The sequence below is a fragment of the Bifidobacterium sp. C0047B3 genome (genome assembly GCF_056590535.1).
Genome location: NZ_JBWPWH010000001.1, coordinates 115,343 through 576,715 on the forward strand (window position 1 = coordinate 115,343; position 461,373 = coordinate 576,715).

Consider the following 461,373-nt stretch of genomic DNA (forward strand, 5'->3'; position numbering starts at 1 on the left):
AATATTCTGCACGCACTCGTTCTGAAGCTGAAGAATACAGCAAGCAGACTCATGCTGATGCTGACGATTACTCTACTCGTACTCGCGGCGATGCTGATTCTTATGCTGCTCGTGCTCACAATGAGGCTGACGCTTACTCTGGTAAGGTTCGTCAAGCTGCTGATGATTACTCTAAGCAGACGCACGATCAAGCTGACCAGTATGAAGCTGAAGTACAGCATCGTGCTGCAGACTATGATTCTACAACTCGTACAGCTGCTGATGCATATGCTCGTCAGGTACGTGAGAATCTTGAGAAGCAAACTCAAGTTATTGAAGGAAATATTCAGAGCCTCAAGCAATTTGAGACTGAATATCGTACTCGCTTGACTGATTTCCTTGGTCAGTTGGTTGCTCAAGTTTCTGATGAAAATACCTATGCTGCATTAGGCAACAAGCAGGGTGAAGAATCTGATAAGCAAGAGTAGTTTTTAGCAGTGCGTGACTGATATTTTAAAAATGTTGCGCACCGCACCGATGCTATTTGAATTACTAAAGATCGGATAAATATTGACGCATAGAGATGTGCGTGTGAAACGGCTACGTACTCGCGTAGCCGTTTTTGCACTGATTGTTTTTATTGGTGTTGTGCTAGATCGCATAACAAAACTTTGGGCTTTGGCGACGCTTAGTGACGGGAAAAACATTGAGCTTGTGCCGCACTTGCTTTCTTTAACTCTTGTACGAAATCCTGGAGCATCATTTGGTTTAGGTTCTTCTTTTACATGGGTTATTAGCGTATTAGCTTGTGCTGCTTGTGGTGCAATGATAGCTGCTGTTAAGCACACAAAATCTTTGTATTGGACTATTGCGTTTGCTCTAGCGTTTGCTGGAGCTTTTGGAAATCTCCTTGATAGAGCTCAATATGCTCAAGGTTTTTTGAATGGCAAAGTCGTAGATTTTATAAACTACGGTTGGTCTGTTGGCAACGTTGCAGATATTGAGCTTATGTTTGCAGGAATCGCAGTTGTATGCCTTATTTTGATTGGGATTCCTCTTTTAGAGCATGCCGATGAGTGATATTTGCTTTAAAGTTACAAGCCAATTTTCCGGCTGCAGATTTGACGTTTGCTTATCAAAGCTAATGGGAGTTTCGCGTGCAAATGCGATATCTCTTATTGAGCGTAACCAAGCGAAAATCTTAGGTAGAAAATCGCAAAAATCCTCCATTTTGCAAGATGGAGATACGATTGTTGTCGATCAAAAAGAAAGTGCAGAACGAAAAGAAGAGCAAAATAATAAATCTTCTGTATGTAATATTCCAATTATTTACAACGATGACGATGTTGTTGTAATAGATAAGCCTGTTGGAGTGGCGTCTCACGCAGCAAAAGGATGGACTGGGCCGACAGTTCCAGAATGCTTAGAAGCTGCTGGAATAGATATAAAAACAACGCTGTGCGATGAATCGCGCAAAGGAATCGTAAGCAGATTAGACGTTGGAACAAGCGGATTAATGCTAGTTTGCAAAACAGACTTTGCTTATGAAGCAATGAAAAATCAGTTTGCAAAGCATATCGTTAAAAAAACGTATCATGCGCTTGTTCAAGGAGATTTAGCGCAAGATAAAGCTACTATTGAGGCTCCTATTGGTCGTGCAAAAGTATCTGATTTTCGTTTTACTATTACTTCGGACGGCAAGCCTGCTGTTACGCACTGGGATGTGCTTGAGCGTTTTGGTCAAGCAACGTTAGTAAGCGTTAATTTGGAAACTGGTCGCACTCATCAAATACGCGTTCATTTTACTTCTATTGGTCACCCTTTGGTTGGGGATTCAATGTATGGAGCGAACCCAGTTTTGGCTCAAAAACTTGGGTTGCAACGTCAATGGTTGCATTCTATGGAACTTACTTTTACGCATCCGCGCACTGGTAAATCAGTGACAGTTAAGTCGCATTATCCTCTTGATTTGCAACACGCGTTAGAAGCTATGCGAGCATTATCAAAGTAACGTTTTTGCATTTTTCAGTCAACTTTCGCTTATAGAATATCTTTTATGACTCAGCCGGAAACCAACTTCGTACATTTGCACAATCACACGCACTATTCGCTTCTTGACGGTGCGTCGAAAATCCCTGATTTAGTTAATCGTGCTAAAGAGTTGGGCATGCCGGCTGTAGCTATTACGGATCATGGCAACATGCACGGCGCGTACGAAATGTGGAGTACGGCTGTAAAAGCTGGGATTAAGCCAATTATTGGCATAGAAGCGTATGTTACTCCTGAAACAGCAAGACAAGACAAAAGTCGCGTGCATTGGGGCACGGAAGATCAGCGTGCAGATGACGTTTCTGGTGGCGGTTTAATTACGCATATGACTTTGTGGGCGCAAAACGATACCGGCTTAACAAATCTTCTTAAAGCTTCGTCTGTGGCGAATCTTGAGGGTAGAGTTATGCGCTACCCGCGTATGGATAAAGACGTGCTTTCAACCTACTCAAAAGGTGTAATTGCGTCTTCAGGATGCCCTTCTGGAATTATCCAGACGCGTCTTCGCTTAGGTCAGTTCAAAGAAGCTTTACGAGCAGCTGGTGAGTTTCAAGATATTTTCGGGCGTGACAATTTCTTTATCGAGCTTATGAATCACGGGCTTTCTATTGAAACGCGCGTAACTAAAGACTTGCTTGAAATTGCGAAAAAGCTTAACGCTCCTCTTCTTGCAACGAACGATTTGCATTACGTTCATGAAGAAGATCGCGAAGCGCAAGATGCTATGCTTTGCATTAATTCCGGCTCGCGCTTGGACGATCCTGACCGTTTTAAGTTTGACGGTTCAGGATACTATTTGAAGTCCGCTGAGCAAATGCGTGAGCTTTTTAAAGAGTTTCCAGAAGCTTGCGACAATACGCTTGAGATTGCGCGTCGTTGCAATGTCATGTTCGACGACGGCGAAGATGGCGCTTTTATGCCGCAATTTGACTGCCCGGAAGGTTGGGATGAGACTTCGTTATTCCTTAAAAAAGTTGAGGAAGGTTTGGAGCGTCGTTACAATAACAACATTCCAATGGAAGTTTTAAAGCAGGCTGATTACGAGTGCGGCGTGATTTGCCAAATGCAATTCTGCGGATACTTTTTAGTTGTTGCAGATTATATTAATTGGGCTAAAGCGCATGGTGTAATGGTAGGTCCTGGTCGTGGTTCTGCTGCAGGCGCTATGGTTGCATACGCAATGGGCATTACTGAGCTTGATCCTATGAAACATGGTCTGATTTTTGAACGCTTCTTAAACCCGGAGCGCGTATCCTTGCCTGATATTGATGTTGATTTTGACCCGGATGGTCGAGCTAAAGTTCTTGAATACGTGGGCGAAAAATACGGTAGAGATAAAGTTGCTCAGTGCGTTATTTACGGAACTATTAAAACGAAGCAAGCTCTTAAAGATTCTGCGCGTATTATGGGCTACGAGTTTTCAGTAGGCGAAAAAATTACGAAAGTTCTTCCTCCTGCTAAAAACGGCAAAGATATGAGCTTGCACGACATTTTCGACGAAAAAAACAAGCGTTACGCTGAAGCGCGCGAGTTCCGCGAAATGTACGACACGGATCCAGATACTCATCGCATTACCGAAGAAGCTAAGGGCATTGAAGGTTTGATTCGTCAAACAGGTGTGCACGCTTGTGCAACAATCATGGGCTCGGAGCCAATTACAAACACTTCGCCGCTTTTAGAGCGCACTGATGGAACGATTACAACAACTTTTGAGTATCACACTTGTGAAACGCTCGGTCTTGTAAAAATGGACTTTTTGGGTCTTTCCAACTTGACTGTTATTCGCGATACTTTGCGAAATATCGAAAATAATGGGAAGGATCCGATTGATTATACGAAAATTCCGTTAGACGATAAAGCTACTTATCAACTGCTTTCCAGGGGGGACACTTTAGGCGTTTTCCAGCTTGATTCCGACGGTATGCGTGCGCTTCTACGTACTTTGAAACCGGATAATTTCAACGATATTTCGGCTTTGATTGCACTTTACAGGCCTGGTCCTATGGATATGGATTCGCACACGAATTATGCTAAGCGCAAGAACGGTTTGCAAGATATTATCCCTATTCATCCAGAAGTTGCTGAGCCGTTAAAGGAAGTTTTGGACGAAACTTACGGTTTGATTGTTTACCAGGAGCAGGTGCAGTCTGCAGCGCGTATTTTAGCAGGCTACAGTCTTGGTAAAGCAGACGTTTTGCGTCGAGCAATGGGCAAGAAAAAGCCGGAAGTTCTGGCAAAAGAGCAAGTGCCATTCTTTGAAGGTATGAAAGCTCACGGATATTCTGAAGAAGCTGCACAAGCTGTGTGGGATGTTTTGGTTCCGTTCTCTGGTTACGCGTTTAATAAAGCTCACTCTGCAGCTTACGGCTTGATTTCTTACTGGACGGCATACTTAAAAACGCATTATCCTGTGGAATTTATGGCAGCTTTGCTACAAAACGAGCGCACGAATAAAGACAAAACTGCACTGTACTTGGGCGAGGCAAGGCGCATGGGTATTCAAGTTTTGCAGCCTGATGTAAACGAGTCTGTTCTTGAGTATTCCGCAGTTGGAGATGTTGTGCGCTTTGGTTTGGGCGCTATTCGCAACGTTGGAGACAAAGCAGTAAACGATATTATTGCTGAGCGCGAAGGTGAGCGCGGACGTTTCGTAAACTTTATGGATTTTGTAAAGCGCGTGCCAATTACCGCACTAAACCGCCGACTAGTAGAATCGCTTATTAAAGCTGGAGCTTTTGATTCTATTGATTCAAATCGTCGTGCTCTATTTCAAATTTGTGATCCTGCGATTGATTCTGTGATTGCGCTTAAGCGTAAGCAGGCAGAAGGTCAGTTTGATTTATTTGCTGATTTTGATTCGTCTTCTGACTCGGATGACGACAATGGTATGGGAGATATGCAAATTACTGTACCTGATGTTGAAGAGTGGGATAAAAAGACAAAGCTTAATTTTGAGCGAGAAATGCTTGGATTGTACGTTTCTGACCATCCACTAAGTGGATTGTCTGCGGTTTTGGCAGATTTACGTGAGATGTCAATCGCTCAACTGATCGACAGAGCAAGAACTATGAGTGACGGTCAGCAAGTAACTATTGCAGGCCTAGTTACAAGCGTAGATAGGCGAGTGTCTCGAAAAGGTAACGCTTGGGCGATTGTCACTGTTGAAGACATGGAAAGTTCAATACAATGCATGTTCTTTGGCAAAGTGTACGAAGCTTCAGCGCAAGAACTCGCAATTGACCAGGTTGTGCGCATTCGCGGACAAGTTGAAGTGCGTGATGAAACTGTTTCAATGCGTGCTACAGAGTTTGAAATACCAACTCTCGAATCAGTTGATGAAAGACCTTTAACAGTTGTTATTCCTCGTAAAGTTCTAGATAAAGGTCATGTTGCGCAATTAAGTGACATTTTGAGCCGACACCCAGGCTGCTGTGAAGTGCGCTTGGCTCTTGTCGATGATACTGGCAAGGCGCAAGTTCTTACTTTTGGAGATCGTTTCCGTGTAAAGCGAGATACTTCTTTGTTTGCTGAAATGAAAATTGTTTTTGGATCTAGTTGTTTGCCTAGCGCGTAGAAAATATGCACTACTGATTTGATAAAATATAAAACTAGGTATGCTTTAAGAAATTACATTGAAAGGGGAGGAAACGACGAATATGTTAAACAACGGTGACGAGCACAATAATGACGACAAGCACAATAATGACGATTCTGTGCGCACTTCTTTTACTGATGCGGAATTAGATAATGCGCTCGCAGGATTTGAACGTGAATTTAAAGAAGAATCGCAAGAAAATTTAAATAGCGAAAATTTAGAAAATAACCAAAAAAGCGACGATAATCAAGAAAATGATTTTCTTGATCAAGCTATGCGCAATATTGAAGAAGCTAATTTTGAAGAAGACTTGCAAGGTCTGCTTGGAAATAAAGCAAAAGTTGCGTTAATGGTTACGTATGTGCAGCCTGCGCAGTTGCTGGCTGCTTTTTGCAAAATGGCTAGCGTTTCAGCACAATGCTTCGATGAAGAACAAGGTGCTGTTGCAGTATTAAAAAATTTGGACGGCAATGAGCCGGAAGAAGCTGTGCAAAAATTTGTTGATTTCTTCCGTGGAATGGATGTTATGCTCATTACAAATAGAGCTGATAAATTAAATGCAAAAGTTTACGAATATAATTGCGAACCGCAAGAAATAGTTGCTCCTATGGCGTTAGCTGTGTGGTCGCGTGCAGTAGAAGATTTAGCTATTGGCATGGAAACAGTTGAAACTATTGCGAAACAAAATATAGAAATTTTCAATAGTGACGATTTAAGCGATGCAAACGCGTACGAGTTATTTCAAAAATATGGCAAAAGAAAGTAAAAATAATTAAGTAATTAATTGTCATATTAAATTGAAGAAGTTATGCCGGAAAGTAGAAATTTCATTACAATTACGTAAATTCATTGAATATAAGCTCAACATATGAAGCGTAATGCGAAATAATACACTACAATTGCATGTGAATATGCATATGTTCGTGGCTATGCATGCAACCGGATGATACCCAAGGGGCTTATTATGGATCGACAACAAGAGTTTGCTCTGCGTACTGTTGAAGAGCGAGACGTGCGTTTTATTCGACTCTGGTTTACGGACGTCTTAGGTACACTTAAATCCGTTGCTATTGCCCCTGCTGAATTAGAAGCAGCTTTTGAAGAGGGAATAGGATTCGACGGCTCAGCAATAGAAGGCATGACTCGCGTCTTAGAAGACGATATGATCGTGAAGCCGGATCCGTCGACATTCCAGATTCTTCCATGGCATGGAGGTCCGGAAGGCACAGCGCGCATGTTCTGCGATGTGCTAACTCCAGACGGAGAGCCTTCACTGGGAGACCCTCGTCATGTTTTAAAGACTGCGCTCGCAAAAGCGAAAGAAAAAGGATTTACTTTCTACGTGCATCCGGAAATTGAGTTTTATTTGTTTGAAGCTCAGGATGATTGGTCTAAAACTCCTGTTCCTATTGATGAGGGTGGATATTTTGACCACGTTCCTAGAAGTTCGGCTATGGATTTCCGTCGTAGCGCAGTTAGTATGCTTGAACAAATGGGTATTTCTGTAGAATACTCGCATCATGAGGGCGGTCCTGGTCAAAACGAAATTGACTTGCGTTATGCAGATGCTCTTACTACCGCGGACAATATTATGACTTTCCGCACTGTAGTTAAGGAAATTTCTCTTGAGCGCGGAATGTATGCAAGCTTTATGCCAAAGCCTTTAACTGATCAGCCTGGCTCGGGTATGCATACTCATTTGAGTTTGTTTGAAGGTGATATGAACGCTTTCTATGAAGCTGGTCAAGAATTTAATATGTCGCTTATTGCGCGTCAATTTGCGGCTGGTATTTTGCATCATGCTTCAGAAATTTGCGCTGTAACTGATCAATATGTGAACTCTTATAAGCGTTTGTGGGGTGGTGCGGAAGCTCCTAGCTATGTTTGCTGGGGTCATAGCAACCGTTCTGCACTTCTGCGTGTGCCGCAATACAAGCCTGGTAAAGGTAATTCTTGCCGAATGGAATTCCGCGCGCTAGATCCTGTAGCGAATCCGTATCTTGCTTACTCTGTGCTTCTTGCTGCTGGCTTGGATGGTATTGATAAGCAAATGACTTTGTGCGATCCAACTAGCGACGATGTGTGGGAGCTTACTGATGCTGAGCGTCAAGCAATGGGTATTCAGCCACTTCCTGAATCTTTGGATGAAGCTTTGAAGATTATGGAGCGCTCGGACTTTGTGGCAAGCGTATTAGGCGAGCATGCTTTTGAGTATTTCTTGCGTAATAAGCACCAGGAATGGGAAGAGTACCGCCGACAGGTTACGCCTTTCGAGCTGGAGAAGTATTTGCCGCGTTTGTAGCTATAATCACTTTTGCGCTTTTTGTCGCTTAGAGACCCTCATGCAGTAACTGTAATGCGTGAGGGTCTTTTGTTTGCTGTTTTGGGACACTGCTGCAGATTGCTTACTGCGTTAGTAACGAATATTGACGGTTTATCGTTATTTGCGCAGTACGCTTACTGCGTTAGTAACGAATATTGACGGTTTATCGTTATTTGCGCAGTACGCTTACTGCGTTAGTAACGACCTGCTTGAGCGCTGCGTGCGTGTCTTTCGTTTTTATTGGTGATTTGCTTCAAAAAAATCAAAAATTTTGTAAAAAAGTGGGGATTTTTGGGGAGGAATGGGGTAAAATGGTGAGCAACGTGTAAATGGCATAGTACATGTTGAATTAAGGAGGTGGAGTATGGCACGTCGTGATGCTAATAAGCAACCGCGCAATAGCGCCAATTCTTCCTCTGAGCATTCCATAAATCAGGCTCAACAAGTTGCTGATTCAAATGTTTCTCAGCAATCGCAGATGCCACTGCAAATGCAAGATTCACAAGTGCCTCAGCAACAATACGTTCAGCCTGTTCAACCTGTACAATCTAAGCAGTCGATTCAGGGGTATTATGGTATGCCTTCAACTGTTATGCCAGCAATGCAGCAATATATGCCAGCACCGGTTTTCACCTCCACTCCGTCCGGCGCTGCTGATTCGTCTGCACAAGCTGCAGCTATGCCAGTTGCACCTTTTTATGCTTCTCAATATCAAGAAGCTGTGTCAACTCATCCAGCAACACCTATTTTGTTAGGCACTTATACTCCGAAAATTGACGATAAAGGTCGTGTTGCTCTTCCTGCAAAATTCCGTTCTCAGCTCGGAACTGGTTTTGTTATGGCTCGCGGTCAGGAGCATTGTGTTTACGTGCTGCCTATGGTTGAGTTCCAGCGTATGACAACGCAAATTCAGCGCACATCTATGAGCAATAAATCAGCTCGTGATTATCTTCGCGTATTCCTTTCTGGTGCTGTTGATGAAGAGCCGGATAAGCAAGGACGCATTGTTGTGCCGCCAATGTTAAGGGATTACGCCAATTTGGGCGATCAAATTGTTGTTATTGGTGTTGGTACGCGTGCAGAGATTTGGAATAAGTCTGCTTGGGAAGAGTATCTTGCCGATCGCGAGCAAGGTTATGCGGATATTGCTGACGATGTACTTCCGGCGGTGATGTGATGACTGATGCTATGAAAGACATTACAGCTATTCACGCACCGGTATTGTTGCAAGATTGTGTTGATTTAGTTACTCCTTCTTTGCAACACAAAGGTGCAATAGTAGTAGATTGCACTTTAGGTCTTGCCGGTCATGCGACTGCTTTTCTTAAAGCTGCGCCTTTTGCAACACTTATTGGTATTGATCGTGATGCTGAAGCACTTTCGTTAGCAACGCAAAGAATGCGCGGCGAAGGTCTCGAGAATCGTTTTATTCCTGCGCATGCAGCATTCGATGAGATTGATGAAGTGCTACGGGAAAACGGCATTGATTGTATTGATGCTGCTTTTATGGATTTGGGTCTTTCAAGTTTGCAAATTGACGAAACTGATCGCGGCTTCTCCTACTCTTGCAACACTGCTCTTGATATGCGTATGGATACTACGCAATCTACTACTGCGGCAACGATTTTAGCAACATATGATGCTCGCGAATTAACTAAGATTTTCCGCGAGTATGGCGAAGAGCGTTTTGCGTCTCTTATTGCGCGTCGAATTGTTGAAACTCGCGAAGACCAGCCTCTTTTAACTTCCCTACAGCTTGTTCGTTTAGTTGACGATGTGATTCCTAAGGCTCATCGCGCTACTGGAAATCCAGCTAAGCGCGTTTTCCAGGCTTTGCGTATTGAAGTAAATGGTGAGTTAGATAAGCTTCAGCGCACGCTTCCAAAGATTGCTTTGCATCTTCGTGAACATGGCCGTCTTGTAGTTGAGTCTTACCATTCTTTGGAAGACACAACTGTTAAGCGCTTTATGAATAAGGGCTTAACTGTTGACGTTCCAGCGAATATGCCTGTTATTCCTGAAGATGCTCAGCCTTTCTTTAAGTCTCTTACAAGAGGCGCAATGAAAGCATCTAAAGAGGAGATTGAGCATAATACTCGCTCTTCCTCAGTTCGTTTGCGCGCTGTTGAATTGTGTCGTCCTATTCCTAATCGTTGGCTTAATAGGCTTAAAGATGAAGCTTATGGCTTAGAGCCTCGTAAAGGAGGCCGATAAAAATGGTATTGAATACTAAAAATCGCGTATTGCGTTCGGCTTCTTCTACTTCCGCTCCTGCAGGTCGTGTTAAGGATTCGTCAACTCGTAAAGATTATTCGCGAAATTCCTCCACAGCAGTATTTGGTGCTGCTAAGCGTCAAACTTCCGTTGTTCTTAATCGCTTGCAGAAAGTTATGAACTGGAGTAATACGCGCAAAGTTCCAATCATAAATTTCATGATTATTGTGATTTTCATGGTTGTGACTTTGTCTACTTCGCTTATGCTTCGTACGCAAATGGCTGAGCTTTCTTTTGAGCAGACTGCTACGCAATCTCGTATTTCACGCTTGCGTCAAGATGTTGAGGCTAAGCAAGCAAAGCTCGATACTTTGGATGCTGAGCTTCCTTCGAAAGCGCAACGCATGGGGATGATACCGCAGCAAGGTTCTATTGCGATTGATTTAAGTGATTATGCGGCTAAACGAAAGCATAATCAAAAGAACAAAAAAGAAGTTCCAAAAAATAATAATTCGCAAAATAATACGCAGGATAAAGCTAAAAACAAAACTAAAAATAAACCTAAAAACAAAACTAAAGAACAGCAACAAAAACAACAGTCACAACAAACAAAACAGGAGAAACATTGATGCGCCACATTTTTAAACAACGTTTCGCCAAAGAACAAAACTTTGTTCGTAAATGCGCTGTTATTGCTATAGTTTTCGCTTTCATAGGCATTTGTGCCGTTGTAAAGCTTAGCTATATTCAGCTAATTAACGCACGTTCTACTGCACAGGCAGCTCAAGCAGAACGCAGTAGAGTGCGCCCAATTCTTGCTCGTCGTGGCAAAATTTTGGATTCCAATGGTGCTGTTCTTGCACAAAGCGTTGAGAGATTCAATATTATTGGAGACCCTCTTAACGCTCAGGCTTTTAAGCCTACGCCATGCACTAAGCAGACTGAAAATAATTGCCATATGCTAAATGGTAAACCGGTAGAGGGCACGGGCGCTGTGGCGGTTGCTCGTTTGCTAGCTCCGATTCTTCACATGAGTTCTGTAGAGCTTGGCGGAAAATTAGCTGGCGTTGGTCGTTACGTTTTGTTGAAGCGTAACGTAACTCCTGCAGTTAAGCGCGCTATTGACAATCTTAATCTTTCCGGATGCATTTATGCAGAAAATAGTAGTGAGCGCGTGTATTCTAGCGGTCCAATTCTTGGTTCTGTAATTGGCGCAGTTTCAAATGCAGATGAAGTTAATCGTAAAGACTTAAAGAATCGCAAGGGCGAAGTTGGTGTTTCTGGACTTGAGCTAACTCATGACTCCACCTTAAACGGTGTAGACGGCTACCAGCGTTACCAAGGTAATAATGTTGGAAATGAGAAGATTCCAGGAACTGTAACAGAATCTAAACCTGCTGTAAACGGCAGTGATATTAAGCTTACGATTGATAGCGATGTTGATTGGTATGTTAAGAAGGTTCTTCTTGACGGAAAGAAACAATATCGTGCAGCATGGGGTGTTGCAGTAGTTCAGGATGTTCGAACTGGCGAAATTCTTGCTTTGGAAGATACTGACGATATTAAAGCTGGTAGCACACAATCCAAAGTAAACGTGTCTCGTGCAGTAAGTCAAACCTTTGAACCAGGTTCTATTGGTAAGGCTTTTGCAATGGCTGGTATGTTGCAAACCGGCGCTCACAAGCTTAGCGATCAGTTTGCGGTTCCTAACAGCATTAATAAGAATGGTCAAACATATCATGATGCTGTTGATCATGGTGTTGAACATTGGACTTTGGCTGGTATTCTTGCTGAATCTTCAAACATTGGTATGGTTATGGCTGGCGAAAGGTATCCGTTAGATAAGCGCTACGAATATCTTTATAAGTTTGGTCTTGGTCAGTATACCGGATTGAATTTGCAGGGTGAATCTCGCGGTTTGCTTCCTAGCATGCAATCTTGGGATGGTCGTAAGAAAGATACTGTTCTCTTCGGCCAAGGTTATGCTGTGAACGCTTTGCAGCTTACTAATGCTATGGCAACTATTGCGAATAAAGGCGTGAAACTGCGTCAAACTTTGATTAAGTCTGTTATTGATTCTAATGGTCATGTAACTAAAGCTGGGCGTGCTCAAGGAACGCGAGTTATTGATGAGAATGTTGCAGCTCAAATGATGAACGCTCTTGAAAACTCAGGTGAGCATTATCACAGTTTCGCAGGTGTTGATGGTTACCGTGTTGCTGCAAAGAGTGGTACTGCAGAAGTTGCGGGACCTGATGGCCGTCTTAGCTCCACAATTAGCGACTGGTCTGGTGCTATTCCGGCGGATAATCCTCGATTCATCGTAACCGTTGTGCTAAAAGATCCGCAAGGCGTTTACGGTGGTATGACTTCAGGCCCATTGTTCAAGACAATCGGCGAATTCCTTATGCAAAAGTACGATGTTCCAACTTCTGCTGCACGCACGAACCCTGTTGCGGTAAATTGGTAATGAGCGCATTACAATGTTGTTTAATACTAAGTAGGGTGTGCAATGAATGTGGTTGATGAATATTCAAGAGTAAGAGTTACTTTAGGTTTTGCTGCAAAAAACTATGGTTTTGAAGTTGTTCCAGCGTTTGCATCTGAGGTAACTGTTACTTCTATTGCTCATGATGTGCGTCAAGTGCATCCTGGTTGCCTGTTTGTGCCGCTCGGCCACGTTGATCGTCGTCAACTTGAGGCTGCTAGAGATGCTGGAGCGTATGCTGCTCTAGTTCCACCGGAGTTTCGTAATGAAGCTGTGGATTTAGGAATACCGCTACTTGTATCTTCTGCTAATCCTGTTGCTCTTGGAAAGCTTGCTTGCGATATTAATTTCGATCCTTCTTCTTGCATCGCAACTTTTGCTGTTGCAGGTGACGATGATGATGAAATTCATGCTAATGTTTTGCGATTGGCAGACTTTTTACACATGCTTGGTAATCCTGTTGGCGTGATTAGTGACGCCGGTTCGTCTTCTTTGCAGCGTGAACTTTCGCTGGAATATCCGTTAAATATTGCTGATGTTCAGCATACTCTGTCAGTTTGTGCAGAAGATGGTGCTGCTGCAGTAGTTATTGCACTTAATTCTGCAACTTTAGCTAAGAACGCGTTACAATCCGTTAGTATTGATGTTCTTGGCGTTGAGCAAACTCAGAATGAAAGCAATTCTGGAGCAGAATCTGATTCTAAATCTAATTCTGAATCTGAAGATGAGACTGAATCTAAAGATGCGGTATCAAATGTGAAAGTTAGTGCAAAGACATCTTCTTCACCGCTTTACCCGGCATATGCAACCGGCATGAGTTTTTATGCGCTGCGTCAACGTTATGGTTTTTCTGGAAGAGAGCACGCTTATTGTGTTACTAGATCGGCTGAGTCTGACGAATTAGCTGAATTAGCGGATCAAATTGGTGGCAATGATGTGCAGCGGCATCTTTCATTATCTATTGCAATGGTGTTAGCTGCTGGTGTTCGTCGTGGGACTATTAAAAGTGCGCTTCGAGTTTCGCATGAATTGCACTGAATAGTGATGAAGCGCTGATTTCATTCGAGTTTTCAAATAAATTAATTGCGTGAGTTTTGTTTAAGAGCTTTTAATTATGTTGCTAATTTGGAGGATGTTATGAGTTGTGTTGAAACTTCGTGTGCCAGCAATGCTAAGAGTTTAGATCATGCCGATATGATGCCTATGAGCATAAGCGAAATTGCTAAAGCTGTTCATGGTGAAATACACGAGTTTAATAGTTGTGGCACAGATTTAGTTGCAAATTCCGTTTTTAGTGATTCTCGTCAAATTCGTAAAGGTTCTGTGTTCGTAGCTATAGTTGGTGAACATGTTGACGGTCATGATTATGTAAAGAATGCTGAAAAATCTGGAGCTGTTGTAGCTATTGTTGAACATGTTGTCGAAGGCACTAATCTCAATCAAATAGTTGTTAATAATTCTGTAGAAGCGCTGGGTTTGCTAGCTAAACATAATTTGGAACTTCGCCGCAATCTTAACAAACCTTTCACTATTATTGGTATTACTGGTTCCGTTGGCAAAACAACAACGAAAGATATGTTGAAGGCTTTGTTGAGCACGCTAGGCGAAACAGTTGCTCCTGTTGGATCTTTTAATAATAATATTGGTTTGCCTCTTACTGCTTTGCAAGTTGGCAGTAATACTCGATTTTTAATAGCAGAAATGGGTGCTAACCATGTTGGCGAAATTGCCAATTTAACTCATATTGCTCCTCCGGATCTCGCAATAGTGCTTAAAGTTGGTGTGGCTCATTTAGGTGAATTTGGCTCAGTTGAGCGAATTGCGCAAGCAAAAAGTGAGATTGTGCGTGGGCTTTTGCCACATGGCATAGCAGTATTAAATTCTGACGATAAGCGAGTTTCTGCAATGTCTTGTCTTGTAGAAAATAAGCATGTGCGCTGGTTTGGTAGAAATGCTAAAAATGGATTGCTGGAATCAGCTAGTAAAGATGACTACCAACTTTCAGCTAGCAATATAAAGTTAGATTCTTTTGGTAAAGCAGTTTTTACTATCACTGAACGCATTAATTCTTCTGATTTAGTGAATCATGTTGAGGCGCATCTTGATATACAAGGCGAGCATAATGTTATGAATGCGCTTGCAGCAGCAAATGTTGCAAGATATTTGGGAATGACTTTAGATGATATTGCTTCTGTGCTGTCTAAAGTTTCGCATATTAGCCCGCATCGCATGCAATTGAGTACAGTTTCGAAAAATGACGAGAAATTTACACTTATTGATGATTCCTTTAATGCAAATCCTGATTCTATGAAAGCAGGAATCGATGGTTTGTGCGCTTATGAAAATGATTCTTGTAGTGCATCTTCGAAACCCTTCCGTATAGCGGTTCTTGGTTCTATGTTGGAGCTTGGCAGCAACGAAGATGAATTGCACACAAATATTGGAGAATATGTGGCAAATTCGAGTGTCGATGCGGTTGTTGCTGTTGGTTCAAAAACTGACTCTGACTTAGATGAATTAGCTAACTGTATTGCTCAAGGTGCGCGTTCTTCTTGGAATAATAAACTACTTTCTTCTAATGATGCAGTCTACTTTGTACACAGTGCGGATGAGGCTGATGATATTGTTTGGAAAATTGTGGCCGAGCATCCGAGTAGTGTTGTGTTATTGAAAGGCTCTCATGCTTCAGGCTTGAGTGTGCTTGCTGAACATTGGGCAAATATTTAATTGCTCGATGCTCAATAATAAGTGTGAAATTAATAAATTAAGTATTATAGCAAACGGAACAGTAAACGGAGGTTAAGCGGTGATTGCGCTTATTGTAGGAATTGTGGTGTCGCTCGTAGTTACGATTGTTGGCACGCCTTTGCTTATTCGTTTAGTGCATCGTTTGCACTACGGTCAGTACATTCGCCAAGATGGACCACAATCTCATTTAGTAAAGCGCGGAACGCCAACTATGGGTGGTGTTGTTATTAATTTTGCTGTAGTAGCAGGTTGGGCTGCTTCTGCTCTTTATAGATATGTTTCTGTTGGCCGCTCGCCTTCATGGTCTGCTGTTTTGGTGCTGTTTGCAATGCTTTCAATGGGTTTACTTGGCTTTATTGATGATTTTGCTAAGGTTCATAAAAAGCAGAATCTTGGTCTTTCTGTACATGCGAAGTTTACTGGTCAAATTATTTTTGCAAGTATTTACGCGCTTTTGTCATTGCTATTGCCAACTCAATCTGGTATTGCTAGCGCTCAACCTGGAATGAGTTTTATTGAAAAACCATTTTTTGATTTTTCTATACTCGGTAAAGGTGTAGGAATCGTAGTATTTATTGTTTGGGTTAATTTCCTTATTGCTGCTTGGTCTAATGCTGTAAATTTGACTGACGGACTTGATGGTTTAGCTTCTGGATCTTCTATGATTGCTTTTGCTGGATACGCTTTGATTGCTTTCTGGGAAAGCTACCATGTGCGCGGAGGCGGTCATTTTGGATTCTCTTACGCTGTTTCTGACCCTCTCGATTTAACTATTATTGCTGTTTGCGCTGCTGTTGCTTGCTTTGGATTCTTGTGGTTTAATTCGAATCCTGCTCAAGTATTTATGGGAGATACTGGTTCGTTGGCTTTAGGCGGATTATTTGCAGCTCTTTCTATTGCAACTCACACAGAGTTTTTGGCTGTGATTTTGGGTGGATTATTTGTAATGGAAGCTGCAAGTGACGTTATTCAAGTTGGATTCTTTAAAGCTACGCATAAGCGTGTGTTCAAAATGGCTCCTATTCATCATCATTTTGAATTGCTCGGCTGGACGGAAACCAAGGTTGTTGTGCGATTCTGGATGATTGAGCTTATGTTTGTGCTTTCTGCGCTTATGATGTTCTACGCTGATTGGGCAGGGCGTTCTGGCTTGCTTATTTAATTTCAAAAATTGGAAGGCTTCAATATGAATATTGTCGATGGCAATGACGTATCTGTTTCGTCTGAATCTACTTGTAAGTCGTGCACAAGCGATAAAGCATTTGCTTTTAAGCGTGTATTAGTTGCAGGTCTTGGAGTTTCTGGTCGTGGTGCAGCTGAGGTTTTGCGCTCTGTTGGATCTGAGCCTGTGACTGCAGACGAAAATAAGCCTGATGCCGATATACATGATTTTTCAGCAATAGACTGGTCTAAAATCGATGCTGTTGTTACATCTCCAGTATTTAATCCTCGCACGCAATTTTTGCAAGAAGCTGCATCGCGCAATATCCCAGTAATGAGCGAAGTTGAATTAGCGTGGCGTTTACGCGTACCTTCTAAACGCACGAATAAACCTGCTTATTGGATTGGCATTACTGGCACAAATGGTAAGACTTCTACTACAGAAATGACTTCTGCAATGCTAACCGCTTGCGGATTAAATGCTCCAGCCGTGGGAAATATTGGAAAGTCTGTGTCACATGCTGCTTTGGAATGTGAGCATGATGCTTTATGCGTTGAATTAAGCTCTTTCCAATTGCATTTCACTGATTCTTTAGCTCTTGACTGTGCTGCTATTACTAATATTGCTGCTGATCATTTAGATTGGCATGGTGGCATGGAAGCGTACGCTCGTGACAAGTCAAAAGTATTTAATAATGTGCAAAAAGCTTTGGTTTACAATGCTCAAGATGAGCGTGTAAGCAAATTGGCAGATTGTGCACAAGTTGCTAATGGCTGTAAAAAAATTGGTTTTACGTTAGAAGAGCCTAAAGATGGTGAAATTGGCGTAAAAGATGGTTGGATTGTCGATAACAGCGGTGTTGCTGGAGGAACTAAAGGCACTCTGAAACCTATTGTCGAATTGCGTGAGCTAAAACATCTGTGCGAGCCTGATGGCAGTGTGTATCCGCATTTATTGGCTGATGCTCTTACTGCGTTAGCTTTAGCTTTAGGTTTAACTGGTGACGTAGATTCTTCAGTTCGTGCTTTACGCGAATTTGCTCCTGGAGGTCATCGCATTCAAACAGTTGCGACTTTGATGTCTGAAGATGAAAATCCTTCGAATTGTATTAGATTTGTAGATGATTCTAAAGCAACTAATGCTCATGCTGCTCGTGCATCTTTAGCTAGTTTTGCTAATAATTCGGTTGTTTGGATTGCTGGCGGTTTAGCTAAAGGTGGTCATTTTGAAGATTTAATTGCAAACCAACTTCATGTGATTAAAGCGGTTGTTGTTATTGGAATAGATCAACGTCCAATTGTTGAAGCTCTTCACAGTTCAGCTCCTCATATTCCAGTAACTATTGTTTCGCAGGATGGTTCTTGCGCTAAATCATATGATTGCGTTGATGACTTAGTTTGTGAGAATATTGAGAATACTTCGCTTGTAAATCCTGATTCTTCATTCGGTGAGGCTGTTATGCGTCAAACTGTAGAAGCTGCTGGGCGTTATGCTAAGCCTGGTGATGTTGTTCTGCTTGCTCCTGCTTGTGCCTCTATGGATCAATTTGTTTCGTACGCCGATCGCGGCAATCGTTTTGCTAAAGAATCTCAACGATGGGTGCATAATCATGGTGTTCAACAGTAATAAGCCTAAAAAGTTTTTGCGTTCATTAACGCGCAAAGTCTCAGAAGTTATTATGGAAGATCATATTGAAGCAGATTCAGATTCTTCTCATTCTTCTAAAAAACAAAAATTCGAATCTTTTAAAAAATCTATTAGAACGTCAGCAAGTAAAGTAGGCGAGTCCGTAAGCAAAGTAGGAGCGTATGCAAGCAAAGCTGGTAAGGAATTAGGCAAATCTGTAGGAAAGTCTGTAAGTAAGTCCGTAAGTAATTCTGTTACTAAAGTTAGCAGATCTGTAGGCTCTTCTTTAAATGAATCTGTAAAATTTGTAAAAGATGTAAAGAAGTCGAAAGTTGCTAAACCAGCTAAACTAGCAAAGCCGGTAAAACCAGCGAAGCCAGCTAATCTTGTAAAATCAGCCAAGCTTGTAAAATCAGCCAATTTTGTAGAGCCTGTAAAGCAAGCAAATCTTGTCAATCCTGTGAAGCCTGCAAAACCGGCAAAGTCAATTAACTACGCAAAATTAGCACATACTGTATCTGGAATATTTTCCTCGAAAAAAGACTACTCAAAAAACTCGTTAGAGCGCAAAACTCAAGATTCAGAATTAAAGAAATATGTTGGCTTGCGCAGTTTAACTAACCCACTGTGGTGCTTATACGGCATGCGAGTATCAGTGGTTATACTGTCGATTTTCGGCTTATTCATGGTGTTTTCTAGTTCTTCAGTAACTATGATTACCTACGGAATCGCACCTTGGGGTCAAGGCGTAAACCAAACAATGTATTGCGTTTTGGGCTTAATTGGCTATATTTTCGCTTCTCGACTTCCAGTTACAGTTTATAGACGATACGTTGCTGTTATTTACGTTATTTCTGTTATTGCACAGTTCTTAACATTTGTTCCAGGTTTACGACGTGAAGTTAATGGTAATGCTGGTTGGATTGCTTTTGGACCTATTACTTTGCAGCCTGCAGAAATTACAAAACTTGCATTATGTATTTGGCTTCCAATAGCTTTGATTGCTGCAAAACAAGCGTATGAGCGTGTGCAAATGCGCGCGTATATTCCTGTAGCAGCAGGACTCGGCGTATCGTTGTTGCTTGTTATTGCAGGTAAGGATCTTGGTACTGCTTTAATTATTATTCTTATTGCACTTATAGCTTTTTATCTTGGCGGATTCCCTACGCGCTGGCTAATAGGAAGTATTTTGATTGCTATTGCTATGGTCGCTATGCTTGTTTTGACAAGCCAAAATCGTATGCGACGTATTCTTGCTACTTTGCACGGATGTGACGCAAAAGCAGCTAAAGGCGTTTGCTTCCAAGCAATTCACGCTCAATATGCAATGGCTTCTGGTGGACTATTAGGCGTTGGTATTGGAAACTCTCGCGAAAAATGGAATTATTTGCCTTACGCTCACAATGATTTTATTTTCGCTATTATTGGCGAAGAGATGGGCTTTTTGGTTGCAGCAGCAGTGATTTTGCTATACGTAATTATTGGTTGGTGCATACTATCTTCAGCATTAAAAGCGAAATCGCAATTTATTTCAATCACATCAATGTGTATCGCAACGTGGATTGTAGGCCAAGGATTAGTTAATATTCTTGTTGTTGTGCAAATACTTCCGGTTATGGGAGTGCCTATGCCGTTTGTGTCAGCAGGTGGATCTTCGCTCGTTATGTGTTTGGTTGCAATTGGCGTAGCTGATGGTCTTATGCGTTCCAATCCGCAACTTACTATATCGAAGTAGTAAGTATTTACAACTTTTTTATAATATGAAAGTTATAACAAGGGTAGTGAAATGAAGTTTGATAATGCTATTGAGCATGAAGTGCATATTGTTCTTGCAGGCGGGGGCACTGCAGGTCATGTCAATCCTTTGCTTTCTGTTGCAAACGCTATTAAAAAGCTCAATCCTGAAGCGTTAATTAGTGTAATTGGCACAGAAGTTGGTTTGGAAAAAAGTCTTGTGCCGAATGCAGGATACGAACTTGACACTATAGAAAAAGTGCCGTTCCCACGTAAGCCAAATCTAGATGCAATTAAGTTTCCAATTCGATGGATGCGCGAAAAACGCAAAGTGCGAAATATACTAGCCGCTAGAAAAGCAGATATAGTAGTGGGCTTCGGTGGCTATGCTTCTGCTCCAGTATATTCTCAAGCTCATGCTCAGCATATTCCTATTGTGATTCACGAGCAGAATGCTAAATCTGGAATGGCAAATCGCTTGGGCGCAGGTTGGGCTGATGCTGTTGGAACAGTTTATGGGAATACTGATTTGCGCACGCGAAAAGGTGTCAAAGTTGAAAGAGTTGGTTTACCTCTTAGACCTGCTATTTCTCAATTGTGTGAAAGATTAGAAAAAGATTATGATTACGCTCGCGTTGAAGGTGCGCAAAAACTTGGCGTTGATCCTAAACGTCCGATTATTCTTGTTACAGGCGGATCTTTGGGTGCAAAAAGCATAAATCAAGCTGTTGCTGCAGCAGCAGGAGATATTTTAAAACATGCGCAAGTAATTCACTTAACTGGTCGCGCAAAAGCGGAAGAAGTGCGAAATATAGTTGCAAAGCAAGTAGGTGAATCGCAAATAAACGATATTAAACCAGAGCATGCTGGCTGTGGCGATTATCATATTGCAGAATATTTAGAGCGCATTGATTGGGCTTTTGCTTGTGCAGATTTAGTTATATGTCGTGCAGGAGCTGGAACGGTTGCAGAAATTTCGGCACTTGGCTTACCTGCTGTATACGTGCCATTGCCTATTGGCAACGGCGAGCAGCGTTTCAATGCTGAGCCTGTAGTAAATGCAGGGGGAGCAGTAATGGTAAATGATGCTGATTTCAATGCAAAGTGGTTTATAGATGAAGGATTAGCTTTATTGCAAAACAAAAAGCAATTACAAGCTATGCGCACTAAATCTTGGAATTATGGTATTCGCGATGCTGCAGACGTTATGGCGAAGCGTATTCTTGAAATCGCAAAAGAAGGCAGAAAGTAATGACTAATCTTAATAGCAATACAACTTCATCTCATAACAACATTGATTTAAACCCAGTAAAATCAGCGTTTGATGATTCACAAACAATTTCAAAACTAGGGCGAGTGCATTTTATTGGCATTGGTGGAGCTGGAATGAGTGTTCTGGCAGAAATGTTGCATGAAGAGGGCGTAAGTGTAAGCGGTTGTGATCGCGAAGCAAATGATCACACTCAACGCTTGGAAGAATTAGGTATTGAAGTAGAAATTGGTCAAAGTGCTTCACATGTTGAGCATGCAGATGTACTCGTGTATTCAAGTGCTATTAAACCAAGCAATCCGGAAATTATGGCAGCGCATGAGCGCGGCATAAAACTTGTTCATCGCAGCGATATTCTTGCGTTATTATTATCTGCAAAAACTGGCGTGACTGTTGCTGGAGCGCATGGTAAAACAACTACTAGCTCACTTCTTTCTCATATATTAACTGTGACTGCAGTGGGCGATTTGGCTGATCCAAGCTACGCAATCGGCGGATCTATTCAAGCTGCAGACGGAACAGTTTTAGACGGCGGTCATGCTGGCAATGGAATTGTTATGGTTGCTGAAGCTGACGAATCTGACGGAAGTTTTGAAAAATACAGCCCAAGTATTGCAATCGTAACAAATGCTGAAGCAGATCACTTGGATCATTACGGCTCTAGTGAACGATACAGAGAAGCATTTGTTGAGCACGTAAGTCATGCTGTCAATAACGTAATAATTTGTGCAGAAGACGAAGGTGCTAGAAAAGTACTTGAAGCTATGCCGGATAATATTTTAAACAAAACAATTGCTTACGGTAATTTGGATACTTGGAGACTAAAAGTCAGCTCGCGCGTACAAAAATTAGCTATGTTCGCAAGTATTGAGCATGAAAATGAGCAAGCTGTAAGTGGTCGAGAAATGTTTACGCTTGTATTGCCGGAAAAAATTTTGGATGAACATGCTAAATGTTCGAACAAGGTGCAAGTTAGCTTGTTAATACCAGGTTTGCATAATGCGCTTAATGCTTCTGCAGCTATTGTTGCTGCAGTATTGCTCGGTATGAATCCAGAAGATGCGGCTCGTGGTGCAGAAAGCTTCCGAGGTGCGTCTCGTCGTTTTGATATTCGTGGATGTGTTGATGGTGTGACAGTTGTGGACGATTATGCTCACCATCCAACTGAAATAGCTGCACTATTGCGCGCTGCGCGAAGAAAGTACACTTCTTCTACTCTTCGCGTGCTGTTTCAGCCTCATTTGTTCTCCAGAACGCAGGCTTTTGCTAGTGAGTTTGCAAAATCTTTGGCTCTTGCAGACGACGTAATTGTTACAGGAATTTTCCCAGCTCGCGAAAAGCAGGAAGATTTTCCAGATATTAATGCTGAAACTATTGTTAAAGCTGCAAAATTGCAGAATCTTGATGTAAAAATTGAAGCGGTTGACGATATGCGCGAAGCTGCGTTGAAACTGGCTTCGCGTGCAAAATCTGGTGATGTGCTGCTTACAGTTGGTGCAGGAAGTATTACTGCTATGACGTCTGTTATGCTAGAAGCATTGTAGTGCTTTGAAATTAAGCGATTAAAATATAAATAAATTATTACGAGAGGCAATTATGGGTCGCGTGAGGTCAAGCAAATCGTACGATGCTGATGCAAATAATTCGCATCGTCGTACCGTTTCAAGTCTTAATATTGCGCGTACTGAAGAGTCTCGTAGTAATAAATCAAGCAGCAGTGCGTCTCGTAGTAGTGCTTCGTCGTTGCGCAAAGACCAGCGTTTCCAAAGGCATATAATCAGCCAAAACACATCGCAAATACGAGTAGCTGATGTCAATGAAAAAAATCATCAAGGTAAGTTTGTTGACGCTAGACTTTTGCCGAAGCTTGATTTTGTAAGAAAAACTTTAAGTCAAACTTCTGGTTCTCTTGGAATGATTACTCGTCCTAGAATAATTAATTTTCGAGAGCGTTTGAAAGAACGTAAATCTGCTTATTTGCAATTTACTGTTAAACGAATTCTTGCAATTCTTGCAGTGATTGCTTCTGTTTCAGCGATTGTTTGGTTTTTATTCTTCTCGCCAGTTTTTCTTCTTAAGTCTAGCGATATAAGTATTTCTGGCTCTAACGAGTGGGTGAGTGAGCAAAAAATTGCTTCAATTGCGTCAACTCAGGTTGGTAAATCGCTATTTTTAGTTTCTTCTCAAGAAGTAATTAACCAACTTAACGATATTCCTGGCGTAACTGAAGCAAAAGTTTCTAAGAATTTTCCTAATGGTTTGCATGTTTCTGTACATGCGCAACGTCCTGCAGCAATGCTCAAAACTCGAGATAGCAATAAATTAACTGCTGTTGACGCTAAAGGTCGCGTGTTAAATGCCGTAGCTCAAGTTACAACACAAGGAATACCTGTTATTGAAGTTTCAAATGTGCAAAGAAGTTTGAATAATAGAGCGGTACTTGAAGCTGTAAAAATTGTTAGTTCACTTTCGGAATCTTTGCGAACTAGAGTTACGAAAGTTAGTGCAAAAACTCAAGATTCTGTCGAAACAGAATTAGGTGATGTTAAAAAAACTATCATATGGGGCAATTCGTCTCAGATTGAGTTAAAGAAAGCTATTGTTGCCAAGATTATTGATGATCCTAGTAAAATTGGAAACAAACGCAGCTTAGATGTGTCTGCTCCCGTGCGTCCAATTCTTAAATAGGGTTTTAAAACTTTATTAATTGCATTGTCAAGATTAGGTGTATAATAGTAATTCGTGTGTGCCAACGGCGTGCCTTATGTTATAGGTGTGCGTGTTGGGATATCCCAAGTGCCAAAGATAGCGCGCAGTAATGTGTGGCTGGAGGCGCGAGGGCCATCGGGCCGGTGGACTGTGGCTTTTACTCTTTAACCGATTCTTTGGTTATGGTGTGCTGCAGTGTGGCGGTTTTCACCAAATAGAAGATAACAATGAATCGGAGAACTTAAGTTGCCTACGATTGAACAACTTGTCCGTAAAGGACGTCAGGCCAAGCCGAAAAAGTCAAAGACTTTGGCCTTGAAGGGTAGCCCGCTGCGTCGTGGCGTGTGCACCCGTGTGTACACCACCACTCCTAAGAAGCCAAATTCCGCGCTTCGTAAGGTTGCTCGTGTGCGCCTCAGCTCTGGTATTGAAGTAACCGCCTATATTCCAGGCGAAGGTCACAACTTGCAGGAGCACTCCATCGTGCTCGTGCGTGGTGGCCGTGTGAAGGATCTCCCAGGTGTGCGTTACCACATCGTGCGTGGCGCATTAGATACCCAGGGTGTCAAGGACCGCAAGCAGGGTCGTTCCCTGTATGGAGCAAAGAAGGCGAAGTAAAACATGTCACGTAAAGGACCTGCAAAAAAGCATCAACTGCTTCCTGATCCAATCTACGGCTCGACCGTCGTGGCTCAGTTGATTAACAAAATCCTTCTCGATGGTAAGAAGTCCATCGCAGAAAACATCGTCTACACCGCTCTTGAGCAGGTGAAGGCAAAGACCGAGCAGGAGCCAGTTTCTGTATTGAAGCGCGCTCTTGATAACATTCGTCCAAATCTTGAGGTTCGTTCTCGCCGCGTTGGTGGTGCAACTTACCAGGTTCCAGTCGAAGTTAAGCCTGCTCGTGCAAACACTCTTTCCCTCCGCTGGCTTACTGACTTCTCACGCGCTCGTCGTGAAAAGACTATGGCTGAGCGTTTGGCCAACGAAATTCTCGATGCCTCCAATGGCTTGGGTGCTTCCGTGAAGCGCCGCGAGGATACCCACAAGATGGCAGAAGCAAACAAGGCTTTTGCTCACTATCGCTGGTAATCCACAAGATAATCGGTATCTTAAAGAGCTAAGGATAAGAATATGGCACAAGATGTGCTTAACGACCTGAATATGGTTCGTAATATCGGCATCATGGCGCACATTGATGCTGGTAAGACTACTACCACCGAACGTATTCTTTACTACACTGGTAAGAACTACAAGATCGGTGAAACTCATGATGGTGCTTCTACCATGGACTTCATGGCGCAGGAGCAGGAGCGCGGTATTACTATTCAGTCTGCTGCAACTACCTGCTTCTGGAAGCGTCAGACTCATGACGTTGATGATCGCTATCAGATCAACATCATCGATACCCCAGGCCACGTGGACTTCACCGCTGAGGTGGAACGTTCCCTTCGCGTGCTCGATGGTGCTGTAGCAGTCTTCGATGGTAAGGAAGGCGTGGAGCCTCAGTCTGAAACCGTGTGGCGTCAGGCTGATAAGTATAGCGTCCCACGTATCTGCTTCATCAATAAGATGGATAAGCTTGGCGCTGATTTCTACTATTCCGTCAAGACCATCAAGGAGAAGCTCGGTGCAACTCCACTCGTTATTCAGCTTCCAATCGGTGCTGAAAACGACTTCATCGGCGTTGTTGACTTGATTCGTATGAAGGCTTACGTCTGGAATGACGTTAAGGACGATATGGGTGCTCACTATGACACCGTTGACATTCCTGAAGATTTGCAGGAACGTGCAGAGCAGTATCGTGCTGAACTTATGGATCAGGTTGCTGAAGCTGACGATGAGCTGGTTGAGAAGTATCTCGAAACTGGCGAACTTACTGAAGAGGAAATGCGCGCTGGTATCCGTAAGCTTACCATTGAGCGTAAGGCCTTCCCAGTAACTTGCGGTTCTGCATTCAAGGATAAGGGTGTTCAGCCAATGCTGGATGCTGTTGTCGACTTCCTCCCAAGCCCAGAAGATGTTCCATCTATTAAGGGCTTCAAGCCAGGCGACGAATCTGTTGAAATTGACCGTAAGCCAGTTAATACAGATCCATTCGCAGCATTGGTATTCAAGATTTCAACCCATCCATTCTATGGCAAGCTCGTGTTCGTACGCGTTTACTCTGGCGAAGTAAAGCCAGGCGATTCCGTGTACGATTCCACGAAGTCCAAGAAGGAACGCGTTGGTAAGATCTTCCAGATGCATGCTGATAAGGAAAATCCTGTAGATTCAGCTGAAGCTGGTAACATCTACACCTTCGTTGGTTTGAAGAACGTCAGCACTGGTGATACTTTGTGCGACGAAAAGAACCCAATTTCTTTGGAATCCATGACATTCCCAGATCCTGTTATCGAGGTTGCTGTGGAGCCAAAGACGAAGGCTGATCAGGAAAAGATGAGCTTGGCTTTGGCTAAGCTTTCTGACGAGGATCCTACATTCCAGGTTAAGACCGATGAGGAATCTGGTCAGACTTTGATTTCCGGTATGGGCGAGCTTCAGCTTGACATTATCGTTGATCGTATGCGTCGTGAGTTCAAGGTCGAAGCGAACGTTGGTAAGCCACAGGTTGCTTACCGTGAGACGATTCGTAAGGCTGTTATGAACCAGGAATACACTCACAAGAAGCAGACCGGTGGTTCTGGTCAGTTCGCAAAGGTTTTGATGAACTTCGAGCCTCTCGATACAGAATCTGGCGAAACCTACCAGTTTGTCAACGAAGTTACCGGCGGCCACATCACCAAGGAATTCATTCCTTCAATCGATGCAGGCGTGCAGGAAGCTATGGAATCCGGCGTTTTGGCTGGCTTCCCAGTTGTGGGTGTAAAGGCAACCGTCACCGACGGTCAGACTCACGATGTCGATTCTTCGGAAATGGCCTTCAAGATTGCAGGTTCCATGTGCTTCAAGGAAGCTGCTCCTAAGGCTAATCCGGTAATTCTCGAACCAATTATGGCTGTCGAAGTCCGTACTCCAGAAGAGTACATGGGCGACGTCATGGGCGATTTGAACTCTCGTCGCGGTAACATCCAGTCTATGACTGATGCTACTGGCGTGAAAGTTATCGACGCCAAGGTGCCGCTGAGCGAAATGTTCGGCTACATTGGCGATCTTCGTTCCAAGACTCAGGGCCGCGCAATGTTCACCATGCAGATGGACTCTTACGCGGAGGTCCCGAAGGCCGTTTCGGACGAGATTATTAAGGCTCAGCGCGGCGAATAAAGCGCACGCTACTTCGGTGTTTTCTGTCCCCGGTCAACGCTAGAATTTCCTACGTTGACTGGGTTCTGGCACCGAAGTGGCACCTAACCCAGAAACCCAGTAATATGTAGCGAAAGACCTCTCACAAATGTGTGAGGCAAACTACGAGACGTCCAGGAGGACAAACACATGGCAAAGGAAAAGTACGAGCGTACTAAGCCGCATGTTAACATTGGTACCATTGGTCACGTTGATCACGGTAAGACTACCTTGACCGCGGCTATTTCTAAGGTGCTGCATGGCGAGTATCCAGATCTGAACCCTCAGTATGACTTCGATCAGATTGATGCCGCTCCAGAAGAGAAGGAACGCGGCATTACCATTAACATCGCACACATCGAGTATCAGACCGCTGAGCGTCACTACGCTCACGTGGACGCTCCAGGCCACGCTGATTACGTGAAGAACATGATCACCGGTGCTGCTCAGATGGATGGCGCAATCCTCGTGGTTGCTGCTACCGATGGTCCTATGGCTCAGACCCGTGAGCACGTTTTGCTCGCTAAGCAGGTCGGTGTCCCGAAGATCCTCGTTGCTTTGAACAAGTGCGATATGGTTGATGATCCAGAACTTATCGACCTCGTCGAAGAAGAGGTTCGTGACCTCCTCGAAGAAAACGGCTTCGATCGTGACTGCCCAGTCATCCGCACCTCTGCTTACGGTGCTTTGCACGATGACGCTCCAGATCACGAGAAGTGGGTAGAGACCGTCAAGGAGCTCATGAAGGCTGTTGACGAGTACATCCCAACCCCAACTCACGATCTTGACAAGCCATTCTTGATGCCAATCGAAGATGTGTTCACCATCTCCGGTCGTGGTACCGTTGTCACCGGTCGTGTTGAGCGTGGTAAGCTCCCAATCAACACCCCAGTTGAGATCGTTGGTTTGCGTCCAACTCAGACCACCACCGTTACCTCCATCGAGACCTTCCACAAGCAGATGGATGAGGCCGAGGCTGGCGATAACACTGGTCTTCTTCTCCGTGGTATCAACCGTACCGACGTTGAGCGTGGTCAGGTTGTGGCTGCTCCAGGTTCTGTGACCCCACACACCAAGTTCGAAGGCGAAGTTTACGTCTTGACCAAGGACGAAGGTGGCCGTCACTCGCCGTTCTTCTCCAACTACCGTCCACAGTTCTACTTCCGCACCACCGACGTCACCGGCGTTATCACCTTGCCAGACGGCGTTGAGATGGTTCAGCCAGGCGATCACGCAACCTTCACTGTTGAGTTGATCCAGGCAATCGCAATGGAAGAGGGCTTGACCTTCGCAGTTCGTGAAGGTGGCCGTACCGTTGGTTCCGGTCGTGTGACCAAGATTCTTGCCTAGTATTTTCTAACTGAAAATATTAGCTAAGGCTTAATAAAGACCCCGCGAGGAAACTCGTGGGGTCTTTTTGTTGTATTCGCGTACGCGACGACCTGCTTGAGCGCTGCGTTCCAAGCGTTTTCCACGATTTTTTGCAGCTTACTAAAATGTCGAAAATACCAAATCGTTTGGTGAAATCGACAAAACGCAAGCCAAAACTGTCGAAAATACCAAATCATTTGGTGAAATAAACAAAACGCAAGCCAAAACTGTCGAAAATACATAATCGCAAGATGTTTTCGACATTTTCTATTGACTGCAAAATATTTAACGCGCGCCTCGATTCGCTAGCAGCGCGATTGTACAGTTTCTGCCGTTTTTTCGCGCGTAGCCGACTTTTTCTTTACACCGCTGTAAAGTTTTGGTCGGAATTTGACTGGGAAGCGGCATAAACTGCGCACGGTTGTAAAGTTTTTGCCGTTTTTTCGCGCGTAGGCGGCATAAATTTTACACCGCTGTAAAGTTTTGGTCGTTTTTTGTTACTTGTGCAGATGGTTGACTGCGTTCGTAACGACCTGCTTGAGCGCTGTCATTTAGCGCGAAAGCAACTCGGAGCGCCGAGCTTGCTCAGGGTTGAAAGCACGGTGTGCTTTCAACGCAAGCGAGGTCTGCATGCGTCTTTATTGACGCAGGCGGGGCAGGTTTGCATGACTGTGTTTTAGAAACTAGGTTGTGACTGGTGTGCGCTGACGACCTGCTTGAGCGCCACCGTTTTTGGGACACTGGTGCAGATTGCGTACTGCGCGAGTAACGCTAAATCGCAATTATTCGTTACTAACGCAGAATGCGAACTGCGCGAGTAACGCTAAATCGCTGTTATACGTTACTAACGCAGATTGCGTATTGCGCCAGTGTCTGAAAACAAGCAAAATGAAGACACTCGCGCAGAACTACACTGTGCATAATAAAACCCTGCCAAATACTAATCTGGCAGGGTTAAATAACTAAGCAACTAACACACTTAAGTTAGTTTTAGTATTATTAATCCCTATTATCTCCAAGCAACTCTAGCAAGTAGATGAACATATTAATGAAGTCCAAGAACAGCTGGAATGCGCAGAAAATAGATACTTTCTTAACCATTTCAGGCTGATTTTCATATTGTGCAAGTAATGCGCGAGTTTGCTGAGCATCGTAAGCTGTTAAACCTGCAAAAATAACGATGCCAATTCCAGCCATAAGACGCATTGTTCCAGTATCTTGCCCAATAAACGAAATAATAATTTGCGCAACAACGAACACAAGTAATGCAACCATTAAAATTGGACCAGCTTTAAGCAAATCCTTTTTTGTAGTAAGTGCAAGCATTGTCAAGCACAGGAAGAACCCTGCAGTTAAAGCAAATACTAATGCCACAGATCCAAGACTAAATACTTGAAAAACTGAGCTTAAAGTAAATCCTGTTAAAGCAGCATAAGCATAGAACAAAACTCGTACTGTTGTCTCACTCATCTTCATTAAACGCGTTCCAAGAACAACTGCTATCACAACTTGAGCAATTGCCAACATCATCCAACCCCATCCGCGGGTTGCAAACATAAATCTAAGCCAGAAATTACCGCTCTGAGTGAACAGTGCCACAAGAGTTGTAACAATCAATCCAAGCGTCATTTCGCCATAAGTGCGTCCTACTGAAACTCTTTTTGCTTCTTCAAAAGCATATGTTGCCTGAGTGTCAATAACCTCAGGAGCACCGCTTCTGTAATAATCTTGAGTAAAGTTTGTCATTATTTCTCCTTAACAGCTATGAAATAAAACGCTGTCAAGACAACGTTCTCACATAATTATAATTAAAGCATCTGGGAAAATGCTAAAAAATGTAACGTAATTTAGTACATTTGCACAATAAGCTGATTTTAGTATTGCGTAATCTTGCGCTTAATATTGCGTAAAATTGCGCTTCGTATTTGTACTATGCCTTACTATTAGGTGCTTCTTCAACTTGAGGAGCACCATTAATATCGCGGTGAATACCTTGCATTTGCGTTTCAATATTTTGCAAGCTATGCGCGCAATCGAGCAAAGTTTGAGAGTGTTCAGCCAACTTTGCATCCGGCAAACCGGCTTTGTACCTTAAAGCATGCTCCAAGCTAGCCCAATAATCCATCGCAATAGTTCGGAATTGCACTTCAACTGGCGTGTAGTGTGCTCCAGAAGACAAGAACACAGGGACTGCATAAATTACGTGCAAACTGCGGTATCCATTAGGTTTTGGATTCTTAATATAATCCTTAACTTGCAATACTTGAATGTCTGTTTGTTTAGAAAGATATTGCGCTACAGAATACACATCGTCGCAGTAGTTGCAAATTACGCGAATTCCAGCTACGTCGAAAAGATTATCGCGTATAGAGCGTGTGGAAATATCTAAATGACGCCTTTGCAGCTTCTCAAAAATTGAGTGCACTGATTTAAGACGGCGTTCCATGTGATGAATTGGGTCGTGAGAGAACCGCACTTGAAATTCGCTATCTAGAATCTCGAGCTTTGTACTTATTTCGTACATTGCTCCTTCGTAAATTTGCATCATGTTTACAAATTCGTCGATTTGGTCTTCAGGAAGCATAAGCGAATTAGTTTTGCCGCATTGGGAGCAATTTTGTTGGTTTTTTGTATTGCTAACGTTGCTGCCAACATTGCTGTTTACGTCGCTACTTACGTTGCTGCTTTCATTAGCTGCTTCGTTGCTATGAAGACGCGCATAGAGTTCTGCTGCGTTTACGCAGTTATGACGATCAAGTATCACGTCTTTTAATAATACTATAAAAACTGCTAAACGTCTGGGAGTGCGTATGTAAATGTAATATTCTTTGTAAAGCGTGATATAAATATCTTAGGTAGTTGCGCGCAAGCAGAATCTAGCAAAGTATTTTGACGGGGAGTGTATTTTGTCTGAAAATAAGCAGGATAATATTCCGAAAGTAATTTCAATAGTTGGTCCTACAGCTTCAGGCAAAACTAGTCTTGGTATTGCGCTTGCAAAAAAATTAGCTGAGCGGGGGATTCGTGCGGAAATCATCAACGCAGACGCGTATCAAATGTATCGTTACATGGATATTGGTACGGCGAAGGCGAGCGCGCAGGAGCAAGCGGAAGTACCTCATCACTTGCTTGACATTATTGATCCTGAAGAAACTATGACGGTTGCGCGCTTTCAAACTCTTGCCAGGAAGTGTATTAGTGAGTTGCAATCGCGCGGCGTGAGGCCGATTTTAGTTGGAGGATCGGGATTGTATGCTCGTGCTGCTGTGGATGATATTACATTTCCAGGCACGGATGAGTCTATTCGTGCAGCTTTGGAGGAGCGCGAGCACAAAGAGGGAGCAGGTGCGCTGTTTGATGAGTTGAAGCAGAAGGATCCGGTTGCTGCGGCGAATATGGATGCGCGCAATCCGCGACGTACAATTCGCGCGCTTGAAGTGATTGAGCTTACAGGAAAGCCTTATTCCGCAACGCTTCCGAAGTATAAGTATGTGATTGATTGCGTACAAATTGGCTTAGATTTGCGTCGTGAAGATTTAGATAAGCGCGTGGATTTACGTACGCAAATTATGCGTGAGCAGGGTTTTGTGGATGAGGTGCGCGCGATTCGAGGGCGATTGGGCGTGACTGCAGTTCGTGCTCTCGGCTACCAGCAGATTATGGATTATTTGGATGGCGTGTGGAGTGAGGATGAGGCTTTTGCGGATATTGCGCAAAAAACTCGACGACTTGCGCGCAAGCAAATGGGTTGGTTTGGTAGGGATGCTCGCATCCACTGGTTGGACGCGTTGCGACCGGATCTTGCGGAAGCTGCGCTCGCGATCGTTGATGCTGCGGACGCGGGGGAGTTTGATTGTGATAGTTCTGACGATACTGAGCACGCTACTCAGCATCATCTCGGAGATGCTTTTGACGCTTAATTTAAGCCTTGGAAACATTGGGTTTTGCTACAAAAAACGCCACTGTTTAATGAGTGGCGTTGTTGCGTTTGTGGAGTCGCGGGGAATTAGCATTTAATAGCCGCTAATGCCTTATTTTTCTAAGAGTTTCATAGAATAACGTTTTAGTACCAATGCGCTCAACATCGCCTTATCTTGCGTTTTCATGGTGACATTAATGAGATATTCTGTAAAATATATCTTACTCGTATATGCATAATAAGTTTTTGAAAGGAGATTAAATATGAAAGCTTTAGATATAGCATCAATTTTTATTGATCGATATGGAAAAACGCTAGCATTAACCAATCTCACTTTGAATAAGCTAGTATATTTTGCACAAGTAGAATCGTTGCGCAATAATCCTGAGTGTCCACTGTTTACGGATGAGATTCAAGCTTGGGAATATGGTCCTGTAGAACCTAGTGTTTATAACGAGTTTAAGCAGTTTGGGCGAAATCGTATTTTCAATGCGCCTAATCACGAAACCAGCCAGTATGCTGATTGCATTGTAGATACTGTTATTGAAAAATATGCTTGGATGAATGTGTTTGATTTAGTAAATTATGCTCATCGTACTGGCGGCGCATGGCACAATGTGTATGATGCGTCGCACAATAAGCCGATTCTTGTACAGAATATTCTGCAATCGTCAGATGTTACTTCGTACCCTGCTAAGAAAAATACGTTTATTAGTGCTGTAGATGCTGTAAAAAAACAGTATCCGAATACTTTGCGTATCCTTGGTGACGCATGAGCCAGTATGATGCTCTTGTTTGGAATGAGGAACAGATTATTGCCTTCGCAGGAATAGTTTGTTCTATTCAACGAGAAATTGTTGATACAAGCCAAGGACTTGCTACTGTTAAGCAAGAAGTTCAGGGCAGCGTTGAAAATGTTTTGTATTCTTCATTTGCGATTATTTTTGATAGATCTCCAGCTGATCGAAATAATTATACGGATATTTTTGACCAAATCGCTGACTTTGCTACGCATCTCGCTAAAGACCATATTTTCCCTGATGCCAATAAGCGTACGACAGTATTAACGTGTGTAGCTTTACTTCGCAATAATGGGATTATTCTTGATATCGAAGATAATGTAAATCCTTTTGACAATGATTTATATAAGTGGATTCAGAATATTGTTGAAGGTAAGATTGCGCGTGCGAGTTTAGCTGAACAGTTACGTTCACACGCACATTTATTATCGAATGAAGTTAATTAATTAAATAGAGTCCCGAACAATCCAGGTGTCCGGGACTCACTGTCCATTATACTGCAGGTTCATTATGAAATTAGATGCAATAGTATCAGCTATGTTCTCACTCGTTATTATCGCTGGAGTATGGTGCCATTTTTCGCCTTGGCTCATTACTAGTTGTGCTGTAATCAGTGCCGTATGTGCGTTAGATGCTGGCAGAAAACACAAATAACTGACGTTTGGACTCTATCTGAAGCTCTTGGCGTTACTTGCGACGTTATCCAGGACTATCGCTCTTTTCTTTCCACTCCCGTTCTTGTGTGAATCGTATAGAGACTAGGCACGCGTCAAATAAGCCGAACTACAAATATTTGCTTTACTAATAGTAGAATATATGTCTAATGAAAGGAGTGAGTGATGGATAATAGTGCAACAGTTCTTAATTCTGAAAATAGCGCGAATTTTACTGTTAAGTATGATGGCATTGCGTTGCAGTCTCATGAAATGGACGTTAAGCAGCTTGCTCCTGCACTTTTAGCATTATCTCAAGCGTTTGAAAAGATTCAAGCTCATACCGCTCCTAATTGTGTTATATCGTTGAAAGCAAAGGCTACTCGTGAGGGTTCTTTTAATATTGACCTTATTGCGAGTGTTGCTAATAGCATTGTTGATTTGTTTAATAGCGCTCAAGTAAATGCCGCAATTAACGCGGCTGCTATTGTGGGTGTATTTTTAGGAACAGTTAAAGGTGTTAAACATTTTTTGCATAAGGGTGCTCCAGTAAAGCAAACTCCTGGTAAAACAGATGAGCGTACTGGGTTGGAGTGCGTAAAATTAGAGTTTCCAGATGGCTCTAAACTGACTACTTACAAGGCTTCTGTTGAGCTTTTAACAAATGAAGAATATTTGAAGGCATTGAAGGCAACTGTTGAACCTGCTACATCTGATGGTGTTGATTCTGTAACGTTTAGCGACGATTATTGTGCAGAAACGGTAGATTCTGAAGAAGCATATGGAATATCACAGTATTCTTCTATAAGCACCAAAACTGAGGAGAGTATCGTTGAAACGGTGGTGCAAGCGTTAGATATTTCGTTCCGTGATGGTGGTAAATGGCGTATTACTGATGGTGTGAAAACTCAGTTTGTTCAGGTTGAAGATAGGGATTTTATTAAGCGTTTGAATGATGGTAAAGAGTCTTTTAGAAAGAACGATATTTATAAAGTTGCTATGCTGATTCGTAAAAGTATTGACAATAATGGCATGTTGACGACTCAATATGTTTCTATTAAGCGAGTTTTAGAACATAGGACTGCATCAAGCCAGCCGCCATTGTTCTAGTGTTTTATTTACACAAAAGGCGTTGAAAATTGCGATTTTGCATTTTCAGCGCCTTTTTTGCGTTTGTGGAGTCGCGGGGAATTGAACCCCGGTCCGGTGACCGTACCCTCGGTCTTCTACGTGCGTAGTCTGCTGGCCGTGCGGCAGTTTTTCTGCCCCCATGTTATCGCAGACAATTCATGGCGAGCATATCTACAGTAAAAGTCCCTGAATTGCCCTGCAGCCCGGCAATTCAAGCAAGTCTTCTAATGACGTTCAGCACCACTCCGAAGACGTGAGTGGGTAAACGGAGCAGCTGCTCACTGGTTAATCCTGGCGCGAAGCTCAGGCAGCGAGAGCGAACTCAGTGCGATTAGATTTAGCACTTATTCTTTTGCGAAAGGACGTTTACGAGTGGACTTTCGCGTTCTCGGCACGCTTCCCCGCGGCGAACAGATCGCCGTCGAAACCGATCGACCCCTTTTGAATTTTCAAATATTCACTGCGTTAAAGCACATTTGTTGCGCTAAAACACACGTTTTCACATTATATCATATATTGCGAGCGTTAGTTTCTTTACAACGCTGTAAAGGGAAAATCGTTTTTTTGGAACATTTGCCGGAATTTTCTTCAGCTTTTGTAGCTGATTTTCCGGGGTTTGTTGTTGTTTTGGCTGTTTTTTGGAACATTTTCCGGAAATTTATTGACTTTTGCGTATTTTTTAGGATTGCTGTAAAAATGCGTTATTTTTCACAAAATTTTATGGGGGGGGGGGGTAGGCATTCTGGTGTATTATAAATAAGGTACTTTGAGTATTGCAGTTTCGCATAGTGTGCGTGTGAGCTGTGTGTATTGCGCACATCTCTCGCGCATAGATGTGGTGTTTGTGCATGCTTATGCAATAGGTTGACGGTATTGCGTGAGAGCATGTGACATTTGTTTATTTTACGTATGCATACTGTACTAATGTATGGTACGTATGTGTGGGCTGGTTATAGCATATTGAGGCACAGTATGCGCTGCATTGAGATGGATTGGAATAAGGAGAATTGATGGTAGATCGTAGCGACTTGCATGGTAAATCACCAAAGAGAACACTTCGTAAGGCTCATGCTGTGAAGCGTTCTCGTGCTTTACGCAAGGGAGTTGCTGGAGTTGCTGTTGCTTCAACTTTGGCAATGATGCTGCCGTCTGTTGTGGCTTCTGCGCTTCAGCCTACTCAAAAAGATATTATCAATGCGTCTAATACGACGCAAAAAATGGGCAAAGGTAAGCCTGATCCGGACGAATTGAACATGCAGCGTTGGGGTGCTGGCGTGCTCAAGAAGAGTGCTCAAACTCAAAAGTTTGTAGAGCTTGCGCGCCATGATGCACAAATGCAACAGTTGCGCGAGGCACAACAGCGTGAGATTGAGCAGCGTGAAATAAATAAGAGTGAAGCAAAACAGCACGAATCGCAACAACAAGAAGCACAACAGAGCGAAATTGACTCACAGTTAGGCAGTTCTAATGCCGTTGGACCTGCTGGATCTGCTGAAGTAAGTGCGCCTGCGCCAGTGCAGAATACAAATGCACAACCTGCAAGCACTCACGCAGAAAATACGAATACAGTAAGTGCTGCAAATACGCCGAAAGTGCGTAAGCCTAGGTCTATTGAGAATAACGGTGGTGATAATAGCGGGAGTAGTGTACCTTCTGCGGCAAATGTAACTGCATCTCCTGCTGCATCTTCTGCAAATAATGCGCCTACATCTCCTGCTGCGGCTCCTGCAAATAATGCACCTGTACCTTCTGCAAATAATACAGCTGCAACTCCGACTACTACTCCTGCAAGCAATACAACTGCACCGTCTGCTCCTGTAACTCCTGCAAGTGCAGAAGCTAATGCTGGTGCTGGAACTGCAGCGAGCACAAGTGCAGATACAACTGCACAAGACAATAAGCAAAAGCAAAGTGCAGAAAGCTCTACACAAGGTTCACAAGGCTCTTCTCAAGGTTCGCAAAGCAGTGCAGAAGGTGCAACTACAGGCGACACAGGCGAAGATAAAAGCGCTACGCCTTCAGCTACTGCACAAAACACTGCTTCAGAGCCTGGGTCTGCTTCGAGCAATAATCCAACGTCTTCACCTGCTTCAACGTCTACTCCAAACGCTGGCACACAGAACGCTGGCACTCCAAACGCTGGCGCAACAAACACAGCAACTGATCCAAACAGCCAGGTAATTAAGCCGAATGAGCAGCATCCAACGGCAGGCAGCACCAGTGAAGCCAACGCACAGGTACAAACCGACAAAAAGCCAAGAGCTACGTACAATTTGAAAGTTCGCTACACGATTGGTGGCGCTGCGAACAAGCAGCTTGTGCAGCCTTATGAGCTTACTATTGACAAAGAAGGCTTCGATAATCTCGGCAAAGACGGCAAGTATGAATACATTGAGCTTCCAAAGTCTGCTGGATACCGCCCATCTGTATATCATTCTGGTGATTACCAGTACTACATTAAAAAAGGTGACAAGTTTGTTATTGACGATGGCACGGATGCGGATGCTATTCGCTACTTGCGTTTGGACAAGAAGCTGATTACTGATTACGCTGTAAAGGAAAGGTCGGCTGTTGGAGGCAACAACGTCGCTCAAGCTCCGCAAACCTCATCATCTCAAGCAACTACAAATCCGCAATCTTCGTCCTCTACAGAGCCAAAAGCAGAAGATGGCATTCAGTACTACGGTGAGCTGAACATAAACTACGCTCCTAAAACAGCTAAGTACTATGTGCGTCACTTGGTGCAGGATCTCGATCATAAGGATGAGTTCTACGATGCTCCAAATTTGGGTATAGGCAAAGTAATTACTGTAAAGTATAAGGATGGCAGTACTGAGAGAATACACGTTACGGAGATTACGGGCACAGTCGGCTCTAATGTAAGCGCTATTTCAACGTATATTCCAGGCTACGAACCGGAGCATAATCTTATTAGCTCACCGCTTTCGGATTCGGATAGTGAAAGCGACAAGCTGATTTTGAACCTTCGCTACTACCGTAAGGCTTACGATGTTACTTACGACACTGATGGCGGCACGGATGTTACTGCTCAAAAAGTGTATTACCAGCAACCTGTGCCAAAAGTTGCAACGCCAACTAAGCGCGGTTACAGGTTTAAGGGTTGGTCTGTAGTCGATCCTAGCAAAAAGAGTGATCCGCTTTATGATGGGAATGATATTGTTTCTCTTGATGACTACAAGATGCCGGATCACAATGTGCAATTCCGTGCTAATTGGGAAGCGAACAAGACTACAAGCTACCGCGTGAATGTGTGGGTGCAAAAGGCGGATTTGGTTGACAAAGAGCATCCGGATTCGCTTGCAAACTACGACTTTGTTGGTCTTGTTGAGCGCAAGAATGTGCAAACAGACAGTAAAGTTGCACTTGATAAGATGAATGATGCTGGCGTTGTTGATGATACTAGTAGGCTTAATGGCTCAAGTGAAGATGATTATGTAGCGGACCCAGAGCTTGGCTTAACTAGAAAAGAGCTGCAGGGTACAGAAGCGAATAAATACAAAGACGGCTTAATTGCAAAGTTCAACTGGATGAACGATACGGATACGGCTGTAACAGACTTAGATGGTTATGATACTGAGCATCCTGGTGCTGCTACAAACAAAGGTAAGGACTTATTCACGCGCTACTTCCACGTGAATAAGGATCTCACTAAAAAGCTTAACAGTGAGGAACATGATTTTGTGCCGGGTCGCCCAGATTTAGGCAAACGTATTAAATCGAAGCTTTGCGCGGACGACTTAAACAACACTCTTAACTTAGTTTACGACCGCAATACTTACGAGCTTATTTTTGCTAAGCCTGCTGTACTTAAATCTTCAGAAGATGCTGAGCGTTTAAACAATGCTGCTATAAAAAGACTTGACGAAAACGGCAAAACAACTATTTATTGCTATGCTGGCGGCGGCAATTGCTCAGAGAAGTATGATGAAGTAAACGAAGATGAGGATAACAATACAATTAACCACAAAGGTTACCGCGTAAATGTTCGTTATGGTCAGAGTCTTACTGATATTTGGCCTAATGTAAATGAATTAGATTTTAATGATGATACAGGCTCTCTTGGGTGGCGTATTGGATATGCAGGGGGAATAGAGTTTCGTGATACTCCTCCATTTCGTTTTACTAAAAAAGAATTTGCTGACCCTAAATTCCGTGTAGTGGGTAATAATCACAAGCTTAAAATTAGTGATAATCCTGATAGTGATCCAAATAATACATACGAGTTAAAAGATAATCAGCGTCTGATTACAGCTGATACCAGTAATACTCAGGTTATGCCTATTCAGGTAATCATTGAAAAGCAAAGTATTGCGTCTGCTAAAAAAGGCAATGATATTGCGTCTGCTAAAAAAGGCAATGATTCAGGCAATGATGATTATGTTCCAGGCGATGATGATTATGTGCTTTCAACGGATTCGTATAGCAAAGATGATACTAGTAACAAGGAATACCCTCATAAGTCTTCATCCATAGCTGGTTTTAACTCTGTTGACAAAGAGAAGCGTATAGAGACACATGAAAGTGATGATTTTGATGATACGCTATTATCAGATTTATATTCACATTCTATTGAATATAAAAAAAATGGTGAAAAAGACTGGGATGATCTAGATGACAAAGCAAAAGAAGCTTTTAAGAAAGAGTACAATGTAGGCTTCCGTAATCACTTAGCTGGTGGAGGCGAAGACTCACAAGAATATGAGGAAAACGGCTACCTTGTATTTAAATACAACCGCCAGTCGTACGATGTACAGTTTTATAATGCGGACGGCAATGCTATAAAGGACGACAGTGGCGCTGCTACAGAAAAACTGCCGTTTGAGTATAGCTTGACTAAGCGCGGCAACGATAAATTGACTGATGACGACGACAAAGCCTTGTACTACAACGCAGGCAAGGTTAAGTCTTACGATGCTTCTGTAACTAAGGACGGTGGTAATAACACCGCAACTCAGTTCGATGGCAAGTACACTTTCACGCTTAATGGCAAGACTTACTCCATCGAGCGCCCTGATTACTTGCCAAAAGACTACGTGTTTAAGGGCTGGGCTGTTGATCAAGCCGGTATTCATCTTATAAATGGCAAGATAAATGACAATAGTGAAGGTACTGAAGGCGACGGCAAAGCTAAAGGCGAAACTAAAGATTTTACAATGCCAGTCAACGGCATTAAGCTTTACGCTGCGTGGGGTAAGCCAGAAGGTATTAAGCACACTGTAACGCTTAACTACAATATGCCTGAAACCGACGAAAAAGGCAAAGAGAAATCTGGAACAAACGTAGTTACAAAAAAGCAGTTCGATCACTACTATGTTATTAAGGAAAATAAAGATATAAAGGTTCCAACTCGCAAAGGCTACGACTTCTACGGCTGGGAAATTACTAAGAACGGTACGACTTTGCCGTACGCTTTCGGCAACAAAGTAGTAGAAGATATAACGCTTAAAGCAGTGTGGATTGAAGATACTCGCTACAACGGTACTTTTAAGCACGTGTTCTTAAAGCCAGGCGTAACGTTTAAGCAGTATAACGATGCTAAAACTAATCACAAAGAAGCTGATCTTGTAGATCATGTTTCCGAGCAAACTGTTTCTGGCTTGCGTGAGCATTTGCGCTACAATGCGGAAGCAGTCTACAGTGACGAAACGCACTTCCCAGATAAGCATTTCACAAGCTTTGAAGCCTCGAAGGACGAGAACCAGAATACTGGCGAGTTTGTGTACCAAACGTACAATACGCGCAAGTATAAGGTTCGCTATGTAACTATTGGTGAGGATGGCAAAGAAAAGGATCTTCTTCCAGAAAGTGAAGTCAGCTCTGTAAATCGAAAGTACGACGTAGCATTCTACAAGCCGATTGAAGGCTTTATGCCGGAAACTACGCAGCAGAATATTGAATACGCTACTGACGAAGATGGCAAGCAGATTGGCGAAAAAACATACACCTTCAAATATAAAGACGTTCGCGTGCTTAAGCGCAAGTGTTATCCTCCTCAGGATCCTGAGCATGCTAAGGATACTGAGTATCAGGATCCTAAGCATCCTCAGTATCGCCCGGATCACTACACGCGCTACGTGTTCAAAGTGGATAATAAGCAAAGCTCTATGGGCAGCGTTGTTGACTGGCAAGGAATTAAGGTAGCTGACGGCTCTGCTCTTGTGTACGATGCGATTAAGGGCACGAAGGCATACCAGATGCCGCTTCCAACAGTAAAAGCGAAGCCTGGATTCGAGTTTGCTGGCTGGACTTCGAAAATCGGTTCGTCTGCTCCTGGTTCTACGGAGCTTCAGTATTCTACTGGCGTAAATCGTTTGCCGATTCGCTCCGAAGAGCAGAACAGCCCTGAAGTAATTTACATTGCTAACTTCAAGCTAAAAGCTCCTGTTGCTGCAGCTCCGCAAGTGCTTACGCCAACTGAACAGATTAGTACTACAAGTGGCGAGTCTGCTAAGAAGCTCATAACCAATGCTGGTGATTATCCAGCTGGTGCTACGTTCAGCTTTGCGCCTGGCGAAAAGTTTGACAGCACTCCGGGCTTGCACAAGATTAAAGTGCAAGTGAAGCTTGGCGGCGAAAAGCCAGCTGAAGCTGAAGTGCTGTACCGAGTGCTTCCAGATTTGGTGTACGCAAGCGATTGGGATAAGTTTAAGACTACTGACTACGGCAGCAATAATGCTAAGGACTACGTTCCAATTACCTTTACCGGCAAGAATGATGAAGGCACTATTATTGGTCATGATACGACTGGCACTACTCCTTCTACCGGCGGAACGACTACGCTAACTGCTTACGTTTATAAAGGTAAGGATGTTAGAATCCGCGTGCCGCAAGCCTTCGGCGCGGATCACAGCAGCAATAAGTACCACTACGTGTTTAAGGGTTGGGCAACTAAGGTTGTAGAGCCGACTGTTGAGAATCCGAATCCAGAGCAGAAGTTTGACATAAATTCAAGCGACCGCTACGCGGATGCGAATTTGCAAAACGGTGTAACTTACCACGCTGTTTACAAGAAAATCGACTACTTCTCCAGTTCGTCTGACGGTGGTGAAGTTCCTAAGGATGCTGTAGTTGCAATCTTCAAGCCTGCTCCAGGTAGATTGTGGGATGACAAAACAAGTGGCCCTAAGGTGTTCTACGTAAAGAAGGGCACTGATCTTGAAAAGATTACAAAAGACGGAAGCCCAGCATTAGACTGGCTTAATAATCAGCTAACTGGCGCTAAGGGAACTTGGTCTCGAAGCAGCATGCGTAATGATGGTAAGCCAGTTGATGCTATTCCAAATGTTGCTGAATCTAAAGGCAAGTGGATTGTTAACGAATCATTCCAAGAGTTCGTTGCAGATCAGGAGCCTTTATCTACTCCAGAAGTTGAGAGTAATACTTTGCTTGCAATTCGTGGAGATAAAACGACTCTTCCAGAGCCAAAAGATTACATTGCTAATTATTCTGTTTTTGACGGCGATAATAAGAATCCAAATGTAGAGAGTGTAACAGTTGAGTATGCATCTACTGCTCCGACTGTTGATAAAGCTGGCGTTTACACTGTTCCGTTAATAGTTAGTGTTAAGTATAAAGACGTGGAAAAGCCTGTTCCTTATAAGACTGTTGGCAAGCTTAAAGTAATGCACGACTTGATTTACGGTGAAAATGTAAAGGATCTTGGCGCTAATCCAACTAAAGATGATCAATCTGAGCATGACAAAATAGCTAGTGAGTATAAGAAGGTTAACTTCATTACGAATAATAGTTATGGAACTATGGCTAGTGGTTCTCGAACCTTGTTCTACGCACATACGAACAAGACTTCTGGCGTGCGCGCACCTCAGGCTATTGGCAAGGATTATGATGCTGATGGATACCATTACGAGTTCGTCGGTTGGAAGAAGCTTGATAGCTTTACAAAAGATAACAGTAGTGCTGAGACTCTTACTACGGATAACGTTAAGTCAAACGAAATTTTGCAAAGCTCAAGCATATTTAAAAATGCGTATGAAGCTAACACTACGTATCAAGCGGTTTATAAGCGCGTAGAGAACGTAATTGACGCAAAGAGTAAGGATAAAATCCCAGATAATTACGTGCCGTATGTGTTTACTCCAGGTTTTGGAAGAATATGGGATGATGGTTCGTATAATCCAAAGGTTGTTTATTTCAATCCAAAGACCACTACTTATCGTGCTGATATTAATAAAAAAGCCGATAGTATAAAAGGCAGACTCGTAGGATTTAATGGATGGTCTACTTACGATGCAACTGGCAATATTATTGAAGACATCGATAATGAACTGAAGAATAATGGCGTTAAGAAGACGCTTTTGTTTGTAGCAAAACAAGCTCATATTAAAGATGTTAATGTGTCGGATATTGTTTTAGGCGTCGGAGATACAATTCCTTCTACGGAAAATCTTGTTCACAGTGACGATAGTGCAGATAAGCCAAAACTTGTTGGCATTAGTGGAAACGGCGGGGATTATTACAGCGCTAGCGGCATACTTTATAATCCTGGTATTACTACTGTGACTGTAGAAGTTATGCAGAAAACAGATGAGAAAGATAAAAATGGCAAAATAATAACTAAACCAAAGAATATTCCAATTCATATTAGTGTTTTGCCTAATGTGATTGCGCAGCAGGATTTGCCTGCAAGTGATACTAAAGAATTTAGGTATATTGCGCAAAACTACACGAAGGTAACGTATGTAGTTGGAAATGGTGGAGAAATGAAGTCTCCTGTTTTCACATATTGGGTGCGTAAGGGTGCTAAAAACGTGCATATGCCAGTTCCAGATGTGCTTGCCGATAAAGGCTACGTGTTCAAGGATTGGTCAAGTGTTACTAAGAATTATTCTTTGGATTTCACTAAGTCTAAGTTTGCAACTGATGAGCAAAAAGAGTTCTTGGCCGAACGTGCAGATCTTGCTGGGCTAAGCTTTATTGCAAAGCAGATTAGAGCTTCTAAGCATTCTTCGTTTGCTGCGTTGAAGAATCTTCTTGATCTTGGTGGAAAAGAAAATGGCATAACGTTCAATCTTGACGAGACCATTATTACTGCCAACTTCGAGCAGATGAAGAAAATGAAGTTTAAGTTTAGTGGTTCTGCTCGAGAGGGTATTTTCACGAACTTCAGATTGCAAAACATAACTGAAGGTTCGGGCGACGCGAATAACAAGATTACAGTAGACGGCAATGAAGTAACTATTAACGGGTTAGTTGCTAAAGGCTTGACTTCTGTAAACGGTATTAACGCAACCTGTGCTGGTACTGAATGCAAGATTTCTGGCACTCCTAAGATTGTGAATGGTAAGCCGAAAGTTGAGCTAACGTTTACTACTACAGACGAGTACGGTCGCCAAGCGGAAATTACTGTTGAAATTGATGTGATTTCTGAGAGTAAACCTGCTCCAGCGCCTGTGCCAGATTTTGCGCCTTCTGTGATTCCTGAAGCTCAAATTATAGAGCCTGAGGTTGAGCAGCCTGAGCAGCCTGAACCAGAAGAGCCGCAACAAGAGCCAGAGTCAAAGCCTGTGCTCGCCAAAACTGGTAGCGATACGTCTAGAGTTGCATCCGCTGGTATTTTGTCGTCAGCAATCGCAGCAATTGGTCTCGCGGTTGTAAAGACAGGCAAGCACCATCGCAAGCGTCGCAATAATAAATAATTTATTTTAAATTTGGAGCGTTTGAATTTTTCATGCGCTCCATTTTTATGCGAATTATAAACGCGTTTTATGCGAATTATAAGTGCGTCGAGGGTGGTGACTAAAATAACGAAGGTTCCGGTTCACGCTTAGCTATTGGGGCTTCGCGACCCGGGTCGCCCGAATTCCATAGGAGACATTATGAAGCAGGGTATTCATCCCGACTATCACGCAGTGCAGGTTACCTGCTCTTGCGGAAGCACTTTTGTAACTCGTTCCACCGCTGATGGCGATCACATGACGGTTGACGTGTGCTCAAAGTGCCACCCATTCTATACCGGCAAGCAGAAGATTCTCGACACCGGCGGCCGCGTGGCTCGCTTCGAGAAGCGCTACGGTAAGAAGACTAAGTAGCTTTTATGACGCCAGCCCTGCTTTCGTGTAACTCGCGGAATCGGGGCTGGCGTTTTATGTGCTAAACATGTGTGTTTAATGTTTTACATTTGATATTTAAATTTTTGATTTACAATCCGCGTTAAGCGCGACTACAAAGGAATATGATGGCTGAGTCAGTAGAGGAACAATTCCCGGCAGCAGTTACCGCGTTAGAAGAGTATCGCGATATTGAAAGTCGTATGGGAAGCCCGGAAGTTGCGTCAAACCCGGACGCTATTCGCAAGCTCGGCCGTAGGCACGCAGAACTTGGCTCAATCGTAAACGCTTACCTAAATTACAAGCAGATTTGCGACGACTTTGAAGCCGCAAACGAAATGGCAAGCGACGACCCAGATTTTGCTGAGGAAGCTAAGCGCTTAGAAGAGCAGCTTCCAGCAGCAAAAGAAAAGCTTCGCACGGCGCTAATTCCTAGGGATCCAGATGACGCGCGCGATATGATTATGGAAATTAAAGCTGGCACAGGCGGCGAAGAAGCGGCTTTGTTTGCTGGCGATTTATTGCGTATGTACATGCGTTACGCGGAAAAGCGCGGCTGGACTACCGTAATCCAAAGCGAAAATTCAACGGAACTTGGCGGCGTAAAAGACGTGCAGCTTGCGATTCGCGCAAAAGGTACGCCTGCTCCAGAAGACGGCGTGTGGGCAAGCATGAAGTATGAGGGCGGCGTGCATCGCGTGCAGCGAATCCCAGTTACGGAATCGCAGGGACGCATACAGACTTCCGCAGCCGGCGTAATCGTGTTCCCAGAAGCGGACGAGGATGACGACGAAATTGAAATCGATCCAAAAGATTTGAAGATTGACATTTTCATGAGCTCCGGTCCTGGTGGACAGTCTGTTAACACTACTTATTCCGCGGTCCGCATGACGCATATTCCAACCGGAATTGTTGTTAGCATGCAGGATGAAAAGTCGCAGATTCAAAACCGTGCGGCAGCACTTCGTGTGTTAAAGTCTCGTTTGCTTGCCATGAAGCACGAGCAGGAGGCGGCGGAGGCGGCGGATATGCGCCACTCGCAGGTGCGTTCGCTCGACCGTTCTGAACGAATCCGCACGTACAATTTCCCGGAAAATCGTATTGTAGATCATCGCACGAATTACAAAGCTTACAATCTTGACCAGGTTCTTGACGGCGACTTGCAGCCTGTTATCGACAGTGATATTCAGGCGGATGAAGCTGACCGCTTAGCGCAAGCCAAGTAAGTAGCCGAGTAAGTTAAGTAAAATTACTGAAATAACCATACGGTTCTTAAAATGCGCGAACTTTTGCAAAATGCTATTGCGCGTCTTCGTGAAGCAGGCGTGGAGTCCGCGGAATACGACGCGCGTTTGCTGCTGGCTAAAGCTTGCGGCGTAAGCTTAGCTGAGCTGAACAAGGCGCTAATACTTGGCGATTTAACCGATTTTTCGCCCGATTATGCTAGAAAATATAGCGAGTTTGTAGCTAGGCGTGCTTCTCGCGAGCCGTTGCAGCACATTGTTGGCCGCGCGCCTTTTCGCTACTTAGATTTGCAAGTTGGCAAAGGCGTTTTTGTGCCGCGGCCCGAAACGGAAATTGTTGTTGATGCTGGCTTGGATTGGTTGCGCGAATCTGGTATTAGCAAGCCTACGGTAGTCGATTTATGTGCAGGTTCGGGAGCGATCGGATTGTCGATTGCAACGGAAGTTGCAGACGCGCAAGTGTGGGCTGTAGAAAAATCTCCTGAAGCTTTTCAATATTTGCGAAAAAATTTTGAAGAAACTGCAAAGAATTACGAAAATATGCAGATTTCCAGTCGATACCATGCTGTTCTTGCAGACGCAACAAAAGCGCATATTTCGGATTTAACTCCTGAACTTCACGCAATTTGCGGCAAAGTAGACTTAGTAATTACGAATCCTCCATACGTGCCAGAAAATCAAGTGCCGGAACAGATTGAAGTGCGAGAATATGATCCTCCGCTTGCGTTGTACGGCGGTTCTGCGGACGGCTTGCGTATTCCGGAACAGATTATGCACGTGGCTTTTGAGCTGCTTCGCTGTGGGGGAGCGATGGTGATGGAGCACGATATTTCGCAAGGAGATGCGCTTAAAAAGTATGCGGAAAGCGTAGGTTTTTCGCGTGCTAGAGTTGGAAACGACTTAACTGGCAGACCGCGATACACTTTTGCGCAAAAGTAAGATTTGACTCAAACGAAAGATTTGACTCAAACGAAAGATTTGACTCAAACGAAAGATTTGACTCAAACAGAATAAAATAAGCAAATAAACAAAAGCAACAAGATAAATAAAAGCAACAAAAGAGGCAAAAATGAGCAAAATTTGCAATATCAACGAGGAATCACTGCAAATGGCAGCGCAAATTATTAACGAGGGTGGCGTAATCGTAGTACCAACTGACACCGTGTACGGCGTTGCTTGCGACCCGTTTAACGAAGCTGCAGTTGCAAAAATTTACGAGCTTAAGCGCAGACCGCGCACGAAGGCGCTGCAAATTTTAATGAGCGGAGTGAAAGATTTAGAAAAACTTGGGCTGTATTTGCCGTCTCCGCTGGATATTTTAGGCAAAAAGTTCCTTCCGGGTGGATATTCTCCGATTGCGCGCGCGAAGAAAGGCTCGGTTGCGTCTAAACTTGCAACGCTGTGCAAAACGAATGAGACTGATGAGAAAACTCAAGCAACTCAAGCAACTGAAGCAGCTGAAGCAACTCAAGGCGTGCGCGTGCCGGATTGCCCGGAATTAATGCAAATTCTGCGCGTTACAGGTCCTTTGGCTGCTTCTAGCGCGAATCGCAGCGGTAACGAAAGCGCAGACAGTGTGGAAGAAGCGTTTGCGGCTTTCGGCAACGAAATTCCGCTGTATTTGAACGCAGGCCCGACTCGCTCGCACGTGGCAAGCACGGTAGTTGGCGCGGATTCAAGCGATAAAGACGGCATTGTGATTTTGCGCGAAGGTGTGATTTCGGAGCGTGAAATTCGCAATGCGTTAAGTGAGTAAGTTTATTAACTTATTTCTGGTACTAAATTTCTGGTACCAACAAATCGCTACAATCAAAATAAGCAAGCGAAAAATTTAGCAAACGCTGCTAAAACCAACGAAGTAATCGCATAGCAAAGGACGCATTCATGAGGGTATACCTGTTTATTGCAGCAATTGCAGGCGGTGCTACGTGGCTTATTATGCCTCTTGTTCGTCACCTTGCAATTCGCATGGGTGCTGTTGGCAAAGTTCGCGCTCGCGACGTGCATACTATTCCAACGCCACGTATGGGTGGTGTGGGTATGCTTTTTGGTTTCGCAGTTGCGATGGCTTTCGCAAGCTCCATGCCCTTTATTTCCGGGCTTTTTGCTGGAACTCACCAGCCGTGGGTGGTGCTTGCCGGAGCCGTTATGATATGCCTGCTTGGGGTATGCGACGACATTTGGGATTTAGATTGGATGCTAAAGCTTGCCGGTCAGCTGCTTATAGCCGTGTTCGTTGCGTGGGGAGGATTGCAAATTGTAACTTTGCCGCTCGGCTCGCTCGTAACGGCATCTCCAAGCGTGTCAATCGCAATAACTGCAATACTAATCGTTGCTTCAATTAATGCAGTAAATTTTGTAGACGGGCTGGACGGACTAGCTTCCGGAATTGTTGCAATCGGCGGAATTGCCTTCGCAACATACTCCTACATGCTCGCGCGCACGTCGCCATCCTACGCATCAATGGCAACTCTTATTGACGTTGCAATGGTGGGAATGTGTGTCGGCTTTATTCTTCACAACTGGCATCCTGCGAAACTTTTTATGGGCGATTCCGGTTCAATGCTAATCGGCTACTTAATTACTTGCGCGTCGATTATTATGACCGGACATTTGGATCCGTCAGCTGTACATACCAGTATTTATTTGCCTGTATTTATGCCGATTTTGCTGCCGATTCTTGTGCTGTTCCTGCCTGTTTTAGATATGTGCTTGGCTATTTTTAGGCGCGTTGCTAAGGGTCAGTCGCCAATGCACCCGGATCGAATGCACTTGCATCACCGCATGCTGCGCATTGGGCATTCTGTGCAAGGTGCTGTGCTGATTTTGTGGGGATGGGCGGCGCTGATTGCGTTTGGCTCTATTATGATTCTGTTCTTTAAAGCTGTGTATGTGCTTGTTGGAATGATTCTTGCTGCTGCGTTGCTTACTGTGCTCACAATGATGCCGTACTTGCGTCGCCGTCTGCCTGAACTTCGCAATTCGTAGCAACTGCTTAATTTTGTTCTTATTGCTGTGGCGCGAGTTTTGGGGTGCGTTTCGGCAAACGTCATAGCAAAAACGTATAGTAACCCTATGGCTACAACTGATATTAACACGGAATCCGTGTATGCTCCTGTTCCACCAATTTTCGAGAAGCTCGGTCTCGCTTATGACGACGTGCTGTTGCTTCCAAACGAAACTGATGTTATTCCGTCCGAAGTGGATACTTCCACTCGTCTGACTCGCGAAATTACCATGAAAGTGCCGACTATTTCGGCAGCTATGGATACTGTTACCGAGTCCGATATGGCTATTGCCATGGCGCGTAACGGTGGTATTGGAGTACTTCACCGCAATCTTTCTATTGATGATCAAGCTGCGCAGGTTGATATTGTTAAGCGCAGTGAATCCGGTATGATTACCGACCCGCTTACTGTTCACCCAGATGCTACGCTCGCCGATTTAGATAAATTGTGCGGGCGTTTCCATATTTCGGGCTTGCCGGTAGTAGATAGCGAAAATCGTTTAGTTGGTATTATTACCAACCGCGATATGCGTTTTATTGCTTCCGAAGATTACGATCGCTTGAAAGTTAAGGACGTGATGACGCGCGAAAATCTCGTCACTGGTCCTTCTGATATTTCTAAGGAAGATGCTCACCGCTTGCTTGCGGATAACAAGATTGAAAAGTTGCCTTTGGTTGATGCCGAAGGTAAGCTTACAGGCTTGATTACTGTTAAGGACTTTGTGAAGACTGAGCAGTATCCGGATGCTACTAAGGATGATCAGGGCCGCTTGCGCGTTGCTGCTGGCATTGGTTTCCTTGGTGATGCTTGGCAGCGTGCGTGCGCTCTTATGGAAGCTGGAGTTGACGTGCTTGTGGTCGATACCGCAAACGGCGAAGCTCGCTTGGCTCTCGACATGATTCGTCGTATTAAGGCAGACAAGGCTTTCGACGGCGTGCAAATTATTGGCGGAAATATTGCAACTCGCCAGGGCGCACAGGCTATGATTGATGCCGGCGTTGACGCTGTAAAGGTTGGTGTTGGCCCAGGCTCTATTTGCACTACGCGTGTTGTTGCAGGCGTTGGCGTGCCTCAGCTTACTGCAGTTTACGACGCTGCTCAGGCTTGCAAGGCTGCTGGTATTCCATGCATTGCAGACGGCGGCATTCACTATTCCGGCGATATTGCTAAGGCTTTGGTTGCTGGTGCTGACACCGTTATGCTCGGTGGCACTTTGGCTGGTTGCGAGGAAGCTCCTGGTGAGAAGGTTTTGCTTCACGGCAAGCAGTACAAGCTTTACCGCGGCATGGGCTCGCTTGGCGCAATGGCTCCTCGCGGTAAGAAGTCTTATTCGAAGGATCGTTACTTCCAAGCAGACGTTACCAGCTCCGATAAGGTGGTTCCAGAAGGCGTTGAAGGTGAAGTTCCATACCGCGGTCCACTTAATGCTGTGCTTTACCAATTGCTTGGCGGCTTGCATCAGTCAATGTTCTACGTTGGTGCTCACAATATTAAGGAAATGCAAGAGCGCGGACGCTTTATTCGCATTACTGATGCAGGTCTTCGCGAATCGCATCCTCACGATATCGTGATGACTGCAGAAGCGCCAAACTACAGCGGTTTCCACAACTAAATCGCGTGGTGCGCGTGGTGCGCGTGGTGCGCGATTAAGTCGCGTATAAATCGCGTATAAATCGCAACTATTTTAAACGGCGAAAAGTTACGCAAGTTCCTCACAACTTGCCTGCTTTTCGTCGTTTTTAATACGCGCCTCGTCTCTACGAAGATGTAGGCTGATGGGTTCTAAAAAAATATTAGGAAAGGAACGAAAATGGCTGAAGCTAAGGAAGATCTTACGTTTACGCCGGAAGAATCGCGCTTAATTTGGATTGACTGCGAGATGACAGGTCTTGATATTTTCCACGACGAATTATGCGAAGTATCTGTAGTTCCAACCGACTTTAATTTGAAAGTTTTGGACGACGGAATTGATTTAGTGATTAAGCCAAGCGATGCTGCTGTGGCTCATATGAACGATTTTGTGCGCAATATGCACACTTCTTCCGGACTTGTTGACGAGTGGAATAAGAACGGTTTGCCTTTACAAGAAGCTCAAAAGCAGGTAGTTGAGTACGTAAAGCGCTTCCTGCCGGCTCGCGGAAAAGCGCATCTTGCTGGAAACTCGGTTGGCTCCGACAAAAAGTTCCTCGACCGTTACATGCCAGATTTAATGGCAAATCTGCACTATCGCGTAATCGACGTAAGCACGTTGAAGGAAATTTCGCGTAGGCTTTACCCGGATGTTTACCGCAATAAGCCGGCAAAACATGGCGGTCACCGTGCGCTCGCGGATATTATTGAGTCGATTGATGAGCTTCGTTACTACCGCGATATGATGTTCGTTCCAGCTCCAGGCCCAAGCGAGGCTCAAGCAAAAGCTGGCGCACAGCATATTGAGAGCACGAGCTTGCTTCGCGACTACGAGCGTCGCGGAGAAGCGCTAGAAGACGTAAATTCCGCGGAAAAGCGCGACTATTAAATAAAGCGCGACTACTAAACGCAATAAAAGGTACTGCCAATGAAGCAATCCGAAGCTCTAACCATAATCGACGCTGGTGCAAGCGCATTCATTACCGGTGCTCCGGGTGCAGGTAAAACCTACGTATTAAACGAAGCTATTCGCGAAATGCGAAAAAGCGGTTTAAGCGTTGCCGTAACTGCTTCTACCGGCATTGCGGCAACTCACTTAAACGGTCAAACTATTCACTCGTGGAGTGGAGTGGGAGTTTCAAACGCGCTTACGGATACGCTTCTTAAAACCATTAGAGCTAGGCGAGGAAAGCGCATAAAAGCCACGGACGTGCTCGTGCTGGACGAAGTTTCAATGATTCACGCGTGGCTTTTTGACATGGTTGACGAAGTATGCAGGAAGGTGCGCAAAAATCCCGCTCCTTTCGGCGGGCTTCAAGTAGTTATTTCTGGCGATTTCTTCCAACTGCCGCCTGTTAGCACTTCCATGCGAAATCGCGACGTGTTTGAGCCGAGCCCGGAGTTTATTGAGTCGCGCGAAAAGTATGCTGCAGCTGGAAAAAATCCAGAAGGATATATTACAGAATCTTTCGCATGGGACGCTTTAAAACCTGTTGTGTGCTACTTAACTGAGCAACATCGTCAAGATGACGGCAAGTTGCTTGAAGTTTTGACGGATATTCGTAACGGTCTTGTAAGTGACGACGATAAGCAAGTGTTGGCAAGCCGTCTTGGCGAATATCCTCAAGACGATGAAGTTGCAGTGCATCTTTTCCCAACGAACTCGCAAGCAGATGGCCTAAATAATATGCAGCTTGCGGAAATTGATGCTGAGCCTCACGAATTCGTTGCAACGGAAGCAGGACCTAAAAATCTCGTCGAGCGCTTAAAGAAGAATATGCTTGCTCCGGAGCGTTTAGTTTTAAAGGCTGGGGCTGCTGTGATGGCGTTGCGAAATGACCAAGAAAAGCAGTACGTAAATGGCTCTGTTGGGCGTGTTTTGAGATTCGCGCCTGAATCTAAAGGCGGATGGCCGATTGTTGAGTTTGAAAACGGCAATATTGTGACTCTTAAGCCAGCTGCTTGGGAAATGACGGATGGCGAAACGGTTCTTGCTAGCGTAAATCAAGTGCCGCTTCGTTGCGCGTGGGGAATTACGATTCATAAATCGCAAGGTATGACGCTTGATTCTGCGGTAATGGATTTGCGTAGAACTTTCGCTCCCGGAATGGGATACGTGGCGCTTTCACGCGTGGAAAATCTGGGTGGGCTTTACTTAGAGGGTATTAACGATCGCGCGTTTAGCGTTTCAGCGGATGCTGTACTTCTTGACGGATCTTTGCGCGATGCTTCAAGACGCGCGAGTGAGCTGCTTTCTAGCGACGGTGCTGCTGCGTTTGTTGCTAAAAACGCATATGGCGATTGCGCGGATCAGAAGCAGTTTGATCTTTTTGGTGTTTGCGGCGGAGATGCTGCTGACGAGTTTTCCTTCGACGATGAGTTTTAGTGCAATACGCGTTTTTTACTGGCGTGCGGCTTTTTCTTTACAACGCTGTAAAGTTTTGGTCGGATTTCGCTTCAGAAGCGGCAGAAACTTTACGCGGATGTAAAGTTTTGGTCGGATTTCGCTCTAAAAGCGGCAGAAATTTTACGCGCGTGTACAGAAAAAGTCGGCTACGCGCGAAATAGCGGCTTTTTCTTTACATAGCTGCGTAGTTTATGTCGCTGTGGCAGATTTGCATTCCCCATGGCCTAATCGACATTACTAATCGAGCATCACTTTTGTTGATGCGCGTAAACAAGTGTTTATGTCCTCATGCGCAAATAGATTGGAACGCATGAATTCCAATGTACTTCGTATGTCTCAGCTGTTCCTTCGTACGCTGCGCGAGGATCCTGCAGACGCGGACGTGACTTCCGCAAAACTTATGCAGCGCGCAGGCTATATTCGTAAATCTGCCCCAGGTGTGTGGACTTGGTTGCCGCTCGGACTTAAGGTTTTAAACAAGGTTCAGGCGATTATTCGCGAAGAAATCAACGGCATCGGTGCGCAGGAAGTCCATTTCCCAGCGCTTCTTCCGCGCGAGCCTTACGAGGCTACAAACCGTTGGGAAGAATACGGCGACAACATTTTCCGTCTTAAAGATCGTCATGAGGCTGATTATCTTCTTGCTCCAACGCACGAAGAAGTTTTCACGCTCCTTGTTAAGGATATGTATTCTTCTTACAAGGATTTGCCTGTTACTTTGTATCAGATTCAAACGAAGTATCGCGATGAATTCCGTCCTCGCGCGGGTCTTATTCGCGGCCGCGAGTTTATTATGCAAGATGGCTACTCGTTCTCGATTGACGAAGATGGTTTGAAGTCTGCTTACGTTGAGGAGCGTGCCGCTTACGCTCGAATTTTCGACCGTTTGGGCATTAAATACGTGATTGTTCACGCTGTTTCCGGTCCAATGGGCGGTTCTGATTCCGAGGAGTTTTTGGCTCCAATGCCAATCGGCGAAGATACTTTTGCTCTTGCACCTTCCGGAAAAGCCTGGAATGTTGAGGCTCTTACCACTCCAGAAGTTGCAGATGTTGATTATTCTGCAACTCCTGCAGCCGAAGCTCTCGAAACTCCAGACGCTAAGACGATTGAGGCTTTGGTTAAGGTTTCTAACGATTTGCATCCGCGTAAAGACGGTCGCGAATGGCAAGCAGACGACACTTTGAAGAACCTTATTATTGCTGTTAAGCACCCGGCTGATGCTGAGGGTGGCGAGCACGATGAGCCATGGCGCGAAATTGTGGCAATTGGTATTCCAGGTGATCGCCAGGTAGATATGAAGCGTCTTGAAGCTCAGTTTGCTCCTGCAGAAATCGAAGAAGCGACTGAGGATGATTTGAAGGCTCATCCTGAGTTTGTTAAGGGATACATTGGCTTTAGCGTATTAGGTCCTCAAGCTCGCAAAGAGAGTAGTGGTATTGCAAATCCTGTTCGCTACTTGATGGATGCTCACGTTGCAAAGGGAAGCGCCTGGATTACAGGAGCTGACGAAGAAGGAAAGCACGTTTACAACGCTGTTTATGGTCGCGATTTTGAAGCGGACGGCGTTGTTGAAGCAGCCCAGGTTCGCGACGGCGATATGAGCCCAGATGGTTCCGGTCCTCTTAGCTTTGAACGCGGTGTGGAAATCGGCCAGGTGTTCCAGCTCGGCTTAAAGTATTCTAAGGCTTTGGGCTTAAGCGTTCTTAACGAAAATGGTAAAGCTGTACCAGTGTGGATGGGTTGCTACGGTATCGGCGTTAGCCGCGTGATCGCATGCTTGGCAGAAACGCATCACGACGACGCTGGTCTCGCATGGCCTATGGCAATTGCTCCAGCTCAGGTTCACGTCGTTGCTACTGGCAAGGATCAAGTTGCTTTCGATGCTGCTGAAAAGGTTGTTGAAGAGCTTAGCAAGCAAGGCATCGAAGTAATCTTCGACGATCGTCCAAAGGTTTCTCCAGGTGTGAAGTTTAAGGATGCTGAGCTTGTTGGCGTGCCGCTGATTGCTGTAGCAGGTCGCGATACCGTGAACAACGGTACGATTGAAATCCGCGATCGCAACGGTTCAAACGTTGAAGCAGTTCCAGTTGACGAAGCTGCAAGCCGCATTGCTGCGCGCGTGACGACCTGCTTGAGCGCATAGAGCGTAGCGCGCGAAAGCAATTCGGAGCGCCGAGCTTGCTTAGAGTTGAAAGCACGGTGTGCTTTCAACGCAAGCGAGGTCTGCCTTCGTCAGTAAAGACGAAGGCAGGGCAGGTTCGCTTGGTAGTTCATTGGGAATTCTGCTGTGATTGGCGTGCGTGACGACCTGCTTGAGCGCATAGAGCGTAGCGCGCGAAAGTAATTCGGAGCGCCGAGCTTGCTCAAGTTGAAAGCACGGTGTGCTTTCAACGCAAGCGAGGTCTGCCTTCGTCAATCGAGACGAAGGCAGGGCAGGTTTGTGTGGTGGCGCATTGGGATTTTGGTTGTGTTTCATATGCGTAACGCTTTGCTTGCGTAGCGCTTTGTTTGCATAAGTGCCTATAAATCAATTTGCCGCCAGGAATGTTGATTCTTGGCGGCTATTTTATTTTATTCATATTAAGTTGCTTACCGTTGCGCGAGTTCGTGGGATTTCTTGAGTTGCGATTTTACCTCCCTAAATATCAGTTTCGCCCCCAAATTCGTCATTTGAAATGCTTGCGTTAGAATTGTTTTCTTGTGCCTTATTGTTATGCTGTACTTGATTACTTTCTTTCGTATGATCATTTTTAGAGGAATCAGCGTTTCGCTTTGTAAATTGAGTAGTTCCACGATTTAAATCGTGACCAATAGTAGCCGCTTCTAAAATTATGCGATTATAATCATTCCCGTCTTTTGTCCAACTTTCAGTACTCAAATTTCCAGAAACAACAATTGCATCACCTTTATGTACGCTTTTAAGAACGTTTGAAGCCAAAGTGCGATACGCCTTCACAGTCATCCATGTAGTTGGGCGCTCATGCCATTGCTGCTCATCATTTCGATAGTAAGATTGTGTGCTTGCAATTCGTAGAGAACAAGCAGGAGAATTTTCGTTACGTCCAAAACTTATTGGTTCTGCGCCTACAAATCCGTTAATAGTCACAGTTGACTGTTGTTGTACCATATTCATCATCCTTTCACGATTTGGACTGCAGTCATTTCAGCCCCGAAATCAGAGCTACCATTGCCCTGAGCTTCGCAGCCACAAGGAAATGCCGCAGTAATAACAACTATGAATGTTTTTAGATAGTTGTTCTAGAAAATTCTTTTATTGTGGTTAAAAGATATGTTTTAACCACAATTTATAAAAAATATTGACAATAAAACCACTTGTTAAAACAGCGAGAGTGCAAGCATTTCTCAATAATTCCTCATTAAGCGATATTATTAGCCTATATTTGTTGCATTGAATGGACAGAAGAAGAGTTTTACTATGAAAAATAATAAGCAGGGATTGGTGTGCAATCTAGCTATGCATATAAATTCAAGCTCATCTAACTTATTTAAATCATTTAGTTTTAAATCGAATAATTTAATAAATTCGAAGAATACAATAATTAAAAATACTGTAGTGAAGCGTATTGTATGTTCGCTAATAAGCCTGTTCGCTGTAGTATCCTTTGTGTGCTTGCCTGCGCAAAGCTACATGAAAATGAATTTGATGGGCGTAAATTCCTTAGAATTAAGCAAAGAAGCATCTAATTCAGCTGCGTCAAGCTTGTCTATTAAAAACCCGATTATTAAACAAAAAAACGTTGCACGTAGTGTTGGTTGGGTTCGATCTGTTGATGTGGTGCGTTATGTGTTGGCTTCAATTCGTAATGCGCGTTCGCGTTTATACGACGATCGTAGTATTTACTTTGAAGGAATTCCTTTGCAAGATTATGTGAGTCGTTGCGGTTTAACTAAACAAGCTTATGTGAATAATATTCAATACGATTCCGCAAATGAAGAGGATGCGTATCGTCGCGCGCAAGAGACTGCTCAACATGGTAAATTTGGTCATTTTGCTCCAGATGGTAAAAGTGCACCTAATTTCGATGGTAGAAAAGCTTGGGGTGAAAACTTAAGCTGGGGTACAGATCTTGCTGGTTCTATGCGCTTATGGATTCAAAATGAAGAGGGACCGTTGCGAGCTGCTCGTGGTGCTTTTACTGAGGAAAATGGTCATTTGTATCAAATTTTGAATCCACGAAATATTTCTTTTGGTTATGGTGAAGCTCAAGGCGGTCCATACGGCATTGTTGGCGATTTAACATTGTCAGAATATAACGGTGATATTGACTACCCTGATGGCAAGATTGGTTATGGAAGTCCTCAAGTTTATCGTCGTCCTGCTGCCGTAGCGAATAATACTAATACAGCTAAATCCGATAAGGATAAAAAGGACGATAAAGACAAGAAGGACGATAAGGATAAGAAGGACGAGAAAGATAAGAAAAAACTTAAGGATAATAAATCTAGCAAAAAGAAAGTATTTGAAAAAGATAAGCATTTAGCCAATAAGGTTAATTCTCAGGTTGCAAATAGTAAAGATTCCGCTAAAAATACTGAAAAAACTGGTATTTCTGGAATTGTGGTTGCTGTAATTGCAATTGTAATTATTCTTTGTGCTGTAGCTGTGTGCTCTGTTTTGCTTTATAAGTCGCGCAAAAATGCGCGTGCAAAAGCTGCTTCTGTAGATGCTGCTTCTGCTGATGAGGCTGTTGCTGTTGATAATGCTCCTGCTGTAGCAGAAGAAGCTGTTTCGAATGAGACTGTCTCGCAAGATTTTGCTGCAGAAGCTGCTGGTAATGCTCCTGCTGAAGAAGAAGCTGTTTCTGAAGGTTCTTCCTCTGTAGAAGAATAAAACTTATAAAGCAATATAAATTAAGCCTGCAAACGTTAGTAAAGAACGCTTGCAGGCTTTTCTATTTTCTATTGTCAGTTTTCTATGTTTAATTTTCTATGTTTAGTTTTTTATGCTCAATTTGAGGCATTTTACCAAATGTGCACGCGCTCGCTTGGGTCGAGCCACATCTCGTCGCCTTCTTTAACATCGAAGGCATCGTAGAACAAATCAACGTTTCTAGCAATGCCGTTAGTGCGGCATTCTCGCGATTAAGTTCATTCTACGTTATAGATATTTATTACCTGAAAATTTATAGATAGTTATTTTATTTATATAAATAAGTGCTTATGATTCTGTATATGGAAGGCAATATTTCTTATGCTATAGGCATTGACGTCGGTTTAAATTCAGTAGGTCTTGCTGCAATTCGTTTGGATGATTATGGTGAACCTATAAGAATACTTAAAGCAATGAGTGTTATTCATGATGCTGGTATTGATCCAAATGGGGCAAAAGAATCTGATACGCGTAAAGCAATTTCTGGGGTTGCGCGGCGCGTGCGCAGGTTGTATCGTCAGCGCAGACGTCGTTTGCAGAAACTTGATTTTCTATTGCATTCATTGGGTTTGCCTGTTGTTGAAAACAAGGATTTAGATTTTTCTAATTCGTTTATTCCATGGATTTTTCGTGCAAAACTTGCTGATGAATATATTGCAGATGAAGAACAGCGTAAACAAATGTTAAGTGTTGCAATTCGTCACATTGCTCGACATCGTGGTTGGCGCAATCCTTATCAGTCAATAAAGTCAATGATGCAAGAGACTGAGTATTCTGAATTTTACAATGAGTTGCTAAAAAATATTGAAAAGTTTGCGCCAGGAGTAGGTTGTGAAGGTTCTACGCCTGCGCAATTAGTACGCGATTATCTTTTATCGCAACAAGGTAAAGCCTCGCGTCGTTTACGTATAACTACAGACGATAAAAGGGAAGATCATCCCAACTCATTAGATTCTATTTTACCACGTAAGCTAATGCAAAGTGATAACATGCTTGAGATTCTCAATATTTTCAATGTGCAACATATTGATGACAAGTATGTTAGAGAGCAGATTATTAATGCTGTTTTTTATGCTAAATCTCCGCGTGGCTCTGCAGAAAATCGTGTTGGCAAGGATGCTATAACAGGAAAAGGTAAGCGTGCACTAAAGGCATCGTTAACGTTTCAGAAATATCGAATCATATCTACTATTTCTAATCTTCGCATAAGAGAAAATTCAAAAGAACGTTGTTTAACAATAGAAGAAAAGCAAAGTGTTTATAAATTATTAACAACTTCGATTGATGGGCCATCAAAAGAAGAAAGCGTTGAAGCGCCATTATATACTTGGATTGATGTAGCTGATTGCCTCGGAATTGAACGCTATAAGTTGCGTGGAGTAGGATCACAAATAGGAGATGGAGAATCTGTTGGTAATCGTCCGCCAATGTTGAATAGTGAGTTAGCTATTATTTACGCGAAGGATGAATCTTTAAGGGAATGGTGGTTAGCTGCTAATCGTACGCAAGAAGATAAAGAAGCTCTTATTGAGATATTGAGCAACACGGTAGACATAGGAGCAATTCATGATAATCCTGAATATCAAGATAAGTACGGTTCAGTAATAGCGTTTATTGATTCAATGGATGAAACAGAAATTGCGGCATTAGAAAATATTTCATTACCTGATGGTCGTGCTGCTTATAGTTTGGAAACATTAGATAAACTCAATAAACAAATGCTTGAAACTGATGATGATTTATTTGAAGCGCGTAAGAAGTTATTTAATTTACCAAATAATTGGCGTCCATCTGAAGCTCCTATTGCAGAGCCAACAGGTAATCCTTCAGTTGATCGAGTATTGAAAATTGTGCATCGATTCCTTATAAGTGCTAAAAATCGTTGGGGTAATCCTGAACGTATTAATATTGAACATGTTCGTTCTGGATTCAAATCTAAAAAAATGGCGAATTCATATAAGAAATTATTAGATAAACGAACAGAAGGTAAAGAAAATCTTAAAGCAATGATGCGGAATTCTTTGCATTTAGGCACGAGTGATTCTATTTCAGATGCAGATATACGTCGTTATGAGGCTGTTCAACGTCAGAATGGGCAATGTTTGTATTGTGGCTCTGAGATTACTTATCATACTTGTGAGCTAGATCATATTGTTCCGCGTAAGGGACCAGGTTCTACGAATACTCGTGAGAATTTAGTTGCTACTTGCTCATCGTGTAACGCTCAAAAGTGTAATACTCCTTTTGCAACTTGGTGCGAGGAGTCTACATATTGCAAGAATCATGATATTAGTGTAGATTCCGCTATTAATCGGGTTCGTGCTTTTATTTTCCCTCCTAACTCATACGACAAACGCGGTGCTAGCCAATTCAAAAAAGAAGTTATAGCTCGCCTGAAACAAAAAGTTGGTGATGAAGCGTTCGATAATCGCTCTATTGAATCGGTTGCATGGATGGCAAACGAATTGCATCGTAGAATTGATTGGTATTATAATTCGCAGAATTATCAAACAAACAATGGTATTTCCGATATAACTAATAAAGCTCAAACAAATGTTGGAGTTTATGCTGGATCGCTTACTGCTATAGCAAGAAGAATGTCTGGAATTGACGGAAAACTAGAGTTCTTTGATGGTAGAAGAAAAACTCGTTTCGATAGACGACATCATGCAGTTGATGCATCAGTAATTGCAATGATGACTCCAGGAATAGCTCAAATACTTGCAATTAAATGCAATCTGCGTGAAACACAGTTATTGCAAGGTAATAAAGTGGTTCCCGGTGATATTGATTGGAAAGAATATCCAACGGCTAATGATCAAGGATATCAGCAATATGCTAATTGGTCTGTTCGTATGAATGCGCTATTGAAACTTCTTAATGAAGAAATGAGAGCTGATCGTATTGCTGTGGTTAATTCTATTCGTTTGAGATACAGTAATTCTTCTGTTCACCAATATGAGGTACATGCATTATTGAAGTTGCATGTCGGTGATGAAATCGACAGTGAAACAATCCGACGTTCTTCTACTCCTGCACTTTATTGTGCTTTGACAAGGAATCCTGATTATGATGTAAACAATGGTCTTCCTGAAAATCCAAATAGAACTATCCTGTTGCATAATAAGAAGTTAAATGCTGATGATTCGATTACTTTTTTCGAAGCACAAGCAGCGCAGCTTTTCGTACGAGAAGGTTCTGCAGAGATTGGTAATTCTATCCAGCATCTACGCATTTATGAATGCTTTAAAAAGTTGAAAAGTGGAAAAGTTCAAAAATCTTATGGAATGATTCGTGTATTTCAAAATGATTTGCATAGACATATTCATGAAGATTTATTCTCGTGTGATTTGCCTGAGCAGTCTATCTCAATGAGATATGCTGATACGAAAGTCGCTCATGCTGTGCAAACAGGTAATGCTAATTATCTCGGATATCTTGTTCCTGGCGATGAGATTATCGTTGATTTTAGTCATGTTAAATTATCAGGAAATATAGGTACATTTGTAGAATTCCTAAACAAGATAGGAGCAAATTGTGCAGCATATAACCATTGGGTGGTTGTGGGTACGGACGATAAAACAACTTTGATACTTAAACCATCGATGATTTCTTCTGAAGGAATTGACAAGTTGTATTCGAATTGCAAGCGCAATAACTTCGATTATTCTTCTTATGAAAAATCTATTAATGAGATTCTAGTTGGTAAAGGTTGGCGTGTTTCGGTTAATGTGTTGGCCAAGTATAACACAGCAACTATTCGACGTAATGCGTTAGGTGAAGTGCGTTGGGCATCCCATTCGCATTTACCTATCTCTTGGCGTTGGAATACTGGAGAAAATAGAGAATAGAGGAATTATGCAGAATGCATGGCGTGTGATTGATTGCACTAATTTACAAGGTGAATTACGGTATATTCGCGGTAGGATTTTAGTGTGTGATCATGCATTAGAGCAGAAAGTTGAAATTCCGCTAGCTGAAACGGCAATATTGCTTATTGGTTTGCATTGTAATTGTTCTGCAGGTCTTCTTCATCAGTGTGCTGAATATGGTACTTGCGTAATGACCTGTGATTGGCGATGCGTTCCTGTCAGTGCTATGCATTCGTGGACAAATGTTCCTACGAGAATTACCGTCCGTCAATTGTCGCAGGCAACAATGAGTGTTCCTCGAAGAAAAGCAGCGTGGGCTCAGATTGTTCGCGCGAAAATACGTGGACAAGCGGCTTGCCTTGATTTATTAAATAAAGATGGAGGTGGATTATTACGAGGATTATCTAATACTGTTCGTTCTGGGGATGTAACGAATAGGGAAGGTCAAGCTGCTCGTGAATATTGGAAACGTATTTTTCCCGAGGAAGAAGATTTTCATCGTAAACCCGGGTCTGGTCAAGATAGGAATGCTTTACTTGACTATGCCTACATGGTATTGCGTGGTTTTTCCATTCGTGCAGTTTTATCTGCTGGTCTTAATCCAACAATGGGTATGAATCATCATAATGGTACTAATTATTTCTGCTTAGCAGATGACATAATTGAACCGTTTAGACCAGCTGTTGATTACGCTGTTTCAAAATTATCATTTTTAGATACTCCAAATGATAAAGCAGTTAAGAAGTATTTAATCGACAGCGTTAATCAACAGTTTAATGGTTCTGGACATACTATTCCTAGTGCCTTATCTGATTTAGCTCAATCATATGGCATTTATGTGGAAAAAGACGTGGAAGAATTTCAAGTACCACAATTCGTAAGGAGTGGATTATGAAAGTCGATGAGGACAGTGGTGGCATGTGGTGTTTAGTAATGTTTGATTTACCAGTGAAAACAAAAGTGGAGCGTCATGCTGCAACTGTATTTCGCAATATGCTGCTTGATATGGGATATGCAATGGTGCAATTTTCTGTATATGTTCGTTATAGTCCCACTCAAACAGGAAATAGAACTTCAGTAAAAATAATTAAGGATAATCTTCCGCAGCGTGGATCTATACGCATTTTACATGTCAGTGATCATCAATGGTCATCTGCGCAACGTTATTACAATGCCAGGCAAGAAAAGAAAGAAGAAACCCCAGATATCGCTATGCTTTTTTAATCGTAAAAAGCTTTATAATAGTTGAAATTCTACCATTCTTGACGATATACCAATTATATCAAGAATGGTAGAAGCTAATTTTCAATGTGGGTACACGCAAGAGAGCAAGTCCCCCAATTATATCAAGAATGGTAGAAGCTAATTTTCAATAAATTACTTACGCTATCAACACCCGAGACAATTATATCAAGAATGGTAGAAGCTAATTTTCAATCACCATACGCTTTCACGTCAGCCTCACTCAATTATATCAAGAATGGTAGAAGCTAATTTTCAATTAACGCCAACAGAGCATGACGGCGACATCAATTATATCAAGAATGGTAGAAGCTAATTTTCAATGATATATTTTAAGTGCTCTGTGTCATCTCAATTATATCAAGAATGGTAGAAGCTAATTTTCAATGTCTTGCGTTGATTTAGTGCATGATTTTCAATTATATCAAGAATGGTAGAAGCTAATTTTCAATGGCCGCATTAGCAACCGGCATCAGAATACAATTATATCAAGAATGGTAGAAGCTAATTTTCAATGAAGCTGGTTTGAGTCGCACTCGTCACCCAATTATATCAAGAATGGTAGAAGCTAATTTTCAACATCATGCGTCGATTTAGTGCACGATATGCAATTATATCAAGAATGGTAGAAGCTAATTTTCAACGGTTCTATAATCGTATGCTCCCTAAATACAATTATATCAAGAATGGTAGAAGCTAATTTTCAACGCGCATCATGGAAAGCGTACGCACCACACAATTATATCAAGAATGGTAGAAGCTAATTTTCAACCTTAACGTTGAATATGCGCTCGCAAAAAGCAATTATATCAAGAATGGTAGAAGCTAATTTTCAACAAGCCCTGATGTTTCGAAACCGTCGATGCAATTATATCAAGAATGGTAGAAGCTAATTTTCAACTAGTAAATAAAAACGGGGAAGCTGGAAAGCTTCCCCTGCAGTGATAATCATCAAAACTGCTGAGCAATCAAACTGGATAACAAGTCCAGTCTTATTGAAAATTAGCACTTCTAATATATCATTTTTAAGAAATAGAAAACAAGTGAACTTTTCTAAGTTTTGCTAAAAAATTTAAAAAATAACATATTGATATAATCAATAGATAGTGTAGTTGAAAATATTTTCGCTTTACGCATGTTCGCGTTTTCTAAAAAATGTCTTCTGGAAGTGTATGTAGGACTATAGGCTCAAAAGTGTGTAAATCTAAGCTGTGATGAATATTCTGTGACATAAACTAGCCTCAGCACCGTTACTAACTCAGTTATCTAACTGAAAAAATAACGGTAATCACCCAAACACTGTTAAAAACTCAGTCAGTAGACTGAGAAAACAACGGTCATGCGTTACTAGTGCAGTAAGTAGACTGCGCTAATAACGAATAATTGAGATTTATCGTTACTCACGCAGTACTTAATCTGCGTTAATAACAAATAAGCTGGGTTATATGTTACTGGTGCAGTACATAAACTACACCAGTAACAGCGTTTGATGATTTATTGTTAAATACTCAGCTAATACCTACTTCGAACGCCACTGCGCATAAGGAATAACCCAAATTATTTAAGCGTTATCTGCGCAAGACAAGCAAACGCACTATTGCTTTACCAAATGTGCACGCGCTCGCTTGGGTCGAGCCACATCTCGTCGCCTTCTTTAACATCGAAGGCATCGTAGAACAAATCAACGTTTCTAGCAATGCCGTTAGTGCGGCATTCGGCTGGGGAGTGTGGGTCGATTTGAAGCAGCTGTTCCGCAATCTCATTACGAGCCTTGGAACGCCATACAAGTGCATAGCTTAAGAAGAATCGTTGCAAAGCAGTGAAACCATCTACTTCAGGAGCGTTCAGCAAAGTTTCGCGAATAGCATCGTCACTTCCGTCAATTTCACGTCCTTCACTCTTTTGTAAAGCGAAAGCGTATGCTTTAAGCGCAATAGTTACGCCGCTTAAATCGCCAATATTTTCGCCGATTGTTAAAGCACCGTTTACGTGAGGCATCGCATTGCGCTCAGCTTTGTTCTTTAAGTGAGAGTATTTAACAATCAGCTGCGTTGGTGTAAAAGCGTTGTATTGCTCAATAAGCTTTTTAGTGCGCTCAGCAAAGTTAGCTTTGTCTTCTTCAGTCCACCAATTGTTAAGCACGCCGTCGCCGTCGTATTCGCAACCTTGATCGTCAAAACCGTGACCGATTTCGTGACCGATCACGGCACCAATAGCGCCGTAATTTGCTGCGTCTGGAGCGCTCGGGTTAAAGAATGGAGGTTGCAAAATTGCAGCTGGGAACACGATTACGTTCAGCAGAGGATCGTAGTAAGCGTTCACAGTTTGCGGAGTCATCTGCCATTCTTCGCGATCCACAGGATTTCCAGCTTTTGCAGTATTCCTACCGAAGCCAAATCGATAAACTTCGCGCATATTCTCAACTAAATCAGCATCTTCCTTAATATTTAGCGCAGAATAGTCAACCCAATGATTCGTGTAACCAATATTTGGCTCAAACTTGCTAAGCTTTTCCAAAGCCTTCGCTTTAGTTTCCTCGCCAAGCCAGCTGCTGTGAGAAATCGACTCGCGGTAAGCGTTAATAAGATTGTCAACTAAGCCTTTCATATACTCTTTAGAAGACTCAGGGAAATGCAATCGCACGTATTCGCGTCCAACTTCCTCGCCGCAAGCATTGTCAACAACTCCAATTGCTCGCTTCCAGCGGTCGCGCTGTTTTGTTGCTCCAGAAAGCACTTTGCCGTAGAAATCGAATCTAGCTTCTGCAAAATCTTCGCTCAATAAGCTTGCCCAAGACAAAATCACGTGCACGCGTGCCCAAAGCTTTAAATCTTCTAAGTCGGCTTCCTGCCAAATCTTATTCAATCCTTCTATAAAGCTTGGCTCGTGAACTACTACTTTGCTAAAAGCTTCACGAAGATTGATTGTCTGATGTGCTTCTTCTTCTAAGTTATCGTACGCTTTTTGTGCAGCATCTAAGAAAGCGTCGAGATTAAGCGCTTCAAGATTTTTTGCCAAATCAGCATAATCGCAAGGATTATAAGTTTTTTGAGAATCGCGAGTTGCAACGTTATCCCAATGCTTGCTTGCAATCTGCGTTTCAACATTCAAAAAACGCTCGGCTTGCGTTTGGGTAGTAGTGGTATCTCCGTAACCGGCCAATCTCAACAACGAAGCTACCATTTTTACGTATTCAGTACGAATTGGAGCGTAATTATCTTCGCGATAATATGCTTCGTCTGGCAAGCCCAATCCCGACTGCTCAATATGCATAATATTCGTCTTAGGATCTTTAGGGTCTCCGTAAACGCCAAAAGCAAACATTGCATCTGGGCCGCCGTACGGATTAAGCTCGCCAATAGTGCGAACCAAATCTTCCTTAGTTTCTGCAGAATCCACAGCGTCTAAATCGCCCTTAATTGGCGTAATTCCAGCTTTTTCGATAGCTGCAGTGTCTAAATAGTTACGGTATAAAGTTTGCGACTTTTTAGCTGTGCAATCTTCGCTTTCTAAAATATCTCGAATTTGCGTCTCTGCATCTTCTGCAAGCTTGTGGAAAGCACCATACATTGGTTTGTCTTCTGGAAGAGTGTAAGTGTCAATCCAAGGACCGTTTACGTAACGGAATAAATCGTCTTGTGGTCGAGTGACCGAAGAGAGGGATGCAGGGTCGAAATCTACAGCAGAAATTTCCTTCTGCAATCCCTTATTTTTACTATTATTTTCATTGTTGTTAGACATGAGATTAGCTTACAAGTATTAAGCGACACTATTAATTAATATTTTCCGCCATATTTTCTCATTATTTTCGCCATATTTTGCGCTATTTTCGTGCCTGCGCGTTAGTCTTAAAGCATGATTGAACTTAAAACTCCATCTGAAATTGAAGCGATGAAGCCTGCAGGTCGCTTCGTCGGTAGCATTCTTAAAGACTTGAAAGCAATGACCAAAGTTGGCACGAATCTTCTTGAGATTGATGACTTCGTTCGTCAGCGAATTATGAGCCGCAAAGGTGCCTCTTCTTGCTATGTTGATTACGCTCCTGATTTTGGTACAGGACCTTTTGCGCACTATATTTGCACTTCTGTAAACGATGCTGTTCTTCACGGAGTTCCATACGATTACAACCTTAAAGACGGCGATTTGTTAACTCTTGATTTGGCAATTAACGTCGACGGATGGGTTGGTGATTCTGCTATTAGTTTCGTTGTTGGAAATCATGCTGATCCTGAGGATTTGCGCTTAATTAAGTGCACTGAGGAAGCACTTGAGGCTGGTATCAATATGGCTCAGCCTGGCAACCGTCTTGGCGATATTTCTGCTGCTATTGGATGCGTTGCTCACGAGTATGGTTACAGCGTAAACCTTGAGTTTGGTGGCCACGGAGTCGGTCATATTATGCACGGAGATCCGCACGTTCCTAACGATGGCACTGCTCACCACGGATACAAGCTTCGCCCAGGTCTTGTGATTGCAATTGAGCCATGGTTCTTAAAGACTACTGACGAAATTTACCAGGATCCAAAAGACGGTTGGACTCTTCGCTCTGCTGATGGTTCTCGCGGTGCACACACTGAGCATACGATTGCGATTACAGAAAACGGTCCTGAGATTTTGACCGTGCGCTAAACTTATAAATAGTTGATTTTGTAAGTATTTTGCGAGTAGTAATTGCGTAAAACAGGTATGTAAAGAGGTACTTTAAGTAAATGGCGGAATTTGATTTTTCCCAAGCATTAAATGATGTTGAAGCAAAGTATTCTTCGATTTCTAAAGCACTAGATGTCGATTCGTTGAAGGCTACGATTGCTGATTTAGAAAAGCAGGCTGCAGAGCCCGGACTTTGGGATGATTCTGAGCATGCTCAGCAAGTCACAAGTAAGCTTTCTGCAGCTCAGTCTCAATTGAAGCGTTTGCAAGCTGTTGAGCAACGCATTGAAGATACTAAGACTTTAATTGAGCTTGGTGAAGAAGAAGGCGATGCTGATTCAATGAATGAGGCTCAAGAAGAGCTTGGAAATATTGCTCACGAGTTGGACGATATGGAAGTTCAGACTCTTCTTGACGGCGAGTATGACGCTCGTTCTGCAGTTGTTACGATTCGCTCTGGTGCGGGCGGTGTGGATGCTGCTGATTTTGCTCAAATGTTGCTTCGTATGTACTTGCGTTGGGCTGAGCGAAATGGCTATAAAACTAAGATGATGGATACGTCTTACGCAGAAGAAGCTGGTATTAAATCCGCTACTTTCCAAGTTGATGCCCCTTATGCGTATGGTCGTCTTTCTGTAGAAGGCGGCACTCACAGAATGGTTCGTATTTCGCCATTCGACAATCAAGGCCGTCGCCAAACTGGCTTTAGTGCTGTTGAAGTAATTCCTCTTGTTGAAGCTACGGATCATATTGATATTCCGGATTCTGACATTCGCGTGGATACTTTCCAAGCTTCAGGACCTGGCGGCCAGGGAGTGAACACTACGTATTCTGCTGTTCGCATTACGCATTTGCCAACCGGTTTGGTTGTTTCTATGCAAGATGAACGAAGCCAGATTCAGAACCGCGCTGCTGCAATGGCAGTTTTGCAATCGCGTTTGCTTGTGCTTAAGCATGCTGAGGAAGCTGCAAAAAAGAAGGAACTTGCTGGAGATATTAAGGCAAGTTGGGGAGATCAAATGCGCTCTTACGTGCTTCACCCTTATCAGATGGTGAAGGATTTGCGAACTGGTTACGAGACTTCTCAAACTCAAGCTGTTTTTGACGGCGATATTGACGGTTTTATTGAAGCTGGCATTCGTTGGCGTCACGAGCAGCGAGTTGCAGCTCAAAAAGAAGCTGAAGCAGAATCTTAAATAAAACTAAAGATAAAGCTAAATCTAGAACTAAAAACCAACAATTACACATAATCTTCGGAAGGAATTGAAACAATGTCGCTGATTTCATTAGATCATGTGTCAAAAATATATCCTCGAGGTACACGTCCTGCATTAGACGATGTATCTTTGCATGTAGATCGCGGAGATTTTGTGTTTCTTGTTGGCGCTTCCGGTTCTGGCAAAACTACATTGCTTAGTTTGCTGCTTCGCGAAGAAGAAGCAAATGGTGGGGAAATTCACGTAGCTGGTAACGATTTGCGCAGACTTTCTAACCGACAGGTGCCGCAGTATCGTAGATCTCTTGGTTTTATTTTCCAGGATTATAAGCTGCTTAATAATAAAACAGTTTATCAAAATGTTGCTTTTGCTTTGGAAGTGATTGGCACGAGTCGTTCTACGATTCGCTCGCTTGTGCCTCGTGTTCTTGAAACTGTTGGTTTGACTGGTAAAGAAAATAATTACCCACACGAGCTCTCTGGTGGTGAAGCGCAGCGAGTTGCAATTGCTCGCGCATACGTAAATCACCCTCAAATTATTCTTGCAGATGAGCCTACTGGTAATTTGGATCCGACTACTTCTCTTGGAATTATGGAAGTTTTGGATGCTATTAACCGAACTGGCACAACGATTGTTATGGCTACGCATAATGAGGAAATTGTGAACTCAATGCGTAAGCGAGTTGTGGAGCTTCATGCTGGAAAAATTGTGCGTGATGAGCGTGAAGGATCATATGATTCTGCATTGTATTTCCCAGATAGTGAAGTTGAGCATAATTCTAAAGCACAACAAACTGTTGAAAATTCTCAAGATCAATCAGATCGCGATGCTCAAAAATCAATTGCTCAATCTGAGCATACCGAACGCCATAAGAGGCTTTCTAAAAAAGCTCAACGTGCGGCTCAAGCGCGTGAAGTTGTTGACATGGTAACGCAATCGTTGAAGAGTGACACTTCAGAAAATGAAGGAATTGCGCGCCTTGCTCAGTCTGTTCATTCTGGCAGAACTGGTCGTTACGGCGAAGTGTTCCAGTCTTTGGAAACAACAATGACTTGGGGACGCGGATTGATTTCTTCAAACGATAATGAAGATGTTGAAGAAGATGATTTAGAAGTTGAGATTTCGGAAGATAATAAAGAATCCTCTGAAGCTGCCGGAAATTCAGAAACTGCAGAAACTGCTAATACTACTGAGACTACTGATAATAATGAAACTGCAGAGACTAATGAATCTCACGAAACTGCAGAATCTCACGAAATTCGCGAAACTGCTGAAGACTCTGAAGTGAGCAAAGAATCACAATCTGAAACCAGTGATGAGTCGCAATCCGAAGCAGAAAGTAAGTCACAATCCGATGCTGAATCTGAGCGATTCGAGCGTAAATCTCAGCTTCCTCCTATGCCTCCAGCTCCGCCTAAGCCACCTGTTGCGGCTGCAAATACTAATAATAAGAACATTAGTGTTGACGATAGCAATAATGACACTAATAAAACTGAAGGAGCAGAGTAATGCGTTTAAGATTTATTTTTTCCGAAACATGCATTAGTTTGCGTCGTAATGTTTCGATGATTCTTTCGGTTATGCTTGTAACGTTCATTTCTTTCCTTTTCATTGGTGTTTCAGTGCTTATGCAAGCGCAAATTACCAAGGCAAAAGGTGACTGGTATGACAAAGTAGAGGTGGTTGCTTGGCTGTGCCCGGATGGAACTAGCCAATCTCCTTCTTGTGCTTCTGGAAAAGCGCCTACTAATGCCGAAATTGTAAAATTGGAGCATATTATTCACCAAGAATTAGGTGATGATGTTTCAAATATTACTTATGTTAGCCGCAATGAATTTTATAAGAACACATTCTTAAAGCAATATCCTAACGGAATGTATCAAGGACGTACTTTAACTGCGGCAGATATGCAAGATTCGCTGCGATTGAAGCTTACTAATCCTATGAAATATCAGGTTGTTTCAGAAGTTCTTTCTGGACGCGACGGTGTGGAAGAAGTTGTTGATCAGCGTCAGATTTTTGATCCTGTTTTCAGTGTGCTTAATCGCGCTACTGTTGTGACTATTGTGCTTGCAGCAGTTATGGTTGTTGTAGCTATTATGCTTACTGGCACTACGATTCGAATGTCTGCTGCTAGCCGACGTCAAGAAACTGAAATTATGCGCTTAGTTGGTGCCTCTAACTGGACTATTCGCATGCCGTTTATTCTTGAAGGAGCGTTCGCGTCGTTTGTAGGTTCTTTACTTGCTGGTGCTGCGCTAAGTTTAGTAGTTAAAGTTTTTGTAACTGATTGGCTTGCGCAGAATGTGCGTTGGATGCCATTTGTTACTCAAACAACTGTGTGGCTATGCGTTCCAGTACTTGTAGCTGGTGCAGTAGTGCTATCTATAGTTGCTTCTGCTATTGCTTTGAGGAGATACTTAAAAGCTTAAGATGCAAAATAATAGATGCGTAATTATTTGCGTTATTTTCGTATCAGCATTGTGAAAGTAATATTTTAAAAGATTTTAAGTAGAAACTCGCATGATTCCTTGTATTACGGTATAATTCGCAATAGTGATGTTGAAAGGGAAGTGATATGAGCGAAGATCGACATAGCATGTATGTAATTCGACGCACTAATACTGTAGTGAGTTTAATAGTTGCTATTTCAATGATGTTTGCTGGTGTTGCTGGTACATTATTTAATGCGTCTACTGCAAGTGCTGTCAATATGAAGGAATATAGGCGCAAAATACAACGAAACGAGAACCTGAAGCGCCAACTTGCTGGTGTAAATAAACAACTTGCAAATAAAATCATTGAATTAAATGATTTAAATGAGCATAAAATTCCAAATCAAATACGAGCTGCTCAACAAGCAGAAGAGCAAGCTTCTCAAGCGCGCAGTCTTGTAGAATCAACGCAGCAGCGTCTAGAATCTGCGCAAAAAGATAAGCGTGATTTGGAAGAGAAAATTAAAAAAACTGGTGAAGATTTTGATGATGCTAAGGCTGCTGTAGCGCAGCTTGCTCGTAAGAGTTTCCATGGTTCTCAAGCATCTAATGTTATGAATATTGTGACTAAATCAACTACTACAGAACAGTTTGTTGGGAAGTTGCAATCCGAAGCTGCTGTTGCTAGAAGTGAAGCAAATGCTGCTAATGATGCTGCTATTAAGTTGAATACTTCTATGAATCGTCGTCAGCGTTTGGCTGCTATCGAAGCAGAAATCGCCAAGTTAAAGCAACAGGCGGACGCTCAAGCACAAAGTGCTCAAATTGCTGCGAAAGCTGCTAATGATCGCAAAAAGTCTTTGCAAAGTTTGCGAGATCATGGTGAAGAGATTCGCAAGCAGCTAGAAAGTCAAAAGAGTAGTTTAACTTCTCAGTCTGCTCGTGAAGCTGCAGAAATTATAGCAATGAAATCTGCTATTGATGCTCAAGCTCGTGCTCTTGCTAATAAGTCATTTGCTAAAGCTGATCCGAATGCTGGTAATCGTCAGCAATTAAATGGAAGCTCTGGAAGGAATATTTACCTTCCTCCAATGCAACTTTCTAATGGTGCTGCTAATGGTATGAATTATACTGTTCCTGGAAATTGTGCAGAGGGTTCTAAGTCCTGCTACGGGCATGATACTGGAAACACTGTTGGCGGTTCTGCTTATCCTGCACGTCAATGCACGTTATGGGCTTATTTGCGTCGTTCGCAACTTGGTCTGCCTGTTGGTTCCTACATGGGTAACGGTGCCGAGTGGGCGAATACTGGCCGTAGGCTTGGATATTTAGTTAATAGAACTCCACATGTTGGTGCTGTTATGGTGTTTGCTCGCGGTCAACGCGTTGGCAACTGGAATGCTGATTGGCAATATGGACATGTTGCGGTTGTGGAACGTGTAAATGCTGACGGATCAGTTCTTATTTCTGAAGGTGGAACTGGTTTCTCGACATTCCCTGCTTATGAAACTATTTATAATCCAGGCGATTACGAGTATGTGCATTATTAAATATAAGCACTTCAAGGTTTTCAATTTGTTGAAATTGAATGCGTTGTAAGTTTACGACTTATTGTTCTTGCCATAAGATAGTAGTATCTTATGGCAAGTTTCTTTTGTGCGTGATGTGTACTGGAGGGGAATTATGGCAAATAAGCCTGCGCAAGATGGCACTGTTACTGTGGCACAAAACCGTAAAGCGCATCATGATTATGTGATTGAAGATTGTTATGAAGCAGGTCTTGCTCTTACTGGTACTGAAGTTAAGTCACTTCGCGAAGGGCGTGCTTCTTTAGCTGAATCATTTGTGAATATTGATCGTCGCGGTGAAATGTGGCTTGAGGGAGCAAATATTCCTGAATATTTAAACGGTACGTGGAATAATCATGCTCCTAAGCGCAAGCGTAAGCTTCTGCTTCATGCTGCTGAGATTGCTAAGCTTTCTAGGCAAACCGAAGCGAAAGGCTACACTGTTGTGCCTTTGCGTTTGTATTTTAAGGGAAGTTACGTAAAGGTAGAAATTGCTTTAGCACGCGGTAAAAAGGAATTTGATAAGCGTCAGGCTTTGCGTGAGGAGCAAGATAAGCGAGAAGCTTTGCGTGAAATGCGTTACCGTAATTTGCGTTCTCGTGAGTAGTTTATGTCGCTTTCCAGTTAGATTCCGACCGAAACTGCTCAGCCGTGAGTAGTTTTGGTCGCAAGTAAGTTGCGCGCTCAATAATCATCTCAACGCGACACGCACATATTATACATTATTGCGAATAATATACAGTTTTTGTTTATAAAAAGCATAATTATTGTGCAGATGCACTGTATGAGTATCTTCGTATATTCAATAATCGCATAAAAGGCTGTTGAATTTGTAGTGTTATCGTGTATAGTTATACACATCAATGCAAATTATAAATTCTTAGTAAATAAATGAGGAGAAGAACTATGTTTAAATCTATGAAACCTGTTGCTATTGTTGCATCTTTAGTAATGATTGGCAGTATTGCTGCATGTGGACCTGCTGATTCTAAAAAAGCAGACCCTGATGTTGCTCGTAGCTATGATGTAAGTCATGTGCAAAAAGACGATGCTGTTGCAGCATTAGTTCCAGCAGAAGTTGCGAAAACAGGAGAGCTAACTGTTGGTGTAAACGTAAGTTATGCTCCTGCAGAATTCTTTGCTGCAGACGGTAAAACTCCTGTAGGTTACGAAATTGATTTTTCGAAGGCTCTTGCAAAAGTCATGGGCTTAAAAGCAAAAATTATGCATGCTCAGTTCGACTCAATTATTCCAGCAATAGGAAGCAAATATAATGTCGGTATTTCTGGTTTTACAGTAAATGCTGAACGTATGAAGTCTGTAGACTTTATTACTTACGCAAACGCAGGTTTGTCTTTTGAAGTGCGCAAGGGAAATCCTACTAAAGTAGATCCAAAGAACCTTTGTGGCAAGAAAGTAACTTTGGAAACTGGTACTGTTGGCGAACCTATTATGGAAGAAGCAAAGAAAGAGTGCGCAGCTAAAGGAGATAAGCCTCTTGAAATCATGAGCTTCAAGGAGCAAACTGACGCAACTACCGCACTTATTTCCGGTCGCGCTGACGTTATGTATGCAGATACTCCTGTTGCAGGTTACGCTTCAATTAAGAATCCTGGAAAGCTTGAAATTTTGGAAAACAGCAAGGATTCTGAGCCAATGGGAGCGGCTGTTAAAAAGGGTGATACAGCGATGCTGAAGGCTGTAAAAGCTGGCATTGATAAGCTTATGAAGTCCGGCGTCTACAAGGATATCTTGAAGAAGTGGGGCGTTGAAGATGTTGCTATTGAAAAGTCTGTAGTTAATCCAAAACTATAAAACTTTAGCGATAAAACTTTAGCTATCAAATAATCAAATAATTATTTAAAATGATATCGTTAATCTGAGTCGTGATTTAATTCTCGGCTCAGATTGTTTCGTTACTTTGCTGTTTTGTATAAACGTACTTATTGGAGCATATTTTGAATTCTTTAATTGGTAACTCTTCTAAGAGCAAGTCCGGAGTAGCTAACTCTGAACGTATTTTGCCAGTAAAAAAGCCGGGACCTATTGTTGCTGGAGTAATTGTAGCTGTAATAGCATGTTCGCTTCTTTACAGTATTATTACCAACCCTCGTTTTGAATGGGATGTAGTTGGAATATATCTAATAAGCGATAACGTGCTTTCTGGTATTGGCTGGACGTTGCTTCTTACGCTAATTGCTATGGTAATTTCAATCGTGCTTGCTGTAGGCTTAGCGATGATGCGTAAGTCAATTAATCCTGTGCTTCGTGGCGTAAGTTGGTTCTTTATTTGGTTTTTCCGTGGTACTCCTGTTTATACTCAGCTTGTATTTTGGGGCATGTTTGCAGTTCTTGTGCCGAAAATTAGTATTGGTATTCCTTTTACTTCTGTAGAATTTTGGTCTATCGATTCTAATGTAATTATGACTTCTCTTACTGCTGCTGTAGTTGGTTTGTCTTTGAATGAATCCGCTTATTTGTCGGAAATTGTTCGCGCAGGATTGGAAGCCGTAGATAGCGGACAAGTTGAAGCTGCTAAGGCTCTTGGAATGGGTAGAGCTTTAACTATGAGGCGTATAATTCTTCCTCAAGCAATGCGTATTATTGTTCCTCCACTTGGTAACGAAACAATTGGTATGCTGAAAACGACTTCGTTAGTTCTTGCAGTTCCGTTTACTCTTGAATTGCAATTTGCTACAAACGCTATTGCTAACCGTATCTATAAACCAATTCCGCTTCTTCTTGTTGCAAGTATTTGGTATTTGATTATTACTTCCATTTTGATGGTTTTGCAATACATGCTCGAGAAGCATTTTGCTAAAGGCTTTGAAGCAAGAGATATTGTAAAACATGCTCGACTTAATACTGATTCTGATCAGCGCGGCGATCAATCATTAGATGCTAAACGGAAAAATGTTAAAGGACGAAATGATGCTGCTATGCTCGGATTTAATGCTTAAATAAGCGCATAATAGCTTAAATTTTAAATATTTTTCTTTGTAAACTTTAAATTTTGCATGAAACAAACAAATTGGATGTGAATAAATGGTAGAAGCAAAATCTAATCTTCCTGCGGTTGCTATTAACGACGTGCAAAAATCTTTCGGTCAATTGCATGTACTTAACGGTATTAACATGACAGTGAACCCAGGTAGCGTAACAGTTATTTTGGGTCCGTCCGGTTCTGGAAAATCGACGTTATTGCGTTTAATTAATCAACTAGAAACTTTGACTGCAGGAAGTATAAGTATTTATGGCGAGCGCATCGGCGTAAAGCAAGTAACGCATAAAGGTGAGAAGTGCCTGCAGGCTCTTAACGACAAAGAAATTGCTCAACAACGTGCGAAACTTGGCATGGTATTCCAGCGTTTTAATTTATTCCCTCATATGACGGCTTTAGAAAACGTTATGGAAGCTCCTATTCATGTTATGCATATGAAAGCTCAAGAAGCGCGCGATTTAGCTATTGAAGAGTTAAAGCGAGTCGGCATGGATGATCGTATGAACCATTATCCTGCAGAGCTTTCAGGCGGTCAGCAGCAGCGCGTTGCAATTGCTCGCGCTCTTGCTATGAAACCGGAAATTATGCTATTTGACGAGCCAACATCTGCGCTAGATCCAGAGCTTGTAGGTGAAGTGTTAACCGTTATGCGAAATCTTGCTAAAGATGGCATGACTATGATTGTAGTAACTCACGAAATTGGCTTTGCGCGTGAGGTTGCAGATCAGGTTGTGTTTATGGATGGCGGTGTCATAGTTGAGCAGGGTAGTGCAGATATTATTACTAATCCGCAAACTGATCGTTTTAAAGATTTCCTAAATCACGTATTGTAATTTACGTAAGAAACGTATCTTATTTATGTAGTTTTGCGTAGTTTTTGTGTGCTTCTCTGGCGTGCGCTCGCTCGCATAACGTACAATAGAAGATTATGTGTGGCATTGTAGGATACGCAGGTTTTGGAAAAGTTTGTGCAAAACCTTTAGAAGTTTGTTTAGGTGGGTTAGAGCGTCTAGAATATCGCGGATATGACTCTTCGGGTGTAGCTTTAGTTGCTCCTGGGATGAAATGTGCGACTGTGCGAAAGAAAGCTGGTCGTTTATCTGTTCTTCGCAACGATATTGATGCAAATCCTATGCCTGAAGCGAGTGCAGCTATTGGTCATACTCGTTGGGCTACTAATGGTGCTCCTTGTGACACTAATGCGCATCCTCATACTAGTGCAGATGGCAAAATCGCGCTTATTCATAACGGCATTATTGAAAATGCTGTTGTATTAAAAGAACAGCTTCACGAAGAAGGATACGAATTTTCTTCTCAAACAGATACTGAAGTTGCTGCAAAATTACTTGGCAAAATTGCGAATGATATTGTAGACGAAACTGGTAAGCCGGATTTATTCACAGCTCTTCGTCGTACTGCAAAAATGTTAAAAGGAGCTTTCACATTACTTGCTGTTGACGTTCGTCAGCCAGGTATTGTGGCTGCTGTTCGTCACGATTCGCCTTTGGTTGTAGGTCTTGGAGACGGTGAGTATTTCCTTGGCTCTGACGTTGCAGCTTTTGTTGCTTATACGGATCGAGTCTTGGAAGTTGGTCAAGATCAAGCTGTGTGCATTGGAGATGTAGATGGCAGTGGAAAAGCATCTTTGCTTCTAACTGATTTTGACAATAATATTGTTGAAAATCCTACTTGTTTTACGGTTGATTGGGATGCTTCTGCAGTAGAAAAAGGCGGTTGGGATTCCTTTATGGATAAGGAAATTCATGAGGATCCACATGCTGTTGCTGACACTTTGCGCGGTCGCTTTGACGCGCAAGGAAATATTGTGCTAGATGAGGTGCATATTAGTCAAGATGTTTTGCGTTCAATAGATAAAATTATTGTTGTTGCTTGCGGAACTGCAAGTTATGCCGGATTGGTTGCAAAATATGCTATTGAGCATTGGGTTCGCGTGCCTGTAGAAGTTGAATTAGCTCATGAGTTTAGATATCGCGATCCTATTTTGACTCATCGCACATTAGTTGTTGCTATTTCGCAATCTGGTGAAACAATGGACACGCTTATGGCTTTGCGTCATGCTCGTGAGCAAGGTAGTCGTGTTCTCGCGATTTGCAATACTCAAGGTTCTAGCATTCCGCGCGAATCTGATGCAGTTCTTTACACGCATGCAGGTCCCGAAATAGCAGTTGCGTCTACTAAAGCTTTTGTTGCGCAAATAGTTGCAGCCTATATGCTTGGCCTGTTTTTGGCGCAAGTAAAAGGCACTATGTATCGTGACGAAATTCAGCAAATAGTTGCGCAATTAAAAGAGATGCCGGATAAAATTCAGCACGTACTTGATACGCAATCTGAATCAATTATGAAAGCAGCTGAGCATACTCTAGAAGCTAAATCTTTCCTTTTCTTAGGTCGACATGTTGGCTATCCTGTTGCACTAGAAGGTGCGTTGAAGCTTAAGGAAATTGCGTATACGTTTACTGAAGGTTTTGCTGCAGGTGAGCTTAAGCATGGTCCTATTGCGCTTGTAGATGAAGGTGAGCCGGTAGTTGTGATTGTGCCATCCTCTCGCGGTCGTGATGTGCTTCATGCGAAAGTTATTTCTGGAATTGAAGAAGTTAAAGCGCGCGGAGCTTTCACTATAGCTGTTGCAGAAGAGGGTGATCCAGATGCTTCTCGCTATGCAGATATTGTGTTCTGGCGTCCTAAATGCGCGACTTTGCTAAGTCCTCTTGTAGATGTAGTTGCATTGCAATTATTTGCAATGGATATGGCAAAGTTAAAAGGTTATGATGTTGATAAGCCTCGTAATCTTGCAAAGTCTGTAACTGTTGAGTAAGCGCATAACAACGTTGAGTAACACAAAGTAACGGATGGCAAATCTTATGTCTGCATTTGCAAGAATTTTGCAACAGCGCAATCATTTTTCGCGTTTGCTTCTGTCGCTACTTTGTGTTTTTTCTTTGCTGTTTTCTTGCGGATGTGGAACTAAAGATTCTAGAACTCAAATTAGTGTTTGGTCTTGGGAACCAAGCATGAAGCGACTTGCTGAAGAATTTGAACTACATAATCCGGATGTTCACGTAACTGTAAAAGATACTAGCGGATATAGCAATCTTAATAGCGCTATTCAAGATGGCTACGGTATGCCGGATATTGTTCAATTAGAATATTTTGCTCTTCCGCAATATGCTGTAAGCGGACAGCTTTTAGATATTACTGATCGTGTGAAAAATACTCGCACTTTCTATACTCCTGGAACATGGTCTTCTGTGCAACTTGGTGGACGCATTTACGGTTTGCCAATGGATTCTGGCCCAATGGCTTGGTTTTATAATGATGACGTGTTTAAGCAGGCTGGTGTAGATGCCACAAAAATACATACTTGGGAAGATTACCGTCAGGCTGCTCGTAAGCTTAAAGATATCGGTGTGTATATTGCGTCAGACTCAGGTGACGCGAGTTTTTATAACGCTATGATTTGGCTTGCAGGCGGACACCCGTTTATGACTTCTCATGATGGGAAAACAGTTACTGTTAGATTGAGTAAAGATAAGGGTACTGAAGAGTTCACAAAATTCTGGCAATCAATGATTGATGAAGGCTTGATTGACATTAGAACTACAACTTGGAGTCAACGTTGGAAGAACGGTGTTGGAGCTGGCAAGATTGCTTCTGTCTTTTCAGGAGCTTGGATGCCGTCTTTGCTTTTGGAAAATGTGCCTGGAACTGCAGGATTGTGGAAAGTTACGAATGTGCCAACTATGCACGGCGAAAAGCGTAATGCAGAAATGGGCGGTTCTTCGTTATCTGTGCTTAAATCGAGCCGTAAACCTGAAGCAGCAATGCGATTTGTGAATTTTGTATGCCACGATATGCATGGAATTCGTACTCGTGTCAATGGTGGAGCGTTTCCTGCAGATGTTGTTACGCTTAGAGATAAGTCATTTTTAGATAGAACTACTATTCGTGATTCACGAGGCATTGATATACCTTATTTTGGTGGACAGAAGTTTAATCGTGTATTCGCAGATGCCGCTAATCGCGTGGATACGGGATACAGGTATTTGCCTTTTGAAGTTTATTCGCGAAGTGATTTTAGAGCAACTATGGGTCAAGCATATGACTGGAGTATTAAATCTTTAGCTAGATTAAACGTGCAAGCCATGATTGATGCTGGTGTTACTCGAGATGATGGAAGTAAATTGTGGCTTCCAGATGATCCTGGTAAGCGCATTTCTTTAAAAGATGGTCTTTTATTGTGGGAAAAAGATCTTCAAGAATATGGTTACAATCAAGGATTTGTAGTTAGATAATTTCGTAACTTATTAAACGTAACTTATTAAAATTAAGTGATTTCGTAAAAGCAGCTTAATTTTGCGTAAAAGTAAGATTATTAGCAAAAGTAGTATAAATACAATAGGATAGTATAAATACACATACAATACGTGCGCACGTGATTGCAGATTAACTTAAATCCGCTAAATGCCAATATAGAAAGTAGGCACACATGTTATTAGCAGTAGACATTGGTAATACGAATATTGTGCTGGGTTTTTTGGAAAATAACCGAATTGTTGGCACTTATCGTATGACAACAAAGTCTAATCATACTTCAGACGAGTATGGCATTATGATTGCGCAATTTTTGCATTTAAGCGGATTTAAAATAAGCGATGTTGAAGATGTTATCGTTGCTTCTGTTGTGCCGAAAGTTATGCATTCATTCCGTGCTGGTATTATCAAATTTCTTCATATCGATCCTATGATTGTAGGTCCTGGTGTTAAAACCGGCATGAATATTCGCATTGATGAACCAAGAACTCTTGGAGCGGATTGTTTAGCTGATTGCGTTGGCGCGTTTAGTGAGTATGGAGGATCCGTATTAGTTATTGATTTTGGTACAGCAACAACTTACAACTATGTAGATAAAAGTGGTGCGATTACTTGCGGACTTATTTGCACAGGAATTCGCACTGCAGCTGCTGCACTTTGGGATAACACGGCTCAGCTTCCAGAAGTGGAAATAGCTAGACCGCAGTCTGTTCTTGCAAAATCTACTAAACTCGCAATGCAAGCTGGATTATATTACAGCTTCTTGGGTGGAATTGAGCGCACAATTGCACAGTTTAAAGCTGAAATAGACGAGCCATTTAAGGTAGTTGCTACTGGTGGCTTGGGTAGGCTTTTTGAAAATGACGTGCAATCGATCGACTATTACGATCCGGATCTTATTTTCAAAGGTATGGCTTCGATTTATCAGCGAAACTTGCACTAATAGTAAATATCGTTTATTTGTTGTTTTGTGCTCCAAACGTGGGTAATTTTGCTCGTGTTTGGAGGGGTTTGGGTTGTGTTGTGCTCCAAATGTGAGGGAGGTCTGTCTTCGTCTCGATTGACGAAGGCAGACCTACCTTGCAAGGCTTTTTGTATTTACGAAAGATTGCAAATTCGATTACAAATCCAGGAAAAGCTGGTGGATTCGCGTATCGTCGTCAAGCTCCGGGTGGAAGGATGTGCCGATTTGCTTTCCTTGGCACGCTGCGACAACATGACCGTCTACAGTTGCAAGAGCTTTGGCATTAGAGCCTACTTCTGCAATGTAAGGAGCGCGAATAAACGTCATCGGCACATTGCCTATCTCGCCAAACTCAGCCTCGCAATGGAAGCTTCCGAGCTGACGTCCGTAAGCATTGCGTTTAACTGTTACGTCTAAAGTGCCAAAACCGTTTACTTCGTCACCTTCCACGTTCTTCGCAAGCAAAATCAAACCTGCGCAAGTGCCAAGAACAGGCATTCCGCCTGCTATCCGCTCGCGCAAAGGCTCGAGCATATTTTGCTCACGAAGAAGCTTAGCTTGCACAGTGCTTTCGCCGCCAGGAAGTACTAAGCGGTCAAAAGACTGCTCCAAGTCGCGCGCTTGACGAAGCTCAATAACGCGCGCGCCTAATTTTTCAAGCATTAAGCGATGTTCAAGAAAAGCACCTTGAACAGCTAAAACTGCTACAGTATGAGCGGAGTTATCAGTATTGGTAGGTGAGTTTGACAAAATTACTCGCCTCGCTCAGCCATCAAAAGCTTGATTTCCTGCTCATTAATACCAACCATGGCTTCGCCCAAGTTTTCGGAAAGCTTAGCAATCATCTTGGCATCCTTGTAATTAGTTACAGCTTTAACGATTGCTGCAGCGCGCTTTGCTGGGTCTCCAGACTTAAAGATGCCGGAGCCAACGAACACGCCTTCAGCGCCAAGCTGCATCATTAAAGCAGCGTCAGCTGGGGTAGCAACACCGCCGGCTGCGAAGTTAACAACAGGAAGCTTGCCGTTTTGTGCAACGTACTTTACGAGTTCGAAAGGCACGCGCAAATTCTTAGCTTCTTCAAAAAGCTCATCCTCGCGCATGCTTGTAAGCTTACGAATTGCGGAATTCATCATGCGCATGTGACGCACAGCCTGAATCACGTCACCAGTTCCTGGCTCGCCCTTAGTGCGAATCATGGAAGCACCTTCGTTGATTCTGCGCAAAGCTTCGCCCAAATCCTTAGCGCCGCAAACAAAAGGCACAGCAAAATCGCGCTTATTGATGTGGTACACGTCGTCTGCTGGGGAAAGCACTTCGCTTTCGTCAATGTAGTCGATCTCAATAGCCTCAAGCACCTGAGCTTCAACAAAGTGACCAATACGGCATTTTGCCATAACAGGAATAGACACAGCCTCTTGAATGCCGTGAATCATTGCTGGATCGCTCATACGAGAAACGCCGCCGGCTGCGCGAATATCAGCAGGAATACGTTCCAAAGCCATAACTGCGCACGCGCCAGAATCCTCAGCAATTCGCGCCTGCTCTGGGGTGGTGACATCCATAATCACGCCGCCTTTAAGCATTTGTGCCAGTTGACGGTTCAATGCTGTACGGTCTTCGCCGCTTTTGTTTTGCGGATCCGAGGATTCGTTCACAGTTACCGTAGTATTCAAGTTCTCAGCCATCATTCCTCGCTTTAGCTTTAACATATGAGCTTTTAACATATTAGATACGTGTGTGCATCTTAATATTTCGTGAATTTGCGCGCCTCTACGCTTTAATCTTATGTCGATTATTGCGTACGTTTGCAAGTTTACGTTCTGTTGGAATTTAACCACATTCGTAGGATATATCTCATATGTATTGGTATAAAAATATTACAAAAATATACAAAATATTATTTGATTTTTTGGACGCGCCATAGGTGAGCCTGGCTTGTCAATCGACTACGATTAGTAGTGCCGTCGACTTGTATTTGGGTTTATGTGGTATGCAAATAGTTATGTTTGCAAATGTGCATTTCCAATAAAGCGGCGAGCTATAAGACAAAAATAAATAAAGAATAAATAAAAAAAATAAATAATAACAAATAAATAATGTTTATATGCCATTAAGAAAGGTTTATGGTATGTCTAACAGCAAACCTGAGGAAAGCGTGCACGAAGAAAACGGCGCGACTGAAAAATTCTCCGGTAAAACTAACGATGAAGCTAACAAAAGCACTTCTTTCGCTGCGAGCACTGACTCTTCGCTGAATGAAGCTGAAAAATATGCTTCTTCCGGCTCGAAACGCAAAATGGGCAAGATGTGGCTATTTAGCTTAGCTATTGTTTTTATAGTAGTGTTTAGTGCAATTTTTGCAACTCTTACTACAGCTAATAAACCAAATAAATCAAATTCAGTATCGGAAATTTCGAACAAAACTATATCTATAGGTTTAAAGCTAGCTCCTACGAATCTTGATATTCGTAACCAATCAGGTTCATCGCTTGACCAGTTGCTTATTGGCAATGTGTATGAAGGCTTAGTTGCTCGCAATGCTACTAATCAGGTAGTTCCTTCGTTAGCTCAAAGCTGGGAAGTAAGTAAAGATGGTTTGCGCTACACATTCCACATACGTAAGGGCGCTGTATTTTCTAATGGCGATAAGCTTACTGCGCATGATGCGGAATGGTCGTTTAACGAGCTTATTGCTAAAAAATATCGCGGCTCTAACATGGTTGGAAAAGTTGAGTCTGCTAAAGCAAAAGATGATTACACATTTGAGATTACGCTTAAAGAGCCAAATGCTAAGCTTTTGTGGGCACTTTGCAGTCGTTCAGGTTTAGTTTTTGATAAAAACGCAAAGTATGATGCAAAAACTCAAGCAGTCGGTTCTGGACCGTATTTAATTGACAAATTTGTGCCAAATGATCGCGTTGTTTTAAAAGCAAATCCGCGTTATAAAGGCATTCATCGTGCGCAAACTAATAAGATAGTAGTTCGCTATTTTGTTGACGATAACGCAGCGGTTGACGCACTTTCTTCCGGTTCTGTGCAAGCATTAGCTCCTATTTCTGGTCAACTTGCTAAGCCTTTTAAAGATGATTCCAAGCGTTACGATGTCAGTGCAGGTAATGGCACAGATAAATTTGTTCTAGCTATGAATATGAAAGGCGAACGTACTAAAGATAAGCGCGTGCGCAAGGCTATTCGTTACGCGATTGATCACAAGCAAATTATTGCATCTCGTGGCGGCACGGATTTAGCTCTTGGCGGTCCAATTCCTTCTCTTGACCCTGGTTATGAGGATTTAACTAAGCTGTATCCGCATGATTTGAATCGCGCTAAGGCGTTAATGAAGGAAGTTGGATTTGACGAATCACATCCTATGGATTTGACGCTTACTTATCCGAATATTTACGGCACGCAAATTGGAGATCAGCTGCGCTCGCAATTGAAGCCTATTGGAATCAATTTGAAAGTTAATATTGTTGAGTTTACTACTTGGCTTCAGGATGTTTATAAGAATAAGCAGTATGATTTGTCGATGGTTGATCACAATGAGAGTCATGATTTTGGGCAGTGGGCAGATCCTACGTATTACTACGGATACGACAATAAGCAAGTCCAGGATTTGTATGCTAAAGCTATGCTTTGTGCGGATCCTAAAGAGTCAAATAAATTGCTTGCTAAAGCTGCGCGAATTATTAGCGAGGAGGCTCCTGCTGATTGGCTGTTTAACTATCGCGTTGTAACTGCGAAGGTGAAGAATCTTGAAGGAATGCCTTTTGACATGAATCAAGAGATTTTGCCGCTATACAACCTTCGACTTAGCTAGCGTATAACGAACTCTGCGCTAGTGTTCCAAAATAGACAGAATGAGACACTAGCGCAGCGCGACGACCTGCCTAAGCGCTGCGATTTAGCGCGCGAAGGCAATTCGGAGCGGAAACTCGCTTAAGTTGGAAGTCCAGTGGACTTCCAACGCGAGTTTCGTAAGCGAGCGCGTAATCCGCGCGAGCGTAATCTGCGCGAGTGTCCCAAAACATGCAAAATGAGACACTCGCGCAGCGCGCAAACTGCACTAGTGTCCGAATTTGTGTATTTGTGGTGCGTTTCGACTAGAAGAACGTAGAAAGGAGGCATTTTATGTTTCGTATGATTTGCTACAGAGTATTGCTGTTTATTCTTGCTTTACTTGGCATTTCTGTAGTTATTTTCATATCGTTACGTGTACTTCCGGGCGATGTTGCGCAAGTTATGGCCGGCTTAAACGCTCCTCGCGGAAAAGTAGAGGAGCTTAGAGCAGAACTTGGTATTAATAAACCACTTTTTACGCAGTATGTTGACTGGATTTGTGGTGTTTTCCGCGGTGACTTTGGTGTGTCTATGTTGACTGGTCGTTCTGTAAGTTCAACTATTGCGATGCGTGCTTCTATTACTTTTCCGCTGATTCTTTTGGGTCTGTTTATTGCTTTAGTAGTTGGTATTTCGCTTGGATGTTTGCAAATTACTCATGAAGGCAAACTTTCACAGGCAATTACGCGCTTTTTGGCTATTACGGCAGGCTCTGTTCCAGCATTATGGGGTTGCATGCTACTTATTTTGCTATTAGGACGCGGTATTGGCGTGTTCAGTTTGTTGCCAACTCAAGGTTTCCCTACAGATGGCTGGAGCGAATTTTCTGAAGCTTTTGAGTCTCTTCTTATTCCGGCTCTTACAGTCGGACTTATTGTTGGCTCTAGTTTTATGCGTTACACAGCTGCAACTGTTGAAAATATTGTTAAAAGTGAAGTAGCTTCTCAAGCTATGGCTTGCGGAATGACTCGCAAACAAGTTGTGTGGCGTGTTGGTTTGCGACTTGCTCTTCCTCAACTCGTATCTGTTATTGGTTTAACTTTCGCTCATATGGTTATGGGCGTGATGGTTATTGAAAACCTGTTCTCCTTACCGGGTATTGGTACGGGAATGGTTCGAGATGTTGGTTTGCGCGATCTAATTGCAGTGCAAGGTGAGCTTTTTATGCTTGCTGCGCTGTTCTTACTAATCGGCTTTGTGGTTGACATTACGCACCGACTACTTGACCCTAGGTTATCTAAAGATAGTTTGAATTAATTTCCTATTGTTGAATCTAACATGCGAATAAGGTGAGTTTTTATGTGCAATATGTCTAAAAAAAGTATCAAAGTAAAATCTACTTTATTTAAGCGCGTATGGAATGCTACTTTCGGTAAATTTGTGTGTTTAACGTTTGCAATATGGTTTTTTGTTGCTTTGCTTTCGCTTTTATGGACTCCGTATTCACTTTTAGAAACTAACGGTTTTAAAGTATGGCAGAAGCCGTCTTTTTCGCATTGGCTTGGCACGGACGGCACTGGTTCAGATATGCTTAGTTGGCTTATGGCAGGTTCAAGAATTGAGCTGATTCTCGTTTTTTCTACTGTTCTAGTTGCTGCTTGTGTTGGGTTTATTGTTTTGAGCTTTATGATTTCTAGTTCACAAATTGTTCGCACAATAAGCATTATGTCTGTTGACGCATTGATTTCTATTCCAACTGTTTTAATTGCGCTTATGCTTGCAGTTCCGTTTGGAGCTAGTGTTGTTGTGATTGTTATTGCTTGTGGAACTGGCTATGGCTTGAATTTAGCACGTATTGTACGGCCAAGTGCGCAGCTTGCGTTGCAATCTGATTATGTGACTTCAGCTGTTTTGCAAGGTTCCTCGCGTAAATATGTTCTTATTCATCATGTTTTACCAAATATTATTCCTGTTGCTTTTGTCGAGCTTTCTCTTTCTGCAGGAACTGTTATTTTGGCTGAAAGCGGCTTAACATACTTGGGTATTGGAGTTCCTGCTGGAGTTCCTAGCTGGGGGCGCGTGTTGGCTACTTCTGTTTCGTTAATTCACGTAAATCCTTTATCGGTTGTCTGGCCAGGTTTGATTGTGACTGTGGTTGTTGTTGCTCTTAATCTTTTTGGTGACGTATTGCGCAAAGTTTTAGATCCTTCATCAAAAAGTGCGAATAAAGTAGGGGAAAAATGAGCTTAAATATTCAAAATCTCACGCTAAAACTTGGCGGAAAACTAATTCTTGACAACGTATCAATTGAGATTTCTGACGGTGAGCGTGTTGGCTTAGTTGGTTCTTCTGGCTCTGGCAAATCTATGCTAATTCGAGCTATAACTGGATTATTGCCGTCAAATGCTGAAATTTCAGGCTCTTGTATGCTTGGCAATCTTCAAACAGTTAAAGCAAAAGATGAAAATTTAGCTTCTATTCGCGGAAAATACGTTGGTGTAGTATTTCAGCAAGCTAATAGAGCGCTTAATCCAATGTTAAGCGTTGAAAAACAAATTTCTTTGCCTTTGCGAATACATTACAATCTAGACGATGACGATATTCACAATCGAGTATGCATTATGCTTGAAAAAGTAGGGTTGTCGAAAAATCTCGCATCTAAACGCACATTTGAGCTTTCTGGAGGCCAACAGCAGCGAGTTGGTATTGCTACAGCTTTGATTACCTCTCCGCGTTTAATTTTGGCTGATGAGCCTACTACTGCGCTTGACTCGGTTACGCAAAGTGAAGTTGTGCGAATGCTTGCTTCACTCGTAGATGATATGGGCGCTTCAATGCTTTTTGTAACGCACGATTTTTCTGTGCTTTCGCATGCTGCTAATCGTTGCTATGTGCTCGATTCTGGGCGTGTGGTCGATAGCGAAAATGTTAAGAATTTGCTTGATAATCCGCGTATTTCTTCGACTAAGCAATTAGTGAGCGCTGCTAAAAAGTTGACTTTTAGAGCGCAAAATTTGGGATCTAAAAATTTGGATTCTGCAAATTTGGATTCTGCAAATTTGGATTCTGCAAATACTGATTTTGTAAATACTGGTTCTGTAAATACTGGTTCTGTAAACGTTGATTCTGAAAACGCTGATTTTAAGGAATTTAATTCCCATATTGGCAACAGTGAAGAAAATTCGCTTATAAATGCAAAAAATATTCACGTTACTTTAGGTCGCGCAAAAACTCGTGCTGAAGTGTTAAGCGGTGTAGATTTAAATCTTAATATTGGCGAATCTTTGGCGATTATTGGCGGATCTGGCTCCGGCAAAACAACTCTTATACGCGCTATGCTGGGGCTTGAAACTCTTTGCGAAGGAAACGTTACTTATTGCGGTGAAATCGTAAATAATGCAAATTTATTAGAAGTAAATAAAAATGCTTGTACGCTTATGAGACGCGAATCGTCGCTTGTATTTCAGCATCCGTTTGCTGCATTAGACCCACGCTGGACAGTTCAAAAAAGCGTTGCTGAGCCTCTTAGAATATGGCGAAAATCGCTTAAATTAGACGATGCAACTATTGAACAGCGTGTTTGTGAAATGCTGAAATTAGTAGGCTTAAAACCTGAAGATTTTTTGGAACGTCACCCTCATGAGCTTTCTGGCGGTCAAGCGCAATGTGTTTGTATTGCTCGCGCATTAATCAATAATCCTCGAGTTTTGCTTGCTGATGAGCCTATGAGTGCAATTGACGTTGCTGAAAGAACTCGCATTTTAGACGCTTTTGCGTCCATTCGCTCTGAGCGTAAAAATATGTCATGCATATTTGTAAGTCATGATTTGGGTATGATTCGGCATTTAGCAACGCGAGTTATTGTTCTTAATGAAGGAAAAGTTGTGGAATGTGGCAGTGTAAATGATGTGCTCAATAATCCACAAAATGACTACACTCGTGCTCTTGTAAACGCAGCAATCATGTAAATAAATCTTTCAACTAATAAATCTTTCAACTAATTAGGCAACTACCGTCTACTATAGAAGTAATCAGTACGTTAAAGAGTACGTTGTTTATTGTGTAGTTAAGTGAAGGGAATAATTATGAATAAGCAGGATGCGTCTAGACCTAGACCAGAAAGTTTTGAACTAGATCATACTAAAGTGAAAGCACCTTATGTGCGCTATATCAATACGCAAAAAGGTCCCAATGGGGATGTTATTTCCAACTATGATATTCGTTTAACGCAGCCTAATGAGGAAGCGATTCCTACTGCAGCTTTGCACACAATTGAGCATATGATTGCAGTGTTACTTCGCGAGCGCATTGATGGCTATATTGATTGCTCGCCTTTTGGTTGCAGAACTGGTTTTCATCTGCTAACTTGGGGTGAACACAGCACAGAAGATGTGGCGCGCGCTTTAAAGGAATCTCTTGAGTTTATTGCGTTTAATGCCACCTGGGATGATGTTCCTGCAACAACTATTGAATCTTGCGGCAACTATAGAGACCACAGTTTATTTGGTGCTAGTCAATGGTGTAAAGATATTCTAGCGAAGGGAATTAGCTCGGATCCTTTTGAGCGCAAACTTGTGTAAGTAATAATTAGCTAGTTTTGCGTAATTTTGCGTAGTTTTATTTGGTTTCTTTTAGAGGTTGGCATGGAAGATATAACATTAAGAAAAGCAACTCTTGGTGACTTGCGAAATATTGAGCATATTTATGAAAATGCTCGCAAATTTATGCGTGTTACAGGCAATCCTCATCAGTGGGGGAATAGTTTTCCACTTGTTTCAAGTGTTATTGAGGATATTCGTTTAAAACGTTTCTATTTGATTGTTGACGAGGATCCAGAATCGCATAACGAGCGTATTCTAGCGCAATTCGCATTATGCGAAGGTGTTGATGAAGTGTATGCCAGTATTGACGGTGCGTGGCTTGATGATATTTCTCCTTATGTAACAATTCACCGCTTAGCGTCTTCAGGAATAAAACCAAAAATGGCAACAGCGTGCTTGCATTGGGTGCAAGAAAACTATAATAATGTGCGCATTGACACGCATCCAGATAACGTGATTATGCAAAAAGTAATTACGCGTGCAGGTTTTAGTCGTTGTGGGTTGGTCGTTATTCCAGATCGCGCACACAGTGCAGTACGTATTGCATACCAATGGTTGCAAACGCTTAATCATGTCATATGAAATGCGTATGTGTTCTTAAAAAGCTTATAGAGAGTATGCAAAAGAGCATGTAGCATTAAAAGCATACTAAATCGGTTAGGTGAGTTATGAGTACAGATTTAAGTAATGCGGCAAGTAATAGTGCAAGTAATGTGGCAATGTTAGAAGCAAACTATGCTCGCGCGTTAAGCGTATACCCTGGGCAGGTAATTGTCGATTTGAAGGCGCTTCGAGACAATATGCGCACTTTGGTTGCGCGAGTTAGTAAAGATTTGCAGCCTGGTCAGAATGCTCCGGAAGTTATGGGAGTCGTAAAAGCAGACGGATACGGTCACGGGCTTATTCCTAGTGCGCTCGCGGCTTTAGCTGGAGGCGCTACTTGGCTTGGTACAGCTCAACCGTACGAAGCGTTACGTTTGCGTGCAGCAGGTATTGATTCCAGCCGTTGTCATATCCTCACTTGGCTTACTAGCGCTCCAACTACGAGATTTGCAGATCTAATTACAGAGAATATCGATATTTCAGTAGGCTCTATTGACTCGCTTAATGCTGTAGCTTTTGCTGCACGAAAGTTAGGTAAACATGCGCGCGTGCACGTAAAAGTCGATACTGGTTTTGGACGAAACGGTTTCACTCCAGAAGGTTTTAGTGCCGCTTTAGAAAAATTGCAACAATACTCTAACGAAGGCGTGATTGAGGTTATTGGTCAATGGAGTCACTTGGCAGTGGCAGATTCTCCTGACGTTCCGGAATTTGTAGATGCAACCGACCGTCAAATCCAACAATTCCACGAGTTTACGAAACGCATGAAAGAAGCATCGGTTGCTCCTAAAATCCGCCATTTAGCGAATACTGCTGCAACGCTTAACCGTCCTGAAATTCGTTTTGAACTCGTTCGACCAGGAATTGGTTTGTACGGATACGAGCCGGATCCTGCAATGGGGGATTCGCAAACTTATGGGTTGCAACCAGCTATGACGCTTCAAGCGCAACTTGGCACTGTAAAAGCTGTAGAAGAAGGGCATGGAATTTCCTACGGGCGCACGTATTTAACTCCAAATAATACGAGTACTGCTATTGTTCCGCTTGGTTACGCTGACGGAATTTTGCGTTCTGCTTCCGGATTTGATATGCAAGGTGCTCGTCATGTTGATAAGCAGGGCGGACCAGTTAGAGTAGAAACCAATAAAGGTGCGCGAATTTTGAACGTTTCTGGGCGAGTTTGCATGGATCAGTTCATAGTTGATTTAAAAGGCGATGCTTCAGAGTTAGGCGTTCGAGAAGGCGATAGTGTAACGCTTTTTGGACCTGGAAGAGGCGTGGAATTTGCTGAGCCTACTGCAGACGATTGGGCAGAAGCTGCAGGAACAATCAGCTACGAAATCATGACTGGAATCGGGCCTCGCGTGCCGCGCCTTTACCGCAACGCTTACGAAGTGCTATCTTCTAGCGATATTGCAAAATTGGACGCAAAAAGTCTTATATAGCTTGTTACTGCTTGGTTTTTAGAAGGTTAATAATAGCCTTAATTGCAAATAAAAGAGGTGTTGTATGTGCGACGAAGTAATTGCATCAGATAATGAGGTCGTTGGCGAATACGATTTGCACGACACTGAGCGTTGGGCGAGTGAGCCTCATCACACTCGTGCGAGAACGCCTTTTGAGAGAGATCGCGCGCGAATCATACACTCGTCTGCTCTTCGTCGATTGGGTGCAAAAAGCCAGGTTTTAGTTGCAGGTTCGGATGATTTTGCTCGCACTCGTTTGACACATACTTTGGAAGTTGCGCAAATTGGTAGGCAAATTGCAGCAATGCTTGGATGCGATCCGGATGTTGTTGATTGCGCTTGCTTATCGCATGACTTAGGACACCCACCATTTGGCCATAACGGGGAACGCGCGCTCGCAGAATTAGCGAAAAATATTGGTGGATTTGAAGGAAACGCGCAAACTCTTCGCTTACTTACGCGCTTGGAACCGAAAGTTTTTCGTGAAAACGGCAGTAGTGCAGGAGTAAATCTTACGCGCGCAGCATTAGATGCTGCAGTGAAGTATCCGTGGGGATTAGAAGAAGCAAAAGCGCACGATAAAGGCGAGCGCGATCTTAAATTCTGCGTGTATCCGGATGATCGAGATGTGTTTGAATGGCTGAAAATTGGTGCTCCACGCGAAGCAAAACCAATGGAATGTCAAATAATGGATCTTTCAGACGACATTGCTTACAGTGTGCACGATATTGAGGATGCGATTGTAACCGGCGCTTTTAATCCGGCTTTAGTTGCAGATTCAAAAGTTGTAGATGAAGTTATTGAAGAAACCCATGCATGGTATGGTGAGCGTTGGGATGTAGATAAACTTTTGGATGCTTTGCAACGTTTGCGCTCGCTTCACATGTTTCCTAATTCTTTCGACGGTTCTCGTCGAGCACTAGCGCAGTTGAAAAATATTACTAGTGCTCTTATTGGTCGTTTTGCAAGCTCTGTTGAGCACGCTACGCGTGAGCGTTATGGCAAAGGTCCGCTTGTTCGCTACCGCGCAAACCTTGTGATTCCGGAAAATACTTCCTACGAAATTGTGATGCTGAAAAGCTTAGCTGTGCACTTTATAATCGCTCCTCGCGAGCGTGAGGTTTATAAGCGTGAACAGAAGATTTTGACGGATTTAGTAGAAGTATTTATGAGCAAGTCGCCGCGTTCGCACGATGCAATGGAGGAAGTATTCGTGGGAGATTGGAACGAGTGCACTAACGATGATGAGCGTCTTCGCGTTGCAATCGACCAGGTTGCAAGTCTTACAGACGGTTCTGCTACAACTCTTCACGCGGCTTTGTGCTAGTTGCTTTGTTCTAGTTGCTTTGTTCTAGGTGCTTTGTGTTAGGTGCTTTTGCTAAGTGCTTTGTTTTGGGTGAGCTGTGAGTGTAGATTTGTTGTAAAGACTAAATTGTGCGAAGAAGGTTGAGAATGTTTTGTGCAAATTGCGGGAATAATATTATTCCTGGAGAAAAATTCTGCGGTAACTGTGGGGCTTCTGTTTCATACAGTAATAATGTTGAACAATCGCAGCCTACGGAAGTGATGCATCCTACTGGAGTAGAGCAGCCTACTGAAGTGATGCAGCCTACTGGAGTAGAGCAGCCTACGGAAGTAATGCAGCCCGGAATTCAAATAGCTCAGCCTGAATATGCAACTCCGCTTATAAAAAATCGCAAACTAATTATTATAAGCGCATGCGTTATAGCAGCGGTTGCAATTATTGCTGCAGCAATCTTCTTCTTTGCTTTTCCGCATTTTCATAAAGCATCGCCAACTGATCGCATAGTCGTACCTAAAGCCAAAACTTCACAATCCGCGCAAGATGTTGTGCGTGAATTGCAAGAAAAAGGTATTGAAACTCACGTAATAAAAGATTTCGGAGGAAGCAAGCCAGGTAATTTTGCACGATATCAAAACGTAAAACCTGGGCAAGTTATTCACGGGGATCGCGTTGTAACGGTCGTTGAATCCAAGGGGCCTGGCGTGCCAGCAAAGGGAGTAATCGGAAAAACTGTTGAAGAAGCGGCGCCACTATTAAAATCAATGGGAGTTCCAGTAAAAGTTTACAAAGTAGCCTCACTTCATCCTGGAAAAATCGCCGCAACTAACCCAATGCCAGGAGAGCCTTTAGATGAAAATAAAGAAATTTTCATAGGCGTTGGCGAAGAAGATAAATATCCTGACAGCGGCAAGTCTATTCCTGTTGAATTATTCGACAAAGATAAAGATGAAGCTTACAAAATGATGTCTGATGAAGGATTCAAAGTTAGACTCGTACCAAAGTATTCATCTCGAAAACACTTAGGCAAAATTGTTGGATCTTATCCTGGATTAGGGCAATCATATAGTGGAGATACCGACCTAACGCTTTATTATGGCGCTGATGCTTCTGAAACGAAAAAAATGTTTACTTCAAAAAAGTACTATAGCGAGAATTTCACTACAGTTGAAGTATCAACACTTACACCGTTTGTTGGAAAATGGTGCACTAAATCAGGAGATTGCTTAGAGTTTGAATCTGGAAATGCCATGGACCGCGACGATCCAGAAAAAAACAATTCACTACGTCTTCACGGGCCACATGCTATGGATGATTTAGTTAACGACGATAAGACACAGTATTATCACAGTTTTGGAATGTGGCAGTTTACTCAAAACCTCTCAGGAAGCGCAATCAAAGTTTACGACGATGAAAAACATAATTCACTTCCTATGCAAAATACGTTGCTATTTGGCGACACGGGAATGGTTGATATATTCCGTGATGGCGGTGATCCTTATTGTGGCAATACAATATACGATGTGCATTCAGGATTATGTGTAAACGGAAAATTCCAAGATTACCAAGATTTAGATCGTAATTATCCAGATTATTCTCGCAATAATTTTATTGATGTACCCGGAGCAAATAAGGGAATAACGTATAAGATGCGCGCGTATTTTGTGCTTGTTCCTGTTAACGCAAAGCTCGACGAACTAGAAGCAAGCGGATTCTTTAAAGGCAAAGGCAAGACTAAACCGGATATGGATCGTCCGTTTATTTTGCGCAGAGATCCTAAATATTACAGTAAATCAGAACTAACAGTTGTTTCAAAAGATGGAGATATGAGGCATAATCCATTTGTCCCAACTGAATTTAATAAGCCTGTACCTTTTGCTCCAGCTCCGGATGATTCAAACGTTTACTACCTAGTTGAGAAGCCGTTTGATTGGTGGTTCCTTAAAGATAGGGAATTGTAAAGTAGCAAAAGATTGCGGAAGATGCGGCTTGCGCAACTGTTTGCGCTTTGTGCATCTTCCGCTGATTTCGTAGCGTACTTTGTCGATATTATCGGTTGATTTGGTGTTTTCGACAGTTTTGTCGCGCGTTTCGTTTATTTCACCAAGTGGTTTGGTGTTTTCGACGGTTTTGTTGCGTATTCTGTCGGTTTCACCAAATGGTTTGGTGTTTTCGACGGTTTCGTCGCGTATTCTGTCGGTTTCACCAAATGATTATGTGTTTTCGACGTAATTTGTATAAAAGCGTTCTAATACCAAGTAAAGTAGACACGATAAGTACGTTTTACAACGATTCGCTAGGGTAATCGTCCCAGTCGAAAGGCTCCTCCACAAGATAGTACGCGTTTGAATCGTCCGGTGCTGGTGCGAACGGAACTGCTCGACTACGCTCCGTAGGCACAAAAGGATTAACCCAATCACTTCCTGGTTTCTGGTTCCTGCGAGTTTCTTTGTATAGCTTAGGATCTCTGCGCAAAATAAACGGACGCTTTAAATCCGGCTTGTGTGTAGGCTTTCCAACAAAATATCCACTATTTACAAGCTTGTCGAACTTCGCTCCAACTGGCACGATTACCATAAAATCTCGCATAGTGTAGTAGTAGCCTAGGTCGTAGCCTGGTTCATTATGAATTCTGTCATATTCTTCTGGATTGTTATCTGGAAACTGAACATATTTTCCGTTCACACACGTGAATCCAGCACCCCAAATAAAAGTATCCTCACCGCCGCATTCTATAACTCCTCCACCAGAATACAGTTCAACTGCACCAGTATCGCCAGAAATAAGATGGTTCCTCATAAATTCACTATCTGGAATATTCTTATCGAATATAGCGCGATCAGTTGGATCTTGACCTCCTGAATTTAGTTCAAGAACACCTTTCGTATTTATATAACCTTTGTTGTCTTCGTCAGGTATTCTACCGTTTTTATCTGCAATATCTGCAGGTATAAGTTCTGCAATACTTTTTTCGTCGCTTTCCCACTTTTTCTCATTTTTATAAAGACGAGGAATAAGATTTATACATTTACCGCTCTTCGTGCACCATTTGCCTATAAAAGAACCAGCTCGAGTTACAAGATAAGCCGTTTTGTCTTCGAGATGCATTGGCTCAGTTACAACATCCCTAGTCTTGGATGCGTCGACGCCATAGTAAAGCGTTACGGCTTTAGGCTTGCCTTTAGTTCCCAAAGCTGGGTAAGCGCCAACAATTTTGCCGAAATATTTTGGCGACGAGAACTTCGGGCGAAGGTTAACTACGAAAGGCTTAGAAGATAGCATGTCCTTGGCTTTGTCTTTATCTAATCCAAACAAATCAACTGGCACGCCATCGCGTTTTTCGCCGATAGCAACATGAATCACGCCGTCTTTACCAACAGCGTTTCCAGGCATCGGGTTAGACGCAACGATCTTGCCGGCTGCGGCATCGGTTGAAGGAACGTGATGCAGCCTTACTGGAACACCCATCGACTTCACGATTTTTTTGGCTTCGTCTAAACTTGCGCCAACAACGCCTTTCGCTGGAACGCCAGGACCTTTAGATCTTAAAATCTTCACAACCGTGCTAGTAGACTTGTGTGAACCTGGCTTAATATTCACATATCGAAGGAAACTTCCCTGTTTTTTAGAACTAAACTCGTCTATAACTTTCGTGCGGAAACCGTTATTTTCCAGTGTTTTTGCAATATTATCCGCATTGTCTCCAACTTTTGCTTTGGGAATTACTCCTGGATTTGAATTTAATCCTATAGAAGTTAAAGAAATATTTTTGGCGAAATACCAAACTGTTCCAGCTAACACAAGCACTACTGACAGCACGATGCTAGTGATGATGATTGCAATTTTTTTGCTATGCTTATTTGGTTTATTGTTAGTTTTTTGATTTTCAAAAGTTTTATTTTGTTGGGGTAGAGGTAATTGCGAAGATTGTTGTGATTGTTGTTTAGTTTGGACTGGTTGAGCTGGTTGAATTGGTTGAGTTGGTTGGACTGGCTGAACTGGTATGGTCTGTTGAGCTGGTCGAGTTGGCTGAGTTGGTTGGGTTGGTTGGGTTGGTTGGGTTGGTTGGGTTGGTTGGGCTGGCTGAACTGGTATGGTCTGTTGAGCTGGTTGAGTTGGCTGAGTTGGTTGGGTTGGTTGGGTTGGTTGGGTTGGTTGCGCTTTTTGAGCTGATTGGGCTGGTTGAGTCGACTGCGCTTTCTGAGCTTGTTGAGTATATGTATAACTTTCAACAGTGCTTCCGCACAAATTGCAGAACTTGTCTCCTGCATTAATTTTGCTTCCGCAATTCTCGCAAAACATACTATCCCTCTTACAATCTTTCTAAAATCTCTATTTTTCCGGATAATAAACACCTACTTGTATATTACATCCGTATTAAATAATTTGTAGTCAATATAGAAGTCGATTTCATCAAATGATTTTGTGTTTTCGACGGTTTCGTCGCGCGTTTTGTTTATTTCATCAAATGGTTTGGTGTTTTCGACGGTTTCGTCGTGCGTTTCGTTTATTTCACCAAATGATTTTGTGTTTTCGACGGTTTTGTTGTGCAGAAAACACTAAAGTTATGTGCGCAATACCACTCGCCGCAGATTTGCGATAAGCTAGATAGCATGGTTGGAATGATTGTGAAAGAAGACATTGAGCGCGTGCGCGCTGCGGCAGATTTGTATGACATTGTGTCTGCAACAGTGACGCTTAAGCCTTCCGGAACTGGCACTTTTGTAGGTCTTTGCCCATTCCACGATGAAAAAACACCGAGTTTTAGCGTGCGACCAAGCTTGGGAGTGTGGCACTGTTTTGGTTGCGGCGCTGGCGGCGATGTATTTAAGTACGTTGAGCAAAAAGAGAATATTGATTTTCGTGAAGCGGTCGAGTTTTTAGCAGATCGTTACCACATTGAGATGCATTATAAGCAGGAGCAAAATAGTGATTCTCAAGCGCGCGGTTCTAAGCGAGCCAGGCTTTTAGAAGCAAATGAAGAAGCGCAAAAGTTTTTCGTTTCAAATCTCGGCACTCAAGAGGCAGCTCCTGCGCGCGAATTACTTGCAGGGCGAAACTTTACTCCGCAACAAAGTGCGCGTTTTTCTTGCGGTTACGCGCCTAAAGGCTGGGATAATTTAGTCAGATACTTAGCGAATAAAGGTTTTACTCGTCAAGAGCTTCTCGACGCTGGACTTGCCAGACTCGGTCAGCGCGGAATATATGATTATTTCCGCGGTCGCTTAACTTGGCCTATTCGCGACTCGACTGGTCGAACTCTTGGCTTTGGTGCAAGAAAGCTTTACGACGACGACTCTATTAGCGCGAAATATATTAACACTCCTGACACTGCACTGTATCGAAAAACGCAAGTTTTGTACGGAATTGACTTAGCTAAAGCAAATATTGTAAAAAAACGTCAAGTTGTAATTGTAGAAGGCTACACAGATGTAATGGCATGTCATTTGGCTGGTGTCGATACTGCTGTTGCAACTTGCGGAACTGCGTTTGGTGTTGAGCATGCAAAAATTGTGCGCCGCCTTATTGCAGACGATTCTTTGGGTGCAATTCAGCTTGTTGGCCCACTGAAGGTGGATGGACAGTCTGTAAGCTCGCGCATCGTTTTTACTTTCGACGGTGATGCTGCAGGTCAGAAGGCTGCGCTACACGCTTTTGGTTTGGATTCTGCGTTTTTGACGCAAACTTTTGTTGCTGTAGCAGACAATAATCTTGATCCTTGCGATTTGCGTATTCAGCGCGGTGACGAAGCTGTGCGTTCGCTTGTTGCGCACGCAAGTCCGCTATATGATTTCGTTATTGACACAGTAATTAATCGTTTTGAAACTTCGTACACTACTGGTCAAATGGGCGCTATAAAGGCTGTCGCTCCTCTTATTGCGCAAATTCGAGACCGTTCGCTGCTTGACTTGTATATGCGCAAAGCCGTGCGTTCAATTGGCGTTGATTTAGCTGTTATGCGCAATGAAGTTGAGTCTGCACGTAGACGTTTGAAAGTTTATGACGACGACGCTTATGCGCAAAAGCATAACGTTATTCCGCCTTTTGGTCAGCAAATTAATGACGATCGTAATGCAGGTTTTAAAGCTTCTCGCATGGAAATTATTAAAAGTTCTGCTAAAAATCAGCATTATTATCGTGTGGATGATGCTGTATTTATGTGCGAACAACAATTTATGGCGTTACTTTTGCAAGTTCCACTTGCGTTTAACGAACAGTTATTTGCAAAATTAACGTTAAATAATTTTATTACACCAGTATTTCGTACGCTGTTTCAAGCATTTGTAGCTGCAGGTGGATTGCCGGTTGGCAGTGTTTCGCAAGGATTGTGGCTGCACATGATGACAAAAGCTGCAGGACCTTTGCTTGAGTCCGTTATTACAGAGCTTTCTGTAATGCCGTTGCCGCTTCCTGCAGCTTCAGACTCGTTAGAAGATACCGGCAATCGACAGAATCAGCAAGTTTCAAACGGATCTCCTTCAGATCTTTTGCGGAAAGCTACGAGTGCAGAAAGTAAGTATGCAAACGAGCTGCTTATTCGTCTTCTTGATATCGGCTATATGCGTAGAATCGGTGCTGCTAGAGCGCGTATGGCGAAACTTAAGGATGGTCAGGAAAAGCTTGAGCTTCTGGGGAAAATCACCTCAATGGAAGCGGCTCGCAAAAACTTGCAATCGCAAATCATGTAGTCTTTAATGCAATATTTTGTGCAAAACTGTAGTTAATTTTACGATTTGCTTGCTGTTGCGCGAGTTTTGGGGGATTTCTTTATTTGCGATTTTATTTTACGCAAAGGTGAGTGATAGGAATTACTTGTCTCGCAGCGCTCCGCTCTTATACCTTATTTGGACTTAGCGGTTGCGTAGTTAAGTTTAGTTTTTTACTTACTTTTTCTGCAAAAATAGTATTCGTCAACGAGATTATTACTATCGTTCCGCTTTTATATTGCTCGACCAAGCAATTCCTATCACTCACACGTTAATTCACTCACAATTGTTTTTGGTGTGGTAGGAAGAGTGTCTGGAGTGGCATATGCAGTAGCACTAATACTAGTGGTTGCTAATCAACAGGAATCAGCGTCTGCAGAGCACAACTGCAAAACTTCATGAACGTGCAAGCATCCAATCAGTGCAAAAAATCTCAAATCTCTACCACACGAATATCCACACGACTGAATAGTGTAAAATGAACTGTATTAAAAATACAAACAAAAGACCACGTAATCTAGTGTGATTGCGTGGCCTTTTGCTTGCAAAAATTTATTGAAACTCAGTTACTAAAGTCAATATCGCCGAGCTTTTCAATAAGCTTCATATTCTCGCTGTAATCAACTGGGCAAGAAATCACGTCCACTCCGCTTTCCTGCTCCAAAGCCGAGCGAAGCATGTTGTACAAATCCTCCGGCTTTTTAACAACGTGACCGCGCGCGCCGAAGCTTTCCGCAAGTTTTGGCACATCCGGATTATGGAAATCAACGTACTCGTGCTCGCCTGCGTGAAGTTCCATCTTCCACTTAATTAAGCCGTACGCGTTATCTTCCCAAACAAGAACTACCATTCGGCTTCCAACGCGCACTGCAGTTTCGATTTCCTGCACGTTCATCATAAAGCTTCCGTCGCCCATCACAGCCAAAACCGGTTTCGTGTTAATTTTGCCGGAATTATCGCGAATAAACGAAGCTCCAACAGCGCCAGGAAGCGTCCAAGCCATAGTTGAAAGACTGTTGTCGATTATGCAAGTATTCGGGTGCATAGTTGGGTACAAGCGTGCCATCCACATTTTCAAAGCGCCTGTATCTACAAGTACCTTCGTGCCTTCAGGAACAGCGCGGCGAATATCGTAAACTACGCGCTGTGGTTTCATTGGCATACTTTCGTCGTTTTCGCAAGAATGTAATTCTTCCGTAAGCAGTTGTCGAATACGTGGGTGGCTTACGTCGAAAGTGATGTTGCGTGTCTTTAATACTTCTGTAAGAGTTTTAAGCGTTTGACCAATATTTGCCATAATATTCAGCGCAGTAGGGTAGTGCGCGTCGGTATCTTCCACAAAAGTATTGATGTGAATAATAGTTTTATCAATATTTGGGTTGATTTTCTTCGGGTCGAACTGCTGAATTGAGAAGCCGACAGCAATAATCAAATCAGCAGTGTCAAACGCGAAGTTCTCGTAATCGCGATGCATGAAGCCGACTACGCCAAGTGCATTCGGATGATTATCTGGGAAAACGCCCTTACCTTCGAAAGTAGTTGCAACTGGCACATTAAGCTGCTCAGCAAACGCAAGAAGCTGATCCTCAGCGTGAGAGCGCGCAACGCCGTTTCCAGCCAAAATAATAGGTTGCTTTGCTTGACTAATAATTTTCGCAGCTTCTTCAATAGTGTCTGGCGCTGGCATAATATGCAAAGGATGCGGCAGTGGAAGAGGCTTTGCGTCGTCAGGTGCCGGCATTTCGCTAATATCTTCCGGAATAACAAGGCACGTGGCTCCCGGACGGTTGCGACCGGCAATAGAGAAAGCTTTTCGAACCATTTCCGGCGCAGATTCTGGAGCAAGCATCATAGAAGACCATTGCGTAATCGGTTGGAAGAGCGCAACCAAATCAATAATTTGGTGAGATTCCTTATAAAGCCTAGAAACGTTACCTTGTGCGCAAATTGCTACAAGCGGTGTAGTGCTTGCGTTTGCTTGAGCTACAGGAAGCGTTAAATTCAATGCGCCAGGACCTAGAGTTGCCAAGCATACGCCCGGTTTTCCAGTAATATGAGCGTATGTTGCTGCCATAAAACCGGCGCCCTGCTCGTGGCGAGTAAGCACAAAACGAATTCGTCCATCGCGCTCAATTGCTTCAAGAAGCGGAATATTTTCCTCACCTGGAATACCGAATACTACTTCAACGCCTTCGTTTACCAAGCATTCAACAACTAAATCTGCAGTATTGCGCTTGTGGTTTTCACGAAGATGCATTTGACGAGCAAGTTTTTGTTCAAGCTTTTGATCTTCTGTTTTGTTTATTTCTGCCATAATTCGCTTCTTGTGTAGACAACAAATTCTTTGTTTTAATATGATATACGCAATCTTGTCTTTAAACGCAATTTTTTGCGATGCGCGTGTCATAAAAAAGGGCGGAATTTTGTGTTAGCTACTTTAGGCTAAATCACGCTATTAATACTTGCTAATTTATTGTTATTGCAACGATTTTGTCGGGAATTTAACACGATTGTGGGACTGGGTTTCTAGTACAATAGAATCATTGTGTCTATTGCGTTACGGAGGAATGATGAAGCGCTGGCTGTTGAATCTGGTCAAGTGTGAAACCATTCTTATTGTTGCCGCAATTTTAGCAATTATTTCTTGTTTTTTTGTACCTCCAGATCCGCAATATTTAAGTTATATTCATGTCAACACTATTTCGCAATTAGTGTGTCTTATGATGGTTGTGTGCGGATTCCAGCGCATTGGTGTGTTTCGATCTATTGGTGCGCGTTTGTTAAGGCATGTGCGCACTGAGCGCGGCTTGGTGCTCGTGCTTATGTCGCTAACATTCTTTTCATCAATGTGGATTACGAACGACGTTGCTTTGGTTACTTTTGTGCCTTTTGCATTATCTGTGCTCGTAATGGCGAATGCTGAAAAGCAGTCAATTCTTGTAATTACGCTTATGACCATTGGTGCCAATGTTGGAAGTATGCTTACTCCTATTGGCAATGCTCACAATCTGTATTTAAAGGCGTTGACTCATATGTCTACGCAAGATTTTTTGAAGATTATGGCTCCTTATACGATTACAGCAGCACTGTTGATGATTGTATTTGCATTCGTATTCTTTAAGTCGCGCCCGGTTGACCAGTTTGCAGGTTTGCATGGTGATGATATTGAGCAAAGTGTGTTGGCTCCTTCGCATGGTCATCCGCAGCCTGATGAAATTCGCGTTATGGGCTATGGCATGAGTTTTACTCGCTGGCGTGTTACTGTTTATAGTTTGCTGTTTGTTGTTTGCTTGTGTGGTGTTAGTGGTTGGATTCCTGACTGGATTATGGTGCTTATTATGGTTGCAGCTTTTCTTGTTTGCGACCGTCACGTATTCCGTGTTTTGGATTGGGCTTTGCCGCTCACGTTTATTATGTTCTTTGTTTTTATTGGCAATATGCGTCGAGTTCCTGGATTTAGTGATCTTGCGCAAATGTGGGTTGGCACGCATCCGATGGAAGTTTCTATTGCTTCAAGCCAATTTATTAGCAACGTGCCGACGACGATTCTGCTTTCTGGATTCTGTGACCAGTGGAAGCTTCTTATCATTGGCACGAATCTTGGTGGAATGGGTACTTTGATTGCTTCTATGGCTTCGCTTATTTCTTATAAGGGAATTACGCACCAGTATTCGCATTACCGTGGGCGTTATTTGCTCACGTATACTATTGTCAATGTGTTCTTCCTTGCAGTGTTGATGTCACTTGCGTGGATTATTGAATAATAATTTTTATGTAAACGTTTGATATTTATAATTTTATGGCGCGTTGATAGTAGTTTTTTGGTATAATAACCATTTGTTTGCCTCTGTAGCTCAAAGGATAGAGCAACGGCCTTCTAATCCGTTGGTTGCGCGTTCGAGTCGCGTCGGGGGCACGATGAAATCTTGAAATAGCATAGTGCATTTCAAGATTTTTCAGAGTGCCGAGCTTGCTCGGGGTGCAAAGCACGGTGTGCTTTGCACGCAAGCGAGGTCTGCGCGCGTCTTAAAGACGCGTGCAGGGTGTTCTTGTTGGTTTGTTTTTGGTTTTTGTTTTGTGTTTTACCAAGCCCGAAATTATAAGAATTTCGGGCTTTTTAAAAGTGCCGAGCTTGCTTATGGTTGAAAGCACGGTGTGCTTTCAGCGCAAGCGAGGTCTGCCTTCGTCAGTAGAGACGAAGGCAGGGCAGGTTTGTGTGGTAGTTCATTAGTAATTCTGCTGTGTTTGGTGTGCGCTGACGACCTGCCTGAGCGCTGCGTTCCAAGCGTTTTCTACGATTTTTGCAGCTTACTAAAATGTCGAAAATACCAAATCGTTTGGTGGAATAAACAAAACGCAAGCCAAAACTGTCGAAAATACATAATCGCAAGATGTTTTCGACATTTTCTATTGACTGCAAAAATATTTAACGCGTGTATCGATTCGCTAGCAGCGCGATTGTAAAGTTTCTGCCGTTTTTTCGCGCGTAGCCGACTTTTTCTTTACACCGCTGTAAAGTTTTGGTCGGAATCTGGCTGGGAAGCGGCATAAACTGCGCGCGGTTGTAAAGTTTCTGCCGGATTGAGGTGCGCAAACGGCTTTTTCTTTACACGTGCGTAAAGTTTCTGCCGTTTTTTCGCGCGTAGGCGACCGTTTCTTTACACCGCTGTAAAGTTTTGGTCGTTTTTTGTTACTGGTGCAGATGGTTGACTGCGTGCGCGACGACCTGCTTGAGCGCAGCGATTTAGCGCGCGAAAGCAACTCGGAGTGCCGAGCTTGCTCAGGGTTGAAAGCACTGTGTGCTTTCAACGCAAGCGAGGTCTGCCTTCGTCTCGATTGACGAAGGCAGGGCAGGTTCGTGTGGTAGTTCATTAGTAATTCTGCTGTGATTGGTGTGCGCTGACGACCTGCTTGAGCGCAGCGATTTAGCGCGCGAAAGCAACTCGGAGTGCCGAGCTTGCTTAGGGTTGAAAGCACTGTGTGCTTTCAACGCAAGCTCAGTCGAATGGAGATTAGCCATGAGGACAGCGCCCCGCTCTTGCTTGCCGTGGCGCGAGTTTTGGGGGATTTCTCTCCTCGCAAGTTCCCGTCCTTCGTCGCTTTGGCTGTTAGAGGTTTTGCTGTCTGCTTTGTTCTTAAGGAATGTTGCTTCCTCAGTCCTCTTTTATTGCTCGTAGAGAAATCCCCCAAACTCTGCGTGCTAACCATTAATAACCTCGTTTTATCGCAGAGATTTTTCGATTTTTCTTCTTCGCTTGGCGAATCAGCAGCCTGCGGCTCTGACGTTCGCCGCGCTCAGTGCAAAAAATCTCAAATCTCTACCACACGAATATTTGTGCCACTCAAGCAATTCCTATCTCACACTCGTAAATTCACCCACCGTTGTTTTGTGATGTGGTAGATGCGTCTGGTGTGGCTTGTGCAGCAGTGCTAATGCTAGCGTTCTCTAGGCAATAAGCAATCACCGTTAGAAGAAGCACTATTGCAAAGCTACAGGAATATTTGCAGGAGATTCTCCGGCAAATGTAGCAGATGTTACTTATCTTCTTCGCGGCAGCTTTCGCATAAGCCGAATACTTCTAGCGTATGATCCACAACAGTGTACCCGTGAGATTCAGCTACTTTATGAATCCAGCCCTCATCGTCAGGCGGCTCAATGTCGACTGTTTTCCCGCAACGTTCGCACACTAAATGATGGTGATGAGTATTTTCATCGCAAATACGGAATAATTGCTGTCCCTTAAAACGCACGGTATCTACTTTGCCGCTTTGAGTTAAAGAATTAAGTTGACGATACACTGTTGCTAAGCCAACAATCTCCCCGTCTTTGGCGAGTATTCTGTGCAAATCTTGTGCAGAAACAAAATTACGAGACTCGCGTAAGTAGGAGAGTACTATTTCCTTTTGTTTTGTATGTCTATGCATAGGCTCACTAGACATTTCGCATCCTTTCGTCGTTTTTAGTCTAGTTCGTCATCCCAGCAGCCTGTTGCATCCAATGCAGCTGCTGCTTCAACAGGATTATCGCATAGCACAGTAATATGACCCATTTTGCGATTCTTACGAACTTCAGCTTTTCCATAATCGTGTATATGCCATTCTGGATGTTCCAAAATCAGCGAACGCGTAGGAGCTACATGTTGTCCAAGAACATTTACCATAACAGCAGGAGAAAGTAGCTTAGGCTTCTTTAAAGGCCATCCAACAATACCGCGAATATGCGCTTCGAATTGATCCATATCGCAAGCTTCAATCGTATAATGCCCAGAATTGTGAGGACGAGGAGCAAGCTCGTTTACTACTACGCGATTATCTTTAGTGATGAAAAGCTCAATTCCTAACGTTCCTGCCAGCTCGAATCCTTTAGCTAAGCGCAAAGCTAATTCGTGAGCTGTTTTTTCAACTTCAGGATTAACTACTGCAGGAGCTAAAGTCATGTGCAAAATACTATTGTGATGCACGTTTTTTACTAGAGGATAAGTTACGAAATCCTTGCCATTTCCGGAAACCAGAATCGACGCTTCGAAAGCAAAATCGACGAAACCTTCGAGAATCGAAGGAGGGAATTTTCCGCCGCGATCCGCACGATGGTGAATATTGGCAACGTCTTCTTCTGTGCGCAAAACATCTTGACCGTGACCGTCGTAGCCGCCGCGACGAGTTTTAAGAATTGCCGGCAAGCCTATTTCGTCAATAGCGTCATCTAAATCGTCTAAATTATTTACTTCACGCCATGGAGCTGTTTCGATTTCATGACTATTGATAAACGTTTTTTCGCTTACGCGATCTTGAGTTACGCGTAACAAGTCAGTTCCTTGAGGAATTGCTGTTAAATGACGAACTTTATCAAGTGCATCTGCGTTAACATTTTCAAATTCGTAAGTTAATACATCGCAACGCTCTGCAAGCTCACGCAAGCCTTCAGGATCGTCATAATTAGCTTCAACTTGTAAATCTGCTACTTGGAATACAGGGCAGTCAAGCGTTGGATCGAGAACACCAATACGAAAACCCATATGGCGAGCTGCAATAGCCATCATGCGCCCCAACTGACCGCCGCCAATAATTCCAATAGTGGCTCCTGGCATTAAACGTTCAACAGCGCCATTAGTGACTTCAGATAAGGTTGGCATTTGATTCCTCGACTTTTTCTTTTAGATCATTGCGATATTCTGCTAGTTCTTCAGCAAGACGATTATCAGTTGTGCTTAAAATGCTTACAGCAAGCAATCCAGCATTTGTTGCTCCAGAGTTTCCGACTGCAGTAGTTGCAACAGGAATACCTCCTGGCATTTGTACTATTGAAAGCAATGAATCCCAGCCCGATAGCGCATGCGAGCGCACTGGCACGCCAATAACAGGAAGCGTGGTTTGTGCCGCAATCATGCCAGGCAAGTGGGCAGCTCCGCCGGCTCCAGCAATAATAATTTTGAAACCGTTTGAGCGAGCATTATGCGCAAAATCTGCCATTAATTCTGGTGTGCGATGTGCGGAAATAACTCGTTTCATATACGGAACTTGGAATTTATCTAGAATTTCACAAGCATGACGCATGGTTTCCCAATCACTTGAGGATCCCATTACGACAGCGACGGTTGGCTTTACTTCTGACACGATGAACCTCCCTGACGTGCACTTGTTACTTTACGCAACACTAGGGAGAACTCGCCGAAGTTTATCTAAAACTTAACAAATTATTTGTTCGCTTCGCTACTTTTTGGGCGCAAAGATTTCACCATTTCTAGTATTTGTTTAGGATTAGCTTCCGGCAAATAAGCGTGAGTTACAGCTAGTGAAATCTGAGCTAATTTTGCAGAATCCATATAGCAAACATATACGGAACTTGCGGATGGTTGGAATTTTTTCTTGAAGAAATATAGTGATTTGAATCCATAAGCTGGTTCCAAAATGTCAGACATCATTTCTAGTGCATGATTAATAACATTAGAAGATTTTTGACCATTTTCGTTTAACGTGTCTTCGTTTATGCCAGCTAGAGGTGCGGCAGAAAGGCTCATAAATTCTACAGCGCAATCTGGGTTTTCTAATCCTTCATCTCTTAAACGTTCTGCCATTCTAGCAATTAATAATTCCATAATCCCATTAGGACTATCTGTGCGGTGACGCATAAAATCAAGCGTCCAACCAATAATTCGATTATTCCTATACGTTGGCATCCAGCTAGTTACTCCAAGTACCCTGCCGTCTTCATTAATAGCGTATAAAATTTTGACGCGGCTATCTTGAAGTTCGTCAAGTCCGCCGAGAGTAAATTTCATTTCTGGAAGAGCTTTTAACTCTGCCCATTCTTCTGAAATTTCTACAATTTGTTGCTGTATGTCCCAAGAGGCTTCGTTATATGTTGTAAGTACGTCGGCAATTCCATCTCGTTTTGCTTTGTTTATAGCTGTGCGAATATCTTGCCATTTTTTACCTCGAGTCTGCCAAACATTAGGGTCTACTAGCATGTCTGTTCCGACTTTAATAGAAGTAAATCCAAGTTTTTCTAGTTCTTGACGCGTTTTATCGTGAACAGCATAGAATGCTGGAGACCACGAATTTTGTTCGCATAATTTAATAAATCCTCGAATATCTTGCGAATACTCTTTTTCATCTCCAAAAGGCTCTGTAAGAGTAAGCGCAATGCCGTAACTTAATCTATATGCTATTGCAGATTGTCCGCTTTGAGAGAACCAATAATGGTTATTCGCCCAAGTTGTCATAAAGCTCATTGTGTTTCCGCCAAGTTCTACTAATGAGCTTGCTTTTCTTCTATCGTTTTCGCTTGTAGAGATGCTACTACGGAACCATGTAAAGCATACAATAAACAATATTGCCCAGAATATAACGCCAACGCTTTGCGCTAGTAAAGAAGATAGAGGCGTTTCAGTGCGAAGCATTGCGTTAGATCTGTTTCCAAATCCCATAGGCATCCAGCGCCCTGGTAAATCTCGCAATAAGTGATAAATATCAGCAGATGGAGTAAAGTCTTCAGGTATCGTAAGACCAAAAATAACATACCCGGCGCCAGTTATGTACAATGCCATAAAAATTGCCATTAGTCCCAAACGCGCTTGTAGTTTGCTTGTATGAACAGAAAAATGCTTTAAATTAATTATCAACAAAATAGTAAGCAATAATGGTGGGAGAGCTGTAAGCATAAAAGCAACAGCGACAGCATTGTGTTGATGTTCCAAAATATTTTGTTTTGTTGCAATTAAAGGCAAAACAGTGAAATACATTCCTGCATACAGTACAGTTAGTGCGTTTATAAATATAGAAGTTAATGCAGCTAGTCTACGTCCTCGTAACATTCCCCACGCAACAATCATCAATGTGATGCTTGGTAATAGAATGCGAATCCACAATCCTCCAATAGCAGCGTGATGTAGACCTGAATGAAGGAAACAATTATTTGTGCTGTAATTTGTCATGCATCGCGTAAGCCATGTTTTAGAGCCTAGTTGCGGTGACATAAACAAGCCAAGATTAGTAAGAATTCCTGCGTGAGAGCGCGAAGATAATGCCAACACTGGACCTAATGCAATAATGCTTTGAGCTACTGCAAAAAGTCTACGAATTTCGTAATCTGTACCTTCCCACCAGTTTACATTTCGTTTGACGCCTTTTGTTTTGCTCATAATATTGCCAATAATGTGCCCTGTAAGGGCTGCAATAATAGCGCAATAATCTCCTGGATTTCCACTATAAAGAAGCATTGCTGAAGTAATAGCATATCCAATTACTAAAGTTCTTCTGCGCCACAAAATAGATTCGTAAGATGCAGAAGCCATAAAAGCGCCAATAAACAGTGTGAATGGAGATAGTCGAATAGGAATTTTGGTAATCCAATGCATGTTTCGAATAATGATTGAAAGATTACCTATGATTGTCAGTCCTACAATCATGCCAACTATTGTGCAAAATATTGAAATATAAATAATATTAAGTTTGCTTATACGAGTTTCTGCAACGCCAATAATTACTGCAACAAGTAAGCAATTAACCATAAGAGATGGCATATTATTTACGAAAATAAGCGAATGGCATATTTTTATCAGCAGCTCTGTGACGTTTCCGTGACCGAAGAATAAGCTTGGACCTTTAGAGCGATGATGCCGCATAAATAATTGTGCAAGAGTAGCGCTTGTGCCATAAGTGTAAAAATGCATAAGCGTTAACACAATCCAATATGTGCAATTTATAATAATAAAAATGCACGTAAGAGTTAATGCGAAAACTTTATGTTGCATCCAGATTATGAAGTCGTGCATCAATATTTTTGCATGACGAATTATTGAATGTTTAGAGTTAGAATCATTTTTCTTACAGCGTTTATGAAAGAAAGACAGCATCATATTAGTCTCGATTCACTTGCTGGTTGACAAGAATTTGTACATTTTGGTAGGTATTAAGTTTTGGTGCAGTGCTTGAAATACCTGTCTTTTTGCAGAATTGATCAATTGTTATTTTTAATCCGGCTTTTACTGTGTGCCAATCATGACCAGTTCCTTGAGAAAGCATGGTTATAACGTTCATTCCAGCGCGATGTGCGCTTAGCGCGATAGTTGCTTGATTTGCTTGAGATTTAGTATCCCATGAGCCTGCAATAGCGTAATAATTTTGTTTCAAAGGAGCATTTTTACGCATTATCGTACTAGGCACGTGTCTATTGTATTCTGATGCGTTTCCATTGAAATAACGATTTATTGTTTCTTGGCGATTATTATATGTTGGCGCTAGTTCGCCTCCGGCGGAAAAAATGCTGCCAAATATATCAGGGTGAGATGGAACTAGTTGCGTTGAGCAAGTTCCTCCTTGTGAGAAGCCTCCCATAAGCCACATTTTAGGATCTTTGCTTACTGGTAAATGTTTGTGTATCCATTTAGGAACATCATCAGTTAAATATGTTTCTGCTTTTCCGAACACATGAGTATCTGCGCACAGAGAATTATGTGAAGAGTCGCCATTTTGGTCAGGAGCTACAACAATAGGTGCAAGACCGTAGTGATCTTTTGCGTAATTGTCTAAAGTGTTTGCAATATCGCTTGCTGCAAAAAAGTGATTAGGGCTACCAGGTTGTCCTGCAAACATGACCATAACTGGTAGTTTTGGCGAATCTTTAACAAGTGCAGCAGGTGGCAGGTATACGTTTGCTATTCTGGCATTGAAATGTGAAGCAGTATTAGGGATATAAACTGAACGGACAATACCTTTTTTAGGAAGTTTTGGCAGTTTGTGTTGTGTTGCTAATTCTCGCCACTGCTTAATAGTAAGTGATGCAGATTTTTGCCTATTAGCTTCTAATTTTGGAAAACCGCCCATTCCAAATATTGAACCTATTGTCGTGTATTCTCCATAAATCATGTCTACTTGAAGAGCTGTGCTTAGTAATGTCAAAATAATAGCTATTACTGCAACTAGTTTCCTCCATTTGTGTAAGAAAACGAGTGCTGTTACTGCAAAACCTATAAGTCCAAAGCCGCATGCAATAGAAAAAATAACGAGCCATCCAAGACTTACTCCGAATACAAGAAACACGTCGGAAATAAGCCAAGCAATTATTCCACCGACAAAAAATGTTATTACACCTATTGCAAGCTGTATTAGTAAGTGGAACATTTTCTTGCCGCGTTTTGTTTTCATAAAAAGCAACAAGACTAAAGAAATACCATTTACACTAAAAAGGCTTATTGGTAGCCATCCTTGCAAAAGACTCACTTTTGCCAGTTGCAGCATGTTTGACTCCTATACTTCCTAGTCTAATTGCGTATCAGTTACTAATCTAAGCGACATATACGCACAGTACTTGCCCAACCTAGTAATGTAATGCTAGTATCTGAAATTTTCCTCAATATTTGTTTTATCTTTTATTATTTATTCTATTTAAATAATAAATATCGGAACATATATTGTAATCAGTCCTAAGTATTAGAATCTCTATTTTTTGTTTAAATGCATTGTTAAAAAGTTATGACGATAGCAATAAGTAAACTTGCACAGTATTAGTAACATTTAGTATGCGTGTGATTTATTGAGGATAGTATGAAGTCATTTTTGCGCTTGAAAGTTCCGTATTGGCTGTATGCATTTCTTTTCTTTGTTGTTGATGTCGTGTCGGTAATTATTGTACAAATGGGTGTGCAGCGCGCTGGAAGAGTTGAGATGACTTCTGCAATGTCTGGTGGACGTTGGGGATTAATAACTAAAACTTGGAGAGAACTTAATTTTGTTATTGTTCTTAGCGTGCTAGTTGTTGCAATTATATACGGTTTAATTCTTTTGATTAGTAACCGATTTTGGATATCAAGCGCAATAATTCTAAGTATTTCATTGCTTATTGCTGTTATTGAATATATGAAAGTAAATGTTCGTTATGAAACTATTCTTCCTGCGGACTTAAACTTTTTAAAAAGTAACACTGGTAATATTGCTTCATTTTTGCCAGATAATGCTCCTATGGTAATTGGTGTTGCTTTAGGCGTTTTTATTCTTCTTTTAGTTGCAACTGTTTGCTTGCACATATTTGATACAAATCATGGAAAGATTGTTCGATTTAAAGATTGGCGTTATTCTGTTGGCATTCGTGTTGCGATTGCGTTGATTTTAATAGGGAATTTAAGCTGGTATATTAGCGGCGTTGGCACAGTTGATTCTTCGGCTAATGTTTTTTCTAAAATGCTTGGTGACAATCCTGCTATGTGGGATTCTGTTTATGACGCTCAACGCAACGGTGCTATTGTGGCATTTTTGCGTAATGTAAATCCTAAAATTATGGATAAGCCTGCTGATTACAGTGAAGAAACTATGAAGGCTGTATACAAGCGTTATAACGATGAAGCTAAACGTATAAATCGTTCTCGTACAACAAATATGAACGATAATACTTTTATTCTTATTTTGTCTGAATCCTTCTCTGATCCTACACGTGTTCCTGGTTTGAAGTTGAACAAGAATCCAATGCCATTTATTAGCAATTTGAAGAAGCATACGGATAGTGGTTTGATGCTTTCTTCTGGTTACGGTGGCGGTACTGCAAACCTAGAGTACATGTCTTTAACTGGTTTAAGCATGGCTAATTTTGATCCTTCAATGACTAGCCCGTATCAGCAGTTGGTTCCTAATGCTCAATGGTCTCCAACTATTAATCAATATTGGGATGATTCTAGTAATTCTATTAAGTCTATAGCTTTCCATCCGTATGAGCCGAGCATGTATTTGCGCGCTACTAATTACAAAAAGTTTGGCTTTAGTAAGTTCTACGCATTGCAAGGACCTGATGTTATTGCTCACCGTGATGTGATAGATAAATCACCGTATGTTTCTGACGCATCAGCATATAAGAGTGCGTTAGAAAAGATTAAAGAACATAAGCAACCTAGGTTCGTACAAATTGTTACTATGCAAAACCACATGCCTTATAGGGATTGGTATGCGAATAATGAATTTGAAGCGTCTTCTAAAGATGGTGCTGCTGATCTTGGTGATGATGAAAAAACTTCTATTGAAACGTACGCTAAGGGTGTGCAACACACTGATGAGGCGACACAAGAGTTTTTGAATAGTTTAGATAAGCTAAATAAGCCTATTACTGTTATGTTTTATGGTGACCATTTGCCAGGAATTTACGGCACTGCAAGTTCGGATGAAAAGAATTCATTGTCTTTGCATTTGACTGATTATTTTATTTGGTCAAATAAAGTTGCTTTGGAACGTAAAGAGCGTAGTGAGAAAAAATCTTCAAACAAAAATGTAGAGAATTCTAATACAAATAAAGATGTAGATCGTACTAATAAGTATTCTTCTCCTAACTTCTTTATTTCTCAAGCTGCTCTACATATGAACGCTAAAGTTTCTCCGTATCTTGCTTTCTTAACTCGTTTGCATGAGCATGTGAGTGCCATGGAGCCTCCTGTTGTAAATACTATTCAAGGATGGGATAGAATTCCTGAAGGACAATCAATTTATTTGGATAACGATGGTAATCCTATGATTTTGTCTAAGATGGATAAGAAGTCACGTCAACTTCTTCACGACTATCGCTTAATACAATACGACATTACTGCTGGAAAGCATTATTTGCGTAATACTGATTTTCTGAAATTACCGCGCTAAAAGCTAGTTTGATAATTAAAATGCCCCTCGTTTATATTTGATACATATTATGTTTCAAATAGCGAGGGGCTTATTGATTTGCAATTTGTCAATTAAAACTAATTTTAATTAACAAACTATTTTAAAGCTTTTTCTGCGATATCATGCCTAAAGAACATGTGCGGAAGATTGAGCTTATCTAATATGCTGTAAACGTTGTTTTGAGCGTCTTTTACGTCGTCTCCATGCACTTGCACAAGAGCTACTCTGCCTGAAGAAGTAAGAAGTTTTCCGCTTTCTTCATCGTTTTTTACTCCTGCATAATACACGTGCTGACCTTGATTTTCGTCAACAGGAATTTGAGGAAGTTGAGTTCCAGTAACTAAAGTGCCAGGGTAGCCTTCGCTAGCAATGATTACGCCGAGCGTAACACCGCTATTTTTCCAAGTAAAAGTAGGATTTTTATGCTGCAAAATATTCCATATAGCTGCACCAAAATCTGAAGTAAGGCGAGGAAGTACAACTTCTGTTTCTGGGTCTCCAAAACGAGCATTAAACTCAATAACTTTAGGACCTGTTGCTGTATCAATTAAGCCAGCATAAAGCACACCGGTAAAAGGCGTACCTTCTTTAGCTAGTCCTTCAACAGTCGGTCGCACAATTTCGTCGATAGCGCGCCCAACTGTTTCGTCGCTAATTTGTGGAACAGGGCTATAAGCTCCCATGCCGCCAGTATTTGGCCCTTTATCGCCGTCATAAGCACGCTTGTGATCTTGAGAAATAGGCATAACCCAAAAATCAGTTCCGCTTACGAAACTCATAAGCGAAAACTCTTGACCTTGCAAAAATTCTTCAATAACAACTTTTGCTCCAGCTTGACCAAAACGGTGATCGACAAAAATGTCTTCCAAAGCTTCAACTGCTGTTTGCTCATCCATAGCAACAGTAACGCCTTTTCCAGCAGCCAAACCGTCCGCTTTAATAACAATTGGAGCACCATGCTCAATAACGTATGCGCGTGCCGGTTCCAAAGCGTCAAATGTTTTGTAGGAGGCAGTTGGAACGTTGTGACGAGCCATAAGCTTTTTTGCGAAATCTTTAGAGCCTTCAATTTGAGCTGCGGCTTTGTTTGGACCAAAAGCTGGGATTCCTTGAGATTCAAAATCGTCAACAATGCCATTCATAAGTGGAACTTCAGGACCAATGAACGCAAAATCGTAGTTATTTTCTTTAACGAACTTAATAAGAGCGTCATGATCTGATTGACTTATGTTTACAGTTTGAATTCCATCTGCTGCAATACCAGGATTTCCAGGAGCAACAGTTACTTCTTCAACGCTTTCTCCTTTAAGTAGCGCGTGTGCAATAGCGTGTTCGCGAGCGCCAGAACCAACTACTAAAACTTTCATTTTTAATCCTTTATTGCTTTAAGATTTTGCTATCTACTGTTTTGCAGCTTTATATTTTTCGGTTTTGCGGTTTTGCAGCTTACAACAACTCAACTGCAGCGTTTTCGCGCTTAGCCATTTTGCCAATAATATAAGCTGTTTCGTTATGCTCGTTTAGTATGCGCATTGCCTCGTTTGCTTTGCTTTCATCAACTGCCAAAACCATGCCAATGCCCATATTAAAAACGTTGAACATTTCAGCGTGAGCAACTTTTCCAGCTTTTTCAATAACATCAAAAATAGGTGGAATGCTCCAGCTTGAAGTGTCAATTTTTGCAGATAAATCGTCTGCGTACATGCGCGGAACATTTTCAATAAATCCGCCGCCTGTAATATGAGCAACTCCCTTAATAAGATGCTCAGCAAAAAGTGGCTTCAAAGCTTTTACGTAGATTCGAGTAGGTTCAAGAAGAACTTCTCCAAGTGTTTTGCCATTAAGCTCATCCAAATTCGTATCTACGCTAAAACCTGCTTCTTCAAACAAAGCTTTGCGAACAAGAGAGAATCCGTTTGAATGAACTCCTGAAGAAGGAAGTCCAATAAGCACGTCGCCGGCAGTAATAGTGGATCCGTCAACAATATTCGAACGTTCTGCAACGCCTACTGCAAAACCTGCAAGATCGTACTCGTCTTCGTCATACATTCCAGGCATTTCTGCAGTTTCTCCGCCAATTAAACCTGCTTCTGATTGCACGCAACCATCTGCAACGCCTGAAACTACTTGCTCAAGTATTTCAGGATTGTTTTTTCCGCACGCAATGTAATCGAGGAAGAAAAGCGGCTCGGCACCTTGAGCTGCAATATCGTTTACGCACATTGCAACGCAATCAATGCCAATAGTGTCATGCTTATTCATCATTTTTGCAATCACAAGCTTGGTTCCAACGCCATCCGTGCCAGAAATCAGCACTGGCTCTTTGTAACCAAGAGATGCCAAATCAAATAAGCCGCCAAATCCGCCAATGCCACCTACAACGCCTGGGCGCTTTGTGCGATTTACATGAGATTTAATACGACGTACTACTTCGTATCCTGCTTCTACGCTTACGCCAGCTTCTTCATATGCGTGTGGCATATTTGTTCCTTTCGTAACAATGTTATAAGTATTTTCTTAAGTTTTATTTATAAATTGCAATGAACAATTAAATTATTAAGTTATATAAGATTTTCGTGCGAATATTTACTGTGCTTCCTTACTTCTTGCAAATGTTCGCGTTCTTCAGGAGTAAGTGAAGCCAAGAATTCTTCGCCGTAATCGTCTAGTGCAGTAGGGTAGTCGCCATTAAAGTAAGCAACGCACAAACCGCCATAAGGCGCAGGCTTTTTTAATCCAATCGACTCGACTAATCCATCTAAAGACAAAAATGCTAAGGAATCAGCATCGATATACTCGCGAATTTCTTCGACTGAATGCTTTGCTGCAATAAGTTCCTTCGTGGTTTGAATATCGATACCGTAGAAGCAAGGATATTTAAGCGGAGGAGAAGAAATACGCATATGTACTTCTTTAGCACCAGCTTCTCGAAGCAATTGCACAATGCGCTTAGAAGTAGTTCCGCGAACAATCGAATCGTCAATAACGATAACTCGCTTTCCTGCAACCACTCCGCGAACAGCAGAAAGTTTCATACGAACGCCTTGCTCGCGTAATTCTTGAGTTGGTTGAATAAAAGTGCGTGCAACATACTGGTTTTTAATCAATCCCATTTCGTTTGGAATTCCGCTTGTTTCAGCGTATCCTGCAGCAGCAGAAAGTGAAGAATTAGGCACTCCAATAACCATATCTGCTTCAACAGGAGATTCTTTAGCTAAACGCGCACCCATGCGCTTTCGTACAGAATGAACATTAATACCATAAATATTAGAATCTGGACGAGCGAAATAAATAAATTCCATTGAGCATACTGCATGCTGCACGTGCTTTGTATATTGCTCAATAGTGTAGCCATCGTCATTAATAACAATGATTTCTCCAGGCTCAATATCACGAATGAACTCTGCTCGCACAATATCAAGCGCACAAGTTTCAGAAGCAAGCACGTATGCGCCGTTCTTCATGCGACCAAGCGAAAGAGGGCGGAAACCATTTGGATCAGTTGCTCCAATTAGTGCATCTTGAGTAAGCAATAAGTAAGCAAAACCGCCATGAACAGTTTGTAAAGCTTCTTTTAGGCGATCCATAAAAGAAGCTTTACTGGAGTGGCGAATCAAATGCATCAATATTTCAGTATCAGAATTTGAGTGGAATATTGAGCCTTTATCTTCCAAGGAATTACGTAGGCTAGTGCAATTCGTCAAATTTCCGTTATGTGCAAGAGCTACGTCTCCATCGTGGAAACGGAATAGGAAAGGCTGAATGTTATCAACGCTTCCAGAACCTGCAGTAGCATATCGAACGTGACCGATAGCCCGGTTTCCAGTAAGACGATCCATAACTTGTTCATTGCTAAATACTTGAGTTAGCAATCCCAATCCGCGATACCCATGCAGTTTGCCATTGTCGTTAGATACAATGCCGGCACCTTCTTGTCCTCGATGCTGTAGCGCATGAAGTCCAAAATATGTCAGCCTTGCTGCATCTTGATGACCCCACACACCAAATACGCCGCATTCTTCGTGAATATCTTCAAGTTCTGCAGACATTCATACCCCCTAATAATCGATGATTGTAGTCGTCGAATTTGTAGTTATTTTGATACAAGTTTTGCAACTGTAAACTAAAGCTCATGCAGTGAAATATTCAACGCCAGCTTCAAACAATGGTTGCTCATGGAAATCAGGAATATTGACATACAAGTCACGACCTGCGCGCTCGCAATGTCCCATTTTTCCAAAAACTCTACCGTCTGGGCTTGTAATACCTTCTACTGACATCATTGAGCCATTAGGATTTACGTTTAAGCTCATACTTGGTACGCCATTGCTGTCAACATATTGTGTAGCTATTTGACCGTTGTTAATAAGCTTTTCCATAACTTCTGGCGTTGCAATAAAGCGACCTTCTCCATGAGAAATTGCAACAGTATGCATGTCTCCAACTTGCGTATTTGCTAACCATGGTGAAAGATTTGAAGCAACTCTAGTGCGAACAATCCTACTTTGGTGTCTGCCAATAGTGTTGTAGGTAAGAGTTGGGCAGTTAGAATCCATAGGAACAATATCTCCAAAAGGAACCAAGCCCAGCTTAATAAGCGCTTGGAAGCCATTGCAAATTCCAAGCATTAAACCGTCGCGATTATTAAGCAAATCACGAACTGCGTCTGTTACTGCTGGATTCCTAAAGAATGCTGTAATGAATTTTGCAGAACCGTCCGGCTCATCGCCTCCAGAGAAGCCTCCTGGAATCATTACAATTTGACTCTTTTTAATCTCTTCAACCAATTGTTCAGCTGATTGTGCAATATCTTTTGCGCTTAAATTATTAATAATAAGCGTATGAGCGTCTGCTCCAGCTTTTTCAAAAGCAGCTTGAGTATCGTATTCGCAATTATTTCCAGGGAAAACTGGAATAATAACGCGCGGATGCGAAAGCGGCTTTAGTTTTCCTGCGTGCATGCGGTTTGTAGTAGAAACATTAGTTTTGTTATTAATAGCTTCTACAATCTCGCCAGGCTTTTTATACGGGAAGATTGAAGAAAGTTCGCTTTCCCAAACCTTTTGCAAATCACTTAAATCAATTTCTTCGCCATTTGATGAAGTAATTACGTAATTTTCAGTTGTTTCGCCAACAAGCTCAACGTCAACCAAACTTGTATTAGCTAAAGATGGAACTTCAGTGTCTTCTTTAAGCTCGACGTAGAAGCTTCCATATGCTGGCTTAAATAAATCATCGTTGCTTAAATTATTGAATAATTTAAAACCAATATGATTTCCAAGCGTCATTTTGAATAAGCTTTCTGCGCTAGCACCGTAGCCAGGAGTAGATATAGCAAGAGCCTGCTTGTTTTTCGTAATATTTTCTACAATCTCTAGTGCTTTCAGGAAGCTTTCTTTTTCTGGAGTAATTCCGTCGGATTTATACTTCGGAGCAATACGTATAACTTTATGATTTACACCCTTAAATTCAGGTGAAACAGTTAAACGTGCGTCTCCAGTAGAAACAGCAAACGAAATCAAAGTTGGTGGCACATCCAGATTCTCAAAACTGCCGCTCATAGAATCCTTGCCGCCAATAGCACCAACGCCAAAATCAATCTGTGCACTTAAAGCGCCAAGAACTGCTGCAGCTGGCTTTCCCCAACGCTCTGGAATATCGTGAGGCTTGCCAAAATATTCTTGCAAACTCAAATAAGCGCGTTCGCGCGTGAAACCGCTAGCTGCCAGCTTTGCCAATGATTCAACAACAGCAACATAGGCACCAGTGAATTGGTTTTTCTCCATTAAATACGGATTAAAGCCCCAAGCCATTGCGGAAGCTGTGTTTGTTTCGCCAAATACTGGGAATTTAGCAACCATAGCTTGAGCAGGAGTAAGCTGACGACGACCGCCAAAAGGCATAAGCACAGTAGCAGCACCAATAGTAGAATCAAATCGTTCAGCTAAGCCTTTATTTGAAGCAATATTAATATCCGAAACTAAGTTATGCATGCGCTTTTCTAACGGCAAATCTGACTGATTCTGCCATGGAGTTTCGTAAGATTCTCCACTTTCGATATGCAGTATCTGCTGTTTTGGAGCGCCATTAGAAGCTAAGAATGCGCGGCTTAAGTCAACAATGGTTTTTCCTCGCCAAGTCATTCGCATTCGCGCTTCTTCAGTAACAGTCGCTATTATTTCTGCTTCAAGATTTTCTTCACGAGCATACTTCAAAAATTCTTCAGCATCACTTGACGCAACGTCAACAGCCATGCGCTCTTGAGATTCAGAAATAGCAAGCTCAGTGCCGTCGAGACCTTCGTACTTTTTAGAAACTTTGTCGAGATTAATGGTTAAGCCGTCGGCAATTTCGCCAGTTGCGACAGAAACTCCGCCAGCGCCAAAATCGTTGCAACGCTTAATAAGTTGGCAAGCATCCTTGCGTCGGAAAAGTCGTTGGAGTTTTCGCTCAATAGGAGCATTACCTTTTTGAACTTCAGCTCCGCACTCTTCAATACTTTCAACATCTTGAGCTTTAGAAGCGCCGGTAGCACCGCCAATGCCGTCTCTGCCAGTGCGTCCGCCAAGAAGAATAATCACATCTCCAGGAGCTGGAGTTTCTCTGCGCACATGGTCGGCTGGGGTAGCGGCAACAACCGCACCAACTTCCATACGTTTTGCAACATAGCCCGGGTGGTAAAGTTCGTGCACTTCGCCAGTAGCTAAACCAATTTGATTTCCGTAAGAAGAGTAGCCGGCTGCAGCAGAAGTTACGATTTTTCGCTGTGGCAGCTTACCGTTTAAGGTTTCGCTAATAGGAGTGCGTGGATCTGCAGCACCAGTTACTCGCATTGCTTGATACACGTAAGAGCGTCCAGAAAGAGGATCACGGATGCAGCCACCAATGCAAGTTGCAGCTCCACCGAAAGGCTCAATCTCTGTAGGATGATTATGTGTTTCGTTTTTAAACAGGAACAGCCAATCCTCATCGTGGCCGTTTACATCAACATTAACTTTTACTGTGCAAGCGTTGATTTCTTCTGACTCGTCCAAATTTTTAAGCTCGCCAGTATGCTTTAAGTATTTTGCGCCAATAGTTGCCATATCCATAAGGCAAACAGGCTTATTTTCGCGATTTAGTTCTTTTCTCAAATCAAGATAACGGCTAAATGCTTCTTGAACAGTGCTATCGTCAATAGAAATATCTGTAAGCTCTGTACCAAAAGTCGTGTGACGGCAGTGGTCGGACCAGTACGTATCAATAACGCGAATTTCTGTAATAGTAGGATTTCTATGTTCTTCACGGAAATACTTCTGGCAGAACTTTGCGTCAGCCAAATCCATTGCCAAACCGCGAGTATTAATAAAGTCTTGTAATCCAGCTTCGTCTAAATCGTTAAATGAGCTAATCACTTCTACATCGGATGGCACAACTGTTTCTCGCTGTAAACTTTTTACCTCATCAAGTGAAGCTTCTCTCGCTTCAACAGGATTAATAACGTAATGCTTAATATCGTTTAATGCTTTTTCGTCAAGATCACCTTTTAAAGCTATTACTCTAGCAGTGCGCACAGTTGGGCGCTCGCCTTGACTAATAAGTTGAATGCATTCGCTAGCAGATTGCGCACGCTGATCGAATTGACCAGGCAAAAATTCTACAGCAAACACGTGCTCGTCGGTTTCAATAGGCAAGTAATCGTAAGTATTATCAACTGGAGGTTCGCTCAATACTGTTTGTACAGCATTGTCGAATAAATCTTTGCTGATACCTTCAACATCATAACGGTTAATAATTCTTGCGGAAGTAATCGCGCTTATGCCAAGAATCTCCCTAAGCTCATGTAAAAGCTGTTGCGCTTGAACGTCAAAACCAGTGCGTTTTTCCACATATACGCGAAATACCACGAGAAACCTACCTTGTTGAATGTGCGGTATGAATGCAGTGTTTATTGTTGTATTGGTTTTAAATTATAAATATTAAATTATTCAAAATCACATTAAGAATGCATGTGGCTCGCACCCCTAAAGGTACGAGCCACAACAATCATTATCGTTCTACGCAATCGTCAGGTTTGCGCACAGAAACATCCAAGCCTTCGCTTTGAGCTAAAGATGCAAGCCTATCGTGAATTTCTTCATAAGCAGGAATGATGTCGCCTAAGTCGCGTCTGAACAAGTCCTTGTCCAAATGACTTACCTCATTCGTACCAGCATTGCGCTTATCCCAAAGTCTGCAAGTATCTGGAGTTATTTCGTCAGCGAGAAGAATATTACCTTGCGCGTCCACGCCCTCTTCAATCTTGAAGTCAACAAGCTGAACATCAATCTTGGAGAAAATATCCAACAGAGCATTGTTAACAGCATGAGCTTGACGAGTTACTTCCGCCATTTCTTCATCTGTTGCTAATCCAAGAGCGACAACGCCTTCTGGATTAATAAATGGATCGCCAAGTTCGTCGGACTTTACGCAGAATTCCAACAATGGCTTCTTTAAAGGTGTTCCTTCTTTAACGTTATAACGTTTTGCAAAAGAACCTGCAGCAGTATTTCGCATAATAATTTCCAGTGGGAACATGCGCATACGCTTTACAAGTTGTTCAGTATCGGAAATTCGTCCGAGGAAGTGGCTTTTTACGCCGCGCGCCTCAAGTAAATGGAATAGTAAAGAAGTAATCCGGTTATTTAAACTGCCTTTACCTGCAATCTGAGCTTTCTTCAGACCGTTACCAGCTGTTGCCTGGTTCATGTATTCAACCCATAGCACATTGGTGTCATCGGTAGCATACAGTTTTTTGGCTTTGCCTTCGTACAACTTCTCAAGTTTTTCCATGATATGCCCTCTCTTATGTGCATTCATAGTTGTAGGCGCAAACCAACAATATTTGTAGGTTTACCTGACCTTTGCCAGCACGATTAGCGTAACAATTGTTACCTACAAAATTTCCCTTCGCGCATACTGTAAATTATTATCTTTTTTAACTCTTATGCCTTAATTTTCAATGTATCTAAGCATTGGTTTGTGTAGTTTTTAGCGACATAGCGATGCGTGTCGCATTTTCTCTAGCTTCTTTCTGTGTTAATCCAGTAGCTAAAGAAACTGCCATTCGTCTGTGACCATGTACAGAAGGCTTAGCAAAAATACGCAAGTTGCATCGATGATTTTCGCCAGATTGCAAAGCTTGAGCAATATTCGTAAAACCAACAGATCCTTCCGCTTTAATAACAATGGCGTGACTTGCTGCAACTTCATTATTTTTCAAAGAAAGCTCAGTATAGTTAGCTGTAATTGGGACTCCCAAAATAGCCAATGCGTGTAATGCAAATTCACTGCAGTGCTGCGAAATCATAGTTACCATGCCAGTATCGTGTGGGCGAGGTGAAAGCTCATTAAATAACAGTGAGCCATCTTTTAATACAAATAGTTCGACTCCATAAACGCCCCAACCTGTTTCGCCAGATTCTTGCGCAATATCAGTCAAACCTTCTACAGCACGCTTTGCAATATCTTTCGCATTAGTGCGGATCGATTCAGGAATATTTGCAGGTTGCCAAGATTCTCTATAATCTCCGTCTTGCTGACGCTGAGCAATCGGCTCACAAGTAGTAATTCCTGCGCAAGAGCTTATTGTAAGTACTGTAAGCTCATAATCAAGCGGAGCTAAAGCTTCAACAATAACGCGTGAACACTCGTTTTCATGACCAGCTGCCGCACGCCTTCCATGCTGAGCTTCATTCCAAGCTGCAAGCAAATTTTCAGAACTACGAACTATTGACTGGCCGTGACCAGAAGAACTCATAACAGGCTTAACTACACAAGGATATCCAACTTTTTTAGCTCCATCCTCTAACTCTTCATAAGATGAAGCGAAACAATACGGTGTAGTAGGCAGCCCTAAATCTTCGTGCGCAATCCTACGCAAACGCTCGCGATCCATTGCAATCGCGGCAATATCTGAGCTAGGGACAACCTGGATATTATTATTCGCTGCATCTTTCAAAACTTCAGTAGCAATAGCTTCAACTTCAGGAATGATAATATCAGGATTCACATTTGAAATAAGTTCTTGTAATTCTTGCGGATTCGACATATCTAGCACATGATATTCGTGAGCTATTTGCATTGCAGGAGCGTTTTTGTAGCTATCGGCAGCGCATACTCGCACGCCTAATCGCATAAGCTCAATTGCAATTTCCTTGCCAAGCTCGCCTGAGCCAAGAAGAAGTGCCGTCGTGTTGTTGCTGTTTTCAGTTACGCCAAAAATGCGCTGATTTTGCTCAGAAAAACTCATACACCCATTGTTGCATTTGCCATTGTCGAGTTACGCGAGTTGTGTGTGAGCGTCCGCGCTCAGTGCGAAAAATCGAAAAATCTCCGCAACACGAATATGAGTATGATGAATAGAAATATATATTACGACGCGCCGAGGTGTGTTGTGCTAGCGTAAATCGAGGAAATCGTGTATAGTATCCCTTTGTTGTGTGATTCGATTCGTTTCGCGCACATGGTGGCTATAGCTCAGTCGGTAGAGCATCTGATTGTGGTTCAGAAGGTCGCGCGTTCAAGCCGCGTTAGCCACCCCACTTAAACGGCTGGTAATTGACCAGCCGTTTTTTGTTAGTTTTGTAACCCTTCAAGCCGAACAGTACATAGGGTAAACTGATATGGTTAGGGTGTTTCCCGACTTAAATTGTGCGTGCGCAATGAAGTAATGCACAGAAGGAGTATTTATGGCTGGTAAGGCTTCACCTAGTGAACCATTGTGGGAGACAATTCTCCTGTTTGTGCCTAGAACTTTAGGAAAGTTAGTGCGCTCGCTTTTTGGTGTTGGAGAATACGATGAGGCATATCGCAGGGACGGTTTGTGCTTCGTTATGCTTGTTCTTGCGATTTTGTTCTGCGCATCAGAATGGTTTAGAGTTAGTGGATTTATTGGAGTAGGTCTCCATTTTGTGTCTTCTAGTTTGCTTGGAATTATGAGCGTTGTTCTGCCTGTGTGGTTAAGCGTTGTCGCTTTTAGGTTGATGCGTAACAGTGGAGCTGGCTCTGGTAATCCTCGTGTTATTAGCGGATTTATTATTCTATTGTTATCTGTTTGCTCAATTCTTGATATTTCTTCTGCACCTCGCGGAAAAGCATTTAGTTTAGACACTGTACAGAAGTCAGGTGGGTTATTAGGTTTTGTGCTCGGATCTCCGCTATCGTGGGGTCTTTCTCGTATTTTTGCAATTATTATTTTTGTAGTAGCTGCTATTTTTTCGATATTAATGATTACTCGCCTTCATGTAACTGATATAGCTCAAGCTGTTGCTACTATTCTTGCTAAATGTAACAGTAAAAAATCTTCTGAAGATTTAGGAAACTCTGAAGAAGATAATTCTGACAGCAAAACCAATTCTTTGGAATTTGCAGATGGCGTGCCAACTCACAATGAAGAGTCGCCGAAAAATAATAGCGGATCTTCTCAAATGTCTTCTGTGTTGAAACTGTTTAAATCATTCTTTAAGCGTAAAAACAGTAATAATAATGGGGAATTGCTTGACGAATACGCCGGTGATGATGCATTTTCGCATGCTGCTTCTCACGGTAATAGTGTAGATAATCTTGAAAGAGTTGAACCTCGTAAAGCAAGAACTGTGAGCAGCTCTTCCGATAATAATGCTTCAAATAATTCCCAATTTGAAAATGCTGATAATAATTCGAGTCAACTTACACCTAGAAGTGTTTCATCTTCATCAAAGCCTGTTCCTGAGGAAATATTGCCAAAAGCTCCTATGAGTGATTCCTCTTTATCTGCAAGCGATCCATGGTCAAGTATTCCAGCTGAACGTATGGATCAATATCGCAGGGATCAAGAAGATTCAGATGATGAAAATGATGCCGGAAGCGAAAATGGTGCTGTCAATAATAATGGTCCTTCTTTTGACTCTTCCTCTGAACCTTACAAGCTCCCTGATTTGAATCTTTTAGCTCATGGAAAGCCTCATGTTGCGAGAACTCCAGCAAACGATAACGTTATTCGTGCGCTAACTTCCACTTTCGAGCAGTTTGACGTTGACGCTCACGTTATTGGATTCCTTAGAGGTCCATCTGTTACGCAGTACGAGGTTGAGCTTGGTCCTGGTGTAAAAGTTGAAAAAGTTACGAATTTGCAAAAAAATATCGCATACGCTGTAGCTAGTACGGATGTGCGTATTTTGTCGCCAATTCCAGGAAAGTCTGCTATTGGTATTGAAATTCCAAACGTCGACCGCGAAATTGTGCATTTGGGAGATGTTCTGCGCTCGCAAAAAGCTATGAATGACCCTAATCCTATGCTTACAGGCGTTGGAAAAGATGTTGAAGGTCATTTCGTAACTGCAGCTCTCGATAAAATGCCGCATTTACTTGTTGCTGGTGCTACCGGCTCTGGTAAGTCGAGTTTCATTAACTCAATGCTTACTTCGATTATTATGAGGGCAACTCCTGAGCAAGTTCGCATGATTATGGTCGATCCTAAGCGCGTGGAGCTTTCTGCTTATGCTGGCATTCCGCATTTGCTCACGCCAATTATTACGGATCCTAAGAAGGCTGCGCAGGCTCTTGAGTGGGTTGTTAAAGAGATGGATGCTCGCTACGATGACTTGCAATTCTTTGGTTTCCGTCATGTTAAAGATTTCAACAAGGCTGTCCGTGAAGGAAAGGTTCACGCACCGGCTGGATCTGAGCGAAAAGTTGCTCCATACCCGTATTTGCTTGTGGTTGTGGACGAGATGGCTGATTTGATGATGGTTGCTAAGAACGATGTTGAAAGCTCTATTCAGCGTATTACTCAGCTTGCTCGAGCTGCAGGTGTGCATTTGGTTCTCGCTACTCAGCGTCCGTCTGTTGACGTTGTAACAGGCTTAATTAAGGCGAATATTCCTTCTCGTTTGGCTTTTGCTACTTCATCTGCAACTGATTCAAGGGTTATTCTCGATACTGTTGGTGCGGAAACTTTGATTGGTCAAGGCGATGCTTTGTTCCTTCCAATGGGTGCTGCAAAACCTCAGCGTGTGCAGGGTTCGTGGGTGAGTGAATCTGAAATCCGCAAGGCTGTTGAGTATGTTCGCACGCAGCGCAAGCCAAAGTATCGTGAAGATATTGAACAGATGGCTCAAAAAGCGGATGCTCAAGCTCAAAGCAAGCTTAAAACTAGCGATATCGGCGACGATATGGACGAGTTGCTGCAGGCTGCTGAGCTTGTTGTCAGCTCGCAATTTGGCTCTACTTCAATGCTTCAAAGAAAGTTGCGCGTTGGCTTTGCAAAGGCAGGTCGATTGATGGATTTGCTTGAATCTCGAGGTGTTGTGGGACCTTCTGAAGGTTCTAAAGCTCGCGAAGTTTTGGTTCAGCCGGAAGATTTGCCAAAAGTTTTGGCTTTTATTCGTGGCGAGTCAGATTCGTTATAAGATATTGTATTGTTATGTGCAACACCAAGTTGTGTGATGTGCTAGAAGTTTTTACTTTGCAGTAGAATGAAGGTTATGCGTATGAAGAAAAAAGCTAAGTCATCATTTTTTGCTGGCTGGAATTATGCTCCAAATATTGTGACTTATATCCGTATTGTGCTTTCTATTGTTTTTATTGTTTTATATTTGAAAGCAGGCACATGGGGTTTTGGTTCAGTTTCGTTGCGTTGGGCTGCTTTTGTGCTGTTTGTTGTAGCTGCTTCTACAGATAAGCTCGACGGGTGGATGGCTCGTAAATATCATAAGGTTACAGAATTAGGTAAGTTGCTTGATCCAATTGCGGATAAAATCCTTATTCTAGCTGCACTTATTATTTCTTCTGTTTTTGGCGAAATTTATTGGTGGATAACCATCTTGTTCATGATTCGCGAAATTGCTATTACTCTTGTGCGAATTTATGTTGTTAATGTTCGTGGAAGAGTAATTGCTGCATCTTCTGCAGGAAAATATAAGACTCTTACGCAATCGATTGGTATTGCAATGATTATTGCACCTCTTGTTGCAACTATTCATGCTAATACATTGCCTTCTTGGATAGTTTCCTACTACGCAGTGGCTTTCGGCTTGCTTGGTATTTCTTTGGGCTTTGCCTTCTATTCTGCAGTTTTGTATGTTTATAGCGCTTTCTTTGAAAGTTCTTCAGATAGCGAATCTCAAATTGATGATGAAAAAAATTCAGTGCCTTTGCCTCCTGTGAAGTAAATAAAATCAATAAGTAAACTTCTTGTTTGTAGCTTACGGTTTTTCATAAATTATCCCTAAAGGGTTTATGTTGTGGAAAATCGTAAGCTACAATCATATCGAGCGTATTATGAATAATTCTTCAGATTTTAATACAGTTTCTTTAGCTGCGAATCTATTGGAAAAAAGTTTTATTAAAGGAATGCATATTGCTTCAGCAGAGTCGTTAACTGGCGGGCTTTTGGCTGATGCTTTTGTTTCTGTTCCTGGCGCATCGCGAGTTTTTTGTGGTTCTGCTGTCACTTATGATATTCATGCTAAATCCAAAATTCTTGGCGTAAATTCTAATCTTTTACAATCTGAAGGCGCGGTTTACCAGGATGTTGCTTTTCAAATGGCGATTGGAGCTGCTCAAATATATCGTGGCAGTGGATGGGCGTATGAGGAAGATTGTGAGTGTTGTGCAAATTTTCCTATTATTGGCTTGTCTACAACTGGTGTTGCAGGTCCTGGTCCCGATGGTAATAAACCAGCAGGTTTAGTTTATGTTGGAATATTTTTGCCTAAAGTTAATGATGCTGTGGATTCTGTTAAAGATGCGGCTCGTAAAGAACTTGAATATGGATGCGTTAGTAACGTCTATGATTATGATTTTGCTCAAATTGAAAGTCAAAGCGTAACTAAAATTGAGCAATCAAGTGTTGCTTTTGTTTTTGAATTGAGATTATCTGGCAGTCGTCAAGAAGTTCGCGAATCTACTGTATTTCAGTTGTTGAGAATTGCTAATGATTTGATTGCTTATGTCGAAGATTGTAAGTAGTTGGGTTGTAATCAAGACACGCGCTATCGAACAAATGTTCGCATATGTAGTATACTTGTGTTTGTCGAGATGATTTAAGCTGAGTTAAGCGTTTAAGTGCTTGGATTAAATGTTTTATCCACATTGCATAAAAATGCTTGCACTTGAATCTAGTATGGAACTAAGGTCGTTCGATACATAACGGCATGCGAAAGGAGTAGCATACATGGCGCAAACAAAAAGTAAAGGCAATATTAATCGCCTTATTGATGCGGATAAAACAGATCCGCGTCGCCAAGCAGCGTTGGAAACTGCTTTAGCCAATGTTGAACGACAATATGGAAAAGGTTCTGCAATGCGCTTAGGTGATAGACCTATGCAAGATGTAGAAGTTATTCCTACTGGTTCATTAGCGTTGGACACCGCTTTGGGGATTGGCGGTGTTCCTAGAGGGCGAATAGTTGAAGTCTACGGTCCTGAGTCTTCTGGTAAAACAACTCTTGCTTTGCATATTGTTGCAAATGCTCAAAAAAATGGTGGGGTAGCGGCATTTATTGATGCTGAGCATGCGTTGGATCCTGTCTATGCGAGAAAGCTTGGAGTAGACACGGATGCTCTTATTGTTTCTCAGCCAGATAATGGTGAGCAGGCATTGGAAATTGCTGATATGCTTATTCGTTCTGGGGCATTAGATGTTATTGTTGTTGATTCTGTAGCGGCATTAGTTCCTAAAGCTGAAATCGATGGCGATATGGGAGATAGTCATGTGGGCTTACAAGCTCGCTTAATGAGTCAGGCGTTGCGTAAGATGACTGGTGCTCTTTCACAAGCTGGCACTACTGCTATTTTTATTAATCAGCTTCGTGAAAAAATTGGTGTATTCTTTGGTAACCCTGAAACTACTACTGGTGGTAAAGCTTTGAAGTTCTATGCGTCTGTGCGCATGGATATTCGCAGAGTTTCTACTATTAAAGAGGGCGAAGAAGCTGTTGGCAACCGAACTAAAGTTAAGATTGTCAAGAATAAAATGGCTCCGCCTTTCAAAACTGCTGAGTTTGATGTTCTTTATGGAGAAGGTATCTCGACTGAAGGTTCTGTTATCGATATGGGACTGCAAGCTGAAGTTATTAAGAAATCTGGTTCTTGGTTTACTTATGACGGTGAGCAGCTTGGACAAGGTCGTGAAAACGTCCGTAAGTTCTTGAAAGATAATCCAGCTATTACTGAAGAAATTAGCGAAAAAGTCAAAGCTTCGTTAGGTTTAATGCATCCTGAAGATCAATTCGCTGAAGATTCTGAACTAGATCAATTCGATGATGATTCTGTAGCTAAAAATTCTGCACAAAAGTCATCCGAATCGAAGTAATAATAAGATTACAGTGTAAAGCGAATGCAATATGCCTATTAGTGTAGAGAGTTTTCTTCGCGATCATCCAGTAGAGCGTGCTGAAGAAGATGTCGAAAGTAATAGCGTAAAGCCACATACTCGCAAAAAAATATCGCATAAATCAGTACTTTTAAGCGCAAAAAATAATACAAAAAACATGCCGTATGTAAAAAACGCTAAAGTAAGTGATTTAAGCGACGAACTTTGCAATAGTAGTGAAGATGATTGCAGGGAAGCTGCTTTAAAGCTTTTAGATTATGCTCCTCGCTCTGTGATGGACATGCGCAAAAGGCTTAAAGAAAAAGGCTACACGGAAGTTGCTATTGACGCGGTTATTCGTCGTTTGCTTGAATTACATCTTCTCGATGACAATCAATATGCTCAAATGGTGATTCGCTCTTGCTCAGTGAGGCTTCTTGGTGCTAGAGCTACTCGAATGGAATTGCAGCGTAAAAATGTTGATCCTGCTGCTATTTCACAAAACGTAGCTTCTGCTCAAAACTCTGGAGTATTTACTGAAGCAGCGTGGGAACTCGGTCGCAAAACGGCTTCGCGCACGAGAAATCTTGAGCCTTTAGTCAGAAGGCGCAGATTTTTCGCAGCAGCTGCAAGAAAAGGTCATGATTTAAACGTTATTAACGAAGTGTATGCAGCTTTATTCGAAAGTAATAACGAATGAATAGTAAAAGAGGCTGGCTTATACAAGTAAACCAGCCTCTTTCGCTTAAAACTTTATGATTATTTTGCGAAATTATGCGCTTGAGCTAAAACATACTCAGGCATATCTTCAACATTAATAACATCATTAAAGCGTGGAGATTTTTGCTCAAGATTTCTAAGCATGCTTGGAGCTTTAGTTCCTGTAGCTTCACTAAGCGCATCCATGCATTTGAAGTCATCCATATCTTGCACATGCTCAATATTCAAAGATTCAGCAACAACACGAGGGAATTTATACGGGCTTGCAGTACTTAGCAATACTCTAGGTGTGCTTTCGTCATGTGGAATATTTTGCATAACAAAGAATCCGCAAGCAGTATGTGGATCGATTACATACTTGTACTTGTTCCAGCAGTCATAAATAGCTTCGCGAATTTGATCCTCATTCGCCCAACCGCAACCAAACAGTGAGCGAATCTTTGCAAGCACATTTTCTGGAATTTCAAAAGCACCCCACTGAGTCAAGTCGTTCATAAGCATTTGTATTAAACGCGTGTCTTTATCGCACATGTAATAAAGCATTCGTTCCAAATTAGAAGAAACCAAAATATCCATAGAAGGAGCAACAGTGTGATGGAATGTGCGCTGACGGTTGTAAGTGCCGCTTACCAAAAAATCAAAAAGCACATTGTTACTATTGCTAGCAACAATGAGATGCTTCACTGGAAGACCAAGCATTTTTGCATAATATCCTGCTAGAATATCGCCAAAATTGCCTGTAGGAACACAAAATTCTACTTCGTCTCCAAGTTTTATAACTTCGCGTTCAATAAGCTGCTTGTATGCTGCAAAATAGTAAACAACTTGTGGCACAAGACGACCAACGTTAATCGAGTTAGCTGAAGACAATACTGTATTCGCATCTTCTTCAATGTTTTTGTTGAGCTCATTATTTGTGAAAATCTGTTTAACACCTGTTTGAGCATCGTCAAAATTACCGCGAACTGCGCAAACTTTCACATTTTCGCCCACCTGCGTAGTCATTTGCAATTCTTGAACGCGGCTAACTTTTCCTTCTGGATAAAAAGTAACCATAGAAGTGCCTGGAACATCAGCAAAACCAGCCAAAGCAGCTTTACCGGTATCTCCAGAAGTTGCAGTTAGAATCATAACGTTTTTTTCAATGTCAGATTCGTTCTCGTGTTGAGTTTTAGTGCGAGACATTAATTGTGGCAACATTTGCAAAGCAACGTCTTTAAACGCGCAAGTAGGACCATGGAAAAGTTCCATCACAAAATCGCTAGTGTTTCCAAGCTGCTGGAGTGGAGTAATAGCGTTATTAGACCATTGATTGCCGTATGCCAGTTTAATGCAAGAAGAAAGCTCTTCTGAAGTATAATCAGGCAGCAACAGCTGCAAAATATCTTGCGCAATTTCTTGATACGATTTGCCTTGCAATTTAGAAATATCGTAACGCTCGCTACCAAGGCTATCAGCTACAAATAATCCGCCATCTTCAGCAATTCCTTTACGTATTGCCTCTTTTGATGTGCATGTTGGATTAAGCGAACGAGTGCTATGGAAAATAGCTGCATCTGATGCCATAATGACTCCGTAACCGTCTGTTTATAAAAAATATTTTTACTTACATAGATTATTTATGTAAATTATTTACACAACTTATATCAAATTATGGTACCTGAAGCGCTGGGCGAATGGGCGTGTGCTAATCTCATATGTATAAATACTTTTGTTTTACTATTAATTAGTTGATGATTAGACAAGTAATCTACAGGGGGGAAACGTTGTCTGTTGATGATTTAGTGAATGCTCGTGCGGATTGTGCACGAAAAGCGTGGCGTAATTTTGCTCATGCAGATACTCGCGCAAAAAATGCGCTTCTTGAAAAAATGGCAGATGCTTTAGAGTTTGCAGCTTCAAATATTGCTGAGGCTAACAAAAAAGATCTTAAAGAAGCTGAAGCTAAGGGAATGGATGCTGGAAAGCTTGATCGACTTAAATTTGATGAAGAGCGAATCCAAGCTTCTGCAAAAAGCGTGCGAAAAATCGCGCAATTGCAAGATCCTGTAGGTCAAGTAGTTCGCGGATACACTCTTCCTAATGGAATTAAACTTTCGCAAATTAGAGTTCCAATGGGTGTTATGGGAATGATTTACGAAGCTCGTCCAAACGTAACTATTGACGTAGCTGCTTTGTGCATTAAATCTGGAAATGCTGCGATTTTGCGTGGTGGAAGCGCGGCTCTTCATACGAATCAGGCGAGTATTGAAGTTATACAATCAGTTCTTAAAAATTCTAACTTTAGTGCTGATTTGATTCAGTCTGTTGATGATTTAGGAAGAGACGGAGCTACGTCAATGATGCATGCTCACGGTCATATTGATGTGCTTGTGCCTAGAGGTAGTGCAAATCTTATTGCAGCAGTTGTTCAAGAATCTACGGTTCCTGTTATTGAAACTGGAGCTGGAAACGTACATATTTATGTAGATAAAAGCGCTGATATTAAAAAAGCTATACCGATTATTATTAATGCAAAAACGCAACGAGTGGGCGTGTGCAATGCTGCTGAAAAATTATTGGTACATAGCGATGTTGCGCAAGAATTTTTGCCAAAAATCGCTGCTGCTTTAGCTGAACATAATGTAATTTTGCATGCAGACGATAAATCTTACGATATTTTGCAATCCGCTAATATTCAAGGATTGCAGCTTGAGCATGCCACTGAGGAAGATTGGAAGCGAGAATATTTGTCGCTGAATATGGGTGTGAAAGTTGTAGATGATTATGCTGACGCAGCTTCTCATATTGCGAAATATTCTACTGGTCATACTGAGACCATTATTGCTGAAGATTACTCAACTATTCAAAGTTTTATTGCAAGTGTTGATTCCGCTGTAGTTATGGTAAATGCTTCAACGCGCTTTACGGATGGCGGCGAGTTCGGTTTTGGTGCAGAACTTGGTATTTCTACGCAAAAATTGCATGCAAGAGGCCCTATGGGTTTGCTTGAAATGACAACAACCAAATGGATCGGCTACGGAGATGGGCAAATACGTTTATAGTTTTTGCATCTCAATGTGCGCCGTCATTCAGTCACATGGATATTAGTGTGGTAGAGATTTGAGATTTTTCGCACTGATTGGATGCTTGCACGTTCATGAAGTTTTGCAGTTGTGCTCTGCAGACGTTGAGTATTTATTGCTTAAAGAACACTAGCACTCATGCTGCTGCACACATCATGCCAGGCACTCTTCCTACCACAGCAAAAACGATTGTGATTGGAATTAACGAGTGAGTGATAGGAATTGCTTGGTCGAGCAATATAAAAGCGGAACGATAGTAATAATCTTGTTGACGAATACTATTTTTGAAAGAAAGTAAGTAAAAAAATTAAACTTAACTACGCAACCGCTAAGTCCAAATAAGGTATAAGAGCGGAGCGCTGCGAGACAAGTAATTCCTATCACTCACTTTTGCGTAAAATAAAATCGCAAATAAAGAAATCCCCTAAAACTCGCGCCACATTAAGCAAATTAAAAAGTAGATTTACTGGTTTTAATAGTTACGTGGCGGTAAGGTAAGAGTATGCCTAATAATGACGTGAATTTGAGTACCGCTGAAGCGCTTGATATTGCTGCTGAACGTTTGTCCATTGTGCGATATGTTTTTTTGGTGCAAATTGAAGATGGTATTGCTTCTGCATCGCAACGTTCATCGCTTGAGTATGCTGACGCAGTGTTAATGGGCTGGCCAGATTCTGATTCGAATGATGTGACTATTCCTGATGAAGCTTCGTTTAATAATGTTCTTAAAAATGTTCGCAATATGGAAAAGAATATTATTAAGTTTAGTGAATTAGAACGTGATCATGATATTGATGGCATGACATCCATGCTTGCTAAAATTTCGGAATCTGTAGCGAAAATTCGTGGTGCGTATCAACCAGATTTCCTTCTTCCAACTTTTGCCGAAATCCAGCGTGTTGTAAAAGATGAGTGGGATGAAGAAATGGGCAATATTAATCCGGATAGCGCAAATGTTGCATCTGGAGTAGTGAATGAAACTCAAGTGGAAGACAAGGAATCTGAAGCGAATGAGTCCTGAAATTCACGAAGATGCAGAACGTCGCATGTCTGACCTATTTCATGGCGCGTTTACTGGTAAAGAAGCGGCTCCTCCTGCGGTTGTGAATTCAGTTCATAAACGTACTTCTGCTCGTGGCAATGTGCACGAACGTCAGCGCATTGGAATTATGGGCGGCACATTCGATCCAATACACAATGGCCACTTGGTTGCGGCTTCGGAAGTTGCTTGGGTTTATGATCTTGACGAAGTTATTTTCGTTCCTACCGGTAGACCTGTTTTTAAGCTTGATAAAAAAGTTACGAATGCAGAAGATCGTTATTTAATGACTGTTATTGCAACAGCCTCAAATCCAAAGTTCACTGTTTCTAGGGTTGATATTGATCGCCCTGGAGTTACTTATACTATCGATACTTTGCGAGATATACGCGCTCAACATCCTGATGCGGAACTTTTCTTTATTACTGGAGCTGACGCTATTGCTGAAATAATGCAATGGAAAAATGCGCGCGAAATGTGGAATTTGGCTCGATTCGTGGCTGTTACTCGTCCTGGGTATTCGAGGCCAGAAAAGTTAGCAGATTCTAATTCTCTGTTAATGCCTCGCCAAATGCATACGAATGATACTGGTCTTGCAGCGAATCGTGACGATATGGTTCATTGTGATTCTACGCATTTGCCGGTTGATATTTTAGAGATTCCAGCGTTGTCTATTTCTTCTACTGATGTTCGTCGTCGAGCTGAGCATGGTGAGCCTGTGTGGTATTTAGTTCCAGATGGAGTAGTTCAATACATAGTTAAGCATGGTTTGTATCGTGCGTAATTATTGATTTTGTAGGCTTGTCGTTTATCGTCTGTGCAAAAAGTTAGTATTGATTATGTTCATTTCGCGAATTAAAGCGAACTAATGTTTGGAGATATGGTGAGCATCGTCCTTGAAGGAAAGCCAGATAAAAACCTTGTTCTCGTTACCGGTCGCACGCATCCGAAGCTTGCTCGTGATGTAGCTGATCAGCTTGGAATTGATGTACTTGAAACTACGGCATACGATTTTGCTAACGGCGAAATGTATGTTCGCTATACGCAATCTGTGCGTGGTACAGATGTATTCGTTCTTCAAAGCCACAGCGATCCTGTTAACAAGTCCATTATGGAACAGTTAATTATGATTGACGCTTTGAAGAGGGCTTCTGCTCGTTCAATTACTGCAGTATGCCCGTTGCTTGGTTATTCTCGACAAGATAAAAAGCATCGCGGTCGCGAGCCTATTTCTTGCCGCTTGATGTTTGACTTGCTAAAGACTGCTGGTGCTGATCGCATTATGAGCGTCGATTTGCATGCAGCTCAGTCTCAAGGATTCTTCGACGGTCCTGTTGATCACTTGATTGCTATGCCAGTTTTGGTTGATTACGTACGTGATCGTTTCCGCGATGATCTTGCTAATGTGACTGTTGTGTCTCCTGATGCTGGTCGTATTCGCGTAGCAGAACAGTGGGCTCAACGCTTAGGCGGCGGTCCTTTGGCTTTTGTGCACAAAACTCGCGATATCACTTGCCCTAATAAGACGGTTGCAAATCGCGTTGTTGGTGACGTTGCTGGACGCGATTGCGTTATGGTTGACGACTTGATCGATACTGCAGGAACTATTGCAGGAGCTTGCAAAGTGTTGAAGGAAGCTGGAGCTAAGTCTGTTACAGTTGTTGCAACTCACGGCGTGCTTTCTGGTCCTGCAGTCGAGCGTTTGAAGTCTTGTGGTGCTAGGGAAGTTGTTTTGACTGATACTGTGCCTATTCCAGAAGAGAAGCGTTGGGATGGTTTGACTGTTCTTTCAATTGCTCCGCTTCTTGCAAGCGCTATTAAAGCAGTATTTGAGGATGGTTCGGTTGCTAAGCTTTTCGACACTTATCCTGAGCATCACGGACAAGGATTCTTATTTGCTTAAGTATTGATTTCGTGCGGTTTGCTTTTCGGCACGCCAATTTGACGTTTTTCGATATTATGGCATAATAGTGACTTGGCGGTTTTTCCGCCGTTCCCTCATGGTGTAATGGCAGCACACGGGTCTTTGGAACCCTTTGTCTTGGTTCGAATCCAGGTGAGGGAGCTTGCTTAAAGCGCTACTCGTTAAATCGGGTGGCGTTTTTTGTTTTGAACGCTGCTAATAAGTAATAGAATTGAATACAGCGGAATTTATTGAAATAGTATAAGGAGCGTATGCGTGGAAAAGCATGATGTAACTGCGGCAATAATTTTGGCAGCAGGCGATGGGACGCGTATGCGTTCAGAAACTCCAAAAGTACTACATCCATTTGCTGGTAAAACATTTCTCAATCGTGTTATGGATGCCATGAATGGCGTAAATCCTAAAAAGCTAGCTGTAGTTGTGCATGCTCAAGCCGAACGCGTAGCTGCTGCTGCTGTTAGCTATAACGAAAATGTGCATATTGTAAACCAGGACGAAACTCCTGGAACCGGCAGAGCAGTGCAATGTGCTATTAAAGATCTTAACGAAATTGCTAAAAACGAAACTGGTGAAGCATTAAAAGGAGCTGTGCTGATTGCAGCAAGCGATATGCCGCTACTTGATACGCAAACTTTGCAATCTTTAGTTGATTTTCACAATAATAACAACAATGTAGCAACAGTTCTTACAGCAGTTTTAAGCGATGCGACTGGCTACGGTCGTATTGTGCGCGAAGCAAACGGTGACGTTTTGCGTATTGTTGAGCATAAGGATGCAAATGCTGGAGAGCTTGCTATTCATGAAGTGAACACTTCTGTATATGTATTCGATGCGACTGTATTATGTGACGCAATTGCAGGTCTTAACTCTCAAAATGCTCAAGGTGAGTTCTATTTGACTGATGCTTTGGAACATGCTCGAAAGTTTGGTCATGTTGGCGCAATGTCTGCTCCAGATCCGCTTACTGTAGAAGGCGTAAATAACCGTGTGCAATTAGCTGCGCTCGCAAAAGCACATAATAAGCGCGTGTGCGAAAAATGGATGCTTGAAGGCGTAACTATTCTTGACCCTGATACTACTTGGATTGAAGATAGTGTTACGCTCGCACAAGATGTTACCGTGCTTCCTGGATGCTTCCTTCAAGGTCGTACTACTGTTGCAAGTGGTGCTGTAGTTGGCCCTTACACGACTCTTATTGATGCGCAAATTGATGAGGATGCGGTGGTTGAGCGTTCGCGCGTACAGGAATCGCATATTTGTAGAGCTGCAAACATTGGTCCTTGGACGTATTTGCGTGCAGGAAACGTACTTGGTGAGGAAAGTAAGGCAGGAGCTTTCGTAGAAATGAAGAAAGCTCATATTGGAAACGGCACTAAAGTACCTCATTTAAGCTATATTGGCGATGCTGATTTGGGTGAGCATACGAATATTGGTGGCGGTACGATTACTGCAAATTATGACGGAGTGCATAAGAATCATACTACGATTGGTTCTGGTGCTCACGTTGGTGCAGGAAACCTGTTTGTAGCACCGGTTACTGTGGGAGATGGTGTTACTACCGGCGCTGGATCGGTGGTACGTCACGATGTTCCGGCTGATTCTATGGTGTATTCGGAAAATACTCAGCATGTAGTCGAAAATTGGAAGCCAGCTTGGGAACGCTAAAAAGCGTTTGTCGGAGAATTAAGGAGTAGTAACGTTATGACAGCTTTAGAAAGCTCAATTAGTGCAATTCGTATTGCTGCCGCTGCTGCAGACCGTTTGAAAGCAACGAACGAGCAGGCTTTTGATGTAAGCGATTTGCTTGGTATTACGGATGCTATGTTAGTTGTTTCTGCTTCAAATGAGCGTCAAGTATTGGCTGTTGCAGAAGAAATCGAAAAAGACTTGTACTTGAAAGACAACAAGCGCAAGGCATTATCTCGTGAAGGCTTGGAATTAGCACAGTGGATTTTGCTTGATTTTGGCGATTTTGTGGTTCATGTAATGCATGAGGAAGCGCGAGCATTCTACCGCTTGGAACGCTTGTGGAATGATTGCCCGGCAATCGATTTGCAACTGCCAGAACATGCTAGCGAAACTGAAGATGCTAGCGAAACTGAATAATAAGAAGAAAGTACGGTACAAACCATGGTTGATTTCGTAGAAAATGTTGCGAGTAACGTAAATAATTCCATTAATAGTGCGCACGAAGGAATTGCTCGCTCTGTTATGCTTATTCGCCACGGTCAAACTCCGTATAATGCACAGTTCCGTTTGCAAGGCATGATTGATATTGCTTTGGATGAGTCTGGAATGGATCAGGTAACTCGTTCTGGAAAAGCTTTGCGTGTGCTTTTTGGCGCTTCTGACTTAGAAGATCCAAAGGATCCGAACAGCGCTGAACATGTGCGTATTACACCGGAAGAAGCGGACGCTAGTTTTGTGGCGATTGTTTCTCCGCTTATTCGCGCGCAGCAAACAGCTCACGCTTTTGCGGATAAGCTTGGGCTTCAGGTGCATGTTGAAAATGGTGTGCGCGAGCGTTTCTTTGGCGAGTGGGAAGGTTTGAATCGCCAGCAGATTAGCGAACAGTGGCCGGAAGATTTCAAAGCTTGGGTTGAAGGTAAAGGCGGAGAGCTTCGTCATGGTGCTGAAGCTAAGCAGGAAGTAGGAGAGCGCGCTGCTGCTGCAGTAGAAGATTGGACTCGCAAAACCGGTTCAGACCGTGATTTGCTAGTGTTTTCGCATGGCTCTTGCCTTTCGCAAACTGTTCATAAACTGCTTGGATTAGATAAAGTAGATCCTTCTTACAAGACGATTGGCGGCATGGGAAACGGCCGTTGGGCGCGCTTAATTCCAAGTCTTAACGAGGATGGTTCGATTCATTGGCGTTTGGATGCCTATGATCAAGGTCCTGCAGCTGACCCTACAAGCCAGCGTCTTATTCGCATTTGGGGTGCTGCGTAATCTCTCCTTTACCGCTTAATTACCGAAAGCTACCGTTTAGCGATTTTGTAAAGACAGACTATTTACAGTGCCGTATAGTCAAAATTACAAAACAAAAAGATAACAAACGCTAACAGTAGCGCACGGAAAGGAGGCTTGATGAAAGTATCTATTGCTATTGTTCCGTCTGAGGAAGAGCAGTCAGTTCAGTTGTCAATTCACAATATTGACGATGAGCTTAAGCGCATTATCGCTCAGTTACAAAGCATTGACTCAAATGATGCAAATGTAAGAAGTGCTGAAAATAATACTGAAATTAATACTTCAGATAAGTTGGGCAACAATAATCCATTTATATACGGTTATATTAACGATTCGATTATTGTTATGCACGAGCCAGATGTGATTATGATTTGCGTTGAAAATTCGCGCGTAATCATTCACAGTGATAAAGGCGAGTGCGTTTCTTACAAGCGTCTAATGGATTTCGACAATCCGCAATTCGCGTCGTTTGTGCGCATATCTAAATCCGCAATCGTGAACTTGAATCGCATTGTTCGAGTCGATCCAGGATTCGGCGGAAGTATGAGCGTAAAAATGGACGACGGAAGCGTTGAGTGGATTAGTCGCAGATGCTTAGCAGGGTTCAAAAAGCGCTTAGGAATGTAGTTTTAAGCGTAGTCAAATATAAAACTATCAAAATTTTAATACTAATTTTTTAATACAAGATTTTAATACTTAAAAAGGAAACGATTATTATGGAAAAGCAAGTTACAACTTTTGGTAAAACAATGGTAAAAAACATTGTTAATGGCATTGGTATAGGGTGCACTATTTTTACTGCAATCAGTTTTGTGTCAAGCTTGTTAGCAAATACTGCGGTTGGAAACAGAATTGCAGCTTATGCTGTAGCAACGTTTGTTATAGGCATAAGCTATGGAGTGTTCGCTATTTTTTGGTCGAATGAGCGTATGTCAAATCTTGCAAAGTTCGTTTTTGCACTAGTTCCGCCAATTGCTATTCAATTTATTGTATCTGTGATTGTTGGGTGGATTTCGTTCAAAGATGAGCCAGCTGTGATTTGCGGATGGATTGCGTTCACTGTTATTTTCCCGATTGCGATTGCTGCAATAATTTATTACTTCGAGAAGAAGAAAGCGGAAGAAATGAACGCTAGACTGCAAGCATTGCGTAAAGAAAGCAAGTAAAATAGTTACAACTAAATAATCAAGTAAAGAATTGAGTGGTGTTCATCTTCGCCGTTGAGGACGAACGCCACTCGATATTGTATGACGCCTACTCTAAACGTACTAATTCGGCGTTTTGCGCGACGACCTGCTTTCGCGCTCATTCCTCACGGCATAGCCGTTCGGCTGATTTGGCATGTGAAGCACACCGTGCTTCACAATTGAGCCAAATCACGCTTTGAAGGAGCTTGAAATCCCATTGATTTCAAGCTCGGTCAAAGCGCGCGCGAAAGCAACTCGGAGCGGAAACTCGCTAAAGTTGGAAGTCCAGTGGACTTCCAACGCGAGTTTCGTAGCGAGCGCGTTAACCGCGCGAGCGTCCGCGCTCAGTGCGAAAAATCTCAAATCTCTACCGCACTAATATCCACGCGACTGAATTACGACGCATTAATCTTTTGCAATAGTTTTGCCGGCAGTAGCTCCAGAAGTCAAGTCCTGAATCTCAGTGATTTCCATAACTGGAACCGCAGCTGGCTTCTTTGTGCCTTTTTCTTCTGCCACGCGTACCTGCTCTTCGTAAATCGCGTCGTCGGTGTGAAGGGTGACGGTTCCGCGGAAGCGATAGCCCTTCTTTTCTGCCAAATTAGCAACTGCTACAACCAGCTGGCTGCCGTCTTGCAAGTTCTTAAAATGCTGGCCGGCAGTGCGCTCGTGGTAGGCAAGGTGGTTGTCGTCGAGTACGAACATAGACATTTTTGGTCCCAAATCAAGCTCGCCATCTTTGCTCACTGTTGCAATCCAAGCCAAATTATTCGCAATAAATTCTTTCATATCTGCGCTAAGAGTTGCCATAATATTCCTTTCCTAACAAGATTGCGCACTTTCTTCGTGCGCAATTTATAAGCCTACATTGCTACATTACGCTGATTTAGAAGCGTATACGAGTGCATAGCATAAAAAAGTTGTAAGTTGTGATATAAATCACCCAATTTTTCAATGCTTGAGTGGGTGAAATTTATACAGCTAAATGCTTGATTGCTACTGTTTTCTGAAGCGTATATCGGAAATTTTACGGAGGAACGCCAGAAAGTTGTACTTTTCACGATTTTATGGCTATTCTGTCTATTTTATAAGCTAAAACGCTTTATAAAAGAAAAATTTTAAAGAATTAACTTTTGTAGTTGAAGGGGAAACATTATGAAGGTGAAATATGAAACAGCTAAATCTATAGCTGAACCGCTTTCGGATAAATCGGGCATGCCTCAAGGCAAAAGTGTTCATATTGCTCAGATTATGCTGTTGATTTGTGCTGCTATTTGGGGTGGCAGCTATGTTTCTTCAAAATATGCTCTTGAAGTGTTTCCTGTGCAATGGCTTATGGGCGTTCGCATGGTTGGTGCTTGCGCAATTATGGCTGTTATTTTTTTCGGTACGCTTCGTAAAACTTTTACAAAAAAGCTTATTGTTCCTTCTTTGCTAACTGGAATTACGTATTATGCTACTTTAGTTTTGCAAACTGAAGGATTACGTTCAATTGATCCAGGTCGTAGCGCGTTTTTGACAGCAGCATATTGCGTAATTACGCCATTTTCTGCTTGGTTAATCGTCAAGAAAAAGCCAACTCTTTTAGGATTAGTAGCTGCAGTTATGTGCGTTGCTGGAGTGGGCTTTGTGGCATTAAAGCCTGGAATGCTTGTGCTCACATTGTCTTATGGAGATTTCCTTACTTTATTATGTGCTGTAGTTTTTGCTTTTAATCTTACGTTCCTTGCTTATTATTCTCGTAAATATAATCCTGTTACGTTAACTTTTGGACAATTTGTTGTTTCAGGCGTACTTTTTGTAGCTGGCGCGCTTATTTATGAGCCTTTGCCAAACTTTGACGCTGCTGATCATTTCTCTATTTTTGCTAACATGTTCTACCTTACAGTGGTAGTAACAGTAGTTGCGCAAATTATGCAAAACTATAGTTTGGTGAATCTTTCTACTGCCAATGCTTCAGTGATTATGTGCACTGAAAGTTTGTTCACACTTTTATTCTCTACTGTTCTTTTTCATGAGCATGTTTCTAGCATGGCTTTTGTGGGATTTGCTTTAATATTTGCTGCAATTATTACTGCAAGCTTAGGAGAGCATTATTGTGATAAAAAAGCCAATTGTGAGCTTTCTTATAAAGATAGAGATTTTGAGGTTGCTAAGTCTTAGGTATCTAAGTTTGTGTAGCTAAGTTTTATGTATATAAGACTTGTGATTTTGTTGTAAGAATGCTCTGGCAATACTGTGCAATTTTTGCGTAGAGTGATACCATCATTGTTGTAATGATGTTGGTATTTGAGTTTGCATATTTGCCACGCGTTTTGGCATTATATTCGCATAAATAGTTAAGGTGCATAAGTGAAGAATTTCTTCAAAGGCATATCGTTTACGCAAGTATTAGCTGGATCGCTCGCTGCAGTGACTTCGTTTTTACTTGCTTCTAAAATTGGTATTGCTGGTTCAGTTATTGGCGTAGCTATTGGTTCTATTGTTTCTGCAGTAGCCTCGCAGTTGTATCAGAATGTCATTCACGCTTCATCGCGTAAACTTTCGGAAACGAATCAGAATACTTCTACAGAACAGCCTAATTTTAGTAATGCGTCATATTCTAGCGTGCGTTCAAATGATTTAGAGAATGTTGATTCTAAAAGAATTGGAGATGATGTTCATATGCAATATTCATCAAATCCGTTGCAATTTAATACTGATCCTGCAGATGACAGAAATATGACTGTTCAAAACGCAAGATCTGGACGCACTGTTAGCTCGCAAGTTAGTAATCCAGAATTAGAAAATACGCGTATTTTGGAATTGTCGAGATTACGTGAACAGCATGAAGAAGACATGGAGCTGTCGGAAGGCACAATTCCAGAGCCAGTGCCGTTATCTAAGGTTGTTAGTGAAAACTACGGTTACTCTTCTGTGCCTTACAAAAACAGAAACGATCATAGTACAACAATTGTTGTTGCTGTTATAAGTGCTCTTATAGCTGTTATTGTTACTGCAGGTGCTGTTCTTTTGTTTACACAAGGAAAAGGCACAGACAATATTAATAAGCCTGAAGAAATTAGCCATGAGCAGCAGCAAAATCAGCCGCAACCTAAGCAACGTCTTAACACGAATACTAATCAAGACCATAAGAAATCTCATGATGATTCTGATAGTAAAAATGCTAATGAAGACGAAAATGATGAGCATAGCAATGAAAATGCAGATGGGTCAACAAGTGGTCATTCTGATAATGATTTAGGTAGTGACACTAACAATGATTCAGGAACGAATTCAGGTGATGCTGCTAGCGGTAATAGCGGATCGGGCACTGATAGCTCTGATGCAGGTGCTGGATCTGCTGGTTCTGCTGGTTCTTCGGGATCTTTGGGATCTGCTGGCTCTTCAAACAATGTAACTTCTCCTGGTAATGGTGATCAATCTGGAAGTGCCAATGGTAACTAGTTTTCGAATTGGTTTTCGAATTGGTTCTTGAATTGGTTCTTGAATTGGCTACTAAATTGTTGGTAGAATTTGCATAATTTTTGGAATTTGTAAGTTGAATTCGACACGCCGCATTTGGATAGAGCGGCTATTTGTTGTATTCTATCAAAGGTTCGTTTGAACAGCATAAATAAAAACGGGGCTATGGCGCAGCTGGTAGCGCATCTCCATGGCATGGAGGGGGTCGGGGGTTCGAATCCCCCTAGCTCCACAAATTTTAAACGTCACTTCTCATGAAGTGGCGTTTTTTGTTATTATTTTTCGATTTTTATGCGCCACGCCGTATTTTTTACAGTTTGTCTGCAAGTCGTACTAATAATGAACAACATCGACCAGAGGTCGCGCTCGACAAGAGTAGTAAGCATGAGCTGGGAAAGCGTTGATTGTTTACAAAAGGGGAGAGCGCCGAAGTTTACTGCTTAATCCCAAAAGTAGTGAGCTGGGACTTGGCTTAATATACCAAGGACTGTCGCAGTGATTTGGCATCCGCTGCGGAGAGCTATCGACACGCTTGCTTTTGCTTGCTTGTTTTGCCTCTGATTGTCATGAAAGGAGGAAAAATGAGTAGTTCATTATCATCTACTGCTGCACAGAATACTCAGCAGAATACTCATCAAAATAACGATGTCCATAGAGGATTAAAAACTCGCCATATTTCCATGATTGCTTTAGGTGGCAGCATTGGTACCGGCTTATTCGTTGCTAGTGGTGCAACAATCCATATGGCTGGTCCTGGCGGCGCTTTGCTTGCTTATGGTGCAATTGGCATTATGGTTTACTTCCTTATGACTTCCCTTGGCGAAATGGCAACATTTATGCCTATTAGCGGTTCATTTGCATCATATTCTGGACGTTTTATTGATCCTGCACTAGGTTTTGCAATGGGCTGGAACTATTGGTTTAACTGGGCTATTACGGTTGCAGTGGACGTTAGTACTGCAGCAATAGTTTTGCAATATTGGTTCCCAACAGTGCCAATATGGATTTTCTCACTGTCGGTTCTTATGCTTATTTTGCTTATCAATGTGCTTACAGTTAAGTGCTTTGGAGAAACCGAGTACTGGCTTTCGATTATTAAAGTGTTGGCAGTAATCGTATTCCTTGTTATCGGTTCGCTTACGATTGTTGGCGTTGTTGGCGGCAAAGCGCCATTCTTGCAAAACTTCACTCATAAGGACGCTCCATTTGCAGGCGGTGTTCCTGCAGTGTTGTGTGCTTTTGCTATTGCAGGCTTCTCTTTCCAGGGAACTGAGCTTATTGGTATTACTGCAGGCGAGTCTGCAACTCCAGAAAAGAGTATTCCAAAGGCTGTAAAGCAAGTGTTCTGGCGTATTCTTCTCTTCTACATTCTTGCTATTTTCGTTATTGCTTGCATTATTCCTTATACTGACAAGAACTTACTTGGTTCTGACGTAACTGATATTGCTATTAGCCCATTCACTCTTGTGTTCCAGCGTGCGGGTCTTGCTGCTGCAGCAGCAGTTATGAATGCAGTGATTTTGACTTCTGTTATTTCTGCAGCAAATTCCGGCATGTATGCATCAACGAGAATGCTTTATTCGCTCGCAAAAGAAGATAATGCTCCAAAAGTATTTAGCAAAGTAAGTCTTCGTGGTATTCCTGTTCCTGCGTTGATTGCTACGTTTGTAGTCGCGCTATTTACTTTCTTTATGAGTATTTTTGGCGATCAAATATACATGTTCCTGGTTGCTGCAAGTGGTTTGACTGGTTTTATTGCTTGGGCTGGTATTGCTGCAGCTCATTATCGCTTCCGTAAAGCGTACTTGGCTCAAGGTCATTCCTTAGATGAATTAGTCTACAGAGCAAAGTGGTATCCGTTTGGTCCTATTGTTGCGTTCTTCCTATGCGTTCTTGTTATTGTTGGTCAGGATTTGCACTCATTTGCAACGCTTAACTGGCAGGCTATTGGAATCACGTACATGTCTGTGCCGCTATTTATCGTTCTATACATTGGTTACAAGGTTAAGAATCATACTCGAGTAATTCCTCTTGAAGAAGTCGATTTAACTCATGTTCGAGTAAACAAAGTGAACGAATAATTTATAAAGTTCAACATCGTTTACGATGTAGATTTAGATAATATAAAAGCTCCCAGCGTATTGCTGGGAGCTTTTATTATTGAGTTAGATAACAGAGCAATATGTTTTATGGCTGTGTAATGTTGTTATTATCTGTGATGTCTACACGTGTTTTTTTATTGGAATCGTTGTTGCTCTTTTTCTCCTCACTCTTCTTAGGGTCCGTCTGACCATTATTTACTTTATGGCTTTCGTCGCCTTCTCCGTTGGTTTTTTCTTCGTGTTGTGGATTTTCTGTATTACCATTTGTTTCAGACTTTGTTTCGGGGTTTGTTTTAGGCTTTGTTTCAGTATTCTGTTTCTTAGTGTTTTGATTATTCTTCGTCGGCGTTGGCGTTGGCTTTGGCTTTGGTGGGATAACATTTGAACGCTGAATTACAATTCCAGTCGATTCATTTATCTCTTGCTTCTTTGTTTCTTCGTTTTGCTTGTCTTTGTCTTTATCTTTTTTGCTATTTTCATCTAGTAGCGTAACAGCTAATTCGCGCACTCTTTTTGCTTTAACTGCATACCACTCAGAAGCAGCTAAAGCTTCTGCACTTTTGGAACCAAGTTCTTCAGGGGAGTCTGCTGTGCAAGATACTTTATCAGGAACCTTTTCGCTCATGATTTTAGCAAGTTCTTTTGCGTTATCAGAGTCACCTTTTGTGAGATCCGTTATTACTTTGTCATGCATTAAACTTTTCCACACAGTGTTTGCTTTAGAAACTTGTGCAACTTTTATTTCGCACTGTCTGCGAGCTGCCTTAGTGCGTTCAGTTTGTTTCATGTACCAAAGTGTGCCAACTATGCCAAGAGCTAAAGCTAGCACAACAATTCCCGCTATGAGAATAATGAGCTTTTTCTTTTGGTTCGTTTCAACATTATCGGAGCTATGTTGATTCATGTTTATCCTCTGTTATCTATTGCTACTCAACATTAGCGTATTTGAATACGCAACTTGTTTATATAATACGCCAAAGTGTTTATGTTAGCCACGCTAATTAGTGCTAAACAATTAAGATTTTTCTTGTGAATGCAAGTCGTGATATTTAACGCAAAAAGCCACTGGATAACCAGTGGCTTTATGGCTCCTGCGGCTGGGCTTGAACCAGCGACCATTCGATTAACAGTCGAACGCTCTGCCAACTGAGCTACGCAGGAATATCTTGTGCTCAACTAAGCGCTGTGCACAAGACATTTATATTACACGTAATTTTCAAAGATGCAAATATGGCGTGTTTTGGCGTGTCGAAATAGTGATTATAAGCGTATGTTTTATCCACAATGCTTAAAAAGCTTATGATTTTCGCAAATTAGCTGCAAAACTTTTATAAAAGTCATTTTATAAAAATATGGATGGGGAATATATGTGTATTCGCAAAAATTATGAATTATATTACAAAATAGCTGCCTGTTTGGGGATTTTTATAATCTCAGTTATTTTATTAGATGCACTGTTTTTACAATCCGAAATTTCGCAAAATAATCATCGTCTTAAATATTATGTTGCAAAATCTGCTGTGTCATGTTGCCACAAGTGTGCTCTTTCTAAAGGTGATTATAGCGAAAAAACATGCAAGTCAGCTATGCAATGGCCTGTAAAACCTGCGAGAATTGTAAAAGCTTTTAATCCTCCGCCTAAACCCTGGATGGCTGGGCATCGCGGCGTAGATTTAGCTGCAAGCACAGGAACTCCTTTATTTGCGCCTGCAGATGGCGTTATTAGTTTTGCTGGTAAGGTCGCTGGTAAATCAGTTGTGACTATTAGGCATGGTGAACTAACTTCTACTTTTGAGCCTGCTGTAACAAAGTTTAGCGTTGGTGTTTTTGTGAAAAGAGGCCAGAATTTTGCACATGTCGAAGGAGGTTCGGACCATTGCGGCACAACTTGTGTGCAGTGGGGTTTAAAGCGCAAAAATCGCACATATGCTAATCCTGAAGGAATGACTGTTAAGCGCCGCATTGTGCTTAAGCCTGTGGAATAAGAAAAATAATATATTTGTATCGTAGATATTTGTAGATAAATGAACAAAATTTATTACAATCTTGTAGATATTCGCATATGCGAAGGCTTGCAAATCGCGTATAGTAAAGATATACGTCAATTCAGCAGATAGAGGAGCTAATATGCAAGAATATTCTCGTCCACTTGATGAGTCTATTGATATAGATGTTAATGTTTTCTCACTGCTAGAAGAGCGAGCAGAGCGCAATCCTAATGGCTCTTTGGTTGAATATGTTGGAGCTGACGGCGTTTGGAAGTCATATACTGCTGAAGAATTTAGAGATAAGGTAATAGCTGTTGCTAAAGGCTTTATTGCTAGAGGAGTAATGCCTGGTGACGCTGTGTCAATTATTGCTCACACTTCATGGCAGTGGACAGTTCTGGATATGGCTATTATGTCTATAGGCGCATTGACAGTGCCGATTTACGAAACAAGCTCTTCGTTGCAAATACAACATATTGTTCAAGATTCTCAAGTATGTTCAATATTTGTGGAGTCTCCTGAAATGTTGCCAAAAGTAGAAGCTGTTCAGGAAGAATGTCCTACTCTTCACGACGTATATGTAATGAATCGTGGTGCTATCGACGCGTGCATTGAATACGGTAAAGCAGTAACTGATGCTGAATTTTATGAACGCGTGCATGCTGTTAATGGAAGTGACATAGCAACAATTGTGTACACTTCAGGATCAACTGGCGAGCCAAAAGGAATTGAGCTTACTCATAGCAATTTTGTTTTTATTGCTAAATCAGGTGTTATTTCTATGCCAGACATTGCGTTAAAAGGCAGCCCGCGTCTTTTGCTGTTCTTGCCTCTTGCGCACGTTTTTGCTAGGTTTATGCAATTGTTCTGCTTTGCTGGAAATATAACTCTTGGTTTGACTAGTAATTTGAAAACTGTATTGTCTGATTTTCAAACTTTTAAACCAACATTTATTCTTGGTGTTCCACGCATTTTTGAGAAGATTTACAATGCTGCTTCTCAAAAAGCAGGCAGGGGAGTAAAAGGTTTTATTTTTGCTTATGCATCTAAGGTTGCTCGCGAATGGTCTCGCGCTCAGCAATCTAGTTCAATGGTTCCTCCAATGCTTGCTCTTAGCCATTCAATATGTAAAAAATTAGTGTATGCTCCACTGTTGCACGTATTTGGAGGCTCTGTTTCATACGCTATTTCGGGTGGTGCTCCTTTAGATTTGTCGATTGCGCATTTCTTCAATGGAATCGGCTTGCCTTTGCTCGAAGGCTATGGAATGACAGAAACTTGTGCTCCTTCTATGGTGAATCCTACAACAGGTTATCGCATTGGTACCGTTGGTTTGCCTGTAAAGGGTGTATCTGTTGCTATTGCTGACGATGGCGAATTGTGTATTAAGAGTCCTGCAGTGTGCAAAGGCTACCATAATAATCCTGAGCTTACAAAACAGCAGATTGTAAACGGCTGGTTGCATACTGGCGACTTTGGATCTTTAGACGATGACGGTTTTGTGCGTATTACAGGCCGAAAGAAAGATCTTATTATTACTGCTGGCGGTAAGAACTTATCTCCAAATGCGTTAGAAGCTTCATTAATGTCTTCGCCTATTATTTCTCAAGCTGTTGTTATTGGAGACAGAAAGCCGTTTGTTTCAGCAATTATTGCGCTCGATTTATCAGAAGTAAATACTTGGCTTTCTTCGCGTGGCGCATGTCCTGTGCGATCTTTAAAAGAGGCTTCACGTAACGGTATTGTGCGAGCAGAAGTTGAGCGTGCTGTTAGCAAAGCAAATGAGCTAGTTTCTAGAGCTGAATCTATTCGCAAGTTCGAAATAGTTCCAGATGAGTTTACTCAAGCAAACGGTTTGATTACGCCAAGTTTAAAGGCGCGTCGTCAAGTTGTTGTAGAGCGTTATAACGACCTTATTGAACACGTTATCTACGCTCCGCGCAAACGTTAGCTGCGTGTAAAGTCTTGGAATATAGTTTGCGTTACATAGTTTGCGTAACGCAACTCGCGTAACGCAACTTGTATTACGCAACTTGCGTAACGTAACTCGTATTCAAAAATTGTATTTACAAGCCTGCGTCTGCTAATGATATGTAGCCTGGGTCAATTAAAAGCGACTTTAGATTTGTTGCGCTTACTGCCACTAGTTGCTCGTTAACAGTAGGGACAGTTTCACCATGCTCAATTTTTGTTTGCACTGTAGCGATTTTTTTGTCAAGCTTACCGTTTTTGTTCAAAGAATAACAAGTAGCAGTAAGATCTTGAACAATCTTCTTATGATTTTCTATAGATGTCATCCACTGCTTTCCGTTCACAATGTTTGGCATAATATTTTTGTACGCGCCATAACCAGTTATTACTGGCCATTTCTTTGCTTCTGATTCTTCTTCCTCATCTTTTTTCTGCTTTTGTTTTAATTCTTTTTCGGATTTCTTTGCAGAATCTTTTGGAGCAGGAACTGGTCTTTTATTAAGATCTCGTTTTCCTATAAAGTTTCCGATAACGTCCGGCAAATTGAAAGATGGGTTTATGTCTGCTGCGCTTCCTTCATAACCAAGATCGTTTAGTGCTTGTACAGCTTGTAAAGCAATTTGATCATCGAGCGCAATAATTCCATCAACGCGATGCCTTGAATGTGTAAAAAGACTCGTGCTTCTCGTAATTCGTTTTGTTAACTCATTTTTCACAGAGTCAGCTGCATCTGCGTCGAAAGCAACATTTGTCCAGTCTTTTTCGCTACTATTCACATTCAATCTTCCAGAAGTACTTATTAATGTTCCAGAAGCAAAATATGGTCTCAAAACTTTCCAAATTCCATCGAATGCTTCTTCAGCAAAATCATCATTGAATTCTGTTTCGCCATTTGCATGTGTATTGTTTTTAGAGTCATCATCCTCGCTTGTTTCGTCGCTGCCATTTTGTTGGTTGTGATTGTTTGCATTAATATTTTTTTGATTGTGGCATGGCAAAAGAACTTCAATATAGCGTGGATTTTCTTTAGTTGCACGATCTAGAGCTATTTTTTGTACCAGAGTCGTTGCTTGAATTTCGCCAATGGTTCTTGCGTCAGATAAATGGAACATCACATCAGGTTTGAAACCGCTAACACTCCGTGAGAGCATAACAACGTGGATTCCTGCCTTTTTTGCTAGGCTAAGTGATGATGCCAATCGTTTTTCTGCATTAAGCTCATCTTTGGATGATTGAGAATTGTCGTTATTTTGTAAATTTAAGCCTTGAGTATCTGATTTTTGCGTATTTTCAGAATTAGATGCAGGTAATGTTGCATAATCTCCATAGTTATTATTGCCGTTTTTGCTAGTCCATGGAGCTATAACAATTGTCGTTTTGCTTAATTGTTTTTTGATTTTTGAATTTTCAGAAACAGAATTGTGCTTTCCTGAATTATTCTGTTTTGCATTGTTCAATGAGCTTAGCAAATTTACTACATAATCTTGAACATCGCGGCTTTGTTCTGAAAGGCTAGAAGAAGTTTTAGTAGTAATAGAATTATCGTCAAATCCCTTATCTTTTAACGATTTTATTAATTCTGGAACCAATATGTCCCACGTGCTTAAAGGTTTATTGCGTGTTATTGATAATCCATCTGCTGGAGTAAAAACAATAACGTTACCGTGACTCGCTTGTTCTTTATTTTCAGATTTTAAAGAAGTTTTTGTTGAACTTGCGCACGAGCTAACAACAAAAAGCATCGTAACTAATGCTGCAAGCATAACTAAAGAACGATGCATAGTTCTGTTGCACAAACGAATCATAGTAGTGACCTCTCGTTTCGTGGTCTATCTGTTGCTGTCTATATGTGTTCTACTTGTAACTATCTTCTAACATTGTATATAGCTGTGTGCTAAATACTTTACGTTGCTGTTTTAGTGAGCAAAATTATCTTATAGAACTTTTTATAAGACTTTTGCACATATTACGGTATTCGCTCACGTAACCTCCACCAAAGAACACGCAATGTCCTGCAATAGGGTAGAGCTGCCAGATAATCATGCGCTGCTCAAAACCTGCTTTAAGTGGGTGAACAGACTGATAGCCGTCTAAAATCTGCTTAAAATAGCTGATTCCAAATAGATGAAGCATTGCTAAGTCTTCTTCGCGGTGCCCACCATGTGCTGCAGGGTCTATTAGAACAGCTTCAGTGTGTTCGCCGTCTGAGCTTTTAGTCCATAACACGTTTCCACTCCACAAGTCTCCGTGAACTCGAGCAGGCTTATCTTCTGCAGCTTTTCCTAATAAATCAGGCAGCGCATCAATAACTTCGTTTGTAAGATCTAAATCGCTTTTAGTAAGCTCTCCGCGAGCAATCCCAAGATCAACCATAGGGCGCAATCGTCCGTCCGCAAGGTAGTCAATAACATTACTCCAAGTGCCAGTTGGCATTTCAACTGGATCGCTTAAAGGTCCAAAATAGCATGTGCCATCGTAATCTGCTGGTGCTTCACCAAAATATTTTGCACCGTAATCGTGCATATGAGCAAGCGCTGCACCAAACTCAAATGCAGCAAGTGGTGTTGCTGAGTGAGTTTCAATGCGCTCAATATTAAGGTAACCGTTTCCCCAATCAAATACTTCAGCCACTCTAGGGCCGCCGTATTTGTGAGCTTCAGAAAGCCATTTTAAGCCTTTACCTTCGCATTCAAAGAAACGCTCAGGCGCGTATAATCTACTTTTCTTATATACAGCGTTGTTCATAGAAGCCTTCTTAACGTAGTAGCGCATACGAAACATGCGCTACATACTTAATAAAATATTTATTAATAAATTAAATTATTCCCAAACCCACTATTTTACTGAAGTATTAGCACAATCAGATGCTTTGTGTTTAAGTGCAGGGCAGAGTGTTTTTGCAAATTGATAACCAAAAAGTAATCCTGCTAAAAATAGTGCAGTTCCTAAGCCTGTGTAGAACACTGCAATAAACTGTTCTGGAGCTGCGTTAGTTGCGCGCAAAGTAATTCCGCCTGTCATCATAAAAGCCATAATTATGAAGGATTTTATGTCAAAGAATTTTAGGAAAAATTGCTTTTCTTCCGCATAGCCGTTAATTCTTTGAGTATGCTTTTTTACGAGCTTGCCAAAAATTAGGAATTGGAATATGACAAAAACTAATAACGATAAAGCGTAATTTAGTGGTTGCAAATAATTTTGGTATGCTAACAGCCCAATATTCAGAATATTAAAGCCTGCTGCTGCCCAAACTAAACAAGCAATAAGTAGTAGTGTATTCTTCGGTACTTTCAATTCTTAACCTCTTGTATTAAAAAGTTATTTAATAATAATTTGTTTACTATTGTTTTGTTTACTATTGTAATAACGGATTTTATGAAAAAGCTTGTTTGCATAAATTTATTGCATTAAACAGTAAAACTTTCGTAAAAAGCATATTTTTCTTAACAAAACTTGTAAAAAGTGTTGCGTAATGACGATATTAGACGCTATAGTCCTAGGGTATGAACGACAACGATCAACAGTATGCAACAGCTGACAACAAAGCTACTATTGCTGAGCCAGCTTTTCGTTACAACGCGCAGCTCGCACAAGATATTGAGCAGCGCTGGCAAAAAACCTGGGACGAGCAGGGCACATTCTGGGCTGCTAATGTTAAGGGCAATTTGAAGGATGGCGAAGGCAGGAATGCTGACGGTCGTCCTTCTTTCTTTGCAATGGACATGTTCCCGTATCCTTCTGGCAAGGGCTTGCACGTTGGACATCCTCTTGGATACTTGGCAACGGATGTTGTAAGCCGCTACCATCGCATGAAGGGCGAAAACGTGCTTCACGCAATGGGTTACGACGCTTTTGGTTTGCCAGCAGAACAGTATGCTGTTCAAACTGGTCAGCATCCACGCATCACCACTGAGGCGAACATTGCTAATATGCGCAGGCAGTTGCACCGCATGGGCTTGAGCTTTGACGATCGTAGGTCTTTTGCAACTATTGACACGAATTATGTGCGTTGGACGCAATGGATTTTCTCGAAGCTTTATGACGCTTGGTATGACACTGATTTTGTGCGCAAAGACGGCGGAAAGGGTTCTGCTCGTCCGATTGCTGAACTTGTTGATGAGTTTAAGAGTGGCAAGCGCGAAATTCCTGGTTTTGCAGGCAAAAAGTGGGAAGAGCTTAATAAAGTAGAGCAAGCAGATGTGTTGAATGATTTCCGCATTGCTTATATTTCTAAATCTCCTGTAAATTGGTGCCCAGGCTTGGGAACCGTACTCGCAAACGAGGAAGTTACTGCAGAAGGTAAGTCTGAGCGCGGAAACTTCCCAGTATTCCAGCGTAACCTTCGCCAGTGGTCCATGCGAATTACCGCTTACGGACACCGCTTGGTAGAAGATTTGAATACTATTGATTGGCCGGAAAAAGTTAAGCTTATGCAGCGCAACTGGATTGGCGAATCTCACGGTGCATCTGTGCACTTTGAAGTGCCATGTGCTGACGGCGAAACTCGTGATTTGGAAGTGTACACTACTCGTCCAGACACGCTTTTTGGCACAACTTTTGCGGTTGTTTCTGTTGATCACCCAATTCTTGAGCATGTTCCAGAAGCTTGGGGTGCGGACGTTCCAGAAAGCTGGAAGGGCGGTTATGCAAGTCTTAAAGAAGGCTTGGCAGAGTATCAAGCTCAAGCTCGCGCGAAGACTGCTAAAGATCGCACGGAAGATGCGGGCGCTAAAACAGGCTTGTTCACGGGTCTTTATGCAATTAATCCTGTAACTGGAGCAAAACTTCCACTGTTTGCTGCTGACTACGTGCTTATGGGCTACGGCACAGGCGCAATTATGGCAGTTCCTGGCGGCGACCAGCGCGATTACGATTTCGCAAAAGCATTCGGTTTGCCAGTAATTTACACTGTTGAGCCTTTGCCTGATTCCGAAGAAAAGTTGGCGGATTACGAAGGTAAAGCTCCATTTGTTTCTCACGACGGAATTGCTATTAATTCAGCAGTAGAGCATACGCATAAGCTTGGCGATGCTTTGTCTATTAACGGTTTGCGCGTGGATGAAGCTATTAAAAAGGTGACGACTTGGCTTGAAGCTGCAGGCGTAGGAAAAGGTAGGGTTTCTTACCGACTTCGCGACTGGCTGTTCTCTCGCCAGCGCTACTGGGGTGAGCCATTCCCAATCGTTTACGATGAGGACGGTGTTGCTCACTTAGTTCCAGATAGCGAGCTTCCAATTGCTTTGCCGGATGTTCCAGACTATCAGCCGAAAACTTACGCTCCAGACGACGCAAATTCGGAGCCTGAAGCACCTTTGAGCCGAAACGATGATTGGGTAAAAGTTCAGCTCGACCTTGGCGACGGCGTAAAAACCTACTATCGCGACACCAACACTATGCCAAACTGGGCTGGTTCTTGCTGGTATTACATGCGCTACTTGGATCCAAACGATGCTGAGCATATGGTTGACAGCGACGAATACGACTACTGGATGGGCACAAACCGTCCAGGCAAAGAGCATGTTTCAGGTGGTGTTGACCTTTATGTTGGTGGTGTAGAGCACGCAGTTTTGCATTTGCTTTACTCGCGCTTCTGGCATAAGGCGCTTTACGACTTGGGTTACGTGGATTCTGCTGAACCATTCCACCGCTTGTTTAACCAGGGCATGATTCAGGCTTACGCTTATACGGATGAGCGCGGACAGTACGTTCCTGCTGATGAGGTTGAAGAAGGTGCTTCAAACGGTGCTGGTGAGCCAACCTTTACGTGGCATGGCGAGAGCGTGAACCGCGAGTTCGGCAAAATGGGCAAGAGCTTAAAGAATATTGTGACACCAGACTACATGTATGAAAACTACGGTGCAGATACGTTCCGCTTGTATGAAATGAGCATGGGTCCGCTTTCTGAATCTCGTCCGTGGAATACGCGTAACGTTGTTGGTGGCATGCGATTCTTGCAGCGCTTGTGGCGTAACGTTGTTAACGAAGAAACCGGAGCTTGCGTAGTAACCGACGACGCTTTGGATGAGAAGACGTTGAAGATTCTTAACAACACAATTGCAGAAGTGACTGTGGAAATGGAAGCAATGCGTCCAAATACTGCAATTGCTAAGCTGATTGTGTTGAACAACCACTTGACTTCGCTTCCTCACGTGCCTCGCGCAGCTGTTGAGCCGCTGGTTCTTATGTTGGCTCCAATTGCGCCGCATATTTGCGAAGAAATGTGGAGCAAGCTTGGGCATGATAAGTCTATTGCTCACGCAGATTGGCCTGTTGCAGATGCTCGTTACGTTGGTGAGGATACTGTTACTGCCGTTGTGCAAATAAAAGGCAAGGTTCGCGCAAAGCTTGAAGTTGATCCAAATATTGACGCTTCTGAGCTTGAAAAGCTTGCGCTAGAAGCTGTAGCTGATCGCTTGGGCGGTAAGGCTCCGCGCAAGGTGATTGTGAAGGCTCCGAAGATTGTGTCTATTGTGCCAGATGAAAGCTGAGTCAAGGCTAAAATCTGCTTAATTAAAATGCTGTGAGCGACGATCTGCTTTCGCGCTTCACAGCATTTTTTGCTTTTAACCACAGGCGCGGATTTTTGTTGCGAAGTGCTATAAGTTGCCCAATAGTTAAGTTAAGAACTTTAAGAGTTGGGGGATTTATGGAAGACTTTGAGCAGAATTTTGGTCAGAATTATGCGCATAATTTTAGGTTTAATAAGCCTGCGTCTGATTTGCCTAGGAGGCGAATTGCAACGTCTTTAGGAGAATTTTCTAACAGCAATTTTGATAAAAATTTTAGTGACGACTATTGCGAAAAAGCTTGTAATTCTTTTGATGAAGAAATTATAAGTAGCAAAACTTCTCCTAGATTTCACATGAAGCCTGTACATACGCTTGCTTTAATGCTGATACTAGTTGCGGCTCTTTGTGCAAGCTTGACAATGCTTATTTCTCAATCCTTAACATATCAACGAGTTCAGAACGAAAAAGCGGACGCGTTTGCAATAGAAAACGACGATACTAGCCGCGAAAAGCCTTCTTTTAGCGATTTAAAAGGTAACAATAAAAATGATGATGAAGAAAAAAGTGTAAGTAATGAAAGCGACGAAAACAGCGGAGGTGACGGAAACAGCGGAAGCGACGGAGGTGACGGAAGTAAAGGCAACAGAGGAAATAAAGGTGACAGTGACGACAAAAGCGACGTGAGCAACAAAAGCGACAGAAGCAATAAAAGCGACGTGAGTAACAAAAGAGACAAAAGCAACGAAAATACTGCTTCTAATCAAAGTAACACTGGCAGAATCAATATAAACACGGCAACGCTTGATCAACTAGAAACCTTAAAAGGAATCGGCCCCAAAACTGCTGCGCGCATTATTGCTCAGCGTAAAAGAGTTGGTTATTTTCGCAGTTTAGAAGATTTGATGCAAATTAAAGGAATCGGGCCTAAAACCTTGAATAAATTCCGTGGGAATGTTGACGTCAAATAGGTGAATTATGCGAGAAAACGTAGAAAAAGTAGAAAACGTTTCTGGAAGTCGTGACTTTCGTATGATTCCTGTCGCTGCAGCGTGCTGGGCTGGGTGCTTAATTGGAAAATTCTTATATGATTTTACTATAATTTATTGCATTTCAATAGTTTTATTCAATGCAACTATAGTTTCGATTTTTATATTTTGCAAAAAATTTAAGTTTTTTATATGGCGCAGAACAGTTTTAGTAATAATAAATGTTTTTGTAGCGGCGTGCATGCTCTCGTACATAACTCAATATGTGATATCTGGTGACGTTATTATGCGAGAAATACGCGGCAATAATCCTACTAAAGCACTGTATTCTCAAGGAAATAATGCCGAACGCGCGCATTTTGCAGAATTTACAGTAGTTACTCCTGTGCGCTCGTCTAGAAGTTTTAAAGGAGATTGCCAAGCAAATGTTCAAGTGCATAAGTTTGATGCGCAAAAAAGTTACGTTCAAGCGCGACTGTATGCGTATTTGCCAATATGCAAGCAACTTAGTTATGGTTCGAGCCTAAGCGTTCCGGTTAGCGTAAAAGCTTCGAGATTTGATAGTAGTAAGCCTGAATTGCACGTAGAAAAAACTCAACGAAACTTGCATGTTTTACAAGACTCAGACTTTTGGCATAAAGCTGTTAGTAATTTGTGGAAATCGTTTTATGACGTAACAAATAAGCTCGATATGCAAGGCAGAATGTTGGTCCCTGGAGTAACTGTTGGCATGCTTGGGCAAGAATATGTGCCAGTAGAGGATGTAAGTTCGTTTGAGCCGGTCGACGAAACTTATGCGAATATGACGCGTCAACATTTTCAACATGCTGGAATCATGCATGTTATGGCAGTTTCAGGTGGACACTTTTTGCTACTTAGTATGATTATTCGCAAGTTTTGCGCACGATTACTGTTGCCTCGTTGGTCTACATCTTTAATACAAATGATGTTTCAAATTGCTTTGGCTGCAATAGTTTACCCTTCTGCGTCTGTGCTTAGAGCGTTAATTATGGGAATAATATCCGCAGTTGCATGGTGTTGCAAACGCCCATACCAGTCAGCTAGTGCTTTAAGTTGGACTGTTATAGGCGTGCTACTAGTAAATCCTTCATACGCTTGGGATTATGCTTTTGCTCTTTCTTCAGCGGCAACTTTGGGAATTGTTGTTATGGGAGTGCCGATTTCTAAAACGTTTGCAAAATATATGCCATCTTGTGTTGCTTCTGCGCTAGCTATAACGCTTTCTGCACAATTTTGGACTATGCCAGTGCAAATTCTTATGCAACCGGAAGTGTCTTTTATGTCTGTGCCAGCTAACTTAATAGTTGCGCCTCTTATGGATTGGGCAACAGTGTTTGGATTAATTTCGCTAGTTTGTGCGAGCTTTAACGATGGATTATCGCTTATTTTCGCGAGAGCTTCATCAATTGGAACAAGCTTTATGCAAAAGTGCGCGTGTTGGTGCGATGAAGTATCTTTTGGCGTGTTTCCATGGATAAAAGGTGTTGCAGGAGCGTGGGCAATGTTGTGCGCAGAATTTGTGATATTGGCTTTGTTTATGCTAACTTTGCGAGCTTTTCGCAATAAGTATTATGTTCAAAGAGCTAGCATAATTGGTCAATTGTGGTCTGCTTCTGCAAAGCGAACGTTACGAGAAGCAGAGAAAATTTTCGAAGAGTAGCAAACACGCACGCATATTCGAATGCAATATTATGATGGTTAAGAGTTGGTTGGTTTAAGGAGCATTATGGCAGCAAATAATAAGCGCGCGCAACGCGTTATGCCAGTTACGCTGGTAGTTGGAGGTGACGCTTACTTAAACGAGCTTAATGCTCGAAATGTGCGTGAAAAAGTTCAAAAAAGTGCTCCGGATGCTGAAATTATTGAACTCGATGCATCAACTGCGGATCAGTACGCATTTGACGAAGCTGTAGGTCCTTCGCTTTTCGGCGACGGAACGATTGTAATAATAAATAATTTGCAACAAGCAGACGAGTCTTTAGTAGACGCAATCGAAAATTTCTGCAAACAAGCGCAAAATAGTGAAAATAATGCGCAAAATAGTGAAAATAACGAAAATAATTTTGTAGACTCTTCTGCAACTTGGGTTATTGCACGTCACGAAGGTGGGCTTAAAGGAAAGTCTATTATTACGCGCCTTACAAAAGCTGGTGCAAACACAATCACAGTGCCGGATCTTAAAAAAGACGATGCAAAACTCAACTTCGTTATGAGCATATTTGAGCGTCACAATCGAAGCGTTGAGCCTCAAGCAGCACAACGTCTTGTGTCAGTTTTGGGAAGTAAAACAGGGGAGCTTGCAGCATTATGCTCGCAATTATGCTTCGACTATGACGATAATCCAATAACGCTTGATATTGTCGACCGATACTTGATTGCAGATCCGCAAGTTACCGGCTTTTTTGTTGCAGATAAAGCTGTTGCAGGTCATGCAGGTTCTGCTGTGCTTGCAGCAAGAACTGCAATTGCTCAAGGAGTTGACGCCATAGCATTAATAGGTGCTTTGGCTGCAAAAGTACGCGTAATTGCGCTCGCAATGGCGGTTCGTAACGGCACGATTTCTAGTGCTGAAGCGAAAGTAAACCCGTGGGCGCTGAAAATGGCAATGCGTCAGCTTGCTGGATGGAATAGTGCAGGTGTTTCTAAATGTTTGCAATCTTTAGCTTGGGCGGATGAGCAATGCAAAGGCGGATCTAGTGACGCGAATTATGCGCTTGAAAAATGTATTATGCTCATTGCGTCTCGAGGAAATTAGAAAGCGTAAATTAAGAATCGTAAATAGGAAACGCAAATAGGAAACGTAAATAGGAAACGCAAATAGGAAACGTAAATTAAAAATCGTAAATTAATAACTGCAAATTAGAAAGATTGTGTTAAGTATGAAAGAAGAAACGGTGTCAGAACAGCAAAAAGTGCGTACTGTGCCTACGGATACTGATATGCGTGAGCTTGGCAAAGCTGTGGCAAAACTAGTTAAAGAAGGCGACGTTTTGCTGCTTTCTGGCCCTCTTGGAGCTGGTAAAACAACGTTTGCGCAAGGTTTTGGCGCAGGGCTTTCAATTAGTGAGCCGATTGTGTCTCCAACTTTTACGATTGCGCGAGAATTGCATGGCACTTTTGCGGATGGCAAGCCTGCGACTTTAATTCACGTTGACGCTTACCGTTTGGGTGGCGAAGATTTTGCTCCGGGTCAAGATACTGTTTCGCGTTTGCTTGACGAGCTTGAATCTTTGGGGCTTGACGAAGCTTTGGAAGAGCCGGGAGATGGCACTGTTGTGCTTATGGAGTGGGGTGAGCAAATGGCTGGAGTGCTTGCGTCTGAGCGCTTAGAGGTTCATATTGCAAGACCTATTGACTCTTCGCAAGTAGACGATTTTACTAGCGACGGTGAGCGAATCGTAACTTTGAAAGCTGTTGGCAAGGATTGGCTTAATCGACTTGCAAAATTGTAACTAGAAATACGCGAGTAAATATTGCGAGTAATGCGCAAGTAAATATCGCAATAAATAACGCAACAAATAACGCAACAAATAACGCAAGTTGTGCTAAGCGAGTAAGCTAGTCTGGTACGTGATTTCGAGGAATAAACATGAGTAATACGCTGATTATTGACACATCATTTGGCTCTACTGTTGGAATTGTGGGCCATGAGCCGATTGTTGAAACCGACTCTCGCACTCACGTGGAGCGTTTGCAAGTAAATATTGCAAAAGTCGTGGAAAATGCGGGGCTTAAGCCTTCGGATATTGATCGCGTGGTTGTGGGAGTAGGTCCTGCTCCTTTTACTGGTCTTCGCGCAGGATTAGTTGCAGCAAAAGCGATTGCGTTTGCAAATAATGCTGAAATTTTGGGTTGTGATAGTCTTCTTCCTCAAAGCCTTATGATGCGTTCCGGCGCGTTTGAAGAAGCGCTCAAAAATGGCGTTATTTGCAAGGATTTGCTACTAAATATTCCGGATTCTGTGGAGTCTGTGGATTCTTGCGACTCTACTATTCGCCACTACGTGCTTTCGCTAAACGATGCGCGCCGTCGCCAAGTGTACATGTCTTTGTACGATAACGAAGGCAATGCGCTGATAAATATGGATATTGACTATCCGCAAAACGTTGTGACTCGTGTAAACGAGTATTTAGCGAGCGAAAATGGCGAAAATTATTGCGTGGATGTGCTCGGTCACGGTGCTAAAAAGTACGTTGAGGATTGGCGAAATATCGCGCATGTTGGCGTTATTGCAGAAGTTTCTGCGCTTGACTTGGACTCAAGCGGTTTGAAAATTTTCGAGCAGTGCTCTTTGGAATGTGCCAATAAAAATGAGCACGTAAAAGCTGTTGAACCGCTTTATTTGCGCCGTCCGGACGTGTCTGTGCCAAATCCGCTTAAGCATGTGCTTGGATCTGGCGAAGCGAATAAAGCAAAAGAAAAATAGAAGCGTTTTAACGATTTGAGTAATTATGATTGTTGATATAACGCATTCTAAATTTCCAGCAGTAGCCGAGAATTGCAATATAGTGCCGAAATGCGATTTTACTTGCGATGAGTTAGCGCAAAAAATAGCTCCTATCGAAGCCGATTTGTTTGGCAAAGGCTCATGGAATGAGAGTATGATTTCGCAAGAATTACAAGCTCCTATGCGCGCGTATTACGCTCAAATCGACGGAAATACGCATACGTTATGCGGGTATGCAGGCTACTGGTTTGACGGCGACGATGCGCAAATAATGACAATCGGCGTTGTGAAAAAATATCAAAGAAAAGGCTTAGCGTCGGAACTTTTATCAACTATGATCAAAACCGCAGAAAAAATTGGTGCCAAACGTATGCTGCTAGAAGTTCGAGTTGACAATGTTCCTGCGCTCGCGTTGTATGAACGCTTTGGTTTTAAGAAAATGGGTTTGCGAAAACGTTACTATCAGCCGGAAGGCGTGGATGCGTACACAATGTGCGCTGATCTAACCGCAAAAAAATAACGGAACTGAGGAATAACGAGGAATAACGAGGAATAAAATGAGCGAAGCAATCGTATTGGGAATTGAATCAACTTGTGACGAAACTGCCGCAGCTATTGTGCGCGGACGCACGTTGGTATCAAATGTGGTGGCATCTTCAATGCAAGAGCACGCGCGCTACGGTGGCGTGATTCCAGAAATTGCTTCTCGCGCTCACGCCGAAGCTTTCGTGCCGGTTGTTTCTAAAGCTTTAGCAGACGCAAACATGGATTTAAGCGATGTTGACGCGATTGCAGTAAGCGCAGGTCCTGGTTTAGCTGGCTGCTTAGCTGTGGGTGTTTCGGGAGCTAAAGCGCTAGCTTGGGCTGCAAATAAGCCGATTTATGGCATTAATCACGTAATCGGGCATATTGCAGTAACGCAATTGCAATTCGGTGACGTGCCGGAAGATGTGCTTGCTTTAATTGTTTCCGGCGGCCACACTTCGCTTCTTCACGTGAACGATATTGCTAGAAGTATTGACGTTGTTGGCACAACTTTGGACGATGCTGCCGGCGAGTGCTTCGATAAAGTTGCGCGCTTGCTTGGATTCCCATACCCGGGTGGCCCTCATATTGACAGGCATGGAAGGCTTGGAAATCCGGATACTTTGAAAGTTCCGCAAGGTTTGACGCAAGGTCGTTCCGGCAAAGAGCATCCTTACGATTTCAGCTTCTCGGGCGTAAAAACTGCTGTTGCTCGCTGGGTTGAAGCGCGCGAGGCTCAGGGGCTTGAAATTCCAGTTGACGACGTGTGTGCTTCTTTGGCTAATTCTGTGGCGGAAGTGCTTTCCAGAAAAGCTATGATGGGCTGCGAGCAGTACGGCTCTAAAACGTTGATGATTGGCGGCGGCTTCTCCGCTAATTCGCAGCTTCGTGAGCATTTGTTGGCTTGTGGCAAAGAGCATGGAATTGAAGTGCGTTTGCCGGAGCTTAAGCTTTGCACGGATAACGGTGCGATGGTTGCAATGCTCGGCGTGAATTTGGTGGAAGCAGGTGTTCGTCCTTCTGCTCCTGATTTTGCAATCGATTCTGCTATGCCGCTTACAACGGTGAGCTTATAATAGTAGAAATAATAAAAATCGCGCTAAAAAGTCGCTAAAAATTAGTAATAAAAGTCGTACTAAAAAGTCGCTCTAAAATAAGTGAGGTGTTTTGTGCAGTCAGTTAATTCGCGTAGTGGAGTGTTGCGAGTAGGTGAGAAGATTCAATTCACCGATCGTAAAGGTAAGCGAATTACTGCACAACTTGTTGCAGGCGGTGTTACGCAAACTGAGCACGGTCTTATTTGTCACGACGACGTGATTGGTCAAAGCGAAGGCGTTGTAATTACTACTGTTAGCGCAAAGCGCGAAGCTCAGCAAACTATTGTTGATCCTTCTAAATCGTCCAACAAGCCTTGGAAAGCAGCACGCGCTATTGGTGGCTGGGATTACGTAGTTATGCGACCGCGCATGGTTGACTACGTGCTTTCTATGCCTAGAGGCGCGCAAATTATGTATCCGAAAGATATTGCTCAAGTAATCGCTTTAGGAGATATTCGCTCCGGCATGCGCGTTTTGGAGTCGGGTGCAGGCTCTGGAGCTATGAGCTTAAGTCTTTTGGACGCAGTTGGGGAGTGCGGAAAGCTTACGACGATTGAGCTTCGCCCGGATTTTGCGCGAATTGCTGAATCTAACGCAACTTTGTACTACGGAAAGCGTCCAGAATGGTGGAATTTGCTTACTGGCGATTTTGATTCTGTTGCAAAAACTTTAGACGCGCACAGCGTGGATCGCATTATGCTCGACATGCTTGACCCTTGGAATCGCCTCGAACAAGCGCATCGCGTTATTGTGCCGGGAGGCGTGCTTATTGCGTACGTGACGACTACTACGCAAATGTCTCGAATGGCTGAAGCTTTGCGAGAAAGCGGCGTGTGGACCGAGTCGGAAATTCAGGAAACATTGGAGCGCACGTGGAAAGCGCAAGGTTTGGCTGTGCGCCCGGATCACGCGATGATTGGTCACACGGGATTTTTGATTGTTTCGCGCGCAATGGCAGAAGGTTTTAGCGCTTTGAAGAAGCGCGAGCACGGTACTAAAGATACTGTGAGCGATATTGACGATATGACAGCAGAAGAGCGCGCTGAGCAGTTGGAAGACTTGTCTTTGCGCGATATTTCGGATCGTAAATTGCGTAAAGTTTTGCGCGATTTAGACGTGCAACTTGCGCAATTGCCGCAAGATTCGCAGTCGCAAGATTTGCAAAATCCGCAGTCTGCACAACAATCAGCGCATACTCAAGCTAAGTAGGAGAGCATTATGGCATCACCAATGAAAAAGCTTATGAAGAAAGCACACCATAGTAAGTATGTTTTGTTGCTGATGCGTCATGCGAAGGCGGAAGCTCCTCAAATGGGCGACGACTGGGGTCGTGGCCTTACAGATAAGGGCTTAAAGCAGGCGAAAATTATGGCAAAAGGCTTGGAATCTTTGAAGCTTGTGCCGGATTATATTGTGTGTTCTAGCGCGAATCGCACTGAGCAAACTTTGAAGCGAATGTTGAAGCGGTTTGGCGATGCGCCTGTGGTTGAGTCACGCAAAAGTCTTTACGATGGCGGTATGCAGTCGGTTATGACCGAGTTGCAAGCGGTTCGAAGCGATGTTCATACGACGATGATTGTGGGTCATGAGCCAACGATGTCGATGGCTGCGCAGTGGCTTTCTTCGCCGGATTCGGATCCCGATGTGCTTGGGGCGATGCGTTTGGGGCTTGCTAATGCGTCGATTGTGGTGCTTGTGTCTGATCGCCCATTCGCAACTTGCGGCTTGCGCGGCGCAACAGCCCTCGCAATCCTCACCCCCAAATCCTTTGCATAACCACACGAAATTAAGCATATAAATTAAGCTTATAACGACACCCCAAGTTCTTGAATGACCGCATTCAAGCATTTCTTTGCTAGGCTAAAGCGAGTCAAAGAAATTTTTTGGAGGATGTATGTCTGCGGTTTTTACTTCGGTTTCCGGTTTTCCACGTATTGGTGCTAATCGTGAGTTGAAAAAGATTATTGAACGTTACTGGAAGCAGGATGCTTCTTTGGATGAAGTGCGTGAAGTTGCTCAATCTTTGCGTGCTAAGCATTGGCGTTTGCAAGCTGAAGCTGGGATTGATTTAATTCCAAGTAACGATTTTAGCTACTATGATCAAATGCTCGATACGGCTATTTTGCTTGGTGCTGTGCCTGAGCGTTATAATGCTTTGAATTTTGAGCATGCTGAGGATACGCTTTTTGCTATTGCGCGCGGCTATCAGGGTGAGCGCGGAGATGTGACGGCTTTGCCGATGAAGAAGTGGTTTACTACGAACTACCACTATATTGTTCCGGAAGTTGAGAATCCGGAAGACTTGCGTTTGGCTGGAACTAAGCCTTTTGACGAGTTTTTGGAGGCTCGCGCGCAGGGTTTGGAAACGAAGCCTGTGCTGATTGGCCCGTACACATTCTTGAAGTTGGCTCGTACTCCTGAAGCGCAGGAGTTGAAAGTAACTGAGTCTGTGATTTCAGCTCTGGCTTTTGCTTATGCGAGTATTGTTAAGCGTTTTGGCGAGCTTCACGCAACTTGGTTGCAATTTGATGAGCCTTATTTGGCTTTGGATAAAGAAGAAGGCGATTTGGAGCTTTTTGAAGCTTTGTATAAGCCTTTGCTTGATGCTAGGAGCGCGGAAGTTAAGCTTCTTCTTAACACTTATTTTGGCAATATTGCTGACGCTTACGAAACTGTGAATAATCTTGGTTTTGACGGCGTTGGCGTTGATTTGGTGGAAGGCAAGGAAGAAAATCTTGCAGCCATTGAGCGTTATGGTGTGAACGAAAAAACTACGCTTTTTGCAGGCGTTGTGAACGGCCGTAATATTTGGCGCAACGATTATGCTGTGAGCCTTGGTTTGGTTGACGCTTTGCGCGAGAATATTACGGATCGCGTGGCTGTTTCTACTGCTTGCTCGCTTCTTCACGTGCCTTTTAGCACTGTTGGTGAGGATGCTTTGGGTGCGGATGTTTTGCAACATTTTGCTTTTGCTGTTGAAAAGTTGCAAGAGATTCGCGATATTGCCAATCTTGCTGTAGAAAGTGACGAAAGCCGCAAATCTAGTAACGTTTTGGCTAAAAATCAGGCTTTATTTGACGGTTCGCGCGTGAAAGCGGATGCTGCTGTTGCCAATCGTCTTGCGAATCTTAAGGATTCTGATTTTGTGCGACTTCCGGAAAGGGCGGAACGTCAGCGTTTGCAAAAGGAAGCTCTTGGCTTGCCGGATTTGCCAACAACAACTATTGGATCCTTCCCACAAACTAAGGATATTCGTAACGCTCGTGCTGATCTTCGCAAGGGCGAAATTACTCGCGAAGCTTACGACGAGTTTATGCGCGATCGCATTGCTAAGTGCATTGAGCATCAGGAGCAAATTGGCTTGGATGTGCTTGTTCACGGCGAGTTTGAGCGCAACGACATGGTTGAATATTTCGGTCAGCATTTGCGCGGCTTTAAGTTTACGAAGAATGCTTGGGTGCAGTCTTATGGCACTCGCTGCGTGAAGCCTCCAATCGTGTGGTCGGATGTTTCTCGCGAGTCTGCAATTACTGTGGAGTGGAGCGCTTATGCTCAAAGCTGCACGAAGCATATTGTTAAGGGCATGCTTACAGGTCCTGTGACGATTCTTAACTGGTCTTGGCCTCGCGAGGATATTACGCACGAAGAGCAGACTCAGCAGTTGGCTCTTGCTATTCGCGATGAAGTGTTGGATTTGGAGCGTGCGGGTATTCGTGTGATTCAGATTGATGAGGCTGCTTTGCGCGAAAAGTTGCCGCTTCGCCGCTCTGATTGGCATAAGAAGTATTTGGATTGGGCGATTTCTGCTTTCCGACTGGTTCATTCTGCTGTTGCTGCGACTACGCAAATTCACACGCATATGTGCTATTCGGAGTTTAATGACATTATTCGCGATATTGACGCTATGGATGCGGATGTGATTTCTTTCGAGGCTTCTCGCGGCGACTTGGTTGTTCTTGATGCTATTCACGACGCGCATTTTGAGACTGAGGCTGGCCCTGGAGTTTATGACATTCATTCTCCGCGCGTACCTGGTAAGGCGGAGCTTGTGGAGCGTATTCACGAGATTTTGCGCAAGATGCCTGCTCAGAAGCTTTGGATTAACCCGGATTGCGGTCTTAAAACTCGCGGCGACGCTGAAACTTGGCCAAGCTTGGAAAATCTTGTTGCTGCTGCTCGCGAGGTTAGGGAAGAATTGCAAGATAACAAGCTAATCGATCAGCAGAGCAGGGGGTGAGCTATGCCGTATAAACCAAAGTTTTCGCTGGAAGTTTTTCCGCCTAAGCGCACATCTCCTATTGGTACGATTTACGATACTTTGGATGGCTTGAAGGGTCTTGACCCGGATTTTATTTCGGTTACTTACGGCACTGGAAAGCTGCAGGATCGTACTGCTACTGCGCGTATTGCTCATACGATTCGCTCCGAATACGGTATTGACGCAGTTGCTCATTTAACAGCTCGCTACCTTGATTATGATGCTGTTGATGAAGCTTTGGAAATGTTTGATAATGCTGGCGTTTCCGGCATTTTGGCTTTGCGCGGCGACGTGATTGCGGGTCAGGAAGCGGCAGGCGTTTTTGAGCACGCTAGTGACTTGGTTTCATACATTCGTTCCAAGCGCCCGGATTTGCCGATTTTGGGCGCTTGCTACCCGGAGAAGCATCCTGAAGCAGAAAGTTTGCAAGCGGATATTGAGAATCTTAAGCGCAAAGTTGATGCTGGCGTTACGCATTTAATTTCGCAACTTTTTTACGATAACGAGGATTTTTTGCGCTTCCGTGATTTAGCTCGTGCGGCCGGCATTAACGTGCCGATTGAAGCTGGCGTGATGCCTGTTGCGAATGCTTCGCAAGTTAAGCGCATGACAAGCTTGTGTGCGTCTCGCATTACTTCGCAAGTTTCCGCAATGATGGATCGCTGGGGGAGTAACGCTGATTGCTTGCGCGATGCCGGTAGTATTTTTGCTTCACAGCAGATTAACGATTTAATTGCCGAAGGTGTGGATGGTATTCACTTGTATACCATGAATCACCCTGGCATTGCGCGCAGGATTTGGTCGAATGTGAAGCCGCTTTTTACGAAGATTGGGTAGGCGCGACGACCTGCCTGAGCGCTTAAAGCGTAGCGCGCGAAGGCAACTCGGAGCGTGAGCTTGCTCAGACGGAAAGTCCAGTGGACTTTCCGTGCAAGCTCAGCAGCGAGCGTTTATTCCTCACGGCTATTGGTAGCCGTTCGGCTGATTTGGCATGTGAAGCACACCGTGCTTCACAATTGAGCCAAATCATGCTTTGAAGGAGCTTGAAATCCTGTTGATTTCAAGCTCGGTCAAAGCGCTGCGCGAGCGTCCTTCGCTCAGTGCAAAAAATCTCAAATCTCTACCACACTAATATCCACACGACTGAAGGGCAGTGAGTATTGAAATTTAACATAGAGTGTGTGAATGTATATAAATGCGCAAAAATGTATATATGCATAAAATAGTTGCGTTTTATTCTAAACATGTGTTTGGAATCGCCATTAAAACTGTAATCTAGCTTACATTTGTTATGAGAGTTTCCGCCCCAAAAATATGCCAAAAACGTTGAAATAAAGTCTCGCGGGGGGGGGGGTTAGTAGGCTATACATCATAACAAATACGTTGCAAAATATTCGTATATTCGGTATTATTGAGTACAAATCTCAACAAAAGAGATTGCGCTTTTGAGAGCTGAGCAGAAATCTCATATGTATTTGACCGTAGTTCAATCAGCGTTTGATTACTGCATTAAGCTTTTCGCTAATAAATTCATAAAGACTTATTCAGAGAGAATCGATATTAAGGAGATAAACAATGGCTAATTCAAATTCCGGAAAGCACGCACGTAAGGTAACCCTTGATGCTGCAGTAAGCAACGCGATTGCAAAGGCTGTGGATGCTCGCAAGGTGGCGGCGTTTACGGTTGGTGCAGCAGGCGTGCTGGCTGGTGCTGCGTTCGCTTTTGGAGCAACTCCTGCAATGGCGGCGGAGACTGGTGCGGCTCCTGATACTAAGCCGACTGCTGTGACTGCTGATGAGAATGCTGGTGCTGATAAGAAGGCTGAAGCTGGTAACTCTGATGATAAAGCTGATGCCAAGCCTGAAGATAAGAAGCCTGAAGCTAAGGAAGCTGATAATAAGGGTCAGACTGAAGATAATGCTCAGACTGATCAGAAGGATGAACATAAGAATCAGGTTAAAGATAATACTGTAGAGAATAAGAATCCTGAGCAGTCTGTAGCAAAGGCTGAAGATAATAAGTCTGATAAAGAAAATCAGAAGCAGGAAAATACTACTGCTGGTCAAGATCGCGATTCTGATGGTGCAGAAAGTCAAGATCCTAATAGAATTAAGCCAGATACAACGGATAAAGCTAATACCAAGATTGAAATTAACGAGAATAACGCTGACACTGTGCCGAACGTGTATGGCTGGGGAAGCTCAGACAATACATACAGCGTAGATGGTGAAAATCATACTGTTACCTTCCATTTTGCAGTGCCAAAAGATGGCAAGATTACCAGTATCGCTATTTTCCCTGCTAAGACGAATGGTTTCAATAATGCGAAAAGTGAGAAAGGTATTGATTTTTACTCGAAAGATTCAGGCAAACACCAAGATTATTCTGGCGAATATAAGTTTACTGCGAATGATGATGGTTCTGCTGACCTTAAGATGACAACTCTTTTTAGGGATGGTAACCTTAATGGAGGCGCTGAGAAGTATACAGCCAGTCGATCTATTTTTGTGTATGTAACTAATAAAGATAATAAAGAAACTATTGCTTATAAAACAAATGTATTCCGCGCTGTAACGCTTGTTCCGCCAAAGACTTCCGGCTCTGTGGTTCTTAAGTATAACCAAGAGCTTACTCCTGAAAAGGTTCAAGCAGCAATTACTGAAGCTGGCAATGTTGAAACCGCGCGTAGTGATAAAAAGTCGGTAAATGATCAGCTTTCTGGTAAATTTACAGAAAATATTAAGGTAAGTTCTGCGGATGCTTACGACAAGACTACGTTTGATGCTATTAATGCTAAAAAAGCTGGCGATACAAACTCTTATGTAGCTGGTGCGAAGACTCTTAACACCTATATGGTTACGGATTTGGGCTTTAAGTCCGGGGCTATTCCGCTTACAGTTGCGCGCTACGATACGCGTATCGATAAGCCGATTGTTGAGGACCCGACTAAGGTTTCGGCTGAAGTTAAGGAAGATATTAAGAAGAAGCTTGCACGCCTTAATAACGTAAGCCTAGATCAGGTGACCATTAACGACCAGGGTGAATTCACTATCAACTTTGCTGGCGTGGATCCAAAGGACGCTCCTAAGATTCCTTTGCGCGATCTCGTGTTGAAGAAGATTGAAGAAAAGGATATTTCTGTTCCTGCAGCCGATAAAGCAACCATTGTTTACAATCCACTCGCTTACAACGATGCCGAGATTGCGCGCATTAAGAAGGCTATTTACGAAGCTAATAAAGAAAATAAAGATCTTGGATTAAGCGCTACTGACTACGAGAACCAGATTTCGCTTGAATATCTTAAGGGCAATCTTACTGCAACTGGTGACTCTAATAAGGGCATCTCGAATGGTCAAGCAGAAAATATAATTACCGTTAAGATTAAGACCGATAAGGCAGTTGCCGAGTTTAAGTCTGATGTAAAGGCGCACAAGCTCACGCGTTTGGCAGATATTCGCAAGGATTACAACGTTTCGTGGAAGCAAAATAAGATTGACGGTCGTGACAGTGATGAAGGTCTCTCATGGAGCGAAGATCGGAAGACAATCATTTACCGTTACGATCCAACGGCCGCAAAAGAGTTTGATACAAATAAGATTCTTAATTTGCTGAAAGCTACACCAAAGGATCCAAACTCTGGTTTGCGTGACCTCACGGGCAACGAGAAGCTTGATCACGAGGGCGTGGATGGAAAAGGCAAGAAGTCGCATGTAGGCTACGTGATCAAAGATGATCAACCTACCACTGAGTTGTCGCTTGGCAACATGAGCGGTGCTTATTGGCAATATAGTCAGAAGGTTGATAATTCTGGTGTGGACCTCGGCGATAATTTATCGGAAGCTGGTTCGTATTCCTGGGATAATGAAGCTAAACCGGTATTTGTTGCTGCTAAAAAAGACAAGGTATATAAGGCGCGCCTGTTTGTTTTGCCGTATGGATTGACGATGTATAGAAATGTTTACATGGAAAACGGCAATCAACCTTGGAATACGCCTAAGGCAATTAACGTTATCTTTGTGCCGCAGACAAATCATAAAACAAGTGATTTGAAGACATCTGTTGAGGAGCACAAGACTGTTGCTGTTGATGGCAATGAAGTTCCAACGCAGTCAGCCTATTACAACGCGTCTGATAAGAAGAAAGAGGCGTATGACAAGGCATTAAAGACTGCAAAAGACTTGCTTGACACGGTAAAAGACAAGCAAGAAAAAGACCTTACCGAAGAGCAGAAGGCGCAAATCGATAACGCGACGATTAACCTTAATAAGGCACGCGCCGAGCTTGATGGTGCTGACACCAACAAGGATAAGCTGAACGCCTCGATTGAAGCCAATGGTAAGGCTGCAGAAGGCGCTAACCCTGCGTCTGGTACGGTATCAACGAACCAGTTCAAGAACGTAAGCGATCCTGACTTCAAGACACCTGATGGCAAGCCTGATACCACTAAGAACGAGAAAGCTAAGGCTGCTAAAAAAGCTTACGATGAAGCGCTCGAGAAAGCCAAGACTGTAACAGCTGATGATAACGCCACGCAAAAGGCTGTTGACGAAGCCAAGGCCAAGCTTGATGCTGCGCGCGAAAAGCTTAACGAATTTACCACCAACAAGGATGAGTTGAATAATGCTATCGCTCAGCACGGCAAGGTGTACACGGGCGATGCTGATAAGCAAGATGAAGCGAAGCTTAAGACTGCCGACCCAACCTACCAAAACTCTACTCCTGAACAGCGCAAGGCTTACGACGACGCTGTTAAGAAGGCTGGTGAGGTAGTCGCCGATCCAAACGCTTCTCAGAAGGAAGTGAACGAGGCTATCAAGAAGCTTAAGGAAGCTAAGGATGCGCTCGACAAGAACGCAACCAACAAGGCTCCTCTTGACGCTGCCGTTCAAAAGACTTTAGATAACCCTGATCCAAAAGATCCTAACAAGCATAGCGTGTTCTACACGAACGCCGCCGCGAAGAAAGACACTGACGCGGCTGCTAAAAAGGCTGTTGAGGATTACGATAAGGCGCTTGCAGAAGCTAAGAGAGTGCTTGGTGACAAGAACGCTACAAAGGCCGATGTAGATAAGGCTAAGAAAGATCTTGAAGATGCTGAAAAGGTACTTTATGCTGAAACTTATCAAACAAAAGCAACTGATCTTGCGCAGGCACTTGTGGACAACTTCAGCGGTTATTTGATGCCAGCGTACTTCAATGCCTTTGATGAAGCGCAAGCTAAGGGCAAAGATTCTCAAGCCGCAAAAGACTTCAAAGACTATAACGACGCTTATCATGCTGCAAAAGACTTGATGGATGAATTAAAGAAGCCAGGGAGCACCGTAGATCAGAAAAAGGTTGACGCGGCTAAGGATAAGCTTGTTGAAGCCCGTAAGGCAATCGATAAGTACGCCACCGACACCAGCAAGATTTCTGCGGCGCTGCTTCACAGCTTGGCTATAACTAAAAGCCCAGCGTATCTAAACGCGTCCGCTGGTGCTGCAGGTTCTGAGGAAGCTAAGGCAAAGCAAGCCTACGATGATGCTCTTAAGGCTTTGCAAGATGCATTTAATGATAAGATGCCTCAAGATACGGTAGATGGCAAGCCTGGTAGTGCTGCAATCTCAACAAATAATATTCCTGCAAAGGATGGAGACACTAGTAGCCCTGACTATCTTAAGAACATCCAGTCCCACGCTAAGGGTCAGCCTTTGAATAGGGATGTGACAAAGCTCCTTGCAAAGCTTAAAGAGGCTGTTGCAGGCTTGGATAAGTTTGCGACTAAGACCGATGATTTGCTTAAGTCTGTTAACGAGGACGCGGCCACGCATCAAAACCCTGCGTTTAAGAATGCTTCGCAGCCTGATTTCAAGCAAGCTGACGGTACGACTGCTGATGATACTAAGAATAATGCTGCTAAGGCTGCTGTAGATGCTTATGGTGACGCTCTTAACGCAGCTAAAGACTTGCTCAAGAATCCTGACGCAACGCAGAAGCAAGTCAATGATGCACTTAATACCTTGAACGAGAAGCGTAAAGCTCTTGATGCCTACAAGACTGACGTTAAAGCGCTCAAGGATAGTGTTGGCAAGCACGGTAACACGCAAGATCCAGAGTCTACAGCTGCAAAGGAAGGCACTGTTACTTCTGATGCGTATCGCAATGCGTCTGACCCTCACTTCATGAAGGAAGAGGGTGGCAAGCTTGTTCCTGATACGAATAAGAATGATCAGGCAGCCGCAGCCAAGAAGGCGTATGATGAAGCTTTGACAAAAGCTCAGGAGCTTTTGAAGAAGCATGCTGATGAAGCTACGCCGCAAGACGCAAAGCCAACTCAAAAAGACATCAACAAGGCGCTTAAGGATCTTGATGAAGCACGTACCAAGCTTGACGCGTACAAGACTGACACAACAGCCTTGAACGGTGAAGCTGAGAAGTCTCAGTCTGATGCTGAAGGCTCAGTTGCAACTGGCAAGTTCGAGGACACTCCAGAGTTCAAAAATGCTAAAGCTAAGACAAGCGATGGTAATGAAAATGCAGACATTACTGCTTACAAGACAGCCCTTGCAAATGCTCGCAAGTTAGTAAGTGATGCAAAGGATACAAGCAAGAAGAACAGCGAACGTCCAACGCAAAAGCAGATTAACGATGCGCTCGATGCTCTTAAAGCAGCTAAGAAGCAGATTACTGATAACTACAAGACGAATCTTGAGCCGTTGACTTCTGCTAAAGACTTTGCAGGTGGCGACTTTAAGAAGACTCCTGAGTATCTAAATGCTGTTGCTAAGAAGACTGCTGGTGATCAAGGTGCTACAGCTGCCTTGGGTACAGATGGTGGCGACACGGGCTTCGATAATGTTTTGAAGAAAGTTACCGACAAGCTTAATGACAAAGCTTGGAAGCAAAAGGCAACGCAAAAAGATGTAAACGCTCTGCTTAAACAGCTGAAAGACGCTCAAGATAAGATTGCAAAGGAATATAAGACTGATGCAATTAAGCTTGAACGCGAAGTTGGCGATAAGGATCAAGACGGCAAGCCAGTTGTTCCTCCGTTTGAGGCGTCGGTGACATACAAGAATGCACTCGAAAAGGCGAAGACAGAAGAAAATACAACGGACCCTAACTCCGCAACTGCAAAGCTCAAGACCTATGCTGACAAGCTCAAGACTGCACAGGAACTCGTCAACAAGGTCAAGAATCCTGATCCAAACGCGAAGCCAGAAGATCGTCCAACCCAAGCTCAGATAGACAAGGCTTTGTATGAACTTAAGGCTGCGAAGGCTGCAATCACCAATGGTTTCAAGACCGACGTCACTGACTTGCAAAAGGAAGTTGACGATAAGGATAATACTGGCACAACTAAGGTTCCTGACATTGAGAACACAACAGAGTTCAAGAACCTCAAAGCAAAGGTTGATGGAGATAAGAAGCCTGATGACCTTGTAGCGTATGAGCAAGCTTTGGCTAAGGCTAAGGAACTCATCGATAAGAACGATGGTAAGGTCACGAAGGATGGTCAAGAAGTTGACGTTCCAAAGGATCAGCTCCCAACTCAGCAAGAAGTTGACGAGGCTAAGAAGGCTCTTAAGAAAATCAAGGACAAGATTATTGCCAACTACAAGACCAATTCGACCGTGTTGCAAATGGAAGTCGACAAGTCTAAGGACGGCGACGACGACCCGCGTGATGACGTGTTCGAGAACACTCCTGCGTTCAAGAACGCTGATGCTGTGAAGGGCGAAGACGGCAAGGATAACACCGACATGGCAGCCTACAAGGCAGCTCTTGACGCTGCTAAGAAGCTCCTTGCCAAGTTTGACCCTGCTACAGGTTTACCAAAGACTGATCTTCCAGCAGGTGAAAAGGCTCCAACCCAAAAAGACCTTGACGATGCTCTGGATGCCTTGCAAAAAGCTAAGTCGAAGATAGAAAAAGACTATGTAACTAAGAAAGACAATCTGAAGTCCGAAGCGGATGCTAATGGCGACTTCACCAAGACTCCTGAGTATCAGAATGCTCAAGCTAATGGTGATGACGAGTCTAAGAAGGCTCTTGAGGATTACAAGAAGGCTCTCGAAGACGCTAACAAGGTTCTTGGCGACAAGGATGCAACCCAGGCTCAGGTTGATGAGGCTTTGAAGAAGCTTCAGGCTGCTAAGAAGAAGCTTACTGATTCTAATAAGACGGATAAGTCTAAGCTTCAGGATGAGGCTGATGGTGATGCTAAGTTCCGTAAGTCTTTGTACTTCATTATTGGCAAACGCGACGATATTGAGGCTTATAAGAAGGCTTTGGCTGAGGCTGACAGCGTGCTTAACGATCCTAATGCAACTCAGGCTCAGGTTGATGAGGCTTTGAGGAAGCTTCAGGCTGCTAAGTATAAGCTTAATCACCCGTTTGGCGCTGGCAGTGGTGTTGGTAGCGGTAGCGGCTATGATACCGATGCTGATGCTGGGGATGGTTTTGATACTAGTGATTCTCAGAGTGCTTTGGTTGATAAGTCTGCTTTGCAAGTCGAAGTTAATAATTCTGAAGCGGATTCTTCTGCTGCGTCTAAGTCGAACACTGCTGCTGCTAAAGCTTACGTGAGTGCTTTGGCTGAAGCTAAGCGTGTGCTTGCTGATAAGAATGCTACTCAGGCTCAGGTTGATGAGGCTTTGAGGAAGCTTCAGGCTGCTAAGGCTGCATGGCGTAATGCTTCTGGCGCTTCCGGTAATGCTAGCGCTCTTGCTAAGACGGGTGCTGCAACTGGCTTGTTTGCAAGTCTTGCCGCAGTATTCTCTGGTCTTGGTGCTGCAGGCGTAGCTTCTCGCCGCCGCAAGCACTCCAACGAGTAGTCTCGTGCGCGCTTTGACTGAGTCTGAAATTATTGGAATTTCAGGCTCCTTCAAAGCGGAAACTCGCTTGGATTGGAAGTCCAGTGGACTTCCAACGCGAGTTTCGTAAACAAAATCCCTCGCAGGTTATCTTCCGATAATCCGCGAGGGATTTTTGTACACCACCACAATGTAAAGTTGCGGTATGGAAAGTGCGAACATAACAGATAGTGCAACTACTGAAACCAACTGCAACGAAAGCAGCACAAACTCTTCCGCACTCACCTCAAGAAGCCTTATTAAAGCCGGCTTTTCTCGCCCGGATGCCGCACGTTGCGCAATGATGGCAATACGCAAAAACTGCAATAAAATATCGTTTGAAACATTATTAAGAAGCGCGCTTACAGTTGAAGATCCAGATTCCGCATTGCTTTCATTGCAAGATTTAAGTGAAGCATACCCCGAAATAATAAATAATATTTCAACTTCAAATTCGCAAATATCTGACTCATTAACAAGCCTGATGCAAGTATTAGGTGCGTCTAACGCGTTGGCAATGCTTATGCGCACAAGACCTAATCTTATAAAAGCCGCGGCAAACGACCCGAATCATCTTTTTGCAATGACTAGGGAAGAGCGCGTAAAAGACCTACTCGAAGCAATACAAGCGTATACTGCAACAGTTGTTGCTTCTGAAAGCAGCGATTCCAACACAATTTACTTAACATCCCTCGGCTTTGCGCAAGCGGTTTCTGCGCTTCGTGCGCGCTACCGTGAGCATGTTGCTGCAATTATGGCGGCTGATTTAGCTAGCGCTGACCCTGTTGAAGTGCAGCCAGATATTAGTCGCAAACTTTCCGACGCGGCGGATGCTGTTCTAGAGGCAGCGTTGTCTATTTCGCGCGGTCAGGTTACTGGTTCTTCCGCATGCAGATTTGCGATTATTGCTATGGGTAAGCTTGGCGCACAAGAAATTAACTATGTTTCCGACATCGATTTGATTTACGTTGTGGAGCCTGCGGACTCCGGCAACAAGCAGAATCAGGACGCTGCCTTGCGTGTTGGTGCTTCTATGGCGATGGTTTTGCAAAAAGTATGCCAGTCAGTGGTTATGGGCTCTGTGGAGCCTCCGCTTTGGCAGATTGATACTGCGCTTCGCCCGGAAGGTAAGGATGGTCCTCTTGTTCGTAGGCTTGATTCTCATAGGGAATATTACGAAAAGTGGGCTAGTAGCTGGGAGTTTCAGGCGCTTTTGAAGTCGCGCCCTGCAGCAGGGGATGCGGATCTTGGAAAAGCTTATCGCGATATGGTCGAGCCGTTTATTTGGAAGGCTTCTGGTCGTGAGCATTTTGTAGCTGACTGCCAGCATATGCGTCAGCGTGTGGAGTCGCTTATTCCGGCTTCTCAACGCGATTTAGACATGAAGCTTGGCCGCGGCGGCTTGCGTGATGTTGAGTTTACTGTGCAAATGCTGCAGCTTGTGCACGGAAGTGAGGATGAGTCGCTTCGAGTAAGGGATACTATTTCTGCTTTGCAAGCGTTGGCTCAAGGTGGCTACGTCTCTAGGTCTCAGGCTGCGCTTTTGGCAGAACACTACCGTTTTGAGCGTGTTCTTGAGCATCGTCAGCAAATGTGGAGTATGCATCGCACGCATTTGTTCCCAGATTTGGGTGCGCAAGGAAACGGCGGTTTGGATCGTGCGCGCACAATTTCTACAGAGCAGCTTAATAATAATGAGCAGATTTGTCGTCTTGCTCGTGCTGTGCGGCTTCGTCCGGAAGAGTTGGTTGCGCGTTTTGATAAAGCTCGTCGTGAAATTCGGCACTTGCATAAGGATATTTACTACCGTCCGATGCTTCCTATTAACGCTCAAACGGATGCGGATCCTATTGTGCTTTCGCCGGAGGCTGCTCGCGCTCGCTTTGCTTCTATTGGTTTTGCGGATGCTCGTGCAGCACAGTTGCATGTTGAAGCGCTTACGGAGGGGCTTTCTAGGGCTGCTAAAATTCATAGAATTTTGCTTCCGGCAGTGTTGAAGTGGCTTGGCGACGGGCAGAATCCAGATATGGGTTTGCTTGCGTGGAGGCGTCTTGCGGAGCGTTTTGGCGGAAAGAACACGTATCTTGGTTTTTTGCGTGATTCTCCTTCCGCAGCTCAGCGTCTTTGCCACGTTTTGGCGGATTCTCGATATCTTGGCGACGCTATGATGCAGTCGATGCAGTCTATTACTTGGCTTGGTGACGACGAAGCGTTATCTGCGCGCGATAGGGCAAGTCTCGACATGCAAACTAGTGCAATGGTTGCGCGTTATGCAAGTAATATTGCGGATTTTGCGCAGTCTTTGCGTGCTCTTCGCCGGCAGGAAATTGAGCGAGTTGCTTTAGCTTGGATGTGTGGTCTTATTGACGACGATACTTCTATGCTTGCAATGAGTGACGTGTTTGATGCTATTTTAGATGCGACTTTGCAATGGTCTATGCGTGAAGCTGTGTCAGCAATGAATTTGAATGCTCCTCAAGCTGAAATTGCTATTATTGCTTTAGGTCGTTACGGTGGTAGAGAAGTAAACTTCTGTTCTGACGCAGATATTATGGTAATTTACAAGCCGGTTGGTGAAGATTGCGATTTAAACGCAGCTCACCGCTTTGCGCAAAAAACTGTAGATATTTTGCGCAATATTTTGCAAGGTCCTCTTACGCTTGAACCAAAAATCATGGTCGATTTGGATTTGCGTCCGGAAGGAAAAGACGGTCCGCTCGTTCGTTCGCTAGAATCTTGCGAAAATTATTATCGTCAGTGGGCTAGCACTTGGGAGCATCAAGCGTTGTTGCGAGCGCGTTTTGCTGCAGGTTCTAAAAAGTTGGCGGATGCTTTGCTTGATGGCGTTGTGAACGAATTGCGTTACGCTGCAAATCCTCTTAGTGAATCTCAGCTTGCTGAAATTCGTAAGCTTAAAGCGCGCATGGAAGCGGAGCGTTTGCCTCGAGGTGTGAGTAGGGATAGGCATTTGAAGCTTGGTCGTGGCGGTTTAAGCGATGTTGAGTGGACCGTGCAATTGATGCAATTGCAATATGCTTCAAAGCATAAGTCTTTACGAGTAGTTGGAACTATGCAAGCGTTGAAAGCATTGCAATCTGAGCATTTTATAAGCGACGAGGATGCTGAAGTTTTAAGCCGCTGCTGGCATATGTGTTCTGCAGTGCGCAACGCAAACTTCTTGTGGTCTGGCTCAATGGCTCGCGCAGATATTATTCCAACTGACTCGTATTCTTTGGGCGGAATCGCAACTTACCTTGGTTACGAGCCTAACCAGGGCCGCGTTTTTGAAAACGATCTTCTAGCAACCATGCGTCAGTGCCGCGAAATCATGTCTCGTCTTTTCTACGCTCGCTAATTTCTCAATCTTTAGTCGCTTCACATTTATTGTTGCATTCTCTTCTTTAGGATATAATTACAGGACGGGAGGTGATTTTAATGAAAAATGCAGTAATGAGTAATGATGTAAAAGAAAGAGCTAACTCTTCAGTTTTTTATGCTGATGTTTCTGCACCTATAAAACAAGCAGTCAGTGGTGAAAATTTAGAAGAAAATGACGAATTATTATCTACTGATTTTTCTGCAAAACTTATGCATAGTTATAAGCAGTCAGTTTCTGGTTTAGCACGCCCGTATGCGGATGTTTTTGCTGAGTTAGAAAAGGGCTTGTAATGAGTTCTTTTAATATTCTTGTTACTCAAGATGCAGAAAATGATTTAAAAAATATAAGAGACTATATTGCATCTAATATCTCTAAGAAAACTTCCGTAAGAATTATTAATTTTATTAAATCTAGTATTGAAAGACTGTCTCTTTTTCCTCAGTTTGCACCTGCAGTTAAGTATGAGCCTTGGAATTCACTTGGTGTGCGTCGTATTATTGTAAAGAATTTTCTTGTTTATTACAGAGTTGTTTTAGAAGAAAATACAGTTTATATTTTGAAGGTTACTTATGGTAAACGTAATCAAAAAGCTGTATTGGAACAAATAGATTTATTGGATTAAGTACTTATTAAATGTTGCATAATAAGTTATAGTTCTCCGCCACTCCGGGTGGGGGATTCGTCAACGCTAATCAGTAAAATTACGTAGGTCGCGTGTGGTTGCGACCGTCTTGCCAATTGACGGAAGGTGAGCGGTACTTATTATGACGAACGCAATTTCTAGTTCTTTACATCAAACTTTTTCTCTAAGCTCAATTGCAAATTCTCTAGCGGGCAAAAGTGTTGTTACATTAGACGATATTTCAACTGCGCAAATACGAATGCTTTTAGACAAAGCGCGATACATTGATTCGCACCGTAAAGAAGTGGCTCACACTTGCGATGGCAGAGTGTTGGCCACTCTTTTTTATGAGCCGAGCACGCGCACTCGCTTAAGCTTCGAAACAGCAATGCTGCGTTTAGGCGGAAAAGTAATCGGTTTTGCAGGTGCGCAACTTTCTAGCGCAAGCAAAGGTGAGACTGTAAACGATACTTTGAAAGTCGTGTCTAATTATGTTGATGTTGTTGCAATGCGTCACCCAAAGGAGGGTGCTGCTTTTGTTGCAACGCAAGCTGTGAGCACGCCTATTATTAACGCGGGCGACGGCGGTCACATGCATCCAACTCAAACTCTTGCAGACTTGGCAACTATTCTTGCGCGTTTCGGTCGCCTTAATAATCTCACTGTCGGCTTGTGCGGCGACTTAACTTACGGACGCACAGTTCACTCGCTTATTGAAACTTTGTGCCGCTTTGGAAACGTTCATTTTGTGCTGATTAGCCCAGATGAGCTTAAAACTCCTCAGTACGTAATCGACCGCATTGATGATACGCCTTCGTGTACTTACGAGGAAACTCGCGACTTGATGGAAGTTATTGGCAAGCTTGACGTGCTTTACATGACTCGCGTGCAAGAAGAGCGTTTTACGGATCGCGAGCAATACTTGCGACTTCGTGACACGTATATTTTGACGGAAGAAAAGTTGCAAAAAGCAAAGTCGCATATGCCTGTGCTGCATCCGCTTCCTCGAATTAACGAGATTGCTGTTGATGTTGACGACGATCCGCGCGCAGCATACTTTGAGCAGGTTAAAAACGGTATGCTTATGCGCATGGCTTTGGAAAGTTCCGTTCTTGGCGACGAGCTTTGCGGCTACGAGCCAACCGATTTTGTGAACGTTCCAGAAGACGAATTGCAAGCGGTTGACGCGCACGGAATTTCTTTGGCGGATCCTCGCGTGCATGTAACGGACGTGAATGCGCCTGAAAATCTTACTTGCCCGAATCCTCGTTGCATAACAAACAGCGAACTAACTCTTAAACGCAAGTTCTACAAAGCTGATTCCGTAAGGCACGAGTATCGCTGCATGTATTGCGACGAAGAAGCAGAAACTAAGTAAAAAATTTAATAATATTATTATATAACTGTAAAAATTACGCAAAACCAGGAGTGAAATGAACGAATCAGGCACCTTAACTTTGCGCAATATCTCTGTGTGGGATACTGGCGAACGTATTGATCTTATTGTTGATGGCGTTCGTCAGGATGCCCTTATAGAGCAGAATGCGCGCGTTACTGGCGACATTGACGCAAGCGATTGGGTTGTTGCTCCTGGTTTTGCAGATCCGCATGTGCATTTTAGAGATCCAGGGCAAACAGCAAAAGAAACAATGATGACCGGCAGTGAGGCTGCGGCGGCTGGCGGTTATACGCAAGTTTTGATTATGCCAAATACTGTTCCAGCTCTTGACGGCGAGCCCTGGGAAGATGCTCCATTTGATGTAGAAAATGTAGTTGACTATTTGCAGCGTTATGGTTGCATTTACGGCGTAAAATTGCCAGTTCGCTACGATTTGAGCGTGTGTGCATCATTGGGACGTAAAGGTTTAAAGCCAAGCAATATTGAGCTTTGGAAAAAGTATGTTGCTGGAATCGACGACGACGAAAAAACTTCTCCTATGAAAAAGCACCCGATTACTGCTATAAGCGACGACGGTGCTGCAGTGCCCGAACCGATTTTGCGAGATGTATTAGCGATGGCAAAACAAACTGGTTTGCCTTTCGTTGAGCATTGTGAGCATCATGATACGGGAGCTGTAAACGAGGGCCCGATTGCAAAAATGCTTGGTGTTGGTGGAATTCCAGCTTCTACTGAGCTTGCAATTGTGCAAAGAGATATTGATGCAGCCAAAGAAACTGGCGTACACGTGCATTTCCAGCATGTGAGCACTGCTGCTGCTTTTGAGGAGATTCGTAAAGCAAAAAAAGAGGGATTGCCAATTACGTGCGAAACTGCGCCTCACTATTTAGCTTTATGTGATGAGGATGTTTTGCGATATGGCGCGATGGCTAAAATGAATCCTCCTCTTCGTTCAAAAGCGGATCGTCAAGCAACGCTCGCTGCTATTGCGGATGGCACAATTGACATGATTGCAACAGATCACGCGCCTCACACTGCGGAAGAAAAGTCGGGAGATTTTGCAAGCACTCCTAACGGAATTATTGGGCTTGAGTGCGCGTATGGCGTTTGCAGAAAAGTGCTTGTAGAAGCCGGGTATACGGATGACAAGCATTTAATCGAATTGATGGCAGTAAATCCAATGCAATTGATGAGCAGAAGACCTACTGATATTGCGGCTTTGCTTAATGTTTCTTCGCGATGCGCAAACAAGCGAACGCTGCGTTTAAATATTACTGAGCACCCTGAAAACGTTGATTTAGTGCTGATTAATATGCGCGAAAATTGGGCGGTTGACGCAAATTTGTTCCACTCAAAAGCTCGAAATACTCCTTTTGATGGATGGCAACTTACAGGCAGGCCTGTTGCGACGATTATTGGTTCAGAAATTGCTTTCTCGAGAATGTGATTGATTAAATATAAATTTGGAATGGTAGTAAATTATGGACGAACTTATTGAAGCGATTGCAGTCAAGCAAAATCCTAGTGTTGTGGGCTTGGACCCTAAGCCTGGAATTGTGCCTGTGGAAATTATTAGCTCTCTTGCGGACGAAGTTTTGCAAGAAGTAGAAGGCGAGGATGCGCTGCCAACGCTTTTAGCTACAGCTTATTTTGAGTTTAATCGCGCTATTATCGACGCGGTTGCAGATTTTGTGCCGGCTGTAAAGCCGCAAATTGCAATGTACGAAGCTCTCGGTTCCGCTGGAATGGACACGTACGCAATGACTTGCGAGTACGCAAAATCGCAAGGATTAGTTGTAATAGGTGACGCAAAGCGCGGAGATATTGGCTCTACAGCTGGTCAATATGCTGCTCATTTAAGCGGTTTCGCTAATCTTTCTTCATATTTTGAAGACGACGCCACTAATAGCAGCGCGGTGCCACAATCTCTTAAAAATCTTCTAAAAAGCTCTAAAAATCTTGACGTTTGGCATGAAGATTCGCTTACAGTAAACCCTTATATGGGTTCGGATGGTGTGAAGCCTTTTATTGATGAAGCAGTAGCGCACGATAAAAGCATTTTTGTACTGCTTCGCACCTCGAATCCTTCTAGCAAAGAGCTGCAGGAGCTTATTTTGCAAGATGGCAAGCCAGTGTATGAGCATATGGCTGATTTGATTGAGAACTGGGGTGCTTCAAGCATTGGCAAGCATGGCTATTCTAAGGTTGGTGCAGTTGTAGGTGCCACGCATCCGGAGGAGGGCAAGCATTTGCGCGAGATTATGCCGCACACTTTCTTCCTTGTTCCAGGCTATGGCGCTCAAGGCGGTACGGCTCAAGATGTTGCTGGAATGTTTGATGCAAACTCTGAAGGTGCTATTGTAAACTCTTCGCGCGGTATTATTGCTGCTTGGAAAAAGTCTGAAGATTACGCTAAAAATCAAGGGCATATGTCTCTTGATGACGTTCTTGATATTGTGCGTGATTCTGCAGCTGTTGCCGCGAGAAACATGCGAGATGACTTGCGTAATGCAGTGTATCGCTAGAATGTATAACAAAATGTATAACAAAAAATAAAACTTAAAAATAAAATTAAAAAATAAATTAAAATCAAAACTAAAAAAGTAACCAAAACGCAACGGTACAAAACACATACAAGGGTAGGGGAAACCACATGAGTGATGGCATGTTTATTCCAACGCGAAAAGCCTCTGGAAACGCCATAATTACGTTACGTGAAGACGCTTTTGATTCTTCCGGCTCAAGTTCTGCAGACGAAAGCAATAATGCAAAATATTCGCGCCTTTGGGGGCGCAGAGCTGTAGAAGTGCTCAATAATGAGAAGCTAGACGAAGGCGTGTACCGTTTGACTTTGCGAGATTTAGAGATTGCTAAAAAAGCTGCTCCTGCGCAATTTGTGAACTTGTATTCCCCTGATCCAACTGCTATGCTTCCGCGTCCTTTTGGAGTTGCAAGCGTAGAAGGTGATTCTTTTACTTTGATTTTTGCTGTGATTGGCAAAGGTACTGCTAAGTTTGCTGAGCTTAAACCAGGAGATAGCGTTGACGCTCTTGGACCTTTGGGACTTGGCTTTAATATTTCCAAACCTGCACATTATGTGTTGGTTAGTGGCGGCTTGGGTGTGCCACCTATTTTGTGTGCTGCTCAAGCGCTTTCAAAGCGTGAAGATTCTAACGTAACTGCAGTGCTTGGCTACCGTAACAAGCGTTTTGCAGATGATTTAACGAAAGAATATATTTCAGACGTACACAGTATTACAAATGCTGAAGGAACTGTTATTACACTTCTTGACGAACTTGAAAAAGTTAAGCATTTTAATTTCGAAGACGATTTGCCAACGGTTATTTTGTCTTGCGGACCTTTGCCTATGATGAAAGCCGTAGCTCACTGGGCGCATGAAAGAAATATTGAGTGCCAGCTCAGTTTAGAAGCGCGTATGGGATGCGGATACGGAACTTGCGTTGCTTGCGTTGTTGACACTTTGGAAGGCAGGCTGAAAGTTTGCAACGACGGTCCTGTTTTTGATGCGAATCGTTTGGGTTGGGAGTAAAAAATATGAGTGCTGTAAATAATGCCGAAAATAATTCTGTAAATAACGCAAATTCCGCAACAAATTCCGCTGAAACTTTTGGCTTTGACACTAGCCACGTTTGGAAGCATCCAACTCAAGTCGCAGGCGTTAAGTGGAAAAACATGGTTGGAACTGCTTCTGGAACTTTCCAGCTTGCAGCTTGCCGACGCTTTTACGACGTAAGCCAACTCGGCGCAATTTGTACAAAAGGTGTTTCTCCTGTTCCGTGGGAAGGAAATCCTTCTCCGCGCACTGCAGAATCTCCTTCTGGAATGGTAAACGCAGTTGGCTTGCAAAATCCTGGTGTCGACCATTATTTAGTAGACGAGTTGCCAAAACTAAAATCCATGGGAGCGCTTGTTATTACTAATGTTGCAGGGCACAGTGACGACGATTATGCGCAAGTTGTTGAAAAGCTTGCAGATTCTGCTGCAGACATGCTCGAAATTAACGTAAGCTGCCCAAACGTGACTCACGGCGGAATGAGCGTTGGCACTGATCCGGTGGCACTTCACCGCTTAATTAAGCGTCTTCGTGCAATGACCGATAAGCCAATGATTGTAAAAATGACGCCAAATGTGACTGATATTGTTTCGATTTGCAAAGCTGCAGTTGATGCAGGAGCGGATGCTTTAAGCATGATTAATACGCTTGTTGGTTTGCGAATTGATATTCGAACAGGCGAGCCGATTATTGCAAACCGCACGGGCGGCGTTTCCGGTCCTGCTATTTTCCCAATTGGACTTGGATTCGTGTGGCGAGTTCGCCAGGCTATGCCAGATATTCCAATTATTGGCATTGGTGGCATTGATTCTGGCGAAAAAGCTTTGGAATACTTGTATGCTGGTGCGAATGCTGTAGAAGTTGGTGCTGCCGCTTTGGTGGATCCTACTGCTCCTATTCGCATTGCTCGCGAGCTTGACGATTTGCTTGATTCTCGTCCAAAGCTTGCGTCTTTGCTCGCTGAAGGAAAGACTTGGCGCTGAAATTAAGAAAGTAAGCGTATTTAGAAAGTATTTAAAATTATTTTAAGAAAGAGAGTTAATTATGGCAGAATTAGACGAACGTTTTACAAAGTTTTTGCTTGATTCAGGTGCGCTTAAATTTGGTGACTTTACGCTGAAATCTGGTCGTCAATCACCTTATTTTATTAACGCTGGCGCTTTTGACGACGGCATGAAAATCGCAAATCTAGGCGCATACTACGCTGAGCGCGTTGTTGCAGCAATCGAAGATGGCAAACTTCCGCAAGATATCGATACTGTTTTCGGTCCTGCTTATAAGGGCATTCCGCTGGCAGTTTCTACGGCAATGGCTTTGACGAATAATCACAATATGCCTGTCGGCTTTACTTTCGATCGCAAAGAGCGAAAGGATCATGGCGACGGCGGAATTATGGTTGGAAAACCGTTAAAAGACGGCATGAAAGTTCTGTTAGTTGACGACGTGATGACAGCTGGAACCGCAGTTCGCGAAACTTTGCCAAAGCTTAAAGCGGAAGCAAATGTGCAAGTTGTTGGCTTGATTTTGGCAGTAGACAGAATGGAACGCACGAAAGACAGTGAGCTTTCTGCAGTAAAAGCAGTAGAGCAGGAGTTTGGATTCCCAGTTTTGCCAATTGCAAACGTGCGCGAAATTTTCGCTGCAGCTGAGCGTATTAAAGGCGACGACGGAAATCCTGTAATGAGTGAGGAATTAGCTTCGCGCGCTGCAGATTACTTGCGTACGTATGGTGCGTAATTATCCTCTACAATTTCGGAACCAAACGGCCACAACGCAAGTTTTGCCATTTTGAAAGATTGTATGCCAAATGGAATGCCAACAATTGTGCAGCAGCAAATGAATCCTGAAACGATATAGCCTAATGCAAGCATTGGCCCAATGAAAAATACAATCCATAGTATGTTCCAAATTGTGCTAGTGCCGCCTTGGTAAATAACGTGTTTTCCAAATGGCGTGAGCGTGAGCTTTGCCATTTTGAATGCTTGAATACCGAATGGTATGCCAATAATGGTTATGCAAAGAAGGAAACTTATAATTAACCAGCTTGCAGCAATGAAAAGACCGCCGAATATCAGCCACACAATATTGCCAAGAAGTTTCATAAAAGTAGTATATAAGTTTTTTAAGTTTTAATGAAGTATGATTTTTGATAAGTAATCTATTGTAAGCGGGTGTAAAATAATGCGTTGCAATAGATGTATTTATTTAAAGGAAGAATATGTTCTGCACGCAATGTGGTAATAAAAATGCTGATAATAGCAAGTTTTGCAATACTTGCGGAGCGCTTTTAGAAGTTACGCCAGCAGCCGAGTCAGCAATCCAAAATCAACAATACGAATTGCCTACTAACGAAGCTCCTACTACTGTATTTCATGCGCAGGAAGCTTTACCGGATAATCTAAGCGTTTCAGGTTCTCCTATTATGGGTTCTTCGAGCGAACAGTCTTCTATGAATAATTCATCTTACGCACAAGGCGAAGCTCCGGCTAATTATTCTCATTCAGATGAGGATAAGCGCAAGAAGAAAGTAATTATTACTTTAATAGCAGCTATTATTGCCTGTGTTTTGGTTATAGGTGCTGGTGCATGGTGGTATGTAAATAATGCGCGAACAGCTAAATCAAATAATAAAACTGAATTAAAATCATCAAAATCAAAGAATAATAAATCTAAGCAGCATGTTCTAACCAATGATGATTTAGATTCAGACGATGAAGATAGCGATGCTAGCAGCGATAAGGATAACGCTATTGGCGCGAGTGAAAAGCTCAATACTAAAAAAATCAATAAATTAGTAAACAATTTTGCTTCAAATAATAGCGTGTCTGTAGCAATTTCTGGCAAGAAGGGCATATTGTATGAGTCTTCTAATTCTCGTAAAACATTCCCTGCTGTAGGTTTTTATTTCCCTGTTGTTCTTTATACTAAGGACAATCAACAGCATGATTATGAAGATAAGTGTGAAGATGTTATTAAGACAATGAGTAATGACTCCGCTAATGAGCTTTTAGATGATCAAGGTGGCATAGACGGATTAGATCAATGGCTGTCAGATAATGGCTATTCAAATACATCTTTTACTCGCAAATATGGTGATGTTGATGCATCGAACGATGGTCACGAAAATCTTACTTCTTCTCATGATGCTGCGATGATGCTTTCAAAAGCTATGCAAAATTCGACTATTGCCAATGCAACGGGTTACGATATTTCTGCTGATGGCGTGAATGTTCCAGACGGCATAGAGGTTATGGCTCATCGTGGTCAAGGAATTAAGAATGTTTATAACTATTTCTTGATTCTTAAGAAGGGCAAGAATAGGATCGGAGTGTCTGTTCTAACAAAAGGTGCAGATAAAGATGACGTTGCTGAATTTGTTTCAAAACTGTTGAATTTGTTGAAAAATAATCTCTAAATCCATAATCTAAGTAGTAGGGCTGAAAATTATTTGCGAGAATATGGTGCGTAAATAGTTTAAATGATAGAATTTATAAGATTCGTATTTTATAAGTAGATTTTAAACTAGCGTCTAATTCTGTCTGCTAATTAAAGTCTATTTTAGTTACTTTTTAGATGGTGGAGTGACTGATTATGAGAGAGCAAAATAGTTCTGTTTCTAAAAATAGTAAAGTCGTTATTGCTGTAGTTGCTGTTTCGATTATAGTAGTTGCAATCGTAGTCGCAGCAGTATTCTTCTTAACTACCAATAAAAACAAGCCGAAAAATAGTGTTTCTGCTCCTTCTAAAACTTGTATTCAAATGCGAGAAAAAGCAGTTAATGCTCAAAAAAATCTTATAAAATCTCTTTCAGATGATGACGTTATTCGCGCTATTAATATTAAAAAAGTTGAATTCAATTCGTATTCAGATGAAGCTAAAAGTGCGTTTGAAGATTTTGAATCATCATTAAATTACGCGAAATCTGATTCTAAAGAGAAAATACCTAACTGTCCTGCTGGAACTGATTCTGATAATTCTTCATCTGTTGAAAATAAGCTTTCAGATAAAGTCGACTCTTTTAATAAAGACGGAGACGCTCTTGTAAAATCTGCTAAAACAGCTTTGGAAACAGGTAGAAAAGAAATTTCTAATAAGCTATTAGAATTAGTTAAGCAAGGTCAAGAGCTTATAGATAAAACTAAGAATGTTCCTATTTTTGGTGCAGCTAAAGCCGATTTAGAAAAAGTTGTTGATACTGCAGGAAAAGCTCTTGCTAAAAGCAGTAACAACAGCGATGAATTAAACCAGTGTATTACAGATTTGCAAAATGCTATTAAAGATTATTTGGCGAAAATTAAGAAGATAAGCGCAGATTTTACAAATCTTGATGGCAATGGGTATCCGTTAAATGCTCCACATCCTAAGGATGATCAAGGCGGTTATATTCCAATGGGTCGCAGCAATAATCCGGAATCTTCAAATCAAAATGATAAACAATAATCAACTAATTGCGCTAGGAAAGTGTTGTTATTTTAATTAGTTGAGGCATTGTGGCATAATTAGCAAGGTTTATTACATGGCCGCGTTAAACGGCCTACGTCGAAAGAAACGGGTAACTCGTGGCACAGACTACCAATGATATTAAGAATGGATCGGTTTTGAACCTTGACGGTCAGCTTTGGACCGTCGTTAAGTTCCAGCACGTGAAGCCGGGCAAGGGTCCTGCTTTTGTGCGTACCACCATTAAGAACGTGCTCTCGGGCAAGATTGTCGACAAGACTTTTAATGCCGGCATGAAGATGGAGTTCGAGACCGTTGATAACCGCACGTTGCAATATTCATACGAAGATGGCGACAACTTCGTCTTTATGGATATGACCACTTACGACCAGGTTTATATTCCTAAGGTTTTGGTTGGCGAGCAGAGCAAGTATTTGCTTGAAGGCACCGACTGCATCGTAAGCTTCCATGACGGCACTCCTTTGAGTGTTGAGCTTCCAGCTTCCGTTATTTTGACTATTACTCACACTGAGCCAGGCTTGCAAGGCAATCGTTCTAACGCTGGTACTAAGCCTGCAACCGTGGAAACCGGTGCTGAAATCCAGGTTCCACTCTTCGTGGGTGAAGGCGAAAAGGTGAAGGTCGACACTCGTGACGGCTCTTACCTTGGTCGTGAAAACTAAAGAATTAATTATCTAATTAAAATAATTAGTTATCTAATTAAATTAGCTATTTATTTCTAAATAATTTTTATAGAGTGACCCGGTGGCGATTATTCGTTGCTGGGTCGCGTAATTTTTGATACAACTTTATTAAGTAATTTTTATACGTTACACAGAAGGGCGTTACGATGGCACGTTCTACCGCTCGTAAAAGGGCTTTGAATACGCTGTATGAGGCGGATGAGAAGAATCAGCATATTCTTTCTTTGCTTGAGGAGCGAGTTAAGGAGCCTGGCGCTCAAACTCCGCTCCCAGAGTACGCGATTGAGATTGTTCGAGGCGTAGGAGAGCGACGTAACAGAATTGACAAGACGCTAAACCGCTATTCGACTGGCTGGAAAGTTGGCAGAATGGCTGTTATCGATCGCAATATTTTGCGCATTGCGGTGTGGGAAATGCTTCTTAATGATGAGATTCCAGATAAAGTTGCTATTGACGAGGCTATTGCGCTCGCAAAAATGTATAGCGACGACGAAGCTATTGCGTTTATTCACGGCTTACTAAGCGCGATTATGGCAGATAAAGACGCTTGCTTGGCAAAGTTTAATGGCGAATCTTCTCCTGAAGACGCTGCTGCGGAAGAGTCTACGGAAGAAGATGCTGCTGCCGAGTAAGAAGCAATAACCACCGCCGGCGCGTCGCCCGTCCGCCAACCTGAGTAAACTTACCACGAATATCCTAAAGCCATAAGGGGGTTAAGGTGGATTACAACGACACCTTTGCCGGATTCGGCAGTGATGATGCAGTATTGGTGTTGGAGGATGGTCAGGTTTACGTTGGTAAGCCTTTTGGTGCGCAAGGTTCTACGCGCGCTGAGATTGTGTTCTCCACGGGCATGACTGGTTATCAAGAAACATTAACTGATCCAAGTTATGATCAACAAATCGTAGTTCAAACATTCCCACATATAGGTAATACGGGAATGAATCACGAAGATCCAGAATCTTCCCACATTTGGGTTGCGGGTTACGTGGTTAAGGAGCCAAGCCCAGTAGTTAGCAATTGGCGAGCTGAAGGTTCCTTGGAAGACGATTTACAAAAGCAAGGTATCGTTGGCATTAGTGGTATTGATACTCGAAAGCTGGTACGTCATTTACGCTCGGTAGGCGTTATGCGTGCCGGCATTTTTTCTAATGAGGCCCTGGTTGATCCGTCAACCGGGGCTTTTCGTACCGTCGCTTCTTTCGTTGACGAAATTAAGCAAACTCCTCAAATGCAGGGCTTGCGTTTAACGGATGAAGTCAGTACTAAAGAAACGTACACGATTGAGCCTTGCGGTGATTTTGAAGGAAAAGATCCGCTTTACACGGTTGTAGCAGTCGACTTTGGTATTAAATCTATGACTCCTCACCGTTTGGCTGAGCGCGGCTGCCGCGTGCACGTTGTAAGCTCCTCAATAAGCTTCGAATCGCTGCAAGCTCTTAATGCAGACGGCGTATTCTTCTCGAATGGTCCTGGAGACCCTGGCCAAGCAAATCGCGAAGTTGAGCTTTTGCGCAAAGTTTTGGATGCAGGTTACCCGTTCTTTGGTATCTGCTTTGGAAACCAGTTACTTGGTCGCGCGCTCGGCTTTGGAACTTACAAGTTGAAGTTTGGTCACCGCGGTATTAATCAGCCTGTAAAAGACGTTACAACCGGAAAAGTGGAAGTTACGGCTCACAATCACGGCTTTGCTGTGGACGCACCTCTTGACGGTCCTGTTCAGTCTCCTTACGAAAACGGCCACTTTGGTCGCGTGCTAGTTTCGCATATTGACTTGAACGACAACGTTGTAGAAGGCTTGCAATGCCTTGATATTCCAGCGTTCTCAGTGCAATATCATCCGGAAGCTGCAGCAGGCCCGCACGACGCTTCCTATCTATTTGACCGTTTTGTGCAATTGATGCGCGAAAACGCTCGAAAAAGCAAGTAATACTCGAAAAAGCAAGTAAGATTTTAAGATTTACGGAAAGAGAAGTTTACTATGCCAAAACGTACTGATATTAAGTCGGTTATGGTAATTGGTTCCGGTCCGATTGTTATTGGTCAGGCTGCAGAGTTTGATTATTCCGGAACGCAGGCTTGCCGAGTTCTTCGCGAAGAAGGCATTCGCGTTATCTTAGTCAACTCTAATCCGGCTACGATTATGACAGACCCGGAACTTGCAGACGCAACATATATTGAGCCAATTGACACTTCGATTTTGGAGCGAATTATTGCGAAGGAGCGTCCGGATGCGCTTCTTCCAACGCTTGGTGGTCAAACTGCGCTTAATGCTGCAATGGATTTGGGTCGTGAAGGAATCCTAGAAAAATATAACGTTGAGCTTATTGGTGCTTCTTTGGAAGCAATCGACCGCGGAGAAGACCGAGAGCTTTTCAAAAAAGTTGTTGAAAAAGCTGGAGCTGAGTCAGCAAAATCCTTTATTGCTCACTCAATCGAAGAAGTAGACAAAATTGTTGAAACTTTAGGATACCCGGTAGTAGTACGTCCAAGCTTCACAATGGGCGGCTTGGGCTCTGGTATTGCTCATAACGAAGAAGAGCTTCACCGCATTGCAGGAGCCGGCATTCACTATTCTCCAACCAACGAAGTGCTTATTGAAGAAGGCATTGAAGGTTGGAAGGAGTTTGAGCTTGAGCTTATGCGCGACGCAAAAGATAACGTCGTAGTTGTTTGCCCAATCGAAAACGTCGATCCTGTAGGCGTGCACACTGGCGACTCGATTACAGTAGCTCCTTGCTTTACGCTTACCGACCGCGAGTATCAAAAGATGCGCGATATCGGTATTGCTATTATTCGAGGCGTTGGCGTCGATACCGGCGGTTGCAATATTCAGTTTGCAATCAACCCTCAAACTGGTCGCATTATCGTAATCGAAATGAACCCGCGCGTGTCCCGTTCTTCCGCGCTCGCATCTAAAGCAACCGGCTTCCCAATCGCAAAAATCGCAACGAAACTTGCGCTCGGCTACACTTTGGACGAAATTCAAAACGATATTACGCGTTCAACTCCTGCAAGCTTCGAGCCAACAATCGACTACGTTGTAACGAAGATTCCACGCTTTGCTTTCGAAAAGTTCCCAGGAGCAGACACCACGCTTACAACTTCTATGAAGTCTGTTGGCGAAGCAATGGCTTTGGCTGGAAACTTCCAGGAATCCCTTGGAAAAGCAATGCGCTCAATCGACAAGCGTCACGCGTGCTTTAGCTGGGACGGAGAGCGCCCAAGCAAGGAAGAAGTAGTCAAGCTTCTTGAAGAAATGCACACTCCAACAGAGCATCGCTACTTGCAAATTCAGCGCGCGCTTTGGGGAGGAGCTACGCCGGAGCAGATTTTTGCAGCAACAAAAATCGATCCTTGGTTTGTAGAGCAGCTGGCTCAAATTAACGAAACTGCGCTCGCAGTTCGCGAAGCTGAAACATTAACTCCTAAGGTTTTGAAGCGTGCTAAGCTTGCTGGTCTTTCGGACGTTCAAATTGCGCATTTGCGTAATCTTGGCGACGAAGGCGAAAACATGGTTCGTGAGCTTCGCTGGGCTTACGGTTTGCGCCCTGTTTACAAGACGGTTGATACTTGTGCAGCTGAGTTCGACGCAGCAACTCCGTACTACTATTCTTGCTACGCTGACGAAAGCGAGTTGAAGAAGCGCGATCGCGAAGCTGTTATTATCCTTGGCTCTGGTCCAAACAGAATCGGCCAGGGTATTGAGTTTGATTACACTTGCGTTCACGCTGTTCAGGAATTGGGCAAGGATTACGACACCATTATGGTTAATTGCAATCCTGAAACAGTTTCTACAGATTACGATATGTCTGATCGCCTTTACTTTGAGCCGCTTACTTTCGAAGATGTGCTTGAAATTTACGAAGCAGAAAAGAAGCTTGGTCCTGTTAAGGGTGTGATTGTGCAGCTTGGTGGTCAAACTCCACTTTCGCTTGCTGCTCGTCTTAAAGCTGCAGGAGTTCCAATTTTGGGAACGACTCCTGAGGCTATTGATTTGGCTGAAAACCGTGAGCTTTTCGGCGAGGTTCTTCGTCAAGAAGGCATGAATGCTCCTCGATATGGCACAGCTTTGAGCCTTGAGGAAGCAAAAGATGCAGCTCACGCAATTGGCTACCCGGTTCTTGTGCGTCCAAGCTACGTGCTCGGCGGTCGTGGCATGGAAATTGTATACGACGACGCTCAGCTTGCAAAGTATGTTGATCGCGCATTGGATGAGGCTCGAGCAGACACGGTTGTTTCTGGCCGCTTGCCTTCGCCGCTTTTGATTGATAAGTTCCTTCAGGACGCTATTGAAATCGACGTTGACGCGCTTTACGACGGCAACGAGCTTTATATTGGCGGCATTATGGAGCATGTTGAGGAAGCTGGCGTGCACTCTGGTGACGCTGCTTGTACTCTTCCTCCAAGCACGCTTTCGGACGATCAAATTCGCCGCCTTCGCGAGGGTACGCTTTCGATTGCTCGCGGCTGCTCGGTTCGTGGTCTTATTAACGTTCAGTACGCTTTTATGGCAAACACTTTGTACGTAATCGAAGCAAATCCTCGCGCTTCTCGTACTGTTCCGTTTGCTTCTAAAGCTACTGGCGTTGCTCTTGCTAAAGCGGCTGCTCGAATTATGGCTGGCGAAACAATCGCCCAGCAGCGTAAGCGCGGTCTTCTTCTTCCAAAGGGCGACGGTGGTGACATTCATCCAGGTCAGCAGGTTGCTATTAAAGCTTCTGTGCTGCCTTTCAAGCGTTTCCGCACTCCTGTTGGTCGCACGGTTGATATTTTGCTCGGACCTGAGATGCGTTCTACTGGCGAAGTTATGGGCTTCGATCGCGACTTCCCACACGCTTTTGCTAAGAGCCAGCTTGCAGCATATAAGGGTGGTTTGCCTACCAGCGGCAACGTGTTTGTGTCTGTAAGTGATGCAGATAAGCGTCAACTTCCGCTTCTTGCAGTGCGATTAGTGGAGCTTGGTTTTACTATTTGGGCTACTGAAGGTACAGCTTCTGTGCTTCGTCGTTACGGCATTGATTCTGTGATTGTCGATAAGCTTTCTAGTCAAGGCGACACGGCGAAGGATATGTCAAATAGTGAGAAAGCGCATGAAAGAATCGGTAAGAATGTTGTAGAGCTTATCGAAAATGGTAAGATTGATATGGTATTGAATACGCCGAATTCAAGGGGATCGCGCACTGATGGTTATGCCATTCGTGCGGCAGCTGTAGCAGCAGATCTTCCGCAATTCACTACTATTACCGAATTCGCACCAGTATTAATGGCTATTGAAGCTGTTAAGAACAACGATTATCAGGTGATGAGCATACAAGAACATGCTCAGCAACTGTTTGCAATTGAACAGGCAGAAAGTCAAGAAAGTCGGGCTTAATACATGACCGAGAGCATTCGTGATCAAGAAGTGCAGGCGCAACGATCCGATTTTGGTTTGCGTTTGAAGAACGCTATGGCAAAATATGGGCCATTGTGCGTTGGAATCGATCCTCATCGCAAAATGCTGCTTAATTGGGGATACAACATGGATGCTCTTGGAGCTGAGCTTTTTTCTATGCGAATGCTGCAAGCTATGAATGGTAGGGCAGCGGCAGTTAAATTCCAATCCAGCATGTTTGAGCGCTACGGTTCTAAGGGTTTCGCAGCGCTTGAGCGTGTGCTGTATGCTGCACGTCAAATGGATATTATTACTATCGTTGACTGCGGTCATGGAGGGTTGTCTACTACTATTTCTGCGCTTGCAGACGCATATTTTAAGCCTGGAGCTCCGCTTCTTGCTGATGCTATTACTTTGCTTCCTTATTATGGCGCACGCTCTATGGGTGGCTTAATTAACGAAGCTCTTAATAACGGTCGCGGTGTTTTTATTGCGTCTCTAACTTCTAATCGCGAAGGCGCAAGTTTGCAAACTGCTATTAGGCAAAGCGGAACTTACCGCGGAACTACTGTAGCTCACGGAATTGCTCAAACAGCTCAAAGTTTTAACAATAAAACTAAAGGAATGGGTTCTGTTGGTTTAATTGTTGGAGCTACTATTGGCGACTGGATGAACGGTGGAGGAATTGACGTAACCAGTTTTACTGGTCCAATTCTTTCTCCTGGTTACGGGTGGCAAGGTGCAGAAGCTGACGATTTAAAGCGTGTTTTTGCTGGTACACATGGTAATGTATTGGTAACTGTTTCGCGTTCGATTGCGTCGCATGGTCCAAATATTGGTGAACTTTCGGCTGCAACTGAACGCATAGCATTGGATATTCGTCAGGCTCTTGTTGATTCAGGCGAATGTGCGTAAACGAGAGGTAAGCAAATGGGTGCCACAGATGATGCTGCAGTTTCGCAGTCTAGACGTCGATTAATCGTATTAACGGGTCCTACTGCGGCTGGTAAAGGCACAGTAGAAGGCATACTTCGCGAGAAGCATCCGCATATTTGGCTATCTGTTTCTGCTACCACTCGTGCTCCTAGACCTGGTGAATTTAATGGTATTCACTATTGGTTCTTAGATGAAGAAGAATTTGAGCGTCGTAAGCGTAATGGCGAATTCTTGGAAACTGCTCTGGTTCATGGCATGGCTCATTATGGCACCCTTCTTCAGCCTGTTTTGGATCATCTTACGCAAGATATTCCTACTTTGCTGGAAATAGATTTGCAAGGAGCTAGGCGCGTAAAACAAGAGGCTGCTCGTCTTGGATTAGAAGTTGTGTACGTGTTCATTGCGCCTCCGAGCTTTGAAGAGCTTAAGCGTCGTCTTATTGGTCGTGGTACTGAAACTCCTGAGCAGCAAGCAAAACGTTTGGAAACTGCTAAAGTTGAGATTGCTGCAGCTAAAGAGTTCGATGTTGTTATTGTGAACGATAATGCTGAGCGTGCCGCAGATGAACTGTGGAATGTTATTGCAAGCGAATACGACTTATAGTTAAAACTTACGCAATATCCAATCGATAGCATATAATAAGCCTTTTGGAACTATTGTGGCACCATAGAATTTGGAGAATATTATGGCATTAGGCACTCAGCCAACACCTACTGGTCTTGCGAATCCACCGATTGATGATTTAATGCAACATGCGGATTCCAAGTATGCGCTTGCCTTATTTGCTGCAAAACGAGCACGTCAAATTAATGCTTATTTTACTCAGCTTAATGAAGGTTTGCTTCAAAATGTTGGCCCACTAGTTGAGTATCAAAATCAAGAAAAGCCTTTAGCTATTGCTTTCCGCGAAATTAATGCTGGATTGCTTGAAGAGACTCTTGGTGAGGACGATTTAAGCGAAGGTAATTAATAAGCCTTGCTAATAAACGTCTTTATGGGTATTCGCAGTCGCGTATCATCCGTGCTCAATAAAGCGGATGCACGGCTGCGTTTTCGCTTTATTTAGCCTGTATTTAGCCTTTATCGACTATAAACCTAAGGGGGAAATGTGGAAGAACGTAAATTAATTTCTGCAGAATCTGTAACTGAAGGTCATCCTGACAAGTTATGCGATCAAATTGCTGACGCTATATTGGACGATATGCTTCGTCAGGATCCTCATGCGCATGTTGCTGTAGAGGTTTGTGCTTCCGTCGGTCAGTTCGTGGTTTTTGGCGAAGTGCGTGGTGAAGTTTATAGCGATATTCCGGGAATTGTGCGTCAAGTTGTTCGTAATGTTGGCTACACGAGCTCCACAATTGGTCTTGATGCTGATTCTTGTGGTGTTATGGTTTCTTTAACTGAGCAAAGTGCGGAAATCAATCAAGGTGTTGCTAGGTTGGATGCTTCTTGCGAGAGTGCATCTTCTCGTGAGGAGCGCTACGCTGCTCAAGGTGCAGGCGATCAAGGTGTTATGTTTGGTTACGCTAGCGACGAAACAGATACTTTGATGCCTTTGCCGATTTATCTTGCTCATCGTTTAGCTCAAAAGCTTGCTAAAGTTCGTAAAGATGGCACTGTTGCGCATTTGCGTCCGGATGGGAAAACTCAGGTTACTATTGAGTACGATTCCAAAGGCATGCCTAAGCGTTTGGATACTGTGCTTATTTCTACTCAGCATGATCCAGAAGTTTCTAGAGACTGGTTACAAAATCAGCTTGTTGAGCATGTTGTTAATCCTGTGTTGGACGAAGTTCTTGCTCAAAAAGTTGCGCACGATTCGTACCGTATGCTTGTAAACCCTACTGGCTCCTTCGTTTTGGGAGGTCCTGCAGCTGATTCGGGCTTAACTGGTCGAAAAATTATTGTTGACACTTATGGTGGTGCTGCTCATCATGGTGGTGGAGCTTTTTCCGGTAAGGATCCTAGCAAAGTTGACCGTTCTGCAGCTTATGCAGCTCGCTGGGTTGCAAAAAATATTGTGGCAGCTGGTTTAGCTCATAAGGCAGAAGTTCAAGTTGCTTATGCTATTGGTATTGCTGATCCTGTAAGCGTAAACGTAGAAACTTTCGGAACTGAAGCTGACGGTATTACGCGCGCAGATATTGCGCGTGCTGTGCGTGAAGTATTTGATTTGCGTCCAGCTGCGATTATTGACGAGCTTAACTTGCTTCAACCAATTTATGCTCCAACTGCAGCTTATGGTCATTTTGGTCGTACGGATGTCAAATTCCCTTGGGAAGAAACGAATCGTATCGAGCAATTGAAAGATGCGCTAAAAAAGTAGTTTTATTGATAAATTTTGTGCTGTAAAATAACAGTAATTATGTGATGTAATTCAAGTAAAACTAAGGGTTATTTATGGCAGAGCAACCTTCGCTAGACGGCTTAGCGCGTAAAACAAGACGTAAGCGCAATGCTGTTTCTCTAGTGCCTGCTAATGAATGCCCTATTGCGCATGTGATGCTTGATGTTCAAGCTTCACATTTAGGTCGTACTTTTGATTACTTGATATCGCAAGATCAAGATGAATCTGCTCAGCCTGGGGCGTTTGTACGCGTTCGTTTTGGAGCACAAAAGCTCACTGGAGTTATTTGGTCTCGTTCTTCGCATACTGACACCCCTCATGCTGCTTTAAGATTTTTAGAGCGCGTGTTTCCTTCAGATGTTTTGCTTTCTAAATCTTTGCGAGACGATATTGACGCCATAGCTAAAGCTTATGGTGGAACTAGCTCAAATATTTTGCGTCTTGCTGTGCCTCAACGTGTGGCTCGTGTTGAGCATGAGGAAGTTTTTGACAACATACGCTTGCAACGCAGAAAACAGTGGCGTGAAAATCTTAAGAAGCGTTTGCAAAACGATAACAATACAAACACAGGATACGATACAAACCTAGGTTACGCTACAACTTCTCGCATGATTTATGATTACGAAAATGCAAATATTTTATACAATGCATTAATCAAAAAATCTATTGACGCAAGTTTTAGTGAAAATAAAGCAGAAAATCAATTAGTCAAGCAAGCAGAAAATAATTCTTCTCAATCTTTTATTGTAGACGCTTTACCAGGTTCTTGCCGACTTGCACAAGATTTAGCATGGATGATTGTCACTGCTTTAAGCGCGTGTAAGCAAGCTGTTGTAGTTTTGCCGACGCTAAGAGAAGTAAATGATGTAATGCGCGCGCTAATGGTTTACGGTTTAAAGCCATATAAGCGCGTCAGTGAGAATCATCGTGGTTTTTCTGCTGGAAGTTTTGATGGAGATGTCGCTCGACTTTGTGCGGCTGATCCTCCAGCTGATAGATATAGAGCTTGGCGTGCAATCGCGTCCGGAATAGTTCCTTGCGTTCTTGGCACTAGAGCTGCAATGTATGCTCCAGTTGAGGGAGATGCTTTATTTGCGATTGTTGAAGATTGCGCGTACCAATATGCTGATGGCATGATGCCGTATGCTCAAGCGCGTGGAGTTATGCGGCTTCGTGCGAAAAGGCATGGCGGCGTATTTGTGTCAATGTCGTATTCCAGAAGCGCGCTTAGTCAAAGTGAAGTAGACTGCTATATGTCGAATGCACAAGATGTGCAAGATGCGCAAAGTGTGCAAGGTGAGCAAGTTGTTCAAACTACTAAAGTTATTCAAACTACTCAATCTGCTAAAACTGCTGAAACAATAAGCGGATCTAGCATCCCTGTAAGCGCGAGTAAACTTGCTCGCGAAAAGTTAGTTCCGTGGGTTCGTTGGCTTAATCGTGAAGCTTTACTAAAATTAGCTGACCCAAGTATTGGCGCTCGCATACCGCATAGCGCAGTAAGAGCTATTAACGATACTCTTTCGGATGGTAAGCCTGTGCTGCTTTCTATTGCGCAAGATGGCGTGACGCAATCTGCTATATGCTCTTCTTGCAAACGTCAAGCGCGCTGTAGACGATGCACCGGGCCTCTCGATGTTGCAAACAGTCAGCAAACAGCACGTTGCTCATGGTGTGGTGCTAGTGCAATAAATTGGTCTTGTTCTAATTGTGGCAGTAGCAATATGCGAGTTATACGAGTTGGTGCTGCTGGCGTTGCAGAAGAATTATCTAAACTATTTCGCAACGTGCCTATTATTATTTCGTCACAACACCAACCGAACGGAATTATCCAGTGCATTGATGAAAAACCTGTAATTGTTGTTGCAACTCCTGGATGTGAGCCTCGCGTACAAACGCAAGACGCAAATTGTAATGGAGAATATGGTGTTGTAGCAATACTCGATACGTGGGTAAGTTTGTACGCTTCGGGGCTTGATGCGCGAATAGATACGCTTAATTCGTGGATGAAAGCTTCTGCTTTATGTGCTCCTAGAGAGCGCGGAGGAAGTGTGCTTCTTATTGGTGAAACGTATCCTGTTCTTGCGCGTGCGCTTACATTGTGGGATACGACTCAACTTTCTTGCAATGAGCTTTCAGAAAGAGCTCAAGCAATATTGCCGCCTTGGGTAACTGCAGCATGCGTATGGGGTGCTCGTGATGCGGTTATGCGTGCGCTTGAAAATATTGGTGCAATGCAAGAAAATCTTGGGTGCGAAAGTAGTCAAGATGCTGATTCTTCAGCAATTTCTCCATTATTAGGAATTGTTCCAATGCATCCGCCTGTTACAGACAGATACCAGCATTTTGACGATATTTACGACCGTGTAAAAGCAGTAGTAAGAGTTCCGCTTTATTTAAGACAAGAATTAGTGAACCGATTGCACAAGGAAGTAGCTCGTCACGTAGCAACACGTGCTGCAGGAGAGTTGCGTTTTTGTGTTGATCCAAAAGATTTATTAGCGTACTAACTTACTAAGGGGGAGAGAAAAATGTTAAAAACATATCATTGCGCAGTTTTGGGAGATCCTATTTCGCATTCGCTGTCGCCTGTGCTTCACAACACGGCTTATAAGGCTTTAGGTCTTACAAATTGGCAATATAGTAAGGAAAAAGTAAGCGAAACAGAGCTTCGCGATTTTATTGCGCATCTTGACGATTCTTGGAAAGGCTTAAGCCTTACTATGCCGCTTAAAAAAACTGTAATGAAACTCGGCACACCTTGCGACTACTGGTCGCGCGCGCTTAACGTGGCAAATACTGCAGTTTTTACTAGCAATCCGGCAACCGCTTCGCAATCGCAAATAAAGCTATACAACACTGACGTAAGTGGCATATTAATAACATTTATGCAAGCATTACATGAGCGCATATGCGAAGTAAAAAAGGCTGTTATTATTGGCAGCGGCAACACTGCGTCCTCTGCACTGGCAGCTTTAATTGAGATTGCGCAAGTAGCAAAGCTTGAGCAGGTGCAAGTTGTTGCTAGAACTGAAGATGACGGTAGTGTAAAAGGCGTTGAACGTTTTAATAATCTTATACAAAAGTATTGCGCTGATTTTCCAAATAAAATAAGCATAGGTCAAAATAATAAAAGCGAAGAAAATGACGCTATGTATGAGCCTGTGCAAGGTATTGAGTTCCCAACAATAAGCGAAGAAGTATTTTCAAAATTTGCAGACTATAGCGCAGAAAAATTGAGCGCAGAAGAATTGTCAGAATGTGATAAATCTCTCATTTTGAAATCTTTAAATTCACTCGAAGCAGTTCGTGCAATCGCAGAGGCAGACATAGTCATAAGCACAGTTCCAGCGCACGTAGCAGATCCAATTGCGCTTGCGTTGAAAGCGTACTGTCAAGATGGTGCGAATAATCAAACGAAATTAGGAACATTGCTTGACGTAGTTTACGATCCTCGCCCAAGCATGCTACTTAACGTATGGCAACAATACGGTTGCGCTATTGGCGGAGAAGAAATGCTTTTGCAACAAGCTTTAGCGCAAGTAAGTCTTATGACGATTGACTACAGGAAATCTAAAGAAAATTTTGAGAATTGTGCTGAGGATTGTGCTGAGACTGGCTCTGGGAATTGTGCTGAGACTGGTTCTGGGCTTGGTTATAAACCTAGTGCTGACAAGGCTAGATATTACGATGACTTAAGTAGTCTCATGCGAAAAGCCTTACAGGAGGCATTATGAGCGATAATACGCAACATACTACGCAACGTTCCGCGTCGACTAGTGTGCAACTAGCTGACGGATTTGAAGTTATGCTAATTACTGGCATGAGCGGAGCTGGGCGCTCGCACGCTGCTAACGCGTTGGAAGATATGGGATGGTATGTTATCGATAATCTTCCGCCAAAACTGCTCATACCGCTAGTAGATATGATGACTTCATCCGGTTCTAAAGTGCATAAGCTTGCTGCTGTTATTGACGTGCGTTCTAGAGGATATTTCGACGACCTGTTTGCAGTTCTTGCGCATATTGACGAACTTGGCGTAAAAACGCGAATTCTGTTTTTAGATGCTTCGGATGCTGTTCTTATTAAGCGTTACGAGTCTGTGCGCAGACCTCATCCTTTGCAGCGTGGCGGCAGACTTATTGACGGTATTTTAGAAGAGCGAGAGTTGCTCAGTCATTTGAAAGATTGCGCGGATATTATTATCGATACTTCTGCGCTTAGTATTCACCAACTTTCTACAAAGCTTTACGAGGGATTGCTTGGAAAAGGCTCTTCTACGGTTTCTGTGCATATTTTCAGTTTTGGATTTAAATATGGCATGCCAATGGATGCTGATTTTGTTGCCGATATGCGATTTTTGCCGAATCCTTTCTGGGTCCCTGAATTAAGGGAGCTTACAGGTAAGGATCAAGCTGTGCAAGATTACGTTTTATCTAATCCTGCGGCAATTGCATTCTTAGATTCTTACGAAAATGCGCTTCTTACAGCTATCGACGGATTTGCTAAAGAAGACAAGCATTACGTGACTATTGCTGTAGGATGTACTGGCGGTCAGCATCGTTCTGTTGCCGTAAGTATTGAGCTTGCTAGACGTTTGAGATTGCACGGTTTGCAAGTTACAGTATCTGCAAGAGAGCTGCAGAGAAGATCGTAGTAAGTGAAAAAGTAAAGTAGTGAAAAGTAAAGTAGCGAAAAGTAAAGTAGCGAAATGCGATTATGAAACTAATCAATTAAAATTAATTAAAAAATTAAATAAAATTGTGTAAATTATATAAAATATAAAAATCTTGTACTAAAAGCATGTAAAGCATGTGCAAAAACCGGTAAAATGTCCAACGTATTCTGTATCACAGAAAGCCGGGCATGTCGTGTGCCACAGCATCATGCAAGTACCCAACAGCACTCATATTTTAAGAAGAACAAAAGTAGGAGGTTGTCCCTTGGCTCTTCTTGACGACGTCAAAAATGAACTCGTTTCAAACAACAATGAGCTCCCGACTGTCATTATGGCTCAAGCTGCAGCAATGATGCGCTTTGCTGGCGGCTTAAGGCCAGTAAATAATCAAGCTGTTATTCGCGCTCAGTTGGATTCTCAGCGCGCAGCTCAGTGGCTTGTTGAGGTATTGAAAACTCATTTCCAGAGGGAAGCAACAATTGCTCAAGTTTCTCGTCAAACTCCTACGGGCACTGTAGTTCGCTATGACGTGGTAGTTGAGCGTGGTGCTGCAGCATTGGCTTTGCAATCTGGTCTTCTCGATCGACGTATGAGAATTGTTGCTGGTCTTGCGCCTGAGATTGTTGGTGGAAGTATCGCCCAAATCAAAGCAGCTTGGCGTGGTGCTTTCTTGGCTCACGGTGCTATTTCAGATCCTGGCAAAGCTAGCTATTTGGAAGTTGTTTGCCCAACTCATGAGGCTGCGAATGCTTTACAAACTATGGCAGCGCGACTTGGCATTAGCGCCAAGGCTCGTCAGGTTCGTAGCTCTGAGCGAGTGACGTTGCGCGATTCTGACGCAATTGAGCGAATGTTGATTTTGATTGGCGCTCCTCGTTCTGCTCGCGAATGGACCGGTAAGCGTTCGGACGGTGAAGCTCGCGGAAAAGCAAACCGTTTGGCTAATTTCGACGATGCGAATATGCGTCGTAGTGCTAAGGCTGCTGCTGAGGCATGCGAAAAGGTTCGTCACGCATTCGATATTTTGGGCGACGATATTCCAGATAATTTGTTGATGGCTGGAAAGCTTCGTCTTGAGCATAGCGACGCAAGTTTGGAAGAGCTTGGTCACTTGGCTGATCCTCCTATTACAAAGGATGCGATTGCCGGGCGAATTCGTAGACTTTTGCAGCTTTCGGCGAAGGTTGAGAAGTCGCGTATGCAGCAGCTTTAATGCTGATTTTGCGTGATTATTGCAGAGTTAATTTTTTAATTGCGTGAGTTGTTTTTTCTTCTCGCGCTTTTTTGGTTGCGATATTCTTGAGTTTCGTCTATGAGTTTTGTAACTGATTTAGTTTTTTGGTTTTGACGAGGCTAGAAAATTTGTGTTTGCGTGCGTCCCGTCCTTCGGGCGCTCTGGCTGCTAAAAGTGTTTAGTGTGTTCGCCTATCTTTGAAGAATGTAGCTTCTCAGTCCTCTTTTAGCACTGAACACAATTTTTCCAGCCTCTCAACACATTAATCAACAACACAAAACTCATAGACTCGTGCAGAAAGTTACGCAAAATGCGTTGCCTACTAAGTGCAACTAGAGTAGCGAAATTAAGCTGCGGATGGTTTGGTGGTTGGGAGATTATTCTTGGCGTGGAGTGTGCAGCAGCATGAATGCTGGTGTTCTTTAAGCAATAAATACTCAACGTCTGCAGAGCATTAATGTTAAAGTTCACTAAGCAACATATAGTCGACGTTTGCAAAGCATTACTGCAAAGCTTCAGACGCAACGTTCGCAAAGCATTACTGCAAAGCTACCGAAGGTTTGAGGGGATACCGACTTTTTCTTTACATGCGCGTAAAGTTTCTGCCGTTTTTTGGCGCGTAGGCGACTTTTTCTTTACGCGTGCGTAAAGTTTCTGCCGTTTTTTGGCGCGTAGGCGGCATAAACTGCGCGCGGCTGTAAAGGAAATGTCACTTTATGGAACAGTTGCTGGAATTTTACCCGGCTTTTTGTTGCTGCGGGTGGTTTGGTGGTTAGGATGGATTGTTGAAGATGTGCGGTATAATTGCACCCGGCAATGTGTCGATGTTTGAGGCTGATTTTGCGTTTTGTTGAACGAAGTAAGCCGGCACGGTAAGCCAGTATATAAGTCAAATATGGTAAGCCAATATGGTTTGGAAAGGATACCAATGAAGACACTGAAAGATTTGGGAGATTTGAGTGGTAAGCGCGTATTGGTTCGCGCTGATTTTAACGTTCCTCTCAAGGGTACGACGATTACTGATGATGGTCGTATTCGTGCTGCTTTACCAACCATTAAGGCTTTGCGTGAGCAGGGTGCTAAGGTGATTTTGATGGCTCACCTTGGTCGTCCAAAGGGTCAGGTTGTTCCAGAGCTTTCCTTGGCTCCAGTTGCGCAGCGTTTAGGTGAATTGCTCGGCACAAATGTTGTTTTGGCTGCAGATACTTACGGCGAAGATGCTCAAGCTAAGGTAGCTGCCATGAATAATGGCGACGTTGTTTTGCTTGAAAACGTGCGTTTCAACGCCGAAGAAACCAGCAAGGATGCTTCCGAGCGCGCAGCTTACGCTAAGAAGGTTGCTTCTCTTGGCGAAGTATTTGTTTCCGACGGCTTTGGTGTTGTTCACCGCGCTCAGGGCTCTAACTACGATGTTGCTGCCGATCTTCCAGCAGCTGCAGGCCTGCTTGTTGAGAAGGAAGTTAAGGCACTTTCTCGCGCAACTGAAAACCCAGAGCGTCCTTTGACTGTTGTTCTCGGTGGCTCTAAGGTTTCCGACAAGCTCGGCGTTATTGAGAACTTGCTTTCTAAGGCTGATCGTCTTGTTATTGGCGGCGGTATGGTGTTCACATTCCTCAAGGCTTTGGGTCACGAAGTTGGTACTTCTTTGCTTGAAGAGGATCAGCTCGAAAAGGTTAAGGGCTACATTGAGACCGCTAAGAAGAATGGCGTTGAGCTTGTGCTTCCAACTGATATTGTTGTGAATGCTGGCTTCCCAGCAGGGGATACTCCAGTTGCTCCAGAAGTAGTTCCAGCAGACGCTATTCCTGCAGACAAGATGGGCTTGGATATTGGTCCTGACTCTCAGAAGCTTTTCCACGACAAGATTGTTGACTCCAAGACTGTTGTTTGGAACGGTCCTATGGGCGTGTTCGAGGTTCCAGAGTTTGCAGCCGGTACTCGCGCTGTAGCTCAGGGCTTGGTTGACGCAACTAAGAACGGCACTTTCACTATCGTCGGCGGTGGCGATTCTGCTTCTGCAGTGCGCAACCTTGGATTTGCGGAAGATGGCTTCTCGCACATCTCTACTGGCGGCGGCGCTTCCCTCGAGTTCTTGGAAGGCAAGACTCTTCCAGGTTTGAGCGTGCTTGAGTAAGTAATATTGCTTGAGTAAGTAATATTACTTGAGCATGTAGTATTGCTTGAGTAAGTAATATTTACGCGAGCAAGTATAAACTAAATATTTCCGCTTATGCCGACTTTCGATTTTATGAATCCGCTTTGTAAATCGAGGTCGGCATAACACTAATTTGCGCAATACTATTAATCTCAATCGTAAACTTTTAAGGGTGATTATGGTTTCCAAAAGAAAGCCGTTAGTCGCTGGTAATTGGAAAATGAATTTCAATCACCGCGAAGCTACGCATTTTATACAAAAATTTGCGTGGCTACTGCGTGACGCGCATTACGACTATCACGATTGTGAAATTGCACTTATGCCTTCTTTTACTTCAATAAGAAGCGTGCAAGTTCTTGTTGAGTCTGACCATTTGCCAATATTGTACGGAGCTCAAGCTGTTTCTGTTACTGCTCAAGGTGCTTTTACTGGTGATGTTTCTGCAGATATGCTTGCAAGTCTTGGATGCTCAATGGTTATTGTTGGTCATTCTGAGCGACGCAAGTATCATCCTGAAGATGATGCAAATATAGTTGATCAAGTTCGAGCTGTGCTTGCCGCAGGAATGCAGCCAATTCTTTGCGTTGGTGAAAGTCTTAAAGAACGTCAACAGGGTGTTGCGCTCGATTTTGCTGTGGGGCAAGTGCATGATGTAACGCGCGATTTGGATGCGAAGCAAGCTAAGCGTTTAATTATTGCGTACGAGCCAGTTTGGGCAATTGGTACTGGTATGGTTGCCACTGCTAAATCCGCTCAGGAAGCTGCATTGGCTATTCGTGAAGACTTGCGCGTTACGTTTGGTGACGATGTTGCAGATACTGTCCGCATTCTTTACGGCGGATCCGTAACGTCTTCTAATGCTTCAAGTCTTATTGCAGAGCCAGATGTCGATGGATTCTTAATTGGTGGCGCTTCTCTTGATGCGCAAGAACTTGCTAATATTGTGCGACTAACGTCTGCGCAAACGCGTTTAGAAACTAAATAAGCTTAAGCGGTCAAAGGTTATTATTAAACTTAACCGAGTACTGTAAAACAGGAGGTTGGTTGTGTCCACTGTGAAGATTATTTTGCAGGTGTTGCTTGTGCTCACTAGCATTTTGCTCACATTGTTAATTTTGATGCACAAGGGCAAGGGCGGCGGCCTTTCCGATATGTTCGGCGGCGGTTTAACGAAGAACGCTGGTAGCTCTGGTGTTGCAGAAAAGAACTTAAATCGTTGGACGGTTATTATTGCATTAATTTGGGTTGCTGTGATTGTGGCTTTAAACTTAATGACTAAGTTCTCGCTCATCTGAGTATTTTTTTGAAAAGCGCATGGTCTTCAGATTGTGCGCTTTTTATTTATATAAGTGTTTAATATTATGCGTTTTTCTCCTTCTTTACTAATTGCGGATCTTGATGGCACCATGCTTCACGATGCCGATACTTTTGAAGGTCGCTTTTTAAGCAACGAAACTGTGAAAGCAGCTAAGCGTTTGCGCGAATCTGGCATACCTCTTGCGATTATTACGGCTCGTCCTGTCGGAAGTGCTTTTGATTTTATTCACGATTTAAATGCTCAAGTTTGTGCGTATCTCAATGGTGCGCTAATCGATTTTGATTGCGTTAATAGCACGATTTCGGAGCTTACTTCTCAGCGTGAAATAAGCACGTTATTACGTTTTGGTTTTGATTCTAAGCATGCTTGCGATGTGTGTTTGCGTTTGCTGAGTGAGATTCCTACGCTGCGTCTTGGTATTGTTATGAACGACGTTCGTTACACGAATTTTGACGTGCGTATGCTTTGGAGTAAGCAGGATTTTGTTATTACCGACTTTTCGAATGTGCCGCGCGGCACGGCAGACAAAATAATTATTGTTCCGCGAGATAGCGAGAAGGAGCAGCTTCAGCGTATTCTTCCGGACGATTTTTCGCTGCATATTAGTGAAGACGTTTTGTGGATGCTCACGAATCCTCTTGCAAACAAGGGGCATGCGCTGAACGTTATTTGCAATCGTTTGGGCGTGAAGCCTAGCCGTACTGTTGTTTTTGGTGACGATGTTATTGACATCGACATGTTCCGTGCCGGCGGTTACGGGGTAGCGGTGGCGAATAGCAACTCGCGTTTGCTTGCGATTGCGGACGAAGTTTGCGCTTCCAACAATGACGACGGCGTTGCTCAATGGCTTAATTCGAACCTTTTTACAAGATTGTGAGTAAAAATGAGTAAGCAGATAATCGAAACGGAAAGATTAATTTTGCGCTCTTGGACTCAAGATGACGCTGAAGATTTGTTTAAGTATGCCACGGATCCAGATGTGGGTCCTATTGCAGGATGGCCTGTTCACAAAAGTATTGAGGATAGCAAATCTATTATTAAGAATGTTTTTCTTAATGCAAAAGAATGTTATGCTGTGTGCTTAAAGTCGAGTAACAAGGCGATTGGATGTATTGAGCTAAAGCTTAACGGTCATACGGATATGACTACTAGAGATGATGAGTGTGAGCTTGGATATTGGGTTGGTAAGCCTTTTTGGGGTAACGGTTATATTCCGGAGGCGGCGAAAGCTTTGATTCAGTACGGTTTTGACGGGCTTAACATGACGACTATTTGGTGCGGATATTACGATGGCAACAATAAGTCGAAACGAGTTCAGGAAAAGTGTGGTTTTGAAGCATATTGCGTGGATTCTTCCGTTGACGTGCCTCTTATGCACGAAACTCGCGTGCGCCATCGTAACGTTTTAACCAAATCTCGCTGGCGAACTCTTTCTGGCAAGTAATCACCGTTACTTTCTCAGTTTGTTAGCTGAGTTTTTAACAGTGTTGTGCTTATTACTGTTATTTTCTCAGTTGGTTGACTGAGTTAGTAACGGTGTTTTGCTTATTACCGTTATTTTCTCAGATACTTGACTGAGTTTTTAACGGTGTTGTGCTTATTACCGTTATTTTCTCAGTTGGTTGACTGAGTTTTTAACGGTGTTGTGCTTATTACTGTTATTTTCTCAGTTGGTTGACTGAGTTTTTAACGGTGTTGTGCCTATTACTGTTATTTTCTCAGTTGGTTGACTGAGTTAGTAACGCTCACTATCTTCCTGTAATACCTTTTATTCACAATGCTCAAAATTTATTGCGCAAATATTGTATCTTTGAATAATAAATTGTATGAGCAATACCAGTAACGAAATAATACGCATGATTGAAAATGCAGAAAGTAATCATCGCTGCATACGACCAATTACTAGTGCGCAAAAGCAGTATGCGTATAGGTGCGTGAAAAAAGGCACTTTTGTGCGCACTTTTCGCAATCTTTACGCGCGAACTGAGTACTGGAAGAAGCTATATCCGTATGAAAAAATGCGTCACATAGCTATTTCTTTAATGGAGATTTATCCAGAATGGAAGTTCACTGGTCCTACTGCTGCTGCGCTACTTGGCTATGATATTGTGGAAAATTATGATTATGTAGAAGATGGCAGTGATAATATTCAGCGCAACTTCAGTTCTTCTGTAAGTTCAACGAAGATTTATATTCGTAGTTCTGTGCACAAGTCTGCTAACGATAATCCGTATTTGCATAGGATTATGCGAACATGCAGAGAGCAGGATGGTACAAGTGATGACGTGCGCATTGTGCAGCCGAGTCGAAATCATGGTAGACGTCTCGTTACGCTTCCGCATTCAAGTGACAGGGTAAGTTATGAGATTAGAAGTCATATTGTTGACAAGAGCACGATGCTTTTTGATGTTGCGAATACCGTGAATTTTAGGACAGCGCTGCCGATTTTTGATTCTGCTGCGCGTGATAACGTGAACTTTAACAAGGTTCTTGAGATTTGCGGTAGAAGATACGGGACTTTTGATGGTGGACGTAGAAATGGTTGCGCTAATGAGTTGCAATACGTGGACGACGTTTATGATGAGTACGATTCATTCAATGAAGAGTATGAAGATTTGCGTACTCGTGAGAAGAGTGTAGTTACTGCTAATTCTGCGGAGTCGTTTGCGAATGCATTCGTGGGCGGCGGGTTCGGAAAATCTGGGAGTGAGGAATATTCGCTTCTTAGGCTGCGTCGCCTTTGCTTTTTTAAGAATGGTTTAAGCGAGAATGGCGGCGAGTCTTTTGCGCGCGGCACGATGATTGATCTTGGGTTTATGGTGCCTGAGTTGCAGCATGAGTTTGTTGCGCCAAATTCTAGGGTTAAGTATAGGTGTGATTTTTTGTGGCGGGTTTCGGGCGGTGGCCTGATTGTTGGTGAGCTTGATGGGTATGACAAGTATTTTGTTGATTCGACTAATTCTACGCATGCGAATATCAACTTTAATTCTTCGTCTGATACTCAAATGTTGCGTAATTCCTACAATCAGGCCGCTATTAATCGCAATATTGATAGGCAGGCGGAGCGTGAGTCGGTGCTTTTTAGGGAGTGCGGCGTGAGTAAGATTGTGCGCTTTAATTTTGCGGATGTTGTTGGCGTTAAGAATCTTGAGCGGAAGCTTGTTGAGGCTGGTGTGCCGCGGATTATGCGCGTTGGATAATATCGAGCGCTTTTAGAACGCGCACGCTTTACCGTTTTTTCGTTACTGGCGCAGTTTGTTTTCTGCGTGCGTGTCTCATTTTGCCTACTTTCGGACACTGGCGCAGTACTGTTTCTGCGTTAGTGTCTCATTTTGCTTGTTTTGGGACACTGGCGCAGATAGCGTTCTGCGTGCGTAACGGTGTTGCGTGGCTAGCAGCGTTTTTTGGTGGTTGGAGTATATTTGTAAGTGTTGAGAGAAAATTTTGCTTTTGCTATGTTTTTAAATATTGCGAAATGCTGAGAAATATTGCGAAATATGGCGAATATAGCTAAGTGATGCAAGGTAGCGTTAAGTAGTGCGAAGTTGCGCAAACTAACGTGAAGTAGTGATAAGGAGTGTGAAGGTGAAGCGTAAGTATAGGCTTGTCTCGGGTTGTTTAGTTGTGGCTCTTGGTTGCGCGTGTGGTTTAAGCGCGTGTGGTGAGCCTTCTGCTAGCGATATGCCTGCTAATGGTGGTTTTGAATCTACTAATGCTTCGGATTCTGCAAGCAGTTTTTCCGTTTCCGATGACTCCAGTAGTAAGAATTTGTCAAAAAATGTATCTCTTAAAGAAGTAGCTAAAAAATGCAACTTCGAGCCATTGAAATCTGATGAAAATGATTATCTCTTTGATGCAGTGCTTATAAGTGGAGACCAAGATGCTTCTGGAGAAAAATTTAAGAAAGATTATGCTTGTGCTATAAAAAATGTTAATCCTGGAGACCCAGTTGCAGAAAAATTTAGCGATAAGTTAGAATCTTCAGATATCAATTCTATTTCTGTTAATCTTGAAAACTATGACAAATATATGCCACCATATTTGGGTAACACTTATTACATATACCCTACTTACGAGGGTATAAAAATAGTAAAACTTAAATAAGCATTTTTATTAGCAAATCATCCGTTTGATGTCAAAAATATTATTGAGTTAGTTTCGTATTTCATAATATCGGCATCAGCCATTGACTATTAGATTTTTATATGTATCAATAATGGAGTTATTAGTAGTTATGAGTAGAGCAAAAAAATTTATATATTTTGTAGCATCTTTATCAATAGCATTAACGGGTTTATCTGGTTGCGGTGAGAATAATGATAAAATAAATTCTTCGAGTCCGTCGGGAGATCCCATTAAGTCGTTGGCTGCAGAGTGTGGATTAAAAGTCATGAAGGATCCTGTATATTCTAAATATAATATGGCAATTATTAATGGTTTTAAAACGATTAATGATTTTAATAAAACTAAGTTGTGCTTGCTAAAATCTAATATTTCTACTGCAAATAAAGATAATATGTACATGACAGGTACAACTGACGGGGAAACTTCTTTTAGATATTTAAATTCGGATGTTGTTGCAATTGCGCAATACAATGCTGAGCCTGAAGATCCAAATGTGTACTACTGGGCATCTCCTTTAGTAAAGTTCAGTGGCAATTCCGATGAGGCACATCGTTATAATTATATTTTTATTATGACGAAAGAAGATTTTAACAAGTTCAATCTTGATCAATTAGGTCGAAAGAAATAAATATTGCGAAATTTTTTAAATATTGCAAGGTAGTGCGAAGTAGCGCGAAGTGGCGCCAACTAGCGCGAAGTAGTGATAAGGAGTGTGAAGGTGAAACGTAAGTATAGGCTTGTTTCGGGTTGTTTAGTTGTGGCTCTTGGTTGCATGTGCGGTTTGAGCGCGTGTGGTGAGCCTGCTCAAAATAGTGGCACTGCTGTGGGTCCTGTTAAAAATGGCACTAACTCTTCTAGAACTGTAACTATTAGAGAGGCAGCTATTGCATGCAATATCCCTGAATGGCAAGTCTCATCTGGATATTTGGAACATACTGCACTTTCTTACCAAGAATACGTAGAAGATCCTGGTTACGTTGATGATAGCAAAATACCTGAGTATTCTAGAGAAAATAGTAGTCGTCTTTTGCATTCTTTGACTAAAGTTGTTCCGTGCGTTATCAAAGAATTAAATCCTGATGATCCTAAAGCTTTAGAATTAGCTTCTAAAGTTGAGAGAACATTCAGCAAGTACAATCCTGATAATCTTAATGACTACTTTAAAGAAAATGACCTCTCGTTTATTAATTATGTTGGACGTTCGTATGTAATAACGTCACGCCCTTATAGAGGTATTGAGTTTCATGCTTTCAGTGTTGACGATTTTAATAAGTTAAATTCTAAGATGAATCATCGAACACGATAGTAGTAGTTTTTATTTGTTGCGAAGGAGTTGTTTTAGCATGTTTAAGAGAATAGTTGCGTCTGTTGCAATGGCTGCTGCTGTAATGTGTTTGTGCAGTTGTGGTGTTAACAGTAATAATGGCAGTGCTATAAGTAAAAACAATGGCGCTGTTGGTTTAGTTGCTAATAATTGTGGCATAACAGAGTCTGCTAAGGAGCCTTTATATAATAAGGAAGATGTTTATATAAATAACATTTTCTCGTCTTTTGATGATTTTTCTAACAAAGCGAACTGTTTAGCTAATTCTATTGCTCCGAATGATTCTTTTTTGAAGGATGAAGTAAAAAAATTGAGAAAGGATTATGAGGATAACAAGGAAGGGGTAAGTGTTTATTTCCATGGCGACTATGGAGTATTAATGAGATATACCCCTTCCGATAAGTGCGGTGAAATATATAATCCAGGTATGTTTACAAACATTAATTCCCACATCGACTCATCTAAATATTGTCGCGTTATACTCTTGATTAGTAGAGATAGTGTTAACGATATGATTCAATATGGTAACTCTCGAAAGAATTAATTAAGCATTGCTAAGTTGTAGTGCGTTTTAATTTTGCGTATGTTGTTGGCGTTAAGAATCTTGAGCGGAAGCTTGTTGAGGCTGGTGTGCCGAGGATTATGCGCGTTGGTTGATATCGAGTGCTTTTAGAACGCGCGGTGTTGTCGTTTTTCGACATTGGCGCAGATGGCGTTCTGCGTTAGGGTCTCTGGTTGCTTGTTTTGGGACACTGGTGCAGTACTGTTTCTGCGTTAGCGCGACGACCTGCTTGAGCGCAGCATAGCGCGCGCGAAAACAATTCGGATCGCTGAGCTTGCTTAGGGTTGAAAGCACGGTGTGCTTTCAACGCAATAGATGTTCATATTCGCTTATTGCTGTTATTTTCTCAGTTGGTTGACTGAGTTAGTAACGGTGTTGTGCTTATTATCGTTATTAGTGCAGCATGTTTTCTGCGTTAGTAACTTTTGAATGTACAGAGTATATGTACATGCGCTTATTCACATTAGAGTAGTAAAATGCTGATTTTGGGGTAAATTTGCGAAATAAAATTGTCGATTTTGGGGTAATCTGCTAAAATAAAATTGTCGATTTTGGGAAGAAAGGCGGAATTACAATGGTTTACGAAGGTGATAAATCAACCCTAAAATTCCCACGCAAAATCTACTCCGAAATGCTCGCCTGGAAGCGCGAGTCCAACGGTAAAACAGCGCTGCTTATCGAAGGTCCGCGTCGCGTGGGCAAATCGACAATCGTAAAAGAATTCGTCCAAAATGAATACGAAAGCTACATTATTGTTGACTTTTACACCGCATCGAAAGAAGTAAAGGAACTCTTCGACGATCTTTCGGACGTAAACTATATTTTCTTGCAGCTGCAACTAGCGTACAAAACAAGCTTAAAAGAGCGAAAATCTTGCATTGTTTTCGACGAAGTACAGCTTTGCCCCAAAGCACGTCAAGCCATAAAAGCTTTAGTAAGCGACGGCAAATACGACTATATAGAAACCGGTTCGCTAATTTCTATTCATAAAAATGTTAAGGATATTCTTATTCCGAGCGAAGAACACAAGCTGAAAATGTATCCGATGGATTATGAGGAGTTCACTCGAGCGCTTGGTGATGAAGTTACGATTCCGCTTCTGCGTAAACTATATGATTCTAAAAAGCCAATCGGTCAGGCTGCATACAGGAAGATTCTGAGAGATTTTCGTCTTTATATGCTGGTTGGAGGGATGCCGCAAGCTGTAGAAAGTTATATTGAGACTAACGATTTTAGTGCTGTGGATCAAGTGAAACGCAACATTCTTTCACTGTATGAGGATGATTTTAGGAAGATTGACGCAACTGGTAAAATTTCCGCGATTTTCGACGCTATTCCGGCACAACTCATGTCTAATACGTCGCGATACCACGTTTCTAGTGTTCTTGCTGGGAAAGGTGCGGATGATATTCTTGAGCAACTCGCACAGTTAAAGGATTCCGGAACCGTTCTCATTGCGAATCATACTTCTGACCCTTCTGCAGGAATGGCTCAATATAAGGATTTGACTAAATTTAAGCTTTTTCTTGCGGATACTGGATTGTTTGTTACGCTGGCTTTTAAGGATAAGTCGTTTACGAGCAATGATATTTACGCGCGATTGTTGAGCGGTAAGTTGCAAGCGAATCTTGGGTACGTTTATGAGAATATGGTTGCACAAATCTTGAGTGCGAATGGGCACGAGTTGTATTATCACACTTTTGCGGAGGATCTGATTGACGAAGGCGATTTCGCAAGTGGTGATGGCACAAGTGTTGGTGCTGCGATTAGTACGGAAAAGCGTGGCAGGAGCAATTACGAAATTGATTTTTTGATTGCGGAAAATAATAAAATTGTGCCGATTGAAGTGAAAAGTTCTGGCTATAAAACTCATGCTTCGCTTGATGTTTTCTCGAACAAGTTTTCTTCGCGTATTGCGCGCGAGCTGCTGATTTACACTAAAGACTATCAGCGCGTTGGTGCGATTGAATGTTTGCCGATTGTTATGGCTGAGTTTCTGTGAGCGCGACGACCTGCTTGAGCGCAGCACAGCGCGCGCGAAAGCAATTCGGAGCGCCGAGCTTGCTTAGGGTTGAAAGCGCGGTGTGCTTTCAACGCAAGCGAGGTCTGCCTTCGTCGGTAAAGACGAAGGCAGGGCAGGTTAGTGTGGTAATTTATTGGGAATTTAGTTGTGTTTTGTGTGCGCTGACGACCTGACTGAGAGCTGCTGTTGAACATTTGCAGTAAGTTTCCTTGGCATTTGTTTTCTAGCGTTACTGTTAGTTTTTATTAATAATTTATTATGTTTTTGCTAATTTATTGGTTTAAAATAATAAGTATAAGTGCATATATATAACTTACTCATTTGCAAATTTTTAATTGCAAATGGGTAAGAGAGTAGAGGAATAGCTTATGAAATATTGCAACCTATGTGGAGCAGGTAACAAAGATGATTCTATCTTTTGTGACTCTTGCGGTGGTTTAATTGATGGCAATAATCGACAATATGACAACACGCAAACGCAATATACGCAAGCTGTTCCAACGCAGGCTGTTCCAACGCAGGCTGTTCCAACGCAGGCTGTTCCAACGCAAGCTGTTCCAACGCAGACTGTTCCAACGCAGACTATTACTACACAGTATTCTCCAACTCAGGTGTATCAAAATACTCCGCAATATGAATATGGTTATGAAAATCAGCAATATGGTTCTGATTATGCGTATCAAGCAGACGCTATGCCTCAGCAGAATTATACTCAAGCTTTTGAAGTTCAAGACTATGATGCGATGCTTAAAAAGTCGAGAATAAAAAAAATAAAAATAGCATCTTGCATCTTTGCTGCTCTTGTTGTTTTGCTTGGCGGTGCGTATATCCTTATTGATAATTTAGTTTATTCTCCTACAGCTGTTGCTAAAAAGTATATGGATATGATTTCTGCGGGTCACTATACTAATGCCACTTCTGAATATGAGAAATCTCTGGGATTAAGTGGCTTCCAAACTAACGGTAGTTATGGTTTATTATATGATAATTACGCTAATGAATCTAAGCCTTCAGGATTTGTAATTAACTATACGTCCCAATATAAATGTATTGCAGGATTGTCCAAAAGTGTTGATGAAACCCGAAATTTTGCGTCAAGAGGATTAAATGTAAATACGGATACTTGTTACAAAGTTAACGTAACGTATGAAGTTAATGGCAAAAAAGTAAATAAGAATTTATTGCTTAGACCTAGTGGAACGGACTTTTTAGTTTTTAAAAAGTATGTTATTGATATTGGATCTTTAGCAGATGAGATTAAGGTTGACAATGTTTCTAGTATTGGAAATATAAAAGTTAACGGTGAAAACTTTGCTATTACAAATTGTTCATTATATGATGATTCGTGCACTTTGCTTGTTTATCCTGGCGTTTATCATTTCACGATATCCGATAAAGATGGAAATGATCATACTTATAATGTTGATACTTCTGAGCAAAGTCAAAGTGAAATAGGTTCAGATTTGCCGAATCCTTATGATGATTATTCGTCTGACGACGATTCCTCTTCTGACGATTATGACTCTTCATCGGACGATGATTCTTCGTCAGACGACGATTCCTCGTCAGACGATAGTTCTTCATCGGACGATAGTGGCACCAATAGCAGCGATTCGTCGTATGGCGATGACGACAATGATTAAGCTGTATTAAGCTGTATTAAGTTGTAATCTATTAAGTGATTAAGCTGTATTAATTAAGTGAGTATTAATTAATTGATTAGCTGCTTGAACACTTTGTAAGTTAAACAAAACCGCATCCTACTTAGGAATTCTCCAAAAGTGGGATGCGGTTTTATTTATGTTTTAAGCGAAAAGTAAGACGCTATATAAGCATCAGGCGTTTACGCGATCGATGCCGGACTGCACGTCAGCAATCACGGAATCCCAAGACTTGATGAAGGCGGCAACACCGTCAGCCTCAAGCTTGTCGGTAACGTCCTTGATGTTGATGCCAAGCTCAGCGAGCTTGTTCATAACAGCGTGGCTCTCTTCGTAAGTACCCTTGACGGAAGGAGCGCCGTTGCCGTGATCAGCAAGAGCGTTCAAAGTCTTCTCTGGCATGGTGTTAACAACATGCTCAGCAACCAACTCGTCAACATACTTGCAATCGGAGTAAGCTGCGTTCTTGGTACCGGTAGAAGCCCAAAGTGGACGTTGCTTCTTAGCACCCTTGGCCTCAAGCTCAGCCCAACGTGGGTCAGCTGCGAACTTCTTCTCGAAGAGTTCGTAAGCCAAGCGAGCGTTAGCAACAGCAGCCTTGCCTTCAAGAGCCTTAGCTTCAGCAGAACCGTTAGCTTCGAGGAGCTTGTCAACAGCGGTATCAACGCGGGAGACGAAGAAGGAAGCTACGGAACCAATGTGCTTCAAGTCGTGGCCGTTAGCGGCAGCCTGAGCGATACCTTCGATGAAGGCGTCGATAACCTGCTCGTAGCGCTCGAGGGAGAAGATCAAGGTTACGTTCACAGAAATACCCTTAGCAAGGGTAGCGGTGATAGCTGGAAGACCTTCCAAAGTTGCAGGAATCTTGATCATAACGTTTGGACGATCAACCTTTGCCCAAAGCTCTTCAGCCTGCTTCTCAGTGTTAGCAGTATCGTGAGCCAAGCGTGGGTCAACTTCGATGGAAACGCGGCCGTCAACGAAGTCGGTCTTTTCAGCGATCTCGCGGAAGATATCGGTTGCGTTACGAACATCGGTGGTGGTCAACTCGCGAATAGCGGTTTCAACGTCGACCTTGCCGAGTTCCTTAAGCTGTGCGTCGTATGGGCCAACCTGGCTCAAAGCCTTCTGGAAGATGGATGGGTTGGTGGTAACGCCAACAACATTCTTATTAGCAATCAAATCCTGCAAAGAGCCGGACTCAATGCGGGTACGGGACAAATCGTCCAACCAAATAGAAACGCCGGAATCGCTGGTGCGCTGCGTTGCTTCAGTCATGTTATCTCCTTAACACTGTGCTCCACCAATTGGGGCACGTCGGTAGTTTGGCGTTTTTACAAGAAACAGCGGTTGATGTCGAACCAACGGTAGCTCGGCATCAACACGCCGTCGCTGTTTCTTGCGAAGTGTTTCGTTAGCACTTCTAGTTTTGTGACATATCAATTTTATTTTGATACATCAAGCTTTATTTCGCTTATTTACTTAAGCGCGAGCTTCTTCGATAGAAGCCTTAGCAGCTTCTACTACGTGCTCAGCAGTAATACCCAAGTCGATCATGTTCTGACCGCCGTCACCCTGCAAGCCGTACTGTTCGATAGAAACAGCCTTGCCGCAATCGCCAAGATACTTGTACCAAGGCAATGCCAAGCCAGCTTCGATGGAAACGCGAGCCTTGACGGACTTTGGCAAGATTTCTTCCTTGTACTCTTCGTCCTGCTCTTCGAACCATTCGAGAGATGGCATGGAAAGAACGCGAGCCTTAATGCCTTCAGCTGCCAAAGTCTTGGCACCAGCAACAGCCCACTGAACTTCGGAACCAGTTGCCATGATGATTACGTCTGGAGTGCCTTCGCAATCAACCAAAACGTAAGCACCGTGCTTTACGCCTTCGCGAGCCTTTTCAGCGGTCTCAGCGAGTGTTGGAACGCCCTGGCGGGTCAAAATCATAGCGGTTGGGTAGCTGTTCTTCTTCTCGAAGAAGTAACGGTAAGCTTCAGCAGTTTCGTATTCGTCTGCTGGGCGCACAACCTCAAGCTGAGGAATAGCGCGGAAAGCAGCCAAGTGTTCGATTGGCTGGTGAGTTGGACCATCTTCGCCCAAAGCTACGGAATCGTGGGTCCAAACGTAGAGGTTTGGAATCTCCATCAAAGCAGCCAAGCGAACTGCTGGGCGCTCGTAGTCAGAGAACTGGAAGAAGGTGCCGTTGAATGGGCGAGTGTCAGAACCAAGCAAAATACCGTTGGTAATAGCACCCATTGCGAACTCACGCACGCCGAAGTGGAGCTGACGACCGTACTCGGAAACGTTTGGCCAAGTGCGAGTTGCATCCTCGGATGGACCGAAGGAGTCAGCACCCTTAATGTTGGTGTTGTTGGAGCCGCCCAAATCAGCGGAACCGCCCCAAAGTTCTGGCATAACGGCAGCAATTGCGTTAAGAACTGCGCCGGAAGCCTTACGGGTAGCAACCTTAGAGCCAACTTCGAAGCCAGCAACCAAGTCGTCAATAGCCTTGTCGAAACCTTCAGGAAGCTTGCCAGCCTTAAGACGCTCGTAAAGAGCAGCCTTGTCTGGATTGGCAGCAGCCCACTTTGCAAGAGCTTCATCCCAAGCCTTGTGCGCAGCCAAACCGCGCTCAGCAACCTTACGAGCATGAGCCAAAGCTTCTTCGTCGATTGGGAATGCAACTTCTGGGTCGAAACCGCAAAGTTCCTTCAAGCCCTTAACAGCTTCTTCGCCAAGCTTGGAGCCGTGGGAAGCTTCGTTGTTGGTCTTGCCTGGGGTTGGCCAAGCAATCAAAGTATTAACCTTAATGAAGTGAGGCTTATCGGTAACTTCCTGAGCCTTTTCAATAGCTGCAGCCAAAGCCTGAACGTCTTCCTTGTAGGAGCCGTCTGGCTGGATGAAACTAACTTCATCGGTGTACCAACCGTATGCACGGTAACGAGCAAGAATATCCTCAGAGAAGGTGAGCTTAGTGTCGCCTTCAATCTGAATGTGGTTTGCATCGAAGATTACAGTCAAATTGCCAAGCTTCTGGTTTCCAGCCAAGGAAGCAGCTTCAGAAGAAACGCCTTCCTCAACGTCGCCTTCGCCGCAGATAACCCAAACCTTGTGATCGAATGGGGAAGTGCCAGCTGGAGCTTCTGGATCAAGAAGACCGCGCTCAAAGCGCTGGCCGTAAGCGAAACCAACAGCAGAAGCAAGACCCTGACCGAGTGGGCCAGTAGTAATTTCGATGCCTGGAGTCAAGCCATATTCTGGGTGACCTGGAGTACGCGTGTCTGCACCGCCACGGAAATACTTGAGATCGTCAAGAGTCAAGCCGTATCCAGAGAAGAACAACTGCACGTATTGCGTAAGCGAAGCGTGACCGCCAGAAAGAATAAAACGATCGCGGCCGGCCCACTTTGGGTCAGCTGGATCGTGCTTAATGAAATGCTGGTACAATGTGTACGCAATCGGTGCTAATGAAACAGGGGAGCCAGGATGTCCGTGTCCTGCTCGCTCAACAGCATCAGCCGAGAGAACCTTCGCCATCTTTACGGCGCGCTCGTCTAATGCAGACCAGTTGAAATCGGTCATGTGATCTACTTTCCTTCCAATAATCCGGGTTTTTAAGCACAGCTTACGCTGGCTTTTTACCCTCTCATTGCCCTTCAATCCTATCTTTCGCGCGCGACGAATATGTTACAAAGTGTGTCAAAAGTTTGCTTTTATGTTCTGTTGCGTGCTAAGAAATAGACTACTATAGGAATATAGTATTTAGAGTGTTTGTAAGGAGTGGTAATGCAGTCACGACGCATGATGATTTTGCGCGCAGTTGTTGAGGATTATATTCGTTCTCAAGAGCCTGTTGGTTCTGCGGCTCTTGCAAAGCATCATCAGCTTGGTGTGAGTTCAGCTACTATTCGTAATGATATGTCGGCTTTGGAAGAAGAGGGATACCTTGTTCAACCGCACACTTCTGCAGGTCGTATTCCTACTGAAAAAGGCTATCGCTACTTTGTTGACGGTTTGGCTTCTGTTATTCCGCTTTCTGAACCGCAGCGTCGCGCTATACGTAACTTTTTAAGCGGATCTGTCAGTTTGCAAGATACTTTGCAACGTTCCGCACGTCTTCTCGCAAGTATTACAGGTCAAGTCGCGCTCGTAGCATCTCCAGCATTGTCTAAATCAAAAGTAAAAAGAATTGAGATTGTTCAAGTATCGTCTTCTACGCTTTTGGTTGTTGTGATTACAGATGCTGGAGGCGTAGCTCAGCACATGATTCAAGCAACTAATATAAATTCAGATGACTTATTGCATCTAACTAATATGGTTAATGAGTGCTGCATTGGCCTATCCCTTTCATCTGCTTCACAACGCGTTTATGCGCTCGCAAATCGCAAGGAATTAGCGTCAGCTTTGCAAATTATTAGTCAACTTGCTAACGCTTTAGAAGATATGCATGACGGTGAGCATACTCACGACTTATATATGGCTGGAGCTTCTCAACTTGCGCATAGACAAAGTATTGTTGATTTTGCTTCACTTTTTGACGCACTCGAAGAGCAGGCTGTTATTATGCGACTGATGACTTCTTTAAGTGAGGAAGCAAGCGATTGTGCAAGCGGTGTTAGTGTTGCAATCGGATCGGAAACGCATACTCCTGGTTTGCTTAACGCTTCTGTTGTAACAAGCGCTTACGGCTACAATGCTGATTCTGACTCTGCGTTTATTGGATCAATTGGTCCTACGCATATGGATTATGCTGCAACTATGACTGCTGTTAAGGCTGTTGCGCGCTACCTTAATTCGTTTATATCCGAAAATTCATAAAAACGTGGCTGGTTTATAGCTGGTTATTCGGCTTATGTCTGGCTGTGCCTTATGCAAAAATGATTTTAGAAAAAGGTAAAAGGGGAATTAATTGACTGATTACTACAAAGTTCTAGGCGTTGATCACAATGCTAGCGACGACGAAATTCGCAAAGCCTATCGCAAAATGAGCCGCAAATATCATCCTGATATTGCAGGCGCTGAGTTTGAAGAAAAGTTTAAGGAAGTAAATGCTGCCTACGACGTGCTTTCTAATCCTGAAAAGCGTCGAATGGTAGACATGGGTGTTGATCCTAACGATCCTTCTGCAGGAAGTGCCGGAGCTTCAGGCGCTGGTTTTGCAGATATGGGCATGGGCGACATTTTCAGCCAATTCTTTGGTGGTTCTTTCGGCAATTCGCAAGGACCAATTTCGCGTGTGCAGCCTGGCGACGATGCATTAGCTGAGGCTCGTATTGATTTGAAAACCGCTATTTTTGGCGGAAATGTTAGCGTACGTTTAACTACTTTTGGCGTTTGCAAGGATTGCTCTGGTTCCGGTTCTGCCGACAATTCCGCTCCAGAACAGTGCTCTGTGTGTCACGGCTCTGGCTTCTGCCAAAAAGTTGTGCGCACTATGCTCGGTCAAATGATGTCTTCGATGCCTTGTGAACATTGCGAAGGTCATGGCACGATTATTAAGAATATTTGCCAAAATTGCCACGGTCATGGTCGCGTGCGTTCAATTCGTGAAGTTGGTGTGAACGTGCCGGCTGGAATTCGTGACGGTAGTCGTTTGCGCTTAGCTTCTCAAGGAAGCGTTGGTGAGTGCGGCGGTCCTGCAGGCGATTTGTACGTTGATATTCATATTCGTGCGGATAAGCAATTTACTCGCAACGAGGATGATTTGCATTGTTGGATTACAGTTCCTATGAGCTGGGCTGTTCTTGGTCGCAGTCTTGAAATCGACACTTTTGATGGTGCTCAGAAAATAACGATTCCTGCAGGATGCCAAAATGAAGACACTATTACTTTGCCAAATCTTGGTGTAACGAAGCTTCGTTCTAAAGATCGCGGAAATATCGTGGTTCACGTGCTAGTGCAAACGCCTTCTAAGTTGAATGATGAAGAGCGTTCTTTGATTGAAAAATTTGCTAAATTGCATGATAGTTCTGTGAAGCAAGTGCAGCAGCATTCATTAAGTGATCAGTCGAGTGAGCGTAAAGGTTTCTTTAGTAAATTAAAGGAAGCTTTTGCCGGCTGATTTTACGGATTTAATTTACTGCTTTAAATGGATTCAATACGTCTTTAATTTACGGCTTTAATTTACGGCTTTAATTTAAAATAGTGGGGAAATATGGCATTACCAATATTGTTTGCTGGAACTCCGGAAGTTGCGGTTCCATCTCTTCGCGAGTTAGCTAAAGATAGTGAGCATTTTGATGTTCGCGCTGTTCTTACGCGGCCGGACGCTCCGACTGGTCGAGGCAGAAAGCTTGTGCCAAGCCCTGTGAAACAAGCTGCGCTTGAGCTCGGTTTGCCAGTGCTTGAGTCGGATCCTAAAGATGAAGATGTGTTTCTTGGACAGCTTGCGGCAACCGGTGCAAAAGCTGCAGCAGTTGTGGCATACGGAAAGATTTTGCGCCAGAACGTTTTAGATGCGTTGCCACTCGGCTGGTACAATCTTCATTTTTCGCTTCTTCCGCAATGGCGAGGTGCAGCTCCTGTGCAGCGTGCCATTTGGGCTGGGGATGACATTACAGGTGCTACGGTTTTTCGCATTACGCGCGGCATGGATTGCGGGCCTATTTTGGCGCAGTTTACTACAAAAATTGAGCCTCACGAAAATTCTGGCGATCTTCTTGCTAGGCTTGCAAACGACGGCGCGCCGCTTCTTGCAGCATCTCTTCGTGGCATGGAAACTGGTGAAATTGTGCCGGTTGAGCAAGATCAAACTCTTCAAGAAGTTGCGCAAAAAATCACTGTTGAAGATGCTCATATTGATTTTCACGCGCCAGCTTTTGCGGTTGACCGTCAAATTCGCGCTTGCACGCCAAATCCGGGAGCGTGGTGCGAGCTTCATGCGGATGATGAACATAATGCGGATCCGATTACTTTGCATGTTTTACGCGCAGTTCCGGCAGATACTAACGATTCGCATGGTGATGAATTGATGAAGCTTGATCCTGGAAAATTGCTCGCCGGCAAAAAGCAAGTTTGGGTCGGTACTTTAAGCGGCGCACTTGAGCTTTTGGAAGTAAAAGCGCAAGGTAAGAAAGCTATGAAGGCGGCAGACTGGGCGCGCGGAGCTAGGCTTTCGGCAGCAGCTTACTGCGCATAAAATTATGAGTATGAACTTTTCTTCGATGTTGCCAACTTTGTCTAAACCAGGGCTTTTGGTTATGGATGTTGATGCAACGCTTATTGAGGAAGAAGTTATCGATTTGCTCGGTGCAGAAGCTGGATGCGGCGATGAGCTCTCTAAGATTACAGCGCGAGCAATGCGTGGCGAAATTACCTTCGATACTTCCTTGCGTTCGCGAGTGAGTATGCTTCGCGATTTGAATATTGACGAGTGCAAAAAGCGTATTATTTCCAAAATTCACGTAACTAAAGGCGCGAATGTTTTAATTGACGCGCTTCACGCGCACGGATGGAAAGTTGGAGCAGTTTCTGGCGGTTTTCACGAGATTTTGGACGAATTTTTGCCGAGTTTGAATATTGATTTTTGTGTGGCTCACCATTTAGAGTCGGCTGGCGGCAAGCTTACCGGCAACGTGATAGGAAATATTGTTAATGCTAATGCAAAAGTTGAAGCGCTTCAAAATTGGGCAAGTGATCTTGGAGTTGAGCGCGAGCAAACTGTTGCAGTGGGGGATGGAGCGAACGATATTTCAATGATTAAATTCGCTGGATTAGGCGTAGCTTTTTGCGCAAAACCAGCAGTTCAAGCGGCTACTCCTTACAGCATTCTTACTCGCGATTTAAGCGCTGTCTTGCGGTTTTTGAATGCGAATTAATACGTTGCTTTAATGTGGCGCGAGTTTTAGGGGATTTCTTTATTTGCGATTTTCTTTTACGCAAAGGTGAGTGATAGGAATTACTTGTCTCGCAGCGCTCCGCTCTTGCTTAACGTGTCGCGAGTTTTGGGGGATTTCTCTCCTCGCAAGTTCCCGTCCTTCGTCGCTTTGGCTGTTAGAGGTTTTGTTGTCTGCTTTGTTCTTAAAAGAATGTTGCTTCCTCAGTCCTCTTTTATTGCTCGTAGAGAAATCCCCCAAACTCTGCGTGCTTAATCGTTAATAACCGTGCAAATCGCAGAGATTTTTCGATTTTTCTTCTTCGCTTGGCGAATCAGCAGCCTGCGGCTCTGACGTTCGCCGCGCTCAGTGCGAAAAATCTCAAATCTCTACCACACTAATATTCGTACCTCTCAAGCAACACCCACCACTCACTAGTAAATTCACCCACCGTTGTTTTTGGTGTGGTAGGTGCGTCTGGTGTGATGTGTGCAGCAGCATGAGTGCTAGCGTTCTCTATGCAATAGAGAATCAGCGTCTGCAGAGCACGACTGCAAAGCTTCATGAACGTGCAATATTCAATCAGTGCGAAAAATCTCAAATCTCACCTTGCTAATATCCACACGAATGAACGAAACATATTGAGATATAAAATAAATTTTGCATTTATAGAACGAAAAGTTGAGTAATGTACGTAGACATTGTAAAATTGCGAATGATGATTAAAGATTAATGATTAAATTTTTTTGTGAAAGTTCTGTATCTTTTAACCACAGAGCTTAAATGTGTTGGTGAATCTTTCTATTGTTGAGTAAAATAAAGTTAATTTATAGGAGAGAGAGTGTGCATAAATACGGGAATTTATGCATTTAGGGTAGGGAGTGTAAGTTGAATTTACGAGAAGTTGCGCTTGAAGTTGCGCGTATTTTGGAAGATGTCGGTAAACATGCGTATCAGGATCAATTAAGCCCGCAAGATATGACGTCGATTGCGTTGGGCGATCCTAATAAATCTGAATCTGGTTTTGGCGATAAGCTCGTGCGTTTTATTCAAAATCGTTTGACTTATGTGAATCCTTTCCAAGGTTTTTGGCAAACTAGGCCGGAGCAGTGCAATCCGGGAGACCGTTTTTGGTGCGTTGGAAACGTTGACGGTGCGATTAATTTTAATCGCGATATGGCTGAGTGGACTCTTACGGTTTCGCTTTTTGAGTTTAACGATGAAGGCTCCGCTCGTCCGGTTCTTGGCGTTGTGCACGCTCCTGCGTTGGGATTGACTTATTTGGCTGCAAAGGGTCAGGGTGCTATTCGCATTCGTAGGACTCCGCAAGGAGAGAAGCGCGAGAAGATTACGCCTTCCACAACTTCTACTTTGCAAGGATCTGTGGTTTGCTATGGAATGTCTTATATACCTGGTGAATCTAAGCGTGCGCTTGACGTAGTTGCTTCTGTTGAAGAGTGTTGCCCTGCGGATATTAAGCGTATTGGGCCTGTGTCGCTCGACTTGTGCAAGGTGGCAGATGGCACTTATGACGCTTATTTCGAGCCTCACTTGCATCATTGGGATATTCCAGCTGTTTCTGCTGGTGCCGCGGTTGTGGAAGAGGCACAGTGCCAGGTGTGCCAGTGGGATGGAAGTCCTATTCATTGGCGCAAGGAAAATGATGTGGTTGCCTCTAATGGCTTGCTTATTAAAGAGTTAAAGCCGTATCTTAAGTAACTAAATCTTAAGTAACTAAATCTTTAATCCATCCCCTCGTCTTCTAATTCACTACAGTAGGCGAGGGAATTTTATATCTAAAACCAATCAAGTGTTTCGACTCAAGCGTTTAAAGTAGTCGCGAATATATGGAAAGATTACAAATATGACTACAGTTATTATGCATACTTCTGAAGGCGATATAAAAATCAATTTGTTTGATAGCAAAGCGCCTGAAACCGTCAAAAATTTCGTTGGCTTAGCTACCGGTGAGCGCGAGTGGCTTGACCCATTCAGTGGAAAACCTTCGAATGAGCCATTCTACGATGGTTTAACTTTCCACCGTATTATTAAGGACTTCATGATTCAGGGTGGTTGCCCACTCGGCAATGGAACTGGCGGTCCTGGATACGAGTTTGACGATGAAATTGACGCATCCTTGAAGTTCGATAAGCCTTATTTGCTCGCTATGGCAAATGCTGGAAAGCGTCGCGGTCGTGACGGTCGTTTGCATGGCACTAACGGTTCGCAGTTCTTCATTACAACTGTGCCAACTCCATGGCTTGACGGTCACCATACAATTTTCGGCGAAGTTGCTGACGATGAATCGAAGGCTGTTGTCGATAAGCTCGAGGCTGTCGCAACGGATCGATCTGATGCTCCTCTTGAGCCTGTAGGTATTATTTCTATTGAAGTTTTGTGATTAAACGTTATTTGATTTAATACTCTTTAATATTCTTTAATACTACAGTTCTTAATTACTAATCCGACATTTTCTATACGCTTATGTACAGAAAAGGTCGGATTTTTGCTGTAAAGCGGCAGAAACTTTACGCTCGTGTAAAATAAAGGTCGGTTACGCGCGAAAATGCGGCAGAAACTTTACAAGCACGCAACGAAAAGGTCGGATTAATAGAATTTAAATTCGAATATAAAGAAAGCGAGTCTTATAGCAAGCACAATTGCTCACTATAAAACTCGCTTTGGTTTATATCAACCTTCTTCTATTATTATCCGTTGTAAGTATTGCTATTGAAGCACTTGCAATTCAGTTTTTGCTTCCGCACTTCGTACTTCCGTACTTCCGTACTTCCGTACTTCCGTACTTTATGCTTTCACGCTTTGATACAGCGATGAGCCGGATTCTTGGAACTTTTTGCTCATCTCTTTCATACCGTCGGCAATTGCCTGACTGCGTGCTTCTTCAACGAGCTGCTCCTGCTGAGCTGCTCCGCCAAAACGCTTACGAATATTTTGCGAAATAGCCATCGAGCAGAACTTTGGTCCGCACATCGAGCAGAAGTGCGCCATTTTTGCCGGTTCTGCAGGAAGCGTTTCGTCGTGGAAGGCGATTGCGGTATCCGGATCGTAGCTTAAGTTGAACTGATCCAACCAGCGGAACTCAAAGCGAGCCTTACTGATTGCGTTGTCGCGATCCATAGCATGTGGATGGTGCTTAGCAAGATCAGCTGCGTGGCAAGCGATCTTATACGCAATCACGCCTTGCTTCACGTCGTCCTTGTTAGGCAATCCCAAATGTTCCTTAGGAGTCACATAGCAAAGCATTGCAGTGCCGTATCGTGCAATCTCCACGCCACCAATTGCGGAAGTAATGTGGTCGTAGCCAGGTGCGGTATCCGTAGTCAAAGGACCAAGCGTATAGAATGGAGCATTCTGGCAAATTGCCTTCTCCATCTCAATATTCATACGCACAGTGTCGAATGGCACGTGACCAGGACCTTCAATCATAACTTGCACGTCATGCTTCCAAGCGATCTTCGTAAGCTCGCCAAGCGTCATAAGCTCGGAAAGTTGAGCCGCATCGTTAGCATCAGCCAAGCTACCTGGACGCAAACCATCGCCCAAAGAGAATGCAACATCGTACTTTGCGAAAATCTCGCATAATTCTTCAAAGTGCGTATATAAGAAGCTCTCTTGATGATGCTGCAAGCACCATTCAGCCATAATTGAGCCACCACGAGAAACAATACCGGTTACGCGGTTTGCAGTAAGCGGCACGTAGCGAAGAAGCACGCCAGCGTGAATAGTCATGTAGTCAACGCCCTGCTCGCACTGCTCAATAACAGTATCGCGGAAAAGCTCCCAGCTGAGCTTAGAAGCATCATCCTCAACCTTTTCCAAAGCCTGATACATTGGCACTGTTCCAATTGGCACAGGGGAGTTGCGCAAAATCCATTCGCGCGTCGTGTGAATATCGTTACCGGTGGAAAGATCCATAACGGTATCCGCACCCCACTTCGTGGCCCACGTAAGCTTTTCCACTTCTTCGTCGATAGATGACGTAACAGCAGAATTACCCATGTTTGCGTTGAGCTTAGTCAAGAAGCGCGAACCAATAATCATAGGCTCAGCTTCAGGATGGTTAATATTGCAAGGAATTACAGCACGTCCTGCTGCAACTTCTTCACGAACCAGCTCCACATCGCAATTTTCGCGTGTTGCAACATATTGCATTTCCGGAGTAGTGATTCCGTGGCGAGCGTACCACATTTGCGTAATTGGATGGTCCGCGCCCTTCATTGGCTTATGCGTGCGACCACGCCATTCTTTAGAAGCTTTGCCTCGCTTAATTGCGCGCTTGCCGTCATCTTGAAGATTGCGCCTGCGACCCTCATATTCCACAACGTCACCGCGGTCACGAATCCAGTCAAGGCGAAGCGGAGCCAAGCCTTCCTTCGGGTCGCACTTTGGGCCTTCCGTATTGTAATCCTTAAAAGGCGGGTTAGGGCCTACGCCAGGAGTATCCGAAAGCTTAATTTCCGTATAAGGAACTTCCAAATCGTAAGAACCATATTCATACTCAAAATGAACTGGAGTTGTTTTGCGAATATGAGCTTTATCGCGCTGAGTGCAACCGCGAGCTGCAATGTCAACGCGCTGTTGCTTAGCTAATTTTGCAGCATCCTTTGCTTCTTTAGCGTTAATAAAAGTTGGTTTCTTTTCTTGAGTTTCTGAAGATTTTGATTCAGAATTTTCTGCAACTATTACTCGCTTAGCGTAGCCGTGCTTTTCTTCGCCTCGCACAGCTTTCCAATGTTCAACAAACTCATGCATAGTTGATTCTGGTGTTTCTGAAGAATACAGTGCTTCAGAAACGAACCATCCTGCAGCCTTAGTGTGAGCGATTGTATCGATATCGTCGAGAGCAGTTCTTCCGCCAACTAGAACTGGGAAATCACTTGCGGAACAAATCGTATTAATTTTCGCTTCGTCCAGCGTTGTGTGGTTTGCTTCCAATTCGTAAGCGGCAGTAGTGCTTTCGCATCCTTCTTCAGGATTGTGCATTGCTGTTACGCAAATGTAATCGATGCATCCATCTGGAAGTTCGTTTATTACTTTAACTAAGCTCTCGGTTTCAACAGATAAGCCGATTACAGCATCTTCGCCAAGAAGTGCGCGAGCCTCTCTAGGCTCCATGTCACTTTGTGCTAAGTGCACTCCGTCAACTTTGATGCTTTGATTGCGAGCTTGCCAAACGACATCAACGCGCTCGTCGATAACAAAAGTTACAGAATCGCATTTGTTATTGTCTTCGATGATTTGTGCAATATCGCGTGCAATAGTGGTGATTTCTTTAGCGTTTTCATTGTTGCAATGAAGACGAATAAAAGTCGCTCCAGCGCGCAAAGCATCATCGACAATATCTGTAAGTGGACGATTATTACAAGCTTGTGGGTCTGCAATAAAGCAGGCGCTTAGATTAAATTGATTACGCATTGATGCGTACGGATAATTCGATGTCATACTAAAATCGTTGCTCCCTACGTTGTATTAACTAACAGGTTCGAAGGGTTAGATAAATTAATACCATCTCAGCCTTCTTTCGAAAGCACCCCTGCAAAATGTCGAATTACCAGCAAGTTTACACGATTATGTGCATTTAATTGGTGGTGGGTATGTTGCGAATTTCTTTAGCGTTCGTGATGATTGATTGCGCGTGAAATAAAATCTCCCAAGCTTTGCACAATCTGTACGAGGATAATGCAAAGAATAACAGCCACTGTCATCACATCGTATTGATAACGCTGGTATCCGTATCGTATTGCAATATCTCCGAGTCCGCCTGCTCCAACTGTTCCAGCCATTGCTGAGAATCCAAAAAGCGTAATAAACGTAAGTGCAGCTCCGCGAATTAGTGAAGGTAAAGCTTCCCACAGCAATACTTTGCAAACAATTTGCAATTTGCTTGCTCCAAAGCTTTGTGCTGCTTCGATTAAGCTTCCGTCAACTTCGGCTAAAGATTGTTCAACTACTCTAGCAACGAATGGTGCAGCAGTAATTACCAGAGGCACAATAGCTCCAGGAACTCCCAAAGAAGTGCCAACTATGAGACGAGTAAAAGGAATTATTGCAACTAATAAAATAATAAACGGCACAGAACGCACGATGTTAACAATCCATCCTAGAACTGCGTTAATTGGCGCGTTAGGGCAAATGCCTTTTTTGTTTGATGTAATGAGAAGTACGCCAACTGGAAGTCCAATAAGGTATGCAAAAAGTGTTGCAACTGACGTCATTACGAGTGTGTCTTGCACGCCTTCAATAAGTAAGTCGCCGTATTCGTTAAAAAATTGTGTAGCAGCTTCTAACATTGTTATTTCACCTCATTGGTAAGCGCGTTTGTTTGTTCGTCTGTTTGTGCGTTTGTTGGCTTATTGTTAAGCTCGCTTGCAATCGTGCTTGCAATTTTAGCTCGATGATTTTCCTGTTTTTCATCTGCAATAAGAGTTCGCAAAATATCGCTTTGTGGATTTGCAAAAAGCGTATCAGTGTCACCTAATTCCACAATGCGTCCGCCATCAATCATTGCAACTCGGTCGCAAATATTTCGTGCTACAGCCAGCGAATGCGTAATAATAACAAGCGTTACGTTGAGTTCGCGGTTAATTCGGCTCAATAAATCAAGGATTTGCGCAGTAGTTGTGGAGTCAAGTGCGCTTGTTGCTTCGTCGCAAAGCATAATCGACGGATTATTCGCCAATGCTCGCGCAATTGCTACGCGCTGCTGTTGTCCGCCTGAAAGCTGGCTAGGGTAGCGGTTTGCAAAATCTTTTAAACCAACTAAGTCAAGCAAGTAGTTTGCGCGTTCTTCTCGTTCCTTTTTTGCAGTGTGATTTAGCTCTAATGGGAAAGTTACGTTTCGCAATACTGTACGCTGCTGGAAAAGGCTAAAATTCTGGAAAATCATGCCAATATTAGTGCGTACTTTTGCAAGTTCTTTATCTTTTACTTCGCTAATATCATTTCCGTCAATAATAATTTTGCCAGAAGTTGGTCGCTCAAGCAGATTCATGCAACGAACTAGCGAAGACTTTCCTGCACCAGAAGAACCAAGAATTCCGAATACTTCTCCCGATTCAATAGTCAGATTAATGTCGTGTAATGCTTCGTTCGCTTTGCTACCTTTGCCGTAGCTTTTGTGAAGATGTTCGATCTGAATCATGCTTTTCCTTAACAGATTATTGCTTTCTGTGTGAAATATACTTCGTTACTAACTAGAGTTACTAACTAGCGTTATTAACTAGATTATTAACTAGCACGCACATTACGTATATTACACGCTTATAAAATAATGCCGCAAAGCATACACGAAGCATACACATGCGGCATTAGGTGGCTACATTGTGAGTATTATTTAGAAAACAGGGAGCACAGCGCCTTTGTAAGTTTTAGTAATATAGTCGCGCACTTCGCTTGTTTTCAAAGCTTTGAGTAAGGCTTTGATTTTTGCAAACTTTTCAGAGCCTTTCTTTACTACAATAATATTTTCATAAGTTTTAGCCGCAATGCCTCCAACTTTTTCTGAAGTAAGTGGGTCTTTAGTTGGGTTAAAACCAGCTTGAATAGCGTAATTGCCGTTCATGGCAGCAAGATCCACGTCCTTGATGGCAGTAGGAACTGTTGCTGCTTCAAGCTCTTTAAACTTCAAATTCTTAGGATTCTCAGTAATATCTTTTGTAGTAGCGTTAATATCTTTTGGATTCTTCAACTTAATCAATCCGGCATCTTGCAAAAGAAGCAATGCGCGAGCCTCATTAGTAGGATCATTTGGAACTGCAACAGTTGCTCCATTTGCTAATGCTTTAATCGTCTTAGTTTTTCCTGGATACAATCCAAATGGTTCAAAATGAATTCCACCTACTGAAACAAGGTGAGTTCCCTTTTCCTTATTAAAGTTGTCAAGATAAGGCAAATGCTGATAGTAGTTTGCGTCAACTTCGCCTTCTTCAGTAGCTGTATTTGGCTGCACGTAGTCAGTAAATTCCTTTACTACTAGCTTGTAGCCTTCTTTTTGCAAGATTGGCTTTACAACCTTATTTAAGATTTCAGAATGCGGAGTAGGCGAAGCAGCAACAGTAATGGTCTTGTCATCCTTTGCGCCTGCTTTTGAGCTACTGCAGCCACTTAAAGTGAAAGTCGCTAATGCTGCCAGTGCTGTAATTGATGCAATAACTTTAATTTTTCGCATATTTCCTGCTCCTTGTTCGGTGAAATTCGTTTAAAGTTAAATCCCCTTCGCGAGTAACGAATTATCAATATAGGCGAGAAAAATCAATAATTCTACACTTTGCTTATTAGTATTATTTATGACGTGTTAATAATTCGCATACTTGCAGTGTGAGAAGAGAAAAAATAAGTTTTTCAACACGTCACTTACTTGCAATGAAGCTATCTACTAGACTGTAATGTATGAGTTTTTTGCGATTGGCGTTAGCGCAGATAGATACCTGCGTTGGGAATATTGATAGCAACGTTGAAAAAGTTTTGAAGTATGCTGCGCGCGCAAAGCAGTCGTGTGCTCGCATGGTTGTATTTCCTGAGATGACTTTGACTGGGTATCCTATTGAAGACCTCGCCTTGCGTGCAACTTTCCGCACAGCTGCACAAAAAGCTGCAGACTTGCTTGCATCAAAACTTGCGGAAGAAGGCTTGGGGGAGCTTTACGTAGTAGTTGGAACTGTTGGCTTTGACGAGTCTGCTGGAAAGCCTCGAAACAGGCTTCTCGTTTTGCATGAAGGTAAATCTGTGTTGCAATACGACAAGCATTTCTTGCCAAACTATGGTGTTTTTGACGAGTTTCGTATTTTCTCTTCTGGCAATAAGTGTGAGCTGCTGGAAGTAGATGGGATGCGTCTAGGTTTTGCTATTTGCGAAGATATTTGGCAAGACGGCGGTCCTGTTGCGCGTTTGGCAAAACTTGGTATCGATGCGCTAATAACTATGAATGGTTCTCCATATGAGGAAGGTAAAACTCATGTGCGCTTGAGTTTGGCTCAAAAGCGCGCTGTTGAAGTAAATGCGCCAGTCGTATATGTGAACCAGGTTGGCGGTCAAGATGATTTGGTTTTTGACGGTGGAAGTTTTGTTGTTGATTCTGACGGAACTTTGCTTGAACGCTCGGCAATGTTTGACGAAGATTTGTCGTTTGTTGATTTTGATAACTCGCTTAAAAAGCAGAAAGTTTCAAGCATTGCTCCAAAACTTGACGCAGACGAAGAAGTGTATTGTGCGTGTGTTGTAGGTCTTAGAGATTACATGCGTAAGAATGGTTTTAAGGGTGTGTGCTTAGGACTTTCGGGAGGAATTGATTCTGCTTTAGTAGCTACTATGGCTGCCGATGCTTGCGGTGGAGAAAATGTGTATGGCATTTCTATGCCAAGCATGTACTCTTCGGACGGATCTAAAGACGATGCGCGCGATTTAGCAGAGCGAATTGGTGCTCATTATGATGTGCAACCAATTGAACCGCTTTTTAAAGCTTTCCAATCGCAACTTTCATTAGAAGGTGTTGCTGCAGAAAACTTGCAAGCTCGCGTTCGTGGCGTAATCGTAATGGCTTACTCGAATTCGCGCGGTGTTTTGGCGCTCGCAACTGGTAATAAATCAGAACTTGCTTGCGGATATTCTACTATCTATGGCGATGCGGTAGGAGGGTATGCTCCTATTAAGGATTTGTTTAAGACGCGCGTTTGGGCACTTTCTCGTTGGAGGAATAGCGCTGCAAATGCTGGAGTAGGCATTGGTATGCTGCCAATTGTTGGCGCTGAAGATTTAGAAATTTCGAAAGCTCCGCAAGATGGCGTGCTTATTCCTGTTAATTCTATTATTAAGCCTCCGAGTGCAGAGTTGCGTCCAGGGCAAAAGGATTCTGATTCTTTGCCTGAGTACGATTTGCTTGATCGTGTTTTAGAGGCTCATATTGAGCTTGCGCATGGTAGAGCGGATTTGCTTAAAGATGGTTTTGACGAGCATACTGTTGACACGGTTATGCGTTTAGTTGATCGCGCAGAATGGAAGCGCAGGCAGTATCCGCTTGGGCCAAAAGTAAGCGCTATTGCTTTTGGCAGGGATCGCAGAATGCCTGTTACCACAGCTTTTCGTGAATAAATGTGATGTATTTCACTAGATTTTTTGCAAAACTACTCGTGTATGCGTTTACCTATGCTTTAACATTGTTATTAAGGCAGCGTGAAGATGCGTTGCGGGTACAAAAGGAGTCTAAACATGACATCAGTTGATGCACCAGTTCTCAGTGATGAGGATCTTCGTACCGAAGCGTGGAATGGTTTTACTGACGGAAATTGGAAAAAAGACATTGACGTACGCGACTTTATAATAAAGAACTATACGCCATATGAAGGTGACGAAAGCTTCTTGGCAAATGCCACTGAAAAAACGAAGCACATGTGGAAGTATCTCGACGACAACTACTTGGCTGTTGAACGTGAACGTCGTGTTTATGATGTTGAAACTCATATCCCAGCAGGCATTGATGCAATGCCAGCAGGCTACATTGAAAGCCCAGAAGTAGATAACGTAATCGTCGGTTTGCAAACTGATGAGCCTTGCAAGCGCGCTATGATGCCAAATGGCGGTTGGCGCATGGTTGAGCAAGCTATTAAAGAAGCTGGCAAGGAAGTAGATCCTCAAATCAAGAAGATCTTCACCGTTTACCGCAAGACTCATAACGATGGCGTGTTTGGCGTTTACACCAAGAATATTAAGATTGCTCGCCACAACAAGATTTTGACCGGTTTGCCAGATGCTTACGGTCGCGGTCGTATTATTGGCGATTATCGTCGTGTGGCTCTTTACGGCGTGAACATGCTTATTGAGTTCAAGAAGCGCGATAAGGATTCGATTCCATACCGTAACGATTTTACCGAGACCGAAATTGAGCATTGGATTCGCTTCCGCGAAGAGCATGACGAGCAGATTAAGGCTTTGAAGCAGCTTATTAACTTGGGTAACGAGTACGGTTTGGATTTGACTCGTCCAGCTAAGACCGCTAAGGAAGCTGTTCAGTGGACTTACATGGGCTATCTTGCTTCTGTTAAGAGCCAGGATGGCGCTGCAATGAGCTTCGGTCGCGTTTCCGCATTCTTCGATTGCTACTTTGAGCGCGATTTGAAGGCCGGTTTAATTAACGAAACCGACGCTCAGGAAATTATTGACGCTCTTGTTATGAAGCTTCGTATTGTGCGCTTCTTGCGTACTAAGGATTACGATGCAATCTTCTCTGGTGATCCTTACTGGGCAACTTGGTCCGATGCAGGCTTCAGCGAGGATGGCCGCACTTTCGTAACCAAGACTTCGTTCCGTTTGCTCAACACTTTAACTCTTGAGCATTTGGGGCCTGGTCCTGAGCCAAACATCACTATTTTCTGGGATCCAAAGCTTCCAGAAGCTTATAAGCGTTTCTGCGCACGAATTTCTATCGACACTTCTGCAATCCAGTACGAGTCCGATAAAGACATTCGTGAGCACTGGGGTGACGATGCTGCTATTGCTTGCTGCGTTTCTCCAATGCGCGTCGGTAAGCAAATGCAGTTCTTTGCTGCTCGCGTGAACTCTGCAAAGGCTTTGCTTTACGCTATTAACGGCGGTCGCGACGAGATGACCGGCATGCAGGTTATCGATAAGGGTGTTATTGACCCAATCAAGCCAGAAGCTGACGGCACTCTCGACTACGAGAAGGTTAAGGCTAACTACGAGAAGGCTTTGGAATGGCTTTCCGAGACCTATATTGAGGCTTTGAATATCATCCACTACATGCACGATAAGTACGCTTACGAGTCCATTGAAATGGCTTTGCATGATAGGGAAGTCTACCGTACGCTTGGTTGCGGCATGTCCGGCTTGTCTATTGCTGCAGATTCCTTGGCTGCTTTGAAGTATGCAAAGGTTTACCCAATCTACAACAAGGATGCTAAGACCACTGAAGGTCACGAGTACGAGTACATTGAGGGCGGCGACGACGACTTAATCGTTGGCTACAAGACTGTTGGCGAATTCCCAGTTTACGGTAACGACGACGATCGTGCAGACGACTTAGCAAAGTGGGTTGTAAGCACTGTTATGGGTCAAGTAAAGCGTTTGCCTGTGTACCGTAATGCTGTTCCAACTCAGTCCATCTTGACTATTACTTCTAACGTTGAGTACGGCAAGAATACTGGTTCCTTCCCATCCGGTCACAAGAAGGGCACTCCGTACGCTCCAGGCGCAAACCCAGAAAACGGCATGGATTCGCACGGCATGCTTCCTTCGATGTTCTCCGTTGGAAAGATTGATTACGACGATGCTCTCGACGGCATTTCGCTTACGAACACTATTACTCCTGACGGTTTAGGTCGTGACGAAGACGAGCGCATCAGCAACTTGGTCGGTATCTTGGATGCTGGCAACGGCCACGGCTTGTACCACGCAAACATCAACGTGTTGCGTAAGGAACAGCTTGAGGACGCTGTTGAGCACCCAGAAAAGTATCCGCATTTGACGGTTCGAGTTTCCGGCTACGCAGTGAACTTTGTAAAGCTCACTAGGGAGCAGCAGCTCGACGTTATTTCTCGTACATTCCACCAGGGTTCAGTTACTGACTGATTTGGTAGATTGCTAAACACCGCCGGGAGCGAGGCTAGTTTCGCTCCCGGCTTTTGTTAATTGCGTATATTATTTATTATTTATTTATAAATAGTTTGGAGGGCAGTTAGATGGCTGAAAACACAGCGTTTCGTACCACAACTCAGCATATGCTGAAGGAGTCAAAAGAGTATGCTCGCCAAACTTTAATGGGTGGACTTTCTGGATTTGAGTCGCCAATTGGGCTGGACAGAAAAGATCGCTTGGTAGCTCTTAAAACTGGCGATATTGGGTTCGTGCATTCGTGGGATATTAACACTTCTGTTGACGGTCCTGGAACTCGTATGACGGTGTTTATGAGCGGTTGCCCGCTTCGCTGCCAATATTGCCAAAATCCTGATACTTGGAAAATGCGCGACGGCAAGCCAGTCTACTTAGATGCGATGATTAAAAAAGTTGACCGTTATCAAAGTCTTTTTAAAGCAACAGGCGGTGGGATTACTTTTTCTGGCGGCGAATCCATGATGCAACCAGCTTTTGTATCTAGAGTCTTTCGTGCTGCAAAAGAGATGGGCGTGCATACTTGCTTAGATACTTCCGGATTTTTGAATCGCAATTACACGGACGAAATGATTGAAGACATTGATCTTTGCTTGCTAGACGTTAAATCCGGCACTGAAGAAACGTATAAAAAAGTTACCGGCGGCTTGCTTCAGCCAACTATTGATTTTGGTCAGCGATTGGCGAAGGCTGGTAAGAAGATTTGGGTGCGTTTTGTGCTTGTTCCAGATTTGACTTCCAGCGAAGAAAACGTTGAAAAAGTTGCAGAGATTTGCGATTCGTTTGGGGATGCTGTTGAGCATATTGACGTGCTTGGATTCCATCAACTAGGCCGCCCAAAGTGGCATGAGCTTAGGATTCCGTACCCTCTTGAGAATCAAAAAGGGCCTTCTAGAGCACTTAAAGAGCGCGTTGTAAACCAGTTTAAAGACCACGGTTTTGTTGTGTACTAGACTGCATTTAGACTGCGTCAAAATGTAACTGTAATTTAGGCAATTTTTGCGTATTGTATTGTTTTTTTTTTTAAAGGATTTTGTATAATTATGCAAATACTCTTTTTTAGAGAAAGGATACGCAATGAAGCGCAGAATAGGTTGTTGGATTGCATTAGCTTTTGCATTAGCGTTAGCTATTTTTGCACGGTGTAACGATCAGTTTGGCTTTGGCACAGCGCTTATTATTTTAATTGTTTTGCCGATAATTTTGTTGCCAATAAATATCGTTGCGGCTTTCGATGAGAAACTTCTTATTGAAGTGCCAATAATATCTATTGCTATAACTATTGCTACAGAACTTGCCACTTTCCCAATAAGGGATTTAGGTTTACATGCTATCTACGTTATTCCAACAGTTTTAGTTTCGGCAGTAGCATTTACTCTTACTAGATTCCTTAAAACTAGGCTTGTTAAGCGCATAAATGACGAAATAGCAAACAATAAAACAGATTGATTATTTATTTGATTATTTAATTGATTACTTATTTTTTGAATAGTCGTAGTTGTGTGCGAAAGTTGAAGCCGTGTTAAAGATGCATAATCTATAACACGGCTTAAATATTTTTTTACGGATATTTTGCAAAAAGTACAGAATATTTTGCAAAAAGCGTAAGAATTTGGCTAAAGCGTGCAGTTGGGAGGCGTACTTGAACGAGGAACCAAAGCTTTTAAAAGAGCCTAGAGAAGGAGTTCCAGAAGTCATTGATACGCTTGAAGCATATAAAGATTATTGCAGCTTGTTGTCAGCAGGTTCCGGTCCTTTGGCTGCGGACGCTGAGCGAGCTTCCGGTTTTCGTTACAGTCATGAAGATTGGCTGATTCAGTTTAAACGCAAAGGTGCAGGAATAGGGTTACTGGATCCAATAGAACTTACAAAACTTGGAGCTGATTGGAACGAATTTAACAAGGCAGTAGGAGATGCGCCTTGGATTATCCACGATTCGATGCAAGATTTGCCAGGATTTTTCGATATTGGTTTGCGCCCGCGTGCTTTATTTGATACCGAGATAGCGGCTAAATTACTTGGTAGAAAGCGCTTTGGTTTAAGCTCTGTAACTGAATATTATTTGGGTCTTACTCTTGCAAAAGAACATTCTGCAGCGGACTGGTCTTACCGCCCACTTCCTAGAGATTGGCGAAATTACGCAGCTTTAGATGTTGAATTACTTATTGAGCTAGAAGAAGTAATGCGTAGCGAGCTAAAAAAGCAAGGTAAGCTTTCCTGGGCGGAAGAAGAATTTAAACACTTACTTAATAAAGGTGCACAAAAGAAAGCTCCGCATCCACGTCCATGGCTTAAAATATCGCATATAAGTGTGCTTATGCACGATCGTGTTGGTTTAGTTATTGCAAAAGCATTGTGGCAAAAGCGAGATGCTTTAGCGCGTGAATACGATATTGCGCCAACTCTGCTACTTTCTGACGCTGCAATTATTGAAGCTGGTAAGCGTAAACCTAGTAATGCGCGTGCGTTTCGTGCTATTCGTTCCTTGAATGAACGAGTGCGAATTCACACTGGCAGTGAGCAAGACAAAATGTTCGAGCGTTACGCTCCAATTCAGCGCAAAATTAGACCATCTATTTGGAAAAACGTTATAGAGAATGCTATTTTGCGCGCTAAATCTGGTGAAACAGCTATGGATGATGTGCACCCAGTACTGCCGAATGGAGCTATTCAACTTAATTCGCGCGAATCTCGTAAAACTAGCGTACTTAAGTCAACAGATACTGACGAGTCGCAAGGTTCTAACGATTGTCAAGATTGCCATGATTCATCAGATTCGCAGTATTTACAGGATATGCAAGATTCCCAAAGCGCTCCTAGATCTATGAAATATTGGCGAGAACATCATCCTAAGCGTTACGAGCGTTTACAAAGAGTAAAAGCTGAGTTAAATCAAATTTCTGAATACACTCATACTCCTGCAGAAATTATTATCAAACCACAGATTATTCGTAATCTTTGCTGGCATGATGATGCGCAAGATATTGATGTTAAAACATTCCTAAGTGAGCATGGTGCTCGCGAATGGCAAACCCGATTGGTAGCTGAGTCCGTAACTCGCGCTATCATGTAACGGTTGTGCCATACGGCAGAAGCTAGAAAAAACGTAATTTCAGGAGCGCAAGCGTGAAAATCAGCGTCAGGAATCTTGAGCCAACTAAAGTTAAGCTCACCATTACCGCAGATCTCGAAGACTTCAAACCATTCTTGGAAGAAGCTCGTAAGGAGATTGCTAAGCAAATTAACGTGCCAGGTTTCCGTAAGGGACATGTGCCAGGCAAGATTGTAGATCAGCGCGTCGGTTTCGCAGCTGTTGCCGGCGAAGCCGTAAATTCCGCTGTACCAGAGCTTTATTCCAAGGCTTTGGAAGAAAAGAAGATTCGCCCAATGGATCAGCCAGAATTTGACGTTCAGGAAGTTCCAACGTCGACTGATGCAGATGCAAGTCTTAAGTTTGTAGCAACAGTTGAGCGTCGTCCAGATTTCAAGTTGAACAAGTTCAAGGGCGTTGAGATTGAAGTTGAGAAGCCAAAGGTTTCCGACAAGGATGTTAAGGAGCGCTTGGAAAGCCTCCGTCAGCGTTTTGCTACTTTGGTTGGTGTTGACCGTCCTGCAGCTAAGGGTGATTACACTAACATTGATTTGGAAGCTCGTATCGATGACGAAGTAGTTGATGCACAAGAGGGCGTAAGCTACGAAATCGGTTCCGGTGTGTTACTTGACGGTTTGGATGAGGCTTTGGATAGCCTTTCTGCCGGTGAAGAAACCACCTTTGAAGGTACTCTCGAGTCCGGCAAGCACAAGGGCGAGAAGGCTCAGATCAAGGTTAAGGTTAATTCCGTAAAGACTCAGGAATTGCCAGAGCTTGATGATGATTTTGCTCAGGAAGCTTCCGAGTTTGATACTTTGAAGGATTTGAAGGCAGATATTCGCAAGGCTTGCGAGCAGGCTGCTGAAGGTCGTCAGGCAACTAATGCTCGTGACGCATTCCTTGTTAAGCTTCAAGAAGAAGTTGAAATTCCTGTACCAAAGGGCGTTTTGGATAAGGCTGTTTCAGAGCATTTGAAGGGCATGACCCCTGATCCTGAAAAAGCTACCAAGAAGCAGAAGGACGAAGCTCAGCAGGCTGCTGAGAAGGAACTTCGCGACCAGATGGTTCTTGATGCTTTGGCTGAACAGATGGACGTGACTGTTTCCCAGGCTGACGTCACCAACTTCTTGGTTTCTGTTGCTCAGCAGTACGGCATGGATCCAAACCAGTTCATTAACGCAATCGTTAACAACGGTCAGCTTGGTTCTGCTGTACAGGAAGTTGCTCGCTCTAAGGGCTTGCTTGCTGGTATGCGTGCTGTAAAGTTCGTTTCCGGTGGAGAAGCTCTTGACTTGAGTGCATTCTTGTCTGAGGATGATGACGAAGACGAAAGCGTGAAGGCTGCTTCTGCTGCTGCAGAAGTTGCTGACGAACTTTCTAAGTAGTATTTTTCAAACAAGAAAAAGTTTATACTTTCTCATGTTTGCTAAAAACCCAGGGCTTTTGCTCTGGGTTTTTGTGTTGTTGTTATACTTTAAAGAAAGTGAAAAACAAATAAAATTAAAAACAAATAACATAAGGAAGGCTGCTGCTAATGGAAAAACGCAATTTGCAAATAGTAGGCAGTAAAAAACCTAGTAAGTGTTTGAGCTACGTTTTTACATGTTTACGATTAAGCCTTATTGCTTTTTTTGTTGCAGTTATGGCTGGGTTTGGTGCAATATTATTAACTCTGTTACTACATGCTGTGCAAAACGTAATGTTCGGATTTTCAGAATCTGCTCTTAAACCTTCGCCAGTTGGATTGCCAATATTGCACTACGTTGCTGTTGTATTAATTGTGATGTCTGTTGCTGCAATTATTTGGATGTGGTTATGGACAAAATCTTCTAATCGTATTGTCGATATAGCTCATGCTGTTCGTGGTCAATCGATGCCATGGCATACGACGATTATACATGTATGTTTACAAATTTTTATAGTTGCTTCTGGCGCAAGTTTAGGTAGGGAAGTTGCGCCTCGAGAATTGGCTGCAATGCTTACTCAGAAGTTACTCCGCTTTATTCGAGTCAGTGAATTTCAAGCTCGCGTTTTGGTTGCAAGTGCTGCTGGTGCTGGTTTAGCTGGAGTTTATCGCGCTCCAATAGCGGGTGCGATTATGGCGCTAGGTTTGGTTGCAATTCCATGTTTTTCTCATGACTCGAAATCTTCTTTAAAGCGTTTGAAATGGTATTGGCTTATACAAAAATTTGGTATTTTTACTATTGCGTTATTTATAAGTGAAATTGCATCATTAACTACTATTTTTGTGCTTGGAGATGAACCTTACTATTGTTTGCCAAGTCTTGATGACATCCATATTGTCAACACGAGTGTGTTGATGCTTGCAATTATAGTTGGCATTGCTTGCGGTATTGTTGGCACTCTTTTCCATAAGATGATTCATTGGGCTCGCTCTAAGTGTGCTCACAATTATCAAATCTTATATTTTTTGCCGCTAATGGGCTTAGTAACAGGATTAGTTGCATCGTGGAATCCAGCCATTATGGGCAATGGTAGAGCTTTAGCACAATACGCATATAATATTGCAAAAACAAGTATTGCAATTGACAAAAACTCTTTGATAACTTTGCTTCTACTATTTGTTGCAAAAATAATTTTAACAAGTTGCACTCTTCGAGCTGGCGCAAGTGGCGGTGTGCTTCAACCGAGTATGTCGTCTGGAGCTTGCGTAGGAATGATTATAGGTTTTATAAGTATGAACATTCCGTTTGTTGGTAGCATGTTATCAAGTCAGCCAAAATTATTGATAATAGCTGCTATTTTTGGCGCTGCAAGTCTATTAACTGCAAGCCGAAAGTCATTGTGGTTTGCGCTTTTTTTGGTAGCGCAATTAGTGAATGTGCCTATGATTATGATTATTCCGATGGCTGTTTCTTGTGCTGTATCTAGAAGCATAGCGATAATACCAAAAATTTTTAGCCGCAAATAATGTTTGAATTTTTAGTATGGGAAATACAATATGTGCAAAATAAATGCGCCTATGCTAGTTCAGTATTAGCAAAGACGCATTTGTTATTAGTAAATATTTTTTAGTTATGTTGGTTATTTTAGTTACTTTTTAATTAATTATTATAACTAAATTCTTTATCTGTTATAAAAGTTCCATCATCGTTTGAGAAGATTAAATGCACTCGTACTGGTGCAATAACTTTTTCTTTCACATCATCCTTTGCTGATTGTGACATCATGCTCGATAAGCTATCGCCGTACGATTGTATTCCATTCCTTAATGTTGAAATTTCCCAATCAGATAGGTGTCTTTTTGACTTTGCGTTTATATTGAGCTGATCGCCTTTAGCGTCAAACGTTACGTTGAATGGTGAGCCGTTATTGGCTAATGCACTAGTTACTTTTTCAATTTCCGCTGGATGGCAGTGTACATATTCTTCGATATTTGCGCTTCTTGGTGCAGAGCAATTGTAATTCGGTTTAAGATTAGTCAAAATTACGTATCCGCCTACTGCAACTACTGCTACAACTATGACAGTAATAAGCCAAATGTATTTTGACTTATGAGCACTTGTATTTGTTGCATTTGGATAAGCGTTTGCAGGATAGTTGTTAACTGGTTGTTGATTATTTTGATATACGTTTGGTTGATAACCATTGTTTGGATTTACATTATTAGGGTAATTATTGTTTTGGTACCCGTTGTTTTGGTATCCATTGTTTTCATAACCATTGTTTTGGTACCCATTGTTTTGATATCCATTATTTTGATATCCATTATTTTGGTATCCGTTGTTTTCATAACCGTTGTTTTGGTACCCATTGTTTGGATTTACATTATTTGGGTATGTATTATTTTGGTAACCATTATTTGGATACTCGTTATTTGGCATCGGAGCAGGAGGGTAGTTGTTGTCTGACAATTGGTTAGGATCCATAATTACTCCTTATAATGAATTGATGATCCAATAAAAATATACTAAATAATGCATACTAACGTGAGATAATAAGTAAAAATTACATGTGTCGATGTGGATAAAATTTAGAAATTTGGTGAAAATATTCAATTCAAATAATATTCGCAATATTTTCTATGCGGTCATGCGCACAATGTAGTGTAGAAATAATTACGTGATAACAAGGAGATATAGTGACTGAACTTTTTACAGCTTCTCCTGTGATGGAACAGGCTGAAGCGCCTACATTAACCGATCCTATTTTTAATCGGTTGCTAAAAGATCGCATTATTTGGTTGGGATCTGAAGTAAAAGACGAGAATGCTAATGTTATTTGCGCACAAATGTTAATGCTTGCTGCGGAAGATCCTAAGAAGGATATTTGGCTGTATATTAATTCGCCTGGAGGTTCAATTACTGCTGGTATGGCAATTTACGATACTATGCAATTAATTGAGCCGGATGTTGCGACTATTGCTGTCGGCATGGCTGCATCTATGGGTCAGTTCTTGCTTAGTTCTGGCACTCCTGGCAAGCGTTATATTACCTCGCATGCTCGTGTGCTTATGCATCAACCTTCTGGCGGTATCGGTGGTACTGCTACGGATGTGCGAATTAACGCAGAGCTTATTATGGATATGAAAAAAACGCTTTCTGAATTGACTGCAAAGCAGACTGGTCATACGGTAGAGGAAATTTACCGAGATAACGAATACGATCACTGGTTTACAGCTCAGCAAGCTTTGGAGTATGGTTTCGTAGATAAAATTGTGACCACTCCTGCTTCTATGCGCGGTGAGGAGTAATTATGGCAAGTGAAGAAGCAAAGTTTGTTGCGCGTGCCGAGCGTTTAGCTGGTTTTGGCGGTGTTACTTCTGCTCAGCGCATTGCTAATCGTTACGTGTTGCCTCAATTTGGCGAGCAAACTCCATACGGCATGAAAACGCAAGATCCTTACACTAAGCTGTTTGAAGATCGCATTATTTTCATGGGTGTGCAAGTAGATGACACTTCTGCTGACGACATTATGGCTCAGTTGCTTGTTTTAGAAAGCATGGATTCTGATCGCGATGTGATGATGTACATTAATTCACCTGGTGGTTCGATGACTGCTATGACTGCGATTTATGACACAATGCAATACATTAATCCAGATGTTCAAACTGTTTGCTTAGGTCAAGCTGCTTCTGCTGCTGCTATTATTCTTGCTGCTGGAGCTGCTGGTAAGCGCATGATTTTGCCAAATGCGCGTGTGCTTATTCATCAGCCTGCAATGGGTCAAGATTTTGGTAAAGCTACTGAAATTGAGCTTCAAGCTAAGGAAATGTTGCGTTTGCGTTCTTGGTTAGAATCAACTCTTGCAAAGCATACTGGTCAAGATATTGAGCGCATCCGTAAAGATATTGAAGTGGATACTATTTTGACTGCTCCAGAAGCTAAAGCTTATGGAATGGTTGACGAAGTGCTTGAGCGCAGATCATAATTCAATCTTTACAAAGTAGTGAGAATTTATCGATTCTTGCATTTCTTAACAACAAACCCCGGTCGACACGCCGGGGTTTGTGTTTTAGTGCGGATGGTTGTATATTAGTCAAGTTGCCGGAAACAAGGACATGGTTCTTGAGGCTGGAAACATGCGCCAGTAGCCCAACGGATTAGAGCATCTGACTACGGATCAGAAGGTTGCAGGTTCGAATCCTGTCTGGCGCACAAACAAAACGCGAAGCTTTTGCTCCGCGTTTTTTTTTATTCGTATGCAACTCGCTCGGTTTATGCCTCTCAGTTATACTTGAAAGTGCGAATCACATATTTTGCACTATAAAACGTTATAAACGTTATATAAACGTATAAACGCTATAAATGCATTTAGTGGAGGAAATATTTACAATATGATACGACGCAGTTGGAGAATAGCTTGCAATATTGCAAATAATGAGAGAATTTCTGGTTTAATTATGCTTGGTTTCGCTCTTAGCGGCTTATTGCTTGCAAACATTCCTTTAACAGCGCCAATATTTGAAGCTGTCTCGCATACTCATGTAGGAATTCCGTGGACGAATATACATATGTCAATTGGTCACTGGGTGCAAGACGGCGTGCTAACTATTTTCTTCCTGTCAGTTGGCTTAGATTTAAAACACGAACTTATTGCTGGCTCGCTTTCTGACCCTCGAGCAGCTGCAATGCCAATGATTTGCGCTGTTGGTGGAATGGTTGTGCCTCCTTTGCTGTTTGTTGCTACAGTAACTGTATTTTCTGAATTGCATGCTGGACAGGAGATTATGCGTCTTACTTCTGGCGCTTTACCTTCACTTGATATGGTTCGTGACGGGTGGGCAATACCTACGGCAACAGATATAGCTTTCTCTCTTGCTGTTCTTGCTTTATTTGCAAAAACTTTGCCACACGCTTTGCGCGCATTTCTTATGACTCTTGCTACAGTAGACGATTTGCTTGGAATAGCACTTATTGCTGTGTTCTTCTCTTCTCTTAACGCATGGTATTGGTTTGCTGGAGTAATTGCTTGCGGTTTAGTTTGGACTACTTTAGTGCGTTTGAAGCGCGTTCCATGGCCGTTGGTTGCAATAGTAGGAATTATGGCTTGGGTTATGATGTATGAAGCTGGCGTGCATCCAACTTTAGCTGGAGTAATGGTTGGTTTGCTAACTCCAGCGCATTTAGTTCATGGCGAAAAAACGCTTCGTGCTGAACGCTATCGCGAAAAAATTCAGCCTGTTTCTGCACTATTGGCTCTTCCAATTTTCGCTCTTTTCGCTACAGGAGTGCATTTTGAAACATTGACTTGGGAGCTGTTCTTCTCGCCAATTTTGATCGCTATCACTATTGCTCTTGTTATTGGTAAACCTGTTGGAATTATGGTAACTGCTTGGATATCAAAGCGTGTTCTAGGTTTGAAAGTTCCTGATGGTCTTCGCGTAGCAGATTTAATACCAACAGCATGTGCGTGTGGAATTGGTTTCACTGTTTCCCTTCTTATTGCTTCGCTTGCGTATTCTGATGCAGATTTGTCTGCTGAAGCACGTTTTGGTGTTCTTGTTGCTTCTATTGTTGCTGCAGGAGTTTCTGGCTTCTTACTTTCTATGCAAGCAAAGCATATGGAAGAAGAATTAGATGAAGTTGAAGACTAGTTTTTAATTATTATTTTCAAAATATTTGAAAGTAAATTTCTAGGAGAAGTCATGTCTGATAGTAAAGAAGATTTTTCAGTAGATGTTCCACCTTGGAATAACACGTATCATCGTGGTTCTGTTGTAATGCGCGGTTCTATGATTCCTAAGGAGAGCACTACAGAAACGCTTCTTCGTAACGATAACAATCAGCAGCTTGTTTCTGGAGTTGGTGTAGAAGTAGATAAGAGATGGGATTGGCGTAGCGCGGATCCGTGGCGCGCGCTACGTATTCAAGCTGAGTTTGTTGATGGTTTTGACGCGCTCGCATCGTTAGGTAAAGCTGTTAGTATTTTTGGCTCTGCTCGAATAAAAGAAAACGATCCCGAGTATTCTTTAGCTCGCACTATGGGTTCAGAGCTCGCAAAACGCGGTTTTGCTGTTATTACAGGTGGCGGTCCTGGAATTATGGAAGCTGCAAACCGTGGAGCTACAGAAGCTGGTGGTACGTCTGTAGGATTGGGGATTGAGCTTCCTCATGAGCAGGGTTTGAATAAGTGGATTAATCTTGGCATGCAATTTAGGTATTTTTTTGTGCGTAAAACAATGTTTATGAAGTATTCTTCTGGAATTATTGTGTGCCCTGGCGGTTTTGGCACGATGGATGAAATGTTTGAAGCTTTGACTTTAGTGCAAACTCATAAGGTTGCGCGCGTGCCTGTTGTTCTTTTCGGTACTTCGTATTGGAATGGTTTGATTGACTGGCTGAAGTCTACAGTAACTCAACGAGGTTTTATTTCTTCATTAGACCCGCACTTGTTTGCTGTCACGGACGACCCAATAGAGGCGGTGCGCATAGCATCTGGAATTGAATAATCTAAGAGTTTTTGCGCTCGTTTACAAGCGTTGTAAGCTGCCAAATTTCTTCGCCAATATCAATTCCGCGAGGGCATTGTCTTGAACATGCTCTAACTGACTGGCATGCGCTAATACCGTCACTGCTGTCTATTAGATCAAGACGATGCTCTGTTGCGTTGTCTCTGGAATCGTAAATAAAACGAGCCGCATTAACCAATGCTGCAGGCCCAATAAAGGCTTCTCCGCCTGCATAAATTGGGCAAATTCCTTCGCAAGCACCGCACATAATGCAATTGCTCAAAAGCTCAAATTTTTTAAGTTCCTCAGGATGTTGCAAAAACTCAATAAGCTGGAGTTTCCCTTCAGTATTTCTCGTAGAAACGTTAGATGCTTGCAAATAAGGTTCTAAGCGTTTTATTTGTGAAATCATAGGCGAAATATCGCAAATAAGATCTCGCTGAACTGCAAATCCTGAAAGTGGAGCAAGCTCAATAATACCAAAAGTGCCATTTTGCAAAGTGGTAGTTTCTTTAGATTTTTGCTGTAAAGTTGGCGATTTTTCCGACTGTGAGGAGCTGCTAGCAGTGCCAGTTTTTCTAAAGCCTCGAGATTGCACGCTATTTGTGCTTTCAGGACGTGCGTTTGCGCCAATAGTTGCACTGCATAGTAAGGTTGGCATGCCATTTACGTTTGCAGCGTCAGAACCGCAAACGCCGTGACCGCATGAGTATCGGAAAGCTAAAGTTGGGTCGATTGTGCGTTTAATAGCTAGTAAACAGTCAAGAATAGTGTCAGTAGAATGAACGCGTAAACTGTAATCTTGAACCCAATGCTTACCTTGAATTCGTTTTGGAGAAGATTCGTAAGATTCGGAAGATTCACTGGATTCACTAGATATTCTGGATTCACTAGATTTTGAAGAATTATTTATGTTATTTTCTGAAGAATCTAGTTTTGCGAAAGGATTACTGCGCTTTCTGCGCGCAAAAGGACTTTCTCTGCGCTTGTGCTCTGTCTGTTTACTGTTTGAATCATCTTCAGATTTATTAAATGGAGTAAAGCGTGAAATACGCAAAGTAACAAGCGCAGTGTTATCACCAAGCTCATTACTCATTGCAAACCTCCAATACGTACTGTTCTAGTTTGCCACAATACTTGCACAGAACTAGAACTGATTGCGTCGTTATTTAGTCGCGTGGATATTCGTGTGGTAGAGATTTGAGATTTTTCGCACTGAGCGCGGCGAACGTCAGAGCCGCAGGCTGCTGATTCGCCAAGCGAAGAAGAAAAATCGAAAAATCTCTGCGATTGAATGAGGTTATTAACGATTAAACACGCAGAGTTTGGGGGATTTCTCTACGAGCACTAAAAGAGGACTGAGGAAGCAACATTCCTTAAAGAACAAAGCAGACAGTAAAACCTTTAACAGCCAAAGCGACTGAAGGACGGGACGTGCGAGGAGAGAAATCCCACGAAACTCGCGCCACATTAAACGAATTGTAATATAAACTTGTAGCTTGATTACTGTTTTTGAAGTTTGTCTTGCTCCTCACGTTAGGCTTGAACTATGACTGACGCTTTATTTTTGCTTGATACTGATCACGATAATGCTCCTGTGCTTGCAGAAGGAATCGAAGAAGGGTGGACGATTGCGCTTCCATCTCAAGTAAAACGTCACGCTATATCCGCAATGCGGTTATCAGAAGGCGATGCTTTGCAACTTTCTGACGGCAAAGGCTTGCGCATTCACGCAAAAGTTACGGATGTCGAAAACGGCTTGGTTCGTGTAGAAGCATTTACTAGGGAAGCTCCTCGCATGACTAGACTTGCGCTTGTTCAAGCTTTGGCAAAAACAGGTCACGATGAGCAAGCAATTGATATGGCTACGCAAATTGGCGTGGATGAAGTAATCCCTTGGTGTGCGGATCGTTCAATTGCAAAGTGGAAACCTGGTCGCACAGATAAGCGTTGGAGTCAGGTTTTACAGTCTGCTACAGAGCAATCTCGCCGAGCATGGATGCCTGAACTTCAAGAATGTGTTTCAAGCAAGCAAATAGTGGCAATATGTAGACGTGCGTGCGTTTACGGAAATCTCGTAGTTGTATTGCATCAAGACGCAACTGATTGCTGGAATCAAATAGAACAAGCAGTAAATACTCTTAGCGAGCGCTGTTTGGAGGATGGTAAAGAGCGTACTGTTTACGTTTTGGTTGGGCCAGAAGGCGGTATTAGTGACGATGAAGTGTCAATGTTTATTGATGCTGGTGCTAAAAGCTGCGTTTTAGGCAGTAATATTCTTCGCGCATCTACTGCAGGTCCTGTAGCTCTTTCTCTTCTTTCGCGCGCTTTAGGACGTTACGAATAATCGCATAAATCGTATCTAAAAGTGCTCATAATTGTGTAAAATAATAAGAAGAGCGTCGATTGCTTTTTGGCTTTTGGCGTTGATTTCATTTAGTAACAAATAGGGGAGAAACAATGAGTGATATCACTTACAATACTGATGCTGATTGCATTTTTTGTAAAATTGTTGCTGGGGAAATACCGAGCAGCAGAGTTTATGAAGACGATTCGGTAGTTGCTTTTAAAGATATTAATCCGCAAGCAAAAGTGCATGTGCTGATTGTGCCACGCAATCACTATAAGAATGTTGCTGAGCTTGCTAGTAAAGCTCCTGAAACTTTGGCTCATATTGCTGGTGTCGCACAAAAAATTGCTGATGATGAATTCAACGGTGATTATCGACTCGTATTTAATACTGGTATTGATGCTGGTCAAACAGTGTTTCATGTTCATGCTCATGTATTGACTGGCGAAAAACTTGTAGAAGGTAGCTTGTAAACCGTGACGAAAAGTACTACGCGTTTTGTGCAAATTCCTAGCGAATTAAGCTCGGTTGCAGTTTTAGGTGCTGCAGATGCTGGTTTGCGTGAAGTAGAACATGCTTTTCCAGAAGCAGATATTACTGTGCGAGGCAAAGATGTTCAAATTGTTGCTCGTTCAGCTAGAGCAGATGAAGATGCAGCTAAAGCTGAGTATGCGTTTAGGCGCATGATTGATGCAGCTTACGAACAACCTATGGATGCGTACGAAGTAAGACGCATGCTTGAGCGTGATATTTTGCATAACGATGAACACAATGTGCGTATAAACCGTATCGGTCATGATGGTGGAGTGCTTGGAAATAGTATTATTTCTTCGTCGTATGCAATTAATAATTCTGTTTCGCGTGCTGAAAATGAGTTTTCAAGAGATTCAAGTGAGCTGTTGCCTTCTAACGAAGAAGCGCATCGCCGTGCTATGAGCAGAAGAGCTCGAATGAGTAAAGGCGTGATTACGTTTGCTGGAGGAAATCCTGTTCGCGCAAAAACTGCTGGTCAAACAGCGTACGTGCAAGCAATGGATTGCAATATTGTAACGTTTGGAATTGGTCCTGCAGGTACCGGAAAAACGTATTTAGCAGTTGCTAAAGCTGTTCGTGCATTGGAAGATGGAAGAGTTCGCAGAATTGTTCTTACTCGTCCTGCTGTTGAAGCTGGCGAAAACTTAGGATTCTTGCCTGGTACTTTAAACGATAAAGTTGATCCATATTTGCGCCCACTCTATGATGCACTTTCTGACATGCTTGGATCTGCACAATTAAAACGCTATCTTGACGAGAATGTTGTTGAAGTTGCTCCTCTTGCTTATATGCGAGGTCGCACATTAAACGATGCTTTTGTTATCCTTGATGAAGCACAAAATGCGACTGTTCAGCAATTAAAAATGTTCCTAACTCGACTCGGTTTTAATACAACCATGGTGATTACAGGAGATAGTACGCAAGTTGATTTAGCAGTTGTGCGTTCTGGTCTTGTTTCTATTGAGAAGATTTTGGGCGAAGTTAAAGATATTGCTTTTGTGCATTTGCAAGCAGAAGACGTTGTGCGTCATGCTTTGGTTGGTCGTATTGTGGAAGCATACGAAAATTACGATGCAATGCTTGAGCGTAAAAAACGTGAACGTACTAAAGAATCTACTGAGAGGAATAACGAATAAATCATGAGCATTGAAGTCATGAATGAAACAGTGTGGAATATTGACGCTAAAATCTTCTCGGATCTTGGAATGTGGGTTCTTCAACAAATGAAAGTAAGTACGCATTCGGATTTATCGATTACTTTTGTTGATCCAGAGCCAATTGCTTGTTTGCATGAACGTTGGATGAACCTAGAAGGCCCAACGGATGTTATGAGTTTCCCAATGGACGAGCTTACTCCTGGAAGCGATGAAAAAGTTTCTGAAGGAATGCTTGGAGACTTGGTGATTTGCCCGTGGGTTGCTCAACAGCAGGCGCTCGCAGCTGGGCACAGTACTATGGAAGAAATGTTGTTGCTAACTATTCATGGTATTTTGCATTTGCTTGGCTACGATCACACTACTCCGGAAGAAGAAAAGCAAATGTTTGGTTTGCAACGTCAACTAATGCTTACTTTTTTCGCTGCTAGATCTGGAGAATTGTATGATGCAACTTTGCCAGAAGGTGCAGTAAACGAGCTTGAGCGTTACGATGCTGAGCATGAAGCGAGTAGCGTCAAAAATAAAAATAAAAAACAGCATTAAAGCGCATTAAGAGCATAATTATGGAATATATTAAGCAAATATTTTCTAGCATATCAGTTCCGCAATTGCCGTTGCATATCTGGATTGGTTTAGCTGCATTGCTTATGCTGGCAATGCTGCTTGTATGGCTTTCGCTTGCAATGGCTGCTGCAGAAGGTGCAGTGCCTAGAGTTACTCGTGCAAGCTTAAATAATCTTATGATTGAAGCGCAAACGCATGATGATGAAACTAGTGCCATAGTGCGTATGCGTCGAATTGCTAGAATCCACCGCGTAAAAAAACTGATTGCTGACCGTTATACAACTTCTGGAGCATGTGCTTTTGTGCGTGTTCTATGCAACGTTTTAGATGGAGTTTTGTTTGCTTCTTTAGCTGCATTTTTCGGCTCGCCTTTATGGGTAACTCTTATTATTGGTGTTGTTGTTTCAGTAGTTGTAGCTGTGATTTCTATTCTTGTTCGTCCACGTTCAGTTGGTGCGGCTCAACCTGTAGCAAAGTTGATGCGACTTTCTCGCATTGTGTCTATTGCTATTGCGATTAATCCTTTAGTGCATATTGCTAGCGATGTTGACGTCACTTCTAGGAAAAAGCATGTTGATCTTTCAGATGATGAAGCTTTGGAAGATATTCAGCTGGATCAAGCAAAGGCTAGTATTGACCGACTTGTTGAAGCGAATGATTTCGATCCGGAAGTTTCGGAAATGATGCGCAATGTGCTCACGCTTTCAGATACTTTGACTCGCGAAATAATGGTGCCTAGAACCGATATGATTTGCGTAAAAAGTGACGAAACGCTGGAAAATTTCCTTAAATTATGCTCTCGCTCAGGATTTTCTCGAGTTCCCGTTATTGGAGATTCTGTAGATGATTTAGTAGGCGTTGCTTATTTAAAGGATGCTGTACGCGCTACTGTGTTTAATCCTGCAGCATCTTCTAGAGCAGTTGAAACAATTAGCCGAGACCCCATGCTTGTTCCGGAGTCGAAGCCTGTTGACGATTTATTCCATGAAATGCAACGAATTCGCCAGCATGTGGCAGTAGTAGTTGACGAATACGGCGGTATTGCTGGCTTGGTTACTATTGAAGATGCTATTGAGCAAATTGTTGGCGAGTTAGAAGATGAGCACGATCGCACTCAGCATGCAGATCCAGAAGAAATACGTGACGGTGTGTGGAAAATGCCTGCTCGAACGTCAATTGCAGATTTGGAAGATATTTTTGAAGTTCATATTGACGAAGACGATGTGGATACTGTGTTTGGTTTGCTTACGAAGTTGATTGGTAATGTGCCGATTGTTGGTTCTAGCGCTGTTACGAGAGGACTAAAATTAACTGCTGTAGATTCAGCTGGTAGGCGAAAGAAAGTATCTACTATTTTAGTAGAGCGAGATGCGCAAGTTTTGGAAGAGTCTAAGGATAATCAAAACGATATTAGCTCTTCCGAAAAATCTGCTGAAAGCAAACAAACTAACGCTTTGAAGCAAGCTAGTACTATGAAACAAACGAATATGATGAAATAAAGAACTGGACGGTAAGAATAACGTGAATAATATTAACAACTTTGACGACGCTGATGACTTCGACGATACTGATGACTTCGATGGCACTGATGATTTCGACGACGAGATGTTTGCAAATCTTGACTCATCAACTCGCGCCACGATTCCGACTCCTGATTTTCACGGTTATCGTTCCGGTTTCGTAGCTGTAGTTGGTAGGCCAAACGTTGGTAAGTCAACGCTTATGAACGCTCTTATTGGAACGCAAATTGCTATTGCGTCTTCTCGTCCGGAAACTACGCGTAAGGCTATTCGCGGAATTGTTACAACCGACAATGCGCAAATGGTGTTGGTTGATACTCCTGGTATTCACCGTCCGCGTACGCTTCTTGGTCAGCGTTTGAACGATATTGTTGACGAGTCGCTTGCGGATGTTGACGCGATTGCATTCTTGCTTCCAGCAGACCAGGAGATAGGGCCAGGAGACAGGCGAATTTTAAGCCGTCTTCGCTCTGATTTTGCTAAAAAAGATGAGAAGGGCAATTGGACTTGGAAGGTTCCGCTTATCGGTATTGTTACGAAAATCGATACGCTTAGCCGCAGCGAGTTAGTTGCGCATTTGCTTCAAATTCAGCAGTTTGCCGATTTTACGGATATTGTGCCAGTTAGTGCGCTGGAACGCGACAATGTTGACGAAGTTAAGAATGTTTTGATTCAAAACTTGCCGGAAGGTCCGCAAATGTATCCTGCGGATCAGCTTAGCGAGGAAAGCCCAGAAAGTATGATTTCGGAGCTTATTCGCGGCGCATTTTTGGAAGAATTGGACGACGAGTTGCCTCACTCTTTAGCTGTTGTAGTTGACGATATTGTGTATCCGGGTGGTGGTGATGATACTCAATACGACGACAATAAAGCGCATGTGCTTGTGTCTGTTTATGTTGAGCGCGATTCGCAAAAGCCGATTATTATTGGCCATCGTGCGGAGCATTTAGTGCGCGTAAAGAAGCGTTTGCGCACGGCAGTAAATCGCATTACTGGCACAAAAGCTGTGCTTGAATTGCATGTGAAGGTTGCAAAAGGATGGCAGAGCGACCCTAAGAAGCTTGAGCGTTTGGGATTCTAGGCTATTTTTGGGTTAATTTCGTTATATATGTCTCACTCATGATACATTTGTAACGTTTTTTGGGTCAAATCCGTTACATATGTCTCGGCGATGAGACATTTGTAACGTTTTTTGGCTGATTTTCGTTAGATTTGTCTCGGAGGTGAGACAAACATAACGCTCGTCGTAAGTCAGCTCAGTCTAGTCTCATTCTGTCTCAAATAGCCTTTATCCACATTGATCGAAATCTATTGTGCATTCATTGCTTATCTCATAATCTCAGGCTTATGAAAAAGTCTAATGTTAAAAGCATGCTCAAAAAAGCTGAGTTTGAGCATCGTTGTTTTCATCCAATCAGCAATTCGCAAAGGCAGTGTGCTTATAGGTACACTAGGTCAGGATTGCTTGTGAGAGTATTTTCAGGTCTTTATGCAAGAACAGAGTATTGGCAAAATTTGTATACAGCTGAGCAAATTCGCCATATAGCGTTTTCTTTGATGGATATTCATCCAGACTGGAAATTTACAGGTGTTACTGCTGCTGCGCTAATCGGCTACGATGTTGTGAATGATTATGATCACATAGCATATGATTATAAAACTGATTATAAAACTGGTAAAAATCGTGATTGCTCCAAAATGTTGCAGTCTCAATCAACTCCAATTTACGTTCGCACTATGACCAGAAAGTCTGTAAATGATAATCCGTTGCTACGTAGAATTAATGCAACAGGCAGAGAGATGGATGGCACTAGTGATGATGTTCGAATTGTGCGGGGAAGAGAGGGAAGTGGCGGTCGCTTAGTTGCCCTTCCGCATTTAAGTGACAATATAAATTACGAAGTTCGAAGTCATATTGTAGATAAGAGCACAATGCTTTTCGATGTTGCAAATAGCGTTAATTTTAGATTAGCATTGTCGATTTTTGATTCTGCGGCTCGCGATAATGTTGATTTTGCTAAAGTCATTTCTATTTGTGAAAGTCGATATTCGACTTTGGATGTTAATAATTATAAAAGTGTTGCTGCAACAACAACCTCTGATTTATTTGAAAGCACATTTTTTGGAAGATGCTGTGAAACTAGAGTAGATAAGTTTCTTTCACTTAGACGTCTCTGCTATTTTGCAAGTGGATTAAGCGAAAATGGCGGGGAATCGTTCGCGCGAGGAACGATGATTTCGCTCGGATTTATGGTGCCAGAATTGCAACGCGAGTTTATATTACCGCACTCAGGTGGCAAGTATAGGTGTGATTTTTTGTGGCGGCTTCCCAATTCTGAGTTGATTGTTGGCGAGCTTGATGGGCATTCAAAGTATTACGTTGATTCGGATAATTTTATGCATACTAACGTCGATTTTAATTCGTCTTTCGATAATCGAATGTTGCGTAAATCGTACAATCCTAGTGTTATTAATCGCAATATTGACAGGCAGGCTGAGCGTGAAGCGTTGCTTATGAAGGAGTGTGGAGTAAGCAGGATTGTGCGTTTTACCATCCCGGATATTGTTAATCCTAAAAGGATTGAGAGTAAGTTGATTGATGCAGGAATTCCTAGGATTATTAAGATGCTGTGATTTATGCGAGTGATAGTGGCTGTGCGCTGACTTTGTGTCGTTGGATTTGTATCGCGCGTTGTAACGTGTTAACTACATTTTCTGTTTTGCATCAGATTTGTTATATATGTCTTGGAGGTGAGGCGTTTGTAACGTTTTTTGACCTAATTTCGTTAGATTTGCATCATTGATGAGACATTTGTAACGTTTTTTGGCTGATTTTCGTTAGATTTGTCTCGGAGGTGAGACAAACATAACGCATAAGCATGTGGTCGAGGCAAAACGCGGGAGTGTGGGAGGATAGATATGAAACGCGGGAGTATGGGGTAGATACGAAAAACCGCGGTAGACTAGTTAATTACAAGTCAAGCCGCGGCTTTGCGATATGCACTTAGTTAAGTTAAGTTCAGCTAACTTAACTTAAACAAACTACTTTTTGCGCGTCGTATACATTTGCGTATTAAGTAAAGTAGTGTAACGCTTAATAACTCGTGGACGAATAATCTTCATAGACGCAGTCATTAAGCCGTTTTCTTGCGTAAACTCTTCTGGCAAAATAATGAACTTTCGCACAGATTCTGCGCGTGACACGCCTTCGTTGGCAAGATCTATAAACTTTTGCACTTCAGCACGAACAACAGCATTATTAGCAGCCTCTTCCATGCTCATAGTGGCGTCAAGACCTTTGAGTTTAAGCCAATTTCGCAAAGTTTCTTCGTCTAAAGTAACAAGTGCAGAAATAAATGGACGCTTATCTCCAAGAACGAGAGCTTGAGACACAAGTTCGCATCTCTTAATCATCTCTTCAATAGGTCCAGGAGCAACGTTCTTACCGCCAGCAGTAATAATCAAATCCTTCTTACGGCCGGTAATATAAAGCATGCCATCGTCGTCAATTCGTCCCAAATCGCCTGTCGCATACCATCCGTCTTTAGTAAATGAAGTTTCTGTTGCTTCATCGTTTTTGTGATACTTGTGGAATACGCAAGTGCCTTTAATTTGCACTTCGCCGTCGGATGCGATTCGCAAAGTAAAAGCTGGGAATGCAATGCCAACAGAACCTTCTCGGAATGGAACTCCAATAGGAGTAAACGCACATGGTGCAGTAGTTTCTGTAAGACCATAACCTTCGTACACAGGAACTCCTGCGCCGCGGAAGAATGAAAGCAATTCAGGATCTAGAGGAGCACCACCTGCAACAATCCAGCGTGCGCGACCGCCAAGAGCTTGACGAAGTGGACGATAAACAAGTGGATCGTAAGCAGTGCGGCGAGCCTTAGTAAGAGCCTTAGCGTCACCAAATTCCTGAACTTCCTTCATATACTGCTGAGCCGTCACAACAGCACCCTGGAAGGCCAAGCCTTTAGCACCGTGACCAGCCTTCTGCGAAGCTGCGTTATAAACCTTCTCAAGAACTCGAGGGACAACAATCATAACTGTAGGTTTTGCAACTTGCAAATCGGAAATCAAAGTAGGAATACCTTGAGCAATATAAATGCGTAACGTACTTGCAACGACAATATAGTTAATTGCTCTTGCAAAAGAGTGCGCTTGAGGAAGGAACAGAAGCACAGATCCGTCTTTTTCGCTAAGCAAATTTGGCAAGTAAACAGGCAAATTCAACGCTGTAGTGCAATAGTGTTCGTGAGTCATTTCCACACCTTTAGGTGCAGCTGTGGAACCAGAAGTATAAACAATAGAGCACAAGTCTGTTTTCTTTACAGAATCAATGCGAGCGTCTAGTTCCTCATCGCTAACAGCGTATCCGAAAGCTTGAAGTTCTGCCAAGCCGCCTGTTTCAATGCAAATAATGCGTTCCAAGCTTGGGCATTCTTCAATAGCTCCATCAGCTTTATCTCGCATGTCAGTTGTTTCAACAATAAGGAAACGCGAGTCGGAATTATTCACAATATTGCGAATTTGCTCAGCTGAATCCGTGTCATAAATAGTTGCAAGAACACCGCCGCAAGCCATAACTGCTGCGTCTGTTACATCCCACTCGTATGATGTTTTGCACATAAAAGCAACAGCATCGCCTTTGCGCAATCCGTAGTGCATCAAACCTTTTGCAGCATCGCGTACTTCTTGAAGGAACTGATTAGCTGTTTTTGTGACCCACTTATCGTTTTCTTTATAAGTGTAAAGAGGATCGTCGCCCATACGTGCTGCGCGATCTGCGTATAAGTCATAAATGCTTGTGCCTTCGTCAAGAGGTGCTGCGCTTTCGGTTTTTGTGGTCAGCAAGCCTGTTTCCGGATCGATAAACGTCGTTGTTGGCATTTGCGCGCCCCACTCTTCTACGTGTGGAAGGCGTTGCTTTTGTGAAAGTAAAGTATTTGTGTTTTCTTGATCCGTATTAAGGTAGTCTGGTTCGCCTGCACGGTCATCGCTGACTGGGTGCGCGAAGTTACTGCCAATACGCAATGCTTTACGGGCAAGATTAAACGCTTGCTGTTGGAGTGCATTAAAAACGGACACATTTGCTCCTTCATTATGCCAAACGGCTTGCGGATTAAGCGCACATCATAGTATCATGCTATGCGCTTGCATACTATTAACTATAATAATCGTTCGTATGCTCAAGTAGCAGTTATATTCGATTTGATTAGTAATAATTTTGTATTTGCCATAAGTCGTAGCCTGTCGTTAGAATAGCAAAGTTGCTTTGGCGAGGGAATATGCCACTAGCTTGCGATTAGCTTGTTGGCAGAGTTCCGTTATCGACTGGGCTGATAGCCTCTTATGGTTTTCGGCGCGTCGGTGCGCCTGAAGCTGGATTAACAAACTAAACTATCCAGACCATAAGGAGACCGATATGGCTACAAAAATTGCTCTTGAAGGTGAATTGCGCACTGAGTTTGGTAAGGGTGTTGCTCGTCGTTTGCGCGTAGCTAAGCTGATTCCAGCAAGCCTTTATGCTGGCGGTGCTGAACCAGTGCATGTTACTCTTCCAATGCGCGAAACCACTTTGGCTTTGCGTCACGCTAATGCTTTGTTCACTATTAAGTTTGGCGAGGAATCTCGCATTGCAGTTGTTAAGGATGTTCAGCGTAACCCTGTTAAGCGCATTGTAGAGCACATTGACTTCTACGAAGTTAAGGCTGGCGAAAAGATTGACGTTGAAGTTCCAGTCTTCGTTGAAGGTACTCCAAAGGGTGCTGCTGTTGCATTCGTTGACGTTCAGGAGCTCAAGGTTCGTGCAGACGTTGCTAACTTGCCAGAGCGTTTGGTTGTTAACGTTGATGGTTTGACCGACGGCACCAAGGTGTTTGCTAAGGATGTCAAGCTTCCTGAGGGTGTTGAGCTCGATATGGATGGCGAAGAATCCGTTGTGAGCGTCACTGTTCCTGAAGATGCTGCTACAGCCGAAGCTGCTGCTCCTGCTGCAGATGCCGCCGCTCCAGCTGCTGCTCCTGCTGCAGAAGAAAAGTAAGTTTAAAATAAGTTAACGTATTTAATTACTAATTAACTTATAATTTATAACTTATAAAATAGTTTAAAATTTTAAGCCGCATAAGTCAGTTCTTATGCGGCTTTTTCGTATAAAATCATTGAATTTTCTAAATAAATTTTAGTTTAAAGCGTATTTTTTGAAATATTTTTTGAAAAATTTTGGCGTGTAAGTTTTGCGAAAAACAAGAATCGTATTATTCTATACGTTAATTGCGGTAAAAGGCAAGTAGAAATAATCCACATAGAAAAGAGACATAATGGCTGATTTAGAAGTAGCTCCAGAGTTTTCTGACGCTTATGAGTCTTATGATCATAGCGATACAGCTCTGTTGAACAAATTGGCTGGCAACTTTGAAGTTCTGCCGAATGATAATCCAGTTTCGGACGCAAAGCGCAACGAACTTATTGATAAGCCTGCTTTCGGTCAGATTTTCTCCGACAATATGGTTCATATGTCTTGGACTAAAGGCGAAGGATGGTCTGATCGTCGTGTAGAGCCTTACGGTCCATTGAAAATGGATCCAGGTGCATCTGTGTTGCACTATGCTCAGGAATGCTTTGAAGGTTTGAAGGCTTACAAGCGCGCTGATGGCTCTATTTGGCTTTTCCGCCCAGATATTAATGCTGCTCGTTTCCAAAATTCTGCTAAGCGTTTGTATTTGCCAGAACTTTCTATTGACGACTTTATTGGATCGGTTGCAGCTTTGGTAAAGCGAGATAAGCAATGGGTTCCAAGCCGTCGAGAGTATACGCTTTACATGCGTCCATTCATGTTTGCTTCTGAGCCATTCCTTGGTGTGCGTGAAGCTCATGAAGTTGAATACTGTGTTATTGCTTCTCCATCTGGTCCATACTTCAAGGGTGGTTTGAAGCCTGTTAGCATTTGGGTTGAAGATCAGTGGTTCCGCACTGGTCCTGGCGGTACTGGTTTTGCTAAGTGCGGCGGAAATTATGCTGCTTCCTTGCTTGGTGAATACAAGGGCATTGAGCACGGTTGTGAGCAGGTGTGCTTCGTTGATGCTGCAACCAAGACATATTTGGAAGAGCTTGGCGGCATGAACATGTTCGCACTCCACAAGGATGGTCATTTGGAAACTCCATCTCTCACCGGCAGCATTCTTCCTGGCGTTACACGTCGTTCTTTGATTCAGCTTGCTGAGGAAGCAGGTCATAAGGTTGTTGAAACCATGATTCCTCTTCAAGGATTGCTTGACGACATTCGTTCTGGCGAGGTTACTGAAGTCTTTGCTTGCGGTACTGCTGCAATCATTACACCAATTGGTCGCTTTAAGTCCGATGAATTCGACCTTAAAGTTGCCGATGGTGGCGTCGGTGAGTTGACTCAAGCTTTGCGCGACGAGTTACTCGGCATTCAGCTCGGTGATGTCGAAGACAAGCATAACTGGATGTGGAAAGTTTGCGACTAATTTATATAAGTTAGTTAATATTATCTAATCTAATATTGCTTATGGCGCGTCGTACTCTATATTTAGATATCGTATAGAGTGCGGCGCGTCTGCTTGTTGCGCGCAATGTTTCGGTGAATTTGTTTGAAGGGAAATGCTTTGGAAGGCGCGTTAGGGGACAACATCTTCTTTCTTATAGTTGAGTATGTTGCTATGGGATGTTGTGGAATGGTTGGTGGCATGTGGGCTATTCGTAAAAAGTACGATGTTTTTGCCATTATTGCCACTTCTTGGATCACTGCGTTGGGCGGCGGAATTGTGCGCGATGTTTTACTTGGAGCATTGCCGCCTGTTGGTATTGCTGATCATGGTTTTGTGATTACTGGATTGCTTTCCGGTGTAATTGTTGCAGTTGCGCACCCGGAGATTGATAAGTGGCGTTGGTTTATGCTTACGATTGATGCGCTAGCTTTGGGATTATTCGCTGTGAACGGCACGGCAAAAGGCTTAGATTTTCATATGTCGGGCACGACTTCAGTATTTTTAGGAATGGCAACTGCTTTGGGAGGCGGTTTGATTCGCGACATGATTTTGAACCAAGTGCCTGTTATTGTGCGAGATAAGCATTGGTATGCTTTACCTGCTGCTTTTGGATGCGTATTAACTGTTTTTGTTGTAAAAGCAAAGCATGCAGGTTACTTTGGTTTAACTGTTGAAATATTGCTTGATATTCTTATTGTTGCTCTTGTTGTTGCAATGCGCTTGTTGTCTGTGAAACTAGATTTAACTTTATTTGGAGCAATGAATCGCACAGAACCTATTAAGGTTAGACGTCCTCGTATTCGTCGTATTAATAATCGTCGTCGTTAATATTGCATGCGATGATAAAAATAATCCCCAGCACCGATTGGCACTGGGGATTTTTCCTTACATGCTGTGTTATGCAGTTACCTGCACAAACTTCACAGAGCGTTAATCGCTACAGCAAGACCAGACTTGCGGTTTGCAGCCTGATTCTTATGAATCACGCCACGACCTGCAGCCTTGTCAAGCTTCTTAGCGGCTACTGCGAAAGCGGCCTGCGCTGCAGCCTTATCACCAGCGGTGATGGCTTCACGAGTAGCACGAATAGCGGTCTTCAAAGCAGACTTTACTGCTACGTTACGCTTGTGTGCTTTCTCGTTGGTGAGAACACGCTTTTTCTGCGACTTAATGTTTGCCACTGTTACTCCAAACGACGTTTGCTATATAAGGACATACAAAGAGTAAGCATAGCATGCTTCTTGGATAACGTTATTACTTACTGTGGTGCGAGTTTTTCTGATGTTTCTTTTCGTAAACTAGGGTAGTAGAGTTGGTAAGATTAATTACTTGCGTAGCTTACGCAATTTAATATTATCCGCGTATTTAATAAGGAGATGCTTGCTTTGATTACACCGCATAACCAGCCAGGATTTACGGATCAATCGTTGATACGCAATTTCTGCATTATTGCGCATATAGATCATGGCAAGTCCACTGTAGCAGATCGTATTTTGCAACTTTCAGGAATTGTGCCAGAGCGTGAAATGCGAGACCGTTTCTTGGATCGCATGGATATTGAGCAAGAGCGCGGTATTACTATTAAATCGCAGGCTGTTCGCGTTCCTTGGACTTTTGAAGGCAAAGAGTATTCGCTTGGAATGATCGATACTCCTGGTCACGTCGATTTTACTTACGAAGTTTCGCGCGCGCTGGCAGCATGCGAAGGTGCAGTGTTGCTTGTTGACGCAACTCAAGGCATTGAAGCGCAAACTCTTTCTAATCTTTATATGGCAATCGACCACGATTTAACAATTATTCCTGTTCTTAACAAAATCGATTTGCCAAGTGCTGAACCAGATAAGCATGCTGAAGAAATAGCTGGATTAATTGGCTGCAAGCCGGAGGACGTATTGCGTGTTTCTGGTAAAACCGGCGAAGGTGTTAAAGACTTACTTGATCAAATTGTGCTGGAAGTTCCAGCCCCAAGCGGAAATCCTGATGCCCCTGCTCGCGCTCTTATTTTTGACTCAGTCTACGATTCGTATCGCGGAATTGTCACCTATATTCGTATGGTTGATGGCGAGCTTAAGTCGCGCGAAAAATTGCATATGATGGGCATTGGCATGACGCACGATCCTATTGAAATCGGCGTTATTAGCCCAGATATGACTCCAACAAAGGCGCTTGGAGCAGGCGAAGTTGGCTACGTAATTACAGGCGCAAAAGACGTGAGTCAATCTAAAGTTGGCGACACCATTACTAGCGCCGTAAATCCTGCATCTGAGCCTTTGGATGGCTACCGTGACCCTAAACCTATGGTTTACGCAGGTCTTTTCCCAATTGACAACGCGCAATTTCCAGATCTTCGAGATGCTCTCGACAAGCTAAAACTTAACGACGCGGCTCTTATTTACGAGCCAGAAACTTCGGTTGCGTTGGGCTTTGGTTTCCGTTGCGGATTCTTAGGTCTTTTGCACATGGAGATTGTTTCCGAGCGTTTAAGCCGCGAGTTTGGCTTGGATCTTATTTCCACTGCTCCTAACGTAACTTACGATGTAACTAGTGAAGACGGCAGTGAGCATCATGTAACGAATCCTAGCGAGTTTCCAGAAGGCAAGATTAAGCGCATTATTGAGCCAATGGTTGCTGCAGATATTATTACGCCGAAAGAATTTATTGGTGCTGTAATGGATTTGTGCCAGGAACATCGCGGAGAAATGGGCACAATGGAATACATTAGTGCAGACCGCGTGGAAATGCATTACAGGATTCCTCTTGCAGAAATCGTTTTTGACTTCTTTGATCAGCTTAAAAGCCGCACAAAAGGCTATGCTTCTCTTGACTACCACGAAGATGGCGAGCAGTCTGCGGATCTTGTGAAAGTTGATATTCTTATTCAGGGAGATAAGGTTGACGCTTTTAGCGCAATCGTGCACCGAGATAAGGCTTATTCTTACGGCGTTATGATGACTAAGAAGCTTCGTGGACTTATTCCTCGTCAGCAGTTTGAGATTCCAATTCAGGCGGCAATCGGCTCTAGAATTATTGCTCGCGAAACTATTAGCGCTCTTCGAAAAGACGTGCTCGCTAAATGCTACGGCGGCGATATTACGCGTAAACGCAAGCTTCTCGAAAAGCAGAAGGCTGGTAAGAAGCGCATGAAGATGCTCGGACACGTTGAAGTTCCGCAGGAAGCATTCGTTGCGGCTTTGGCTACAGACGAGAGCGCAAACGACAGAGACACTAAAGATAAGATTCGCGCAGCGCAAAAGTCTGAAGGATGAGTTTAGAGTTGGATGCTGAATTAAATAAATCAGCTATGCAAACTAAAAGTATGCCTTTTGAAGTGTACGTGCACGTGCCGTTTTGTTTGCGTCGCTGCGGTTATTGCGATTTTAACACGTATACAGCTCGCGATTTGGGTGAAGGTGCTAGCCGCGAAGGTTATGCGGATGTTGCGATTCAAGAGATGCGTCTTGTAAAAAAATGGCAGGAATATCACGGAATTTTCGAGCCTAAAGCGCAATCTGTTTTCTTCGGTGGAGGCACTCCAACAGTTCTTAAAGCGCAAGATTTAGTGCGAATTTTGCAAGAAATACGTAACTTGTGGGGGTTTAATAAAGACGCGGAAATAACTACTGAAGCAAATCCGGATACTGCAGACGAAAAGTATATTGAAACGCTTGCAGAAGGCGGATTTACGAGAATATCTTTCGGAATGCAATCAGCAGTGCCGCACGTTCTTAAAACTCTTGACCGCACGCATACTCCAGAAAACGTAACTCGCGGTGTAAAAGCAGCAAACGCATATGGTTTGCGTTCAAGTGTTGACTTGATTTATGGAGCTCCGGGAGAGAGTCTAGACGATTGGCGAAAGTCACTAGAAATGGCTTTAAGCCTAGGTGTTAACCATATTTCTGCATATGCGCTGACGGTAGAGCCGCGCACAAAAATGGGCCGTCAAATCGCTGCTGGCACTATTCAAGCGCCAAACGACGATGATGAAGCTGCAAAATACGAGTTGGCAGACGAGCTTTTTAGTTCTGCTGGATTAGAGTGGTATGAGATTTCTAATTGGGCGCGTCCGGGTTTTGAGTCTCGTCATAATCTTGGATACTGGCGAAACATTGATTGGGCTGGAATCGGTCCTGGAGCGCACTCGCACTACAATGCTGCAAATCACATTAGTAAACAAAGCATGGATGATAACGCTTCTTTAGCTAATCCAAACGAGTTTTATAATCTTCGATCATGGGATATTTTGCATCCAAAACATTGGGCTCATGCTATCAACGCAGGAAACGTGCCGTGGCAAAACTACGAATGTATCAATGCAGAAGATGCGCTTATTGAAGAAGTAATGCTTGGGCTTCGCATTAAAGAAGGGCTTGATATTTCACAATTGTGCGAAAAAATGCGCGAAACTAATAAGGTGTTCGATGATTCGCATTTGCAAAAAGTGTTACGCGAAGTGTGTAAGGAAGATTTGGCAGTGTTGCACGAAAATCGCATTATCGCAACGCGCAAAGGTAGGTTGCTCAACGATTTATTAATAGAAAGAATTGTTGACGCGTGTGAAGAAGGTCTTACCGTGCTAAAATAGTGCGTATTGTGTCATAAATGCTTGATATACGAAAATTCAATGTAGAAAGGAACAATCATGGCAAACCGCAAAGAGCGTCGTGCGAAGGAAAGGCAGAGTCGCAAGGGGATTCCTTCTCAATATGACGAAACAAAAGGTCGCGCTCGCGGAGGCATGATTGACGAATACAATTTACAAGAACGTTCTAGAAGACTTCAAGAGAAGGGAACTGGTCCTTGGAAGCCAACTTCTAACGTTACAGCTGAAGAAGAAAGAATTGCTCGAAATATTCGCCGAACTGAATCAGTAGACGACACTTGGAACGCAGTTCGTAAGGTTATTGGCGTTTGCTCGTGGGCTGTGATTTTGGTTTCCGCATTTGCTTTCTTGGTAATAATGTGGCTTCCTAATCAGCCTATTGTGCTTGTTGTAACTGTTGCAGTTCTGTTTGCGCTGGGCGTATTTGGCTTGTTCTTTAGCTTTAGTAATTCTAAACAGAATCCGCGCCTTGACGAGCACGGCACCGCGATTTAGGTTGATTTAGGTGTGTTTATAAATAAATAAATAAAACTGTTTTTAATGAATTAAGGTGGGCACTTGTAACACAATGTGCTCGCCTTTATTTCTTAGAATCTACTCGTTGAATACGTCGGAGTGTGTCCCCGTGCGAGAAGCAGTTAAAACAAGCTCGTTTTCCTTAATTATGTAAATAAGCAGCCAGTCTGGTCTTACATGGCATTCGCGGAATCCTCTGTATTTGCCTTTAAGTGGATGATCTTGGTACGATTCGTCAAGAATCTCTTCGTTGCGTAACTTTTCAAGTAATATATCAACAAGATGTGTATCGTATCCGCGCTTTCTGATTCGCTTCATGTCTCTTTTAAACTGTGAAGTGTACGTTAAAGTAAGCATAATTAATCTTCCTTAAAAACGTCGTCCATCATCTCGGATACTGAGTTATAGCGTTTTGCTGGAATTTTTCCAGATAGAATATCTTCGGCTTCCTTAAACGCGGCGATTGTTTCTTTATTGTATTTTGGCTGCTTTAAGTCGAATGGGAGTCCTTCTACCATAAGCGACTTGTGCAAGAACATGTTGATTGCATCGCTAAGAGTTATGCCGAAGCTGGCGAATAATTCCTCTGCTTGTGCTTTAACATCCTTGGTGACGCGCACGTTGATGCTTGCGGTTTTCGCTGTATTGTTTGATTTCGTTGCTGTTGCGCTGATTGCCATAATATGCTCCTTGATTTTATGTTTATAGTGCTTTGCTTCTATAAGTCGTTAGTTTTTGACGTGTTAATTTTGTCTGTTTTTCTAGTTTTTGATATTCATCTATCAACTTTTATTACATTCTACAATGTATTATTTTGTTTTACAATGCACTATAAACGTTTTACAAAGTATCACGATTGTATTACGTTTGCTGCCTGCTGTTTTTGCTACAAGCTACGCTTCCCGCCTATGTGCGCGCTTACACAATAGGATGATTTACATAGTAGTCGTGAATTGACTGCTTCGAAATAATCTCTTCGCTGCCCTTATCTTCTGGCACACCTATTCTCGCGCGAATCCACGGATCTTCTTTATGCGTTCTTTCGCTGAGCTGATTTCCTGTAAGATTTCCCAGTTTCGCGCACACTTCCTCTATGATTTTCACCTGCTTATAGTCTAAAGTTGCGCATCTTTCTGGAAGAGAAATCAGTAGTTCTTCTTTGCGAATTGTGAATCTTCCTCGATGTCTGTTAAATAATTCCAATGAAACTGGACCGTTCGTCCAAGCTTCAAAATCTTCCGGGAATAGCGACAATCCAGTTGTAGCTAAGCTGTGCGCTTGAGAATAATACACAAGCTTTTGCAGCTTCATAGTTGTCATTGGCCCCATAATTTCCAATATTTTTGCCGCTACGTTAATAATGCCCATCGCGCACCTCCTTTTTCTTCGCAACAAATTAATAGCGATTTTATGAATGGAAAAAGTGAGCGTCAATTCGATTAAAGAAATGTGGACAACTTTTATTATGCGTCGTTTTTTAGCTTGTGTAGTTTTAGCTTGTGTAGTTTTTGGCTTGCGTTAATTTTGTGAATCTATAAGCGCGTAGCCATGTCTTACAAGCACAGATTTAAGTTGCGCAAGATAAGCGAGTGAAGCTTTTGAAAGCTTCGTGCGTTCGTTTGTAATCCAGCCAACAAGCATAGTGTCATCACACTCAAGCGGAATAGTGACGATTTTTTCATTGTTTAAATCGCCGTTATCTATTCCAGTGCAAACGGTGTAACCATTCAATCCAATAATAAAGTTTAAAATGGTAGCGCGGTCAGAAACGTTGATTTTTTTCGGTGGGCGAGTAGGCCAAACAGCCTCTTCTGCGAAGAAGAAACTTCCTTCTTCTCCCTGTTCGTATTGAATAAACGGATACGGTTTCAAATCTTCCAAGCTCAAGCTTTTTCGCACTGCAAGCGGATTATTTCTAGAAAGAAAAACATGCAATCTTGCACGGAAAAGCGGGTGGAACTCCAAATGTTTTTCACGAAGCAGCTTGCCGATTACATCCCTGTTGTAGTCAGAAAGATAAAGAATTCCAAGGTCTGCGCGCATATCGCTTACTTGCTTAATAATATTTTTTGTGCGCGTCTCGCGAATTGAAAACTCGTATTCGTCAGAATGAATACTGCGAATCATATCGACGAATGCTTCAACAGCAAACATATAGTGCTGTGTTGCAACGCTGCATAATTGTGGGCGAGGCTTAGTACTTTTGTAGCGTTCTTCAAGAAGATCCGCCTGCTCAATTACTTGTCGAGCGTACGTCAAAAACTCCGCTCCATCAGCTGTTAATGCAATTCCTTGAGTGGATCTAGTGAAAATCTCAATATTAAGTTCTCTTTCAAGCTCTTTTACAGAAGAACTCAATGCTGGTTGTGAAATATATAATGCTCGTGCTGCTTCGTTCATTGAACCGCAGTCAACGATTTTTACAATATATTTCAGTTGTAGCAAAGTCATATGAGCTTCTTTCGTGAGCTAAAAGTTAAAATAATTATCAAAAATCACATAAATGAGCCGCTAACGAATCTAGCAAAAGGTATAGGCATAACCTAATTCTTAGTTGCTATAACTATAGTTGCTATAACCTTAGTTTCGCATGACCTTAGTAATATAACCTAAATATTTAAGCAAGTATTAAAGATTTACTCCCACTGAAGCTAAATCCTTGCGCGCTTGCTCTGCGGTTGTAAAAACAAATCCATGCATGCCAACTCTATGAGCTCCATCAATATTTGCTGGCTTATCGTCGAAGAAAACAGTTGTTTGCGGATTCAATCCAAATCTACTTATAGCAAGTTCAAAAATTTCCGGTTCTGGCTTATGCAAATGCTCAACACCGGAAATAATAGTTCCTTGCAAAAGAGTAGAAAGTTCTGGGAATTTTTTAAGCGCCAACGGGAAAGTTTCTTTAGACCAATTCGTTAAGCCCCACACTCCGTATCCAGCTTTACGTAAATCATGCAATAAATCAACCATTCCAGGCATCATGCGCGTCAAAACTTGGTCATAATGAGCGCAATACCAACGGAAAGCGCAGGCAAGTTCGCTTCCAAAGCGACGCTCGTATTCAGGCATAAGATCTTTCAAAAGCTCGCCGCCATCCATGCGGTCCTCAAATTCATAGAAGCCGGCTAAATCGTTCTTTCCAAAGCTTCCATTAGGGCAAATAGTATCAACTAAATTCGGGAATTGCTTTTGCAAACAGTTTCGGCAATTCCATTCGAGTAGAACTTTGCAATAGTCAAACATGACGTCATGAATCTCAATATTTTGTGCGTTAGTCATTTGTTTCTACTGCTCCTATTTGTTTCATACGTTATTTTATATTCGCGTATTTTGTTTTGTGCGTTAATCTTGCTTGTTAATTTTGCTTGTTAATCTTGCCCGTTAATTTCGTGCGTTTAATTTTGCGCATTGCTGATATTATTTTGCGCGCTACTTTATATTAATAAGAATCCCAAGAACATGCGGTAATGCATTTATAATGTCGCTTGCAACAATTGGGTGTTCCAAAGTTAAAGCACGCTTTGATTTCACTATGTCTTGCACTAGTTGAGTGTAATTGTTTCCACCGCTACTGCGTGATGCAAACACTGCGCAAACTCCGTGAATCACAGCTGCGCTCGCTGCAATAAGTGCGTAATTTTTGTTATTCGCGTTGTCGTTATTATTGTCGTTTTCGTTATCTTTTTCGTGCTGAGCCAGCAATGCTCCTAAAATTCCTGCTAGCACATCTCCTGATCCTGCAGTTGCTAGCCAAAATGGAGCGTATTGTGCAATATAAATAGGAGAGTGCATCGATGATGGTGATGCAACTGCTGTTGTTGCGCCTTTAACTAACACAGTTGCTCCAGTAAGATTTGCTGCTTTTTGAGCGTAGTGAGTTGGGTTAGCGGATATTTGTTGTGCGCTTACTTCTAAATCGTATCTAGTAAAAAGCGAGCTTAATTCTCCTGCATGAGGTGTGAGAACTACTTTTTCGCAAACTTGTTTTGGTAGTAAGTCTAATGCTCCAGCATCTACGCATATTGGCGGAAGATTGTTATTTAATTGCGTTTCAGCGTTGTCGTTTTCGTTTTTGTTTTTGTTGTCGTTTTCGTTGGAGTATTTTGCAAGTATGCTAGCAATGTATTTTCTTTGAGATAAAGCCGTTTCGTCGTTACAATGACTTTCGTCTGGTATGCCGCATCCAACTGTTATTGCGTCGATTTTTCCGTTTAATTGTTCGTATGCTACTACCTCAGGTGATGCTTGCAATACTAAGTTTTGTGCGCGAAGAGGACCGGCATAACGAACCATTCCAATATTTGCATGTATTGCAGCACTTGTGCTTAATACTGCTGCTCCTGGATAGTCGTTTGATCCGGTAATTATGCCTAGAACGCCTCTTGAATATTTATTATCGCTTGCATGAGGCGTGCGCAATGCTATGGAAGCAAGATGAATATCTACTGATATTTCATTATTTGCAGAGTTTTTATCGTCAGTGTGCGAACTGTCGGGTTTTGCAACGTAATTCATGCCATCTGTATTGCCAAACATATTATTAAGTGTAATTGCTGTTAAGCACATGCAGAGTTAGCTAAACAAGTGTATTGCTGCCTAAACTTATGTATTGTTTCAATTTGTAAACGTTTTGAAAATATTTGTAATTTTTTTGTTATTCTGCGTGTCGCAAGTGCTATGGCGTGTCGCTGCCAGTTTTGCGTAAAAAATAAACAAAAATGCCTGCTAGATAAATTTGTTCAAACGTTATAATCACATTTATTTTTTCGTTGGCATATTAACGTTTTTTATTGCAAGATAAAGCAGAAAGTAGCACTGTCTTTTTTGAAATTTTGCATTATAACAGATGGAAAATTCGCGAAACGCATTTTTGCAAAAATAATTATATTTTTTCACATTTTTTATTGACCGGCATACATATTTTTCTTATGCTATAAGCGTTATTGCGAATGATTATTTTTTTCATGAATAGCTTTCATGAGTACCTCTCACAATCAACCCATGCAATAACAGTTAAAGATTCCCGAAAGGAACGAGTGTGAAAACTTCACGAATTTTCGCAACTGCAGCTGCGGTTGCATTATTAGCAACTTCTATGGGTGCTTGCGGCTCTGCAAAAAATGCCGAAAATAAAGCGAATGGCAATCAAGTAAATGTAGTGGCAACTACAACTCAAATTTGCGATTACGTAACTCAAATCGCTTCAACTGCTGACGCAAAATCTGGATTGAGCCTCAATAAGACGGATTCTCAGGGCAAGAAGTCTGTAATCGGAGCTCCTCAAGACAAAGCAAAGTCAACAATTAATTTGACCTGCTTGCTTGCGCCAAACGCTTCTGCTCATGAGCATGAAATGACTCCAGCTCAATCTAAAGCTCTTTCTAAGGCTGATTTGATGCTCGTTTCTGGTGTAGATCTCGAGCACTTCTTGGATCAAGCTGTGAAAGCTACCGGTTTTAAGGGCACTATGGGTGTAACTTCCGGTATTCTCACTGCTGACGAAATCAAGGATCCAAAGGCTGAGACTTCTAAGGAAAAGGATCTTCCATACAAGGTTGATCGTGGTATCGCTAAGGTGCATGCTGAAAAGTGGCCATTCCCTCCAGAAGAAGGCGAGAAGGAGCCTGAATTCCAGTACGATCCACATATTTGGACCAGTACGAAGAACACGATGATTCAGGTTAAGAATATCGGTTATTTCCTCGGAAAAGCTCTTCCTAAGAGCAAGTCTATTTTCGATGAGCATGTTGAGAAGTTCGTTCAGTCTTTGACTGATTTGGATGCTTGGGCAACTAAAGCTTTGAATAGTGTGCCACAAAAGCATCGTGTTCTCTTCACTTCTCACGATGCATTCGGTTACTTCTCTCGTGACTACAATGTGAAGTTCATTGGTGCAGCACTTTCTGATTTCAACAGCCAGCAGGATGCTACTGCAGATCATATTCAGAAAGCTGCAGAAGATGTCAAGAAGTCCGGAGCTGTTGCGATTTTCGCTGAGAATTCTAACAATTCCAAGTCTATTAAAGCTGTTGCTTCTGCAGCAGGAGTGAAGGCTGTTATTGGCGACGATGCGCTTTATGGAGATTCGCTTGGACCAGTCGGATCTGCCGGCGAAACTTACATCGGTTCCATCGTTCACAATGTTGAAACATTGGTGAAAGCTTGGAATGGTAATGTTCCTGAACTTCCAGATTCAGTTAAGACTGCATTGAAGAAGTAACATATAAATAACAGTAAAAAATAACAGTATCGTAACAGTAACTTTAATAGCGAAACTTTAATAGCGAAGTAAAGAAGTTACTGTTACGAATACTTATTAATAAACTGAAAAGACTGGAAATATAGTGAATAAGAGCGTCCTTGCAATGAAAAATTGCGACCTGGCATACGGTTATAAAACTGTAGTGACTGGTATTAATGGCAGTGTACAAGCCGGGGAAGCTTTGGCTTTAATAGGTCCAAATGGTTCTGGAAAAACAACGTTTTTGCAGGCTATTATTGGTATCGTGCGCGTAAGTCGCGGTGAACTGAAAATGCCTAAGGCTTTGTCTATTGGATATGTGCCACAGCAGGTTGATTTGGATTTAACGTTCCCGATTACTGCGCGTCAAGTTGTTGCAATGGGCTTAAGTAGGCAGACAGGTTTTCTTGGATTGCTTAAAAAAGATCAGAAAAAATCTGTTGAGGATGCTCTTAATCATGTTGGTTTATTAAATCGCGCAGATGTGCGATTTGGTGACCTTTCTGGTGGTCAGCGACAGCGCATTCTTCTTGCGCGCGCTATTGTTGCAAAACCAACGCTTATTTTGCTCGACGAACCTTTTAATGGTCTTGATGAACCGAATCGCCGAGAACTTCTTAATATTATGAAATCAGCAAAGCAAGAAGGTATTGCTTTTGTTGTATCTACGCACGATTTAGTTATTGCAGATGCTATTTGTGAAAAAGCGCTACTTTTAGCTGGTAAGCAGATTGCTTTTGGTGCGCTTAAAGAAGTAATGACTAAAGAAAATATTACTCGCGCATATGGTGGAAGCATGCCAACAGATTCTGTAGGTCTTACGCTTTCGCAAATGTCTGAAGATGATTCTAAAGGAAGCTCTTCAGAAGGCTCGAAAGAAGTTTTCAGCGATGGCTTAAAAATTAGCGAAAGGCAAGATTAATGCTTGCCCAATTAGTTGAATCATTAAGAGAAGTTCTGGAACCAATTCCTGGTTTTGATTTTATTGCTTCTGCTCCTTATATTTTTCGCCCGTTCTGCTTACTTATAGTTCTATCTATAGCTAGCGGAATCGTTGGCGTATTTGTGAACTTGAGATGTGCTGAATTTAATGCGGAAGCTATTGTGCATGGCATATTTCCTGGAATTGTTGTAGGTGCTTTATACGGTGGCATAGATCAAATTATTCCTGGTGCTGCAATTTGTTCAGTATTTTTAGTTGCTGCATTAGTGTGGGCTTCTCGTTCAGCTCGCATAAATGAATCGATTATCGCAACTGTTTTAACTACTTTCTTTGCTCTTGGTGTAGTAATTTCACTAAAAAAAGGTGATATGTCAGGTCAGCTTGAGGCATTGATGTTTGGTAGGCTGCTTGATGTCACTGATGAGCGAATGACTCAAGCAATGTGGATTTGTTTGTTTGCAATTATTGTGCTTTTGACAACTTGGAAACAGCAGATTATTGTTGCTTTCGATCGAGCAAGTGCTCCATTAATGGGAGTTCATACTCTTTTTGTAGATATTGTTCTTAACGTTGGTATTGCTGCGGTTGTTGTTTCTGCATCTTCAGCTGTTGGTGTTCTTCTTGTGATTGGATACCTTATTATTCCAGGAGCTAGTGCTCGTTTAGTATCTAGAACAGTTGGGCGCATGGTTACAGTTGGTATTTTTGTTGGTATTGCTGGAGTTGTTCTTGGTATGTACGTTATGAATTTGGAGCTTGATCATCCTATTTCTCCTCAAGCTGCAATTGCATTAAGCATGTGTGCAATGTTCGTAGTTGTGCTTATTGTGCGCTGGCTGTTCCAAGTTATTTCATCTATAGTTTTTGCGCATAAAACTCATACAAGCGGTAGCGATATGAAAGTTTTAGCAAAATCTTATAAAGGTAGGGAATAGATGGTAAGTATTTGGCAAATTATCGCTCTACCTATAGTTGAAGCAATTGTTGTAGGTGCTCTATGCGGTTTCGTTGGCTCTCTTGCGCTTCTTAACCAGCGAATATTCTTTACTGAATCTATTACTCATGCTGCTTTTCCTGGAGCAGTATTAGGTGTAGTTGTAACTTCTGCTTATACAATAGATCAAAATATTTTGTCTCTTGGGCTTTTTGTCGGTGCTGCTGTTGCGTGCGTTGTACTTTCCTTAGTAATGTATGCACTTTCGCATCTTAAGGGCATTTCTTCGCAAGCTGCAGCTGGTATTACTTTAACTGTCGGCTTTGCTAGTGGATACTTTTTAAATAAGTGGTTTGCTCCATTGCCATTGCGTATTGAGGGATTTTTAACTGGATCATTGCTTAATTGCACTCCTGCAGACGTGATTTCAGCCTCTGTTGCTTTCTTGCTTGTTTTGGGATTATGGATTTTTAATTCTGCTAATCTTGTGCATTGCTCGTTTGATCCGATTAATTACCGTGCTGCAGGTGGAAGATCAGGTTTTATACAAGGCATGGTTCTTGCTTTGATTATTATTACTGTTTCCGTCATTATTCCAGCAGTTGGTACAGTTGTTTCAGTATCTCTTATTGCTGCTCCTGCTGCAGCATTAAAGGGAAGAATTGCTTCTATAAATAAATTTGTGCTTGCATGTGTAATTACTGCTGTTTCGATTGCTTTAATTGGACTAGCTTTAGCTGTAATACTGAAGCTTTCTGCCGGCGGTACTATTGCTATTTGCGCTGGAGCTTTCTTCTTAATAGTCAAGATTGGTGAAAGTATTTTTATAAAAATTAATGATTTTTCATCGAGATTGCATGCAAGGCGAGAAAAAGTAGCCGAAAACGCTATCTAGCAAAAGAGTTTTAAAAGTCGCTCTGTTGTCCTAAAATGTCAACGAATTGCGCGTGAAAAATGCGCGCGATTGACGTCGTTTTTGCGCGTTTTGTTGATTGTTTAATCGCGTAAGTTTATCGACGCCACACAAGTCCAGGTCTGCACATTAGTAACGCAAGACCCCGATAGAAAAGGACAATTATGGCTGAAAATACCATCTCCATCACCGTAAACGAGGAACGCAAGGAGGTGGATGCAAGCTTCACTGGCGTTGAACTTTTCGCGGAAGATAAGAATATTATTGCCGTGCGTTTAAATGGCGAGTTGCGTGATTTGTACACGCCTCTTCATGATGGCGATACCGTGGAATCAGTAGCACTTGATAGTGAAGATGGCATCGCAATCATGCGTCATTCCGCTACTCACGTGATGGCTCAAGCTGTTCAAGAAATTCGACCAGACGCAAAGTTGGGCGTAGGTCCTGTAATTAAAGACGGCTTCTACTACGATTTCGATGTTGATACTCCATTTACGCCAGACGATTTGAAGCAAATCGAAAAGCATATGCAGCGCATTATTAAAGAGTCTCAAAGCTTCCGTCGTCGCGTTGTAACTGAAGATGAAGCGCGCGCTGAAGAAGCAAATCAACCTTATAAGTTGGAGTTGATTGGGGATAAGGAAGCTGCTCTTGATCCGGCTGCTGCTGGCGAAATTAGCAAGCATGAGCTTAGCATGTACGACAATTTGGATCGCGAAGGCAATAAAGTTTGGAGCGATTTGTGCCGTGGACCTCATTTGCCAAACACTCGCTATATTAAGGCTTTTAAGCTTGAGCGTGTAGCTGCAGCTTACTGGCGTGGTTCGGAGCATAATCCTATGCTTCAGCGCATTTACGGCACTGCTTGGCCTAGCAAGGAAGAGCTTAAAGCTTACACAACTCGCATGGAAGAGGCCGCTAAGCGCGATCACCGCAAGCTCGGTCAAGAGATGGATTTGTTCTCATTCCCAGATGAGATTGGTCCAGGCTTAGCAGTGTTCCATCCAAAGGGTGCTGCGATTATTAACGCAATGGAAGATTATTCCCGCGAACAGCATCGCAAGCATCACTACAGCTTCGTACAAACTCCGCACATTACTAAGGGCGGCTTGTATGAGACTTCCGGTCACTTGCAGTGGTACAAGGATGGCATGTATCCTCCAATGAAGCTTGACGAAGAGCGCGACGAAAACGGTAACGTAACTCGCCAAGGTGCTGACTACTACTTGAAGCCAATGAATTGCCCAATGCATAACTTGATCTTCAAGTCTCGCCAGCGTTCTTATCGCGAACTTCCTTTGCGCTTGTTTGAGTTTGGTACTGTGTATCGCTACGAAAAGTCTGGTGTTGTGCATGGTTTAACTCGTGTTCGTGGATTGACTCAGGATGATTCGCACATTTATTGCACTCGCGAGCAAATGCGCGATGAGTTGAAGAGCTTGCTTAACTTTGTGCTTGGTCTTCTTAAAGACTTCGGTTTGAACGACTTCTACTTGGAGCTTTCCACTAAGGATGAGCATAAGTTCGTCGGTTCCGACGAGATTTGGGAAGAAGCAACTAATACTTTGGCAGAGGTTGCTAAAGATTCTGGTTTGGAACTCGTGGACGATCCAGGTGGAGCTGCATTCTACGGCCCGAAGATTTCCGTGCAAGCTCGCGATGCAATCGGCCGCACTTGGCAGGTTTCTACTATTCAGCTCGACTTCAACTTGCCTGAGCGCTTTAAGCTGGAGTATATTGCGGCTGACGGTAGCCACCAGCGTCCTGTGATGATTCACCGCGCACTCTTCGGCTCTATTGAGCGTTTCTTCGCTATTTTGCTTGAGCATTATGCAGGCGCATTCCCAGCATGGTTGGCTCCAGTTCAAGTAACTGGCGTTCCTGTTGCAGACGAGTTCGCTCCACACTTGCAAAAGTTCATTAGCGATTTGGAAGAGAACATGGTTCGTTGCGAAATGGACAGCTCTGACGATCGCTTCGGCAAGAAGATTCGTAACGCTTCTAAGTCTAAGGTGCCTTTCACTTTGATTGCTGGCGAAGAGGATGTGAACAACAATGCTGTGAGCTTCCGCTTCCGCGATGGTAGCCAATTGAATGGTGTTCCAGCCCAGCAAGCTAAAGAGTGGATTTTGTCCATTATCAAGCAGCGCGTTCAGGTCAATACTGCCGAAGATTTCGAGCGCTACACTAAGTGATTTAGGTTAGCTAACTTAAACGTTAACGTAAGTTTTTGTGTAAGCTGAATCTTAACTAGCAAAAGCCCGCACTTCTTAACGTTGTGTGGGCTTTTTTATATCTAAATCGCTACACCGTTATTTTTTCAGTTTGCCAGCTGAGTTTTTAACGGTGTTTTGCTTATTATCGTTATTTTTTCAGTTTGTCAGCTGAGTTTTTAACGGTGTTTTGCTGATTACCGTTATTTTTTCAGTTTGCCAGCTGAGTTTTTAACGGTGCTTGTATCTTCTTACAGTCGCGCGGTTACTATAAGAATGTTGATTGAGCACAAGTTTTACTTGCGATTACGCTAGGAAGGTTGCATTCAATGTTGGAATCATTACGCATTGGGTTTAAGCGCATTATTTCTCCAATTGCAAAATTGCTAGTCCGATTAGGCGTAAGTGCTAATTGTGTAACAATTGTTGGCACAATAGCTGTAGTTATTATTGCTTTTGTTACTGCTTTTACTAAACAGTTTGTTGTTGGCACTATATTTTTAACTATTTTTGTGCTTGCAGACAGTTTAGATGGTTCTGTTGCTGCAATAACTACAGGCGGCACAAAATTTGGTGCATTTCTTGACTCAACTCTCGATCGCATTGCAGACTGGTCATTGTTTTCCTCGGTATGCATTTGTTTGTATAACTCTCACGAAAAAGATATGTGCACTTGGATTTCAACTTTGAATGGCAGTGCAATAAAGTATGTAGGATTATTAAGCTGTTTAGTTGCTCTTATGGCAGCTTTCGTAACTTCATACACTCGCGCTCGCGGTCAGTCAATAAATGTAGATCCTAAAAAAGGTTTAATAACTCGTGCAGATAGAGTTGCTGTGATTCTTGTTGCTATGGGGCTTGTTGGTCTTACAAATCAACTTTTTTGGTTGAGTTTTGCTATGATTTTGCTTGCTATTGGCGGTATTATTACAGTTTTCCAGCGTATTTTTGAAGTAAAGCATGGGCTTGATATAAAAGATAAATAAAATTTGTCGCGAAAGCGCAATAAAATCGTTTCGTTTGATTAACTGTACGTTTTAGGAGTATCATGTCAGGTCATTCCAAGTGGGCGACTACAAAGCACAAGAAGGCCGCTATCGACGCAAAGCGTGGCAAGCTTTTTGCCAAGCTTATTAAGAACATTGAAATTGCTGCACGTTTGGGTGGTGGCGATCCTGATGGTAATCCAACGTTGTACGATGCCATCGTTAAAGCTAAGAAGGCTTCCATGCCTGCTGACAACATCAAGCGCGCTGTAAAGCGTGGTTCTGGTGAAGAAGCTGGCGGCGCAAACTACGAAGAGATTGTTTACGAAGGTTACGCTCCTGCAGGTGTTGGATTGATTATTGAATGCCTTACTGATAACCGCAATCGTGCTGCTGCTGATGTGCGTTCAACTCTTACTAAGGGCAACGGTTCTTTGGCAACAAGCGGTTCTGTGAGCTTTAACTTCGAGCGTAAAGGTTTGATTGAAGTTCCATCCGAAGGTGTTGACTACGATAAGCTTTTCGAAGTTGCAGCTGAAGCTGGAGCTGAAGATGTTGCTGATGATGGTGATGTTTATTCTGTTTACACCAATTCCAGTGATTTGGTAACTGTGCGTAAGGCTTTGCAGGAAGCTGGTTTCGACTATGATTCTGCAGATATCATTATGCATCCAAATAATGAGGTTGAATTAAGCTTAGAAGATGCTCAAAAGGTCTCTCGCTTAATCGATAATCTCGATGACTTGGATGATGTTCAGAATATCTACAGCAACTGGACCGCTTCAGATGAAGTTATGGCTCAGCTTGAGGAAGATGAATAATCTCCTATGATGATTTTGGGCGTTGACCCCGGGCTTACTCGCTGCGGGGTCGGCGTGATTGAAGCCGGCGTATCTCGTCGGCTTTCTTTTATTCACGTCGATGTGTTGAGGTCTGAGCCTGATCTTTCGCAAGATTTGCGACTTTTAAAGATTTATAACGGATTAGTTGAAAAAATTGAGCGTTTTTCGCCTGATACTGTGTCTATCGAACGTGTTTTTGCGCAAGAAAATCGAAATACTGTTCTTGGCACTGCACAGGTTGCTGGTATCGCAATGCTTGCTGCAGCTCAGCGCAATATTCCTGTTGCTTTACACACTCCTACTGAAGTTAAACTTGCTGTAGCTGGAAACGGAAAAGCTCAAAAACCTCAAGTAGAGCGCATGGTAGCGCGACTACTTGGTCTTAATGTTTTGCCTACTCCTGCTGATGCTGCCGACGCTTTAGCTCAAGCTATTTGTCATGCTCTTCGTCCTTCTGGTGCTTTACAAGGTGGCGAGCGCGAGCAACATCTAACTGCTGCGCAGAAACAGTGGGCATTAGCTCAAGCTCAGGCGCGTAAATCTTCTTCTGTCGTTCGAGACATGTAGGATATCAATAGAACAGATGTTCTATTATAATTGTATTTGACTTTATGTGCTTTAAGCTATGAGTTTTTGTTAAGTGGGAGTGAGCTTATGATTGGAATGCTTGTTGGGCAAGTTGCGTCAATTGATGCTCGTTCTGCTCTTATTGTTGTTTCTGGAGTTGGCTACGAAACTTATATGCCTTCTCAAGATTTGTCTTCTTTGCATGAAGGGCAGGAAGTTTGCGTTTATACGTCGCTTCAAGTTTCGCAAGATGCTTTAACTCTTTATGGTTTTACAACTCAAGCTGCTAAACGAATGTTTTTGCAAGTGCAAAAAGTTAGTGGAATCGGTCCTAAAGTTGCTCTTTCTATGCTTTCAACTTTGAATGTTGATCGTCTTTTACAAGCTATTTCTGAGGGAGATGTAACTTCTCTTTCTTCTGCGCCTGGTTTAGGGAAAAAGGGTGCGCAGAAGATTATTTTGGAATTGAAGGGTTCTCTTGATCCTTCAATACTGGCAGATAGTTCTAATGATTCGGCTCAATCTAATAAGCAGATTGTTGATTCTAGCGTGCAATGCGTAATAGAGGGTCTTGTTTCATTGGGTTGGAGACAAGTTGACGCTCAAAGAGCAGTTGAGCAAGTTTGTGCAGAGAATAATATTTCAACTCCTATATCTGATGCAGATTTGCCTAATGTTTTACGAATGGCATTAGCTTCACTTGATAGGGGTAGATAATCATGTTTGTAAAGAATCTAGTATTGGGGGAGTTGAAGTGAGTGAAGAGTATACTTCTGCGCTAAATACTGGTGTTGCTGAAGAATCCTTACGCATGGTTTCTTCAACGCCTTTAGGAAATGAGCAACTCAGTGATGAGGAGCTTCGTCCTCACGCATTAGAAGGTTTTATCGGTCAACCAGTTTTAAAAGCGCAATTGCAACTGTTTTTAGATGCTGCTAAAAAGCGTGATGTTGCGCCTGACCATATGTTATTGGCTGGCCCTCCTGGATTAGGAAAAACTACATTAGCAATGATTGTTGCTAATGAATTGCAAGTTCCTATTCGAATTACTTCAGGTCCTGCTATCCAGCATGCTGGAGATTTAGCTTCTATACTAAGCGCACTTGACGCAGGTGAAGTGTTGTTTATTGACGAAATTCATCGTTTGCCTCGTGCTGCAGAAGAGTTGCTTTATATTGCTATGGAAGATTTTCGCGTTGACGTCATGGTTGGTAAAGGTCCTGGTGCCTCATCAATACCGCTAACTCTTCCTCGTTTTACTGTAGTTGGAGCTACCACTAGGGAAGGAATGTTGCCTTCTCCATTGCGCGCTCGTTTTGGTTTTACTGCTCATCTTGATTTTTATCCTCACGAAGAGCTTGAAAAACTTATTGAGCGATCTGCTAAAGTCTTAGGGATTTGTCTTGTCGATCAAGCTGCTAAAGAACTATCATTGCGCTCTCGTGGCACTCCTCGTATAGCGAATCGTTTGTTAAGACGTGTCAGAGATTGGGCTATTGTGCATGATTTGTCAGAAGTAAATCAAGATGCTGTTGTTGAAGCTTTAGCATTGTATCAAATTGATACGCAAGGTCTTGATCGACTTGATATTGCAGTTTTGAAGGCTATGGTTTGTCAGTTTAACGGTGGACCGGTTGGTCTTAATAATCTAGCTGCAATGGTTGGTGAAGAATCTGAAACTGTTGAAACAGTGTGTGAACCATATTTAGTGCGTGAAGGATTCTTAATTCGCACTCCTAAAGGTCGTGTTGCAACTAGTAAAGCTTGGAAACATTTGGGCTTTAAAGAGCCTAGTAATGTCAGTGAGCTAGCTTAAAATAATTAACTTGGACGGCATTTCGACCGTCTTAGGGTTGGATACTTAAGGAGTTTACTTTGCCTCAATTTTTCCAGCAGTATGGCATGCTTATTATTCTCGTTGTAGCAATGGTTTGCATGATGATGTTCCAAACTCGCAATGCTAAGAAGCGTCAAGCTGAAATGCGTTCATTCCATGAATCTTTGGAACCAGGCACTGAAATTATTACAATCGGCGGTATTATCGGAAAGATTGTAAGCGTAGATACTCAATATGAAGAGATTGTTATCGATTCAGAAGGTAGCTTGATGCGAGTATCTTTCCGCGCTGTAAACAGATTGTATGTGCGTCCAGCATTTATTAGCGATGAAGAAGCAGAAGCTGCACAAGCTGAAGAAGCTAAGCAAGATGATGCAAATAAATCTGTAAACGAAAATAACGAGCCAGTATCAGAATCTGCAGAATCTGAAAAGTAATAACTTTTATCTCATAAATTTATAATTTAATACTTAAGTCGTGATGTGTGAGTCAGCACATGTCTCACGCATCACGCGAATATGTGACATTCTTTCCATATTCCAATAACAAGTCTTGTGAAGAAAAGAACGTTAGGATTATGACAGCAACGGATATTACAGTGAAAACGTTGAAAACAGTAAGCAACGATGATGCCGCTTATCTTGCTTCTTTGATTCGTACCGTTCCAGGATTCCCAAATCCTAGTATTATATTCCGTGATTTTCTTCCTATATTTTCAAATGAGCGCTCTTCGCGAATTCTTATTGATTCTTTGATTGAGGCATTGCCTGTGCCGGCTGATTCAATTGATTTGATTGCTGGGCTTGAAGCTCGAGGTTTTCTTTTTGGACCATTATTGGCATCTAGGTTAGGCAAAGGTTTTCTTGCTATTCGTAAAGCTGGTAAGCTACCTCCTCCAGTTATTACTGAGTCATACATGCTTGAGTATGGTCAGGCAAGTATTGAAATTGAAAGCGATGCTATTAAGCCAGGTCAACGTGTGCTTATTGTTGACGATCTTATTGCAACTGGAGGCACTGCAAAAGCTGCCGCAAATATTGTCAAGCGCGCTCAGGGAATAGTTGCAGGTTTTAGTTTTGTTATTGAACTTACTGGTATTAGTGGAATGAGTGAATTATGCGATTATCCTTGCAGCAGTTTAATTACTATGCCAGCTTAAAAGTTTATTATTATCGCTTATTATTAAAGTAATATCCTATTTAAAGCAATATATTGGTTTTGCACCTAAAAGATTGAAAGGAAAAGGCATGGTTGAAAAGCTTAAGTCATCCTTAATAAACATGTCTAAAGGTGTAATAACTCCTGTTATTGTTATTTTTATTTTTTCTCTTACAATAGGTCTTTTCTTATCTCTCACACTTCTTGTGGTTTCTATCGAAGAAGGAACAGGTAATCTTTCTGAATCTGCAATGTCTATGACTTGGGCTGTGTTTATGTTTGCTCAAGGCGTGGGTCTTACCTTTGGAAATTGCATTCTTACGATTATTCCTTTAGGTCTTACTTTTCTGCTTATTTCAACGCTTGTATGCTTAATTCGTCGTATTAAAGGTGGGAATATAGCGTATTTTACTGGGCTTGTAGTCTGGGCTGCTATTAATGCTATACTTTCTCAAAATACGCATGTTACTTTACTTGATTCTACTTTTATTGTTGCTTGTAAATCTTCTTGTGTTTATTTAATTTCTCTACTTATAGCGGTTTTCCCAAGCAGCTCACTGTTTGTATCTGCTAAGCAGCGTTATAAGCAAATCTGTCCTGAGTATATTCAAAAAAATATTCGTATTACTAAGCGAACTGCGGTAATTTTGTTCGGTTTATATGCTTTTGTTGCGTTAATAACTGTTGTGGTTTGGGCTTGCACAAATTTTGGTTATGTTAATTCATATTTCAATAAACTAGGCATGCAAAATGGTTCGCGTATTCTTACAACTATTGCTTGCTTAGTTTGGCTGCCGAATGTTGCTATTTGGGCATTATCTTGGATTTGTGGATCTGGATTTAATATTGGATCTGTTGCACAATTTACTTTAACAGTTTCTCAGCGTAAATCTTTGCCGCCTATTCCGGTTTTTGGAATATTTCCTGATGCTGTTATTGACGTTGTGCATCGCACTGTTTTTTACTATATAGTTCCAACTTTATGCTTTATTGTAATGCTTGTAACTTTATTGCATAAAAGCGGCTGTGGCTTGCGTTTAAAAAATATTATTGACAAAACCGAGCGTGAGTCTTTTATGTTGAACGTTATAGAAGCTGCAACTGATAGTGTTGGCGTATCCGCTTTAATTACAATTATGTGGACTGTTGTTTTCTCAATAGCAAATGGTTCATTAGGTGAATGTCGACTTTCTTATATTGGAGTTGACATTATTGAAAGTACTAGAGCTGTTGGCCATCTTACACTATATGCTTCTGCTGTAGCATTAGTTATTTCAATTTTTAGTATTCTACTTATTTGTGGTGCGAGATATTGCTTAAATCTTATTGCTGCTACTAAGTCGAATAAGCCTGTAAAATCTGCAAAATTAATCGAAAATAAGACTAGTAATAAAAATAATCAACCTTTGCCTTTGAAAAAAGCCGCTCCTAGGACGGTTTCATCGAAGGCTAAAAGAAAATAATTCCTCACTACTATTTTGGGAAGGAAGGCCGCCGTGCAACAGACACAGAGCAAAGAATCAAACGCAAATGTGCTGATAACCACAGGTGAAAGGCAAATTCGTAGAGTTCTTGTTTCAGTTTTTCATAAAGAAGGACTTGAAATATTAGCTGAAGCTTTTAGAAAGGCTGATACTGAAGTAGTTTCAACCGGCTCTACTGCTGCTAAATTGGCGGAACTTGGCGTTCATGTTACTGAAGTTTCTGACGTTACTGGTTTCCCAGAAAGTCTTGATGGAAGGGTGAAGACTTTAGATCCGCATATTCACGCTGGAATTCTTGCAGATATGAGTAATGCTGATCATGTGACGCAACTTGAAAAGTTAAACATAAAGCCGTTTGATGCTGTAGTAGTTAATTTGTATCCGTTCGTAGACACTGTAATGAGCGGTGCTGATAGTGACGCAATTATTGAAAAAATTGATATTGGTGGACCTTCTATGATTCGTGCTGCAGCAAAGAATCATAAGTCTGTTGCCGTTATTACAGATCCTGCAGATTACCAGCTTTTAGCTAATAGAATCGTTTCAGGTGAAGGCTTTAATTTGCAAGAGCGCGAATATTTGGCTGGTAAAGCATTTGCTCATACTGCAGCTTACGATGCTTCTATATCTGAGTGGACAAGTAAAGCATGGCAGAAGCCTGAAAGTTTGAACACAAATGATGAAGAGGATAGTCAAAATGCTGTAGTTGTGGAGCTTCCTGCAAACTACACGCGCACTTGGAGTTTAGAGCATACGCTTCGATATGGTGAGAATCCTCATCAGCAAGCAGGATTGTATTTAGATCCTTTGCATAAGGGTGGTTTGGCTCAGGCTGAGCTTCTTGGCGGAAAACCTATGAGCTACAACAATTACGTAGATGCGGACGCTGCTTGGCGTGCGGTTTGGGATTTTGCTCCACAAATTGCAGTTGCTGTTTGCAAGCATAATAATCCTTGCGGATTGGCAATAGGCGCAACTGCAGCAGAAGCGCACAAAAAAGCTCACGCTTGCGATCCTGTAAGTGCTTACGGCGGTGTGATTGCTGCAAACACTACAGTCACTTTGGAAATGGCAGAAAGCGTGCGCCCAATTTTCACGGAAGTTATTGTGGCTCCAGACTATGAGCCTGAAGCTTTGGAATTGCTTCGCACTAAGAAAAAGAATCTTCGTATTTTAAAGGTTGCAACTCCGCCAGTTTTGGATTTGCAAGTTCATCCTATTGACGGTGGTGCTTTAGTTCAATCTGCAGATAAGATTGATGCTTTTGGCGATAATCCTGAAAACTGGACGCTTGTTTCTGGAGAAGCTGCTGATGCTGACACTTTGCGCGACTTGCAATTCGCGTGGCGTTCGCTTCGTTGCGTAAAGTCTAACGCAATTCTACTTGCGCACGACAATGCTACTGTTGGCATTGGAATGGGTCAGGTTAATCGCGTGGATTCATGCCATTTAGCTGTTGAACGTGCGAATACTTTGGCTGATGGCGTTGAGCGTGCTCGCAGATCTGTTGCAGCTTCGGATGCTTTCTTCCCATTTGCTGACGGTCCGCAGATTCTTATTGAAGCTGGTGTTCGTGCAATCGTGCAACCTGGTGGCTCTATTCGCGATGAGGAAGTGTTCGAAGCGGCTCGTAAAGCTGGCGTAACTATGTACACTACCGGAACTCGTCACTTCTTCCACTAAAATCGCTTTATCTAAAATTCATAAATTCATAAATTCATAAATGAATCAATGAATCAATGAATCAATAAATACTATGAATGCAGCGTTTGAGTATTTCAAGCGCTGCATTTTTGCTTTAATAAATAAATCAGCTTATGTTTTCTTATCGCTAAGCAGGTATGATACAAGTATGACAGATAATGAGCATCAGACTAAAAGCGCTAAATCGGAACATCCGTATGTGTCGGAAAAACGTGAGGGTAAGCCTTATGCTGAGTGGATTGTAGCAGTTATTGTTGCATTTTGCGCATTATTGGCATTCGTAGGATATGTAAAAGCCGCCACAATTATTATTTCTGTGGCGGCTGTACTTCTAGGCGTTATGCGCTTAATTATGCGTCAGAGTAGTCCTTGGAAAGTTCGCTCTGTTGGCTTTGATTCTTTCATAAGTATTACGCTTGGCATAGGTTTGCTCATAACATATGCTTCAATTATATTTTTGCTATAACTTTATTTTTGAAGATTGTTTGCAACATTATCGTCAGATGCGTCTTGAACATACTCATAGCTCATATCTGACACTGCAGGAGTGTCTGTTTTTGCATCTGCTTTTGTCTCTGCTTTTGCATCTGCAGATTTTTGTGCTGGTTCGGAATTTGTTTCATTCGATACAGCAAGTTTTTGTGCAGAGTTTGAAAGGAATTTTGTCAATAGCGAAACTAAGCTAACAATCGCTGCAGCAAAAATTGGAGCAACCCAGAATACCCACAATTGACTTAATGGCTTAACATCCAAATCATAAGAGTTTGCGAATATTGCAATACCTGTAGAACGAGCAGGATTCAAGCCAGCTCCTGTGATCATGTATGTAATTAAAGTGCCAACTGCGTATGCAATACCGATGTGTGTTGCATAACCGCATTTAGTATTACCTTTATTGTCTGTGCTACGCAATGCAGCGGCAACAATCAAAATAACAGCAATAACTTCAACTAATAATGCAGATACTATTCCGAAAGATAAATTCATTCCTTTTAATTTAGATGCGGAAATAGATCCTTTTCCAAACCCGTTTACTAATGGCATAAACCAATATTTTTTGTCAAAACCTGACATTTGATCAAATTGCGACGGATCGACGCCTGAATCCTGCTGAGGAATAGTAAGAAGAAATAGTTTTGCAGCTGCAATAGCACCAAAAACTTGTGCAACAATGTAGCATAATCCTGAAACATATGAAGTGCGTCCAGTAAGCATTGAAGCAATTGTTATAGCAGGATTAAGATGACCTCCAGAAACTTTAGACGCAATATGTGTTGCTGCAGCATAAGCGAGACCAGTGCCGACAGCAATCATGAAAACGTTGATTCCGGACATAAATATATTGAGAGGATAAAAAGTGTAAATAACGAACATTACTAAAGCTGTAGCAATAAATTCGGTACCAATACGAACAATAAGTGGTGCAGCAGTTTTAGTTGTGTCGCACGTTGTATCTGTTGTTTTAATCATAACTTTCCTTAATTTTAGTTGTGCTGCTTCGTTAATGATTGCAACACAATGAAACCTAGGCTATACTATCACGGCTATGCCATACGGTAACATAGAAAAACGTGGTGTTTTTTGATTTATTACAAATTTAATAAATTGCCACATAAATTAGTAAGTTAATTAGTAATGAATTGCTTATATTGCGCATTCTTAAGTAAATTTTGGCGCAAGTATGTATGTAATTCTTTAGGTCACGTTGGGAGAACGATGCCAAACGCATATTCCCGCGCCAATCAGGCGCATTCAGATGACAACAACGCCATTCGACTGCAGAAGCTGCTTGCTGAAGCGGGATTTGGTTCAAGACGCAAGTGTGAAGAGATTATTCTTGACGGGCGTGTTGAAGTAGACGACGAATTGGTTACAACACTTGGTACTCGAGTAGATCCAAAACGTCAAAAAGTGCGCGTTGATGGATCTCGCGTAAAGTTCAACACAAAGCTCGTAACGCTCGCATTGCATAAGCCTAAGCGAGTTCTTAGCGCAATGGACGATCCAAAAGGTCGCTTTACTTTAAGAGATATTGTTGGAGACAAGTACGAGCGAATTTTCCACATGGGACGCTTGGATTACGATTCTGAAGGTCTTATTTTAATGACCAACGATGGCGAGCTAAGCCAACATGTTATGCACCCAAAGTATGAGGTTGAGAAAACTTATATTGCAACTGTTGAAGGCAAAATAAACGGTATGGTTTGCCGCCGCTTGGTTTCGCAAGGCGTAAATCTTGAAGATGGTTGGATTAAGCTCGACCGTTGCGCAATAATCGACCAGAATCACGACACGACTATTGTAAAAGTCGTTTTGCACTCTGGCAAAAATCGTATTGTGCGCAGGATTTTTGAAGCCGTAGGATACCCTGTAAAGCGCCTTGTTCGTACGCAAATTGGTCCTATTAAATTGGGGGACTTAAAAGCTGGATCGTATCGCGTGCTTTCTCAAACAGAAGTGCGCTCGCTTTCTAAGGAGGTTGGCCTGTGATTTGTGTAGCAATTGATGGACCAGCAGGAGTAGGTAAATCTTCCACTTCTCGTGCTTTAGCGCAATACTATGGTTTTGCGTATTTGGATACGGGTGCAATGTATCGAGCTGCTGCTTGGTGGTGCTTGAAAAAAGGTATTGATTTAAGCACGCAGCTTGAATTGGATGAAGAAGGAAATCCTGTAAATCCAGCAGATATTGAACGCTTTAATCAAATTGTTGAAGCTGTTGGAGCCTTATTTACTGAAAGTGACGCTGACTTTAGCGTTGACCCTAAGAATCCTATAGTGACTGTCGAAGGTGAGGATATTAGCGAAGAATTGCGTTCCAGTGAAGTTTCTTCGCATGTGTCTACTGTATCTTCAATTCCTGCAGTTCGCCGTATGCTTATTGCTGCTCAGCGCGCGTATATTGCTTCAGAGTCAGCTGAAGATTCTTTCTCTAAAGGTGAGGGCATAGTTGCAGAAGGTCGCGATATTACTACTGTTGTAGCTCCTAACGCGCAAGTTCGAGTGCTTCTTACTGCACGCGAAGAAGTGCGTCAAGCTCGCAGAAACAAGCAGAATATTGCGCAAGAAAATTTGCAAAATAATGAATCTAAAAATAATGAATCTGAAGAAGACGATATTCGCGCTCGTGACGCTAAAGATTCTAAAGTTACGCATTTTCTTCAAGCAGCAGATGGCGTTACAACTCTCGATAATTCTGATTTAACTTTTGAGCAGACTCTCGACGCTCTTGTTGAAATGGTTGATGCTGCTATCGAGCAGGACGAGTACGACCGCTATGCAGCTAATCTTGAAGGTTACGATCTTGACGATGAAGACCGTGCGCTTCTTCGAGGCGACGAAGTAAATCAAGACGATGCAAAAGACTCTAAAGCTGTTGGAGTAATCGCCATTATAGGCCGACCAAACGTTGGAAAATCAACGCTTGTAAATCGTATTTTGGGTCATCGTGTAGCTGTTGTAGAAGATACTCCAGGCGTTACGAGAGATCGCGTAAGCTACGACGCTGAGTGGGCTGGAACCAACTTTAAGCTTGTTGACACTGGCGGCTGGGAAGCAGATGTTGAAGGAATAGATTCTTCTATTGCTCAGCAAGCGCAAGTAGCAGTGCGTTTAAGCGATGCTGTGATTTTCCTAGTAGATGGTCAAGTTGGTTTAACAGCTACAGACGAGCGTATTGTTTCAATGCTTCGCGCTGCAGGTAAGCCTATTACTTTGGCAGTTAACAAGGTTGACGACGCTAGAAGCGAGTATTTGACTGCAGAGTTTTGGAAGCTCGGAATGGGTGAGCCTTACGGAATTTCTGCAATGCACGGCAGAGGCGTTGGAGATTTGCTTGACGCGGCTCTTAACTCTTTAAAGAAAGCGAATAAAACTTCAGGATTCTTAACTCCGCAAGGACTTCGCAGAATTGCTTTAGTAGGTCGTCCAAACGTTGGTAAGTCTTCGCTTTTGAATCATTTAGCTCACGAAGAACGTTCTGTTGTAAACGATTTGGCTGGAACTACTCGCGATCCTGTTGATGAGGTTGTGCGAGTTGACGGAGAAGACTGGCTGTTTATTGACACTGCTGGTATTAAGCGCAGACAGCATAAACTTACGGGCGCTGAATACTATTCTTCACTTCGTACGCAAGCTGCGATTGAGCGTTCTGAACTTGCTTTGATTCTTTTCGATTCTTCCGAACCGATTGCAGAGCAGGATTTGAAAGTTATGAGCCAAGCGGTAGACGCAGGTCGCGCAATCGTACTTGTGTTTAACAAGTGGGATTTGATGGACGAATTTTCCAGACAGCGCATGGAACGCTTGTGGAAAACTGAGTTTGAGCGCGTAACTTGGGCTGAGCGCGTAAATCTTTCCGCAAAAACAGGATGGCATACGAATCGTCTTGCGCGCGCTATGCGAACAGCTTTAGACAGCTGGGATAAGCGCATTCCTACAGGCAAGCTCAATGCTTTCTTAGGTCGTATTCAGTCTGCTCATCCGCATCCTTTGCGAGGCGGAAAGCAAGCGCGAATCTTATTTGCCACGCAAGCTTCTACGCGCCCTCCGCGTTTCGTAATATTCACAACTGGCTTCTTAGAGCACGGATACCGTCGCTTTATTGAGCGATCGCTTCGAGAAGAATTTGGATTCGAGGGAACTCCTATTCAAATCTCCGTAAAAGTACGAGATAAGAAGAAGCGCAAATAAAACGCGAGTAAATAAATTTGCGATTAAAATCACGAGTAAAGCTTAAGTAAAGTAGGAGCGTATATGGCTGGTTTGGGCGAGTTAGCTTTCGATTTGCATCATGCTAGCGAAGATGAGATTTTTCAAGCATTTGTTGATTGGGTTAAAGATAACAAACATGTAGATTTGTGGCCGCATCAAGAAGAATCCGTTATGGATTTGCTTGCAGGAGACCACGTCATTTTAAACACTCCAACAGGTTCTGGAAAGTCGCTTGTCGCGCTCGGTATGCATTTCGCGGCGCTCGCCACCGGCAGACGCTCCTACTATACTGCGCCAATTAAAGCTCTTGTATCCGAAAAATTCTTCGATTTAGTAGCTATTTTTGGGCGTGACAACGTTGGTATGATTACAGGCGACTCGCATATTAATGCGGATGCTCCAATAATCTGCTGCACGGCGGAAATCTTAGCAAATCAAGCTCTGCGTGAAGGCGCAAACGCTGAAGTCGATTGCGTCGCAATGGACGAATTCCACTACTATGGTGATCCAGAGCGCGGATGGGCTTGGCAAGTTCCGCTGCTTACACTTCCAAATACGCAATTCTTACTTATGAGCGCAACTCTTGGAGATGTAACGGATATTGCGGAACGCTTAGAAAAATCAACAAAAAGAACTGTTGATATTATTGCAGACGCTCCAAGACCAATCCCACTCGAATACGAGTACACAGATAAGCCGCTTGCAACAACTGTAGAACTCTTATTTAACAAGGGTTTAACGCCAATCTACGTAGTTCATTTTTCGCAAGACGCAGCTCTCGAAACAGCGCAAGCGCTCGCTAGTACTGGAGTTTCAAGCAAAGAGCAGCGAGACAAAATAGCTCAAGCGATTAAAGGCACTAAATTTACTACAGGCTTCGGCAAAATTTTGCAAAGGCTACTGCGCACTGGTGTCGGCGTACATCATGCTGGCATGCTTCCGCGCTACCGTAGGCTCGTCGAACAGCTCGCACAGCAAGGACTGCTACCAGTTATTTGTGGCACAGACACTCTTGGTGTTGGTATTAATGTGCCAATTCATTCTGTTGTGCTTACAGCTCTTACAAAATTTGATGGGAATCGTAGCCGCAAGCTTCGCGCTCGTGAGTTTCATCAAATTGCAGGGCGTGCAGGCAGAATGGGATTTGATACTGAAGGCTTAGTAGTTGCAGAGGCTCCAGAGTTCGAGATTGAGAATGCGCGCGCTGTTGCAAAAGCCGGAAACGATCCTAAGAAGCTTAAAAAAGTTAAGCGTAAGAAGGCTCCAGAAGGCTTTGTAGTTTGGGGTGAGCCAACGTTTACTAAGCTTATTGAAAGCGCTCCAGAAACTTTGAATCCTCACATGGTTGTAACTCACTCAATGATTTTGAACGAAGTTACGCAAGGTGGAGATGCTAGAGCGCGCGTTGAAAAACTTATTGAAGATAGCGCACAAAAGCCGCAAGATAAAGAAAAATTACTTGAGCGTTGCGACGATATTTTCCAAACTTTGCTCGATACTCAAGTTATTGAATGCAGAGAGCGCGCTGACGGTTCTTGTGACTATGATCTTGATGTTGCTATGCCAGAGGGTTTTGCTCTAGATCAGCCGCTTTCGCCATTCTTGCTTGCCGCTTTGGAACTTCTAGACCCAGAATCTCCAAGCTATGCACTTGACGTAATTTCTATGGTTGAAGCAACTTTGGATGACCCTAAGCCTGTGCTTCGTGCGCAAGAGCGTAAGGCTCGTGATGCTGCAATGGCTGGTATGAAGGATGATGGCATTGATTACGAGGAGCGCATGGAACGCTTAGCTGAAGTTAGCTATCCTAAGCCTCTTGAAGATTTGCTAGCTCCTGCTTTTGCGCAATATCGCAAGGACGTGCCGTGGGCAAACGACTACTGGCTAAAGCCTAAATCTGTGCTTCGAGACATGGTTGAAACCGCCTCTGATTTTACTGGATACATTTCTCGTTATGGCATTGCTAGAAGTGAGGGAACGCTTCTTCGTTACCTTTCGGACGCTTATCGTTCGCTTGCTCGCACTGTGCCAGAAGACATGCTTAACGAAGAATTGCGTGATATTATTTCGTGGCTTCGTCTTGTTGTGCGCTCTATTGATTCAAGTCTTGTTGACGAGTGGGAGAGTGCAGGAGGATCGGATGCTGAAGCTAGCGCTGTAACTATGGCTGCGCCTTCAACTTCTGAGTCTGTAGTTGAGGATCGTCGTGGACTTATTGTGTTGATTCGAAACGCAATGTTCCGTCGCGTGCAGCTTATGGATTTGGAAGATGCGGATACTTTAGGAGAGCTTGACAAGGCTTGGGGTTACGGCGTTCACGAGTGGAATGATGTGCTTGACGACTATTACGACGAGCACGAGTATGTTGGTATCGATGCCAAGGCTCGAAGCGGCGACTTGTTTATTTTGGATGATTCTCTTGAGAAGAGTGAACATTCGTGGAAAGTTCGGCAGATTATTGACGATTCAGACGGAGATCATAATTGGGCTATTACTGGCGTTGTTGATTTAGATACAACTCAAGACGAAGGCGAAGTTGTGTTCTTCGATTACCAAGTTTCGCATGTGTGATTTTTAAAAATGTGATAACAGAATGCGAAATGCAGAATGAAAATGCAGAATGCAATCGAACGTTTGTTCTATATGTAGTGTAAGCTGGTATTTATGGAGCAGGATTTATTTGCAGCAAGTAGCGCGCCGAGTGATGTAACTCGTCCGTTGGCAGTGCGTATGCGCCCGAGCAGTATTGAAGACGTGCTAGGGCAGTCGCATGCTCTAAAAGAAGGTTCGCCTTTGCGCAGGCTTGCAAATCCGCAATCTAAAGGTTCTCTTACTGCTCCAAGTTCTGTTGTGTTGTTTGGTCCTCCGGGAGTTGGTAAAACTACGCTCGCTTATATTGTTGCTCGTCAGTCTGGTCGCGTGTTTGAAGAGCTTTCTGCTGTAACTTCTGGAGTTAAAGACGTTCGTGCGGTACTTGATCGCGCGCATGAGCGTTTGGTTAGTCAAGGTAAAGAAACAGTTCTGTTTATTGACGAAGTTCACCGTTTTTCTAAATCTCAACAAGATGCTTTGCTTCCAAGCGTTGAAAATCGCGACGTAACTTTTATTGGAGCTACTACCGAAAACCCAAGCTTTTCAATCATTAAACCGCTACTTAGCAGATCGGTAGTTGTTAAACTTGAGTCACTTAGCGTTGAAGATTTGCATACGCTTATAGAACGTGCGCTAACTAGCGAAAACGGTCTTAATAATCAGCTTAAAATCGACGATGACGCAATAGATTCTATTATTCGCTTAAGCGGGGGAGACGCTCGCAAAACTCTCACCATTTTAGAGGCTGCTGCAGGAGCAGTAACAGGAGATGTTGCGTTACAGCATGGCAAAAAGAAGCCTGTAATTACTGCTGATATTGTTTCTAACGTAATGGATACTACTACAGTTCGTTACGACAAAGACGGCGACGATCATTACGATGTGATTTCTGCTTTTATTAAGTCGATGCGCGGAAGTGATGTTGACGCTTCTTTGCATTATTTAGCGCGAATGCTTAGAGCTGGGGAAGACCCGCGTTTTATTGCAAGGCGAATTATGATTGCTGCTGCAGAAGAAGTTGGTATGGCAGCTCCGCAAATTTTGCAAGTAACTGTTGCTGCGGCTCAAGCAGTTGCTCTAATTGGCATGCCGGAAGCGCGCATTATTCTTTCTGAAGCTGTGATTGCTGTAGCAACTGCTCCTAAATCAAACGCAAGCTATAACGCTATTAATAAGGCTTTGCAAGACGTTGATGCTGGAAATATTGGTCAAGTGCCTCTTCATTTGCGCAACGCTCCGACTGCTTTGATGAAAAGTTGGGGAAACCATGACGGGTACAAGTATGCTCACGATTATCCGGGTGCTGTTGCATCGCAACAGTATATGCCAGATGAACTAGTTGGTCGCGAATACTATCAGCCGTCGAATCGCGGCTACGAGCATGAGATTTCGCAACGTTTAACTCAAATTCGTGCCATTCTTCACGAATCTAATGAAAGTAGAGATGCTGGGTATGAAAAAGAATAGCGATTTTCTGTATTATTTCGTATCAACCGTTGTGCTTATATGCTGGCTTACTGCTTGCGTTGTGTATACTCTTTTTGCTGCAGATACCTTACAAAGCAACGGATTTTCGTTGAAAAGTATTACCAGCAATAGCATAATAAGCACAATCGCAAAACCAGATACTCGTAATGCAGATGACATTCTTTCTCAAGCTGGCAAAGAGTACAAGAATGTGCTTAAAACTTCTTCGTATGTTTCAAATAAATTCCCACAGGATTTCGAATATTATTATGATCTGTGGGATATTGACAACGATAATATTCCAGAAATGATTGTTATTGCGACAAATGAATATAATACTAACTCTAACAAGTATATTCATGTATTCTCATTTAAGAATGGCAAGTTGGTTAAATATCCAGAAATTATAGATAAGAATCTTGATAAAAATGAGTATACAGGGACAATATATTTTGATCCTCATCATAAAGGAATTGTAATTTTGCGTGCTATTGAAAAAAATGCGCCTGATGTTTTCCCGTGGAGTAAAACAATTTATAAGCTGAATGAAGGCAACTTTACTCATACTCGGTCAATTGTTCAACATCCATTAGATAAAACTGATACATACGATTCAGTTCCTGGTACTGGTGAGATAAGTAAATTATTACATCCAACTTTTGTGCCGGTTGATGATTTTACTGATATTAATATGATGATTAATGCCAAAAACTTGACTCAAGCTCAGCATAAGCATAATGAGCTTGTTCAACTTTGGCGTGAAAAAGGTTATCAAGTATTTACTGGAACTGTAAAAATATTAAATGCTGATGAAGCATATGAGTTTCCTGGAACTACACCAAGTGATACTGGCAGTAAATATAGTGTTCGAGAGGAAAACAAAGATAATATTTATACAGTATTAGCATTCGATAGAAAGATGTCTGTTGGAGGATACTGTAATGGTATGGATTGTGGAGTAAGACAAACGCGCAACTCCATTAATAATATTTTAGTTACTATGAAGGTTTCTAAATCAAACGAAAGCAATATGTTTGAAAAATATAATAACAAAAAAATTACTATTGCTGTTAAAGCTGGAGATGATGGAACAAATTGGCTGGAACTGCCGGCAGGGCAGTCAACAGTTAGTAACGTACATATCATTGACGAATAGCACATTATTATAAAATTAACCTCCATGATTGAAAGACTGTACATTAAGTTTTACGCGTTATCACATCATGCAACTAGAATCATACGTAAGAATTTCACTTAAGAGAGATTGATTGATTCGAAAACTGAGTCAGCGATGCTTATTTTGTATCACTGCTTAAGCTGGAGGTTTATTATGAGCAAAGCTAAAAGTTACTTTTGGGTGCTTGTTATTATCGTTATAATATTTAGCATTTTTTGTTTCTCCAAAAATAATAATTCTTCATCGTCGTCAAATACTATTAGTCAAAACGCTAATACAGAACCAAATCTTATTGCAATTAGTAAAAAATGTAATTTACCAATAAAACGTAGCCATGCTCTTAGAAACACTGACGCAATAATCAAAGTTGGATTTGGCAAAGATTTTCAAAAAGCTGCATCTTGCGTTATCAATCAATTTCCTTCTGCTGAAGAAAACCAGAAAAAATTAGAAAATATTCTTTATAAAAATGGCGATCCGTCAGATTCTAGCGAAGATAATAATATCGTTATTTATGGAGATTCATGTTCATTAAGCATTACACCAACCTTTGCAGGATGTTTAATGCTGGTTGGAGATATTAAAAGTGCAATTAATATAGATAAGAATGCCCTTGCTGCAGAACTAACTAAAGATATCACAGAAAATTATGATTATGATTCTGCTAATTAATATGAAACTTCAGTTTGCATTTATTCTGTAATGATTTTTAACTCGTTGTAATTATAGTCATTGTAACTTGGTTCTTGCACAGGACATATTGTCACAGAGTGTTTAACAGCTATGGTTATTTTCTTGCCGACATAATCTTTGACTTCCTTAATCTTATTGCTAATAAAGAAGCGATTATAAACAAATGTGTCAGGAACTTTTGATCCATTACCATCGGCTACAACGGTTATTATTGTTTTGTAAGGCATATTTATTGTATAAATCAAATGTGCCATATCAAAATAGTAAGTATAATCATCTAAAATCGCGTTAGGCTGTGCAGTCCGTTTTACTTCGTCAATATTCATTTCTTGAACATTGCCGGTAAGAATGGTGTACCCATCATTTCGTAAATCTTGAATATACTGATTGTGCTTCTTCTCTTTTTCACTAAGAGTCATATTATTAATGAGATCATCTACAGGCTTAAGATTTTTAACGTCAACAAACGTTGCATCAATGTCGCCGAACTTACTGTAATCTTCCTCATTGTCATTGGCACTTTTTACTAATTTGAATTTATGATCTTTTGCAAGTTTGTAAGTATTCCTATGAGCTTCAGGTCCTTCCATTGAGTGATATACAATTATGCCGTTGTGATTATGGTCGTATGTTAATGTTTGTCCAAATTCATTAGCGGTAGGCGGTTCTAAATCTTCTATTAACTGCGACTCAACAACTTTCTTACCATCAAAAGAAAATACTTTTGTAAAGCGCGGTTTACGCATATCGAAACCCACTTTTTTTCTTGCAGTCACAATAAGTTCTGGAATCTTATCATTATCAAAATCCCATAAATCGTAGTAATACCCGAAAGAATCTGGAACATTTTTGAACTTGTATTTTCCGTGAAGATTTTCAAGCACGTCTTTATAGGCACGACCTACCATAGCAAGAGCGTTATCTGGCTTATTTGGTTTTGTCTCAACTAGAGTGGTTGCAACATTGTTGTTCGCAAAATTTTTTAGCGAAAATCCGTTGTTTTGTAATGTATCTGCAGCAAAAAGAGTATACACAACGCAAGCAGTAAGCCAGCATATAAGCACAACGGTTGATACGCAATAATACAGAAAATCGCTATTCTTTTTCATACCCAACATCTCTACTTTCGCAAAGTCGCAACTGTTTAATCATATTTTGGCAAAACCTACGTTTTATGCGTAAATCATTCACCGTAATTGGAAGAAACGTCTTTCATTAAGCCTGCCATGAGTGAGCCGTTGTCTATCTTGGAAAGATTATTAGCATTTCCAACAATCATAACGTCACCAGCAGTAGTTGGGAAAATCATTACAGAACATGGGTCACTAACGATAAAAATATGATTGTCGTCATTCATGTCGAATGGGTTGCCGTTTTTGTAAAGAATATTTTCTAATTTTTTGTGATTTGCGTCAGCAGAAGGAAACTCATCAAGTACGCATGATGCGGCTTGTTGAAAATTGTCACCAGTTCCAACTTTTATAATCGCATTATCTCCTCCGAGAGCGTAGCTGCGTTTTATTGGTAAATGGCATTTTTCACTAATAGCGTTAAGATCTGGTTTTATATTAAGTAAGTGACGCACGCCACTAAAAGAAGGATTGTGCTGAACGCAATAGAACAAACCAGCTAATATGGCGACAACAACGAATCCCCAAAAATAGCTTTTCGCCTTACTCATAATAAACCTCCATCTCAAGCATGATACAAACCAAGCATCGCTGACTCAGTTTTCGAATAAATCAATCTCTCTTAAGCGAAATTCTTACACTCGATTCTAATTGCATGTAGTGATAAACATGCATACGAAAATTATGCTGCATATTTGGCTTGATTGCGTAATTTATATAGCTTCTCATAAGCAAAATGGACCTCTCAAATTAGAGAAGCCCATTTGTGTACAGTTTTAACGGCGTGTGAATATAAATCGCTATTCGCGCACAAGCATAATGTGTTCAACGCTGTCTAATGGGGATACGCGGAACAAAACAAAACGATTGCCGATTACTTGCACGACTTCGGCGCCGAGCTTTTGAGCAAGTGCATCAGCAGCTTCTTTAGCACTTAATCCGGAACCATCTTGCACAGCACACTTCATTAGCTCGTGGTACTGCATGGTTTCGTCTGCTTGTTTCACAGCTGCATCAGTAATATCGTTCTTGCCAACGTATAAAAGTGGGCTAAGCGTATTAGCGAGCGCGCGAAGCTGCTTAATCTGCTTTTTTGTCAATGCCATAAGGCGTCCTTTCAAATGCAAGTTTTATAACGCAAATATTACCTAAATTACATAGTGCTTAACGGATTATACAGTATATTGCGAATTGTTGCATGTGATAATACAAATTTATTTATTGTGTATTTATTCCGTATTTATTCCGTATTTATTCCGTATTTATTGTGTATCTATTGCTCATTTATTCCGTATTTATTGCGCGTGATACAAAAGTGTGAAATATTTCAAAATTTTTATTACAAAGGTAGCATTTTGCACACAATAATCGCACTTACAACACAAAGAGTAACTAGTAATAGCAGCACATCTTTTATACTCATTTTCCATGAGTGTAAGTGAGTTCTTTCAGCTCCAGGCGTATAGCAGCGTGCATCTAATGCGAGCGCAAGAGTGTCAGCATGGCGAATTACTCCTGCAAAACCTGGCACTATTAAAGCTGTTATAGCGTGTACTCGTTGTTTAAAAGAACCATCTCGAATGCTACTTCCTCGAGCGATTTGCGCTAGTGCCACAGAGTGCGCTTCTGCACTAAGTGTTGGCAAGAACCGTAGTGCTAGGCTCATAATAAGTGCTATTTCTTGCGTTGGTATTCCAATATGTCGAAGTGGTGATAGTAATCGTGTGCAAGATTCGCTAAGCGTTGTTTGACTCATTGTTAGTACTAGAACTGCTCCAATGATAATAACAAGCGAGAATCGTGTTGCAAAAAGTATTGCGTAATTAATTCCGTCAGTTGTAATAGGAATAGTTGCAATATTTGCTAACACTGTGCCGGTTCGCACTGCCAGAATGTTAAGTAATCCGGAGAAAACAAATACTGCAATAATCATGTGCAGTGAAGAAATAAGCTTAACGAATGGTATTTTTGCAGCAACAGTTAGAGTAAATGTTACAAAAGCAAGAATAGCTAACTGTATGTAGTTAGTAATACTAAAAGCACTTAGCATAAGAATAAAGCATGATAGAAGCGTTGCGCGTGGGTCAAAAGATTTAAGTAGCGAAGTTGTTTTTGCTTTTGTGGAACTTTCTTTGTTTTTGTTGTTTTCAGTATTGTTTTCAGTATTTTTTGCTGTGTTGCTTTCTGTGTCGCATTCTTTATTATTTGCTTTATTGCTTGCTTTTAATGTTACTAATCTTGCGTCTAAATCTTCTGCTTCTTGAAGATTGTGCGTAATAAGTATTATGGTTACGCCTTGATTGTGTAGCATTCCAAGAATTTCTCGAATACGCAGCGCAGCTTCAAAATCTAATCCTGCTGTTGGCTCATCCAGTACTAGCACGCGTGGCTTGCAAGCTAAAACGCCAGCTATTGCAACAAGACGCTGCTGACCTCCAGAAAGTGCAAAAGGTGATTTTTCAGCCAAATTCTCAAGGTTCAGTAAGCGTAGGGTTTCATCCACACGTTCTTTAAGAGCATTGCCTTTCAGCCCAAAATTTTTTGGCCCATAAGCAACGTCATTTCGTACTGTATCAGCAAAAAGCTGTTGTTCTGGCAGTTGCATAACGTAGCCAATTGTTTGATGTAGTTTTTGTCGTATTATTTTAGATGTTTTACCTCTAACAGATATGCCATGTACTGTTATATTTCCTGAATTGGCTTTTAACAATCCACACATTGTTTTAGCAAGAGTTGATTTACCGCAGCCGTTTTCGCCCATTATTGCAACTGTTTCGCCGCTTTTAACAGTTAGTGAATAATCGTCAATAACAGCTGGTGAAGTTTTATCATATTTAACAGTTAGTCCGGAAATTTCTACAGCGATATCTGACTCATTTTCTTTGCGTCTACTATCTGTTAAGTTTTTGCTTTCGCTAATTTTAGTTAAATGATTATTCGTCAACTCAATATTAGAAAAGTAAGTTTTTAAACCATTAAAGCTTACTTCTTTCAGGATGCCATTTTCTAGTAAAAGTATGCGATTTGCGCGTTTGCATTCCTCAAAATTGTGTGTAATTTGAACGATAGTAGTGCCATTTTTGTGCAAATTATCAAATAAAGTATCAACGTCTTTGCGTGCGAACGAGTCGAGCATAGAAGTAGGTTCGTCAAGAACAAGCAGTTTAGAATTCATAGCAATAGCACTTGCTAAAGCTACTCGTTGCTGCTGTCCGCCGCTCATAGTGCTAGGGTCAGCGTAACGTTTATCTTCCATATGAACAGTTTTTAAAGCTTCACTGATACGCTTATACATTGCTTTTTGAGGGAATTGCAAATTTTCTAGTCCGAAAGCAACATCTTCTTCAGTAATTGTTGTAATAATCTGATCTTCAGGACTTTGGAAAAGTGCGCCAATATATTTTCGCGCATTTTTATATGATTCAGCACAAGCAGTAGTATTTTCAAAAACTTTTTCGCCACACAATGTAACGTAACCGCTATCTGGTGCTGTTAAACCTGCAATAATTTTTGCCAAGGTTGACTTACCAGAACCGTTTTTGCCCACAATCGCTACGCGCTCGCCGGAGCGAATTGTAAGACTTAGATTATTAAGTGTCCAAGTTTTTCCATCATCGTAGCTAAAGCAAATATTTCGCAACACTACTTGCGCATTGTTTTCAATCATGTGCTTTTTAGCTTCGTTCATGCTACTACTTGTGCTGATATTATGCATAACTATGCCGCTTAGAATTATTATTTATTTTCGTGTAGCAGATTGGAAATTGGTTTGTAAATAAGCATAGTTACTACAACGTGAAGCACAAGTTTAATAATATTAAACGGCAGTAATGCTGGAATAATAAGAGATGCGACTTGTGCAATAGATATGTGCGCATAAAGTGGTGTAATAACAAGATTTCCAACTATTGCAAGAGCGATAGCAATAATTGATCCTGCCAAAAGTCCGATTATTGCGCCTTTTCTGGTATGCATTTTTTTGTAAATTAATGCCGCTGTGACGCTAGCTCCTAAAGATACTAGCACTGCCATAACTGTGCCTAGTGGATTGGTAAATAAGTGCGGTGCGAAACCTAGTATGCTTACTATTGCTGCAGCTGCAGGACCATATGCGAATCCTGCAACTAGGCATACTATTCCTGAAGGATCATATTTTAAATACGACAAGTCTGGAATAAGTGGAAATTCTATGAAACTTACGGCCATTGAAAGTGCCACGAATAGAGCGTATTTTGCGATTTTTTCGCTAGACCAGTTAGAGTTCTTTGCATAAGTTTGATGATTATTTGTATTAGAAATGCCCATGATGGGTCTCCGTTTCTTTCATCCGGACTGTAACCGTTGGCTTCGGAATTTAACCGAATCAGCAGCTTGTAAACCGCTCGCGGGCTTCAAAAACGCATGAAACACGTATTTTGTTACCGCCAGTAAGGATTTGCACCTTCCCTGAAACTAACTATTCCTTTGTATCTCATGCTAAGAACATTGTTGTAATAATTGTGTGGCGAGGGTAGGTGCGAGAATACAAGTATGAGCAATACGAGTGCATCAAAAAAAATTAGTACTAATAACGCAACTAGCATTGATAAATTAGCTATTGTTGTTGTCACTTATAAGCGTCAAGAGCTTTTGGAGAATTTATTCCATTCGTTTGAATGTTTAAAAGAATGCCCTTGGCGTATTGTCGTTGTTGACAATGAGTGCAGTGACAAAACTGGCGAAATGGTTGCTCGTCTTGAAGCTTCTTTAACTAATCGTTGGGGTAAAGCTCAAAAAGATTGTGAAGGCAATGAACTTCATGTTGTGTATGCTCCGCAAAATGAAAATCTTGGTGGTGCTGGCGGCTTTAGTGCTGGTGTTAAAAAAGCTTACGAACTTGGAGCTAAGTGGTTCTGGGTTATGGATGACGATGTTGAAACAGTGCCTGAATCTATTGAGCGTCTTGCTCCTTGGACTAAGCGTCACGCTGTTGTTCAAGGAAGTCGTTTAGATTATGACGGTGGTAAATTCTACTGGCAGTACGATTTTTTGGTTCCTCTTGGTATTCCAAATCCTATTGCTCCTGCTGCTTTCGGCGCAGCTGGATACAAAGTTATGAATACGATGTGTTTTGAGGGTGGCTTGATTCGTCGAGATATAGTTGAAAAAATCGGCTTCCCGGATTCGCGCTACTTTATTTACTGGGATGATACTACTTACGGGTATCTTGCGAGTAAAGTTACGAACCCTATTGTTGTTCCGGATATTATTCTTCGTCGCACTCGTGATATTCCTAATTGGGATATTGCAGGAGTGCGTCAGCTAAATTCAACATCGGACATGAATCGTTATCATATTATGCGAAATAGAGGCTTTATGGCTCGCTACTTTATGGTTCATGGCGATTTTCGTCCGTTTATGTTTGCGCTTGGAACTGCTTTAACAGCTGCTAAAGAGATTATTCGCTTGATTGCTGTCGATCGTGAGCATATTATTTCGGGCATTGGTAAATTGTTTACCGGCTGGATTGATTCTCGAAAAATTTTGCACGATCAAGACTGGAAACCTATGCCTTCGTTGAAGTAGAAGTTAGTAAACAGTAAGCGTGTCGTATCAGATATACGATAGAATACTGGTAATTGTCCATACAGCACACATTCAGAGGGGAGTGTTAGTGAAATGATTGACACTGCACAAGCATTTGGCGTCGATATTGGTGGCTCCGGTATTAAGGCTGCTCCAGTAAATTTGGAAAAGGGAGAGTTCGCAGAACCTCGATACAAAATTCTCACTCCTGCGGTTTCTACGCCTCAAGCAGTTGCAGATATTGTTCGTCAGCAGCTTGAACATTTTGAAGTGCCTGCAGATGTTCCTGTTGGAATTGCGTTCCCTGCTCCAATTAAGCCTGGTAAGAAGCTCGATTTTATGGCAAATCTTGATCAGTCTTGGATTGGTGTTGATGTTACTGAAGTCTTTAGCGAGGCTTGTGGTCGTCCTGTAACTGTAGTTAACGATGCTGATGCTGCTGGTTTAGCTGAGCAGCGTTTTGGTGCAGCAAAAGACAAGGATGGCTTGGTTATTGCTACTACTCTTGGCACTGGTATTGGCACGGCTTTGATTTACAACGGTGTGCTTATTCCAAACACTGAGCTTGGTCATATTCAGCTTGAAAAAGGTAAGGGCGATGCTGAGAAGTACGCTGCTTCTTCTGTTCGTGAAAAGTTGGATATGGGCTATAAGAAGTGGGCCAAGCGTTTGACTAAGTACTACGGCTTGATGGAAAAGTATTTCAACCCAGATTTGTTTGTTGTCGGTGGTGGCGTTAGCCGCGTAAGCGAAAAGTTCTTGCCGCATATCGATATTAAAACTCCTATTGTTGTTGCAACATTGCATAATGAGGCTGGAATTATTGGTGCAGCTTACTATGCAATGCAAAAAATGCAGCAAAACTAAAAAATAACTAAATATTATTTGTTTCTATTGAGCTGGGTGAGCAGTTTATGCTGCAGCCCAGCTTTTGTTATGCCAAGTGTTAGGGTAGTTTCGTGCGATTTTCTTCTAGAGTAGATGTGAGTGAGCCAAATCCTATTATTTTAGCTCAGCGAAAAGCTATTTTTAATGGCGTAAAGCTTACTAAATTAAACGATTCCAATCCAACGTCTCACGGCTTAGCTCCTAAATGTTTAAGCGGACGTTACACAGCAGACCCTAGAGGTCCTAAGGAAATTCGCGATATTCTTTCAAACTTCATCAATAAGCGAGATAACCGCACAGAAAAGTCTGTTCCATCAAAGCTTAATCCAGATCAGCTTTATGTGCTTTCTTCAACTTCTCAAGCTTACGCATGGCTTATGATGCTTTTATGCGATGCAGGGGATGCCGTTATTGGACCAACTCCTGGATATCCTCTTATAGAGTCTATTGCGCGCTTGCAATGCGTGAATGCAATACCATATCCTTTGCATTATGATGGTTCTTGGACTATTGATATTGCGCGTGTTAGAGAACTTTTAGAAGATGCGTCTTTGCGTATTAAAGCTCTTGTGCTTATTAATCCCAATAATCCTACAGGCTCATATGTTAAGCCTGAAGAACGTGAAATACTATTGCAATTATGCCGTGATAATGGTGTTGCGATTATTGCAGACGAAGTATTTTATGAATATTCGCTTGAACCTTTTGCTGGCAATGCTCGTCTTGCTGGAGAATCTTCTACTTTAGTTTTTGCGCTTGATGGATTCTCCAAAATGCTTGCTGCTCCTCACGCAAAAGTTGGTTGGATTGAAGTTTCAGGTCCTAAAGATGATGTTTATGAAGCACAAAAAAGGCTTGACGTTATAGCGGATGATTTTTTGCCTATTGGTAATACTGTTTCTGAGCGAATACCAGAATTATTGCAATATACATCTTCTCAAAGCGCTATTGTGCGAAATCGTGTTATTAATAATCTGCATACGCTTAGAGAAACGTTGGCATCCACGCCTAAATGCTGTGTTAGCGCGTTGCGTGCAGAAGGCGGATGGAATATTTTATTGCGTGTACCATCTTGCATTGACGATGATGTATTAGCTTTGAGATTGATGAAAGATTATAATCTAGTTTCTCAGCCTGGATATTATTTCGATATGCCAGTTAATGGGTATTTAGCATTGTCATTATTGCCAGAGCCGCAGCAGTTTATTAGCGGATTACATGCGCTTCTTCGAACTGTAGATGCATTGTTAGAAGAATAGTAATTATATAAATAATTATTTAAAACAGTGTCATCCAACTTCTAAACGCAAACCATAAGTTTGGATTAAAACGAAGCGTGCTGTCTTCACGTCCTGTAACAAACCAACTGAGTACAGCAATAGCAATAGAAGCAAATAGCAATATTGCTACAAGTAAGCGTATTGTGTAAGCAATAGTTTTTTTATGTAAAGAATTTTCTGATTGCAAAGTGGATGCATATTCTAAAAGCAAGCTAATGCCAATTGCGGCAGCTATAGCAAAAGACCACGCAAAATCAGCAATATATCTCCATCCGATACCAGCTTTTAAGCTGTCAAAAACAATAAGAACAAGCCCAACTATTATAGCTGTTACGCTTGTGCACCAAGCAATATGCGTGCGGCAGCGTTTTCTCATAATAAATACGCATATTATGCCAACTAATGCTAATGGTGAAAGTGTAAACATTCCGCCAATCATAGGCTCTGCGTATTGCCAACGGTCAAATGCAATAGGCTGAATACCAATCCAAGGAAAAGTTGGAATAAAACGTAAAGGTAGCGCAATATAGCTAAAAATAGACGGCAAAATATTTTGTGCTGGCAAGCGCATAGTCGTCATGTCAGTAATAGTTATTTGATACTCATTGCCAAAATTTAACGGTGAGCCAAAGCGCAAAAGATTATAAATGCCAAATGGAATTGCAGTAATTACGCATGGCAGTATCCAAGCTGCAAAATATTTAAAAGGCTTAAGCCATGAAGAAACTTGTTTCCAGTTGCGCAAAATATTTGGTAAATCTTTTTCTATGTGTGAATAAATTGCAGGAAGTGCAAAAAGAACAGCTATGGAAAAAGTAGGTCTGCATCCTAAATTTAATGCAATAAAGAAAGAACCTAAAACAATATTTAGCAAAGAGTGTGTTTTATTAAAACCTAGGTAGCACCACAATCCAAGAGATGTGAAGAAAAGTGAGGCTGCCATAGGTACGGAATAAAATGACGTTCTAAACCACAAATACACTGTATTTGAAGTAATGAAGAATAAAGCAAGAACAATAGATGTCGTTCCTAAAGATACTTTTTTTGAAGTCTGCTCAATAATTCGAATAACCAATAGTGAGCCTGCGATAAGAAAACCAATTAAGAATATTATCGTAGCTACTGTTGTTGGAAGCATAGAGCCTTCAGGAGTCCATAGTCTTGAAATAATGCGATAAGGCAAAAATAGCAATACTGCAGGAAGCACTCCGAAGTAGGAATACCAGTGACCTTTGTAGTATGCGTAATCCCAATACATATGCTGTACTGAGTGGTTTAACAAATTATTTCTCGCTGTAGGATCGTAAGGATTTTGCAAGTGTTCTAATTCATTAGGAACAGGAAGATTTAAATGCACTTGACCTTTTAACAATGCGTCTGCAGTGTGAGCATATTGATCAAAATCGTATGCATAGTTACCGTTTGTGTAAAAATGCATAGGAGTTGCGTTTCGTAAATTCCAAAAAATAGTTATTAAACCAACAGCAATAAATGGAAGAAGAGAAGCAGCAAAGCAGCAACGTTGAATAAGACTATGAGTGTTAAGTTTAATTTTCCAAAGCTTGGACCAAGGATTCCAAAGCGTAACAAGAAATGCAAAAACAGCAAGTATTAATACGCGACCCCATGACCATCTAAAAGGCACTCGAACGTTTGCTCTTGAGTCTTCAATATTTAATATTGATCCTATTGGATGTTGCAGCCACACTCTAACAATGCAAGATTTTCCTACTGCTTGTTTTGGAAGTTTAAGCAAAGATGGGTTTAAAGAAGCAGTGTTTGTGCTTTGAGGTTTGCTTAAGTATTTGTTTGCTTCAACTAAAACATTGATGTTTGAAATAAGATTATTATTTTTGCTTTTCTTTTTAATAATCGCAGGCTCTAAGCGAATATAAGGCGAACTTCCGTCGGATGTTACTTCTAAATATGCTTCTGAAGGATCCGTTATAAGAATGCCGCCGGAATTTAAGCGTCTAATTCCAGAACCTATATCGTTGTGCGCAGAAATACTATCTGTGCTTCCTGTAACACTGCTCCAAAATGGCAGATTTCCAATAGAACATTCAAATAAGGTTATAAGAATTATTACGATGAATGGTATTCGCAAAAAATGTAGCGCACGTTTTATGCAATGATTGTCAATTTGATTGCTTATACGGCTGCTGCTACTATTCGCCGTATTTGGCAAAGTTTTAGACGCGTACGTTGAAATCACTGCTTAACCATTCTATTGCACAATTCAAGTAATTCAGTTCAATATTTTACTCTTCGGCAACTAAATCGAGATATTCGTCATTCCACAAATCTTCGTCGCCATCAGGCATGAGTAGAACTCGCTCAGGTTGTAATGCTTGAACTGCACCCTCATCGTGTGTAACAAGAACAATTGCTCCCTCATACTTTGCAATAGCTTTAAGTATTTCATCTCTAGATGCTGGGTCCAAGTTGTTAGTAGGTTCGTCCAGCAGTAGCACATTGGCTTTGGAAGTTACTAGTGTTGCAAGTGCTAGACGTGTTTTTTCGCCACCTGAAAGCACTCTGGCAGGCTTCATTGCGTCGTCGCCGGAAAACAGGAAGCTGCCAAGCATAGAACGTGCTTGCGTGTCATCCAGGTTTGGTGCAACGTGCTGAAGGTTTTCCAAAACTGTAGAATCCAAGTCTAATGTATCGTGTTCCTGTGCAAAATAACCGATTTTGCATCCGTGTCCGTATTGAACTTCACCAGTATCTGCTGTTTCTTCTCCTGCCAAAATTCGTAATGTTGTTGTTTTTCCAGCACCGTTATAGCCTAGAATGACAACGCGTGAACCTTTGTCTATAGCAAGATTAATTCCAGCGAAAACAATATTAGAGCCATACGCTTTGGAAATATCTTTTGCCATAATTGGAGTTTTTCCGCATGCAGCTGGTTCTGGAAAACGAATATCTGCAACTTTTTCTTGTTTTTGAGCTTCACTTGTTTCGCTTAATAAGCGTTCAGCTCTTCGCATCATGTTTTGAGCAGCAACTGCTTTTGTAGCTTTTGCGTGCAGGCGAATGCCTTGTTTCATAAGGCGTTCAGCTTTCTTTTCTGCAACTTCTCGTTCGCGACGACGTCTTTCTTCGTCTACTACGCGCTGATGCAAGTATGCTTTCCAACCCATTGAGTACATGTCTATTTTTGCAAGTTGCGCGTCTAAATGCCATACTTTGTTTACTACTTCGTCTAGTAATTCTGTGGAGTGAGAAATTACTAGGAATCCGCCTTCAAATCGTTTAAGATAATTGCGAAGCCATATTATTGAGTCTGCGTCTAAGTGGTTTGTAGGCTCATCGAGAATTAATGTGTCTGCGTCAGAAAACAGAATTCTAGCAAGTTCTATGCGACGACGTTGACCACCTGAAAGTGTGCCTAAAGCTTGTTGCATAACTTCTTGTGGAAGTCCCAAGCTTGTTGCCATCGATATTGCTTCAGATTGCACTGAATAACCGCCTGCTTTTTCAAAATCTTGCATTGCTTTGTCGTAGCGGTTCATAGCTTTAGTCATTATGTCTGGATCTGGATCTGTCATTTCTTTTTCCGCTTTGCGAATACGCGAAACGATAGAAGCAATATCTCGAGCGCTCATAATGCGATCTATAACGCTTTGTTCTGGGTCTGCTGCGTGCGTGTCTTGAGGTAAGTAGCCTAAACCTCCACTAACTCTAACCGAGCCTCCTGCTGGCAGCATGTCTCCTGTAATAACGCGAGTAAGTGTAGTTTTGCCTGCGCCGTTTCTGCCGACTAAACCGATTTTATCTCCCTTTGTGACGTGAAAATCGGTAGGATTTAACAGCGTTCGCGCACCAATCTGAATGGTTAAAGCTTGTGCGTCAATAGGCATAATGTCTGTTCCGTTCCCCAAAATTTAGGCTGCTATTATTTATTACTTATAAAAGTCATAACCAAACTCACTATTATACTGCTTACTGGTAACGAATACAGCATGTGGTTGATATTCAAATACTTTACTTTTTCGAACACTTGTTCTATAATTTTCTTGTTAGTAATAAAATTGGGTATTGGTTGGGAATATTCAAGTGATTATGGGGAAGTGTGGAGGTAATTGTGTCAGAACGTGCGAATGAACAAAACGACTCGTTGCAAGAATTGCTTGATAATGCTCCTATGTGCGCTAACAACGGTACTTTTATAGCTGATTTATCTAGTATTCCTTCTGAATGGAAAATAACTATCCAGGGTGCTAGAGAGCACAATCTAAAAAATGTAAGTTTGTCGATTCCTAGGAATCGTATGGTTGTTTTTACTGGTCTTTCTGGATCTGGCAAGTCCTCGCTTGCGTTTGATACGCTTTTTGCAGAAGGTCAGCGACGCTATGTTGAGTCGCTTAGTGCTTATGCTCGCCAATTTTTAGGACGTATGGATAAGCCTGATGTTGATTTTATTGAGGGCTTAAGTCCTGCTGTTTCTATTGATCAAAAAACTACGAATCGCAATCCTCGTTCTACTGTTGGAACTATTACAGAAATATATGATTATTTGCGATTATTGTTTGCTAGGATTGGTGTTCCTCATTGTCCTGAATGCGGTCAAATAGTAAGTTCTCAAACTCCTCAGCAAATGACAGATTCATTGCTTGCTATGCCAGAACGTACAAGATTGCAAATTCTTGCTCCAGTAGTTCGTGGGCGTAAAGGAGAATTTAAAGATACGCTTGAGCTTTTACGCTCAGATGGCTATGCTCGTGCGATTATTGACGGGCAAATGCATGAGCTTTCTGAAGATATTACTCTTACTAAACAGAAGAAACATACAATTGAAGTAGTAGTAGACCGTTTAGTTATTAAAGATGGCATTCGTGTTCGATTAACTGATTCGATTGAAACAGCATTAAAACTATCTAAAGGAGTAGTAATTGCTGATTTTGTTGACGAACCAGAAGACTCAAAAACGCGTCGTAAATCATTTTCTGAACATCGTGCATGTCCAAACAATCATCAATTAGAGCTTGATGAGATCGAGCCTAGAACATTTTCATTCAATGCTCCTTATGGTGCTTGCTCGGAATGTTCTGGCATTGGATACAATCTCGAAATTGATCCTGAACTTGTTATCCCAGATCCAGACAAATCTCTTGCGCAGGGAGCGATTGAGCCGTGGGCAATGAATAAGTCAGCTGGAATGTATTATCAGCACATACTTTCAGGACTTGCTAAAGATTTGCATTTTGATATGAATACTCCGTGGAAGGATCTAGCGGAAGACGTTAAACATGACATCATGTATGGTCATGATTTCACGGTTCAAGTTTCCTACACAAATAGGTGGGGGCGTCAACGTGAATATTCTACTGGATTTGAAGGTGTAGTTCGTACGCTTATGCGCAAACATGACGAAACTGATTCTGATCAAATGCGTCAATATTATGAGTCGTATATGCGTGAAGTTCCATGCCAAAAATGCAATGGAAAGCGTTTACGTCCAGAAGTTCTTGCTGTTACAGTATCTAATACTTCCATAGCTGAAGTTTGCGATATGCCAGTAGAGCGAAGTCTAGCATGGGTAAATGCTTTGCATTTGGATGGTTCTCAAGCAGTAATTGCAACAGAAATATTAAAAGAGATTCGTGCTCGACTTGGTTTTTTGAACGATGTAGGTTTAAGCTATCTTACTCTTTCCAGGGCTGCAAAAACTTTGTCTGGTGGAGAGGCTCAACGTATTCGTTTAGCTACTCAAATTGGATCAGGTTTAGTTGGTGTTATGTACGTGCTTGATGAGCCGTCTATTGGATTGCATCAAAGAGATAATGAGCGTTTGATTGCAACATTGCATCATCTTCGAAATCTCGGTAATACGCTTATTGTTGTCGAGCATGATGAAGATACTGTTCGCCAGTCTGATTGGCTTGTTGATATTGGTCCAGAAGCTGGAGAGCATGGAGGAGAAGTAGTATATTCAGGTCCGTCTGATGGAATTATTAAAGCTCAGCGTTCAATTACTGGAGATTATATTGCTCACAGACGCTCAATAGATGTGCCAAAACAACGTCGTAGTGTAGATGAAAATCGTATGCTTCATATAATTAATGCCCATGAGCATAATTTAAAAAATATTGATGTAAGCATACCTTTGGGAGTATTTACATGCATAACTGGTGTATCTGGATCTGGTAAATCAACACTTATAAACTCAATTTTGTATCCAGTTCTTGCAGACAAACTAAATGGTGCTCGAATTGTGCCAGGAAAACACAAACGTATTGATGGTATTGAGCTTTGTGACAAAGTAGTGCATGTTGACCAAAATCCTATAGGAAGAACTCCTCGTTCTAATCCAGCAACTTACACTGGTGTTTGGGATAAAATACGTTCATTGTTTGCTCAGACTCCAGAAGCAAAAGTTCGTGGCTATGGTCCTGGTCGCTTCTCGTTTAATGTTAAAGGAGGCAGATGTGAAGCATGCCATGGTGACGGTACTTTAAAAATAGAAATGAACTTTTTGCCTGACGTATACGTAGAATGTGAAGTTTGTCATGGTAAACGTTATAACCGTGAAACTTTGGAAGTTACATATAACGGAAAGTCTGTTGCAGATGTTCTTAATATGCCTATTTGTGAAGCTGCAATATTTTTCAAAGCATATCCTTCTATTTCTCGATATTTAGATACTTTAGTAAAAGTTGGCTTGGGCTATATTCGTCTTGGTCAAAGCGCAACAACACTTTCTGGCGGTGAGTCTCAACGAGTAAAGCTTGCTACAGAGCTACAGAGAAGATCTACTGGTAAAACAGTTTATATTCTCGATGAACCTACTACTGGACTACATTTTGAAGATGTTAGGAAACTTCTAGCAGTTTTACAATCTCTTGTAGATAAAGGCAACAGTGTTATTGTAATTGAACATAATCTTGATGTTGTCAAATCTGCAGATTGGATTATTGATTTAGGTCCAGAAGGAGGAGATAAAGGCGGAACATTAGTTGCGGAAGGTAGTCCTGAAAGCGTAGCGCGTAATGACGAGAGTTGGACAGGTAAGTTCCTTAAGCAAATGTTACATTGAGTGTCCAAAAAGTTACCGATTTGTAATTTGCGAACTTAGAAATTTACTCGACAAATCTTATGAATAGTTGCATAAATTTTGTTTAGGAAAGGAGGTGAAAATGAAAGATAATGATCTTAATAAAAATTCTTATAAAGCATATGATTTGCAAGAAGAAAATAAGATGAGAGATAGTGAAAAATGGCGTAAAACGCAAGAAATGATAGATGAACAGTTTTCGAAAGATTCATCATTTGACAATGAAAAAGTAAATGCATTAGGAGCGCCATTGCTTGGTGATACACGTGATTTATTCCGTCCAGCTTCTCGTGATATTCCAGCGCAACCTGGAGTATACAAGTGGCGTGATGGCGAGGGGCGAGTTATTTACGTTGGAAAAGCAAAAAATTTACGCAATCGTTTAGCGAATTATTTTCAACCTCTTTACCAACTTCATCCTAGAACTCAATCTATGGTTCTTACAGCTCGCAGTTTGGAATGGACTGTTGTAAGCACTGAATTTGAGGCTCTTACACTTGAATATACTTGGATTAAAGCTTTTAATCCAAGGTTTAATGTAGTTTTTCGTGACGATAAAACATATCCTTATGTTGCAGTTTCGCTAGAAGAAACTTTTCCAAGAGTATGGATTACTAGAAATCGTAGTGCGAGGCATGCTAGATATTTTGGTCCGTATGCAAAAGTGTGGCCTCTTCGTCATAGTTTAGATTCTTTACTTAAAACTTTTCCTATTCGCACATGCTCATCCTCTGTTTTTAACAAAGCTCATAGGACTGGTAGGCCTTGCCTATTTGCTTCTATTGGTAAATGTTCAGCTCCTTGTATAGGAAACATAGATCCTATCGAACATCGCAAGATGGTAGAGCATGTAGTTGGCATACTTACAGGCAGTATTGGAGAGTCTTATATTTCACAAATTAAGAACGAGATGAAAGAAGCAAGTGAAGAGCTAGAATTTGAGCGTGCAGCTAAATTGCGTGACGAAATTGCTGTTTTGAACACTATTTTGCAACAAAATGCAGTTGTGTTTGACAATGATGTAGAAGCAGATGTTTTTGGATTCTGCGGAGATGAGCTTGAAGCGTCAATTCATGTATTTTTTGTCAGAGCTGGAATGATTCGTGGAGAGAAAAATTGGTCAGTAGAACGAAATGAGCATATTAGTGACAGTGATCTTATAGCTGATTTATTAACTCGCGTATACGCAGAATATGAGCAAAATTACACACAAAACCATGAAGATACTATTAGCATTAAGAAAGTTCGCGACGCTGTTAGCTCTACGCAACAAGCTACTGCAACTGATGTAATATTGCGAGCGCAAGCTACTAAAACTCGTCGTGAACGTCAAGAGAGAACAGGTCGTGAAGATTTACTTGCTCCTATTTCGCCTGTTCCTCGTGAGATTATAGTTCCAATTAAAATTTCTGAAGAACGTAAGCAAGAGCTTGAATTGTGGCTTAGCAATATTCGTGGTTCTCAAGTAAGTATTAGAGTTGCAGAGCGCGGAGAAAAACGTGCTCTTATGGATCGTGCAAACGATAATGCTAGTCAGGAATTGAAACGCATAAAATCTAGCCGTATTAACAGTATAGATATGAGAACAGAAGCTATGAATGAAATAGCAAAAGCGCTTGGAATGAGTAAATCTCCTTTGCGAATTGAATGTTATGATATCTCAAATACAGTTGATGGCAGTTATCAAGTTGCTTCTATGGTTGTTTTTGAAGATGGTGTTGCTCGTCCTAGTGAGTACCGTCATTTTGCGGTTCGAGGTGAACACGGTGATGGTAAAACAGATGATTTAAGTGCTGTTTATGAAACATTATTGCGAAGGTTTAAGCATAAAGATGTTTATGAAGAAGATAAGCTTGATACATCGGATTCATCAGATACATCTGGCTCATCTGACTTATCTGACATTAATATTTGTGATTCCAACAGTGTTTCTAATAAGCATTTTTCAGGTAATTCGTTGACTAATGCGCGGCATTTTGCTTATAAGCCTCAATTAATTATTGTCGATGGAGGAAAAGAACAAGCAAAAGCTGCTAAAAGAGCTATGAAAGATGCTGGCGTAAGTGATATTACTGTTTGTGGTTTAGCTAAGAAACTTGAAGAAGTGTGGCTTCCTGACGAAGATTATCCAATCATTTTTAAGAGAAGCTCAGAAGGATTGTATTTATTGCAGCGCGCTAGAGATGAGTCTCATCGTTTTGCTATTTCGTATCATCGTAAATTGCGAAGAAAAGGTTCATTGCATTCTACTTTTGATGCTATTCCTGGAATTGGAGCAGTGTATCGCAAGCGTTTGCTTACATCTTTTGGTTCAATAAAATCTTTGAAAAATGCTTCATTAGAAGATTTGCAAAGAGTACCTGGAATTGGCGAGAATAAAGCAAAAGCTATATACAATGCTTTGCGTAAAAATAATGATAAGTAGCTTTTGAATTACTATGAGTCTTACTATGAGTCGCAACTCGTCAGCATAAGGCACTAGCCTAAGAAGTATGTCTCAGGAAATTGAAATTGGTTTGGGCAAAAAAGCCCGAGTTGCATATTCGCTTGACGATATTGCTATTGTTCCTTCGCGCCGTTCGCGTGATCCTCAAGCTGTATCTACTTCATGGCAAGTAGATGCTTACACGTTTGATATCCCAATTATTGCTGCTCCAATGGATTCGGTTACTAGCCCGGATACTGCGATTGCAATTGGTCAAATGGGCGGTCTTGGAGTTCTTGATCTAGAAGGTTTATGGACTCGATATGAGAATCCAGAACCTTTGTTAAAAGAAATAGCTGAGTTGCCGTCAAATATTGCAACCCGCCGCATTCAGGAGATTTATACTGAGCCAATCAAACCAGAATTGATTGCAAAACGTTTGCATACAATCAGAGATGCTGGAGTGACAGTAGCAGGAGCTCTTTCTCCACAACGCACGCAAGAATTGTATAACACTGTGCTAGAAGCTGGTGTTGATTTATTTGTGATTCGCGGAACAGCAGTATCTGCTGAACATGTTTCTAAGGATCATGAGCCTCTTGATTTAAAGAAGTTTATTTACGATCTCGATGTTCCTGTTATTGTTGGAGGCTGCGCGGATTATACTTCTGCTCTTCATTTGATGAGAACTGGAGCTGCAGGTATTTTAGTCGGATTTGGTGGCGGAGCAGTATCTGCAACCATGAATACTTTAGGTGTGCAAGCACCTATGGCTACTGCGATTGCGGATGTTGCTGAAGCTCGTAGGGATTATATGGATGAATCTGGCGGTCGTTACGTGCAAATTATTGCTGATGGCGGAATGGGTAATTCCGGCAGCTTTATTAAGGCTCTTGCAGTTGGAGCTGACGCAGTTATGCTTGGTACTCCATTAGCTCGCGCAACTGAGGCTCCTGGTCATGGCACTCATTGGGGTGCTGAGGCTCGTCATTCGTCACTTCCTCGTGGCATGCGCTCAAATGTTGGCACTGTGGCTCCGCTAGAGAATATTCTTTTCGGCCCAAGTCATGAAGCAGATGGTACTACAAACTTTGTTGGTGCATTGCGCAGAACAATGGCTTCTACAGGTTATGTTGATGTTAAGAGCTTCCAGCGTTGCAGCGTAGTATTTAATCCATTCCATCAGGATATTCGTTAGTGTTATAAGTATGATGCTTATTGCATAAAATATGGCGGTTCAGTAATTTGCTCTGAACCGCCATTTTTGTTTTCAAAATTGTTATATCTATATGAATATTCTATTGATTTATGCATAAATATGATTTTTAGCTATATTTGTTATTCTTTTAAACCGTAATGTGTATAATTCAACACGCATAAAATCGTTTATTTTCAATAAAAACGACGAATATTTTGTAATTTATCCACATTTTTATTAATTACGCAGTTAGAGAAAAATTACGTTGTAAGCTTTTATCTAAACTCGTTTAGTTTGTAGGAATATAAGCTTAACAAGTTTTAAATAACAACAGTTTTAAATAATTGTTAAAGCGGGAGAGAAATATGAAGATAGATTTTGCTGATGCCTATGGCATGGATGATAACGACTACAGTGATGATGAGCTGAAAGATAAGTCTTCAAAGGCAAAGAAAAACAATGACGAGGATCCTCCAAATGTTTTCTGTAGATCTCGTATTGGATTGCCTGTATATGAGGGTGAAGTTAGTGTTGGCTTTTCTCGTGAATGCTTGAAATACCATGTTGGAATGTGCTATTTCGACAGTAGAGATGAGCAGGCTTTTGTTAATTTAGCTTTAAAAACTTGTCAAATTGCTTGCATAGCTGCAGATATTTCTAGAGGTAGGCCTATTTCCCCAGCAATGTCGCAGCTTTTAACAAAAAGTTGTATTACTAAATTAACTAACATGTGGAAACTGATGGATGAGTATTTCACTGATAATAACGATTCGGAAACTCGCTCTGCTGTGCGTAGTTTTCCTGCAGTTCCTAGTTTGTTTAATGGAATGTTAGTCAGCCCGAATCATTTTGAAGGTGTTGTGCGCATTTGTGCAGGACCTGTGAAATACTGGGCGTCGCTATCTTTGCAATTGAAAAATAATCGTTGGATTTGCACATATGCGGATCTAGGATAAAATCGTCGCTTATAATAGGTAGCTGAAATAAGACATCTATGATAATGCGTTTGAAGACTTATATATATATTCAAAAAATATGAACCCCTTATTGCTTGATTTGTTGATTTTCTAACAATTTCAGCAATAAGGGGATTTGTTTTTAAAGATTAAATATTCTAACTTGTACGACTTGTAGAATCTAAGTTTTATCAGTGTTTGTTTATAAATGACAATATTAAGTATTATTTTTTGTACTTCGTGCAGTCGTGTCGATTCTGTTATCAAGTACAATAAATAATATGCTCCGAGAATTTGCTGTAGAAGCCATTCACCCAACTCAAGACGGTGATACCATTTATTCCTTACTCGCCAATCGTGCTATGCGTAACCCACAAGACGTGGTTGCTCAATGGCAAGACGATGAAACTCGTCGTTGGCATGATGTTACTTCATCTGAAATGCTCGCGAAAGTTCGTGCAGTAGCTCGAGGCTTAATAGCACTCGGAGTTCAGCATGGCTCCAAAGTTGTTATTTACTCTGCTACATGCTATGAGTGGGGTATTACCGATTTTGCTTGTGCATGCATTGGTGCTGTAAGCGTTCCTATTTATGAAACAGATTCAGCATTACAGGCAGCTGACATTATCGATGAAGTTAAGCCAGTTATTGCTTTTGCTGGAGACGATGCACATGCTCAATGCTTAGAGCGTGTTCGCCAGGATCATAAACGCATAACTTTGAAAACTGTATTTAATTTCAAAGCTGGCGGCTTGGAAGCAGTTGTTGATTTTGGTAAATCTATTACTGATGATGAGCTTAATAAAGCTGTTGATGCTGTTAAGGCAGATGATTTAGCTACTATTGTTTACACTTCTGGCTCAACTGGTAGACCTAAAGGCGCAATGCTTTCAAATCGTAATTTTACGCATATTGTTTTTGCTGGTTACGATGTTCTTAGCGATATGTTATGCAAGCCAAATCGTTTGCTTTTATTCCTTCCATTAGCGCATTGTTTTGCTCGCTACATTCAATATGTTGCAATCGGCGCTCATGGCGTTATTGGATATGTGCCTAATGCTAAGCATCTTTTGGCTGATTTGCGTAGTTTTAAGCCTACGTATTTACTTGGCGTTCCTAGGGTTTTTGAAAAAGTTTATAACGCTGCGTCACAAAAAGCTGGTGCTGGCATAAAGGGTCGTATCTTTGCTAAAGCTGTAAAGCATTTCATTCAATGGTCTCGCGACAATGTTGAAGGTAAAACCCATTCTCTTGCTGCGCGCATGAATCATGCAATGTACATGAAAACAGTTGGTTCTTCTATTCGTTCAGCTTTAGGCCCTAATCTTTCATGGTTAGCTTGCGGTGGAGCCCCAATGGATGCTGATTTGGCTCATTTCTTTAATGGTCTTGACGGTATTACTTTTATTCAAGGCTATGGAATGACTGAAACTGCTGCTCCTTGCGTAGTTAATTTTGAGCATGCAAATCAAGTTGGATCTGTAGGTCGACCTGGTCCTGGTATAACTATTCGTCTTGCTGACGATGATGAAGTGCTTATTAAAGGTCCTAACGTATTTATGGGATATTTCAATAAGCCCGAGCTTACTGCAGAAGTTATTGACGAAGATGGATGGTTGCATTCAGGAGATCTTGGTTCAATAGATGATGAAGGATTCTTGTCTATTACTGGTCGCAAAAAAGATATTATTATTACTGCTGGTGGCAAGAATATAAGTCCTGCTCCTATGGAAGGTATTATTGCTCAATGCCCATTAGTTTCTCATGCTGTAGTAGTGGGCGATGGTAAGCCATTTGTTTCTGCTTTAATTGAGCTTGATCCAGATATGGTTCGTTCTTGGCTAAAGAATAAAGGAATGGATGTTAACCTTACTATGAGTGAGATTGCTGCTAACGATGCTGTGCGTTCAGTAATTCAGCAATTTATTGACCAAGCTAATAGTACTGTTTCTCGCGCTGAGTCTGTTCGTAAGTTTGTTATTTTGCAAGATGAATTTACTCAAGATGCTGGAACCTTGACTCCAAGTATGAAGATTGTTCGTCCGAAGATTCTTGCTCGCTATGCTGATATTATCGAAACGCAATTGTATGCTCCAAAGCCTAATACTCGTCCTTTGCCAGCAACTGTAAAGATTCTCGATAAAACTACTGAGACTGTTAAGCAAGCACAAGAGACTGTTAAGCAAGCTCAGGAAGCTGTAACTCCTCGAGTTCGTCAAGCTATCGATCAAGCTGCGAATCATTTGAAGCATTTTGGTGAAGAATCTTCATCAGATTCCTCTTCGACATCGCATAGTGATAATAATGAACATGTCGAGTAAAGAGCTTGCATATTTGTAGTTGTTTTTCGTTATTCCTACTTAAATAAAAGAAAGAGTAATCGAGTGTCTATTAGAAAAATTCGTATTGTTCCGGATCCTGTATTGCGAACTCCTTGTGATGAGATTCGTGAAATTACTCCAGCTGTGAAACATTTAGTTGATGATTTATTGGAAACGGTAAATGACCCAGGTAGAGCTGGATTGTCTGCTAATCAGATTGGTGTAAGTTTTAGAGCTTTTTCTTACAATATAAATGGTCGAATCGGCTATATTCTAAATCCAGTAATTGAAGAGCTAAAAGGTGAGCAGTACGACGACGAGGGTTGCCTTTCTGTTCCGGGATTATGGTACAAAACTAGGCGCGCAAATTATGCTAGAGCTCGTGGAATTGATTTAGATGGTAAGACTGTAGTGCTTGAAGGTGAAGGTCTTATGGCTAGAATGATTCAGCATGAGTGTGATCATTTAGATGGTCATATTTATTTAGATAGGCTTGAAAAGGACGTGCGCCGTCAAGCGTTGCGTGAGTTGCGCAATAATATGCGTAACTAAGTTTTAGTTTTTATGCTTTATGCGTAAATAATTTTTTAAAAATTATCGGCGTTTTTGTTGCTTTTATTGCTACAAGAATGCCGATTTTTAGTATTGAGTATCTGATATAATCGCTCTTTGCGTGTCCATTTTGAGCATGAGTATTGCCGCGTTGTATGATTGCTCGCTTTTTATTGTCTACACGGATTCGCAAATACGCGCCATGTACGCGTCCGTTCGTGTCGGTCGGCTTGGATTTAGACATGTGTTAACCAAGTTGCATGCGAACAGACATGGCCAGGAAATAACCGACAAGAAAGGTATATAGATATGGCACAGATTACCATGAGTGAAATGCTGAAGGCTGGTTTGCACTTCGGACATCAGACTCGTCGCTGGAACCCAAAGATGAAGCAGTTCATTCTTACCCAGCGCAATGGTATTCATATCATCAATTTGTTCAAGTCTCTCGACATGATCGACAAGGCTTATGACTTCATCAAGCAGACTGTTGCTCACAACGGCACTGTTCTCTTCGTGGGCACTAAGAAGCAGGCTCAAGAAGCTGTACAGAATCAGGCAACTCGCGTAAACATGCCTTATGTTTGCGAGCGTTGGCTTGGCGGTATGTTGACCAATTTCCAGACTGTTTCTACTCGCGTAAAGCGCTTGAAGGAACTTGAGGAAATGGACTTCAGCGATGTTCGTGGATCCGGCTTGACTAAGAAGGAACTTTTGCTTCTCGAGCGCGAGAAGGACAAGCTTTCCAAGCAGCTCGGTGGTATTCGCAACATGAACCGCACTCCATCCGCCATGTTCGTTGTTGATATTAACAAGGAAGCTTTGGCTGTTGAAGAAGCTCACAAGCTTGGTATCCCAGTTGTAGCAATTGTTGATACCAACACTGATCCTGAGGCTGTTGAGTATCCAATTCCTGCAAACGACGATGCTATTCGTGGCATTGAGTTATTGACTAGCTTGATGGCTGATGCTGTAGCTGAAGGTTTGCTTGAGCATGCCGGTAAGGGCGCTAAGTCTGAAGGTAATGATGCTCAGCCAATGGCAGCTTGGGAGAAGGAATTGCTCACCAAGGAAGGCGAAGCTGAAGCTGAGCCTGCCAAGGAAGAAAATACTGAGGCAAACGCCTGATAAGCTAATTTGCAACCAGATTCTTATTTAGAAGCTGCAAAATCCAATTGATTTTGCTTTTTGCAGCTTTTAAGAATCATATTGATACGAGGAGAACAAAATGGCAGCAATTACTGCAGCGTTGATTAAGCAGGTGCGCGAAGAAACTGGCGCCGGCATGATGGACGTTAAAAAGGCTCTTACTGAAGCTGAAGGCGACGTTGCCCGCGCTAAGGAAATCATCCGCGCTAAGGGTATTCAAGCAGCTGGTAAGCGTGAAGGTCGCAAGGCTCAGGAAGGTACCATCGCTTCTAAGGTTGTTAAGTCTGCTGAAGGCGAAACTGGTTACGCAGTTGAGTTGAATTCTGAAACCGACTTTGTTGCAAAGACACCAAAGTTTGTGGAATTCTCAAATACTGTTCTTGACCATGCTGTTGAAGCTAATGCTTCTACTGCTGAAGAAGTACTTGCAGCTCCAGCTGATGGTGCAACTGTTAAGGAATCTGTTGAAGAAGCAGCAGCTTTGTTCGGCGAACACGTCAAGGTTGGTCAGGTTGCTAAGGTAAGCGGTCCACACGTTGAGATTTATGCTCACAAGAAGTCTGTGGAATTGCCTCCAAGCATCGTTTCCATGATTGCTACTGACGAAGCTGGCGCAAAGGTTGCTCACGAAGCTGCTTTGCAGATTTCCGCTATGGGTGCACAGTGGCTTCGCCGCGAAGATGTTCCAGAAGAAGTTTTGGAATCTGAGCGTCGCGTTGCAACCGAGAAGTCCTTGGCTGAAGGCAAGCCAGAGAAGATTGTTCCAAAGATTGTTGAAGGACGTATGAACGCCTTCTTCAAGGAAACTGTACTTCTCGAGCAGGCATACGTTAAGGATCCATCCAAGAGCGTTGGTGACTTGTTCAAGGAAGTTGGCGGCACCGCTTTTGCCTTTGCTCGCGTTGAGGTTGGCAAGGGTGCTGCTGAATAAGCACTAATTATATAAGAATTTATTTTTGTTCTTGTATATAGGGTTGCGTGCACAAGTTGTGCGCAACCCATTTTTTATATTCATTTTCCAGCTTAACGTGCGTTTTGAGTGTCGTTATTGATAGATAAACTGACAAAGATATACCTCATTCGCCGTTATGACTGGAGGAATCTGTATGGCTATTGCACAAACGGATGAAAGAAAGTCCCGTAGGGTTTTATTAAAGCTTTCTGGAGAAGCATTCGGTGGTGGCGCTGTTGGTATTGATACTAATGTTATTCGTAGGATTGCCGGCGAAATAGTAGCTGCAGTCAATCAAGGCGTTCAGGTTGCTATTGTTGTCGGCGGCGGTAACTTCTTTAGGGGAGCAGAACTGCAGCAAGCAGGTATTGATCGTAGCCGTGGCGATTACATGGGTATGTTGGGCACTGTAATGAACTGTTTGGCTCTTCAGGATTTTCTTGAGCAAGCAGGGCAAGCAACTCGCGTACAAACTGCTATTACAATGGGTCAGGTTGCAGAACCTTATATTCCGTTGAAAGCAATTCGTCACCTTGAAAAGGGTCGTGTGGTTATTTTTGGTGCTGGTGCCGGAATGCCATACTTCTCAACAGATACTGTTTCTATTCAACGTTCATTGGAAATTCATTGCGATGAAGTTCTTATGGGCAAGAATGGTGTGGATGGCGTATATAGTGCTGATCCTCGTAAAGATTCTACTGCTCGTAAGTTCCTAACATTAAACTATAAGCGTGCTATCGTCGATGGTTTAGCTGTTATGGATGCGTCTGCGCTTTCTATGGCTCGCGATAATAATCAAAAAATTCGTGTTTTTGGTCTCGAAGGCGAAGGTAACGTAACTAGTGCTCTTGTTGGAGAATCTATTGGCACTTTAGTGTCTAATGCAGAGCCAACATTTGCTTAAATATTATAAAGGAGAACACATGTCAGCAATAATTGATCAAGCCCGTGAACAGATGAATAAGTCTGTTGAAGCTACTAAAGAGAATTTTATGGGTATTCGCACCGGTCGTGCTAATCCTGCTTTGCTAAACGGAATTATGGTTGATTATTATGGTGCTCCAACTCCAATTAAAGCTGTTGCATCTATTGGTGTTCCAGAGCCTAGAACCCTTTCAGTTACGCCTTTTGATGCTTCTCAAGCGAATGCTGTTGAAAAAGCCATTCGCGATTCTGATTTAGGCGTAAGCCCTAATCGTGATGGCAATGTTATTCGTGTTACTATGCCAGAGCTTACGGAAGAGCGTCGCAAGGAATACGTCAAGCTTGCTAAGAATAAAGCAGAAGAAGGCAAAGTTGCAGTTCGCAATATTCGTCGCAAAGCTAAGGAATCTATTGACAAGTCTGTTAAAGACGGTGAACTTGGCGAAGATGAAGGCGATCGTTTACAAAAAGAGCTTGATAAAGTAACTAAGCAAGTTACTGATTCTTTAGACGTTTTGCTTGAAGGTAAGCAAAAAGAAATTATGGAAGTCTGAGATTTTTGTAGTTTCAAACTGAATGGGTGCCGTATGAGTCAACTAAAACAGCATAATTTTGCCAATGGAGTCAATAAAGCAGACGCTGAAAAAACTGCATCAGAAGTAAGATTATCTTCTGACAAAGCAGCTACTGCTACACATGGCACCCATGAAACTTTAAGTGATATTAATCGTCGCACAGGCAGGAATATGCCTCAAGCAATTGCTACTGCCGCAATACTAGTTGTAGCAATTGTTTCTTGCTTAATTATTAGCATTGATGTCTTTATAGTGCTTATGGCCATTTTTATGGTTCTGGCATTGTGGGAATTACATGTTGATTTTGCAACTCTTGGTTTGCGTATTCCTTTCGTGACGTTATCAATATGTTCGCTTGTAACTATTTTTGCAACCTACTATGCAAAATGGCATGCTGTTGCTATGGCTAGTGGAATTACTGCATCTTTGCTTCTTACAGTAATTTGTGCGACTCTTAGCAGCACTATTTCAAATAGAACGATGCAAGCTGTAGAAAAAAAGCTCGATGGTTCTAACCGCTCATCATACGAGCATACTTTATTTACGAATATGTCTGTTTCGCTATTCGTAGTGTTGTACATTCCACTTTTAGCTTCTTGCATTGTGTTAGCTCTTACAAATACAAAATACGCAGTTGCTCACGCTATGCTTTTGGTATTTTTACCTGCATTAAGTGACACTGGCGGATTATTTGCTGGTGCGTGGTTGGGTAAACATAAGCTTTCTCCGCGAATCTCTCCTAAGAAGTCTGTAGAGGGCTTAATAGGCTCAATGCTTTTTGCGATTATAGGAGCATACGCAATTATTGCAGGTTTTTATGGTTCCTCTTGGTTCAATTTCTGGTGGATGCCATTAGTTATGGGTATTTCTTCTGGAATTGTTGGCACATTTGGTGACTTGTGTGCTTCTATGCTTAAAAGAGATATTGGTATTAAAGACATGGGACATTTGCTAAAAGGTCATGGTGGTGTTCTTGACCGAGTAGATTCTATTTTGCTGTGCGGTCCTGTGCTGCTTGTGCTTTTGCAACTTGCTCATTTCTAAATTTATCTGTCACAATCGTGGGCTTAGGCTAATATCGACGCCATGACAGTCAGTTTTATTCCGTCGCCAAGTATTTCGCAATTTTCTCTTGGCTTTGTAAACATAAAGTTTTACGCTCTTAGTATTCTTGCTGGTATTTTGATTGCAATGTGGATTACTACGCGTCGATGGAAACGTCTTGGAGGAGATTTTAACCAGATACTTGATCTTGTTTTAGTCAGTCTTCCTGCTGGAATAATTGGTGCGCGTTTGTACCACGTAATTACAACTCCAGAAAGATTCTTTGGATCTCATGGTGATTTCTTAGAAATTTTTAGAATTTGGAACGGTGGTCTAGGAATTTGGGGTGGCATATTCTTAGGCGCATTAGCTGCTTGCGCTTTATGCAAGTATCGTAAATATCCTGCCGGGTTGCTTGCGGATGCTGCCGCTCCTGCAATACTTATTGCACAAGGCATAGGTAGACTTGGAAATTGGTTTAATCAGGAACTTTATGGAGCTCCAACAACATTGCCTTGGGGTTTGAAATTAAACTATAATGCCACTCAAGCTATTGGTCATGCTGAGCGCTGCTACGATGGTTTAACCTGCCCGGCTGGAACATTATTCCATCCAACATTTTTGTACGAGATGATTTGGAATTTCATCGGTGCTGCATTGCTTATTTATTTTGGCAAAGTTATAGCTAAGAAGTTAAAAGCCGGTTCTGTATTCGCACTTTATGTTATGTGGTACACAATTGGACGCGTGTGGATTGAGGCATTGCGAATTGATTTTTCACATGTTTTCTTAGGTGTGCGCATTAATGTTTGGGTTTCTATTATCGTATTCATTTGTGCAACTGTTGCTTTTGCTTTGCTGCAAAATAGTACTAGTACTCGTGAGTCTCTTGTTGAACGACTTATAGATATAACTTCAGACGAAAGAGAACGTGAGTCTCAGAACACTTCTAGTAAGTAAGATTCAAGTATTTGAAAAAGCAATTTTAAAAATCTTGTTTTATAAAACTAGTCGCTTGCATTTTCTAGAATAGTACACATGAATATACAAATAGCACCTAGCATTCTTTCCGCAGATTTTTGCAATCTTGAGCGTGACCTCGATGCAATATCTAATGCGGATCTTGTTCATGTCGATGTAATGGATCATCACTTTGTACCTAACTTGACTTTGGGTGAACCAATTGTTAAGCGAATTTGTGAGGTTACTAAACTTCCAGTTGACGTACATTTGATGATTGAGGATCCAGATCGTTGGGCTCCAGAATACGCTAAGCTTGGAGCTGCTTCTGTGAGTTTCCATATGGGTGCTACTCATGCTCCAGTGAGATTAGCTCGTCAGCTTCGCGATATGGGTTGTAAAGCTTGCTTTGCTGTGCGCCCTGCGGAACCAGTTGAACCTATTTTCGATATTCTTGATGAATTCGATATGGTTCTTATTATGACTGTTGAGCCTGGTTTCGGTGGACAGAAGTTCTTAGCTAATCAAATGAATAAGGTTCGCCGTTTACGTGACGAAATTACTCGTCGCGGATTGCAGACTCATATTCAGGTTGATGGAGGAGTTAGCCCTTCGACTGCAGCAATAGTTGCTGAAGCTGGTGCTGATGTGCTTGTTGCAGGTTCTGCAGTTTATGGAGCAGAAAGCCCTAAAGAAGCGATTGAAGCTATTCGTAATACTGCAAAAGCTGCTTGGCGCGAATAAATATTAGATGTATGTTGGGGACATGAGATATGTCCCCAACATGTTAAGTATTGCACAACAAGCGAGTTTTTTTGATGCGAATATATGCTGATTAATTGAGTGATTTCGTATGAGGAAGATATTATGACTAAGTTCGTTATTAATCAGGAATATAGTCCTGAAGCAATGAATCGAGTTTTGACAATACCTAATCTAATCAGTTTTTTGCGCATATGTTCAATTCCGTATATTGCTTGGCTTATTACACAGCATCAAATGACTTTTGCTCTTATTGTTTTAGCAATATCTGCGTTTTCTGATTGTCTTGATGGTTATATTGCCCGTACTTTGAATCAAGTTAGTAAGTTGGGGCAAATTCTTGATCCTATAGCTGATCGTCTATTGATTTTTTGCAGTACATTAGCTTTAGCTATTGCAATGATTATCCCTTGGTGGGCACTTTTATTAGTAGTATTGCGTGATGCTATTATGGCTGTACTTGTAATAGTACTTGCGCAAAGAGATTATGGTCCTTTGCCTGTTAACTTCGTAGGTAAAGCTGGCACAGCGCTTCTTATGCTTTCAATCGTTTCTTTAATGATTGTTTATGCTGTAGCTACTGAGTCTATGTTCCTGCTTTATGCTGCTGCACTTGCATGTGGAGTGTGGGGTATTGCTCTATATTGGTATGCTGGCTTGCTTTACTATATGCAAGCTTATTTACTACTTGCTAAGTCAAGAAAAAACTAAATAAGGCGTGTACGCACATATGACTAAGCAAGATGAATTTGTTAGTTTAAAAGATAGTATTAAAGATTTAGATGTAAAGCATACGTCTCACAAAAGCACTATGCCAATATCTTTTGATGCTCCTGATGGAATGTCGTTAACTAGGCGTAGGGCATTATTCTCGCACTCATTTACTGGTATTTCAACGCATCACGTTGTAATGTCTCCCAGTGGTTTTGCTCACAATCATGATCGTAGCCGTTATATTGATGACTATGCTTTGCGTCTTATTGATGATTTAACTAATCGTCCAGTTGATCCAATGTTTATGGATGCAAGGTTAAGTAAACAGCCTGTTAAACTATTTAATCTGTGGTTCACTAGAGCTATAGTATTTTTATTGTGTGTTTCTATTGGTACTGTTGGTAGCCAGTTTGTTCGCAAATTGCACACTGATCCTAGAAAAGCAATACGTTCTTCATTAGCTAATGAGTTGTCTGGTTATACGTCTCGTTTCGATAAGCTTGTAGAAGAAGTAACGTCATTGAGAAATAACGTAGATCATGAGTCGCAAAAAATTACTACGCCTGAAGAGGATGAAGTTAGTAAATCAGATGATATGGTTAATGGCACTCATGCTGTAGAAGGTTCTGGGATTACTTTAACTATTGCTAATCCTATTTCTGCTTCGAGCGATGTGAATAGCGGTTCTTTACCTCGCGAAAGTAACGGCGCAAGAATGCGATTAGTTACAGATCGTGATATTCAACAATTTGTGTCATTATTGTGGAAAGCAGGCGCTGAAGCTATTTCCGTTAACGGGCATAGACTCGGAGCACAAACTTCTATTCGTGTTGCTGGTCAAACTATTCTTATTGGAGTTAATCAAACTCAAAGCCCATATGTTATTGAAGTTATTGGCGATTCTGATGATTTGATTAAACAATGCAATGATATGAAGCGCATGAAATGGTACGCATCTTTAGTTAATGCAGGCATTAATCCACAGGTTTCACCTTCGAGAGTTATACGACTAAGTGCAGCAAGCACAGGCGATATTAGTTTTGCCAACGAGAGAATTAGGAGATAAGCATGGCAGCGATTTTCGGATTAATTTTGGGAGTATTAATTGGAGTTGTTGTTCATCCAGATATTCCTATTGTCATTCAGCCTTACTTACCTATTATGGTCGTTGCAGCACTAGATGCGTTGCTCGGTGCTGCACGTGCATATTTTGAAAGAAACTTTTCGGATAAAGTTTTTGTTATTTCATTCTTCTCAAACGTTATAGCAGCTACGTTGCTTGTTTTGCTTGGAAATCAGCTTGGCGTAGGTGCACAATTGCAAACTGCAGTTATCGTTGTTTTAGGAATTCGTATTTTCTCTAACGTTTCTGCAATTCGTCGTTTCATCTTCAGGAGTTAGCATATGGTTTCAATGTTTTCTCATTCTCCACAAGATGATGATATTCTTCATAAAATGCGTCGTCAAAAAGCGCATGATCGTGAAAGTGATGAAACTCAAACTGGATCTTTCCCAGCAGTTCATCGTAAAGTAAAATCTTCGCTGAGTGGTCACGTGACTCGAGCGCGTATATTTACAGGCTTTTTAATGATGTTGCTCTGCGCTTTATTAGGTTTTGCGTACATGATTCAAGTTAATCGTAGTAACTCACTTTTGTATGAAACAATGAGCGAAGAGGAGTTGACGCGTCTTATTACAGAAACTCATTCTCAAATTCAAAGTTTGGAAAGCCGAAAAAGTGAATTAACAGGTCAGCTCAATTCGTTGCGTGAAGCAGTAGATAAACAAGATGAAGCTCGTCGTATTGCTCAGCAGAATGCTCAAGCAAATGGTCTTATTTCTGGACGTCTGCCGGCAGTAGGTAAAGGTATTGTAGTTCACATTACTGCAGGCGAAAAAGAGAATATTGATGCCGCTACGATGTTTCAGCTAATAGAGGAATTGCGAAATGCTGGCGTAGAAGTTATGTCTATTAACGGTGTGAGAATAGTTACTTCAAGCTATATTTCGCAAACTAAGCATGGTCTTATATGCGACAATATTATGATTGATCCTCCTTATATTGTGAAAGCAATTGGTGACCCTCAGAATTTGCAAAATGCTGTTAATATTGCAGGCGGTGTTGGGTCGCGTTTAAAAATTAAATTTGGTTCTTCTGTAATGGTTTCAGTGCCTGATGAAGTAGAAATTACTTCGACACGCGAACCAAAACAGTACGAATATGCAAAACCAGTCGAGTAACAAGGTAGAATAGCAAGTATGACTGAACCGATTCCTACAGCTGGCGAAACCACTATTATTGGTATGCCAGCTATTCATATTCCAATGAATACAACTTCAGATCGTCCTATGCAGCAGGATGATTTTGATACTATAGCGAAATTACGTCCTGGTACTGCGTTGTTGATTTCAACTAGGGGAGCAGTGTCTGGTTCTCGCTATCTTCTCGATGAAGATTTAGTAACAGTTGGGCGCGATTCGCATGCTGATATTTTGTTAGACGATTCTACTGTTTCGCGTGCGCATGCAGTGTTTAAGCGCCATAATGGCGTGTTTAGCATTTCAGATTCTGGAAGTCTAAATGGTACGTATGTAAATCGTGAACGTGTTGATGAATCAGTGCTGCATAATGGCGATGAAATTATGATTGGCAAATTCAGACTGGTATTTTTCGCACATGACGCAGTCACAGTCCGATAATGTGATTAACGCGGTACAGGGGGAGCTTTTTAACTTTTCCTTGTCTGCTGATCACGCTTCAGGATACCGTGGTAGTGTCGCTATGAAGGTTGCCGGTATTACTTACCGGCAACTCGATTATTGGGCTCGTAAAAGCATTATAGAGCCTTCAATTCATGCATCTAGCGGTTCTGGTTCTCGTCGTTTGTATTCTTTTAAGGATATTGCGATTATGGCTGTAGCTAAAAGGTTGCTCGATGCTGGCGTTAATTTAGTTAATGTTACTACGGCTATTATTTTTCTTAATCGATACTCAGAAGAGCGTTTGAGAAATATGACTATTATTTGTGATGGTCAGTCTGTTCAAGAGTGCGATGAGAATCAAGATAATATGCGTCGTATGCTTGCTTCTGGTTTAGCAGTATTTGCTATTGCTGTTGGCCGCATTGTTTCTAGAGTTGAAGAGGACTTATCTTCTGAAAATTCTGTTGATGCTACGCAAGTTGAAGAAAAAAGCAGTAAGTCTACTCGCAAATCTTATTCAAAACCTACTTCTCATATATCTTCAAACTCATGGAGTCTTGTTCAGGAAACGTGGGGATAATGGCATGTTTGTAGTTGTTATTATCGCTGTTATTTGCTGGTTTGCTTCAGTATCATTGTTTTTATATAGTTTATTTGCTTGCGTGCGTTTTTTAGTAAAATTTCGAAAAAATGCTTATTTGAAATCAAATAATATTAGCAATAGTAATAAGCGAAATTCTATTGGTTTAATGCCTTGGAGTATTGTTATTACACATTGTTGTGGGCTTCCTTGCGCAATGCTTGCGTACATGCTTTTGCATATTGTTCGCGATTTTGGATTTGTTTGTGACGATTATTGGTTATTAATGAGATCGACGTTAATTGCGTCATATGCGATTATTATCGTGCTTATTTTTGCTAATATTTTTGCAATGCTATTTTGTGCGTACCGAAGCTGCAAGTCTTAGATTATTTAGCAAGAAGTATCGTAGGTATATTATTTGATAGTAGTGTGAGATTTTGCTGGTTGCGTTTGATTATTATCTCTAATTTGACATAACGTACATTATCGGATAAATATCAAGCAGATTTAGTTAAATAATAAGCTCAACCGGCAGAAACTGTGCAGCATTGTAAAGTAAATGTCGGAATACAGCCAAAAAACGACAGAAACTGTGCACGCATGTAAAGAAACTGTCGTTTTCTCACTAAAATCCGACCGAAACTTTACGCACGTGTAAAGAAAAAGCCGTTACGACAAAATTCTGATTAGATTAAGCGAAATATTCGCAAATTGCAGTGCTTAATTCGCTTACGCTATCAATAATTCTGTAAGATCCGTGTGCTTCAAGCTCTCCAGGCTCAGCATAACCCCATGCGCATCCCAAGCAATCCAAGCCGCAATCTTTTGCTCCGTCAGCATCAGTCCAGCGGTCTCCAACCATCAAAGCTCTGTCGCCTTTTTCTGGATTGTAATCAATCTCATCAAAAACATAACGAATAACTTGAGTTTTGCTAATACGCGACATATCTTTGCTGGCGCCATAAATTCCGTCAAGATACTTCGTCAAACCAAAATAATCGCAAATAGGCTTTACTTGATATTCTGGCTTGCAAGATGCGGTTGCTAAATAATATCCAGCTTCACGAAGTTTTGTGAGTTGCTCAAGTATTCCATCGTATACTTTGTTAAGTAGGCATCCTGGAATTTTTTTACCAGGATTATTAGGATCGTCAAAAGTTGCTACTTCAGAATAATACTTGCGATACGTAGCAAGTCCCTTTGCTAGCAGCGATTCAGGAACATTATTGCGTTGAAGAGATTCTAAAATTGAAGGACCTATAAAACGGTGCATTTCAGCATCGTCCGGTATAGGCTGTTTCAATTCTTTCAATGCAAGCTTTGCGCAAGTAATAATACCAGCATCTGACTTTGTTAATGTGCCATCAAGATCAAGCAGAATAATGCGACGACTAGTGCATCCTGAAGGCACTGAGAATTCACTCATAGTCAGGAATCCAGCCCTCATGATGCATTTTTAGACGCTTGTCTAGCAAAGTTTTTAATTCTTCTTCACTACGACGTTCAAGCAGCATATCCCAATGCGTCCTAGACGGCTTGTTGAAATCATCATCTGGGCGATCATCTTCGCCTTCGCGATGTGCAATCGTGCCGCAGCGGCATTCCCACTCTTCAGGAATTTCTGCGCCTTGAGCAAAAGGAAGAATCGTGCGATGTCCCTTTGGGCACACATACACAACATCATTTCGTGCAGCGAAATCTACATTATCGTCAGATTCTAATGATTTCGCACCAATGCTCATACCGCGTAAACTGCGTTCTGCCATAGTATCTCCTTGTGTAGTACTTTATAAAATTACCGAATTGCACGGACTATATATATAAAAAAACGATTTATATATACAAAATACATGCGTTTTATTTGTATATGCTCATACTTATACATCTGAGTATGCTACAACTCCACGGTTTAATAGTTTTGCAGCTTCATAAGCGCACGAAGCAAGATTTTTATCTACGCCATCTATAGATTGTAAATATTCTCCTGCTGCGAAAAGTTGAGTAAGTAAATCAATAAGACGTTTAGCTTGACGCACGAAATCTCCTCCAGTGCTGTCAGTATTGCGCAAAATTTCAGCTAAATCAGCACCATTAGCCCAATCATACATAATATCTACAGCACCAAATTCAAGCGGTCTTAACGATGGCAAATGAGCGTCTGCGCATAATGCGCTAGTACGCATAAACAATTCTTTCATTCGCAATACTGTATTAAATATTGCCCCATCCTTGCCGCCTGGATATCGTCTAGGCTCTCCCCCTGCAGGTCCTCTAGATTCATAAACTAATGCAGACAAGCATGATAATAATTCAAGCGGCGAAAGATCATTAAAAATTCCTTCGCAAATAGCTTCAGCAAATACAATGTCTAGTTCGTTATACAACCTTCTTAACAATTGACCGCGCTCAGTAAGGTGCAGAATTTGGTTTTGTGAAGAATCTTCAGATTGTAAATAATCCAAACTGTACAATACGTCACAAATATGGTCAAAAGTTCTAGCAACAGAACCAGTACGAGATTCGTAGCGTCCACGTACTTGATCAAGTTCCTTATGTTCTCTAATCCAATGGTAGCCCCAACGCAAATGTTGTTGAATATCGGCACAACCTGCACACGGATGCGTTCGTTCAGCTTCTCTAAGATTTGCAATAACATCATCCAATGCTTTAAACGCTGCTGTGCGTTCTGCATCTGTGCGGAATAAAGTATGTTTAAGTTTACGGCGTTGATCGTGTTGAGCTTCTTTAAGCTTCATGCGTAATTGTAAGAACTCAGCAAAATCCCCATGTTCGCAGTGAAATGCTTCTTCATAGCCTTTAAGAGCTGTTTCAAGTTCGTTCATGCGATTATGTAAACGTTCAGCAGAAGCATTAGCTTCCCATTGAGCAAAAGAACGATCTAGTGTTGTTCTAGCAGTATCTGCATCGCTTGAGTTCAGCAAATTAACCGCCATATTAAACGTAGGAACGAAGCTGGAATGTAGTGGGTATACGCGTTTACTAGAAAGTGCTGCAGCTTGTTGAGGAACGAAATCAGCATGATCTACAAGAATTGCGTAACCAATATCGTCAATTCCACGTCTTCCAGCACGACCTGTAAGTTGCGTAAATTCTCCAGGCGTAAGAGGTACATGCCCAGTGCCGTCAAATTTTACTAGCTTTTCTACAACAACGCTTCGAGCTGGCATATTTAATCCTAAAGCAAGTGTTTCTGTTGCAAAAACAACTTTAATAAGCCCGCGTTCAAATAGCGTTTCAACAATGTGACGGAATAACGCAATCATACCTGCATGATGTGCTGCAAATCCTTGTTCGAGAGCAAAACGAAAACGTTCGAAGCTTAAAGCGTGTAAATCTTCTTTAGAAAGTTGATTTGCAACCATGCTGTCGACAATTTTGCGGATTTCGTACATTTCTTCATCAGATGTAAGTATTAATCCTGCGTTTAAACATTGTTGAACAGCTTGATCGCATCCGGAACGAGAGAATATGAAATAAATTCCTGGCAGCATTCCCAAGTAATCTAATTCGTCAATAACAGCCCATCGACGAGGAGTATGTCGTTTTGCACATTTATCTAATTGCGCAACTCCCCCGTTAGCACTGTGCTTCTTACCTTTTCTGTAACGGTATTTGCTATCGCTGTAAGATTCTTTACGGCGACGAGCACGGTACTCAAATTCATTAAGTTTCCTAGTCAATGCAGGGTTAACGCGCTTAGTTACGTTTCCATTATTGTCATGGTCGTATAAATCGAGTAGCTCAGGCTCAGTTGCAGAATCCTCTTGAATAACAACATGTCTTTCTAAAGGCACAGGTCTGTGTTCGTCAACAACCAAATGAGTTTCTCCACGCACTGATTCTAGCCATGCAGAAAAATCTTCAACATTTGAAACAGTTGCAGACAACCCAATAATTTTCACCGATTTTGGAAGGTGAATAATAACTTCTTCCCACACGGCTCCGCGGAATTTATCTGCAAGATAATGAATTTCGTCAAGAATGACAAAACCTAAAGATTGTAACGTAATCGAATGCTCGTAAAGCATATTTCTTAAAACTTCAGTAGTCATTACAACAATGTCTGCTTCAGGATTTACAGAAGTATCGCCAGTTAATAACCCTACTCTGTCTGAGCCGTACAGTTCGCAGAAATCGTGATATTTTTGATTGCTTAAAGCTTTAATAGGTGTTGTGTAAAAAGCTTTTACATTACGATTTTGCGCAAGAAATACAGCAAAATCCGCAACAACAGTTTTACCAGCTCCAGTAGGAGCAGCAACTAAAACATTATTGCCATTTTCTAGTGCATCAATAGCTTCAAGTTGAAAATCATCAAGTTCAAAAGACAAAGAACGCTCAAATTTAGATGCCATCGAGCGCTCGTGCTTCATTGTATTTTTAAAAGCTGCGAAACGTTGTGAAGGAGATAATACTACATCATTCTCATTGCAGTCAGTTGGATTGCTTGTTTTATTTTTGCAGTCTTTTTTATGTGATAAATGAGACATAAAAAGTATTAGTCGCTTTCTTATATGTTATAGCTGAATGTCTTCTTCGCGAAGAGATTTTTTATCCCAATGCTGCCATATGCTACGGTGATTCTCGCGAATTTTTTGATGACGCTCAATAACTTTTGTGTGCGTTCGCTCATATCGATTCGTTGCATCTTTAATAGGAAGTGTAAATAATGGATCTCGAGGATTCTCATTATCTTCTTTATTTGGTTCATGCAAACGTTCGAATCTAGAAGAAACATCTTCGGAAATGCCAAAGCAGACTCTAGCTATTTTTATTGCGCTTAAAACGACAATAACAACTCCGAGCGCTACCATGATCAGCATAAAAACCGTTATGAGTAGCCAAATCCACCAAGGCATTGTTATTCCTCTGTATTCGCATTATCAGCGTGATTAACGCTTAATTCACGTTGAGCGCGAGCAATAATCATACTACGCAATGTTTCAGGAGCAACAGCTGTAATATGACGTGCGTGAGCAATGCAAAATGCAACGAACCATGAATCAGAAGAAACAGTAAGATGTACTTTTACTCCGCTGCCACAAGTTTCCATAGTGGCTCCAGAAAGATTCTTCAAAAAGTTCAATTCTGTTTCATCGGTAATAAAGCAAGTTTCAGTGCCGTTATCAAAGCTCCACTTGCGAAGTTCACTAACTGGAACATCTGGAATTTCAACTTGAGATACAGGTTCTACAACTTCTGCACGTTCAATACGTGCTACGCGAAGAACTTGCCAAATGCGAGGCAAGCCATTTGCTTTATTAATTGTTGTATCTTTAGCAACAAATTCACGTTTATCTTCTGGTGTTTGCTGCTCTACATCAGTCCATACTGCAACATAGTAAACGCCTTCATCAACGTAAATCTTCGACGGCGCAACAATCTTGCGACGAATACGCCCTGCCCCGTCAGTGTATTCCATATCTAGCAAAGATCCAGAGTTAATAGCACTGCGAACAATAGAGCAATTTCGAGGCTCAATTTCGTAACCTGTTAAACTCAGCCATGGAGTTTGACCAGGAAGAACATGACGGCGAAGACGCTTATACAAGGATTCAGCTTGAGTGCGCTGCTCAATAGGCAAAAGCAAAGAATGTGCCAAATAATTAGCAGACGCAGTAAGCATGCTCAAATATTGCTGTGAAATTCCAGCAAGTCTTTCCAAGCCTAAAGAGTTAGTAGCAGAAACAATTCCCTCGTTCTCAAGAAGAGTCCAATCTATATCAAAGAATTGGCTTCCTGCCATTTCCCCATCGTCAGAAACAGTAGTAAGAGTATTTATATCTTTGTGAAGAATTGTAACAAATCGACGAAGTTCATCATCGCTTTTTGGTCTACCAATAAAACGCTCAGCAAGCTCGTCTAATGGGAATTCCTCTCCAAGATGAGCAGACAAGAAAAGCATTAATCGAAGCCTACGATCTACTTCACTTCCAGTTTGGAATGAGGAACCTTTTTTTGTATGCGATTTATCAGTGTCGCTATTTTGTTCTTCAATATTTTGCGCTTCTTGTACAGCATCTTCTTCATCTTTTTGCTCATTTTCGTCACATTGAGCAAAATTAACTGCTGCGTGCAAACGGCGATGGAAAGCATCAACTGCTTCTTGAGGACTTACCACGCTAGAGCCAGGATGTTCTAGCACAAACATCGCTAAGTCGTCAGCATCAGTATAAGCAACGTTTAAATGTTCGCCGTCAACATCCACAGTTGCGGCAAACCTTCGAGAATCAATAACTTTTACCAAAGAATCAGGTAGCATTTGCGTTCCAAGACCAGGTGCGATTGAATCTAAGCCTAAGCCAGGAATAGGAGTTTGTGGAACTCTAGGAGCAGTGCGAGAAGTGCGCTGTTGCTCGTGTTGACCTGAATCAAGAGAAGAAATAGACATTGAACGAGCAAGATAATTTGCTGCAGCTAAAACTGGTAATTCAGATTGGTCGAAACGTAAACGTACGCGAGGTTCATCGCCTAATTGCAAACGATAAGACGCAAAATCTTGACCTTCGGACTTTGAAGAATATTCTGGCTGCCTAGATTCGATTGCAATACCCATAGCAGCAAGCTTTGCGCGATCTCGCTGGAATTGTTTTGCGAATGCTGCTTTAGCTGCTTGATCTGCAAGCTCACCGTATGAATCTGCATATGCCTTTACGCGCTGTGCAATTTGACGCGAAGTCAGCCATTGCGGGAATGCGGAAGACAATACAGCGAGTACATCTAACTCGTGTTTGCCCCATTTGTCGGAAAAACGTCGCCTTCCGTTGCTTCCTTCTACCATTAGTCCTCACGTATCATGTTTGTATCAATTTACTTATGCGCTTTGCGTACAAGCGACTACGAAATGCAGCAGAACTTGTGTTGCAATATTGCGCACACCTTTTCTATTTTAATGGTGTTTTGCGGTACGTGTGGACATTTTTTAAAAAACTTCTAATAATTATATATTTTTTATTCACACGAACATCAACAACGTTGAAAATACGCCATTTTTTCGCGACACGCCATATAACTTTTTTATAGATAATTTTATTTACTATCAATAAAAATCGCATATTTGCAAGAAATTTGCTTTAAACCCAAGAGTCTGGTTCAATTCCTTGCGGTCCAACGAATTCTCCGTTTGGCACATAACTCGGTTCTCCTGTATCTTCTAAAACAGCGTCAGCAAACATTGAAACTTGATTTCCAAATGTCCAATCTCCCCTAATAGTTACTGATTTTGCAGCAGCTAAAGCTGGAACAGAATATGGGAATCTTTCGTTGAAATCATTGATGTTTTTGTAATAACGTGGATCCAAATCAATATCAGGAAATATATAGTTACCATCTTCCATTTCATATGAATCAGTAAGATGGAATCTATCTGATCGCATAATAAATAAGTCGTTGGTTGTTTTAACAGGCAAGAAACGCATGCGATCAACTTCTACGCAAATTGCGTCATCGAAAAGTGAAGCTATTGCGCCCATTGCTGTTTCTAATTGCACTACTGGTGTGCTGCTTTCATCAGTTGGGTCAACAGTTTTGTGATTAAAAATAACAGGCAAAGGCAAAATTCCTTTGTGCTCTTTTAGTTTTTCTTCTAGAGCATCTACACGAACCCAAATATTATTTGTGTTGAAGTATGGATGTTTTTTAATGCTTTGTGCGCTTCTACGATCCTCAGGATGAACCTGTGTCATTTCTCGTAGCATTAGTCTTCCTGTTTGCGCGTCCCTAACAATGTGACCGCCCTTACGATCTGCTTGCGTTCGCTTTGCAACCTCAATCATGATAGGTGCGCCAGTATTTTCAAAATGCTGAGCAAGAGTTCGCGACGGTCTAGCACCTAAATTGTCAGAATTTGAAATAAACAAATACTCAATTCCATTTTCTTTAAGAGTATGCAATAAATCAGATTCCCACAGAGTTGAAAAAATATCGCCGTGACCTGGAGGGCACCATTCAAGAGATCGATCTTCTTCGTGAGAAACAGGTTCTCCAGTTTCTTCTACTAATTTTGGTTCTTGATGTTGAATAATTTCTACAGGAATATTGTCTTGAGCAAACTTGCGATTGCGCTTTAGTACTTGCAAAGTATCGTGAGATGTGCGGAAAGAGTTCATGAAAATAAGCGGAAGATTAACTCCTAATCGCTGACGAGCTGTAAGAACTTGTCCAATAATAATATCAATAAAGCGCATTTGGCGAGCTTTATGCCTACGAACTGGTAGTAAAGATTTTGCGCAAGACAAGCCCATAGATGTTCCCAAACCGCCATTTAATTTGATAAAAGCGGTTTTTGCGAATGCGTTAACAGCTTTGTCGTGATCAATAGTTTCGTAAATTTCGTGGAAAGTTGGAACGCTTTTAATAGGCTCAACTGTGCTCTCGCGAATAAACTCAGCAGGCTTATCCCCTGATTTATCTAAATTCCAAGCATTATATAAGTGTTTAAATTGTTCAATAGCAATTTCGCTCATGCCTTGTTCGCGCATCTTTGCAGCGGACAACTCAAACGCGTCATCCATGTAAAAGCCTCCTCGTATGCATGTGACCTTAATAGTTTAGCGATTTGTGCGTCGCTGCGCAAATATTGCTTTTAACGGTTATTTTTAAATACTATTATGATTCTACCAAAGTTAGAAAGTGCAAGTTAGAAAGTGCAAGTTAGAAAGTGCAAGTTAGAAAGTGCAAGTTAGAAAGTGCAAGTTAGAAAGTAATAAGCGCAGCCAATAATAAATACTGACTGCGCTTATGAGAAATTTGCTACTAAATACTACTAAATATGAAATTTAGTTATTTTCTGCATTGTTGTCATCATTTTCTTCCGGTTCATCGCCAGTTTTTAGATGATGCTCGTCATAGCCTTGCAAGTAACGAGTGTGACGCCAATGGTGAATAGAAGCGTTCGTACCGCGATGATGTACGTGATACTTACGTGGAGTACCGCCATAAGGAAGCTCTTTAACTTCGCTAGCAACTGCCATTTGGTTCACATTAGAAGGATCCATAATAGCAATTGGAGCAACAGGCTCTGGCTCTGTTGGAGCGGCAGTTCGATTCTTCAAGTGCGATGGCAACCATTGTGCAAACCAAGACAATGCCAAGCAAATAAGGAAATATATTACTCCTGCAACGCTTAATGTTTGCAAAATATTAAAGTACATTGATCCGAGTCGGCGCGATTCCTGAAGCAAATCAGTGTACATAATAATTGAACCAAGTGCAGTATCCTTCAAAACAACTACAAGCTGAGTTACTGCTGCAGGCATCATAGCAATAATTGCTTGAGGCATTTCAATTTGTGTCAATGATTGGTATTCGCTCAATCCTAATGCAAGTGAAGCTTCTCTTTGACCGTTTGGCAAGTTGCCAACACCTGATCTAACAAGTTCTGCAACAACAGAACCGTTATACATAATCAGTGCCAGAACAACAGCCCAGTAAGATGATTCTTTCATACCAGAAAGTGCGAATGCTCTCCACAAGAAAATCATAAGCATCAATACTGGTACTGCGCGGCAAAACTCTACTACTATTGCGGAAATACTACGAATAATAAAATTAGGTAGTAAACGGCAAAGTCCGAAGAATAAGCCAAATACAATAGAACCAACTACTGCAAGTAACGATGCCTTTAGTGTCATCCATAATCCAGGAAGATAAAAATCAATCCAGGCTTCAGATTCGAGAGCAGGATTCCAAAGTATCCAAGAAAGTTGGTTTTCTCCCTCTGGAGGATTGCTCAAACGAGCGAGAATAGCAATAATGCAAATAACAAAAATGCAACCGGCAATAATATTAGCTATGCGAATTTTCTTAAGAGCTTTTGGACCTGGAGCATCGAATAATAATGATTGTTCACGTTGTTTAGCCATTGTTATCACCTTCTCACAGCAAGCTTATTTGACAAATAAGTAGTCAAAATGCCGATAGGAATGATGAGCATAATGTATCCGCAAGCGAAAATTAAGAAGATTGGCACAATCAAATCTGCATGTTTCTCAATCATTTCGCTCATCATTGTTGAAGTCTCTGTGGCAACTGATGCTGCAGCAGCAACTGTAGAATTCTTAAGCAAAGCAATAAATGTATTACCTAATGGTGCTACTGAACCGCAGAAAGTTTGTGGAAGAATTACTTGTGTTGCAGATTGGAAGAAATTTAATCCAAGAGCGCGGCAAGCTTCTGCTTGACCAACAGGCACTGTATTAAGACCAGATCTCAAAGATTCGCAAACAAATGCTGCAGTATAAAGCGACAATCCAGCAATTGCCAGCCAGAAGAAATTCACTTCAAAAATTGAGGAGAATCCTATCTTAAGCTGAGCGTAAACGCCTAAAACCATGAAAACCATAATGATGGTAAGTGGCATGTTTTTAAACAATTCAACATAAACTGTAGCAATCATGCGTAATGATGAAACAGGGCAAATGCGCATAGTAACAAGAATTACGCCAATAATTGATGAAAAAAGTACACTCCATAAAGTTATTTCAATATTAACCAAGAATGCTCCTGGAATATTGTAGGAGGTAAATAGCTGCACAAAATCTTGCATATTACTTCTCTCCTTCTTGAGGAATTGGCGGATTATACTTTGCGTTCGGCTTAAAGCCAGTGCCTCGCAAATTGTCGTCTAGAGCTCGTTTCCATGAGCCGTTTTTAATCATTTCTTTTAAGGCTGCATTAATTTTCTTAGCTAAGGCTGTATTTCCTTTTTTAATGCCAATTCCGTAATATTCTTCGGTAAATGGCTTGCCTACAAGCTTTAAACGACCTCGAGAAGCGGTTGCTAAACCAGCAAGAATAATATCGTCTGTAGTTACAGCATCCACAATTCCTGAGAATAGTGCAGTTGCACATTCTGCATAACCAGGCTGTTGCATAAGCTGTACTTTTGAAGAGTAGCGCTCTTTAATAGAAATTGCAGATGTTGAGCCTGAAACTGAGCATAAACGCTTTCCATCCAAATCATTTGGGCCGCTTACTTTATGCTCGTCTTTTCGAATTAACAAATCTTGGCCGGCAATAAAGTAAGGTCCTGCAAACGAAACCATTTTCTTGCGGGCGTCAGTAATGGAATATGTTGCAACAATAATATCGACATCACCGTTTTGAAGCATTGTTTCACGCTGTTTAGATGGTGATTCTTTCCATACGATTTGATCTTCTGAATAGCCGAGCTTTTTAGCAACATATTTTGCAACATCAACGTCGAAGCCAACGTAAGTTCCTGCTTTTTTGAAACCCATACCAGGCTGATCGAATTTAATACCAATGCGTATTACTTTTTTACCATCGCTACGATCGCAAGCTGTAAGCGGCATAACGCAGCATACGGTACAAAGCATCGCTAGTATCGCACGAAAAATGCGATTATGTAATATTTTCATATCTTTTCCCTTCATAAGAAATGTTTTAAAGTTTCAGGATTTTTACTGAAAGATAAAACAAAAAGCAGATTAATGCGTAAGAATCTTGGAAAGGAAATCTTTTGCTCGATCAGTTTTTGGATGCTCGAAGAATTCTTCTGGAGTACCCTGTTCGAGGATTTGACCATCGGCCATAAACACAATTCTGTCAGCAGCTTTACGAGCAAAGCCCATTTCGTGCGTAACACAAATCATTGTCATGCCTTCTTTTGCAAGCTCAACCATGACATCCAGTACTTCGTTAACCATTTCTGGATCGAGTGCGGAAGTTGGTTCGTCAAAAAGCATAACTTTTGGCTGCATAGCAAGAGCTCGAGCGATTGCTACGCGCTGCTGCTGGCCGCCGGAAAGTTGTGAAGGCATTTTGTTAGCCTGATTATCTACGCCTACTCTAGTAAGTAATTCCATGGCAAGAGTTTCAGCGCTTTGCTGATCCATGTGACGAACTTTCATTGGTGCAAGAGTGACGTTTTCAAGAATCGTTTTGTTTGCAAAAAGATTAAAGGACTGGAATACCATTCCAACTTCTGCTCGCAAAGCTGCAAGTTCTTTTCCTTCTTGAGGAAGTGGCTCACCATCAATACGTATGTCACCTGAATCGATAGTTTCGAGACGGTTAATTGTGCGACACATTGTTGATTTACCAGAACCAGATGGACCGATAATAACTAGTACTTCGCCTTTGTTAACAGTAAGATTGATATCTTTAAGCACATGAAGTTTTCCATAATGCTTTTCGACATGGCTTAGTTCTACGAGGGGATTTGCCGCTTTTCGCACTGAAATAGTGCTATTAGTCATATCCTCGGCGTTTGGATTTGACTTTGATATTTGCTTATCCATAACAAGAAGTTTAGCCAATCTGTGTTACGGTTATTTATCACTATCGTTACGTTTTGTAACTCTTACGTTACAAAAAGCCGTTGATTGTAATCATAAAATAACAATCAACGGCTTATAAATAATATTTTTTACAAGTATTTTTATTTACTCGTCTTCTTCTGGATCGTAATCGACGCCAGTTTCAGCACGCTGCTCGTCAGAAATTGGAGCAGGAGCGCCGGTTAGAGGATCCCTACCGCCGCCAGCCTTAGGGAATGCGATTACGTCGCGGATTGAGCTTGCGCCTGCCAAAATTGCAGCAGTACGATCCCAACCCAAAGCAATACCAGCGTGAGGTGGAGCACCATACTTGAAAGCTTCAAGCAAGAAGCCGAACTTTTCGTCAGCTTCAGCTTTATCGATTCCAAGAACGTTAAGCACACGATCTTGAATATCGTCGCGGTGAATACGAACGGATCCGCCGCCCATTTCGTTACCGTTGCACACGATATCGTAAGAATCGCTCATAGCGTGCTCTGGATCTTTATCAAACTTATCGATCCAATCAGCAGATGGCATTGTGAATGGATGGTGCATAGAAGTCCACTTTGAGTGGCCAACAGCAACGTCGTCATCATCTGGATCATCAGTGCGCTTGAACAGTGGGAAGTCAACAACCCAAGTGAAAGCAAACTCATCTGGGTGAAGCAATCCTGCGCGGCTAGCAAGCTCTACACGAACAGCGCCGAGCAAAAGCTGCGAAGACTCGCGGGAACCTGCTGCGAAGAATACTGCATCTCCATCTTCTGCTCCAACAGCTTCCTTAAGACCTGCGCGCTCTTCTTCGCTAAGATTCTTAGCAACAGGACCCTTTAACTCGCCATCTTCACCAAATACAACGTAAGCCAATCCCTTAGCTCCACGCTGCTTAGCCCAATCCTGCCAAGCGTCAAATTGACGACGAGGAGTTTGCGCGCCGCCCTTAAAGAGCACAGCGCCAACGTATGAAGCCTGGAACACGCGGAATGGAGTGTTCTTAAAGAAGTCAGTTAATTCAACAAGTGGGTTTCCAAAACGCAAATCTGGCTTATCGGAACCATACTTATCCATTGCTTCCTGCCAAGTAATACGAGGCAAAGGAAGAGTAATTTCGTGACCGGCTTCCTTCCAAATAGCAGCAATAACGCGCTCTGCCATAGCCATAACATCTTCCTGGCTTGCAAAGCTCATTTCCATATCAAGCTGAGTGAACTCAGGCTGACGATCTGCACGGAAGTCTTCGTCGCGATAGCAGCGAGCAAGCTGATAGTAACGCTCGACGCCAGAAACCATGAGCAACTGCTTTAGAAGCTGAGGAGACTGTGGAAGTGCGTACCAAGAGCCTGGAACCAAGCGTGCTGGAACAACGAAGTCGCGAGCGCCTTCAGGAGTTGACTTAATGAAAGTTGGTGTTTCAACTTCAGTAAAGTTCATATCTTCCAAAGCGTGACGAGCAGCCTTAGCCATATCAGAGCGAAGCTTCAAATTGCGTTGCATAGATGGGCGACGCAAATCAAGATAGCGATACTTCAAACGAACATCTTCGCTTGGGAGCTTGTTTTCGGACTCGTTTTCCAAAGCTGTTGAAACCTGGAATGGCAAAGCATCTGACTTTGCGAGAATAGTAACAGTTTGAGCAACAATCTCAATTTTACCGGTTGCTAAATGGTCGTTTTCGTTGCCATCTGGACGCAAGCGAACTTCGCCGGTAACTTGTACAACGAATTCACTACGCAATGGTCGTGCAGTTTCTTCATCGTAAATAACAACTTGCACTAAGCCTGTGTTATCACGGACATCGACAAAGGCAACTCCACCATGATCACGGCGACGATCAACCCAACCAGCGATGGTTACTTTTTGCCCGACTAATTCTTCAGTCACTTCAACGGCATGATGTGTGCGATACGCCGTCTGGCTCATAAGTCCACTTCCTCTACAATCTAATTGATATATTCATTTGTTTCTATTGACATGATTTTGCGCACAATATTCAAGCAAATTTGCAAGAACATTATTTAGCGCAAGAAACTGTCTGCCGGGCATAAACAGTATCCGGTTGCCAAGACGTGGCATCCGCGGTTTCCTGTTCGCCAGTAATAATATTTTTTACTTCATCGTGAGATGACTCTGATTCAGTGCTATCAGCAGGGAACCACACATAAGGAATGCCGAGCTTGTCAGCATATTTTATCTGCTTACCAAGCTTTGCTGCGCTAGGAGAAACATCTGCTGCAATGCCTCGATCTCGTAAAGTTTTAGCAATAGCATTGCATGCAGGACGATCCTCCTCATTCCAAACTGCAACAAGTACTGCAGCAGGAGAAACTCGAGAAACAGTAGCACCTGCAGTGTGAAGCATATAAGAAAGCAGTCGAGACATGCCGATTGAAAGTCCTACGCCTGGATACTTCTTCTTGCCTTGTGAAACTAAATTATCGTAACGACCGCCAGAGCAAATTGAACCAAGAGATTCTGCGTTGTCAAGGAAAGTTTCGTAAACAGAACCAGTATAGTAGTCGAGTCCACGAGCAATCTTCAAATCAGCAACAACAGCGCCTGGGCGGATACGTGCTGCTTCGTCTACAATCATCGCAAGAGTTTCAACACCTTGAGAAGCTAAAACGTAAGATTCGTTATCATCGCTTCGAGAAATACTATGCTTATCGCATAATTCGTTGAAACGAGACTTTAACTCATCTCCTGTTTCGGCAGTAAGTTCAGCTAATTCTAAGCATGCATCAGCTTGAGAAGCTGTAGCGCCGCATTCTTTTACTAAAAGCTTAGATACTTCTTCAGCGCCAATTTTGTCTAGCTTATCGATTTCTCGAAGAACTCCCTCGATATCGCTTAATCCAATACCGCGATAAAAACCTTCCGAAAGCTTTCGATTGTTAGCATGAACAGTTGCCTTAGGAAGACCGAACTTACGTAAACGCTCAAGAGCTTCAACCATAACAAGTGGAAGTTCAACTTCGTAGTGTGAAGGTAATTCGCCATTTCCTACGACATCGATATCAGCTTGTACAAACTCACGGAAACGACCTTCTTGTGGACGCTCCCCTCGCCAAACTTTTTGCATTTGCCAGCGTTTAAATGGGAACGTCAAATCACCAGTATGCTCAACTACGTAACGGCTGAGTGGAACTGTTAAATCGAAATGTAAACCAATGCGTTCTTCTACAGGAGTGTCGGATTCGTGACCGACTTCTTGTAAACGCGATAATAAATAAATTTCTTTACTGGTTTCGCCTTTTTTTAATAAGCTTGAACCCTGTTCTACTGCACGCGTTTCAATTCCAATAAAACCGTTGAGTTCAAACACTTCTCTTAGTGTATCAATTACTTGCTGTTCAACAGCGCGTTCACTAGGAAGCCATTCAGGGAAACCCGATATTGATGAGCCTTGTACCATGTCCACTATAATAGGTGGTGTTGCGGAAAAATCATGGCTTACCGTCATACTTATTCGTAACAATGTTACCGTGCATCTGCTGTAAGGAGTCGTCCCGTGACCGAACAGACTAAACCTGAAGAAACTACTAAAACTACTACCGCGCCAAAGCCAGTTGCTCCATCTCCAGCAAGCTTCGCGCATAAGACTCGTGTTGTTGCTCAAGCACCAACCATTTCTTATAGTGAAGAGGATATTAAAGCCGCAAAAACCTTTGGCCGAGTTGATGAAAATGGCACTGTTTACGTTACTGAAAACGGTGCTGAGCGTGAGGTTGGTCAATACTCCACTGGTACTCCTGAAGAAGCGTTGACTTTCTATATTCATCGTTATCTTGATTTGAAGATTAAGCTTGATCTTTTTGCTAAGCGCTTAGAAGCTTCCAATGTAAAAGCAAAAGAAATTGACGAAACGCTTAATACTTTGAAAGCTGAATTGGAAAATCCTGCTGCCGTAGGCGATATTGCTGCTTTACGTGCGCGACACGCCGAATTAGCTGCAAAAGGTAATGAAAAGAAGGAAGCAATCTCTAAAGCTCGAAAAGAAGCTCTAGAAAAAGCTTTGAAAGAACGTACAAATATTGTAGAACGTGCAGAATCGTTAGTAGCGCAAATGAATGAATCTACTAACTGGCGTGAATTAAACGATAAGCTACGTGCTTTATTTGACGAATGGCAGGAGCACCAGCGTACTACTATTCACTTGAATAAGTCTGATGCCGATGCTTTGTGGCAGCGTTTTTCAAAGGCTCGTTCTGCGTTCTCTCAGGCTCGCAATTCTTGGGTTAAAGAACGTGAGCATGTGCGTAATACTGCTAAGCAGCTTAAGGAAGCTATTATTGCAGAAGCTGAAAGCTTAAAAGATTCAAAAGATTGGCGTGAAACTTCTATGAAGTTCAATGCTTTAATGGATCGTTGGAAGAAAGCTGGCAATGCTGGTCGCCAGCACGATGATGCTTTGTGGGCTAAGTTCCGCGAAGCTGCTGATGCTTTCTATCATGCTCGTCAAAATGACCGTGAAAAGGTTAATGCTGGAGAACACGAAAATCTTGCTAAGAAGGAAGCTTTGCTTGTAAAAGCAGAGGCTTTGTTGCCAGTAGAAAATGAAGAGGCTGCTAAGAAGGCTCGTAAGGCTTTGTCTCAGATTCAGGAAGAATGGGATGCTATTGGTTTCGTTCCTCGTGAAGATATGCGTCGTATTGAGTCTCGCTTGAACGACGTTGATAAAAAGATTAAGGCTGTTGAAGACGCTGCTTGGCGTGAAGCTGATCCTGAAGCTAACGCTCGTAAGTCCAGTTTTGCTTTACAGTTGGAAGCACAACTCGAAGAGCTTAACGCTGCTATTGCTAAGGAAACCGATAATAAGCGTAAAGCTAAGTTGGAAGCTGAAAAGGCTACTAAAGAGCAGTGGCTTAACGCTGTTAAGTAAATTAGTTTTATAACTAATTAAAAGTATGGGGTTGCTTAAAAATCAAGCGGCCCCATACTTATTTTTCGGCTGTATTTTAAGATTTATTTGCTTTTAAGAGTTTTTTATTAAAGATTTAGCTAAATGAATAAAAGTATTAGCTAAATTAGAATCTGCCAATTTTCCATCTTCGGTCAGAACAGCAGGTCGCCCTGCTTCACCAGTTTCTCTAAGCGCAGGATCTAAAGGAAGCTGAGCTAAAAGAGGCACATTAGTGTCAAGAGCGTTACAAAGTTGTTCGCTTACTCTCTTTCCTCCTCCTGAACCAAACAATTCTAAGCGATCGCCGTTATTTTCAAACCAGCTCATGTTCTCAACAACTCCGCGAACTTTTACAGGAATTTGCAAAGCCATAAGACCCGACCTAACTGCTACGTCTGATGCGCTAGGCTGTGGAGTTGTTACTACAACAAGCTCTACGTTTGGTAAGGATTGCGCTACAGCTAATGCCATATCTCCTGTGCCTGGAGCTAAATCAAGAAGTAAAACATCGGGGTTGCCCCACCAAACATCGGAAAGAAACTGTTCTAAAGAACGTTGTAATCGTGGTCCTCTCCACAAAATAGCACGATCAGTTCCAGCAAACATTCCAATAGAAATAAGCTTTACTCCCCAAGCAACTACAGGCATAAGCATTCCGTTTAAATTTGTTGGTTGAGAATTAACTCCAAACATTCGCGGTAAAGAAAAGCCGTAAATATCGGCGTCGATAGCTGCAGTATCGTAACCTAATGCTGCAAAAGTTGCAGCTAAATTAGCAGTTATAGAAGATTTTCCAACTCCGCCTTTTCCAGAAGCTATAGCAAAAATTCTCGTGCGAGTGCCAGCTTTATTAAATGGATTTTCTTTGCGTTCAGCTTTTAAATCTGCAACTAACTTTTCTAATTTAGTTTTACTCATTGCAGTGGCGTTAACGTGCGGTATGAGTATTGCTTGAGGATATTTAGATATAGCTTCTTGAACTCGTCCTGTAATCACTTCTGCAAGAGGGCAATTTGGCACAGTAAGTTCAAGATTTATCTCTACATCATAAGCAAACTTTGTTGCATCAATAGTTTCAGCTTTTTTTATCACATGCACTCCGGTTACCATGTTTAATTCGGTAACAGAGCGACCTAATTCTGGATCAATAACGCTACCCAGCAAATCGTAAACTTGTTTTTCGAGTTCACTTGTATTCATGCGTTATGATTCCTCAGCAATGAGATTTGGCACAGTATTATTTGCAATTTGTAGTATTTCTTCTAAGTCCCCAGTTTTTAAAAGAGTATTAAACTGTTGTTCGTTAAGCATAGGAATGCCAAGTTCTTGCGCTTTAGTTGCCTTGGATCCTGCATTTTCGCCTAGAATAACGCAATATGTGTTCTTGCTTACTGATCCTGATGCTTTGCCGCCTCTTGAGACTATAGCTTCTTTTGCGCTGTCACGTGTAAATCCTTGCAAAGACCCTGTAACAACTATTGTTTTACCTACTAATGTTTGAGCGAAAGATGATGTTTCAACTTTCCCTACTACACCTGCTTCTTGCCACGATTTTAATACTTCAAATTGCCAATTAGCAGGGTCTTTAGCTTGTTGGAACCAGTTGTATACTGCTTGCGCAATTTCAGGACCAACTCCATCAATTTGTGTAAGTTCTTCAATAGATGCTTTGGAAATATTATCTAAAGATCCAAAATTTGCCGCTATAAGACGTGCAGTTGGTGGACCTAGTCTACGAATAGATAAAGCAACCAAAACTCGCCACAGCGCTGCATTTTTGCCTTTTTGAGCTATTTCTTCAAGCATACTACGAGTAGTTTCAGAAGGTCTTGTATACCATGGCACATTTATTGTTTCTTTAGCGTTGTCGCTAGTTTTAGCATTTCTAGTAATGCGCTTATTTTTCCAAAGTACTACTTTAGCGTCAATTGGAACCTGGAATTTAGGATATTGAGGATCCCATTGTTCGTTTGATGAAGTAGTTTTTTCGGAAGTTTCTGCTGCTTCGTAATTTGTAGATAACTTTGCTTCGATTGTGCGAGTCCAAAATGCTCTAACTTGATGCCAAAGACCAGATCCACCTATTTTGCGTGTACGCTTTTTAAAGCTACCGTCTTTACTAACTTCTTTCCACTCTTCAACAAGAGGGATTTCTTTCCAAACCATTACATTTTGTAAATCGTTGGCAGTAATACTAAATAATCCAGCTTCATTTCTAAGTACTGGAGTTTGTGGTTCAGGTAGCGTTAAATCTGGTGACGGTATATATGGTTGTTGAGTTGCGCCTCGCTGAATTATAATTTTATCCATATCTGGGCAGTAAACTTCTGCAGTTGTAGGCCTGCAATCCTCAGGATTTGTGAGAGCTAGCGCAGCGTTATCGCCCAAATTTTCAATATCAAAAGCTTGTCTGGAAGCCAAGTGAATTATTCGTTCTGTAAGTTGAGCTGGGCAGTTTTCTACATTTGGGCAACGAATGTCTTTATCTCCCTCTTTTGCAGGAGCTAGCTTAGTTCCACAAGATGGGCAGTATTCTGGCATAACAAACTTTCTAAGTTCATTTTCTCGCCCTTCCCTAGCTTTAAGTACCGGACCGACTAATTCCGGAATAACATCCCCAGCTTTACGAACTACGACAGTATCGCCAATTAGCACACCTTTATGTTCAACTTCGTAAGCGTTATGAAGAGTTGTGCGAGAAATTGTCGATCCTGCTACAGTAACAGGTTCAAGAACAGCTACAGGAGTTACTCTTCCGGTCCTTCCAACCTGGACAATAATATCCTTCAAATAAGTATTAACTTCTTCAGGAGGATACTTGTATGCAATAGCCCATCGTGGAGCTCTAGAAGTAGCTCCTAGTTGATGCTGTAATGCTCTGTCATCAACTTTTACAACTATGCCGTCTAAAGCGTGCAAAATATTTGCTCTATGCTCTCCGTAATAGTCAATCATTTCTTCTATTTCAGAAAAATTTGTGACTTTTCTCGTGTACGGAGAAACAGGTATTCCCCACTGTTGATAGAACTTATATGCGTCAGACTGATTAAATTTTGTTTCACTATTGTTATGGATTGTATTTTCTTTCCAACGAAGCTCACCTAGTCCGTGTGCAAAAAAGCTTAATCGACGCGTGGCTGTAATTCGTGGATCTTTTTGGCGCAAAGAGCCAGCTGCAGCGTTACGAGGGTTTGCAAAAGCAACTCGTCCAGCATTTTCTTGTTCATCATTTAATTTCCTAAAGTCTTCCCATTTCATAAAAACTTCGCCACGAATTTCCACGAACTCAGGAATATCGTCAGGATTATCAGAATGAAGCTGTGTTGGTATTGCTTCAATCGTTCTTACGTTTAATGTAATATCCTCGCCAGTTACGCCATCGCCTCTAGTAAGACCTTGTTCAAGAGTACCGTTGCGATAAATAAGATTTAAAGCAAGACCATCAATTTTTACTTCGCAAGTCATAGGAAGAGGTTTGGACTCATCCCATTGTAAATCGCGAATTACGCTGTTATACCAATCATGTAATTCTTCAATTGAAAATACGTCATCCAAACTCATCATTCGAGACGGATGCTTTACAGAAGTAAAATCGTTAGAAAAAGTTCCACCTACGCGATGTGTTGGAGATTGAGGAGTATCTAAAGTTGGGAAAGCAGCTTCTAAAGCGCTTAGCGCTCGCATTCTTGCATCGTATGCTGCGTCTGAACTAGTCGGAGAATCTTCTACATAATAAGCAATTTGATCAGATTGTGCCCAAGCTGCCAATTTCGCCCAAAGTTTCGCAGCTTGCTCTATAGTAAGCGTCGCTGGTTGCAAATTTCCAAGAGCCAACGCATCAGTGTCTGTTGGCTGAAGTTGAGCAATCCATGTATCTGTTTTTTGCGTATTTTCATGAGTCTCATTTTGCTCGTCAAAATCGTCAAAAAGAGTCCATTGCGCATTTTTTGACTCGATATCATCGTGAGTCATACTCATGAAACCCCCTTCAAATCAGCTGTTGCTTTATATAGATTATGTCACTTACCATTTACGCATTTAATGAACGTAAGAACTGTGTTTGTACTGTGCTACTTAGATCTTCGTTAGAAGTCATTCGAATATTTGCAACACATAAAGTTCTTGCAATTACAAACATTCCATCGTTCACAGTTAATTTTGCTGCTTTATCAATAATCTCTTCTGCTTCAATATCAGGCCAAGCTGGTATGTCTTCAGAAAGAAGAGCCATCTGTGCTTCATGTATATTGCTCGGTATTAGCTTGCACTGCGATCTCATTCTAGAAAGAAGCTCATCAAGTTCCATTTCTAGCGGCTCAATCTTTCCTGGAGCTAAGTATTGTGCCATTCTATACGAAGATGCAGCAATGAGGAAATTATTCTGCATCCATTCTGCATAAGCGAGCTTATAGTAAGCAAAAGCAGCGTCATCCCTATCGAGAGACACATTCAAAGCGTTAATGCAAGCTGCAATAACAGATGGCCAATCCTCTTTTTGCGCAAGTATATCAGCTAATCTTAAATGAGAAAGAGCGTAAGTAGGAGCGTACGAAACCATAATATTTAAATGGCGTAAAGCTTCGTCATGTTGGTTTAATTGCGAAAGTAAATCAGCAAGTTCCATATGCGCGTAGAAAAGACCGTCAGGAATAAGTCTTGTTCGTTCTTCTTTAGTTGCAAATAGATGATTATAAATTACTCTCTCAGCGTAGGAATTAAAGTATCTTGGTACAGCTTCGCTGCTAGTAAACATAGTATCGAATTGTGCTACAGAATTTTCGTACTCTTTTAAAGCTTCGCTAAGGTCCCCATTCATAAACTGTTCGTGAGCTTTTGTACGAATATCTCTTATACGTTTTGCTGCAGTAAATGAAAGATTAGGTAAATCTGTTTCGTCAATTAGCGCTCGCGTTATTGAATCTGCTTGAGCGTTAAGTTCAGGATCGTCAATGCTTTCAATAATACTCATAGCTTCGTGAGCTTTTTGTGCAGTTGTTGGCATAAGTTCTGAAGCAATATGATGGAAGTCGGCAACAGCTTGTTGCAGAAGATCTTCGCGTTGTATAGAAAGCCCTTGTGCGTATTGTGTTCCCAGTATGCTTTCCTGATCTGCTGTAAAAATTTTGTCAGAAAATTCAGGTTCTTCTTGTGATCCATGAGGAGAAAAGCGGCTACTGTGAACATCAAAATCTGGTTCGATGGTATTTAATTTTCCATGAGAATCAATGTTTAATTTGGCATTAAATTTTTCGTATGTTTTTATAGGATTATTTAATCCGTTTTGGTGAATAAGTTTTATAAATCTGTCTCTGCTAAACGTAACTGTAGTTAGAGCTCGTATGGATGGTGCTGTAGTAAAAGCTGCAAATGAATTTTCTTCTTTAGACTTATCCATGCTGTTTTCGGACAGTTGATTTTCGTTAGAATCTGCGTTTGTGCCTGTTTCTGAGTTTAATTCTTGGCTGCTTGCGCTCGCATGTATTGATATGACATTATTGTTTGTCTTGTTTGCGTTACTAATATTAGTCTGCTGCATTTCTTGCAATTTAGACGGGTCTCCATGAACGTCACCGTCTTTTGGATCTCCTTTTGACTTGGATGAATCATTATTTGCAGCGTCACTATTCATAACGTTAAGCGCATTAAGAGTACGATTTACAAGATTGTTCATAGCATTGTTTTGTGCTGTAACCATCTCTTCTAAGCCTATTGAATCTAAGCGTATAGAAACATTTTTTACTTTACCGCTTGCTCCAAAAGCTAGAGTAGACATTATCATTCCAACTTGAAGATTGTAGTTTGTAGCTAGTTTTTCTTTATCGTCGTCGTTCAGATTTTTCCAAGATTTATCCTCATTAACGTAAGCTACAGATGGCATAAGTGCAGCTCCAGCTGTAGTAAGGTTTATTGCCACGTTACCATCTTCTAAATTAGATCTAAATTCCGCGTCAAAACGGAACGGCAAGTATACGCTTCTAATAAGATTAGAAAGACGCTGCCTATAGGACCATTCACTGTCGTTATCTATCTTATTGAAATACTTATCGTTATTTTTTACCTGCTTTGCTCTTCTCCACATGTGCAAAATAGGTCTTATTTTGTCGTCCATCAAAGGATTGCCAAAAAATTGCATACCTATTGAACCGCTTGCTGCAAAAGCAACATCTTTAATCATTGCCATGTCGATTTGTGATGCCTGCTCTTCTTTTATAGTATTTTCGCAAGTTTTTCCTCCAATAATGGAGTTAATTTGCAGACAATCATAAATTGAATATAAACGGTTAATAGCGCCTTCTATTTTAAGTACTTTGAGTGCAGCATTTGGTTCCAAAGCATCATCCCAAAGTAAGTAGTTTGCTTCTGTTTGCTGAGATTTTTGCATGTGTAGGCGTTCCGCACCATGCACTGCTTCCAGGCTGCGCTCTGTTTCTAAAGCTCCAGTTGAGCGCATTAATTTTTCGAAATATTCTTCTAAACCTGAAACTCTTAAATTCTCTTTTTTCGCTATTTTTATGTCTTCTACACTTCTTCGTATTGCTCCTAAAGGTGCTTCGTGTTCTAGTCTGCGAAGTACATTGCTGTAGCCAAATCCAGTTAAAGACTTGTGCATGTCTGGAATGAATAATGCTGCAAAGAATGCTATTGCTATTGCATTTGTGTACGTAAGATTGCATCGTAAGTTTTCTGGAAGTTTAGTTCGTAACTCTTCGAGAGTATAAGTTTTTTTAGTTCCGAACCCGTGTGACATCCATGATCCGATTTTAATTAAACCGTCATCTTCTGAAAGTTGTAAAACTAAGTCTCCGTTTGATACGCAAAATACGTTTTCTTTTCTAATTTTTGAAAAAGTTTTAGAAAAGTAGTTTATTTTCCCGGCAAAAGTTTTAGAGCGTTGTTCTGATTTTAACGCGCTTTTAGACTTACTGCTTTCTAAAGAAGCGAGAAAATCTTTTACGGTTGCGTCGCCATTTAAATAGGATTCTACGATATTATCCATCTCATAGTCTGTATGCTTGGTGTATGTTTCGTCAAACGCTTCCGAAAATGCACATTTTAGAGTAATTTTTGTTTTTTTATATTGTTTTCCATAAAAACGGTGTAAATCTTTCAGTGAAGAATTATTTTTTTCTACAAATGAAAGTTGCGGCCTCATGTCTTGAATATCTTCGTAGCTAAGGTTGCTGCCGAGAAATATTCGCCCTTCTGAATCTGCTACTGCTAGTTGAAGGAATTTTCTTCCGTCTTCTTTAAATAATCCAATTGACGTGTATTCTTTTTTCTTGTTAAGTTGAACCCAGCCTAATTGATTGTTGATATTTGTTTGTGGAAAATCTTTAATAACGCACTTTTTAGCGCGCGACGAAATATCTATTGGATTGCCTTCTGACCACAACGAGTTAAGAGATTCTTGTAGTTGCAACATACTATCTTCCTGAGATTCTGAATTTTCAGTAGTTTGCATGTTGTTAGTCATAATCCCCATTCTTTCACTTTGCTTTGTGGCATGTGAGTTTTTGTTTTATATTTTTAGCGCACATAATGTGGCGTTTAATCACATTATTTTAGTATATAAGAAATTATGCATGTTATAAAATGCGCGACATTATTTATCGAAATTATTTCATCAATAGATTGCTAATAAGAGAATAGGACGATTTCGAATATTGAGAAAAAATGGAGCGGACAACGGGACTCGAACCCGCGGTCTCAACCTTGGCAAGGTTGCGCTTTACCAACTAAGCTATGTCCGCAAACAAGTGAATACCTTATATCATTTTCATAAAAAGTGCAAATTAGGTATGTCGCAAGCCTTACAAGTACTGGATGCACTTGTAAGGCTTACTTGTTTCAGATTTTTAGTGTTTTAAGTTGAAAACTTATTTTATTTGTTTGCTTACTTGTTTTCGTCATCGCGCTTTGGAGAAGATGGTGTTGCACCCTTTTCAAGCACTCGACCAGGGCCAGCAAGATAAGCTGCGCGGCCTGCCTCAATACCAAGCTTGAAAGCTTTAGCCATAAGTACGATATCGTTTGCAGTAGCAACGCCAGTATTTGCCATTACAGCTGCAGCACCCATTTCCATTGCTTCAGCAGCCTGGCTTGGAACGCCAATGCCGGCATCGACAATAACAGGAAGATCGATTTCGTCGATAATAAGTTGAATGAACTTCTTAGTTTCAAGACCCTTGTTAGAGCCAATCAAAGAGCCGAGAGGCATAATTGCTGCAGCACCAGCGTCGCGCATTGCCTTAGCAAAATAAAGGTCAGGATACATGTAAGGAAGAACAGTAAAACCTTCGTCAGCCAAAATCTTTGTTGCTTGCAAAGTAGCTTCATTGTTTGGCAACAAATACTTGCGATCAGGAATAATCTCAAGCTTGATGAAGTTTCCGCAACCCATTTCGCGAGCAATATGAGCAGTGTTAACTGCTTCCTCTACAGTTACGCATCCGCTAGTATTAGGCAAAATGGTAACGCCTTCTGGAATATGCTTTAAAATTCCTGCAGCTTTCTCGCTATAGCGAATTGCTACAGTAATCATTTCAGCTTTAGCACTGTTTACTGCGGCATCAATAAGTTCCTCAGAATACTTTCCAGAACCCAAAATGTATCGAGAAGTAAACTTCTTACCGCCCAATTCTAAATAATCTTCATTCTCCATAATTTCCTCCATTTTTTATCCATTTCAACGCTTCTAACGCTTCTAAACTCGCGATAATCGAAACATAAGGCAAATACAAGCCTTCTTCAGGAGAAGACTTAAAATCACCTACTAAGCACACGTTTGAAAGATGCTTAATTTTTACGTTCCTAATATCTCCTAGTCCAGATAAGCCAGAAGCAGTAATAACATATTTGTTAGGATGATTCATGAAATAGTCAAGAACCATTGCTTTCGATTCGCGATTGTCGAATGCTTCAATAAATAAGTCGGAGCGATCAGCAATCTCATCTAACGATTCCGGCGTAACTTTTTGCACAAAAGCTTCTACTTCAACGTACGGCAAAGTTTCATTAAGTCGCGCTTTAGTAGCATGTACTTTGTGTTGTCCAATTTCGTTAATCGTATAATTTTGACGGTTTAAATTCGAATACTCGATACTGTCAAAATCGTAAATGTACAACTTTTTTACGCCGGCTCGCGCAAGCATCAACGCAATATTTGATCCTAAACCGCCGCAGCCAAGTATTGAAACTGATTGTTGAGCAAACAAATCATTATCTTCCTTTAGCTGACGCTTAAGAACTTTTGCGCGAATATCTTCACTTTCCATTCATCCTCCTCCCATAATGCTAAATACTTCAATTTTTGCGTTATCTTTAACTATGAAAGTTTCAAAATCTTTGCGTTTTACTAATTCACCATCAACTTCTATTGCAACAAAAGTACTGTCGTAGCCTTCGCGCTTAAGTAGTTCAAGTAAATTCTCGTTCTCAACATAATCCACAGTATCGTGATTAAGTTTCAGCACACTTACCTCCTTTCTGTAGAATATGCTTTAAGTTTTTGAATATTACGTTTAATATTCTACCTAAGCCTTAGCTGGATGAAGAATAAACTTGCCCTTAAAGTCTTCGCAAACGCCGTTTTCTTTGCTGTAAATTTCTTCGCCGCGAAGCAAAGTTCTTACCACCTGGCAGCCAATAGTGCGACCAACGTACGGGCTGAACTTGTTGCGATACTCAAGATCCTCAGCTTTAAGAACATAAGGAGCATTTGGTTTAATGAATGCAAGATCTGCGTCATAACCCAAACGTATGCTGCCTTTTCCTTTCAAATCGAAGCGTTTTGCAGAATTGCTAGAATTCAATGCCACAAATTGAGTTAATGACATTCCGCGCTTTTGCACAGCTTCATCAAAGAACACATCAACATCGTTTTGAACGCTACCAATACCACCCCAAGCTGTGAAAGCATCATCAGTTTGCTTCAAACTCAAAGGAGCTGGCGAATGGTCGGAAACAATGAAGTTAATAGAACCGTCAAAAACCTTTTCCCACAAGCCATTCTGGTTTTCCTTGTCACGAATTGGCGGAGTGCACTTAGCGATATTTCCAATCTCGTCAAGCTCAGAAGTGTCGAAATACAGGTAATGGTTGCAAGTTTCGCAGCTTACGTCTACGCCATTTTTACGAGCGTCAGCAACAGCTTGAGCACCTTCTGGTGAAGAAACATGAACAATATGAATTCTGCATCCAGTTTCTTTAGCAAAAAGGCAAGCGCGCTCAATAGCTTCAACTTCAGTGAAAACAGGTCTGGTTGCTACGAACTCAGAAAGTTTTCTAGCTCCCATTTGATGAGCTTTCTTTCCAAGCTGATCTGTAATAGGAGCGTTTTCGCAATGCATAATCAAAATTTTGCCTGTTTTAGCAATCTGCTGCATACCTGTGTACAAGGAGTAATCGTCGCAATTGTATAAATCAACCTGCAAATCCTTGTCGCCTGTAGTTCCAAGGAATGCCTTGTAATTAACAACACCTTGCTTATCTTGCTCGCATATTCCACCGTTTAGATTTTGTGGCTCCAAACCACCAGTTTGACCAACGTCAACTTTTAGTTTTCCTTCAGCCTCTTTTAAAACTGCTTCAAATGATTTTCCATCAGTAGTAGCAGGAATTTGATTGCAAGGCATCTGCAGCATTGTAGTAATACCGCCTTTTGCGCCGGCAGAAGTTGCGGTTACAAAACCTTCCCAATCGTCGCGAACGCCGCCGCCTGGAGCGTTAATATGAACATGAGAATCAACTTTTCCAGGAACAACTATTAAATCAGTTGCGTCAATAGTTTTTTCTGCTGCAAAGTTGCTTCCAAAAGCGGCAAACTTGCCGTCTTTAATTGCTATATCGGCTTTAGTTGCTTCATTATCGAATACAACCAAACCATTTGTGATTACTACATCGTAGTTCATATTATTTCCTTTCTTTAGCCATTGTTGGCTGAAAAACTTTTGATAGTAATATTTGACACACGAAACCTACAGCGCATCCCACAATCCATGAGATTTGAGTAAGCGGTGAAAGTAGAGGAATTATCTGCCCGGAAAGAGCAAATAAAAGCCCAAGTATCGTAGAAGTATAAGATATCCAGTTAGTTCCAGAATAAGCAGATTTTGACGAGCTATTTGTATCGTAATAAATTTGATCAAGATCAATATGCGTGCGCTTTACTACGTAATAGTCAGCAAGTAGAACACCTGCAATAGGGCCTAAAAGCATACCAATAAGATTCAAAAAGCCTGTAATATTAGCCATAAACTTCCACGGCATTAACACAGTGCTTACAAGAGCTGCAATAACTACGCCACGCTTATAATTTACAAATCGCGGAGCTAAAGCAGTTAGCTGGTATGCTGCAGGAACAATATTGCCAGTGGCATTTGTACAAACTGTAGTAAGTAGAAGCAACCCAGTAGCTATTGCAATTGCAGGAATACTATCCCACTTGTTTATGATAACAAGAACATCTGTAATGGTTTCATGGTAAAAAAGCGATCCGCCTACTAAAATAACTACGCTTGTAAAAGCAAAAAGCGCGTAGCTTAGCAAGAAGCTAGCAATTTGACCTTTTAGTTGAGCCATAGTTGACTTTGCGTTTTGTGTAAAGTCAGCAATAGAAACTGCAGGAGCAGCCCAAACGCCCAGCACAGAATTTACAACCATCATCATGAAAAGCCCAAGACCGTAATTAGTTGGAGCTTGAACAGTAGCATGATATTGCATGATTGCAGATAAACCACCAGCACAGCTAATAGCCCATACGCTCATGCAGCCAAAAACAACGTAAATAAGCGGGCTTAATACCACAGTTAGCTTATTAAGAGTCTTTCCTCCACCTAAGCCAATTGCCAAATTAAGCAACCAAAATATTGCGAAGGAGATAATAATAGGTATGTGCGAGCCTACAAATGGTATTTTGCTTCCAAACGTAAGAAACTCAGGGCAAATTTTGCCAACTAGAATCTCTAAAGCTTTCGCACCTATATATGTTTGAATGCCATACCAGCATATTGCAGCAACTACTCCCCTAAGGAATCCTGGTAGTTGAGCGCCTGCTTTTCCGTATGTTGCGCGCAAATGCATAGAAAACGGTATGCCGTATTTGGATCCTACAACACCGTTAGCAACCATGACAATTGCTGTAAGAATTGCGCCAAGCATGATACCAATCATTACGTAAATTGGAGAGTATCCCATCAAAAGGAACGCGCCAACTGCAGCATAATTAGGAATATTGTGTACAGACTGCATCCACAAAGTGCAAAAATTAAGAGCGCTCATTGTGCGTTTTTCTTGCGGCTTTGGCAGTAAATCTTCGTTAGTGTAGCCGCGCTCGCGGTAACATTCCAAGTTTTTACTATCTACTGGCTCATCTTTTAGCAGTTTACTAATTTGCATGCGCACCTCCTTACTTTTCTTGTTTGTAAATTTGATTCTTTTTTGTGTTTTGAGTTTTGTGTTTTGAGTTTTGTGTTTTTTGAAAGTAATAATCGCAACTTTGCTCAAAAATAAAAAAAGATACGAAAGGATATCGTACCCGTGGTGGTGCGCCCCTTCGTATCAGCCTCTTATTCGTGAATAAGCGTTGTACTCTCATTCGATATTCACTTTTCTTCGCTGCGATTAATTAAGCAGTGAAGTTGGCATCGTATATGCCTTTTGTGTCCTTCCTAAATTTCTATTTCTTTTTGGTTTTCGTTTGGTTTTCGTTATTTTTTAGTTGATTTTAGTTAGTCCTCATAAGCCAAACTATGCAGAGCATCTCGTAAAAGCTTTACTCCGTGAACAGCGTCTTGTGGATCTGTGTACTCTTCTGGAGCGTGACTAATACCATCTTTTGAAGGAACGAAAATCATTCCGGATTTTACAAACGGAGCAAAAATTTGCGTATCTTGACCAGCGCCTGAATGCATGACTCTGTACGCATAACCTTGCTTATTAGCTTGATCTTTCAAAAGATTAATAATATCGTCGCTAAGTGGTGTAGGATCATCAGACATCCACTTATCAATCTGCGCTGTAATGCCATAAGACTTGGCAGTTTCGTGAATATCTTCGTCGAGTTCCTGCAAGAATTTATCAAGAAAAGCTTTATCTGTATGACGGCAGTTCATTGAAAAAGTAACTTCTCCAGGAACAATATTTACTTGATTTGGAACTACGCTGATTCTACCGAAAGTAAGTACCAGTGGGTCGCCTGCTTGCTTAGCTTTGTCAAGATTCTTGGCGATTATATGAGACATGCAATCTACTGCATCGTGCCTGTAGGACATCATTGTTGTGCCAGCGTGATTTTGTACGCCTTTAAGATGAATATCCCAACGATGCTGGCCAGCAATGCTAGTGATAATACCTAAATCTTCGTGATTGCTGTAAAGCGTTGGTCCCTGCTCAATGTGTAGCTCAATCCAGGCTTCAAGATTTGCGAACTTAGGTTGAGTTGTTTGATAATTGAACCCAGCTTCACGCATTGCTGTTTCGAAAGGAACACCTTCACTGTCGCAAATATTTTCTACGTCCTCTTTTTTGGCTAGTCCAAAGAAATTCTTTGAACCCCAGAATACGTATGGGAAACGTGAGCCTTCCTCTTCTGCTAAGCAGATAATGCGAAGACTTTTCTTTGGCTTTCCATATCTAGTAAGTAAATTCTTAATTGCTAAATAGGCTGCAACTATTCCAAGTTGACCGTCGAAACGACCTCCTCTTGAAACTGTGTCAATATGCGATCCACAAGCTATTATGCTTTCTGGCTTTTCACATCCTTCAACAGTTGCAATTAGGTTTCCAACTTGGTCGAATTCCACAGTCATACCGAGTTTTTCAAATCGTTGACGAAGAGCAAAAAGAGCCTGTTTCCAAGATTTTGTGTAAAGAGGTCGAGTAACTCCTTGTTCTCCTGGTTTTTCTGTGAATCCTGCAAGCCAGCTTATGGCTGATTCTATAGTTTCAGCACTTATGCTGCTATTAATCATGTGCAGTATTCCTCCTCACTTGTGCAAGTTTTCCCAAAAGTGACATTCAGGCGGATATTTTTTTTGGTTTTTGTTTTTGTTTTGGTTTTTGTTGTTTAGTTTTTTTTTAATTGTTTAGTTGATACTCGTGTAATTGCTACTACTTTGTGGCAACGCAAGATATCACGAAAATCGTGATAGAAAGAAATCACTTACTGTAATTGCTCCCTACGTATGTCTTAACAAAACAGGTTCAAAGGGTGTTTCTCAACTGTTTCCAGTACCCCTGCAATTTTCACTTGTACTCGGATGAGTATAGCACGATATTAAATGAACTCAAAATGAACATTCGCATGTGTGTTTCTGTGAAGAAATGATTGGTTGCTTGCTTTGCTGGTTGATTGGTTGCTATGAGATATTGCTTCCATTTGTGGTTGCATGTATGTTCGGCTGCAAAAAATTTTCATATGAAAGTTAGGAAATAAAAAATAGCCAAATAACAAAAAACGCAGTGCTTCTACACTGCGAACATATTGTGGGTGATATAGGAATCGAACCTATGACCCCTTCCGTGTGAAGGAAGTGCGCTAGCCGCTGCGCCAATCACCCAAAATTTTTTAATTATGCGTGAAAGGCAATCCTTTCGAGTGGGCGATACAAGGTTCGAACTTGTGACCCCTTCCGTGTCAGGGAAGTGCGCTACCACTGCGCCAACCGCCCAGGTTGTTAATTAAGCTTGAAGCTTAATCGAGGTGGGTACGAGAGTCGAACTCATCTATACGGCTTTGCAGGCCGCTGCCTAACCGCTTGGCTAACCCACCGTAAGGTCGAATAACTCATCGGACCTAGAGCGGACAACGGGACTCGAACCCGCGGTCTCAACCTTGGCAAGGTTGCGCTTTACCAACTAAGCTATGTCCGCAATGCAACTTTACTGAACAACGTCAGCGCCGAAGCACGAGTAACTACTATACCCGAAATATTTACAAATGCAAGCCCTCGCCTATTTTGGCGTGTCGTTTGGTGTTTCTGTTGGTGTGTTTTTTGGTGTGTTTGTAGGTGTGTCTTTCGGTGTGTTCGTTTGTGAGTGTTGGTTGGAGGTTTGTTATGCGTATGGTATTGGAGCATTTGCGAGCGCAAGTGTTACTTTCTCAGTTGGCTAGCTGAGTTTTTAACGATGTTTGGGCTGTGAGTGTTACTTTCTCAGTTTGTTGACTGAGTTTTTAACAGTTTTTTGCTGATTACCGTTACTTTTTCAGTTCGTTGACTGAGTTTTTAACGGTGTTTAGAACTTGGCTTAATATTCCCAGCTTCGCAATCTTCATTTTAAGTATATTTTCTAGGGTTATAGGTTCTAGGGTTATAGACCAAAATTTATTTATTCATCTGGGGAATGGACTTTACGTGGGACTCCTAAATCGTCTGCTATATCGTCATAATCATCACCACATTCATAAGGATCTAGCAGGTTATAGGCTTCTATTAGCAGCTCTTTAGGTGCGCTCTTGTGTAGCCATGCTTCTACTAAATAATAATCAATTGCAATCGATGGTTCGCCTGCTCGAATAGCACTATTGGCTGCTTCTTTAAAACGTTCGTCCATAGTAGGTTCTGCATAGGGACGGAGCTTCTCAGCCATATCATAACAAAGTTTCATCATGTCCATTAGCTTTTCACACCTCTCTTATCTTCCACATCATTATATGCAGTAACAACACGCTAAGATTTTTTCTTTTTGATAAACGCACTTCCAGGATAGCATCAGCTTATGCGGTAAAGACCGTGAGCCAAGGCGAAAAATGACACCACACTCCAGCGATAATAACGAGTGAGAACATAGCAGATACTATTGCGTCTAATTTCATAATGAGCCTGCAGTATAGTGGATAGTGAGTCCCGGACACTTGGTCTGTTCGGGACTCTTTATTTACTTATTGCGCTTCAAGGATTACCACTGCGTAGTATCACCCCCGCGTATGCGGGAAAGACATGGAGATTAAGCCCCTTCTGCATTGCGTTGCGGGATCACCCCCGCGTATACGGGAAAGACTGCGTTTGGTGTTGCTGACTTCGTTAAAGCGCGAAGTCAGTCCTCGCTTGCGTTGAGAGCACGCTGTGCTTTCAACTTTGAGCAAGCTCGGCGCTTCAAGGTGCTTTCGTGCGTTTTGTGTTGCACTCAAGCAGGTTGAAGTGCTCACGCATACGCGGGAAAGACTTTTTAACTTGTTCGGGAATTCCGAACAACTCAGGATCACCCCCGCGTATGCGGGAAAGACTAGGTAAGTTTTGCCACAAGCTGAACGCGTACAGGATCGCCCCCGCGTATGCGGGAAAGACTTAATATTAGTCGCCTTGAAAATAGAATGTTGAGGATCACCCCCGCGTATGCGGGAAAGACCACAGACAACAAGCGGCTACTTTGCTTCGTTTGGGATCACCCCCGCGTATGCGGGAAAGACTCATCGGGTGTGGCGTCTTTAGGCTTTTGTCTAGGATCACCCCCGCGTATGCGGGAAAGACTTAGCATTATTAACACTTGTATTATATGTACGGGGATCACCCCCGCGTATGCGGGAAAGACGCGTCTTGCGCCGTTGGTTCTTCGTGGGTTTGGGGATCACCCCCGCGTATGCGGGAAAGACAGTGATACATTGCGCTTATTTGCTTCCAGCTGAGGATCACCCCCGCGTATGCGGGAAAGACGATGAATCCTGAAGTGGATCGTACTATTGCGAAGGATCACCCCCGCGTATGCGGGAAAGACGCATCTCACGCCTCCTAGCACACCACAGGGCAGGGATCACCCCCGCGTATGCGGGAAAGACGCTTCTAGCATGGCAACAAGCGTATACAGATTGGGATCACCCCCGCGTATGCGGGAAAGACCTTCTGGCGTGTATCCGAGTACTCGCATTATCGGGATCACCCCCGCGTATGCGGGAAAGACACTTAAAAATCCCAATAAAATAGCTATTTCTCCAAGACTAAATACTAAAAACTATTTACTTTTCAAAACTAACCCATCGTTGCGCACAATCCTTTAAAATTATAGCCTTATGCAAGAAATTTTAACAATTCTTTCAAATTTAAAACAAGCTGCGTTGTTAGCCTAGCATCCATAAGAGCTCTATGTGGAATGGATTCAGCGATGTTGTATTCGTGCAATACTGTTTTTAATTGGTAGTTTTTTAAAAATTTCTTTTCTTTCTTTACAAAACGGGAAATATTAAAAATTTTATTAATTGAAAGAGAATCATCAAATCTTTCATCTAATGAAGATAAAGCAGAATTCAAAAATGACATATCAAATTGTACGTTGTATCCAAGTACAGGTAATTTTCCGACAAAATCAATAAATTCTTTTAATGCTAAATCTAATCTTACACCATAAGATTCAAGCATGTTGGATGTAATACCAGTTAGCTCAATAATTTCATTAGGAATAAAATTATTTTTGTTAAAATTACTAACGCTATAGCAATTAATATTTATTAATTTCTGGAATTCTTCAATTTTCCCATCAATGAACTTAACGGCTCCAATTTCAATAATTTTATCAACTTTGCTATTTAAACCTGTAGTTTCGCAATCTATTACAACAAAATTTTTATCTATTTTATCTATAAAATCCTTCCAGTAATCGGTACAAGTTATCTCTTCATTATCCGTAGTAAATTTTGCAGTTTGAGAAGCATTATTATAACTTAGATAACTAATATTTTCATTAGCAAGATTATTTTTAATTGTGCTAGAAGGAGTATTAATATTTTTACGCCTTATGTTTGAAAATTTCTTTGCGTTATGAAAATGTGCTGCATTACTAAATCCATGTTTAATATCGTTTTCCAATGTATCAACTGGTGGAATACGCACCAGAGGTAATCCATCTGAATAAATCACTTCACGATGTGAATGAATAGTTTTAAAATCGTATCCAATTTCATTTCTGGAAGAAAAACTCATTGTTGCAGTACCATTACCAGCACTGTTTTCTATACGCTCCCATAATTCCTCTCGGATTCTACTATTGAAATTGCCGACGTAAACGCCTGTAGCGATTTCTTGCATCCACTTGGTTAAATCACCTCTTAAAGATAATGGGCAATTAGTCATCGTAATCACAGTTAACGGCATATCAATTCACCTCACTGTAATTTACGCCAGAAGCTACTAGAAGTTCCTTATCGTCCCAAAGATGTATTACATCAACAGTAATTTGGTTGTCAATCGGGATTTCAAGAAGATTTTGTATATCATTAACGATACGAGACATTATGTTGCAATTTGTGAAACAATCGCGCATCTTCAAACGCATTAACCGTTCAATATCATCCTCGGATTCACACTGAGAAGCAATTTCAAAAGATGCAGGAATAGTTAATTCAGCTTTATATAAGTCTGAAATATCGTATACCAGAGAAAGATCATGTCCAGTATGCACAAAACCTAATCCAGGTGCCAAACCTAAGGCAGATATTACGCTATGAACTAAACCGTAAAGACATACGTTGCCTACAGACAATGCTTGATTAACGACAGTGCCACTTTCAAAATCATCGACTTTATAATCGCGACCATTCCATTGGATATTGTATTTATTAGACATCTCCCTATATATGCTTCTTACACGAGCTCCTTCTCGACCTCTTAATTGTTGCATAGTATATGAGGATACATCTTCATTAGGGAAACGCATTTGATACATTTTTCTTGCAACGCTCAATCTTGACCTACTATTAGTAACAAGTTTTGCTTGTTTTTCCAACAATCTTGAGCTTCTTGACAATGCTCTACCATGAGCGTAATTGCGAACACCATGCTCGCCAACCCAAACTATGCTTGCGCCAACATCTCCAAGTAATTCCATAGCTCTATGAGTAATCTCAGTGCCAGGACCTAAAAGTAAAACGCCAATCATTGCAGCAGGAACTCTTATAGTTCCATTTGCATCAAAGACTGTAACAGCACTATCAAGACGATTAATTTTCGCATGCTCTACGTATATAAAACTCACTCTGTCGCTTATACGTGGAAGCTCTTGTATTTCAGCTTTTTTGGCACCGAATTTCTTTTTCATACTGTTACAGCCTTTAATAATAAAATAGCGCATTTATTTAATTGCCTAAAGGAATTACTGTCATCATTCCAAAGCCATATGCTTTCTTTTTACCAATTCCTTCTAGCAGTGTTTTACGCATGATGTCTGCATCGGTAATTGTTAAAATACCTTGATAAACAGCTTTACTTAATCGAATAGGTTTTTCTGACTTTGTAAATAAGCTATATCCGCGTTCAACAATAGCGAATTCATTTTCGTTCAACGAAAACCCTAATTTTTGTGCGCGATTAAGCAAAAAATTCATCTGCTGATCATAAGTAACATGTGGCACTACCCTACCTCTAGTAGTGCGAGTTTCATCAGTATCAGAAATAGAAACAACAGGGTTAATCGTCACACGAAATTGCATTCTCATGCCATTCATTAGTGAGTCTAAAAACTTATCATAAGTTTTACTTGACGCTGTTCCTGAGACACCATACATTTCTAAACGTTGCAAATCTGGTTCAGAATCGCTCACTATAAGCAAGTAATGCTTTCCATGCAGAACATCAACTCTCCATAGTTTTCGGCTTCTTTCATGTTTTTCCCATTCGTCAGGAAAACTTTGCTCAACCCAATTATGGAAAGCTCCTACAGATTTAAGATCTCTCAATGATGAGGGCTTTTTATAATCAATTTCAACTCTGCTTAAATAAGACATTTAAGACTCCAATCCAGAAAAAGCATCATGCTCAGCAATAAAATCTCCAATAGATTTCACATGCTTACTATCTGATGAAATACCTTCCGAATCCGAATTATTGTGTAGAATTCTCTTAATTGGTATTTCCATTTTTGACTCGTAACGGAATCCGAATTTTCTTTCCTTGTTAGAGAAAGAATTAACGAAATCCTTGCGCAATCTGCGAACTGATCCATGAATTTTATAAGTACTAGTATCGTCTTTAACTAATTCTGCTGCAGCTTTATCTACTAAATCAGAATCAGCGTATAAGGATATAAATACTTCATCGCATGATTCATTAGAAGACTCTGGTGCTTCAGATTGTCTAGAAGTATTAAATCTTTTTTTAGACCACTTGTTTGCAAGCCACTCATGTGTTAATAAAGCATGAATTACTCCACAATCTTCTACTCCTAGAATAAAGTCAGCAGTAGGAGGCAATGATCTTCTGCCTAAACTAGATTGAAAATATGGCGAGCGCAACGCATTGTTAATACTGTAAATAAGTTGCTCATTATCGGATCCTATTGCAACTAGGAATATGGCATCTTCTAAATAGTAACGATTCGTAACGTAATTCTTTTCAAAATCACCGTTAGGCTTATATTTTGCAGCAATATGATAGTCTCTAAGCAAATTTCCTTGCTGATCTATTCGTACTGCAAAATCTAAATCATTAAGCTTTGCAATCTCTTCATCACAATCTGCGCTTCTTTCATATCCAAAAGCTGCAGCAATCATGCCTACTACTGCACTTTTAGATGGATAGTAGTCTGTGTGACGAGTCTCAAAATGCGAATCTGTACCCCATGATTGCAACGGTCCAGAAAACTTCAGTAATAAACTTTTCATAAGCTTCCTAACTGTTAAACACGAAATATCAACTAATAAGTGTTATTTATTAAGGAATTTACTGAAGGAATTCGGAGACTTTAGAAGAAAAGTCATCCAATAATTGCTGCATATTTTGCTCTTCCACTCCTAATTTAATTTCCTCATTTGAAGAATCCATTGTTACATAGAATGATGCAAGTGGCTTATGGACGAATTTTTGAACTTTTTCGTATTCTTGAGATAGCTTTTCTATAGATTTTGAAACATATCCGTCCTTAGATTTTACTGGATCTTCAAATGCACTAACTAAGTTCACTGGCCTATCATCTCTTAAAGTTACTACCAGCATTTGTGGCAAAGTTTGATTAGCAAAAGTATTTACTTTGCCAGTAGGCATTGCATTAGCAAAAGCTTCAATAAAAAGTCTAAGAGCATTAATTGTAGATTCTTTGTTATCGCTCAACTGATGGCTAAACTCATGTACTGCCACATTTGCATAACGATACAGCGTTGAAGAATTATATTCTATTGTTCCAAGCATTCCAGCTCCAGCATTATCCTCAGTAGACAAGTCATCAACAGCAGTATAGTAATCAAATTCAGCACGAACAGCGTGAGTGGAAATTGCGTGAGCAACTTGCGAAGAAGCGTCCTCATTAAGCGATGGATCATCTGCAAGCATGCGACCGAATAACGCAATATCAATAGGTGGATTATCTTTCAAGATTTCTTGCAGTTGCTTCTTGTCAGTAACATTGTTGATTGCTGCTTGCGCTAGAGAATTTGCTTGAGTCTCTCCTAAGAAGAATAAAGCTTTTGCTGTAGGAACTGTTTCTCCCTTATCTGTTTTAGTTTTAACGCCAGCAGTATTTAACGTTTTATCTGCTAAATCTAATGCTTCTTGTTCAGATAATTCTGGTTTTAACGCAATGATTTTATCTGCAACGTATTTAACAATGTTTTTGCTTCGTATTCCAACATTAGATTCTCCGCTGTGTTCTTTGAAGTATTCACGCATTGAGTGCTTCCAGCATTGAGAACTTACTCTGGTTCTAGTTACACCGCCATATTGAGCAGTCTTTGGACTGCCCGCATCATCGCGATTAATATTGCATGGTGGAACGGTTTGGATTGCTTGAATATCTAAGAATAAGTGAGCGTTCATGATTTTACCTTTCTAAGTTTTAGTTAATTTTTTGATAACGCTGTTTTTGAAATATGTAATTTTTAAAATATATGATGTTGCTAAAAGTTATTGCTACTAGCTGAAGCGATAGTATTCTTGTGCCCAAGAAAGTCTTACTTTTTCTGAATCTTCAAACTGAAGCAAATATAAATCGCACGCAAGTTTAGAATAATCAATCGCTTGTTGATTTTCTTTTGTTCTGCTTTTTAGCAATCGGACTAATTGACGAAGATAGTAGTAAAAACTCTCATAATCGCTTGCAGTAATCATAACACTAAAGCGCCTATCCATAGCTCCACGTACGCCTTCATCACTTCTTAGTGCTCTTAAAGCTGTTCCCATATTGTTATAAGATTTTTCATTTTCTAAATCTTCAGATTTGTTCAAACCTTTATAACTTGATTTTTCTACACCACCTTGTTCATACAACGCGTATATTTGCAAAGTGTTTATAACAGCTCGCAATTGGTAGCTAACTTCACCATATTTATTGATGAAGCTTTCCGGAACATTGCTTAATATCCATGGCCATATTCCTACTGACTGACTTAATGGCTTACCAATTGTGTGGCGTAGTTGAGCAAGCATAGCTCGTCTCGATGCAATATCTGAGCTGTTCAAAAATTGATTTATGATTTTGCTAACAGCGCTTGATACTTCAACAGATTTGCTTTTATTTTCAGCCATAATAGCCTCCTTTCTATGTCTTTTATTTTCCTGATAATTTTTTTAATCGACTAGTAAAAATGTTGTAAGCTGTAACTATATTTTTTGTAGATTCTTTCTCGCTTTGATCAGATGGTCTACCTGTAAAATCGCGCAATGTCGCATTTTCTAGCATTCCTTTTGCTTCATTTATGAGTATGCTATGCAAAGTATTTCTCCATTGAGTACAACGTTCATTCATTGAATCTTTTGGTTTAATATTTGCTAACCATTCTCTAAACGGTTTGTCAACTAAGAAATAAACCTGACTAATATGCTTAGCGGAATATTTAGTTGCATCATCTTTATTTCTATTGCGTATTTCACATATGTCTAGAAGAAATTGCTTGTAAATAAATCCTATTGCAGATCTTGTATACTCAACTTCATTGTTAATTCTGTATACCCATCCATCGTCAGCATTATCAGTTACTACGACTTCATCAATATACAGAGTATCGCATATTTCATCTGTAGGAACCCAAGATGTAGCATTACCATCATCTTTCATACTTACAGCTTGCAGTGAAATAGAAGAACCAGCAATATCATGTTTAATTTCGTTCAGCCATTCCATAATTCCTGGTTTATGATTTTTTACACTACCATCGTATAATTCTTGCGATGTAAGTAGTCCAAATGATCTCCACATAGCTTCTTCTGTTCTATGCTTCCTTGGAGTGTATTTATCCTTGTTTTCACCTTCCTTGTTATACTGCCATACTGTCATTGGTTCAATAAAAGCATTTTTATGATTAATATCAGGAAGTTTCACTATAGAAACCGATATTGGATTGTCAACACTAATATCAGGATTTATATATATTGCCCTGCTCCAGCGAGTGTAAAGCTGGGAAATATTGTCAATAAATGTATCGTAAAACGAATTTTCAATATTTTCTGTTCCTGAATATTCCCAACATGGCTTTTGTTTTTTCTCAGGAGATTGCACTTCACCAACAAGTACACAATTAAGCATAAGAGTTTCAAATAAATTTGCTCCTATTATCTCAATGCCACCGAGGTCAAAAAGCCAACCTTTAGAAGCTTTATATTTTTCCGTACCAAACATGGTTTTATCTGCTAATCCAGCGTATGACTGTAAGGTAATAATCCATCTTGCTAATTGTGATTCAGTAAGCGACGATTTGTTATTATCAACATTATCTTTTGGAGAAAATACAGCTATTTTATTGTTACTTTCAGAAATCAATCGATTTATATTTTTACCTGATATCTCGCTAGGAGATTTACCGCCAAGCTTTTTACTATCGATATCCTGTTTAAGTACTTGGAAAAATGGATATTTGTCATCAAAAAGGTAGAAATGATCATGCCATTGTTCTAAATATTTGAAAACTGCATTTGGAAACTTTTTTGAATTCCAAACTTCGCGCCAAATATCCATTGTTTCTTCATTGAAATCATCTTCACTATCTTCACCTGAATCAAATTCACGAGAATTTCCCTGAATATCGTACCTAGAAAAAACAGTATGAAGCGCAGCAAGCAAAACACGAAGCAATGCAAAGTCCTGAGTTTTCATATCGCCAGCAAGAGCTTTATATTCTGATGCATGCTTAAACGCATCTGTAATTGATACGAGTTTATTGTGACCTTTTTCGTCTACAATGACGGAAATCCAAGGCTCATCTAGTAGATTAAACCTGCTCACCTTTTTATTCCTTTCTGTCTTCTTCCGAACTCTTAATACATACAATACCACTTTTTTCAGAATACACAACTCTATATTTCGAAAATTCGCAAATGTTATTTTCATCGAATAGAAGTACCAAAGAACCTCGCAACCAAGGCTGATTATCCCAGTTTTGGAACTGTTTTTGATTGCGTATTTTTTCTAACTCTTTAATTGTTTCATCAACACGATTGCTGTTTAATGTAAACATCCACGGCAATCCTACTGTTTCTTGAGCAAGTTTCATTGCAACTTCTGAATTATCAATATTTTGCGAAATATCTTCACAATCATGGAAAGTTCCATAGCCAGATCCAACTTTTTTCACAGCAATAACTTCTATAGATTCACCGCTATTACGAACTTGAGCACATGCAAATTCATCAGATTCATTTGTAATTGGATTCTTCAACAAACCGACGATAGATTTTTTGCCGATTTCTGATTTTGGATTTTCAATTCTATATGTTTTTGCTGAACTTTCATTACTATTTCTGATTGAATCATGTTCTCTTTTTGCAGAAACATACGCATATCTCAAATCTTCCTGTAACTCTAAAGGATTATCTCCATAAACTATTTGCACTAATCGAGAAATATCTTGAGGCATGTTTATAACATCTGGCAAATAATATTGAGTTCTCATAAGTAAATATTTGCTGTAAATAGACTCTGAAGCTTTCTCAAATTCATAACAATCACTGGTTCCCAACACATATAAAATTGGTTTTTTAAGAAAATCCGGGCGTTCTATCGTATGCCTGTGTAATCTACCAGCACGCTGAAGTAATAAATCTATAGGAGCAAGATCAGTAAACAAAACATCAAAATCAATATCAAGCGACTGCTCTAATACCTGCGTACCGATAATTATTGCACGAGCAGGTCTATGAGCATTCTTTCCAATCATATTGCAAATTTGTTGTTCTTTTCTAACTCTATCTGTAGCAATAAATTGCGAATGAATAACTATAACTTCTTCGTCAGTAAACTCACCAACGCATGCATTATAAATTTCCTGAGATCTTTTAACGGTGTTTACTATAATCCCAGCAATACCGCCATTATTTAGCAAGGATTTAAGCTCATTAACAAGTGATTCGTGTAAGTTATCATCTGTTATTTTTCTTACAGAAACAGATTTATTCTCACTAGTATCATTTTCAATAAATTTTTGTTTTACACAGTTTTTATCACTGTACGTAATTAAAGGATAATTATTTGTTTCAAAATCAACATTAGATTTATCGCATTCTCTCCAATTAAATCCAAACAATCCACACATATAGGCTTTTATAAGTTCTTTTCTACGCTTAGCAGGTAAAGTGGCGGAAAGTAACACTACAGGAACACCGTATGCTGCCATCCAAGTAAGAGATTCTTCAAGATACTTATTCATATAAGCGTCATAAGCGTGCACTTCGTCAATAATTACAACTTTTTTACTTAATCCCAAATGACGAAGCATAAGATGTTTTTGCTTTAACGAAGCTAACAAAAATTGATCTACTGTACCAACAACAAAGTCATCCAACATTGCGGTTTTTCGTCCAGTAAACCAATCATTAAGTATTACTCCATTATTATTTACATCATTACTACTAGAAGTACTTTCACAACCATCATTCATATTTTGCATTCCATGCGGCAAATGTGCATAATCTGCATTCAGTTCAGCTTTACCATGAACTAAACGTAAACCAATTTCACCCTGAAAATCACGATTCACGCTTTTAAGCCAATCCTCAACTCGCTTAAACATTCCGTTAGAAGTTGCTTGAGTAGGAAGACCGAAGAATACTCCGCTTCTTCCGGTTAGATTTGCTAATTGTTCAGCAGCAATTAAAGAAGCTTCTGTTTTCCCAGATCCCATTGCAGATTCAAGAATAAAAATTCCAGGCTCTTTAGACTGAGAAATAGCATCGCACAACGCTATCTGAATATTATTTGGCAAGAAACCAAAACGATGTTTGTATACTTGCGAAACATTACTACAACAATTTAATGATTCCCATACGTCTTTAGAACCATGTTGCAACCACTTTTCCCAACCTTTTCTATATCTTTCTTTCTGATTTTCAATCAAATCTTTTTCTATTGAAATAAGTGGAAAATAGTGTTCATTACTAGCAATCCAATCAGCCATAATTACTAATCCACACAACAAAACTTGTGCTGGCTCACTTATTTCAGGAAGATCATCTACATTAGAAAAATCATTTCTTTCTAAAGCCCAAACCAAAATATCATTCTGCAATTTTTTCCATAATTTACTATTCTCACTTTCAGTTTCACTTTGATAGTAATGGTCAGAATACGCAGATTCGTTATTTTTATAAACAAAATCATTATCTAAAGGCTTACCGTGATGAGCACCAACGATTGCACAAATTCCTTCAGGAACTCCAGCATTAGAAAGAATAGTTTGACCAGTTATAGTGTGATGGCTACTCGAACAATCTTCTGCCTTAATAATAAAATCATCGATATTTGTAAAACCAACAGTAGCTAACTTATTCTTTAACGCAATATCTAAATCTTCTGATTTTGAATACGATTTTCGAAACTGAAAAACGGGAGTAGCTTTACCAATATCATGTATGCATCCTAAAAATTGAGATAACTTTTTTGCATCAACATGTTTGCTCAATGAGGCTTCAATCAATCTTCGCTGACCATCGCTAAGCCAATGATCCCATAATTGACCAATAACATTTCCAGTATCTTCAAGGTGTTGAGCAAGAGGAAGCCATTGCATTACTCCATTAACTTCTCTCTTTTTACCCCATAATTCAGGATTAACAACATGATTACAACTCATGGTTACTGTCTTTCTATTTTTCCTAATCCACAATGATTATTAAATAATGGCAAATATACTCTCAATAAGAGCATTAAGAAAGATTGTGTTGCATATTTATTACTAAACTAGTTGAGCTTCAAACGTATTGCATGCATTTGAAGCTCAAATAATTGCCTCGCCAATGCGAGAAAGACGATAGAACACGAAACATAGAAGGATCACACCCGCGTATGCGGGAAACTCTATCAAAAGCGATTATACATCAACAACATTGTTATTGTGATTCATTGTTATTTTGATTCTTTAATCTAGATCTTCTGCGTATAAAGTTAGGCCAGTTTGTAGTGCAAATCCTAGATTTTTTAGAGCGTTATAAACTTTACGAACACTATCCTTATTAGAAATTATATCAATCAATAAATCAGCATCAGAAGTAGGACGTGCTGTAATTTCATTCATTATTGCGTGTAACTGAACCATAAGTCCGCCAGTTAAAAACCATAGTGAACTATCGCACGATTTAGATAGTGTATATATTGTGCTCCACGGATGCGTGCTACTAGAAATTTCAACTGTATGTGTAGGTACACTCATGCCAATCATTAAATTCCCCCAAAAAACTCCCCCAATATTGTTTTTAAATTTTAGCAAAAGGTATGATTCTTTTTTATTCATTTATTGCGTGATTAAATTTTATTTTGCGAGATTGTATTCAGTAAGCAGTTCTGAGAGCTTGTTTAATCCTGCTTGGCGCTCGCGAACGTCAAGAGATTCTGCCAAATCTGCAGCGCACACTGCGATCGGCATAAGGGATTTTGTCGATGATTCTTGTGTGCCTTCAGTAATGTGTGAAGACACATTTTGGCAAATAAAATCGAAAACATTAGAATCTTCGATAGCGCGGAATCTAACATTAATTATTGAACTATCCGCGCCGTCTTCTTTATTTTTAAGATGAAATTTATTTACCAAATCTTCTAAATTATTACTGCTTATATATCCTTCTATTTTGTCACTTTGCGTAAGTTGGAATTGTGAGCGCATATTTCCGGTTGCTGCAGAAAGTATTAAGTGCTTTGAAAGTTCTACCAAACGCGATTTTCTGCACCAATATTCCATTGTTTTCGCGCGATTTTTAGATCGATTAACTAGCTCTTGTGGGGTAATCGATTGCAAATATTCTTCTATGCGATATTTCTGTTGCCTATTAATCCATGAAACTTCACAACCGCTAAGCATAAACAATGTTGCAAAAGCTAATGATGGAGCATATGCCCTACCGCTTTTAGAGTTTTGTTGTTTATAACGATTTACGGAATCAAGTGAAATTAAGATCTTCCTACTTCCAAATGCGTATGTTGTTAGTAAATGATTAGAGCATAATGCGCTAACTCTTTGAGTGCTAACTGCTAACTTGGCTGCAGCTTCCTCACGCGTAAGAAGAGTATCGTTCACAAAAATAGACATAACGCAAGTGTATCAAAATTGTTGCGATAAGGAAATAGTTTTGATACGCGGGTGCGAGTGGTTATTAAAGGCTAGTCTGTCTAGTTCTATTTCAAAAAAATATCTATCATATTTGCTTACACACTTTTGGCTTATAATCCTATGATTCTGGTTTTAAGAAAAAGTTTATCATTTTATGCTTCATAATTTTATCTATAAATCTTTTCTTGTTCTTTCGTTTATCACATTATTTAATGATTCATTATCAAAATGGATTATACGATTTAGAGTCAGCATAATATTTTCCAATGGTTTAATTGATTCTGGAAAATTTTTTACAATTGTTTCACGCAATGATTTTGAAATTTCACTCAAAGCGGGCGAAACAGCTTTGATAAAATGCTCATTGATTCTATTCGTTTGAATGATTCTAGTAAACGAAGATAAAACATTTTCTAAATCTGTAACGCTCAAATGCTTTCTGTTCTCAAAATCAGCAACGGCAATATCTAACTTCTTTATATATTGCTTAAGTATATTTCTATATTTGCAAAATTCAGTATCAGAAATTTCTTTGTTGTGCACTACTTTGTTTCTTATTTTTCTAATTTCATCAAGACTATTTCTAGTTAAATCTATATTTCTTTTACTAAAAAGTCTTTCCCATAATGATATCTTTTCACCCTTATTTAATATATTAATAATATTATTTGAAGATTCCCGTTTTTTCAAAGCTAATTTTGCATCTTCAATTACCTCATTTGCATCTTCAATAGATTGTTCCTTAAATAAATAATCAATATAATTTTGAAAAGTAAAACAATCTAAAGCAATCTCAATATAACGATTTTTATTCCTTATATTCTCTGCAACATCATTCTTAATTTCTTCGTCGACTAAAGTTTTTTTAGTCCATTCTGTACCATATGCGCTTAACACAGTAAGGTATACAAATTGTCTTAATTTCCTTTCAAATGTGAATATATACTTAGACAGGTTATTGCAGTAATAATCTGAAGCTCCATCAAAAATGACAACAACGTTATATTTGCATCTTAGATTATTTTTTATAAAAGCGAACTTCAAAGACTCGATTGAAATTGCTTCTTTTCTTGTAGTTTTCTTATTAATAGTTAAAATTTTTAGCCTAATTTCTTCGCCTATTTTCTGAATATTATAATTAAATTCTTGATCATCGTTGTGTAAGCATAATGTTTTTTCTTTAAAAGAAATCAGGTCTGCGAAATTTTCCTTAAATGAATCAATATCATTTTCGCTATCCTTATTTTTTAGCATAAATACAAGGTCAATAAACATAAGTCACTTCGATTCAGATTTTACTTTTCCATTTGTTATACAATCTACTTCTAACAACACGTATATTGGGATTAATGCCTTTTGCAAAATACACTAATTCTTGATAATCAAATTCTTCCATCATTGGGCCGCATATCAATTCCATGTCGTCAAAATATTTACCATCAATGTTAAAGTCTACATAATGAACGATGGGTTGATTATTTGATAATAAATCATTAACAATTTCTTGACCAACATTAGCACTATATTTCTTATCCCTAAGAAATTTTATTTGATCAAATGGAATATACATTACTGAATATCTCCATTCTTTTTGGAACTCCCACTCAGTACTTTTATATTTCCCTAACACATTCGCGTCAAAACAAAAAAATTCACCATCCTGTCTCAAACATCTAGGATAGATAAGTGATTCATCGTCTGTATATGTTACTTTTGCATTTAAGCGCTGGGTAAGAATATCTCTATCTTTGTCACTTATAATAAATTGCGGCATTAGCTTAAATCTACATCCAAAACAATATTGCGCAGGTACTATAAAAGTTTCATCCGTTGACTTTTCCGATGGTTGATCTTCTTTATTAATGCAATGCTCAACGTAATCATCATAATTATTTTTAAAAGGAAAACTTCTTAATTTTATGCAAACGTCTCTGCTAGAATCTCCATACATAGACCATTGTGGTATGCTGTCTCTATTCTCACTCCAGCAGCTTGAAAAAATAAATTTCCCCAAATTGCGACCTTCACCGGTAATTGCTTCAGTTTTATCATCCATACATTCAAGTGAAGTTAGTCTCAAAGTTTTATTCATTAAAATTAGCTTTGCCGATTTCAAACTAGTGTAATGATATAAATATTCTGGTATTCCTTCAACTATTTGCATAATAAACTTCCTTATCCTCCCCTATATTTCTTTTAGCACAGCAAAATCTCTTTTTTATCATTTAATTTATTATCAAGTAGAGCCCATTTTAGATATATTTCACCATTTTCAATCACTTCAATTCTAGCAGGACATGCAGTATTTGACTGTCAAGTTAAACAATAAGCACATAATCCCTAGCAGGTTGGATAATAGACGCATGAATATTGCGGATCAACACAAGAAGGCAGCCGAGTTTATTGAGCGCTGGCAAGGTCGCGGCGACGAAAAGCAGGAAACACAGAAGTTTTGGCTTGACCTTATGCAAAATGTTTTAGATGTTCCAGATGCAATAAACAACACTGAGTTTGAGTATCGTACTGCTAATCGCGGGTACATTGATATGTTGTGCCCTGATTCTAGTTTTCTAGTTGAGCAAAAAAGTAAGAACGTTGATCTTGATAAGCCTGAAGAACGTCAAGGTGATTCTGTTACTCCAGCTGAGCAAGCTGTGAGATATTCCGACAATCTTCCGCCTAGTAAAAAACCTACTTTTATTTGTACCTGTAATTTCAACACTTTTCGTTTCTATGATCTTGAGAAAGATCCTAGAGCACAAAAGTCACCAGTTGAAGAGTTTACGTTAGATAAGCTTGCTGAACATTTAACAGTATTTCGTAATATTTTTAGCGAGAATCGTTCGCGCAATTATATTGAAAAACAGCTTTCTGAAAAAGCCGGATTGTTAGTAGCTAATTTGCACAATGAGCTAGCGAAACAGTATGAAGATCCGGATAGCGAAGAAGAACATCATTCTTTAGCTTTACTAACTGTTCGCATAGTGTTTTGCTTATATGCTGAAGATGCAAACTTGTTCACGAATCATATTTTCAGTAATTATATTCATAATGCTCAAGCTAGTGACCTACGTAGAAAACTTATTGACTTATTTGATACTCTTGATACTAAAGAAAAAGATCGAGATAAGTATCTTGAAGATGAGTTACAACAGTTCCCATACGTAAATGGTGGATTGTTCCGTGAAAATATTGAAATTCCGCAACTTACTGAGCCAATTAAAGACGCTATTCTTCATGCAGGAGATGATTTTGATTGGCATACAATTAGCCCTGTTATTTTTGGTTCTTTGATGGAAGAAACGCTAAGTCACGATCAGCGTAGAAAAGGCGGAATGCATTACACTACTGTGAAGAATATTCACAGACTTATTGATCCACTATTTTTAGACGACTTAACAAATGAGCTTACAAAAATTGAAAATGATCATGCAATTTCTGAAAAAATTTGTAAAAATAAACTTGAGAAGTATCAAGATAAGCTTGCAAGCCTTCAATTTTTAGACCCCGCATGCGGTTCAGGTAATTTTTTGACTGAGACATTTCTTTGCTTAAGGAAGCTTGAAAATAGAGCTATTGAGCTTATGCTTGGTGGTCAAGGCTACGTTGATTTAGGAGATAAAAATAGCCTTATAAAAGTAAGTATTGATCAGTTCCATGGCATTGAGATTAACGATTTTGCTGTGTGTGTTGCTAAAACAGCATTGTGGATTGCTGAGCAGCAAGCTTTAGATGATACTGAAAGTATTGCAGGATGCGCTTTACCTCATCTTCCTTTGCGTGATTCAGGAAATATTGTGAGAGCAAATGCTTTGCAATATGACTGGAATGATTTGCTTTCTGCAGATAAGTGTTCGTATGTTATTGGAAATCCGCCGTTTGTTGGGCAATATTTGAAATCTGTGAATCAGACTGAAGATATGAAATCAGTGTGGGGTAAAAACTACAACGGTTATCTTGATTACGCTACTGGTTGGTATAGGAAAGCAAGCCTATATCTTGCTCATAATCGTTATGCTGCTTTTGCTTTTGTGTCGACTAATAGTATCACTCAAGGTCAGCCTGTGCCAGCATTATTCAAACCGCTGTTTTCTGAAGGTTGGCGCATTCGTTTTGCGCATAAGACGTTTGCTTGGAATGCTCAATCTACTGATAATGCGAATGTGCATGTTGTAATTGTTGGCATGGATAAGAAAAGCGATAAAATTTTGCAACCAGTTTTGTACAGTTACGAAAAAATTAATGGTGAACCTACCAAAACTATAGTTTCTCACATTAATCCATATCTCGTGGGGGGGGGGGTATGACATTTTCGTTGAAAAACGCAGTAAGAATGCAGGCCCTATTTCCTCTATGCTTAAAAAAGTAGATAGAGGCTCTGAGCCAACAGATGGCGGTAATCTTATTCTTAATACTCGTGAAGAATATGATGAAGCAATGAAAGATCCTATTGCTGCTAAATATGTGCGACCTTTCCGTATGGGTAAAGAACTTATTAATAATATTGAACGTTGGTGTTTATGGCTAGTGGATGCTGAGCCTTCTGAAATGCGTGAATCAAAATTTATTTCTCAACGCGTTGAGAAAGTTCGTAGAATGCGAGAAAAAAGCACTGCTGAAGGAACGCGAGATAAAGCTGAAACTGCGTGGATATTTGGAAAAAATAATCAACCAGATAAAATTTATTTAGCTATTCCACGTGTATGTACTAATCGTCGTGAATACACTACTTGTGATATATATGAACCAAATATTATTGCAGGGGACAAAGTTTATACATGCATAGACCCAGATGGATTTAATTTTGCAATTATAGAATCTTCTATGTTTATGGCTTGGCAAAAGGCTGTTGGTGGAAGATTAAAAAGTGACCCTAGCTTCTCCAACACAGTCGTTTGGAATAATCTTCCACTTCCAAAACTTACAAGTGATATGCGAGCAAAAGTTATTGAAGCAGGTAAAGCCGTACTTCAAGTGCGCGCAAATCACCCAGGCCAATCCCTAGCAGACTTGTATGACCCAACATACATGCCTCAAGATTTGCGTAAAGCTCACGATGAGCTAGATAAAATAGTAGATGTTGCTTTTGGTTCTACAAAGCCTTGCTCTAATAACGACGAGCGCCTAGAAATTCTCTTCAAATCTTATATTCGCATGACTAAGGAATGAATTTAATATAAACAAACCCATAAAACGAAAAACCAATCTGGTGAATATTATTGGGGGCATAATCCAAGATCTAAACACCGTTACTAACTCAGTCAACGGACTGAGAAAGTAACGCTAATAAGCAGAACACTGTTAAAAACTCAGTCAACGAACTGAGAAAGTAACGGTAAAACGCAAACCGCCTAATCCTAATATCCAATCACATCTTTCTCAACTTCGCGTATAACATCCTCGGATATGTTTTCAACAGCAATACGATAGACCTTATTCATGCGAGGATTATAAATACCCATGTACTGAATATTCTGAAACTCTGGATGAATAGAATGCAAACCCATACGACAATACATAAGCAGTTGAAGAGTCTGATCCTTATCCAACTTTTCTTTAGAAACTTTGAAATCCCACAAAGTATCAGCTGTTATAAAATCACCATCGCCAGCACTTACCGTATCAGTGTAACCACCCTCTAGCGTAAAACCGTCAAGCACCTTCGGACCGTAACACTCAAGAAAATGAAGAGAGCGATGAACCATAACTCTGATGTTCTGGATTGTGTGCTCATCGGGATTGATTTCGTCAAAAGGCCTGTAGGCAATAGGACTGTATCTATAACATACGTCGAATCCAACAAGTTTGACGGCGTTAACTATGTCTTCATCTCCAAGTCCTTTAATACCGGACATAAGTTTCGATGCGTTATCGCGTTCGTTTATAATCATTGCGCCCAGTAAGGAAATTTTAAACGCGTCTATTACACTCGATCCAGACATTAAACGAGTCATGTAGTCAACTACTGTACCAACTCGACTTGGCTCGACTGCTTCATCTCCAAATTCACGTTCGTTCGCGGGAATTGGTCAAAGCGCATTTTTTGAGGAAAACACACCGATTTTGCCCTTGTCCGTTCTCGGAAACAGGTCAAAGACCATGTTCCTGCCCAATAATATGCAAACGCACAGATTTACCAACCGCCTCAAGGCTTCGCTCTGAGGGAATATGTCTGAAATCCCATCGTCTCGACATACCTATTTGTGAAACCAAAACTGTACATTGAATGTCTGTTTTCCTCTATTCGATATATGGTTTCTGTCTCCAATGGTGCTTTTTAATCTTCAATGTTCACTTTTTTATATTTCTAGTTCCTGCTGTTTGGCTTATCTGGTATCGTCATTTCTATTTTTCCTGCACTAAGCAAAGGCTTGATATATTTTTCAGAAAAGTTTCCTCTACTGGTCAGCCCCATAAATTTCTGCATTTCTTTCCGACTGCGAGGAACGATACAAAATTGAAGGAGAGCTTGTTCCCTATCTTGTTCCCTATCTTGTTCCCCTGGATCAAGTTCTTCGGTCGGTCCGACTGTAGCCGTCGCCGCCTCAGAAAGATGAATCACTGTCGTAAAAACATCTGCCTCTGTAAAGACAGGCTCTCCACCAGAATACATCTTCGTGTATTTATAGCTGTTGCGCATACCGCTTCCAAGCTCATCAGCAAGTCCGATTTCTCGGAACACTTTTGCTATCGGCGGATTCTTTGCAAATGGCTTGAATGTTTTCAGATTCAGGTTGCCGTGTCCATGCGCAAGGTTCGCATTCTCTGTTGTAATCTTATCCCGTTCAATGACAAGCTTCGATACATATCCACTGGAAAAATCACGGTGCATCAACAAATTGGAGATAATCTCACGCAGGATTTTATCTCTGGCGCTTATCCGCTGGACGCCATCCAATGTAAAAACATCATTCAGATGCTTCTTTCCAAATTCCATCAGACGATCATAACTTTCAATCAGGTTTGTGATTGCCACGTCCCTGTCATCATAACGATCAACATTGAACACTCTGAAAATCATGAGTGTTAAAGAGTTTTATACATATGATGTTAACGATGGAAATACAGTACGTCTAAAACGGTTGTATACGCCTGAATACGCGAGTACATGTTTATAAAAATGTCAAGTAATACTAAATGTTAAGCTTTTTTAGCATAACAACAGAGAGTTTTCCTTGGTATTTCAACGAAAACTCGGTTTTTTAGCACACTTTTTGCCGCTTATCCTCAAAAATAGTTCCTTCATTAGGCAACGACATCGTTGTCATCAAAGCAAGCACGAACGTAAACGGACCGAGCGCATCCCCATACGTTTTGAACATCACACCAAAATCATGGCCGAATACCACCATCGACAAGTAAAGGACCATAAAATTCACAGCTGTAAACATAACCAACTTCAGCACGAACATAAGAACCTTGTACATGAGAATATCCTCCTCACTCACTCCACGGAGTCGAACACCAAATAGCAGAAGCTGCTAAACTTGTAGCTAGGACCACAGCTCCACCTCTAAATGCGGATGAACCAACTGCCTTTAAATATACTGCTTCCAAAGCTGCTTTTCAAGTAACTTTTTGAAAGTAGCAGTAAATACTCCAGTAAGGATATGCAATAAAACCAACGAATAACATTATGACAATAGCTGGAAGTATACGAGATACTACACTTTTCATAACTCAGTACTCCTTTTTCATAAATTGTAATAACGACAATAGGAAAAACACAACAATATACATTAGAGCAATAATACAAGTTGCAGACGTAAGAGCGGTGAACGAGTCTGGTGATAAATAATAAAATATCTGAAAAGAATACACGGATGTTTGAGACAATATTATGTTTATTAAATTCGGCAATATCCATAATAATATAAAAGAAAGAATCATTGTAACACCAACTTTTTCAAAATATATCAACAGATTCATATTTATAGCAATATACAAAAGGAAAATTATCGGATATACGAGCAGTTGATGCATAACTATCCCTAGAGACGAGTAATTTAGTGACAAAAATACCAAATTTACGACTAGATAAATGCTTACGTATTCACCATATATAAAACACAATAATTTAATCCTATTAGGAATATACTCTAGATAATGATGAATAATTTTCTTCTCTTGCCATTCGCCAATTGATAATATCTGATATAGGCTTAAAAATAGTATAGTTATCGTTGAAAAGAATTTATATTGTGATAAAAATGCACCTCTTTTAGCTTGAAATACTATAAACACGCAACATGCCAAATACAAAACAAAAGACAATAAGAAAAGCTTCTGATGACTAAACTTAATAATTTCTGATTTTATATAGTACTTCATTATCATCTTCCTCCAGCATAAAAGCTTTAATATCATGCGTAATATCACTGTATTCCACGATTTGTACCCCATGCTCAATCAGCAATTTAAGAACCTTGGCAATATCCTCTCTAGGCAATTTAATTCTAAAAGTTGATTCTTTGTTATCTTTGCTACGACAAAAAACCTCATATCTGTTAGAAAGCAATTCACTAATATCCACATCATTTACAACAATCACATTATAAATTCTCAGATTATCATTAAAATTAACAATTTTTTGAATTTTCCCTTTTTTTAAATACCATACAATATCAGCAATTTCACCTAACTCATCTAATATATGACTTGAAATTACAAGGCTTTTACCTTGTGAGCGCAATGACAAGATAGTGTCTTTTAACTGCTTTATAGTAAGAACATCTAATCCATTGAAAGGTTCATCAAGAAGAATAATTTCACTATTTGAGAGCAATATTCTAGCAATATTTAATTTTTGCTTCATACCTAGCGACAATTGTTTAAACTTTTTATTTTTTGCTTCGTCGAGACTCACCTGATGCAATAATTTATCACAATTAAAGTCTTTTCTCCCCATCAAAGCAGCAAACACTCTAAGATTATCCTGTACAGAAAATTCGTCATAAAAAGATGGATTCTCAATAGCAAATGAAAGTGAACCGTCCAATTCAATATTGCCTTGATAATCAACTATCAAATTTGCAATGCACTTCATTAACGTGGTTTTTCCTGAACCATTATTGCCTACTAACGCAATAATTTGCCCAGCACTGCTTTCCAAAGAAATGTCATCTAAAACGACTTTTCCCCCATATGATTTTTTCAAATGAGATATCTTCATAAGATTACCTCTTAACAAATGAAACTAAAAATTTCCGATCTCCTTTTACAGAAATCTTACTATCTTCACCAATAAAAATTTTAGGACTCTCTTCGTAGATAACAGCATTTTTAACATTTCCTGGCTGTTTCTGAGCACGCACAAAAAGAGCATCATCAAGCTTGTACAGCTTTCCAGCAAAGCGTATCTCTCCTTTGCCTCTCTTTGCATAAATAGCATACACTCCTGGCTTTAACGATAAGTTATCGTTATTTTTATAATCTCCTGAAACTAGTGTTGGCAAATCATCACGAACCATACCAAAACGAACATTATTTGTCTTATACCCTACATACAGTAGACTGATAAGTCCTAGGATTACTATGGTAGCTGCAAATATCCATTTTTTGCTTTTCATTTCTTAATCACATCCAAATCTATTATTTCATCAGCAATTTTATCGAACATTGCATCATGAGTAACAATAAAAATCATCGCAGTCTTTTTTAACTCCAAGACTTTGTCTTGTCTATAAAAATCTTCATTGTTTCAAAACCTCTTCAATATTAAACAAAGATAAACCTTGCTCAATATCTAAACTAGAAACAACCGATTTAAAACTTCTTTCATTAAATCTATGATAATTTTCTAGCAATGATTTGATAACTGCAATACCGCAATCTGAAGTCAAATTTTGCATATTGTAAGGATAAGCCACCATCTATTGAGCTCCTCAAAGTTTCAAGGCGTGGAGGCTATCATAGCCTCCACGCTACAGTTTTAATCACAAATGTTAAAAAGCATCATACAATCAAATCAATTTTCTCAAATACTAAATTACGCAAATAGATTACAATTAGAACACTATAATGAGACTAACCTAATCTACTGTTGTAATGAAATCTGGTAATATAATCATATGCAGAACTAGAGAATCATCCCCAGCAGATGGAACCCCAGACAACGCACATCCATCCAGCTCTAATCGAACGAGATTCTTCTAGCGTTAGCTCCTTCATAATAATCATCTCTTCTCTTTCAGGTAAAAACCTCTTATAGAGCTAAATCCGCAACATCATAGACGAATGTTGCATTCTCAACTCTCACCATAATTGTAAAGCATTTATGATGTCTTGTTAATACACTGTAACGAAAATGTTATAACACATATATACCAGATATTTCCACCAACTTTCATCCTGGCATTCATGTAATTATCGCGAATTATGTATGATTTTGAAGATAAAATTCACATGAAAATATGCAGACTATCCTCTATTACGATTGCTCATTTTTCTCAATTATCGGGTTATAGACCAAAAAATAAGGTACGACCACACCTTATGTGTGAAATCTTACCTTATTTTTGTTTTATGACTTCAATTTCCCGCTCCACAAGGTGGGTGCAGGGTGGGCGCAAAGTGGCGAATCGACTTGCATGAGCGATTAAATATAATTCGCGAATGCACTTCGATTCGCTGAGCTTGCTCAAAGTTGAAAGCACAGCGTGCTTTCAACGCAAGCGAAGTACGTTAACATCCTGTGCACTCGACCCTAGAGCGTTGACATGTTTCCTCATACAGCCAAAACACGTTGAAAAACCGCGAGAACCCGGCTTGAAGCCACCGCACGCTAAACCTTTTAACATTTAGTCTTTACAACCACATTTCTAAACAAAGCCAATTGTCGTACTAATATCTCGCCAAACGTAGGAATAAAAACTCGCCAATTCGCAAGGAAAACGATGAAATACCACGCTTACACTTGCAGATTAAAGCTTTCGATTATAGTCGATAAATTTATAGTTTCTTACATTTGTTTCTATTATAAACGAAACAAACTAAAAAATTCACCTTTGTGGGTGCTACTTGATAACGAGAACAATATCGGTAAGCACAATACCGAAAACTACGCTTACCCATGCCAAGCTCGGTGTAAGAAGCCAAGCGAGAACACCAAAGATCAGTAGTCTAAGCAGTACAACAATAACCAAGAAAGGCAAACTTTTTGTTAGGCATTTCTGTTGATCAGCCTTCAATGCGCCCATCAGAACCATAACCGCAGCCGCCACGCAAGAAAATAGCATATTGCCCAAGAATATGACGAGCAGCGTTCGCCAGCCGAAGATAGTACCAAGCATCCACCATTGCAGCATCAATGCAAGCAAAAATGTGACAACATCGCATACTGCTTCCATCAGCATATTCGCAACAATTAACGAGGAGAACGTTAAAGACACACCTCTAGAAGTGTCTGTTTTACCTGCGCTCGCATGCTGTAATGCAATCGTGTTTCTCACCTCGGCGCGCTTTACGCGCTCTTCTTCAAGCATTTGAACGCCAAGCTCAACCGATTTCTTTGAAGCTTCCTGTAATTGCGCATCCGTCATCCCTGGCTGCCAAGGCTTTTCAAAAACAAACATCAACACACTAGTAACCGCTGCGCCAATAATAATGCTTAGCAGTGTAGTATTTGAAACAAGCAATAAAGCAATACCAGAAGTCACCAGCAGTCTGAGCACAAAATCGATGATTCCAATAAGCAAATACCCGTCATCCGGCCTACGATGCCTATACCACTGCAGATACGCTGCACTTAGCAGCGAAAACACCACAACACTCAACGCGAGTATGACCACCGTTTCCCAACCTAGTACGCGGTGCCCTACTAACTGCTGTACAAGAAGCGAAATAATAAGAGTGCAAATGCCAGCAACAGTTTCTATAATCACATTATCCCAAAAAGCATGCTTGAAAAGCACAGGTCTTACATTCGTCTCACTCATCATCTCTCCACGGAAAATGCAATTACGGAATATCGTGCTTTGATTATACAAAATATCTAAAAATTGTCCTAAGTCCAAACAGAGAGTTGCTAATTCTTTTGTTCAATAATTTTATCGGTAAATGCCTTTAAAAATTCTCTAGAATTACTCCAGCCTGCGCCATTGTTTAATCCCGAGAAATCAAAACCAGATATTTCATCTAACGCTTTACTACAAACCCATTCATACATTCCAGCCTCTTTGCTTTTATATATTATTAGGAACAATGGTTTCATTGCTTTTTTACCCAACGACACAACACTCTTGTATTGCTTAGAATATACTACATCGTTATACCATCCTGTCAGCCGATAGTATTTATCTTTGATTCCCTTTTCACCAATCTCGTCGCATAGATTTTGTAATTGTTTAGCCACATATGTGAGAACCTTTTCATCTATGTTTTTTATGAGCAGAGTTTCATCAACACCTTTTTTACTTACCTCTTTCCAGTCAACATCTTCATTATTTTCTGAGTGCTTTTCATTCCTTGCAGACTTTTGATTTTCTGTCTTTACTTCTCTATTATTATCGCTAAAATTACTCTGATTCTTACAACCTGAAATAAGTGACATAAGGCAAACTACCACAGTCAAAAAAGCATAATGCTTAATATGCTTCATTTACGCCTCCTCTACAACTTAATCTTTACCTAATTGCGGCTACGATTCTCATGTTCAATCTTCACTCTGCTCTTCACTATCATGCTTCACTATCATCCGCCAAATATTTATTCATCTCGGAGTACAAATCATCTTTGAGTTTAATAAAACTGACGGGATGTAAATTATGGACAAGAATGCAGATATGCAGACTATAAAGTGATTGTAACTCAAAATCATACGATAATCCACAAGATTTTATTTCCATACATAAACAGATATGTGGGCAAAGTGGGTGCACCTTTTAACGATAGAAAAAGCTATCGTTAAAAAGTTTAAGATTGGCTTAATAGCGCGTTACATTACAATTGTTCCAGTTGCTTAGCCTGATCTTTTCTCACGTAGATAACCGCGAGTATTTGAACTTCTTTTCTACTATCATCAACACAAAAATAAACGTAATAATTTTTTACGCGTATTCTTCTAAAACCAAGCTCACACCACGGCTGCTAATCAACGTTCAAGCTCTTCAAAAACATCATCTATCGGATAACTATCACTTTAAGCCGCCTGATCATAACCTTTAGCCATCAACGCGTTAAACGTTTTCTCATCCATATCATCTTGTGCCGGAAGCGACTTCGGAATAGTAAGCGAAAACGGAATACCCTTATTAAGAATGATTTGACGATAAAACATGTCAATAGCAGTAGCCCTAGGAATTCCAATAGTTTCCAAAATCTGCTCCGCCTGCTGCTTAATATTTTCTTGTATTCTCACATTCACATTCGCTGTTTTAGTAACTGCCATATCAATCAACCTCCATACACACATCATAAAATACTGTGTCGCATATTGCAACACAATTTACATGAATAGGATTCCTCGACTGATATATACACTTTCAACATTCACACTAAGCATTTAGCGCAAAATACTACTATTTCTTCTTATAACCTATAGCAACATTACCTGCTTTATCAATACCTGGTACTTTAAGAACATTAGAGCTTGGCTTGTCTTTTAAATCAAATTTACCAACTAAAAATAAAGCTTTATACCCTGAACTAGGCAAATTAAACTGTGAGTCAACTAATTTGATGGGCTTATCTCCAATAGTGACTTTAGACAAATCATAATGAGAATCAAGAATGTCTCGTGATACAAAGAGATACAGTTCACCTTTATTCATGTAATCGTCTGGTAGGCGATATTCTTTCTGAGATACCTCTACTGTTTCCCAATGATACGACGCAAGTTCTGCCTTCTCCTCATCATCAGCACATGCAGAAAGAGAAAAGAGAGAACCTAGCAGCAGAAGCATAACAAGACAACTTTGAAAAATGTTTTTACAAAAAATAGTTTTACTCCTCATAACACCACTAGCCTCCTTCTCGTTAACACCACTTTGTATCAAATGATTATAAAACAGACTATTAAGTAAACAAGATCTAACATTCAATCTGATTACTGTAATAATCTTAGTAAATATCCTATTTTTTTTTATTAATTTGTCTAGACTATCGACACTAATTTCTTCGTTTACTAGCAAACTATGCCCTTTCATAAACAGCAAGGTTTGAAGAAACAGAAGAACCAATATCATCGCACGCGTTTAACGCCTCCAACAATATCCCTCATAAACGAAGCAATCACATGCAAATCTTCACCCTCATAATACTCAACAAGCAACTTCTTAAACTCAGGAACCTTATTTTCTGGAATAACCAACAAGCCTTTACCGTGAGAAATCAAATAATGTAGGGAACTTTTTTATGATTATTCCACCATTTTGTTCCCAAAAACATAAACAACTAGAGCACACAACTAGTCGGCTGAAAGGTAACAAAAATCACGCTCAAAAATCACGAGAACCCAGTTTAAAGCCCCCGCGCAAGAAAATAGCATATTGACCAATAATATGATGAGCAGCGCAACAATAAGCGTGCAAATACCAGCAGCGGTTTCTATAATCACATTATCCCAAAAAGCATGCTTGAAAAGGAGTGTTCAGTAAGGGATTAAAAGAAAACCAACTGAAAGCCTTTAAGCGGGAACATAAGAAATAAAACGACCATACAAGAGTAGAGATACTCTGTGTGGCCGTTTTCTTATACTCAGATACCGAAATAGTATTTGAGATTTTTAGAACAAACCTTGTATTTGAGCTTGTATTAACACTGCAGTAACGCTGGCACCTGTATTAATTAAAAAGTCTTTTAGTCCAACCAATGCTGATTTTAAAATATGCGGTTTCTTCTCTTCTTCAATTTTTAATTTGATGTCAGCTAATAATTCTGTTGCGGTTTCTATATCCTCTTTTGATAAATCAGATTCACTAATACTTTTTTCAACGGCATCAACTACATCCTTAACTTTATCATAGGAAAATGTAACTGTATTCTCACTTCCAGACACTATCTGTACATTATCGGATGGCGAATTGATCACACTTGTATTCCCGTAATAATTATTCACGGTTTGCGGCATGTTCACTGCGGATTCTTTTTCAGTCTCAGAGAAAACCATATTTTCCCCTACAATACCTTCCGATTCTAATTTCAATGTCCATTCTAAAATAGTATTTTTGACTTTTTCTTCAATGTCTTTAACTGCAGTTGTAGGTACATGTAATGCATAATCCATTGGAAGTAGCGAATCAGCCATTTTATCAAACAATGCAAGTTGTTCGCCTGAAAAATCTAAAGTTAATACATTTCCTGAGGACTGACATAAAGAAATGATTTCAGAAATTGAATTTACTAACTTTCTTTCACAAATCTTTTTTTCGTATTCATTATCCTGTATTGAGGTTGGAATCCAACCGCGATAAGGATTGAAAGTTTTTAAACTTCCACGAACCTTTCTATACTCAGGGCAAGATTCTGGGTCAGGATAACCATTTAATTCGTGTTGAATCCATTGATCAAAATCAGCAAGCTTTAATTTTGATGCAATCAAATGTGCTTTGCGTAATATATTAACAACATCGCAATTTGATGACACAATTTCATTCTGTAATTCTAAAACAATACTTCCCATGTTATTCACCATCCTTCTTTCTACCATATAGGGCACTATTCTCAGCAAACATCATAGTTCTTCACATAGAAGCAATAAGGAAAAGGAATAATCTAACTTTCTGAAGTTGTTTCAGAATGCTCCTCAAAATTTTCTACCTGCTCCATCACCTTTGTGAACACTTCAGGACTATACTGTGGCGGATAGCCGTTCTTAACCAAACAAATCTTTATCTTCAATTTTAACTGATTACGCACATTCTGATTGTTGAGCCAGTCCACAAATGAAGACTCGGTATCTATTATTTCCTTAACTTTTTTAGCAAGTGTCTTGCATTTATCGTTTATCACAACACCGTTAACTTCTTTGTCAATGCCATATTCAAACTTATACTGGTCACGAAGAGCAATCAAAATATCATAGAATGCCTTTTCTTCAAAGGTTAATCCTATTTTACGGAAACTCTCACGATTTTCGTTCATCTGACGAAGTATCACTAAAGCTTGTTCAGTTGCAGCCTTAATAATATCTTCTGAGGCAGCTTCCTGTGTTGCCCCGGCTTCTTCAGCAGTAAGGTGCTTACGTCTTTCATGGTACTCATCAATAGTCTTTTCAATCATTTCTTGGAAAGATTTCGCTGCTAATTGGTTAACCCTGCCATATTCCTTTATTTGCTTACGGAGCATTTTGATAAGTAATTCTAACTTTGTAGCAGGCATTTCTACATCTGATAATTTTTCAAAGTATTCAGGAGAGAAGATATCTTCTTCCTCGCCACTTTCAAGAACACTTTCTACCTTATTGTATTTTAATGCCTCTTCAACCATCTTTGATACCACAAGATTCATAGTTTCAGCATCAACATCGCTGGTTCCACTCATTTTACGAACGAAGCCTGCTATAGCCATAAAGCACTGTGCAAGCGCAGATTCTTCTTCGCCCAGATTTCCAGAAGGTTGGCAAATATCAAAAGCACTTCTCATTCTCTTAACAGACTTTAAGAAATATGTCTTAAATGAGACCTGATTAGTTTTTCCGTTTCCTTCTGTCTGCAAGACCTGTGCTGATGTAAAGACATACTCAGCCGCTTTGGAAAGTAATTTATATCTTTCAACAGGGTCACATTTCGTATTAAGGAATGGAGCTAAGTCATAATCTGTAAACAGTGCTTTAAGTATTTCAATCTCCTCCCTGAATGCAGAGGTAGCCTGCTCAACGTCATCCGATGTGGGAGCAACTGATGTATCACCACCGTAAACCTTCATGGCCTCACGCATATTATCGCGAATGCCAATATAGTCGATAACCATACCATATTCTTTGCCGGGATATTTTCTGTTTACACGACTGATAGTTTGAATCAGCAAGTGCTTCTTCAAAGGCTTATCGTTATATAAATATGTAAGTGACGGAACATCAAATCCCGTAATCCACATATCAACTACGATAACAATATGGAAATTAGACTTTTCCTGTTTAAAGGCTGCATCCAGTTCTTCGCAACGTTTATCATTTTTAACTCCACCAAGATAGTTATACATCTCAGCTTCATCATTACTTCCAACACTCGATACCATAGCCATAAATGGCATAGGCTTTAATTCTTTAAGTTCTTCATCTGTTGCAGTAACTCCGTCAGGAGTTTTCTTTTCTTCAAACCATTCCGGATATTTATCCTTGAATTTCAAAAGAAGTGAATATGCAATTTTTCTGCTAGAGCAGACAATCATTGCTTTCTGAATTCTATCTGGGTCACTATCACAAGATGAAATATAATGGTCATGAATATCTATAGCAAGCCTCTCCAAGCGAGAAGGCTCGCCAAGGATAACTTCCATAGAACTCATTGCACGTTTACTGGCTTCAATATCATCATACGTTGCACCATCATCGGCACACTTTTTATAGTAATTTTCAATTTCTTTAGCTTTGGTCTTATCAAGTAACACCTTGGCAATACGAGGATGATACTTAATAGAAACAGTTAGTCCATCTGCGACCGCCTGATCCATAGTGTATCTATCAATTTCCTGACCAAAGGTCTGATATGTTTCGGCAATAGGAGTTCCTGTGAAACCTACAAACGTAGCATGTTGAGGCGGTAAGTTTGCTAGTCAAGGAGTAAAACGACGAAGATTAGCATTTACTTCCGCCCATGCGATAGCTGTCCGTGATTGACAAGTGCTAGCACGCAGACAGAACGGAGATAGCGAACCGCTGAGTGTGTCGCTCTGCTCGTAAAAGCTTAGAAACCTTTGAACGAAAGGGATAATGAAAGCCTTGATTGCAAGGCTTTTTGCTTTATGGTGGGTAAGTATCAGAGTGAGAAAATTTTTGGAATGAGTAGAAGTGATAGCTAGAAATTATCAGTTTCTATTTCCATTTACCCTGTGGGTACGTGTTTGTTTCCATTGACAAGGAGTTTGTGGGAATAGAAATGTACCCACCTTGTTTGAATCAAGTGAAGTGTAGTTGAAGGAAATCTGTTGAAAGCAATACTTCATTTTACCGAATAAGTAATAATTTAGGCAACTTCAAATCGATTAAAAAAAAAACTATTTTAAAGGTTAAGAGTAGACAAAAATTGTCCACTCTTTTTTGCAAACTCAATTTATCAATAAATGAAATGAGGGAATGTAAAATGAAATATTTTGAGGTTGAGTTAGAAAATCCTGATGAATTTTTAAAACTACAAACAGAAGATTTTGTGAAAGCTAATCGCTTGCTACTAAGGAAGATAATCCAGAGCGTTACAGTCTATGAAGAAAACTTCGTCATATCCTTTAAATCTGGCATCGAATTGGAAGTATGAGTCTCATTCCATAACTTTTATATTGAACATATCATCTTGTTGTGTTATACTATAAATTGATATAAACAAAGATGTAGGAGGAACCGAAACTATGACAGCCTCAATGCGTTTAAGATAAGCTGGCAATAAAAAAAGCAGAATCTATACCCGATGATAGGCTTTTTTGTTGTGCTTATTTATACGATATTGAGCATTCATTAGTTACGGTGAGGATATTGGTTATTTAACTATACCTTTATTTAACTATGTCTTTAATATGAATGTTTCCAAATTGTATGTATGCAGACCAAAAGCCACATTGTGGGGTTTGGCCTGCATTTTTTATTGCCTAGAATGCTATTCAAAATAGAAATTCAAGCAAAATAATATGCAGGAGATAATATAAATGGAAAAATACAACAATTGGAAACGAAAATTTTATGCAATATGGGCAGGGCAAGCAGTATCATTAATCACTAGTGCCATCCTGCAAATGGCGATTATTTTTTACCTTACAGAAAAAACAGGATCTGCGATGGTCTTGTCTATGGCTTCATTAGTAGGTTTTTTACCCTATGCGATTTTGGGACCTGCCATTGGTGTGCTAGTGGATCGTCATGATAGGAAGAAGATAATGATTGGTGCCGATTTAATTATCGCAGCAGCTGGTGCAGTGCTTGCTATTGTTGCATTCTGTATGGAGCTACCTGTCTGGATGATTATGATAGTATTGTTTATCCGTAGCATTGGAACAGCTTTTCATACCCCAGCACTCAATGCGGTTACACCACTTTTAGTACCAGAAGAACAGCTAACGAAATGCGCAGGCTATAGTCAGTCTTTGCAGTCTATAAGCTATATTGTTAGTCCGGCAGTTGCAGCACTCTTATACTCCGTTTGGGATTTAAATGCTATTATTGCCATCGACGTATTGGGTGCTGTGATTGCATCTATTACGGTAGCAATTGTACGTATACCTAAGCTGGGTAATCAAGTGCAAAGTTTAGAACCAAATTTCATAAGGGAGATGAAAGAAGGAGTTGTGGTTCTGAGACAAAACAAAGGATTGTTTGCCTTATTACTCTTAGGAACACTATATACTTTTGTTTATATGCCAATCAATGCACTATTTCCTTTAATAAGCATGGAACACTTTAATGGAACGCCTGTGCATATTTCTATTACGGAAATTTCCTTTGCATTTGGGATGCTAGCAGGAGGCTTATTATTAGGAAGATTAGGGGGCTTCGAAAAGCATGTATTACTAATAACAAGTTCATTTTTTATAATGGGGACCAGTTTAGCCGTTTCGGGAATACTTCCTCCAAATGGATTTGTAATATTCGTAGTTTGCTGTGCAATAATGGGGCTTTCGGTGCCATTTTATAGCGGTGTGCAAACAGCTCTTTTTCAGGAGAAAATTAAGCCTGAATATTTAGGACGTGTATTTTCTTTGATCGGAAGTATCATGTCACTTGCTATGCCAATTGGGTTAATTCTTTCTGGATTCTTTGCTGATAAAATCGGTGTAAATCATTGGTTTTTACTATCAGGTATTTTAATTATTGGCATTGCTATAGTTTGCCAAATGATAACTGAGGTTAGAAAATTAGATTTAAAATAAACAATATTGGAGGAATATTTATGTATCTTATTTTCATGTAACTCTTCCTGCTAAAATCGCAGGGTTTTCCCTGCATACAAGCAAATGAAAGCATGCGATTATAGACAGGAGGAAATGTTATGGAATTAATATTAAAAGCAAAAGACATTCGTGTGGAATTCAAAGGACGCGATGTTTTAGATATAAATGAATTAGAAGTATATGATTATGACCGTATTGGTTTAGTAGGAGCAAATGGTGCTGGAAAAAGCACTTTACTCAGGGTACTTTTAGGAGAATTAACTCCCCCAGGATGTAAAATGAATCGTCTGGGTGAACTTGCCTATATTCCCCAGTTGGACGAAGTAACTCTGCAGGAGGAAAAAGATTTTGCACTTGTAGGCAAGCTAGGTGTTGAGCAATTAAATATACAGACTATGAGCGGTGGTGAAGAAACAAGGCTTAAAATAGCACAGGCCTTATCGGCACAGGTTCATGGTATTTTAGCGGATGAACCTACGAGCCATTTAGACCGTGAAGGAATTGATTTTCTAATAGGACAGCTAAAATATTTTACAGGTGCACTGTTAGTTATTAGCCATGACCGCTATTTTCTTGATGAAATAGTAGATAAAATATGGGAACTGAAAGATGGCAAAATCACTGAGTATTGGGGAAACTATTCTGATTATCTTCGTCAGAAAGAGGAAGAACGTAAGAGCCAAGCTGCAGAATACGAACAATTTATTGCGGAACGTGCCCGATTGGAAAGGGCTGCGGAGGAAAAGCGAAAACAGGCTCGTAAAATAGAACAGAAGGCAAAAGGTTCTTCAAAGAAAAAAAGTACTGAAGACGGAGGGCGTTTAGCTCATCAAAAATCAATAGGAAGTAAGGAAAAAAAGATGTATAATGCTGCTAAAACCCTAGAGCACAGGATTGCGGCCTTAGGAAAAGTAGAAGCTCCGGAAGGCATTCGCAGAATTCGTTTCAGGCAAAGTAAAGCATTGGAGCTCCATAATCCATACCCTATAGTCGGTGCAGAAATTAATAAAGTATTTGGGGATAAGGCTCTGTTTGAAAATGCATCTTTTCAAATTCCGTTAGGAGCAAAAGTGGCGTTAACTGGTGGTAATGGAATCGGAAAAACAACTTTAATCCAAATGATCTTAAACCATGAAGAAGGAATTTCTATTTCGCCTAAGGCAAAAATAGGTTACTTTGCACAGAATGGTTACAAGTACAACAGTAATCAGAATGTTATGGAGTTTATGCAGAAGGATTGTGACTACAATATATCAGAAATTCGTTCAGTGCTAGCATCTATGGGGTTCAAACAGAACGATATTGGAAAAAGTTTATCTGTTTTAAGCGGTGGAGAAATTATAAAATTGTTGCTTGCTAAAATGCTCATGGGTAGATATAACATCCTAATAATGGATGAACCCAGTAACTTCCTTGACATACCAAGTTTAGAGGCTTTGGAAATACTAATGAAGGAGTACACCGGAACTATCGTGTTTATCACCCACGATAAACGATTACTCGAAAATGTAGCAGATGTAGTTTATGAAATTAGAGATAAGAAAATAAATCTGAAACATTAAATTTAAGGTAGTCGCTGGTCAGTATAGTCTGTTCTGGTTGGCGACTCCATTGTTAAAGAGTATAAAGACTTTAGATTTTATGAATATTAAAAATAGGAACAGTCAATTGAACTGCTCCTATTTTTCTGCTAAATATATTGTAGTTTTCTTATATGTATAATGATAGATTAGCGGATTCTCATCTACGGTACTTACTTCAAATATGAAGAAGTGATCGCGGTTACCTGCATATTTGTTTTCTAACGCTTTTAGTGCGAGTAGGTTATCTCCATGTATGAGCATGTTTTCTGTATTAGGATCATTTTTGCAGTTTGATTTTTCTTTATCCTCAACTAGAATCCTAGGCTCTATTTTGATTTCTTTATCCTTACCAAGCCACGTAAGTTCCAGTTTTTGATTATTAGCCATTACTTTTCATCCTCCGCTATAAATTCCAAAATATCGTTGGGCGTGCAGTGTAAAGCTGTGCAGATACCTTCCACTTTTTCCAGTGATATATATTGCCCAGTGCGTAGTTTCGTAATAATGTTGGCGGAAATATTGCTCATTCTCATTAAGTCCTGATTGGAAATATCTTCTTCAATCATGCGATGTAATAGTTTTTTATAACTAACAGCCATAATTCCCTCCTTATTTTAATAGTTAAATATTATCACGATTCTGTGAGTATATCAACGATATAAAGAGCTAGCCACTCCGGAATATAGCAGATTAAAAAAGTCTCCTTTGCTATTCATTCAAGGCAAATGCCTAATGAATGCTTAGGAGATTTTTATTGTCAAAAATTTTTTCTAAAACCGTCAGATTACACCCTCTTTCATGGCTACCAAGTAGAAGACCAAAAAAACTTTTTAAGACAGGTTAAAAAGTCGGCTTTTTCTTTTGCCTGTGATGTAGAAGGGATAAGCCTTCTAGAAAAGGAGGATCAAATATGGATCTAGAGAAACTGCCAAAAGCACTAAAGAACAAGAATATCTTTTGTTCATGGAAGTACGAGCAGCAAGAAAACGGTAGGCTCACTAAGCCGCCTTATAACCCCATAACGGGAAAGAAAGCAGCTACAGACAACTTAAGCGATTTCACCTCGCTTGATGATGCCATGAAAGTAAAAGACCAATACGACGGAATTGGTATAAAGCTTGTTGATAACCTCTTAGGCATCGATTTAGACCACTGCATCGATAATGGCATCATTAAAGACTGGGCAAAAGAGATTATTGCCCATTTCAAGCACGCTTATATCGAATACAGCCCAAGTAAGCATGGCTTTCATATCCTGCTTCTGTTTAACGGCGCATACGATAAAAAGTCTTATTACATCAAGCATGGGGATATTGAGGTTTACAGCGCTCTAGCTACGAATCGCTATCTAACGGTTACGGGCAATGCGTATCAGGAAGGCGAGCTTTTAGAAGACGACGAAGCCATCATGTGGCTTTTAGACACGTACATGAAGCGAAACATAAACACTCATGAAAAAGAAAATAACGTGTGTGCAAGGTCATATTTAAGCGATACATCTGTTATTGAAAAAGCTGGTAACGCCGTAAATGGATCTAAATTTATAGCACTTTGGCATGGTGACATTTCGGCTTACCCTTCTCATAGCGAAGCGGATGCAGCGCTTGTGTCTATTCTTGCCTTTTACTGTGGTGGCAACAAGGAGCAAATAGACCGACTTTTTCGTAAGTCTGCTTTATTTCGTCCTAAGTGGGATGAACACCGTGGCACGGATACTTATGGCAATACAACCATTCAGAAAGCTGTTTCTAAATGTCATACCTTCTATGAGCCTTTCCATAATGCAAGCGCTGAGGAAGACTTTGATGATCTCTTATCTAAATTACAGGAACTAAAGCCTGATGAAAATATCCGATATCGCAACGGTGATTTAGGTAATGGCAGATTGTTTGCTGATATTTTCCAAAACATTCTGCACTATGTACCGGAGCGCAAGATGTGGTTCATCTTCGATGGTGTACGTTGGACTTGCGATATTGGAACGCTTAAAACGATGGAACTATGCAAGGATTTAGCTCTTTCTCTTATACGTTATGCTAGTGCCATTAAAGACGAGAGAACCCGTTCCATGCTTGTTGAGTATTGGAACAAATGGAGCAGCCGTCGTAACCGTGAGATTTATATCAAGGAAGCTCAAAGCGTTTACCCCATTTCGATGGAAGCGTTCGATAAGAACATTTATCTATTTAACTGCCAAAACGGAACTTTAGACCTTCAGCACGGTGTATTTCGCAAGCACTTAGCAACAGATCTTATTACCAAAGTATCACCTGTGTTTTATGACCCGAAGGCAAGAAGTGAACGTTTTCGCCAGTTTGTCGATGAAATTATGAGCGGAGATCGTGAAAAAGCCTTGTATCTTCAAAAGTCATTAGGCTATGCGTTAAGCGGTGATACGCGCTATGAGTGCATGTTCTTTCTTTTTGGAGAAAGCACAAGAAACGGTAAAGGCACACTCATGGAAAGCGTTCTGTCTGTGATGGGCGATTACGGAAAAGCGGTACGCGCGGAAACCATTGCTCTAAAGAAGAACCCTAATAGCTCACAGCCGACAGAGGATGTAGCACGCCTTGCCGGTGTTCGCTTTGCCAATATATCTGAGCCGAGCCGAGGACTATTCCTTAATTCAGCCCAAGTTAAATACATGACGGGAAGTGATACCTTAAACGCTCGATTCCTGCATGAGAACAGCTTTGACTTTAAACCACAGTTCAAACTGTACGTGAACACCAATTATCTGCCCGTCATCAGCGATATGACAGTGTTTAGTAGCGACCGCATGCAGATTATTCCCTTTAACAGGCATTTTGAAGCGTGGGAACAGGATAAAACCTTAAAGGCGGAGTTTTCTAAAAAAGAGGTGCAAAGTGCCATTTTAAACTGGCTTCTTGAAGGCTTTACCCACCTCCGAGATGAAGGCTTTAAGCCGCCTAATAGCGTTCTTGATGCCATTTTTAGTTATGCCCACGACAGTGACAAAATGGCACAGTTTGCTGAAGATGTACTCGTTAAAGACCAAAGCTCTGAGATTCGAACGGCAGTTGTATACGACCACTACAAGAAGTGGTGCATTGATAACGGCTGTTTTTCTGAGAACAGCAGAAACTTCAATCAGGAATTAAGAAAATTTGCCGAGGTTGTAAGAAAGCGTCCCAATACAGGCGGAGAAAAAACCACGCTTCTTAAAGGCTACAGGCTTAAAAGTGAGTTTAGCGATTTTTTAAGTGGCAACTAGTGGCAGTTAATAACCTATATCCCCATATAACCCTATAAGGCAATAACGAAATTTAACTGCCACATCATGCCACGTTTAAGGAGGTGGTGCCTATGATTGCGTAATTCGTATCGCAAACCTGTGTTGAACATGAAGAAGAAATACTATCATGCACAAATCAAAATACTGAAATGATTTCAGCTTTTTGACAACATTGAAGAAAGAAAACCTGCCTAGATACTGTGCTGTTGGAAATTTATTCGCATACTACTTTCTGAACCTAACCCCCTAGGGGGGGTCAAATCTCTAAAGAGTACCCCTTCGGGAACGGGCGCAGGGTCTTGCGTGCAAAAACAGCGAATTCAAAAGGGTAAATGGGCAAAATCAAGCAAATTACTGCAGCAATTGCAGAAAACAGTAATGAAAGGAACTAACAATTATGATTAACAGAGATATTGAAAAAGAAATGAAACTAGCAAGTCAGGACTACCACAACACGTTTTGGAACGTACTGCGCGACGCAAATGGTAATGCGAACAATATTGCAGGAAAACTGCGCCACATTCATACAGGTGCCTATGATTTGCCGACTTCTTCTCTAGCAAAACTCGAAGCAAAACTTGCAAACAAAAGTAATCTTAGAAAACTGTGTACAGTGGTAAAAGCACACTCGCAATCAAGCAAATTGTTCATCTATGAAGGTACACCGTTCACTAAATGGATGAAAGATTATGATGCGAATATCATTACGCATATGCCTATTAAAGATGGCTTTAAGCGTATTGATGTAACGGATTATACCCTAGTTAACCTTATTCGTTTGGGTACGGATTTTACAGCTGATCTTGACTTTGATATCGAAGAGTTCATCACAAGCGAACTGACAAAGCAATTTACATTGAGTGAGTCGGAAGCTTTTATAAATGGCGATGGGATAACTAAGCCGACAGGAATTTTATCAGATACATCAGGTGCTGAGGTTGCTGTGCAAGCAAAAGAGATTTCCGCAGATACCATCAAACATTTATTCTTCTCGCTAGATAGTAAGTATCGAGAAAATGCCACGTGGCTTATGAATGATGAAACTGCTCTTTATCTTCAAACCTTAAAGGACACTACCGGAGCATACATCCTACCTGATTTTGATGGCAACTTAATGGGCAGACCTGTGGTCATTGACAATGCCATGCCTTCTTCGCAAAAGGGAGCAAAAGTTATCGCCTTTGGTGATTTTTCCAACTATTGGATTATCGAACGCCATAACCCAACCATCAAGGTTCTAAACGAAATATTTTCTCTTATAGACCAGATAGGTTACCTCTCTTTTGAGTATTTGGATGGGAAACTGGTACATCCTGAAGCAATTAAAGTATTGCAACTTTCTTAAACAAGGAGGTCAAAATGCATGGATGAACAAATTAAGGATACACCGGTAAAAACCGAAGTGTTAAGAATCGGAAATACTGAATTTACGGTTAACTCTCTTGAAAGCAAGAGTGCTCAGAAAGGTGTCAAAGACCTAATCAAACACCTTATTTTAAGCAATTTAAACCATGTAATAGAAGCTAAATAACTTGATAAATTCTGAGTTATACGGGAATATATACTGACCGCTTGAAGGCTGTCGGAAAGGAGGAAAAACAGATGAATAAACTAAATAGACAGCCTTCTTATACTCTAGATAATGTAGGCAAGATAACGGCACTTTACTGCCGTTTATCCAAAGACGATGAATTACAAGGTGACAGCAATTCCATTATCAATCAAAAGAGCATGCTGAAAAAGTATGCCGAGGATAATCATTTCAACAATCTTATGTTCTTTGTAGACGATGGCTACTCGGGTACTAATTTCCAGCGACCTGATTGGCTTAAATTAACTGCTCTCATTGACGAAGGAAAGATTGGAACCATTATCGTCAAGGACATGTCACGCTTGGGTAGAGATTATCTGCAAGTTGGTATGTATACAGAGATGGTATTCCCTAACGCTGATATTCGCTTTATTGCAATAAATAACGGCGTAGATAGCAATAATCAGTCAGACAACGACATGACACCTTTCATCAACATCTTCAATGAGTTTTATGCTAAAGACACAAGCAGAAAAATAAAAGCTGTGTTTAAAGCAAAAGGACAAAGTGGGAAGCCGCTCTGCATCAATCCTCCTTACGGATATCTTAAGGATCCTGAAGATAAAAATCATTGGATTGTAGATGAAGAAGCTGCCAGTGTAGTGCGTGAAATCTTTAGACTCTGCGTTAATGGGTATGGGCCTAGCCAGATTGCCAATGAGCTAATCAAAAGGAATATTCCAACACCTTCTGAGCATTTTTTCTCTCTTGGTATTAAAATTCCTTCCGCGAAATCGGAGATTAAGGGAGTCTGGAATCAAAAAACTATCTCTAATATGCTTGAAAAGCAAGAATATCTTGGGCATACGGTCAATTTCAAAACAAGAAAGAAATCGTACAAGTGCAAGAAAACATTATTGAATCCCAAAGAAGACTGGCTAATTTTCAAAAACACACACGAAGCAATTATTGACCAGGAAACTTTTGATATTGTTCAACGTATAAGAGATGGTAGACGAGTGCGTACCAATCTTGGAGAGATGCCGGTGTTATCGGGAATGCTATTTTGTGCGGATTGTGGTAACAAGCTTTATCAGGTTCGAGGAAAAGGTTGGAGCCATGATAAAGAATACTTTGTCTGTGCTACATATCGTAAGCAAAAAGGCAAATGCTCATCACATCAAATTAGAAATATTCAGATCGAAGCAATACTGCTTCACGAGCTACGAATGATTACTTCATTTGCCAAACAGCACGAAGAAGAGTTCGTGGGACTTGTGATGAAGAAAAGCGAGAAAGAACTAACCCAAAAGTTAAAGTCCTCTAATAGGGAACTCGAGCAAGCAAAAGCAAGAATTAGCAAACTTGACACAATTGTTCAGCATCTCTATGAAGACAACTTAGACGGTAAAATTTCTGATGAACGATTTAAGAGCATGTCTGAGTCCTACGACAAGGAACAAGCTGAACTGAAAAGCAAGATTGAATCCCTTGAAGCCTTTATTTCTAAAGCGCAAGAGGAATGTCTCAACGTGGATTCTTTCTTGAAATTAGTACGACAATACACAGATATACAAGAACTTAATGCAGAGATCATTCGAACCTTTGTAGATAAGATTTATGTTGAAAAATCTGAAAAGGTAGCAGGTACAAGAACCAAGAAACAAACCATATGGATACAGTGGAATTACATAGGTGCAGTTGATATTCCACTCCATAAGTAAAATCGGCGTAGCCGGTAGTAATACCGATTACGCCGATAATTTTTTAGGAATTAAATCCCTAAGTGAATGCCCCTAAAGCACTGGCCTTACATTCGTCTCACTCATCATCTCTCCCCAAAAAATGCAATTACAGAATATCGTGCTTTGATTGCGTAGAATTTCTAAAAAATTGCCCTAAGCCCCTTTTGACCTATAACCCTTAGTCTGCGAGTTTATTTCGCAAGTTACAGATTGTCAAAATACACTACAAATGTAACTTGTTGTTACCGTTTCAATGTTTTCAAATACTCTTTTTGATCTTTTGTAACACGATTACTTTCGCGTGCTTTTTGTATCGCCTTATTATGAGTTTGTGCATCTAATCGATGATTTTCAATGTATTTTATAGTCACATCCCATTGCTTTGTCAAAGCAGTTGCAAAAAACCATGCAATCATCATCTGAACGTAATACTCGTCACTATTAACAGAAACGGGTATTTCCAAATACTCAGGCTTAAAATCATCATCAAGAAAGTAAGACATTAACAACTCAATTCCAAAGCGACAAGTATATGCCTTTCCAGATGCTGACCATTCTTTTATTTTTTCCAAAAGCGCTGTTTTATTCTTTTTGAAAATCTTTGGAGACATGATATCGCAAACAGCCCAATTATCTACATAAGGCAGAAATTCATCGACTGCCACGATACAATCATTATAGTCTTTCATTTCAGACACAATAAGTCCGTGAAGTATATTTTCATCATAATATTTATGCGGTAAATCTTTCAGAAAGTTAGATACTTCTGGCTCCTTTGCAATTCTTTTGGCAAGATTTCTAGCCTCCGGAACTCGGACACCTATAAACAGATCCCTCGCAATATTTGGTGTCAATTTCGCTTGAAAATCAGCATATGAAATATCCTGCAATGCAAATAGTTCTTCTTTGATATTCACTTCTCGCATTCTCCAAACTATTCTAATTAACCACCCAGCCCTCGTATTTTATAAATTCTACAATCTCTATACACATAAGGCAAAGTTTTAAAATACAAAAAGGGAAAGTTTCATTGCAAAAGACATAACATTCTATGCTACTTATAATGAGTGTTCTAGTGATCTACACTCTTTTAACATTCGCGCTAATCTCGTATTTAAAAAAATGGTGATGCTCTCAATTCTGTTTGCAATGACTTCACTTCATTCATCCTAATTTAAATAGTAGTTAAACTTTTGCTTTCATATGCTTGCGTATGCTTGCAACTATTTTGTAAAATAAGCACAGAGAGGACGCGAACGCAATGACAAACACGAACGCTGTATATGCAAGAATCGATACAAATCTTAAAGAAAACGCTGAAAGCATATTAAACCAGCTTGGAATAACACCATCTTCAGCAATCCAAATGCTTTACAGCCAGATTGTTTTACAAAAAGGCATGCCATTTGAACTCCGCTTGCCAACTAATAAGCAAGAAAAGCCTACTGCTTTAGGCAGCTTAACAAGAGATGAGTTGGATAAAGAATTACAAAAAGGCATCGACTCTATTCCGACTGGCAAACAATACAGTGCAGACGAAGTAGACAAATTCTTCGCTAAGGAATACGGCGTATGAGCACAACCTATAGCGTCATTTATTCTCCGCAAGCGTTCCTTGATCTCACTGAGCTATACGGAATATATTCGCTTTACATTACAAGTTCCTAAAACGGCAGAAAACCACATTCTTCTGACCAATTCCCAACCAACTACCAGTTCTTACTTATCACGCAACTTACCAACTTGCGTAAATTCCTTATCCCCAACACACATCTTCTTATCAGTGAACTTTACTCGCATCATTCTGCTAATAATATACTCATCCGTTATCAGCACAAAAAATTGCTTTTCTTTTTTATTCACCAAGTAATACTGTTCACTGCCAATACTCTCTACCGCTTTACCGAATGCAAACGTATCAAACAAAGGAATACCATCGAACAAAGTAGTAATACACCCGATAAAATTATCCATAAACTTTTCAGACGAATTTGGAATAAACTTCGTCACAGTGAGCATAATAATTTCAGCGTCTGCATATTCATCGCGAATAATTTGTTCCTTCATCTTGATTTTCTTACGAACACCCAATTTTGCATTAAGACCATACTTCGCTAAATCAATAGGCTTCTTAATGATTGACAAATCAATAGCATTGTCTTTATCCAACAAATAGTCGACAGTAACACCCAGCGCATCCGCAATCACCTTCAAATTTGCAACATCCGGCAGACCGCGACCACCTTCCCACTTCGCTACCGCAGCACGCGAAACCATAATCATTTCAGCAAGTTCTTCCTGAGTTAAACCCGCTTCCACGCGCGCATTTCTGATTTTTTCTCCTAACAACATCGTATAACTCCTTTCATTGGCTATGAGTTTTCGTTCTTAACGATTATTTGTTTTGCTCGTAATGCAATTAATAATCGCACTGCGTAATTACATGCTAACGAGCAACATATGAATAGAAAAGGAACGAACGAGAACACAAGCGTTACGAATCGTAACATGGCATTTTCTTGGCAAGCGCGCACATAATTATGTGAAAATACCTGTTTCAAAAGAAATTTATACAAAACTAACATAGAACGTACAAAATCCAAGGTGCACGAGCCATACAACACAACGCGCCGAAGACCGATATCCGCCTCATTGCTCTGATCTCATTCATGCCAATCCCCAACAACGAACGTACGGAATAAGGCAACGGAAACATATGTTTGTTGTCAGGTATATTTTGCGTTATCTTTTATCATATATCACATTATTATATATGTTTTGGTGCATTTAATCACATTATTATACTTATTTTAGTGTTTTTTATCACATTATTATGCATTGCGTAACTATCAGCATAAAAACAACACTCTCGACGCGCGCAGAGCCTTTTGCTCAAAGAAGAAAAACAGTCTCACAAAATCTTATGCAGCTACTGCGGTTCTTTTCCGTGGGTGCTACTTGATAACGAGAACAATATCTGTAAGAACAATACCAACGACTACGCTTACCCATGCCAAACTCGGTGTAAGCGGCCAAAGTGCGTAAAGCTAAGCTGGTGAACATAGCGTACTAACGTAGTGCACTACTTCTGAGCAGACATATAGTCGCACCCACCATGGAAACAGTCTTATAAAATCTGCAAATTGCTCAATATTTGTAAGAATTATATATTCTATAGGAGAATAAAAATACGAATGATAAAATCATTGTCGTTCAAAAACGTATTCGCCGACAGTATCCCCTTTACCTGGAATTATGCATACTGTTATGAAGTTCCCTCTTTTGTTTTCGTGTGTATTTGAGAAAACACCAGAAGAAGTAAATTTAGAAGAATCCTCAGTAAATGTAATTACAGAATCATTGAGCTTCCAAGTTCCAGAAAATGTGCCATCATTGTTCGTATATATGTATGTACCGTCATCTTTTATTTTTAAAATACGCTCAGGATGTGCATAGTCGTGATCTGGATTATATTCATACCAAGTTCCTGCAACTTTAGATGAACTACCACAACCTGCTAATGAAACGCAAAAACTCAGCAATAGCATCATAATTAAAGCAGAGGATGAGAATTTACAAATTACTTTTTTCATATTCATGCCCTCCTAAGTGTTATTTATATAATATGTATTTTACTAGTCGTCAATAATTACACTCAAGTACTATAGGAACCCAGCTTAAAGTCGCAGCGCGCTAAAACTTTTAACGATAACCTTCGTTGAACAACGCTAAATTAAGGGCAAAAGCGAGAATCACCTAGGACAATCCTTAGCAGACTTGTATGATCCAACATACATGCCTCAAGATTTGCGCAAAGCTCACGACGAGCTCGCGACGAGTTAGATATGACTAAAATTGAGATATAAAAACACAGTAGAAAAACACAGTAGAAAAGCCCGACGAGATTTACTCGCCGGGCTTTTAATGTATTCAGTTAGTTATTGCGTAGCTTTACTTACTTTTTGTTGCTATCTTCTTTAGCTGCGCTACTTTCTTTTTCGCTATCTTCAGACTTGCTATCTTCAGTAGCAACAACAGCAGTTGTGTCTATTGTCTCAAACTTTTCGCCTTTAATTGTGAACTCACCAAGCAATCCTTCGCCTTCAGCATCCACCTTAATGTGTTCGCCGTCAGAAAGTTCACCAAGCAAAATCTTTTCAGAAATAGTATCCTCAATATCTCGCTGGATTACGCGACGCAACGGGCGCGCACCAAGCAAAGGATCGAAGCCTTTCTGTGCAAGCAAATTCTTAGCGGCATCCGTAATTTCTAGAGACATGTGACGGTCAAACAGCCTGTCGTTCAGCAACTTCACGTCCATATCAACAATTTGACGAACTTCTGGCTCCGTAAGCTGACGGAATACAATAGTGTCGTCCAAACGGTTTAAGAACTCTGGACGGAAATGACGCTTAAGCTCAGAATTAACCTGATCTTTCATGCGCTGATACGTGGAATCAGCGTTATTTCCAAGCGTAAAGCCAGTGTTTGCAGCCTTCGCAATATCGCGAGTACCAAGATTGGTGGTAAGAATAATAATCGTATTCTTAAAGTCCACTTTTCTACCCTGACCGTCTGTTAAGTGACCGTCATCAAGCACTTGCAAAAGCGTGTTGAAAATATCTGGGTGAGCTTTTTCAATCTCGTCGAAAAGCACAACGGAGAATGGCTTCCTGCGAACTTTTTCAGTAAGCTCGCCACCTTCTTCATATCCAACATATCCAGGAGGAGCACCGAAAAGCCTAGATGCAGCATACTTTTCTGCAAACTCTGACATGTCAACTCTAATTAAGGCATTATCGTCATCAAACAAGAAGTTTGCGAGTGCCTTGGCAAGCTCAGTTTTACCAACTCCAGTAGGACCAGCAAAAATAAACGAGCCAGAAGGACGTTTAGGATCCTTCAAACCAACTCGAGCACGACGAATCGAGCGAGCTAAAGCAGACACAGCTTCATCTTGACCAACAATACGCTTGTGAAGTTCAGATTCCATTTGAAGAAGCTTCTGCGATTCCGCTTGAGTAAGCTTTACTACAGGAATGCCTGTAGTGCTTGAAACAACGGAAGCGATCATGTCTTCGTCAACAACCATCTTGACGTTGGACTCGCCTTCACGCCAAGCCTTTTCCTTCTCTGCAGCTTCATTCTCAAGCTTTTCTTGATCGTCGCGAAGATTGGCAGCTTCTTCAAAATCTTGCTGCTTGATTGCTTCATCTTTCTTTTCAGAAATCTTAGCAATCTTATGGTTTAATTCTTTGAGCTCAGGTGGCTGAGTCAAACGCTTAATACGCAAGCGCGCACCAGCTTCATCAATAAGATCAATAGCCTTATCTGGAAGGTGACGATCTTGAATGTAACGATCAGAAAGCTCAGCAGAAGACTGTAAAGCCCCATCGGTAATAGTTACATGATGGTGATTTTCGTAGCGAGAACGCAATCCTTTAAGAATCTCGATAGTTTCAGCAATTGTAGGTTCTGGAACCTGAATCGGCTGGAAACGACGCTCCAAAGCAGCATCTTTTTCAATATACTTGCGATACTCGTCAGTAGTAGTAGCACCAATTGTTTGTAGCTCTCCACGCGCAAGCATTGGCTTAAGCATATCGGATGCGCCAAGAGCTCCATCAGCAGAACCTGCTCCAACAATAGTGTGAATTTCATCAATAAAAAGCACAATATCGCCGCGTGTTTTAATTTCTTTAAGCACTTTCTTCAAGCGCTCTTCGAAATCGCCACGATAGCGAGATCCTGCAATCATTGAACCTAAGTCTAGAGAATAAACTTGCTTATTTTTCAACGTTTCAGGCACATCGCCTTCAACGATTTTCTGTGCGAGACCTTCTACAACTGCAGTCTTACCAACTCCAGGCTCTCCAATAAGCACAGGATTATTCTTCGTGCGTCGGCTAAGGACAACCATAACGCGTTCAATTTCTTCAGAACGACCTATAACAGGATCGAGCTTTCCTTCTTGAGCTTCAAATGTTAAATTGCGTCCAAATTGATCAAGAAGAGCAGAGCCGGATTGATTTCGCTTATCTTGCACACTTCCAGCATTAGCTAACTCGCCCTTCTCGCTACCATTAGGAGCATTATCTCCACGAATTAAATCAACAGTAGTGCTTCGCAAGTCTCCAAGATCAACTTCCATCTTTATAAGTACTTGCGTGCCCACTCCTTCGCCTTCGCGAATAAGCCCGAGCAAAATATGCTCAGTACCAATATAACTGTGGCCAAGCTGAAGAGCTTCGCGCAAACTCAGTTCGAGCACTTGCTTAGCGTGAGGCGTAAAAGGAATATGACCAGCAGGCGAAACAGTGCCTTTGCCGATCATTTCTTCAACCTGTTTGCGAGTGCCTTCTAGGTCTACGCCTTTTGAGCTTAACGCTTTCGCGGCAATACCCTCACCTTCGCGAATAAGCCCGAGCAAAATATGCTCAGTACCAATATAATTGTGCTGAAGTGAGCGAGCCTCTTCCTGAGCTAGCACAATCACGCGTCGTGCGCGATCAGTGAACCGTTCAAACATAACTGCCTTCCGTTCTTTTCTTTCATTCCATGGTAACGAGTCGCCATGACGCGAAGCGTCGTATATATTTACTCATTCGTACAGCATTCCATAGCATCACAATAGTCATGCATGATGAACCTAAATATTCATGTTTTCGTTTCTGCATAATTACTTATGCTGTCTGCGAGATTTTCTTTTATATAATCGCATTGATGCGGATGCTGTAGTTTTTGAAGTGTCTTCAGATTCTTGTGGCTCTTCAACTTTTTCTGTTAATGGTATTTCTTCTGTAACAGAATTTTCGTTTAGTAAGTTTACTTCTGAAGAATCAGGATAATCTGTATCGTTTTGGGATTTTTCAGATTTTTCAGATTCATTAGCTACAGTCTCTTCAATTTTTTCAGTTTGATTTTCAACTTCAATTTCACGATTTTTGTCATCATTATTTTCATATGATTTTTCGTCAATAGTTAAATTGTCAATTAAATCAGGTTCAGATAAATTATTTTGTTCATCTTTATCTGTTGAGGCTTCTTTTTTGTTGCGCAATTTTGAATCTAGTTTTCTGCGCTTACGACGATGCATCTTACTGTCTTCAATTGCTTCCTCAATAAGCTCAACGTCTGCTCGCTCATCTCGCGGAGCTTGTTGCAAAATGTCAATATGATAATCGTCGTATGCAGGCTCAGATTGAATCCAAAGCTGCGATGGCTCAGGTGGTTCAATGTCAGAATGCTCACCACAAGCATGATCAAGCGAGACAACTCGCCCATCGTCTGGGCTCCACATGTTTGCGCACACGCCAAACATAGAGCCTAAACTTCCAGCTAGAGGAATGAGGAATCCGCATGATGAACATGCTTTGCCATCGGCAATTTTTGTAGACAACGACTTTGGACCATGTTGACCTGCGTACCAGCGTTTAGCTGTTTGCGAAATTGCTTCCGCAGTCATTACTCGTCTGCGAGACAGTCTTAGCGTTGAAACAGCTTCTTCAAGATCTTCGTCAAAATCATTATTTGCATCGCAAGATTCTTGATTTTGATTAATATCTTTTTCTGCGTTTGCGTTTGCGTTTGTGTCTGCATCTTCTTCGCTAGTATTAGCTTCAGTATTATCTTCAGCTTCAGTATTAGCTTTAGCGTCATCCTCAGTTTTAGACTCAGAATTATCATCTGAATTTGCTGATTCTATATTCTTTTCAGAATTATTATCATCAATATTATTTACTTGACGGAAGCCATCTTCTAGTCGAGAATCGTCTTCAGATGTGCCAATAGAATCCATTACAGAAAGATCACTTGGTTTCAAGCGGTCTTTCCATGGAATCCATGGTGGTGGAAGCAAAGAATCTTCAGTAGGAACAAGCGTTGATTCATTCACAGTCCAACGTTGCGTTTCCTCATCATGATACAACGTAACTGACCACTGCCAGCCTTCATACCCAACTAAATTGCTTACGAAACGAAAGTCTGTAACTCCGTCACCAAGCTCTGTAGAAGATACAAAATCACCTACTGCATCAGTACGTTCTGAAGTTTCCACAGCTATACTTCTAGCTAGTTCTTGTGGATCCATCACTTCATCAGTCATAAATAATATTCCAGACACTATTCCTGAACGTCAAAATTATCTGCCACTGCACGCAACAATGTAGCAAGTTTTTTGCTTTCGGCAGTTGATGGATAATGACGTCGACGCAAACCATTACCAGCAGAATCAAGAAGCTTAATAAGATCTTCTACAATAGCTGCCATATCTTCGGCTTTAGGACGAGTAGCCTTGACAAGCGACGGCGCTGTTGCAATAACATTCAAACCCATCGCCTGTGGTCCTTTGCGACCTTCAATTACAGAAAACTCAACTCTCGTACCCTTATGCAAAGTCTTTACAGTAACTGGCAATGCTGCTGCTGGCAAGAAAACATCCTTACCATCGTCTCCAACAATAAAGCCGTACCCCTTCTGCGTATCGTACCAACGCACGCGCCCATTGGGCATAACACACCTCACTCCAAATAATTCTCATTTCGCATGCTGAAGTGCACAAGGCATAAAGCATCAGCATATGCGATAGGTCTATAGATAGTGTACCAAATATTATTATTACTTGTTTCCTTATTACATTGTAGCGCATACACGCGGGCAATAAAATTTTTTTAACCTACGCAAGTGTTACTAATGCCAATATTTTAATCGCTAACAAGTTTAGAAGGATCTTCAATCTCATTAACTGGCAGCACTACAGTAAGAGTTAAGCCATGAGGTTTAACATCTATCGGCTCAGACCCGTCCATAGTGTCATCAAGGTTAGTTTTAGAATTGGTCGATGCTTCTGATGGAGAAGATATAGTTGCGCAAATAAAACCATGATGTGCTTTTACTACAGATTGCGCAATTGCCATACCTAAGCCAGTTCCACCTTTTTCTCTAGCTCTTGATGGGTCAGCAATATAGAAACGCTCGAAAATTCTAGACAAAGATTCTTCTGGAACTCCAGGACCATGGTCAACAACTCGAATTACGGCATACTTATGACCCGTATCAGTAGATTGGCTGACTTCCGCTGCTTCCAAAAACTCCTTCAATGATTCTCTTACGGAAGGTAATTTAGATAATTCGTCTGGAGTTATAGATGCTTTCATAACTCCTACAGCAATTTCTACAGGAGAATCAACGGGAGTGTATCTATGGATATTTCCTACAATATTTGTCATTACTTGTCGTAATCTAGCACCATCGCCAAGTAACATAACACTTGGAAGTTTTCCAGCATGGAATTGGAGCTTACGCTCAAAATTGCAATTTGTGCAATTCATAAGCTTCCACTCATCCGAAATAGTCAAATAGCCTTGCTGAACGGATCTAGCAGGATCAAGAGCATGTAAATCATTAGCTGCGTCAGAAAGTATTGGAGACAAGCTGACTTGCTGCGAAATATTAATTCCACGGCCTTCATCAAAACGCGCCAAAGAAAGCAAATCTTCTACTAGCTCAGTCATTCTTTCGCTAGAAGCTTTAATGTGAGCAATAGAGTCATCTGCTCTCTCCTGCTCCCCTGGCATTTTGCGCCACATTGTGTACAATTCAGCATATCCATGAATTGCAGCCAATGGAGTACGTAATTCATGACTTGCATCCGAGACGAATCGCTTCATTTTTTCTGTCATATCTTCTTGCTCATTAAATCCTCTTTCAATACGAGCAAGCATAGAGTTAAGAGAAGCTGCTAAAGATCCAACCTCAGTATTTTCAGGAGCAGATGGAACTCGTTTGCTTAAATCTCCAGAAGCAATTTTTGAAGCTGTTTTTTCAATTCTTTTTAACGGTCTTAAAGCTGATTGAATAATAATTGCTGCAAATACTGCTCCAAACAAAATAACTGCAATACTCACCATTATGCAGTAACGAGTAAGTGTGCTAACTGTGTCAATTTGATCGCTAAGAGATAAAGCAATATAGACATAACCGCTAAATTTTAACTCTGAGTTATAGTCGTTGCCTCTACCCCACGTTAATACTAAAACTCTCCACGGCGATTTTGCAGCTTTTTTAGTGATTGCATCTACTTTATTTGCGTTTCCTTTAACGATTGCAGGTGCTGTATAAGGTTTGCGTGTAACAATTTTTTTACTATCAAAACCGTCTGGTGGAAGTTTAGGAACCGAAACAAGCGATCCTTTAATTTTTGGTATTAATGGAGTGGAAATAACTTTATTATGCGTATCCCTAACTTGCAAAAAGTAATTATTTGGACCTATTGAAGATTGATTTGAGTTCTTCATGCGCAATGAATCAACATTGTCATAAACAAATTGCGCTTGACCAGCTAATTGCGCATCAGTTTTTTCTAGCAAATAATTTCCTACGAGCTGCTGAATTGAAAGCGATATGCAAAAAGCGGCTACAGTTAAAATAGCAAGAGTGCATGCGACTAAACGCGTACTCAGTGGTATTGCATTTATGCGACGACGCAACCAGCAGGTTTTACGAGGCTTTTTGTCTTTTTTGTCTTTTTTGTCGCTTTTGCTTTGTGTTATCGCAACACTTTTTTCAGCAGTGCTAACATCTGAATCATCTCTAGAGCTATTAATAGAGCTATTATTCGTACCGCTACTAATAGTTGATTCAGTATTATCGTTGTTATTATTACTAGATTGCATGATTAGGCTTGACCTGCCTTAGGTTCTCGAATCATATAACCGATTCCACGCTTAGTTTCAATAAGAGGAACTACTTTTTGCGGCTTTCCTGAATCGTCAGTAATTTCAATGCCATCAATCTTCTTTCTTAAATAAGAAATATAAGATTCAACGATTGCTGCGTCTCCGCCCCAGTCGTACTGCCATACGTGATTCAAAATCTGGCTCTTTGACAGAACTCGACCTTCATTGTCCATAAGATAATGAAGTAGCTTGTATTCAGTTGGGCTAAGTTCGATTGGCACACCGCATCGAGTTACGTCATGAGAATCTTCGTTAATCTCAAGATCAGCAACTTTTATAATATGAGTTTCTTCATCAGGTTCTTGTGTTCTGCGAAGAATTGCTCGTATTCTTGCCACTACTTCTTCCAAGCTGAATGGCTTTGTAACGTAGTCATCTCCACCAACGGTTAGACCCATAATTTTATCTTGCGTATCGTCTCTTGCAGTTAGGAACAATACAGGAACTTTAATTCCATTTTGACGAATACGTCTCGTAACAGTAAAACCATCAATATCTGGGAGCATAACATCCATAACGATAAGATTTGGATTTACTCGCTCAATTACTTCAACAGCTTCTGAGCCGGATGCAGCAGTTTCTACTTCAAACCCAGCAAAATGCAAAGACGCTACCAAAAGTTCACGGATTGATGGCTCGTCATCGACCACAACAATAGATGCTTCAACGTTCTTACTCATATTGATTAGCATCACTTATCAAGCTGAATGTTTCCTGAATAATTGCTGAAAATAAAACAAGTTATAGAATATTTTTTACCTGTGACGAGCGTGCCTTTTACGAGCTTTTCTAACACCAGCAAGTATTTGACGTTGTATACGATTCTTTCTAAACAGAACAATTGCAACTATCGAGAATAATGCCAACAAGATTACTAGCATAATAATTGTAGAAATGAGACTTGCAGAAGAAGTTGTTGAAGTACGTTTTGCGCGCATTATTTGTTTCATCATCATTAATGCAGATTGATCCCAATGCGTTCCAGTTGTGCTCACTAAAGGCTTATAAGCTGCATCGGATAACGAGTCTACAGTATTTTTATTTTTGAGCCATTCATCGGAATTAGGCGAAACAGCTACAACTAATCTTCCATCATGAGTTGCTACTGCAAGAAGCACAGTATTTTTAGCTGGAAGCGTACTAATTAACAAATCACTAGCCCATTTTGATGGATCTTTTGTATTTCCAAAAGTAGACAAATATAAGAGCCTAACATTTACTCCTGTACGCTTTTTTGTTGTATCAATCATGTCAGCAACTTTGCTGACAGAATCTCCAAGCAAATTTTCTGTGTCTGTTATTGAGTCTGTTGCAACTATTCCAGAATTTTTCTCATTACTTTCAGCATATGCATTAATTGTATTTGCTTTATTTAAAGGTGAAAATATGAGCGAATCTATTGGAAGAGTTGGAAGAATAAAAGAAAAATTAAATAAAAATGCCATTAATAAAAGCAATACGCGTTTAGCTAAAAATAGTTTTGAGTGAGAATGCTGGTAATTAAAATTTGCAACGCGCGTGCAAGCTAAGCTTTTAACCACATTGGTGCATAAATCTTTTTCGTACTTTTTTGATGGCATATATTCATAATAGCGTGACATCACACAAGTAAAAGTAGCATTATAAAAATCTTTGCTTAATTTATTTGAAATGTTTCGCAAAAATAATTTATAAAAAGCGTTTATTTAGACGCAAAACAAATGGAGGGGAAATATGGCACAATTTCGAGTTGATTCAGAGCAAATTCAGCAGGCTGCGGCAGCCGTTGGAACCTCGGTTAGTGCAATTAGAGATGCAGTCAACGGGATGTATGCCAATTTACAGCAATTGCAGAGCGTGTGGACTGGATCTGCGGCTACACAATTTGCGTCGACCGCTCAGCAATGGCGAGCGGCGCAACAACAAATGGAACAATCACTAGAAGCAATTCAGCAAGCTATGCAACATGCATCAGGAGTGTATCTTGATGCTGAAACACAAGCTGCTTCGCTATTTGGAATGGGCTGATTAATATGAGAAAAAGTAAATGGCGACACGCTTTATTTGAGCATGTCGCCATTTACTTAAACTATTTAGTTTTAGATTTTTAAGCTACTTTTATTTTTTATTTAGTAGCCCATTTCTGCACCAGCTTGTGGTGCAGCAGCTGCCTTTTCAGGCTTGTTGGCAACAACAGCTTCAGTAGTTAAGAACAAGCCAGCAATAGAAGCTGCATTCTGTAGAGCAGAACGAGTTACCTTAACTGGGTCAGTAACGCCTGCAGCCATCAAATCTTCATAAGTGTTGGTTGCAGCATTGAAGCCTTCGCCTTCTGGAAGTTCGCGTACCTTGTTGAGAACAACGTCTCCAGAAACACCAGAGTTTTGAGCAATCTGCTTGATTGGAGCTTCTACAGCGCGGAACACAATTGCAGCACCTGTAGCTTCTTCACCCTTAAGCTCTGTGATAGCTGGTGTCTTTTCAATCTTCGCAGCAGCTTGAACCAAAGCTACGCCACCGCCTGGAAGCAAACCTTCTTCGATAGCAGCCTTAGCGTTACGAACTGCATCTTCAATGCGATGCTTGCGTTCCTTAGCTTCAACTTCAGTAGCAGCGCCAACCTTAATAACAGCAACGCCACCAGCGAGCTTAGCAAGACGCTCTTGCAACTTTTCGCGATCGTAATCAGAATCAGTGTTCTCAATTTCGGCGCGAATCTGAGCTACGCGAGCATCAACATCTTCCTTTGAGCCAGCACCGGAAACGATAGTTGTTTCATCCTTAGAAACAATCACCTTAGCTGCATGACCGAAAACAGAAGCATCGATTGAATCAAGCTTCAAACCAAGATCGTCAGAAACAACCTGTGCGCCGGTCAAAATAGCCATATCCTGAAGCATAGCCTTACGACGATCGCCGAATCCTGGAGCCTTAACAGCAACAGTGTTGAAAGTGCCACGAATCTTGTTCAAAACAAGTGTTGGCAATGCTTCACCATCAACATCTTCAGCAATAATAAGCAATGGCTTGCCAGACTTCATAACAAGCTCAGCGATGTGGACGATATCCTGCTGGCTTGAAACCTTGCCAGAAGTGAGCAAAATGTATGGATCTTCAAGAACAGCAGTTTGATCGTCAGCGTTAGTGACGAAGTAAGGGGAAATATATCCCTTATCAAAGCGCATACCTTCAGTGAAGTCCAAATCAAGACCAAACTTGTTGTTGTCTTCAACTGTGACAACACCATCCTGACCGACCTTATCCAAAGCTTCAGCAATCTTTTCGCCAACTTCAGGATCAGCTGCAGAAATCGTAGCAGTAGCAGCAATTTGTTCCTTGGTCTCAACATCCTTTGCAGAAGCAAGCAATTCCTTGACAATTGCTTCAGCAGCCTTTTCAATGCCGCGACGAAGAGCGATTGGGTTGCTTCCTGCAACAACGTTCTTCAAACCTTCATGCACCAAAGACTGTGCCAAAACAGTAGCGGTTGTAGTGCCGTCGCCTGCAACGTCATCAGTCTTCTTAGCTACTTCTTTGACAAGTTCGGCGCCAATACGCTCGTATGGATCTTCAAGATCAATTTCCTTAGCAATAGAAACACCATCGTTAGTAATGGTTGGAGCGCCGTAGGCTTTGTCAAGCACAACGTTTCGACCCTTTGGACCAAGTGTAACCTTAACAGTGTCTGCAAGCTTATCAAGACCTGCGAGCATACCCTGACGGGCGTCCTCTTCATAGGCAATAATCTTTGCCATTATTCCTCCACATACGTTATTTATGGACTTTTCACTGCAATCTTGAGTAATAAGCCGTCAGCTGCTTATTATCACTCTCAAGGCTTGAGTGCTAATTTGAAGATTAGCACTCTATGTACCCGAGTGCCAACTTTTTTGGCGTTTATACACAAAAACCGGTTAGAAATAATTCTAACCGGTTATTTTTATGCGAAAAATATCACTTGCAAAGCACAACTACAATCGGAGAAACGATTTCTTTTTCGTTTTCGACAGCGCTAATACCTAATGTCTTTGCAATATCTTCAGCTGCAGCCTTTTGGGAATCGTCTTTATACCAAACAACAGATTCGCTTGGGACGTTACCAGTTGGATTTCCAGCTGTAACATTTGCGTACCCTGCTTGCTTCAACTTATCTGCGCCAGCAGCAGCATGACCGCTTATCTTGGTTGCGTTAATAACTTTCACTGCAACTGATTTGTCTAGTGAAGTTTGTGCTTTAGAATCATTTGCTGAATTATCTTTAGAGTCATCAGCATCTTTCTTATCTGATTTATTTTCTTCAGACTTATTGTCGTTGTCATCATCATCTTCGTCTTCAGAAGATTTATCTTCGTCGCTTTTAGCAGATTTTTTGTTTTCAGAAGTCTTAGTAGAAGATGCTGATTGAGATGATTGCTGCTGATGGTTCCAAGGCAACGGAAGATGCGAGATTTCTCCAGAAGCAATAGCCCAAACTAAAATGCCAACTACCGCTGCAACAATTAATGTAACAAAATAAGGAAGTATTACGGCATACCACGCAGGATTTCCACGATGAACTCCAACTGGTCCCTCTGGTGGCTCATCAAAAGCATCAGGCGTATACGACACGTTCTGATTATCTCGCGCCATAATTGCACTCCTTATAAAAAATCATTTAAACAATAATGAATCTATACTATCTAATGCTTGGCACAAAGCACAAATTTAGAAAATTTGATTAATTCACTTTTATACTATGCCTTGACATACAGTAGCAATATGAATCCTCAAAATATTAAACCTTTAGATGAGCTAATGGATCCTGATTGGGCTGAAGCATTAAAGCCAGTTGAGCCGCAAATACGCGCAATGGGAGTGTTTTTGAGAGAGCAAATAGAAAGCGGACACCATATTCTTCCTGCTAGTCACAACATTTTGCGTGCTTTTTCTATTCCACTAAAAAGCATTAAAGTTTTAATTGTTGGACAGGATCCATATCCAACGCCTGGTCATCCAGTGGGCTTAAGTTTTTGCACAGCTGCAAAAGTGCGCCCACTGCCAAAAAGTCTCATAAATATTTATAAAGAATTAGTAAACGATTTAGGCGTAGAAACTCCAAAGAGTGGAGATCTGACGCCCTGGACCAAGCAAGGTGTAATGCTTCTTAACAGATGTTTAACTGTTGAGGCTGGCAAAGCAAATAGTCATCAAGGAAAAGGTTGGGAGCCTGTAACCGATGCAGCTATTCGAGCATTAAACAATAGAACTGATTGCAATGGTAATCCGTTGCCGCTTGTAGCTATTTTATGGGGACGTAATGCGCAAAGTTTGGCTCCTTTGCTAACGAATGCAACTCTTATTACTTCAGCGCACCCAAGCCCTCTTTCTGCAATGCGAGGATTCTTTGGATCACATCCATTTTCAAGAGCTAACCAAGCCTTAGTTAATATGGGAGTTTCTCCAATTAATTGGTCTCTAGATTCTCAAGAAATTTAACTGTCCAAATATTGCAAATTATCTTATAAAGATAATAAAAATGCCATTTTTGAACGTGTCAGTACTGCATATCAGCTAAAATAGCACTTATGGCATTATTTCCACCGCAACCACAGAAGAAACCGTTAACCGATAAAACTTCAATTGCTTCTAAGCTTGGCATTGGATCAGCTGTACCTCAACCGTCTGCTGTTTCTAATGCAAGTGCGCAAGTTAATGCAGTTATTTCGAGTGATGACATACGTCGTTGTCAGCAAATTGCAAATATTTTGCGCGCACGTTTTGCACAAACTTTAGTCGGACAAGACGCTTTACGAGAATCTCTTATTCTTACTCTTATTGCAGGCGGACACATTCTTATTGAATCAGTACCAGGTCTCGCAAAAACTACTGCTGCTCAAACTCTTGCAACAGCTATGTCAGGTAGTTTCCGTCGTGTGCAATGTACTCCTGATTTAATGCCAGCAGATTTAGTTGGTACTCAAGTTTTTGATTTTGCTTCCCAACGTTTTACTACGCAAATTGGTCCTATTCATGCAAATGTTATTTTGTTGGATGAGATTAATCGCTCAAATGCAAAAACTCAATCTGCAATGCTTGAAGCTATGGCAGAAGGAGCAACAACTATTGGAGGCGAAAGAATTCCTCTGCCTCAACCATTTATGGTTATTGCTACGCAAAATCCAATTGAAGAAGAAGGAACATTTAATCTTCCAGAAGCACAAATGGATCGTTTTATGGTAAAAGCAGTTATGACTTACCCTAATCCTGAAGAGGAAGTTCGTATGCTGCAATTACTTACTCAACGCGGATCGGATGTCGTTGATCCTTCAAAGCTAACTACTCAACGCATAAGTTTGCAAGATGTTGTTTTTATGCGTACTGCAGCGCGTCGCATACACGTTTCTGAAGCAGTTATGAAATATGTAGTTGATCTTGTTGCAACTTCTCGCGGTGAAGGTACGCATCCACTTCCTACAATTAATTCATTGGTTCGTATGGGAGCTAGCCCGCGTGCATCAATTGCACTTATCCGTATTGCTCAAGCTCACGCTTTACTTTCTGGACGTGATTATGTGATACCAGAAGATATTAAATTGTTTGCGCATGAAGTGTTAAGGCATCGTATACTTTTAACTTTTGAAGCTTTAGCTGATTCTATTACTACAGATCAAGTAATTGACGCATTAGTTAAGACGGTTCCTGTGCCATGATTCGTACGAAGCGGTTAGTATTATCTGAACCTGCTAAAGCCGTACGTCGCAAAATTGAGCTTTTGGATCAGCGAATTGATTTGCCTATTGCGCGTAAAGCTTTAGGCTTATTAGAGGGTGATCATCCTTCGCACAGGCGTTTTGGCACAGGTGATGTTATTGACATACACGCATGGCAGCCAGGAGATGAAGCTCGCATGATGAACTGGTCTGCGAGCGCTCGAACTGGACAGCCTATGGTGTCTTCTAGAGAGCGTACTTCGTCTTCTCATACTTGGATTGCTTTAGATACAAGCATAAATATGAATGGAGCTTGTGTTTCTGGAGAATCACTGTATGAAGTTGCGTCTAATTCTGCATGCTTTTTTGCGTCTTTGAGTTTAAAACGTCATGATGCTGTTTCTTTGTTGTGTGCAGATGGAAAAAATGTTATCAATGTTCATGCTGCTAGCAACTTTTCTGATTTTGAGCGAAATCTAGATTATACGTTGCTTAATACTCGTAAAAATACTAGAGATATTGATGCGTTGCTTACTTCGCTACTAAAAAATATTGACAATAATGGTCTGGTAGTTTTAATAACTGACGAGTATGCATTACAAGCTCATAACGCTGAATCTTTGCGCAAAATTACGCAAAACCATAAGCTTGTTGTTATTGTTATTTCTCCTATTAATCCTTTTGATTCTGCAATTGATTTGCAAATATTTGATGGAATTACTTTACGTAAAGTACCAGCGTTTTTGAAAAAAGAATCAAATAAAAATGAAGTCGAAGCTCGTAGAAATATTAGAATAAACGCTTTATACGATATGCTGCTTGGTGTTCAATCTTCAATAATTCATGGTTCTTCAAGTGAAGAAGTTTTCCATATTTCTGCGCAAAAAGTGAGCCGTACAAATTATCTTGCTGACTCATTTAGCAAGGAGGTTGAATAGAATGAGCCTGGAAGATATTCAAAAGCCTTTACATGATGAAACGCTTTTTTTAATACTACTTTCTGCATCGATTGTTGTTATCTTTATTGCTTGTGCAGTTTTATATTTTTCTTTTAAAAAGCCAAAGAAATTATCTGAAAGTAGCAATTCTACAGAAGCAGTTCATGTTCATAATGTAAACAAACAAGCTTGGCGTAAAGATATTGATGAGATTGTTGAGAAGTATCATAACAATGAACTTACTAAAGATCAGGCTTGTGCAAAATTGGCGTCTATTGCTAGATCTTATGTTTCGAAGATTAGCGGTGAAGATATTCAAACTCACACTTTGGGAGAATTGACTTCTTTGCGTTTGAAATGGCGCAATAAAAAAGGTGCTGATATGTTACGCCAAACAATATCTGCTTTGTATCCTCCAGAATTTGCTGATCGCAAAGCAAACGAGCAAGCGCGAAATACTACTGTTGAGCAGGCTGCTGAATGGGTTTTAGTATTGCTTGAAGGCTGGCAAACGAAGGACAAACGTTGATGAGTAATAATGTTTGGGAATACATATGGCCATGGAGATGGCAATGGCCTCTGATTTTTGTTGCAGGCGTTGTTATTTCTGTAGCAATTTTTGCTATCTTACTAATTTTAGATTCCATTCGTAGCAATATTTTAAAAAAGAAGTATAAGAGTCAAGCTAGTAATATTACTCGAAAATTCTATACTTTTACTTTTGACAATGATTTACAAGGAACTACTACTAGTCATTCATGGTATATGTGGCGAATGTTTAGAAGGTTTGCCACGGCTGCATTGGTACTATCTTTGTGCAGTGCTCTTGCTGTTGCTTCTAGGCCAGCCCGAGTGTTTAATGCGAACGAGCAAGTCAGTTCTAGAGACATTGTTTTATGCTTAGACGTTTCAGGTTCTGCTTTACCATATGATCGCGAAGTAATTCAAGCGTATCTTAATTTTATTGAGCATTTTCAGGGTGAACGCATTGGATTGAGCATTTTTAACTCCACATCTAGAACAGTTTTTCCACTTACTGACGATTATCGACTAGCTAAAAAACAATTGCAATATGCTGCAAATTTACTTGGCGGAGTTCAATCGCAAAGTCGTATTAATCGTTTACAACAACGCCAATATCAGGAAATTTCTGACTGGCTTGAAGGAACTCAAAATCGCAAAAACGCAACATCTCTTATTGGAGACGGTTTAGTTAGTTGCGCAGCAATGCTTCCAGGTTTTATTTATGGTTCTGCTCATAATAACCATAAAATACAAAGCCGTTTTAATAGAAGTTCTTCCATTGTTCTTGCTACAGATAATGTTGTCTCTGGAAAACAAACTTACTCATTAAAGCAAGCTTTAGATTTAACAAAACAAGCTAAAATTACTGTCGATGGGTTATATTCTGGCGCAAAACAGAATGAGAATGATGACACTACGTTAGAAATGAAACAGCTTATTGAATTTCATGGCGGAATTTTCCTTTCTCAACGCAATTCTGATTCTGTTATTAATTTAGTAAAAGAAATTGAAAAAAGGCATACTGCAATTCCTCAAGGCGCTGCTCAGTCTGCATTTAGCGACGATCCTGGTCTTTGGGTTTTGCTTACTGTGTTTAGCGTTGTGATTTGGCTAGCTATTGCAAAGAGGATGAAGCGATGACAACAACACTATTTTCTGCTACTACCCTACTGTTTGCACACGCTAAAACTGAAGCTTCTGACACTTCTCAAGCAGGTCAGTTGGTTTTTTCTCCATCATATGGCTGGATTATTGCGATTATTGCAATATTGGTTTTGTTGGCAACAATGTTTTTTGAAATTGTGCCTATACGTAGGAAACCTGGATCAAGTGATGAAACTTTTTGCATGAGATTAAGACGTATTGGCATATGCATAATGCTAATAATTTGCGTGCTATCTCCAAGTATTATGCGTTCAACTTTACAAAGGGCAGTAAATGCAACAAATGTGATTATTGCTCTAGATATAACAGGTTCAATGAGAGCAAAAGACGCTGATTATGCAAAAAATAGTAAGATTGAGCGTATTGATGCAGCAAGGAATATTATTCGTCAAATAACAAAATCCTATGCTAACTCAAGTTTTGCTGCTATTTCTTTTGGTGCTTCTACGTCTGTCGATGTTCCATTAACGCCTGATGCTAGAGCAGTTGACAATTGGATAAATACTCTACGAACTGAGCCAACTAGCGTAGCTACTGGAACTAGTCTTGACGCTCCTATAGATCAAACTTTGCTTACTGCAAAAGCTATACATGATGCTCATCCAGATGATACAACAGTTTTGTATGTTTTAAGCGATGGTGAGGAAACAACTCAACGAAAGCGCCGCACATTTTCATCGCTCAGAGCTTATATTACTAACGCATTTGTTATTGGAATAGGCTCATCTAAAGGAGCAAAAATACCTTTGGAAAAAACACAGCTGCAACTTGACGACTACAGCGAAGACAATACCTCTAATCAATGGGTTATTGATCCTGCTACAGGAAATCCTGGAATTTCAAAGCTTGATGAAAAGAATTTGCGAAATATTGCCGATGAGCTTAGCGGCAAGTATATGCACTCATCTTTAAACGTAACATTTGGTGACGAAGCAAAACCAATTCTTTCACACCAATGGAGAATGAACGAGACAGCAAAACCTCGTTTGAGACCTGAACCAATTATTTGGCCGTTTGCAATATTTGCGTCGATACTTTTAATTTGGGAATTAATGTCGTGGTTTATAACTTCAAGGAAATTAGTATGAAGCACATGTCTAGTCGCACAATTATTCGCATTGTTACATTCTTGTTCTTGATTATTGCGATATTCGTAACGTATTTTGCTATCGTAAATTGGAGAGCACAATACGCATATAATGCTGCTACTGATAGCCTTATTTCCAACATAAAATCTTCCAAGAGTATAGATAGCGACAAGAATGTGCTTTTAACTCAGCAACAGCAAACTGATGCGCAATTTGATGATGCTAAATCTCAAGAAATGATACTGCTTCCTCAACTTCGAAATAGTATTGACAAAAATGCTGAATTATCACGAAAGTTAACAGAAAAATTAAAGCAGAATCAAAACAATACTAATAAGCAGCAGAAACCGAAAAAGCATAACAATCATTTTAAAAACGATAATTCTAACAATTCTTCTAAAGATAAAAAGCAGTCAGATTCGTCTAAGCCTCAGTTGGACAATACTCAGCGCAATAAAGTTGAAAACTTGCTAAAACAGAACGATCATGTGGATTCTAAATATTCACAGGACCAAGAAGACCAGCAAGGTTCAGAAAAGACAGAAAAACGTACTAAAACTGATGAAAGCAGCAATAAGCCTTGGTAATTAAATCTTCAACGATTATCTATAAGCGAAGCAATAAGCATTAAATAACCTTTTAACCACATTGAATATTTTTTAGTGACTTTTCATTAATAAACGTGTGTAATAACGATTATGCACACATATTACGAATGGCAATGGCTTATACAGCGCACTCAAGAGTGCGCTCGCTGCGTTATGGCCGAATCTGCAGCGACTGAATTAGAAGATTGGCAAGGGCTTGCAGCCGAACATTTTCGTCATAGTATGAAAGATATTTCCGCACAAGCGTATGCGTTATATAACATTCGCGGAGGAATATAATATGTCTTGGAAAGTTAAGTCCTCTGTTGTAGGCGGAATGAAGCTCAGCGTTTCTGATAGAGAAGCGTATATTAGTTTTTCCAGAAAACTAAACGATACTGCTAAAGAATTGCTTACGCTAAAAAATTTATGGCTTAATGCAGCGATGGTTATTGCCAGTCAAAATTATAGTTTGCAAAAAGAATCAGAAACATATATTAATGATTCTTCGCAATCATTTTTAACTGAAAGCATGTGCAATGAATATGCTAATAAGTGTTATTTAATGTCTCAAAATTTAGAAAATCTTGCTTTTCTTATTGCAAGAGCAAATAATTTGTATGAAGATGCAGAATTTAGTGCAAAAAACGATTTAGACAACAAAATTTCTTTATCAGTTCTTGCATGCCCTATTCTTGCTTTACCTGTTTTATTGTCTGCAGGTCTCGCCGTTAATCAAGATAATAAAAATCATTCAGGTTTCCAAAATCTTGCTAGATGGTCCTATGCAACTAATAGTTTGCAACAAGGAATTATTCGTGGCTTGTCGCAGTACTTTATTTTAAATCCTATTACAGGATCGCAAATATTTATTGCTGGAAATGCTAAAGACCGTATAAGTAAGGGAGAGCGTGAAACCTCATTAAACTTTTTATATAATGCTAAAAAATATTTATTAGAAGCTGTCCCATTTATCTCTAGTGCTATTAGCTATCTAAGCGCGCCTATTAATAACATAAAGCAAGGTAATAATTTACTTCTCACTAAAGTAAATGAGACGTGGAGAAAACCTGGATCTGTTCTTGCTAGACCTGGACGCAATTTGCTTGAAACTTTAGAAAATTTAACAGAACTCGGAAGCGGAAATTTGGGTGTTAGGCCCCCACTTGTTAATCCAGATGCTGCTACTATTGCAATTCAACAGTTTAAGCGTAACGATGGCAGTTCGTCATGGTTAGTGATAATTCCAGGAACTGACGGTAAAGCACACTCTCCTTTTGGTTGGGAACAAAACGCAGAAGTAATGAGTCATAGTTCTTTAGTTAGAAAAGAAGCTGATAGCACTCGAATGGTCGTAGAAGCTATGAAACGTTCTGGCATTAAACCTAACGAACCTGTTGCTTTAGTAGGTCATTCTCAAGGAGGTATTGTTGCTGCAAGCATTGCAAGCGATTACGCTAAGCAATACAACATACAGCATGTTGTTACTGCTGGATCTCCTATTGCAAATCATCCAATTCCTAAGAAAACTTGGGTTACTAGTATTGAGATGGACGATGAGATTGTGCCTTCTTTAGACGGCAAAGAGAATCCTCGCGGAAAAAATTGGGTGACTATTCATGGTCATGCAATTCATGTTAAAGAATCTAAGCGTTCTTTACCTCCTGGAGTCACGCGTTTTTCTGGCAAACAATATTCGACTAAAAAATTCGAAAATGACGGAATATTTGTTAATGACGTTCCAGAAGAAGGAACTTTAACTCATGATTTGCATTACCATACTGCAGCTTATGAAGATGCTCTTCAACTCGGATCTAAAAGTGTGCGCGAGCAAGATCAGCATTTTAACAATATTATTAATGGCAAATTGCAAAGTACTACATTGTGGCAAGGAGTAATGAAAAAATAAAATAATTAATTCTTATTGAGTAAAATTAAGCTAATTCGCAGCATGATGTAACCTTAAAACTATGAAGCTTACCGATATTTCTCCTGCAATAGCTCTGACTCCTCTCGATGGGCGTTATCATAATCAAACATCCGCACTCGTTGAATATTTAAGCGAACCTGCGTTAAATCGCGAGCGCATGCGTGTAGAAGTTGAGTGGATGATTCTTCTCGCAAATGGTTATGAAGCTAATCAATTCCAGCCAATTGTTAAGGGTGTTAATCCTTTAACTGATGAAGAATGCTCATATTTGCGTTCTATTCCTGAAAATTTTGATGCTGAAGGAATCGCTCGTCATGCTGCGCATGAGGCTATTACTCATCACGATGTTAAAGCTGTTGAATACTACATTGACGATGCGTTAGACGAAGCAGAGAATAAGCTTGGTCATGCTACTGAACTTTCAAATTTAAAAACTCTAGTACATTTTTCATGCACGAGTGAAGATATTAATAATCTTTCTATTGCTCGTTGCGTAAAACAAGCTGTTTTAAACGTTTATCGTCCGAATTTAGAAGCGATAGTTGATTATTTAGTTAAGAATGCTAACGAATATAGAGATTTATCTATGCTTTCGTTAACTCATGGCCAGCCTGCTACTCCAACTACTTTGGGTAAGGAATTGGCAGTGTTTGCTTATCGTTTACGTCGTCAACTTCGTCATCTTGATAATCAAGAGTATCTAGGAAAGTTGAATGGCGCTACAGGAACTTTTGGAGCTCATTTAGCTGCTTTCCCAGAAGTTGATTGGATTAGCGTATCTCAAGAGTTTGTTGAAAATAGAATGGGTCTTCAATGGAATCCATTAACAACTCAAATTGAAAGCCATGATTGGCAGGCTGAACTTTATAGCACTGTAAGTCACATAAACCATATTTTGCATAATCTTGCAGTTGACGTGTGGATGTATATTTCTAGGGGCATTTTTGTGCAAGTTCCTGTAAAGGGAGCTACAGGATCTTCTACTATGCCTCATAAGGTTAATCCTATTCGTTTTGAGAACGCTGAAGCTAATCTTGAGATTTCTTGCTCACTGTTTGACACATTGTGTGCAACTCTTACTGAAAGCCGTTGGCAGCGTGATCTTACAGACTCCACTACTCAAAGGAATGTTGGCTCAGCTTTCGGTTATGCTCTTCTTGCTTTGAATAATCTTTTAGGTGGTTTGAATTCTATTCATCCTAATAAAGAATTTATGGCAAAAGAATTAGACGAAAATTGGGAAGTTCTTGGTGAGCCAATTCAAACAGCAATGCGCGCTGAAGAAATTGCTGGTGTGCCTGGTATGGAACGACCATATGAACAAGTAAAAGAATTAATGCGCGGTCACCATATTTCACAAAGTGACGTAGAAGAATTCATTAAATCTCGTAGCTTTGATGCCAATACTGCAGCTCGTTTGCAAGCAATGACACCAGAATCTTACACTGGATTTGCTTCACGATTGGTGGACTTTATTGATTAAGTAGACGGTAAAGCGATGCAATCTAGCATAAATCCAAATCTTGTTATTGAAGATACTCAGCCTAGCTTAGTACGTAGTTGGGCTGATTTGTTGTATGCAATATCATCAGTTGTAATTGGCGTTTTTACTTTGCTGTCGTCAATGTGTTTATCAGCAACAGCTGACGCTATGAAGATTGATGCACGAAATGCTACTCAAATTATAGGATTATCTTTTAATAATCTTTCATTTGTTCTGATACAGCAAGGTCTTACTCTTATTGTTGTTGCAGAAGTTATTGCACACATGGTTTCTGACAGGCGTTGGATTGATACCGCTATTTCTGTTATTACGCTGTTTATAAGTTATGGTTCAGTATGGCTGTTATCTATTGCGATATTTTCTACACACAATATAGCTTTGATTGAATCTTTACAAATGCGGTCTAATAACACTTGGGCTGATTTGCTTCCAGACATGTATGCTGTTCTGGTTGCTTTTCTTACAGTTAGTGGTCCTAGACGCGAATATAAGCATGTAATGTGGGGCTGGAATGCTTTATTCATTGTTACAGCAATACTTCTATTTTCATCTTGGGACTCATACTCTGCTGTTCTTGTATCATACTGCTTAGGAAGAGCAATCGGTACGCTTATTCGCTTCGCAAAAGGCACGCGCAGTAAGGGTGCTTGGGGTGACGATATTGTTCTTGCTTTAAAAAATATTGGCATAGATAATCTTACTCAATTAACTCGCAGAACTCAGCAAGCTGATCATACTGGAGTACTTCGTTCGAGTCTTGATGATGATTTAATTGAAAATTCAAGATTGTATGATGCAACAGATATTCACGGCATACGTTACGTAATTTCAGTATTAGATAATCAAGTTCATCTACCAGGTTATTTAAATCAGTTATGGCAGTGGGTGCGTTTAGTAGATATACCGACTCGTAGAGATCGTTCTGCTAGGCATTCTGTTCATCACCATCTTTCTATGCTTCTTGTTTTGCGAAATATGCATTTGCCAACAGCGAATGTTTATGGAGTAAGCGACAGCGATAAATCTTCAATAATGGTTTTTCATGCTTCTAACGCTCTACTGCCTTGCAATTTGAATACTTTAACTATTGATGATGCAGCAAAATTAATGCGTTATGTAGATGCTGCTAATACTCGCGGTATTACGCATAGACGCATCACTCCTGAAACTATTGCTAGGCTTGAAGACGGAACCCCAGTTATTGCAGGTTGGCAAAATGGCGATGTTGCCAGTGATGATACAAATATTGCACTTGATAAAGTTCAGCTTTTAACGCTTATTGCATCTTGCACAGATATTGACACTGCTCTTAAAGCTGCTATTAACACATGGGGTGCAGAAAAGTTATCTGCACTATTGCCTTTTATGCAGAAAGCAGCTATTCCTGCTTCTACGAGATCTTTGCCATCGTGGAATAAAAAAGTTTTCCAAAATCTTTGCAATAAGCTAACTCAAACAGTTGCTTTACACACAGATGAAGAAGATTATGATACTGTGCGTTTAGCGCGCTTCAATATACGTTTCTTTGTTAGCTTGGTTCTTTCGATTGTTGCTGTTGCTGTTATTGCTACACAGTGGCATCCTCAGGAAGTATTTGCTGCCTTACGTCACGCAGATAATGTAATGGTATTTATGTGCTTTGCTTGCAGCATGTTTGCTTGGGTTGGATCTGCAATTACGCTCGGCTCATTCATGGATGATCAAAAACCTTCTGCACATGTTTTGTTTGCATCTCAAGCAGCTTCTGGTTTCACAGCAGTTTCTATGCCTGCTGGAGTTGGTCCTGCATTTGTAAATATGCAATTATTAAAGAAAAACGGGTACACTTCAGCTCAAGCTACAGCAATTACTAGTGCAGTATGGCTTATTCAAGCATTAATGACCACTTTAGTATTACTTTCTATAGGCGTTTTCACTGGTAAAAATGTGCTTTCTGGAATGATTCCTACTCACATGCTCATTACTTTCATTGGAATAATCACACTTATAGTTTGTGTTTTAATGGTTATTCCGTCCGCTCGTAAAGTAATTCGTAAACATTATTTGCCAATATTATCTGATTACGGCCATCAAATTAAGGAACTTATTTCACATCCTATGCAACTTATTGCAGGCTCTTTTGGTGCTATTGTGCTTGTTTCATGCATTGGATTGGGTTATTGGATTTCTTTGCTTGCATTTGGATATTACGCAAATCCTTGGGAAACAATCTTACTGTTCTTACTTGCTAATGCTGCTGGATCTGCAATACCTACACCAGGCGGCTTGGGTGCTGTTGAAGCTTCTCTTACTTTCGCATTTACATCTGTAGGTGTTCCTCCAACAGTTGCTTTGTCTGCCACTCTTCTGTATAGGCTTATGTTCTACTGGTTGAGAATTCCGTTAGGCGCGTTTGCAATGAAGTGGCTCAGCAATAATGAGCTTATATAAGTGAGATTTACAAACATTTGTGTATTTTTATTAGCAAATATTGTATCTGTTTCAATGCAAGTGCGTTTTAAATAAAAAATAGCAAAAAATAATGAAAAATATTAAGAAAAAAATGCAAAAATGGCTACATTTGTAGGGAAAATGTACTAATATCTAGTATGAACGTGACCTTTGAAGAGAAGGTCCCCTGACACAAAGGATGCTGCATGGCATACAACAAGTCTGATCTCGTTTCTAAGATCGCACAGAAGTCCAACCTGACCAAGGCACAGGCCGAAGCCGCCGTCAACGCATTCCAGGATGTGTTCGTTGAGGCTTTACAGTCCGGTGAAGGTTTGAAGCTTACTGGTCTGTTCTCCGCAGAACGCGTAAAGCGTGCTGAGCGCACTGGCCGCAACCCGCGTACCGGTGAAACCATCAAGATTCCAGCTTCTTACGGTGTACGTATTTCTGCTGGCTCCTTGTTGAAGAAGGCTGTTACCGCCTGAAATTAAGCGTTTTTCGTATTTATTAAATTAAACAAATACTATTTGCGCAAAAACAAAGATGGGCACTCCAAAGCTGGAGTGCCCATCTTTTATAAATCTCCTCGTTCCATTTTTCTCAAACGCGGCTCTGCGCTATCTTTTGCTCCCGTAATGCGGTAAACGTCAAAAACGCCTTCAATCTTACGGATAGCAGCAAGTAGAGTTGCTAAGTGCTGAGGATCTGCCATTTCAAAGGTAAATTGACTTGTTGCAACACGGTCATCGCCTGTAGCAATAGTTCCGGAAAGAATATTTACTCCATGATCTGAAAGAACGCGAGTAACATCCGAAAGAAGATGCTGTCGATCCAATGCTTCAACTTGAACTTTAACCAAGAACAAGCCTTTATCACTAGTCCATTGAACAGGAATAACGCGCTCTGATTGAGTTTTTTGCAAATCGAGCATGTTCTGGCAGTCAGTCCTATGCACAGATACACCTTGGTTTCGTGTTATAAAACCAATAATCGTATCTCCTGGAACTGGCATGCAACATTTTGCAAGCTTTACCCAAACGTCTCCAACGCCCTTAACTGATACTCCCAAAGCGCCGTTAGATTTATGGCTGCGCTCAACATGGCGTAAAGGCAATGCTTCTTGTTCTACTTCTTCTGCAACTTCATCAGCACCAGCATCTTTTACTAAGCGCGAAATAACATTCTGTGTAGAAACTTGACCTTCGCCAATAGCTGCATACAAAGACTCAACGTTAGTAGGCAAATTCAATTCATCGGCAACGCCAATTAATGCCTGCTGAGTCATCAAAGTAGTTAAAGGCAAGTTACGTTTACGCATAGCGCGAGTTAGCTCGTCCTTGCCCTCTTCAATCGCCTCAGAGCGGCGTTCCTTGCTAAACCATTGGCGTATTTTATTTCTAGCACGAGGAGATTTTACAAAACTCAGCCAATCGCGAGATGGTCCAGCTGTATCCGACTTTGAAGTAAGCACCTCTACAGTGTCACCGTTTGAAAGCTTCGTATCAAGAGGAACTAAACGTCCATTTACACGAGCGCCCATCATGCGATGACCAACTTCAGTATGCACAGAATATGCGAAATCAACAGGAGTTGCATCTTGCGGAAGCGCAACAATACTCCCCTTTGGAGTAAAAACATAAACTTCAGAAGCACCAAGATCTTGCTTTAATGAACCTAAGAATTCATCTGAATCTGGGGTCTCACTAGTCCAATCAGCAAGCTGTTGAATCCACTTAAGATTATCTGCTTCGCTAAGCTCTTTTTTGTCATCAATGCTATTTTCGCGTTTTAAATCATCATTATCAGGCTTACTTAAAGCACGACCAGCTTGACCATTAGCTTTGTACTTCCAATGAGCTGCGATACCGAATTCAGCACGCCTATGCATATCCCATGTACGTATTTGAATTTCTACTGGCTTTCCACCAGGACCTACAACTGTAGTGTGTAAGCTTTGGTACATATTCAACTTTGGAGTTGCAATGTAATCCTTAAAACGTCCTGGAACAGGGCTCCATCGAGCATGCACTGCACCTAATGCTGCGTAACAGTCACGAATAGAATCGACTATTATTCTCACGCCAACTAAATCGTAAATATTAGCAAAATCATGACCTCGAACGATCATCTTTTGGTAAATAGAGAAATAATCTTTTGGTCGACCTTTTACTGATGCTTTAACGTGTTGTTCTGCAAGATCTGCATTAATTTCTTCAAGAATTTGTCGTAAATAAACTTCGCGCTGACCTGCTCTACGAGCAACTAAAACAACAATTTCATTATAAATTTTTGGATACAGTACTTTAAAACTCAGCTCTTCAAGTTCAGTTTTAATTGCATTCATGCCTAAACGGTTAGCAAGAGGCGCATATACGTCAAGAGTTTCTCTTGCTTTTTTATGTGAACTTGATGGCTTAACATACCTCCAAGTGCGAGCATTATGCAAACGATCCGCAAGCTTTACTACAAGCACTCGCACATCGCGGCTCATTGCAACAACCATTTTACGAATAGTTTCTGCTTGAGCGCTTTCGCCATATTCCATGTTGGATATTTTTGTAACACCATCTACAAGACCTGCTACAGTATCGCCAAATTCAGCTCGACATTCTTCTAGCGTGTAATCAGTATCTTCTACAGTGTCGTGTAATAATCCTGAAGCAACAACAATTGGTCCCATTCCAAGATCTGCAAGAATTTGAGCTACAGCAAGAGGATGAATAATGTATGGCTCACCAGATTTGCGTCTTTGACCTGTATGCTGCTTTACAGCACGATCATAAGCTCTATGAAGAATGCTCATATCCTCATTAGGATGATGCCATTGGCACATGCTCAATATTGGCAATAATGGATTTCGAGAATCTTCGCTGATTTCACATCCGAGCCTATTGGATCCTTTTACATCCTCTTGAAGTTCACCCATTTGGCACCTCCTGGTACTTTTACTATCCTACCTGCAATTCGCTCAATACACTACAAAAACAAAAAATACATACAATAAATCCGACTCAGTTTTAAAAACCGGTCGGATATTTATAAAAAGATTATTGTACGCCAGTGGAGCCAAAACCTTTATCAGAGCGATCAGATTCAGGTAATTTAGATGCGGGAATAAATTGTGCTTCTACATAACGTTGTATAACCATTTGAGCGATACGATCACCTTTATGGAATTGCACTGTGTTCTCAGGATCTAAATTAATAAGAGGAACCTTAATTTCACCACGATACCCGGCATCAACTGTTCCAGGTGCATTTAGCACAGTCACACCCTGCTTTGCTGCTAAACCAGAACGAGGATGCACTAAAGCAACATAACCTGCAGGTAAAGCTATAGCAACTCCAGTAGGAACAAGCGCTCTCTGGAAAGGACGCAAAGTAAAATCTTGGGTAGTTCTTAAATCGGCACCTGCATCACCTGCATGCGCGTAGCAAAGCGGCTGTAATGTAGATGTTTCATCATCGAGATACTTAATTAATACCTCAACCTGTTCGGGGCCAGTATAGGTCTCGTCGTATGCCATTTAAGCTGCGCACTCCTTGCAAACAGGCTGACCATCAGCATTAGTTTCAGCTAACTGGCTGCGATGCTTAACTAAGAAGCATTCAGAACAAATAAATTCATCGCCTTGCATAGGGATAACAGTTACAGATGCATCTTCGTTACTTAAATCAGCACCTGGTAACTCGTAGTCTTCAGCAATAGCATTTTCATCATCGTCAATGTCGCTGCTTGAATTTTGAGAACCTTTACTCAAAGCTTCCAACGACTCTTCGTCCTCATCTTTGCTACGAGGAGAATCATAATCCTGTGCCATTATGGTCCTTTCGTCTTTAAAGCTACTTACGCGCATAGCATACACGAATGCTACCCCGTATATTACACATTTTTTATTCTAAATAAAATGGTAAAGAATGCAGTGTATGGACTAAAGTATATAAATAGTATTGTTAAAAGCGAAGAAAGTGGTGCATAATGCTTGAAAATCCGCCAAAAGAGGCGAGTTTCGACCATGTTGACGCAGACGGCAATTTGATTTTCATTTGTGAAAACACGCCGTTACGTATTCAAGTGGACGACACGCTGGAACGCGCCATCGCTGATTCACACAAAATTACGAGTAAAAACAGCGATGAACATAACTCAGCAGATGCTGGCACAAATTCTATGCAATCTAATGCAACATTGCCTATTTCGCAAATTCAGGCATTGATTCGCGCAGGAGTTACACCTTCACACGTAGCGCAAAGATACAACGTCAGCGAAACACAAGTTAGGCGTTTTTCTGCAGGCGTTGAAACAGAAAAGCAGTATGCAATTGAGCAGTTCCTTCTAGTACCTGCTCCTAAACAAAGCAATATGCGCACTATTGCAGATTTAATTGAGAGAACGTTAGCTAAAGCACATATTGGCATGGAAACAGTGCAATGGAAAGCAACACGCCGAGGATTAGAGCCATGGCGAATTAGTGCTACTTTCAAAACTGCTACTCGCACTATTAAAGCTGAGTGGACATGGAACATGCATGACAACTCTGTTACGTGCGCGAACCCTTCGTCTAGATTGTTGCTTGGTGAAGATGTCAATGCAGCTGATACTTCTAAGCAGTCTCCATATGGTGGAGCTTATAGAGATACTGTGAGCATTAATTTCCCGTTCAACACTGAAGAGCTTCCTGGAAATTCTATTCGTTCTGCCAGAATTGAACGAGCTGTTTCTCAATGGGAACTTAGAAACAGTGACAAACTTGCAGATGCGCAAGTCCAATCTTCGCTCGAAATTCAGGACAATAGTTCTGACATACAGCAAGTATTAGAAAAAGGCTATTCTGAGCGTTCTACTAAAACAAATACGCAATTTAAAGAAGATAACCCTCAACAGCCATCGTTAATACAACCGGATGTTGAATCTAATAATAGAAACGAAACGAATAGCAAAATCGCCAATGAGTCTAAAAAAGCACAAAAATCATTGGCTGCTAAAGTTCAAAATGCTGAAAAAGCAGATATTGCTAGCAAAACTTTGCAAGAAAATACTTCTGAAAGTAATCAAAATTCTGCTAAAAATAATCAAGAAATTAATACTAATAGTCAAGAAAAATCATCTTCTGAGCACAATAAACGTAAAGCTGGAAGAGCAGCGGTACCAAGCTGGGATGAAATATTATTTGGCGAAAGCTAAATAAGAAGTTTAAAAAATAAATTTTTCGCTTATTGACAATACGTGTGGCACTTTTATTAAAATTTTAAGTGCCACACATTTTTATTTGCTAAGTTGCGATTTATAAAAATATTTTTCAATATTAGAAGCAAAAACTCGCTTACACTAAATCTATGAGGCACGGAATATCCATTTCCATGTGAGTCATCGATCCATGCACGCTAGGTAAACTCATAGCTTTATCGGATTGAATGCGAGAATCAACAATTGTGTAAGCTCCACAAGCTTGCACAATAACATCACCAATAACAGCCTCTGCCCTGTTGTTTACTAAACCAAAAATACCATCGTCAATAGCTTGTTTTTTACTGCGTACAATTGCATTAGTTCCAAAATATTCGCGCCAACGGTAAATAATATCTTCAGGATTTGCGTCACTGTTAGCATACAACATTACAGAACGAGGTTCACCGCCAACCATCGATACGCCTTTCATCAGCTCATCATGCTTAGCAATATCAACTCGCTTACTTGGATCAGATTTAATCATCCCATGATCTGCAGTAATAACGATTAATGTTCCAGGAGCACAATTTGCTCGCAAAAGACGCAACTGTTCGTCAATTTGCTCAAAAACAGAAACCCACTGCTGAGAATCCCAACCATAATTATGACCGGTTTTATCAGCGTCACGTAAATACATATAAGTTAAACCTGGAGTTTTACTGCTATTAGCAGCCTTAAGAATGCGAGCTCTAGGAGTTCCAGCAGTAATATAATTTGCTCCACGAAAAGCAGCTTTTGTAAGAGGTGTATTTTCAAACTTTGCTAATCCCACGCTATCTGCACGGACTCCATTAGAAACTAAACTTTCAAATATAGTTGGCTCTTGCTGCAAAACTAGCGGATCAGGTGCATCATTAAATTGGATAAGCTGCGCAAGTTTACCATTTTGAGAATTTTTTTGCGTGTAACCAGTCATGCAAGTAAGACCAGGACATGTGCCTGTTCCAAAAGTAGCCATTGCAGCAACAGTTGTGCTTGGAACGCACGTGCTAATTGGTCGTTGATTTATTGATTCGTTAAGCAAGGATCGTAAATAAGGAGCGTGACCTTTGCGCATAAGAATATTCCAGTATCCTAAACCATCTATTAGCACTACAATTGCAGAATTAGATTTAGGGAAACCAAGACTTTCTCGCAAAGCGTGTGGATCGTTATGAATAGCTGTTTTAACAGGAGCATCTATTGCATCACTTAAAGCTGGAAGAACCGAAGATATATGTAACGCTCCCCCAAGATTTTTTTCATTAAAATCGTAAGAAAAATCTTCATTAACTGCGAAATTAGAAAAATCACCGTACTTAACATTTCCAACGAATTGTAAAAGATCATTTTCAGACGGTATTTCAGCACTCATACTTACTATTGAACCACTTATATTGCATTGAACAAAACGCGAATAACAAATATTTATATAAATAACTAGTCAAATTGCTGAAAAATTCAGCAAAAACATGCTGTTTGTGCATATAAATTGCTAAGATTGATAGCCGTAATGTCATTCAAGGAGTTCTAAATATGCCCTCACGCCATCACTCAACACAGCAAGCTTTCGACCCAAGAAAAGTTAAAGAGCATATTGTTGAAACACCATTGAATGAAGAAATGAGCAAATCCTTCTTGGAATATGCTTATTCAGTTATTTATGCTCGAGCTTTACCGGACGCACGAGACGGAATGAAACCAGTGCAGCGACGCATTGTGTATCAAATGGGCAATATGAATTTGAGTCCTGATCATGCTTATATGAAATCAGCGCGCGTTGTTGGTGAAGTAATGGGTAAACTTCATCCTCACGGTGATTCTGCAATCTATGAGGCAATGGTTCGCCTAGCTCAACCATTTTCACTACGCTTGCCACTTGTTGACGGACACGGTAATTTTGGCTCTCTTGACGACGGTCCAGCAGCTTCTCGATACACCGAAGCGCGTTTAGCTCCTGCATCACTAGGTATGAACGCGGATATCAACGAAGACACAGTTGATTTCGTGCCAAATTACGACAATAAACTAAAAGAACCTACTGTGCTTCCTGCAGCTATTCCAAATCTTTTAGTAAATGGCGCTTCTGGAATTGCTGTAGGCATGGCAACAAATATGGCGACGCATAATCTAGGCGAAGTAGTTGCTGCAGCAAAATATGTTATGAAACATCCTGACGCAACCCTAGATGATCTTATGAAACTAGTTCCAGGACCTGACTGGCCTAGCGGAGGAATTATCATTGGTCGAAGTGGCATTCGCGAAGCTTACGCAACAGGTCGCGGAGCATTCACTACAAGATCTACAACACATATAGAAAATATTACTGCTCGCAAAAAAGCTATTATTGTTACAGAACTTCCGTTTATGGTTGGCCCAGAGCGCGTTTTGGAAAGAATTTCTCAAGGAGTTAAATCAAGAAAATTAGACGGTATTTCAGGTGCTATTGATTTAACAGATCGACATAACGGAACTCGCATTGTTATTGAGATTAAGACAGGCTTTGATCCTAACGCTGTGCTTGCTCAACTTTTTAAGCACACTCCTTTGCAAGAGAGCTTTACTATTAACAATGTTGCACTTGTTGACGGCAGACCTCACACAATGGGCTTGAGAGAGCTATTAGACGTTTGGATTTCTCACCGCAGAACAGTAGTACGCAGACGCAGTGAATTTAGGCGCAAAAAAGCTCAAGAACGCTTACATTTGGTTGACGGCTTGCTTCTTGCACTTCTTGATATTGATGAAGTAATTCAGGTTATTCGTTCATCTGAGGATGCAGATAGTGCAAAAACTAAGTTAATTAAAGTATTTGATCTTGACGAAATTCAAGCACAGTACATTCTTGACTTGCGTCTTCGCAGACTTACTAAAATGAGCCGAATAGAGCTCGAAGCTGAACGCGACGATTTGCTCAAAAAAATTGAAGAACTGAATCAAATATTAAGTTCTGAAGCGAAGCTTGACCACGTAGTAATAGCAGATATGGATTCTGCAGTTAAACAATGGGATACTCCGCGCAGAACAATTTTGCTTGACGAAAATGAAGATGGTAGTTTTACTCCAGTAGCCTCCAGCATAAATAAAAACAGTGAGGATATTGCGATTAAAGCCGTTCAATCAGCAAATAAAATTACTTCAACTCAAGCAGATTTGGCTGCAGCAGCTAATGCAGCTCGTAAAACCGGAGAAGCTGACGCATCTTCTGTTGCAATGCAATTAAGTGACGAACCTTGCGCAGTAGCATTAAGCACGTCCGGGTTAATTGCCAGAACAAGCACTGAAGTGTTAGAACATTGGAATTCGCACAATAACAACGTATTTAACACTCCTTGTAAAACAATGTTTGAAACAACAACGCGTTCAACTTATGCTCTTGTTACTTCATCTGGTCGACTAGTTCTAGCTCATGTTGCAGATTTGCCACAACTTAACTACGAAGAAGGAAAACCTGCACTACTGAGCCACGGAGTAAAAGCACAAGAACTGCTAACTTCCACACAAAGCACTGATCCAGTAAGAGGAGAACATGTAGTTTCAGCAATAGCATTTAATGCCTCACAAGACGCTACTCCACTTGCAATCGGAACACGAAACGGTGTAGTTAAAAGATGGAATTTTGAAGCTCCAACTACCATGGATTCATGGAGCATAATTGATTTGAAAGATGACGACACCGTTATTGCTGCAGCTCCAGCAAAAGACAATGACAGACTTGTGTTCATTAGTAATGATTCATCATTACTTACTTTTGACGCTAAACAAGTTAGACCTCAAGGGCGCACAGCAGGCGGAATGGCAGGCATTCGTTTATCAGAAGGCGCTAAAGTTGCAACCTTCGCAGTAGTGCCAGAAAAATCAATAGAGTGGCATTATGAAGAAGGTGAAAATGGATTATTCTCCGCTTCTGGAACAGTAGTATTCACCGTTGCTGGAGACAGTGAAGCTCTTCCTGGAACAGAAAATGGTTCTGCAAAGATTACTCCATTTGATATGTACCCAACAAAAGGTCGCGCAACTGGCGGCGTGCGCTCGCAAAGATTCCTTAAAGGTCAAGATACGTTAATACACGCATATGTTGGATACTATCCATTGCAAGCAGTTACGGAAGGCGGAAGCAATGTTGAGTTACCTAAGCCAGATATGCGTAGGGACGCTTCTGGAACTGAACTCGTTTCACCAATTGCACATATTGGATAGGATTACAAACAATTTCTAGAAAATTACTAACAATTAGTAATTGATAAGAAAATAGATAATATAAAACTAAAGCTATTAAAAACTAGATAAGTTTTTAAAGAGAAAGGGAAAATATGTTATTTTGCACTAATTGCGGCAGTAGCATGTTAGACGACGCAAAGTTTTGCGAACAATGCGGTACTCCTAACGAAAATTACACAAAGCAATCTGAGGAGCAAGCTAAAGAACAAGTCAATGAGCAAACTAACGAACAAGAAATAAATCAAGTAGAGCAACAAACATATGCGCAAGAGTTGCAAGAAGAAACTAATGAAAGTAATAAAAATCATAAGAAAAAAGGTGCATTCATATCAATTATTTGCGCAATAATCGTTCTAGCTATAGTTGCGACCGCTGGAACAATTTATTACATAACGCAAGTACAGCCAAATTCAGGTATGGTTACAGTTCCAGCAATTAAAGATACAAATGCTCAAGCTGCTGCAACGAATTTACGCTCAAAAGGTTTTAAAGTACAAATTGTTAGGGAACTTAATAAACGCAAAAAAGGTTCCTTTGTTTCATTAAAGGGCATTAAGCCAGGTAGTAAGGTTAAAAATTCCACAAAAATAACAGTTGTGGAATCTCTTGGTCCAGGTATGCCAAAAAACGTTATGGGAAAGACTGTAAACGAAATTACTGACGAAGTAAAAGAAATGGGCTTAAAAGTAGAGGTTCATAAAGTTCCTGCAACTTCAAAGCCTGGTACTGTTGTAGCAACTTACCCAACTCCTGGACATGCTTTTGTTCCTGCTTACGAAGGTGACAATATGCATATTGCTGTTGCTACCCCTATTGCTAGTGAAGACTATGGGAAAGTTGTGCCTGCAGACATATTAGGAAAAGATACGAATACTGCAAAGAATATGCTTAAGAAAGCTGGCATAACTAACTATAAATTAGAACCAAGATTCTCTTCGAAAGATTTCGTTGGCAAGATTACAGGCTCCTACCCTAATTTAGGCGACTTGTATGCCATGAACACTGGCGACATTACAGTGTATTACGGTGTTGATGCAAGTAAAACAAAAGAAGTATTAACTAAAAAAGAGCATTTGGGCGGAATGGAAAATGCTGATGTTCGCGTAACAAAAGGCCTTTCACCAATTGCAGGAGTTTGGTGCAAGAAAGGCGGCGATTGTCTGTACTTCAATGAAGCACCATCGTTTGTTGAAGGTGAATCTACAGTTGTATTAGGAACACGCATTGGCGATTTAATGCATGATGGAACGTCACCTATGATGATAAGTGATGAAAATTATCTTAGTATGAATAATTATTCGCAAGATACATCGGGACTTATTCTGTACGATAAAAAATTACCTGCGTATGACATGATGAAAAATCATTTGCTTTCCGGCGATACTGGCGCAGTAGAATTCTACAAAGGGTTAGATTTGCCATCTTGCGGAAACAATATATTCCCACCATCGACAGGTTCGCGAGTTTGTGTGCATGGTAAAGATATAAACGCAGAAGACAACCCTGAAGAATTTGATGATCAAGGAATGTACACTGGTTCTTCCAAAGATGCTAATACAGGATTAACTTACAAAATGCATGATTTCTTTGTGCTTGTTCCTGTAAATACAAAATTTGATGAACTTGAAAAAAGCGGATACTTTAAAGGCAAAGGCAAAAATAAGCCTGATTTTAGCCGACCATTCATTATGCGAAGGGATTCAAAGCTGTACGATAAAACACAAGTAGCTATTCCTGATGAAATTAGTGGACCTGACAATTATCCGACAAGCCCGTTTGTGCCGACAAAAAAGAGCAAGACAGTGCCTTTCGCGCCAGCTCCGGATGACAGCAACGTTTACTACAAGCTTGAAGAACCTATTAACTGGTCATTGTTTGATATTATAAAAACCTTTAATTAGTGCTTTTAGCTGCAGTATTTGGCAATTTAGTCGGCTTGCTGCAAAATCGTGCTAAATAATTGTGCTACTGGTTCTCGTGGTTCTCGTGGTTTTCACGAGAACCACGTTTTTTTATGCGAATCATGATTCTTTATGTCATGTTCGTTTGATTTTCACAAGACGCATTAGACAATAACAAAGTTAAATGCAAAACTTAACTAATCTACTTGTTATTCCTACGTTTTGTTAATTTGATAATTATGATGGAGCATATAATTTCTTTAGGATTTTTGGTTTTCAGAATGAAGATAAAGACGCTACGACTAAATTCATGGAAAAAGAAAAAGACTATGAAGCGTCTGTATATAAACGTACGGGAGCACGCCTTAAGAAATTACCTGTTAGCCAATTAACTGGTCAAATTAAATGCCAGTATAGCATTCAAAACACTGATGATGACTGGATTGCTTGCGAAGCTCCATTTAGAATGGCCGGTGCCTCAGATAAAGGAACGTTTACATATGATGCTATTTTAAGGCTTAACTACCAGGTAAACCATGACCAATCAGTAAGCAATCGTCGTATTCTAATTGTTGGTTATGCCACAACAAATTAAATAAAAAAAATATTCAAAAAATAGCGTTTTTTGAGCCAGCCCTCGATAGATATTAGTTGAGAATACTATTCGTATCTATCAAAAGGCTGGCTTTTTTATGAAAAAACGAAAAATAATACCCCATGCTTTTCCTAAGGCTTTAGCAAAAAGCGGTATTGTAAGGGTGCAAAATTATAACAAAATCAGGTATCGATTTTGGAACAATCGAAGTCGTCAGCGTTATCAACAATTATTGAACGCTTTTCAAGCTCGCATCCGAAATTACTTCAGGACATGAATTATCATAATCTTTAGATTCATGTATCTCATCAAGCAAATCTTGCACCAAATATCCGTCACTCATGCAATGCATATCCGAAATACCGTTGCGCATTAAATCGTAAGTAACTGAATGATAAAACACGTCAAGCGCCTGCTCATAACTCAACCCAGCACGCTCAGCTAAAAGACTTACAACCCTCGCATACTTCTTTTGCAACAAAACAGGATTCGCCTTCAAAATCCATCACTCCCCTAAAAACTTGCCACTTACACACTCGCTTTTTACGTATGTAAGACACAAATCAATAGCTTTTTGACTTCTAAAACAAATTTGGTTATTAGGCTTTTCATACTTTAGCCTACCCAAAGCTTCAGCTTTAGTAATAAGATTATCAAAAAACAATTCAAGAGTGTTATAAACTTTATCGTTCGCAACACCGCCAATTACCACGTCAAAACTACTTGAGTCATTCCCGGAACGAGCATTAAGTATGAAATTAAGCCATTCTTCAGAATATGAATCAAACTTAAGCACAGATAATTTATTAAGCGCATCCTCATAAAAATCATAAGAAGAAACAAAAGCATCTTTGCCCTTGCGAATAAATTTCTTCGCCCAATTATCAGCCTGACTGCGTATTGAAGTAGTGTAAAAACCTGCACCGAAATCAACATCTTTACGCGAATGCAATATGTCCGGAAATTCAACAGGCATAAAAGAACCATGATAAACAATCATACTTCCACACCTTTTTCTCGCATGAAAGAAATAATATCGTTTGTAATATACTCTTTTCCTTGAGTATGCAAAACATCATATGACGGAACAATATAAGACATAAGAATATTACTTTTCTTAGTCAAAGCATCATACGTATCACGAGGGTTTTGATTAAGCTTCTTAGCAACATTTTCAATACAAAATATTGCAAAATCAAGCTTATCTTTGTCAAAGCTCGCTTGTTTATTATCAATCACAACCCCTCCTTTTGTAAAAACATTATTAGAAATACATCTACTAGATAATGCGTATACAACAAGTCCTAACACACCTAACACAAGTCTACATCAAAAAATATAAGTAAGGCTTCTGCTTAGTGTATTAAACATAAAGTTTCAACAAACTCAGCAAAACTTAAATTATTCGACAATTACTTATTTTCTTAGTAGAATGAGCGCACCTGAGAAGATAAGTAAGGATTTTGTTGAACAGTATGATAGCATTGTATTTGAATTGCGGTGGACGTCTTCGGACTAAACCTAGAAGAATCTGATGCGTCGGATTCTTCTTTTTCTTTTATGGGGTTATGAGTTATAAGACTTATAACCCCAAATATTTTTTCATCTTATGGTTCTTACCGATTGTTTCCAACCATTTATAACTAGTTTCTGCGCTTGCGCGTTGCAGCAAATGATTCAGCAAGTCCGGCGAGACCTGTGAAAAGCGAGGCAATTGCGGAAGCGAAAATTGAGGTTGTGGTTGAGCCAGTTTGTGGAAGACGTTTAACAACTCGCTCAGCTTCTGGTTGTTCCGGTTGTTCCGGTTGCGAAGGAGCTGGAGCAAACTCAGGTTCTGGCTCTGCTTCTGGTTCAGGCTCAGTCTCAGGCATTGGAGTTGGCATTGGTTCAGGTTCAGGCTTAGGAGTTGGCGGCGTTGGTTTCTTTTTCAACACAAAAGTAACAGATTCTTGAACCGCAACATCACCAGTTTGAAGTCCAATATTAATATCTGCACTGCTCTTAGAAGACTGATCTGTTGATTCAACAACCCACTCATACCCATCTGGCGCTTTAACATTTGGTTTTACAGTATAATGTCCTGGCAGCAAATACACGACACCCTTAGATAAATAACCAGTAGGCAAAGAACCAGTAGAGCTCTGTATGAAATGAGTATCTTGAGACTTCATCATTGCAACTAAATCATCTTTACTACTTGCAACAATATCACCACTTGCAGCAGCAAATTGATCACCAATTTGAGCATTCTTAGAATTTAAAAGCCCATACGTTGCACCTGACTCAAACGTTCCATCAATTTTCTTATATTTCACGACCAGCTGCGTAGGAATTGCCCTAAAAGTCACATAATAATGCTTTGTTGTTACTTGATTATCATCCGTATCTCGAACAATACCATAGTCGTAGTTGCCAAAATCACCTGTATTATCCGCAGTAAATTCTCCCCCTTTAGGAGTATCAATATCATTACTGTAATAAATATAACCAGGGATATTAGTATTTTTAAGCTCTTCCATAGTTGGGCGCTTAATAGAATCTTTCTTGGGATCTCCTTCGTAGCTTAGGAGAGGCGTATACATATTTCTGACAACCTGATTATTACCAAACCTCACGCCGGCAATATTTTTAATCTCAGACAAGTCAGATAAATCCAACTTGGTAAACGGTTTAGTAGAGAACCTATCAGTTTCACCAGAACTGCGTTGAGAAAGTTCACCATTCCCTTCAATGTTTGCTACTTTGCGATATTGCAAATCATCAACAAAATGGAATTGCGCGCCACATTCTGGTATAAAAGCAATATATCCGAAAGCTCCAGATGAGTCTTCATGATTAAATCCTTCATAACCCAAAATAGCTTCATTAGCGTTGTTGCCCTCCATAACAACATGGATAAACGTTTGGTTTTTTCTCATATAAACTTTAATATTCGTCTTATCAGCCAAATTGGATCCAACAAGCTTCCCATTTACCTCAAGCTTGTATGGAATCTTACCGTCAGGAGCTTTATTAAGGTCAAGATTTACTGATCCATCTGGATTTTTTAGCTCACGGGATGATCTATATGAATAAAATTGACCATCACCGGTATATACACTTTCTTTATCAACACGCGGTAAAAATATGAAAATATCAATTCTTCCAAGCCTGCCACTATACGTATTAATAAATCCATCAATACTTTTAGTATCACCAGATGCTTGACCATTCTCTACAGAAAACTTCTTTCCATAAGCCGTATAAAAAATCTTTTGAATAAAAGACAGAGGTCTAACAGATTTCGTTTTATCCTGCAGCTCTTTTACTTCAGCCGGTGTAATTACATTAGGGAACGGATTTGTTACATCCTTATCATTACTAAAATCGTATATGCCTTCTTTATTAGGCTTAACTTCGCTTTTCTTATCGTCATTATTTGTAGAGTCTGCTGCCGCTTTATCATCTTTTGCTGCAGGATTTTCGTTTACAGAACCAGTTGCACCTTTGACATCTTTGTCTTCTTCATCGCCGTTTGCTTTTTTATCTTCTGATACTTCTTTTGTAGATTTAGCTGACTTGTATACAGCTACTTTGCTTTTCTTTACATCAGCCGAATCGTTTGCAGAACTATTATCTTTGACATTATTATTTACAGCATCATTCTTATGAATATTAGCATTATTAGAATTTATATTATTTTTCGAAGTATCAACATTCTGAAAGTTAGCATCATCCTTTGCTTTATCAGGATTTTTAGCGAAAGGATACCCCCCCCCCCGTCAGAAAATCCCGGATTCACAACTTTAGAATTAGCATTCACAACAGCATCAGCCGCAGTTGTAACACTCTCAGCAGCATTCGCACTCTGTGTAACACAAAAAGCGCAAGCAGCTGTAGCAATACTCATCATCGTCGTCGACAATACAAGCACAGTTCTCTTATTCATTTTTCCCTCGTAAAATAAACAAATTTAAAAAAAACTTACAAAATAAAAACCACACAGCTGCAATCTCATCCTAAGAATGCAACCACACAAACTAATATACCATAATTCAATATAATGTATATACAAAATTATGAAAACTTACACTTAATCGCGCACGCAAATACTTTCACGCTCAACTTTCGCAAGTTTGAAGCAAACGCACATGCATAAAAGTAATCAAAACACATAGTAAGAAATCTGCTTACAAAACGACCAACCGTAATACCAGTCTCTTGATGTATGATTTCTAGTAGTGTTAGAAGGAGGGGATTTATGCTAACAATTTATGAGTTGATGGAATACTTAAAGAATACGCATCACATTGATATTGATCCAAAATCACAATTGCAATCTTTGCGCAATATTGGTTATTATCATGGCTTCAAGGGGTATAGGTTTGTGCGCGAAGATGCTAATCGTATCAGGTTCTCTTCTTTCGATGAGGTCGTTGCATTAAATGATTTTGACATGAGATTAAAAACGATTTTATATCCTGCTGTTATGTTCATTGAAAATGCGTTGAAAAGCTACGTGATAGAAGCGTTATTAAATGATTGTAAGTCTGAAAATTTCGATGATATTTACAATAAGTCGTTAACGGCTTACAAATCGCATAAATCAGGTTCTAGCGCATATAAAAATGCTTATATTAGAAGAATGAATCTTAAGGGCAGAATAAATTCAGCACTAATAAGAGATTACAGTAAAAGAAGCGTTGTTGCACATTTTTTTGATAATGATAAATCTATACCGGTGTGGGCAATATTTGAGACTTTAACTTTAGGCGAATTTGGAATGTTGTATGAGTGTGCGAACATTAAGGTTAAAAAATGTGTTTCAACTATTATGAGTTTGCCGACTAATTTAGATTCAGATGGCATGATTACGAGATTTCTTATTTATGCTATTAAGGATTTGAGGAATGCTATAGCTCATAATAATGTTATTTTTGATACTCGATTTAAAACTGGAAAAGTAGATAATAGGTTATCAATACTTCTTAAAACTGAAATGAAAATTGATAATATTGATTTTAAATACATGGATGCTTATGTTACTATTATTACTTATTTTCTTAGTAAAATGGGCGCACCTGAGAAAATGCGTAAGGATTTTGTTGAACAGTATGATAGCGAAACAGAACGTTTGAGAAAAAAGCTGCCTGTGAACATATGTAGTAAGATACTTGGAACTCAGCATAAGTCTAATATGAAATTACTTAAGTGTTTTATGAAAAAATAGTAAAATTCGTTGCACAATTTTACTTGTATGATAGCATTGTAATTGAATTGCGGTGGACGTCTTCGGACTAAACCTGGAAGAATCTGATGCGTCGGGTTCTTCTTTTTTCTTTTATGGGGTTATAAGTTGTAAGACTTATAACCCCAAATATTTCATCTTATGATTCTTACTAATCACTGCCAACCATTTATAGGGTAAGCGGCTACAAAAAGCGCATTTACAAATACCAGATGATAAAAGCGCTCAAATAATACCCCCCCCCCAATATTATTGAATCGTTTATATGCGAGAGACAATACACGTGACATATAACTAGAACATCGCGTTAATTTGAGCAGAAGGACACAAACATGGAAAATAACAACCTACCTAACAATAAGCAGGCAGAAGATTTGGATAAAATGCTTGCTGGCACTACTGAAGAAAGTGCAGACTATGATACTACGCAAATCGTAGAAGGCGCGGATAAATCCACTAAAACACGCAATACTCGCATTATTGCAGGCTGCATTATTGGCGTGATTCTACTAGCCTTGCTGGGCGGTCTTATTTGGTGGTATCAAGCCTCTAATAAGCCACAATTTAGCAATGCTCAGCGCAACGTGTCTGCTCAAAATTTGTCAAAAAAGAAAGTTGACGAGAAAAGCAATAAAGCTCGCGAATTGGCTGATTTTTACCGAACTAACGGCAAAATCGACATTCAACCATATTATTTTAAGCCACGTAGCGAAATGACCGCCGATAATAAGGCTGATGCTCTAAAACGAGCAAAATTAGCATTCGACGAAAGCTTAAAAGCTGCATTCCCTAGTAAAAACGCGTATTTGACTCAAGATTACGTGGCTGGCACGGTTTATGACGATTATCAGCGTCTTTTGAACCCTGTTTACGGCGGCTGGAACGATTTTTATACCAAAGGCGACACGTTCAACGACAGTGCAAAATATGATATTCTCTTTAACAGTGGCATGTATGAAATGTTTGCGCCTGAATATCACACTGAACGCAAAGCAAATGTTATTTTTAGGATTTTCGGTTTTCGCAATGTAGACAAAGAAGCAACAAATAAGTTAATGGAAAAGACAAAAGATTATACGGTGAATGTATATATGCACGAGTTGCCACATACTAAGGGGTTACCTGTTAGCTCATTAACCGGCCCAATTAAATGCGAGTATAGAATTCAAAACACTGATAACGACTGGATTGAATGTAAAGCACCATTTAGAATGGCCGTCGTTAGAGCTGACCGCACAGCTACAAATGATGGTGTTGTTAGGCTTCATTACACAGTAAATCACGACCAATCAATAAGCAAGCGTCGTATTCTTATTGATGGAATTGGGCGATATATAAATTAAATAAAAAAATATTCAAAAAATAGCGTTTTTTGAGCCAGCCCTCGATAGATATTAGTTGAGAATACTATTCGTATCTATCAAAAGGCTGGCTTTTTTATGAAAAAACGAAAAATAATACCAAAAACAAGCCAAGAACATTTATATGGCTAATAAATTTTATTCTAAAATGCATGTGCAATTATTTATGCATCAATAGATGCGTTTTTCTTGATAAAAATGCTTATTTTTTTGTATCATAAATTAAGTTCATGTAAATGTTAATTAGTCCTAAAAAATGAGTATAAATGCGTGCAAATAAAACATTTTGCGAAGAGTGCAGGGATGAAGTTGAGTACTCAACAAAATCCGTTCCAATGACTGCATCTATTAAAGGAAAACAATATTCCTACACTGGCACAGAAGCACACTGCAAAGATTGCGGTTCTGCTGTATATGTACCCGAAATTATTGACGCGAATCTTCGAGCATTGTATGACGTGTATCGTAAAGAAAACAATATTATTCCACTTGACGAAATCAAGAAAATCCCTGCTAAATACTCAATAGGTAAACGTCCACTTTCGCTGCTACTTGGCTGGGGCGAGCAAACATTTTCTAGGTTTGCAGACGGAGATATCCCCTCAAAACAATATTCTGACATTTTGCAACACATTTATAATGATCCGGAATATTACTTGCACTTGTTAATCAGCAATAAGAACAATCTGAAATCCTCACTTAGCTACGAAAAAAGCTACAAGGCAACTCAAAAACTATTGCTTAAGTCCAACAATTCTTCAAGCAATAACGACTCTATTAACACAGATTCAAGCAACAAAATAAACGATGTAATACAATACTTGCTCGTAAAATGCGAGGACATTACTCCCCTTGCTTTGCAAAAATCATTGTACTACATACAAGGTTTTTACTTTGCATTCTATAAATCGTTCTTATTTACCGATGATTGTCAAGCATGGGTTCATGGACCCGTGTATAAAGACGTCTATTTGCGCTATAAAGACTACACTTTTACACCAATCGATTCGCCAACAACAGAAATATCAGGAATTAAATCATCAGGAAAATTAGCTGATTACAAATACGCTCAAAAAAGCGACATCACGAGACTTACAGCAGAACTAACAACTACACTATCTGCTACTGAAAAAGCAGTATGCGATAGTGTGATTGAAAATCTTTGCTGCTACAGCGGTAAAGAACTTGAACGATTCACACACACTGAAAAACCATGGGTGCTAACACGAGGAAATCTTAACGAAAACGAATCATCAAATAAAATAATCAGCAAAAACATTATTGGTGATTATTTTAGCGAAATAAAAACAAAATTTAACATGATAAATCCCAACGACATTAGCCAGTACGCACAATACATGTTTTCAAGCAAGTAACACTATAAATAAGAATTTTCCCCTGCTGATATGAACACAACAGGGGAAAATTACTAACAATTGTGCAAAACATTCACAGCACAAAGTCTAGTTTCTGCGCTTGCGCGTTGCAGCAAATGATTTAGCAAAGCCAGCGAGCCCAGCGAAAAGCGAGGCAATTGCGGAAGCGAGAACTGGTGTTGTGGTTGAGCCAGTTTGTGGAAGACGCTCAACAACGCGCTTAGCTTCTGGTTGCTCCGGTTGTTCCAATTGCTCTGGTTGCGAAGGAGCTGGAGCAAACTCAGGTTCTGGCTCTGCTTCTAGTTCAGGCTCAGTCTCAGGAATTGGAGTTGGCGTTGGCGTTGGTTTCGGCTTAGGAGTTGGCGTCTTAGATGTATACGAGCTATACACCGAAATACTTCCACTCACAGGAGTATCACCAGTAAACTGAGTACCTTGACCATCTTTCTCAGTAAACCAACCGTTAAAAGTAAACCCAGGCTTTGAAGGATCAGCTGGCATTGACTCAGTAGTCCACTCATCTCCATTAATAGACTTGTTTTCCTCCACTTGCACAGTTGCATACGTTTTATCTTCGTCAATAAAAGTTACTTTATAACCAGCAGCTTCCCACTTCGGGAACACAACGAAAGTGCGGCTTGTTAAACCATATTGAGATCCACATTTATCACTATAAACGTTAACACCCTTATTATCTCTAATAATCGCAAACAAATAAGGATAGTCAATAAACGGCTTAATACCAAAATCAGAATACGCATCAGTTGTACTATTAATGACCTTTTTTTGTCATCAAACATACGGTCAAATGACGTATAAGGTTTTCCATTTTTCTTTTTAGCAACATAGAATTGCCAGCCAGCAAACTTGTAACCCACTTTTGTAGGATTAGTTGTCGGGAATTGAATAGCGTTGTCTTTCACACGTAAACGCGCAAAAATATTGTCATTATTGTACTTGAAACTCCAGTTTCCCTTGGATATAAACTCACCATTAGCATCTTTAGGCTGAGTATATGAGAAGCACTTGCTTGCCACAGACTCATCCTTCGCATACACAATCTCAAGAACATCTAAACGAATACACTTTTCTTGCAAATCCTTATTTTTCCCTTTACTTGGCTCCCAAGTAAAGCTATAAATGTCAGGCGTAAACTCTTTACCATCATTAGTACCAGCATTATAAGTTACAAAATAAGGACTTGGAATAGTAGTGTTTACAACAGAAACTGTGTAAGTGTGACTAGAATCAAAATTACCTAAACTAACAGATGTTGTAATAGAATCTTTAGGAATGCTACTTTTCTTTGTTACAACTGTACCATCATTATTATCAGTGATTTTATACTCTATACCTTCAAACTCAGTTTCAACATCTTTTCCATCACTTTTACGGCTAGTCCCCCAGTCCCAGTTTGTTGAAACTTCTCCAAAGTCAGAATTAGCTTTAACGAGTCTGCTATTATTTTTATTAGCATACTCATCATTCATTTCTCCCCACTGGAACATAATTTTAAGCTCAGTTGTTTGTGTTTGAGGTTTAGGAGTTGGATTAACAACTGGCTTACCGCTAGCAAAAAGCGCTTGATTAAAAATCGTTGGAGAAACTGAGTTTTCACTAACTTTAGACTTTGAATTAATATTTGATTCAACTTTTGTATCAGTATTTGCAACAGAATCTACATTAGATTTAGCAGTAGTCTTAACGAAAGTGTTTACATTAGTATTTGTATCAAGCTTTGAATCAGACTTTACATCGCTCTTATCTTCAAGCTTGGATTCAGTTTTTGCATTAGAATTTGGTTTCGAATTCGTTTCAAGTTTTATATTATCTTTATCAGAAGAATCAGAAGACTTTATGCCATTTGTCTCAGAAGAATTGGTTTCTTGAGAAGAAATATTTTCAATTGGGGGGGGGGGTAGTGACTTTTGCAGTAGAAACACCCGAAATAGTAGAAGTGGAAACCTCAGCAGCACTCGCACTCTGCGCAACGCAAAAAGCGCAAGCAGCTGTAGCAATACTCATCATCGTCGTCGACAATACAAGCACAGTTCTCTTATTCATTTTTCCCTCTTATAAAATAAACAAATTTAAAAAACTTATAAAAATAACACAGCTGCAATCTCATCCTAAGAATGCAACCTCACTAACCAGTATACCATAATTCAATATAATGTATATACAAAATTATGAAAGCTTACACTTAATCGCGCACGCAAATGCTTTCACACACGAGTTGCGCAAGTTCGAAGCAAACGCACATGCATAAAAGTCATTACAGCGAGAAGAATAAGCAAATAAGCTGGAAGCAGGATCATGGAAACATTCTGCGCAATTATTCCAAAAATAGCAGGCATTACCATAGATCCAATATATGCGCTTGCCATTTGCATTCCAACAATCGCTTGAGACTTATCAGCACCAAAATAATGCGGAGTTGAATGAATAATACATGGGTAAACTGGAGCGCATCCTAGTCCAATAATTACAAATCCTGCAATAAGCTCAATATGATTCGGCAAAGGCAGCAACAATACTAAAATGCCAACAAGCATCACGCACTGACCAATACGAATCATTGTTGCATCGTTAAAACACATAGTAAGAAATCCGCTTACAAAACGGCCAACCGTAATGCCAACATAAAACAAGCTTGCCCAACCGGCTGCAACAACGCTACTAACTCCCCCATGCAAAACCATGTAACTACTAGCCCATAATCCTGCAGTTTGTTCTAAAGCACAATAGCAAAAGAACATAATAAGAATATTTTTCGCTCCTGGAATGCGCAAAACTTCCTTATAAGATAGCATCCCAGAAGATTGTTTCTTTACCTCAGTAAGATTATGCGGCTCTGCCTTTTTATTATTATTTTTCCACAGCGGCAAACTTATGAATAACACAAGAGTGAGAGCAATTTGTATAACAGCAATATACTGGTAGCCTGCAGGCCAACGCTGACCGTGAGAAAGTGCGAAACCCATAACGTAGGGGCCTGCTGAAGCTCCAATTCCCCACATGCAGTGAAGCCAGCTCATGTGCCAGCTTTCATAATGCACTGCAACGTAATTATTAAGAGCTGCGTCCACTCCTCCAGCACCCAAACCGTATGGTATCGCTAGAAAAATAAGCACAAGATAATTCGGAGCAAAAGAAAAACCTAGTAACGCTAAAGCTGTTAAAGCAACTGAAATAAGCGTAACTTTCCCAGGACCAAACTTATGCGTAAGCCTATTAGATAGCAGCGCAGAAACAATTGTTCCTGCAGAAATAACCATTGATATTCCACCAGCCCAAGAAATTTGCGCACCAACATCGTGACTCATAGTAGGCCACGCAGCTCCAAGAAGAGCATCCGGCAAACCCAAGCTTATAAAAGCAAGATAAATAACAGCAAGAAGAAGGTTAATCATAAAAATTCCCTAACCTCAGTACTTCATATTTCTAACGCAAACACGCCATCATAAAGCAATGCAAACAACATGCCGATATCAGGTATCGATTTTGGAACGATCGAAGTCGTCTGCGTTATCAACAATGAACTGCTTGCGCGGAGGAACATCATCGCCCATCAGCAAATCGAATACTTCACTCGCTTGCTGAGCATCTTCCATACGAATCCTTCGAAGCATACGGGTTCTAGGATCCATGGTTGTGTCTGCAAGCTGATCCGCATCCATCTCACCCAAGCCCTTGTAGCGCTGAATATCGCTGTTAAAATCAATGCCCTTAGCTTGCAAATCGTTGAGCTTTCCAGCCAATTCGTCGTCTGAGTAAGTATAAATATACTCGCCCTTGTGCTTTCCAGCGAGCGCAATCCTGTGAAGAGGTGGCACTGCAGCATAAACATGACCGTGCTCAATAAGCGGACGCATATAACGATAGAACAGCGTTAGAAGCAAAATACGAATATGCGCGCCGTCAACATCAGCATCTGTCATCATAACAATCTTGTTATAACGTGCTTGTGAAATATCAAAACTTGCGCCCGATCCTGCTCCAACAACTTGAATAATTGCAGCGCACTCTTTGTTGGAAAGCATTTGTGCAAGACTTGCTTTTTGCACGTTCAAAATCTTACCGCGAATTGGAAGAAGCGCTTGGAAAGCAGAATTTCGAGCAGCTTTTGCAGTACCAAGTGCAGAATCACCCTCGACGATGAAAAGTTCTGCAACATCGTCGTTTCCAGGCTGGCAGTCAGAAAGTTTCGGCGGCATTGAAGCAGACTCAAGAGCATTCTTTCTGCGCGTAACTTCCTTAGTTTTACGCGCCTGAATACGCGCATGCATTTCGGAAACGATTTTTTCCAAAACCCTAGCAGACTGCTCTTTGAATCCTCTCTTAGAACCGGTAATCATCTCACCGAATTGAGCATCAGTCATTTTAGTAACGATTGGCTTAACTTGAGCGGTTCCAAGAACATCCTTAGTTTGACCTTGGAATTGAGGCTCAGCAATGCGAACAGTTACGACTGCTACCAATCCTGCTGTAATATCATCGCGCTCAATTTTCGTATTCGAATCTTTAAGATTTACTTTTAGTTTGCGCGCGTTGTCTTCAACAGCTTTACGAATTTGCTTAGTCAATCCTTGCAAGAATCCGTCAACGTGCATACCTCCGCCAGGAGTTTCAACAACGTTTACGAAACTAATAATCGTTGAATCGTAGCCGTTTACCCAACGCATTGCAATGTCAACGCCGCATTTTCGAGTTACTTGTTGAGCGTGTAAATCTCCAGCAGAATCAACAGCTTGTGTTTCTTCTACATACGTATCTTCGCCAGAAATGCGCCAAATATCCGATACTGCTTCACCTTTTGAAAGAAAATCAACGAAATCTTTAACGCCACCATTATGCAAAAATTCAACTACTCGAGGATGATGCTTATTTTGCATTGAGTTAGCAGACTGAGCATTTGCAACAGATTGTGCAAATGATTCTTCAGATTCAGCATCTTCAGTCTCATCTTCAGTCTCATCTTCATTCGCGATATTTTCAGTCTTATCTTCAGAATCATCTTCATCTTCTAATGTTGTTTCAGATTCTAATTCTTCAAATTCAGACACAGAGTTATCGCTATTATCAGACTGGTTTTCAAGAAGATTATCTTCTGCAACATTATCTTCTATAGCATTGTCTTCTGGAGAATCAATTTCTTCAATATTTGCAGATTCACCTTCAGGAACATGCTCGTCAATAACAGTAATTTTTAAACCTGGAACCAGGAAACTTGTTTGACGCACGCGAGCAATAAGCTGCTCATAGCTGAAATGTGCAGTTGAGTTAAAAATTTCTGGATCCGCCCAGTAGCGTACACGAGTTCCGGTAGTTTTTGGCGAAACAGTGCCAATAATTTCAAGCTCAGTAGGCTTATTTTTGCGCGTGCGCTTAAACGGAGAAGCAGGAGATGGATGCTCTGGATCTGCATCAGAATAAACACCAGGATGTCCCTGATGGAACGCCATATGATGCGTTTTGCCATCTCTGTCAACTTCAACATCTAAACGCAAACTTAAAGCGTTTACAACAGAAGAGCCAACGCCATGTAAACCGCCTGCAGCATTATAAGAAGCGTTACCAAACTTTGCTCCAGCATGAAGCTTAGTTAAAACAACTTCAACACCAGTGAGCTTTGTTTTTGGCTCAACATCTACTGGAATACCACGACCGTTATCTGCAACTTCAATAGATCCATCGTCGTGAAGAGTAACAACAATATGGTCGCAAGCTCCAGCTAAAGCTTCGTCAACCGCGTTGTCAATAATCTCCCAAAGGCAATGCATTAAACCTTGACTATCAGTAGTGCCAATATACATGCCTGGACGCTTACGAACTGCGTCTAAGCCTTCAAGCACAGTCAAGCTATCAGCATCATACTGCTCTTTATGAGAGACCACTTCTACCCCTTGCACTTATTAAACGTACAACCGATTATTTTAAGCAATAAGTGTCGTATTATCGCAAAAGCAACAATACGACACTTTAGAATATAACTTCACACAATCACTGATCTAAGAAGTCACGCAAAGTTTGCGATCTAGAAGGATGACGCAGCTTAGACATTGTTTTAGACTCAATTTGACGAATACGTTCACGAGTAACACCGTAAACGCGACCAATATCGTCTAAAGTCTTTGGCTGACCATCTTCCAAGCCATAGCGCATCTTAATAACTCCAGCCTCTCTAGGAGCCAAAGTTTCCAAAACTT

At 41.3% G+C, this 461,373-nt stretch carries 359 protein-coding genes, 11 tRNA genes, 1 other RNA gene, 6 pseudogenes, 2 CRISPR repeat arrays and 4 riboswitches (2 of these 383 only partly in view); of the genes and pseudogenes, 243 read left to right on the forward strand and 134 right to left on the reverse strand.

The features are described 5' to 3' along the window. The 22 genes from AC1EKT_RS00335 to tuf form a co-directional block, all read left to right on the forward strand. Window positions 1-467 carry the 3' end of a DivIVA domain-containing protein gene (locus AC1EKT_RS00335; RefSeq protein ID WP_415689545.1) on the forward strand. Its footprint begins 862 nt before the window's first position, so only the last 467 of its 1,329 coding nucleotides appear in the window; its start codon lies beyond the left edge, outside the window; it ends in the stop codon at window positions 465-467. Window positions 468-564: 97 nt separating this feature from the next. Further along, window positions 565-1,059: a signal peptidase II gene (locus AC1EKT_RS00340; protein ID WP_415689547.1), complete on the forward strand. Its 495-nt coding sequence runs from the start codon at window positions 565-567 to the stop codon at window positions 1,057-1,059. Next, entirely contained in the window at window positions 1,052-1,990 is a 939-nt protein-coding gene (locus tag AC1EKT_RS00345; protein WP_415683751.1) for an RluA family pseudouridine synthase, read from the forward strand. Before AC1EKT_RS00340 ends, AC1EKT_RS00345 begins: the two co-directional genes overlap by 8 nt. Window positions 1,991-2,035: 45 nt before the next feature. After that, a complete protein-coding gene (gene dnaE, locus AC1EKT_RS00350) occupies window positions 2,036-5,602 on the forward strand; it encodes a DNA polymerase III subunit alpha (protein ID WP_481615847.1) in 3,567 nt (1,188 codons plus the stop codon). A gap of 82 nt (window positions 5,603-5,684) precedes the next feature. Beyond that, entirely contained in the window at window positions 5,685-6,389 is a 705-nt protein-coding gene (locus AC1EKT_RS00355) for a hypothetical protein (RefSeq protein WP_481615848.1), read from the forward strand. Window positions 6,390-6,587: 198 nt separating this feature from the next. After that, complete coding sequence (gene glnA / locus AC1EKT_RS00360) at window positions 6,588-7,925, forward strand: type I glutamate--ammonia ligase (protein WP_481615849.1); 1,338 nt, start codon at window positions 6,588-6,590, stop codon at window positions 7,923-7,925. A gap of 385 nt (window positions 7,926-8,310) precedes the next feature. Beyond that, window positions 8,311-9,123, forward strand: a complete 813-nt coding sequence (gene mraZ, locus AC1EKT_RS00365; protein WP_481615850.1) for a division/cell wall cluster transcriptional repressor MraZ — start codon at window positions 8,311-8,313, stop codon at window positions 9,121-9,123. A gap of 11 nt (window positions 9,124-9,134) precedes the next feature. Next, window positions 9,135-10,160, forward strand: a complete 1,026-nt coding sequence (gene rsmH / locus AC1EKT_RS00370) for a 16S rRNA (cytosine(1402)-N(4))-methyltransferase RsmH (protein ID WP_481615998.1) — start codon at window positions 9,135-9,137, stop codon at window positions 10,158-10,160. 2 nt (window positions 10,161-10,162) lie between these two features. After that, a complete protein-coding gene (locus AC1EKT_RS00375; RefSeq protein ID WP_004136828.1) occupies window positions 10,163-10,789 on the forward strand; it encodes a hypothetical protein in 627 nt (208 codons plus the stop codon). Continuing rightward, window positions 10,789-12,630, forward strand: coding sequence for a peptidoglycan D,D-transpeptidase FtsI family protein (locus tag AC1EKT_RS00380; RefSeq protein WP_415687438.1), 1,842 nt, complete (start codon window positions 10,789-10,791; stop codon window positions 12,628-12,630). Before AC1EKT_RS00375 ends, AC1EKT_RS00380 begins: the two co-directional genes overlap by 1 nt. Before the next feature lie 42 nt (window positions 12,631-12,672). Beyond that, entirely contained in the window at window positions 12,673-13,686 is a 1,014-nt protein-coding gene (locus AC1EKT_RS00385; protein ID WP_419399175.1) for a UDP-N-acetylmuramyl peptide synthase, read from the forward strand. 99 nt (window positions 13,687-13,785) lie between these two features. Continuing rightward, a complete protein-coding gene (locus tag AC1EKT_RS00390) occupies window positions 13,786-15,375 on the forward strand; it encodes a UDP-N-acetylmuramoyl-tripeptide--D-alanyl-D-alanine ligase (RefSeq protein ID WP_481615851.1) in 1,590 nt (529 codons plus the stop codon). A gap of 79 nt (window positions 15,376-15,454) precedes the next feature. Next, window positions 15,455-16,558 (forward strand): phospho-N-acetylmuramoyl-pentapeptide-transferase, encoded by a 1,104-nt coding sequence (gene mraY, locus AC1EKT_RS00395; protein ID WP_481615852.1) that lies wholly within the window; start codon window positions 15,455-15,457, stop codon window positions 16,556-16,558. Between the two features lie 24 nt (window positions 16,559-16,582). Then, window positions 16,583-18,184, forward strand: a complete 1,602-nt coding sequence (gene murD, locus AC1EKT_RS00400; RefSeq protein ID WP_481615853.1) for a UDP-N-acetylmuramoyl-L-alanine--D-glutamate ligase — start codon at window positions 16,583-16,585, stop codon at window positions 18,182-18,184. Between the two features lie 523 nt (window positions 18,185-18,707). Continuing rightward, window positions 18,708-19,919: a peptidoglycan glycosyltransferase FtsW gene (locus tag AC1EKT_RS00405; RefSeq protein ID WP_481615999.1), complete on the forward strand. Its 1,212-nt coding sequence runs from the start codon at window positions 18,708-18,710 to the stop codon at window positions 19,917-19,919. A gap of 51 nt (window positions 19,920-19,970) precedes the next feature. Further along, a complete protein-coding gene (locus AC1EKT_RS00410) occupies window positions 19,971-21,170 on the forward strand; it encodes a UDP-N-acetylglucosamine--N-acetylmuramyl-(pentapeptide) pyrophosphoryl-undecaprenol N-acetylglucosamine transferase (protein WP_415689563.1) in 1,200 nt (399 codons plus the stop codon). Continuing rightward, the gene (murC, locus tag AC1EKT_RS00415) at window positions 21,170-22,732 is read left to right on the forward strand and encodes a UDP-N-acetylmuramate--L-alanine ligase (protein ID WP_481615854.1); all 1,563 of its coding nucleotides are present in this window, start codon (window positions 21,170-21,172) and stop codon (window positions 22,730-22,732) included. The genes AC1EKT_RS00410 and murC overlap by 1 nt, the downstream gene beginning before the upstream one ends. Window positions 22,733-22,784: 52 nt before the next feature. Continuing rightward, a complete protein-coding gene (locus AC1EKT_RS00420) occupies window positions 22,785-23,876 on the forward strand; it encodes a cell division protein FtsQ/DivIB (RefSeq protein ID WP_481615855.1) in 1,092 nt (363 codons plus the stop codon). A gap of 267 nt (window positions 23,877-24,143) precedes the next feature. Continuing rightward, entirely contained in the window at window positions 24,144-24,515 is a 372-nt protein-coding gene (rpsL, locus tag AC1EKT_RS00425) for a 30S ribosomal protein S12 (RefSeq protein ID WP_003813881.1), read from the forward strand. A gap of 3 nt (window positions 24,516-24,518) precedes the next feature. After that, window positions 24,519-24,989: a 30S ribosomal protein S7 gene (gene rpsG / locus AC1EKT_RS00430; protein ID WP_012914396.1), complete on the forward strand. Its 471-nt coding sequence runs from the start codon at window positions 24,519-24,521 to the stop codon at window positions 24,987-24,989. A 42-nt stretch (window positions 24,990-25,031) separates the two neighbouring features. Beyond that, window positions 25,032-27,161, forward strand: coding sequence for an elongation factor G (gene fusA / locus AC1EKT_RS00435; protein ID WP_119526223.1), 2,130 nt, complete (start codon window positions 25,032-25,034; stop codon window positions 27,159-27,161). 168 nt (window positions 27,162-27,329) lie between these two features. Continuing rightward, on the forward strand, window positions 27,330-28,529 hold the full coding sequence (gene tuf / locus AC1EKT_RS00440; protein ID WP_004118785.1) for an elongation factor Tu: 1,200 nt from the start codon (window positions 27,330-27,332) through the stop codon (window positions 28,527-28,529). A 1,020-nt stretch (window positions 28,530-29,549) separates the two neighbouring features. Here the strand turns inward: tuf and AC1EKT_RS00445 are convergent. Both AC1EKT_RS00445 and AC1EKT_RS00450 read right to left on the reverse strand, forming a co-directional pair. Then, entirely contained in the window at window positions 29,550-30,296 is a 747-nt protein-coding gene (locus AC1EKT_RS00445; RefSeq protein ID WP_422118382.1) for a Bax inhibitor-1/YccA family protein, read from the reverse strand. A 184-nt stretch (window positions 30,297-30,480) separates the two neighbouring features. Beyond that, entirely contained in the window at window positions 30,481-31,314 is an 834-nt protein-coding gene (locus AC1EKT_RS00450; RefSeq protein WP_481615856.1) for a GTP pyrophosphokinase, read from the reverse strand. Window positions 31,315-31,456: 142 nt separating this feature from the next. On the opposite strand from AC1EKT_RS00450, the gene miaA reads away from it, so the two are divergent. The 4 genes from miaA to AC1EKT_RS00470 all read left to right on the forward strand — a co-directional run bounded on the left by miaA (window position 31,457) and on the right by AC1EKT_RS00470 (window position 35,032). Then, entirely contained in the window at window positions 31,457-32,470 is a 1,014-nt protein-coding gene (gene miaA / locus AC1EKT_RS00455; RefSeq protein ID WP_481615857.1) for a tRNA (adenosine(37)-N6)-dimethylallyltransferase MiaA, read from the forward strand. 262 nt (window positions 32,471-32,732) lie between these two features. Continuing rightward, window positions 32,733-33,245 carry a Panacea domain-containing protein gene (locus tag AC1EKT_RS00460; RefSeq protein ID WP_415687895.1) on the forward strand — a complete coding sequence of 171 codons (513 nt, stop codon included), beginning with the start codon at window positions 32,733-32,735 and terminating at the stop codon, window positions 33,243-33,245. Further along, window positions 33,242-33,715: a Fic family protein gene (locus AC1EKT_RS00465; protein ID WP_481615858.1), complete on the forward strand. Its 474-nt coding sequence runs from the start codon at window positions 33,242-33,244 to the stop codon at window positions 33,713-33,715. The genes AC1EKT_RS00460 and AC1EKT_RS00465 overlap by 4 nt, the downstream gene beginning before the upstream one ends. 393 nt (window positions 33,716-34,108) lie before the next feature. Beyond that, window positions 34,109-35,032 (forward strand): LAPAL motif-containing putative phage structural protein, encoded by a 924-nt coding sequence (locus AC1EKT_RS00470; protein WP_415687893.1) that lies wholly within the window; start codon window positions 34,109-34,111, stop codon window positions 35,030-35,032. A gap of 63 nt (window positions 35,033-35,095) precedes the next feature. Here AC1EKT_RS00470 and ssrA read toward each other — a convergent pair. Beyond that, window positions 35,096-35,492: a transfer-messenger RNA gene (ssrA, locus tag AC1EKT_RS00475) on the reverse strand. Between the two features lie 571 nt (window positions 35,493-36,063). Between ssrA and AC1EKT_RS00480 the strand changes: the two genes are divergently transcribed. From AC1EKT_RS00480 to AC1EKT_RS00525, 10 genes are all read left to right on the forward strand, one after another. Further along, a complete protein-coding gene (locus AC1EKT_RS00480; protein WP_481615860.1) occupies window positions 36,064-44,730 on the forward strand; it encodes an InlB B-repeat-containing protein in 8,667 nt (2,888 codons plus the stop codon). A gap of 180 nt (window positions 44,731-44,910) precedes the next feature. Next, complete coding sequence (gene rpmE, locus AC1EKT_RS00485) at window positions 44,911-45,123, forward strand: 50S ribosomal protein L31 (protein ID WP_004118797.1); 213 nt, start codon at window positions 44,911-44,913, stop codon at window positions 45,121-45,123. Between the two features lie 146 nt (window positions 45,124-45,269). Further along, the gene (gene prfA, locus AC1EKT_RS00490) at window positions 45,270-46,367 is read left to right on the forward strand and encodes a peptide chain release factor 1 (protein ID WP_415687647.1); all 1,098 of its coding nucleotides are present in this window, start codon (window positions 45,270-45,272) and stop codon (window positions 46,365-46,367) included. 51 nt (window positions 46,368-46,418) lie between these two features. Continuing rightward, window positions 46,419-47,324: a peptide chain release factor N(5)-glutamine methyltransferase gene (prmC, locus tag AC1EKT_RS00495; protein WP_481615861.1), complete on the forward strand. Its 906-nt coding sequence runs from the start codon at window positions 46,419-46,421 to the stop codon at window positions 47,322-47,324. A 130-nt stretch (window positions 47,325-47,454) separates the two neighbouring features. Then, window positions 47,455-48,141: an L-threonylcarbamoyladenylate synthase gene (locus AC1EKT_RS00500; RefSeq protein WP_415683768.1), complete on the forward strand. Its 687-nt coding sequence runs from the start codon at window positions 47,455-47,457 to the stop codon at window positions 48,139-48,141. A 128-nt stretch (window positions 48,142-48,269) separates the two neighbouring features. Beyond that, on the forward strand, window positions 48,270-49,373 hold the full coding sequence (locus tag AC1EKT_RS00505) for an MraY family glycosyltransferase (protein WP_415687643.1): 1,104 nt from the start codon (window positions 48,270-48,272) through the stop codon (window positions 49,371-49,373). A gap of 87 nt (window positions 49,374-49,460) precedes the next feature. Then, on the forward strand, window positions 49,461-51,005 hold the full coding sequence (gene guaB / locus AC1EKT_RS00510; protein WP_391495926.1) for an IMP dehydrogenase: 1,545 nt from the start codon (window positions 49,461-49,463) through the stop codon (window positions 51,003-51,005). Window positions 51,006-51,203: 198 nt separating this feature from the next. After that, window positions 51,204-51,911: an oligoribonuclease gene (gene orn / locus AC1EKT_RS00515; RefSeq protein ID WP_415683770.1), complete on the forward strand. Its 708-nt coding sequence runs from the start codon at window positions 51,204-51,206 to the stop codon at window positions 51,909-51,911. A 39-nt stretch (window positions 51,912-51,950) separates the two neighbouring features. After that, the gene (locus AC1EKT_RS00520; protein WP_481615862.1) at window positions 51,951-53,408 is read left to right on the forward strand and encodes a PIF1 family DEAD/DEAH box helicase; all 1,458 of its coding nucleotides are present in this window, start codon (window positions 51,951-51,953) and stop codon (window positions 53,406-53,408) included. Between the two features lie 331 nt (window positions 53,409-53,739). Continuing rightward, the gene (locus tag AC1EKT_RS00525; RefSeq protein ID WP_421785137.1) at window positions 53,740-55,575 is read left to right on the forward strand and encodes a proline--tRNA ligase; all 1,836 of its coding nucleotides are present in this window, start codon (window positions 53,740-53,742) and stop codon (window positions 55,573-55,575) included. Between the two features lie 495 nt (window positions 55,576-56,070). Here AC1EKT_RS00525 and AC1EKT_RS00530 read toward each other — a convergent pair whose 3' ends face one another. Further along, a complete protein-coding gene (locus tag AC1EKT_RS00530; RefSeq protein WP_415683774.1) occupies window positions 56,071-56,559 on the reverse strand; it encodes a single-stranded DNA-binding protein in 489 nt (162 codons plus the stop codon). Between the two features lie 522 nt (window positions 56,560-57,081). Between AC1EKT_RS00530 and AC1EKT_RS00535 the strand changes: the two genes are divergently transcribed. After that, window positions 57,082-58,284, forward strand: coding sequence for a CAP domain-containing protein (locus tag AC1EKT_RS00535; protein WP_481615863.1), 1,203 nt, complete (start codon window positions 57,082-57,084; stop codon window positions 58,282-58,284). Between the two features lie 131 nt (window positions 58,285-58,415). Here the strand turns inward: AC1EKT_RS00535 and AC1EKT_RS00540 are convergent. Further along, a pseudogene (locus AC1EKT_RS00540) lies at window positions 58,416-58,529 on the reverse strand (M13-type metalloendopeptidase); the annotation flags it as partial. An 84-nt stretch (window positions 58,530-58,613) separates the two neighbouring features. Between AC1EKT_RS00540 and cas9 the strand changes: the two are divergent. The 3 genes from cas9 to cas2 are packed head-to-tail and all read left to right on the forward strand — an operon-like array spanning window position 58,614 to window position 63,419. Then, window positions 58,614-62,174 (forward strand): type II CRISPR RNA-guided endonuclease Cas9, encoded by a 3,561-nt coding sequence (gene cas9, locus AC1EKT_RS00545; RefSeq protein ID WP_481616215.1) that lies wholly within the window; start codon window positions 58,614-58,616, stop codon window positions 62,172-62,174. 7 nt (window positions 62,175-62,181) lie between these two features. Beyond that, entirely contained in the window at window positions 62,182-63,090 is a 909-nt protein-coding gene (cas1, locus tag AC1EKT_RS00550) for a type II CRISPR-associated endonuclease Cas1 (RefSeq protein ID WP_481615865.1), read from the forward strand. Then, entirely contained in the window at window positions 63,087-63,419 is a 333-nt protein-coding gene (gene cas2, locus AC1EKT_RS00555) for a CRISPR-associated endonuclease Cas2 (RefSeq protein ID WP_481615866.1), read from the forward strand. Before cas1 ends, cas2 begins: the two co-directional genes overlap by 4 nt. Before the next feature lie 50 nt (window positions 63,420-63,469). Continuing rightward, a CRISPR array of direct repeats spans window positions 63,470-64,338; the repeat unit is 36 nt; unit sequence CAATTATATCAAGAATGGTAGAAGCTAATTTTCAAT. A 701-nt stretch (window positions 64,339-65,039) separates the two neighbouring features. On the opposite strand, the gene AC1EKT_RS00560 is transcribed toward cas2, so the two are convergent. Continuing rightward, a complete protein-coding gene (locus tag AC1EKT_RS00560) occupies window positions 65,040-67,178 on the reverse strand; it encodes a M13 family metallopeptidase (RefSeq protein WP_481615867.1) in 2,139 nt (712 codons plus the stop codon). Window positions 67,179-67,292: 114 nt separating this feature from the next. On the opposite strand from AC1EKT_RS00560, the gene map reads away from it, so the two are divergent. From map to AC1EKT_RS00620, 12 genes are all read left to right on the forward strand, one after another. Continuing rightward, window positions 67,293-68,066 (forward strand): type I methionyl aminopeptidase, encoded by a 774-nt coding sequence (gene map, locus AC1EKT_RS00565; protein WP_119526255.1) that lies wholly within the window; start codon window positions 67,293-67,295, stop codon window positions 68,064-68,066. An 80-nt stretch (window positions 68,067-68,146) separates the two neighbouring features. Beyond that, window positions 68,147-69,283: a peptide chain release factor 2 gene (gene prfB, locus AC1EKT_RS00570; RefSeq protein WP_375169357.1), complete on the forward strand. Its 1,137-nt coding sequence runs from the start codon at window positions 68,147-68,149 to the stop codon at window positions 69,281-69,283. A 75-nt stretch (window positions 69,284-69,358) separates the two neighbouring features. After that, the gene (gene ftsE, locus AC1EKT_RS00575) at window positions 69,359-70,813 is read left to right on the forward strand and encodes a cell division ATP-binding protein FtsE (protein WP_481615868.1); all 1,455 of its coding nucleotides are present in this window, start codon (window positions 69,359-69,361) and stop codon (window positions 70,811-70,813) included. Further along, the gene (gene ftsX, locus AC1EKT_RS00580; RefSeq protein WP_391495919.1) at window positions 70,813-71,736 is read left to right on the forward strand and encodes a permease-like cell division protein FtsX; all 924 of its coding nucleotides are present in this window, start codon (window positions 70,813-70,815) and stop codon (window positions 71,734-71,736) included. Before ftsE ends, ftsX begins: the two co-directional genes overlap by 1 nt. 146 nt (window positions 71,737-71,882) lie before the next feature. After that, window positions 71,883-73,289 (forward strand): CHAP domain-containing protein, encoded by a 1,407-nt coding sequence (locus AC1EKT_RS00585; RefSeq protein WP_481615869.1) that lies wholly within the window; start codon window positions 71,883-71,885, stop codon window positions 73,287-73,289. A 133-nt stretch (window positions 73,290-73,422) separates the two neighbouring features. Continuing rightward, window positions 73,423-73,914, forward strand: a complete 492-nt coding sequence (gene smpB, locus AC1EKT_RS00590) for an SsrA-binding protein SmpB (protein ID WP_415687629.1) — start codon at window positions 73,423-73,425, stop codon at window positions 73,912-73,914. Window positions 73,915-74,213: 299 nt separating this feature from the next. Next, window positions 74,214-75,122: an ABC transporter substrate-binding protein gene (locus AC1EKT_RS00595; RefSeq protein ID WP_415683780.1), complete on the forward strand. Its 909-nt coding sequence runs from the start codon at window positions 74,214-74,216 to the stop codon at window positions 75,120-75,122. Window positions 75,123-75,265: 143 nt separating this feature from the next. Continuing rightward, the gene (locus AC1EKT_RS00600) at window positions 75,266-76,267 is read left to right on the forward strand and encodes an amino acid ABC transporter permease (protein ID WP_415687627.1); all 1,002 of its coding nucleotides are present in this window, start codon (window positions 75,266-75,268) and stop codon (window positions 76,265-76,267) included. An 85-nt stretch (window positions 76,268-76,352) separates the two neighbouring features. Continuing rightward, entirely contained in the window at window positions 76,353-77,141 is a 789-nt protein-coding gene (locus tag AC1EKT_RS00605) for an amino acid ABC transporter ATP-binding protein (protein ID WP_481615870.1), read from the forward strand. A 95-nt stretch (window positions 77,142-77,236) separates the two neighbouring features. Continuing rightward, window positions 77,237-79,144, forward strand: coding sequence for a glutamine--fructose-6-phosphate transaminase (isomerizing) (gene glmS / locus AC1EKT_RS00610; protein WP_421789708.1), 1,908 nt, complete (start codon window positions 77,237-77,239; stop codon window positions 79,142-79,144). Between the two features lie 46 nt (window positions 79,145-79,190). Next, on the forward strand, window positions 79,191-80,621 hold the full coding sequence (locus AC1EKT_RS00615) for an ABC transporter substrate-binding protein (protein ID WP_481616000.1): 1,431 nt from the start codon (window positions 79,191-79,193) through the stop codon (window positions 80,619-80,621). A gap of 194 nt (window positions 80,622-80,815) precedes the next feature. Then, complete coding sequence (locus tag AC1EKT_RS00620) at window positions 80,816-81,583, forward strand: type III pantothenate kinase (protein ID WP_421785149.1); 768 nt, start codon at window positions 80,816-80,818, stop codon at window positions 81,581-81,583. 177 nt (window positions 81,584-81,760) lie between these two features. Here AC1EKT_RS00620 and pdxT read toward each other — a convergent pair whose 3' ends face one another. Together pdxT and pdxS are read right to left on the reverse strand one after the other, a co-directional pair. Continuing rightward, window positions 81,761-82,354 carry a pyridoxal 5'-phosphate synthase glutaminase subunit PdxT gene (pdxT, locus tag AC1EKT_RS00625; RefSeq protein WP_481615871.1) on the reverse strand — a complete coding sequence of 198 codons (594 nt, stop codon included), beginning with the start codon at window positions 82,352-82,354 and terminating at the stop codon, window positions 81,761-81,763. A gap of 2 nt (window positions 82,355-82,356) precedes the next feature. Then, on the reverse strand, window positions 82,357-83,292 hold the full coding sequence (gene pdxS, locus AC1EKT_RS00630; RefSeq protein WP_076002965.1) for a pyridoxal 5'-phosphate synthase lyase subunit PdxS: 936 nt from the start codon (window positions 83,290-83,292) through the stop codon (window positions 82,357-82,359). A gap of 443 nt (window positions 83,293-83,735) precedes the next feature. Here pdxS and AC1EKT_RS00635 point away from each other — a divergent pair, with 443 nt between their 5' ends. The 9 genes from AC1EKT_RS00635 to AC1EKT_RS00675 all read left to right on the forward strand — a co-directional run bounded on the left by AC1EKT_RS00635 (window position 83,736) and on the right by AC1EKT_RS00675 (window position 95,321). Then, entirely contained in the window at window positions 83,736-85,427 is a 1,692-nt protein-coding gene (locus AC1EKT_RS00635; RefSeq protein WP_481615872.1) for an ABC transporter substrate-binding protein, read from the forward strand. A gap of 311 nt (window positions 85,428-85,738) precedes the next feature. After that, the gene (locus AC1EKT_RS00640) at window positions 85,739-86,704 is read left to right on the forward strand and encodes an ABC transporter permease (protein WP_391495911.1); all 966 of its coding nucleotides are present in this window, start codon (window positions 85,739-85,741) and stop codon (window positions 86,702-86,704) included. Window positions 86,705-86,746: 42 nt separating this feature from the next. Further along, the gene (locus tag AC1EKT_RS00645; protein ID WP_415683784.1) at window positions 86,747-87,631 is read left to right on the forward strand and encodes an ABC transporter permease; all 885 of its coding nucleotides are present in this window, start codon (window positions 86,747-86,749) and stop codon (window positions 87,629-87,631) included. Then, a complete protein-coding gene (gene nikE, locus AC1EKT_RS00650; protein WP_481615873.1) occupies window positions 87,628-89,355 on the forward strand; it encodes a nickel ABC transporter ATP-binding protein NikE in 1,728 nt (575 codons plus the stop codon). The genes AC1EKT_RS00645 and nikE overlap by 4 nt, the downstream gene beginning before the upstream one ends. Window positions 89,356-89,472: 117 nt before the next feature. Continuing rightward, window positions 89,473-89,967: an S-ribosylhomocysteine lyase gene (locus AC1EKT_RS00655; protein ID WP_004118906.1), complete on the forward strand. Its 495-nt coding sequence runs from the start codon at window positions 89,473-89,475 to the stop codon at window positions 89,965-89,967. A gap of 63 nt (window positions 89,968-90,030) precedes the next feature. After that, window positions 90,031-90,570 carry a GNAT family N-acetyltransferase gene (locus AC1EKT_RS00660; protein ID WP_415687873.1) on the forward strand — a complete coding sequence of 180 codons (540 nt, stop codon included), beginning with the start codon at window positions 90,031-90,033 and terminating at the stop codon, window positions 90,568-90,570. A gap of 86 nt (window positions 90,571-90,656) precedes the next feature. Next, window positions 90,657-92,036 (forward strand): alanine racemase, encoded by a 1,380-nt coding sequence (gene alr / locus AC1EKT_RS00665; protein ID WP_481615874.1) that lies wholly within the window; start codon window positions 90,657-90,659, stop codon window positions 92,034-92,036. 64 nt (window positions 92,037-92,100) lie between these two features. Next, entirely contained in the window at window positions 92,101-93,384 is a 1,284-nt protein-coding gene (locus tag AC1EKT_RS00670) for a deoxyguanosinetriphosphate triphosphohydrolase (RefSeq protein WP_481615875.1), read from the forward strand. Between the two features lie 125 nt (window positions 93,385-93,509). Then, on the forward strand, window positions 93,510-95,321 hold the full coding sequence (locus tag AC1EKT_RS00675; protein WP_481615876.1) for a PASTA domain-containing protein: 1,812 nt from the start codon (window positions 93,510-93,512) through the stop codon (window positions 95,319-95,321). Window positions 95,322-95,643: 322 nt separating this feature from the next. Here AC1EKT_RS00675 and AC1EKT_RS00680 read toward each other — a convergent pair whose 3' ends face one another. After that, window positions 95,644-97,662 carry a PASTA domain-containing protein gene (locus AC1EKT_RS00680; RefSeq protein WP_481615877.1) on the reverse strand — a complete coding sequence of 673 codons (2,019 nt, stop codon included), beginning with the start codon at window positions 97,660-97,662 and terminating at the stop codon, window positions 95,644-95,646. Between the two features lie 245 nt (window positions 97,663-97,907). On the opposite strand from AC1EKT_RS00680, the gene dnaG reads away from it, so the two are divergent. Next, window positions 97,908-100,049, forward strand: a complete 2,142-nt coding sequence (gene dnaG / locus AC1EKT_RS00685; RefSeq protein WP_481615878.1) for a DNA primase — start codon at window positions 97,908-97,910, stop codon at window positions 100,047-100,049. A gap of 580 nt (window positions 100,050-100,629) precedes the next feature. On the opposite strand, the gene AC1EKT_RS00690 is transcribed toward dnaG, so the two are convergent. Continuing rightward, a complete protein-coding gene (locus AC1EKT_RS00690) occupies window positions 100,630-102,324 on the reverse strand; it encodes an acetolactate synthase large subunit (protein WP_415687651.1) in 1,695 nt (564 codons plus the stop codon). Window positions 102,325-102,637: 313 nt separating this feature from the next. On the opposite strand from AC1EKT_RS00690, the gene AC1EKT_RS00695 reads away from it, so the two are divergent. After that, complete coding sequence (locus AC1EKT_RS00695; RefSeq protein WP_415683794.1) at window positions 102,638-103,831, forward strand: SLC13 family permease; 1,194 nt, start codon at window positions 102,638-102,640, stop codon at window positions 103,829-103,831. Between the two features lie 79 nt (window positions 103,832-103,910). Further along, window positions 103,911-103,983: transfer RNA gene (locus AC1EKT_RS00700), tRNA-Arg, on the forward strand. A 1,619-nt stretch (window positions 103,984-105,602) separates the two neighbouring features. On the opposite strand, the gene AC1EKT_RS00705 is transcribed toward AC1EKT_RS00700, so the two are convergent. The 5 genes from AC1EKT_RS00705 to AC1EKT_RS00725 form a co-directional block, all read right to left on the reverse strand. Beyond that, entirely contained in the window at window positions 105,603-106,007 is a 405-nt protein-coding gene (locus AC1EKT_RS00705) for a Fur family transcriptional regulator (RefSeq protein ID WP_415683795.1), read from the reverse strand. Window positions 106,008-106,027: 20 nt separating this feature from the next. Then, window positions 106,028-107,200 (reverse strand): 5-(carboxyamino)imidazole ribonucleotide synthase, encoded by a 1,173-nt coding sequence (gene purK / locus AC1EKT_RS00710; RefSeq protein ID WP_415683796.1) that lies wholly within the window; start codon window positions 107,198-107,200, stop codon window positions 106,028-106,030. After that, the gene (gene purE, locus AC1EKT_RS00715) at window positions 107,184-107,648 is read right to left on the reverse strand and encodes a 5-(carboxyamino)imidazole ribonucleotide mutase (protein WP_391496477.1); all 465 of its coding nucleotides are present in this window, start codon (window positions 107,646-107,648) and stop codon (window positions 107,184-107,186) included. The genes purK and purE overlap by 17 nt, the downstream gene beginning before the upstream one ends. A 113-nt stretch (window positions 107,649-107,761) precedes the next feature. Beyond that, on the reverse strand, window positions 107,762-110,425 hold the full coding sequence (locus tag AC1EKT_RS00720) for a bifunctional lysylphosphatidylglycerol flippase/synthetase MprF (RefSeq protein ID WP_481615880.1): 2,664 nt from the start codon (window positions 110,423-110,425) through the stop codon (window positions 107,762-107,764). Between the two features lies 1 nt (window position 110,426). Then, entirely contained in the window at window positions 110,427-111,806 is a 1,380-nt protein-coding gene (locus tag AC1EKT_RS00725) for an alpha/beta hydrolase (RefSeq protein WP_415687973.1), read from the reverse strand. Window positions 111,807-112,112: 306 nt separating this feature from the next. Here AC1EKT_RS00725 and AC1EKT_RS00730 point away from each other — a divergent pair, with 306 nt between their 5' ends. Further along, window positions 112,113-114,182, forward strand: coding sequence for an LTA synthase family protein (locus AC1EKT_RS00730; RefSeq protein WP_421789731.1), 2,070 nt, complete (start codon window positions 112,113-112,115; stop codon window positions 114,180-114,182). Window positions 114,183-114,298: 116 nt separating this feature from the next. On the opposite strand, the gene purD is transcribed toward AC1EKT_RS00730, so the two are convergent. The 6 genes from purD to purT form a co-directional block, all read right to left on the reverse strand. Further along, entirely contained in the window at window positions 114,299-115,570 is a 1,272-nt protein-coding gene (gene purD, locus AC1EKT_RS00735) for a phosphoribosylamine--glycine ligase (protein WP_421785172.1), read from the reverse strand. 79 nt (window positions 115,571-115,649) lie between these two features. Next, entirely contained in the window at window positions 115,650-116,684 is a 1,035-nt protein-coding gene (gene purM, locus AC1EKT_RS00740; protein WP_415683801.1) for a phosphoribosylformylglycinamidine cyclo-ligase, read from the reverse strand. 80 nt (window positions 116,685-116,764) lie between these two features. Next, window positions 116,765-118,252 carry an amidophosphoribosyltransferase gene (gene purF, locus AC1EKT_RS00745; protein ID WP_415687976.1) on the reverse strand — a complete coding sequence of 496 codons (1,488 nt, stop codon included), beginning with the start codon at window positions 118,250-118,252 and terminating at the stop codon, window positions 116,765-116,767. An 81-nt stretch (window positions 118,253-118,333) separates the two neighbouring features. Beyond that, window positions 118,334-122,089 (reverse strand): phosphoribosylformylglycinamidine synthase, encoded by a 3,756-nt coding sequence (locus AC1EKT_RS00750; protein WP_481615881.1) that lies wholly within the window; start codon window positions 122,087-122,089, stop codon window positions 118,334-118,336. A gap of 142 nt (window positions 122,090-122,231) precedes the next feature. Then, window positions 122,232-123,014: a phosphoribosylaminoimidazolesuccinocarboxamide synthase gene (purC, locus tag AC1EKT_RS00755; protein WP_415687978.1), complete on the reverse strand. Its 783-nt coding sequence runs from the start codon at window positions 123,012-123,014 to the stop codon at window positions 122,232-122,234. 175 nt (window positions 123,015-123,189) lie between these two features. Next, window positions 123,190-124,473 (reverse strand): formate-dependent phosphoribosylglycinamide formyltransferase, encoded by a 1,284-nt coding sequence (gene purT / locus AC1EKT_RS00760; protein WP_481615882.1) that lies wholly within the window; start codon window positions 124,471-124,473, stop codon window positions 123,190-123,192. Window positions 124,474-124,689: 216 nt separating this feature from the next. Between purT and AC1EKT_RS00765 the strand changes: the two genes are divergently transcribed. The 6 genes from AC1EKT_RS00765 to AC1EKT_RS00790 all read left to right on the forward strand — a co-directional run bounded on the left by AC1EKT_RS00765 (window position 124,690) and on the right by AC1EKT_RS00790 (window position 131,218). After that, window positions 124,690-124,765 (forward strand) — tRNA-His (locus tag AC1EKT_RS00765). Window positions 124,766-124,912: 147 nt separating this feature from the next. After that, entirely contained in the window at window positions 124,913-127,612 is a 2,700-nt protein-coding gene (locus AC1EKT_RS00770) for an FtsK/SpoIIIE family DNA translocase (protein ID WP_481615883.1), read from the forward strand. Window positions 127,613-127,693: 81 nt separating this feature from the next. Beyond that, entirely contained in the window at window positions 127,694-128,374 is a 681-nt protein-coding gene (gene pgsA / locus AC1EKT_RS00775) for a CDP-diacylglycerol--glycerol-3-phosphate 3-phosphatidyltransferase (protein WP_415689694.1), read from the forward strand. 109 nt (window positions 128,375-128,483) lie between these two features. After that, complete coding sequence (locus tag AC1EKT_RS00780) at window positions 128,484-129,173, forward strand: CinA family protein (protein WP_481615884.1); 690 nt, start codon at window positions 128,484-128,486, stop codon at window positions 129,171-129,173. A gap of 205 nt (window positions 129,174-129,378) precedes the next feature. After that, the gene (gene recA, locus AC1EKT_RS00785) at window positions 129,379-130,518 is read left to right on the forward strand and encodes a recombinase RecA (RefSeq protein WP_119526350.1); all 1,140 of its coding nucleotides are present in this window, start codon (window positions 129,379-129,381) and stop codon (window positions 130,516-130,518) included. A 31-nt stretch (window positions 130,519-130,549) separates the two neighbouring features. Then, window positions 130,550-131,218, forward strand: a complete 669-nt coding sequence (locus AC1EKT_RS00790) for a regulatory protein RecX (protein WP_481615885.1) — start codon at window positions 130,550-130,552, stop codon at window positions 131,216-131,218. A gap of 59 nt (window positions 131,219-131,277) precedes the next feature. Here AC1EKT_RS00790 and thrC read toward each other — a convergent pair whose 3' ends face one another. Then, entirely contained in the window at window positions 131,278-132,804 is a 1,527-nt protein-coding gene (thrC, locus tag AC1EKT_RS00795) for a threonine synthase (RefSeq protein WP_481615886.1), read from the reverse strand. Between the two features lie 167 nt (window positions 132,805-132,971). Here thrC and AC1EKT_RS00800 point away from each other — a divergent pair, with 167 nt between their 5' ends. From AC1EKT_RS00800 to AC1EKT_RS00845, 10 genes are all read left to right on the forward strand, one after another. Then, a complete protein-coding gene (locus AC1EKT_RS00800; protein WP_481615887.1) occupies window positions 132,972-134,282 on the forward strand; it encodes a glutamate-5-semialdehyde dehydrogenase in 1,311 nt (436 codons plus the stop codon). A 523-nt stretch (window positions 134,283-134,805) separates the two neighbouring features. Beyond that, window positions 134,806-135,324, forward strand: coding sequence for a phosphoribosylglycinamide synthetase (locus AC1EKT_RS00805; RefSeq protein WP_415689641.1), 519 nt, complete (start codon window positions 134,806-134,808; stop codon window positions 135,322-135,324). After that, window positions 135,314-136,126 carry a nicotinate-nucleotide adenylyltransferase gene (gene nadD / locus AC1EKT_RS00810; protein WP_421785187.1) on the forward strand — a complete coding sequence of 271 codons (813 nt, stop codon included), beginning with the start codon at window positions 135,314-135,316 and terminating at the stop codon, window positions 136,124-136,126. The genes AC1EKT_RS00805 and nadD overlap by 11 nt, the downstream gene beginning before the upstream one ends. Window positions 136,127-136,222: 96 nt before the next feature. Continuing rightward, window positions 136,223-137,245, forward strand: a complete 1,023-nt coding sequence (locus tag AC1EKT_RS00815) for a ribose-phosphate diphosphokinase (RefSeq protein ID WP_481615888.1) — start codon at window positions 136,223-136,225, stop codon at window positions 137,243-137,245. Window positions 137,246-137,336: 91 nt separating this feature from the next. Next, window positions 137,337-137,407 (forward strand) — tRNA-Gln (locus AC1EKT_RS00820). A gap of 114 nt (window positions 137,408-137,521) precedes the next feature. Continuing rightward, window positions 137,522-138,931, forward strand: a complete 1,410-nt coding sequence (gene glmU / locus AC1EKT_RS00825; RefSeq protein ID WP_481615889.1) for a bifunctional UDP-N-acetylglucosamine diphosphorylase/glucosamine-1-phosphate N-acetyltransferase GlmU — start codon at window positions 137,522-137,524, stop codon at window positions 138,929-138,931. Between the two features lie 36 nt (window positions 138,932-138,967). Then, window positions 138,968-139,372 (forward strand): ribosome silencing factor, encoded by a 405-nt coding sequence (gene rsfS, locus AC1EKT_RS00830; RefSeq protein ID WP_415687986.1) that lies wholly within the window; start codon window positions 138,968-138,970, stop codon window positions 139,370-139,372. Between the two features lie 24 nt (window positions 139,373-139,396). Continuing rightward, on the forward strand, window positions 139,397-140,215 hold the full coding sequence (locus AC1EKT_RS00835) for a histidine phosphatase family protein (RefSeq protein WP_415687987.1): 819 nt from the start codon (window positions 139,397-139,399) through the stop codon (window positions 140,213-140,215). Window positions 140,216-140,353: 138 nt separating this feature from the next. After that, the gene (locus AC1EKT_RS00840; RefSeq protein WP_481615890.1) at window positions 140,354-140,863 is read left to right on the forward strand and encodes a LytTR family DNA-binding domain-containing protein; all 510 of its coding nucleotides are present in this window, start codon (window positions 140,354-140,356) and stop codon (window positions 140,861-140,863) included. Between the two features lie 89 nt (window positions 140,864-140,952). After that, on the forward strand, window positions 140,953-141,402 hold the full coding sequence (locus tag AC1EKT_RS00845) for a DUF3021 family protein (RefSeq protein WP_421789751.1): 450 nt from the start codon (window positions 140,953-140,955) through the stop codon (window positions 141,400-141,402). A 426-nt stretch (window positions 141,403-141,828) separates the two neighbouring features. Here the strand turns inward: AC1EKT_RS00845 and AC1EKT_RS00850 are convergent, their stop codons facing one another. Next, complete coding sequence (locus AC1EKT_RS00850; protein WP_415689652.1) at window positions 141,829-142,233, reverse strand: pyridoxamine 5'-phosphate oxidase family protein; 405 nt, start codon at window positions 142,231-142,233, stop codon at window positions 141,829-141,831. Window positions 142,234-142,638: 405 nt separating this feature from the next. On the opposite strand from AC1EKT_RS00850, the gene AC1EKT_RS00855 reads away from it, so the two are divergent. The 4 genes from AC1EKT_RS00855 to AC1EKT_RS00870 all read left to right on the forward strand — a co-directional run bounded on the left by AC1EKT_RS00855 (window position 142,639) and on the right by AC1EKT_RS00870 (window position 146,969). Then, a complete protein-coding gene (locus AC1EKT_RS00855) occupies window positions 142,639-143,586 on the forward strand; it encodes a DMT family transporter (protein ID WP_481616001.1) in 948 nt (315 codons plus the stop codon). A gap of 189 nt (window positions 143,587-143,775) precedes the next feature. Then, a complete protein-coding gene (locus AC1EKT_RS00860; protein ID WP_481615891.1) occupies window positions 143,776-144,870 on the forward strand; it encodes an ATPase in 1,095 nt (364 codons plus the stop codon). A gap of 177 nt (window positions 144,871-145,047) precedes the next feature. Then, window positions 145,048-145,120, forward strand: a tRNA-Ala gene (locus AC1EKT_RS00865). 113 nt (window positions 145,121-145,233) lie between these two features. Continuing rightward, a riboswitch (Lysine riboswitch) is annotated at window positions 145,234-145,419 on the forward strand. Between the two features lie 149 nt (window positions 145,420-145,568). Next, window positions 145,569-146,969 carry an amino acid permease gene (locus tag AC1EKT_RS00870; RefSeq protein WP_481616002.1) on the forward strand — a complete coding sequence of 467 codons (1,401 nt, stop codon included), beginning with the start codon at window positions 145,569-145,571 and terminating at the stop codon, window positions 146,967-146,969. A 106-nt stretch (window positions 146,970-147,075) separates the two neighbouring features. Here the strand turns inward: AC1EKT_RS00870 and AC1EKT_RS00875 are convergent, their stop codons facing one another. Next, window positions 147,076-147,894 carry an ATPase gene (locus tag AC1EKT_RS00875; RefSeq protein ID WP_481615892.1) on the reverse strand — a complete coding sequence of 273 codons (819 nt, stop codon included), beginning with the start codon at window positions 147,892-147,894 and terminating at the stop codon, window positions 147,076-147,078. A 181-nt stretch (window positions 147,895-148,075) separates the two neighbouring features. Next, window positions 148,076-148,151 (reverse strand) — tRNA-Asn (locus tag AC1EKT_RS00880). 206 nt (window positions 148,152-148,357) lie between these two features. Between AC1EKT_RS00880 and AC1EKT_RS00885 the strand changes: the two genes are divergently transcribed. Together AC1EKT_RS00885 and AC1EKT_RS00890 are read left to right on the forward strand one after the other, a co-directional pair. Further along, window positions 148,358-148,975 (forward strand): M23 family metallopeptidase, encoded by a 618-nt coding sequence (locus AC1EKT_RS00885; RefSeq protein WP_415683818.1) that lies wholly within the window; start codon window positions 148,358-148,360, stop codon window positions 148,973-148,975. A gap of 142 nt (window positions 148,976-149,117) precedes the next feature. Further along, entirely contained in the window at window positions 149,118-150,929 is a 1,812-nt protein-coding gene (locus AC1EKT_RS00890) for an AMP-dependent synthetase/ligase (protein WP_415689658.1), read from the forward strand. A 115-nt stretch (window positions 150,930-151,044) separates the two neighbouring features. On the opposite strand, the gene AC1EKT_RS00895 is transcribed toward AC1EKT_RS00890, so the two are convergent. The 3 genes from AC1EKT_RS00895 to AC1EKT_RS00905 all read right to left on the reverse strand — a co-directional run bounded on the left by AC1EKT_RS00895 (window position 151,045) and on the right by AC1EKT_RS00905 (window position 154,243). Beyond that, on the reverse strand, window positions 151,045-152,754 hold the full coding sequence (locus AC1EKT_RS00895; RefSeq protein ID WP_415689660.1) for a substrate-binding domain-containing protein: 1,710 nt from the start codon (window positions 152,752-152,754) through the stop codon (window positions 151,045-151,047). A 124-nt stretch (window positions 152,755-152,878) separates the two neighbouring features. Then, window positions 152,879-153,730, reverse strand: a complete 852-nt coding sequence (locus AC1EKT_RS00900) for a fructosamine kinase family protein (protein WP_481615893.1) — start codon at window positions 153,728-153,730, stop codon at window positions 152,879-152,881. A gap of 54 nt (window positions 153,731-153,784) precedes the next feature. Continuing rightward, window positions 153,785-154,243 carry a hypothetical protein gene (locus tag AC1EKT_RS00905; RefSeq protein ID WP_481615894.1) on the reverse strand — a complete coding sequence of 153 codons (459 nt, stop codon included), beginning with the start codon at window positions 154,241-154,243 and terminating at the stop codon, window positions 153,785-153,787. A gap of 209 nt (window positions 154,244-154,452) precedes the next feature. Here AC1EKT_RS00905 and leuS point away from each other — a divergent pair, with 209 nt between their 5' ends. The 22 genes from leuS (at window position 154,453) to pyrE (ending at window position 188,338) form a co-directional block, all read left to right on the forward strand. Then, entirely contained in the window at window positions 154,453-157,437 is a 2,985-nt protein-coding gene (gene leuS, locus AC1EKT_RS00910) for a leucine--tRNA ligase (RefSeq protein ID WP_481615895.1), read from the forward strand. Between the two features lie 158 nt (window positions 157,438-157,595). Then, window positions 157,596-158,426 carry a ComEA family DNA-binding protein gene (locus AC1EKT_RS00915; protein ID WP_481615896.1) on the forward strand — a complete coding sequence of 277 codons (831 nt, stop codon included), beginning with the start codon at window positions 157,596-157,598 and terminating at the stop codon, window positions 158,424-158,426. 7 nt (window positions 158,427-158,433) lie between these two features. Then, window positions 158,434-160,125, forward strand: coding sequence for a ComEC/Rec2 family competence protein (locus AC1EKT_RS00920; protein ID WP_481615897.1), 1,692 nt, complete (start codon window positions 158,434-158,436; stop codon window positions 160,123-160,125). Window positions 160,126-160,191: 66 nt separating this feature from the next. Continuing rightward, a complete protein-coding gene (gene holA, locus AC1EKT_RS00925) occupies window positions 160,192-161,220 on the forward strand; it encodes a DNA polymerase III subunit delta (protein ID WP_481615898.1) in 1,029 nt (342 codons plus the stop codon). Window positions 161,221-161,344: 124 nt separating this feature from the next. Beyond that, on the forward strand, window positions 161,345-161,917 hold the full coding sequence (gene tsaE, locus AC1EKT_RS00930) for a tRNA (adenosine(37)-N6)-threonylcarbamoyltransferase complex ATPase subunit type 1 TsaE (protein WP_481615899.1): 573 nt from the start codon (window positions 161,345-161,347) through the stop codon (window positions 161,915-161,917). Between the two features lie 137 nt (window positions 161,918-162,054). Beyond that, a complete protein-coding gene (gene tsaB / locus AC1EKT_RS00935; protein WP_481615900.1) occupies window positions 162,055-162,891 on the forward strand; it encodes a tRNA (adenosine(37)-N6)-threonylcarbamoyltransferase complex dimerization subunit type 1 TsaB in 837 nt (278 codons plus the stop codon). A 25-nt stretch (window positions 162,892-162,916) separates the two neighbouring features. Next, window positions 162,917-163,432, forward strand: a complete 516-nt coding sequence (gene rimI / locus AC1EKT_RS00940) for a ribosomal protein S18-alanine N-acetyltransferase (RefSeq protein ID WP_481615901.1) — start codon at window positions 162,917-162,919, stop codon at window positions 163,430-163,432. A 37-nt stretch (window positions 163,433-163,469) separates the two neighbouring features. After that, entirely contained in the window at window positions 163,470-164,513 is a 1,044-nt protein-coding gene (gene tsaD, locus AC1EKT_RS00945) for a tRNA (adenosine(37)-N6)-threonylcarbamoyltransferase complex transferase subunit TsaD (RefSeq protein WP_004106430.1), read from the forward strand. 93 nt (window positions 164,514-164,606) lie between these two features. Beyond that, entirely contained in the window at window positions 164,607-165,743 is a 1,137-nt protein-coding gene (locus tag AC1EKT_RS00950) for a tRNA (adenine-N1)-methyltransferase (protein WP_415688054.1), read from the forward strand. A gap of 9 nt (window positions 165,744-165,752) precedes the next feature. Beyond that, window positions 165,753-166,310, forward strand: a complete 558-nt coding sequence (locus AC1EKT_RS00955; RefSeq protein WP_415688055.1) for a SixA phosphatase family protein — start codon at window positions 165,753-165,755, stop codon at window positions 166,308-166,310. A 118-nt stretch (window positions 166,311-166,428) separates the two neighbouring features. After that, window positions 166,429-168,771, forward strand: a complete 2,343-nt coding sequence (metE, locus tag AC1EKT_RS00960) for a 5-methyltetrahydropteroyltriglutamate--homocysteine S-methyltransferase (RefSeq protein ID WP_481615902.1) — start codon at window positions 166,429-166,431, stop codon at window positions 168,769-168,771. Between the two features lie 3 nt (window positions 168,772-168,774). After that, window positions 168,775-169,629, forward strand: coding sequence for a methylenetetrahydrofolate reductase [NAD(P)H] (gene metF / locus AC1EKT_RS00965; RefSeq protein ID WP_481615903.1), 855 nt, complete (start codon window positions 168,775-168,777; stop codon window positions 169,627-169,629). A 738-nt stretch (window positions 169,630-170,367) separates the two neighbouring features. Further along, complete coding sequence (locus tag AC1EKT_RS00970; protein ID WP_421785236.1) at window positions 170,368-177,609, forward strand: peptidase; 7,242 nt, start codon at window positions 170,368-170,370, stop codon at window positions 177,607-177,609. A 184-nt stretch (window positions 177,610-177,793) separates the two neighbouring features. Next, a complete protein-coding gene (locus AC1EKT_RS00975; RefSeq protein ID WP_419399110.1) occupies window positions 177,794-180,982 on the forward strand; it encodes a bifunctional [glutamine synthetase] adenylyltransferase/[glutamine synthetase]-adenylyl-L-tyrosine phosphorylase in 3,189 nt (1,062 codons plus the stop codon). A gap of 80 nt (window positions 180,983-181,062) precedes the next feature. Next, on the forward strand, window positions 181,063-181,296 hold the full coding sequence (locus AC1EKT_RS00980) for a hypothetical protein (protein WP_415682881.1): 234 nt from the start codon (window positions 181,063-181,065) through the stop codon (window positions 181,294-181,296). Next, window positions 181,296-181,628: a type II toxin-antitoxin system RelE/ParE family toxin gene (locus AC1EKT_RS00985; RefSeq protein ID WP_415682882.1), complete on the forward strand. Its 333-nt coding sequence runs from the start codon at window positions 181,296-181,298 to the stop codon at window positions 181,626-181,628. The genes AC1EKT_RS00980 and AC1EKT_RS00985 overlap by 1 nt, the downstream gene beginning before the upstream one ends. 142 nt (window positions 181,629-181,770) lie before the next feature. Beyond that, window positions 181,771-183,006 carry an aspartate carbamoyltransferase gene (gene pyrB, locus AC1EKT_RS00990; protein WP_415682883.1) on the forward strand — a complete coding sequence of 412 codons (1,236 nt, stop codon included), beginning with the start codon at window positions 181,771-181,773 and terminating at the stop codon, window positions 183,004-183,006. A 55-nt stretch (window positions 183,007-183,061) separates the two neighbouring features. Then, complete coding sequence (locus tag AC1EKT_RS00995) at window positions 183,062-184,474, forward strand: dihydroorotase (RefSeq protein ID WP_415682884.1); 1,413 nt, start codon at window positions 183,062-183,064, stop codon at window positions 184,472-184,474. A 34-nt stretch (window positions 184,475-184,508) separates the two neighbouring features. Beyond that, window positions 184,509-185,552 carry an orotidine-5'-phosphate decarboxylase gene (gene pyrF, locus AC1EKT_RS01000; protein WP_481615904.1) on the forward strand — a complete coding sequence of 348 codons (1,044 nt, stop codon included), beginning with the start codon at window positions 184,509-184,511 and terminating at the stop codon, window positions 185,550-185,552. Between the two features lie 128 nt (window positions 185,553-185,680). Continuing rightward, window positions 185,681-186,577 carry a dihydroorotate dehydrogenase electron transfer subunit gene (locus AC1EKT_RS01005; protein WP_421785243.1) on the forward strand — a complete coding sequence of 299 codons (897 nt, stop codon included), beginning with the start codon at window positions 185,681-185,683 and terminating at the stop codon, window positions 186,575-186,577. 5 nt (window positions 186,578-186,582) lie between these two features. Beyond that, window positions 186,583-187,584, forward strand: coding sequence for a dihydroorotate dehydrogenase (locus AC1EKT_RS01010; RefSeq protein WP_033888448.1), 1,002 nt, complete (start codon window positions 186,583-186,585; stop codon window positions 187,582-187,584). 61 nt (window positions 187,585-187,645) lie between these two features. After that, window positions 187,646-188,338, forward strand: coding sequence for an orotate phosphoribosyltransferase (gene pyrE, locus AC1EKT_RS01015; RefSeq protein WP_481615905.1), 693 nt, complete (start codon window positions 187,646-187,648; stop codon window positions 188,336-188,338). On the opposite strand, the gene AC1EKT_RS01020 is transcribed toward pyrE, so the two are convergent. Next, window positions 188,314-188,703: a YccF domain-containing protein gene (locus AC1EKT_RS01020; RefSeq protein WP_421785248.1), complete on the reverse strand. Its 390-nt coding sequence runs from the start codon at window positions 188,701-188,703 to the stop codon at window positions 188,314-188,316. The two genes, pyrE and AC1EKT_RS01020, sit on opposite strands and share 25 nt — an antisense overlap. A gap of 116 nt (window positions 188,704-188,819) precedes the next feature. Here AC1EKT_RS01020 and AC1EKT_RS01025 point away from each other — a divergent pair, with 116 nt between their 5' ends. The 21 genes from AC1EKT_RS01025 to AC1EKT_RS01125 all read left to right on the forward strand — a co-directional run bounded on the left by AC1EKT_RS01025 (window position 188,820) and on the right by AC1EKT_RS01125 (window position 213,894). After that, window positions 188,820-190,016, forward strand: a complete 1,197-nt coding sequence (locus AC1EKT_RS01025; protein WP_481615906.1) for a zinc-ribbon domain-containing protein — start codon at window positions 188,820-188,822, stop codon at window positions 190,014-190,016. 176 nt (window positions 190,017-190,192) lie between these two features. Continuing rightward, the gene (locus AC1EKT_RS01030) at window positions 190,193-191,041 is read left to right on the forward strand and encodes a hypothetical protein (protein WP_391495856.1); all 849 of its coding nucleotides are present in this window, start codon (window positions 190,193-190,195) and stop codon (window positions 191,039-191,041) included. Window positions 191,042-191,160: 119 nt separating this feature from the next. After that, the gene (gene efp / locus AC1EKT_RS01035; RefSeq protein ID WP_004111770.1) at window positions 191,161-191,724 is read left to right on the forward strand and encodes an elongation factor P; all 564 of its coding nucleotides are present in this window, start codon (window positions 191,161-191,163) and stop codon (window positions 191,722-191,724) included. Window positions 191,725-191,891: 167 nt separating this feature from the next. Next, window positions 191,892-192,377 (forward strand): transcription antitermination factor NusB, encoded by a 486-nt coding sequence (nusB, locus tag AC1EKT_RS01040; RefSeq protein WP_481615907.1) that lies wholly within the window; start codon window positions 191,892-191,894, stop codon window positions 192,375-192,377. A gap of 86 nt (window positions 192,378-192,463) precedes the next feature. Next, window positions 192,464-193,675, forward strand: a complete 1,212-nt coding sequence (gene carA / locus AC1EKT_RS01045) for a glutamine-hydrolyzing carbamoyl-phosphate synthase small subunit (RefSeq protein WP_415687119.1) — start codon at window positions 192,464-192,466, stop codon at window positions 193,673-193,675. 51 nt (window positions 193,676-193,726) lie between these two features. After that, complete coding sequence (carB, locus tag AC1EKT_RS01050; protein ID WP_481615908.1) at window positions 193,727-197,122, forward strand: carbamoyl-phosphate synthase large subunit; 3,396 nt, start codon at window positions 193,727-193,729, stop codon at window positions 197,120-197,122. A 3-nt stretch (window positions 197,123-197,125) separates the two neighbouring features. Further along, window positions 197,126-198,037 carry an orotidine-5'-phosphate decarboxylase gene (gene pyrF, locus AC1EKT_RS01055; RefSeq protein ID WP_119526452.1) on the forward strand — a complete coding sequence of 304 codons (912 nt, stop codon included), beginning with the start codon at window positions 197,126-197,128 and terminating at the stop codon, window positions 198,035-198,037. A 15-nt stretch (window positions 198,038-198,052) separates the two neighbouring features. After that, entirely contained in the window at window positions 198,053-198,661 is a 609-nt protein-coding gene (gene gmk, locus AC1EKT_RS01060) for a guanylate kinase (protein ID WP_421789799.1), read from the forward strand. Window positions 198,662-198,743: 82 nt separating this feature from the next. Next, window positions 198,744-199,028: a DNA-directed RNA polymerase subunit omega gene (rpoZ, locus tag AC1EKT_RS01065; RefSeq protein WP_004108619.1), complete on the forward strand. Its 285-nt coding sequence runs from the start codon at window positions 198,744-198,746 to the stop codon at window positions 199,026-199,028. A 138-nt stretch (window positions 199,029-199,166) separates the two neighbouring features. Further along, window positions 199,167-200,384 carry a methionine adenosyltransferase gene (gene metK / locus AC1EKT_RS01070; RefSeq protein ID WP_415687123.1) on the forward strand — a complete coding sequence of 406 codons (1,218 nt, stop codon included), beginning with the start codon at window positions 199,167-199,169 and terminating at the stop codon, window positions 200,382-200,384. 74 nt (window positions 200,385-200,458) lie between these two features. Then, a complete protein-coding gene (locus AC1EKT_RS01075; RefSeq protein WP_481615909.1) occupies window positions 200,459-202,915 on the forward strand; it encodes a primosomal protein N' in 2,457 nt (818 codons plus the stop codon). Window positions 202,916-202,936: 21 nt separating this feature from the next. Beyond that, entirely contained in the window at window positions 202,937-204,142 is a 1,206-nt protein-coding gene (locus tag AC1EKT_RS01080) for a shikimate dehydrogenase family protein (protein WP_481615910.1), read from the forward strand. After that, window positions 204,139-205,062 (forward strand): RNase adapter RapZ, encoded by a 924-nt coding sequence (gene rapZ, locus AC1EKT_RS01085; protein ID WP_481615911.1) that lies wholly within the window; start codon window positions 204,139-204,141, stop codon window positions 205,060-205,062. The genes AC1EKT_RS01080 and rapZ overlap by 4 nt, the downstream gene beginning before the upstream one ends. Window positions 205,063-205,348: 286 nt before the next feature. After that, the gene (gene whiA / locus AC1EKT_RS01090; protein WP_004119060.1) at window positions 205,349-206,296 is read left to right on the forward strand and encodes a DNA-binding protein WhiA; all 948 of its coding nucleotides are present in this window, start codon (window positions 205,349-205,351) and stop codon (window positions 206,294-206,296) included. Between the two features lie 949 nt (window positions 206,297-207,245). Next, a complete protein-coding gene (locus AC1EKT_RS01095; RefSeq protein ID WP_481615912.1) occupies window positions 207,246-208,451 on the forward strand; it encodes a phosphoglycerate kinase in 1,206 nt (401 codons plus the stop codon). 199 nt (window positions 208,452-208,650) lie between these two features. After that, the gene (gene tpiA, locus AC1EKT_RS01100) at window positions 208,651-209,457 is read left to right on the forward strand and encodes a triose-phosphate isomerase (protein WP_415686724.1); all 807 of its coding nucleotides are present in this window, start codon (window positions 208,651-208,653) and stop codon (window positions 209,455-209,457) included. Between the two features lie 61 nt (window positions 209,458-209,518). Continuing rightward, entirely contained in the window at window positions 209,519-209,767 is a 249-nt protein-coding gene (gene secG / locus AC1EKT_RS01105; RefSeq protein WP_004119067.1) for a preprotein translocase subunit SecG, read from the forward strand. Between the two features lie 63 nt (window positions 209,768-209,830). Next, window positions 209,831-210,667, forward strand: coding sequence for an HAD family hydrolase (locus AC1EKT_RS01110; protein ID WP_415687013.1), 837 nt, complete (start codon window positions 209,831-209,833; stop codon window positions 210,665-210,667). Between the two features lie 6 nt (window positions 210,668-210,673). Continuing rightward, entirely contained in the window at window positions 210,674-211,234 is a 561-nt protein-coding gene (locus AC1EKT_RS01115; protein ID WP_415687130.1) for a GNAT family N-acetyltransferase, read from the forward strand. Between the two features lie 382 nt (window positions 211,235-211,616). Continuing rightward, window positions 211,617-212,990 carry an AMP-dependent synthetase gene (locus AC1EKT_RS01120; protein ID WP_415689844.1) on the forward strand — a complete coding sequence of 458 codons (1,374 nt, stop codon included), beginning with the start codon at window positions 211,617-211,619 and terminating at the stop codon, window positions 212,988-212,990. Between the two features lie 379 nt (window positions 212,991-213,369). Beyond that, window positions 213,370-213,894, forward strand: coding sequence for a hypothetical protein (locus AC1EKT_RS01125; protein WP_481615913.1), 525 nt, complete (start codon window positions 213,370-213,372; stop codon window positions 213,892-213,894). A gap of 75 nt (window positions 213,895-213,969) precedes the next feature. Here the strand turns inward: AC1EKT_RS01125 and AC1EKT_RS01130 are convergent, their stop codons facing one another. Beyond that, complete coding sequence (locus AC1EKT_RS01130; protein ID WP_481615914.1) at window positions 213,970-214,182, reverse strand: hypothetical protein; 213 nt, start codon at window positions 214,180-214,182, stop codon at window positions 213,970-213,972. Between AC1EKT_RS01130 and AC1EKT_RS01135 the strand changes: the two genes are divergently transcribed. From AC1EKT_RS01135 to AC1EKT_RS01155, 5 genes are all read left to right on the forward strand, one after another. Next, window positions 214,181-214,543 carry a hypothetical protein gene (locus tag AC1EKT_RS01135; RefSeq protein ID WP_481615915.1) on the forward strand — a complete coding sequence of 121 codons (363 nt, stop codon included), beginning with the start codon at window positions 214,181-214,183 and terminating at the stop codon, window positions 214,541-214,543. The two genes, AC1EKT_RS01130 and AC1EKT_RS01135, sit on opposite strands and share 2 nt — an antisense overlap. An 84-nt stretch (window positions 214,544-214,627) precedes the next feature. Continuing rightward, on the forward strand, window positions 214,628-215,221 hold the full coding sequence (locus tag AC1EKT_RS01140) for a hypothetical protein (RefSeq protein ID WP_415682902.1): 594 nt from the start codon (window positions 214,628-214,630) through the stop codon (window positions 215,219-215,221). A 37-nt stretch (window positions 215,222-215,258) separates the two neighbouring features. After that, the gene (locus AC1EKT_RS01145; RefSeq protein ID WP_421789811.1) at window positions 215,259-215,783 is read left to right on the forward strand and encodes a hypothetical protein; all 525 of its coding nucleotides are present in this window, start codon (window positions 215,259-215,261) and stop codon (window positions 215,781-215,783) included. A gap of 592 nt (window positions 215,784-216,375) precedes the next feature. Next, window positions 216,376-217,803, forward strand: a complete 1,428-nt coding sequence (locus AC1EKT_RS01150; RefSeq protein ID WP_481615916.1) for an ATP-binding protein — start codon at window positions 216,376-216,378, stop codon at window positions 217,801-217,803. Between the two features lie 389 nt (window positions 217,804-218,192). Beyond that, a complete protein-coding gene (locus AC1EKT_RS01155) occupies window positions 218,193-219,467 on the forward strand; it encodes a zinc ribbon domain-containing protein (RefSeq protein ID WP_481615917.1) in 1,275 nt (424 codons plus the stop codon). A 192-nt stretch (window positions 219,468-219,659) separates the two neighbouring features. Here AC1EKT_RS01155 and tal read toward each other — a convergent pair whose 3' ends face one another. Further along, window positions 219,660-220,763: a transaldolase gene (gene tal / locus AC1EKT_RS01160; RefSeq protein WP_032842482.1), complete on the reverse strand. Its 1,104-nt coding sequence runs from the start codon at window positions 220,761-220,763 to the stop codon at window positions 219,660-219,662. Between the two features lie 204 nt (window positions 220,764-220,967). Continuing rightward, on the reverse strand, window positions 220,968-223,067 hold the full coding sequence (tkt, locus tag AC1EKT_RS01165) for a transketolase (protein ID WP_481615918.1): 2,100 nt from the start codon (window positions 223,065-223,067) through the stop codon (window positions 220,968-220,970). Between the two features lie 219 nt (window positions 223,068-223,286). Here tkt and hrcA point away from each other — a divergent pair, with 219 nt between their 5' ends. From hrcA to AC1EKT_RS01195, 6 genes are all read left to right on the forward strand, one after another. After that, window positions 223,287-224,303, forward strand: coding sequence for a heat-inducible transcriptional repressor HrcA (hrcA, locus tag AC1EKT_RS01170; RefSeq protein WP_391496472.1), 1,017 nt, complete (start codon window positions 223,287-223,289; stop codon window positions 224,301-224,303). 91 nt (window positions 224,304-224,394) lie between these two features. Then, a complete protein-coding gene (gene dnaJ, locus AC1EKT_RS01175) occupies window positions 224,395-225,546 on the forward strand; it encodes a molecular chaperone DnaJ (RefSeq protein ID WP_481615919.1) in 1,152 nt (383 codons plus the stop codon). Window positions 225,547-225,639: 93 nt separating this feature from the next. Beyond that, complete coding sequence (gene fmt, locus AC1EKT_RS01180; RefSeq protein ID WP_415682907.1) at window positions 225,640-226,623, forward strand: methionyl-tRNA formyltransferase; 984 nt, start codon at window positions 225,640-225,642, stop codon at window positions 226,621-226,623. 25 nt (window positions 226,624-226,648) lie between these two features. Beyond that, complete coding sequence (gene serB, locus AC1EKT_RS01185; protein ID WP_481616003.1) at window positions 226,649-227,302, forward strand: phosphoserine phosphatase SerB; 654 nt, start codon at window positions 226,649-226,651, stop codon at window positions 227,300-227,302. 885 nt (window positions 227,303-228,187) lie between these two features. After that, window positions 228,188-229,018 carry an inositol monophosphatase family protein gene (locus AC1EKT_RS01190; RefSeq protein WP_391495839.1) on the forward strand — a complete coding sequence of 277 codons (831 nt, stop codon included), beginning with the start codon at window positions 228,188-228,190 and terminating at the stop codon, window positions 229,016-229,018. A 145-nt stretch (window positions 229,019-229,163) separates the two neighbouring features. Next, complete coding sequence (locus AC1EKT_RS01195; protein ID WP_391495838.1) at window positions 229,164-229,700, forward strand: peptidylprolyl isomerase; 537 nt, start codon at window positions 229,164-229,166, stop codon at window positions 229,698-229,700. Between the two features lie 404 nt (window positions 229,701-230,104). On the opposite strand, the gene thiC is transcribed toward AC1EKT_RS01195, so the two are convergent. From thiC to AC1EKT_RS01215, 4 genes are all read right to left on the reverse strand, one after another. Beyond that, window positions 230,105-232,762 (reverse strand): phosphomethylpyrimidine synthase ThiC, encoded by a 2,658-nt coding sequence (thiC, locus tag AC1EKT_RS01200; RefSeq protein ID WP_415682908.1) that lies wholly within the window; start codon window positions 232,760-232,762, stop codon window positions 230,105-230,107. Further along, a riboswitch (TPP riboswitch) is annotated at window positions 232,760-232,865 on the reverse strand. (Overlaps the previous gene by 3 nt.) Before the next feature lie 64 nt (window positions 232,866-232,929). Continuing rightward, on the reverse strand, window positions 232,930-233,610 hold the full coding sequence (locus AC1EKT_RS01205) for a methionine ABC transporter permease (RefSeq protein ID WP_481615920.1): 681 nt from the start codon (window positions 233,608-233,610) through the stop codon (window positions 232,930-232,932). A gap of 2 nt (window positions 233,611-233,612) precedes the next feature. After that, window positions 233,613-234,461 carry a methionine ABC transporter ATP-binding protein gene (locus AC1EKT_RS01210; protein WP_480033217.1) on the reverse strand — a complete coding sequence of 283 codons (849 nt, stop codon included), beginning with the start codon at window positions 234,459-234,461 and terminating at the stop codon, window positions 233,613-233,615. Window positions 234,462-234,653: 192 nt separating this feature from the next. After that, window positions 234,654-235,487: a MetQ/NlpA family ABC transporter substrate-binding protein gene (locus AC1EKT_RS01215; RefSeq protein WP_481615921.1), complete on the reverse strand. Its 834-nt coding sequence runs from the start codon at window positions 235,485-235,487 to the stop codon at window positions 234,654-234,656. Between the two features lie 221 nt (window positions 235,488-235,708). Here AC1EKT_RS01215 and AC1EKT_RS01220 point away from each other — a divergent pair, with 221 nt between their 5' ends. From AC1EKT_RS01220 to AC1EKT_RS01250, 7 genes are all read left to right on the forward strand, one after another. Then, window positions 235,709-237,406, forward strand: a complete 1,698-nt coding sequence (locus tag AC1EKT_RS01220; protein WP_481615922.1) for an NAD+ synthase — start codon at window positions 235,709-235,711, stop codon at window positions 237,404-237,406. A 117-nt stretch (window positions 237,407-237,523) separates the two neighbouring features. Beyond that, window positions 237,524-239,899 carry a formate C-acetyltransferase gene (gene pflB / locus AC1EKT_RS01225; protein WP_481615923.1) on the forward strand — a complete coding sequence of 792 codons (2,376 nt, stop codon included), beginning with the start codon at window positions 237,524-237,526 and terminating at the stop codon, window positions 239,897-239,899. 110 nt (window positions 239,900-240,009) lie between these two features. Next, the gene (gene pflA, locus AC1EKT_RS01230; protein ID WP_415686760.1) at window positions 240,010-240,891 is read left to right on the forward strand and encodes a pyruvate formate-lyase-activating protein; all 882 of its coding nucleotides are present in this window, start codon (window positions 240,010-240,012) and stop codon (window positions 240,889-240,891) included. A gap of 124 nt (window positions 240,892-241,015) precedes the next feature. After that, a complete protein-coding gene (locus tag AC1EKT_RS01235; protein ID WP_415682912.1) occupies window positions 241,016-241,387 on the forward strand; it encodes a hypothetical protein in 372 nt (123 codons plus the stop codon). 193 nt (window positions 241,388-241,580) lie between these two features. Beyond that, entirely contained in the window at window positions 241,581-243,011 is a 1,431-nt protein-coding gene (locus AC1EKT_RS01240; protein WP_415687158.1) for an HRDC domain-containing protein, read from the forward strand. A 53-nt stretch (window positions 243,012-243,064) separates the two neighbouring features. Next, window positions 243,065-244,414 (forward strand): trigger factor, encoded by a 1,350-nt coding sequence (gene tig, locus AC1EKT_RS01245; RefSeq protein WP_012914242.1) that lies wholly within the window; start codon window positions 243,065-243,067, stop codon window positions 244,412-244,414. Window positions 244,415-244,671: 257 nt separating this feature from the next. After that, complete coding sequence (locus tag AC1EKT_RS01250; protein WP_415687160.1) at window positions 244,672-245,961, forward strand: chloride channel protein; 1,290 nt, start codon at window positions 244,672-244,674, stop codon at window positions 245,959-245,961. A 133-nt stretch (window positions 245,962-246,094) separates the two neighbouring features. Here the strand turns inward: AC1EKT_RS01250 and AC1EKT_RS01255 are convergent, their stop codons facing one another. Then, window positions 246,095-246,919 carry a hypothetical protein gene (locus tag AC1EKT_RS01255; RefSeq protein ID WP_415686780.1) on the reverse strand — a complete coding sequence of 275 codons (825 nt, stop codon included), beginning with the start codon at window positions 246,917-246,919 and terminating at the stop codon, window positions 246,095-246,097. A gap of 212 nt (window positions 246,920-247,131) precedes the next feature. Here AC1EKT_RS01255 and AC1EKT_RS01260 point away from each other — a divergent pair, with 212 nt between their 5' ends. The 5 genes and pseudogenes from AC1EKT_RS01260 to AC1EKT_RS01280 all read left to right on the forward strand — a co-directional run bounded on the left by AC1EKT_RS01260 (window position 247,132) and on the right by AC1EKT_RS01280 (window position 250,941). Then, on the forward strand, window positions 247,132-247,743 hold the full coding sequence (locus AC1EKT_RS01260) for an ATP-dependent Clp protease proteolytic subunit (RefSeq protein WP_415682916.1): 612 nt from the start codon (window positions 247,132-247,134) through the stop codon (window positions 247,741-247,743). Between the two features lie 2 nt (window positions 247,744-247,745). After that, complete coding sequence (locus tag AC1EKT_RS01265) at window positions 247,746-248,420, forward strand: ATP-dependent Clp protease proteolytic subunit (protein ID WP_415682917.1); 675 nt, start codon at window positions 247,746-247,748, stop codon at window positions 248,418-248,420. 153 nt (window positions 248,421-248,573) lie between these two features. After that, window positions 248,574-248,647 (forward strand) — tRNA-Arg (locus AC1EKT_RS01270). A 179-nt stretch (window positions 248,648-248,826) separates the two neighbouring features. Continuing rightward, window positions 248,827-250,065: pseudogene (locus AC1EKT_RS01275) on the forward strand (Na+/H+ antiporter NhaA); the annotation flags it as partial. 72 nt (window positions 250,066-250,137) lie between these two features. Further along, on the forward strand, window positions 250,138-250,941 hold the full coding sequence (locus AC1EKT_RS01280) for an LOG family protein (RefSeq protein WP_415682919.1): 804 nt from the start codon (window positions 250,138-250,140) through the stop codon (window positions 250,939-250,941). 1 nt (window position 250,942) lies between these two features. Here AC1EKT_RS01280 and AC1EKT_RS01285 read toward each other — a convergent pair whose 3' ends face one another. Beyond that, window positions 250,943-252,037 carry a succinate dehydrogenase/fumarate reductase iron-sulfur subunit gene (locus AC1EKT_RS01285; protein ID WP_481615925.1) on the reverse strand — a complete coding sequence of 365 codons (1,095 nt, stop codon included), beginning with the start codon at window positions 252,035-252,037 and terminating at the stop codon, window positions 250,943-250,945. A 453-nt stretch (window positions 252,038-252,490) separates the two neighbouring features. Here AC1EKT_RS01285 and AC1EKT_RS01290 point away from each other — a divergent pair, with 453 nt between their 5' ends. From AC1EKT_RS01290 to AC1EKT_RS01320, 7 genes are all read left to right on the forward strand, one after another. Beyond that, complete coding sequence (locus tag AC1EKT_RS01290) at window positions 252,491-253,288, forward strand: 16S rRNA (uracil(1498)-N(3))-methyltransferase (protein ID WP_415687164.1); 798 nt, start codon at window positions 252,491-252,493, stop codon at window positions 253,286-253,288. 113 nt (window positions 253,289-253,401) lie between these two features. Beyond that, window positions 253,402-253,764: a histidine triad nucleotide-binding protein gene (locus tag AC1EKT_RS01295; protein ID WP_004106318.1), complete on the forward strand. Its 363-nt coding sequence runs from the start codon at window positions 253,402-253,404 to the stop codon at window positions 253,762-253,764. A 3-nt stretch (window positions 253,765-253,767) separates the two neighbouring features. Continuing rightward, window positions 253,768-254,961, forward strand: a complete 1,194-nt coding sequence (locus tag AC1EKT_RS01300) for a PhoH family protein (RefSeq protein ID WP_391495826.1) — start codon at window positions 253,768-253,770, stop codon at window positions 254,959-254,961. A gap of 3 nt (window positions 254,962-254,964) precedes the next feature. Then, a complete protein-coding gene (gene ybeY, locus AC1EKT_RS01305; RefSeq protein WP_064340645.1) occupies window positions 254,965-255,525 on the forward strand; it encodes an rRNA maturation RNase YbeY in 561 nt (186 codons plus the stop codon). 20 nt (window positions 255,526-255,545) lie between these two features. Then, window positions 255,546-257,045, forward strand: coding sequence for a hemolysin family protein (locus tag AC1EKT_RS01310; protein ID WP_415682923.1), 1,500 nt, complete (start codon window positions 255,546-255,548; stop codon window positions 257,043-257,045). A gap of 22 nt (window positions 257,046-257,067) precedes the next feature. Beyond that, a complete protein-coding gene (era, locus tag AC1EKT_RS01315) occupies window positions 257,068-258,147 on the forward strand; it encodes a GTPase Era (RefSeq protein ID WP_415682924.1) in 1,080 nt (359 codons plus the stop codon). Window positions 258,148-258,413: 266 nt separating this feature from the next. Then, window positions 258,414-259,700 carry an AMP-dependent synthetase gene (locus AC1EKT_RS01320; protein WP_415689827.1) on the forward strand — a complete coding sequence of 429 codons (1,287 nt, stop codon included), beginning with the start codon at window positions 258,414-258,416 and terminating at the stop codon, window positions 259,698-259,700. 408 nt (window positions 259,701-260,108) lie between these two features. On the opposite strand, the gene AC1EKT_RS01325 is transcribed toward AC1EKT_RS01320, so the two are convergent. Beyond that, on the reverse strand, window positions 260,109-262,157 hold the full coding sequence (locus AC1EKT_RS01325; protein ID WP_415682926.1) for an AMP-dependent synthetase/ligase: 2,049 nt from the start codon (window positions 262,155-262,157) through the stop codon (window positions 260,109-260,111). 337 nt (window positions 262,158-262,494) lie between these two features. Here AC1EKT_RS01325 and AC1EKT_RS01330 point away from each other — a divergent pair, with 337 nt between their 5' ends. The 3 genes from AC1EKT_RS01330 to AC1EKT_RS01340 all read left to right on the forward strand — a co-directional run bounded on the left by AC1EKT_RS01330 (window position 262,495) and on the right by AC1EKT_RS01340 (window position 265,408). Next, on the forward strand, window positions 262,495-263,112 hold the full coding sequence (locus AC1EKT_RS01330) for a 50S ribosomal protein L25/general stress protein Ctc (RefSeq protein WP_481615926.1): 618 nt from the start codon (window positions 262,495-262,497) through the stop codon (window positions 263,110-263,112). Between the two features lie 277 nt (window positions 263,113-263,389). Beyond that, window positions 263,390-264,559 (forward strand): branched-chain amino acid aminotransferase, encoded by a 1,170-nt coding sequence (locus AC1EKT_RS01335; protein WP_004106516.1) that lies wholly within the window; start codon window positions 263,390-263,392, stop codon window positions 264,557-264,559. 138 nt (window positions 264,560-264,697) lie between these two features. Beyond that, window positions 264,698-265,408 (forward strand): trimeric intracellular cation channel family protein, encoded by a 711-nt coding sequence (locus AC1EKT_RS01340; RefSeq protein ID WP_415682990.1) that lies wholly within the window; start codon window positions 264,698-264,700, stop codon window positions 265,406-265,408. A 92-nt stretch (window positions 265,409-265,500) separates the two neighbouring features. Here AC1EKT_RS01340 and rpsT read toward each other — a convergent pair whose 3' ends face one another. Then, window positions 265,501-265,761, reverse strand: a complete 261-nt coding sequence (gene rpsT / locus AC1EKT_RS01345) for a 30S ribosomal protein S20 (RefSeq protein WP_004106518.1) — start codon at window positions 265,759-265,761, stop codon at window positions 265,501-265,503. Window positions 265,762-265,965: 204 nt separating this feature from the next. Between rpsT and lepA the strand changes: the two genes are divergently transcribed. From lepA to AC1EKT_RS01360, 3 genes are read left to right on the forward strand one after another with little or no spacing between them, the layout of a single operon-like run. Continuing rightward, window positions 265,966-267,846: a translation elongation factor 4 gene (gene lepA / locus AC1EKT_RS01350; RefSeq protein WP_481615927.1), complete on the forward strand. Its 1,881-nt coding sequence runs from the start codon at window positions 265,966-265,968 to the stop codon at window positions 267,844-267,846. Further along, on the forward strand, window positions 267,843-269,165 hold the full coding sequence (gene hemW, locus AC1EKT_RS01355; RefSeq protein WP_481615928.1) for a radical SAM family heme chaperone HemW: 1,323 nt from the start codon (window positions 267,843-267,845) through the stop codon (window positions 269,163-269,165). The genes lepA and hemW overlap by 4 nt, the downstream gene beginning before the upstream one ends. 57 nt (window positions 269,166-269,222) lie before the next feature. Beyond that, a complete protein-coding gene (locus tag AC1EKT_RS01360) occupies window positions 269,223-269,678 on the forward strand; it encodes a tripartite tricarboxylate transporter TctB family protein (protein WP_415682930.1) in 456 nt (151 codons plus the stop codon). Window positions 269,679-269,777: 99 nt separating this feature from the next. Here the strand turns inward: AC1EKT_RS01360 and AC1EKT_RS01365 are convergent, their stop codons facing one another. From AC1EKT_RS01365 to AC1EKT_RS01390, 6 genes are all read right to left on the reverse strand, one after another. Beyond that, window positions 269,778-270,056 carry a type II toxin-antitoxin system YafQ family toxin gene (locus AC1EKT_RS01365; protein WP_415682931.1) on the reverse strand — a complete coding sequence of 93 codons (279 nt, stop codon included), beginning with the start codon at window positions 270,054-270,056 and terminating at the stop codon, window positions 269,778-269,780. Window positions 270,057-270,058: 2 nt separating this feature from the next. Then, entirely contained in the window at window positions 270,059-270,379 is a 321-nt protein-coding gene (locus tag AC1EKT_RS01370; RefSeq protein ID WP_415682932.1) for a type II toxin-antitoxin system RelB/DinJ family antitoxin, read from the reverse strand. Between the two features lie 238 nt (window positions 270,380-270,617). After that, a complete protein-coding gene (locus tag AC1EKT_RS01375) occupies window positions 270,618-271,067 on the reverse strand; it encodes a Panacea domain-containing protein (protein ID WP_415682933.1) in 450 nt (149 codons plus the stop codon). A 150-nt stretch (window positions 271,068-271,217) separates the two neighbouring features. Then, window positions 271,218-272,150, reverse strand: a complete 933-nt coding sequence (locus AC1EKT_RS01380) for a LysR family transcriptional regulator (protein WP_481615929.1) — start codon at window positions 272,148-272,150, stop codon at window positions 271,218-271,220. Window positions 272,151-272,327: 177 nt separating this feature from the next. After that, window positions 272,328-272,978: an HAD family hydrolase gene (locus tag AC1EKT_RS01385; protein WP_415682935.1), complete on the reverse strand. Its 651-nt coding sequence runs from the start codon at window positions 272,976-272,978 to the stop codon at window positions 272,328-272,330. Between the two features lie 150 nt (window positions 272,979-273,128). Next, the gene (locus AC1EKT_RS01390; RefSeq protein ID WP_481615930.1) at window positions 273,129-274,265 is read right to left on the reverse strand and encodes an ADP-dependent NAD(P)H-hydrate dehydratase; all 1,137 of its coding nucleotides are present in this window, start codon (window positions 274,263-274,265) and stop codon (window positions 273,129-273,131) included. Window positions 274,266-274,737: 472 nt separating this feature from the next. Between AC1EKT_RS01390 and AC1EKT_RS01395 the strand changes: the two genes are divergently transcribed. From AC1EKT_RS01395 to AC1EKT_RS01465, 15 genes are all read left to right on the forward strand, one after another. Further along, window positions 274,738-275,919, forward strand: a complete 1,182-nt coding sequence (locus AC1EKT_RS01395; protein WP_481615931.1) for a metal ABC transporter substrate-binding protein — start codon at window positions 274,738-274,740, stop codon at window positions 275,917-275,919. A gap of 145 nt (window positions 275,920-276,064) precedes the next feature. Further along, window positions 276,065-276,862, forward strand: coding sequence for a metal ABC transporter ATP-binding protein (locus AC1EKT_RS01400; protein ID WP_481615932.1), 798 nt, complete (start codon window positions 276,065-276,067; stop codon window positions 276,860-276,862). Beyond that, window positions 276,862-277,818, forward strand: a complete 957-nt coding sequence (locus AC1EKT_RS01405) for a metal ABC transporter permease (protein ID WP_481615933.1) — start codon at window positions 276,862-276,864, stop codon at window positions 277,816-277,818. Before AC1EKT_RS01400 ends, AC1EKT_RS01405 begins: the two co-directional genes overlap by 1 nt. Continuing rightward, window positions 277,819-278,712, forward strand: coding sequence for a metal ABC transporter permease (locus AC1EKT_RS01410; protein ID WP_481615934.1), 894 nt, complete (start codon window positions 277,819-277,821; stop codon window positions 278,710-278,712). A gap of 182 nt (window positions 278,713-278,894) precedes the next feature. Next, a complete protein-coding gene (gene thrS, locus AC1EKT_RS01415) occupies window positions 278,895-280,925 on the forward strand; it encodes a threonine--tRNA ligase (RefSeq protein WP_481615935.1) in 2,031 nt (676 codons plus the stop codon). Between the two features lie 347 nt (window positions 280,926-281,272). Continuing rightward, window positions 281,273-281,929, forward strand: coding sequence for a CDP-alcohol phosphatidyltransferase family protein (locus AC1EKT_RS01420; protein ID WP_421789839.1), 657 nt, complete (start codon window positions 281,273-281,275; stop codon window positions 281,927-281,929). Window positions 281,930-281,991: 62 nt separating this feature from the next. Then, window positions 281,992-282,750 carry a YebC/PmpR family DNA-binding transcriptional regulator gene (locus AC1EKT_RS01425; RefSeq protein WP_391495814.1) on the forward strand — a complete coding sequence of 253 codons (759 nt, stop codon included), beginning with the start codon at window positions 281,992-281,994 and terminating at the stop codon, window positions 282,748-282,750. 6 nt (window positions 282,751-282,756) lie between these two features. Next, entirely contained in the window at window positions 282,757-283,338 is a 582-nt protein-coding gene (gene ruvC, locus AC1EKT_RS01430; protein ID WP_004106546.1) for a crossover junction endodeoxyribonuclease RuvC, read from the forward strand. Window positions 283,339-283,425: 87 nt separating this feature from the next. Continuing rightward, a complete protein-coding gene (gene ruvA / locus AC1EKT_RS01435) occupies window positions 283,426-284,055 on the forward strand; it encodes a Holliday junction branch migration protein RuvA (protein WP_481615936.1) in 630 nt (209 codons plus the stop codon). A gap of 94 nt (window positions 284,056-284,149) precedes the next feature. Beyond that, window positions 284,150-285,154, forward strand: a complete 1,005-nt coding sequence (gene ruvB, locus AC1EKT_RS01440; protein WP_415689858.1) for a Holliday junction branch migration DNA helicase RuvB — start codon at window positions 284,150-284,152, stop codon at window positions 285,152-285,154. Between the two features lie 59 nt (window positions 285,155-285,213). After that, window positions 285,214-285,612, forward strand: a complete 399-nt coding sequence (yajC, locus tag AC1EKT_RS01445; protein WP_415686814.1) for a preprotein translocase subunit YajC — start codon at window positions 285,214-285,216, stop codon at window positions 285,610-285,612. Window positions 285,613-285,752: 140 nt separating this feature from the next. Next, complete coding sequence (locus AC1EKT_RS01450) at window positions 285,753-286,334, forward strand: adenine phosphoribosyltransferase (protein ID WP_415682992.1); 582 nt, start codon at window positions 285,753-285,755, stop codon at window positions 286,332-286,334. A gap of 88 nt (window positions 286,335-286,422) precedes the next feature. Beyond that, a complete protein-coding gene (locus tag AC1EKT_RS01455) occupies window positions 286,423-287,796 on the forward strand; it encodes a cell division protein PerM (RefSeq protein WP_481615937.1) in 1,374 nt (457 codons plus the stop codon). A gap of 33 nt (window positions 287,797-287,829) precedes the next feature. Next, window positions 287,830-289,500, forward strand: coding sequence for a bifunctional phosphoribosylaminoimidazolecarboxamide formyltransferase/IMP cyclohydrolase (gene purH / locus AC1EKT_RS01460; RefSeq protein WP_481615938.1), 1,671 nt, complete (start codon window positions 287,830-287,832; stop codon window positions 289,498-289,500). A gap of 169 nt (window positions 289,501-289,669) precedes the next feature. Beyond that, complete coding sequence (locus tag AC1EKT_RS01465; RefSeq protein WP_421789844.1) at window positions 289,670-289,987, forward strand: DUF3017 domain-containing protein; 318 nt, start codon at window positions 289,670-289,672, stop codon at window positions 289,985-289,987. A 2-nt stretch (window positions 289,988-289,989) separates the two neighbouring features. Here AC1EKT_RS01465 and AC1EKT_RS01470 read toward each other — a convergent pair whose 3' ends face one another. Further along, window positions 289,990-290,991: an MIP/aquaporin family protein gene (locus AC1EKT_RS01470; RefSeq protein ID WP_481615939.1), complete on the reverse strand. Its 1,002-nt coding sequence runs from the start codon at window positions 290,989-290,991 to the stop codon at window positions 289,990-289,992. A 246-nt stretch (window positions 290,992-291,237) separates the two neighbouring features. Between AC1EKT_RS01470 and AC1EKT_RS01475 the strand changes: the two genes are divergently transcribed. The 6 genes from AC1EKT_RS01475 (at window position 291,238) to AC1EKT_RS01500 (ending at window position 300,141) form a co-directional block, all read left to right on the forward strand. After that, window positions 291,238-292,011: a pseudouridine synthase gene (locus AC1EKT_RS01475; protein WP_481615940.1), complete on the forward strand. Its 774-nt coding sequence runs from the start codon at window positions 291,238-291,240 to the stop codon at window positions 292,009-292,011. Beyond that, complete coding sequence (gene der, locus AC1EKT_RS01480) at window positions 292,008-294,212, forward strand: bifunctional cytidylate kinase/GTPase Der (RefSeq protein WP_481615941.1); 2,205 nt, start codon at window positions 292,008-292,010, stop codon at window positions 294,210-294,212. The genes AC1EKT_RS01475 and der overlap by 4 nt, the downstream gene beginning before the upstream one ends. 63 nt (window positions 294,213-294,275) lie before the next feature. Further along, the gene (locus AC1EKT_RS01485) at window positions 294,276-296,804 is read left to right on the forward strand and encodes a DEAD/DEAH box helicase (protein WP_481615942.1); all 2,529 of its coding nucleotides are present in this window, start codon (window positions 294,276-294,278) and stop codon (window positions 296,802-296,804) included. 93 nt (window positions 296,805-296,897) lie between these two features. Beyond that, window positions 296,898-298,292, forward strand: coding sequence for a replication-associated recombination protein A (locus AC1EKT_RS01490; protein ID WP_415689796.1), 1,395 nt, complete (start codon window positions 296,898-296,900; stop codon window positions 298,290-298,292). After that, window positions 298,279-299,448: a hypothetical protein gene (locus tag AC1EKT_RS01495; protein ID WP_415682952.1), complete on the forward strand. Its 1,170-nt coding sequence runs from the start codon at window positions 298,279-298,281 to the stop codon at window positions 299,446-299,448. The genes AC1EKT_RS01490 and AC1EKT_RS01495 overlap by 14 nt, the downstream gene beginning before the upstream one ends. A gap of 174 nt (window positions 299,449-299,622) precedes the next feature. After that, window positions 299,623-300,141: a hypothetical protein gene (locus AC1EKT_RS01500; RefSeq protein ID WP_481615943.1), complete on the forward strand. Its 519-nt coding sequence runs from the start codon at window positions 299,623-299,625 to the stop codon at window positions 300,139-300,141. A gap of 20 nt (window positions 300,142-300,161) precedes the next feature. Here the strand turns inward: AC1EKT_RS01500 and AC1EKT_RS01505 are convergent, their stop codons facing one another. From AC1EKT_RS01505 to AC1EKT_RS01525, 5 genes are all read right to left on the reverse strand, one after another. Next, entirely contained in the window at window positions 300,162-301,271 is a 1,110-nt protein-coding gene (locus tag AC1EKT_RS01505; protein ID WP_481615944.1) for a hypothetical protein, read from the reverse strand. Window positions 301,272-301,345: 74 nt separating this feature from the next. After that, window positions 301,346-301,843, reverse strand: a complete 498-nt coding sequence (locus tag AC1EKT_RS01510; protein ID WP_415682955.1) for a hypothetical protein — start codon at window positions 301,841-301,843, stop codon at window positions 301,346-301,348. A 249-nt stretch (window positions 301,844-302,092) separates the two neighbouring features. Further along, window positions 302,093-302,398: a YhbY family RNA-binding protein gene (locus AC1EKT_RS01515; protein ID WP_004108863.1), complete on the reverse strand. Its 306-nt coding sequence runs from the start codon at window positions 302,396-302,398 to the stop codon at window positions 302,093-302,095. A gap of 233 nt (window positions 302,399-302,631) precedes the next feature. Next, window positions 302,632-304,980: an energy-coupling factor transporter ATPase gene (locus AC1EKT_RS01520; RefSeq protein WP_481616004.1), complete on the reverse strand. Its 2,349-nt coding sequence runs from the start codon at window positions 304,978-304,980 to the stop codon at window positions 302,632-302,634. 47 nt (window positions 304,981-305,027) lie between these two features. Then, window positions 305,028-305,597, reverse strand: coding sequence for an ECF transporter S component (locus AC1EKT_RS01525; protein WP_481615945.1), 570 nt, complete (start codon window positions 305,595-305,597; stop codon window positions 305,028-305,030). A 6-nt stretch (window positions 305,598-305,603) separates the two neighbouring features. Continuing rightward, a riboswitch (FMN riboswitch) is annotated at window positions 305,604-305,750 on the reverse strand. Between the two features lie 72 nt (window positions 305,751-305,822). Here AC1EKT_RS01525 and AC1EKT_RS01530 point away from each other — a divergent pair. The 3 genes from AC1EKT_RS01530 to AC1EKT_RS01540 all read left to right on the forward strand — a co-directional run bounded on the left by AC1EKT_RS01530 (window position 305,823) and on the right by AC1EKT_RS01540 (window position 309,004). Beyond that, window positions 305,823-306,857: a glycosyltransferase gene (locus AC1EKT_RS01530; RefSeq protein WP_415686832.1), complete on the forward strand. Its 1,035-nt coding sequence runs from the start codon at window positions 305,823-305,825 to the stop codon at window positions 306,855-306,857. A gap of 93 nt (window positions 306,858-306,950) precedes the next feature. After that, window positions 306,951-307,724, forward strand: a complete 774-nt coding sequence (gene ppgK, locus AC1EKT_RS01535; RefSeq protein ID WP_004108876.1) for a polyphosphate--glucose phosphotransferase — start codon at window positions 306,951-306,953, stop codon at window positions 307,722-307,724. Window positions 307,725-307,816: 92 nt separating this feature from the next. Then, window positions 307,817-309,004, forward strand: coding sequence for a pyridoxal phosphate-dependent aminotransferase (locus tag AC1EKT_RS01540; RefSeq protein WP_481615946.1), 1,188 nt, complete (start codon window positions 307,817-307,819; stop codon window positions 309,002-309,004). A gap of 19 nt (window positions 309,005-309,023) precedes the next feature. Here the strand turns inward: AC1EKT_RS01540 and AC1EKT_RS01545 are convergent, their stop codons facing one another. Beyond that, window positions 309,024-311,240, reverse strand: coding sequence for a beta-carotene 15,15'-monooxygenase (locus AC1EKT_RS01545; RefSeq protein ID WP_481615947.1), 2,217 nt, complete (start codon window positions 311,238-311,240; stop codon window positions 309,024-309,026). Window positions 311,241-311,286: 46 nt separating this feature from the next. Then, window positions 311,287-312,888, reverse strand: a complete 1,602-nt coding sequence (locus AC1EKT_RS01550) for an ABC-F family ATP-binding cassette domain-containing protein (protein ID WP_012914200.1) — start codon at window positions 312,886-312,888, stop codon at window positions 311,287-311,289. Window positions 312,889-313,172: 284 nt separating this feature from the next. Between AC1EKT_RS01550 and uvrA the strand changes: the two genes are divergently transcribed. From uvrA to AC1EKT_RS01650, 20 genes are all read left to right on the forward strand, one after another. Beyond that, on the forward strand, window positions 313,173-316,064 hold the full coding sequence (uvrA, locus tag AC1EKT_RS01555; protein WP_481616005.1) for an excinuclease ABC subunit UvrA: 2,892 nt from the start codon (window positions 313,173-313,175) through the stop codon (window positions 316,062-316,064). A 100-nt stretch (window positions 316,065-316,164) separates the two neighbouring features. Continuing rightward, window positions 316,165-318,507 (forward strand): excinuclease ABC subunit UvrC, encoded by a 2,343-nt coding sequence (gene uvrC / locus AC1EKT_RS01560; RefSeq protein ID WP_415686835.1) that lies wholly within the window; start codon window positions 316,165-316,167, stop codon window positions 318,505-318,507. Window positions 318,508-318,574: 67 nt separating this feature from the next. Continuing rightward, window positions 318,575-319,705, forward strand: a complete 1,131-nt coding sequence (locus tag AC1EKT_RS01565) for a GuaB3 family IMP dehydrogenase-related protein (RefSeq protein WP_004108887.1) — start codon at window positions 318,575-318,577, stop codon at window positions 319,703-319,705. Between the two features lie 365 nt (window positions 319,706-320,070). Continuing rightward, window positions 320,071-320,661: a hypothetical protein gene (locus AC1EKT_RS01570; protein WP_415682963.1), complete on the forward strand. Its 591-nt coding sequence runs from the start codon at window positions 320,071-320,073 to the stop codon at window positions 320,659-320,661. A gap of 281 nt (window positions 320,662-320,942) precedes the next feature. Further along, on the forward strand, window positions 320,943-322,982 hold the full coding sequence (locus AC1EKT_RS01575) for an AMP-dependent synthetase/ligase (RefSeq protein ID WP_415682964.1): 2,040 nt from the start codon (window positions 320,943-320,945) through the stop codon (window positions 322,980-322,982). Window positions 322,983-323,045: 63 nt separating this feature from the next. Beyond that, window positions 323,046-323,534, forward strand: coding sequence for a peptide deformylase (locus tag AC1EKT_RS01580; protein ID WP_415682965.1), 489 nt, complete (start codon window positions 323,046-323,048; stop codon window positions 323,532-323,534). Window positions 323,535-323,843: 309 nt separating this feature from the next. After that, window positions 323,844-324,662 (forward strand): 30S ribosomal protein S2, encoded by an 819-nt coding sequence (gene rpsB / locus AC1EKT_RS01585; protein WP_119526583.1) that lies wholly within the window; start codon window positions 323,844-323,846, stop codon window positions 324,660-324,662. 100 nt (window positions 324,663-324,762) lie between these two features. Continuing rightward, window positions 324,763-325,614: a translation elongation factor Ts gene (gene tsf / locus AC1EKT_RS01590; protein ID WP_415682966.1), complete on the forward strand. Its 852-nt coding sequence runs from the start codon at window positions 324,763-324,765 to the stop codon at window positions 325,612-325,614. A gap of 175 nt (window positions 325,615-325,789) precedes the next feature. Beyond that, window positions 325,790-326,539, forward strand: coding sequence for a UMP kinase (gene pyrH, locus AC1EKT_RS01595; RefSeq protein WP_415682967.1), 750 nt, complete (start codon window positions 325,790-325,792; stop codon window positions 326,537-326,539). 19 nt (window positions 326,540-326,558) lie between these two features. Then, a complete protein-coding gene (gene frr / locus AC1EKT_RS01600; RefSeq protein WP_004106603.1) occupies window positions 326,559-327,113 on the forward strand; it encodes a ribosome recycling factor in 555 nt (184 codons plus the stop codon). 33 nt (window positions 327,114-327,146) lie between these two features. After that, the gene (locus AC1EKT_RS01605; RefSeq protein ID WP_415682968.1) at window positions 327,147-328,178 is read left to right on the forward strand and encodes a phosphatidate cytidylyltransferase; all 1,032 of its coding nucleotides are present in this window, start codon (window positions 327,147-327,149) and stop codon (window positions 328,176-328,178) included. 42 nt (window positions 328,179-328,220) lie between these two features. Next, complete coding sequence (gene lgt, locus AC1EKT_RS01610) at window positions 328,221-329,138, forward strand: prolipoprotein diacylglyceryl transferase (protein ID WP_415682969.1); 918 nt, start codon at window positions 328,221-328,223, stop codon at window positions 329,136-329,138. Between the two features lie 78 nt (window positions 329,139-329,216). Further along, window positions 329,217-329,882, forward strand: coding sequence for a ribulose-phosphate 3-epimerase (gene rpe / locus AC1EKT_RS01615; protein ID WP_415682970.1), 666 nt, complete (start codon window positions 329,217-329,219; stop codon window positions 329,880-329,882). 123 nt (window positions 329,883-330,005) lie between these two features. Next, a complete protein-coding gene (locus tag AC1EKT_RS01620) occupies window positions 330,006-330,611 on the forward strand; it encodes a CDP-alcohol phosphatidyltransferase family protein (RefSeq protein WP_119526593.1) in 606 nt (201 codons plus the stop codon). A 19-nt stretch (window positions 330,612-330,630) separates the two neighbouring features. Beyond that, window positions 330,631-331,680, forward strand: a complete 1,050-nt coding sequence (locus tag AC1EKT_RS01625; RefSeq protein WP_415682971.1) for a DUF881 domain-containing protein — start codon at window positions 330,631-330,633, stop codon at window positions 331,678-331,680. 2 nt (window positions 331,681-331,682) lie between these two features. Then, complete coding sequence (locus tag AC1EKT_RS01630; RefSeq protein ID WP_004106615.1) at window positions 331,683-332,015, forward strand: small basic family protein; 333 nt, start codon at window positions 331,683-331,685, stop codon at window positions 332,013-332,015. 3 nt (window positions 332,016-332,018) lie between these two features. Further along, window positions 332,019-332,855: a DUF881 domain-containing protein gene (locus AC1EKT_RS01635; protein WP_119526595.1), complete on the forward strand. Its 837-nt coding sequence runs from the start codon at window positions 332,019-332,021 to the stop codon at window positions 332,853-332,855. 18 nt (window positions 332,856-332,873) lie between these two features. After that, window positions 332,874-333,314, forward strand: a complete 441-nt coding sequence (locus AC1EKT_RS01640; protein ID WP_004106618.1) for an FHA domain-containing protein — start codon at window positions 332,874-332,876, stop codon at window positions 333,312-333,314. Next, a complete protein-coding gene (locus tag AC1EKT_RS01645) occupies window positions 333,292-333,897 on the forward strand; it encodes a MerR family transcriptional regulator (RefSeq protein ID WP_415682972.1) in 606 nt (201 codons plus the stop codon). Before AC1EKT_RS01640 ends, AC1EKT_RS01645 begins: the two co-directional genes overlap by 23 nt. Window positions 333,898-334,015: 118 nt before the next feature. Then, window positions 334,016-334,285 carry a hypothetical protein gene (locus AC1EKT_RS01650; protein ID WP_391495787.1) on the forward strand — a complete coding sequence of 90 codons (270 nt, stop codon included), beginning with the start codon at window positions 334,016-334,018 and terminating at the stop codon, window positions 334,283-334,285. A gap of 306 nt (window positions 334,286-334,591) precedes the next feature. Here the strand turns inward: AC1EKT_RS01650 and AC1EKT_RS01655 are convergent, their stop codons facing one another. The 12 genes from AC1EKT_RS01655 to hisS all read right to left on the reverse strand — a co-directional run bounded on the left by AC1EKT_RS01655 (window position 334,592) and on the right by hisS (window position 349,617). After that, complete coding sequence (locus tag AC1EKT_RS01655; protein ID WP_410299648.1) at window positions 334,592-335,326, reverse strand: HAD hydrolase-like protein; 735 nt, start codon at window positions 335,324-335,326, stop codon at window positions 334,592-334,594. Then, window positions 335,319-335,666 carry an RNA polymerase-binding protein RbpA gene (locus tag AC1EKT_RS01660; protein ID WP_119487198.1) on the reverse strand — a complete coding sequence of 116 codons (348 nt, stop codon included), beginning with the start codon at window positions 335,664-335,666 and terminating at the stop codon, window positions 335,319-335,321. Before AC1EKT_RS01660 ends, AC1EKT_RS01655 begins: the two co-directional genes overlap by 8 nt. A gap of 111 nt (window positions 335,667-335,777) precedes the next feature. After that, window positions 335,778-338,411 (reverse strand): DEAD/DEAH box helicase, encoded by a 2,634-nt coding sequence (locus AC1EKT_RS01665; protein ID WP_481615948.1) that lies wholly within the window; start codon window positions 338,409-338,411, stop codon window positions 335,778-335,780. A 27-nt stretch (window positions 338,412-338,438) separates the two neighbouring features. Next, window positions 338,439-338,780, reverse strand: coding sequence for a hypothetical protein (locus AC1EKT_RS01670; protein ID WP_415682974.1), 342 nt, complete (start codon window positions 338,778-338,780; stop codon window positions 338,439-338,441). Window positions 338,781-338,782: 2 nt separating this feature from the next. Continuing rightward, window positions 338,783-340,702, reverse strand: a complete 1,920-nt coding sequence (locus AC1EKT_RS01675) for a helix-turn-helix transcriptional regulator (RefSeq protein ID WP_415682975.1) — start codon at window positions 340,700-340,702, stop codon at window positions 338,783-338,785. Window positions 340,703-340,994: 292 nt separating this feature from the next. After that, window positions 340,995-342,434 carry a UTP--glucose-1-phosphate uridylyltransferase gene (locus tag AC1EKT_RS01680; protein WP_415682976.1) on the reverse strand — a complete coding sequence of 480 codons (1,440 nt, stop codon included), beginning with the start codon at window positions 342,432-342,434 and terminating at the stop codon, window positions 340,995-340,997. Between the two features lie 264 nt (window positions 342,435-342,698). Beyond that, window positions 342,699-343,784 (reverse strand): amino acid ABC transporter permease, encoded by a 1,086-nt coding sequence (locus tag AC1EKT_RS01685; protein WP_415682977.1) that lies wholly within the window; start codon window positions 343,782-343,784, stop codon window positions 342,699-342,701. A 5-nt stretch (window positions 343,785-343,789) separates the two neighbouring features. Continuing rightward, window positions 343,790-344,467 (reverse strand): ABC transporter permease subunit, encoded by a 678-nt coding sequence (locus tag AC1EKT_RS01690; protein WP_415682978.1) that lies wholly within the window; start codon window positions 344,465-344,467, stop codon window positions 343,790-343,792. 1 nt (window position 344,468) lies between these two features. Next, window positions 344,469-345,302, reverse strand: a complete 834-nt coding sequence (locus AC1EKT_RS01695) for a glutamate ABC transporter substrate-binding protein (protein ID WP_415682979.1) — start codon at window positions 345,300-345,302, stop codon at window positions 344,469-344,471. Window positions 345,303-345,371: 69 nt separating this feature from the next. After that, on the reverse strand, window positions 345,372-346,184 hold the full coding sequence (locus tag AC1EKT_RS01700) for an amino acid ABC transporter ATP-binding protein (RefSeq protein WP_415687235.1): 813 nt from the start codon (window positions 346,182-346,184) through the stop codon (window positions 345,372-345,374). 144 nt (window positions 346,185-346,328) lie between these two features. After that, a complete protein-coding gene (gene aspS / locus AC1EKT_RS01705; protein ID WP_415682981.1) occupies window positions 346,329-348,125 on the reverse strand; it encodes an aspartate--tRNA ligase in 1,797 nt (598 codons plus the stop codon). 91 nt (window positions 348,126-348,216) lie between these two features. Next, window positions 348,217-349,617, reverse strand: coding sequence for a histidine--tRNA ligase (gene hisS, locus AC1EKT_RS01710; protein ID WP_415682996.1), 1,401 nt, complete (start codon window positions 349,615-349,617; stop codon window positions 348,217-348,219). 96 nt (window positions 349,618-349,713) lie between these two features. Here hisS and AC1EKT_RS01715 point away from each other — a divergent pair, with 96 nt between their 5' ends. After that, complete coding sequence (locus tag AC1EKT_RS01715; RefSeq protein ID WP_064621586.1) at window positions 349,714-351,084, forward strand: DUF349 domain-containing protein; 1,371 nt, start codon at window positions 349,714-349,716, stop codon at window positions 351,082-351,084. 93 nt (window positions 351,085-351,177) lie between these two features. On the opposite strand, the gene AC1EKT_RS01720 is transcribed toward AC1EKT_RS01715, so the two are convergent. The 27 genes from AC1EKT_RS01720 to AC1EKT_RS01850 form a co-directional block, all read right to left on the reverse strand. After that, window positions 351,178-352,305: an Mrp/NBP35 family ATP-binding protein gene (locus tag AC1EKT_RS01720; RefSeq protein ID WP_415689767.1), complete on the reverse strand. Its 1,128-nt coding sequence runs from the start codon at window positions 352,303-352,305 to the stop codon at window positions 351,178-351,180. A 3-nt stretch (window positions 352,306-352,308) separates the two neighbouring features. After that, window positions 352,309-355,077 (reverse strand): NAD-dependent DNA ligase LigA, encoded by a 2,769-nt coding sequence (ligA, locus tag AC1EKT_RS01725; RefSeq protein WP_415689856.1) that lies wholly within the window; start codon window positions 355,075-355,077, stop codon window positions 352,309-352,311. A 58-nt stretch (window positions 355,078-355,135) separates the two neighbouring features. After that, entirely contained in the window at window positions 355,136-358,579 is a 3,444-nt protein-coding gene (locus tag AC1EKT_RS01730; protein WP_481615949.1) for a tetratricopeptide repeat protein, read from the reverse strand. Window positions 358,580-358,780: 201 nt separating this feature from the next. Next, window positions 358,781-358,856 (reverse strand) — tRNA-Gly (locus AC1EKT_RS01735). Between the two features lie 143 nt (window positions 358,857-358,999). Next, the gene (locus AC1EKT_RS01740; RefSeq protein WP_116773727.1) at window positions 359,000-359,767 is read right to left on the reverse strand and encodes a thiazole synthase; all 768 of its coding nucleotides are present in this window, start codon (window positions 359,765-359,767) and stop codon (window positions 359,000-359,002) included. Then, window positions 359,757-360,380, reverse strand: coding sequence for a sulfur carrier protein ThiS adenylyltransferase ThiF (thiF, locus tag AC1EKT_RS01745; RefSeq protein WP_415682984.1), 624 nt, complete (start codon window positions 360,378-360,380; stop codon window positions 359,757-359,759). The genes AC1EKT_RS01740 and thiF overlap by 11 nt, the downstream gene beginning before the upstream one ends. Next, window positions 360,381-360,578 carry a sulfur carrier protein ThiS gene (thiS, locus tag AC1EKT_RS01750; RefSeq protein WP_004106666.1) on the reverse strand — a complete coding sequence of 66 codons (198 nt, stop codon included), beginning with the start codon at window positions 360,576-360,578 and terminating at the stop codon, window positions 360,381-360,383. A gap of 60 nt (window positions 360,579-360,638) precedes the next feature. Further along, the gene (gene allB / locus AC1EKT_RS01755) at window positions 360,639-362,015 is read right to left on the reverse strand and encodes an allantoinase AllB (RefSeq protein WP_415682985.1); all 1,377 of its coding nucleotides are present in this window, start codon (window positions 362,013-362,015) and stop codon (window positions 360,639-360,641) included. A gap of 1 nt (window position 362,016) precedes the next feature. After that, window positions 362,017-363,501 carry an allantoin permease gene (allW, locus tag AC1EKT_RS01760; protein ID WP_415682986.1) on the reverse strand — a complete coding sequence of 495 codons (1,485 nt, stop codon included), beginning with the start codon at window positions 363,499-363,501 and terminating at the stop codon, window positions 362,017-362,019. Window positions 363,502-363,833: 332 nt separating this feature from the next. Next, window positions 363,834-365,075, reverse strand: coding sequence for a hydantoinase/carbamoylase family amidase (locus AC1EKT_RS01765; protein WP_004108971.1), 1,242 nt, complete (start codon window positions 365,073-365,075; stop codon window positions 363,834-363,836). A 187-nt stretch (window positions 365,076-365,262) separates the two neighbouring features. Then, window positions 365,263-365,352, reverse strand: a riboswitch (TPP riboswitch). A 238-nt stretch (window positions 365,353-365,590) separates the two neighbouring features. After that, window positions 365,591-365,663 (reverse strand) — tRNA-Val (locus AC1EKT_RS01770). 39 nt (window positions 365,664-365,702) lie between these two features. Next, window positions 365,703-365,774 (reverse strand) — tRNA-Val (locus AC1EKT_RS01775). Between the two features lie 30 nt (window positions 365,775-365,804). Beyond that, window positions 365,805-365,875: transfer RNA gene (locus AC1EKT_RS01780), tRNA-Cys, on the reverse strand. A gap of 28 nt (window positions 365,876-365,903) precedes the next feature. Beyond that, window positions 365,904-365,976 (reverse strand) — tRNA-Gly (locus tag AC1EKT_RS01785). Window positions 365,977-366,432: 456 nt separating this feature from the next. Next, window positions 366,433-366,720, reverse strand: coding sequence for a hypothetical protein (locus tag AC1EKT_RS01790; RefSeq protein WP_415689764.1), 288 nt, complete (start codon window positions 366,718-366,720; stop codon window positions 366,433-366,435). Between the two features lie 582 nt (window positions 366,721-367,302). Next, window positions 367,303-368,001: direct repeats of the CRISPR family, unit length 28 nt; unit sequence GGATCACCCCCGCGTATGCGGGAAAGAC. A gap of 107 nt (window positions 368,002-368,108) precedes the next feature. Beyond that, window positions 368,109-369,188 carry a type I-E CRISPR-associated endoribonuclease Cas2e gene (cas2e, locus tag AC1EKT_RS01795; protein WP_481615950.1) on the reverse strand — a complete coding sequence of 360 codons (1,080 nt, stop codon included), beginning with the start codon at window positions 369,186-369,188 and terminating at the stop codon, window positions 368,109-368,111. Window position 369,189: 1 nt separating this feature from the next. Then, window positions 369,190-370,131 (reverse strand): type I-E CRISPR-associated endonuclease Cas1e, encoded by a 942-nt coding sequence (gene cas1e, locus AC1EKT_RS01800; RefSeq protein ID WP_415689760.1) that lies wholly within the window; start codon window positions 370,129-370,131, stop codon window positions 369,190-369,192. A gap of 37 nt (window positions 370,132-370,168) precedes the next feature. Further along, complete coding sequence (gene cas6e, locus AC1EKT_RS01805; RefSeq protein WP_415689758.1) at window positions 370,169-370,816, reverse strand: type I-E CRISPR-associated protein Cas6/Cse3/CasE; 648 nt, start codon at window positions 370,814-370,816, stop codon at window positions 370,169-370,171. Continuing rightward, window positions 370,817-371,692, reverse strand: a complete 876-nt coding sequence (cas5e, locus tag AC1EKT_RS01810) for a type I-E CRISPR-associated protein Cas5/CasD (protein WP_415689756.1) — start codon at window positions 371,690-371,692, stop codon at window positions 370,817-370,819. It abuts the gene before it with no gap. A 58-nt stretch (window positions 371,693-371,750) separates the two neighbouring features. Further along, on the reverse strand, window positions 371,751-372,839 hold the full coding sequence (cas7e, locus tag AC1EKT_RS01815) for a type I-E CRISPR-associated protein Cas7/Cse4/CasC (RefSeq protein WP_415689754.1): 1,089 nt from the start codon (window positions 372,837-372,839) through the stop codon (window positions 371,751-371,753). 96 nt (window positions 372,840-372,935) lie between these two features. After that, complete coding sequence (casB, locus tag AC1EKT_RS01820) at window positions 372,936-373,547, reverse strand: type I-E CRISPR-associated protein Cse2/CasB (RefSeq protein ID WP_119526642.1); 612 nt, start codon at window positions 373,545-373,547, stop codon at window positions 372,936-372,938. Between the two features lie 22 nt (window positions 373,548-373,569). Further along, the gene (locus tag AC1EKT_RS01825) at window positions 373,570-375,240 is read right to left on the reverse strand and encodes a type I-E CRISPR-associated protein Cse1/CasA (protein WP_481615951.1); all 1,671 of its coding nucleotides are present in this window, start codon (window positions 375,238-375,240) and stop codon (window positions 373,570-373,572) included. Window positions 375,241-375,244: 4 nt separating this feature from the next. Further along, window positions 375,245-378,082 carry a CRISPR-associated helicase Cas3' gene (gene cas3 / locus AC1EKT_RS01830; RefSeq protein ID WP_481615952.1) on the reverse strand — a complete coding sequence of 946 codons (2,838 nt, stop codon included), beginning with the start codon at window positions 378,080-378,082 and terminating at the stop codon, window positions 375,245-375,247. Between the two features lie 285 nt (window positions 378,083-378,367). After that, a complete protein-coding gene (locus tag AC1EKT_RS01835; RefSeq protein WP_481616216.1) occupies window positions 378,368-378,667 on the reverse strand; it encodes a hypothetical protein in 300 nt (99 codons plus the stop codon). A 90-nt stretch (window positions 378,668-378,757) separates the two neighbouring features. Next, a complete protein-coding gene (locus tag AC1EKT_RS01840) occupies window positions 378,758-379,531 on the reverse strand; it encodes a helix-turn-helix domain-containing protein (RefSeq protein WP_415686852.1) in 774 nt (257 codons plus the stop codon). A 192-nt stretch (window positions 379,532-379,723) separates the two neighbouring features. Further along, window positions 379,724-380,827, reverse strand: coding sequence for a hypothetical protein (locus tag AC1EKT_RS01845; RefSeq protein ID WP_415686853.1), 1,104 nt, complete (start codon window positions 380,825-380,827; stop codon window positions 379,724-379,726). A 13-nt stretch (window positions 380,828-380,840) separates the two neighbouring features. Next, the gene (locus AC1EKT_RS01850) at window positions 380,841-381,716 is read right to left on the reverse strand and encodes a hypothetical protein (RefSeq protein ID WP_481615954.1); all 876 of its coding nucleotides are present in this window, start codon (window positions 381,714-381,716) and stop codon (window positions 380,841-380,843) included. A gap of 199 nt (window positions 381,717-381,915) precedes the next feature. Here AC1EKT_RS01850 and AC1EKT_RS01855 point away from each other — a divergent pair, with 199 nt between their 5' ends. Together AC1EKT_RS01855 and AC1EKT_RS01860 are read left to right on the forward strand one after the other, a co-directional pair. After that, complete coding sequence (locus tag AC1EKT_RS01855; protein WP_481616218.1) at window positions 381,916-383,859, forward strand: DNA methyltransferase; 1,944 nt, start codon at window positions 381,916-381,918, stop codon at window positions 383,857-383,859. A gap of 46 nt (window positions 383,860-383,905) precedes the next feature. Continuing rightward, entirely contained in the window at window positions 383,906-384,721 is an 816-nt protein-coding gene (locus AC1EKT_RS01860; protein ID WP_481616219.1) for a type IIL restriction-modification enzyme MmeI, read from the forward strand. A 188-nt stretch (window positions 384,722-384,909) separates the two neighbouring features. Here the strand turns inward: AC1EKT_RS01860 and AC1EKT_RS01865 are convergent, their stop codons facing one another. The 15 genes and pseudogenes from AC1EKT_RS01865 to AC1EKT_RS01935 all read right to left on the reverse strand — a co-directional run. Continuing rightward, the gene (locus tag AC1EKT_RS01865; protein WP_481615955.1) at window positions 384,910-385,506 is read right to left on the reverse strand and encodes a hypothetical protein; all 597 of its coding nucleotides are present in this window, start codon (window positions 385,504-385,506) and stop codon (window positions 384,910-384,912) included. Between the two features lie 353 nt (window positions 385,507-385,859). Then, the gene (locus tag AC1EKT_RS01870) at window positions 385,860-386,573 is read right to left on the reverse strand and encodes a Fic family protein (protein WP_481615956.1); all 714 of its coding nucleotides are present in this window, start codon (window positions 386,571-386,573) and stop codon (window positions 385,860-385,862) included. 181 nt (window positions 386,574-386,754) lie between these two features. Further along, complete coding sequence (locus AC1EKT_RS01875; protein WP_415683029.1) at window positions 386,755-386,979, reverse strand: hypothetical protein; 225 nt, start codon at window positions 386,977-386,979, stop codon at window positions 386,755-386,757. Between the two features lie 253 nt (window positions 386,980-387,232). Further along, window positions 387,233-387,883, reverse strand: a complete 651-nt coding sequence (locus AC1EKT_RS01880) for a hypothetical protein (protein WP_415687254.1) — start codon at window positions 387,881-387,883, stop codon at window positions 387,233-387,235. Next, entirely contained in the window at window positions 387,852-388,724 is an 873-nt protein-coding gene (locus AC1EKT_RS01885; RefSeq protein WP_016801371.1) for an ABC transporter ATP-binding protein, read from the reverse strand. Before AC1EKT_RS01885 ends, AC1EKT_RS01880 begins: the two co-directional genes overlap by 32 nt. A 4-nt stretch (window positions 388,725-388,728) precedes the next feature. Then, entirely contained in the window at window positions 388,729-389,121 is a 393-nt protein-coding gene (locus AC1EKT_RS01890; RefSeq protein WP_019261607.1) for a hypothetical protein, read from the reverse strand. Between the two features lie 123 nt (window positions 389,122-389,244). Further along, window positions 389,245-389,424, reverse strand: coding sequence for a hypothetical protein (locus AC1EKT_RS01895; protein WP_004123693.1), 180 nt, complete (start codon window positions 389,422-389,424; stop codon window positions 389,245-389,247). 1,143 nt (window positions 389,425-390,567) lie between these two features. Then, window positions 390,568-391,488 carry a hypothetical protein gene (locus tag AC1EKT_RS01900; RefSeq protein WP_481615957.1) on the reverse strand — a complete coding sequence of 307 codons (921 nt, stop codon included), beginning with the start codon at window positions 391,486-391,488 and terminating at the stop codon, window positions 390,568-390,570. An 89-nt stretch (window positions 391,489-391,577) separates the two neighbouring features. After that, on the reverse strand, window positions 391,578-392,150 hold the full coding sequence (locus AC1EKT_RS01905; RefSeq protein WP_481615958.1) for a hypothetical protein: 573 nt from the start codon (window positions 392,148-392,150) through the stop codon (window positions 391,578-391,580). 540 nt (window positions 392,151-392,690) lie between these two features. Next, window positions 392,691-392,939 (reverse strand): type II toxin-antitoxin system RelB/DinJ family antitoxin, encoded by a 249-nt coding sequence (locus tag AC1EKT_RS01910; RefSeq protein WP_415686859.1) that lies wholly within the window; start codon window positions 392,937-392,939, stop codon window positions 392,691-392,693. 130 nt (window positions 392,940-393,069) lie between these two features. After that, entirely contained in the window at window positions 393,070-393,504 is a 435-nt protein-coding gene (locus tag AC1EKT_RS01915; protein ID WP_415686860.1) for a hypothetical protein, read from the reverse strand. A gap of 227 nt (window positions 393,505-393,731) precedes the next feature. Then, complete coding sequence (locus AC1EKT_RS01920) at window positions 393,732-393,884, reverse strand: hypothetical protein (RefSeq protein WP_415687030.1); 153 nt, start codon at window positions 393,882-393,884, stop codon at window positions 393,732-393,734. 390 nt (window positions 393,885-394,274) lie between these two features. Continuing rightward, window positions 394,275-395,198 (reverse strand): AbiTii domain-containing protein, encoded by a 924-nt coding sequence (locus tag AC1EKT_RS01925; RefSeq protein ID WP_020757464.1) that lies wholly within the window; start codon window positions 395,196-395,198, stop codon window positions 394,275-394,277. A 65-nt stretch (window positions 395,199-395,263) separates the two neighbouring features. Next, on the reverse strand, window positions 395,264-396,997 hold the full coding sequence (locus tag AC1EKT_RS01930) for a type I restriction enzyme endonuclease domain-containing protein (RefSeq protein ID WP_306467725.1): 1,734 nt from the start codon (window positions 396,995-396,997) through the stop codon (window positions 395,264-395,266). A 63-nt stretch (window positions 396,998-397,060) separates the two neighbouring features. Continuing rightward, window positions 397,061-397,231, reverse strand: a pseudogene (locus tag AC1EKT_RS01935) (hypothetical protein); the annotation flags it as partial. A 1,116-nt stretch (window positions 397,232-398,347) separates the two neighbouring features. On the opposite strand from AC1EKT_RS01935, the gene mef(A) reads away from it, so the two are divergent. Together mef(A) and msr(D) are read left to right on the forward strand one after the other, a co-directional pair. Then, window positions 398,348-399,565 carry a macrolide efflux MFS transporter Mef(A) gene (mef(A), locus tag AC1EKT_RS01940; protein ID WP_000417519.1) on the forward strand — a complete coding sequence of 406 codons (1,218 nt, stop codon included), beginning with the start codon at window positions 398,348-398,350 and terminating at the stop codon, window positions 399,563-399,565. Between the two features lie 119 nt (window positions 399,566-399,684). Beyond that, window positions 399,685-401,148 carry an ABC-F type ribosomal protection protein Msr(D) gene (msr(D), locus tag AC1EKT_RS01945; RefSeq protein WP_000420313.1) on the forward strand — a complete coding sequence of 488 codons (1,464 nt, stop codon included), beginning with the start codon at window positions 399,685-399,687 and terminating at the stop codon, window positions 401,146-401,148. Window positions 401,149-401,265: 117 nt separating this feature from the next. On the opposite strand, the gene AC1EKT_RS01950 is transcribed toward msr(D), so the two are convergent. Both AC1EKT_RS01950 and AC1EKT_RS01955 read right to left on the reverse strand, forming a co-directional pair. Further along, on the reverse strand, window positions 401,266-401,556 hold the full coding sequence (locus tag AC1EKT_RS01950) for a DUF5960 family protein (protein ID WP_004121959.1): 291 nt from the start codon (window positions 401,554-401,556) through the stop codon (window positions 401,266-401,268). Continuing rightward, on the reverse strand, window positions 401,556-401,768 hold the full coding sequence (locus AC1EKT_RS01955; protein ID WP_004121956.1) for a helix-turn-helix domain-containing protein: 213 nt from the start codon (window positions 401,766-401,768) through the stop codon (window positions 401,556-401,558). The genes AC1EKT_RS01950 and AC1EKT_RS01955 overlap by 1 nt, the downstream gene beginning before the upstream one ends. Before the next feature lie 311 nt (window positions 401,769-402,079). Between AC1EKT_RS01955 and AC1EKT_RS01960 the strand changes: the two genes are divergently transcribed. The 4 genes from AC1EKT_RS01960 to AC1EKT_RS01975 all read left to right on the forward strand — a co-directional run bounded on the left by AC1EKT_RS01960 (window position 402,080) and on the right by AC1EKT_RS01975 (window position 407,680). Beyond that, window positions 402,080-404,404: a phage/plasmid primase, P4 family gene (locus AC1EKT_RS01960; protein WP_481615959.1), complete on the forward strand. Its 2,325-nt coding sequence runs from the start codon at window positions 402,080-402,082 to the stop codon at window positions 404,402-404,404. Between the two features lie 418 nt (window positions 404,405-404,822). Then, on the forward strand, window positions 404,823-405,770 hold the full coding sequence (locus tag AC1EKT_RS01965; RefSeq protein ID WP_004121942.1) for a phage major capsid protein: 948 nt from the start codon (window positions 404,823-404,825) through the stop codon (window positions 405,768-405,770). A gap of 18 nt (window positions 405,771-405,788) precedes the next feature. Continuing rightward, complete coding sequence (locus AC1EKT_RS01970; protein ID WP_004121940.1) at window positions 405,789-405,956, forward strand: hypothetical protein; 168 nt, start codon at window positions 405,789-405,791, stop codon at window positions 405,954-405,956. Window positions 405,957-406,027: 71 nt separating this feature from the next. Further along, entirely contained in the window at window positions 406,028-407,680 is a 1,653-nt protein-coding gene (locus AC1EKT_RS01975) for a recombinase family protein (RefSeq protein WP_050567752.1), read from the forward strand. A 263-nt stretch (window positions 407,681-407,943) separates the two neighbouring features. Here the strand turns inward: AC1EKT_RS01975 and AC1EKT_RS01980 are convergent, their stop codons facing one another. Next, window positions 407,944-408,627, reverse strand: a complete 684-nt coding sequence (locus AC1EKT_RS01980) for a DNA alkylation repair protein (RefSeq protein ID WP_481616912.1) — start codon at window positions 408,625-408,627, stop codon at window positions 407,944-407,946. 335 nt (window positions 408,628-408,962) lie between these two features. Here AC1EKT_RS01980 and AC1EKT_RS01985 point away from each other — a divergent pair, with 335 nt between their 5' ends. Together AC1EKT_RS01985 and AC1EKT_RS01990 are read left to right on the forward strand one after the other, a co-directional pair. Further along, the gene (locus AC1EKT_RS01985) at window positions 408,963-409,277 is read left to right on the forward strand and encodes a type II toxin-antitoxin system RelB/DinJ family antitoxin (protein ID WP_415686862.1); all 315 of its coding nucleotides are present in this window, start codon (window positions 408,963-408,965) and stop codon (window positions 409,275-409,277) included. Continuing rightward, window positions 409,274-409,388: pseudogene (locus tag AC1EKT_RS01990) on the forward strand (type II toxin-antitoxin system RelE/ParE family toxin); the annotation flags it as partial. The gene AC1EKT_RS01985 and the pseudogene AC1EKT_RS01990, both read left to right, overlap by 4 nt. A 32-nt stretch (window positions 409,389-409,420) precedes the next feature. Here AC1EKT_RS01990 and AC1EKT_RS01995 read toward each other — a convergent pair. Continuing rightward, on the reverse strand, window positions 409,421-410,053 hold the full coding sequence (locus AC1EKT_RS01995) for a helix-turn-helix domain-containing protein (RefSeq protein ID WP_415686863.1): 633 nt from the start codon (window positions 410,051-410,053) through the stop codon (window positions 409,421-409,423). Window positions 410,054-410,904: 851 nt separating this feature from the next. Then, the gene (locus AC1EKT_RS02000; protein ID WP_415689724.1) at window positions 410,905-411,252 is read right to left on the reverse strand and encodes a lipocalin-like domain-containing protein; all 348 of its coding nucleotides are present in this window, start codon (window positions 411,250-411,252) and stop codon (window positions 410,905-410,907) included. A gap of 199 nt (window positions 411,253-411,451) precedes the next feature. Here AC1EKT_RS02000 and AC1EKT_RS02005 point away from each other — a divergent pair. Next, a pseudogene (locus tag AC1EKT_RS02005) lies at window positions 411,452-411,532 on the forward strand (type IIL restriction-modification enzyme MmeI); the annotation flags it as partial. A 124-nt stretch (window positions 411,533-411,656) separates the two neighbouring features. On the opposite strand, the gene AC1EKT_RS02010 reads toward AC1EKT_RS02005, so the two are convergent. The 6 genes from AC1EKT_RS02010 to AC1EKT_RS02035 all read right to left on the reverse strand — a co-directional run bounded on the left by AC1EKT_RS02010 (window position 411,657) and on the right by AC1EKT_RS02035 (window position 420,098). Then, window positions 411,657-414,230, reverse strand: coding sequence for an ATP-dependent Clp protease ATP-binding subunit (locus tag AC1EKT_RS02010; protein WP_415683026.1), 2,574 nt, complete (start codon window positions 414,228-414,230; stop codon window positions 411,657-411,659). A 150-nt stretch (window positions 414,231-414,380) separates the two neighbouring features. Beyond that, window positions 414,381-415,805, reverse strand: coding sequence for a DUF3027 domain-containing protein (locus AC1EKT_RS02015; protein ID WP_481615960.1), 1,425 nt, complete (start codon window positions 415,803-415,805; stop codon window positions 414,381-414,383). 17 nt (window positions 415,806-415,822) lie between these two features. Continuing rightward, complete coding sequence (locus tag AC1EKT_RS02020) at window positions 415,823-416,212, reverse strand: cold-shock protein (RefSeq protein WP_004106732.1); 390 nt, start codon at window positions 416,210-416,212, stop codon at window positions 415,823-415,825. A gap of 191 nt (window positions 416,213-416,403) precedes the next feature. Beyond that, window positions 416,404-418,374: a sensor histidine kinase gene (locus AC1EKT_RS02025; protein ID WP_421789914.1), complete on the reverse strand. Its 1,971-nt coding sequence runs from the start codon at window positions 418,372-418,374 to the stop codon at window positions 416,404-416,406. A 2-nt stretch (window positions 418,375-418,376) separates the two neighbouring features. Then, window positions 418,377-419,117: a response regulator transcription factor gene (locus AC1EKT_RS02030; protein ID WP_391495749.1), complete on the reverse strand. Its 741-nt coding sequence runs from the start codon at window positions 419,115-419,117 to the stop codon at window positions 418,377-418,379. 75 nt (window positions 419,118-419,192) lie between these two features. Further along, window positions 419,193-420,098 (reverse strand): hypothetical protein, encoded by a 906-nt coding sequence (locus tag AC1EKT_RS02035; protein WP_415689718.1) that lies wholly within the window; start codon window positions 420,096-420,098, stop codon window positions 419,193-419,195. A gap of 52 nt (window positions 420,099-420,150) precedes the next feature. Between AC1EKT_RS02035 and AC1EKT_RS02040 the strand changes: the two genes are divergently transcribed. Further along, window positions 420,151-420,444 carry a WXG100 family type VII secretion target gene (locus tag AC1EKT_RS02040; protein WP_391495747.1) on the forward strand — a complete coding sequence of 98 codons (294 nt, stop codon included), beginning with the start codon at window positions 420,151-420,153 and terminating at the stop codon, window positions 420,442-420,444. Window positions 420,445-420,545: 101 nt separating this feature from the next. Here AC1EKT_RS02040 and groL read toward each other — a convergent pair whose 3' ends face one another. Both groL and AC1EKT_RS02050 read right to left on the reverse strand, forming a co-directional pair. Beyond that, entirely contained in the window at window positions 420,546-422,171 is a 1,626-nt protein-coding gene (gene groL, locus AC1EKT_RS02045; RefSeq protein WP_119526684.1) for a chaperonin GroEL, read from the reverse strand. Between the two features lie 199 nt (window positions 422,172-422,370). Continuing rightward, window positions 422,371-423,045: a LytR C-terminal domain-containing protein gene (locus AC1EKT_RS02050; RefSeq protein WP_419399280.1), complete on the reverse strand. Its 675-nt coding sequence runs from the start codon at window positions 423,043-423,045 to the stop codon at window positions 422,371-422,373. Between the two features lie 129 nt (window positions 423,046-423,174). Here AC1EKT_RS02050 and AC1EKT_RS02055 point away from each other — a divergent pair, with 129 nt between their 5' ends. The 12 genes from AC1EKT_RS02055 to AC1EKT_RS02110 all read left to right on the forward strand — a co-directional run bounded on the left by AC1EKT_RS02055 (window position 423,175) and on the right by AC1EKT_RS02110 (window position 435,759). Continuing rightward, window positions 423,175-423,891 carry a uracil-DNA glycosylase gene (locus AC1EKT_RS02055; protein WP_119526688.1) on the forward strand — a complete coding sequence of 239 codons (717 nt, stop codon included), beginning with the start codon at window positions 423,175-423,177 and terminating at the stop codon, window positions 423,889-423,891. A gap of 89 nt (window positions 423,892-423,980) precedes the next feature. Then, entirely contained in the window at window positions 423,981-425,105 is a 1,125-nt protein-coding gene (locus AC1EKT_RS02060) for an AAA family ATPase (RefSeq protein WP_419399281.1), read from the forward strand. Continuing rightward, window positions 425,102-426,043: a DUF58 domain-containing protein gene (locus AC1EKT_RS02065; RefSeq protein WP_415689712.1), complete on the forward strand. Its 942-nt coding sequence runs from the start codon at window positions 425,102-425,104 to the stop codon at window positions 426,041-426,043. The genes AC1EKT_RS02060 and AC1EKT_RS02065 overlap by 4 nt, the downstream gene beginning before the upstream one ends. A 1-nt stretch (window position 426,044) precedes the next feature. Beyond that, window positions 426,045-426,572, forward strand: coding sequence for a hypothetical protein (locus AC1EKT_RS02070; RefSeq protein ID WP_419399282.1), 528 nt, complete (start codon window positions 426,045-426,047; stop codon window positions 426,570-426,572). After that, a complete protein-coding gene (locus tag AC1EKT_RS02075) occupies window positions 426,572-427,708 on the forward strand; it encodes a vWA domain-containing protein (protein WP_421789919.1) in 1,137 nt (378 codons plus the stop codon). The genes AC1EKT_RS02070 and AC1EKT_RS02075 overlap by 1 nt, the downstream gene beginning before the upstream one ends. After that, window positions 427,705-428,820 (forward strand): vWA domain-containing protein, encoded by a 1,116-nt coding sequence (locus AC1EKT_RS02080; RefSeq protein WP_421789921.1) that lies wholly within the window; start codon window positions 427,705-427,707, stop codon window positions 428,818-428,820. The genes AC1EKT_RS02075 and AC1EKT_RS02080 overlap by 4 nt, the downstream gene beginning before the upstream one ends. After that, entirely contained in the window at window positions 428,817-429,407 is a 591-nt protein-coding gene (locus AC1EKT_RS02085; protein ID WP_415686874.1) for a DUF6466 family protein, read from the forward strand. The genes AC1EKT_RS02080 and AC1EKT_RS02085 overlap by 4 nt, the downstream gene beginning before the upstream one ends. A gap of 111 nt (window positions 429,408-429,518) precedes the next feature. Continuing rightward, window positions 429,519-429,707: a hypothetical protein gene (locus AC1EKT_RS02090; protein ID WP_415683015.1), complete on the forward strand. Its 189-nt coding sequence runs from the start codon at window positions 429,519-429,521 to the stop codon at window positions 429,705-429,707. A 1-nt stretch (window position 429,708) separates the two neighbouring features. Next, on the forward strand, window positions 429,709-431,316 hold the full coding sequence (locus AC1EKT_RS02095) for an alpha/beta hydrolase (RefSeq protein ID WP_415683014.1): 1,608 nt from the start codon (window positions 429,709-429,711) through the stop codon (window positions 431,314-431,316). A gap of 61 nt (window positions 431,317-431,377) precedes the next feature. Next, window positions 431,378-432,820: an adenylosuccinate lyase gene (purB, locus tag AC1EKT_RS02100; RefSeq protein ID WP_415689704.1), complete on the forward strand. Its 1,443-nt coding sequence runs from the start codon at window positions 431,378-431,380 to the stop codon at window positions 432,818-432,820. A 15-nt stretch (window positions 432,821-432,835) separates the two neighbouring features. Continuing rightward, window positions 432,836-435,271, forward strand: coding sequence for a lysylphosphatidylglycerol synthase transmembrane domain-containing protein (locus AC1EKT_RS02105; protein ID WP_419399285.1), 2,436 nt, complete (start codon window positions 432,836-432,838; stop codon window positions 435,269-435,271). Window positions 435,272-435,477: 206 nt separating this feature from the next. Continuing rightward, complete coding sequence (locus tag AC1EKT_RS02110; RefSeq protein WP_004119480.1) at window positions 435,478-435,759, forward strand: HU family DNA-binding protein; 282 nt, start codon at window positions 435,478-435,480, stop codon at window positions 435,757-435,759. A gap of 89 nt (window positions 435,760-435,848) precedes the next feature. On the opposite strand, the gene AC1EKT_RS02115 is transcribed toward AC1EKT_RS02110, so the two are convergent. From AC1EKT_RS02115 to AC1EKT_RS02125, 3 genes are all read right to left on the reverse strand, one after another. Further along, window positions 435,849-438,200 carry a RelA/SpoT family protein gene (locus tag AC1EKT_RS02115; RefSeq protein ID WP_415686876.1) on the reverse strand — a complete coding sequence of 784 codons (2,352 nt, stop codon included), beginning with the start codon at window positions 438,198-438,200 and terminating at the stop codon, window positions 435,849-435,851. 121 nt (window positions 438,201-438,321) lie between these two features. Next, entirely contained in the window at window positions 438,322-438,801 is a 480-nt protein-coding gene (dut, locus tag AC1EKT_RS02120) for a dUTP diphosphatase (RefSeq protein WP_004106773.1), read from the reverse strand. Next, window positions 438,802-439,095, reverse strand: coding sequence for a DUF4193 domain-containing protein (locus tag AC1EKT_RS02125; RefSeq protein ID WP_119526708.1), 294 nt, complete (start codon window positions 439,093-439,095; stop codon window positions 438,802-438,804). A 158-nt stretch (window positions 439,096-439,253) separates the two neighbouring features. Between AC1EKT_RS02125 and sepH the strand changes: the two genes are divergently transcribed. Continuing rightward, a complete protein-coding gene (sepH, locus tag AC1EKT_RS02130; protein ID WP_415686877.1) occupies window positions 439,254-440,459 on the forward strand; it encodes a septation protein SepH in 1,206 nt (401 codons plus the stop codon). 139 nt (window positions 440,460-440,598) lie between these two features. On the opposite strand, the gene AC1EKT_RS02135 is transcribed toward sepH, so the two are convergent. After that, window positions 440,599-441,858 (reverse strand): alkaline phosphatase family protein, encoded by a 1,260-nt coding sequence (locus AC1EKT_RS02135; RefSeq protein ID WP_419399287.1) that lies wholly within the window; start codon window positions 441,856-441,858, stop codon window positions 440,599-440,601. Window positions 441,859-442,019: 161 nt separating this feature from the next. On the opposite strand from AC1EKT_RS02135, the gene AC1EKT_RS02140 reads away from it, so the two are divergent. From AC1EKT_RS02140 to AC1EKT_RS02150, 3 genes are all read left to right on the forward strand, one after another. Continuing rightward, window positions 442,020-444,683 carry a DNA gyrase/topoisomerase IV subunit A gene (locus tag AC1EKT_RS02140; protein ID WP_415687286.1) on the forward strand — a complete coding sequence of 888 codons (2,664 nt, stop codon included), beginning with the start codon at window positions 442,020-442,022 and terminating at the stop codon, window positions 444,681-444,683. Window positions 444,684-444,796: 113 nt separating this feature from the next. Then, on the forward strand, window positions 444,797-446,605 hold the full coding sequence (locus AC1EKT_RS02145) for a PASTA domain-containing protein (RefSeq protein WP_481615961.1): 1,809 nt from the start codon (window positions 444,797-444,799) through the stop codon (window positions 446,603-446,605). Window positions 446,606-446,915: 310 nt separating this feature from the next. Next, window positions 446,916-447,200 (forward strand): hypothetical protein, encoded by a 285-nt coding sequence (locus tag AC1EKT_RS02150; protein ID WP_481615962.1) that lies wholly within the window; start codon window positions 446,916-446,918, stop codon window positions 447,198-447,200. Window positions 447,201-447,429: 229 nt separating this feature from the next. Here AC1EKT_RS02150 and AC1EKT_RS02155 read toward each other — a convergent pair whose 3' ends face one another. The 4 genes from AC1EKT_RS02155 to AC1EKT_RS02170 all read right to left on the reverse strand — a co-directional run bounded on the left by AC1EKT_RS02155 (window position 447,430) and on the right by AC1EKT_RS02170 (window position 450,574). Next, the gene (locus AC1EKT_RS02155; protein ID WP_415683001.1) at window positions 447,430-447,699 is read right to left on the reverse strand and encodes a DUF3791 domain-containing protein; all 270 of its coding nucleotides are present in this window, start codon (window positions 447,697-447,699) and stop codon (window positions 447,430-447,432) included. A 6-nt stretch (window positions 447,700-447,705) separates the two neighbouring features. Next, window positions 447,706-448,200: a DUF3990 domain-containing protein gene (locus AC1EKT_RS02160; RefSeq protein ID WP_415683000.1), complete on the reverse strand. Its 495-nt coding sequence runs from the start codon at window positions 448,198-448,200 to the stop codon at window positions 447,706-447,708. Beyond that, complete coding sequence (locus AC1EKT_RS02165; RefSeq protein WP_419399290.1) at window positions 448,197-448,439, reverse strand: DUF3791 domain-containing protein; 243 nt, start codon at window positions 448,437-448,439, stop codon at window positions 448,197-448,199. The genes AC1EKT_RS02160 and AC1EKT_RS02165 overlap by 4 nt, the downstream gene beginning before the upstream one ends. A 404-nt stretch (window positions 448,440-448,843) precedes the next feature. Beyond that, entirely contained in the window at window positions 448,844-450,574 is a 1,731-nt protein-coding gene (locus AC1EKT_RS02170) for a hypothetical protein (protein WP_481616006.1), read from the reverse strand. Between AC1EKT_RS02170 and AC1EKT_RS02175 the strand changes: the two genes are divergently transcribed. Beyond that, window positions 450,573-450,851: a hypothetical protein gene (locus AC1EKT_RS02175; protein ID WP_415686883.1), complete on the forward strand. Its 279-nt coding sequence runs from the start codon at window positions 450,573-450,575 to the stop codon at window positions 450,849-450,851. The two genes, AC1EKT_RS02170 and AC1EKT_RS02175, sit on opposite strands and share 2 nt — an antisense overlap. A gap of 19 nt (window positions 450,852-450,870) precedes the next feature. On the opposite strand, the gene AC1EKT_RS02180 is transcribed toward AC1EKT_RS02175, so the two are convergent. Continuing rightward, window positions 450,871-451,128 carry a primosome assembly protein PriA gene (locus tag AC1EKT_RS02180; RefSeq protein ID WP_481615963.1) on the reverse strand — a complete coding sequence of 86 codons (258 nt, stop codon included), beginning with the start codon at window positions 451,126-451,128 and terminating at the stop codon, window positions 450,871-450,873. A 279-nt stretch (window positions 451,129-451,407) separates the two neighbouring features. On the opposite strand from AC1EKT_RS02180, the gene AC1EKT_RS02185 reads away from it, so the two are divergent. The 3 genes from AC1EKT_RS02185 (at window position 451,408) to AC1EKT_RS02195 (ending at window position 455,164) form a co-directional block, all read left to right on the forward strand. After that, entirely contained in the window at window positions 451,408-452,409 is a 1,002-nt protein-coding gene (locus AC1EKT_RS02185) for an Abi family protein (RefSeq protein WP_481616220.1), read from the forward strand. Window positions 452,410-452,759: 350 nt separating this feature from the next. Then, window positions 452,760-453,770, forward strand: a complete 1,011-nt coding sequence (locus AC1EKT_RS02190) for a hypothetical protein (protein ID WP_481615964.1) — start codon at window positions 452,760-452,762, stop codon at window positions 453,768-453,770. A 284-nt stretch (window positions 453,771-454,054) separates the two neighbouring features. Further along, window positions 454,055-455,164 (forward strand): type II TA system antitoxin MqsA family protein, encoded by a 1,110-nt coding sequence (locus AC1EKT_RS02195; protein ID WP_481615965.1) that lies wholly within the window; start codon window positions 454,055-454,057, stop codon window positions 455,162-455,164. Window positions 455,165-455,251: 87 nt separating this feature from the next. Here the strand turns inward: AC1EKT_RS02195 and AC1EKT_RS02200 are convergent. The 4 genes and pseudogenes from AC1EKT_RS02200 to AC1EKT_RS02215 form a co-directional block, all read right to left on the reverse strand. After that, window positions 455,252-457,228: pseudogene (locus tag AC1EKT_RS02200) on the reverse strand (InlB B-repeat-containing protein). Between the two features lie 161 nt (window positions 457,229-457,389). Next, a complete protein-coding gene (locus AC1EKT_RS02205) occupies window positions 457,390-458,577 on the reverse strand; it encodes an MFS transporter (RefSeq protein ID WP_481615966.1) in 1,188 nt (395 codons plus the stop codon). 78 nt (window positions 458,578-458,655) lie between these two features. Further along, window positions 458,656-461,061 (reverse strand): DNA gyrase/topoisomerase IV subunit B, encoded by a 2,406-nt coding sequence (locus AC1EKT_RS02210; protein ID WP_481615967.1) that lies wholly within the window; start codon window positions 461,059-461,061, stop codon window positions 458,656-458,658. Window positions 461,062-461,167: 106 nt separating this feature from the next. Continuing rightward, window positions 461,168-461,373, reverse strand: the final stretch of a protein-coding gene (locus AC1EKT_RS02215; protein WP_481615968.1) for an RNA polymerase sigma factor. It continues 1,264 nt past the right edge of the window; the window shows 206 of its 1,470 coding nt (coding positions 1,265-1,470); its start codon lies off the right edge, out of view — the gene reads right to left on this strand; it ends in the stop codon at window positions 461,168-461,170.

What these genes read in the sequence shown, in the direction of transcription:
- AC1EKT_RS00345 (WP_415683751.1), top strand. Translation starts at nt 1,052, where the DNA reads ATGAGTGATATTTGCTTTAAAGTTACAAGCCAATTTTCCGGCTGCAGA.
- dnaE (WP_481615847.1), top strand. Translation starts at nt 2,036, where the DNA reads ATGACTCAGCCGGAAACCAACTTCGTACATTTGCACAATCACACGCAC.
- AC1EKT_RS00355 (WP_481615848.1), top strand. Translation starts at nt 5,685, where the DNA reads ATGTTAAACAACGGTGACGAGCACAATAATGACGACAAGCACAATAAT.
- glnA (WP_481615849.1), top strand. Translation starts at nt 6,588, where the DNA reads ATGGATCGACAACAAGAGTTTGCTCTGCGTACTGTTGAAGAGCGAGAC.
- mraZ (WP_481615850.1), top strand. Translation starts at nt 8,311, where the DNA reads ATGGCACGTCGTGATGCTAATAAGCAACCGCGCAATAGCGCCAATTCT.
- rsmH (WP_481615998.1), top strand. Translation starts at nt 9,135, where the DNA reads ATGAAAGACATTACAGCTATTCACGCACCGGTATTGTTGCAAGATTGT.
- AC1EKT_RS00375 (WP_004136828.1), top strand. Translation starts at nt 10,163, where the DNA reads ATGGTATTGAATACTAAAAATCGCGTATTGCGTTCGGCTTCTTCTACT.
- AC1EKT_RS00380 (WP_415687438.1), top strand. Translation starts at nt 10,789, where the DNA reads ATGCGCCACATTTTTAAACAACGTTTCGCCAAAGAACAAAACTTTGTT.
- AC1EKT_RS00385 (WP_419399175.1), top strand. Translation starts at nt 12,673, where the DNA reads ATGAATGTGGTTGATGAATATTCAAGAGTAAGAGTTACTTTAGGTTTT.
- AC1EKT_RS00390 (WP_481615851.1), top strand. Translation starts at nt 13,786, where the DNA reads ATGAGTTGTGTTGAAACTTCGTGTGCCAGCAATGCTAAGAGTTTAGAT.
- murD (WP_481615853.1), top strand. Translation starts at nt 16,583, where the DNA reads ATGAATATTGTCGATGGCAATGACGTATCTGTTTCGTCTGAATCTACT.
- AC1EKT_RS00410 (WP_415689563.1), top strand. Translation starts at nt 19,971, where the DNA reads ATGAAGTTTGATAATGCTATTGAGCATGAAGTGCATATTGTTCTTGCA.
- murC (WP_481615854.1), top strand. Translation starts at nt 21,170, where the DNA reads ATGACTAATCTTAATAGCAATACAACTTCATCTCATAACAACATTGAT.
- AC1EKT_RS00420 (WP_481615855.1), top strand. Translation starts at nt 22,785, where the DNA reads ATGGGTCGCGTGAGGTCAAGCAAATCGTACGATGCTGATGCAAATAAT.
- rpsG (WP_012914396.1), top strand. Translation starts at nt 24,519, where the DNA reads ATGTCACGTAAAGGACCTGCAAAAAAGCATCAACTGCTTCCTGATCCA.
- fusA (WP_119526223.1), top strand. Translation starts at nt 25,032, where the DNA reads ATGGCACAAGATGTGCTTAACGACCTGAATATGGTTCGTAATATCGGC.
- tuf (WP_004118785.1), top strand. Translation starts at nt 27,330, where the DNA reads ATGGCAAAGGAAAAGTACGAGCGTACTAAGCCGCATGTTAACATTGGT.
- AC1EKT_RS00445 (WP_422118382.1), bottom strand. Translation starts at nt 30,296, where the DNA reads ATGACAAACTTTACTCAAGATTATTACAGAAGCGGTGCTCCTGAGGTT.
- AC1EKT_RS00460 (WP_415687895.1), top strand. Translation starts at nt 32,733, where the DNA reads ATGAAAGCTTTAGATATAGCATCAATTTTTATTGATCGATATGGAAAA.
- AC1EKT_RS00465 (WP_481615858.1), top strand. Translation starts at nt 33,242, where the DNA reads ATGAGCCAGTATGATGCTCTTGTTTGGAATGAGGAACAGATTATTGCC.
- AC1EKT_RS00470 (WP_415687893.1), top strand. Translation starts at nt 34,109, where the DNA reads ATGGATAATAGTGCAACAGTTCTTAATTCTGAAAATAGCGCGAATTTT.
- AC1EKT_RS00480 (WP_481615860.1), top strand. Translation starts at nt 36,064, where the DNA reads ATGGTAGATCGTAGCGACTTGCATGGTAAATCACCAAAGAGAACACTT.
- rpmE (WP_004118797.1), top strand. Translation starts at nt 44,911, where the DNA reads ATGAAGCAGGGTATTCATCCCGACTATCACGCAGTGCAGGTTACCTGC.
- prfA (WP_415687647.1), top strand. Translation starts at nt 45,270, where the DNA reads ATGGCTGAGTCAGTAGAGGAACAATTCCCGGCAGCAGTTACCGCGTTA.
- prmC (WP_481615861.1), top strand. Translation starts at nt 46,419, where the DNA reads ATGCGCGAACTTTTGCAAAATGCTATTGCGCGTCTTCGTGAAGCAGGC.
- AC1EKT_RS00500 (WP_415683768.1), top strand. Translation starts at nt 47,455, where the DNA reads ATGAGCAAAATTTGCAATATCAACGAGGAATCACTGCAAATGGCAGCG.
- AC1EKT_RS00505 (WP_415687643.1), top strand. Translation starts at nt 48,270, where the DNA reads ATGAGGGTATACCTGTTTATTGCAGCAATTGCAGGCGGTGCTACGTGG.
- guaB (WP_391495926.1), top strand. Translation starts at nt 49,461, where the DNA reads ATGGCTACAACTGATATTAACACGGAATCCGTGTATGCTCCTGTTCCA.
- orn (WP_415683770.1), top strand. Translation starts at nt 51,204, where the DNA reads ATGGCTGAAGCTAAGGAAGATCTTACGTTTACGCCGGAAGAATCGCGC.
- AC1EKT_RS00520 (WP_481615862.1), top strand. Translation starts at nt 51,951, where the DNA reads ATGAAGCAATCCGAAGCTCTAACCATAATCGACGCTGGTGCAAGCGCA.
- AC1EKT_RS00525 (WP_421785137.1), top strand. Translation starts at nt 53,740, where the DNA reads ATGAATTCCAATGTACTTCGTATGTCTCAGCTGTTCCTTCGTACGCTG.
- AC1EKT_RS00530 (WP_415683774.1), bottom strand. Translation starts at nt 56,559, where the DNA reads ATGGTACAACAACAGTCAACTGTGACTATTAACGGATTTGTAGGCGCA.
- AC1EKT_RS00535 (WP_481615863.1), top strand. Translation starts at nt 57,082, where the DNA reads ATGAAAATGAATTTGATGGGCGTAAATTCCTTAGAATTAAGCAAAGAA.
- cas9 (WP_481616215.1), top strand. Translation starts at nt 58,614, where the DNA reads ATGATTCTGTATATGGAAGGCAATATTTCTTATGCTATAGGCATTGAC.
- cas1 (WP_481615865.1), top strand. Translation starts at nt 62,182, where the DNA reads ATGCAGAATGCATGGCGTGTGATTGATTGCACTAATTTACAAGGTGAA.
- cas2 (WP_481615866.1), top strand. Translation starts at nt 63,087, where the DNA reads ATGAAAGTCGATGAGGACAGTGGTGGCATGTGGTGTTTAGTAATGTTT.
- AC1EKT_RS00560 (WP_481615867.1), bottom strand. Translation starts at nt 67,178, where the DNA reads ATGTCTAACAACAATGAAAATAATAGTAAAAATAAGGGATTGCAGAAG.
- map (WP_119526255.1), top strand. Translation starts at nt 67,293, where the DNA reads ATGATTGAACTTAAAACTCCATCTGAAATTGAAGCGATGAAGCCTGCA.
- prfB (WP_375169357.1), top strand. Translation starts at nt 68,147, where the DNA reads ATGGCGGAATTTGATTTTTCCCAAGCATTAAATGATGTTGAAGCAAAG.
- ftsE (WP_481615868.1), top strand. Translation starts at nt 69,359, where the DNA reads ATGTCGCTGATTTCATTAGATCATGTGTCAAAAATATATCCTCGAGGT.
- ftsX (WP_391495919.1), top strand. Translation starts at nt 70,813, where the DNA reads ATGCGTTTAAGATTTATTTTTTCCGAAACATGCATTAGTTTGCGTCGT.
- AC1EKT_RS00585 (WP_481615869.1), top strand. Translation starts at nt 71,883, where the DNA reads ATGAGCGAAGATCGACATAGCATGTATGTAATTCGACGCACTAATACT.
- smpB (WP_415687629.1), top strand. Translation starts at nt 73,423, where the DNA reads ATGGCAAATAAGCCTGCGCAAGATGGCACTGTTACTGTGGCACAAAAC.
- AC1EKT_RS00595 (WP_415683780.1), top strand. Translation starts at nt 74,214, where the DNA reads ATGTTTAAATCTATGAAACCTGTTGCTATTGTTGCATCTTTAGTAATG.
- AC1EKT_RS00605 (WP_481615870.1), top strand. Translation starts at nt 76,353, where the DNA reads ATGGTAGAAGCAAAATCTAATCTTCCTGCGGTTGCTATTAACGACGTG.
- glmS (WP_421789708.1), top strand. Translation starts at nt 77,237, where the DNA reads ATGTGTGGCATTGTAGGATACGCAGGTTTTGGAAAAGTTTGTGCAAAA.
- AC1EKT_RS00615 (WP_481616000.1), top strand. Translation starts at nt 79,191, where the DNA reads ATGTCTGCATTTGCAAGAATTTTGCAACAGCGCAATCATTTTTCGCGT.
- AC1EKT_RS00620 (WP_421785149.1), top strand. Translation starts at nt 80,816, where the DNA reads ATGTTATTAGCAGTAGACATTGGTAATACGAATATTGTGCTGGGTTTT.
- pdxS (WP_076002965.1), bottom strand. Translation starts at nt 83,292, where the DNA reads ATGGCTGAGAACTTGAATACTACGGTAACTGTGAACGAATCCTCGGAT.
- AC1EKT_RS00635 (WP_481615872.1), top strand. Translation starts at nt 83,736, where the DNA reads ATGTCTAACAGCAAACCTGAGGAAAGCGTGCACGAAGAAAACGGCGCG.
- AC1EKT_RS00640 (WP_391495911.1), top strand. Translation starts at nt 85,739, where the DNA reads ATGTTTCGTATGATTTGCTACAGAGTATTGCTGTTTATTCTTGCTTTA.
- AC1EKT_RS00645 (WP_415683784.1), top strand. Translation starts at nt 86,747, where the DNA reads ATGTGCAATATGTCTAAAAAAAGTATCAAAGTAAAATCTACTTTATTT.
- nikE (WP_481615873.1), top strand. Translation starts at nt 87,628, where the DNA reads ATGAGCTTAAATATTCAAAATCTCACGCTAAAACTTGGCGGAAAACTA.
- AC1EKT_RS00655 (WP_004118906.1), top strand. Translation starts at nt 89,473, where the DNA reads ATGAATAAGCAGGATGCGTCTAGACCTAGACCAGAAAGTTTTGAACTA.
- AC1EKT_RS00660 (WP_415687873.1), top strand. Translation starts at nt 90,031, where the DNA reads ATGGAAGATATAACATTAAGAAAAGCAACTCTTGGTGACTTGCGAAAT.
- alr (WP_481615874.1), top strand. Translation starts at nt 90,657, where the DNA reads ATGAGTACAGATTTAAGTAATGCGGCAAGTAATAGTGCAAGTAATGTG.
- AC1EKT_RS00670 (WP_481615875.1), top strand. Translation starts at nt 92,101, where the DNA reads ATGTGCGACGAAGTAATTGCATCAGATAATGAGGTCGTTGGCGAATAC.
- AC1EKT_RS00675 (WP_481615876.1), top strand. Translation starts at nt 93,510, where the DNA reads ATGTTTTGTGCAAATTGCGGGAATAATATTATTCCTGGAGAAAAATTC.
- AC1EKT_RS00680 (WP_481615877.1), bottom strand. Translation starts at nt 97,662, where the DNA reads ATGTTTTGCGAGAATTGCGGAAGCAAAATTAATGCAGGAGACAAGTTC.
- AC1EKT_RS00690 (WP_415687651.1), bottom strand. Translation starts at nt 102,324, where the DNA reads ATGCATCTTCGTGAAAACCACAAGCGCAATACTGCAGATTTAGTTGTT.
- AC1EKT_RS00695 (WP_415683794.1), top strand. Translation starts at nt 102,638, where the DNA reads ATGAAGCGCTGGCTGTTGAATCTGGTCAAGTGTGAAACCATTCTTATT.
- AC1EKT_RS00705 (WP_415683795.1), bottom strand. Translation starts at nt 106,007, where the DNA reads ATGTCTAGTGAGCCTATGCATAGACATACAAAACAAAAGGAAATAGTA.
- purK (WP_415683796.1), bottom strand. Translation starts at nt 107,200, where the DNA reads ATGCCAACCTTATCTGAAGTCACTAATGGCGCTGTTGAACGTTTAATG.
- purE (WP_391496477.1), bottom strand. Translation starts at nt 107,648, where the DNA reads ATGGGATCCTCAAGTGATTGGGAAACCATGCGTCATGCTTGTGAAATT.
- AC1EKT_RS00720 (WP_481615880.1), bottom strand. Translation starts at nt 110,425, where the DNA reads ATGATGCTGTCTTTCTTTCATAAACGCTGTAAGAAAAATGATTCTAAC.
- AC1EKT_RS00725 (WP_415687973.1), bottom strand. Translation starts at nt 111,806, where the DNA reads ATGCTGCAACTGGCAAAAGTGAGTCTTTTGCAAGGATGGCTACCAATA.
- AC1EKT_RS00730 (WP_421789731.1), top strand. Translation starts at nt 112,113, where the DNA reads ATGAAGTCATTTTTGCGCTTGAAAGTTCCGTATTGGCTGTATGCATTT.
- purD (WP_421785172.1), bottom strand. Translation starts at nt 115,570, where the DNA reads ATGAAAGTTTTAGTAGTTGGTTCTGGCGCTCGCGAACACGCTATTGCA.
- purM (WP_415683801.1), bottom strand. Translation starts at nt 116,684, where the DNA reads ATGCCACACGCATATGAAGAAGCTGGCGTAAGCGTAGAAGCAGGATAC.
- purF (WP_415687976.1), bottom strand. Translation starts at nt 118,252, where the DNA reads ATGTCTGCAGAACTTGAAGATATTCACGAAGAATGCGGCGTATTTGGT.
- purC (WP_415687978.1), bottom strand. Translation starts at nt 123,014, where the DNA reads ATGGAAAAACTTGAGAAGTTGTACGAAGGCAAAGCCAAAAAACTGTAT.
- purT (WP_481615882.1), bottom strand. Translation starts at nt 124,473, where the DNA reads ATGAGTTTTTCTGAGCAAAATCAGCGCATTTTTGGCGTAACTGAAAAC.
- AC1EKT_RS00770 (WP_481615883.1), top strand. Translation starts at nt 124,913, where the DNA reads ATGGCTGGTAAGGCTTCACCTAGTGAACCATTGTGGGAGACAATTCTC.
- pgsA (WP_415689694.1), top strand. Translation starts at nt 127,694, where the DNA reads ATGAAGAAAAAAGCTAAGTCATCATTTTTTGCTGGCTGGAATTATGCT.
- AC1EKT_RS00780 (WP_481615884.1), top strand. Translation starts at nt 128,484, where the DNA reads ATGAATAATTCTTCAGATTTTAATACAGTTTCTTTAGCTGCGAATCTA.
- recA (WP_119526350.1), top strand. Translation starts at nt 129,379, where the DNA reads ATGGCGCAAACAAAAAGTAAAGGCAATATTAATCGCCTTATTGATGCG.
- AC1EKT_RS00790 (WP_481615885.1), top strand. Translation starts at nt 130,550, where the DNA reads ATGCCTATTAGTGTAGAGAGTTTTCTTCGCGATCATCCAGTAGAGCGT.
- thrC (WP_481615886.1), bottom strand. Translation starts at nt 132,804, where the DNA reads ATGGCATCAGATGCAGCTATTTTCCATAGCACTCGTTCGCTTAATCCA.
- AC1EKT_RS00800 (WP_481615887.1), top strand. Translation starts at nt 132,972, where the DNA reads ATGATTAGACAAGTAATCTACAGGGGGGAAACGTTGTCTGTTGATGAT.
- AC1EKT_RS00805 (WP_415689641.1), top strand. Translation starts at nt 134,806, where the DNA reads ATGCCTAATAATGACGTGAATTTGAGTACCGCTGAAGCGCTTGATATT.
- nadD (WP_421785187.1), top strand. Translation starts at nt 135,314, where the DNA reads ATGAGTCCTGAAATTCACGAAGATGCAGAACGTCGCATGTCTGACCTA.
- AC1EKT_RS00815 (WP_481615888.1), top strand. Translation starts at nt 136,223, where the DNA reads ATGGTGAGCATCGTCCTTGAAGGAAAGCCAGATAAAAACCTTGTTCTC.
- rsfS (WP_415687986.1), top strand. Translation starts at nt 138,968, where the DNA reads ATGACAGCTTTAGAAAGCTCAATTAGTGCAATTCGTATTGCTGCCGCT.
- AC1EKT_RS00835 (WP_415687987.1), top strand. Translation starts at nt 139,397, where the DNA reads ATGGTTGATTTCGTAGAAAATGTTGCGAGTAACGTAAATAATTCCATT.
- AC1EKT_RS00840 (WP_481615890.1), top strand. Translation starts at nt 140,354, where the DNA reads ATGAAAGTATCTATTGCTATTGTTCCGTCTGAGGAAGAGCAGTCAGTT.
- AC1EKT_RS00845 (WP_421789751.1), top strand. Translation starts at nt 140,953, where the DNA reads ATGGAAAAGCAAGTTACAACTTTTGGTAAAACAATGGTAAAAAACATT.
- AC1EKT_RS00850 (WP_415689652.1), bottom strand. Translation starts at nt 142,233, where the DNA reads ATGGCAACTCTTAGCGCAGATATGAAAGAATTTATTGCGAATAATTTG.
- AC1EKT_RS00855 (WP_481616001.1), top strand. Translation starts at nt 142,639, where the DNA reads ATGCCTCAAGGCAAAAGTGTTCATATTGCTCAGATTATGCTGTTGATT.
- AC1EKT_RS00870 (WP_481616002.1), top strand. Translation starts at nt 145,569, where the DNA reads ATGATTGCTTTAGGTGGCAGCATTGGTACCGGCTTATTCGTTGCTAGT.
- AC1EKT_RS00875 (WP_481615892.1), bottom strand. Translation starts at nt 147,894, where the DNA reads ATGAATCAACATAGCTCCGATAATGTTGAAACGAACCAAAAGAAAAAG.
- AC1EKT_RS00885 (WP_415683818.1), top strand. Translation starts at nt 148,358, where the DNA reads ATGTGTATTCGCAAAAATTATGAATTATATTACAAAATAGCTGCCTGT.
- AC1EKT_RS00890 (WP_415689658.1), top strand. Translation starts at nt 149,118, where the DNA reads ATGCAAGAATATTCTCGTCCACTTGATGAGTCTATTGATATAGATGTT.
- AC1EKT_RS00895 (WP_415689660.1), bottom strand. Translation starts at nt 152,754, where the DNA reads ATGATTCGTTTGTGCAACAGAACTATGCATCGTTCTTTAGTTATGCTT.
- AC1EKT_RS00900 (WP_481615893.1), bottom strand. Translation starts at nt 153,730, where the DNA reads ATGTTTCGTATGCGCTACTACGTTAAGAAGGCTTCTATGAACAACGCT.
- leuS (WP_481615895.1), top strand. Translation starts at nt 154,453, where the DNA reads ATGAACGACAACGATCAACAGTATGCAACAGCTGACAACAAAGCTACT.
- AC1EKT_RS00915 (WP_481615896.1), top strand. Translation starts at nt 157,596, where the DNA reads ATGGAAGACTTTGAGCAGAATTTTGGTCAGAATTATGCGCATAATTTT.
- AC1EKT_RS00920 (WP_481615897.1), top strand. Translation starts at nt 158,434, where the DNA reads ATGCGAGAAAACGTAGAAAAAGTAGAAAACGTTTCTGGAAGTCGTGAC.
- holA (WP_481615898.1), top strand. Translation starts at nt 160,192, where the DNA reads ATGGCAGCAAATAATAAGCGCGCGCAACGCGTTATGCCAGTTACGCTG.
- tsaE (WP_481615899.1), top strand. Translation starts at nt 161,345, where the DNA reads ATGAAAGAAGAAACGGTGTCAGAACAGCAAAAAGTGCGTACTGTGCCT.
- tsaB (WP_481615900.1), top strand. Translation starts at nt 162,055, where the DNA reads ATGAGTAATACGCTGATTATTGACACATCATTTGGCTCTACTGTTGGA.
- rimI (WP_481615901.1), top strand. Translation starts at nt 162,917, where the DNA reads ATGATTGTTGATATAACGCATTCTAAATTTCCAGCAGTAGCCGAGAAT.
- tsaD (WP_004106430.1), top strand. Translation starts at nt 163,470, where the DNA reads ATGAGCGAAGCAATCGTATTGGGAATTGAATCAACTTGTGACGAAACT.
- AC1EKT_RS00955 (WP_415688055.1), top strand. Translation starts at nt 165,753, where the DNA reads ATGGCATCACCAATGAAAAAGCTTATGAAGAAAGCACACCATAGTAAG.
- metE (WP_481615902.1), top strand. Translation starts at nt 166,429, where the DNA reads ATGTCTGCGGTTTTTACTTCGGTTTCCGGTTTTCCACGTATTGGTGCT.
- metF (WP_481615903.1), top strand. Translation starts at nt 168,775, where the DNA reads ATGCCGTATAAACCAAAGTTTTCGCTGGAAGTTTTTCCGCCTAAGCGC.
- AC1EKT_RS00970 (WP_421785236.1), top strand. Translation starts at nt 170,368, where the DNA reads ATGGCTAATTCAAATTCCGGAAAGCACGCACGTAAGGTAACCCTTGAT.
- AC1EKT_RS00975 (WP_419399110.1), top strand. Translation starts at nt 177,794, where the DNA reads ATGGAAAGTGCGAACATAACAGATAGTGCAACTACTGAAACCAACTGC.
- AC1EKT_RS00980 (WP_415682881.1), top strand. Translation starts at nt 181,063, where the DNA reads ATGAAAAATGCAGTAATGAGTAATGATGTAAAAGAAAGAGCTAACTCT.
- AC1EKT_RS00985 (WP_415682882.1), top strand. Translation starts at nt 181,296, where the DNA reads ATGAGTTCTTTTAATATTCTTGTTACTCAAGATGCAGAAAATGATTTA.
- pyrB (WP_415682883.1), top strand. Translation starts at nt 181,771, where the DNA reads ATGACGAACGCAATTTCTAGTTCTTTACATCAAACTTTTTCTCTAAGC.
- AC1EKT_RS00995 (WP_415682884.1), top strand. Translation starts at nt 183,062, where the DNA reads ATGAACGAATCAGGCACCTTAACTTTGCGCAATATCTCTGTGTGGGAT.
- pyrF (WP_481615904.1), top strand. Translation starts at nt 184,509, where the DNA reads ATGGACGAACTTATTGAAGCGATTGCAGTCAAGCAAAATCCTAGTGTT.
- AC1EKT_RS01005 (WP_421785243.1), top strand. Translation starts at nt 185,681, where the DNA reads ATGAGTGATGGCATGTTTATTCCAACGCGAAAAGCCTCTGGAAACGCC.
- AC1EKT_RS01010 (WP_033888448.1), top strand. Translation starts at nt 186,583, where the DNA reads ATGAGTGCTGTAAATAATGCCGAAAATAATTCTGTAAATAACGCAAAT.
- pyrE (WP_481615905.1), top strand. Translation starts at nt 187,646, where the DNA reads ATGGCAGAATTAGACGAACGTTTTACAAAGTTTTTGCTTGATTCAGGT.
- AC1EKT_RS01020 (WP_421785248.1), bottom strand. Translation starts at nt 188,703, where the DNA reads ATGAAACTTCTTGGCAATATTGTGTGGCTGATATTCGGCGGTCTTTTC.
- AC1EKT_RS01025 (WP_481615906.1), top strand. Translation starts at nt 188,820, where the DNA reads ATGTTCTGCACGCAATGTGGTAATAAAAATGCTGATAATAGCAAGTTT.
- AC1EKT_RS01030 (WP_391495856.1), top strand. Translation starts at nt 190,193, where the DNA reads ATGAGAGAGCAAAATAGTTCTGTTTCTAAAAATAGTAAAGTCGTTATT.
- nusB (WP_481615907.1), top strand. Translation starts at nt 191,892, where the DNA reads ATGGCACGTTCTACCGCTCGTAAAAGGGCTTTGAATACGCTGTATGAG.
- carB (WP_481615908.1), top strand. Translation starts at nt 193,727, where the DNA reads ATGCCAAAACGTACTGATATTAAGTCGGTTATGGTAATTGGTTCCGGT.
- pyrF (WP_119526452.1), top strand. Translation starts at nt 197,126, where the DNA reads ATGACCGAGAGCATTCGTGATCAAGAAGTGCAGGCGCAACGATCCGAT.
- gmk (WP_421789799.1), top strand. Translation starts at nt 198,053, where the DNA reads ATGGGTGCCACAGATGATGCTGCAGTTTCGCAGTCTAGACGTCGATTA.
- rpoZ (WP_004108619.1), top strand. Translation starts at nt 198,744, where the DNA reads ATGGCATTAGGCACTCAGCCAACACCTACTGGTCTTGCGAATCCACCG.
- AC1EKT_RS01075 (WP_481615909.1), top strand. Translation starts at nt 200,459, where the DNA reads ATGGCAGAGCAACCTTCGCTAGACGGCTTAGCGCGTAAAACAAGACGT.
- AC1EKT_RS01080 (WP_481615910.1), top strand. Translation starts at nt 202,937, where the DNA reads ATGTTAAAAACATATCATTGCGCAGTTTTGGGAGATCCTATTTCGCAT.
- rapZ (WP_481615911.1), top strand. Translation starts at nt 204,139, where the DNA reads ATGAGCGATAATACGCAACATACTACGCAACGTTCCGCGTCGACTAGT.
- AC1EKT_RS01095 (WP_481615912.1), top strand. Translation starts at nt 207,246, where the DNA reads ATGAAGACACTGAAAGATTTGGGAGATTTGAGTGGTAAGCGCGTATTG.
- tpiA (WP_415686724.1), top strand. Translation starts at nt 208,651, where the DNA reads ATGGTTTCCAAAAGAAAGCCGTTAGTCGCTGGTAATTGGAAAATGAAT.
- AC1EKT_RS01115 (WP_415687130.1), top strand. Translation starts at nt 210,674, where the DNA reads ATGAGTAAGCAGATAATCGAAACGGAAAGATTAATTTTGCGCTCTTGG.
- AC1EKT_RS01120 (WP_415689844.1), top strand. Translation starts at nt 211,617, where the DNA reads ATGAGCAATACCAGTAACGAAATAATACGCATGATTGAAAATGCAGAA.
- AC1EKT_RS01135 (WP_481615915.1), top strand. Translation starts at nt 214,181, where the DNA reads ATGAAGGATCCTGTATATTCTAAATATAATATGGCAATTATTAATGGT.
- AC1EKT_RS01130 (WP_481615914.1), bottom strand. Translation starts at nt 214,182, where the DNA reads ATGACTTTTAATCCACACTCTGCAGCCAACGACTTAATGGGATCTCCC.
- AC1EKT_RS01145 (WP_421789811.1), top strand. Translation starts at nt 215,259, where the DNA reads ATGTTTAAGAGAATAGTTGCGTCTGTTGCAATGGCTGCTGCTGTAATG.
- AC1EKT_RS01150 (WP_481615916.1), top strand. Translation starts at nt 216,376, where the DNA reads ATGGTTTACGAAGGTGATAAATCAACCCTAAAATTCCCACGCAAAATC.
- AC1EKT_RS01155 (WP_481615917.1), top strand. Translation starts at nt 218,193, where the DNA reads ATGAAATATTGCAACCTATGTGGAGCAGGTAACAAAGATGATTCTATC.
- tal (WP_032842482.1), bottom strand. Translation starts at nt 220,763, where the DNA reads ATGACTGAAGCAACGCAGCGCACCAGCGATTCCGGCGTTTCTATTTGG.
- tkt (WP_481615918.1), bottom strand. Translation starts at nt 223,067, where the DNA reads ATGACCGATTTCAACTGGTCTGCATTAGACGAGCGCGCCGTAAAGATG.
- hrcA (WP_391496472.1), top strand. Translation starts at nt 223,287, where the DNA reads ATGATGATTTTGCGCGCAGTTGTTGAGGATTATATTCGTTCTCAAGAG.
- fmt (WP_415682907.1), top strand. Translation starts at nt 225,640, where the DNA reads ATGGCATTACCAATATTGTTTGCTGGAACTCCGGAAGTTGCGGTTCCA.
- serB (WP_481616003.1), top strand. Translation starts at nt 226,649, where the DNA reads ATGTTGCCAACTTTGTCTAAACCAGGGCTTTTGGTTATGGATGTTGAT.
- AC1EKT_RS01195 (WP_391495838.1), top strand. Translation starts at nt 229,164, where the DNA reads ATGACTACAGTTATTATGCATACTTCTGAAGGCGATATAAAAATCAAT.
- thiC (WP_415682908.1), bottom strand. Translation starts at nt 232,762, where the DNA reads ATGACATCGAATTATCCGTACGCATCAATGCGTAATCAATTTAATCTA.
- AC1EKT_RS01205 (WP_481615920.1), bottom strand. Translation starts at nt 233,610, where the DNA reads ATGTTAGAAGCTGCTACACAATTTTTTAACGAATACGGCGACTTACTT.
- AC1EKT_RS01210 (WP_480033217.1), bottom strand. Translation starts at nt 234,461, where the DNA reads ATGATTCAGATCGAACATCTTCACAAAAGCTACGGCAAAGGTAGCAAA.
- AC1EKT_RS01215 (WP_481615921.1), bottom strand. Translation starts at nt 235,487, where the DNA reads ATGCGAAAAATTAAAGTTATTGCATCAATTACAGCACTGGCAGCATTA.
- AC1EKT_RS01220 (WP_481615922.1), top strand. Translation starts at nt 235,709, where the DNA reads ATGAGTTTTTTGCGATTGGCGTTAGCGCAGATAGATACCTGCGTTGGG.
- pflB (WP_481615923.1), top strand. Translation starts at nt 237,524, where the DNA reads ATGACATCAGTTGATGCACCAGTTCTCAGTGATGAGGATCTTCGTACC.
- pflA (WP_415686760.1), top strand. Translation starts at nt 240,010, where the DNA reads ATGGCTGAAAACACAGCGTTTCGTACCACAACTCAGCATATGCTGAAG.
- AC1EKT_RS01235 (WP_415682912.1), top strand. Translation starts at nt 241,016, where the DNA reads ATGAAGCGCAGAATAGGTTGTTGGATTGCATTAGCTTTTGCATTAGCG.
- AC1EKT_RS01250 (WP_415687160.1), top strand. Translation starts at nt 244,672, where the DNA reads ATGGCTGGGTTTGGTGCAATATTATTAACTCTGTTACTACATGCTGTG.
- AC1EKT_RS01255 (WP_415686780.1), bottom strand. Translation starts at nt 246,919, where the DNA reads ATGGATCCTAACCAATTGTCAGACAACAACTACCCTCCTGCTCCGATG.
- AC1EKT_RS01265 (WP_415682917.1), top strand. Translation starts at nt 247,746, where the DNA reads ATGGCAAGTGAAGAAGCAAAGTTTGTTGCGCGTGCCGAGCGTTTAGCT.
- AC1EKT_RS01280 (WP_415682919.1), top strand. Translation starts at nt 250,138, where the DNA reads ATGTCTGATAGTAAAGAAGATTTTTCAGTAGATGTTCCACCTTGGAAT.
- AC1EKT_RS01285 (WP_481615925.1), bottom strand. Translation starts at nt 252,037, where the DNA reads ATGAGTAATGAGCTTGGTGATAACACTGCGCTTGTTACTTTGCGTATT.
- AC1EKT_RS01290 (WP_415687164.1), top strand. Translation starts at nt 252,491, where the DNA reads ATGACTGACGCTTTATTTTTGCTTGATACTGATCACGATAATGCTCCT.
- AC1EKT_RS01295 (WP_004106318.1), top strand. Translation starts at nt 253,402, where the DNA reads ATGAGTGATATCACTTACAATACTGATGCTGATTGCATTTTTTGTAAA.
- ybeY (WP_064340645.1), top strand. Translation starts at nt 254,965, where the DNA reads ATGAGCATTGAAGTCATGAATGAAACAGTGTGGAATATTGACGCTAAA.
- AC1EKT_RS01310 (WP_415682923.1), top strand. Translation starts at nt 255,546, where the DNA reads ATGGAATATATTAAGCAAATATTTTCTAGCATATCAGTTCCGCAATTG.
- AC1EKT_RS01320 (WP_415689827.1), top strand. Translation starts at nt 258,414, where the DNA reads ATGAAAAAGTCTAATGTTAAAAGCATGCTCAAAAAAGCTGAGTTTGAG.
- AC1EKT_RS01330 (WP_481615926.1), top strand. Translation starts at nt 262,495, where the DNA reads ATGGCTACAAAAATTGCTCTTGAAGGTGAATTGCGCACTGAGTTTGGT.
- AC1EKT_RS01335 (WP_004106516.1), top strand. Translation starts at nt 263,390, where the DNA reads ATGGCTGATTTAGAAGTAGCTCCAGAGTTTTCTGACGCTTATGAGTCT.
- hemW (WP_481615928.1), top strand. Translation starts at nt 267,843, where the DNA reads ATGAGTTTAGAGTTGGATGCTGAATTAAATAAATCAGCTATGCAAACT.
- AC1EKT_RS01360 (WP_415682930.1), top strand. Translation starts at nt 269,223, where the DNA reads ATGGCAAACCGCAAAGAGCGTCGTGCGAAGGAAAGGCAGAGTCGCAAG.
- AC1EKT_RS01365 (WP_415682931.1), bottom strand. Translation starts at nt 270,056, where the DNA reads ATGCTTACTTTAACGTACACTTCACAGTTTAAAAGAGACATGAAGCGA.
- AC1EKT_RS01370 (WP_415682932.1), bottom strand. Translation starts at nt 270,379, where the DNA reads ATGGCAATCAGCGCAACAGCAACGAAATCAAACAATACAGCGAAAACC.
- AC1EKT_RS01375 (WP_415682933.1), bottom strand. Translation starts at nt 271,067, where the DNA reads ATGGGCATTATTAACGTAGCGGCAAAAATATTGGAAATTATGGGGCCA.
- AC1EKT_RS01380 (WP_481615929.1), bottom strand. Translation starts at nt 272,150, where the DNA reads ATGACTTTGCTACAACTGAAATATATTGTAAAAATCGTTGACTGCGGT.
- AC1EKT_RS01385 (WP_415682935.1), bottom strand. Translation starts at nt 272,978, where the DNA reads ATGACTAACGCACAAAATATTGAGATTCATGACGTCATGTTTGACTAT.
- AC1EKT_RS01390 (WP_481615930.1), bottom strand. Translation starts at nt 274,265, where the DNA reads ATGTGCTTAACAGCAATTACACTTAATAATATGTTTGGCAATACAGAT.
- AC1EKT_RS01400 (WP_481615932.1), top strand. Translation starts at nt 276,065, where the DNA reads ATGAAAAATTGCGACCTGGCATACGGTTATAAAACTGTAGTGACTGGT.
- AC1EKT_RS01405 (WP_481615933.1), top strand. Translation starts at nt 276,862, where the DNA reads ATGCTTGCCCAATTAGTTGAATCATTAAGAGAAGTTCTGGAACCAATT.
- AC1EKT_RS01410 (WP_481615934.1), top strand. Translation starts at nt 277,819, where the DNA reads ATGGTAAGTATTTGGCAAATTATCGCTCTACCTATAGTTGAAGCAATT.
- thrS (WP_481615935.1), top strand. Translation starts at nt 278,895, where the DNA reads ATGGCTGAAAATACCATCTCCATCACCGTAAACGAGGAACGCAAGGAG.
- AC1EKT_RS01420 (WP_421789839.1), top strand. Translation starts at nt 281,273, where the DNA reads ATGTTGGAATCATTACGCATTGGGTTTAAGCGCATTATTTCTCCAATT.
- AC1EKT_RS01425 (WP_391495814.1), top strand. Translation starts at nt 281,992, where the DNA reads ATGTCAGGTCATTCCAAGTGGGCGACTACAAAGCACAAGAAGGCCGCT.
- ruvC (WP_004106546.1), top strand. Translation starts at nt 282,757, where the DNA reads ATGATGATTTTGGGCGTTGACCCCGGGCTTACTCGCTGCGGGGTCGGC.
- ruvA (WP_481615936.1), top strand. Translation starts at nt 283,426, where the DNA reads ATGATTGGAATGCTTGTTGGGCAAGTTGCGTCAATTGATGCTCGTTCT.
- ruvB (WP_415689858.1), top strand. Translation starts at nt 284,150, where the DNA reads ATGGTTTCTTCAACGCCTTTAGGAAATGAGCAACTCAGTGATGAGGAG.
- AC1EKT_RS01450 (WP_415682992.1), top strand. Translation starts at nt 285,753, where the DNA reads ATGACAGCAACGGATATTACAGTGAAAACGTTGAAAACAGTAAGCAAC.
- AC1EKT_RS01455 (WP_481615937.1), top strand. Translation starts at nt 286,423, where the DNA reads ATGGTTGAAAAGCTTAAGTCATCCTTAATAAACATGTCTAAAGGTGTA.
- AC1EKT_RS01465 (WP_421789844.1), top strand. Translation starts at nt 289,670, where the DNA reads ATGACAGATAATGAGCATCAGACTAAAAGCGCTAAATCGGAACATCCG.
- AC1EKT_RS01470 (WP_481615939.1), bottom strand. Translation starts at nt 290,991, where the DNA reads ATGATTAAAACAACAGATACAACGTGCGACACAACTAAAACTGCTGCA.
- AC1EKT_RS01475 (WP_481615940.1), top strand. Translation starts at nt 291,238, where the DNA reads ATGCCAAACGCATATTCCCGCGCCAATCAGGCGCATTCAGATGACAAC.
- AC1EKT_RS01485 (WP_481615942.1), top strand. Translation starts at nt 294,276, where the DNA reads ATGGCTGGTTTGGGCGAGTTAGCTTTCGATTTGCATCATGCTAGCGAA.
- AC1EKT_RS01490 (WP_415689796.1), top strand. Translation starts at nt 296,898, where the DNA reads ATGGAGCAGGATTTATTTGCAGCAAGTAGCGCGCCGAGTGATGTAACT.
- AC1EKT_RS01495 (WP_415682952.1), top strand. Translation starts at nt 298,279, where the DNA reads ATGAAAAAGAATAGCGATTTTCTGTATTATTTCGTATCAACCGTTGTG.
- AC1EKT_RS01500 (WP_481615943.1), top strand. Translation starts at nt 299,623, where the DNA reads ATGAGCAAAGCTAAAAGTTACTTTTGGGTGCTTGTTATTATCGTTATA.
- AC1EKT_RS01505 (WP_481615944.1), bottom strand. Translation starts at nt 301,271, where the DNA reads ATGAAAAAGAATAGCGATTTTCTGTATTATTGCGTATCAACCGTTGTG.
- AC1EKT_RS01510 (WP_415682955.1), bottom strand. Translation starts at nt 301,843, where the DNA reads ATGAGTAAGGCGAAAAGCTATTTTTGGGGATTCGTTGTTGTCGCCATA.
- AC1EKT_RS01515 (WP_004108863.1), bottom strand. Translation starts at nt 302,398, where the DNA reads ATGGCATTGACAAAAAAGCAGATTAAGCAGCTTCGCGCGCTCGCTAAT.
- AC1EKT_RS01520 (WP_481616004.1), bottom strand. Translation starts at nt 304,980, where the DNA reads ATGAACGAAGCTAAAAAGCACATGATTGAAAACAATGCGCAAGTAGTG.
- AC1EKT_RS01525 (WP_481615945.1), bottom strand. Translation starts at nt 305,597, where the DNA reads ATGGGCATTTCTAATACAAATAATCATCAAACTTATGCAAAGAACTCT.
- AC1EKT_RS01530 (WP_415686832.1), top strand. Translation starts at nt 305,823, where the DNA reads ATGAGCAATACGAGTGCATCAAAAAAAATTAGTACTAATAACGCAACT.
- ppgK (WP_004108876.1), top strand. Translation starts at nt 306,951, where the DNA reads ATGATTGACACTGCACAAGCATTTGGCGTCGATATTGGTGGCTCCGGT.
- AC1EKT_RS01550 (WP_012914200.1), bottom strand. Translation starts at nt 312,888, where the DNA reads ATGCCTATTGACGCACAAGCTTTAACCATTCAGATTGGTGCGCGAACG.
- uvrA (WP_481616005.1), top strand. Translation starts at nt 313,173, where the DNA reads ATGTGCGCTAACAACGGTACTTTTATAGCTGATTTATCTAGTATTCCT.
- uvrC (WP_415686835.1), top strand. Translation starts at nt 316,165, where the DNA reads ATGAAAGATAATGATCTTAATAAAAATTCTTATAAAGCATATGATTTG.
- AC1EKT_RS01565 (WP_004108887.1), top strand. Translation starts at nt 318,575, where the DNA reads ATGTCTCAGGAAATTGAAATTGGTTTGGGCAAAAAAGCCCGAGTTGCA.
- AC1EKT_RS01570 (WP_415682963.1), top strand. Translation starts at nt 320,071, where the DNA reads ATGAAGATAGATTTTGCTGATGCCTATGGCATGGATGATAACGACTAC.
- AC1EKT_RS01575 (WP_415682964.1), top strand. Translation starts at nt 320,943, where the DNA reads ATGCTCCGAGAATTTGCTGTAGAAGCCATTCACCCAACTCAAGACGGT.
- rpsB (WP_119526583.1), top strand. Translation starts at nt 323,844, where the DNA reads ATGGCACAGATTACCATGAGTGAAATGCTGAAGGCTGGTTTGCACTTC.
- tsf (WP_415682966.1), top strand. Translation starts at nt 324,763, where the DNA reads ATGGCAGCAATTACTGCAGCGTTGATTAAGCAGGTGCGCGAAGAAACT.
- pyrH (WP_415682967.1), top strand. Translation starts at nt 325,790, where the DNA reads ATGGCTATTGCACAAACGGATGAAAGAAAGTCCCGTAGGGTTTTATTA.
- frr (WP_004106603.1), top strand. Translation starts at nt 326,559, where the DNA reads ATGTCAGCAATAATTGATCAAGCCCGTGAACAGATGAATAAGTCTGTT.
- AC1EKT_RS01605 (WP_415682968.1), top strand. Translation starts at nt 327,147, where the DNA reads ATGAGTCAACTAAAACAGCATAATTTTGCCAATGGAGTCAATAAAGCA.
- lgt (WP_415682969.1), top strand. Translation starts at nt 328,221, where the DNA reads ATGACAGTCAGTTTTATTCCGTCGCCAAGTATTTCGCAATTTTCTCTT.
- rpe (WP_415682970.1), top strand. Translation starts at nt 329,217, where the DNA reads ATGAATATACAAATAGCACCTAGCATTCTTTCCGCAGATTTTTGCAAT.
- AC1EKT_RS01620 (WP_119526593.1), top strand. Translation starts at nt 330,006, where the DNA reads ATGACTAAGTTCGTTATTAATCAGGAATATAGTCCTGAAGCAATGAAT.
- AC1EKT_RS01625 (WP_415682971.1), top strand. Translation starts at nt 330,631, where the DNA reads ATGACTAAGCAAGATGAATTTGTTAGTTTAAAAGATAGTATTAAAGAT.
- AC1EKT_RS01630 (WP_004106615.1), top strand. Translation starts at nt 331,683, where the DNA reads ATGGCAGCGATTTTCGGATTAATTTTGGGAGTATTAATTGGAGTTGTT.
- AC1EKT_RS01635 (WP_119526595.1), top strand. Translation starts at nt 332,019, where the DNA reads ATGGTTTCAATGTTTTCTCATTCTCCACAAGATGATGATATTCTTCAT.
- AC1EKT_RS01640 (WP_004106618.1), top strand. Translation starts at nt 332,874, where the DNA reads ATGACTGAACCGATTCCTACAGCTGGCGAAACCACTATTATTGGTATG.
- AC1EKT_RS01645 (WP_415682972.1), top strand. Translation starts at nt 333,292, where the DNA reads ATGACGCAGTCACAGTCCGATAATGTGATTAACGCGGTACAGGGGGAG.
- AC1EKT_RS01655 (WP_410299648.1), bottom strand. Translation starts at nt 335,326, where the DNA reads ATGAGTGAATTCTCAGTGCCTTCAGGATGCACTAGTCGTCGCATTATT.
- AC1EKT_RS01660 (WP_119487198.1), bottom strand. Translation starts at nt 335,666, where the DNA reads ATGGCAGAACGCAGTTTACGCGGTATGAGCATTGGTGCGAAATCATTA.
- AC1EKT_RS01665 (WP_481615948.1), bottom strand. Translation starts at nt 338,411, where the DNA reads ATGTCTCATTTATCACATAAAAAAGACTGCAAAAATAAAACAAGCAAT.
- AC1EKT_RS01670 (WP_415682974.1), bottom strand. Translation starts at nt 338,780, where the DNA reads ATGCCTTGGTGGATTTGGCTACTCATAACGGTTTTTATGCTGATCATG.
- AC1EKT_RS01675 (WP_415682975.1), bottom strand. Translation starts at nt 340,702, where the DNA reads ATGGTAGAAGGAAGCAACGGAAGGCGACGTTTTTCCGACAAATGGGGC.
- AC1EKT_RS01680 (WP_415682976.1), bottom strand. Translation starts at nt 342,434, where the DNA reads ATGGATGACGCGTTTGAGTTGTCCGCTGCAAAGATGCGCGAACAAGGC.
- AC1EKT_RS01685 (WP_415682977.1), bottom strand. Translation starts at nt 343,784, where the DNA reads ATGGCTAAACAACGTGAACAATCATTATTATTCGATGCTCCAGGTCCA.
- AC1EKT_RS01690 (WP_415682978.1), bottom strand. Translation starts at nt 344,467, where the DNA reads ATGCAAGATTTTGTGCAGCTATTTACCTCCTACAATATTCCAGGAGCA.
- AC1EKT_RS01695 (WP_415682979.1), bottom strand. Translation starts at nt 345,302, where the DNA reads ATGAAAATATTACATAATCGCATTTTTCGTGCGATACTAGCGATGCTT.
- AC1EKT_RS01700 (WP_415687235.1), bottom strand. Translation starts at nt 346,184, where the DNA reads ATGGATAAGCAAATATCAAAGTCAAATCCAAACGCCGAGGATATGACT.
- aspS (WP_415682981.1), bottom strand. Translation starts at nt 348,125, where the DNA reads ATGAGCCAGACGGCGTATCGCACACATCATGCCGTTGAAGTGACTGAA.
- hisS (WP_415682996.1), bottom strand. Translation starts at nt 349,617, where the DNA reads ATGGTACAAGGCTCATCAATATCGGGTTTCCCTGAATGGCTTCCTAGT.
- AC1EKT_RS01720 (WP_415689767.1), bottom strand. Translation starts at nt 352,305, where the DNA reads ATGAATACAAGTGAACTCGAAAAACAAGTTTACGATTTGCTGGGTAGC.
- ligA (WP_415689856.1), bottom strand. Translation starts at nt 355,077, where the DNA reads ATGACTCACGATGATATCGAGTCAAAAAATGCGCAATGGACTCTTTTT.
- AC1EKT_RS01730 (WP_481615949.1), bottom strand. Translation starts at nt 358,579, where the DNA reads ATGACTAACAACATGCAAACTACTGAAAATTCAGAATCTCAGGAAGAT.
- AC1EKT_RS01740 (WP_116773727.1), bottom strand. Translation starts at nt 359,767, where the DNA reads ATGGAGAATGAAGATTATTTAGAATTGGGCGGTAAGAAGTTTACTTCT.
- thiF (WP_415682984.1), bottom strand. Translation starts at nt 360,380, where the DNA reads ATGGAAAGTGAAGATATTCGCGCAAAAGTTCTTAAGCGTCAGCTAAAG.
- allB (WP_415682985.1), bottom strand. Translation starts at nt 362,015, where the DNA reads ATGAACTACGATGTAGTAATCACAAATGGTTTGGTTGTATTCGATAAT.
- allW (WP_415682986.1), bottom strand. Translation starts at nt 363,501, where the DNA reads ATGCAAATTAGTAAACTGCTAAAAGATGAGCCAGTAGATAGTAAAAAC.
- AC1EKT_RS01765 (WP_004108971.1), bottom strand. Translation starts at nt 365,075, where the DNA reads ATGATTAATAGCAGCATAAGTGCTGAAACTATAGAATCAGCCATAAGC.
- AC1EKT_RS01790 (WP_415689764.1), bottom strand. Translation starts at nt 366,720, where the DNA reads ATGGACATGATGAAACTTTGTTATGATATGGCTGAGAAGCTCCGTCCC.
- cas2e (WP_481615950.1), bottom strand. Translation starts at nt 369,188, where the DNA reads ATGCCGTTAACTGTGATTACGATGACTAATTGCCCATTATCTTTAAGA.
- cas1e (WP_415689760.1), bottom strand. Translation starts at nt 370,131, where the DNA reads ATGAAAAAGAAATTCGGTGCCAAAAAAGCTGAAATACAAGAGCTTCCA.
- cas6e (WP_415689758.1), bottom strand. Translation starts at nt 370,816, where the DNA reads ATGTCTTATTTAAGCAGAGTTGAAATTGATTATAAAAAGCCCTCATCA.
- cas5e (WP_415689756.1), bottom strand. Translation starts at nt 371,692, where the DNA reads ATGAAAAGTTTATTACTGAAGTTTTCTGGACCGTTGCAATCATGGGGT.
- cas7e (WP_415689754.1), bottom strand. Translation starts at nt 372,839, where the DNA reads ATGAACGCTCACTTATTCTTAGATATTCAAGCAATCCAAACCGTTCCA.
- casB (WP_119526642.1), bottom strand. Translation starts at nt 373,547, where the DNA reads ATGGCTGAAAATAAAAGCAAATCTGTTGAAGTATCAAGCGCTGTTAGC.
- cas3 (WP_481615952.1), bottom strand. Translation starts at nt 378,082, where the DNA reads ATGAGTTGTAATCATGTTGTTAATCCTGAATTATGGGGTAAAAAGAGA.
- AC1EKT_RS01835 (WP_481616216.1), bottom strand. Translation starts at nt 378,667, where the DNA reads ATGATTGGCATGAGTGTACCTACACATACAGTTGAAATTTCTAGTAGC.
- AC1EKT_RS01840 (WP_415686852.1), bottom strand. Translation starts at nt 379,531, where the DNA reads ATGTCTATTTTTGTGAACGATACTCTTCTTACGCGTGAGGAAGCTGCA.
- AC1EKT_RS01845 (WP_415686853.1), bottom strand. Translation starts at nt 380,827, where the DNA reads ATGTTTATTGACCTTGTATTTATGCTAAAAAATAAGGATAGCGAAAAT.
- AC1EKT_RS01850 (WP_481615954.1), bottom strand. Translation starts at nt 381,716, where the DNA reads ATGCAAATAGTTGAAGGAATACCAGAATATTTATATCATTACACTAGT.
- AC1EKT_RS01855 (WP_481616218.1), top strand. Translation starts at nt 381,916, where the DNA reads ATGAATATTGCGGATCAACACAAGAAGGCAGCCGAGTTTATTGAGCGC.
- AC1EKT_RS01860 (WP_481616219.1), top strand. Translation starts at nt 383,906, where the DNA reads ATGCTTAAAAAAGTAGATAGAGGCTCTGAGCCAACAGATGGCGGTAAT.
- AC1EKT_RS01865 (WP_481615955.1), bottom strand. Translation starts at nt 385,506, where the DNA reads ATGACTCGTTTAATGTCTGGATCGAGTGTAATAGACGCGTTTAAAATT.
- AC1EKT_RS01870 (WP_481615956.1), bottom strand. Translation starts at nt 386,573, where the DNA reads ATGATTTTCAGAGTGTTCAATGTTGATCGTTATGATGACAGGGACGTG.
- AC1EKT_RS01875 (WP_415683029.1), bottom strand. Translation starts at nt 386,979, where the DNA reads ATGTACAAGGTTCTTATGTTCGTGCTGAAGTTGGTTATGTTTACAGCT.
- AC1EKT_RS01880 (WP_415687254.1), bottom strand. Translation starts at nt 387,883, where the DNA reads ATGAAGTACTATATAAAATCAGAAATTATTAAGTTTAGTCATCAGAAG.
- AC1EKT_RS01885 (WP_016801371.1), bottom strand. Translation starts at nt 388,724, where the DNA reads ATGAAGATATCTCATTTGAAAAAATCATATGGGGGAAAAGTCGTTTTA.
- AC1EKT_RS01890 (WP_019261607.1), bottom strand. Translation starts at nt 389,121, where the DNA reads ATGAAAAGCAAAAAATGGATATTTGCAGCTACCATAGTAATCCTAGGA.
- AC1EKT_RS01895 (WP_004123693.1), bottom strand. Translation starts at nt 389,424, where the DNA reads ATGGTGGCTTATCCTTACAATATGCAAAATTTGACTTCAGATTGCGGT.
- AC1EKT_RS01900 (WP_481615957.1), bottom strand. Translation starts at nt 391,488, where the DNA reads ATGAGTGAGACGAATGTAAGACCTGTGCTTTTCAAGCATGCTTTTTGG.
- AC1EKT_RS01905 (WP_481615958.1), bottom strand. Translation starts at nt 392,150, where the DNA reads ATGAAGCATATTAAGCATTATGCTTTTTTGACTGTGGTAGTTTGCCTT.
- AC1EKT_RS01910 (WP_415686859.1), bottom strand. Translation starts at nt 392,939, where the DNA reads ATGGCAGTTACTAAAACAGCGAATGTGAATGTGAGAATACAAGAAAAT.
- AC1EKT_RS01915 (WP_415686860.1), bottom strand. Translation starts at nt 393,504, where the DNA reads ATGAGGAGTAAAACTATTTTTTGTAAAAACATTTTTCAAAGTTGTCTT.
- AC1EKT_RS01925 (WP_020757464.1), bottom strand. Translation starts at nt 395,198, where the DNA reads ATGGTAGAAAGAAGGATGGTGAATAACATGGGAAGTATTGTTTTAGAA.
- AC1EKT_RS01930 (WP_306467725.1), bottom strand. Translation starts at nt 396,997, where the DNA reads ATGAGTTCTATGGAAGTTATCCTTGGCGAGCCTTCTCGCTTGGAGAGG.
- AC1EKT_RS01950 (WP_004121959.1), bottom strand. Translation starts at nt 401,556, where the DNA reads ATGGCTAATAATCAAAAACTGGAACTTACGTGGCTTGGTAAGGATAAA.
- AC1EKT_RS01955 (WP_004121956.1), bottom strand. Translation starts at nt 401,768, where the DNA reads ATGGCTGTTAGTTATAAAAAACTATTACATCGCATGATTGAAGAAGAT.
- AC1EKT_RS01960 (WP_481615959.1), top strand. Translation starts at nt 402,080, where the DNA reads ATGGATCTAGAGAAACTGCCAAAAGCACTAAAGAACAAGAATATCTTT.
- AC1EKT_RS01965 (WP_004121942.1), top strand. Translation starts at nt 404,823, where the DNA reads ATGATTAACAGAGATATTGAAAAAGAAATGAAACTAGCAAGTCAGGAC.
- AC1EKT_RS01970 (WP_004121940.1), top strand. Translation starts at nt 405,789, where the DNA reads ATGGATGAACAAATTAAGGATACACCGGTAAAAACCGAAGTGTTAAGA.
- AC1EKT_RS01975 (WP_050567752.1), top strand. Translation starts at nt 406,028, where the DNA reads ATGAATAAACTAAATAGACAGCCTTCTTATACTCTAGATAATGTAGGC.
- AC1EKT_RS01980 (WP_481616912.1), bottom strand. Translation starts at nt 408,627, where the DNA reads ATGCGAGAAGTGAATATCAAAGAAGAACTATTTGCATTGCAGGATATT.
- AC1EKT_RS01985 (WP_415686862.1), top strand. Translation starts at nt 408,963, where the DNA reads ATGACAAACACGAACGCTGTATATGCAAGAATCGATACAAATCTTAAA.
- AC1EKT_RS01995 (WP_415686863.1), bottom strand. Translation starts at nt 410,053, where the DNA reads ATGTTGTTAGGAGAAAAAATCAGAAATGCGCGCGTGGAAGCGGGTTTA.
- AC1EKT_RS02000 (WP_415689724.1), bottom strand. Translation starts at nt 411,252, where the DNA reads ATGATGCTATTGCTGAGTTTTTGCGTTTCATTAGCAGGTTGTGGTAGT.
- AC1EKT_RS02010 (WP_415683026.1), bottom strand. Translation starts at nt 414,230, where the DNA reads ATGTTTGAACGGTTCACTGATCGCGCACGACGCGTGATTGTGCTAGCT.
- AC1EKT_RS02015 (WP_481615960.1), bottom strand. Translation starts at nt 415,805, where the DNA reads ATGACTGATGAAGTGATGGATCCACAAGAACTAGCTAGAAGTATAGCT.
- AC1EKT_RS02020 (WP_004106732.1), bottom strand. Translation starts at nt 416,212, where the DNA reads ATGCCCAATGGGCGCGTGCGTTGGTACGATACGCAGAAGGGGTACGGC.
- AC1EKT_RS02025 (WP_421789914.1), bottom strand. Translation starts at nt 418,374, where the DNA reads ATGCAATCTAGTAATAATAACAACGATAATACTGAATCAACTATTAGT.
- AC1EKT_RS02030 (WP_391495749.1), bottom strand. Translation starts at nt 419,117, where the DNA reads ATGAGTAAGAACGTTGAAGCATCTATTGTTGTGGTCGATGACGAGCCA.
- AC1EKT_RS02040 (WP_391495747.1), top strand. Translation starts at nt 420,151, where the DNA reads ATGGCACAATTTCGAGTTGATTCAGAGCAAATTCAGCAGGCTGCGGCA.
- groL (WP_119526684.1), bottom strand. Translation starts at nt 422,171, where the DNA reads ATGGCAAAGATTATTGCCTATGAAGAGGACGCCCGTCAGGGTATGCTC.
- AC1EKT_RS02050 (WP_419399280.1), bottom strand. Translation starts at nt 423,045, where the DNA reads ATGGCGCGAGATAATCAGAACGTGTCGTATACGCCTGATGCTTTTGAT.
- AC1EKT_RS02055 (WP_119526688.1), top strand. Translation starts at nt 423,175, where the DNA reads ATGAATCCTCAAAATATTAAACCTTTAGATGAGCTAATGGATCCTGAT.
- AC1EKT_RS02060 (WP_419399281.1), top strand. Translation starts at nt 423,981, where the DNA reads ATGGCATTATTTCCACCGCAACCACAGAAGAAACCGTTAACCGATAAA.
- AC1EKT_RS02065 (WP_415689712.1), top strand. Translation starts at nt 425,102, where the DNA reads ATGATTCGTACGAAGCGGTTAGTATTATCTGAACCTGCTAAAGCCGTA.
- AC1EKT_RS02070 (WP_419399282.1), top strand. Translation starts at nt 426,045, where the DNA reads ATGAGCCTGGAAGATATTCAAAAGCCTTTACATGATGAAACGCTTTTT.
- AC1EKT_RS02075 (WP_421789919.1), top strand. Translation starts at nt 426,572, where the DNA reads ATGAGTAATAATGTTTGGGAATACATATGGCCATGGAGATGGCAATGG.
- AC1EKT_RS02080 (WP_421789921.1), top strand. Translation starts at nt 427,705, where the DNA reads ATGACAACAACACTATTTTCTGCTACTACCCTACTGTTTGCACACGCT.
- AC1EKT_RS02085 (WP_415686874.1), top strand. Translation starts at nt 428,817, where the DNA reads ATGAAGCACATGTCTAGTCGCACAATTATTCGCATTGTTACATTCTTG.
- AC1EKT_RS02090 (WP_415683015.1), top strand. Translation starts at nt 429,519, where the DNA reads ATGCACACATATTACGAATGGCAATGGCTTATACAGCGCACTCAAGAG.
- AC1EKT_RS02095 (WP_415683014.1), top strand. Translation starts at nt 429,709, where the DNA reads ATGTCTTGGAAAGTTAAGTCCTCTGTTGTAGGCGGAATGAAGCTCAGC.
- purB (WP_415689704.1), top strand. Translation starts at nt 431,378, where the DNA reads ATGAAGCTTACCGATATTTCTCCTGCAATAGCTCTGACTCCTCTCGAT.
- AC1EKT_RS02105 (WP_419399285.1), top strand. Translation starts at nt 432,836, where the DNA reads ATGCAATCTAGCATAAATCCAAATCTTGTTATTGAAGATACTCAGCCT.
- AC1EKT_RS02110 (WP_004119480.1), top strand. Translation starts at nt 435,478, where the DNA reads ATGGCATACAACAAGTCTGATCTCGTTTCTAAGATCGCACAGAAGTCC.
- AC1EKT_RS02115 (WP_415686876.1), bottom strand. Translation starts at nt 438,200, where the DNA reads ATGGGTGAACTTCAAGAGGATGTAAAAGGATCCAATAGGCTCGGATGT.
- dut (WP_004106773.1), bottom strand. Translation starts at nt 438,801, where the DNA reads ATGGCATACGACGAGACCTATACTGGCCCCGAACAGGTTGAGGTATTA.
- AC1EKT_RS02125 (WP_119526708.1), bottom strand. Translation starts at nt 439,095, where the DNA reads ATGGCACAGGATTATGATTCTCCTCGTAGCAAAGATGAGGACGAAGAG.
- sepH (WP_415686877.1), top strand. Translation starts at nt 439,254, where the DNA reads ATGCTTGAAAATCCGCCAAAAGAGGCGAGTTTCGACCATGTTGACGCA.
- AC1EKT_RS02135 (WP_419399287.1), bottom strand. Translation starts at nt 441,858, where the DNA reads ATGAGTGCTGAAATACCGTCTGAAAATGATCTTTTACAATTCGTTGGA.
- AC1EKT_RS02140 (WP_415687286.1), top strand. Translation starts at nt 442,020, where the DNA reads ATGCCCTCACGCCATCACTCAACACAGCAAGCTTTCGACCCAAGAAAA.
- AC1EKT_RS02145 (WP_481615961.1), top strand. Translation starts at nt 444,797, where the DNA reads ATGTTATTTTGCACTAATTGCGGCAGTAGCATGTTAGACGACGCAAAG.
- AC1EKT_RS02150 (WP_481615962.1), top strand. Translation starts at nt 446,916, where the DNA reads ATGGAAAAAGAAAAAGACTATGAAGCGTCTGTATATAAACGTACGGGA.
- AC1EKT_RS02160 (WP_415683000.1), bottom strand. Translation starts at nt 448,200, where the DNA reads ATGATTGTTTATCATGGTTCTTTTATGCCTGTTGAATTTCCGGACATA.
- AC1EKT_RS02175 (WP_415686883.1), top strand. Translation starts at nt 450,573, where the DNA reads ATGCCTTCTTTATTAGGCTTAACTTCGCTTTTCTTATCGTCATTATTT.
- AC1EKT_RS02180 (WP_481615963.1), bottom strand. Translation starts at nt 451,128, where the DNA reads ATGAATAAGAGAACTGTGCTTGTATTGTCGACGACGATGATGAGTATT.
- AC1EKT_RS02185 (WP_481616220.1), top strand. Translation starts at nt 451,408, where the DNA reads ATGATTTCTAGTAGTGTTAGAAGGAGGGGATTTATGCTAACAATTTAT.
- AC1EKT_RS02190 (WP_481615964.1), top strand. Translation starts at nt 452,760, where the DNA reads ATGGAAAATAACAACCTACCTAACAATAAGCAGGCAGAAGATTTGGAT.
- AC1EKT_RS02195 (WP_481615965.1), top strand. Translation starts at nt 454,055, where the DNA reads ATGCGTGCAAATAAAACATTTTGCGAAGAGTGCAGGGATGAAGTTGAG.
- AC1EKT_RS02205 (WP_481615966.1), bottom strand. Translation starts at nt 458,577, where the DNA reads ATGATTAACCTTCTTCTTGCTGTTATTTATCTTGCTTTTATAAGCTTG.